General features: G+C 31.4%; 407 protein-coding genes, 8 tRNA genes, 6 rRNA genes and 11 pseudogenes (1 of these 432 cut by a window edge). 199 read left to right on the top strand and 233 right to left on the bottom strand.

Going from position 1 to position 461,373, the window contains the following annotated elements; genetic code table 11:
• Window positions 1-43: 43 nt before the first annotated feature.
• The gene (locus tag ACTS9J_RS06840; protein ID WP_448353066.1) at window positions 44-883 is read right to left on the bottom strand and encodes a hypothetical protein; all 840 of its coding nucleotides are present in this window, start codon (window positions 881-883) and stop codon (window positions 44-46) included.
• Window positions 884-1,100: 217 nt separating this feature from the next.
• Between ACTS9J_RS06840 and ACTS9J_RS06835 the strand changes: the two genes are divergently transcribed.
• From ACTS9J_RS06835 to ACTS9J_RS06815, 5 genes are all read left to right on the top strand, one after another.
• Window positions 1,101-1,979, top strand: a complete 879-nt coding sequence (locus tag ACTS9J_RS06835; RefSeq protein ID WP_448353065.1) for an IS982 family transposase — start codon at window positions 1,101-1,103, stop codon at window positions 1,977-1,979.
• Between the two features lie 80 nt (window positions 1,980-2,059).
• Window positions 2,060-2,419 carry a hypothetical protein gene (locus ACTS9J_RS06830; protein WP_125350206.1) on the top strand — a complete coding sequence of 120 codons (360 nt, stop codon included), beginning with the start codon at window positions 2,060-2,062 and terminating at the stop codon, window positions 2,417-2,419.
• 103 nt (window positions 2,420-2,522) lie between these two features.
• On the top strand, window positions 2,523-4,067 hold the full coding sequence (locus ACTS9J_RS06825) for a SulP family inorganic anion transporter (protein ID WP_038333625.1): 1,545 nt from the start codon (window positions 2,523-2,525) through the stop codon (window positions 4,065-4,067).
• 50 nt (window positions 4,068-4,117) lie between these two features.
• The gene (locus ACTS9J_RS06820) at window positions 4,118-4,753 is read left to right on the top strand and encodes a carbonic anhydrase (protein ID WP_280051755.1); all 636 of its coding nucleotides are present in this window, start codon (window positions 4,118-4,120) and stop codon (window positions 4,751-4,753) included.
• Between the two features lie 162 nt (window positions 4,754-4,915).
• Window positions 4,916-6,121, top strand: a complete 1,206-nt coding sequence (locus tag ACTS9J_RS06815; RefSeq protein ID WP_219035089.1) for an IS256 family transposase — start codon at window positions 4,916-4,918, stop codon at window positions 6,119-6,121.
• A gap of 48 nt (window positions 6,122-6,169) precedes the next feature.
• On the opposite strand, the gene ACTS9J_RS06810 is transcribed toward ACTS9J_RS06815, so the two are convergent.
• The 3 genes from ACTS9J_RS06810 to ACTS9J_RS06800 all read right to left on the bottom strand — a co-directional run bounded on the left by ACTS9J_RS06810 (window position 6,170) and on the right by ACTS9J_RS06800 (window position 8,279).
• Window positions 6,170-6,586, bottom strand: coding sequence for a hypothetical protein (locus tag ACTS9J_RS06810; RefSeq protein ID WP_286496144.1), 417 nt, complete (start codon window positions 6,584-6,586; stop codon window positions 6,170-6,172).
• A 7-nt stretch (window positions 6,587-6,593) separates the two neighbouring features.
• Complete coding sequence (locus tag ACTS9J_RS06805; protein ID WP_221854543.1) at window positions 6,594-7,376, bottom strand: hypothetical protein; 783 nt, start codon at window positions 7,374-7,376, stop codon at window positions 6,594-6,596.
• 450 nt (window positions 7,377-7,826) lie between these two features.
• Window positions 7,827-8,279 (bottom strand): type I restriction enzyme HsdR N-terminal domain-containing protein, encoded by a 453-nt coding sequence (locus ACTS9J_RS06800; protein ID WP_448353064.1) that lies wholly within the window; start codon window positions 8,277-8,279, stop codon window positions 7,827-7,829.
• Window positions 8,280-8,282: 3 nt separating this feature from the next.
• Between ACTS9J_RS06800 and holA the strand changes: the two genes are divergently transcribed.
• Window positions 8,283-9,293 carry a DNA polymerase III subunit delta gene (gene holA, locus ACTS9J_RS06795; RefSeq protein WP_219034745.1) on the top strand — a complete coding sequence of 337 codons (1,011 nt, stop codon included), beginning with the start codon at window positions 8,283-8,285 and terminating at the stop codon, window positions 9,291-9,293.
• A 71-nt stretch (window positions 9,294-9,364) separates the two neighbouring features.
• The gene (trxB, locus tag ACTS9J_RS06790; RefSeq protein ID WP_221854545.1) at window positions 9,365-10,309 is read left to right on the top strand and encodes a thioredoxin-disulfide reductase; all 945 of its coding nucleotides are present in this window, start codon (window positions 9,365-9,367) and stop codon (window positions 10,307-10,309) included.
• A gap of 141 nt (window positions 10,310-10,450) precedes the next feature.
• Here trxB and ACTS9J_RS06785 read toward each other — a convergent pair whose 3' ends face one another.
• Together ACTS9J_RS06785 and ACTS9J_RS06780 are read right to left on the bottom strand one after the other, a co-directional pair.
• Window positions 10,451-11,098, bottom strand: a complete 648-nt coding sequence (locus ACTS9J_RS06785; protein WP_219034743.1) for a 2OG-Fe(II) oxygenase — start codon at window positions 11,096-11,098, stop codon at window positions 10,451-10,453.
• A 123-nt stretch (window positions 11,099-11,221) separates the two neighbouring features.
• A complete protein-coding gene (locus tag ACTS9J_RS06780; RefSeq protein ID WP_306822322.1) occupies window positions 11,222-11,758 on the bottom strand; it encodes a GNAT family N-acetyltransferase in 537 nt (178 codons plus the stop codon).
• Between the two features lie 370 nt (window positions 11,759-12,128).
• On the opposite strand from ACTS9J_RS06780, the gene ACTS9J_RS06775 reads away from it, so the two are divergent.
• From ACTS9J_RS06775 to ACTS9J_RS06740, 8 genes are all read left to right on the top strand, one after another.
• Entirely contained in the window at window positions 12,129-12,584 is a 456-nt protein-coding gene (locus ACTS9J_RS06775; protein ID WP_219034742.1) for a hypothetical protein, read from the top strand.
• 216 nt (window positions 12,585-12,800) lie between these two features.
• Complete coding sequence (pnuC, locus tag ACTS9J_RS06770) at window positions 12,801-13,388, top strand: nicotinamide riboside transporter PnuC (RefSeq protein ID WP_219034749.1); 588 nt, start codon at window positions 12,801-12,803, stop codon at window positions 13,386-13,388.
• Complete coding sequence (locus tag ACTS9J_RS06765) at window positions 13,372-14,397, top strand: hypothetical protein (RefSeq protein ID WP_291046102.1); 1,026 nt, start codon at window positions 13,372-13,374, stop codon at window positions 14,395-14,397. The genes pnuC and ACTS9J_RS06765 overlap by 17 nt, the downstream gene beginning before the upstream one ends.
• Before the next feature lie 28 nt (window positions 14,398-14,425).
• Window positions 14,426-14,497: transfer RNA gene (locus ACTS9J_RS06760), tRNA-Arg, on the top strand.
• A gap of 64 nt (window positions 14,498-14,561) precedes the next feature.
• Window positions 14,562-15,329: a sulfite exporter TauE/SafE family protein gene (locus ACTS9J_RS06755; protein WP_448353063.1), complete on the top strand. Its 768-nt coding sequence runs from the start codon at window positions 14,562-14,564 to the stop codon at window positions 15,327-15,329.
• On the top strand, window positions 15,330-16,121 hold the full coding sequence (locus tag ACTS9J_RS06750) for a hypothetical protein (protein WP_125350138.1): 792 nt from the start codon (window positions 15,330-15,332) through the stop codon (window positions 16,119-16,121).
• A 190-nt stretch (window positions 16,122-16,311) separates the two neighbouring features.
• Window positions 16,312-16,926, top strand: a complete 615-nt coding sequence (locus ACTS9J_RS06745) for a deoxynucleoside kinase (RefSeq protein WP_038333632.1) — start codon at window positions 16,312-16,314, stop codon at window positions 16,924-16,926.
• 71 nt (window positions 16,927-16,997) lie between these two features.
• Window positions 16,998-17,951, top strand: a complete 954-nt coding sequence (locus ACTS9J_RS06740) for an EamA family transporter (RefSeq protein WP_219034739.1) — start codon at window positions 16,998-17,000, stop codon at window positions 17,949-17,951.
• 96 nt (window positions 17,952-18,047) lie between these two features.
• Here the strand turns inward: ACTS9J_RS06740 and ACTS9J_RS06735 are convergent, their stop codons facing one another.
• From ACTS9J_RS06735 to ACTS9J_RS06705, 7 genes are all read right to left on the bottom strand, one after another.
• The gene (locus tag ACTS9J_RS06735) at window positions 18,048-19,316 is read right to left on the bottom strand and encodes an alkaline phosphatase family protein (protein ID WP_125350140.1); all 1,269 of its coding nucleotides are present in this window, start codon (window positions 19,314-19,316) and stop codon (window positions 18,048-18,050) included.
• 76 nt (window positions 19,317-19,392) lie between these two features.
• Window positions 19,393-20,493 carry a serine hydrolase domain-containing protein gene (locus ACTS9J_RS06730; protein WP_448353062.1) on the bottom strand — a complete coding sequence of 367 codons (1,101 nt, stop codon included), beginning with the start codon at window positions 20,491-20,493 and terminating at the stop codon, window positions 19,393-19,395.
• 265 nt (window positions 20,494-20,758) lie between these two features.
• Window positions 20,759-26,830, bottom strand: a complete 6,072-nt coding sequence (locus ACTS9J_RS06725) for an alpha-2-macroglobulin family protein (RefSeq protein ID WP_448353061.1) — start codon at window positions 26,828-26,830, stop codon at window positions 20,759-20,761.
• A 150-nt stretch (window positions 26,831-26,980) separates the two neighbouring features.
• Window positions 26,981-27,493: an IS1096 element passenger TnpR family protein gene (locus ACTS9J_RS06720; protein WP_038333549.1), complete on the bottom strand. Its 513-nt coding sequence runs from the start codon at window positions 27,491-27,493 to the stop codon at window positions 26,981-26,983.
• Window positions 27,494-27,496: 3 nt separating this feature from the next.
• Window positions 27,497-28,918, bottom strand: a complete 1,422-nt coding sequence (locus ACTS9J_RS06715; protein WP_448353060.1) for a CCA tRNA nucleotidyltransferase — start codon at window positions 28,916-28,918, stop codon at window positions 27,497-27,499.
• 31 nt (window positions 28,919-28,949) lie between these two features.
• Complete coding sequence (locus ACTS9J_RS06710) at window positions 28,950-29,507, bottom strand: L-threonylcarbamoyladenylate synthase (RefSeq protein ID WP_448353059.1); 558 nt, start codon at window positions 29,505-29,507, stop codon at window positions 28,950-28,952.
• A 58-nt stretch (window positions 29,508-29,565) separates the two neighbouring features.
• Complete coding sequence (locus ACTS9J_RS06705) at window positions 29,566-30,663, bottom strand: glycosyltransferase family 4 protein (protein ID WP_219034734.1); 1,098 nt, start codon at window positions 30,661-30,663, stop codon at window positions 29,566-29,568.
• 106 nt (window positions 30,664-30,769) lie between these two features.
• Here ACTS9J_RS06705 and ACTS9J_RS06700 point away from each other — a divergent pair, with 106 nt between their 5' ends.
• Complete coding sequence (locus ACTS9J_RS06700) at window positions 30,770-31,549, top strand: lipopolysaccharide kinase InaA family protein (protein WP_114999830.1); 780 nt, start codon at window positions 30,770-30,772, stop codon at window positions 31,547-31,549.
• A 39-nt stretch (window positions 31,550-31,588) separates the two neighbouring features.
• Here ACTS9J_RS06700 and ACTS9J_RS06695 read toward each other — a convergent pair whose 3' ends face one another.
• From ACTS9J_RS06695 to ACTS9J_RS06675, 5 genes are all read right to left on the bottom strand, one after another.
• Window positions 31,589-32,494, bottom strand: a complete 906-nt coding sequence (locus ACTS9J_RS06695; RefSeq protein ID WP_448353058.1) for a GYDIA family GHMP kinase — start codon at window positions 32,492-32,494, stop codon at window positions 31,589-31,591.
• A gap of 5 nt (window positions 32,495-32,499) precedes the next feature.
• Complete coding sequence (gene fabD, locus ACTS9J_RS06690) at window positions 32,500-33,378, bottom strand: ACP S-malonyltransferase (RefSeq protein ID WP_114999826.1); 879 nt, start codon at window positions 33,376-33,378, stop codon at window positions 32,500-32,502.
• A 53-nt stretch (window positions 33,379-33,431) separates the two neighbouring features.
• The gene (locus ACTS9J_RS06685) at window positions 33,432-34,205 is read right to left on the bottom strand and encodes a glycosyltransferase family 2 protein (RefSeq protein WP_286496131.1); all 774 of its coding nucleotides are present in this window, start codon (window positions 34,203-34,205) and stop codon (window positions 33,432-33,434) included.
• 48 nt (window positions 34,206-34,253) lie between these two features.
• Window positions 34,254-35,318 (bottom strand): glycosyltransferase family 9 protein, encoded by a 1,065-nt coding sequence (locus tag ACTS9J_RS06680; RefSeq protein WP_286496130.1) that lies wholly within the window; start codon window positions 35,316-35,318, stop codon window positions 34,254-34,256.
• Window positions 35,319-35,420: 102 nt separating this feature from the next.
• Entirely contained in the window at window positions 35,421-36,236 is an 816-nt protein-coding gene (locus ACTS9J_RS06675; protein WP_125350148.1) for a 2,3,4,5-tetrahydropyridine-2,6-dicarboxylate N-succinyltransferase, read from the bottom strand.
• A gap of 91 nt (window positions 36,237-36,327) precedes the next feature.
• Here ACTS9J_RS06675 and ruvX point away from each other — a divergent pair, with 91 nt between their 5' ends.
• The 12 genes from ruvX to lysS all read left to right on the top strand — a co-directional run bounded on the left by ruvX (window position 36,328) and on the right by lysS (window position 49,099).
• The gene (gene ruvX / locus ACTS9J_RS06670) at window positions 36,328-36,741 is read left to right on the top strand and encodes a Holliday junction resolvase RuvX (RefSeq protein WP_038333513.1); all 414 of its coding nucleotides are present in this window, start codon (window positions 36,328-36,330) and stop codon (window positions 36,739-36,741) included.
• 44 nt (window positions 36,742-36,785) lie between these two features.
• Window positions 36,786-37,361, top strand: a complete 576-nt coding sequence (def, locus tag ACTS9J_RS06665; protein ID WP_114999818.1) for a peptide deformylase — start codon at window positions 36,786-36,788, stop codon at window positions 37,359-37,361.
• A gap of 20 nt (window positions 37,362-37,381) precedes the next feature.
• Complete coding sequence (locus ACTS9J_RS06660) at window positions 37,382-37,978, top strand: DUF5606 family protein (RefSeq protein WP_038333500.1); 597 nt, start codon at window positions 37,382-37,384, stop codon at window positions 37,976-37,978.
• A 6-nt stretch (window positions 37,979-37,984) separates the two neighbouring features.
• Window positions 37,985-38,749: a nucleoside triphosphate pyrophosphohydrolase gene (gene mazG / locus ACTS9J_RS06655; RefSeq protein ID WP_416410803.1), complete on the top strand. Its 765-nt coding sequence runs from the start codon at window positions 37,985-37,987 to the stop codon at window positions 38,747-38,749.
• A gap of 338 nt (window positions 38,750-39,087) precedes the next feature.
• Complete coding sequence (gene uvrB, locus ACTS9J_RS06650; protein ID WP_286496129.1) at window positions 39,088-41,079, top strand: excinuclease ABC subunit UvrB; 1,992 nt, start codon at window positions 39,088-39,090, stop codon at window positions 41,077-41,079.
• 21 nt (window positions 41,080-41,100) lie between these two features.
• Window positions 41,101-41,919 carry a DUF4846 domain-containing protein gene (locus tag ACTS9J_RS06645; RefSeq protein WP_286496128.1) on the top strand — a complete coding sequence of 273 codons (819 nt, stop codon included), beginning with the start codon at window positions 41,101-41,103 and terminating at the stop codon, window positions 41,917-41,919.
• Window positions 41,920-42,004: 85 nt separating this feature from the next.
• Window positions 42,005-43,165: a cysteine desulfurase family protein gene (locus ACTS9J_RS06640; protein ID WP_125350150.1), complete on the top strand. Its 1,161-nt coding sequence runs from the start codon at window positions 42,005-42,007 to the stop codon at window positions 43,163-43,165.
• On the top strand, window positions 43,165-43,689 hold the full coding sequence (locus tag ACTS9J_RS06635) for a CvpA family protein (RefSeq protein ID WP_114999807.1): 525 nt from the start codon (window positions 43,165-43,167) through the stop codon (window positions 43,687-43,689). Before ACTS9J_RS06640 ends, ACTS9J_RS06635 begins: the two co-directional genes overlap by 1 nt.
• Before the next feature lie 198 nt (window positions 43,690-43,887).
• The gene (rmuC, locus tag ACTS9J_RS06630; protein ID WP_416410802.1) at window positions 43,888-45,264 is read left to right on the top strand and encodes a DNA recombination protein RmuC; all 1,377 of its coding nucleotides are present in this window, start codon (window positions 43,888-43,890) and stop codon (window positions 45,262-45,264) included.
• 31 nt (window positions 45,265-45,295) lie between these two features.
• Complete coding sequence (locus tag ACTS9J_RS06625) at window positions 45,296-46,234, top strand: hypothetical protein (protein ID WP_114999803.1); 939 nt, start codon at window positions 45,296-45,298, stop codon at window positions 46,232-46,234.
• A gap of 76 nt (window positions 46,235-46,310) precedes the next feature.
• Window positions 46,311-47,291: a hypothetical protein gene (locus ACTS9J_RS06620; protein WP_219034726.1), complete on the top strand. Its 981-nt coding sequence runs from the start codon at window positions 46,311-46,313 to the stop codon at window positions 47,289-47,291.
• A 107-nt stretch (window positions 47,292-47,398) separates the two neighbouring features.
• Entirely contained in the window at window positions 47,399-49,099 is a 1,701-nt protein-coding gene (gene lysS, locus ACTS9J_RS06615; protein ID WP_286496432.1) for a lysine--tRNA ligase, read from the top strand.
• A gap of 555 nt (window positions 49,100-49,654) precedes the next feature.
• Here lysS and rrf (ACTS9J_RS06610) read toward each other — a convergent pair.
• The 5 genes from rrf (ACTS9J_RS06610) to ACTS9J_RS06590 form a co-directional block, all read right to left on the bottom strand.
• Window positions 49,655-49,763 (bottom strand): 5S ribosomal RNA (rrf, locus tag ACTS9J_RS06610).
• A gap of 210 nt (window positions 49,764-49,973) precedes the next feature.
• A 23S ribosomal RNA gene (locus ACTS9J_RS06605) occupies window positions 49,974-52,755 on the bottom strand.
• Window positions 52,756-52,966: 211 nt separating this feature from the next.
• A tRNA-Ala gene (locus ACTS9J_RS06600) sits at window positions 52,967-53,040 on the bottom strand.
• Between the two features lie 44 nt (window positions 53,041-53,084).
• Window positions 53,085-53,158: transfer RNA gene (locus tag ACTS9J_RS06595), tRNA-Ile, on the bottom strand.
• Window positions 53,159-53,344: 186 nt separating this feature from the next.
• Window positions 53,345-54,863, bottom strand: a 16S ribosomal RNA gene (locus ACTS9J_RS06590).
• Together the 16S, 23S and 5S rRNA genes with 2 tRNA genes alongside form the textbook arrangement of a ribosomal RNA operon.
• Before the next feature lie 1,102 nt (window positions 54,864-55,965).
• Between ACTS9J_RS06590 and ACTS9J_RS06585 the strand changes: the two genes are divergently transcribed.
• Window positions 55,966-57,140 (top strand): IS3 family transposase gene (locus ACTS9J_RS06585; RefSeq protein ID WP_448352912.1). Its coding sequence is split into 2 segments (ribosomal slippage): window positions 55,966-56,233 and window positions 56,233-57,140, totalling 1,176 coding nucleotides; the frame shifts between segments, so codons are not numbered across the junction.
• On the opposite strand, the gene ACTS9J_RS06580 is transcribed toward ACTS9J_RS06585, so the two are convergent.
• A complete protein-coding gene (locus tag ACTS9J_RS06580; protein ID WP_448353057.1) occupies window positions 57,137-57,988 on the bottom strand; it encodes a hypothetical protein in 852 nt (283 codons plus the stop codon). The genes ACTS9J_RS06585 and ACTS9J_RS06580 overlap by 4 nt on opposite strands.
• A gap of 11 nt (window positions 57,989-57,999) precedes the next feature.
• Between ACTS9J_RS06580 and ACTS9J_RS06575 the strand changes: the two genes are divergently transcribed.
• From ACTS9J_RS06575 to ACTS9J_RS06555, 5 genes are read left to right on the top strand one after another with little or no spacing between them, the layout of a single operon-like run.
• Complete coding sequence (locus tag ACTS9J_RS06575; protein WP_448353056.1) at window positions 58,000-58,533, top strand: hypothetical protein; 534 nt, start codon at window positions 58,000-58,002, stop codon at window positions 58,531-58,533.
• A gap of 2 nt (window positions 58,534-58,535) precedes the next feature.
• Window positions 58,536-59,165, top strand: a complete 630-nt coding sequence (locus ACTS9J_RS06570) for a DDE-type integrase/transposase/recombinase (protein WP_312068504.1) — start codon at window positions 58,536-58,538, stop codon at window positions 59,163-59,165.
• Window positions 59,166-59,220: 55 nt separating this feature from the next.
• Window positions 59,221-59,487 (top strand): transposase, encoded by a 267-nt coding sequence (locus tag ACTS9J_RS06565; protein ID WP_291066452.1) that lies wholly within the window; start codon window positions 59,221-59,223, stop codon window positions 59,485-59,487.
• A 23-nt stretch (window positions 59,488-59,510) separates the two neighbouring features.
• Window positions 59,511-60,398, top strand: coding sequence for an IS3 family transposase (locus tag ACTS9J_RS06560; RefSeq protein WP_448353055.1), 888 nt, complete (start codon window positions 59,511-59,513; stop codon window positions 60,396-60,398).
• Window positions 60,399-60,426: 28 nt separating this feature from the next.
• Entirely contained in the window at window positions 60,427-60,696 is a 270-nt protein-coding gene (locus ACTS9J_RS06555) for an integrase core domain-containing protein (protein ID WP_286496467.1), read from the top strand.
• Window positions 60,697-60,918: 222 nt separating this feature from the next.
• On the opposite strand, the gene ACTS9J_RS06550 is transcribed toward ACTS9J_RS06555, so the two are convergent.
• The 4 genes from ACTS9J_RS06550 to ACTS9J_RS06535 all read right to left on the bottom strand — a co-directional run bounded on the left by ACTS9J_RS06550 (window position 60,919) and on the right by ACTS9J_RS06535 (window position 64,253).
• Entirely contained in the window at window positions 60,919-61,428 is a 510-nt protein-coding gene (locus tag ACTS9J_RS06550) for a transposase (protein ID WP_448353054.1), read from the bottom strand.
• Window positions 61,429-61,452: 24 nt separating this feature from the next.
• Window positions 61,453-61,896: an IS110 family transposase gene (locus tag ACTS9J_RS06545; RefSeq protein ID WP_448353053.1), complete on the bottom strand. Its 444-nt coding sequence runs from the start codon at window positions 61,894-61,896 to the stop codon at window positions 61,453-61,455.
• Between the two features lie 940 nt (window positions 61,897-62,836).
• Window positions 62,837-63,715, bottom strand: a complete 879-nt coding sequence (locus ACTS9J_RS06540; RefSeq protein ID WP_219034401.1) for an IS982 family transposase — start codon at window positions 63,713-63,715, stop codon at window positions 62,837-62,839.
• 85 nt (window positions 63,716-63,800) lie between these two features.
• Complete coding sequence (locus tag ACTS9J_RS06535) at window positions 63,801-64,253, bottom strand: hypothetical protein (protein ID WP_286495600.1); 453 nt, start codon at window positions 64,251-64,253, stop codon at window positions 63,801-63,803.
• A 444-nt stretch (window positions 64,254-64,697) separates the two neighbouring features.
• Here ACTS9J_RS06535 and kduI point away from each other — a divergent pair, with 444 nt between their 5' ends.
• From kduI to ACTS9J_RS06495, 8 genes are read left to right on the top strand one after another with little or no spacing between them, the layout of a single operon-like run.
• Window positions 64,698-65,534, top strand: coding sequence for a 5-dehydro-4-deoxy-D-glucuronate isomerase (gene kduI / locus ACTS9J_RS06530; protein ID WP_448353052.1), 837 nt, complete (start codon window positions 64,698-64,700; stop codon window positions 65,532-65,534).
• Between the two features lie 7 nt (window positions 65,535-65,541).
• A complete protein-coding gene (locus ACTS9J_RS06525) occupies window positions 65,542-66,324 on the top strand; it encodes a gluconate 5-dehydrogenase (protein WP_312356883.1) in 783 nt (260 codons plus the stop codon).
• A 14-nt stretch (window positions 66,325-66,338) separates the two neighbouring features.
• On the top strand, window positions 66,339-67,736 hold the full coding sequence (gene uxaC / locus ACTS9J_RS06520) for a glucuronate isomerase (RefSeq protein ID WP_219035359.1): 1,398 nt from the start codon (window positions 66,339-66,341) through the stop codon (window positions 67,734-67,736).
• An 8-nt stretch (window positions 67,737-67,744) separates the two neighbouring features.
• Window positions 67,745-68,752, top strand: a complete 1,008-nt coding sequence (locus tag ACTS9J_RS06515; protein ID WP_219035360.1) for a sugar kinase — start codon at window positions 67,745-67,747, stop codon at window positions 68,750-68,752.
• Between the two features lie 2 nt (window positions 68,753-68,754).
• Window positions 68,755-69,429, top strand: a complete 675-nt coding sequence (locus tag ACTS9J_RS06510) for a bifunctional 4-hydroxy-2-oxoglutarate aldolase/2-dehydro-3-deoxy-phosphogluconate aldolase (RefSeq protein ID WP_221855132.1) — start codon at window positions 68,755-68,757, stop codon at window positions 69,427-69,429.
• A 45-nt stretch (window positions 69,430-69,474) separates the two neighbouring features.
• Window positions 69,475-70,995, top strand: coding sequence for an MFS transporter (locus ACTS9J_RS06505; RefSeq protein WP_221855134.1), 1,521 nt, complete (start codon window positions 69,475-69,477; stop codon window positions 70,993-70,995).
• Between the two features lie 19 nt (window positions 70,996-71,014).
• Window positions 71,015-72,472, top strand: coding sequence for a tagaturonate reductase (locus tag ACTS9J_RS06500; protein WP_286495604.1), 1,458 nt, complete (start codon window positions 71,015-71,017; stop codon window positions 72,470-72,472).
• A gap of 9 nt (window positions 72,473-72,481) precedes the next feature.
• Window positions 72,482-74,095: a UxaA family hydrolase gene (locus tag ACTS9J_RS06495; protein WP_221855138.1), complete on the top strand. Its 1,614-nt coding sequence runs from the start codon at window positions 72,482-72,484 to the stop codon at window positions 74,093-74,095.
• Window position 74,096: 1 nt separating this feature from the next.
• Here ACTS9J_RS06495 and ACTS9J_RS06490 read toward each other — a convergent pair whose 3' ends face one another.
• Window positions 74,097-75,119 carry a LacI family DNA-binding transcriptional regulator gene (locus ACTS9J_RS06490; protein WP_038330468.1) on the bottom strand — a complete coding sequence of 341 codons (1,023 nt, stop codon included), beginning with the start codon at window positions 75,117-75,119 and terminating at the stop codon, window positions 74,097-74,099.
• A 448-nt stretch (window positions 75,120-75,567) separates the two neighbouring features.
• Between ACTS9J_RS06490 and ACTS9J_RS06485 the strand changes: the two genes are divergently transcribed.
• From ACTS9J_RS06485 to ACTS9J_RS06430, 12 genes are read left to right on the top strand one after another with little or no spacing between them, the layout of a single operon-like run.
• A complete protein-coding gene (locus ACTS9J_RS06485) occupies window positions 75,568-78,801 on the top strand; it encodes a SusC/RagA family TonB-linked outer membrane protein (protein ID WP_291046868.1) in 3,234 nt (1,077 codons plus the stop codon).
• 18 nt (window positions 78,802-78,819) lie between these two features.
• Complete coding sequence (locus tag ACTS9J_RS06480; RefSeq protein ID WP_221855142.1) at window positions 78,820-80,643, top strand: RagB/SusD family nutrient uptake outer membrane protein; 1,824 nt, start codon at window positions 78,820-78,822, stop codon at window positions 80,641-80,643.
• 12 nt (window positions 80,644-80,655) lie between these two features.
• Window positions 80,656-82,347, top strand: a complete 1,692-nt coding sequence (locus ACTS9J_RS06475; protein ID WP_416410509.1) for a DUF4957 domain-containing protein — start codon at window positions 80,656-80,658, stop codon at window positions 82,345-82,347.
• A 14-nt stretch (window positions 82,348-82,361) separates the two neighbouring features.
• Complete coding sequence (locus ACTS9J_RS06470) at window positions 82,362-84,572, top strand: pectinesterase family protein (protein WP_219034319.1); 2,211 nt, start codon at window positions 82,362-82,364, stop codon at window positions 84,570-84,572.
• A gap of 31 nt (window positions 84,573-84,603) precedes the next feature.
• A complete protein-coding gene (locus ACTS9J_RS06465; RefSeq protein WP_291046874.1) occupies window positions 84,604-85,587 on the top strand; it encodes a DUF4861 family protein in 984 nt (327 codons plus the stop codon).
• 10 nt (window positions 85,588-85,597) lie between these two features.
• Complete coding sequence (locus ACTS9J_RS06460; protein WP_291046876.1) at window positions 85,598-86,812, top strand: glycoside hydrolase family 88/105 protein; 1,215 nt, start codon at window positions 85,598-85,600, stop codon at window positions 86,810-86,812.
• 5 nt (window positions 86,813-86,817) lie between these two features.
• A complete protein-coding gene (locus tag ACTS9J_RS06455) occupies window positions 86,818-88,446 on the top strand; it encodes a glycoside hydrolase family 43 protein (RefSeq protein ID WP_448353051.1) in 1,629 nt (542 codons plus the stop codon).
• Window positions 88,446-89,258 carry a rhamnogalacturonan acetylesterase gene (locus ACTS9J_RS06450; RefSeq protein WP_448353050.1) on the top strand — a complete coding sequence of 271 codons (813 nt, stop codon included), beginning with the start codon at window positions 88,446-88,448 and terminating at the stop codon, window positions 89,256-89,258. Before ACTS9J_RS06455 ends, ACTS9J_RS06450 begins: the two co-directional genes overlap by 1 nt.
• Window positions 89,258-90,925, top strand: a complete 1,668-nt coding sequence (locus tag ACTS9J_RS06445) for a glycoside hydrolase family 28 protein (protein WP_312068167.1) — start codon at window positions 89,258-89,260, stop codon at window positions 90,923-90,925. Before ACTS9J_RS06450 ends, ACTS9J_RS06445 begins: the two co-directional genes overlap by 1 nt.
• Window positions 90,909-91,811 carry an alpha/beta hydrolase gene (locus ACTS9J_RS06440; RefSeq protein WP_219034313.1) on the top strand — a complete coding sequence of 301 codons (903 nt, stop codon included), beginning with the start codon at window positions 90,909-90,911 and terminating at the stop codon, window positions 91,809-91,811. The genes ACTS9J_RS06445 and ACTS9J_RS06440 overlap by 17 nt, the downstream gene beginning before the upstream one ends.
• A complete protein-coding gene (locus ACTS9J_RS06435) occupies window positions 91,808-92,782 on the top strand; it encodes a pectinesterase family protein (protein WP_448353049.1) in 975 nt (324 codons plus the stop codon). Before ACTS9J_RS06440 ends, ACTS9J_RS06435 begins: the two co-directional genes overlap by 4 nt.
• A 1-nt stretch (window position 92,783) precedes the next feature.
• Window positions 92,784-93,524, top strand: a complete 741-nt coding sequence (locus ACTS9J_RS06430; protein ID WP_286495612.1) for a rhamnogalacturonan acetylesterase — start codon at window positions 92,784-92,786, stop codon at window positions 93,522-93,524.
• Between the two features lie 74 nt (window positions 93,525-93,598).
• On the opposite strand, the gene ACTS9J_RS06425 is transcribed toward ACTS9J_RS06430, so the two are convergent.
• The 3 genes from ACTS9J_RS06425 to ACTS9J_RS06415 are packed head-to-tail and all read right to left on the bottom strand — an operon-like array spanning window position 93,599 to window position 96,245.
• Window positions 93,599-94,660 (bottom strand): agmatine deiminase family protein, encoded by a 1,062-nt coding sequence (locus ACTS9J_RS06425; RefSeq protein ID WP_219034310.1) that lies wholly within the window; start codon window positions 94,658-94,660, stop codon window positions 93,599-93,601.
• A gap of 2 nt (window positions 94,661-94,662) precedes the next feature.
• Complete coding sequence (locus tag ACTS9J_RS06420; protein WP_114999921.1) at window positions 94,663-95,370, bottom strand: subclass B1 metallo-beta-lactamase EBR-4; 708 nt, start codon at window positions 95,368-95,370, stop codon at window positions 94,663-94,665.
• Window positions 95,370-96,245, bottom strand: coding sequence for a carbon-nitrogen hydrolase (locus ACTS9J_RS06415; protein ID WP_114999920.1), 876 nt, complete (start codon window positions 96,243-96,245; stop codon window positions 95,370-95,372). The genes ACTS9J_RS06420 and ACTS9J_RS06415 overlap by 1 nt, the downstream gene beginning before the upstream one ends.
• A gap of 262 nt (window positions 96,246-96,507) precedes the next feature.
• Here ACTS9J_RS06415 and ACTS9J_RS06410 point away from each other — a divergent pair, with 262 nt between their 5' ends.
• Both ACTS9J_RS06410 and ACTS9J_RS06405 read left to right on the top strand, forming a co-directional pair.
• Window positions 96,508-97,152 (top strand): DUF5715 family protein, encoded by a 645-nt coding sequence (locus tag ACTS9J_RS06410; RefSeq protein ID WP_114999918.1) that lies wholly within the window; start codon window positions 96,508-96,510, stop codon window positions 97,150-97,152.
• Between the two features lie 43 nt (window positions 97,153-97,195).
• Window positions 97,196-97,777, top strand: a complete 582-nt coding sequence (locus tag ACTS9J_RS06405; protein ID WP_219034309.1) for a DUF5715 family protein — start codon at window positions 97,196-97,198, stop codon at window positions 97,775-97,777.
• Here the strand turns inward: ACTS9J_RS06405 and ACTS9J_RS06400 are convergent.
• Entirely contained in the window at window positions 97,758-98,948 is a 1,191-nt protein-coding gene (locus ACTS9J_RS06400) for an MFS transporter (RefSeq protein WP_291052708.1), read from the bottom strand. The two genes, ACTS9J_RS06405 and ACTS9J_RS06400, sit on opposite strands and share 20 nt — an antisense overlap.
• A gap of 202 nt (window positions 98,949-99,150) precedes the next feature.
• Between ACTS9J_RS06400 and ACTS9J_RS06395 the strand changes: the two genes are divergently transcribed.
• From ACTS9J_RS06395 to ACTS9J_RS06380, 4 genes are all read left to right on the top strand, one after another.
• Complete coding sequence (locus ACTS9J_RS06395) at window positions 99,151-100,704, top strand: calcineurin-like phosphoesterase C-terminal domain-containing protein (RefSeq protein WP_286495616.1); 1,554 nt, start codon at window positions 99,151-99,153, stop codon at window positions 100,702-100,704.
• Window positions 100,705-100,948: 244 nt separating this feature from the next.
• A complete protein-coding gene (locus ACTS9J_RS06390) occupies window positions 100,949-104,152 on the top strand; it encodes a SusC/RagA family TonB-linked outer membrane protein (RefSeq protein ID WP_291091670.1) in 3,204 nt (1,067 codons plus the stop codon).
• A 23-nt stretch (window positions 104,153-104,175) separates the two neighbouring features.
• Entirely contained in the window at window positions 104,176-105,627 is a 1,452-nt protein-coding gene (locus ACTS9J_RS06385) for a SusD/RagB family nutrient-binding outer membrane lipoprotein (RefSeq protein WP_286495618.1), read from the top strand.
• Window positions 105,628-105,712: 85 nt separating this feature from the next.
• Window positions 105,713-106,060: an MmcQ/YjbR family DNA-binding protein gene (locus tag ACTS9J_RS06380; protein ID WP_125350359.1), complete on the top strand. Its 348-nt coding sequence runs from the start codon at window positions 105,713-105,715 to the stop codon at window positions 106,058-106,060.
• Here ACTS9J_RS06380 and ACTS9J_RS06375 read toward each other — a convergent pair.
• The 5 genes from ACTS9J_RS06375 to ACTS9J_RS06355 form a co-directional block, all read right to left on the bottom strand.
• Window positions 106,057-107,082: an isochorismate synthase gene (locus ACTS9J_RS06375; RefSeq protein ID WP_286495620.1), complete on the bottom strand. Its 1,026-nt coding sequence runs from the start codon at window positions 107,080-107,082 to the stop codon at window positions 106,057-106,059. The genes ACTS9J_RS06380 and ACTS9J_RS06375 overlap by 4 nt on opposite strands.
• Complete coding sequence (locus ACTS9J_RS06370) at window positions 107,075-107,497, bottom strand: PaaI family thioesterase (RefSeq protein WP_219034304.1); 423 nt, start codon at window positions 107,495-107,497, stop codon at window positions 107,075-107,077. The genes ACTS9J_RS06375 and ACTS9J_RS06370 overlap by 8 nt, the downstream gene beginning before the upstream one ends.
• A 3-nt stretch (window positions 107,498-107,500) precedes the next feature.
• Window positions 107,501-108,061, bottom strand: a complete 561-nt coding sequence (locus ACTS9J_RS06365) for a 1-acyl-sn-glycerol-3-phosphate acyltransferase (RefSeq protein ID WP_286495621.1) — start codon at window positions 108,059-108,061, stop codon at window positions 107,501-107,503.
• A gap of 147 nt (window positions 108,062-108,208) precedes the next feature.
• Window positions 108,209-110,005 (bottom strand): PspC domain-containing protein, encoded by a 1,797-nt coding sequence (locus ACTS9J_RS06360; protein ID WP_291063925.1) that lies wholly within the window; start codon window positions 110,003-110,005, stop codon window positions 108,209-108,211.
• Window positions 109,998-110,339 (bottom strand): PadR family transcriptional regulator, encoded by a 342-nt coding sequence (locus ACTS9J_RS06355; RefSeq protein ID WP_291063927.1) that lies wholly within the window; start codon window positions 110,337-110,339, stop codon window positions 109,998-110,000. The genes ACTS9J_RS06360 and ACTS9J_RS06355 overlap by 8 nt, the downstream gene beginning before the upstream one ends.
• Window positions 110,340-110,663: 324 nt before the next feature.
• Here ACTS9J_RS06355 and ACTS9J_RS06350 point away from each other — a divergent pair.
• From ACTS9J_RS06350 to ACTS9J_RS06335, 4 genes and pseudogenes are all read left to right on the top strand, one after another.
• Window positions 110,664-111,455, top strand: a pseudogene (locus tag ACTS9J_RS06350) (S1/P1 nuclease).
• Between the two features lie 197 nt (window positions 111,456-111,652).
• Complete coding sequence (locus ACTS9J_RS06345; RefSeq protein WP_260509575.1) at window positions 111,653-112,078, top strand: Hsp20/alpha crystallin family protein; 426 nt, start codon at window positions 111,653-111,655, stop codon at window positions 112,076-112,078.
• A gap of 243 nt (window positions 112,079-112,321) precedes the next feature.
• Window positions 112,322-113,353: a hypothetical protein gene (locus tag ACTS9J_RS06340; protein WP_448353048.1), complete on the top strand. Its 1,032-nt coding sequence runs from the start codon at window positions 112,322-112,324 to the stop codon at window positions 113,351-113,353.
• Between the two features lie 128 nt (window positions 113,354-113,481).
• Window positions 113,482-115,044: a M20/M25/M40 family metallo-hydrolase gene (locus tag ACTS9J_RS06335; RefSeq protein WP_125350368.1), complete on the top strand. Its 1,563-nt coding sequence runs from the start codon at window positions 113,482-113,484 to the stop codon at window positions 115,042-115,044.
• A gap of 51 nt (window positions 115,045-115,095) precedes the next feature.
• Here the strand turns inward: ACTS9J_RS06335 and ACTS9J_RS06330 are convergent, their stop codons facing one another.
• The 29 genes from ACTS9J_RS06330 to ACTS9J_RS06190 are packed head-to-tail and all read right to left on the bottom strand — an operon-like array spanning window position 115,096 to window position 142,858.
• Window positions 115,096-116,403, bottom strand: coding sequence for a phenylacetate--CoA ligase family protein (locus ACTS9J_RS06330; protein WP_280037047.1), 1,308 nt, complete (start codon window positions 116,401-116,403; stop codon window positions 115,096-115,098).
• Window positions 116,382-118,043: a C45 family autoproteolytic acyltransferase/hydolase gene (locus ACTS9J_RS06325; RefSeq protein ID WP_286495628.1), complete on the bottom strand. Its 1,662-nt coding sequence runs from the start codon at window positions 118,041-118,043 to the stop codon at window positions 116,382-116,384. Before ACTS9J_RS06325 ends, ACTS9J_RS06330 begins: the two co-directional genes overlap by 22 nt.
• A complete protein-coding gene (locus ACTS9J_RS06320; RefSeq protein WP_286495630.1) occupies window positions 118,030-119,601 on the bottom strand; it encodes a phytoene desaturase family protein in 1,572 nt (523 codons plus the stop codon). Before ACTS9J_RS06320 ends, ACTS9J_RS06325 begins: the two co-directional genes overlap by 14 nt.
• Window positions 119,576-123,235 carry an MMPL family transporter gene (locus tag ACTS9J_RS06315; RefSeq protein WP_448353047.1) on the bottom strand — a complete coding sequence of 1,220 codons (3,660 nt, stop codon included), beginning with the start codon at window positions 123,233-123,235 and terminating at the stop codon, window positions 119,576-119,578. The genes ACTS9J_RS06320 and ACTS9J_RS06315 overlap by 26 nt, the downstream gene beginning before the upstream one ends.
• Window positions 123,228-124,412: a DUF2062 domain-containing protein gene (locus ACTS9J_RS06310; protein WP_291065371.1), complete on the bottom strand. Its 1,185-nt coding sequence runs from the start codon at window positions 124,410-124,412 to the stop codon at window positions 123,228-123,230. Before ACTS9J_RS06310 ends, ACTS9J_RS06315 begins: the two co-directional genes overlap by 8 nt.
• A 3-nt stretch (window positions 124,413-124,415) precedes the next feature.
• A complete protein-coding gene (locus ACTS9J_RS06305) occupies window positions 124,416-124,898 on the bottom strand; it encodes a hypothetical protein (RefSeq protein WP_280049826.1) in 483 nt (160 codons plus the stop codon).
• Window positions 124,898-125,269 (bottom strand): 3-hydroxyacyl-ACP dehydratase, encoded by a 372-nt coding sequence (locus tag ACTS9J_RS06300; protein WP_125350372.1) that lies wholly within the window; start codon window positions 125,267-125,269, stop codon window positions 124,898-124,900. The genes ACTS9J_RS06305 and ACTS9J_RS06300 overlap by 1 nt, the downstream gene beginning before the upstream one ends.
• A gap of 56 nt (window positions 125,270-125,325) precedes the next feature.
• Complete coding sequence (locus ACTS9J_RS06295; RefSeq protein WP_125350373.1) at window positions 125,326-125,949, bottom strand: hypothetical protein; 624 nt, start codon at window positions 125,947-125,949, stop codon at window positions 125,326-125,328.
• On the bottom strand, window positions 125,927-126,553 hold the full coding sequence (locus ACTS9J_RS06290) for a LolA family protein (protein WP_409410633.1): 627 nt from the start codon (window positions 126,551-126,553) through the stop codon (window positions 125,927-125,929). Before ACTS9J_RS06290 ends, ACTS9J_RS06295 begins: the two co-directional genes overlap by 23 nt.
• Window positions 126,543-127,316, bottom strand: a complete 774-nt coding sequence (locus ACTS9J_RS06285; RefSeq protein WP_280051373.1) for a polysaccharide deacetylase family protein — start codon at window positions 127,314-127,316, stop codon at window positions 126,543-126,545. The genes ACTS9J_RS06290 and ACTS9J_RS06285 overlap by 11 nt, the downstream gene beginning before the upstream one ends.
• A complete protein-coding gene (locus ACTS9J_RS06280; RefSeq protein ID WP_125350375.1) occupies window positions 127,313-128,302 on the bottom strand; it encodes a beta-ketoacyl synthase chain length factor in 990 nt (329 codons plus the stop codon). Before ACTS9J_RS06280 ends, ACTS9J_RS06285 begins: the two co-directional genes overlap by 4 nt.
• On the bottom strand, window positions 128,299-129,495 hold the full coding sequence (locus ACTS9J_RS06275; RefSeq protein ID WP_448353046.1) for a beta-ketoacyl-[acyl-carrier-protein] synthase family protein: 1,197 nt from the start codon (window positions 129,493-129,495) through the stop codon (window positions 128,299-128,301). Before ACTS9J_RS06275 ends, ACTS9J_RS06280 begins: the two co-directional genes overlap by 4 nt.
• Window positions 129,495-129,752, bottom strand: coding sequence for a phosphopantetheine-binding protein (locus ACTS9J_RS06270; protein ID WP_019975316.1), 258 nt, complete (start codon window positions 129,750-129,752; stop codon window positions 129,495-129,497). The genes ACTS9J_RS06275 and ACTS9J_RS06270 overlap by 1 nt, the downstream gene beginning before the upstream one ends.
• A 30-nt stretch (window positions 129,753-129,782) precedes the next feature.
• Window positions 129,783-130,322: a 3-oxoacyl-ACP synthase gene (locus ACTS9J_RS06265; protein WP_448353045.1), complete on the bottom strand. Its 540-nt coding sequence runs from the start codon at window positions 130,320-130,322 to the stop codon at window positions 129,783-129,785.
• A complete protein-coding gene (locus ACTS9J_RS06260) occupies window positions 130,315-131,463 on the bottom strand; it encodes a beta-ketoacyl-[acyl-carrier-protein] synthase family protein (RefSeq protein WP_448353044.1) in 1,149 nt (382 codons plus the stop codon). The genes ACTS9J_RS06265 and ACTS9J_RS06260 overlap by 8 nt, the downstream gene beginning before the upstream one ends.
• Complete coding sequence (locus tag ACTS9J_RS06255) at window positions 131,436-131,873, bottom strand: acyl-CoA thioesterase (protein WP_221854827.1); 438 nt, start codon at window positions 131,871-131,873, stop codon at window positions 131,436-131,438. The genes ACTS9J_RS06260 and ACTS9J_RS06255 overlap by 28 nt, the downstream gene beginning before the upstream one ends.
• Entirely contained in the window at window positions 131,848-133,125 is a 1,278-nt protein-coding gene (locus tag ACTS9J_RS06250; RefSeq protein WP_221854826.1) for an ABC transporter permease, read from the bottom strand. The genes ACTS9J_RS06255 and ACTS9J_RS06250 overlap by 26 nt, the downstream gene beginning before the upstream one ends.
• Before the next feature lies 1 nt (window position 133,126).
• Window positions 133,127-133,852, bottom strand: coding sequence for an ABC transporter ATP-binding protein (locus ACTS9J_RS06245; protein WP_221854825.1), 726 nt, complete (start codon window positions 133,850-133,852; stop codon window positions 133,127-133,129).
• Window positions 133,853-133,873: 21 nt separating this feature from the next.
• Window positions 133,874-134,860, bottom strand: a complete 987-nt coding sequence (locus ACTS9J_RS06240; RefSeq protein ID WP_448353043.1) for a BtrH N-terminal domain-containing protein — start codon at window positions 134,858-134,860, stop codon at window positions 133,874-133,876.
• Window positions 134,844-135,248, bottom strand: coding sequence for a hypothetical protein (locus tag ACTS9J_RS06235; protein ID WP_125350383.1), 405 nt, complete (start codon window positions 135,246-135,248; stop codon window positions 134,844-134,846). Before ACTS9J_RS06235 ends, ACTS9J_RS06240 begins: the two co-directional genes overlap by 17 nt.
• Window positions 135,245-135,700 (bottom strand): ABC transporter permease, encoded by a 456-nt coding sequence (locus ACTS9J_RS06230; RefSeq protein ID WP_114999652.1) that lies wholly within the window; start codon window positions 135,698-135,700, stop codon window positions 135,245-135,247. Before ACTS9J_RS06230 ends, ACTS9J_RS06235 begins: the two co-directional genes overlap by 4 nt.
• Window positions 135,701-135,704: 4 nt before the next feature.
• Window positions 135,705-136,145: a hypothetical protein gene (locus ACTS9J_RS06225; protein WP_114999650.1), complete on the bottom strand. Its 441-nt coding sequence runs from the start codon at window positions 136,143-136,145 to the stop codon at window positions 135,705-135,707.
• Window positions 136,146-136,148: 3 nt separating this feature from the next.
• Window positions 136,149-137,288, bottom strand: a complete 1,140-nt coding sequence (locus ACTS9J_RS06220) for a beta-ketoacyl-ACP synthase III (RefSeq protein ID WP_280049818.1) — start codon at window positions 137,286-137,288, stop codon at window positions 136,149-136,151.
• Between the two features lies 1 nt (window position 137,289).
• Entirely contained in the window at window positions 137,290-138,201 is a 912-nt protein-coding gene (locus ACTS9J_RS06215) for a dialkylrecorsinol condensing enzyme DarA (RefSeq protein WP_448353042.1), read from the bottom strand.
• A gap of 50 nt (window positions 138,202-138,251) precedes the next feature.
• A complete protein-coding gene (locus ACTS9J_RS06210; RefSeq protein WP_291046920.1) occupies window positions 138,252-139,121 on the bottom strand; it encodes an LpxL/LpxP family acyltransferase in 870 nt (289 codons plus the stop codon).
• A 5-nt stretch (window positions 139,122-139,126) separates the two neighbouring features.
• Window positions 139,127-139,375 (bottom strand): acyl carrier protein, encoded by a 249-nt coding sequence (locus tag ACTS9J_RS06205; RefSeq protein WP_038332291.1) that lies wholly within the window; start codon window positions 139,373-139,375, stop codon window positions 139,127-139,129.
• A 1-nt stretch (window position 139,376) separates the two neighbouring features.
• Complete coding sequence (locus tag ACTS9J_RS06200; RefSeq protein ID WP_291046922.1) at window positions 139,377-140,603, bottom strand: beta-ketoacyl-[acyl-carrier-protein] synthase family protein; 1,227 nt, start codon at window positions 140,601-140,603, stop codon at window positions 139,377-139,379.
• 5 nt (window positions 140,604-140,608) lie between these two features.
• Window positions 140,609-141,340, bottom strand: coding sequence for a 3-oxoacyl-ACP reductase FabG (gene fabG, locus ACTS9J_RS06195; protein WP_291046923.1), 732 nt, complete (start codon window positions 141,338-141,340; stop codon window positions 140,609-140,611).
• Window positions 141,341-141,343: 3 nt separating this feature from the next.
• A complete protein-coding gene (locus tag ACTS9J_RS06190) occupies window positions 141,344-142,858 on the bottom strand; it encodes an HAL/PAL/TAL family ammonia-lyase (protein ID WP_038332296.1) in 1,515 nt (504 codons plus the stop codon).
• An 88-nt stretch (window positions 142,859-142,946) separates the two neighbouring features.
• On the opposite strand from ACTS9J_RS06190, the gene ACTS9J_RS06185 reads away from it, so the two are divergent.
• Window positions 142,947-144,188, top strand: coding sequence for an NAD(P)/FAD-dependent oxidoreductase (locus tag ACTS9J_RS06185; RefSeq protein WP_291046926.1), 1,242 nt, complete (start codon window positions 142,947-142,949; stop codon window positions 144,186-144,188).
• An 84-nt stretch (window positions 144,189-144,272) separates the two neighbouring features.
• Window positions 144,273-145,139: a cupin-like domain-containing protein gene (locus ACTS9J_RS06180; RefSeq protein WP_291046928.1), complete on the top strand. Its 867-nt coding sequence runs from the start codon at window positions 144,273-144,275 to the stop codon at window positions 145,137-145,139.
• A 10-nt stretch (window positions 145,140-145,149) separates the two neighbouring features.
• On the opposite strand, the gene ACTS9J_RS06175 is transcribed toward ACTS9J_RS06180, so the two are convergent.
• The 4 genes from ACTS9J_RS06175 to mtaB all read right to left on the bottom strand — a co-directional run bounded on the left by ACTS9J_RS06175 (window position 145,150) and on the right by mtaB (window position 149,021).
• Window positions 145,150-146,280: a carboxypeptidase-like regulatory domain-containing protein gene (locus ACTS9J_RS06175; protein WP_291046930.1), complete on the bottom strand. Its 1,131-nt coding sequence runs from the start codon at window positions 146,278-146,280 to the stop codon at window positions 145,150-145,152.
• 54 nt (window positions 146,281-146,334) lie between these two features.
• Window positions 146,335-146,943, bottom strand: coding sequence for a porin family protein (locus tag ACTS9J_RS06170; RefSeq protein WP_221855012.1), 609 nt, complete (start codon window positions 146,941-146,943; stop codon window positions 146,335-146,337).
• A gap of 98 nt (window positions 146,944-147,041) precedes the next feature.
• Entirely contained in the window at window positions 147,042-147,572 is a 531-nt protein-coding gene (locus tag ACTS9J_RS06165) for a DUF4136 domain-containing protein (protein ID WP_114999525.1), read from the bottom strand.
• A gap of 111 nt (window positions 147,573-147,683) precedes the next feature.
• Window positions 147,684-149,021 (bottom strand): tRNA (N(6)-L-threonylcarbamoyladenosine(37)-C(2))-methylthiotransferase MtaB, encoded by a 1,338-nt coding sequence (gene mtaB, locus ACTS9J_RS06160; RefSeq protein ID WP_038332401.1) that lies wholly within the window; start codon window positions 149,019-149,021, stop codon window positions 147,684-147,686.
• A gap of 59 nt (window positions 149,022-149,080) precedes the next feature.
• On the opposite strand from mtaB, the gene ACTS9J_RS06155 reads away from it, so the two are divergent.
• Window positions 149,081-150,664 carry an ABC transporter substrate-binding protein gene (locus ACTS9J_RS06155; protein WP_286496118.1) on the top strand — a complete coding sequence of 528 codons (1,584 nt, stop codon included), beginning with the start codon at window positions 149,081-149,083 and terminating at the stop codon, window positions 150,662-150,664.
• 232 nt (window positions 150,665-150,896) lie between these two features.
• Entirely contained in the window at window positions 150,897-152,480 is a 1,584-nt protein-coding gene (locus tag ACTS9J_RS06150) for an FMN-binding glutamate synthase family protein (RefSeq protein ID WP_416411037.1), read from the top strand.
• A gap of 48 nt (window positions 152,481-152,528) precedes the next feature.
• Here ACTS9J_RS06150 and ACTS9J_RS06145 read toward each other — a convergent pair whose 3' ends face one another.
• A complete protein-coding gene (locus tag ACTS9J_RS06145; protein WP_448353041.1) occupies window positions 152,529-153,998 on the bottom strand; it encodes a helix-turn-helix domain-containing protein in 1,470 nt (489 codons plus the stop codon).
• Window positions 153,999-154,227: 229 nt separating this feature from the next.
• On the opposite strand from ACTS9J_RS06145, the pseudogene ACTS9J_RS06140 reads away from it, so the two are divergent.
• Window positions 154,228-156,540, top strand: a pseudogene (locus ACTS9J_RS06140) (outer membrane beta-barrel protein).
• A 75-nt stretch (window positions 156,541-156,615) separates the two neighbouring features.
• On the opposite strand, the gene odhB reads toward ACTS9J_RS06140, so the two are convergent.
• A complete protein-coding gene (odhB, locus tag ACTS9J_RS06135; protein WP_185096030.1) occupies window positions 156,616-157,848 on the bottom strand; it encodes a 2-oxoglutarate dehydrogenase complex dihydrolipoyllysine-residue succinyltransferase in 1,233 nt (410 codons plus the stop codon).
• Window positions 157,849-157,866: 18 nt separating this feature from the next.
• The gene (locus tag ACTS9J_RS06130) at window positions 157,867-160,656 is read right to left on the bottom strand and encodes a 2-oxoglutarate dehydrogenase E1 component (RefSeq protein ID WP_219034288.1); all 2,790 of its coding nucleotides are present in this window, start codon (window positions 160,654-160,656) and stop codon (window positions 157,867-157,869) included.
• Window positions 160,657-160,813: 157 nt separating this feature from the next.
• Between ACTS9J_RS06130 and ACTS9J_RS06125 the strand changes: the two genes are divergently transcribed.
• Window positions 160,814-161,965, top strand: a complete 1,152-nt coding sequence (locus ACTS9J_RS06125) for a sensor histidine kinase (protein ID WP_219034287.1) — start codon at window positions 160,814-160,816, stop codon at window positions 161,963-161,965.
• Between the two features lie 476 nt (window positions 161,966-162,441).
• On the opposite strand, the pseudogene ACTS9J_RS06120 reads toward ACTS9J_RS06125, so the two are convergent.
• The 3 genes and pseudogenes from ACTS9J_RS06120 to rsmA all read right to left on the bottom strand — a co-directional run bounded on the left by ACTS9J_RS06120 (window position 162,442) and on the right by rsmA (window position 165,029).
• Window positions 162,442-162,892, bottom strand: a pseudogene (locus ACTS9J_RS06120) (GyrI-like domain-containing protein).
• 10 nt (window positions 162,893-162,902) lie between these two features.
• A complete protein-coding gene (gene mgtE, locus ACTS9J_RS06115) occupies window positions 162,903-164,258 on the bottom strand; it encodes a magnesium transporter (RefSeq protein WP_221855313.1) in 1,356 nt (451 codons plus the stop codon).
• A gap of 3 nt (window positions 164,259-164,261) precedes the next feature.
• Window positions 164,262-165,029: a 16S rRNA (adenine(1518)-N(6)/adenine(1519)-N(6))-dimethyltransferase RsmA gene (gene rsmA, locus ACTS9J_RS06110; RefSeq protein ID WP_038332430.1), complete on the bottom strand. Its 768-nt coding sequence runs from the start codon at window positions 165,027-165,029 to the stop codon at window positions 164,262-164,264.
• Between the two features lie 106 nt (window positions 165,030-165,135).
• Between rsmA and ACTS9J_RS06105 the strand changes: the two genes are divergently transcribed.
• From ACTS9J_RS06105 to truB, 4 genes are read left to right on the top strand one after another with little or no spacing between them, the layout of a single operon-like run.
• Window positions 165,136-166,029 (top strand): cell division protein FtsX, encoded by an 894-nt coding sequence (locus tag ACTS9J_RS06105; protein ID WP_221855311.1) that lies wholly within the window; start codon window positions 165,136-165,138, stop codon window positions 166,027-166,029.
• On the top strand, window positions 166,029-166,331 hold the full coding sequence (locus ACTS9J_RS06100) for a DUF3098 domain-containing protein (RefSeq protein WP_286496112.1): 303 nt from the start codon (window positions 166,029-166,031) through the stop codon (window positions 166,329-166,331). Before ACTS9J_RS06105 ends, ACTS9J_RS06100 begins: the two co-directional genes overlap by 1 nt.
• Entirely contained in the window at window positions 166,331-167,215 is an 885-nt protein-coding gene (locus ACTS9J_RS06095) for an undecaprenyl-diphosphate phosphatase (RefSeq protein WP_448353040.1), read from the top strand. Before ACTS9J_RS06100 ends, ACTS9J_RS06095 begins: the two co-directional genes overlap by 1 nt.
• A gap of 1 nt (window position 167,216) precedes the next feature.
• Window positions 167,217-167,927 carry a tRNA pseudouridine(55) synthase TruB gene (gene truB / locus ACTS9J_RS06090; protein WP_125349728.1) on the top strand — a complete coding sequence of 237 codons (711 nt, stop codon included), beginning with the start codon at window positions 167,217-167,219 and terminating at the stop codon, window positions 167,925-167,927.
• A 39-nt stretch (window positions 167,928-167,966) separates the two neighbouring features.
• Here truB and ACTS9J_RS06085 read toward each other — a convergent pair whose 3' ends face one another.
• Together ACTS9J_RS06085 and ACTS9J_RS06080 are read right to left on the bottom strand one after the other, a co-directional pair.
• Complete coding sequence (locus ACTS9J_RS06085) at window positions 167,967-168,629, bottom strand: alpha/beta fold hydrolase (RefSeq protein ID WP_114999497.1); 663 nt, start codon at window positions 168,627-168,629, stop codon at window positions 167,967-167,969.
• A gap of 8 nt (window positions 168,630-168,637) precedes the next feature.
• Window positions 168,638-169,459 carry an AraC family transcriptional regulator gene (locus ACTS9J_RS06080; RefSeq protein ID WP_180906175.1) on the bottom strand — a complete coding sequence of 274 codons (822 nt, stop codon included), beginning with the start codon at window positions 169,457-169,459 and terminating at the stop codon, window positions 168,638-168,640.
• A 195-nt stretch (window positions 169,460-169,654) separates the two neighbouring features.
• Between ACTS9J_RS06080 and ACTS9J_RS06075 the strand changes: the two genes are divergently transcribed.
• From ACTS9J_RS06075 to ACTS9J_RS06055, 5 genes are all read left to right on the top strand, one after another.
• Window positions 169,655-171,166 carry a succinate CoA transferase gene (locus ACTS9J_RS06075; protein WP_286496110.1) on the top strand — a complete coding sequence of 504 codons (1,512 nt, stop codon included), beginning with the start codon at window positions 169,655-169,657 and terminating at the stop codon, window positions 171,164-171,166.
• Between the two features lie 104 nt (window positions 171,167-171,270).
• A complete protein-coding gene (locus ACTS9J_RS06070; RefSeq protein WP_280035742.1) occupies window positions 171,271-171,549 on the top strand; it encodes a hypothetical protein in 279 nt (92 codons plus the stop codon).
• Window positions 171,550-171,555: 6 nt separating this feature from the next.
• Entirely contained in the window at window positions 171,556-171,945 is a 390-nt protein-coding gene (locus ACTS9J_RS06065; protein ID WP_221855306.1) for a hypothetical protein, read from the top strand.
• 9 nt (window positions 171,946-171,954) lie between these two features.
• Window positions 171,955-173,091, top strand: coding sequence for a glutathionylspermidine synthase family protein (locus ACTS9J_RS06060; RefSeq protein WP_286496109.1), 1,137 nt, complete (start codon window positions 171,955-171,957; stop codon window positions 173,089-173,091).
• A gap of 242 nt (window positions 173,092-173,333) precedes the next feature.
• On the top strand, window positions 173,334-173,993 hold the full coding sequence (locus tag ACTS9J_RS06055; RefSeq protein WP_286496108.1) for a DUF4240 domain-containing protein: 660 nt from the start codon (window positions 173,334-173,336) through the stop codon (window positions 173,991-173,993).
• A 168-nt stretch (window positions 173,994-174,161) separates the two neighbouring features.
• On the opposite strand, the gene ACTS9J_RS06050 is transcribed toward ACTS9J_RS06055, so the two are convergent.
• Together ACTS9J_RS06050 and ACTS9J_RS06045 are read right to left on the bottom strand one after the other, a co-directional pair.
• Window positions 174,162-175,049, bottom strand: coding sequence for an IS3 family transposase (locus tag ACTS9J_RS06050; protein ID WP_448353039.1), 888 nt, complete (start codon window positions 175,047-175,049; stop codon window positions 174,162-174,164).
• A gap of 23 nt (window positions 175,050-175,072) precedes the next feature.
• A complete protein-coding gene (locus ACTS9J_RS06045; protein WP_219033924.1) occupies window positions 175,073-175,339 on the bottom strand; it encodes a transposase in 267 nt (88 codons plus the stop codon).
• 151 nt (window positions 175,340-175,490) lie between these two features.
• Here ACTS9J_RS06045 and ACTS9J_RS06040 point away from each other — a divergent pair, with 151 nt between their 5' ends.
• Entirely contained in the window at window positions 175,491-175,967 is a 477-nt protein-coding gene (locus tag ACTS9J_RS06040) for a hypothetical protein (RefSeq protein ID WP_291047031.1), read from the top strand.
• Window positions 175,968-176,073: 106 nt separating this feature from the next.
• On the opposite strand, the gene sucD is transcribed toward ACTS9J_RS06040, so the two are convergent.
• The 3 genes from sucD to ACTS9J_RS06025 all read right to left on the bottom strand — a co-directional run bounded on the left by sucD (window position 176,074) and on the right by ACTS9J_RS06025 (window position 178,908).
• Window positions 176,074-176,943, bottom strand: coding sequence for a succinate--CoA ligase subunit alpha (gene sucD, locus ACTS9J_RS06035; protein WP_280035736.1), 870 nt, complete (start codon window positions 176,941-176,943; stop codon window positions 176,074-176,076).
• A 167-nt stretch (window positions 176,944-177,110) separates the two neighbouring features.
• On the bottom strand, window positions 177,111-178,037 hold the full coding sequence (locus ACTS9J_RS06030; RefSeq protein WP_114999484.1) for a UDP-3-O-(3-hydroxymyristoyl)glucosamine N-acyltransferase: 927 nt from the start codon (window positions 178,035-178,037) through the stop codon (window positions 177,111-177,113).
• 88 nt (window positions 178,038-178,125) lie between these two features.
• The gene (locus tag ACTS9J_RS06025; protein ID WP_448353038.1) at window positions 178,126-178,908 is read right to left on the bottom strand and encodes an META domain-containing protein; all 783 of its coding nucleotides are present in this window, start codon (window positions 178,906-178,908) and stop codon (window positions 178,126-178,128) included.
• 165 nt (window positions 178,909-179,073) lie between these two features.
• Between ACTS9J_RS06025 and dnaG the strand changes: the two genes are divergently transcribed.
• Both dnaG and ACTS9J_RS06015 read left to right on the top strand, forming a co-directional pair.
• Entirely contained in the window at window positions 179,074-181,020 is a 1,947-nt protein-coding gene (gene dnaG, locus ACTS9J_RS06020; RefSeq protein ID WP_280035732.1) for a DNA primase, read from the top strand.
• 247 nt (window positions 181,021-181,267) lie between these two features.
• A complete protein-coding gene (locus ACTS9J_RS06015; protein ID WP_286479718.1) occupies window positions 181,268-181,759 on the top strand; it encodes a septal ring lytic transglycosylase RlpA family protein in 492 nt (163 codons plus the stop codon).
• A 57-nt stretch (window positions 181,760-181,816) separates the two neighbouring features.
• On the opposite strand, the gene ACTS9J_RS06010 is transcribed toward ACTS9J_RS06015, so the two are convergent.
• On the bottom strand, window positions 181,817-182,143 hold the full coding sequence (locus ACTS9J_RS06010) for a hypothetical protein (protein WP_448353037.1): 327 nt from the start codon (window positions 182,141-182,143) through the stop codon (window positions 181,817-181,819).
• Window positions 182,144-182,246: 103 nt separating this feature from the next.
• On the opposite strand from ACTS9J_RS06010, the gene ACTS9J_RS06005 reads away from it, so the two are divergent.
• Window positions 182,247-182,558, top strand: coding sequence for a hypothetical protein (locus tag ACTS9J_RS06005; RefSeq protein WP_448353036.1), 312 nt, complete (start codon window positions 182,247-182,249; stop codon window positions 182,556-182,558).
• A gap of 79 nt (window positions 182,559-182,637) precedes the next feature.
• Here ACTS9J_RS06005 and ACTS9J_RS06000 read toward each other — a convergent pair whose 3' ends face one another.
• The 6 genes from ACTS9J_RS06000 to ACTS9J_RS05975 are packed head-to-tail and all read right to left on the bottom strand — an operon-like array spanning window position 182,638 to window position 191,264.
• Entirely contained in the window at window positions 182,638-183,975 is a 1,338-nt protein-coding gene (locus ACTS9J_RS06000) for a hypothetical protein (protein WP_286496026.1), read from the bottom strand.
• Between the two features lie 18 nt (window positions 183,976-183,993).
• A complete protein-coding gene (locus ACTS9J_RS05995) occupies window positions 183,994-184,674 on the bottom strand; it encodes a c-type cytochrome (protein ID WP_219035261.1) in 681 nt (226 codons plus the stop codon).
• The gene (locus tag ACTS9J_RS05990) at window positions 184,674-185,243 is read right to left on the bottom strand and encodes a DUF3341 domain-containing protein (protein ID WP_221627898.1); all 570 of its coding nucleotides are present in this window, start codon (window positions 185,241-185,243) and stop codon (window positions 184,674-184,676) included. The genes ACTS9J_RS05995 and ACTS9J_RS05990 overlap by 1 nt, the downstream gene beginning before the upstream one ends.
• Window positions 185,224-186,627, bottom strand: coding sequence for an NrfD/PsrC family molybdoenzyme membrane anchor subunit (gene nrfD / locus ACTS9J_RS05985; RefSeq protein ID WP_038336919.1), 1,404 nt, complete (start codon window positions 186,625-186,627; stop codon window positions 185,224-185,226). The genes ACTS9J_RS05990 and nrfD overlap by 20 nt, the downstream gene beginning before the upstream one ends.
• 34 nt (window positions 186,628-186,661) lie before the next feature.
• On the bottom strand, window positions 186,662-189,823 hold the full coding sequence (locus ACTS9J_RS05980) for a TAT-variant-translocated molybdopterin oxidoreductase (protein WP_038336918.1): 3,162 nt from the start codon (window positions 189,821-189,823) through the stop codon (window positions 186,662-186,664).
• A 22-nt stretch (window positions 189,824-189,845) separates the two neighbouring features.
• The gene (locus tag ACTS9J_RS05975) at window positions 189,846-191,264 is read right to left on the bottom strand and encodes a c-type cytochrome (RefSeq protein ID WP_180906121.1); all 1,419 of its coding nucleotides are present in this window, start codon (window positions 191,262-191,264) and stop codon (window positions 189,846-189,848) included.
• Window positions 191,265-191,679: 415 nt separating this feature from the next.
• Between ACTS9J_RS05975 and ACTS9J_RS05970 the strand changes: the two genes are divergently transcribed.
• Together ACTS9J_RS05970 and ACTS9J_RS05965 are read left to right on the top strand one after the other, a co-directional pair.
• Window positions 191,680-192,168, top strand: coding sequence for an SPOR domain-containing protein (locus ACTS9J_RS05970; RefSeq protein ID WP_291089834.1), 489 nt, complete (start codon window positions 191,680-191,682; stop codon window positions 192,166-192,168).
• Window positions 192,169-192,186: 18 nt separating this feature from the next.
• On the top strand, window positions 192,187-192,378 hold the full coding sequence (locus ACTS9J_RS05965) for a hypothetical protein (protein ID WP_448353035.1): 192 nt from the start codon (window positions 192,187-192,189) through the stop codon (window positions 192,376-192,378).
• Between the two features lie 118 nt (window positions 192,379-192,496).
• Here ACTS9J_RS05965 and ACTS9J_RS05960 read toward each other — a convergent pair whose 3' ends face one another.
• The gene (locus ACTS9J_RS05960; protein WP_180906118.1) at window positions 192,497-192,817 is read right to left on the bottom strand and encodes a hypothetical protein; all 321 of its coding nucleotides are present in this window, start codon (window positions 192,815-192,817) and stop codon (window positions 192,497-192,499) included.
• 157 nt (window positions 192,818-192,974) lie between these two features.
• Here ACTS9J_RS05960 and ACTS9J_RS05955 point away from each other — a divergent pair, with 157 nt between their 5' ends.
• Window positions 192,975-193,298 (top strand): HopJ type III effector protein, encoded by a 324-nt coding sequence (locus ACTS9J_RS05955; RefSeq protein ID WP_291062753.1) that lies wholly within the window; start codon window positions 192,975-192,977, stop codon window positions 193,296-193,298.
• Between the two features lie 46 nt (window positions 193,299-193,344).
• On the opposite strand, the gene ccoG is transcribed toward ACTS9J_RS05955, so the two are convergent.
• Window positions 193,345-194,799 carry a cytochrome c oxidase accessory protein CcoG gene (gene ccoG / locus ACTS9J_RS05950; RefSeq protein WP_448353034.1) on the bottom strand — a complete coding sequence of 485 codons (1,455 nt, stop codon included), beginning with the start codon at window positions 194,797-194,799 and terminating at the stop codon, window positions 193,345-193,347.
• A 225-nt stretch (window positions 194,800-195,024) separates the two neighbouring features.
• On the opposite strand from ccoG, the gene ACTS9J_RS05945 reads away from it, so the two are divergent.
• Entirely contained in the window at window positions 195,025-195,204 is a 180-nt protein-coding gene (locus ACTS9J_RS05945) for a hypothetical protein (protein ID WP_125349742.1), read from the top strand.
• On the opposite strand, the gene ACTS9J_RS05940 is transcribed toward ACTS9J_RS05945, so the two are convergent.
• Complete coding sequence (locus ACTS9J_RS05940) at window positions 195,205-196,086, bottom strand: AraC family transcriptional regulator (RefSeq protein WP_416410907.1); 882 nt, start codon at window positions 196,084-196,086, stop codon at window positions 195,205-195,207.
• A 42-nt stretch (window positions 196,087-196,128) separates the two neighbouring features.
• Between ACTS9J_RS05940 and ACTS9J_RS05935 the strand changes: the two genes are divergently transcribed.
• Window positions 196,129-197,232: a patatin-like phospholipase family protein gene (locus ACTS9J_RS05935; protein ID WP_448353033.1), complete on the top strand. Its 1,104-nt coding sequence runs from the start codon at window positions 196,129-196,131 to the stop codon at window positions 197,230-197,232.
• A 40-nt stretch (window positions 197,233-197,272) separates the two neighbouring features.
• Here ACTS9J_RS05935 and ACTS9J_RS05930 read toward each other — a convergent pair whose 3' ends face one another.
• On the bottom strand, window positions 197,273-197,599 hold the full coding sequence (locus tag ACTS9J_RS05930) for a hypothetical protein (RefSeq protein WP_125349744.1): 327 nt from the start codon (window positions 197,597-197,599) through the stop codon (window positions 197,273-197,275).
• Between the two features lie 186 nt (window positions 197,600-197,785).
• Between ACTS9J_RS05930 and ACTS9J_RS05925 the strand changes: the two genes are divergently transcribed.
• The 3 genes from ACTS9J_RS05925 (at window position 197,786) to tamL (ending at window position 206,145) form a co-directional block, all read left to right on the top strand.
• On the top strand, window positions 197,786-198,217 hold the full coding sequence (locus ACTS9J_RS05925; RefSeq protein ID WP_448353032.1) for a serine hydrolase domain-containing protein: 432 nt from the start codon (window positions 197,786-197,788) through the stop codon (window positions 198,215-198,217).
• A gap of 348 nt (window positions 198,218-198,565) precedes the next feature.
• Window positions 198,566-203,800, top strand: a complete 5,235-nt coding sequence (locus ACTS9J_RS05920; protein WP_448353467.1) for a translocation/assembly module TamB domain-containing protein — start codon at window positions 198,566-198,568, stop codon at window positions 203,798-203,800.
• A complete protein-coding gene (gene tamL, locus ACTS9J_RS05915; RefSeq protein ID WP_448353031.1) occupies window positions 203,797-206,145 on the top strand; it encodes a translocation and assembly module lipoprotein TamL in 2,349 nt (782 codons plus the stop codon). The genes ACTS9J_RS05920 and tamL overlap by 4 nt, the downstream gene beginning before the upstream one ends.
• Before the next feature lie 65 nt (window positions 206,146-206,210).
• Here tamL and katG read toward each other — a convergent pair whose 3' ends face one another.
• A complete protein-coding gene (gene katG, locus ACTS9J_RS05910; protein ID WP_448353030.1) occupies window positions 206,211-208,433 on the bottom strand; it encodes a catalase/peroxidase HPI in 2,223 nt (740 codons plus the stop codon).
• Between the two features lie 338 nt (window positions 208,434-208,771).
• Between katG and ACTS9J_RS05905 the strand changes: the two genes are divergently transcribed.
• The 3 genes from ACTS9J_RS05905 (at window position 208,772) to ACTS9J_RS05895 (ending at window position 214,846) form a co-directional block, all read left to right on the top strand.
• On the top strand, window positions 208,772-209,092 hold the full coding sequence (locus tag ACTS9J_RS05905) for a DUF6660 family protein (protein WP_416426484.1): 321 nt from the start codon (window positions 208,772-208,774) through the stop codon (window positions 209,090-209,092).
• A gap of 125 nt (window positions 209,093-209,217) precedes the next feature.
• Complete coding sequence (locus ACTS9J_RS05900; protein ID WP_448353029.1) at window positions 209,218-213,579, top strand: CusA/CzcA family heavy metal efflux RND transporter; 4,362 nt, start codon at window positions 209,218-209,220, stop codon at window positions 213,577-213,579.
• Between the two features lies 1 nt (window position 213,580).
• Complete coding sequence (locus ACTS9J_RS05895; protein ID WP_448353028.1) at window positions 213,581-214,846, top strand: efflux RND transporter periplasmic adaptor subunit; 1,266 nt, start codon at window positions 213,581-213,583, stop codon at window positions 214,844-214,846.
• Window positions 214,847-215,410: 564 nt separating this feature from the next.
• Here ACTS9J_RS05895 and ACTS9J_RS05890 read toward each other — a convergent pair.
• The 3 genes and pseudogenes from ACTS9J_RS05890 to ACTS9J_RS05880 all read right to left on the bottom strand — a co-directional run.
• Window positions 215,411-215,915, bottom strand: a pseudogene (locus ACTS9J_RS05890) (hypothetical protein); the annotation flags it as partial.
• Between the two features lie 1,391 nt (window positions 215,916-217,306).
• Window positions 217,307-218,404 carry a hypothetical protein gene (locus ACTS9J_RS05885; protein WP_448353027.1) on the bottom strand — a complete coding sequence of 366 codons (1,098 nt, stop codon included), beginning with the start codon at window positions 218,402-218,404 and terminating at the stop codon, window positions 217,307-217,309.
• A 2-nt stretch (window positions 218,405-218,406) separates the two neighbouring features.
• Window positions 218,407-219,189, bottom strand: coding sequence for an RNA polymerase sigma factor (locus ACTS9J_RS05880; protein WP_448353026.1), 783 nt, complete (start codon window positions 219,187-219,189; stop codon window positions 218,407-218,409).
• A 1,519-nt stretch (window positions 219,190-220,708) separates the two neighbouring features.
• On the opposite strand from ACTS9J_RS05880, the gene ACTS9J_RS05875 reads away from it, so the two are divergent.
• The 9 genes and pseudogenes from ACTS9J_RS05875 (at window position 220,709) to ACTS9J_RS05835 (ending at window position 228,173) form a co-directional block, all read left to right on the top strand.
• Window positions 220,709-220,987, top strand: coding sequence for a helix-turn-helix domain-containing protein (locus tag ACTS9J_RS05875; protein ID WP_038330393.1), 279 nt, complete (start codon window positions 220,709-220,711; stop codon window positions 220,985-220,987).
• A 72-nt stretch (window positions 220,988-221,059) separates the two neighbouring features.
• Window positions 221,060-222,120: pseudogene (locus ACTS9J_RS05870) on the top strand (IS3 family transposase); the annotation flags it as partial.
• Window positions 222,121-222,258: 138 nt separating this feature from the next.
• Entirely contained in the window at window positions 222,259-222,630 is a 372-nt protein-coding gene (locus ACTS9J_RS05865; RefSeq protein ID WP_349680095.1) for a TetR/AcrR family transcriptional regulator C-terminal domain-containing protein, read from the top strand.
• An 18-nt stretch (window positions 222,631-222,648) separates the two neighbouring features.
• Complete coding sequence (locus ACTS9J_RS05860) at window positions 222,649-223,974, top strand: TolC family protein (RefSeq protein ID WP_448353025.1); 1,326 nt, start codon at window positions 222,649-222,651, stop codon at window positions 223,972-223,974.
• Window positions 223,975-223,977: 3 nt separating this feature from the next.
• The gene (locus tag ACTS9J_RS05855; protein ID WP_448353024.1) at window positions 223,978-225,069 is read left to right on the top strand and encodes an efflux RND transporter periplasmic adaptor subunit; all 1,092 of its coding nucleotides are present in this window, start codon (window positions 223,978-223,980) and stop codon (window positions 225,067-225,069) included.
• A 4-nt stretch (window positions 225,070-225,073) separates the two neighbouring features.
• Window positions 225,074-226,297: an ABC transporter permease gene (locus ACTS9J_RS05850; RefSeq protein WP_448353023.1), complete on the top strand. Its 1,224-nt coding sequence runs from the start codon at window positions 225,074-225,076 to the stop codon at window positions 226,295-226,297.
• Window positions 226,298-226,300: 3 nt separating this feature from the next.
• The gene (locus ACTS9J_RS05845; RefSeq protein WP_092908227.1) at window positions 226,301-226,993 is read left to right on the top strand and encodes an ABC transporter ATP-binding protein; all 693 of its coding nucleotides are present in this window, start codon (window positions 226,301-226,303) and stop codon (window positions 226,991-226,993) included.
• Between the two features lie 5 nt (window positions 226,994-226,998).
• A complete protein-coding gene (locus tag ACTS9J_RS05840; RefSeq protein WP_291064155.1) occupies window positions 226,999-227,253 on the top strand; it encodes a hypothetical protein in 255 nt (84 codons plus the stop codon).
• Window positions 227,205-228,173, top strand: a complete 969-nt coding sequence (locus tag ACTS9J_RS05835; protein ID WP_291089590.1) for a tyrosine-type recombinase/integrase — start codon at window positions 227,205-227,207, stop codon at window positions 228,171-228,173. The genes ACTS9J_RS05840 and ACTS9J_RS05835 overlap by 49 nt, the downstream gene beginning before the upstream one ends.
• A gap of 37 nt (window positions 228,174-228,210) precedes the next feature.
• On the opposite strand, the gene ACTS9J_RS05830 is transcribed toward ACTS9J_RS05835, so the two are convergent.
• The 3 genes and pseudogenes from ACTS9J_RS05830 to ACTS9J_RS05820 form a co-directional block, all read right to left on the bottom strand.
• A complete protein-coding gene (locus tag ACTS9J_RS05830) occupies window positions 228,211-229,437 on the bottom strand; it encodes a hypothetical protein (protein WP_448353022.1) in 1,227 nt (408 codons plus the stop codon).
• A 2-nt stretch (window positions 229,438-229,439) separates the two neighbouring features.
• A complete protein-coding gene (locus tag ACTS9J_RS05825; RefSeq protein WP_448353021.1) occupies window positions 229,440-229,613 on the bottom strand; it encodes a hypothetical protein in 174 nt (57 codons plus the stop codon).
• Between the two features lie 594 nt (window positions 229,614-230,207).
• Window positions 230,208-232,004: pseudogene (locus tag ACTS9J_RS05820) on the bottom strand (type I restriction endonuclease subunit R, EcoR124 family); the annotation flags it as partial.
• Window positions 232,005-232,080: 76 nt separating this feature from the next.
• Between ACTS9J_RS05820 and ACTS9J_RS05815 the strand changes: the two are divergent.
• Window positions 232,081-233,438: pseudogene (locus tag ACTS9J_RS05815) on the top strand (IS3 family transposase).
• A gap of 20 nt (window positions 233,439-233,458) precedes the next feature.
• Here the strand turns inward: ACTS9J_RS05815 and ACTS9J_RS05810 are convergent.
• The 3 genes from ACTS9J_RS05810 to ACTS9J_RS05800 are packed head-to-tail and all read right to left on the bottom strand — an operon-like array spanning window position 233,459 to window position 236,306.
• A complete protein-coding gene (locus tag ACTS9J_RS05810) occupies window positions 233,459-233,737 on the bottom strand; it encodes a hypothetical protein (protein ID WP_448353020.1) in 279 nt (92 codons plus the stop codon).
• Window positions 233,734-234,762 (bottom strand): virulence RhuM family protein, encoded by a 1,029-nt coding sequence (locus ACTS9J_RS05805; RefSeq protein ID WP_219035294.1) that lies wholly within the window; start codon window positions 234,760-234,762, stop codon window positions 233,734-233,736. The genes ACTS9J_RS05810 and ACTS9J_RS05805 overlap by 4 nt, the downstream gene beginning before the upstream one ends.
• A complete protein-coding gene (locus tag ACTS9J_RS05800) occupies window positions 234,759-236,306 on the bottom strand; it encodes a type I restriction-modification system subunit M (protein WP_448353019.1) in 1,548 nt (515 codons plus the stop codon). Before ACTS9J_RS05800 ends, ACTS9J_RS05805 begins: the two co-directional genes overlap by 4 nt.
• A gap of 255 nt (window positions 236,307-236,561) precedes the next feature.
• Between ACTS9J_RS05800 and ACTS9J_RS05795 the strand changes: the two are divergent.
• From ACTS9J_RS05795 to ACTS9J_RS05785, 3 genes and pseudogenes are all read left to right on the top strand, one after another.
• Window positions 236,562-237,415 (top strand): annotated as a pseudogene (locus tag ACTS9J_RS05795) (helix-turn-helix domain-containing protein).
• 151 nt (window positions 237,416-237,566) lie between these two features.
• Complete coding sequence (locus ACTS9J_RS05790; RefSeq protein ID WP_114999438.1) at window positions 237,567-237,833, top strand: helix-turn-helix transcriptional regulator; 267 nt, start codon at window positions 237,567-237,569, stop codon at window positions 237,831-237,833.
• Window positions 237,834-237,835: 2 nt separating this feature from the next.
• Window positions 237,836-239,098: a type II toxin-antitoxin system HipA family toxin gene (locus ACTS9J_RS05785; protein WP_291062422.1), complete on the top strand. Its 1,263-nt coding sequence runs from the start codon at window positions 237,836-237,838 to the stop codon at window positions 239,096-239,098.
• Between the two features lie 186 nt (window positions 239,099-239,284).
• On the opposite strand, the pseudogene ACTS9J_RS05780 reads toward ACTS9J_RS05785, so the two are convergent.
• Window positions 239,285-239,416: pseudogene (locus tag ACTS9J_RS05780) on the bottom strand (IS3 family transposase); the annotation flags it as partial.
• 1,886 nt (window positions 239,417-241,302) lie between these two features.
• Between ACTS9J_RS05780 and ACTS9J_RS05775 the strand changes: the two are divergent.
• Genes ACTS9J_RS05775 through ACTS9J_RS05765 form a run of 3 tightly spaced genes read left to right on the top strand, consistent with a single transcriptional unit; the run spans window position 241,303 to window position 242,776 of the window.
• Window positions 241,303-241,509 (top strand): helix-turn-helix transcriptional regulator, encoded by a 207-nt coding sequence (locus tag ACTS9J_RS05775; RefSeq protein WP_114999434.1) that lies wholly within the window; start codon window positions 241,303-241,305, stop codon window positions 241,507-241,509.
• Entirely contained in the window at window positions 241,506-241,832 is a 327-nt protein-coding gene (locus ACTS9J_RS05770; RefSeq protein ID WP_219035292.1) for a HipA N-terminal domain-containing protein, read from the top strand. Before ACTS9J_RS05775 ends, ACTS9J_RS05770 begins: the two co-directional genes overlap by 4 nt.
• Entirely contained in the window at window positions 241,829-242,776 is a 948-nt protein-coding gene (locus ACTS9J_RS05765) for a HipA domain-containing protein (RefSeq protein ID WP_448353018.1), read from the top strand. The genes ACTS9J_RS05770 and ACTS9J_RS05765 overlap by 4 nt, the downstream gene beginning before the upstream one ends.
• A gap of 871 nt (window positions 242,777-243,647) precedes the next feature.
• Here ACTS9J_RS05765 and ACTS9J_RS05760 read toward each other — a convergent pair.
• Window positions 243,648-243,947, bottom strand: coding sequence for a hypothetical protein (locus tag ACTS9J_RS05760; RefSeq protein WP_448353017.1), 300 nt, complete (start codon window positions 243,945-243,947; stop codon window positions 243,648-243,650).
• Window positions 243,948-244,013: 66 nt separating this feature from the next.
• A complete protein-coding gene (locus tag ACTS9J_RS05755) occupies window positions 244,014-244,559 on the bottom strand; it encodes a toxin-antitoxin system YwqK family antitoxin (RefSeq protein ID WP_448353016.1) in 546 nt (181 codons plus the stop codon).
• A 116-nt stretch (window positions 244,560-244,675) separates the two neighbouring features.
• Here ACTS9J_RS05755 and ACTS9J_RS05750 point away from each other — a divergent pair, with 116 nt between their 5' ends.
• Together ACTS9J_RS05750 and ACTS9J_RS05745 are read left to right on the top strand one after the other, a co-directional pair.
• Window positions 244,676-244,942, top strand: coding sequence for a transposase (locus tag ACTS9J_RS05750; protein WP_038336637.1), 267 nt, complete (start codon window positions 244,676-244,678; stop codon window positions 244,940-244,942).
• Window positions 244,943-244,965: 23 nt separating this feature from the next.
• Complete coding sequence (locus ACTS9J_RS05745; protein ID WP_181816276.1) at window positions 244,966-245,853, top strand: IS3 family transposase; 888 nt, start codon at window positions 244,966-244,968, stop codon at window positions 245,851-245,853.
• Window positions 245,854-245,864: 11 nt separating this feature from the next.
• On the opposite strand, the gene ACTS9J_RS05740 is transcribed toward ACTS9J_RS05745, so the two are convergent.
• Genes ACTS9J_RS05740 through ACTS9J_RS05725 form a run of 4 tightly spaced genes read right to left on the bottom strand, consistent with a single transcriptional unit; the run spans window position 245,865 to window position 247,742 of the window.
• Window positions 245,865-246,278, bottom strand: coding sequence for a hypothetical protein (locus ACTS9J_RS05740; protein WP_448353015.1), 414 nt, complete (start codon window positions 246,276-246,278; stop codon window positions 245,865-245,867).
• Window positions 246,279-246,288: 10 nt separating this feature from the next.
• Window positions 246,289-246,729, bottom strand: coding sequence for a hypothetical protein (locus ACTS9J_RS05735; protein WP_448353014.1), 441 nt, complete (start codon window positions 246,727-246,729; stop codon window positions 246,289-246,291).
• Window positions 246,726-247,034 (bottom strand): DUF6804 family protein, encoded by a 309-nt coding sequence (locus tag ACTS9J_RS05730; protein WP_448353013.1) that lies wholly within the window; start codon window positions 247,032-247,034, stop codon window positions 246,726-246,728. Before ACTS9J_RS05730 ends, ACTS9J_RS05735 begins: the two co-directional genes overlap by 4 nt.
• A gap of 3 nt (window positions 247,035-247,037) precedes the next feature.
• Window positions 247,038-247,742, bottom strand: coding sequence for a hypothetical protein (locus ACTS9J_RS05725; RefSeq protein ID WP_448353012.1), 705 nt, complete (start codon window positions 247,740-247,742; stop codon window positions 247,038-247,040).
• 117 nt (window positions 247,743-247,859) lie between these two features.
• Here ACTS9J_RS05725 and ACTS9J_RS05720 point away from each other — a divergent pair, with 117 nt between their 5' ends.
• Window positions 247,860-248,837: an IS110 family transposase gene (locus ACTS9J_RS05720; protein WP_038337380.1), complete on the top strand. Its 978-nt coding sequence runs from the start codon at window positions 247,860-247,862 to the stop codon at window positions 248,835-248,837.
• A gap of 262 nt (window positions 248,838-249,099) precedes the next feature.
• Window positions 249,100-249,324: a helix-turn-helix domain-containing protein gene (locus ACTS9J_RS05715; RefSeq protein ID WP_448353011.1), complete on the top strand. Its 225-nt coding sequence runs from the start codon at window positions 249,100-249,102 to the stop codon at window positions 249,322-249,324.
• Between the two features lie 165 nt (window positions 249,325-249,489).
• On the opposite strand, the gene ACTS9J_RS05710 is transcribed toward ACTS9J_RS05715, so the two are convergent.
• From ACTS9J_RS05710 to ACTS9J_RS05690, 5 genes are all read right to left on the bottom strand, one after another.
• A complete protein-coding gene (locus tag ACTS9J_RS05710; RefSeq protein ID WP_291073010.1) occupies window positions 249,490-249,789 on the bottom strand; it encodes a hypothetical protein in 300 nt (99 codons plus the stop codon).
• A 262-nt stretch (window positions 249,790-250,051) separates the two neighbouring features.
• Window positions 250,052-253,396 carry a DEAD/DEAH box helicase family protein gene (locus ACTS9J_RS05705; RefSeq protein WP_448353010.1) on the bottom strand — a complete coding sequence of 1,115 codons (3,345 nt, stop codon included), beginning with the start codon at window positions 253,394-253,396 and terminating at the stop codon, window positions 250,052-250,054.
• A gap of 2 nt (window positions 253,397-253,398) precedes the next feature.
• Entirely contained in the window at window positions 253,399-254,562 is a 1,164-nt protein-coding gene (locus ACTS9J_RS05700; protein WP_448353009.1) for a Fic family protein, read from the bottom strand.
• A gap of 172 nt (window positions 254,563-254,734) precedes the next feature.
• On the bottom strand, window positions 254,735-255,907 hold the full coding sequence (locus tag ACTS9J_RS05695; protein ID WP_448353008.1) for a restriction endonuclease subunit S: 1,173 nt from the start codon (window positions 255,905-255,907) through the stop codon (window positions 254,735-254,737).
• Window positions 255,907-256,473: an HsdM family class I SAM-dependent methyltransferase gene (locus ACTS9J_RS05690; RefSeq protein ID WP_448353466.1), complete on the bottom strand. Its 567-nt coding sequence runs from the start codon at window positions 256,471-256,473 to the stop codon at window positions 255,907-255,909. Before ACTS9J_RS05690 ends, ACTS9J_RS05695 begins: the two co-directional genes overlap by 1 nt.
• Before the next feature lie 52 nt (window positions 256,474-256,525).
• Between ACTS9J_RS05690 and ACTS9J_RS05685 the strand changes: the two genes are divergently transcribed.
• Window positions 256,526-257,700, top strand: a protein-coding gene (locus tag ACTS9J_RS05685) for an IS3 family transposase (RefSeq protein ID WP_448352809.1) whose coding sequence is annotated in 2 segments (ribosomal slippage) — window positions 256,526-256,793 and window positions 256,793-257,700 — 1,176 coding nt in all. Because the reading frame shifts where the segments join, the coding sequence is not laid out codon by codon here.
• A gap of 1 nt (window position 257,701) precedes the next feature.
• Here ACTS9J_RS05685 and ACTS9J_RS05680 read toward each other — a convergent pair.
• A complete protein-coding gene (locus tag ACTS9J_RS05680; RefSeq protein WP_448353007.1) occupies window positions 257,702-258,631 on the bottom strand; it encodes a type I restriction-modification system subunit M in 930 nt (309 codons plus the stop codon).
• A gap of 150 nt (window positions 258,632-258,781) precedes the next feature.
• Here ACTS9J_RS05680 and ACTS9J_RS05675 point away from each other — a divergent pair, with 150 nt between their 5' ends.
• Window positions 258,782-260,491, top strand: coding sequence for a DUF4209 domain-containing protein (locus ACTS9J_RS05675; protein WP_448353006.1), 1,710 nt, complete (start codon window positions 258,782-258,784; stop codon window positions 260,489-260,491).
• Between the two features lie 30 nt (window positions 260,492-260,521).
• On the opposite strand, the gene ACTS9J_RS05670 is transcribed toward ACTS9J_RS05675, so the two are convergent.
• The 6 genes from ACTS9J_RS05670 to ACTS9J_RS05645 all read right to left on the bottom strand — a co-directional run bounded on the left by ACTS9J_RS05670 (window position 260,522) and on the right by ACTS9J_RS05645 (window position 266,331).
• Complete coding sequence (locus tag ACTS9J_RS05670; RefSeq protein ID WP_448353005.1) at window positions 260,522-261,577, bottom strand: DUF3871 family protein; 1,056 nt, start codon at window positions 261,575-261,577, stop codon at window positions 260,522-260,524.
• On the bottom strand, window positions 261,555-262,427 hold the full coding sequence (locus ACTS9J_RS05665) for an ATP-binding protein (RefSeq protein WP_448353004.1): 873 nt from the start codon (window positions 262,425-262,427) through the stop codon (window positions 261,555-261,557). The genes ACTS9J_RS05670 and ACTS9J_RS05665 overlap by 23 nt, the downstream gene beginning before the upstream one ends.
• Window positions 262,428-262,500: 73 nt before the next feature.
• A complete protein-coding gene (locus ACTS9J_RS05660; RefSeq protein WP_448353003.1) occupies window positions 262,501-263,709 on the bottom strand; it encodes a tyrosine-type recombinase/integrase in 1,209 nt (402 codons plus the stop codon).
• Between the two features lie 91 nt (window positions 263,710-263,800).
• The gene (locus ACTS9J_RS05655; RefSeq protein WP_448353002.1) at window positions 263,801-265,105 is read right to left on the bottom strand and encodes a DUF3987 domain-containing protein; all 1,305 of its coding nucleotides are present in this window, start codon (window positions 265,103-265,105) and stop codon (window positions 263,801-263,803) included.
• On the bottom strand, window positions 265,092-265,328 hold the full coding sequence (locus ACTS9J_RS05650) for a helix-turn-helix domain-containing protein (protein ID WP_448353001.1): 237 nt from the start codon (window positions 265,326-265,328) through the stop codon (window positions 265,092-265,094). Before ACTS9J_RS05650 ends, ACTS9J_RS05655 begins: the two co-directional genes overlap by 14 nt.
• 151 nt (window positions 265,329-265,479) lie before the next feature.
• The gene (locus ACTS9J_RS05645; RefSeq protein WP_448353000.1) at window positions 265,480-266,331 is read right to left on the bottom strand and encodes a hypothetical protein; all 852 of its coding nucleotides are present in this window, start codon (window positions 266,329-266,331) and stop codon (window positions 265,480-265,482) included.
• A 272-nt stretch (window positions 266,332-266,603) separates the two neighbouring features.
• Here ACTS9J_RS05645 and ACTS9J_RS05640 point away from each other — a divergent pair, with 272 nt between their 5' ends.
• On the top strand, window positions 266,604-267,827 hold the full coding sequence (locus ACTS9J_RS05640; RefSeq protein WP_448352999.1) for a phage integrase SAM-like domain-containing protein: 1,224 nt from the start codon (window positions 266,604-266,606) through the stop codon (window positions 267,825-267,827).
• 49 nt (window positions 267,828-267,876) lie between these two features.
• Here the strand turns inward: ACTS9J_RS05640 and ACTS9J_RS05635 are convergent, their stop codons facing one another.
• From ACTS9J_RS05635 to ACTS9J_RS05550, 18 genes and pseudogenes are all read right to left on the bottom strand, one after another.
• Window positions 267,877-268,578: a M48 family metallopeptidase gene (locus tag ACTS9J_RS05635; protein WP_448352998.1), complete on the bottom strand. Its 702-nt coding sequence runs from the start codon at window positions 268,576-268,578 to the stop codon at window positions 267,877-267,879.
• Entirely contained in the window at window positions 268,578-271,787 is a 3,210-nt protein-coding gene (locus ACTS9J_RS05630; RefSeq protein WP_448352997.1) for a type I restriction endonuclease subunit R, read from the bottom strand. The genes ACTS9J_RS05635 and ACTS9J_RS05630 overlap by 1 nt, the downstream gene beginning before the upstream one ends.
• Before the next feature lie 180 nt (window positions 271,788-271,967).
• Window positions 271,968-273,620, bottom strand: coding sequence for an RNA-binding domain-containing protein (locus ACTS9J_RS05625; protein ID WP_291073372.1), 1,653 nt, complete (start codon window positions 273,618-273,620; stop codon window positions 271,968-271,970).
• A 28-nt stretch (window positions 273,621-273,648) separates the two neighbouring features.
• Window positions 273,649-274,860 carry a restriction endonuclease subunit S gene (locus tag ACTS9J_RS05620; protein WP_448352996.1) on the bottom strand — a complete coding sequence of 404 codons (1,212 nt, stop codon included), beginning with the start codon at window positions 274,858-274,860 and terminating at the stop codon, window positions 273,649-273,651.
• 12 nt (window positions 274,861-274,872) lie between these two features.
• Window positions 274,873-275,655 carry a hypothetical protein gene (locus tag ACTS9J_RS05615; RefSeq protein WP_448352995.1) on the bottom strand — a complete coding sequence of 261 codons (783 nt, stop codon included), beginning with the start codon at window positions 275,653-275,655 and terminating at the stop codon, window positions 274,873-274,875.
• On the bottom strand, window positions 275,649-276,662 hold the full coding sequence (locus ACTS9J_RS05610; RefSeq protein ID WP_448352994.1) for a hypothetical protein: 1,014 nt from the start codon (window positions 276,660-276,662) through the stop codon (window positions 275,649-275,651). The genes ACTS9J_RS05615 and ACTS9J_RS05610 overlap by 7 nt, the downstream gene beginning before the upstream one ends.
• A 65-nt stretch (window positions 276,663-276,727) precedes the next feature.
• The gene (locus ACTS9J_RS05605; protein ID WP_448352993.1) at window positions 276,728-277,462 is read right to left on the bottom strand and encodes a metallophosphoesterase; all 735 of its coding nucleotides are present in this window, start codon (window positions 277,460-277,462) and stop codon (window positions 276,728-276,730) included.
• Between the two features lie 90 nt (window positions 277,463-277,552).
• Window positions 277,553-279,082, bottom strand: a complete 1,530-nt coding sequence (locus tag ACTS9J_RS05600) for a type I restriction-modification system subunit M (protein WP_448352992.1) — start codon at window positions 279,080-279,082, stop codon at window positions 277,553-277,555.
• A gap of 4 nt (window positions 279,083-279,086) precedes the next feature.
• A complete protein-coding gene (locus tag ACTS9J_RS05595) occupies window positions 279,087-279,656 on the bottom strand; it encodes a restriction endonuclease subunit S (protein ID WP_448352991.1) in 570 nt (189 codons plus the stop codon).
• A 221-nt stretch (window positions 279,657-279,877) separates the two neighbouring features.
• Window positions 279,878-280,432 (bottom strand): hypothetical protein, encoded by a 555-nt coding sequence (locus ACTS9J_RS05590; RefSeq protein WP_448352990.1) that lies wholly within the window; start codon window positions 280,430-280,432, stop codon window positions 279,878-279,880.
• Between the two features lie 12 nt (window positions 280,433-280,444).
• Window positions 280,445-280,954, bottom strand: coding sequence for a hypothetical protein (locus ACTS9J_RS05585; RefSeq protein WP_448352989.1), 510 nt, complete (start codon window positions 280,952-280,954; stop codon window positions 280,445-280,447).
• A gap of 251 nt (window positions 280,955-281,205) precedes the next feature.
• Complete coding sequence (locus ACTS9J_RS05580) at window positions 281,206-282,357, bottom strand: hypothetical protein (RefSeq protein ID WP_448352988.1); 1,152 nt, start codon at window positions 282,355-282,357, stop codon at window positions 281,206-281,208.
• 174 nt (window positions 282,358-282,531) lie between these two features.
• Window positions 282,532-283,440: a DUF6371 domain-containing protein gene (locus tag ACTS9J_RS05575; RefSeq protein WP_448352987.1), complete on the bottom strand. Its 909-nt coding sequence runs from the start codon at window positions 283,438-283,440 to the stop codon at window positions 282,532-282,534.
• 340 nt (window positions 283,441-283,780) lie between these two features.
• Complete coding sequence (locus tag ACTS9J_RS05570) at window positions 283,781-284,776, bottom strand: AAA family ATPase (protein ID WP_448352986.1); 996 nt, start codon at window positions 284,774-284,776, stop codon at window positions 283,781-283,783.
• Between the two features lie 37 nt (window positions 284,777-284,813).
• A complete protein-coding gene (locus tag ACTS9J_RS05565) occupies window positions 284,814-285,113 on the bottom strand; it encodes a helix-turn-helix transcriptional regulator (RefSeq protein WP_072929972.1) in 300 nt (99 codons plus the stop codon).
• A gap of 108 nt (window positions 285,114-285,221) precedes the next feature.
• Window positions 285,222-285,956, bottom strand: coding sequence for a hypothetical protein (locus tag ACTS9J_RS05560; RefSeq protein ID WP_448352985.1), 735 nt, complete (start codon window positions 285,954-285,956; stop codon window positions 285,222-285,224).
• A 170-nt stretch (window positions 285,957-286,126) separates the two neighbouring features.
• Window positions 286,127-286,200 (bottom strand) — tRNA-Ile (locus tag ACTS9J_RS05555).
• A 179-nt stretch (window positions 286,201-286,379) separates the two neighbouring features.
• A pseudogene (locus ACTS9J_RS05550) lies at window positions 286,380-286,490 on the bottom strand (hypothetical protein); the annotation flags it as partial.
• Window positions 286,491-286,734: 244 nt separating this feature from the next.
• Here ACTS9J_RS05550 and ACTS9J_RS05545 point away from each other — a divergent pair.
• On the top strand, window positions 286,735-287,835 hold the full coding sequence (locus ACTS9J_RS05545) for a Fic family protein (protein WP_114999427.1): 1,101 nt from the start codon (window positions 286,735-286,737) through the stop codon (window positions 287,833-287,835).
• 12 nt (window positions 287,836-287,847) lie between these two features.
• On the opposite strand, the gene ACTS9J_RS05540 is transcribed toward ACTS9J_RS05545, so the two are convergent.
• From ACTS9J_RS05540 to ACTS9J_RS05520, 5 genes are all read right to left on the bottom strand, one after another.
• Window positions 287,848-289,518, bottom strand: a complete 1,671-nt coding sequence (locus ACTS9J_RS05540) for an ATP-binding protein (protein WP_114999425.1) — start codon at window positions 289,516-289,518, stop codon at window positions 287,848-287,850.
• A 116-nt stretch (window positions 289,519-289,634) separates the two neighbouring features.
• On the bottom strand, window positions 289,635-291,875 hold the full coding sequence (locus ACTS9J_RS05535) for a DUF262 domain-containing protein (protein ID WP_114999424.1): 2,241 nt from the start codon (window positions 291,873-291,875) through the stop codon (window positions 289,635-289,637).
• A 5-nt stretch (window positions 291,876-291,880) separates the two neighbouring features.
• Window positions 291,881-293,656, bottom strand: coding sequence for a DUF262 domain-containing protein (locus ACTS9J_RS05530; RefSeq protein WP_114999422.1), 1,776 nt, complete (start codon window positions 293,654-293,656; stop codon window positions 291,881-291,883).
• A 191-nt stretch (window positions 293,657-293,847) separates the two neighbouring features.
• Window positions 293,848-294,762, bottom strand: a complete 915-nt coding sequence (locus ACTS9J_RS05525) for a helix-turn-helix transcriptional regulator (protein ID WP_181816282.1) — start codon at window positions 294,760-294,762, stop codon at window positions 293,848-293,850.
• Between the two features lie 70 nt (window positions 294,763-294,832).
• A complete protein-coding gene (locus ACTS9J_RS05520; protein WP_114999419.1) occupies window positions 294,833-295,054 on the bottom strand; it encodes a hypothetical protein in 222 nt (73 codons plus the stop codon).
• Window positions 295,055-295,170: 116 nt separating this feature from the next.
• Here ACTS9J_RS05520 and ACTS9J_RS05515 point away from each other — a divergent pair, with 116 nt between their 5' ends.
• Together ACTS9J_RS05515 and ACTS9J_RS05510 are read left to right on the top strand one after the other, a co-directional pair.
• On the top strand, window positions 295,171-295,485 hold the full coding sequence (locus ACTS9J_RS05515) for a hypothetical protein (protein WP_114999417.1): 315 nt from the start codon (window positions 295,171-295,173) through the stop codon (window positions 295,483-295,485).
• 87 nt (window positions 295,486-295,572) lie between these two features.
• Window positions 295,573-295,803: a hypothetical protein gene (locus ACTS9J_RS05510; RefSeq protein WP_114999416.1), complete on the top strand. Its 231-nt coding sequence runs from the start codon at window positions 295,573-295,575 to the stop codon at window positions 295,801-295,803.
• Window positions 295,804-295,939: 136 nt separating this feature from the next.
• Here the strand turns inward: ACTS9J_RS05510 and ACTS9J_RS05505 are convergent.
• Together ACTS9J_RS05505 and mce are read right to left on the bottom strand one after the other, a co-directional pair.
• Window positions 295,940-296,013, bottom strand: a tRNA-Ile gene (locus tag ACTS9J_RS05505).
• Window positions 296,014-296,092: 79 nt separating this feature from the next.
• Complete coding sequence (gene mce / locus ACTS9J_RS05500; RefSeq protein WP_448352984.1) at window positions 296,093-296,488, bottom strand: methylmalonyl-CoA epimerase; 396 nt, start codon at window positions 296,486-296,488, stop codon at window positions 296,093-296,095.
• A 78-nt stretch (window positions 296,489-296,566) separates the two neighbouring features.
• On the opposite strand from mce, the gene ACTS9J_RS05495 reads away from it, so the two are divergent.
• Together ACTS9J_RS05495 and ACTS9J_RS05490 are read left to right on the top strand one after the other, a co-directional pair.
• Entirely contained in the window at window positions 296,567-297,319 is a 753-nt protein-coding gene (locus tag ACTS9J_RS05495; protein WP_291064803.1) for a tetratricopeptide repeat protein, read from the top strand.
• Between the two features lie 114 nt (window positions 297,320-297,433).
• The gene (locus tag ACTS9J_RS05490; RefSeq protein WP_125350109.1) at window positions 297,434-297,772 is read left to right on the top strand and encodes a hypothetical protein; all 339 of its coding nucleotides are present in this window, start codon (window positions 297,434-297,436) and stop codon (window positions 297,770-297,772) included.
• Window positions 297,773-297,821: 49 nt separating this feature from the next.
• Here the strand turns inward: ACTS9J_RS05490 and ACTS9J_RS05485 are convergent, their stop codons facing one another.
• From ACTS9J_RS05485 to ACTS9J_RS05460, 6 genes are all read right to left on the bottom strand, one after another.
• A complete protein-coding gene (locus ACTS9J_RS05485) occupies window positions 297,822-298,202 on the bottom strand; it encodes a hypothetical protein (protein WP_125350110.1) in 381 nt (126 codons plus the stop codon).
• 249 nt (window positions 298,203-298,451) lie between these two features.
• Window positions 298,452-299,324, bottom strand: coding sequence for a tetratricopeptide repeat protein (locus ACTS9J_RS05480; protein WP_448352983.1), 873 nt, complete (start codon window positions 299,322-299,324; stop codon window positions 298,452-298,454).
• Between the two features lie 76 nt (window positions 299,325-299,400).
• Entirely contained in the window at window positions 299,401-300,423 is a 1,023-nt protein-coding gene (locus tag ACTS9J_RS05475; protein ID WP_448352982.1) for an AMP-binding protein, read from the bottom strand.
• Between the two features lies 1 nt (window position 300,424).
• On the bottom strand, window positions 300,425-301,036 hold the full coding sequence (locus tag ACTS9J_RS05470; RefSeq protein WP_260392009.1) for a DUF1684 domain-containing protein: 612 nt from the start codon (window positions 301,034-301,036) through the stop codon (window positions 300,425-300,427).
• Window positions 301,033-302,073, bottom strand: coding sequence for an o-succinylbenzoate synthase (locus tag ACTS9J_RS05465; RefSeq protein ID WP_448352981.1), 1,041 nt, complete (start codon window positions 302,071-302,073; stop codon window positions 301,033-301,035). The genes ACTS9J_RS05470 and ACTS9J_RS05465 overlap by 4 nt, the downstream gene beginning before the upstream one ends.
• Window positions 302,074-302,147: 74 nt before the next feature.
• Window positions 302,148-302,573 carry a VOC family protein gene (locus ACTS9J_RS05460; protein WP_416410749.1) on the bottom strand — a complete coding sequence of 142 codons (426 nt, stop codon included), beginning with the start codon at window positions 302,571-302,573 and terminating at the stop codon, window positions 302,148-302,150.
• Window positions 302,574-302,674: 101 nt separating this feature from the next.
• Here ACTS9J_RS05460 and ACTS9J_RS05455 point away from each other — a divergent pair, with 101 nt between their 5' ends.
• The 4 genes from ACTS9J_RS05455 to ACTS9J_RS05440 all read left to right on the top strand — a co-directional run bounded on the left by ACTS9J_RS05455 (window position 302,675) and on the right by ACTS9J_RS05440 (window position 306,423).
• Entirely contained in the window at window positions 302,675-303,931 is a 1,257-nt protein-coding gene (locus tag ACTS9J_RS05455; RefSeq protein ID WP_448352980.1) for a MutS-related protein, read from the top strand.
• Window positions 303,932-304,021: 90 nt separating this feature from the next.
• A complete protein-coding gene (locus ACTS9J_RS05450) occupies window positions 304,022-304,612 on the top strand; it encodes a hypothetical protein (RefSeq protein WP_448352979.1) in 591 nt (196 codons plus the stop codon).
• Between the two features lie 65 nt (window positions 304,613-304,677).
• Complete coding sequence (locus ACTS9J_RS05445; RefSeq protein ID WP_448352978.1) at window positions 304,678-305,661, top strand: TonB-dependent receptor domain-containing protein; 984 nt, start codon at window positions 304,678-304,680, stop codon at window positions 305,659-305,661.
• A 132-nt stretch (window positions 305,662-305,793) separates the two neighbouring features.
• A complete protein-coding gene (locus ACTS9J_RS05440; protein WP_448352977.1) occupies window positions 305,794-306,423 on the top strand; it encodes an outer membrane beta-barrel protein in 630 nt (209 codons plus the stop codon).
• Window positions 306,424-306,513: 90 nt separating this feature from the next.
• Here the strand turns inward: ACTS9J_RS05440 and ACTS9J_RS05435 are convergent, their stop codons facing one another.
• From ACTS9J_RS05435 to ACTS9J_RS05405, 7 genes are all read right to left on the bottom strand, one after another.
• Window positions 306,514-307,173, bottom strand: coding sequence for a YggS family pyridoxal phosphate-dependent enzyme (locus ACTS9J_RS05435; protein ID WP_291091278.1), 660 nt, complete (start codon window positions 307,171-307,173; stop codon window positions 306,514-306,516).
• Between the two features lie 2 nt (window positions 307,174-307,175).
• On the bottom strand, window positions 307,176-308,423 hold the full coding sequence (locus tag ACTS9J_RS05430; RefSeq protein ID WP_448352976.1) for a DUF1015 domain-containing protein: 1,248 nt from the start codon (window positions 308,421-308,423) through the stop codon (window positions 307,176-307,178).
• Between the two features lie 33 nt (window positions 308,424-308,456).
• Window positions 308,457-309,407 (bottom strand): D-2-hydroxyacid dehydrogenase, encoded by a 951-nt coding sequence (locus ACTS9J_RS05425; RefSeq protein WP_448352975.1) that lies wholly within the window; start codon window positions 309,405-309,407, stop codon window positions 308,457-308,459.
• Window positions 309,408-309,491: 84 nt separating this feature from the next.
• Window positions 309,492-310,562 (bottom strand): 3-phosphoserine/phosphohydroxythreonine transaminase, encoded by a 1,071-nt coding sequence (gene serC, locus ACTS9J_RS05420; protein WP_038337000.1) that lies wholly within the window; start codon window positions 310,560-310,562, stop codon window positions 309,492-309,494.
• 162 nt (window positions 310,563-310,724) lie between these two features.
• A complete protein-coding gene (locus tag ACTS9J_RS05415; protein WP_221855281.1) occupies window positions 310,725-311,984 on the bottom strand; it encodes an aminotransferase class I/II-fold pyridoxal phosphate-dependent enzyme in 1,260 nt (419 codons plus the stop codon).
• Between the two features lie 93 nt (window positions 311,985-312,077).
• Window positions 312,078-313,115, bottom strand: coding sequence for a PLP-dependent cysteine synthase family protein (locus ACTS9J_RS05410; protein ID WP_219034446.1), 1,038 nt, complete (start codon window positions 313,113-313,115; stop codon window positions 312,078-312,080).
• Window positions 313,116-313,244: 129 nt separating this feature from the next.
• A complete protein-coding gene (locus ACTS9J_RS05405; RefSeq protein ID WP_038336997.1) occupies window positions 313,245-314,399 on the bottom strand; it encodes a GlmU family protein in 1,155 nt (384 codons plus the stop codon).
• A 161-nt stretch (window positions 314,400-314,560) separates the two neighbouring features.
• Here ACTS9J_RS05405 and aroB point away from each other — a divergent pair, with 161 nt between their 5' ends.
• The 4 genes from aroB to ACTS9J_RS05385 are packed head-to-tail and all read left to right on the top strand — an operon-like array spanning window position 314,561 to window position 317,910.
• On the top strand, window positions 314,561-315,613 hold the full coding sequence (gene aroB / locus ACTS9J_RS05400) for a 3-dehydroquinate synthase (RefSeq protein ID WP_114999381.1): 1,053 nt from the start codon (window positions 314,561-314,563) through the stop codon (window positions 315,611-315,613).
• Window positions 315,601-316,137 carry a peptide-methionine (R)-S-oxide reductase MsrB gene (msrB, locus tag ACTS9J_RS05395; RefSeq protein ID WP_125350119.1) on the top strand — a complete coding sequence of 179 codons (537 nt, stop codon included), beginning with the start codon at window positions 315,601-315,603 and terminating at the stop codon, window positions 316,135-316,137. The genes aroB and msrB overlap by 13 nt, the downstream gene beginning before the upstream one ends.
• A gap of 45 nt (window positions 316,138-316,182) precedes the next feature.
• Window positions 316,183-316,569: a hypothetical protein gene (locus tag ACTS9J_RS05390; RefSeq protein ID WP_416410753.1), complete on the top strand. Its 387-nt coding sequence runs from the start codon at window positions 316,183-316,185 to the stop codon at window positions 316,567-316,569.
• Between the two features lie 9 nt (window positions 316,570-316,578).
• On the top strand, window positions 316,579-317,910 hold the full coding sequence (locus tag ACTS9J_RS05385) for an MATE family efflux transporter (RefSeq protein WP_291047454.1): 1,332 nt from the start codon (window positions 316,579-316,581) through the stop codon (window positions 317,908-317,910).
• 128 nt (window positions 317,911-318,038) lie between these two features.
• Here ACTS9J_RS05385 and ACTS9J_RS05380 read toward each other — a convergent pair whose 3' ends face one another.
• From ACTS9J_RS05380 to ACTS9J_RS05365, 4 genes are all read right to left on the bottom strand, one after another.
• The gene (locus ACTS9J_RS05380) at window positions 318,039-318,860 is read right to left on the bottom strand and encodes a GLPGLI family protein (RefSeq protein ID WP_291047451.1); all 822 of its coding nucleotides are present in this window, start codon (window positions 318,858-318,860) and stop codon (window positions 318,039-318,041) included.
• A 77-nt stretch (window positions 318,861-318,937) separates the two neighbouring features.
• A complete protein-coding gene (locus tag ACTS9J_RS05375) occupies window positions 318,938-319,627 on the bottom strand; it encodes an SDR family NAD(P)-dependent oxidoreductase (protein WP_416410755.1) in 690 nt (229 codons plus the stop codon).
• Complete coding sequence (locus ACTS9J_RS05370; protein ID WP_291047447.1) at window positions 319,596-320,585, bottom strand: ABC transporter ATP-binding protein; 990 nt, start codon at window positions 320,583-320,585, stop codon at window positions 319,596-319,598. The genes ACTS9J_RS05375 and ACTS9J_RS05370 overlap by 32 nt, the downstream gene beginning before the upstream one ends.
• Window positions 320,582-321,586, bottom strand: a complete 1,005-nt coding sequence (locus ACTS9J_RS05365; RefSeq protein WP_448352974.1) for a FecCD family ABC transporter permease — start codon at window positions 321,584-321,586, stop codon at window positions 320,582-320,584. The genes ACTS9J_RS05370 and ACTS9J_RS05365 overlap by 4 nt, the downstream gene beginning before the upstream one ends.
• An 85-nt stretch (window positions 321,587-321,671) precedes the next feature.
• On the opposite strand from ACTS9J_RS05365, the gene ACTS9J_RS05360 reads away from it, so the two are divergent.
• Genes ACTS9J_RS05360 through ACTS9J_RS05350 form a run of 3 tightly spaced genes read left to right on the top strand, consistent with a single transcriptional unit; the run spans window position 321,672 to window position 323,641 of the window.
• A complete protein-coding gene (locus ACTS9J_RS05360; RefSeq protein ID WP_180906144.1) occupies window positions 321,672-322,034 on the top strand; it encodes a hypothetical protein in 363 nt (120 codons plus the stop codon).
• 51 nt (window positions 322,035-322,085) lie between these two features.
• Window positions 322,086-323,060: a TQO small subunit DoxD gene (locus ACTS9J_RS05355; protein WP_291047443.1), complete on the top strand. Its 975-nt coding sequence runs from the start codon at window positions 322,086-322,088 to the stop codon at window positions 323,058-323,060.
• A gap of 2 nt (window positions 323,061-323,062) precedes the next feature.
• Entirely contained in the window at window positions 323,063-323,641 is a 579-nt protein-coding gene (locus ACTS9J_RS05350; protein ID WP_291051097.1) for a TlpA family protein disulfide reductase, read from the top strand.
• 76 nt (window positions 323,642-323,717) lie between these two features.
• Here the strand turns inward: ACTS9J_RS05350 and ACTS9J_RS05345 are convergent, their stop codons facing one another.
• From ACTS9J_RS05345 to ACTS9J_RS05330, 4 genes are read right to left on the bottom strand one after another with little or no spacing between them, the layout of a single operon-like run.
• The gene (locus tag ACTS9J_RS05345) at window positions 323,718-325,967 is read right to left on the bottom strand and encodes a multicopper oxidase domain-containing protein (protein ID WP_286496078.1); all 2,250 of its coding nucleotides are present in this window, start codon (window positions 325,965-325,967) and stop codon (window positions 323,718-323,720) included.
• Window positions 325,968-325,979: 12 nt separating this feature from the next.
• Window positions 325,980-326,408, bottom strand: coding sequence for a hypothetical protein (locus ACTS9J_RS05340; protein ID WP_371875732.1), 429 nt, complete (start codon window positions 326,406-326,408; stop codon window positions 325,980-325,982).
• Window positions 326,409-326,429: 21 nt separating this feature from the next.
• On the bottom strand, window positions 326,430-327,254 hold the full coding sequence (locus tag ACTS9J_RS05335; RefSeq protein ID WP_286496079.1) for a DUF3347 domain-containing protein: 825 nt from the start codon (window positions 327,252-327,254) through the stop codon (window positions 326,430-326,432).
• 10 nt (window positions 327,255-327,264) lie between these two features.
• On the bottom strand, window positions 327,265-327,837 hold the full coding sequence (locus tag ACTS9J_RS05330) for a helix-turn-helix domain-containing protein (RefSeq protein WP_180906139.1): 573 nt from the start codon (window positions 327,835-327,837) through the stop codon (window positions 327,265-327,267).
• Between the two features lie 215 nt (window positions 327,838-328,052).
• On the opposite strand from ACTS9J_RS05330, the gene ACTS9J_RS05325 reads away from it, so the two are divergent.
• The 6 genes and pseudogenes from ACTS9J_RS05325 (at window position 328,053) to ACTS9J_RS05300 (ending at window position 333,248) form a co-directional block, all read left to right on the top strand.
• Window positions 328,053-328,679, top strand: coding sequence for a hypothetical protein (locus ACTS9J_RS05325; protein ID WP_448352973.1), 627 nt, complete (start codon window positions 328,053-328,055; stop codon window positions 328,677-328,679).
• Window positions 328,680-329,240 carry a DUF4256 domain-containing protein gene (locus ACTS9J_RS05320; RefSeq protein WP_219034430.1) on the top strand — a complete coding sequence of 187 codons (561 nt, stop codon included), beginning with the start codon at window positions 328,680-328,682 and terminating at the stop codon, window positions 329,238-329,240. It begins immediately after the preceding gene.
• 267 nt (window positions 329,241-329,507) lie between these two features.
• Window positions 329,508-330,377, top strand: coding sequence for a heme/hemin ABC transporter substrate-binding protein (locus ACTS9J_RS05315; protein ID WP_219034429.1), 870 nt, complete (start codon window positions 329,508-329,510; stop codon window positions 330,375-330,377).
• Window positions 330,378-330,393: 16 nt separating this feature from the next.
• Window positions 330,394-331,425, top strand: coding sequence for a FecCD family ABC transporter permease (locus ACTS9J_RS05310; protein ID WP_219034428.1), 1,032 nt, complete (start codon window positions 330,394-330,396; stop codon window positions 331,423-331,425).
• A pseudogene (locus tag ACTS9J_RS05305) lies at window positions 331,425-332,129 on the top strand (heme ABC transporter ATP-binding protein); the annotation flags it as partial. The gene ACTS9J_RS05310 and the pseudogene ACTS9J_RS05305, both read left to right, overlap by 1 nt.
• An 81-nt stretch (window positions 332,130-332,210) precedes the next feature.
• Window positions 332,211-333,248: a hemin-degrading factor gene (locus ACTS9J_RS05300; RefSeq protein ID WP_291047502.1), complete on the top strand. Its 1,038-nt coding sequence runs from the start codon at window positions 332,211-332,213 to the stop codon at window positions 333,246-333,248.
• Between the two features lie 599 nt (window positions 333,249-333,847).
• Here the strand turns inward: ACTS9J_RS05300 and ACTS9J_RS05295 are convergent.
• From ACTS9J_RS05295 to ACTS9J_RS05270, 6 genes are all read right to left on the bottom strand, one after another.
• The gene (locus ACTS9J_RS05295) at window positions 333,848-335,095 is read right to left on the bottom strand and encodes a T9SS type A sorting domain-containing protein (protein ID WP_286496081.1); all 1,248 of its coding nucleotides are present in this window, start codon (window positions 335,093-335,095) and stop codon (window positions 333,848-333,850) included.
• A 123-nt stretch (window positions 335,096-335,218) separates the two neighbouring features.
• A complete protein-coding gene (locus tag ACTS9J_RS05290) occupies window positions 335,219-336,613 on the bottom strand; it encodes an HmuY family protein (RefSeq protein WP_312351381.1) in 1,395 nt (464 codons plus the stop codon).
• Between the two features lie 10 nt (window positions 336,614-336,623).
• A complete protein-coding gene (locus tag ACTS9J_RS05285; protein WP_219034425.1) occupies window positions 336,624-338,765 on the bottom strand; it encodes a TonB-dependent receptor plug domain-containing protein in 2,142 nt (713 codons plus the stop codon).
• Window positions 338,766-338,994: 229 nt separating this feature from the next.
• Window positions 338,995-339,210, bottom strand: a complete 216-nt coding sequence (locus ACTS9J_RS05280; protein WP_286496083.1) for a helix-turn-helix domain-containing protein — start codon at window positions 339,208-339,210, stop codon at window positions 338,995-338,997.
• Window positions 339,211-339,233: 23 nt separating this feature from the next.
• Entirely contained in the window at window positions 339,234-339,728 is a 495-nt protein-coding gene (locus ACTS9J_RS05275) for an AraC family ligand binding domain-containing protein (RefSeq protein ID WP_286496084.1), read from the bottom strand.
• Between the two features lie 64 nt (window positions 339,729-339,792).
• Window positions 339,793-340,707: an IS481 family transposase gene (locus ACTS9J_RS05270; protein WP_280046477.1), complete on the bottom strand. Its 915-nt coding sequence runs from the start codon at window positions 340,705-340,707 to the stop codon at window positions 339,793-339,795.
• Window positions 340,708-340,763: 56 nt separating this feature from the next.
• Here ACTS9J_RS05270 and ACTS9J_RS05265 point away from each other — a divergent pair, with 56 nt between their 5' ends.
• The 6 genes from ACTS9J_RS05265 to ACTS9J_RS05240 all read left to right on the top strand — a co-directional run bounded on the left by ACTS9J_RS05265 (window position 340,764) and on the right by ACTS9J_RS05240 (window position 346,509).
• Entirely contained in the window at window positions 340,764-341,408 is a 645-nt protein-coding gene (locus ACTS9J_RS05265; RefSeq protein ID WP_286495437.1) for a porin family protein, read from the top strand.
• A gap of 126 nt (window positions 341,409-341,534) precedes the next feature.
• Window positions 341,535-342,065, top strand: coding sequence for a DUF6597 domain-containing transcriptional factor (locus ACTS9J_RS05260; protein WP_416410976.1), 531 nt, complete (start codon window positions 341,535-341,537; stop codon window positions 342,063-342,065).
• Window positions 342,066-342,119: 54 nt separating this feature from the next.
• Entirely contained in the window at window positions 342,120-342,998 is an 879-nt protein-coding gene (locus tag ACTS9J_RS05255; protein ID WP_448352972.1) for an IS982 family transposase, read from the top strand.
• 27 nt (window positions 342,999-343,025) lie between these two features.
• Entirely contained in the window at window positions 343,026-343,361 is a 336-nt protein-coding gene (locus tag ACTS9J_RS05250) for a helix-turn-helix domain-containing protein (protein ID WP_416410978.1), read from the top strand.
• A 66-nt stretch (window positions 343,362-343,427) separates the two neighbouring features.
• Window positions 343,428-345,797, top strand: coding sequence for a TonB-dependent receptor domain-containing protein (locus ACTS9J_RS05245; protein WP_448352971.1), 2,370 nt, complete (start codon window positions 343,428-343,430; stop codon window positions 345,795-345,797).
• 157 nt (window positions 345,798-345,954) lie between these two features.
• On the top strand, window positions 345,955-346,509 hold the full coding sequence (locus ACTS9J_RS05240) for a hypothetical protein (protein ID WP_219034422.1): 555 nt from the start codon (window positions 345,955-345,957) through the stop codon (window positions 346,507-346,509).
• A gap of 77 nt (window positions 346,510-346,586) precedes the next feature.
• Here ACTS9J_RS05240 and ACTS9J_RS05235 read toward each other — a convergent pair whose 3' ends face one another.
• Entirely contained in the window at window positions 346,587-346,856 is a 270-nt protein-coding gene (locus tag ACTS9J_RS05235) for an integrase core domain-containing protein (protein WP_257468126.1), read from the bottom strand.
• Window positions 346,857-346,987: 131 nt separating this feature from the next.
• On the opposite strand from ACTS9J_RS05235, the gene ACTS9J_RS05230 reads away from it, so the two are divergent.
• Window positions 346,988-347,209, top strand: coding sequence for a helix-turn-helix transcriptional regulator (locus tag ACTS9J_RS05230; protein WP_291071346.1), 222 nt, complete (start codon window positions 346,988-346,990; stop codon window positions 347,207-347,209).
• Window positions 347,210-347,359: 150 nt separating this feature from the next.
• Complete coding sequence (locus ACTS9J_RS05225; protein ID WP_219034531.1) at window positions 347,360-347,938, top strand: hypothetical protein; 579 nt, start codon at window positions 347,360-347,362, stop codon at window positions 347,936-347,938.
• A 204-nt stretch (window positions 347,939-348,142) separates the two neighbouring features.
• On the opposite strand, the gene ACTS9J_RS05220 is transcribed toward ACTS9J_RS05225, so the two are convergent.
• Window positions 348,143-350,365 (bottom strand): TonB-dependent receptor, encoded by a 2,223-nt coding sequence (locus ACTS9J_RS05220; protein WP_291065388.1) that lies wholly within the window; start codon window positions 350,363-350,365, stop codon window positions 348,143-348,145.
• 69 nt (window positions 350,366-350,434) lie between these two features.
• On the opposite strand from ACTS9J_RS05220, the gene ACTS9J_RS05215 reads away from it, so the two are divergent.
• On the top strand, window positions 350,435-351,529 hold the full coding sequence (locus tag ACTS9J_RS05215; protein WP_219034533.1) for a PepSY-associated TM helix domain-containing protein: 1,095 nt from the start codon (window positions 350,435-350,437) through the stop codon (window positions 351,527-351,529).
• 132 nt (window positions 351,530-351,661) lie between these two features.
• Complete coding sequence (murI, locus tag ACTS9J_RS05210) at window positions 351,662-352,471, top strand: glutamate racemase (protein ID WP_219034534.1); 810 nt, start codon at window positions 351,662-351,664, stop codon at window positions 352,469-352,471.
• Window positions 352,472-352,544: 73 nt separating this feature from the next.
• Here the strand turns inward: murI and ACTS9J_RS05205 are convergent, their stop codons facing one another.
• On the bottom strand, window positions 352,545-352,922 hold the full coding sequence (locus tag ACTS9J_RS05205; protein WP_125350614.1) for a GreA/GreB family elongation factor: 378 nt from the start codon (window positions 352,920-352,922) through the stop codon (window positions 352,545-352,547).
• 530 nt (window positions 352,923-353,452) lie between these two features.
• Between ACTS9J_RS05205 and ACTS9J_RS05200 the strand changes: the two genes are divergently transcribed.
• From ACTS9J_RS05200 to ACTS9J_RS05175, 6 genes are all read left to right on the top strand, one after another.
• Window positions 353,453-353,767 carry a hypothetical protein gene (locus tag ACTS9J_RS05200; RefSeq protein ID WP_291062800.1) on the top strand — a complete coding sequence of 105 codons (315 nt, stop codon included), beginning with the start codon at window positions 353,453-353,455 and terminating at the stop codon, window positions 353,765-353,767.
• Between the two features lie 91 nt (window positions 353,768-353,858).
• Complete coding sequence (locus ACTS9J_RS05195; RefSeq protein WP_448352970.1) at window positions 353,859-354,206, top strand: hypothetical protein; 348 nt, start codon at window positions 353,859-353,861, stop codon at window positions 354,204-354,206.
• A gap of 84 nt (window positions 354,207-354,290) precedes the next feature.
• Entirely contained in the window at window positions 354,291-355,133 is an 843-nt protein-coding gene (locus ACTS9J_RS05190; protein WP_286495427.1) for an MbnP family protein, read from the top strand.
• Window positions 355,134-355,177: 44 nt separating this feature from the next.
• Complete coding sequence (locus ACTS9J_RS05185; protein WP_312351667.1) at window positions 355,178-356,218, top strand: cytochrome-c peroxidase; 1,041 nt, start codon at window positions 355,178-355,180, stop codon at window positions 356,216-356,218.
• Window positions 356,219-356,228: 10 nt separating this feature from the next.
• Window positions 356,229-357,194, top strand: a complete 966-nt coding sequence (locus tag ACTS9J_RS05180) for a hypothetical protein (RefSeq protein WP_448352969.1) — start codon at window positions 356,229-356,231, stop codon at window positions 357,192-357,194.
• 2 nt (window positions 357,195-357,196) lie between these two features.
• Window positions 357,197-357,424 (top strand): YHS domain-containing protein, encoded by a 228-nt coding sequence (locus tag ACTS9J_RS05175; RefSeq protein WP_114999320.1) that lies wholly within the window; start codon window positions 357,197-357,199, stop codon window positions 357,422-357,424.
• A gap of 162 nt (window positions 357,425-357,586) precedes the next feature.
• Here the strand turns inward: ACTS9J_RS05175 and ACTS9J_RS05170 are convergent, their stop codons facing one another.
• The 5 genes from ACTS9J_RS05170 to ACTS9J_RS05150 form a co-directional block, all read right to left on the bottom strand.
• Window positions 357,587-358,981 (bottom strand): MBL fold metallo-hydrolase, encoded by a 1,395-nt coding sequence (locus tag ACTS9J_RS05170; RefSeq protein ID WP_448352968.1) that lies wholly within the window; start codon window positions 358,979-358,981, stop codon window positions 357,587-357,589.
• Window positions 358,982-359,126: 145 nt separating this feature from the next.
• Window positions 359,127-359,948 carry a YeiH family protein gene (locus tag ACTS9J_RS05165; protein WP_448352967.1) on the bottom strand — a complete coding sequence of 274 codons (822 nt, stop codon included), beginning with the start codon at window positions 359,946-359,948 and terminating at the stop codon, window positions 359,127-359,129.
• Between the two features lie 231 nt (window positions 359,949-360,179).
• Window positions 360,180-360,809 (bottom strand): Crp/Fnr family transcriptional regulator, encoded by a 630-nt coding sequence (locus ACTS9J_RS05160; RefSeq protein ID WP_416402923.1) that lies wholly within the window; start codon window positions 360,807-360,809, stop codon window positions 360,180-360,182.
• A 2-nt stretch (window positions 360,810-360,811) separates the two neighbouring features.
• Window positions 360,812-361,225, bottom strand: coding sequence for a YeeE/YedE family protein (locus tag ACTS9J_RS05155; protein ID WP_135836085.1), 414 nt, complete (start codon window positions 361,223-361,225; stop codon window positions 360,812-360,814).
• A gap of 4 nt (window positions 361,226-361,229) precedes the next feature.
• On the bottom strand, window positions 361,230-361,778 hold the full coding sequence (locus ACTS9J_RS05150) for a YeeE/YedE family protein (RefSeq protein WP_286495420.1): 549 nt from the start codon (window positions 361,776-361,778) through the stop codon (window positions 361,230-361,232).
• Between the two features lie 128 nt (window positions 361,779-361,906).
• Between ACTS9J_RS05150 and ACTS9J_RS05145 the strand changes: the two genes are divergently transcribed.
• Together ACTS9J_RS05145 and lysA are read left to right on the top strand one after the other, a co-directional pair.
• Complete coding sequence (locus tag ACTS9J_RS05145) at window positions 361,907-363,040, top strand: MBL fold metallo-hydrolase (protein ID WP_448352966.1); 1,134 nt, start codon at window positions 361,907-361,909, stop codon at window positions 363,038-363,040.
• A gap of 162 nt (window positions 363,041-363,202) precedes the next feature.
• Window positions 363,203-364,414 (top strand): diaminopimelate decarboxylase, encoded by a 1,212-nt coding sequence (gene lysA / locus ACTS9J_RS05140; protein WP_448352965.1) that lies wholly within the window; start codon window positions 363,203-363,205, stop codon window positions 364,412-364,414.
• 61 nt (window positions 364,415-364,475) lie between these two features.
• On the opposite strand, the gene ACTS9J_RS05135 is transcribed toward lysA, so the two are convergent.
• On the bottom strand, window positions 364,476-364,814 hold the full coding sequence (locus ACTS9J_RS05135) for a hypothetical protein (protein WP_291062817.1): 339 nt from the start codon (window positions 364,812-364,814) through the stop codon (window positions 364,476-364,478).
• Between the two features lie 253 nt (window positions 364,815-365,067).
• Here ACTS9J_RS05135 and ACTS9J_RS05130 point away from each other — a divergent pair, with 253 nt between their 5' ends.
• Window positions 365,068-365,448, top strand: coding sequence for a hypothetical protein (locus ACTS9J_RS05130; protein WP_221856335.1), 381 nt, complete (start codon window positions 365,068-365,070; stop codon window positions 365,446-365,448).
• Here ACTS9J_RS05130 and ACTS9J_RS05125 read toward each other — a convergent pair.
• The 4 genes from ACTS9J_RS05125 to ACTS9J_RS05110 form a co-directional block, all read right to left on the bottom strand.
• Window positions 365,435-366,130 carry a potassium channel family protein gene (locus ACTS9J_RS05125; RefSeq protein WP_135836030.1) on the bottom strand — a complete coding sequence of 232 codons (696 nt, stop codon included), beginning with the start codon at window positions 366,128-366,130 and terminating at the stop codon, window positions 365,435-365,437. The genes ACTS9J_RS05130 and ACTS9J_RS05125 overlap by 14 nt on opposite strands.
• 9 nt (window positions 366,131-366,139) lie before the next feature.
• Window positions 366,140-367,570, bottom strand: coding sequence for a TrkH family potassium uptake protein (locus ACTS9J_RS05120; RefSeq protein WP_448352964.1), 1,431 nt, complete (start codon window positions 367,568-367,570; stop codon window positions 366,140-366,142).
• 376 nt (window positions 367,571-367,946) lie between these two features.
• Window positions 367,947-369,116: an MFS transporter gene (locus ACTS9J_RS05115; RefSeq protein WP_448352963.1), complete on the bottom strand. Its 1,170-nt coding sequence runs from the start codon at window positions 369,114-369,116 to the stop codon at window positions 367,947-367,949.
• 41 nt (window positions 369,117-369,157) lie between these two features.
• Window positions 369,158-369,580, bottom strand: a complete 423-nt coding sequence (locus ACTS9J_RS05110; RefSeq protein ID WP_448352962.1) for a GNAT family N-acetyltransferase — start codon at window positions 369,578-369,580, stop codon at window positions 369,158-369,160.
• Window positions 369,581-369,756: 176 nt separating this feature from the next.
• Between ACTS9J_RS05110 and ACTS9J_RS05105 the strand changes: the two genes are divergently transcribed.
• From ACTS9J_RS05105 to ACTS9J_RS05090, 4 genes are all read left to right on the top strand, one after another.
• Window positions 369,757-369,841 (top strand) — tRNA-Ser (locus ACTS9J_RS05105).
• A gap of 1,539 nt (window positions 369,842-371,380) precedes the next feature.
• Entirely contained in the window at window positions 371,381-372,028 is a 648-nt protein-coding gene (locus ACTS9J_RS05100) for a DUF6266 family protein (RefSeq protein WP_448352961.1), read from the top strand.
• A gap of 110 nt (window positions 372,029-372,138) precedes the next feature.
• Window positions 372,139-372,933, top strand: coding sequence for a hypothetical protein (locus tag ACTS9J_RS05095; protein ID WP_448352960.1), 795 nt, complete (start codon window positions 372,139-372,141; stop codon window positions 372,931-372,933).
• 15 nt (window positions 372,934-372,948) lie between these two features.
• A complete protein-coding gene (locus tag ACTS9J_RS05090; RefSeq protein WP_448352959.1) occupies window positions 372,949-373,554 on the top strand; it encodes an ATPase in 606 nt (201 codons plus the stop codon).
• A 201-nt stretch (window positions 373,555-373,755) separates the two neighbouring features.
• Here ACTS9J_RS05090 and ACTS9J_RS05085 read toward each other — a convergent pair whose 3' ends face one another.
• From ACTS9J_RS05085 to ACTS9J_RS05075, 3 genes are all read right to left on the bottom strand, one after another.
• On the bottom strand, window positions 373,756-374,262 hold the full coding sequence (locus ACTS9J_RS05085; protein WP_312150265.1) for a pyridoxamine 5'-phosphate oxidase family protein: 507 nt from the start codon (window positions 374,260-374,262) through the stop codon (window positions 373,756-373,758).
• A 381-nt stretch (window positions 374,263-374,643) separates the two neighbouring features.
• Window positions 374,644-374,838 (bottom strand): cold-shock protein, encoded by a 195-nt coding sequence (locus tag ACTS9J_RS05080; protein WP_230475411.1) that lies wholly within the window; start codon window positions 374,836-374,838, stop codon window positions 374,644-374,646.
• A 52-nt stretch (window positions 374,839-374,890) separates the two neighbouring features.
• Window positions 374,891-376,027, bottom strand: a complete 1,137-nt coding sequence (locus tag ACTS9J_RS05075) for a DEAD/DEAH box helicase (RefSeq protein ID WP_230475410.1) — start codon at window positions 376,025-376,027, stop codon at window positions 374,891-374,893.
• Between the two features lie 1,321 nt (window positions 376,028-377,348).
• On the opposite strand from ACTS9J_RS05075, the gene ACTS9J_RS05070 reads away from it, so the two are divergent.
• The 8 genes from ACTS9J_RS05070 to ACTS9J_RS05035 all read left to right on the top strand — a co-directional run bounded on the left by ACTS9J_RS05070 (window position 377,349) and on the right by ACTS9J_RS05035 (window position 388,327).
• On the top strand, window positions 377,349-378,335 hold the full coding sequence (locus tag ACTS9J_RS05070) for a helix-turn-helix transcriptional regulator (protein ID WP_291078562.1): 987 nt from the start codon (window positions 377,349-377,351) through the stop codon (window positions 378,333-378,335).
• Between the two features lie 62 nt (window positions 378,336-378,397).
• Window positions 378,398-378,736, top strand: a complete 339-nt coding sequence (locus tag ACTS9J_RS05065) for an HIRAN domain-containing protein (RefSeq protein WP_121935438.1) — start codon at window positions 378,398-378,400, stop codon at window positions 378,734-378,736.
• Between the two features lie 61 nt (window positions 378,737-378,797).
• Window positions 378,798-380,255 carry a type I restriction-modification system subunit M gene (locus ACTS9J_RS05060; RefSeq protein ID WP_448352958.1) on the top strand — a complete coding sequence of 486 codons (1,458 nt, stop codon included), beginning with the start codon at window positions 378,798-378,800 and terminating at the stop codon, window positions 380,253-380,255.
• 1 nt (window position 380,256) lies between these two features.
• A complete protein-coding gene (locus ACTS9J_RS05055) occupies window positions 380,257-381,279 on the top strand; it encodes a restriction endonuclease subunit S (RefSeq protein ID WP_286495402.1) in 1,023 nt (340 codons plus the stop codon).
• A 173-nt stretch (window positions 381,280-381,452) separates the two neighbouring features.
• Window positions 381,453-382,613: a Fic family protein gene (locus ACTS9J_RS05050; RefSeq protein ID WP_230466809.1), complete on the top strand. Its 1,161-nt coding sequence runs from the start codon at window positions 381,453-381,455 to the stop codon at window positions 382,611-382,613.
• Between the two features lie 6 nt (window positions 382,614-382,619).
• A complete protein-coding gene (locus tag ACTS9J_RS05045; protein ID WP_448352957.1) occupies window positions 382,620-385,964 on the top strand; it encodes a DEAD/DEAH box helicase family protein in 3,345 nt (1,114 codons plus the stop codon).
• Window positions 385,965-386,148: 184 nt separating this feature from the next.
• On the top strand, window positions 386,149-386,850 hold the full coding sequence (locus ACTS9J_RS05040) for a hypothetical protein (protein WP_448352956.1): 702 nt from the start codon (window positions 386,149-386,151) through the stop codon (window positions 386,848-386,850).
• Window positions 386,851-387,121: 271 nt separating this feature from the next.
• Window positions 387,122-388,327 (top strand): IS256 family transposase, encoded by a 1,206-nt coding sequence (locus tag ACTS9J_RS05035; protein WP_219035089.1) that lies wholly within the window; start codon window positions 387,122-387,124, stop codon window positions 388,325-388,327.
• A 79-nt stretch (window positions 388,328-388,406) separates the two neighbouring features.
• Here the strand turns inward: ACTS9J_RS05035 and fabV are convergent, their stop codons facing one another.
• Both fabV and ACTS9J_RS05025 read right to left on the bottom strand, forming a co-directional pair.
• Complete coding sequence (gene fabV / locus ACTS9J_RS05030) at window positions 388,407-389,609, bottom strand: enoyl-ACP reductase FabV (RefSeq protein ID WP_286495398.1); 1,203 nt, start codon at window positions 389,607-389,609, stop codon at window positions 388,407-388,409.
• 790 nt (window positions 389,610-390,399) lie between these two features.
• On the bottom strand, window positions 390,400-390,711 hold the full coding sequence (locus ACTS9J_RS05025; RefSeq protein WP_286479686.1) for a DUF3817 domain-containing protein: 312 nt from the start codon (window positions 390,709-390,711) through the stop codon (window positions 390,400-390,402).
• 196 nt (window positions 390,712-390,907) lie between these two features.
• Between ACTS9J_RS05025 and ACTS9J_RS05020 the strand changes: the two genes are divergently transcribed.
• Window positions 390,908-392,026: a calcium:proton antiporter gene (locus ACTS9J_RS05020; RefSeq protein ID WP_448352955.1), complete on the top strand. Its 1,119-nt coding sequence runs from the start codon at window positions 390,908-390,910 to the stop codon at window positions 392,024-392,026.
• A 60-nt stretch (window positions 392,027-392,086) separates the two neighbouring features.
• Here ACTS9J_RS05020 and ACTS9J_RS05015 read toward each other — a convergent pair whose 3' ends face one another.
• From ACTS9J_RS05015 to truA, 4 genes are all read right to left on the bottom strand, one after another.
• Window positions 392,087-393,037 carry a LysR substrate-binding domain-containing protein gene (locus tag ACTS9J_RS05015; RefSeq protein WP_038333906.1) on the bottom strand — a complete coding sequence of 317 codons (951 nt, stop codon included), beginning with the start codon at window positions 393,035-393,037 and terminating at the stop codon, window positions 392,087-392,089.
• Window positions 393,038-393,171: 134 nt separating this feature from the next.
• Window positions 393,172-393,588: a hypothetical protein gene (locus ACTS9J_RS05010; protein ID WP_180906020.1), complete on the bottom strand. Its 417-nt coding sequence runs from the start codon at window positions 393,586-393,588 to the stop codon at window positions 393,172-393,174.
• Window positions 393,589-393,665: 77 nt separating this feature from the next.
• Window positions 393,666-395,426, bottom strand: a complete 1,761-nt coding sequence (locus ACTS9J_RS05005) for an ABC transporter ATP-binding protein (protein ID WP_448352954.1) — start codon at window positions 395,424-395,426, stop codon at window positions 393,666-393,668.
• Window positions 395,413-396,168 carry a tRNA pseudouridine(38-40) synthase TruA gene (truA, locus tag ACTS9J_RS05000; protein WP_312208230.1) on the bottom strand — a complete coding sequence of 252 codons (756 nt, stop codon included), beginning with the start codon at window positions 396,166-396,168 and terminating at the stop codon, window positions 395,413-395,415. The genes ACTS9J_RS05005 and truA overlap by 14 nt, the downstream gene beginning before the upstream one ends.
• 34 nt (window positions 396,169-396,202) lie before the next feature.
• Between truA and ACTS9J_RS04995 the strand changes: the two genes are divergently transcribed.
• The gene (locus tag ACTS9J_RS04995) at window positions 396,203-396,694 is read left to right on the top strand and encodes a metallophosphoesterase family protein (protein ID WP_219034552.1); all 492 of its coding nucleotides are present in this window, start codon (window positions 396,203-396,205) and stop codon (window positions 396,692-396,694) included.
• A gap of 76 nt (window positions 396,695-396,770) precedes the next feature.
• The gene (locus ACTS9J_RS04990; RefSeq protein WP_448352953.1) at window positions 396,771-397,220 is read left to right on the top strand and encodes a flavodoxin family protein; all 450 of its coding nucleotides are present in this window, start codon (window positions 396,771-396,773) and stop codon (window positions 397,218-397,220) included.
• Window positions 397,221-397,296: 76 nt separating this feature from the next.
• Here ACTS9J_RS04990 and ACTS9J_RS04985 read toward each other — a convergent pair whose 3' ends face one another.
• The gene (locus ACTS9J_RS04985; protein WP_448352952.1) at window positions 397,297-398,331 is read right to left on the bottom strand and encodes an alpha/beta hydrolase; all 1,035 of its coding nucleotides are present in this window, start codon (window positions 398,329-398,331) and stop codon (window positions 397,297-397,299) included.
• Between the two features lie 90 nt (window positions 398,332-398,421).
• On the opposite strand from ACTS9J_RS04985, the gene ACTS9J_RS04980 reads away from it, so the two are divergent.
• Window positions 398,422-399,144 carry a YqjF family protein gene (locus ACTS9J_RS04980; RefSeq protein ID WP_448352951.1) on the top strand — a complete coding sequence of 241 codons (723 nt, stop codon included), beginning with the start codon at window positions 398,422-398,424 and terminating at the stop codon, window positions 399,142-399,144.
• A gap of 3 nt (window positions 399,145-399,147) precedes the next feature.
• On the opposite strand, the gene ACTS9J_RS04975 is transcribed toward ACTS9J_RS04980, so the two are convergent.
• Window positions 399,148-399,627, bottom strand: coding sequence for a GNAT family N-acetyltransferase (locus ACTS9J_RS04975; protein WP_448352950.1), 480 nt, complete (start codon window positions 399,625-399,627; stop codon window positions 399,148-399,150).
• Window positions 399,628-399,790: 163 nt separating this feature from the next.
• Between ACTS9J_RS04975 and ACTS9J_RS04970 the strand changes: the two genes are divergently transcribed.
• Window positions 399,791-400,561: a CDGSH iron-sulfur domain-containing protein gene (locus ACTS9J_RS04970; protein ID WP_448352949.1), complete on the top strand. Its 771-nt coding sequence runs from the start codon at window positions 399,791-399,793 to the stop codon at window positions 400,559-400,561.
• Window positions 400,562-400,632: 71 nt separating this feature from the next.
• Here ACTS9J_RS04970 and mnmA read toward each other — a convergent pair whose 3' ends face one another.
• The 3 genes from mnmA to ACTS9J_RS04955 form a co-directional block, all read right to left on the bottom strand.
• The gene (gene mnmA / locus ACTS9J_RS04965) at window positions 400,633-401,826 is read right to left on the bottom strand and encodes a tRNA 2-thiouridine(34) synthase MnmA (protein WP_291091455.1); all 1,194 of its coding nucleotides are present in this window, start codon (window positions 401,824-401,826) and stop codon (window positions 400,633-400,635) included.
• A gap of 64 nt (window positions 401,827-401,890) precedes the next feature.
• Entirely contained in the window at window positions 401,891-403,207 is a 1,317-nt protein-coding gene (locus ACTS9J_RS04960; protein WP_291077421.1) for a Na+/H+ antiporter NhaC family protein, read from the bottom strand.
• 165 nt (window positions 403,208-403,372) lie between these two features.
• Window positions 403,373-404,239, bottom strand: coding sequence for a cupin-like domain-containing protein (locus ACTS9J_RS04955; RefSeq protein WP_291077423.1), 867 nt, complete (start codon window positions 404,237-404,239; stop codon window positions 403,373-403,375).
• A 289-nt stretch (window positions 404,240-404,528) separates the two neighbouring features.
• On the opposite strand from ACTS9J_RS04955, the gene ACTS9J_RS04950 reads away from it, so the two are divergent.
• Entirely contained in the window at window positions 404,529-406,682 is a 2,154-nt protein-coding gene (locus tag ACTS9J_RS04950; RefSeq protein WP_448352948.1) for an OmpA family protein, read from the top strand.
• A gap of 63 nt (window positions 406,683-406,745) precedes the next feature.
• Here ACTS9J_RS04950 and ACTS9J_RS04945 read toward each other — a convergent pair whose 3' ends face one another.
• Together ACTS9J_RS04945 and ACTS9J_RS04940 are read right to left on the bottom strand one after the other, a co-directional pair.
• On the bottom strand, window positions 406,746-407,951 hold the full coding sequence (locus ACTS9J_RS04945) for an RsmB/NOP family class I SAM-dependent RNA methyltransferase (RefSeq protein ID WP_038333863.1): 1,206 nt from the start codon (window positions 407,949-407,951) through the stop codon (window positions 406,746-406,748).
• Window positions 407,952-408,005: 54 nt separating this feature from the next.
• Window positions 408,006-408,428, bottom strand: coding sequence for an acyl-CoA thioesterase (locus ACTS9J_RS04940; protein ID WP_448353465.1), 423 nt, complete (start codon window positions 408,426-408,428; stop codon window positions 408,006-408,008).
• A 361-nt stretch (window positions 408,429-408,789) separates the two neighbouring features.
• Here ACTS9J_RS04940 and ACTS9J_RS04935 point away from each other — a divergent pair, with 361 nt between their 5' ends.
• On the top strand, window positions 408,790-410,922 hold the full coding sequence (locus ACTS9J_RS04935) for a Tex family protein (RefSeq protein WP_448352947.1): 2,133 nt from the start codon (window positions 408,790-408,792) through the stop codon (window positions 410,920-410,922).
• 75 nt (window positions 410,923-410,997) lie between these two features.
• On the opposite strand, the gene ACTS9J_RS04930 is transcribed toward ACTS9J_RS04935, so the two are convergent.
• Window positions 410,998-411,501, bottom strand: a complete 504-nt coding sequence (locus ACTS9J_RS04930) for a DUF2314 domain-containing protein (protein WP_291059334.1) — start codon at window positions 411,499-411,501, stop codon at window positions 410,998-411,000.
• Window positions 411,502-411,543: 42 nt separating this feature from the next.
• Window positions 411,544-412,932: an HTTM domain-containing protein gene (locus ACTS9J_RS04925; protein ID WP_448352946.1), complete on the bottom strand. Its 1,389-nt coding sequence runs from the start codon at window positions 412,930-412,932 to the stop codon at window positions 411,544-411,546.
• Between the two features lie 72 nt (window positions 412,933-413,004).
• Between ACTS9J_RS04925 and ACTS9J_RS04920 the strand changes: the two genes are divergently transcribed.
• A complete protein-coding gene (locus tag ACTS9J_RS04920; protein WP_291071433.1) occupies window positions 413,005-413,406 on the top strand; it encodes a thiol-disulfide oxidoreductase DCC family protein in 402 nt (133 codons plus the stop codon).
• Between the two features lie 11 nt (window positions 413,407-413,417).
• Here the strand turns inward: ACTS9J_RS04920 and ACTS9J_RS04915 are convergent, their stop codons facing one another.
• The 3 genes from ACTS9J_RS04915 to hisE form a co-directional block, all read right to left on the bottom strand.
• Window positions 413,418-413,633, bottom strand: a complete 216-nt coding sequence (locus ACTS9J_RS04915; RefSeq protein ID WP_260509645.1) for a GNAT family N-acetyltransferase — start codon at window positions 413,631-413,633, stop codon at window positions 413,418-413,420.
• A 281-nt stretch (window positions 413,634-413,914) separates the two neighbouring features.
• Window positions 413,915-414,691 carry a M48 family metalloprotease gene (locus ACTS9J_RS04910; protein WP_286495379.1) on the bottom strand — a complete coding sequence of 259 codons (777 nt, stop codon included), beginning with the start codon at window positions 414,689-414,691 and terminating at the stop codon, window positions 413,915-413,917.
• An 18-nt stretch (window positions 414,692-414,709) separates the two neighbouring features.
• The gene (gene hisE, locus ACTS9J_RS04905) at window positions 414,710-415,054 is read right to left on the bottom strand and encodes a phosphoribosyl-ATP diphosphatase (protein ID WP_125350653.1); all 345 of its coding nucleotides are present in this window, start codon (window positions 415,052-415,054) and stop codon (window positions 414,710-414,712) included.
• A gap of 230 nt (window positions 415,055-415,284) precedes the next feature.
• Here hisE and gcvP point away from each other — a divergent pair, with 230 nt between their 5' ends.
• Window positions 415,285-418,140: an aminomethyl-transferring glycine dehydrogenase gene (gcvP, locus tag ACTS9J_RS04900; protein ID WP_448352945.1), complete on the top strand. Its 2,856-nt coding sequence runs from the start codon at window positions 415,285-415,287 to the stop codon at window positions 418,138-418,140.
• 149 nt (window positions 418,141-418,289) lie between these two features.
• On the top strand, window positions 418,290-419,000 hold the full coding sequence (aqpZ, locus tag ACTS9J_RS04895) for an aquaporin Z (RefSeq protein ID WP_291063192.1): 711 nt from the start codon (window positions 418,290-418,292) through the stop codon (window positions 418,998-419,000).
• Window positions 419,001-419,025: 25 nt separating this feature from the next.
• Here aqpZ and ACTS9J_RS04890 read toward each other — a convergent pair whose 3' ends face one another.
• From ACTS9J_RS04890 to ACTS9J_RS04855, 8 genes are all read right to left on the bottom strand, one after another.
• Window positions 419,026-419,727, bottom strand: coding sequence for a hypothetical protein (locus ACTS9J_RS04890; protein ID WP_448352944.1), 702 nt, complete (start codon window positions 419,725-419,727; stop codon window positions 419,026-419,028).
• Entirely contained in the window at window positions 419,724-420,062 is a 339-nt protein-coding gene (locus ACTS9J_RS04885) for a PadR family transcriptional regulator (RefSeq protein WP_291077437.1), read from the bottom strand. Before ACTS9J_RS04885 ends, ACTS9J_RS04890 begins: the two co-directional genes overlap by 4 nt.
• Window positions 420,063-420,189: 127 nt before the next feature.
• Window positions 420,190-420,384 (bottom strand): hypothetical protein, encoded by a 195-nt coding sequence (locus ACTS9J_RS04880; RefSeq protein WP_291077439.1) that lies wholly within the window; start codon window positions 420,382-420,384, stop codon window positions 420,190-420,192.
• Between the two features lie 90 nt (window positions 420,385-420,474).
• Complete coding sequence (locus tag ACTS9J_RS04875; RefSeq protein WP_448352943.1) at window positions 420,475-421,383, bottom strand: M28 family metallopeptidase; 909 nt, start codon at window positions 421,381-421,383, stop codon at window positions 420,475-420,477.
• Window positions 421,384-421,422: 39 nt separating this feature from the next.
• Window positions 421,423-422,091 (bottom strand): sterol desaturase family protein, encoded by a 669-nt coding sequence (locus tag ACTS9J_RS04870; RefSeq protein ID WP_286496397.1) that lies wholly within the window; start codon window positions 422,089-422,091, stop codon window positions 421,423-421,425.
• A gap of 133 nt (window positions 422,092-422,224) precedes the next feature.
• Window positions 422,225-423,508, bottom strand: coding sequence for a citrate synthase (locus tag ACTS9J_RS04865; protein WP_125350643.1), 1,284 nt, complete (start codon window positions 423,506-423,508; stop codon window positions 422,225-422,227).
• A gap of 80 nt (window positions 423,509-423,588) precedes the next feature.
• Complete coding sequence (gene eno, locus ACTS9J_RS04860) at window positions 423,589-424,881, bottom strand: phosphopyruvate hydratase (protein WP_221856624.1); 1,293 nt, start codon at window positions 424,879-424,881, stop codon at window positions 423,589-423,591.
• Window positions 424,882-425,192: 311 nt separating this feature from the next.
• Window positions 425,193-425,543 (bottom strand): hypothetical protein, encoded by a 351-nt coding sequence (locus ACTS9J_RS04855; RefSeq protein WP_448352942.1) that lies wholly within the window; start codon window positions 425,541-425,543, stop codon window positions 425,193-425,195.
• A gap of 130 nt (window positions 425,544-425,673) precedes the next feature.
• On the opposite strand from ACTS9J_RS04855, the gene greA reads away from it, so the two are divergent.
• The 4 genes from greA to ACTS9J_RS04835 are packed head-to-tail and all read left to right on the top strand — an operon-like array spanning window position 425,674 to window position 427,524.
• Window positions 425,674-426,153, top strand: coding sequence for a transcription elongation factor GreA (gene greA, locus ACTS9J_RS04850; protein WP_019976987.1), 480 nt, complete (start codon window positions 425,674-425,676; stop codon window positions 426,151-426,153).
• Window positions 426,154-426,174: 21 nt separating this feature from the next.
• Window positions 426,175-426,567, top strand: a complete 393-nt coding sequence (locus ACTS9J_RS04845; protein ID WP_114999218.1) for an HIT family protein — start codon at window positions 426,175-426,177, stop codon at window positions 426,565-426,567.
• A gap of 3 nt (window positions 426,568-426,570) precedes the next feature.
• Window positions 426,571-427,140, top strand: a complete 570-nt coding sequence (locus tag ACTS9J_RS04840; RefSeq protein ID WP_219035368.1) for a tetratricopeptide repeat protein — start codon at window positions 426,571-426,573, stop codon at window positions 427,138-427,140.
• On the top strand, window positions 427,141-427,524 hold the full coding sequence (locus tag ACTS9J_RS04835; protein ID WP_219035367.1) for a hypothetical protein: 384 nt from the start codon (window positions 427,141-427,143) through the stop codon (window positions 427,522-427,524). It abuts the gene before it with no gap.
• On the opposite strand, the gene ACTS9J_RS04830 is transcribed toward ACTS9J_RS04835, so the two are convergent.
• The 6 genes from ACTS9J_RS04830 to ACTS9J_RS04805 form a co-directional block, all read right to left on the bottom strand.
• Window positions 427,521-427,949, bottom strand: coding sequence for an NUDIX domain-containing protein (locus tag ACTS9J_RS04830; protein ID WP_280037508.1), 429 nt, complete (start codon window positions 427,947-427,949; stop codon window positions 427,521-427,523). The two genes, ACTS9J_RS04835 and ACTS9J_RS04830, sit on opposite strands and share 4 nt — an antisense overlap.
• Before the next feature lie 492 nt (window positions 427,950-428,441).
• Window positions 428,442-428,550 (bottom strand): 5S ribosomal RNA (gene rrf / locus ACTS9J_RS04825).
• A 226-nt stretch (window positions 428,551-428,776) separates the two neighbouring features.
• Window positions 428,777-431,558: ribosomal RNA gene (locus ACTS9J_RS04820) — 23S ribosomal RNA — on the bottom strand.
• 200 nt (window positions 431,559-431,758) lie between these two features.
• A tRNA-Ala gene (locus tag ACTS9J_RS04815) sits at window positions 431,759-431,832 on the bottom strand.
• A gap of 90 nt (window positions 431,833-431,922) precedes the next feature.
• Window positions 431,923-431,996, bottom strand: a tRNA-Ile gene (locus ACTS9J_RS04810).
• 186 nt (window positions 431,997-432,182) lie between these two features.
• Window positions 432,183-433,701 (bottom strand): 16S ribosomal RNA (locus tag ACTS9J_RS04805).
• A 727-nt stretch (window positions 433,702-434,428) separates the two neighbouring features.
• Here ACTS9J_RS04805 and ACTS9J_RS04800 point away from each other — a divergent pair.
• From ACTS9J_RS04800 to ACTS9J_RS04750, 11 genes are all read left to right on the top strand, one after another.
• Window positions 434,429-434,560, top strand: a complete 132-nt coding sequence (locus ACTS9J_RS04800; RefSeq protein ID WP_219035460.1) for a transposase — start codon at window positions 434,429-434,431, stop codon at window positions 434,558-434,560.
• A 100-nt stretch (window positions 434,561-434,660) separates the two neighbouring features.
• A complete protein-coding gene (locus ACTS9J_RS04795; RefSeq protein ID WP_291053622.1) occupies window positions 434,661-435,338 on the top strand; it encodes a tyrosine-type recombinase/integrase in 678 nt (225 codons plus the stop codon).
• Between the two features lie 88 nt (window positions 435,339-435,426).
• Entirely contained in the window at window positions 435,427-435,681 is a 255-nt protein-coding gene (locus ACTS9J_RS04790; protein ID WP_219035458.1) for a type II toxin-antitoxin system Phd/YefM family antitoxin, read from the top strand.
• Window positions 435,682-435,939: a Txe/YoeB family addiction module toxin gene (locus ACTS9J_RS04785; RefSeq protein ID WP_219035457.1), complete on the top strand. Its 258-nt coding sequence runs from the start codon at window positions 435,682-435,684 to the stop codon at window positions 435,937-435,939.
• Between the two features lie 189 nt (window positions 435,940-436,128).
• Window positions 436,129-436,458: an ArsR/SmtB family transcription factor gene (locus ACTS9J_RS04780; RefSeq protein WP_219035448.1), complete on the top strand. Its 330-nt coding sequence runs from the start codon at window positions 436,129-436,131 to the stop codon at window positions 436,456-436,458.
• Window positions 436,459-436,517: 59 nt separating this feature from the next.
• The gene (locus ACTS9J_RS04775) at window positions 436,518-436,985 is read left to right on the top strand and encodes a DUF6428 family protein (RefSeq protein ID WP_219035447.1); all 468 of its coding nucleotides are present in this window, start codon (window positions 436,518-436,520) and stop codon (window positions 436,983-436,985) included.
• Between the two features lie 16 nt (window positions 436,986-437,001).
• A complete protein-coding gene (locus tag ACTS9J_RS04770; RefSeq protein WP_219035446.1) occupies window positions 437,002-437,616 on the top strand; it encodes an arsenate-mycothiol transferase ArsC in 615 nt (204 codons plus the stop codon).
• A 3-nt stretch (window positions 437,617-437,619) separates the two neighbouring features.
• Window positions 437,620-438,654, top strand: coding sequence for an ACR3 family arsenite efflux transporter (gene arsB / locus ACTS9J_RS04765; protein WP_219035445.1), 1,035 nt, complete (start codon window positions 437,620-437,622; stop codon window positions 438,652-438,654).
• 118 nt (window positions 438,655-438,772) lie between these two features.
• On the top strand, window positions 438,773-439,216 hold the full coding sequence (locus ACTS9J_RS04760; RefSeq protein WP_219035444.1) for a hypothetical protein: 444 nt from the start codon (window positions 438,773-438,775) through the stop codon (window positions 439,214-439,216).
• Between the two features lie 443 nt (window positions 439,217-439,659).
• Window positions 439,660-441,585, top strand: coding sequence for an McrB family protein (locus ACTS9J_RS04755; RefSeq protein WP_448352941.1), 1,926 nt, complete (start codon window positions 439,660-439,662; stop codon window positions 441,583-441,585).
• Window positions 441,586-441,634: 49 nt separating this feature from the next.
• Window positions 441,635-443,908 carry a DUF2357 domain-containing protein gene (locus ACTS9J_RS04750; RefSeq protein ID WP_448352940.1) on the top strand — a complete coding sequence of 758 codons (2,274 nt, stop codon included), beginning with the start codon at window positions 441,635-441,637 and terminating at the stop codon, window positions 443,906-443,908.
• A gap of 191 nt (window positions 443,909-444,099) precedes the next feature.
• Here ACTS9J_RS04750 and ACTS9J_RS04745 read toward each other — a convergent pair whose 3' ends face one another.
• Window positions 444,100-444,687, bottom strand: coding sequence for a hypothetical protein (locus ACTS9J_RS04745; protein WP_448352939.1), 588 nt, complete (start codon window positions 444,685-444,687; stop codon window positions 444,100-444,102).
• Between the two features lie 420 nt (window positions 444,688-445,107).
• Between ACTS9J_RS04745 and ACTS9J_RS04740 the strand changes: the two genes are divergently transcribed.
• Window positions 445,108-446,763 (top strand): IS1182 family transposase, encoded by a 1,656-nt coding sequence (locus ACTS9J_RS04740; RefSeq protein ID WP_448352938.1) that lies wholly within the window; start codon window positions 445,108-445,110, stop codon window positions 446,761-446,763.
• A 43-nt stretch (window positions 446,764-446,806) separates the two neighbouring features.
• Here ACTS9J_RS04740 and ACTS9J_RS04735 read toward each other — a convergent pair whose 3' ends face one another.
• The 3 genes from ACTS9J_RS04735 to ACTS9J_RS04725 form a co-directional block, all read right to left on the bottom strand.
• On the bottom strand, window positions 446,807-447,697 hold the full coding sequence (locus ACTS9J_RS04735) for a restriction endonuclease (RefSeq protein ID WP_448352937.1): 891 nt from the start codon (window positions 447,695-447,697) through the stop codon (window positions 446,807-446,809).
• Between the two features lie 154 nt (window positions 447,698-447,851).
• Entirely contained in the window at window positions 447,852-448,958 is a 1,107-nt protein-coding gene (locus ACTS9J_RS04730) for a hypothetical protein (RefSeq protein ID WP_448352936.1), read from the bottom strand.
• Window positions 448,959-449,140: 182 nt separating this feature from the next.
• Window positions 449,141-450,001, bottom strand: a complete 861-nt coding sequence (locus ACTS9J_RS04725; protein WP_025069680.1) for an AadS family aminoglycoside 6-adenylyltransferase — start codon at window positions 449,999-450,001, stop codon at window positions 449,141-449,143.
• Between the two features lie 201 nt (window positions 450,002-450,202).
• Here ACTS9J_RS04725 and ACTS9J_RS04720 point away from each other — a divergent pair, with 201 nt between their 5' ends.
• Entirely contained in the window at window positions 450,203-451,042 is an 840-nt protein-coding gene (locus tag ACTS9J_RS04720) for a tyrosine-type recombinase/integrase (RefSeq protein WP_448352935.1), read from the top strand.
• Window positions 451,043-451,063: 21 nt separating this feature from the next.
• Here the strand turns inward: ACTS9J_RS04720 and ACTS9J_RS04715 are convergent, their stop codons facing one another.
• Window positions 451,064-451,411 (bottom strand): helix-turn-helix domain-containing protein, encoded by a 348-nt coding sequence (locus ACTS9J_RS04715; RefSeq protein ID WP_280050365.1) that lies wholly within the window; start codon window positions 451,409-451,411, stop codon window positions 451,064-451,066.
• A gap of 2,006 nt (window positions 451,412-453,417) precedes the next feature.
• Between ACTS9J_RS04715 and ACTS9J_RS04710 the strand changes: the two genes are divergently transcribed.
• Complete coding sequence (locus ACTS9J_RS04710) at window positions 453,418-454,200, top strand: RNA polymerase sigma factor (protein WP_291075635.1); 783 nt, start codon at window positions 453,418-453,420, stop codon at window positions 454,198-454,200.
• 2 nt (window positions 454,201-454,202) lie between these two features.
• On the top strand, window positions 454,203-455,300 hold the full coding sequence (locus ACTS9J_RS04705) for a hypothetical protein (protein WP_448352934.1): 1,098 nt from the start codon (window positions 454,203-454,205) through the stop codon (window positions 455,298-455,300).
• Between the two features lie 1,011 nt (window positions 455,301-456,311).
• Here the strand turns inward: ACTS9J_RS04705 and ACTS9J_RS04700 are convergent.
• From ACTS9J_RS04700 to ACTS9J_RS04685, 4 genes are all read right to left on the bottom strand, one after another.
• The gene (locus ACTS9J_RS04700; protein WP_448352933.1) at window positions 456,312-457,445 is read right to left on the bottom strand and encodes a M28 family peptidase; all 1,134 of its coding nucleotides are present in this window, start codon (window positions 457,443-457,445) and stop codon (window positions 456,312-456,314) included.
• A 39-nt stretch (window positions 457,446-457,484) separates the two neighbouring features.
• Window positions 457,485-458,165 carry an SIR2 family NAD-dependent protein deacylase gene (locus ACTS9J_RS04695; protein WP_448352932.1) on the bottom strand — a complete coding sequence of 227 codons (681 nt, stop codon included), beginning with the start codon at window positions 458,163-458,165 and terminating at the stop codon, window positions 457,485-457,487.
• A gap of 497 nt (window positions 458,166-458,662) precedes the next feature.
• Window positions 458,663-460,465 (bottom strand): acyl-CoA dehydrogenase family protein, encoded by a 1,803-nt coding sequence (locus ACTS9J_RS04690; protein WP_448352931.1) that lies wholly within the window; start codon window positions 460,463-460,465, stop codon window positions 458,663-458,665.
• Between the two features lie 27 nt (window positions 460,466-460,492).
• On the bottom strand, window positions 460,493-461,373 hold the 3' portion of the coding sequence (locus ACTS9J_RS04685; protein ID WP_038336965.1) for an acetyl-CoA C-acyltransferase. Its footprint extends 301 nt past the window's final position; the window shows 881 of its 1,182 coding nt (coding positions 302-1,182); its start codon lies off the right edge, out of view — the gene reads right to left on this strand; it ends in the stop codon at window positions 460,493-460,495.

The following is a 461,373-nucleotide window of genomic DNA, read 5'->3' as shown; positions in this document are numbered from 1 at the left end:
GATTCTTAAAATTAGGCTATATATTTTATATTAAACTACTTAATTAAAAGTTTAACTTATTTTTATGAGTAAAAACTGGAATAATTGCTCCAAAAACTAAGTTTTGTTGGGAGAACATAATATCCTGTTTTGCTTTATCAGCTTTGTTTGCAGTTGTACGAATATCACTCAAGTTAGCATATCCACCCTTTAATTCGGCCTGTACAAAGAAATAATCCCAAAAAGTAAAGTTAATCCCAACCATTGCAGCTGTTGCAAAACCTGCTAAGTGAAACTCATCATAACGTTCATTACCCATCAATTTTACGTTAGAACGTGGATATAAAATCCCTGCTCCCAAACCAGCTGTTACGTTAACATCGATTCCTTTTCCATTTTTTGTGATTGGGAAATGTTGAATATTATCAAAACGACGAACCTCTAAATTAGCATAGTTCAAACCATCTGTATGCTCAAACGTTAAGAAATCTTCTGTTAATTTTTGATCGACATTATTATATGTTCCATCGTAATCTGAACCTGTATTGATGTGACCATTCATTTTTACAACTTGATCTTGATCCATCACATATTTCATGTGGTCAATCCCGAAAGAGATATTCCAATTATCCGAAACAAAGTAACCTAAACGGAAGTTATATTGCGGAATCGTCATAGAACTTGGATTGAAATACTTGATTCCAAAGGAAGTTTGACGGTCATGAGCTGCTACATTATCCAACGTAAAATCGTATCCATCTCCTTTGAACTGAATATCTGATTTTGTATACTGCGCGTGATTCCAACCCCAATAAATATAAAATTTACCTTTATTATTTTTTCCTTGCCCGAAAGTAGTTGCAACCAAAGCAACTAAAAACATTACACTTATATACTTTCTCAAAATTTAACTTTTTGCAAATCTATTCTTAAAAAAATTGAGTAAAAATGATTTATGATATCAATTTTATATCTAGACAATATTTAAAATCAATAAACATTGTTAAGCGTCATAAAATAAAATGATAAATATTTACCCGTTGTGCATTTTGATTAATAAAGAATAAAGTTGTTCATTTGATTGAAAATCAGTAAATTGTTTTAACTACAAAACATTTACAATGAACAACTTACTTGCAAATTACGAAAGAATATTGGAAGTTCTACGGAAAATATCAACAGATACACTTTTAATTTATCAACGTAGAAGACCTAAACTTTTTGATTTAGAACTCATCAGTCTTGTCTTAACCGCTGAATTTATGGGTATTGATAGTGAAAATCATTTATTTCGAAATCTTCCTAATGCGTTAAGTTGTAAAATTGAGCGTAGTATTTACAATCGTAGAAAACGTAAATTATCAGAGCAAATTAATAGTATTCGCCTCAAATTAGCGAAAGAATTTAATGAATTTGAAAATTGTTTCATAGTTGATAGTATGCCGTTGGAAGTGTGTAAAATAGCAAGAATTAATCGCTCGAAAATTTGCAAAGAACATCAGTATAGTGCACCAAATAGAGGTTTTTGTGCTTCTCAGCAAATGTCTTTTTATGGCTATAAACTTCATGCTATTTGTTCTTTAAATGGTGTTTTCCAGAGTATTGATATCAGTCCCGCATCTGTTCATGACATTCATTTTTTGAAAGATGTTAAAACTCAAATGTATGATTGTTTGCTACTTGGAGACAAAGGATATTTGTCACAAACAATTCAAATTGACTTATTTAATGAAGCTAATATTCGATTAGAAACTCCGAAAAGATCCAATCAAAAAGATTATAAACCTCAGTTTTATCCATTTAAAAAGTATCGAAAAAGAATTGAAACGTTATTTTCTCAACTATGTGATCAGTTTATGATTAGACGTAATTATGCAAAGACTTTCGAAAGGTTTAAAACCAGAATTCTAGCTAAAATTACTGCACTTACTGTGGTTCAGTACATTAATAAAACATACTTTAATCGAAATATTAATAAGCTAAAAACCCAAATTATTTAAAATGCACAACGGGTAAATATTTATTAAAAATGATATCCTCTATTTTGTAATTAAAAATTAAAATATATTTTTGTGACATAATGAAAGACTACCTGATAAAACATAGCATCGGAATTTTTTTCACGCTTCTTTTGGTGTTCAGTACGAACATGCAAGGGTTGGCGGGCTATATGGATTATCAGATGAGATTGGAGCAGCAAGACGAAAAAGATTCTTCTGACAATGATCAAAAAGCTTTGTTTTCTCAAACTTCAACTGAAGAAGAAAATAATCAGAAAAATTCTTCGAGCGAAATTACAGAAAAAATACATTATTTCCACGAAATAAAATTGTTTACATTTTTTAATGTGAAACAAATTACATATTCGGATTTTCATCATTCTAATGCATATGCATCTTTAGATAATGGTGTGACAACTCCACCTCCTGAATTAGTTTAATTTTTTAATTGATTTTTTGCATCATCCTATTCAAATCTATTGAATGGATAGCAAATTTATTTTTATCATTTCAAATTATTAAATAATTCATTTTAAAACTATTATGAATCTTTTTCAAAATTGGAAAAAGGACATACCTGCGAGTATTGTTGTCTTTTTCGTAGCATTGCCTTTATGTTTAGGTGTTGCGTTGGCCAGTGGTGCGCCTTTATTTGCCGGAATTATTGCGGGAATTGTAGGAGGAATTGTTGTTGGTCTTATTTCTAAATCTCAAATTGGTGTTTCTGGTCCTGCGGCTGGTTTGGTCGTTATTGTATTAACTGCTATTACAGATTTGGGTGCTTACGAACTATTTTTAGTCGCGGTTGTTATCGCCGGAATTTTTCAAATATTACTAGGTATTCTAAAAGCCGGAGTTATTGGTTATTACTTTCCATCTTCGGTGATTAAAGGAATGTTATGTGCGATTGGTATTTCAATTTTCTTGAAACAAATTCCATTAGCGTTAGGCTATACAGAAACATTTAGTTTTAGTAATTTTAGTTTAGATTTTATCACGCCAGGAGCCATTATTATTACAGCAATCTCTTTATTTATCTTGATTGTTTGGGATAATATTTTAGGAAAAAAATCAAACTTTTTCAAATTATTACCAGGATCATTAGTAGCTGTATTAGTAGGTATTTTGTACCAAGTTACAATTGGTGATACCAACCACGAAGTATTTTCTATCGACCACAATTTATTAGTAAAAGTTCCTGTTCCTGAAAGTGTTTCAGATTTCTTAGGACAATTTACTATGCCCGATTTCGCCTCTGGATTAACAAATCCTATGGTTTGGCAAGTTGCATTTACCATCGCAATTGTAGCGTCATTAGAGACTTTATTATCTGTAGAAGCAACTGATAAATTAGATCCTTTAAAGCGTCAAACACCTACAAATCGAGAATTGATTGCACAAGGTGTCGGAAACTCTTTAGCTGGTTTAATTGGAGGTTTACCTGTTACGCAAGTTATTGTACGTTCATCTGCAAATGCAATGAGTGGCGGGCTTACAAAACTTTCTACAATTACGCACGGTGTTTTATTATTAGTGAGTGTGATCTCTATTCCAATGTTTTTAAATTTAATTCCAAATGCGGTTTTAGCTTCTATTCTATTGGTTATTGGATACAAATTAGGTAATCCGAAACAATTCTTGGATATGAAAAAATTAGGAAAAGATCAGTTAATTCCGTTCGCAGTAACAGTTATTGCAATTTTGGCAACAGATTTATTAAAAGGTATCATCATTGGTCTTATTGTTGGTGTAGTGGTTTCGTTAATCAAATCTTACAATAACTCGCACGTAATGTTGGTAAAAGAAGGAAATGTTTTCCATATGAATTTTGCTGAGGAGGTAACGTTTGTAAACCGCGGTGCAATTGTAAAAGAATTAGATGGTTTGAAACCTGGTTCTAATCTTGAATTAGATGTTAGAAAAACTCGTATTCTAGATTATGATATTATCGAATATTTAGATGAATTTAAAGTAAAAGCAAAAAATAATAATATTAATATTCGACTAATTTCCGAACGTGGAACAGTAGATAATCCTCCATCGTTTAGAGAATTCTTTGGTTACGTTTTAGTAGCTGGAGCGCATTAATCTGTAAAAAACATATAAAAATTAAAACACACACAATAAAATTAAATATAATGAAAGCACATACATCAGAAACTCAAGCAACAACAACTCCAGATAAAGCGTTAGAATTTTTAAAAGAAGGAAATGCAAGATTTGTTCAAAATTTAAAAGCGAACAGAGATTTACTTTCACAAGTGAATGACACAAGAGAGGGACAATGGCCGTTTGCGGTTGTTTTAAGCTGTATTGATAGCCGTACTTCTGCGGAACTTATTTTCGATCAAGGTTTAGGAGATATTTTTAGTGTACGAATTGCTGGTAATTTCGTTAATCAAGATATTTTAGGTTCGATGGAATTCGGAACAAATGTGGCTGGCTCTAAATTGATTGTTGTCTTAGGACACTCTAAATGTGGCGCTTTGAAAGGCGGATTAGACGCTGAAGCAATTCACAAAACTGGAATGAATAATTTGTGTCATTTGGTTGATCATTTCAATCCAATTATCGACGAAATTATAAAAGATGGTGAAGAACGTTCTTCTAAAAATGCAGATTTATTAGAAAGATTAAATCACCAAAACGTTATACAAACAATAGAAGATATTCGTAACCAAAGTACAACCTTGAATACCTTAGAAAAAGAAGGGAAAATCAAGATAATAGGTGCAAACTACTGTGTAGATTCAGGCGTTGTAACTTGGTTATAAAACAATTAATTCTTTAGATATTTTTTAGTAATGTAAAAGCCACTCTGCGAGTGGCTTTTGTTATTTAATTGGCAATATCCAAAAAACTGTGTAAACATAAATTAAGGTGGGTTTAGTAACTCACCTTATTTATTTTATTAAATTTATAAAACACAGTTTATTATGAAAAAATCTGTAGCCCAATTCATCCAAGATCAAGGTCATTTAGAAGGGATCAAAACCCAAGAAGATCTAAGTAAATTATTAAAAGAATTGCATTCTGATTTATTAGAAGCCATGCTACAAGGCGAACTTGAAGCCCATTTAGGTTACTCAAAAAATGAGAAAAGTGACAATTCCAATGCACGTAATGGCACAACTTCAAAACGTTTAAAAAGCGAATATGGGGAATCTACAATAGAGGTTCCTCGAGATCGAGAAGGAAGTTTTGATCCAATTATTGTCCCAAAACATCAATCCAAATCAGTTTCTGTTGAAAATATGGTTATTTCGTTATACGCTAAAGGTCTAAGTGTTTCGGATATTGAGCAGGAACTTTACGAATTATACGGCTATAAACTCTCTACATCAGCAATATCCATCATTACTGATAAAGTAAATAGTCAAGTTTTGGATTGGCAAAATCGTCCTCTAGAATCTATTTATTGCATTGTTTGGATGGATGGCATTGTGTTTAAAGTTCGTCAAGGCGGAAAAGTAATCAATAAAACGATTTATCTAGCTGTTGGTTTAAACCGTGAAGGTCACAAAGAAATCCTTGGAATGTGGCTTGGAGAGAACGAATCTGCTGCTTTTTGGCAAGGTGTGATGACGGATTTAAAAGCGCGTGGCGTAGAAGATATTTTGGTTACAGTAACTGATAATTTAAACGGATTTACACAATCTATAACCAATATTTTCCCTCAAGCGAACACACAAATTTGCGTGGTTCACCAGATTAGAAACTCTGCTCGATACGTAGTCTGGAAGGATAAAAAAGAATTTACCTCAGACATGAAACTCATTTACAATGCGCCAAACAGAGAGATGGCTGCTTTAGAATTAGATCGTTTTGCAGAAAAATGGATTCAAAAATATCCCTACGCAATGCAATCTTGGAGAAATAATTGGGACGAATTAACTGTATTTTTTGACTTTCCTATTGAAATCAGAAAAATTATTTACACCACCAACCTTATCGAAAATTTGAATGGAAAAGTCCGAAAATATACCAAAAATAAACTAGTATTCCCAACAGATGACGCGCTCAAAAAGTCAGTTTATCTATCGTTAATGCAAATCTCAAAAAAATGGACACAACCAATTCATAATTGGGGAATAATTTTAAATCAATTTTTAACTATATTTGAAAAAAGGGTTCAACTATAAAAAAGTCAAACCCACCTGAAATATATTTACACAAAATTTTGGACAGTGTCATTTAATTAAATCTATAGTTTCTATTTTATAACCATCATAAAATATTCTATAATTATTTAATTTGTTTTTAATAATCCATTTAACATCATTCAAAACAAAATTATCTTCTAAAGCTCTAATAATATATCTATCATCAATATAAATTTCTAAAAATTTATCATCAAATAGTTTAACATTCGAAATATCCAATGACACTAACTCAAATAATTCATTATTATCAATATTAAAATTTGTAATCTTATTAAATATTTTACATCCAGATACAAATTCTATTATTACTTCAACAATTTTATCATAATAAATTGATTTATTACTAATTGAAAACTTAAACGATAAAATACCCGAATATTCAATTGAATACAAACTTGCATTCAATAATAATTTATTTAGTGTATATTCTATTTCTTCATTCATTATTAAATTAGTTTTCGTTTTTATAATGGTTTAAATGAAATGGTATCACTCCTTTTTTAATCAGTTCGGATTTTATTTTATCTGCGTAATTATTCGCAAACTTTTCCTTTTCCTTTTTCGGAAGATTTACATGAATATCATTTCGTCTCTCCCATTCATCAAATTCTTCATCCTCATGACCTGGTTTTTCTACTTGTTCTAAATAATGCACATAATGACCAAATTCGTGTAGTAATGTTCTATATAACTGTGTATTTCTTGCAAATTCAGGTTCTATTTTAGATGTAAAATATTTATTACTTTCTTCAAATATATGTCCATCATTTTTAAGTATTTCGAATTCTTTTCGTTCATCAACTGATAGCTTTTTACTCCAAATTAATTGTGAATCTTTATCTATAGATTCTAAAATAATAGCAGGAAAATCTTCTTTCTCGAATTCGTATAAATAAACTAATCTTCCCCAAACACTCGAAATAATTTGCTCCTTTCGCTTTGGTTGTCTCAAAACTATAAATTTTAATTCTCCATAATCCTCAACAGGTATATTTGAAATAATTTTTACAATATCATTTATTGAACATGCGTGAACAGAATTTAGTCTTGTATCTTCCACTACAAACACAAATTCATGATTATTAATAATTCTACTCTCTTTTTTATAAGTTGTTAGTTTTTCATAAAAAGATTGGTAACTACCATATGGAGTAGAAATCGTCAACTTATTATTCTTACTAAAACCCTGTTTGGCAGTACCTATATTTCTATTTCTTCTTGAAGGATTAAACAAATTACTTCTTTGTTAATAAAGTTAAACCATTTCACAAAATAAACTACATTTTCCATGTAATACACTAAGCTAACTACCTAATTTACTCAGCAAACTTACTTAAACACTTAGCTGACGACGTTCTGAACCTAGTCAGCTTCCAAATTTACTAAGTTGACGGTCTCTTTTACCAAGCTGGCTTGGTTACGAACCAAGAAAACGAGGTAACCTAACCCCAAATTTGACGTTCCTGACATTGTCAGCTAAGTTCTGGACGTAATCAACTAGGTATAAAACCTCATCAGCTTACTAAAATACAAAGCTAGCTTACTTCGGAACGTAATCAGCTTGCTTCAGAACCACGTCGACTACGTTCGGGACGTGGTCAGCTACGTTTGAAACGTAGTCAAGATCCATTAAAATCGCTCGAATTGACAAATTTTCACATCAACACATTAGCTCATTTTCAAATTATCCTTTCTTCGGCAACTCTTTCAAGAAATTATATCTTTTTTGAACAAAATCCATCATACAATAAAAATGATTCAAACCATTTGTTACCATCAACAATTGAGAACCTAACACAATGTTGTAACGCGCTATTTGATCAAAAGTTGCTTGCGAAATTGCAATATTCGGCGCTTTACATTCCACCATAATAAATGGTTTTTCTTGCTGATAAACGACAATATCTGCACGTTTTCGCATTCCTGTAATATCAATTGCAACTTCCAACGCAATCGCCGAAGTTGAATAACCCAAATCGTTGATTAAATAATTCAGAACGTGTTGCCTAACCCATTCTTCGGGCGTATAGACCAACCATTTTTTTCGAATCAAACAAAAGATATACAATTTATCTTGGACTTGTTTCAATCTTATTTGGTATTTTTCGGAAAAATTTAATTGTACTAATTCAGTCATTGTATGAGTCCTGTAGAATCTTTGATCAAAGATATAAAAAACAAAAACTATAAACCGATTTACTTCTTGGCGGGCGACGAGCCGTTTTTCATCGATCAGGTAACTGATTTGTTGGAAGCAAATATTTTAACAGAAGAAGAAAAAGGTTTTAACCAAACAATAGTTTATGGACAAGATGTAGAAGTTGGACAATTGATTGGAATGGCGCGTCAATACCCGATGGGTGCAGAAAAATCTGTAGTGATTGTAAAAGAAGCGCAACATCTTAGCCGTTCGATAGATCAGTTGGAAATGTATGCAAATCAAGTACAAGATTCGACGGTTTTAATCATCAATTACAAAGGAAATTCACTTGATAAACGCAAGAAAATCTATAAAGTTCTGAATGAAAAAGGGTATTACCACGAATTCAAAAAGATTTATGAAAGCGAGTTACCTTCTTGGATAGAACAAAAAGTTGCAGCTAATCAATTTAAGATTGAACCAAAAGCAAAGTTTTTGTTGACGGAGTATGTCGGAGCAGATTTATCTCGTTTGAACAATGAATTAGAAAAACTCTTTACAATTGTTGGCGCGGATAAAACTATCACACCAAATCATATTGAGGAACATATTGGGATTAGTAAAGATTATAATGTTTTTGAACTTCGCAATGCAATCGAAACGAAGAACATCGAAAAAGCATTCAAAATCATTAAATATTTCGAGAAAAATCCGAAGGATAATCCGTACGTCGTTTCAATCACAACAATTTTTAATCTGTTTACAAACATCATTCAAATACATGTTACGCCAGATAAATCGAAGCAAAATTTGGCGAAAGTATTAGGAATTAATCCGTATTTTGTACAAGGAATGATGACAGCTGCAAGTAATTATCCGCTAAAAAAAGCTACGAGAATTATCTCATTTATACGTGAATATGATTTGAAAGGAAAAGGTGTTGGAACTACTGGAAATGTGACGCCAAGCCAATTATTAATTGAATTAGTGTATAAAATTATGAATCTATAATTTTCATCTATTTATAGAATCGAGAAAAATAAATAAGAAATACTAAATTTGTAAAAAAATAAAACAACACAATGGAAAATAACGTAAGAGATGTTATCATAATAGGATCTGGACCTGCGGGTTATACAGCGGGAATTTATGCTGCACGCGCGAACATGAATCCTTTGATTTTAACTGGTATGGAGCCAGGTGGACAATTAACAACAACAACGGATGTTGAGAATTTCCCAGGTTATCCAGAAGCAGTTACAGGACCAGAATTGATGGCTGATTTACAAAAACAAGCAGAGCGTTTTGGAACTGAAATAAAATACGAATATGTAACGGAAGTAACTTTTGGAGAAAAAGAAGGTGATGTACATACTGTAAAATCGAACAATGGAACTTACCAAGCTCGTTCTATTATTATTTCGACAGGTGCAACTGCGAAATATTTAGGTTTAGATGATGAAACTAAATACGCTGGTAGCGGAGTTTCAGCTTGTGCAACTTGCGATGGTTTCTTTTACCGCGGTAAAGATGTTGCGGTAGTTGGTGGTGGTGATACCGCTGCTGAAGAAGCAACTTACTTATCAAAACTTTGTAACAAGGTTTATTTATTGGTTCGTAAAGAGGAAATGCGCGCGTCTAAAGCGATGCAAGATCGTGTTGCAAATACACATAATTTAGAGGTTTTATATAACCACGAATTAATTGGTTTGGAAGGAAACAATGTTGTTGAAAAAGCGAAAATCATCAACAATGTTACAAACGAAGAAAAAGAATTAATCGTTGATGGAGTTTTTATCGCGATTGGACATAAACCAAATACAGAATTATTCCAAGGGAAATTGGATATGGACGAAACGGGATATTTAATCACGCAAGATCGTTCGTACAAAACAAATGTAGCAGGTGTTTTTGCTGCTGGTGATGTGCAAGATTCTGTTTACAGACAAGCAATTACTGCTGCTGGATCTGGTTGTGCTGCTGCATTAGACGCAGAACGTTATGTAGCAGAATTCTTTGAAGCTTAATTATATTTTTAATAACATATCAAAAAAACTCAACCAATTGGTTGAGTTTTTTTGATTCTTATTGTCTAAATCGTTCAAATTGATGCCAATATTTATCTAATGTAAATAGAAATTGAAATCTCGAAGCAACTACAGATTTTATTACAAATATGTCAAAATATTTCCTCTGGTTTTCAACCAACCTGTGATACTATATCTTGGTCGATTAACAGTTTTTACTTCGTGCGGAATAGTTTTACTATCAAAAACAGCCAAACGACCAGCAAGAGGTAAAATATCTAATTCTTTTTCAGCCTTATTTTCATCTGCCAAATACAAGGTCAATTGTCCGCCAAATTCATCTTTCCACTCTTCATCATTCAAATACAATACAATAGAAAGTGTGCGTCTATCATCATTCTTAAAAGCATCAACATGTTTTTGGTAAAATGTCCCTTCGGGATAAATAGCGTAATGAAATTCACTTTCCTCAATGCCCATGTAGCATGTTAAATTGAGATAGTCAATAAAATCATTGATTTTTGAGAAAAAAATTTCTTCCGTTTCTGTTTTATTTTCTTCATCAATCCATCTGATTTTATCGCCTCTGATTGATTTTATAATTTGTTCGTTAACCGAACTTCCGACAGCAGCTTGATGAAAATCTTTTTTATTTTCTTTTCGAATTATAGCTTCGCGAAGTTGCTTTGTTTCCTCTGTTGAGAAAAAAAAGTCTGAAATAGAGTATTTTTGATTTGATAAGTCATCAATAATCTTTTCATAAATTGGGTTTAATGTAATATTACTCATTCATTATTATGAAAACTTCAGTAAAAGTATATTTTATTACGAAAAACATAATCATATTTTTAAGTTTTTTTTCAAAAAAAGGACATAAAAAATCTGTCCTCAAAAAATAGTTTTAATTATCAATTACTTAAACCAGTCAACTTTATTCAACTGATAAATAAAATTTAACTTTGGCTCTTCTCCAAAATATTCAATTTGTTCTTCTTTCACTTTTTTACAACCCAAACGCTCTACTGCAATTTGCGAACGTACATTATCAGCGCCAACATGTAAATAAATTTTGTCAACAAACTGAAAAATATAATCAAACATTAATTTCTTAACAGACGGATTAAAACCTTTTCCCCAACAATTCGTCGAATAAAACGTATAACCAACCAAAATAGATGAATCTTGCTCATCATAATCGTAAAAACGAGAGCTACCAACAACTTGATTTGTCTGTTTATCAATAATCTTGAAAGCACCTTTACTTTGAATTGCACCTTCGAAAAAATTCATAAAAACATCTCTTTTCCAACGATTTTTATTTGGGTGCTGTTCCCAAACTTTCGGGTCTGAAGCAGCTAAATAAAGCGCTTCAAAATCATTATCGTTGAGCGGTTGAAGTTCTACTAAATCATTTTCTAAATTGGGCTGAATATTTATCATTTGTTTCATTTAATACAATACTAATTTACATTTTTCTTATACGATATTCATTAAAAATGATAATTAATTCATTGAAAATTTTTACATAAACTTTCTTAAAATGAAATCAGATAACTAAACTCAAAAAACAATTGGACTTTTATGGGAAGTCTATGAAAAGAAGCAAATTCTAGAAAGATTTCAAAGAACTTAATTAAAATGACAACCGAAGGATATACCCTTAAAGTTATTAAGATTGGACAATTAGAACTCTATAACCACAACAAGTTTCATTCAGAATTTTGTAGACGCTTATATAAAAAGGCTTGAACAATTAACAAAATAAATCTTGAATTTTATTGATTATTATTATACGACTAACTAACTTCACAGAAAAAATATGTTTTTAAATTTTGAAGATAAAGCCAGTCTTATTTCTAAACTAAAAAGTTTAAAAGTAGATCAACAGCCAGAATGGGGAATTATGACACCTCAACACATGGTTGAACATTTGATTGTAACCACTAAAATTTCAAATGGAGGTTTAACAGTACCTTGTCGAATTCCTGCAGAGCAAATACCCCAATACAAATCCTTTTTATTAGAATCTGATCATGAAATGCAAAAGGGGATAAAAGCAAATGGAATGGAAGGTTTACTAGATTTACGTTACCATTCTTTAGAAGCTGCAATAGAAAAATTAGAACAAGAAATTGATAAATTCAATTCATATTTCACAGAAAATCCTGATGCTAAAATTGTCAATCCTGTTTTAAATGATATTGGATACGAAGATTGGAAAACATTTCATAAAAAACATTTTACACATCATTTCAAGCAATTTGGTTTGATATAAAAAATACAATAATCAAAAAAGCTTTCTCAGAACTGAGAAAGCTTTTTTGATTATTAATTAGGAAAACTCATCAAAACTTTTCATCTTTGCCTTTCAATGGGGTGCTAAAAAGCTGAGAATATACCCAAGAACAATTTTGTTCTATACCTGATCCAGATAATGCTGGCGGAGGAATTGATGTTAGCAATAACTTCTATCTCCTCATCAAAACAAATTATGATGAAGGAAATTATTTTACACACAACTTGGCTTGAATGGCTAGGTGTCACATTTTCTATTTTTCAAGTCGTATTGGCGAGATTCAATAATCCAAAAAATTATTTATTTGGAATTGCAGGAATTACATTATCGCTTTTCGTTATGTTCAATTCTAAGCTATATGCCGAGTTCACTCTTAATATTTATTATTTAGTGATGAGCATTTATGGTTGGTTATATTGGCAATTTGGACAACAAAAACACGAAATTGAAATTACGATAACCAACAAAAAAGAATGGGGAGTTGTCTCAGGAATTGTTTTAAGTAGTTTTACCATTTTTTATTTAACACTTACACATATCACCGATTCTGACGTTCCAATTTGGGATTCAATCGTAAGCGCATTTGCATGGGCTGGTATGTGGTTAATGGCAAAACGTAAACTCGAAAATTGGATTTTGTTGAATATTAGTAACATTATTTCAATTCCATTAATGATTCACAAAGATTTGTATTTATATGCTATTTTATCGTTGATTTTATTCTGTGTGGCGATTTCTGGATATTTTAATTGGAGAAAAATTTTGAATGAAAATAATGCTTGATATTCCCAAAATTCAAAAAGAATTATTGAATAAAGAATCCTTTAATCAAGTAGTTCTCGATCATATTTATACTCAAAATTGGTTGAATATTTGGGTTCCGAAACAATACAATGGACTTGGCTTACATTTTTCTGAAGGATTAAAAATTCTTCAATCAGTTGCTAAAATTGACGGAAGTTTAGGTTGGTTTATAACTCTTTGTAGTGGAGCAAATTATTTTTCTCGAAATCTAAAACCCGATATTGCTTATAATTTATTTTCATCACAAAAAACGTGTTTTGGTGGAAGCGGAATGCTTGGTGGAACTGCTGAAAAAGTTGGAGATAAATATATCATAAACGGTTTGTGGCATTATGCAACTGGCGCTCCTTACCTCACTCATTTTACATTAAATGCGAAAATAATCGAAGATGGAAAAGAGAAATTGGATAAAAATGGTGAACCAAAGTTTTTGTCATTTATTTTAAATAAATCTCAAGTTAAATTAATTTCAACTTGGAAATCAATGGGAATGGTTGCTACATCTTCTCATAGTTTTGAAGTAGAAAATGAAATCGTTCATCAAGATTATAGTTTTATTTATAATGAATTTTATAGTGATGATTTGGTCGAAAAAATACCTTTCCGAATTTTTGCTGATTTAACTTTATTGGTAAATTATCTTGGAATGGCAGAACATTTTATCGAAAAAAGTTTAGAGATTATTCAATACCAAAAACAAACTAATTTTGATAATTTCGTTATTAAATCAACTTCGAAAACTATTGAATTTGCTAAAACAATAGAAAATTTATTGACAAATAATTCTCCTATTTCAGAAGAAATCGAAACTGAAATTCATTCATTTGGAATAGAAACTGTTGAGAAAATCACTCAATTTATCATTGAAATTTATCCACAACTTGGAATTAAAGCTTCAAAAATAAATGAAGAAATCAATCAAATTTTCAGAGATTATTTTACCGCAACCCAACACCGAAATTTTAGACAAAATATTCAACTCAAATAGTCTATTTATCTATATTTGCAAAACTTTTGGCTGCGTAATTTAATGGATAGAATATCAGATTCCGGTTCTGACAGTATGAGTTCGAGTCTCATCGTGGCTACAATTTTTAATAATTCCTTCATTATTTATTATTTCTCTTATACATTTGCCAAAATTTTTCAGTTTTGGAAATCGAGATTTTATTCTATTTATGCATAGCAGCTTTTTGCGCTGGCTTCATCGACTCTATTGTTGGTGGTGGTGGATTAATACAAACGCCATTATCACTTGCTTTTTTACCTAATTTACCTGTTTCAACAGTAATCGGAACGCTAAAAATTCCAGCATTTAGTGGAACAGCTTTAGCAACTTCACAATATCTAAAAAAGGTAAAAATAGATTGGAAACTTTTCACGATTATGGCTATATGCGCATTTGTTTCTGCTTTTTTAGGATCACAATTGTTAACGGTTATCAATAATGATTTTATGAAGCCTGTTTTGTTAATCATTTTGATTGTTTTAGCCATTTACACTATTTTCAAGAAAGATTTTGGACAAGCAACCGAGCGTAAAATTCCTTACCACATTGCGATTATCAATGGTTGTATTGTGAGTATTGCAGTTGGTTTTTACGATGGTTTTATTGGTCCTGCAACTGGAACTTTCTTTATTTTGGGATTCGTAACACTTCTTGGTATGGATTTTTTGAAAGCTAATACTAATGCAAAACTGATCAATTTAGCAACTAATTTTGGTTCGATTTGTTTGTTTTTAATCAAAGGGCAAATTATCTGGAAAATAGCTTTACCAATGGCTATTTGCAACGCTTTAGGAGGTTTTATTGGAGCAAAATTAGCCATCAACAAAGGGAATAAATTTATTCGATACATATTTATTTTGGTAATCCTACTCTCAATTTGTAGATTTGGTTATGAAGTAATTTTCAAGTAAATGAAAACCATTTTTTCAATTATTTTTGTTTCTGCATTTATCACTGTTTTTTCTCAAAAGTTTGAGTTAAAAGATTCAGTTTTGATTGAAAATAGGACAATCAAATCAATTGATACTGATCTAAATAATTCGATTTATTTGATTTCAGATACTAGAATTGAAAAAATATTTCAGTCGAAAAAGAACAAAAGTATTGATCTCAAGAATATTATTACTTCAGTTGATGTCAATAATCCACTTCGAGCTTATGTATATTCAAATTTTAATCAACTCACTATTTTAGATGAAGATTTGAATCCTATTCAGGATATTGTAAAGATTAAATCAAACGATTTTATGCCAGCTGCATTAAAAGTTGTTGACACGCAATTTTGTTGGTTTTATGATTTAATCGGGAATAAAATTGTTTACTATAATTATCAGTTACAAAAACCAATTCTGACATCAAAACAAATTTATTTGAAGTATAATGATCAATCAATCGATAAAATACATGTGTACAAAAATTTGGTGTATTTAAAAGGTCAGAAAACAATTTATGTTTACGATGATTATGGAAATTTCAAATCTAATTTTGAATTTGACACCAATCAGCAACCTTTTTATTTTTATAAAGATGTTATTTTCTATATAAATGACAATAAGCTAATATCAAAAAATATTGTCAATCAAAATTTGACGACTTTTATTGATTTAGAAAATGTAAAAAGTTTTGCGTTTAGCGAAAAAAATCTTTATACTTTGGTCGAAAATAAAATTTACACTTATACTATTTTAAGTACAAATAATTAATAATAAACTATTTAATCAATTAAAACTAATTACTAATCCTTATTTATTTTTAATTTATAATTGAATAAAAATTCATAAATCAATCGGAATAATTTTTTTCTAAAAAAAGATTTTTCTATGAGTCGCTAGCTTAGATTTTGTTTTGAAAATTAAGCTTTAGTATATTTGCAAACGTTAAAATAATTGGAAAATGCATATCGCCATAGCCGGAAATATTGGAGCAGGTAAAACTACTCTAACAAACCTTTTAGCAAAACAATACAACTGGACAGCTCAGTTTGAAGATGTAGAAATGAATCCGTATTTGGATGATTTTTACAACGACATGGAAAAATGGGCGTTCAATCTTCAGATTTATTTCTTAGGAAGCCGTTTTAATCAAGTAAAAGAGATTAGAGAAAGCGGAAAAGACATTATTCAGGATCGTACAATTTACGAAGATGCGCATATTTTTGCGAGTAACTTGAACGATATGGGATTATTGTCTACAAGAGATTATAACAACTATTTGCGTGTTTTTAATTTGATGACAAGTTTTGTAGAAGCACCAGATTTATTGATTTATCTTAAAGCTTCAATTCCTACATTGGTTTCGCAAATTCAGAAACGCGGTCGCGATTACGAAAATTCAATTAGTATTGATTATTTGAATCGTCTAAACGAGAAATATGACAAGTGGATTTCGAATTATAAAGAAGGAAAAGTGTTGGTAATCGACGTGGATAATTTAGATTTTGTTGAAAATAAAGAAGATTTAGGATTCATTTTCAATAAAATAGAAGGAGAAATTAACGGACTTTTTTAGTCAGAAAAAATAAAGTAACTTGCACGGCTTGATTTTAAATTTAATCAGGCCGTTTTTTTGCGTAAAAAATTATGGAAAATAAAAGTATTTTGAAGGGAGTTTTGTTCGTTGCAATGGGCGCTAGCTTCTACGGAATGTTAGCAACATTTGTAAAAATTGCATACGATCAAGGCTATACGACTGCCGAGGTAACAACTTCTCAGTTTGTATTAGGAATTTTGATTTTGGGAATCATCAACTTATTTATGATGAGTAAAAAAGATTTACCAAAGATTGAACAAAAAGATAAAAAAAGGTTGATTCTTGCTGGAACTTCGTTAGGTTTCACAAGTTTATTTTACTATCTAGCGGTACAATATATCAATGTGTCAATCGCAATTGTATTGTTGATGCAAACGGTTTGGATTAGTATTTTGGTTGAGAGTATTTTGGGAAAACAATTTCCTTCTGCCAAAAAATTAATTGCAATGGTTTTGGTATTATTTGGAACTGTTTTGGCAACAAATTTAATCAACCAAGAAGTCGAGTTAAATCCTAAAGGATTGTTTTGGGGATTTTTAGCAGCTTGTTCTTTTACGACTACCATGTTTACATCGAATAGTTTAGCCAATTATTTACCAGCTTATAAAAAAAGTTTGTGGATGCTTTTTGGAGGTTCTATTATTGTGTCTCTATTTTTGTTTTTTAGCCAAATCGGACCTTATTACTTTGATGGTTTAATGAGCTTTTACAACAACTTTTCAAATGATGTAAATGGAATTCATGCATTCAATTTTAGCATTTTTTATACTTGGGGATTACCGTTGGCAATTTTCGGAACTGTCTTACCTCCTATTCTTTTAAACAAAGGTTTTCCGCACACAGGATTAGGTTTGGGAAGTATTGTTTCTTCGTTAGAATTACCCGTTTCAGTAACCATGGCTTTTGTGCTTTTACATGAACAAGTACTCGCAATACAATGGACAGGAATCGCCGTTATTATTTTTGCTATTATTATATCAAATCTGAATTTTAAGAAAAAATAAATTCAAAATGACGAATTCTTATAAGTCAATGAAAATTCAATAACAAAAAAAGCCAACTCTTAATAAGTTGGCTTTGTATTTTGAGTAAAATCTAAATTATTTCACCAAAATTTTATTGGCTAATTGATTTGTTCCATCAATTTTTTCTTGAATTGGTAAACCTAATATCTTCGCAAGCATTGGATAGATTTCTGTATTTGGAAAAACTTTAATCTCTTTACCAGACTTAATATTTGGTCCCCAAGCCATAAAAGTCGCTTTCATTTCTGGCGTTTCTTTTACATAAAAACCATGCGAACCTTTCGGTGCATTTTTGTTTGAGAAATAGTTTGGAGCATGTGCAATCAAAATAATATCTCCAATACGATTGTATCGATCATTCTTTTTATCAAAATGATATTTAGATGGGACATTTGTTGTTTTATACACTTCGAACGTATTATTCTGAACTGCTTTTATTTCTTTGTAAATTGATTCGATATCATTTTTATCTTTTACAAAAAGACTTACATAAGAACCATTTGAAGCAACTTGTACTTTTGATTCATCAATTTTAATTGGCAATTTCAATGGATTTTCATCATCAATTCTTGTCATTCCATGATCAGAAACAAAAACAAAATTCACTTTCAAACCTGTTTTTGCAACCTCATCATTCAATTTCTTGATTGATTGATCTACAAATTGTACAGCTTCCTTTGTTTCAGGTGCATCAGGACCAAAAGAATGCCCTGCGTGATCTACTTCCGGAAAATAAAACGTAATTAAATGTGGACGTTTTTCAGCTGGTAACTCCAACCAATTTACAACTTGCTGAATACGGTAATCAATTGGTGATTTTTCCGAATACTTGTACGAATACGTTGGGAACATACCATTAATAGGCGCTTCCGAACCTGGCCAATAGTAACAAGCAGCTAACATTTTGTTCTGTTCTGCAAGGTTCCAGATTGGCGTTCCTCCGTACCATTTCGGATTGATAACAGCATTTCTATTCCCCAACGAATAACGATCACCAACTTCTCTGTCTAACATATTATTTCCCACCAAACCATGATGAATAGGCGTTAAACCAGTTACAATTGTGTAGTGATTTGGAAATGTAACCGAAGGAAAAGACGGATACATAGCGTCAGCTTTCACTCCATTTTTAGCCAAAGCTAATAGATTTTTAGCTTCATGTTTTTGAGCATAATCATAACGAAAACCATCTACCGAAATCAAGATAACATAAGGTTTATCTTGTTGTTTGGCATCATTTACACGATTTTCGATTACGATTTGTTCTTCGATTTCTTGTGCATTTGCTGTAACTGAGAACGTTAAAACAATTGCAGAAAATATACTAAGTATTGATTTTTTCATGCCTCAAATTTAGAAAGTTTTATACTTAGAATGAATTAAAAAAATGTCAAATCTTATGAGAAAATTATTCAAAATTCTAACTCTTCTTCATCAACAACTTCTGAAATTCTTTTCCAATAAAAGGATTAATGATATGTTGAAACCCTTTTTGCAAGATAAAAACTGTAATTGTCGCATTAGTTTCTGGCGAATAAATCACATCTGTTCCCCACCAACCACCATGATAATAGGCATTGAATCCCATATCAAAATGATAAATTCCCAAACAATATTTCGATTGATCCGAAGGTAAAACATATGTTGACATCGAATCCAAAATTTGTTTATTCTGAATAATTTTCCCTTCAAACAAATACTGAAAAAACAGAGCCGATTCTTTCGCTGTCGAAGCTATTCCACCACCACCATACAAATCCCACGAAGGATCTAAATCATACGAATCCCACTTGTATTTATCTGCATATTGATGCGCAAGCGGAAGTGTTTTCGAAGGATATTTCTCCAAATCGATAAACCACGTTTGTGTCAAACCTAATTCTTTATACTTTAACAAATCTCGAATTACTTTGTAAAATGGTTGACGCGTTTTTTGTTCAATAATTTCTGCTAAAAGCAAATAATTGATATCACCGTAACTAAACTTTTCTCCTACTTTTTGTGGACTTCCGATTTCCATTGCTCGTTTTATTTGTTCCTCCTTCGTCCATTTATATTGCGGTCGCTGATTAACTAATTCAAAATACGCATCATCGACATAATCTTGTATTCCAGAAGTGTGCGACAACAAATGTTTGACTGTTATCGTATTCAAATCATAACCATCTTTTTCGAGCAATTGACGAGTCTTCTTAGACAATAAATTCTTGATCGATTGGTTAATTCTAACTTGACCTTTTTCTACCAAACGCAAAATTGCAGCAGCTACATAAGGTTTGGTATTACTTGCGATTAAAACCGGTTGTTGGCTGTTTAAAATTTCGTTGGTTTTAATATCCAAAACTCCTTTTGCATAACTCCACGAAATGTTTTGTTCTGGTGCTTCAACGTGAACAATAATTCCGACAGCGTTTTTATTTTTTTCGTAAATCGAATCTATTTTAGATTGAAAAATGGTTTGCAGCTGCGCAAATCCGATAAAAGGAATGAGTACAATATTGAGTAGAAGTCTTTTCTTCATTTAGTGTTATTTGATTTTAAAGATAAATAAAATCTTGAATTGTATTGTGATACGCTTAACGTTTTAAGTTGTACGTAATATGTTTTACAAAGTGTAAAATTCGAAACACTAATCTCGTAACTCACGCAACTCATAAATCAAAAGAAAGCTAAGCAGGAATTACTAAACTCTTGCTTAAGAGTTCACCAACTCTTAGGTATCTTTTAACCAAAATAAAGGCAAGATTAAAAATCTTGCCTTTATTATTAAACTTACAAGTTAAAATCTATTTAATTTCAACACGAATTCCTTCACTTTGCGCACTCAATTCTGGTGCATACATATTTTGCATCGATGTAATTCCGTTCGAGAAATTACCTGCATTATTCGCTTTCAAATCATATTCGAAAACATATGTTCCTTTTCTCATGTAATCCGAAAAGAAATTAGTTGCAGCATCTCTTGTGCTTTCGTAATATCCAAATTCGCCCTTCCATTTATAACCAGAAAGTACATTCACAGGTTCGAAACCACTTGCACGCATATCTTTGATGTGTACAAACTGCATGTTGCGATCAACAGAAATCTCTAATCGAACAGTTACAATATCACCAACTTTTATCGGTGTTGACGTTGTAATTTCTTTCAGAATTGGACCATTTGCAGAATTCGATTTAACAAACAATTTCTTATTGAATTTGATTCCAGTTTCGGCTGATTTTATTTTATCTAAATCTTCAAAATATTGCCAATACATCGCTCCCCAAGCAACACCAGGAGAAGTTTTTGAAACTTCAACTTTACCCATATCTGGTTTGATTTCTTCTTTGTTCCAAGAAGTTTTTACATAACCCGAACCAGCTTGCAAATTTTTATCTAAATCAAATTTCTGGTTTCCAACCTTCACTTCAATTCCTTTATCAGCATCTATCCAAGATTTCCCAAAATTCATTAAAGCATAAACCGCTTTAGTCGTTGCTTTTGTTGAATTCCACTGATTTGTTTGACGATTTTTCAATAACCAAACTTTCATTTCTTCTACCGATTTTTCATCTTTTGTTACCTCGTCAAACGCTTCGATTAACAACGATTGTGTTTCAACAGGCGCTTGATACCAAAACCAACCCGGTTGATTTTCTTTCCAATACATACCCATTTCGTCTGATTCTACTGCTTTTTCTTTGATAGAATTTACGACAATTTTAGCCATAGATTGCATTTGGAAACGATTCATCACAATTGCAGCCATTGCTTTTTGTTGCAACGATAAATCCAGTTTTGTATCGTTCAAATTCTTTAACATTGCCGTTTTCATTTCTTCCAACTCTTTCGACATTGGATAATCTTCTAAGAAAAACGAACGCGCATATAAATAATGTAAACCATCTGAATAAACGATATTCTTGAATGATTTTTGATCTTTCTTGAATTCTTTGAAACGTTTTAAATTCTCGTTATCAATATACTGAATTGCTTTTTTGATCAATGGATTTACATCAATTTCAAACGCTTTGAAATTAACGTCCATTTTCTTCATATTTCCGAAACCAGAAACGATATGCGTTGTAATATATTCGTTTGGACGACCTCCATCAAACCAAGCAAAACCACCGTTTGATTGCTGTTTATCTGATAATTTTTGGAAAGCTGATTTCATTTCCGTTTGCATTTGATTCAATTGGAATAAAACCGCAATTTGTTTCATTTGCTCTTCTTCGCTTTCCGCATTTTTCACCCAAGGCGTTTCTTCTAAAATGATATTTTTCAATTCTTGGTTCAACTGTAATTTTGATTTCAATTCACCTTTTTTGTTCCAATCATCAAAAACAGCTTTAATTTTTGGATTCGAATTAATAACTTTCTCCGAAATCATATTCCCATATAAACGCGAGAACACTTGCTCAGCGTATTCGTAAGGATATTCACGCAAATAAGGCAACGAGAAAATCGCATACCAAATTGGATTCGTTGTCATCTCAAACGTTAATTTGAAATTATCCAAAGAAGTCGATTTATTGTTGATCATATTTTCGAATTGGAACGATTTCTTTTGACCTACTTTCACGTAAATCGGCAACGTTTCTGTCACCATCATACGATTTGTCAAAATTGGTAAAGCCGATTCTTCTCCATCAGAGAAATCTCCAGCCGAAGCTACTACACGATAAACAACTGCTTGTACATTTTTCGGAACATCAATTGTCCATGTCACTTGGTCTGAATTTCCTCTTGCAACAGAGAAATTCTGAACTGCATTTGTCAACTTAAATTGCGCATCAATTGGTTGATTGGTAAACGCATCAAACAACATCAATTTCGCAGAACCGTTTAATACCTTATCTGATAAATTATTAATCTTAGACGAAACCGAAATTTGATCGCCTTCACGTAAGAAACGTGGCATATTTGGCACAACCATCAAGTCTTTTTGCGTGCGAACATTTTGCTCCAAATAACCTGTTTTAAGATCTGGTGTATGTGCAATTGCCATAAATTTCCATTCTGTTAAACTTTCTGGCGTAGTAAATTCTATAATAATATTTCCTTTTGCATCTGTTTTTAAGTTTGGATAAAAGAAGGCTGTTTCATTTAGATTTGTACGTGCTTTTACGTTGTCTAAAGCTGTATTTGCTCCTTTTTTCGTAGTAATCACCACTACTCCATTTGTTCCTCTTGCGCCATACAAAGCTGTCGCCTGTTCACCTTTCAACACATTTACGGATTGAATATCATTGGGATTGAAATTTGGTGCTTTATCATACACAACTCCATCTACAACGTAAAGTGCGTTTTCGTTTCCTTCTAAAGAACCTGCTCCACGAATTGTAATTGAATCTGCAGAACCTGGATTACCTGAAAGCCCTGAAACTTTTCCTTGTAATAAAAAATCTACTGATGCTTCTGGTAAAGCCATATCCTTCATTACAACTTCTCCCCCTCCTGTCTGACTTGTTGAAATTGGTGCTACAACCGATTTCTTCATTCTATTATTCATTCGATATTGGTTAAATTCAAAATCAAATAAATTAAAATCTAAACCTGCATATCCTCTCGCATAAAAATCATAATTCGTACGGTAATAAATTGGTCGAGATTGATTTGTTATATAAAATTGATATAGATTAAATGGATTATTTTTTCTTGGATTTATAAAATCATACACATTAAAATCTAACGAATTTGATGCAAACTGATCCAAAGAAGCATCATACATACTTGCTAAAACCTCAGCCGAAACTTTATCTTTGTTTGGACCTTCAATTTTTAGTTGCCATTTTTCTTTTGCGCCTGGAGTCAATTTATCACGTAAAACTTCAGCCGAAACTTTCAGTTGTTTATTGGTAAACGGAACTGCCAAATTAAGACTTCCTGTTTGCACATCATTGAATTTTGTCATGGCATAATTCACATAAATTCCACCGCGATATTCTTCTTTAATTGGAATTTCGACTACAGATTTTTTACTCAAATCCAAAAAACCTTTCTCAATAATTGTTTGATTCGCCTCTACTTCATAATACACAAATGTATTTTTAGAACCCGATTTGAACTCAATTTTTGCAACATCTTTTGGTTCGAAAGTCGATTTATTAGGCGAAACTGCTAAAAATGTTTTGATTTCATTTGCTTTCTTTTCATTCGAAACATAAATCAATTTATCTACCTCAACTTTTTGCGTTCCATCTAACACAAAACCTTTTACAACATAATAACCTTCTTCTAAATTTGAAGCTTGATTAAATTTAATTTCATCAGAAATTTTTGTATCAAAATCACTTTCAAAAACCTTTTGATTCGTTGTCCACGTTTTTGGATTCATTTCGTCACCATAAGGTTCATTCGGAAAGATTTTTTTGAATTCTTCTTTCAAATAAAAATTGTAATCTGTTGTAAATTTTTGACGACGAACTATTTCTTTTGGTGCATTTAACGAATAAATCTCGAAGTTTCCTTTACCGTCTAATTTTTCATCATTCAAGTTTTTCACTTCAATTTTGAAAGATTTTAAATCATCTACTTTAGTTTTCTCAGAAATAGCAATATTTAACGATATTCTTGTGTCTCCAACTTTTACGGAAGAAGATTCTGATTGCGTTTCTCCATTGATATCCGTTGCATTTACTTCAATAAAATAATTGTAGGTTCTTACCTCATCTTTCTTTTTCTCCGAAGCTGGTTTTGCTACAAATTCAAAGTTAAATTTTCCTTCCGCATCTGTTGTTGTATCTCCAAACGTAATTTCTTCTCGTTCGCCACGACCTGCTGGAATTGAGCGATACCAAGGCCAAAATGTAAAAATTTCTTGACGATAAACACGATACGAAACTTTTGCATTATCGATATTGGCACCAGAAAAAGCAATTGCCTTTCCTTCTACTTTTACCTTATCGTTTAAACTATAAACACCTTTATTTTTCTCGATTTCTACTTTGAATTTTGGACGTTTATATTCTTCCACTTTGAATGAATAATAACCGTCTTCATTAATAGCTCTGATCGAAAAGTTACCTGTTAAAGCAGAACTTGGCAAAATAAAACTTCCATTTACAGATCCAAATTCATTAGTTGTTAAATCTATTTTAGAAAGCTCTTTATTGTTAACATCATATAAAGCAATCGTCAATTTAGAATTTGGAATGACATTTCGAGTTTTATCTTTCGATGAATAATAAATTCCTTTGAAATAAACCGATTGTCCAGGACGATAAATCGCACGATCTGTGAAAATCTTGACAGAAGAATCATCATCTTCATCATCACGATTATAATCGTAGTAATACGTTGAATAAATAGTATGTTCGTCTTTCACACGATATTGAAGATTTCTCCAGCCCGAAGGAATTGTTATTATTCCATCTTTATCCGATGTTAAAGTTTTTGTTTCCTTTTTATTATAATTTGTCAAATTAGAAAACTCAACCGCAACATTACTTTCTGGTTTTCCAGTTTCACGATTCACAACCGACAATTTATCATTTAAAGAATTTATCGCATATTTCGAAACCATTACATCTAAATAATCAATATCGTCTTTTGTGTTGATTCTGAATTCAGAATTATTCGAAAAAAGGACAATATAACGACCAGATTTTAGTGGATTTAATTTAACAATTGTCGAATGATTTTGATAATCTTCAAACGATTTAACATCAATTGCATATTGATCAACAACCTTTAAACTATTCAGAAATTTTTGCGCTTCTGCAATTCTATTTTCGTTGTAAACATTTAACGCTTGTATTTTATCTTTTCCATCAAAACCTTCATTATAAGCGAAAATTCTCACAAAAACTTGCGACAAATTTTTATGCGTTAATTGAATTGGTGTATTCTGATTTTCGTTAATATATCGCTCTGCTTGTACACTTAATTCTTGCGATTTTATCTTCGAAACTAAATTATTTATATTCTCTAATTCCTCCGAATTTGGATAAAGCTTCGCAACTTTTTGTTGTAGTTCAAAAATCTTATTTACGTTCGCCAATTTATCTTCTTGCAAACCATAATAATCTGTCGCTAAAGTTGCATACACATAAGACGAATACCATGCTTTTGGATATTTTGTTGCTAAAAATTCTTTTTGTTTAATAATTTCTTGAACCGAAGTCGAACCTCGGTTTGAATCAATTAAAATCAATTCATTGTACAAAACAGCATTTTCGTTATTTTTTTGTTTATTAATCTCAACTAAATCAGAAAGCAATTGATTTGCTTTATCTTTTTCATCATTCTCATTCAGATAATTGATATAATTTCTTGCTAAAACATCATACAATGTTGGCGTTAAATCAAATTGTTGTTGCGCATTTTTCTTATCATTTGCAATATTCAAAATCATTTTATAATCTTGAGATTTTGCATTTATTAATTCATTTTTTGGTTGAATTGATTTCGAAAAATAATCATTAATTGTTTTCTTAAAAGTATCTTCTGTCCAAAATCTCACATCATTTGTAGCTTGATTTTCGACATTTGTACGACTATTGATTTTCCAACGATTTTCGTTGTAATACAATTGATATAACTCAGCTAAATATGAATAAACAATCGCATTATTTACAATTGATTTTTCATCTAAATCCTTTTTAAACAAATCAAAAACGAAGTTTACATCATCTGTTTCATCAGAAGTTGCGACTTTTATTTTTGCTTCATAAAACAAAGCTTTCAGATAACTTTGTTGATTATTTTGCTTTTTTGATAACGTTTTAAGTTCATCAATTTTTGGTTGGATAGATTTGAATTGACCATTTTGCATTTGTTGGTCAATTTCCTTCCACTTTTGATCAATCGTTGGGGATTGAGCCATAAGCATCGAATTGGTTAAAATTAATAATAAAAACAGTAGCTGTTTCATAGATTCTTTCTTTTATCAGTAGATGCAAGTTACGGAAAAATGGTTGGTTGAGGAAGTAAAAAAATTATCAAATGGTTTATATATAGCACAAAAAAAATCTGAATGTTGCCATTCAGATTTTTTGATATATAAGTTGATTAGTTGTAGTTTTTATAAATCGTCTACGTCTAAATCTTCGTCGATTTGTAAATCATTTAATTCAGCATCTTCTGCAAAATCAATATCTTCTTCATCGTCTAAATCAACCATCATGTCTTTTTTAGGCGCTTTAAGAGGCATTGAACCGAAACGGTAAACCGTTAATGGATAATTAAGAACAGCTGGTTTATCTTCTACAGAAATTAATTCAGCCACAAATGTCCACATTTCCATAAAATCATATACAAAAGCCATACGATCTCCTTGATTAGCAAAAGCTTCTTTGATATAAAAATCAGCCATTGTTTCATCAGTTCCATCATCAGACATATCCTCTAAAGGAATTTCTTTTGTTTGGTTTCCATCTTCATCTACTTCATAGAACGATGCCAACTCCTCACCTTGTAAACTAAAAGCACTAATAATACCTTTGTACAATGTGAATAATGTTTGCTTCTCTTTAATTTCTATGTCTCTAAAAACATCCTCTTTTGCATCAAGGAATACACGAATTTTATATATCACTTTCTAAATATTTTTCGGTTCCAAATTTAAATCTTTTCCCATATTAATTACAAATTCTAATGCAGAATTATAATTATTTTCTACTTCGCCTTCTAAAATTGCTTCTTTGATGGCATTTTTTAAGATTCCAATCTCTTTTCCTGGCTGAATATCAAATATTTTCATTATTTGTTCACCTGTAATTGGTGGTTGAAAATTACGTACTTTATCACGTTCTTCAACATCTTTTATTTTTTGTTCTACAACTTCAAAATTTTGTTTGAAACGTTTTTGTTTACGTTCATTTTTTGTTGTAATATCAGCTTTGCAAAGCGTAATTAAATCGTCGAAATCTTCTCCAGCATCAAACAATAATCTACGTAATGCCGAATCTGTAGCATCGTCTGTTACAACAGCAATTGGTCGAGAACTCATCATGACTAACTTCTGAACATATTTTACTTGCGGTCCTAATGGTAATTTTAATCGTCTGAACAATTTTAATACCATTTTTGATCCAACAAATTCATGCGAATGAAATGTCCAACCTACATTTTTATCAAAACGTTTAGTAACCGCTTTTCCAATATCGTGCAACAACGCCGCCCAACGCAACCAAACATTATCTGTGTTGACAGAAATATTATCAACGACTTCTAATGTATGATAAAAATTATCTTTATGTTTTTGACCTTCAACCTCTTCAATTCCTTTTAATGCAACCAATTCTGGTAAAATATGTTGCATTAATCCTGATTGTTCCAATAACAATAATCCGACCGAAGGTTTATCCGTCATCATAATTTTTTGAAACTCATCCATTACGCGTTCAAAAGATACGATATTAATACGTTCAGCATTATCAATTATTGCCTGAAAAGATTTTTTTTCTATTTCAAACTCCAATTGAGCTGCAAAACGAATCGCACGCATCATGCGTAAAGGATCATCAGAATAGGTAACATTCGGCTCTAAAGGAGTTTTGATGATTTTATTATTCAAATCTTCAACTCCATTGAAAGGATCAATTAATTCACCAAAATTCTCTTTATTCATCGAAATTGCCAATGTATTGATTGTAAAATCACGACGTTTTTGGTCATCTTCCAACGTTCCGTCTTCTACATGTGGTTTTCGACTATCTTCTGAATAACTTTCTTTTCGTGCACCTACAAATTCCAAATCTGTGTCTTTATACTTGAACATTGCTGTTCCAAAACGTTTAAAAACTGAAACTTGTGATGTATTTCCTAATTTATTAGCTAATTCTTTAGCCAATAAAATTCCATTTCCTACTGTTACAAAATCGATGTCTTTTTTCTGACCACGATTCAATAAATAATCGCGTACAAATCCACCAACTACATAAGTTTCTTGATTAATTTCATCAGCAACTTCTGCTACATTATTAAAAATTGGATTTGATACGGCTTCTAAGATTTTCATTCTGCAAAAGTATATGTTTTGAAATAAAAAACTACTCTCTAATAACTTTTACTTCGTTATCTAGACCTAATTTAATTATCGTTGATGCAGTAAACTGAGGCACAAAGGTTTTTGTTTCATCTGGATAAAAGTCAACACGCTCTAAAATAGTAGGATTAACTTCCGAAAACACTTTTGGAGAAGATTCTCCTGATAAATTAGCCGATGTAGACACAATTGGTCCACCTAATTTCCCTATGATTTTCTTACAAAACAAATCGTCTGTTAATCGAATAGCAATTGTATTGTCTTCTGCAACTAACGATTGTGGTAAACCTTTTGGATTATCGTAAATAATTGTAAGAGGTTTTTCATTCAAATCAATCAAATCCCAAGCTAATTCTGGCACCTCAACAATATTTTGTAACATGCGTGGTGAGTCAACTAAAATAATCAACGATTTTGATGAAGGGCGATTTTTTATCTGATAAATTTTTTCGATTGCAGCCTCATTCTTCGCATCACAACCCAATCCAAGAATTGTATCTGTTGGATAAAGCATTGTTTCTCCTTGTTTTAGTTTGGCTACAATTTCGTTTATATCTGACATTTTATTTGTTTTATAAATTTGAGTGCAAAGGTATTGTAGGAAAGTTGAAATGAGAATATTATTGATTTAAAGTTTTATAATAATTTAAATAATTTTCTTCTAAATTTTTTAAATCAAACTTTGTAGATACTAATTGATATGCATTTTCAATAATATTATTCCTTAACTCATCATTTAATAAGATTAATATTACTTTTTTAGCTAAATCATCTACATCTTTAATTTCAGATACAAAACCTGTCTCATTATTTTTAACAACTTCGGAAATCCCACCAGCTTTTGTTGATACAATAGGTACTCTACTTGCGAAAGCTTCATAAATAGACAATGGTAAACCCTCTGTTAATGAAGTTATTAACAAAACATCTAATTCTGGTAATAATTCATCAACATTATCTCTAAATCCTAAAAAATAGACTTTGTCATTTAATCCTTTTAATTCTGAATACTCTTTCAAATCATCTTTTAAAACTCCATCACCAATTATTACAAATGCAATTTCTTCGTTATAATTTTCAATAATTACCTTTGCAGAATCAATAAATGTCTTTACATCTTTCTGTTTCGTTAAAGAACAAATATTTCCGACAATCTTAGTTTCATTAGAAAGATTCAACTCTTTATGAATAATATTTTTTGAAATTTGATTTGAAAACTTCTGAACATCAATAGCATCATAAATTGTAACTAGTTTATTAGGACTTACATTAACATCATGATATATTTGTTCTACAGCTTTAGAAACGCAAACAATTTCTTCTACATATTTATTATCATATTTTAGTTTACTAAAAAAATTGTTCTTTATTCTATTATTTCTCTTACGGCTATAGATAATCCTAACATCCCTACAACTAAGAATTTTAGCTAAAATTGATGCAGATAATGCACTTGAATCATGAACATGTAAAACATCTATGTTTTGATTCTTTACAATTTGTTGTATTGGTTTTATAAGACTTTTAATTTTACTTTTTTTATTATAAGTAAAATAACTCGCTTTATCAGCTTCACATTTTTGAGACAATATTGATGTATCTGGACATAATATAAATTGTTCTATTTCATCATATTTTTTTAGTAGATTATATATAGTATACATTTGAGCATCTCCTCCTCTCCAATCTTCAATAGAAGTAACATTTAAAATTCTCATATCTGTTTTTAGAAATAGTTAGGCTTTCTCCACAAAAATAAACATATCTTTGACAGATTAAAATGAAATATAGAAAATCTATATTAAATATTAAGAATTCAAGAAAATGACACAAAAAATTGTCGTAAACCAACAATTTCCTACTACAAAAAATGAAATCAAATCTATTATTGACAATTTTGATTTGATTGATGATTATATTGCAAAAGGTACGAGAAACTCTATCAAAAAAAAGAAATTAGAGTCGGGTAAAATTGCTACGATTAAATCATTCAAAATTCCTAATGTTGTTAACAAATTTGTTTATAGATTTTTTAGAAAATCAAAAGCTGAACGCTCTTATGAATATGCAAAGGAATTGATTAGATTAGGTTTTCTAACGCCTTATCCTATTGCTTTTGTCGAAAACAAAACTGCTGTTAATTTTAGAGATAGCTATTATTTTTGTGAACTAGTTGAAGCTGATCTAACATATCGTGAATTAGTTGAAATTCCGATTTGGGAAAATCGAAATGAAATCTTGAAACAATTTACAAAATTCACATTTGATTTGCATGAAGCTGGAATTGAATTTTTGGATCATTCTCCTGGAAATACTTTAATCAAGCAAATTGGAGAAAATCAGTACGAATTTTATTTGGTTGATTTAAATCGCATGAATTTTCACAATTCAATGAGTTTTGATATTCGAATTAAAAATTTTTCTCGTCTAACTCCTCAAAAAGAAATGATTGAAATTATGGGAAAAGAATATGCGAAACTTATTAATAAACCAGAACAGGAAGTTATTGAAGCTATGTGGAATAAAACGCAAGAATTCCAACATAAATTTCAGACAAAACAAGCTCGAAAAAAGAAATTAAAAGCCATGATTGGTAAAAAATAATAACAAAAAAGCAGATTTGAAATCAAATCTGCTTTTTTGTTATTTTATCATTTCAGAAAACGGAATAATAATCTCATATCCTTTTTCTTTAAAATAATCGTTCATTCCTTCTCTATACGTCACTAAGACAAAATCTCCGCCCCAAGCTCCAAGACTTTTTACAGTTCCTAAATAATCAGGAAAATACAATTCTTTAACTTGTGGAATTTGCATAAAATCACCTAATCTAGCTTGATATTCATCCAAAATAGATTCTAAATCAGTTAAATTCTCAACTTTAGTTGCTTTTACAACCAAATCAGAAAGATCCTGAATCATTTTCCAATCTTTTGGTTTGTTTTTGTAATGATTTCCCACAACGGCTTGCGTATCTTGCTTTTGATTAAGATAAACAAAATAAAGTTGATCTTTAAAATTCCAATTCAATTCTAAATCTTCTACTTCGATAGGATTATTCGAAAACAAAATAGGCTGATGATGATGCGCACATGCAATATCATAACCACTTGTATTGAAGGTTAATTGATTTAATTCAAACGGATTTATTTCTATCCATTGACTAATCAAATCAATCAAAGTCGAACTACTTCCCAGTCCCCATTCTTGCGGATATTCTAACTTCGTTAAACATTGATAACTGTTATTAGAATCAAAAAAATCAGGATTTAAAATTTTAGCTTGTTTTAAAATATTTTGTAATGATTGACTTAATTTATCATTTGTAGACGAAATTATTTCTAAATCATTCAATCTAACTTTAGTTTCAAACCAAATAGAATTATCAAATTTAGTTGCTTTCCAAGTGATTAAATTTTCTATTTCTGATGAATTTTCCACAAACAAACATTGCCCATATTTTGTGGGCAATGCAAATGCTTTCGCCCCATCAATCACAATATATTCCCCGATAAGGAATAATTTTCCATTGGAACGGTATGTTTTCATTTCGTTTAGATTTGTGCCGAAGAAGTTGAGACCTCTCTGTTTATTTTTTTCACTAAACCTTGTAAAGTATTTCCTGGTCCAACCTCAATAAATTCACTCGCACCATCAGCAATCATATTTTGAACAGATTGCGTCCATTTTACTGGAGCAGTTAATTGAGCAATCAAGTTTTTCTTAATTTCAGCAGGATCTGTAACAGCTGTTGTGCTTACATTTTGATAAACTGGACAAATTGGAGTATTGAATGTTGTTTCTTCAATAGCTTGTGCTAATTCTTCTTCAGCAGGTTTCATTAAAGGTGAGTGAAAAGCTCCTCCTACTGGTAAAACTAATGCTCGTTTTGCACCTAACTCTTTCAGTTTTTCGCATGCTACATTAACCGCTTCAATTTCTCCAGAAATCACTAACTGACCTGGACAATTGTAATTTGCAGCCACTACAACTCCATCAATTTCTGCACAAGCATCTTCTACAATTTTATCTTCTAACCCTAAGATTGCAGCCATTGTAGATGGATTAGCTTCACATGCAGCTTGCATTGCTAAAGCACGTTTGTAAACTAATTTTAATCCAGATTCAAAGTCTAAAGTTCCATTTGCAACTAAAGCAGAAATTTCTCCTAAAGAATGTCCTGCAACCATTTCTGGTTTAAAATCTGGTAAAATTTTCGCTAAAATAACAGAATGTAAAAAAACTGCTGGTTGCGTAACTTTTGTTTGTTTTAGGTCTTCAGCAGAACCTTCAAACATAATTGATTTTATATCAAATCCTAAGATTTCGTTTGCTTTGTCAAATAATTCTTTTGCGATTTCAGAATTTTCGTACAAGTCTTTACCCATTCCAGAGAATTGAGCGCCTTGTCCTGGAAAAACATATGCTTTCATTGTATTATTTTTAATGTATGACAAATGTATAATAAAATCTCAAACTTCTTTATTTAACCTAAGTTTTGATTTTCTTTTCTATAAATTTCGTCCAAATATTTATAACGATTTGCAACAGAAATTGCATGTAGTTTTGCAATTGTATAACCATCTTTTCCATCTAAAAAACCAAATCTCACCACAAAATAATTGAAAAAACGATAAGCAGGCTTTATGGTATAATGATAAAATGATGGTTTCAAATTTTTGAGACGAAGTTCTTGTGCTCGTAAGCGAGAATAACTATTAAGTTTATCTAAATAATATTCTTCATCAATAAACGTATGATGTTTCACTTTTTGTTCCAAATCACCTACTGCCCCATCACATTCTAATAATTCATGAACCATCAAACCATCTTTATATCTACATTTAGATTTTCTAAAAAGACGAACAGCTCTCACATTTTGCTGACCAGAAAATTCTATTTTCTTATTCTTAAAATAAAATGAATGATAAGCCATAAAAGCTACATCCTGTAAATTTGAATTTACTTTCTTTATTAATTCTTCTTTTAATTCAGATGAAAGTTCTTCATCTGCATCAAAAAAAGTGACCCAATCATTTTTTGCCAAAGAAAGTGTATAATTTCGTTGATTTGTGAAATTATCAAACTTGCGTTTTACAAACTTTACTTTTGGATTTTGGAATGCAATTTCTTCCGTTTTGTCTGTACTATATGAATCTACAATTATTATTTCATCTGCATAACTAGCCTCATCAAGAAATCTTTTGATGTTTTTTTCTTCGTTAAGTGTAATTAGTAGAGCAGAAATTTTAGTAGACATTCTCTATAGTAATCTAATTTTATAAATAGAAACTCAAAATTTCTGTTTTTATTTTATTAATGGTGATAAGAAATATTCTAACTTTTCTTTAAACAAATCGAAATCAAAGATTGAATAAAATTCATCAACTTGTTTTTTTATTTGACGATTGTTTAAATCTCCAAGTTTTTCAGGAAAATAATCTTTTAAATGAACACTTGTGTGATGAATTCCATCTTCGAAAGTTGCCCAAACTTTTTTATCAATCCAAGGAGAAAAAATAATAAACGATTTTTTCCCTAAAGCCTTGGACATATTAATTGCTCCTCCATCATTTCCTACAATCACATCACATTCGTTTGCAATTGCAATAAACTCGCGCAAATCATTACCCAACAATTCAAAATAAACTTTCGATTTGGTTTCATCAGATAATTGATTATATACTTCTTTTGCTTGCGATAATTGTTTCGGAAAATAATTGAATAAAATATTGACATTATAATGTTGACCAATAAAATCAACCATTTTTGCCATTTGATTCAACGGATAAGTTTTTGAAGGATCAGAACCAAGTAAACTAATCATAACTGATTTACGAGTAGAATCAACTTGATGTTTTTCAAATAAATCTTTCGCAAAGTTTATTTCTTCTTCTGTTAAATACAATTTCGGTTCTGTTGCCAAAGGAATTTCAATTCCTAAAGGCTTCAATAAAGACAAACGATGTTCGATTGCTAAACCTAAATATGAATTTGGTTCGTCATGTTTTTCTACATTATCTGTATACAAAAACGTTCTTCCAATCTTTTTGTACGATATTTTTTTTGGTGCATTATTGATAAAAACATCTACCCAACTCTGTAATTTTGAGTAAGCATCAATTACAATATCATATCTATTTTGATTAACTTTTTTCGAGAATTTAATCAAATTCATCAAGCCTTTGTTTTCTTTTTCATCGAAAACAATTTTATGATCGATGTATGGATTATTCTCTAAAACAGGCAAAGTATTACTATTGATTAAATAATCAACAATAGCATTTGGATAAGCTCTTTTGATATTTTCGCACAACAATGATGTGATTAAAACATCGCCTATCATCTTGTGTTGGATAATCAAAATTTTCATAAAACATAGTTATAAAGCAAAACTACTAAAATATGTTTGATTCGAAAATAAAAAATCCTCAACAAAACTGCTGAGGATTATATTTTATAAAATTTATTCTACTTAAACCGCCACATTATGCTCGCGTAATGCATCGTTTAATGAAGTTTTTTTATCTGTAGACTCTTTACGAGTTCCGATGATCAAAGCACATGGAACTTGGTATTCACCTGCAGCAAATTTCTTTGTATAAGAACCTGGAATTACAACTGAACGAGCAGGAACATAACCTTTAATTTCTACTGGTTCGTCACCTGTTACATCAATAATTTTAGTAGATGCTGTCAACACAACATTTGCTCCTAAAACCGCTTCTTTACCTACACGAACTCCTTCTACAACGATACAACGAGATCCGATAAACGCATTATCTTCAATAATTACTGGCGCAGCTTGCAATGGCTCTAAAACTCCACCGATTCCTACACCACCAGATAAATGAACATTTTTACCAATTTGTGCACAAGAACCTACAGTAGCCCAAGTATCAACCATTGTTCCTTCGTCCACATACGCACCAATATTTACATAAGAAGGCATTAAAATAACTCCCGAAGAAATATACGCACCATAGCGGGCAACAGCATTTGGAACAACACGAATTCCTTTTTCAGCATAGTTACGTTTCAATTCCATTTTATCATGGTATTCAAAAATTCCTGCTTCTAAAGTTTCCATTTTCTGAATTGGGAAATACATTACAACTGCTTTTTTCACCCATTCGTTTACTTGCCAATCTTCTCCAACTGGTTCTGCACAACGTAATTGTCCGTTATCGATTAACTCAATTACTTCACGAATTGCAATTTGTGTTGACTCTTCTTGTAACAATTCTCTATTGTCCCAAGCTTTTTCTATGATTTGTTTTAAATTCTCCATCTTTATTAATAATAGCCACAAATATAAAAATTATAATCAAGGGATTTCATAGAGATTATTTATTATTGAATCGTTTTTTTAAATTTGCCAAATGTCACGAATATTAGCGTTAGATTACGGAGGAAAAAGAACAGGCGTTGCCGTAACCGATGAATTGCAAATTATAGCTTCGCCAGTTGATACAATTGATACATCAAAATTGATGGATTTCTTGAAACAATATATCGAGAAAGAAAACGTTTCTGACCTTGTAGTTGGATTATCTGTTCGTTTTTCAGGAGAATTAAATGAGATTGAAAATCAAATTCAACCTTTTTTGAAAAAATTTTCTGAACAATTTCCGTTGATTAAAATTCATCGTGAAAATGAGATGTTTACCTCAAAAATGGCTTCTCAAGCAATGTTTGCTGGAGGAATGAAAAAGAAAAAACGTCAAGAAAAAGGAATGGTCGATAAAGTGAGTGCCGTAATAATTTTACAATCATTTTTATCACATAAACTATAACAAATTGTATCTTTGCCGTTAAATTAATAAAAAAAGATCAGAAAATGGTATTACCAGTTGTAGCTTACGGAGATCCTGTCTTGCGTAAAGTTTCACAAGAAATCGATCAAGATTATAAAAATTTACAAGAACTGATCCAAAATATGTTCGATACAATGTATGACTCTAACGGAGTTGGTATCGCAGCGCCTCAGATCGGGAAAGATATACGTTTATTTGTTGTTGATTGCTCGCCTTTCGAAGAAGATGAAGATTATGATGATGTAAAAGATGAATTAAAAGATTTCAAACGAGTTTTCATCAATCCAAAAAAAATCAGTAGTTCTGAAGGTGATGAATGGGCTTTTACAGAAGGATGTTTGAGTATTCCTCACATTCACGAAGATGTAACACGTCCAGAATCGGTAACTTTAGAATATTTTGATGAAAATTGGGTGAAACATACCGAAACTTTTTCGGATATTCGCGCTCGAGTTATTCAACACGAATACGATCATTTGGAAGGAAAGCTTTTTATTGACTATATTTCGAGCTTTAAAAAGAAATTAATAAGTAATAAATTAAAAAATATAACAAAAGGGAAAGTAAACACGAGTTACAAAATGAAATTCCCTTCATAGACCCTTAAACATAATAGAATATGGATTTATCAAGAGTTATCGCAATTTCAGGAAAACCAGGATTATACCGTTTAGTTTCTCAAACAAGAGGTGGTTTTGTTGTTGAAGATTTAGAAAAAGGTAAAAAAATCTCAATCGCTTCTAACTACAATGTTAGTTTATTAGACAACGTTGCTATTTACGGAGTATCACAAGAATTTCCTTTGGCTGAAGTTTTCTTCAGAATTTACAAAAAAGAAAACGGAGGAGAAACGATCGATTACAAAACTTCTGGTGCAGAATTGCGTAAATATATGGAAGAAGTTTTACCAGAATATGACGATTCAAGAGTTTATGATTCTGATTTGAAAAAATTATTCCAATGGTATAATATCTTACACAAAAACGGATTATTAAACATCGACTTAGCTGCTGTAGAAGCTGCAATGGCTGCTCAACAAGCACAAGAAGCTCCTGTTGCTGAAGTAGAAGCTACAGAAGAAGTTGTTGTGGAAGAAAAACCAAAAAAGAAAGCTCCTGCTAAAAAGGCTGCTGACAAAAAAGACGCTGAAGAAAAACCTGCTAAAAAAACTGCTGCTAAAAAAACAACAGCAAAAAAAGATAAAGACGCTGAATAATTAGAGATGAATACACGTAAAGATCAATTACAGGCTTTCGAAAGATTGTTGGATATAATGGATGAATTACGTGAAAAATGTCCGTGGGATCGTAAACAAACAATGGAAACGTTGCGTACGTTATCTATCGAAGAAATTTATGAACTTTCGGATGCCATCATCGAAAAAGATTCGGATGAAATAAAAAAAGAACTAGGTGATGTTTTTCTTCACCTAGTTTTTTATTCTAAAATCGCATCAGAACAAAACAACTTCGATGTTGCTGATGTTTTAAATGGTATTTGTGACAAATTAATTCATCGTCATCCACATATTTACGGCGATGTAGAAGCAAATACAGAAGAAAAGGTGCTTCAAAATTGGGAACAAATCAAACTAAAAGAAGGTAACAAATCTGTACTTTCTGGCGTTCCTACTTCTCTCCCAGCAATGGTAAAAGCTTACCGAATTCAAGACAAAGTAAAAGGTGTTGGATTTGAATTTGAAAATTCTGATCAAGTTTTTGATAAAATTATCGAGGAAATTAATGAATTCAAAGAAAAACAAAATCCAACAGATAAAGAGATGGAATTTGGTGACATTTTATTTTCTTTGATTAATTATGGACGATTTAATGGCATCAATTCTGAAGATGCTTTAGAAAGATCGAACAAAAAATTTATCACACGTTTTCAGAAATTAGAAGAAATCGCGAAAGAAAATGGTCAAAACATAGCTGATTTAACCATTTCCGAATTAGATAAATTATGGAATTTAGCGAAAATTCGCTAGTGTAAACTTAACACTATAAAGTTTATTCAAATCAACGAAAACGTTGTAATCAGACGTTTTAACACTATTATAAATAACTTTTATCGACACCAATAAAACAAAGTATTACAAATTATTGTGCACGCACAGAAAACCGACATATATTTGCAATGGTTATAGCGGGCAATAGCTTGTAATAATGGAAGGAAGTTTGTTTACTAAGTAAACAGTTTTCTCATTTTTTTGTGGTTTTGATGAAAAGGTGACTTAAAGTCGCCTTTTTATTTTTTATCAACTTCTATGTAAAATCACAATTCATAACAATCCTTTTTTATCTGAATAATTTGTAAATTTGTAGAATGCAGTTTCAATTAAATTCTGAATTCAAGCCAACTGGTGATCAACCAAAAGCTATTGAAGAATTATCAAATGGTATTCTAAATAATGATCGTTATCAAACACTTTTGGGTGTTACAGGTTCTGGTAAAACATTTACAATCGCGAATGTTGTACAAGATGTGCAACGTCCAACTTTAGTTTTGGCACATAACAAAACGTTGGCGGCACAGTTGTATATGGAATTCAAAGAATTTTTTCCGAATAATGCAGTCGAATATTTCGTTTCTTACTATGATTATTATCAACCAGAAGCTTACATTCCTTCATCAGGAACCTATATTGAGAAAGATTTATCAATTAATGAAGAAATTGAAAAGCTTCGTTTAAGTACAACTTCCTCCCTACTTTCTGGTCGTCGCGATATTTTGGTTGTGGCTTCAGTTTCGTGTTTATATGGTATTGGAAATCCAACAGAATTTCATAAAAATGTGATTCAGATTGAAACGGGGCAAATTATCTCGAGAACAGCTTTTTTGCATAAATTAGTCCAAGCTTTATATTCGAGAACAGAAGGTATTTTTCAACGCGGAAATTTTAGAATTAAAGGAGATACATTAGATATTTTCCCTGCTTATGCGGATGATGGAATCAGAATTAATTTCTTTGGTGATGAAATCGAAGAAATCTCAGTTTTCAATGTAGAAACAGGTAAAACTTCAACTAAATTAGATAAAATTAATATTTATCCAGCCAATCTTTTTGTTACTTCTAAAGACACTTTAAATGGTGCAATTGCTGATATTCAGATCGATTTGGGTAAACAAGTTGAATATTATCATGAAATCGGAAAACATCTCGAAGCAAAACGTTTGCAAGAACGTACTGAATTCGATTTGGAAATGATCAAAGAATTGGGATATTGTTCTGGAATCGAGAATTATTCGAGATACTTAGACGGTCGCGAACCAGGAACTCGTCCATTCTGTTTGTTAGATTATTTCCCAGAAGATTATTTGATGGTGATTGATGAGTCGCACGTTACAGTTTCTCAAGTTCATGCAATGTATGGTGGAGACCGCTCGCGCAAGGAGAATTTAGTAGAATATGGTTTCCGACTTCCAGCTGCAATGGACAATCGTCCGTTAAAATTCGAAGAATTTGAAGCTTTACAAAATCAAGTGATTTATGTTTCAGCAACACCTGCGAATTATGAATTAGAAAAATCGGAAGGAGTTGTTGTAGAGCAAGTCATTCGTCCAACAGGATTATTAGATCCAATTATTGAAATTCGTCCAACACAAAATCAAGTCGATGATTTGATGGAAGAAATCAATAAACGAGTAGAGTTAGACGAACGTGTTTTGGTCACTACTTTAACGAAACGAATGGCGGAAGAGTTAACGAAATATTTGACAAAATATGGCGTTCGATGTCGTTATATTCATTCTGATGTGGATACATTAGAACGTGTTCAGATTATGGCTGATTTACGCGCTGGATTATTTGATGTTTTGGTTGGAGTTAATCTTTTGAGAGAAGGTTTAGATTTACCTGAAGTTTCTCTAGTAGCAATTTTGGATGCTGATAAAGAAGGTTTTTTAAGAAGTCATCGTTCTTTAACGCAAACGGTTGGTCGTGCTGCTCGTAACGTGAATGGTTTGGCGATTATGTACGCAGATAGAATTACAGATAGTATGCAATTAACGATTGATGAAACAAATCGTCGTCGTGAAATTCAAATGAAATACAACAAAGATCACAATAAAGTTCCGCAAGCTTTAAACAAAAAAATAACGAAACTAAGTTTAGCTGCAGCAGATTTTGAAGAAAATCCTTACGAACAAAAACATTTGATTCAACAAGCAGCAGAGATTAATGAAAATTATTCGACAGAAGATAAAGAGAAATTGGTACAAAAATTGCAGAAAGAAATGGAAAATGCTGCAAAAAATTTAGATTTTATAAAAGCAGCCGAATTAAGAGATCAAATTCAACTCTTAACCAAAGAATAGCACGTTTTTTTCAACATTTCAATGAAAATTTTTAAGAATACATTTTTTTTAACTCTATCGTTTTTTACCATTTTATCATCTTGTAACACACAGATTTTAAAATCATCTTCAAATAATGAATTGCTTGAAAATGAAGAAAGTAGTTTAGTTCATACACGTGAATTAAAGATTTTCAAGAGATTTGATACACCTCCAAATTATGAAAGGAATCAAAATTATACAGATTTTGGTAAATGGATAAATAACCTTCCGCTCAAAAACAATAATACAGCTGTTTATTCTTTTGATGGTCAAAAAAAATCTAATCCAAATATATATGTAGGAGTTTTAGATTTAGAACAACCCAAAAAAAATGTACAGTTTAATGCAAATGCGATGATGAGTTTGCGTTTAGAGTATTTCTTCCGTTCGAAAAAATACAATGAAATAGATAAATTGTCTAAAATTTCTACAAAGCCAATTCCTTACACTGACTATGTAAAAGGAGATTATTCTCATACGAAATACATGCAATATTTGATCTATTATTTAGAAAATACAAATTCAAATACAATTGCTGAATTATTAAAACCAATCTCTATCAAAGAGATTCAAATTGGCGATGTATTTTTTCAAAAGGGAAATATAAAAAGTCATGCTGTAATGGTAATTGATTTAGCGAAAGATAAAAATGGGAATAATATATTCATTTTGGCTCAAAGTTATTATCCAAGTCAAGACATTCATATTCTTTCTAATCCAAGCAACGATTTAATCTCACCATGGTATATTGCAAAAGAAGGCATACTTCTTACACCTGAGTGGAGATTTTTGTCTTCGGACTTGATGCGTTTTAAATAACATTTTACTTTTTCAATCCTTACATTTTACTTAAATTTGTTGTTCAAAACCTCAAAGTAAACAACAATACAGTAAATAATCGATAATGCAAAGAGTATATTTAGACAATGCAGCAACCACAGCAATTCGTCCAGAAGTAGTTGACGAAATGGCAAATGTGATGAAAAATGTTTTCGGAAATCCATCTTCTACCCACGTTTTTGGTAGAGAAGCCAAGGCACTTATAGAAATGGCTCGAAAGAACATTGCGCAGCGTTTAAATATTTCTCCTGCCGAAATTTATTTTACTTCTTGTGGGACAGAATCTAACAATACGATTATACGTTCTTGTGTAAATGATTTAGATGTTACACGTATCATTACTTCGGATATGGAACACAAATGCGTACAAGAAAGTATCAAAGATTTAGAATATCGTGGAAAAGTTGAAGTAATCCGCATCAATATTCAAAAAAATGGAGACATTGATTATGCTCAATTAGAGGAATTAGTTAAAGATCAATCTAAAAAAACATTGGTTTCTTTGATGCATGCTAATAACGAAATTGGAAATTTAACAGATATTAAACGTATTTCGCAATTGTGTCAAGAAAATAATACATTGTTCCACACAGATACGGTGCAAACAGTTGGTCATTACGATTTAGATTTCCAAGATTTGGGAATGGATTTCGCTTCTTGCTCAGCACACAAAATTCATGGACCAAAAGGTGCTGGATTTTTATATGCAAAAAAAGCTTCGCATTTAAAAGCCTTGATTGCTGGAGGAGGACAAGAAAGAGGAATGCGTTCTGGTACCGAAAACGTATACGGAATTGTTGGACTTTCAAAAGCTTTTGATTTAGCAATTGATGAGTTAGAAGCTCATGTTAATCACATCAAAGAAATTAAACAATATACAATCGATCAATTAAAAGCAGCTATTCCAGGCGTTTCTTTCAATGGATTATCAGATGATTTAGACAAAAGTTTGTATGCATTATTAAGCATCAAATTACCATTTCATGATGCCTTAATCGGATTCGAATTAGAATTAGCTGGTATCGCTGTTTCACAAGGAAGTGCTTGCAGTTCTGGTGCAGCAAAAGTTTCATTAGTTATGCAAACATTGTACACAGAAGAAGAAATTGATCAAATGACGCCTTTACGTGTATCTTTTTCATACGAAACAACTAAAGAAGATATTGATGTCTTAGTTGGAACATTGAAAAAAATCGCTGAAAAACATCAATTACAAAACGCTTAATGACTGATTTCAATCAACTTGATATTCTGATTTTAATTGCGTTAGCTTTTGGTTTTATCAACGGATTTTTCAAAGGTTTTATTTCTCAATTAATTGGGTTAGTCGGTTTTTTTGTAGCAATTTGGTTAAGTTTTAAATTTTATCAAATCATCGAAGTTTATGTCGATTCTTACAACATTGTTGCAGATAGCTTAACTTCTTTGGTTGCGTTAGTTATTACATTTGCAATTGCTTTTTTCACAATAAAATTAGCGTCAAGTTTAACACAAAAAACAGTAGAAGCAGTTGGTTTAGGAATCATTAATCGATTTGGTGGAGCGGCTTTAGGATTAATAATCTCTTTACTTTTAACATCAAGTATTTTGTATTATATCGATCCGATTTTAGAACTAGGATTTAAAGAAACAAAAGACGAAAGCCAGATTTTACCAATTTTGAACGAAAGTTCTCAAATCATCAAAAATTCTATCTTCGAAACAAAAGATAATTTAAGGACAGAATCCCAAGATTCTATTCATTTATGATCATACAAAGACAGCTTTTTCAAGCTGTCTTTTTTCTTAACATTAATTTTATAAAAGGCACAAAAATTATCTAAAGAGATCAAAACAATTAATTTAAGATGAAAAAACAATTCTTAGAAATCGTTTTTTTATGATTTTATTTTTAATAACGACATATTGTGTCGTATAAAATCGTTCCTTTGTTTAAATTTTAAGATTATGAACAGCGCAATCATACTTTCATCCATCCTTTTTTTTATCATTGGAGCCGTTATCAGTTTTTTATATTCAAAATCGAAAGCAAATTCAGCCATAATTGGAAATGAAATAAAACACCAAGAACTTCAGAAACAATATGATTCGCTAAAAAATGAATTTATCGAAATAAAAGATGATGCAAATTTCAATTTGGATCAATGGCAAAAAGAGCGCGAAAAAAATACAGAATTAACGGTTCGCCATCAAGAAGCAATGAAAGCTGTGGAGGAGCAAAAATCGTTTATGCTCGAAACCAATGAACGATTAAAAGAGCAATTTGAAGCACTTTCAGCTCAAGTTTTGAAAAGTAATAACGAACAATTTCTTGATTTAGCGAAAACAACATTGGATAAACATTTTTCTAATTCTCAAAACGATTTAGAAAAACGTCAACAAGCGATTGATTCGTTAATCAAACCATTAAATGAAAGCTTGAATAAATTTGACGGAAAAATATCCGAAATAGAAAAAGCTCGAGAAGGCGCTTATTCAGAAATTAAAGTTTTCTTAGATTCAATGCGTGGTACAACTGATAAATTGCAAAAAGAAACCAATACATTAGTTTCTGCTCTTAAAACTTCACACACAAGAGGAAAATACGGAGAAATTGGATTGCGTCGTGTCGTTGAATTTGCTGGAATGTCATCTTTTTGTGATTTTGAAGAACAAACTTCTGTTCAGTCCGAAAATGGTTTGCTTCGCCCGGATTTAATCGTTAATCTTCCTGGAAATCGAAAAGTAATTGTCGATTCTAAAGTTCCATTAAACCAATATATGCTTGCATTTGAAACGGAAGATGAGAATTTAAGAAAACAACATTTACAAATGCACGCGAAAGCTGTACGCGAACATTTAAAGAATTTGAGTTCTAAGGCTTATTGGAATCAATACACAGAAGCACCCGATTATGTGGTGATGTATCTGCAAATTGAAAGTTCTTTTGGTGCTGCGTTAGAATTGGAGCGAACTTTGATAGAAGATGCACTAAACAATAGAATAATTATTGCAACACCAACTACTTTGATTACAATGCTTCGCACAATTGCGTTTAGCTGGCAACAATTAAATGTTGCGGAAAATATATATCAAATGCGAGATGCTGGAATAGAATTATACAATCGTGTGAATGTTTTAATACAACATTTGGCGACGGTTGGTCATAATCTAAACCAAGCAACCCAAAGTTACAATAAAGCTATAGGTTCACTAGAAAATCGATTTATTCCGCAGGTTAAAAAGCTGAAAGAAATCGGTGGAACTTTGATGGAAAAAGAAATTTCGGAAACTAAGCCAATTGATACAATGATTCGTTCAATAAATAACTTGGATATTCAATAATCATTCTATATTTGTACAACTTTTAGAGAGAATGAAAACAAGCCTATTTACCTTGATTTTACTATACTCTCCTGCCATTTTTGCGCAGGTGAATTTTGAAGAAAAATCTGTACAGGTAAAACCAAATTTAGAATTAAACAAAATATATAACTACTCATTTACAGATCGTAACTTTTCGATTTCTGTAAATGATACGGTTTCTAAAGTCATCAACCAATCAAATAAATCGATGGAATTGGTTGACAAGAATGATTTTGCCAATAAGTATACATTTGTAAATGGTAAAAATCAATCCAATGATCCTGATGAATTTTACCGCGATTTTATCAATAATTCTGAAGGAATAGAGTACGAATTCACAACAAATCCTTCTGGAGAATTTTTAGAATTATTAAATGTTCCTCAGATTGAAGAAAAATTGCTTAAAATAACAGATAAACTTGGTAAACAACGCAAAAAATCTGATGATTATAAGGCAAATATTGCGTACATTGAGGAAATGGTCAAATCGAAAACATATGTTCCCTATGTTTTTGAGCAAGAAATTCACGTTTTCAATTATTTTAATGGACAATATTTTCGTTTAGGTGAAACATATGAAGGAAAATCTGTACAGGAAAATATTTTTGGATTTCCAATTTCTTCTACCACAAATACTTATCTAAAAGATATCAACAAAGAAAAAGGTACGTATACAATTGCTTCTGACCAAAATTTGAGCAAAGATGATTTTGAGAAATTATGGGAAGAAATGGCGTATTATATGTTGAATGATGCTAAACTGAATTTGTCGCAAGAACAGGTAAAAAAAGAAATCAAAAAATATTCAGAAACAGTTGAATTAAAAGTGAAATATGAAAATACGTACGATTTGAATTCAATTTTAATCAAATCTGAATATTTATTTAGCTTAAATATTGGTTCTAAGAAAACAGTTAATCAATTAAGTATAAAACTTTTAAATGACTAAATTTTATTTTTTAACGAATTTCAAACTTCATTTTAGATAATTTGCTCTATTTTTGAATTAGTTTGATTACTTATAAATGAAAATTAATTTTACATATTATCTGTTTTTTCTATTTTTTTCGATAAAAATATTTGCCCAAGATCCTATTCAAGATACAATTTCACCGGTTGTTAAAAATGATACCATTTTTAATGCTCCGCAGGAAACGATTATTTTTCCCAAAACATATTGGAATATTGGAAACGAAAAACGATATAATGTAACAACAAGTGAAGTGAAATTGGAAGATGACACGATTTCGCATCAAGAACAATATACTTATAACGTTATTATTCAAGTTGAAAATATTTATCAAAACGAAACCATTGTAAAGTGGAATTTCAGAAATATACAATTCAATTCAAAATCATTTTTAAATAATCCTTTTTCGTTAGTTAATAATGTTTCGATTTCCTTTAAAATAGATCAAGACGGACGATTTTTAGGTTATACAGATTTAGATAAAACGATTAAACAATTGGTTTTATCTTCAGAAGATTTAGAGAATAAATATTTGGATAATCCTACTGCGATTGCGTTAATCAAAAAGAATCTTCAACAATATTCTACAGAAGAAAGTATTGTTAAATTATTTGACAAAGACATTCGTCAATTCCATCATTTTTATGGAAAAAGTAATTTTACTTTAGAAAGTGCGCCATTTGTTTATCAATCTTACATGGACAATTTATTTAGCACTTCTCCCACTCCAGCTACAACAGAATTGAAATTGAATGAGATTGGAGTTTCGCAAACCAATTACATTATGTCAAGTTTTCAGGAAGCCGATAAAGATTGGTTGGCCAATTCTTGGTATACTTATCTAAAAGAATTAGCAACAAAATTAGGTACAGAACAGCCTTCTGAAAATAGATTGAAAGACGACATAAAATATTATGTTAAAACGACTTCGCGTATCAAGGATAACGGTTGGATTTCATATAGTATCGAAACCAAAAAGGTAAAATTTCAAGATACAGATTATACATTAGAGCGCCGTTTTGAGTTAGTAGACTAAAACTCGCATCAATACTGATAATTCTTACATTATTAAATCATAAAAACTTCGTGAATCAAGATTATTTTTCATAATTTTGCATTCATTTTATATAAATTATATTCACTATGCAATTGTCTGAACAAGAAATTATTCGTAGAGAAAAACTACAACAATTAAGAGACTTAGGCGTTGAGCCTTACCCTGCCGAAGAATTCGTGATAACTTCTAATTCTAAAGAAATTAAGGAAAAGTACGAAGAAGGAAAGGTTGTCAAGCTTGCCGGACGATTGATGAGTGTTCGTGTAATGGGGAAAGCTTCTTTCGCTGAGTTACAAGATAGCGAAGGTCGTGTACAGGTTTATATCTCGAGAGATGATATTTCTTCGTCTGAAGAAGGAATTGAGTATAATACAATTTTCAAGAAATTGATGGATATCGGAGATTTTATTGGAATTGAAGGATATGAATTCAAAACTAAAGTAGGTGAAATTTCTGTTCACGTAACAAAATTAACTTTGTTATCAAAAACTTTACGTCCATTACCAATTGTAAAAACTGACGACGAAGGTCATGTATTTGACGCTTTTACAGATCCAGAATTGCGTTACCGTATGCGTTACGTAGACATGGTTGTAAATCCTCACGTGAAAGAAATTTTCTTAAAACGTACACGTTTATTCAACGCAATGCGTAATTTCTTCAACGATCGTGGATACATGGAAGTAGAAACTCCTGTTTTACAATCGATTCCTGGGGGTGCAGCAGCTCGTCCGTTTATTACACATCATAATGCATTAGATATTCCATTATATTTAAGAATCGCGAACGAATTATATTTAAAAAGATTAATCGTTGGTGGTTTTGATGGTGTTTACGAATTTTCTAAAAACTTCCGTAACGAAGGAATGGATCGTACGCATAATCCAGAATTTACAGCAATGGAAATTTATGTTGCTTACAAAGATTACAACTGGATGATGGATTTCACAGAGCAATTATTAGAACATTGTGCAATTGCTGTTAATGGAACTTCTGAAACAACTTTCGGAGAACATAAAATTGATTTCAAAGCACCTTACAAACGTGTAACAATGCGTCAATCAATTATTGATTTTACAGGATTTGATATCGATGGAAAATCTGAAGCAGAATTATTTGAAGCTGCTAAAGGAATGGGGATCGAGGTTGATGAGACTATGGGTAAAGGAAAATTAATCGATGAAATTTTTGGTGAAAAATGTGAAGGAAACTACATTCAACCAACTTTCATTACAGATTATCCAAAAGAAATGTCTCCATTGACTAAAAAGCACCGTGATAATCCAGAATTAACTGAGCGTTTCGAATTAATGGTTTGTGGAAAAGAAATTGCTAACGCATATTCTGAGTTAAATGACCCAATCGATCAACGTGAGCGTTTTGAAGCACAAATGGCTTTAGCTGATAGAGGTGACGACGAAGCAATGTTTATCGACCAAGATTTCTTACGTGCATTAGAATACGGAATGCCTCCAACATCAGGTTTAGGAATCGGAATGGATCGTTTGATTATGTTCTTAACAAATAATCCATCTATTCAAGAAGTTTTATTCTTCCCTCAAATGCGTCCAGAAAAAGCTGCACCAGCTTACGAATTGACAGAAGAAGAAACTCAAATTATTGAAATTTTAAAAGCTAACGAAAACATTGATTTGAATGAATTAAAATCTCAAGCTGCTTTAAGCGGTAAAAAATGGGACAAATCAATGAAAAATTTAGCAAAATATAACTTGACTAAAGTTACTGTTGAAGGAGATTCTAAGACAGTTTCATATTTAGGCGAGTAAATTATTACCCTTTCATCTATATTTTAAAAGCTCAACTTCGGTTGGGCTTTTTTTGTAATTATTTGGGCGTTCCCTCGCTCTTTGCCTTCCATTTATATTATTTATAAAATAACCAAAATAATACAAACACAGCTAATGCAAATCGCTCGGTTGGGCTATCCGTTCCAATCTTTTGTAAAAGAAGATTAGAAGTGATTACAGAAAATCCAACTCCTACAAAAGGATTTACACTACTATCCCTAACGCGGGTTTTAAGTTCTGAGTTTTGAGTAATAAGTTATAAGACATAAGATTTAAGACTGACAATAAAAATCTACAAAGGAGTGTTATCGAGTTATGAGTTGTAAGTTCTGAGTTAGTTGTAAAAAGGAAGCTTCCTTTTTATCAAGAAGAAGCTTCTTGTTGACTAATTAGAAGCCTCTTATTTACTGATTGGAAGCTTCTTGTTTTATAAAACATAGTCTGGAGATGCGTAAAGCTTAAAACGTTCAGTCTAAAGCGCGACGTATACCCACAAAAAAAGCCTCAAGTGAACAACTTGAGGCTTTTGATAAAAACTGGCGACGACCTACTCTCCCGTAAGTAACAGTACCATCGGCGCAGGCAGGCTTAACTTCTCTGTTCGGAATGGGAAGAGGTGAGCCCTGCAGCTATAGTCACCCTAATATTTTTGTATAGGTTTAGTTCCTATTATATCTTGACATTATTAGAAGCTCTATGCATTAAGCTTAAAGCCTTCACACAATCTTTGGTATTACATTATTAATCCAAATAAGATTAACTAACCTTCTCTATGACGATTAAATCAATCTTAGTATTTAATCTTTTTAATTTTTGATATTGCTATCATTAGCTTTGATTCGTTCTACTTTTTTAGAAAAAGTCTATGGGTAATTAGTACTACTCGACTATGACATCACTGCCTTTACATCTATAGCCTATCAACGTTGTAGTCTACAACGACCCTTTAAAGAAGTCTTATCTTGCGGCGAGTTTCGCACTTATATGCTTTCAGTGCTTATCTCTTCCAAACGTAGCTACTCAGCGGTGCACCTGGCGGCACAACTGATACACCAGAGGTTTGTTCAACACGGTCCTCTCGTACTAGAGTCAACTCCGCTCAAACTTCTAACGATCACAACAGATAGAGACCGAACTGTCTCACGACGTTCTGAACCCAGCTCGCGTGCCACTTTAATGGGCGAACAGCCCAACCCTTGGGACCTTCTCCAGCCCCAGGATGTGACGAGCCGACATCGAGGTGCCGAACCTCCCCGTCGATGTGAGCTCTTGGGGGAGACTAGCCTGTTATCCCCGGAGTACCTTTTATCCTTTGAGCGATGGCCCTTCCATACGGAACCACCGGATCACTATGTCCTGCTTTCGCACCTGATCGACTTGTTGGTCTCACAGTCAAGCACCCTTATGCCATTACACTCTACGCACGGTTACCAAGCGTGCTGAGGGTACCTTTGAAAGCCTCCGTTACTCTTTTGGAGGCGACCACCCCAGTCAAACTACCCACCATGCACTGTCCTTCCATAAAGAAGTTAGGCTCCAAGTAAATAAAGGGTGGTATTTCAACAATGACTCCACAATACCTAGCGATACTGCTTCATAGTCTCCCACCTATCCTACACATTATTTACCCGAAGTCAATACAAAGCTATAGTAAAGGTTCACAGGGTCTTTTCGTCCCGTTGCGATTAACCGGCATCTTCACCGATACTACAATTTCACCGAGATCATGGTTGAGACAGTGCCCAGATCGTTACACCATTCGTGCAGGTCGGAACTTACCCGACAAGGAATTTCGCTACCTTAGGACCGTTATAGTTACGGCCGCCGTTTACTGGGGCTTCAGTCAAAACCTTCGAGTTACCTCTAAGCTCCTTCCTTAACCTTCCAGCACCGGGCAGGTGTCAGACCCTATACGTCATATTTCTATTTTGCAGAGTCCTGTGTTTTTGATAAACAGTCGCCTGGGCCTTTTTACTGAGGCTGACATTGCTGTCAGCGACCTTTCTCCCGAAGTTACAGGTCTATTTTGCCTAATTCCTTAACCATGAATCGCTCGAGCGCCTTAGGATACTCTCCTCGACCACCTGTGTCGGTTTACGGTACGGGCTGCACATCTCGCTATTTCTTGGAACAATTTTCAGAGGATTATCACTCTAACCGAAGTCTTCGTGTACTATCCCTACTTTACGTAGGTTCAACGTACTATTCCGTCAGTACGCACCTCCTACAATCATTCGTCACTTTTATTGAGTGCAGGTACGGGAATATTAACCCGTTTGCCATCCACTACCCCGTTAGGGTTCGTGTTAGGTCCCGACTAACCCTCAGCTGATTAGCATAGCTGAGGAATCCTTAGTCTTACGGCGAATAAGTTTCTCACTTATTTTATCGTTACTCATGCCTACATTTTCTTTTCTAAAAGCTCCACCACCCATTACCAGGTGACTTCTGCGCCGTTAGAATGCTCCCCTACCAGTAGTACTAATGTACTAATCCATAGCTTCGGTAATATGCTTATGCCCGATTATTATCCATGCCGGATCGCTCGACTAGTGAGCTGTTACGCACTCGTTAAATGAATAGCTGCTTCCAAGCTAACATCCTAGCTGTCTATGCAATCCAACCGCGTTTTTTCAACTTAGCATATATTTGGGGACCTTAGCTGATGGTCTGGGTTCTTTCCCTCTCGGACATGGACCTTAGCACCCATGCCCTCACTGCCTAGAAACATATATTAGCATTCGGAGTTTGTCAGGAATTGGTAGGCGGTGAAGCCCCCGCATCCAATCAGTAGCTCTACCTCTAATATACTTTACTAAACGCTGCACCTAAATGCATTTCGGGGAGTACGAGCTATTTCCCAGTTTGATTGGCCTTTCACCCCTACCCACAGGTCATCCGAAGACTTTTCAACGTCAACCGGTTCGGTCCTCCACTTTGTGTTACCAAAGCTTCAACCTGCCCATGGGTAGATCACAAGGTTTCGCGTCTAATACTACTGACTATAGCGCCCTATTCAGACTCGCTTTCGCTACGGCTCCGCACCTGAAGTGCTTAACCTTGCCAGCAACATTAACTCGTAGGCTCATTATGCAAAAGGCACGCCGTCACACTTACGTGCTCCGACCGCTTGTAGGCGTACGGTTTCAGGTTCTATTTCAACTTTCTATTCGAAATGCTTTTCACCTTTCCTTCACAGTACTAGTTCACTATCGGTCTTTGAGGAGTATTTAGCCTTGGAAGATGGTCCTCCCATATTCGGACAGAATTTCTCGTGTTCCGCCTTACTCGTTATCAACTTAATAAAAATTTCATTTACGGGACTATCACCCTCTACGGTTAACCTTTCCAGGTTATTCTATTATCCTTATTAAGTCTTTAGGGCTAATCCGCGTTCGCTCGCCACTACTTACGGAATCTCAATTGATTTCTTTTCCTATTGGTACTTAGATGTTTCAGTTCCCAACGTTCGCTCCCATTGCTGGGTGACATGCCTTCAACATGCCGGGTTGTCCCATTCGGAAATCTACGGATTAATGCGTATGTGCCGCTCCCCGTAGCTTATCGCAGCTTATCACGTCCTTCATCGCCTCTCAAAGCCTAGGCATCCGCCGTACGCCCTTTGTAACTTTTTTCTCGATTTAACCGTCATATTATGAGCGGTTATGTTAATCTTACTCGTTTTCTTGATTAATTGTATACCTTTATAAAACTTTGATTTATTTCTAAATCTGTTTGTTTTTGATTGTATGCGATTATAAATAAATTATAATCTGTTTCTAATAATGTCAATGAACTCTTCTGCTTTAGACGAATTTCGAACTTCGAGATTCGTTTATCGCTTCGTGGAGAATATCGGAGTCGAACCGATGACCTCTTGCGTGCAAGGCAAGCGCTCTAGCCAGCTGAGCTAATCCCCCTCTTTGTCGTATTTCGAAATTCGTTAACCGAAATTCGTTTTTAGTAGTCTCAGGCAGACTCGAACTGCCGACCTCTACATTATCAGTGTAGCGCTCTAACCAGCTGAGCTATGAGACTCTTTAATACTCTTAAAGAGTGGTCTTTTGTTAGTTGTAAGTCTTAAGTTATAAGTAATAAGTTTTTATTCCTTAATCTTTTACTTTATCTTAACCTCTATCTCTAACTATATATTAAATACTACAGAATAAAAAGCCGAATCAAAATCAATCTTCTTACAATAGAAGAAAATTCGTCGTTCTCTAAATATGAGATGTTCCAGCCGCACCTTCCGGTACGGCTACCTTGTTACGACTTAGCCCTAGTTACCAGTTTTACCCTAGGCAGCTCCTATTACGGTCACCGACTTCAGGTACCCCCAGCTTCCATGGCTTGACGGGCGGTGTGTACAAGGCCCGGGAACGTATTCACCGCATCATGGCTGATATGCGATTACTAGCGATTCCAGCTTCATAGAGTCGAGTTGCAGACTCCAATCCGAACTGAGATAAGTTTTTGAGATTCGCATCTTGTTGCCAAGTAGCTGCCCTCTGTACTTACCATTGTAGCACGTGTGTAGCCCAAGACGTAAGGGCCGTGATGACTTGACGTCGTCCCCACCTTCCTCGCGGTTTGCACCGGCAGTCTCATTAGAGTCCCCGTCTTTAAACGCTGGCAACTAATGATAGGGGTTGCGCTCGTTGCAGGACTTAACCTAACACCTCACGGCACGAGCTGACGACAGCCATGCAGCACCTTGCATTCTGTCCGAAGAAAAAACTATTTCTAGTTCTGTCAAATTGCATTTAAGCCTTGGTAAGGTTCCTCGCGTATCATCGAATTAAACCACATGCTCCACCGCTTGTGCGGGCCCCCGTCAATTCCTTTGAGTTTCATTCTTGCGAACGTACTCCCCAGGTGGGATACTTATAACTTTCGCTTAGCCACTGAACCCGAAAGCCCAACAGCAAGTATCCATCGTTTACGGCGTGGACTACCAGGGTATCTAATCCTGTTCGCTCCCCACGCTTTCGTCCATCAGCGTCAGTTAATGTTTAGTCACCTGCCTTCGCAATTGGTGTTCTGCGTAATATCTAAGCATTTCACCGCTACACTACACATTCCAGCAACTTCAACATCACTCAAGACTAACAGTATCAATGGCAGTTTCATAGTTAAGCTATGAGATTTCACCACTGACTGATTAATCCGCCTACGGACCCTTTAAACCCAATAAATCCGGATAACGCTTGCACCCTCCGTATTACCGCGGCTGCTGGCACGGAGTTAGCCGGTGCTTATTCTTCTGGTACCTTCAGCTACTTACACGTAAGTAGGTTTATCCCCAGATAAAAGTAGTTTACAACCCATAAGGCCGTCATCCTACACGCGGGATGGCTGGATCAGGCTTCCACCCATTGTCCAATATTCCTCACTGCTGCCTCCCGTAGGAGTCTGGTCCGTGTCTCAGTACCAGTGTGGGGGTTCACCCTCTCAGGCCCCCTAAAGATCATCGTCTTGGTGAGCCGTTACCTCACCAACTAACTAATCTTACGCATGCCTATCCTACTGCGATAAATCTTTCAAAATCTAATGATGCCATTAAATCTGTTATAAAGTATTAATCCTCCTTTCGAAGGGCTATCCTTTTCAGTAGGGCAAGTTGCATACGCGTTACGCACCCGTGCGCCGGTCTCTAGTTCCCGAAAGAACTATACCCCTCGGCTTGCATGTGTTAAGCCTCCCGCTAGCGTTCATCCTGAGCCAGGATCAAACTCTCCATTGTAAATAATTTCGTTTGGTATTGCTACCTATGTTTTTACAACTTCGAATTTCCTATAGCTCCATTATTAAAGGATTGACTTCGTTTTATTCGGCTATTTTTTCTTCTGTATATTTTATAATTTCAAATGAACTTCTCATCTTAGCAAAACCTCTCAGTATTTGCGGTTGCAAAGGTAAAACTTATTTTTTAACTAACAAAATTTATTTTGATAAATTTTAAAGTTTTTATTTCAATAAGTCAATTCTTACTTTCACTCCAAAAACCCCTTTCGGAATCGGATGGCAAAGATAATACTTATTTAGATTCTCGCAAATTTATTTTTAAATAATTTTTGTCGCTACTAAGTCCTTATGTCAACTACAATACTACTCGTCTTTCGTATTGCGGCTGCAAATATACGCCTGCATTATTTGTTTTTCCAAACATAATTTACATTTATTTTACATTCTTTCCTTAAGTCGCTGGTACAATGGAAAATATTTTTTGAAATGTTTAGATATGAGAACTGAGATATTAGATTTTTGACGAGAAAAGTACTTTTTAACCCCATAAAATGATTAAACGCTTTGATTTTTGGATGTCCTAATAAAAATTCTAGTGTAAGAAAAGATATAAAAACTTATCTTAACTCGATGAAAGGATAAAAAATTATTACGACACTTCATTTAAATTACGAACGGCAGAACTAAGTTACGAAAGAAATAACATCTCATAATCAGTTAGATAACTTGGCATTAAAGCCTCCTTATTATACAAATGGCGTAAAGATTATCAAGAATACGGATCCAATAGACTTTTGAGAAAAAAGTTCATGTTGGATAAAATAACATATTTATATTTTGAATTTAAACAAAGGTATAAATGTTATAATTATTAAATAAATTAATTTGATGATAAACTTTAAGTTTTTATAATATCAAATGAATACATAAAAATCCTATCAGATAGATAACTGATAGGATTTTTTATTTGATTCGTAATAATATTTTATTTGCTTTTAAGGTTTCCAAAAAGACCAAGCAGTCCCGTTAAAAACAGCAAGTTGGATATCCTAACGAAAGTTCCAGAGTAAGAAAAGGTATATAATACTTATCTTACAATTATGAAAGGAATAAAAAATCATTACGATGCTTCATTTAAATTACGAGCGGTAGAATTGAGTTATGAAAGAAGTAATATATCGGAATTAGCAAGGGAACTTGGAATAAAAGCCTCCTTATTATACAAATGGCGCAAAGATTATCAAGAATACGGATCCAATAGTTTTCCAGGAAAAGGTAATTTAAAACTAACGCCAGAACAGGAGCGAATAGTTGAATTAGAAAGAAAGCTTAAAGATGCAGAATTAGAACGTGATATCTTAAAAAAAGCAATCAGCATTTTCTCCAAGAACGGTCGATGAAATATAGATTTATAAAGAATCACGATTGCCAATTTCCGATTGAGAAAATGTGTATTATCTTAAAAATCCACTCCAGCAGCTATTATAAATGGAAAAATAAAGGTTGCTCCAATCGACTTTTGAGAAAAAATTTGATGCTAGATAAAATAAAGTATCTATATTTTAAATTCAAGCAGAGATATGGAAGTCCTCGAATTCATTCAGAATTAAATGCTTTAGGTTACAGAATATCAGTTAAAACAGTTGCTAAATATATGCAAGAGCTTGGTTTAAGAAGTAAATTAAGTAAAAAGTTTAGAGTTACAACAAATTCTAAACATAATTATTTAACTGTAAATAATCTTCTTAATCGAGATTTTTACGCTTCAAAACCTTCTATGAAATGGGTATCAGATATTACTTATATTCAAACTCAAGAAGGATTTTTATATTTAACAACAATTATCGATTTATATGATAGAAAGGTCATTGGTTGGAGTTTGAGCAATACGATGAGTACTGAAGATACAACTTTATCAGCATGGCGTATGGCTATAAAGAATAGATCGATTAAAAAAGGAATGCTATTTCATTCTGATCGAGGAATACAATATGCGTCAAAGAAGTTTGCAAATACGCTTGATTCTTATGGTGTTATCCGTAGCATGTCAAGGAAAGGGAATTGCTGGGACAATGCTGTGGCTGAGAGTTTCTTTAAATCGTTAAAAACTGAAATGATTTATGGAAATAAATTAATTACAAGAGAGAAAATGAAAAAACAAATTTTTCAGTATATTGAAATTTGGTATAACAGAAATAGAAGACATAAAGCTTTGAATTATAAAACTATTTTTGAGTTTAATAATAATTTACAATTTTTAAAAAATGTAGCTTAACTTACACTGGAAAATTCAGGGGGATATCCATTATCTCCCATAGCATACAATTTTCCATTAGTAGCTAATAAATAATAGGATTGTAGATTAGCCGAACTTCCTGCAGTTTGAGTCATCCCAATCATTTTAGGTGTTACACCTGCAGGTTTTGTCACTTCTGTAGCATAAGTTCTGCTGGATGCTCCACCATTATTAACATAAGTATTTGTTCCCCATGTGTAGAGTTTTGCATCCGATGTTAGTGCAAATAAGGCATTAGGTGTACCTCGCATGGCAACCACATTATTAAGGTTCTCTGTCGCTGAAGTTTTCACTCGTTTCCACATTGTTCCTGTATTTTCTGTTGTCCCATCACCATTTTTAGATCCATTAAAAGACAACACCCAAGCTTCACCTGTACAGGTAACGATCGCTAATGTTCCATAAGAACCAAACATCATCTTAACATCAGAAGGCGTAACACCTGTAGGCAAACCATCTGCTTTACCATTCACAGAGATTTTTCCAAAAGCAGTATTATCCTTGATGGTATTACTTACCAAATAATTTTTTGTTCCCCACATATAAAGTCCATCTGTTGTTAGTAAAGCAAATTGATGTCCAGAATTACTATTACTACCTCCTGTTGCTCTAAGAGCTGTTCCTGTATAATTAAAACCATTTACTGGAGCTATTAATGTAGGAACTAATAAATCTCCAGTTCCATTACTATCACTAACTTGTCCCCAAACTTTGAAACTTCCATCTTTTTCTTTTGCAATAGAAGCATGGAAAGTTGATACTATATTATCATACTCTATCGTATTAGGATCAGAACTATTGACTTGTCCTGAATTAGCTATACACAAATTACAATTGTATGAAAAAAACAGATGAAGTTGATTATGTAGTTCGGGAGAACAAGTATAGCCGCTATGACAAGCGTTTAATTATGAAAATTGTCAAAGAAGTTGAAAGTGGTTTACCTAGAAAAGAAGCTACTAGAATTTATGGTTTAGGAAAAGCAACTCTTGATGCGTGGATGCGAAATTACGGATCAGAGATTTATCATGAAGCCATTAAACGCCGAAGCTACACTAAGCTTGAAAAACGAACAATCGTCAGTGCTATCGAACAAGGAAGAATGACTGTAAATGAAGCAAAAATAGCTTATCAGATAAAGAATGTAAAATTGATTAATGAGTGGGTAAGGCAATATAAAGTTGAAAAAGTTGATATTTTTTCTGATAATGAATCTATTATGGATAAATCTATTTTAATCTCAAAGAAAGCAGAAAAAGAGTCTTTACAGAAAGTAGAGCTACAGATAAAAGCTTTAAATACGCTGATAGATGTTGCTGGCGAACACTTAAAAATTGATATTAGAAAAAAGTTTGGAGCCAAGCAGTCTTAAAAATGAAAGAGGATTTTCCTCAAGTAGGAATAGCTATTTTATGTGGATTGTTTGGCAAAACAAGACATGCATATTATGATTCTTTGTGGAGTAAAGAAAGTAATTTAATTAAAGAAGATATTATACTTCAAGAAGTAATTACTATCAGAAAAGAACTGCCACGAGTGGGTACAAGAAAGCTTCATTATTTAATTCAAAATAAATTACGTTCACATGGGATAAGTTTTGGAAGAGATTATTTATTTAACTTATTATCAGAGCATAAACTATTAATTAGACAAAGAAGAAGAAATGTTGTTACTACTGACTCAAGACATTGGATGAAGAAATATAGTAATTTAGTAAAGAACTTAGTAGTAACAAGGCCTGAGCAGGTTTGGGTAAGTGATATAACATATATTCGATTAGGCAATCATTGGGGTTATCTTAGTTTAATAACAGATGCTTATTCAAGAAAAATAATGGGGTATTGCTTCCGTGAGGATTTATCAGCTGATGGTTGTATTGAAGCGCTTAACATGGCAGTAAATAACAGGCTTTATAATGAATCTATAATTCATCATTCTGATAGAGGATCGCAGTATTGCTCACATAAATATGTAGATTTATTACTCTCAAATAACATAGTGTAATCTTCCCTAAAAAACGGAACGTTTAAAAATATAGTTTATTAACTTAGGGATAATTATGAAACAAAGCAATTTTACAGAAGTTCAGATCGTCAAGATCTTATCAAAACAAAATCAAGGCAAAACAGTCAATGAAATTTGTCGTGAACATGGAATAAGCCAACCGACTTTTTATAAATGGAAGAGTAAATATGGCGGAATGGAAGCTCATCAATTAGCTCAATTAAAGGAACTAGAGAAGCAATTGTCTCAATATAAAAAAATTGTAGCAGAGCTTACTTTAGAAAACGTAGTTTTAAAAGATGTTATCGAAAAAAAGCTATAACGCTTTGTGAAAAACGAGAATTGGTGTTGTATTCAAAAGCAAAACATCAACTAAGTTCCCGCAGGGCTTGTCGTCTATTTAACTTAAGAACATCCGTTTTTTATTATCAAAAAGTACGTAAAGATGAGGATGAAAAAATATGTTTTCAATTGATAGCACTATCCAACGAGCATCAAACTTGGGGCTTTTGGATGATGCATTATCGTTTACGAAATTTAGGCTTTACTTGGAACCATAAACGAGTTTATCGAATTTATACTTCGATGAAACTTAACCTACGTAATAAACGTAAAAAAAGACTTCCTGCAAGGATTAAAGAGCCGCTTTTACGTCCGATTTATCCAAATGTAACGTGGAGTATGGATTTTATGCATGATAGTTTAGAAAACGGAAAAAGCGTGAGAAGTTTGAATATTATAGACGATTTTAATCGAGAAATTTTGAGTATTTGTATCGACACAAGCTTACCTTCAGCTAAAGTAATTTCTGAACTAGAAAAACTAATCGAATGGCGAGGGAAACCTGAGAAAATTAGAGTAGATAATGGTCCAGAATTTATTGCTGAAAAACTAAAACTATTTTGTCAAAAAAAAGCCATTGAATTATATTATATTCAACCTGGGAAACCTACGCAAAATTCGTTGATTGAAAGATTTAATAGAACTTTTAGAACAGATTTTTTAAATGCTTATTTATTTGAAAATATCAAAGAAATGAAAAATTATACAGAAATTTGGATGTGGATGTATAACAATGAAAGACCACATAGTTCTTTGCAATATCTTTCTCCTAGAAACTTTTTATTGAAATATGGTAAGGTCAAAAATCCTAATGATTTTCCTACATTTCAAATTAATCAAAATAATAATACAATAATATTAAATAAAAACTCTACTTTTAAGTGTTCTTAACAAGGGGAAGATTACAATAGCTATAAGTATGACAGAAAAAGGTGATCCCTATGAAAATGCAATGGCAGAAAGAGTTAATGGAATAATTAAAATGGAATTTAATTTATATGAAAGCACATTAGGTTTTAATCAGACAAAAATTAAAATTACTAATAGTATTAAAACTTATAATGAATTAAGACCACATGCAAGTTGTGATTATTTAACTCCAAATGCTGCGCATTTGCAGTCAGAAAAATTAAAGAAAAGATGGAAAAACTATAATAGAAGTTTTAATTATCAAAACTCTCTTGTATAGTAAATTTAGGATTAAGATCAATTGGTGTATAACTATAATAGGATTTATTTAAAAACATGTATAGTTATTTTAGGACGGGTCATAGTAGCGGGATACTCCCAACATCAAGGCAAGATGAAGGCAACATAGTGGCAGTAGAATGTATGTAAACGATTTTAGAATTGAGATATGAGAATTGTAATAAGTATTAAGTATTTGAAATGTAGTCTGTCAAACTGATTTCTATGACAAAATCAAGTTATTTTTATAAATAGTTTGATTTTTAATTAGAGCATAAATCCGATGAATAATTTTGTTTCTCACAGCGTTTAAAACAGCCATTTTATTTTTACCTTGTTCAACTTTTCGATGATAGTAAATCGCCAAGTCATTTTCTAACCGAATAGCACTCATAGCTGCTAAATGCAATAGTTTTTTCAACTCTTTATCTGCCATAGTTGATACTTTTGGTCTTCGTTTTATAGATGTTCCAGACTGAAAATCAAATGGAGCTACTCCTGCATAACAAGCCATTTGTCTTGGCGTATTTATAGTTGTAAAACCATCTGTTTTTATCAACATATTAAATGCTAAAACTTTTCCTACTCCAGGGATTGATTGTATTCTTTTATAATGATCGTAAAGTTGTTCATCTTCACAAATTAGCTGATAGATTCTATCTTCTATTTCATTAATTTGTTTCGTTAATATATCGATGAGTTTAGTGTTTAAACGCAATACAGCTTTATCCATAGTTGGTTTTAAGAATTGATCGTCCTATGTTTGAGCTAATAATCCTGCTCTTATTTTAACTCGATGTTTTCTTTCAGCATTCAATAGTTTAATTTTTTCAATGACCTTTGAATTAGGTTTCCATTGCTGAAGATCCATATAATTTTTCGATAAAAATTGAACGATGCGTTCACTATCAATTTTATCGTTTTTACCTCTAACCAATCCCATACTTCTTTTCAAATGCAAAGGATTGATTACATAAACAGTAAAAGAAAAATGGATTAAAACACTATAAAGCATAGCGTTAAATCGACCTTTGTTTTCCATTCCAATCAAAATATCTTGTTTCTTATCAAACTGTTTGAAAAAAACTTTGATTGCTTTTTCTGTATTAGGAATGTTATCAAAACGATTCACTCCAGTTTCTTGAATACAGATGTCTAAAGTTAATTTACTTACATCAATTCCAATAATAATTTTTTCCATAAATTTGAATTTAATGAGAAGAGAAACTTATCAATAACTCGATTCCTTACTAATGGGTTATAAGCCCGAATTTCTATTTGAGAATTTGATAAGAAAGAGTTGAGTCTTTATCAGCTTATGAGATTAATATAGCTCTGAATTCATTATAGTGTACTCAAACTCTATTCTCTTCTTTTTTTACAATTTAATCTTTTTCAAATCTAAAGGAATTCATTTCAGCTTCTCATCCAATGGATTGAAGCTCGTCTGCAAATCGTATGTCAACTCTAAAATCCGTAGTTAAAAGTGATAACGAATTTGAATAGTGAAAAAGACAAAAGATTTCTCGATACTTCGAAATGACATATTGAATGCGATTCTGAGACAAGCCCAGAATGACAAAATTCATTGTTAAAAATAAATCTGAATATAGAAAAAGGATATAGAAACCGGCAACTCTCACGTTAAGAAAATGTTTGAATGCAGCGTTAAAAAGGTTTTAGCCCGTAGGGTTTGTAAAATCTTTAGTGGAATGAGAATATTTTTAGTAGAGAGGTTTACAACCAAGTCTTGCTTGTGCTGAGCCTGCCGAAGTATTGATTACTTTTTTACTCATTTCCCCGTAGGGCATATGAATACCGATAATTAAAATATATAAGCTATGAATAAAAAAGTGATAGAAAGATTTCTCAATATCTCGAAATGACATATTGGATGCAATTCTGAGACAAGCTCAGAATGACAAAATTCATTATTAAAAGTAAATTTGAATATAGAAAAAGGATATAGAAACCAGCAACTCTCACGTTAAGAAAAGGTTTGAATGATACGTTAAAAAGTTTTAGTCCGTAGGGTTTGTAAAATCTACTTTTTTTCTTCGTTTTGGATTTGATCCAATACGTTGAAGTATAAACAATACTATTATTTACTTATGCACTATTATGATAACCCGTTGTGCATTTTAAATAATTTGGGTTTTTAGATTATTAATATTTCGATTAAAGTATGTTTTATTAATGTACTGAACCACAGTAAGAGCAGTAATTTTAGCTAAAATTCTGGTTTTAAACCCTTCGAAAGTCTTTGCATAATTTCGTCTAATCATAAACTGATCACATAGTTGAGAAAATAACGTTTCAATTCTTTTTCGATACTTTTTGAATGGACAAAACTGAGGTTTATACTCTTTTTGATTGGATCTTTTCGGTGTTTCTAATCGAATATTAGCTTCATTAAATAAGTCAATTTGAATTGTTTGCGACAAATAACCTTTGTCCCCAAGTAGCAAACAATCATACATTTGAGTTTTAACATCTTTCAAAAAATGAATGTCATGAACAGATGCGGGACTGATATCAATACTCTGGAAAACACCATTTAAAGAACAAATAGCATGAAGTTTATAGCCATAAAAAGACATTTGCTGAGAAGCACAAAAACCTCTATTTGGTGCACTATACTGATGTTCTTTGCAAATTTTCGAGCGATTAATTCTTGCTATTTTACACACTTCCAACGGCATACTATCAACTATGAAACAATTTTCAAATTCATTAAATTCTTTCGCTAATTTGAGGCGAATACTATTAATTTGCTCTGATAATCTACGTTTTCTACGATTGTAAATACTACGCTCAATTTTACAACTTAACGCATTAGGAAGATTTCGAAATAAATGATTTTCACTATCAATACCCATAAATTCAGCTGTTAAGACAAGACTGATGAGTTCTAAATCAAAAAGTTTAGGTCTTCTACGTTGATAAATTAAAAGTGTATCTGTTGATATTTTTCGAAGAACTTCCAATATTCTTTCGTAATTTGCAAGTAAGTTGTTCATTGTAAATGTTTTGTAATTAAAACAATTTACTGATTTTCAATCAAATGAACAACTTTATTCTTTATTAATCAAAATGCACAACGGGTTAAAAAATAATTATATTATAAGAATTGATAGGATAAAGTGCTAAAAGAATTGATTTACTACTAATGAAAAATGTTGATTCTTTATACGGTAAATAATATATTTTTTTATTTGTTAGTGTAGATAAATCATACGAATTATTTCTGCTTTTTTTAAGCTTTGAGTTATTTGTATTTTTTCTTTTGATTTTTTCTTTTGATTTTCTTTGTTTTATATTTTTTTCATGGTTAATAGAATCTTTAATTTCAAAATTAGATATAATTGTATTTTTAGAAATGTAAAAAGTAGTATTTTCTTTTATTGTGACTAAACCTTTAGAAATTGTTGGAATAGAATCATCTCTTTCTTTTATTTCAACATTATGCGCATTAATATAAATTGAACAAAAAAAGCAAAACAATAAAAGGTAAGTAGATGAGAAATGATCGAGAAATAGAAATAAAACTCGTCTCATAATCCATATTAATTAGTTAATTAAGTTAAAGATACATGATTTAAAACAGTTTTTTGAATATTTAACATTTATTATTATAAAAATTTTTTCTGAAACAAATCATTCGACTTTCTGAATTTTAAGTTTTAGTATCTACTCTTAATAATAGAAAACTAAACAAAATATTAAAAGGTTTAATAACCAAAATATAATTTACAAAAATGTAACTTATTTTTTTCTCTCTTTGTTGTCATATTCAATATTTCAACAAAGAGTATTGTTAAAAATATTTACGAATAAATTTATTTCCAAACAACTACATTCATCATCTTTTGAAAAGAAATTTTTATAGTGTTTTATGTACATTATTAAAAAACTTTTTAATACTTTTACAAAACATCATCTCGATGTATTTTTTTAAATTTAAAATGTAATCGATTACATTAATTTTAATAAATAACTATTATGATAAATTCTGAATTTAGATATGCACATCATCCTAATGATGTTAAAAAATATACAACTGAAGAACTAAGAGAACATTTTTTAATTCCTGATATATTTATAGAAGATCAGGTGAAGTTAGTCTATTCGATGTATGATCGCTTGATTATTGGTGGTATTTACCCAGCTAATCATGCAATAACTTTGGAACCAACAACAGATCTTAAAGCAGATTTTTTTTTAGAGAGAAGAGAATTAGGAATTATAAATGTTGGTGGAAAAGGAAAAGTAACTGTTGATAGAACTGAATACGAATTGAACAACAAAGAAGCTTTATATATTGGTAAAGGAAATAAAGAAATCGTTTTTGATAAACTAAATAACGAACAACCTTTGTTTTATATCAACTCTGCTCCTGCTCATCATTCGTATCCAACTAAGAAGATTACAAAAAATGAAGCTGAAATTGTTGAGTTAGGCGATTCTAAATATGCAAACAAAAGAACAATTAATAAACTTATTGTAAATAGTGTTTTAGAAACTTGTCAATTACAAATGGGTATGACCGAATTACATCCTGGTAGTGTATGGAATACAATGCCAGCTCATACACATGAAAGACGAATGGAAGCATATTTTTATTTTGATTTAGAACAAGGACAATCGATTAGCCACTTTATGGGACAACCAAATGAAACACGTCACATTTTCTTACAAAACAATCAAACAGTTATTTCACCAGAATGGTCTATTCACTCGGGTGTAGGTACTTCAAATTATACTTTTATTTGGGGAATGGCTGGTGAAAATATGGATTACAGCGATATGGATGGTGTAAATACGGATGAATTAAAATAATAGAATTATGAATTTATTTGATTTATTAGGAAAAATAGCTTTAATCACAGGTGGAACACACGGTTTAGGATTAGCAATGGCAGAAGGATTGGCGCAAGCTGGTGCTGAATTAGTTATTACAAGTACAACTCCTTCAAAATTAGAAGAAGCTTTACAATATTATAAAAGTAAAGGATTTACTGCAACAGGATATATTTTTGATGTAACTGATCAACCACAAGCAAAAGAACAAGTTGAATTGATCGAAAAGAATCATGGTAAAATTGATATTCTTGTGAATAATGCTGGAATTATAAAACGCGTTCTTGCGGTAGATATGAATGTCGAAGATTTCAGAAAAGTTATCGATGTCGATTTAGTTGGTCCTTTCATCATGTCGCAATTGGTTGCAAAAGGAATGATTGAGCGTAAAACTGGAAAAATAATTAATATTTGTTCGATGATGAGCGAATTGGGACGAGACAATGTTTCTGCCTACGCTTCGGCAAAAGGTGGATTGAAAATGTTAACGCGCAACTTAGCTACAGAATGGGCAAAACATAACATTCAAGTAAACGGAATCGGACCTGGTTATTTTGCAACTTCACAAACAGAGCCGATTCGTGTGGACGGAAATCCTTTCAACGAATTTATTATCAACAGAACGCCGACTGGTCGTTGGGGAAATCCCGAAGATTTAGCTGGAACAGCGGTTTTCTTAGCTTCGGAAGCGAGTAATTTTGTTAATGGACAAATCATTTATGTCGATGGAGGAATTTTAGCAACAATAGGTAAACCATCAAACGAGTAAAATTTAAATATTATATGAAATCATTTATAACTGATACATTTTTATTACAAAATAAATATGCCGAGGAATTGTATTTCAACTATGCTGAAAAACTTCCTATTATAGATTATCACAATCATTTATCGCCAAAAGATATTGCAGAAAATAGAGTTTTTGAAAATATTTCGAAAGTTTGGATTGCTGGAGATCATTACAAATGGCGTGCAATGCGAACGTTAGGAATTAACGAAAATTGCATCACAGGAAATGCTTCTGATTTAGAAAAATTTGAAGCGTGGGCGAAAACTGTTCCTCATACGCTTCGAAATCCTTTATTTCACTGGACTCATTTAGAATTAAAACGATATTTTGGAATCGATGAATTATTGAACGAAAATAACGCAAAAGAAATTTTCGAGAATACTTCCGCTCAATTACAACAAGCAGATAAATCTTGTCAAGGTTTATTAAGTTTAGTAAATGCTGAAACGGTTTGCACAACTGAAGATCCGACAGATACGTTAGAATATCATATAACGTTAAATAAAAGCAATTTCAAGACAAAAGTTAGTACAGCTTTTCGACCAGATAAAGCGATTCTAATTGAAAATCAGGATTACAATTCTTACATCAATAAACTTTCTGAAGTTGTTGGTTTCGAAATTAATTCGTTCCAAAACTTGAAAGATGCGTTATATAATCGAATTGAAGCGTTTAATGCAATCGGTTGCAAAATTTGTGATCATGGTTTGAATAATATTTCTTACGTAGAATTTACTGATATTGAAATTAATACAATTTTCGAATCAAAAAGAAATAATCAGCCGTTAAATCATACTCAAATCGAGCAATTCAAAACTGCCCTACTTCTATTTTTAGGGGAAACATATCACCAATTTGGATGGATTCAACAATATCATTTAGGCGCACTTCGAAATAACAATGCTCGTATGCATCGTATTTTAGGTCCTGATACAGGTTGGGATTCTATCGGAGATTTTAAACAAGCGGCTAATCTTTCTAAATTCTTAAATAGACTTGACGGAAATGATAAATTAACAAAGACAATCATCTATAATTTGAATCCAGCTGATAACGAAATTTTCGCAACAATGATTGGAAATTTCAATGATGGAAGCGTAAAAGGAAAAGTGCAATTTGGTTCGAGTTGGTGGTTTTTAGATCAAAAAGATGGAATCATCAAACAACTAAATGCCCTATCTAATATGGGGTTAATAAGTTGCTTTATTGGAATGTTAACAGATTCAAGAAGTTTCTTATCTTTCCCTAGACATGAGTATTTCAGACGAGTAATCTGTAATTTATTCGGAGAAGAAATGGCAAATGGCGAATTACCAAATGATATTGAATTAGTTGGAAAAACAATATCAGATATCTGTTATTACAATGCAAAAGAATATTTTGATTTTTAGATTTATTTATGAGCAATAATATTTTGACTTTTGGAGAAGTTTTAATGAGAATTTCTCCATCAAATCATAAAACTTTGCAACAAAGTAAAGAAGTAGAATTCTTTTTTGGTGGAACAGAAATGAATGTTGCAGCTTCTTTGTCTACTTTTGGTTGTAAAACGCAACACATCTCAAATGTTTCGAATGATTTTGTTGGAGATGCAGCTATTTCCTACATGAAAAGTCTAGGAATTGATGTTTCATTTATTAAAAAAAATGAACATCCACTTGGATTATATTTTTTAGAAGTTGGTTCTGATGTCAGACCAAGTCGTATCGCTTATAACCGATTAAATGGTTCTTTTTCAAATATAAAACCAAACGAAGTTGATTGGAATAAAGCCTTAGAAAACTGTAACTTTTTTCATTGGACAGGAATAACACCTGGAATTTCAGAATCTGCTTATCAAACTTTAAAACAAGGTTTACAATTCGCTTATTCCAAAGGTATTCATATCACAACTGATCCTGCTTACAGAAGTAATTTATGGAATTACGGTAAAAAAGGACAAGATATTTTGAAAGAATTAATCGGATATTCAACCATTTTTATTGGAGGTGTTAATGAAATTAATGAAATTTTAGAAACAAACTTCTTAACGGATAAAAATGGGTTTATTGAAGCTTCTAAAACATTGATGAAGGAAATTCCATCAATTCAAAAAGTGTTTGATAAAATTAGAATTGGAATTAATGCAAGTTCGCAAGCAACACAAGGTAGAGCTTGGATTAACAATGAATATTTAGAAACAGAAGAAATTCATATCAACCATGTCGTTGATAGAATTGGAACTGGCGATGCATTTGCTGCAGGTTTGATTTATGGTTTGATTAATCACGATGATCAATTTGCTTTAAATTTTGCAAACGCAGCTTGCGCAATGAAACATACTATTTTAGGTGACACAAATTTAGCTTCTGTTGATGATATTTTAGAGTTAGTTAATGGAAATTTTGGAGGAAGAATAAAAAGATAAAAATGGCACGATTTACAAGAATAGAAGTCGCTTTAAAAGCAAAAGAAACTGGAATTGTTCCTGTTTTTTACCATCAAGACATCGAAATTTCTAAAAAAATTATAAAAGCTTGTTACGATGGTGGCGCAAGATTATTTGAATTTACAAACAGAGGCGATTTTGCGCACGAAGTTTTTTCTGAATTAAATAAATATGCGGCAAAAGAATTACCCGAATTAATCTTAGGAATAGGCTCTGTTTTAGACGCACCAACAGCAGTATTATATCTTCAATTTGGAGCAAACTTTATTGTTGCCCCTTCTTTAAATCCTGAAGTAGCAAAAGTTTGTAACCGAAGAAAAGTAGCTTGGATGCCTGGTTGTGGATCTGTTTCGGAAATTTCTTTAGCAGAAGAATTAGGAGCAGAAATCGTTAAAATATTTCCTGCAACACAAGTTGGAGGACCAGATTTTATCAAAGCTATAAATGGACCAATGCCTTGGACGAATATTATGCCAAGCGGAGGTGTTATGCCTACAAAAGAAAGCATAACAAGCTGGATAAATGCTGGCGCTTATTGTGTTGGAATTGGATCACAATTGTTCACAAAAAATTCATCAAATGAATATGATTACTCTCAAATTGAACGAACAGTTGGAGAATCAATACAAATTTATAAAGAATTAAAAAATATATGATTTAAAGGAAGAAGTCAAAAATAATAAATCACAAAAACACACTAAATGAAGAACGAAACTTCCATTAAACCAAGTAATTTTAGATGGACTATTTGCAGTTTACTATTTGTTGCCACAACCATAAATTACTTAGATCGTCAAGTTTTATCATTAACTTGGAAAGATTACTTAGTTCCAGAGTTTCACTGGAATAATAATGACTACGGAAATATTACCGCACTTTTTTCAATATTTTATGCTGTAAGTATGTTATTTGCTGGCCGATTTATTGACAAAATGGGAACTAAAAAAGGTTTCTTATACGCTATTGCAATTTGGTCAATTGGAGCATGTTTACACGCTTTTTGTGGAATTGCAACAGCAGGGTATATTACAGATAATTGGTTTGTTGGATTTGCTGGAGCAAAAGAAATCTTAGAAAAAGTAAGTGACACCTCATTAATTATTTCAACAAGTGTTAGCTTATTTATTTTTGCTCGATTAATTTTAGCAATCGGTGAAGCTGGTAATTTTCCAGGAGCAATCAAAGCAACAGCCGAGTATTTTCCGAAAAAAGACCGTGCGTTTGCAACAAGTATTTTCAATGCTGGTGCTACTGTAGGAGCATTAGCTGCTCCTCTTACAATTCCATTTATTGCAAAATCGATGGGTTGGGAAATGGCTTTTATCATCATCGGAGCATTAGGATTTATTTGGATGGGATTTTGGATTTATTTATACCAAGTACCACACAAACATCCAAAAGTTAATAGCGCTGAATTAGAGTATATTCAACAAGATATAGAAGAAAATACAGAAACATCTACAGAAGGAAGAAAACTAACTTTTTCTGAATGTTTTAAATACAAACAAACGTGGGCTTTTATCTTCGGAAAATTTATGACAGACGGTGTTTGGTGGTTCTACCTTTTTTGGACTCCAGCTTACTTAAGTTCAGTCTACAAGATGGATAGCACACAAAGTGCCTTACCTTTGTTTGTACTTTACATCATCACATTACTTTCTATTATTGGGGGATGGTTACCAAAATATTTTGTCGATAAATTAAACATGAATCCATATTCGGGAAGAATGCGCGCAATGTTAATTTTTGCTTTCTTTCCATTATTGGCATTATTAGCTCAACCTCTTGGTGCAACCTCTTTTTGGATTCCCGTAATTATCATCGGTATTGCTGGAGCAGCTCATCAAGCTTGGTCTGCAAATATTTTCTCTACAGTTGGTGATATGTTTCCTAAAAGTGCTATTGCTACAATAGTTGGAATCGGTGGTATGGCTGGTGGAATTGGTTCTTTTTTGATCAATAAATCATCAGGAGTTTTGTTTGATTATTCACACAAAAACTGGACAACTATCGATGGTACTCCATTATTAGAAAAATATCCTCAATACATCAACGAAAGATTACCAGAAAATTTACTTTCAGATTTAGAAAAATCAGGAGCAATTATAGTTGATGGAATCAACAAAGGTTATATGATCATTTTTACAATTTGTGGGGTTGCTTATTTAACAGCATGGATTGTCATGAAAATATTAGTACCAAAATACAAAGTGATTAAATAATCAATTTAAATTCAATAACTTGAAAACAAAATTAAATAAAAAACTATATCATCAAGAAAATGAACTTCCTATAAAAATTATTCAATTTGGAGGTGGAAATTTTATGCGCGCTTTTACAGACTATGTAATCGATAAACTGAATAAAGATGCCAATTTTAATGCAGGAATCGCAAACATAAAAGTGACACCTTCTGGAAGTTCATTTCATACTTTTGAAGAACAAGATAATCTGTATACTTTATTTATTCGAGGAATTAAAAAAGGTGAATTGATTGATGAAAATCGTGTTATTTCTGCGATTCAAAAATCGATTAATCCTTATAAAGAATACCAAGATTTTTTGAAATTAGCAAAAGAAGAACAATTGGAATTTGTTTTTTCTAACACAACAGAATCTGGAATTGTATTTGATCCTTCAGAAAACAAATTAGAAAATGCGCCCCACGAAAATTTTCCTGCAAAATTAACTGCGTTCTTATATGAAAGATATCTTTATTTTAATGGAGATACTGACAAAGGTTTAACAATTATTCCATGTGAATTAATTGAGAATAACGCCATTATTTTGAAAGATTATATTTTAGAATACGCTAAATTATGGAACTTAGAAAATGAATTTATTACTTGGATTAACACTTCAAATAAATTTCATAATACATTAGTAGACAGAATTGTACCTGGATTTCCAAAAGATGATTTAGAAAGCTACACAAATCAGTTAGATTATGAAGATGAATTGATTGTCGTTTCAGAAGCGTTCTTATTTTGGGCAATTGAAGGCGATGAAAAATTGGAAGAAAAAATTCCTTTTAGTAAAGCAAATGAACAGATTTTGCTTGTCAAAAATATAGCACCTTATCGTACTTCTAAAGTTCGAATTTTAAATGGCGCTCACACTTCAATGGTTCCTTTTTCTATTATGTTAGGTATAGAAACTGTTCGTGATGCAATCGATAACAAAGTAGCTGGAGATTTTATTAAAAATATTATTTATAATGAAATCATTCCTATCCTTGATTTACCAGAAGAACAATTAAAAGAATATACAGAAGATGTTTTAGATCGATTTAGAAATCCTTTTATCAAGCACTATTTATCGAGTATAGCGTTAAATTCTATCTCTAAATTCAAAGTTCGTGTTCTTCCAAGTTTATTAGATTATGTAGAGAAATTCAATCAAATTCCGAAAGGAATTACATTTTCTTTGGCTTGTTTAATTCGTTTTTACAAAGGTGATTGGAACAATGAAGAATTACCTATAAATGATGACGAAGCGATTATAAGTGAGTTCAGAAATATTTGGAAAAACAATGATTATCAACAAATAAGTCATTCTGTTTTGAAGAATATAAATTTCTGGGAACAAGATTTGACAAAGGTTAATCAATTAGAAAATGAAATTGAAAAAGCTCTTCGGCTAATTGATGAATATGGAATTGAAAAATCTTATGAAATATATAGCAACCAAACGATTTAAGAGAAAAAAATGCAGAAAAAAGCTATAAAAGTTAATCCAACGGATAATGTAATTGTTGCATTAGTTGACCTAAAAGTAAATGAAATTGTGGTCGTTGATAATGCTGAATATGAAATTCAGAAAGATACGAATGCGAAACACAAGTTTGCTGCAATAGATTTTGTAGAAAATGACACGATTACGATGTATGGTATTACTGTCGGAAAAGCCGTTTGCAACATAAAAAAAGGTGAAGTTATTACGACTGAAAATGTAAAACATCAAAGTTCTAAAGTCGAAAAGAAAACAGCTACAACGTCATGGACTCCTCCAAATATCGATAAATGGAAAGACAAAACATTTATGGGATATCACAGAGAAGACGGACAAGTTGGAACGGAAAATATTTGGTTGTTTTTTCCTTTGGTTTTTTGCGAAAATAGAAATGTTGAAATTTTGAAAGATGTTTTCGAAAAAGAATTATTATTCGAAAAACCATCAAAACATCAACTGCTTTTACGTTCGTTAATTCAGAATTCTGATGAAAACGAGCAAGACACAGATGAAGAAGACACTAGAGTATTCAAAAATATTGATGTTAAATTCGTTACACATCAAGGAGGTTGTGGCGGAATTCGACAAGATGCTGAAGCTTTAGGAAGATTGCTTGCTGGATATGTAAACAATCCGAATGTCGCTGGTGCAACAGTCCTGAGTCTTGGGTGTCAGAATTTACAAGTTGATATTTTTAAAGAAGCTTTACATAAAATCAATCCTGATAATCAAAAACCAATTATCGTTTACGAGCAACAAAAATCTGGAACAGTTGATAATATGTTGAACGGTATTATTAAAGATTCGTTCGAAGCAATCAAAAAAGCCAATGAAATTGAACGTAAACCAGCTCCATTATCTAAATTAGTTTTAGGATTAGAATGTGGAGGATCAGATGGTTTTTCTGGTATTTCTGCTAATCCAACCTTAGGCTATTTATCAGATATTATGGCTGCAATTGGAGGTGCTACCATTTTGTCCGAATTTCCCGAATTGTGCGGAGTTGAACAAGAATTAATCAATCGTTGTGTGAATGAAAAAGATGCCGAAAGATTTTTACAATTAATGAAAGATTTCGAAGATTCTGTTGTTGCCGCTGGTTCTGGATTTGACATGAATCCTTCTCCTGGAAATATAAAAGATGGATTAATAACAGATGCGATGAAATCTGCTGGTGCAGCTAAAAAAGGGGGTTCCTCTCCTATTCAAGATGTTTTAGATTATACAGAATATATCAAAAAACCTGGTTTAAATTTGCTATGTACACCAGGAAATGATGTTGAATGTACAACTGCATTAGTCGGAACTGGATCTAATATCGTCTTGTTCACTACAGGTTTAGGAACGCCTACTGGAAATCCTGTTGCCCCTGTTGTAAAAATTTCTTCGAACACAGCATTACAAGAAAAAATGCCTGATATTATCGATTTTAATACGGGAGAAATCATTACTGGAAATAAAACAATTGAAGAAACCGCTAACGAACTTTTAGAATTTATCATAAAAGTTGCAAGCGGTGAAGTCAAAGTAAAAGCTAAGATTTTAAATCAAAACGATTTTATCCCTTGGAAAAGAGGCGTTTCTTTATAACCTATTTTCTTTTCGAAGATTTTCGAATATGAATTTGAGGATTTAAAACAACCTTTTTTTCTATGCTTATCCCTGAAAAATTTTCGTTCATATATTCCAGAAATACTTGAGCGGAAATTTTTCCCATTACATCTGGTGTCTGATCTACACTACTAATAGGTAATTCCATATATTGCGTAAATGGCTCATTACTAAAACCTATTATTGCAACATCTTCAGGAATGCTTATATTTTTCTTTTTCAATTGTTGACAAGCTCCCAACGCTGCATAATCACTGGCCGAGAAAATACCATCTGGTGGCGATGATAAATTCCATAATGTTTTTATTGCTTCAACCCCATCTTCTATCGAACTTTTAATTGAAAAAACATATTCTTCTTTAAAAGCTAATTTATTATCTTTCAATGCATCGATATAACCATTGTAACGATTCTGATAAATCTCTAAACGCAAATCTCCAGATAAATGACAAATTCTACGACAACCTTGTTTAATCAAATGCTCGGTTGCCAAATATCCACCCTTATAATCATCAATTGTTACAGTACTGATTCCTGCAATATCTTTTTTACGGTCAAAAAATATGATTGGAGTATTAGATTCTTTTGCAGTTTCTATGTGCGAAATATCTTCCGTCGTTTTAGAAACAGACATAAAAATACCATCAACCTGTGCATTCAATAATGTATTTAGTTGTTTTCTTTCTAAATCTACATCTTCGTGACTTTGACAAATAATAACATGGTAACCATGTGGAGACAACTCCTCTTCTATCCCACGAATTAGAGATGAGAAAAAATTTGTATTAATATAAGGAACAATAATCCCAATATTATTTGTCTTCCCACTTTTTAGAGCCTGCGCTAAAGTATTTTGTTTGTAATTAAGCTCTTTAGCAGCTTTCATAACCAACTCTTTCGTTTTCTGACTAATTTTAGGATGATCGTTTAAAGCCCTCGAAACGGTAGCAGCACTAATATTCAATTTTTCAGAAATATCATATATTGTAGCACTTTTTTTCATAATAAGGTAAAATTCAAGTTCGTTATCAAGATTCGGTAAATATAAATTAAATCTCAATAGTATTATATAGTAATGTATAAATTACAATGGTTCTAAAACTATTAAAAAGCATTCAAAACACATTTGTAATCGATTACAAATTTACTTCAATTTATATATTTTTATATTCAAAAATTCAATAAATCACCAAAAAAATTATGATCTAAATTAACCACTTTAGCTTATTTAAGTTAGAGTATATATAAATATCAGTCAACACAAACAGATATTGTATTAAATATCAATAACTAACAAATAGATTAATTATTTTTTATAAATTTTAATATTTTATTTGATTTTAAAAAAAATAGTTATATTTTAGTGTACTATATACATTTTTATATTTAACAATGTAATCGATTACGCTAAAAATTATTTAGTTTAACAGAAGAAACACAAAACCACACATATGAGGATATCTAAAATTAAGTTATTCACGCTTTTGCTTCTACCAATTGCGAGTTTTGCGCAAGAAGAAATAAAAGTTTCCGGAACAGTTAAATCATCTATTAATAATTCACCTCTTAATGGAGTTGACATTTATGTAGATGGGACAACGTACGAAACAATTACAGATGAAAATGGATTTTATGAAATTGTTGTTCCAGATAACTCGACTTTAACCATTACCTATGATGGTTATGAAATACAGACTATTCCTGTTAATAAGAAAGGAACAATCGATATAAAACTGAAAGATCTTGTTGCAACAGAGCAACAAAATCTAAATGAAGTTGTTGTAATTGGATATACAACTGTAACACGTGATGAATTAACAGGTTCTGTGGCAAGTGTAAATGCTGATCAGATAAAAGATATGGCAGTAAATTCTGCTGCTGAAGCTATACAAGGTCGATTAGCTGGTGTACAAGTTAGTATGTCCGAAGGTGCACCAGGAGCTGATGTTACAATTAAAGTTCGTGGAGGCACATCGATTACACAAGACAACAGCCCTCTGTATATCGTGGATGGAATACAAGTAGAAAATGCCTTATCTATTTTATCTCCACAAGAAATTGCAAGTATTGATGTTTTAAAAGATGCAGCTTCTACTGCTATTTATGGTGCGAGAGGTGCAAACGGTGTTGTGCTTATTACGACAAAAAGTGGTTTCAACATGCCTACACAAGTTACTTATTCTAATTATACTGGATTTAGAGAAATTCAGAATAAGTTAGAAGTAATGACTCCGTATGAATTTGTACGTTATCAGTATGAATTGTATAATATTAATAATGATGAGCAATTAGCAGATTCTTTCAGAAAAAGATATGGAGATTTTAACGATATAGATATCTATAAAAGTATGGAAGCGAGAGATTGGCAAGAAGAAGTTTTTGGTAGAAAAGCTTTTTCTCAAAATCATAACGTTTCGATTGTTGGTGGAAATAAATCGACTGATTTCAGTTTAAATTTAAATCACATCAACGAAGATGGAATTATGCTGAATTCTGGTTACAAAAGAAATTTAGCAAACTTCAAATTAAATCATAAAATCAGCGACAAAGTAAAAACGGGAGTTAGTTTTAGATATAGTAAAGATAAAATCATGGGAGCTGGTACTTCAAATACAGGTTCTCAATCAAATAACAGACTTCGTAATTCAGTGAGATATCAACCTTTTGCTGCTCCAGGAAACGAATCGTATGTTGATTTCTTCGATCCAGATTATTATGCACAAACAAACCTTACAAGTCCTGTTTTGCTAGCGAATAATGAAGTAAGAGAAGACGAAAGACAAAACCTTTTGATGAATGGTTACTTGTCTTGGCAAATTGTCAAAGGGTTAACCTTCAAATCTGTTTTTGGTTATGTACAAACAGATCGCAATGACAATAGTTTTTACGGAAATATCACAAGTGTTGCAATGGCAAATGCTAATCTTCCTGTGGTTGATATGCGTGCAAGTCAAACAAGAAGAATTTCAAATTCAAATACATTACAATATTCACCAAGATTAGGTTCTAATCATAAACTAGATGTAATGATTGGACAGGAAATTGTAAAAACAGACGGAGAAACATCAAGAACGTATATCAAATGGTTACCAAAAAATATTTCGGCTAATCAAGCATTTTCTAATTTGCAAAGTGCGGTTCCTCCTGCAGGAATGGTACAAGATCCAGTTTCAACATCAGTAAATGTGGATCGATTGGCTTCGTTTTTTGGACAAGTTAATTATTCGTTCAATAAAAAATATATGTTAACACTTTCTGTCAGAACAGACGGATCGAGTGTATTCTCTCCTGATAATCGTTATGCTACCTTCCCTTCTGCTTCATTTGCTTGGAATGTTGCAAGAGAAAATTTCTTAAAAGATTCTTCTTGGATTGACGAACTAAAATTACGTTTAAGCTATGGTACTTCGGGTAATAACCGCATTGAGCCATTCTTATATTCAACATTCTTTAGTAGTTCAAGTAACTGGGGATATTCATTTGATAATGCTGTAGTTCCAGGTTTAGCTCCTAATGAAAGGTTGGCAAATTCGGGTGCAAAATGGGAAAAAACAATTTCTAAAAACATTGGATTAGATTATACTTTATTCAATAAACGTGTTTATGGTAGTATCGATGCTTATGTAACAAATACAAAAGATTTATTATTATTGGCTAAAATTCCGCAAACAGGCGGATACGAATACCAATATCAAAACTCTGGTGAAACGGAAAACAAAGGAATTGAATTTACAATAGGTGCTGATATTGCGAAATCTAAAAACTTTAAATGGAATGTAAACTTCAATATTTCTCATAATCAAAATGTTATCAAATCTTTAGGAAAAGATGTAACTGGTGATGGTCTACAATACTATTATCAATCATCTGGATGGGTAAATAATTTGCAAGATTTCAAAGTTGAAGTAGGTAAACCTATCGGACAATTCTATGGTTATGTAACAGACGGATGGTACAAAGTGAGCGATTTCGATTACAATCCATCAACTCAAAAATATACATTAAAAGCTGGTGTTGCAAGCAATTCTGCTGCGGCATTAGGTTCAAAAGATGTGCGTCCTGGAGATTTAAAATTGAAAGATTTAAATAACGATGGAATAATTGATGATAATGATAAAACAGTTTTAGGAAATGCTCAACCTAAATTCTATGGTGGATTTAATCAACAATTTCAATGGAAAAATATCGACCTAAGTATGTTCTTCACTTATTCTGTTGGTAATAAAGTTTACAATGCCAATAAAGTTGAGTTTACAACACAATATTTATACCGCGACAACAATATGTTAAAAGCAGTTGCTGGAGCTTGGAGAAATTTTGACGATAACGGAAATCGAGTAACAGATCCTACACAATTAGAAGCTCTAAACGCAAATGCTACATTTTGGTCACCTCCTTCTGGAAATTATATTTTACATTCTTATGCCATCGAAGATGGATCTTATTTAAGATTAAGCAACGTTACAGTTGGTTATTCTTTACCAGAAGATATGTTAGCAAAAACGAAATTTATTAGCAAAGTAAGAATCTACGCAACAATCAATAATTTATTTACAATTACTGGTTATTCTGGTTATGATCCTGAAGCAAATACAAGACGCACAAGTCCTTTAACTCCTGGAGTTGATTACGCTGCCTATCCACGAAGCAGATTTTTCTTAACAGGTATTAATGTTACTTTCTAATCTCAAAACACATCAAAAATGAAAACAAAAACAATTATAAAAATATTAGGCGTTAGCATCGTTTTATTAACAACAACATCATGCGATGATTATTTGGATGTTAGTAGCCCTTCCAATACTTCCGAAATAGAGGTTTACAACGATGCAAGTTACACTTACTCTGCTTTGGTTGGCGTATATAATCAATTGGCTGGTGATAATGGTTACGGAAACAGAATTTCTTCTATCATTGGACAAGCTGCAGATGATTTCAAAACATCAGGTGATTACAATTGTAACGATCGTCGTGGAATTAGTATGTACAATGCATGTCCTACAAATCCAGAATTAGACAAACCTTTCCGTCAATTATACACAGGAATCGAAAGAGCAAATTTATTAATTTATAATATTCCGACATCTGATGTCTACAAATCTGGAAGTGATAGTGACAAAAAGTTAATGGATAGATATTACGGAGAAGCATTGACGTTAAGAGCGCAATATTATTACGAATTAATCAGAAACTTTGGTGATGTTCCATTTCAAGATAAACCATCTTCTCAGTACGAACATATTTTCCTTCCAAAAACTGATCGTGATGAAGTGTATGAAGTTTTATTAAATGATTTAGAAACTGCTTCAAAAGTTATTCCATGGAGAGCCGAATCTGGAGATCCTACAACACGAATTACAAAAGCTTTTGTGAAAGGCTTACGTGCTCGTATTGCACTTGCTAGAGCTGGATATTCGTTGAGAAGACAGCCTGTACAGATGGTTAAAGGAACAAATCCAGAAAAATATTACCAAATTGCTCGCAACGAAACGTTTGACATTATGCAACAACGTGGAAGTCATAATATCAATCCAAATTACGAAGATGTTTTCCGTGCTATTCACGAAGGTCGCATGGATAATACAAACGAAATGATTTTTCAAGTAGGTGCTTTTGGCGGAAATGCGCGAACTGATAGTAAACTTGGTTATTACAACGGATTACGTCATAATGCAGCTTCTAAATGGAATGGTGGTGGCGGAATAAATGCTTTACCAACTTATTTTTATGAATTTGATAAATATGATCAAAGACGAGATGTAACAATCAATGCGTTCGAAATTAATGCAGATGATTTAACACAGGTGGTAAAAATTGATGCTTTAACAGACGGAAAATTTAGAAAGTCTTGGACAAAAGTAACTGGTCCTTCTCAAAATGTTGGAATCAATTGGCCTATTATGCGTTTTGCTGATGTTTTATTAATGTTTGCTGAAGCAGAAAATGAATTAAATGGTGGACCAACAGCTGCTGCAATAGATGCTTTAAGAGAAGTTAGAGCAAGAGCTTATGCGAACAATCCTGATAAAATGCCTGCGGTTACAGCGAATGGTTATCAAGGCTTTTTTGAGCAAATTGTACACGAAAGATTATTAGAATTTGGTGGAGAATCTATCCGAAAATATGACTTAATCAGATGGAATCTTTTAGGTCAAGTGGTAACAGAAACTCGTGTTAAATTACAAAATCTATTAGATGGAACGGGAGAATATGCCAATGTACCTAAATACATTTATTACAAAATTGGTAAATACGATCCAACGCAAACTGCACAAAAAACTGTTTTGAATTTAGATACTTATTTTGTTGGAAATGATAAAACAGAATTGTTTTACACGCCTTCTGTAGCTTCTACTCCAACGGGATATACACGCATAAACTGGCAAACTGGAATGGCTGCGACAATGATTAACGACGAGCGAAAAGGTTGGTTACAATATTACAAACCAAATCATTCAGAACTGTTGCCTATTTATCAAGACATCATCAATACAAACTATAATTTAACACAAGATTACGGATACTAAAACACAATTATTATGAAAAAAACTTTTTATAAAATATTGATTATAGGAACAGTATTACTTACTGCAAATGCTGTAATCTCTTGTAATGATGATGAATTTCAGTCAGAATCTAACGATCCAATGAGAATGTTTACACCATTGTCTTTATCTGCCGAAAATTTTGAAACAGAAACTAAAGTCACATGGTCACCTTCTCTGTATACTAATAATATTGACGAAACTTATACAACAGAAGTTTCAAGCGATTCGTTATTTACAAATCCAAAAGATATCATTTTAACAAAAAAAACAGATTCTGCTGGAGTTGTTATTACGGATCAAGAAATTCCCGTGAGAAAAAATTTCTTTATACGTGTTAAAACAAATGCTTACGAAAACAGACCAGAATCTCACTGGTCTGTTAGTAAGCGAATTAAAATTATTGGAATCCAAATTTTGCATCCTATTTATGATCCAAATATTCTGGAGAATCAAGCAACGGTTAGTTGGGATGTAACTGCTGGAGTAACTGAATTGAGATTTCAAGCATATACACAAGTTTCTGGTCAGGATCCTGTTTATGTTAGCGATCCTATTATAAGTCAAATTACAAGTAGCGAAGCTGCTGCTGGACTTAAAACAACAAAAGGGCTTAATCCAAGTACACGATATACAGTCGAAATTTATAAAGGAAATACAAGCGTTGGTTCTCAGAATTTCACGACTAAATCGTCTACAAGTTATAGTGTTATTGCTAATTCTGGCGATGATTTAATCACCTTGATTAACAATGCAAAAGATGGTGATATCATTGGATTAAATCCTGGTAAATATGATTCTGGAGATAAATTGTTTGCAATTAATGCGAAGAAAATTTCATTGATTGGAATTTCTGGAAATCCAGAAGATACAAAAGTTTCTTTCAAAGAATTTACGTTAAATGATACTGGGGCTGGTTTACATCTAAAGAATATCGAATTAGATGGAAGCGCAAATACGGCAGATTATTTAATCAATTTGACAAGCAGCAGCAGCAATGGTGCGAAGGCTAATTTTGCAAATGTATTGATTGAAAACTGTATTGTAAGTAGTGTTAAAACCTCAGCTTTCAGAGCAAATAGAGGTCCAAATAGCGGATATGTAATGGATAAATTTGAGATTAAACATTCTTTCTTCAAGAATTTCCCAGCTTCATCTTACGGATTTTTACATTTAGACAAATTAGTTTTTAACGAAGTTAATATCGAAAATTCAACATTTACAGAAGTTGGAGATTTATTTATTCGATACAGAGAAAGTATTACTACGCCATCTGCTAACGCAACAATTAATGTCAACAATTGTACAATTAATAGTTTTGGACAAAGTTCTTCTTTTCCACTATTAGACAATAATAACGTGCCGATCAAAGCTAATTTTACCAATAATATTATTGCAAATTCGCCAAGAGTTGGAGGAAGTTTATCGAGTAATAATTTAATTCGTTTAGCTACTTCAAGTACAGCTGTTTTTACGTTCAACAATTTCTATAATTTGACGAATGGTAAAGCAGCTGATTTACAAAAACTTGTTTTTCCTACTGGAGGAGTAACTTCTACGAATAATCAAGAAAATGCTCTAAATTGGACAAACACAACAATTGATTTTACATTACCAGTCAATTCTCCATTAAGAACTGCATCTTCTACAGGTGCTGCGATTGGAGATCCAAGATGGTGGAATTAATTAAACGATAAAAAATGAAATCACACATCGCAATTACATTTATATTTTTAATTCATTCATGTTTATTTGCACAGAATTTACCTGCTTTTCCTTCTGCCGAAGGATATGGCAGGTACAGTTCTGGTGGACGAGGTGGAGAAGTCTATATTGTCACAAATCTCAACGATTCTGGTAAAGGAAGTTTACGATACGGAATTCAAAAAAAATTGAGCAGAACAATCGTTTTTGCTGTTTCTGGAAACATTATATTGCAATCTCCTTTGGATATTAATTACGGAAATATTTCTATTCTTGGACAAACTGCTCCTGGAGATGGTATTACGGTTTCTAATTATCCTGTAACCATCAAATCTGACAATGTAATTATTCGTTACATGAGATTTCGTTTAGGCGATTTAGCAAAAGTAGAAGGTGATGCTTTGGGTGGTCGAAATGCACAAAATATAATCATAGATCATTGTTCGGTAAGTTGGGCTACAGATGAAAACATCTCGTTTTATCGTGTCAAAAATCTTACAATTCAATGGTCTATCATATCAGAAGCTCTTAATAAATCTATCCATGTAAAAGGAGCGCATGGTTATGGTGGAATTTGGGGTGGTGAGCCTGCAAGTTTCCACCACAATCTAATTATGAGTAACAATAGTCGAAATCCTCGTTTTAGTGGGTCAGAATCAACGATGAATCCTGAAGATGAAATGGTTGATTTTCGTAATAATGTAATTTTTAATTGGGGCGCAAATTCTATTTATGGCGGAGAAAAAGGAAAATATAATTTGATTAATAATTATTTCAAATCTGGACCAGCCACAAAACATAAAAATAGAATTGTAAATCCTTCTATTCCATATGGTAAATTTTATGTCAACGGAAATTTTGTAAAAGGTTATGCTGATATAACAGCAAATAACTGGAATGGCGGTGTACAAGCCGATGAACCTTTAAAAGCAAAAGCTGAAACTGAATTTGGTAAAAATGAAATTATCACTCATTCTGCTGAAAATGCCTACAAAATGGTTCAAGCACATGCGGGAGCAAGTTTAAAACGCGATGAAGTTGATAATCGATTAATTGGTTATTTAACAAACGGATATCCAAAAAATATGACCGGAATTATCGATAGTCAAACAGAAGTTGGCGGATTTCCTACGTTAAAAACATACAATATTCCTACAGATACAGATCAGGATGGAATGGACGATGAATGGGAAAAAAGAAATAATTTGAAAGTTGGCATTAACGATGCAAACGGTTACAATTTATCAAGTCAATATACCAATTTAGAAGTTTATGCAGAATCATTAGTTTCAGAAAAGATTAATTCAGCGAATAACAAAGTCAAAGATTATGATTTTATTGTAGCGAAAGATGGTTCAGGGCAATTCAAAACTATTCAAGAATTAATTGCTGCACTACCCGATTTTAGTCGAGTTCCTGTAAAAGTTTTGATTAAAAATGGTGTTTACAAAGAAAAAATCACCTTACCTCCTTCTAAAACGATGATTAATTTTATTGGTGAAGATCAACACAAAACCATTTTGACGTATGATGATTACGCATCAAAATTAAATAATATTGGTCAAGAAATTGGAACATCTGGTTCGGCTTCATTTTTTATTTTTGGAGATAATTTTTCAGCCGAAAATATAACATTCGAAAATAGCGCAGGCGAAGTTGGACAAGCTGTTGCTGTTCGCGTTGATGCAGATAAAATAAAATTTACAAATTGTCGGTTTTTAGGAAATCAAGATACGTTATATTTAGTGAAAAGCGGAAGCAGACAATATTTTAAGAACTGTTACATCGAAGGTACAGTCGATTACATTTTCGGAGCAGGAACCGCTTATTTTGAAAACTGTCAGCTAAATAATAAAGGGAAAGGATACATTACAGCGGCATCAACGACAGAAGATCAGAAATACGGTTTCGTTTTCGAGAATTGTAAGATTTCTGGGAACAATCAAGATTCTCATCATTTGGGAAGACCTTGGCGACCTTTTGCTCAAACTACTTTCATCAATTGTGACATGGATTTGTCTGTTAAAGCAGAAGGTTGGAACAATTGGGGGAAAGTTGCAAATGAATCTACAACACGCTACTCCGAATACAAATCTACAGGTAAACATATCGCAAATAAAAGAGTTAAATGGAGTCGTCAATTAACTGCTCAAGAAGCTTTAGCTTTCTCTAAAAATAATGTTTTAGGTGATTGGATCGTCAATTAAACTCCTCACTAATTTTAAAAAATAAATACGTATGAAAAAAATTATTGCCACAATAACAACATTAATCCTTGTCACTTCTTGTAGTAACAGATTGGTTCAACATGAAAACAATGGATTTACCTATTCCGAAATTTCTATAAAAGAAGGCGGAAAATGGGTAGATGGAAAAAGAGGTCACAAAGAGTACGAAGGCGGAACATTTCGAAATGTACAAGAACATACTCTTGATCCTCAGCATACCGATCATGCTTTCGATATTCGATACGAAGGTCCAGGTTGGGAAAATCAAAATGTTGGTTATCGTTTGTATTTGGATTGGAGAAATGCTGTTGATATTTTCGGAAAAAAAGTAAAAACGCAAGTTTTGCAAGATGTTGGACAAGATGGATTTGATTCTTATCACGATCCTCAACCTTGGGGACAAGATATTCTGAAAGCTGGTAAATCGCTTGGAATTGGTGGTTTTGGACGATTAGTGAATGATACGGTTGCGCATTTGCATCAAGTTGAAAATACATATGTCAAAGTTAAAAACAGTAAAAATGTTTCGAGTTTTGAAATTGATTATTCTAAATGGAAAACTGCGGATCACACAACAGATGTAAAAGCAAAAGTTTCGATTTATCCTTATGATCGTTTTTCTAAATTTGAATTGAAAACTTTTGTCTTAACGAATGGTTTAACAACTGGTTTGGTGAAATTCAAAAATATTCCGTTGCAGCAAAAGAAAAGCGCAAATGGAAGTTGGGGATATATCGCAACCTACGGAAAACAAACTTTAGTTGACAAAAATGATTTGCTTGGAATGGCAATTTTCTATAAATCGGATGAGGTCGAAAAATTAGTAAACGGAAAAGATGATCATTTAATCGTTTTCAAACCGACAACCAAAACAATGACATATTATATTTTGGCAGCTTGGGCACAAGAGCCAAATGGACTTAAAAACGAAACTGAATTCTACAATGATTTGAATTCGAAATTAGTTCAATTAGAAAAGTCTAATCGTTTATAAATAGTTGATAATGAAAAATATTTTAAAAACAACGGTTTGTGGTTTGATGATAATTTCGAGTACGTCTTGTATCAGTCAGAAAAAAAATACAGAAAATATTCTTGTCGATCCAAAGTTAAAATGGTCAGAAAGAATGGCAATTTCAGAAACTATTCGTTTCCCTGATCCTACACTTTTAGATTTTCAAAAAAAACCACGTTGGAGTTATACAAATGGATTGGTTTTAGACGCTATGTACAAAGTATATGAGCAAACAAATAACCAAACTATCTATAATTATATCTACGATTATGCAAATAGAATGATTGATTCGAATGGAAAAATTGATACGTATAAGTTCGAGAATTATAATTTAGATATGATTAAATCTGGCGACGCAATTTTTGATTTATACGAAAAAACAAAAGAAAATCGATTCAAAATTGCAATGGAAACGTTAGATAAACAATTAGAACAACAACCAACAACAACGGAAGGCGGATATTGGCACAAAAAAATCTATCCAAATCAGATGTGGTTAGATGGTGTTTACATGGCCGAACCTTTTCATGCAAAATATGCTACAAAATTTCAGAGCGCAACTGAAGCGAAAAAATCGTATGATAAAATTGTTTTACAATTTGACTTAATCGAAAAATATAACCGCGATCCAAAAACTGGTTTATATTATCACGGTTGGGACGAAAGCAGAAAAGAAAAATGGTCAAATAGTACAACAGGTCTTTCTCAACACTTCTGGTCGAGAGGAATGGGTTGGTACGGAATGGCTTTGGTTGATGTGTTAGACTATTTACCAAAAGATTATCAAGGTCGTGATAAATTAATCAAATACCTTAATCAATATGCGGAGGCAATTGTGAAGGTTCAACATTCTTCGGGAACTTGGTATCAAGTTTTGGATCAAGGAAATAGAACAGGAAATTATTTGGAAGCAACAGGTTCATCGATGTACGTTTATACGTTAGCAAAAGGTGTTAACAAAGGTTATTTACCAAAATCATACATGAAAAATGCCAAAAATGGATTTGAAGGAATTTTAAAAGAGTTTATTCAAGTCGATGAAAAAGGTATTGTAAGTTTAGAAAAATGTTGTTCTGTTGCTGGTTTAGGTGGAAATCCTTATCGCGATGGTTCTTACGAGTATTACATTAGTGAAGAAATAAGAGCAAATGATCCGAAAGGTACTGGACCATTTATTTTAGCTGCATTAGAATTAAATCGTTAATCGCCATGAAATCAACATTAATTCTCCTATCATTATTAGGATTAAATTTCTTGCCAATACACGCTCAAAAATCAAATGTCTGGATATCAGATTTAGGAAACGGAACGTACAAAAATCCTGTTTTATATGCAGATTATTCTGATCCTGATGCAATTCGTGTCGGTGATGATTTTTTTATGACAGCTTCTAGTTTTAATGAAGCGCCAGGTTTACCAATTTTACATTCAACTGATATGATTAATTGGAAATTGGTCAATCATGCCCTACCCGATGTTTTTCCTATTAAACATTTTAGTACGCCAAAAAGAGGTGATGGTGTTTGGGCGCCGAGTATCAGATTTCATAACAACGAATATTATATTTATTGGGGCGATCCAGATTTCGGAATTTACATGGTCAAAACCCAAAATCCTTTCGGAAAATGGGAAGATCCTATTTTAGTTCAAGAAGGAAAAGGTATTATTGATACGTGTCCGTTTTGGGATGAGGACGGAAATGCCTATATCGTACATGGTTGGGCAGGAAGTCGTGCAGGTGTAAAAAGTATTTTGACAATCAAAAAAATGAATGCGGAAGGAACAAAAGTCTTAGATAAAGGAAAACACATTTTCGATGGACACGAAAATCATCCAACTGTCGAAGGACCAAAAATCTATAAACGCAACGGTTATTATTACATTTTTGCTCCTGCAGGTGGAGTAGCTACTGGTAGGCAATTAGTTTTACGTTCAAAAAATATTTATGGGCCTTATGATGAAAAAATTGTTTTAGAACAAGGGAAATCCAATGTCAATGGACCTCATCAAGGTGCTTGGGTGGATACAAAAAATGGAGAAGATTGGTTCTATCATTTTCAAGATGCGGACACTTATGGACGAATTGTTCATCTTCAACCAATGAAATGGATCAACGATTGGCCCTTTATTGGTGTTGATCAAGATAAAAATGGAATTGGAGAACCAGTTTTAACGTATAAAAAACCTACAATTTCGAATAAGTCTGACATTATAAATCCTTCAGAAACAGATGAATTTAAAGAAAATGATATTGGATTACAATGGCAATGGAGCGCAAATCCTTCAATTGTTTGGTACAGTAAATTAGCAAATCAAAATTTTCTTCGTCTTTTCTCTATCAAAGTTCCAGAAAATTCGAATAATCTTTGGACGGTTCCTAATTTGTTAACCCAAAAATTTCCTGCACCAAATTTCACAGCTTCAACAAAAATAAAACTTACGCCTGAAGATGCTACAGAAGGGAAAACTGCTGGTTTATTAATCATGGGAACAGATTATCAATCTTTGGTTATCACAAATAAAAAAGATGGTTATTATTTACAATTGATTCGTGCAGAAAAAGCAGAGAAAAATAATCCAGAAAAAATTCTATCCGAAGTAAAATTAGGAACTAATGAAGTTTTCTTGAAAGTAAGAGTGAGCGAACCTAACGGAGTTTGTCAATTTAGTTTTAGTGAAAACGGAAAAAAATATACATCAATCGGAGAACCATTTCAAGCTAAACCAGGAAAATGGATCGGAGCAAAAGTTGGTATATATAGTATAAGTTCTCAAGATGCGAAACGTGGTGGTTATGCTGATTTTGATTGGTTCAGAGTAGATAAAAATGAGAAATAATGAAGACAAAACAATTTTTATATGCTTTAATTTGCTTCGTTACTTTGTCAAATTTTTGTCATGCTCAAAAAGGAAAATCAATCACCATTTTCTTAATCGGATATTCAACTGTTGCAGATTATATAGACGATTATGATCCGGGCAAAAACTATATGAAAAACAGATATCCAATTGCTGGTTGGGGACAAGAATTTCAACCATTTTTTGTAAAAGATAATGTACAAGATGTGAAACATTTAGCCAATAAACATATCATCGTCAAGGATAAAGCAAAAGGTGGTCGAAGTACGCGTACTTTTTTTCAAGAAGGTAGATGGCGAGAGGTTTATTCTCAACTAAAAAAAGGTGATTATGTATTGATTCAATTTGGACATAATGATGCCGCCGAAGATAAACCAGAACGATTTGTAAATTTAGAAGGTTACAAAGAATTTTTGAGATTATATGTGGATCAAACAAGAGAAAAAGGTGCAATTCCGATTATTCTAAGTCCTGTTGCGAGAAATTATCCATGGAAAAATGGAAAACTAGAAAATGTACATGGCGAATATCCATTTGTCGCTAAAGAAATTGCAAAAGAAAAAAATGTTCCATTCTTAGATTTGAATCAATTATCGATGGATTTTTTTAACCAAAAAGGACAAGAATATGTGACAAAAACCTATTTCATGAATTTTGAAGCGAATTTGTACGATGCTTATCCAAATGGACAAAAAGATAATACACATTTTCAAATTGCAGGCGCAAAAGCTGTCGCATCAATTGTTTTCAAAGAATTCAAAAATATCATTCAAAACAAAACCATTAAATAATGAAAAAATACATAAAACTACTTACAGTTGCGTTAGCGGTTGTTTGTTCTTCTCATATATCAGCTCAAGTTGATGAGAATATTTACAAGGATATTGAGTTTAATATGCCTAAAGTAAAAGAAACTTCGTTTCCAAATCGTGTTGTTTCAATTGCTCAATATGGTGCAAAATCAGACGGAATTTTCAAAAATACAGAAGCAATCAACAAAGCTATTTCAGAAACAAGTGCAAAAGGTGGAGGAAAAGTTGTTATTCCGCGCGGAATTTGGTTGAGTGGTCCTATCGAAATTAAAAGTAATATCAATTTACATTTAGAAGATGGCGCTTTATTGATTTTTAGTAAAGATTTTAACGATTATCCTTTAGTTGAAACAAGCTTCGAAGGATTAAATACAACGCGTACTGCTTCTCCTATTTCTGCAAAAAATGCGCAGAATATTGCGATTACAGGAAATGGAACAATCGATGGAAATGGTGATGCGTGGCGTTTTGTAAAGAAGGGTAAAATGACAGATTCTCAATGGAAAAATCTAGTTGCGTCTGGCGGAGTTTTATCAGATGATAAAAAAACGTGGTTTCCAAGCGAAGGTTCTAAATTAGGTTATATCAGCAGTTCTAATTTTAATGTTCCTGATAAAATTAGCAAAGAAGATCTAATTAAAGTAAGAGATTTTTTACGTCCAGTAATGGTTAGTATTGTTAATTCGGATCGTGTACTTTTAGATGGTCCAACGTTTCAAAATTCACCAGCATGGAACATTCATCCGTTAATGAGTTCGAATATTATCATTCGAAATTTGAATGTTAGAAATCCTTGGTATTCGCAAAATGGAGATGGATTGGATTTAGAATCTTGTAAAAATGTGTTGATTTACAACAATACGTTTGATGTTGGTGATGATGCGATTTGTATCAAATCTGGAAAAGATAAAGATGGTCGCGATCGTGGAATTCCTACTGAAAATGTAATTATCAAAAATAACACAGTTTATCATGCGCACGGCGGATTTGTGATTGGTAGCGAAATGTCTGGTGGTGTTCGTAATGTTCATGTTTCTGGTGCAACTTTTATCGGAACAGATATTGGTTTAAGATTCAAAACGACTCGTGGTCGTGGTGGATTAATCGAAAATATTTACATCTCTAATATTGATATGATTAATATTCCTGCGCAAGCAATTGGTTTTAACATGTTTTACGAAGGAAATTCTCCGATTGTAGAAGATGATCAAAATGCAGATGACGAAAAAAGAAATGATAAAAAAGTTCCTGTAACAGAGGAAACTCCAACAATTCGAAATATATTTTTCAAAAATATTAATGTTGTAAGTTCTCACGAAGCTTTGTTTATCATGGGACTTGCAGAAATGAATATTAAAAATATTGTGGTTGAAAATTCAACTTTCGACACGAAAAAAGCTTTAAGTATTATTGACGCTGATGGAATTCAACTGAAAAATATAAAATTCAATTACAAAGAGGGAAAAGCGGTCACAATTTTTAACAGTAAAAATGTTGATTTAAGCACTACTGAATTCAAGTCAGCTACAACTCCAGAAATTAAGATTATTGGTAATGAATCTGATAAAATCAAGTTACCAAAAGCATTTGATAAGAAGAATGTAACAAGTTCTAAAGAAGTTAAAAAGAATGCAGTTATCAATTAAAAAGATTTTGTTTGTTTTTATGATGCATTTGGTGATAGCCTTCGGTCAAGTTGAGAGACCGAAGGCTTCGCCTTATACAATCGAAACGACTTACAAAAAATTAAAGAAAAATTACCCTTTTATTACGCCGATTTCTTCTAAAAACTTCGAAAACATTAATGCGTTTGAAGATATAATTTATCAAGAAAAACATCAATTAAAAGCAGATATTTATCAACCAAAAAATCAAACTAAATCCTCTATAGCAATTGTTCTTGTACATGGTGGAGGTTGGATTTCGGGTAGCAAAGAAAATCAAAAACCAATGGCTCAAACGTTGGCTTCAGCTGGTTTTGTAACGATGGCGATAAATTATAGATTAAGTGATGCTGCAAAATATCCAGCTCCTTTAGAAGATATGGATGATGCGGTTAATTATTTGAGAAAGAATCGTAAAAAACACAAACTCGATCAATCGAAAATCGTTATTCTTGGCGCTTCTGCAGGTGCTCAATTGGCAACACTTTACGGCGTAAAATCAAAGAAAATTGCTGCAATTATCAATATTGATGGAATTGTTTCTTTTATTCATCCCGAAGCTGAAGAAGGTACTTATGCCAGTTATTTTTTCGGTTATACGAAACAAGATAATTTTGAACTTTGGAAAGAAGCTTCGCCTTTAGAATATGTTACTTCTAAAACGCCTCCTACTCTATTTATCAATAGTTCGCAACCGAGATTTCGAGCTGGTAGAGATGATATGATGAAAAAATTAAGCGATTATCATATTCTAAATGAAGCATACGAAATTAAGAATTCGCCTCATTCTTTTTGGTTGATGAATCCTTGGTTTGATGAAACGAAAGACTACATTATTGATTTTTTAACGAAACGATTTAACAAATGAAAATCATTCAATTCATTTTTATAGTTTGTTTACATTTCATCTATACTAATGTAAATGCTCAATACAAAACAATTACTGTTGCAAAAGATCAACAAGCAGATTTTACATCTATTCAAGAAGCGATTAATTCGTTGAGAGATTTAGGACCAGATCAAGCTTTGATTCTTGTTAAAAATGGCGTTTATCACGAAAAAATTAGAATTCCTTCTTGGAAACATAAAATAAAGATAAAAGGTGAAGATTCAGAGAAAACTATTATTACTAATAATGATTTTTCAGGAAAAATAGATGGTTTAACCAATCAAAAAATGACAACCTATACTTCCTACACTTTTTTGGTTGAAGCAGATGATATACAATTAGAAAATCTCACGATACAAAACGAAAGTTGTAACCAAGGTCAAGCTGTTGCTCTGCATGTGGAAGGCGATAAATTTGTGGCAAAAAATATTCGGTTATTAGGATGTCAAGATACATTGTACACAGCTACAAATAGAAGTCGTCAATATTATCAAAATTGTTATATCGAAGGAACGACAGTTTTTATTTTTGGTGAAGCAATTGCCGTTTTTGAGCATTGTACCATAAAAAGTTTGGCTAATTCTTATATTACAGCTGCGGCAACACATCAAGAGCAAGAATTTGGTTATGTTTTTTTCAATTGTAGTCTTATTGCAGAAAACAATTTGACAAAAGTTTATTTAGGAAGACCTTGGCGTCCTTTTGCCAAAACAGTTTTTATACATACCGAAATGGGAAAACATATTCTTCCTATTGGTTGGAACGAATGGAAAGGTGATGCAATGTTTCCAGATAAAGAAAAAAAAGCTTATTATGCAGAATATAAAAATAAAGGTTTAGGAAATAATCCTCAAAAAAGAGCAATTTGGTCGCATCAATTAACCGAAAAAGAAATACAAAAATATACCATCGAGAATATTTTTAACGGATGGAATCCAAAGCAGAATTAACATGAAAAAAATAATTTTATCAACGATTTTATGCTTGTTTTTTAGCATAATATTCGCACAAAAAAGAACCCTATTTCTTGTTGGAGATTCGACAATGGCGAATAAAGAAAATCCAACTAAAAATCCCGAACATGGCTGGGGACAACTTTTGCCTGAGTTAATGAATTCTGATTTAGAAATTCAGAATCATGCAACAAATGGAAGAAGTTCCAAAAGTTTTAGAACAGAAGGAAGATGGAAAAAAGTTCAGAATCAATTGAAAAAAGGTGATTATGTAATCATTCAATTTGGACATAACGATCAAAAAATTGAAGATTCTGTTCGTTACACAAATCCTGTCACTCAATATCGCGCAAATTTGGAACAATATGTTACAGAAGCACGAGCAAAAGGTGCTATTCCGATTTTAATGACTTCTATTGTTCGTCGAAATTTTAATGAAAAAGGCGTTTTGGTTGACACTCACGGTTTATATCCTTTGATTGTGAGAAGTGTTGCAAAAGATTTGGATGTTCCGTTTGTTGATATGCAATATTTGACAGAGAAATTGGAAATAAAATATGGTCCAGGAAACTCTAAAAAATTGCATTTACATTATCAACCAAATGAAATTGATTATTATCCAAAAGGCAAAAACGATGATACTCATCTATCAAAACTTGGAGCCGAAGAAGTTTCGAAATTAGCTGTTAAAGAACTGATCATACTAAATATCGGCTTAGAGAAATATATTAAAAAATAAGTTTTTAGTTTTCATTCTAAATCAATACCCCTCAACAAGAAATTTTGAAGAGGGGTATTTTTGTATTTTAAAAACTAAATCTTAGGTTCTTGTTGACTCAAACAATGGAAAGATCCTAGTCCCCAAATAATATCTGTAGAATCTATTCCTACAACTTTACGATCGGGGAAACATTTCTGAATAATATCCAAAGCAATTGCATCTTTTGCACAACGATAAGTTGGTACAATGACAGATTTATTCGCAATATAAAAATTCGCATAAGAAGCAGGTAAACGCTCACCTTCGCAATAAACCGCATCCGGCATTGGCAATTCAATAATGTTTAATGGACGTCCATCTCGTAATTTCATTTCTTGCAATTGGCGAAGATTCACTTGCAACAATTCGTAGTTATCATCCGATTCATCTGTTTCAACAACCGTCAAAACTGTATCTTCATTTACAAAACGAATTGTATCATCAATGTGTCCATCCGTATCATCACCAACAATTCCGTCTTCTACCCATAGAATTTGCGAAACTCCGTAATAATTTCTTAAAAATTCTTCGATTTGTTCTTGCGAATAATCTGGATTACGATTTTCATTCAGTAAACAAGATTTTGATGTCATCAACGTATCTTTTCCATTAAATTCGACCGAACCTCCTTCCATAATAATTCCAGGATGAAAAACAGGAAGATTAAATTCTGCACCAATTCTTGTTGGCACAACATCGTCATTTTCAAAAGGTGGATATTTTCCTCCCCACGCATTGAATCCCCAATCAACAATAACTTTTGGGTTATCAGGATTGTTTTTATTCAATAAAAATGCAGGACCATGATCGCGACACCATGCATCATTTGTTTCATTAAAATAAAACTCAACTTGTGACAAATCTGCATCCGTTTTTTCGATAAAAGACAACGCAAACACTTTCATTTCTTCATCTTTCACATTAATACGAACCTTTTCACCTTTCGATAATTCAGCAATAAATTCAGCATAAGCTGGATAAATTAACTGAATACGATCTGGCCAAGATTCTTCTTTGTGCGGCCAAGACAACCATGTTGCTTCGTGTTCTTCCCATTCGGCAGGAAATCTATATCCTAAATCTTTTGGGAATTTTGATGTATCTATAGTGTTCAATTTTATTTCTTTTCTAAAAGTTTAAACGTATTTTCGATATGTCCAGTAACTTTCCAATTATCATGACCTGGAATAACTTGTTTAATTTTTGGATGTTTTGTAACTAGTTTCTGTACTGTTTTTGGCCATTCAGTAACATTTGCTTCACCTGTGTAACCTAAATTTACAGCGTCAGCACCTTTTATCAAACAACCTCCATTCAGCACTTTATATTTTGGAAACCAAACCACAACATTATCAGAAGTATGTCCTTCACCAAAATATTCAACAACAAATTTTTCATTACCAAATTTGTATGTTTTTCCTAATTCAATCTCAAATTTTGATGTCGCTTTTCCTTCTTTTTTTAATTTAGAATTGGTTAAAGAAGTTGCATAAGTAGGAATATTCAAATCATTATAAAAACTTAAATCTCCTGCTCTATCATCATGCGAATGTGTTGCAAACACAGCGATAACTGGCAAATTATACTTTTCTTGTAACATATCATTTAATTCTTGATATTGCGATTTCTGCCAAGGAACATCAAACAAAACGATTCCTTTATTCGTTACCAAATACATTCCATTTGCATTATACTCAACACCATTAAACGAATTGAATGTTTGATAAACAAATAAATTGTTATTAATCGGATCAATCTGAATTGGTTTTATTTGACCAAATGCAAAACTTCCTATCAATGCTATAAGTGAAAATAATTTCTTCATTAATCCTCGTCTATAAAACGTTTTGTAATTGGTTGATAAGAATCGATGCGGCGATCTCTTAAGAAAGGCCAGTGTTTACGGAAGAAATCAGATTCGTTCAAATCCAATTCAACCACTTCTGTTTCCTCTTTATCATGCGTTGCTAAGTACAACAATTTTCCCTGCGCATTTGTCGCAAAAGAGCCTCCCCAGAACTTCATTGCTCCATCTTGCTCAAAACCAACACGATTTACAGAAATAACCGGAACTCCATTCGCAACCGCATGTGAACGCTGAATTGTTTGCCAAGCATTGTATTGATCTTGATTTGTTTCTTCGTCTTGCGTCGTATCCCAACCAATCGCAGTAGGATAAAATAAAATTTCTGCTCCCATCAATGCTGTTATACGAGAAGCTTCTGGATACCACTGATCCCAACAAATTAACACTCCAATTTTTCCAAATTTAGTATCAAAAACTTTGTAACCTAAATCACCTGGAGTAAAATAGAATTTTTCATAAAACGCAGGATCATCTGGGATATGCATTTTGCGATATTTTCCTAAATATTGTCCATCAGCATCTAAAATAGCGGTTGTATTGTGATATAAACCTTGCGCACGTTTTTCGAATAATGAAGCGATAATTACCACTCCCAATTCTTTAGCTACAACTGATAACGCATCTGTTGATGGTCCAGGAATTGCTTCTGCTAAGTCGAAATTATCGTAATCTTCTACGTCACAGAAATATAATGAGGTAAACAATTCTTGCAAACACACAATTTGAGCGCCTTTTGCAGCTGCTACTTTTACTTGCTCTATTGCTTTGTTTAAATTTTCTTGTTTGTTATTAGTACAAGTCATTTGTACCATTCCAACTTTAACTTTTGCCATTTTATAAATAGGTCTAAAAATAAAAATGAATAATAATTACAAAAATAGCGAATTTAGTAGGATTTAATCTATTAGAATTTATATTTAAGAATATTTTATGTTTCAAATGTGATGAAATTTAAATTTCTATCAATCTATCTAGCAATGCTATTTTGAGAACAGATTTAAGAAAATTTTAAAAAAAGTTTACCTAAATATTATAATTTTTAACAAGTCTTTATTAAATTGTAACTTCTAATTTTGTCGCGTAATAATTTAAAACATGAAAAAATTAATTGCCCTTTCTTGTCTTTTTAGCGGAATATTTATTTCAGCTCAAAGTCAAGAAAGTTACATTTTAGCAGAAAATTCTGCCTCTTCATCCACTTCTATCTCTACAAAAAAAGTAACTTATGACGATCATTTAATGGCAGCAGAATCATTCAACATTCCAATCGTGAAGAGTTTTGATGATATTGAAGGTTTAGTTGCTACAAAAAAATTAGTTGCAATTCCTGAAGAAGGAAATGGGTACACAATTGAGAAATTAACACACAGTAAAGCTTTTTTAAATAACAGAGCAAAAACTGTGTTGGAACGAATTGCTTCAAAATTTCTGGACGAAAACAATGCTACAATTACTGTAACTTCGCTTACCCGTTCTGAAGAAAGTCAAGCAAGTTTAAGACGAGTAAATAGCAATGCAGCAAAAGGCGAAAGTTCTCATAACTATGGTGCTTCTTTTGATTTGTCGTATACAAAATTCAATAATAAATATACGTATAGCAAAACTCATCGTGATAATTTAGAAGCGATTTTAAAACAATTGCAAGAAGACGGTAAAATTTACTATATCAAAGAATATAGACAACACTGTTTTCATGTAACGGTTCGTAATCCCGATCAATTTAAATCAACAACAATGTAATATATAAAAGTTCTTTTCTATTTTTGCAGAAGAGAATTGAATCATGAAACAATTTTTAACAACTTTTTTTATTTGCTCTTCTTTATTCGGTTACGCTCAATCTCGAGTTATTATAGAACCTTCTAAAGAATATGTTCAGCATTTGAATGCCGCAAAATCTCATAAACTTGAGCTAATTGATGGTGATAAAAAGTTGAACAAATATATCAATCAAGGTAAATTGGTTAAAATAAAACAACGTGGTTATGGTTGGCGAGTTGGTGATTTAACGCATAGTCATTCGTATCTTATTCCAAAAGGTCGAGATATTTTGACAAGTATTGCAAGAGATTTTGTAAAAACAACAGGTCAAAATTTTTTCGTTGTTACATCAATGACACGAACGCTACATGATCAAAATCGTTTGAGAGGAATTAATAAAAATGCTTCTTCTAATGATAGTTCACATAATTTTGGTGCTGCTTTTGATATTTCTTATGTTAGGTTTAATCATAAAATTAGACCTGATTCTAAACTAGAAAAAGAGTTAGAACAAGTGCTAAAAAATTATGTTAGAACAGGTAAAATTTACTACGTAAAAGAATCTAAAATTAGATGTTTTCATATTATCGTTCGGAATTATTAAATTCTGAACGATTTTTTTTTGTTTGTAAATAATAACTATACAATAATCCTATAAACACAAACAAACTACAAAAACCAAATAAGTTTGACATTCCAAACAAACTGATAACACCACCAATTAGAGGACCTGTAATTCCCAATGAGATATCAATAAACAAGCCATACGCAGCTAAAGCAGCTCCTTTACTATTATCTGAAACCAAAGCAACAGCCTCTACTCCCATCGCAGGAAAAACCAATGAAAAACCAATTCCTGTAATACCTGCACCAATAAGAGCGATAAAAGAATTTGGCGCACTAAAAAGAATTAATAAACCTATCGTTTCGACTATCATGCAAATAATTCCAACTTTTAATCCTCCTAATGTATTAATTGAACTATTAAAAAATAATCGTCCTACAATAAACAATAAACTGAAAACACTTAAACATAAAGCTGCATTCGACCAACTATAAAAGTCGTAGTAAAGTGTTATAAAATTAGAAATTCCTCCAAATCCAAGACCTGCAAGTGCTAAACAAATTCCAAAAGGAGCCACTGTTTTCAATACACTTATAAATGGTTGCGGAACTTTTGAAACTGCAGTTAATATATTCTCTTTATTTCTAGCTAAAAAATAACCTATAATCGCACAAACAATACTAAACAAACCAATAAAACCAAGTCCAAAATATTGATTTAAGATAACTCCCAATGGTGCTCCAATTGCCAATGCACCATAACTAGCAACACCATTATAAGAAATTGCTTTCGCTGTATGTTGTTGTCCAATTTTTAAAATTGCCCAGTTTATTGGACTTCCACCTACCATTCCTTCTGCTGCACCAGTAACCAATCTCGCAAGTACAAGAATAGCTATTGACAAAAAATGATTGTTTCTTGTGAAGTAACAAAAGTATAATAAAACTCCTGCTAAAATAAACAAACTCATACTCAATAAAACGGCTGGTTTAGGACCTTTTGTATCTACGATTTTTCCCGCATAACCTCTCAATATAAAAGTTATCACATATTGCAAACTAATTACAATACCCGCTACAAGCTCAGTAAAACCTAATGTTTTTGTAATAAAAATAGGTAAAATAGCCAACGGTAAACCTATAAGTAAATAACCTATAAATGAAAAACTTACATAACCTATAATTTGCATGAAAATTTGTCGTGAACTCATGCTTAATTTCTCTTCCATAACATAATGCAATCGGTTGCAAATTTAGAATATTTAATAATCAAAGACAATTATTCATCCATTATTAAATTTGAAAATATATTATTCTTATTTACTTAAATTTAATCTTTACTTATTGTTGTGTTAATCCGAATACCGCATAAAATATAGAATTTTAACATCTACAAAACAAGAAATTCACACAATGAAAAAAATCGTATTATCGCTAGTATTATTTGGAAGTTTTTATACTTCTGTCAACGCTCAACAACTTGCTAAAGGAATTGTTTTTGAAGATAAAAATCAAAACAATAAATTCGATAAATCAGAAAAACGTTTGGCAAACGTGCAAATTAGTAACGGAAAACAAGTTGTTTCGACAAATGATAAAGGAGAATATCAAATCGAGATTGATAACGAAACTATTTTGTTTGTCATTAAACCAACAAATTACAAAATTCCTACAAACGAATTCAATCAGCCACAATTCTACTACATCAACAAACCTAATGGCTCTCCAAAATTAGAATATGCAGGTTCTGCTCCGACTGGAAATACTCCAAAGAGTATTGATTTTGCTTTAATTCCTACAAAAGAAAACGAAAAATTTTCGGCTTTAATTTTTGGTGATCCTCAAGCTTATACAGAAGAAGAAATCGAGTATTTCTCTAAAGGTGTAATTGATGATGTTAAAGGAATTAAAGGAATGGAATTCGGACTTTCTTTAGGAGATTTGGTTGGTGATGATTTGAATTTGCATCCATCTTATATAAAAGCTGTTTCGAAAGTTGGTTTACCTTGGTACAATGTTATGGGAAATCACGATATGAATTATGATGCAAAAGAAGATCAATATTCGGATGAAACGTTCGAGAAAAATTTCGGTCCAAATAATTATTCATATAATATCGGTAAAGCACATTTTATTGTTTTAGATGATATTTTATATCCAGATCCTCGTGATGGAAAAGGATATTGGGGAGGTTTCCGTCCTGATCAATTAGAATTCATTAAAAATGATTTAAAATTTGTTCCAAAAGATCATTTAATTGTTTTAGCATTTCATATTCCGTTGCGTGACACACGTCCAGAAGATAGAAATCAATTATTCGAATTGTTAAAAGATTACCCAAATACAATTTCAATGTCTGCTCATACACATTTCCAAGAACAGATTTTTTATGCAAATCAAGATGGTTGGCAACAACAAAAACCTCATCACGAGTACAATGTTGGAACAACTTCTGGTGATTGGTATTCGGGACCGAAAGATGCAAAAGGAGTTCCGGCCTCTACGATGCGTGATGGTACACCAAAAGGTTATGCTTTTTTACATGTAGATGGTAATCAATATAAATTTGATTATAAAGTTGCAAATTCACCAAAAGAAAAACAAATCGACCTGTACCACACAAAAAAAGTAAAAGAAGGTAAACGCAATCGTGCTTTTTTATATGCTAATTTCTTTATGGGACATGAATCAAATAAAGTTGAATATCGTGTAAATAATGGTGAATGGAAAGAGATGAATTGGGATCCAACAGTTGATTACAATTATATGGAAACCATCATGAAAATTGATAATGCAGAAATTACAAATATTGGTAACAGACCTTCTGCTCCAGAAATTTCGAAACATATTTGGTCAGTTCGTTTACCGAATAAACTAAAAGTTGGAACTTATCCAATTGAAGTTCGCGCAACCGATTTGTACGGAAACACTTTTACAGAAAAATCTTCTTTCGAAGTTATTAAATAACCGTTTTATACACATCTTGATAAGCCACTTCTTTTGAAGTGGCTTTTTTAAATAAAATATTTTACAATTTATTCATGTTAAATAAAAATCAATAAACCTTTATTCAAATGTAAAACTAATATCAAGACCTCTATTTTAGTAATGTTTACTTAAAAATCTCTTAACCATGAGTTAAACAACTTCATAAAAAGAAGTTCTAGTTTTGTTAAAATTTTTAACACATAAACATTTCACATTTACAGCTATGAAACAATTAAAATTACCACTACTTCTACTAGGTGGATTTTTAAGTTTACACGCCAATGCTAAAACTTACACCGGAACAGATTATCATCAATCGATTTCTCAAGATCAAAATCCAATCAAAGGTCAAATCGTTGATCAAAACGGATTAGGAATTGCAGATGTAGAAATCATCATCAAGGGAACATCTTTTAAAACATTTACAGACGGAGATGGTTTTTTCGAATTTGTTTCAGTAAATGTTGCTCATCCTACATTATTGGTAAATTCATCTCAACACAAATTTATTGAATACACACCGAAAGATATTTCTCAAGTAAAAATTACTTTACAAGAAGAATCTAACCAACTGAATGAGGTAATTGTAACTGCTTTGGGGATAAAGCGAGAGCAGAAAAAATTAGGATTTGCTCAACAAAATATAGGTTCGGAAGAACTTGCAACAGCAGAAGCGAATAACTGGTCTTCGGGATTGAAAGGAAAAGTAGCTGGTCTTAATATTATTTCTGGAGGAAATGGACCAATCAATTCTCAGCAAATTATTTTGCGCGGAGCAAATTCAATCGACCAATCAAAAAATTACGCTTTAATTGTCATCGATGGTGTTCCAATGAGTACAGAAATGACTTCTTCTGGAAACAATACTGCTTACATGGGCGATGATTCACCTATCGATTTTGGTAACGGTATTTCTGACATCAATCAAGCAGATATCGAAAGTGTAACCGTTTTAAAAGGTCCTTCTGCAGCGGCTCTTTATGGAAACAAAGCTGCAAATGGAGCTTTAATTATAACAACAAAATCAGGTAAAAAAGGTAAACAATTAGGTTTAGAATATAAATCAACTGTAGCTATTGACGTTATTAACAATTGGCCAGATTTTCAATATGAATATGGTCAAGGAACTGGAAAAAGTTTCGATAAAAACGGCAATCCTTATTACTCATATCAAACCTCAGCAGATGGACCAAATACAGGAAGTACTTCTTCTGCATTCGGACCAAAATTTGACGGACAATCATTTTTTCAATATGATCCAACTTTAGAAAAACAAGGGGCTGAAAGAACTTTATGGCGTGCGTATAAAGATAATAGAAAAGGGTTTTGGCAAACTGGTTTCACTTTCAGTAATGCAGTTACACTTTCTGGTGGAAATGACAAAGGAAGTATGAGAGCTTCTATTGGACATCAGAAAAATAGCTGGATTATGCCAAATACAGGCTACGAAAATTATACTGCTGCTATTAATGGAAACTATCAAGTAAGTGATCGCATCAAAGTTTCGACTGCCTTAAACTATACTCGCAAAACAAGTGATAATTTACCAGGAACTGGTTACAATAACGGATCTATTGCTTATTTTATGATCTTCCAAAATCCAAACGTAGATTTAAATTGGTACAAACCAATTTGGAAAAAGGATTTCAATGGAGTAAAAATGATTCGCCCATTTAGTTCATACATGGACAATCCTTATGCTATTGCTTACGAAGCTGTTAATCCAATGAGTAGTAATCAAATTGTTGGAAATATTAGAGCAGATTTTAAATTAAGCAATAAATTAAGCTTAATGTTACGTCCTGCAATTAATACCTATACTCAATTGCGCGAACAAAAACGTCCATTTGATATGAATCGTACGCCGAATGGATATTACAAAAGACAAGACATATCTAAAACTGAAACAAATATCGATTTCTTATTAACTTATACTGATAAATGGGGAGATTTTGGTTTCAATGCAAATGTTGGAGGTAATAGAAAAAATTATGAATACAGAAATTTAACGGCTTGGGTAAATGGTTTAGCTTCGCCTGGAGTTTATAAACTTTCGAATGGATTAACTTCTCCTTTTGCAAGAACGTATGATTCTAATTTAAAAGAAAATTCATTATATGGAATGGCTTCATTTGGTTGGAAAGACATGATTTTCGTTGATTTTACAGGTCGTAACGACTGGAATTCTTCTGTTGCAGTAAAATATAGCTCATTCTTTTATCCTTCAGTCTCTTCAAGTTTTATTCTGTCAGATTTATTCAAAATAAAAGGACCTATTAATTACTTAAAATACCGTTTATCATTTGCAAAAGTTGGTAACGGAGGTACAACAGGTTGGACAAATAGATATTACGATCAAAGCGATTTTACAGCATCTGCAGTAGTACCTGGAAGATTATTTAATCCTGATATTAAACCTGAATCTACAACATCATGGGAAACTGGTTTCGAGGCTTTATTATTCAAGAAAAGATTAAGCTTAGATTTTACAGTTTATCAACAAAGTACAAAAAATCAAATCTTCGAATTACCAAATGATATCACAACTGGCTATTCAAGAAGAGTGGTAAATGGAGGAGAAATTGAAAACCGAGGAATTGAAATAGCAGCTACGTATTCTCCAATTAAAAGTAAAGATTTTGAATGGAAAATGATTGGAACTTGGTCTAAAAATGAAAACAAAGTAAAATCTTTAGTAGAAGGAATAGAAGGTGATCAAATGATTCTTGGTCAATCTGGAACAGTTTATCAAATTGCTAAAGTTGGCGGTTCTTCTACAGCTCTATATGGTGAAAAATTTGTAAGAAACGATGCGGGACAAATCATTTATGATGCAAAAACAGGTGTTCCACTTAAAAATGGATTAATAGAATATGTTGGAGACGCAACACCTAAATGGAGAGCAGGTTTCACAAATGAAATCAAATTCAAAACATTGCGTTTCAGTTTTACATTAGACGGACAATATGGTGGAATTGTCTATTCACAAACTTATCACAAAATGATGGAGCAAGGAAAATTGGCAGATTCTTTACCTGGTCGAGAAGATGGTTACATCATTGGAAATGGTGTTGTATTGAATGCTGACGGAACTTATTCTCCAAATACAACAAAAGCTGATGTGGCAACTTATTATGCTGAATATAATCGTCGTGCAAATGTAGAATCTAATTCATTCGAAGCTTCATATTTAAAATTAAGAGATGTGAGTTTAACATTTGATTTTCCTAAAAGATTATTATCAAAAACAGGTTTACAAGCATTGTCATTAACAGTTTACGGACGCGATTTATTCACGATTAGTGATTTTCCTTTATACGATCCAGAAACAGCATCATTAAATGGAAATACTTATGTACCTGGAGTTGAAATGGGACAAATGCCGTCAACAGCAACGTATGGAGTAACCTTAAAAGCTTCATTATAATTTACAACATTCAATTTATTAAAATGAAAAAGATTTCAATTCAACTATTTTTTGCCTTCACTATAATTTCAACTGTTTTCTCTTGTACAAACGATTTTGAGAAAGCAAATGAAGATCCAAACTTAATCACAGAAATTAATTCAGGTTCTGTTTTAAATCCTGTTCTTTATGATTTGGCTGAAAATAATGTTTTAAAAAACTACGATATTACAGCTCAATTGATGCAAGTTCATATTCCTTATCCAAGCAATGCAATGGGACTTCATCGTTATGATGTAACAACAGGAACGGGAAATTCGACTTGGAATAATGCCTACACAAATCTTGTTAATTTGGAGGAAATGCTAAAAGTTTCGCAAAAAGCTGGAGATGTCAATTATCAAGCAATTGCATTAACGCTTCGTTCTTTAGTTATTTCTAATTTAACCGATATGTTTGGCGATGTTCCTTTTTCTCAAGCAGCCAAAGCAGAAGAAGGAATTACAAAACCAAAATTTGATACACAACAAGATATTTATAAGCAATTATTAAATGATTTAGAGAAAGCAAATCAATTATATGTAACTAATTTAGGTCTAAAATATGGTACCGATATTTTATTCCCAAGTAGTGAAAAAAACATCAATATAACACGTTGGAAAAAATTCACAAATTCTCTTAAAATGAGATTATTATTAAGAATTTCGAATCGTGATGCATCTGCCTTAACAGAACTTAAAAAAATAATTGATAATCCGACAACTTATCCTATTTTCGAAAGTGAATCAGAATCTGCTATTTTACAAATTTCTGGTTTAGCACCAAGTTTATCTCCTTGGCCAAGAGCACAAGATTATAGAGATAGCCGAACATTCACAACATTTTTTATTGATAAAATGAATGAAACTAATGATCCTCGTTTACCAATTTTAGTCAATAAAGCTTCTAATTTGGATGGTTCTTCATTAGGTTACAAAGGAGTTCCTGCAGCTTACGAAGGAAATAGTTCTGATTACAAATTCAATCCGTCATCTCCTAACAATGCAATTGTTATCGCTCCGATGAAAATTCCATTAATGACTTATGCTGAAGTTGAGTTTATAAAAGCTGAAATGGCTCAAAAAGGTTTAGGTGGTGATGCAAAAACTCATTATGATAAAGCTGTAAAAGCTGCTGTACAATTATGGACGAATATCGAGCCTACTGCTGAATTTATGGCACAAGAAAAAATTAAATACAACAATACGTTAGAACGTATCATCGATCAAAAATATTTTGCTTTATTCTTTACAGATTACCAACAATGGTTTGAATATAAAAGAACTGGTTTTCCAAAATTACCGACAACTTCTACCATGTTGAATGATAAAAAAATGCCTCGTCGTATGCTTTATCCAACAAGTGTTAGAAATTATAACCCAGAAGGCTATCAGAACGCACTTCAACAAATGGGACCAGATAACATCAATACGCGTGTTTGGTGGGATGTAAATTAATTGCATACATTCCACATTTAATAGAAAACGACCTTGTAATTAAGGTCGTTTTCGTTTTATTTGTATCTTCACTAAAAATATTTTTATGCATATAGAAGAGTTAAGAGAGTTTTGTTTAGGACTTCCATTGGTCGAAGAAAAATTTCCTTTTGATCAATCTACTTTGGTCTTTTATATCGCTGGAAAAATGTTTTGCCTTTGTAATATTGACGATTTTGATTCTGTAAATATCAAATGTGATCCAGATAATGCAATCGAATTACGCGCAACTTTCGAAGCTGTAATTCCTGGTTATCACATGAACAAAAAACATTGGAATACTGTTAAAATTCATCAAGACGTGAAAAACATTCAAATCAAAGAATGGATAAAAGATTCTTATAATTTAGTCATCTTAACTTTACCAAAATCTAAACGTCCTAAGTTGATTTAATTCTCTGTTTTCACCAACAATTCACCTATTGTTTTTGATTTCAGTTCTGTTTCTCGCCATTCATTTTCAGGAATAGAATCGGGCATAATACCTCCTCCTACATACAAATTTACTTTATTAGAATAGATTTTTGCACATCTAAGATTAACAAAATACTCCGATTCTGTTTTATTTTGAAAGCCCATAAAACCTGCATAAAAAGTACGATTATAGCCTTCGTTTTCGAGAATAAAATCTTTTGACAGATCCTTTGGCATTCCTCCTACAGCAGGCGTTGGATGCAAAGCTTTCAACAAGTCATACAGCTGAGATTTGTCTTTTAATTGAGCTGAAATAAATGATTTCAAATGTTCAAAAAATCCTGCATTTACCGAAAATGGTCCGTCCACATCAATGTAAGAAGTATAAGGTTCTAAAGTTGACGAAATATAATCAGTTACTACTTGTTGTTCGTGATATTCTTTCTCTGTCCATTCATCTTCTTTTGCTTTTGTTCCAGCTAAAGAAACAGTTTGTATAAATTGATTATTTTCTTTCAATAAAAGCTCTGGCGAAGCTCCAATCCAACAACCTTCTTCTGTATCAAATCGCAAATACACATAGGCATTTGGATAATGTTGATGTAAATTTTTAAAAGTTTCAACTAAATTAATATTCGTTTCTGGAAGTGAATTGATTCGACTAATTACAATTTTTTTAGTTGGTGAATCACTTTGTAATTCTTCAACTGTTTTTTGAATTAAATCAATATAATTTTCATACGAAATTGCTTCATTTTTGTTTGATTCTGGTAAAGAAAGTTCAAAATTTGGTAATTCATTTATTCCAATATCTATAACCTCATTATCATTAAATTCAACCAATTTTGTATTATCGAAACTATTACAAATAAACTTGTTATCCGATTCAAAATCTTTATTTTCCCACAACTCCACTTGTGTAGAATTTGGTTTTCTAAAAAGAAGAAAAGGTTCTTGATTCTGAATTAATCTTTCAAGTTTATCTTGAAATTTTTTAAACATGTTTTTTAGAAATAATAGCGTTTGTTAAATGTGTATAACAGATTAATTTATCGTTTTCATCTTTGATTTCAATCTTAATCAAATGCGAAGTACGACCTTGTTTTACGACTGTTGCATGCCCAAAAATTGTTCCTTCCTTTTTTGGACGAAGATGATTTGCGTCAACATGTTGACCAACCGCCACAAAATCATCCGAATGTAAAATAATATTTGACAATGTACTTCCCAACGTTTCCGCCAAAACGATAGAAGCGCCTCCATGCAATAACCCAAATGGTTGATGAACTTTAGGCGTAACAGGCATTTTTCCTGATAAAAAATCTTCTCCAACTGCCGTAAATTCTATATCTAAAGTTTCAAGTAATGTATTTTTCGAAATTTCATTGAACTTCTGTAAAATATCTTGTTCGTTCATAATTTAATGTATTTTTGGGTTATAAAGTGCTGGATGTTTTGCCCTAACTTTTTTGTAAAAATCTTGAATTTCATCCATCACATCTTCTAAAGTTCTGTTTTCTGTTTCTACAATTTTTGAAATTCCAGCTCTTTTTTTCTTGAAATCACAATAAGCCAAAACAATCGGAACATCTGCTTTTTGCGCGATATAGAAAAATCCATTTTTCCACTTTTCTGCACGAGAACGCGTTCCTTCTGGTGTATTAATTAAATATAATTTATCTGATTCTTTCAAAATATCTGAAGCAAAATCGACCATATTATGTCGTTGAGAACGATCAATTCCGATTCCGCCCATTTTCTTTATAAAATATCCATACCAAGGTTTTGTCCAAGCATCTTTGATAAACATTTTCATTGGAATTCCCATTTGCCAAAAAGCCAAAATAGTATAGTAAAAATCCCAATTGGAAGTGTGCGGAGCGCAAACCAAAACGCATTTATCTACTTTCGATAGATCGAGATGATTATCTAATTTCCAACCTCCTAATGAGTACAAAAGTTTGCCTAAAATTTTTTTCATAAAATGATGCTTTATGCATTTGCAAACATACAAAACTCGAAACGGATATTAGTCAATGTAACCAAAAATAAAAAGAGACATTCCGAAATGAAATGTCTCTTTTTGAATATTATTAATTAAAATACTTCCTAAGTCTATGCAAAGAAATCAACGATTATTTGAATGATTTCTGTAGTTAATGTTAATAGAATCTGTATCATCTTTATAGTGTATTTCTTGGTTTGATTTTTCTTTTTTGTTTTCAGTTCTTGGTAAATTTAGTCCTACTGAACCGTCTTTACTTTCGACACGAATACCATTTTTATCAATTCTAACTCTCGCCGAATCGTTTCCGTCATTCAAATTTATGTTTACATCCTCTGAATCAAGATTAATATCGTCCTCAGAATCTGAATCTTTTTGACAATTCAAACATACGAATTTTTTTCCATTATATCCAATAAATTTATTCTTCAAATCGTATAAATAATCACGATCATTATCATTATTAATAATTGTCATTCGATCAGTGTTATTCGTGTGAATTAATTTATTCTTAGGAACATACAATTTGATATCAACCGTTTGATTTCTAAATTTACCATCTTTAGGAATTTTAATAAACTCATCTAAATAAAGTTTATTTCTATTTAATTCGTAATTATATCTAATTGCTTCTAAATTACGTTTTGCTTCTTCTTTACTTCCTCCTTTAGAAGAATAAGTTACTTGAACATGAAGTTTATCGTCTGTACTTTCTTCGATCTCAAAAATATCATCAATTGGTATAATTAAGTTTCCATTAGCATCAATTAATTGATCTAAATCGTTAAAAGTTTTGAACTTTAAATTGCCTTCATTATTTTCTCTAAAATAAACTTGTAACGTATCAGAAGGAATAACATAACTTTTTTCTTGAGTCATTTCAACTGAGTTTCTAAATTTACTTGCTGTACTTACCGAAATTCCGATGATTGCAAATAATGCAACAAACCAAAGAGCGATTGATCCAAAGATAACTGCTTTGCTTACTTTAACTTTACTCCAGAAACATTTTACACCTAAAATTGTCAATAAAACACCTGGAATTACCATTAATATTCCTCCAAATATTTTGGCTGCCATACTCATCCATTCCTCTTCTACAAGATAACCGAATAATTCTGTTGGCATTTCTGTCCAAGTTGTAAAGAAGAAAAAGAATCCTCCAATGATTAATCCAATTCCTGAACTTAGAATGATAAATCCGATGAACCAAAGTAAAATTCGACCAAAAACCCCAAAGGCTCCTCCTAATTTATTACTTAATTCTTTGCTTCCACTTACAACAGCTTCACTAGCTTGTTCTACGTTTTTTTTTAATGTATCAATGTTTGCTGGTTGTCCGTACATCTGTAACTTTTCTGATGTTGTTTTTGCTTTTGGAACAAAAATTAACAAGATAAAATAACAGAACACCACTAAGAAAAATGATACACCTGCTGTGAAAATTCCTAAAACTCCTAGAACTAACCAAATAGAACGTACAAACCAAGGATCAACGCCCATATAATGCGCCAAACCAGCAGATAATCCTGTTACAATTGTATCATCTGGATCGCGGTACAAACGTTTCGCACTTGTTTGTTGTCCTCCATACGATTGATTATTTGACGAATAATTGTATGATGAATTTGTAGACGTTCTTTCGTTCTCTTCATCTTCTTCAACTTTGTATTGATCTGGATGTCCCATCGTAGCAATTACAAAATTGATATCATCTTCGTTTACGACTTCTCTAAATTTTAACCGTTCACGAAATAATTCAGAAATACGGATTTCTACATCTTCAATAATATCTTCTACACCTTCCGTACCTCTCAAAGAAGTTTTTACATCTTGTAAATAGGTCTTTAATTTATTATAGGCGATTTCGTCTAACACGAAAGAAAATCCTCCTATACTTATTGATACTGTTTTATCCATTTTTGTGCGTTTCTGTGGTTACTTTATTCACGGCTTCAATTAACTGTTCCCAAGTTTCAGCTAATTCTTTTATAAAATTTTCACCTAACTCTGTAAGTGCATAATATTTGCGAGGTGGTCCTGACGTTGATTCTTCCCAGCGATACTGTAAAAGGTCATCATTTTTAAGTCTTGTCAAAAGCGGATATAATGTTCCTTCAACAACAATCATCTCTGCTTTTTTCAATTCGTCTATGATATCAGATGCATACGCATCTCCTTTTTTGATAATGCTGAGAATACAATATTCCAGTACACCTTTTCGCATCTGAACTTTTGTTTTCTCTATATTCATAAGAACGGCTTGTTTTATTTTGTTATACAAATATATATAAAAGTTTTAGTATTATGCAAAACAAAGTACTGAATTATTTTTAGTATTATAAATAAAAAAGACAACAATCGGTCTGTTTATCAAGATTTGTTGAATTAATATTTTTTTTAAGTTTTTTAAGTTATTTAAGTTATTTAAGAATATTTTAAAATCGATGTTTTTTTTATGAAAAAGTACTTGATTTTACTTGAAAAAATATTAACTATCATTTAAAAATCACCTTCAAAAATCACTCATTCTACTTGAATTAGTTTTATTACCTTTGTCAAAAATCGAGCTCACACAATGAAAAAAATTATAGGAAGTGCAATGCTTTTAGGAGCATTTTTAGCTTCAGAAAGTGCTTTAGCTTGGGGATTAACAGGTCACCGAGTAGTTTCTCAAATTGCAGAACAACATATTAGCAAGAAAACTCGTAAAGAAATTACAAAAATTATTGGTCCACAAAAATTAGCGTATTGGGCGAACTGGCCAGATTTTATCAAGTCTGATGATTCTTGGAAACATGCAGATTCTTACCATTACGTAAATATTCCAGGAGATTTGGATCGTGCACAATTTGATGTTGCGCTAGATGGAACTTCTGATGATAATATGTACAAAAAAGGTTTGTTTTTGATTAATGAATTAAAAAACAACAAGAATTTAACAATCGAACAAAAACAACACGATTTATATTTCTTGATTCACATTTTGGGAGATGCGCATCAACCTTTACATGTTGGGCGTCCAGACGATTTGGGTGGAAATAGAATAAAAGTTGAATGGTTCCGCGATAAAGTAAATATTCATACCGTTTGAGATTCTAAATTGGTTGATTACGAAAACTATTCGTACACAGAATATTCTAATTTACTGGATATTGCAACGAAAGAACAACAAAAAACAATGCAAGAAGGAACTTTTGCTGATTGGATTTACGGCTCTTATATTATTGCAAACAGAATTTACGCAGGTGTTAAAATGGACGATAAATTAGGTTACCGTTACCATTTTGACAACAAAAAAACGATCGAAGATCAAATGCTAAAAGGCGGTCTACGTTTAGCAAAAGTTTTAGACGAAATTTATAAATAAATAGAATCTTAACCAAGATGTACAAATCCTGAAAATGACTTTTCAGGATTTTTTTATGTTCAAAATTTAAATTTTCAGTCATTTTGACATTTAAAAACAGTAAAAACAAGTCATTTTGTCTTACAATATCGATTTGCACATAATTTGAATAAAGTGAAAACATGAACAATGAAATCAAAAATTTAAACATACAAGACATGAATACAGTTAGAAAAAACAGAGCAAATTATTTTCCTTTTGGATTTGAAAATGCAATGCGTCCAAAATTTGAAACTTTTGTAAATTCTCAAAATCAATTTCCTGCAGTAAATATCAAAGAAAATGAAGATAGTTTCGAGATTTTATTAGCTGCACCAGGTTTAAACAAAGAAGATTTCTCTATTGAAATTGATGAAAATATTTTGAAAATTTCATCAGAATTTAAACAAAATGAAGAAGTAAAAGAAGAAAAATTTTCGAGAAAAGAATTTAATTTTTCAAGCTTCAAAAGAGCATTTACATTGCCAGAAACCATAAACGAAGATAAAATAGAAGCTTCTTATGTAAATGGGATTTTGCAATTAGTTCTACCTAAGAAAGAAGAAGCTTTACCAAAAGAAAAACGTAGCATACAAATTTCATAGATATAGTTAATTTTAGTTGGCTAGTAAATCCTCAATTCTTCGGAGTTGAGGATTTTTTGTTTAAATCAAATTTATAATTTTATCATTTCCTCAAAAACAATATTCAAAAAAGTGACTATTTTATCGAAAACGGAATCAAAAAGTTCTTAACAAAAACACTTAATAATTTTTATAAAAAAGTGTTTTTTAGTAAAAATTATTAAAAACTAATCTTTTACATTTACAAAAGATTAAAATTCAACTATGCACAAAAACATTTTATCTACAATAACTTATGTTATAAAAACACGTTTTTGCACAAGCTCAAAAGAATTTCAAACAACTCAATTTAATTCGGATAACGGGTTAAAAAATAGGTTGGATGCTTTTAATTTTCTTGAAAATTACATCGAAATTATTTCAAATGAAGGTTTGCTACAAATTGAAAGTAATTTTATTCAACCAAAAGCAATTGATCGAATAAATACTGAAATCAATTTTCCTAACGAAAATAATTACAAACGCTTAAAACTAGTTAATCAAGAAGCTATTTTTATCACTCCAAATGAAACCATTTTTCCTTACGGAATTAGTTTGTCTTTTGTGTTAAATGAAGATTTCGATTCTTTAAAAAAAGATAACGAATATGAAATTTATTCTTTAAAAAATTCTAAACAAATTAATTATTCTGAACAACTTAACAATTTAATAAACGAATATAAGTTACTGAAAAATTTAGGTTTTGAAGAACAAATAAATGCAATAAAATTAAATAAAAATCTATTCTCAAATTTTGCTATTAAAGATGACTATTTCAAAATTTTAGACACACCTTTTTTGTGGAATAACCCAACAAGACAATTTTTTATAAATAATATTTCGAACAACGAATTTATTCTAGATTGTCTTTACGATCATCTTTTTCATTATCAATATTTTAATTATGTTCAGTTTTTAGAAAAGAATTGTCCGAAAGAAATTGAAAAAAATATTTATGCTATGCTGCATGGTCAGGGAGGTTTATTATTTGTTGGTTATCATCCAGAAAATTTAACCGAAAGTATTATGAGCGATGTCGAATTAATTAATTATTACAATTTACTTGATGCAAATTTTTCTCAGGACGAATATTTATATAAAAACATTAATTTACAGATATTTAGTTTCAATGATTTTCCAGTTTTAGCAATTACGGTTTTTCCATTAAATGAAGAATCGAAAAAGAATCATGCCTATAACCCTGATAAAATATTTGTGCTGAAAAATAATCGATTCATTAAAATGAAAGATAGTTAAAAAACAATACTATATTTTCAAAAAAACATAATTACACAAAAGACATCTACAGATGTCTTTTTTTATTTCACAAAATATTCTATTTTAGACCTAATTTGTAAAATTTATCACACGAAATTACTTTAATTATGAAATTGATTAACACATTAACCTACTCTACAATTGTATTATCGTCTATTGCGGTACATGCGCAAGCACAAGAAAAATTAGACCCAACTGTACAAAGTTTTGTAACCGAAATTCAAAATAATTCGCAGTTGAAGAAAATTTCGCACGAATTATTAGACGGAATCGGACCTCGTTTAGTAGGAACTCCACAAATGGATCAAGCAGGAGAATGGGCAATTAAAACGTTGAAATCTTGGGGAATTGATGCCCGCCGTGAAGATTATGGAACATGGAAAGCATGGGAGCGCGGAATAACGCATGTTGATATGACGTATCCAAGAGCAAAATCTATCGAAGCTACTCAATTAGCATGGTCACCAGCAACTAAAAAAGCTGTGAATGCAGATGCTATCGCAATGCCTGTTTTCAAAACAAAAGCTGAATTTGACGCATGGTTACCTTCTGTAAAAGGAAAAGTTGTTTTGATGTCACAAAACCAATCATATGGACGTTCTGATTATCAATACAAAGATTTTGGTTTAGAGGATTTGTATAAAAAAGTTACTGAAACAAGAAAAGCTGAAGCCGAAGCTTGGGCAAATTCTATAAAAGTGACAGGTTACAACAACAATACACTTCCAGAAGTTTTTGAGAAAAATGGAGCTGCAGCGGTTGCAATTTCTTATTGGACAGGAATTATGGGAGCAAATAGAATTTTTGGTGCAAAAACGAAAACTATCCCAATGTTAGATATTTCGAATGAAGATTACGGAATGTTATATCGTTTAGCTGAAAATGGAACTGCTCCAAAATTGACTGTTAATGCACAATCTAAACACAATGGAGTTGCGAAAACATTCAATATTATTGGAGAAATTAAAGGAAAAGAAAAACCAAACGAGTACATTATTCTTTCTGCTCACTTCGATTCTTGGGATGGAGCGCAAGGAGCAACAGATAACGGAACTGGAACTATCACAATGATGGAAACAATTCGTACAATCAAAAAATTATACCCAAATAACAAACGTACAATTTTGATTTGTTTATGGGGAAGTGAAGAACAAGGATTGAATGGTTCTCGTGCTTTTGTAGAAGATCATCCAGAAATTATTAAAAACACTCAAGCTGTATTTAACCAAGATAATGGAACAGGACGTGTAGTAAACATCAATGGATCTGGTTTTGAAAAATCATATGAATACATGACGCGCTGGTTACAAGCTGTTCCTAATTTTATTACGAAAGAAATCAAGACAGATTTCCCTGGAATGCCAAGTGGTGGAGGATCGGATCATGCATCTTTTATCGCTGCAGGAGCGCCAGCTTTCGGACTTAGTTCATTAAATTGGGGTTACGGTACGTATACTTGGCACACAAACAAAGATACGTATGATAAAATCGTTTTTGAAGAAGTACAAACGAATGCAATTTTGAGTGCTACTTTAACGATGATGGCAGATCAAGAAAAAGATTTAGTAAGTCGTGAGCGTCGTATTTTACCTAATGGTAGAGACGGAAAACAGCAAGAATGGCCAGAGGTTAAAAGCCCGGCAAGAAATTCTGATACTTATTTAAAATAAGATATTTTCAAATAAAAAGTCCACTTTCAGTGGACTTTTTATTTCATATATTTAACTTTCTCTATAATCAACAAACGTAATTGGTTTTCTACTTTCTGGCTTGAAAACAATTGATTGTAATTCTTCAAAAGTTTCAAATTTTATAGAAGGCGTTACGCGTAATTTTGCTCTGAAATAATCTTTTATTTTTGCTAAAAAATCATCGGTTTCGTCTGTTGAAACTAATCGAATTAAAATTTCATCTGTTCCAAATTCGTTCGAATAAATTTCGATTAAATGTAATTTGATTTCATCAAAATGATTCAAAATATCATGTAAAGCTGGCGGATACAAGGTTGTTCCTTTGTACTTTATCATATGTTGCTTTCTACCTTCAACTGGTCCTAATCGATACGAATTACTCCCGCATTTACATTTATCGGAATGTTTGCGTACTAAATCACCTGTTTTAAAACGCAATAAAGGCATTCCTTCTATTCCTAATGTTGTAATTGTCAATTCACCTAATTCACCATCTTGTACAACTTCATTATTCTCGTCTAAAATTTCTGTGATAATCAAATCTGGCTGATGATGTCCTCCAACCGATTCATTACATTCTGTAAACGCTGTTCCCATCTCGGTTGAAGCATAAGTCGAAAAAAGTTGAATATCCCATTTCGAATTTATTTTTTGCGCCAACAAAGACGAATTCAAATCTTTATCACGCAACGACTCTCCAATACACAAAACCGATTTTACGGATGAATTTTGATAATCGATGTTATTTTTCTCTGCATAATCTAACATTTTCAATAAAAAAGATGGAACAGCAACCAAAAATTTGGGTTGATATTTTAAAATAGAATCCCATTGCAATTGCGGAACTCCAGCACCAACACGAATAACGCCCGCGCCTATTTTTCTCAAACCAAGAAAATACGCCAAACCAGCCATAAAACGACGATCAATCGTTGTCATCAATTGTACAACATCACCTTTTTGAACCCCAATTCGTTGAAAAGAATTCATTTCATTTGCTGCCAGACGATCTAAATCTTTATCCGTCAAACCAAATGTTACAGGATCACCTAAAGTTCCAGAAGTTGTTGAGTAATCAATAATTTCAGTTAATGGAACACATAAAAAATCAAAATTATATTGTTGCAAATCATTCTTCGTTGTAACAGGAATTAATTTTAAATCTTCCGTTGTTTGAATAGATTTCCAATCAATTTGATATTTTTTGAATAAATCTTGATAAAATTTGGAATGCGTCGCAAGATACTTTATCTGTTCTTGAAGTTTCTGATTTTGAAATTCTTTAATCTCTTCTAAAGATTGAAGTTCTAAGGATGTTAACGCGTTTTTCGAGAACATTTGGATAATTTTTTCTGAATTTTATTTCGGTCAGGAACTGTAGTCACCTCCTTTGTCAATGCTAATTTATAATAAAAACTCGCTTGTTGATAATCTTTCTGCTGAAAATAATAATCACCAACTTTGTCATAAACCAACCAAAAATCAGGATTATTTTGAATGTAACTTGTTAAAAAAGTTTCATCAATTTTCTTATTTTCTTTTATCAACTTACTTATTTGGTGTGTTTGTTCACGATATTTTTCATAATTAGAATAATCAGCAGATAAGACAAACTTGTCTTTTTCTATTCTCAAACTATCTACATTTAACATATAATTTGAAATAGAATCATTAAAAATTTTATTCAAATCATAAGCTGTAAACTCACCTAATTGATATGGATTTGACGAAACCCAAACCAATCGTTTATCTGGTTGAAAAACAACTGCGTGATGCGCCAATAGTTGATTCAAAGCCTTTTCATTTCCGTAACCTAATTTAGTGTTTTTCAAACCATTTGTATCACGCAATAATTCAACCATTTTAGTGGGATTTAGCTTATTTTCATTCGAAAGATGTTCTTCAATTTTTTCAAAACGATAAACCGAATGACTTTCCTCTTTTTGAATATTATTTCGCTTATCATCCAAATAAACATCACTCTGAAAATGGTTAGTACAAGCTAAATAAGGTTGATTTTGAACTTCATAAACACCAAACTTTTTAGGAGAAATTTCTATCAACACCACACGATGATCTTTTGAACTACCAATCATGATACTCTCAGAAACGAAAACCTTTTTAGTCTTTGCTATTTCAATTGCTTGATCAATCGTTGAGGCATATTGTAAAATTTCTAAAGCAACGAGAGAAATAGGCGTTTTTGCTTTAAGTGGAATAGAAGATTTTCCCGCATTTATCGTTACTGTAAGCCCTTCCAGATTCATTCCAGACGAAACACCAATCATTCCACACCAAGTCACCGACATATATGGATAACCAGAATTTGGCTTGACAAACGAAACTATTTTATTCTTCGCAAAATCATCATTTGCATAAAAGTCAAAATTTCGACCAATCAACAAACCTCCATCTTCAGATTTATTATCCAAAACAGCCAAAGATGAACAACCAACCAACATCAAATCATGCATAGCATGTCCTATATCGTGCGCCCCATGTAAAAAAAGGTTACGATTATATTTGTCTATTAACGAATCATAGTGGCTATTTGCAGACTCAGAAAGTCCATAAATTTGTGCTTTATATTCGTTGTTGACATATTTATGTAAATCTCGATTATAATATTTGAGTACTTTGAAAAGAAATTTTCTGCGCTTTTCAGAAGGAATAAAATCAGTTATCAAATTCATGAAAGATTGCTCTTGAAAAGCATATAATTCTTTCGTTAAAACACCTGTTTTTTGACCAATTTCTAACGGATCTCCCGAAACAAAAAGTTCCCAATTTTGTGTTTTATTTTTCTTAAAAAAATTATTTTCAATATAAAAAAGTGAGTCATTGATCTCATTTCTACTATATTGTTTTGATTGAAAAGTAGACAAATCAGGACGATTTTCTAAACTTTTTCTAATGCCACAAGATATAAACGTAAAAAAAATAAACGTAAAAAAGTAAATAGTTTTATTCATTCGCATTTAGTTTTATTTCACGATGAACTTTATTCATTAAATAGTCAGCACCAAGGATTTCGCAACATGTTACAAATGCACCAACCGTTACACCCAAAACTCCATGAACACGGACATTTTGACCAGTAAAAAACACATTTTTTACTTTTGATCTTGGTGAAATAAATGTTTTCATCGGATGATTACTATCTTTCAAATATCCATACATATTTCCTTTTTCAGAACCTATAAAATCGCGATAAGATAAAGGCGTAGAAGTATGAATTGAAGAAATTTTTTCTCTAATATCAGGAAATTTTTTCTCTAATTTACGAATGATTAATTCCGTTTTCTGACGTTTAAATTCTTCATATTCTTCTCCTCTATTTCCGTAATTATCATTAATATCAACATTATACGATTCTTCCCATTTTTGTACTTCATCAAACATCATATACGTCATAACCGTCATACTTTCCGAATACTCTTCATCTTTTTGATCCATACTAAATGTTGCAATGTATGTATTTGGCCAATCATTTGTAGTTTTTTCGTAGCTGTCCCACACATCATTTATCGAGTTAAAATGATAAATATTATGATTGATATAGGAAAAACTTTTTGGCTTAAAAACAATATAAATAGTAAATGCAGAAGGCGTTACTTCCAAGCTTTTGACGCGTCGAGAAAATGGTTTACCAAACTTACGCTCGCCTAACATATCTATTGTTTTTTTAATGTCAATATTCGAAATGAATAAATTACCAAAGAAACGTTTTCCTTTTGTTGTTTCACAACCAATTACTTCTTCATTCTCGTTTTGTACAAATGATTTTATTTCTTGGTATTTATAAATTTCACCTCCATATTTCTTCAGTTCTTTGATCAAAAGTTTCGCGATTTGGCTTCCTCCATTTACACATCTCCAAGCCGAATGTATATAAGAGTTAACTGAAAGCGCGTGTATGTACAAAGGCGTTTTCTCTGCTTGTCCTACATAAAGAAAATTATTTCCTACTAAAACCGCTTTCAAACGCTTATTTGTGAAAACCGAATCGATGTATTCTTTCGCATTAATCGACAAAAAATCTTCTTCATCAGCAAAAGTTCCGATATTCAAATTATACATAGGAAAAGCAGAACAAATTTCCTCTAATTTTTTGCTGTATTTGATTAAATTTTCTCTCTCTTCAGGAAAAAAAACAGCTAATTGATCAACAAAATTCTGATACGTTTGCGCAATTGGATATTCCTGAGAATCATCATCAAACGAAATCATATCAAAACCATTTTTATTCAACTGGCGCAATTTCAATTTGTCGGATATATTCAAATAACTGAAATAGTTATACAAATTTTCTCCTTTATCCAAACCTCCAACATAGTGAACACCAGTATCAAAAATTGTTTTATTTCGAACAAAAGTTTGCAAATTCCCTCCAAACTGATTGTTCTTTTCTAATACAACAACTTTCTTTCCTTCTTTTGCCAAAATAAGCGCAGAAACAAGTCCTCCCAAACCACTACCAATAACGACTACATCGTAATGAGATTCAGAATTATTTTGTGTAAATTGTGTATTCATTTGTTTCGGTTTGTTGGGCAAAACTTGTAAAAAGTGATTCGTCAATATTTCTATTCTTTAAAACAACAATTTTCTCAAATTGATTTATTGTTTCTTGATAAATATTTTCAATATCAGTAGAAATTAAAAGCGTCTTATAATCATCTATAACATCAAGATCAGAACGATATTCTAACGAACGAATTTTTGTAATGTAATTTGTTGCTGCAATCTCTCGCTTTTCTTCCTCTTTTACAAACGTTATTATTTTTCGGTTTGCTTGTTGCATCAATAATAAAAAATCAATTTGTCCAAAATCATTCGAAAAATGAACTATTTTTTCATCTTTTGTAAATGCATTATTTAATTGATGATAAACAGATTTATTCAAACTAAAATCCTTTTTTACAACTTGAATAATTTCAGATTCTTTGTACAAAAAACTTAAAAATAATTTCTGTTTCCAATAGTTTTTATCTTCATATTTATCTCGAATTTCTTGAAAATTATTTTTAAATTCCTTACTGATTCTTTTAGTTCGTTCTGAATAATTCAAACCATAGTTTTCATCATTCCAAGCAATTCTTTTACCTATTATTGAATAAATATGTCCATCAAAAATTAAAAAATCTCCTTTTGGAATAATCTCTGAATTTCCATGAATATAAATTGGTAAAATATCAAGTTTCAATTTCTCCGCCAAATAAAATGCACCTTTATGAAAACGATTAATATTATTCGTTCGAGAACGTGTTCCTTCAGGGAAAATCATCAACGAAAACTCATTCCCAATTCGAGTTTTAATCTCTTCAATATTATTTTCAACACCGTTTGAAACAGGATAAAAACCTGCCATTTTCACAGCTCGACCAAAAATCGGCGATTTATAAACCCAATCGTTCACTAAGAACACAATTTTAGGCGTACACATTCCAATCGCCAACGTATCCAAGAACGAAGTGTGATTCGCAATTATGATTGACTGTTTCTTGAAGTCTTCTTGATTTGGATTAATAATTTTCTTGACAACCGTTGGCTTTAACATCAACACAGATTTCATAAAAGTTGACATTCCCCATCCAAAAAGTTTATATTTTTTTTCTTTCGAGATTGGTAAAATAAGCATAAAAAATTGAAGGATTAAAGACGTTATTGTACCAAATAATCCAAAATAAATGAAGAAAATCCCACTTTGAATTGCCAACCACAACGTCATTGGAGATTTACCTTTTTTAGGACGATTTGAGATGAAAAATCGAAATAAAATTGGGTAGAAAATAAATGTAATCACTAGTGCCGCCACAACTCCAACTAAAGAAACTGATGCGATTGATTTCAACGCTGGATGTTTAGCAAAAATAAGTGCTCCAATTGCTAAAATTGTCGTGATAACTGCTAACAAAATCGAAGTGCGATAAGTAGGCATTTCATCTTTTCCGGTCGTATATTCTTTTTGTAAAGCACTCGTCATAAAAATACTAAAATCAACACCATGACCAAAAACCAATGTACAAACAATACTGCTAAAAATATTGAATTTAATATCAAAAAGTCCCATCAATCCAGCAGTAACCAAGCCCGATAACGCAATAGGAATCGCACTGATAATAACCAATTCTATACGTCGAAAGAAATACCACAATATTAATAAAACAGCAATAAATGAGTAATTGACAAGATTATTAAAATCTGTCACTAAATTTCCTAAAAAATTTTCGTTTAACTGTTTGCGATCAATTACAATTGTTTCTTTATTATGATATTGTTTGATGAAGTTTTCTCGGCTTTCTTCCTTTAATTTTACTAAAGTAGAAATCGTATAAAAACCTTTTTTTTGCGAAACAAATTCTTCAAAAAGCGACGGATTAAATGCTCTATAATCTTCTAAATTTAAAGGTTGATATGCTTTATCAAAAATTGAGAAAAATTGATTATAAATTTCTTTTTTGAAACCATATTTTTTTCCATCCTTGATAAATTCATTCTTTACAAAATTCACTTTATCTGAATTCCAAAAATTTTTCCAATCATATATTTTTTCTTGTTGAACAGAAATTGGTAAAATCAACGATTGAATAGAATTATAACTTAAAATCTCATCTCTATTTTCTGCTTTTTGTAACTTATTTGTTAACGCAATATTTTCATTTAATACGTCTTCTACATTGTTTCCATAATTGACAACATACAACGATTTTGAGATAGAATTAGACGATGTTTCTAACTTTTGTTCCGCTATTTTTTGATCGGTTGGAACGTAATTCAATTTGGATAAATCTTTATCAAAATTGACATTATTAAACGTAAAACAACTCACAATAATCAAAAGAACACAAGCACCAATCAATATCTTGTTATTATGAAATGAAAAGAACGCTAACTTCTCTATTATTGAAGAATTATTTTCAATCGCATCTTGTTTTGGATGATATAAATGTGGAATAATCAATAAAGAAAAAATACCAGAAACAATAACTGTTATTCCAGCAAAAATTCCTAAATCTTTCAACACATCTGATTTCACAAAAAGTAAACACAAAAATGCAATCGCTGTTGTCGTACAGCTCATGATTAACGGTTTCGTAATCTCTCTAAACAATGTTTTAGAATCGCTATTGTGCTTATAATGCGTCATGATATGCAGCGAATAATCAATTGTTATTCCTAATAAAACTGCTCCAATACTCAATGAAATTGCAGAAATTGTACCTTGAATAAAATACAAAAGTGCCAAAGCGAAGAAAAAACCAAAAACGGAAGGAATAAAAATAATTATCGGAATGTAAATTTTTCGATAGAATACAATTAAAATGATCATTAATGTAATCATCGAAATCAAAACGGTTGTTATAATATCTTGTTTAATTTGTTTTGCATTCGCAACTGCAATAAAGCTTGAACCGAAATAACTCAATGTTGATTTTCCGCTATATTCTGGATTTAAATGCTGTTGAATTTCTTCTAAACGATTAACAAATTCAGTATTATGTTCTGTTTCACTTCCTGAAAATTTAGGATTGATAAAAAGAAATAATTTCGAATGATCTTTCGTCACAATAAATCCATTGTAAACTTCGAAATCATCCGTCAAATTCTTTTCTTTTAAACGATTTAATGCAACAAAAGTCAACCCAAGCGGATCTTTCAACATAAATTCTTTTGAAACAATTCCAGTCGGTGTAATCAAACTTTTGTAATTACTTTCAACAATAGAAGCAATCGAATCTTTTAAGAGTTTTTGTTCTAACTTTTTATAATCTTCTTTCTCTAAAAAAAGTGGCAAATTTTGATGAACGAAATCAAAAGTCGAAGCAAAATTATCTAAATCATATTGACCTTGAATATCATTATAATAATTACTTAACGGCTGAACACTATCTAAAAAATCTGTTGCTTGCGCCGTCATATCATCCAACGTTCCAGCTTTATCTTTTTCGATAATCACCGCAACTTTATCCGTAAATTTTAATTGAGCAATAACCTTTGCCATTGCATCATTTTTCTCATCTTTCGGAATGATTCGCGTAATATCTTCTTCAAATTTTAGTCGATTTGAAAAAAAAACACAACCAAGTAAAAAGAGAATAAAAAATAATACACTCAACCATTTATTTGCCTTGATTTGTAAAAATATGTTGTAGAAAAATTTATGCATTCTTAATTGTCTTTTGACTGAAATAAATTAATAAAAAATAACTTACAATTCCACTAACAATACTACAAAAAGTAGCTAAAACTAAACTTCCGACAATATAACGAAGCAGATTTTTTTTGATAATTTCAAAAGAAACCAAACTCAAATCCAATTGAAAATTGTCTTGCAAAATAAATCCCCCAGTCAACAAAGAAAGATAAATAATTATCGGAATCATTGGCGGAATACTAATGTTGGAACAAAAGAAACTAATCACTTTATTAAGACGAAACATCGACGCTAAAAAAATGGATAAAAAAGTTTGAAAGCCCCAAAATGGTGCAATTCCAAGAAAAATTCCCAAAGCAATTGAAAGCGCTTTTACTTTATTGCTATCATTACTCCCTAGAATATCTTCTTTAATGAATGTTCGTATATTTTTTTTTTTGAAACTGAAGAAAAAATTTCGTGGTTTGATGTAAAAAATCGTCAAAAAAACCAGAAAAGTATTCAAAATACTAATTCTCGTAAAATCTTGAAATGGACGAAAATGTGAAACTCGTTCGTTTGGATCGTACAAAATATCAATCGGAATATTGGTCACCTCAACTCCTTTCCAAGCTGTTCGTACAATAATCTCAATTTCGAATTCGAATTTATTTGTCCAAAACTTTTTCGGAATAAATTTCAACGGATACAAACGATAACCAGATTGTGTATCATTCAGCTTAATTCCAGTCTCGAACCAAAACCAAAAGTTAGAAAACTTATTTCCAAAACTACTTTTCTTCGGAATTCCATCTTGCTCCATTTGACGACTTCCAATAATTAAAACAGGCTTATTTTTTTGATCTAATTCTGTAATAAAATTTGGAATATCATATGGAAAATGTTGACCGTCAGAATCGATTGTCAATGCATAATGGTAGCCTTTTTCTCGCGCAGTTTTAAAACCAATACGAAGTGCATTTCCTTTTCCTTTGTTCTCTGGAAGTTCAATTACAATAAACTGATTCTGATAATCTTTTAAAATTTCAGAAGTAGAATCCGTCGATCCATCATTTATAACTATAATTTGATTCGTGTAATCTAAAACTCCGTCAATCACACGCTTCAATGTTTTATGATTGTTGTAAGTCGGAATAAGTACACAAACTTTTTGTTCGTCTATTTTATGTCGAATAATCGAAAAATCCATTGATTAATTTAGTTTTTTCAGCTGTTGCGCTGTAAAAGTATTGTATTTTTTGGCGTACGATTTCACCAAAGTTTTTACTTCTTTTGGTGCAGAACTATAATTTTCGACAATAAATGTTTTATCTTCTTGTATATTTTGATTGTATTTGATAAACTTTGGAATATTCTCTTGAATAATCAATCGAATTAAACGATTTTCAACATCTTTAGAGTCTTTTTTTATCGAATTATTGATCAAAGTTGCTCCATCTGTAAAATATTGTTTCTTCGTTTCCTTATCTTTTATATACCTTGCTTTCAGAATTTTAGACGCACCTTTATATGCAATAATTGTTTGATTATCACCTGAATAATTATCTAATTTATTATACAAAATAGATACATTATTCGATGATTTTGAAGCGTTTTCAAAATCTGTTCTCAATTCGGATAAGGTTAATCCAAAGAAAAATGAAACCGATAAAAAAATAGATAATAGAGTTTTCATTAATCTAAAACTTTATAAATTGCACTAAATTTTAACGCATTTGTCGTTTCAAAAAATGAAGAATTTTTCACTTTCACTTCATTATTTTCACAAACAACATTCAAACTCAAATCCAAAATAGGATTAATAAACGGATTTATTGTCGCCATAAATTTCACATTCGAAACTTTAGACAAAAACAAATCTTTCGAAACAAAACCTTCTGTTATCTCCTTTATTATCTGCATCATGCAAACACCAGGTGTAATTGGGTTATTTGGAAAATGACCTTCGAAAACTTGATGATTTGGATTTAATTCAATTTGAACTTTAAAATTATTTTCATCAATTTTCTCAGTATTTTTAATGATATATAGATTAGGAATAAGCATTTGTAATAGTTTTGAGTTACAAATATAATCTAAAAAAAGATGATTTGTACGTTAGTTTACTCTTCCTCTAATTGTATATTTACTTTTGTAAGTGTGATACTTAAATTGAAGTGATTATGTTTGATTAAAATCTGATCAGGAAAATCTGTTTGATCTCCTGAAAATTGATTAATCGTTTTTATTTTATTCTTCTTTAAATGAACCAATTCTTTAAAATAATTTGATTCATTCTTAGCAAAAATTAAACTCACTTCTTTTGATTTTAAAATCGTTTGATCTGTCGTTTTTATATGCTCATCAACTTGAAAATCATTCTTAAAAATAGCTTGTAAATCTTCTGCAAGAGTTTTTACAACCACTTTTTTTTTCAAATCTGGCATTACATAATTCAATGTATAATCGTGGTCTGTAACTGACAAATCGAATAACGTATTCCCAAAATCAGACGTCATTACCACACGATGCGAGTTGTAACCCAATTTTTTCACAACAAAATTACCTTTCATTTCCTTTTTCATGAACGTAATCTTGAAACGATAACTATACTCTTTATCAGTTGAACTAAAATATGGGTTCAAAAACTCCCTTTCATCCTTTTGTTGTTCTTGTATATCAGCAATTTTGTAAGTCGTTCCACAAGAGGTTAAAATGAAAAAACTAAGGATTAAAAACAGACGCATTTATTGTTTTATTTAAAGATTTGTTGGTAAATAAAATTTTCGTGTAATCATCCGAAGGTTCAATTAATTTGACTTCTGTAACCGTTGATTGACCTGAATAAAACGTCAACTGAATTTCTTTGATGTACTTTTTTACATCCTTTATTTTTGGTTGTAATTTTGCAATTCGAGATTTATCAGTTTTCGCAAAAGTTATGATAAAATCGTTTGTATCAAACAAATTTCCACTTACACTTCCGACAATTAATTGATTTAATTTTTCAAATTTTTTATTTCCTTGTAAATCTACACTCGATTTTTTCCCTTCATCATTAATGTAAATTTTTCCATTGTTAAAAATCACATTATAATCAATTGGTTGTGTATAATTCCAACGCATCGCTTTAGGATTTTGCAAGTACAATTTTCCTTTCGAAACAATTGGTTTATCCAAGAAACTCATCACTTTATATTGTGTAAAATCAGCCGTCAACGTTTGTATTTTCTTAGAATCAGCTATAATATCTTTTTTGAAATTCTCAATTTCAGCATTACTCATTTTACTTTCTTGCGCAAAAATTGTCAAGTGAAAAAAAGCTAATAAAATGAAGATTTTAGTTTTCATATACATCAATTTTCAAGAGTTCATTTAATGGAACTACTTTATAATTTTCCTTTTGTAAAAATACGAATAATTGCTCTAAAACATTCGCAGTTTTGTCTGAAGTATCGTGCATCAAAATAATAGAACCAGGCTTTATTCGACCAGTAATTCGGTTCAATAATTTTTTTTCATCATTGATAACTGTATCCAAAGAACGAATATCCCAACCAATTACATTATGTTGTGTTTTATTTAAAGCCTTTGCTATATGTGGATTTGTGACACCAAAAGGTGGTCTAAAAATTTTCGTCGTAACGTTTATTTTTTCTCCAATAAGTTGATTGGTAGAAACGATTTCATCAATGATTTTTTCTGTTGAATAAAAACCATTTTTAGAAGAGTGATGAAATGTATGATTCCCTATCAAATGTCCTGATTGATGAGTTATTTCAAGAATTTCAGGATAATTTTCGATTTGTCTACCAATGCAAAAAAAAGTTGCTTTTGCACTATTTTTTTCTAAAATGGTTAAAATTCTTAGTGTAAATTCCGTCGGTCCATCATCAAAAGTAAGAGAAATTATTTTCTCTGAATGATTATTTCCTCGATGATAAGCTTTCAAAAAATAGTTAAATCGAATTTCAAAAGCTCCAAAAATTGTCAATAACAACCAAATAATAAAAGGTATAAACAAATAAAAAAAAGACAAACCTTTTGTAAAACAACCAATTGATAAACAAATTAGTATAACTACAAAAAGGATTGTGACTACTCTGAATTTCATATCGATTGAAGCAATACTAAACTCAAATCTTTACCTTTATGACCATTCACTAAAAGTACGTTTTTATAACTTTCAGCTTTTACGTCATTCTTTTTGAATTGGTTTGGTAAAGTTTGATTTTTCAATAATTCACAACCTAACACAAATCCGAAAGCAGAGGAAGTTCCAAATTCTCCAATAAAATCTTTGTATCCAAATAACTCAAGTTGATTTAAATCATTAATATTCAATAAATTTTCACCAGAAATAATCGAATCAATATCGGTTAAATCAATATGATTCAATTGAATGAATTTTAAAATTTCGGAATATAAATCTTCAAATTGATTTAAAATAGAAACATCTAAAACTTTTGTATAAGAATTTTCATTTCTTTTATTAGATAAAACACAAAAATGAGCACCTTCACTATATTTAATTCCTTGATTTTCTTCTGATTCAATCTCACCAATTAATTGTAACAACTGATATGTTCTTTCTCCAATTTCATCAATTCCACCAACCAAAACGTTATTTACTTCTTGATTTTCAACTTGTAAAAAACCATCTAGAAGTGCATTTTCAAACGAATTAAAACCATTTGTATACGTGAAATTATACGCATTACAACCAAGATGCAAAGCAATTTGAGAACCAACTGTATTGTGCGTAGATTGAATAAAAGCTGTTGGCGTCAAAAACTCTTCTTTGTTTTGAATAATATTTGTCAAAAACTTCTCAGAATCAACCAAACAACCCAAAGCAGTTCCAGTAATTATTGCTTCTGGTTGTTTAATTCCTGCCTCATTCAATGCTTTTAGAGAAGAATAAATTCCCATTTTTACACCAGAAGCCATTCTACGACTCATCGCAGGAGAAATAATATCTTTTAACGAAGGCGATTTTGCCTTAGTAATAGAAGCTTCTAAAGGAAGAAAATCATCAGTTATTTTATCTATAAATCGCACATTTACAAAGCCTAATCCGTTTACAAATACTTCTTTCATGATTTAGAAAAAATTAAAGTTGAACAATTTCCTCCAAAACCAAACGAATTTGATAACACATATTCAATATCTTTCTTTTCCAATTTTGTGGTCGGAAAGATATTCAACTCTTCAATCGGAGATTGAAAATTAAGATTTGGATAAACAAGATTATGTTGAATACTCAACAAACTGAATACCGCTTCTACACTCGCTGCAGCAGCCAACGTATGACCTGTAAATGGTTTTGTAGAACTAAAATTAGGGACATTTTCTCGGAAAATTCTCTTCAAAGCTCGACCTTCTGTTATATCATTATTGTTTGTTGCAGTTCCATGAACATTAATATAATCGATTTCTGAAGGCTGAATAATAGAAGTTTCGAACGCTTTTTTCATCGCCAAATACGCTCCTTCTCCATTTTCAGACGAAGCTGTTTGATGAAATGCATCATTAGCATTTCCAGCACCAACTAAATAACCAAGAACTTTTTTATTTGACTTTTGAACTGATTCTTCTGATTCTAAAACTAAATAAGCTGCTGCTTCACCAAGATTTAGACCTTTTCGATTTTCATCAAATGGTTGATTAAACTCATCACTCAAAATCATCAAACTTTTGAATCCATTAATGGTAAATTTTGACAAAGCATCCGTTCCGCCAACAATCACTCTATCTAATTTTCCTGAATTAATCAAGCGCGCTCCATACATAATCGCATTCGCAGCCGAAGAACAAGCCGTACTAATTGTAGAAACAAAGCCTTTCAAACCAATTTCATTTGCAATTTGATTGGAAGAAGCGCCCGCATCGTGACTCGAAATATACTTTTGTTTCTCGGGCAGGTTTTCATAATCCAAAAAATAATTTTCCGTCATATCCATTCCTCCCACACTTGTCGAAGAAATCAGTCCTGTTCTGACTTCATTTACGTTTTCGATTCCTGCATTTTTCAGAGCTTCTTTCACAGCTATTAGTCCTAACATCGCTGTTCGAGAGAAATTATTCTCTGAAGATAAGTTTAAAAAAGTTGCTAATTCATCATTCGATAATTTAATTTCACCTACAAAAATTTCATTTTTATGAATAGAATCAAAATTTTCAAGGCGTGATAAACCATGCTTTTGATGAATTAATGAATCGAAATTCTCTTCGACATTTTTACCTATTGCCGAAATAATTCCCATTCCTGTTATTGCAACTTTTTTATGCATTATTTTGTTCTATTTTTCTCAATATAGTCTGCCATTACTTCTACCGATTGAAAGATCGTTTTTCCTTCTTTTGGATCAGTAATTTTGATTCCATATTCTTTATCCAATAAAACAATCAACTCCAAAGCATCGATTGAATCTAATCCCAAACCGTCACCAAATAAAGGATCATCATTTTTGATATCCTCTACTGATACATCTTCAAGGTTTAAAATTTCGATAATTTTTACTTTTAAGTCGTTAATTAAATTTTCCATAGTATTTTTTATTGTAAACTAATATTGTTTTTAATCTATTAAATACATTTTCGCTTCGTAATCACCTTGTAAATAATCTACCCAAGCCAAAACAACTTTCTTTGCTTTGTTTTTTAGAATTAAATAATTCGCATACTTTTTTAATTGTTCTTCATTAAAATTTTTCGAAATAAAAAAAGCATTTTCGGTCTTCAATCCATGACGAATACTCACTTCGCCCAAACAAATATTTGCTAATGTGTAGACAAAAACAGCAGGACTTGGAAAAATTTCATCAGCAGATTGAATACTTTGTTGATGTTTCAAATCAGATTCTAAACTCGAATTTCGATTTGCAAAAACCAATGCAATATCTTGATTTTCATTTAAAGTATTCTCATCTTTCAACAAAATTTCGGCAGCTAAAAAAGCTAATTTACTTTGATAATCCATTTTATAAAATTTTGGATAATCAATTTCGAAAGATTTGAAGAAATTTTTCGAAAATATACCAAAATCTCCTGAAGAATCTTCAAAATGAAGTTCATCATTCAACCAAACTTGTTCGTTTTTAATCTCAACTTTAGTCATTCTGAACTTTTTTTAGAATAATTACAGCATTACTTCCTCCAAAACCAGATGAAGTTTTCAAGATAATATTGACTTCTTTTTGAAGATTTTCATTCAAAATATTTAATGGAACTGAAGTTCCTATTTCACTAAAATTATGACTTTTCAAAACTAAATTTTCTTCAGCTTGCTTCATCGCAATAATTAATTCCAACAATCCAGAAGCGCCCAATGTATGTCCATAAAAAGCTTTTAAACTATTTGTCGGAGTTTTATCCATTTGTAAACGATTAAAAGCAATTGCTTCCATTTCATCGTTATACAATGTCGCCGTTCCATGTGCCGAAATATAATCAATTTCATTTGATGAAATATTGGCTTCTTTCATCGCGACTTCTATACTCAAGACCAAACCTTCACCCGTTCGAGATGGTCCAGAAATATGATTTGCATCGTTAATTGAAGATTCACCCAAAATCTGAAAACTATTTTCTTCTTGACTTTTTGAAAGATAAACACAAGCCGCAGCTTCGCCTAAATTAACACCTTTTCTATCTTTGTCAAATGGTTTACATAATTCAAAATCCATTGCTTGAAAAGAATTGAAACCTGTCAAAACAAAATCTGTCAACTCATCCAAAGCCAAAACATATGCATCATCAAACTCATCAATTTCAATGAAACGTTTTGCAACATTAACTGCTAAAACTCCAGAAACACAAGCATTTGAAATGATAATTGGTTCAGTTTTAAATCCAAAATAATCTGCAATTTTCTTTGCAAAATTTGGAATTGAAGCTTTTTCTAAAGAATCAGAAAGTTGATCAATATTTCCTTTTGTAGCTGAAAGTACAAAAGCAGTTCGTTGTGAAATTTTTGATTTTTCAATAATAGATTGAAGAGCTGAAATACCAATTATTTCTAATCGCGTATAATGTTGATTATCTTTTAGTTCATTTTTTAAATTTAAGAAAATTTCATTCTCAATTTTCCCAGCATAAAAATTCTTTAAATGACCAAATGAATCAATTTTAGAAACAGCCGAATTTCCTTTCAACAATTCATTCCAATTGGTTTCAATTGAATTTCCGAAAGGCGTTAAAATATTTGCACGATTAATGTAAACTTTTTCCATTACAACAATCCTACTTTTTTCTTCCATTCTTCAAAAAATGGTGGCAATGTTAACATTAAATCTCCTTCGTTGTCTAAAAAAACTTGAGTCGTTTCTCCAATACAAACCAATTTTTCATCTTGATTGAAAATCTTGAATCTGTATATCATTTTAGCAGCCAAAGTATCTTCAAAAGTTGTTTCTACTCTACATTTATCGCCATATTTCAATGGAAATTTATGTTCACAAACCGACTTAATGATTGGTGTTACAAATCCGCTTTTTTGAATATCCAAATAACTAATCCCAAAATGACGTCCAAAAGCTTCCCTTCCATCTTCAAAATACGTAATATAATTCCCATGCCACACGATTCCCAACGGATCGGTTTCATTGAATCGTACTGCGAAATTGGAATTATGTACTAATGTTTTAATCTTCTCTTCTGAACTTATCATAATATATAGCGGCAAACAAGGTAATAATATAGAACAAAGTTAACAAAATAATATTCGGAACAATCTGAAGAAAAGATTGATTTCGCAGAATTAAACTATAATAGCCATCGAGTGCCCAATTCATCGGTGATATTTTCGCAAAATGTTGCATAAAATCTGACATCGCAAAAACTGGAATCCAAACACCACCAATTGCAGCTAAAATAACGACTAAAGTCGCTCCAAAAGGTGCAGATTGTTCTTGGGTTTTCGCAATTGTACCTATTAAAAGTCCTAATCCAATTGCTGCCAAAGAAGCAAATATAGTTAATCCGTAAATAGAAAATAATATGCCATCCGTTTTGAAACCTGGTAAATCAATCAATGGAAAGACTAATTTAGCGACACATAAAATCATTGTAAATTGCAATAAACTTATGATTAAATACGTGATGGTTTTTCCGATAATTTGAACAGAATAAGGCATTGGACTTGTTAATAGTCGAATATGTGTGCCTAAACTTTTTTCTTTTACAATGTTGATAGAAAGCGGAACAACAATAAAAAATATCGCAAATAATGTCCATGCAGGCACATTATGTTGTGTAACATTTGGTTTCAAAACTGATTTAGAATCTTCAGGAACAATCTCTTGAAAATGAATAAACTTCTCATTTTGAAATCCTAAATCATTTGATCCCATCTCTTGTTGAAATGCTTTGTAAATACTTTTATTCTCAGTATCTGTAATTAATTTATCCAAAACATTCGACACATTTTCTTTGAAAGCCAATGAAGTTGCAGGATCAAAGTATAATTTAATCGTTTTTGGATTGACTTGTTGATTATATTTAACTTGCGTGCTATCAAAAGCAAATTCGTTCAGAATTTTCTCAACATTTTGATTGATTTTATAATTCAAATCCTTTGATAATTTCGCTGGAATTACAATTCCAACTTGGTATTTTCCTTTAAAAACTTCAGTTTTCAGTTCATCTTCCGTTAATTTTTTCCCATTTAATTCAGTTACAATTTTTAAATTTCCTGAATGTGAAATATGTTTTTTTACAATCGCAGAAATACTACCTTGATCATGATCAATAAATAGAACAGGAATACTTGCTTCAGCAAAAGAATCATAGGTACTTTTCTGAATTTTAGTCACCGTAATAACCAAAATCAAAGGCATAATAAAAAGAATCACCAATCCGCCAATATCACGAATAAGTAATAAAATTTCTTTCTTTATACATGCTAAAAGTTGGCTCAACATATCACGATAATTTAGTTAAATTAACAAAAGCTTCCTCCAAATTATATACATTCACTTGCTTGATTAATTCTTTCGGTTCAGCTGTAACAATTGATTTTCCTTGATTCATAATCGTGACTTGCGTACAAAAATCTTCGGCTTCTGCCATATGATGAGATGTATAAACAATCGACATTCCTTGTTGATGAAGCTCTTGTAAATAGTCTAATAATGCAATTTTTGATTGTATATCAACGCCAACAGTTGGCTCATCTAAAAAAAGAATTTCTGGCTGATGAAGAATTCCTGCCAATAAATTAATGCGACGTTTCATTCCTCCCGAAAAAGAATCAATTTTTTTATCTAAAAACTTACTCATTCCTACTTTTTCAGTCAAAAGCTGAATCTTTTCGTGTAATTCTTTTGAAGGAACTTTATAAATTTTTCCAAAAAATTCTAAATTTTCTCTCGCTGTCAACGTTGGATACAACGCATATTCTTGCGGAACAATTCCAATGATTTTTTGAATCTTTTTTAAATCTGTTTTTTGATTTAAATTTTGAATCACAACATTACCAGAAGTTGGTTTAATCAATCCAGAAAGTATCGACATCAAGGTTGTTTTCCCTGCTCCATTTGGACCAAGTAAACCGTGAATTTCGTTCTGTTTTATCGTCAAAGAAAAATCTTCTAGCGCAAAAACATCAGAATTTTTATATTTTTTATATAATTTTTCAATTTCAATCATCTGTGACTAAATTGCTTTTCTTTAACGTTTAAAAAACGATTCTTCCAAATCTGCTAATTCCAATAATTGATCCGAAATCACATCGTAAATATCTTGTGCATTGTTTCGTTTTTTATAAACTCTTGATGCATTTAGAGCTAAATCTCGCCATTTATCCCCAATTGCAGAAATTTCTAAGGCAAAATCATTCAGATTTGGTTGATTCAATTTTTGTGAAGCTTCTTGTAAAAAAGCAGCATAAATATAACGAAAACCTCCACCTCCTGTCCCAATCTCTTCTTGCATTCGAATCATTTGTGCCAAAAAATAATTCGTTTTTGCATTCCCAATTTTCTTTGGCATTTTTTTAATTCGTTTCGCAACCATTCTGATTCCTCGAACACCAACAATCGGAACTGGTGCTAACATTTCACGACACATTTTCTTAATTCCTTTTTTGATTGCTTTCTCAAAATCTATATTTTCTGGAATAAATTCAGGATAATATAAATGTCCTTTTGGTGCTAAAACACCTTTCGAAAAACGCACTTTTTCTAACTCATTTTCAGTCAACTTTGTCGTTTCTTGCATCACAGGATCACTGATTAAATACGTTTGATCTTGCTTACCGAAAACAACTAAATTATGTCCGTTAAAATGAAATTTATATTCTTCTGGAAAATAAGTTAAATTATACACACCAACCTGTAAGCCGCAAGGTCGATTGGCCAAAAGCTGTTCATCTAAGAATGTTTGGGCAGATTTTGTAGAGCGAAATTTATGACGTTTAACCTTTATACCAAGATTTTTTGCTGCACGATTAAAAATCATTCCTGGCATCGGACGATAACTAATTGCAGGTGCGTGATTGACTTTTAGAAAAGGTAAAAACACAAAAAAAAGTCCTGAGCCAATTCCAAAAATCATTGGTTCTGAAATCTCAATTCCTTTATTTTTTAATAAATTAGATGCTACTCCATTTTCGCAATGTGCTGATTGAAAATGTTTAAAATCAGTTATGGTTTCCATCAAAGTTTTTTAATTCATCAACCGAAATTTCAAAAGCTTCGGCATATTTTTTTAGTGTTGATTCTTTTAATTTTGAGAAAACAGTTGGTTTCGCATGTCTTTTGACAAAAATCTTCCAAATTTCGACATAATTAGACAAAATTTCCCAATCCATACGTTTCAATTCCATGAAATATAAAATTGGACTTGCTTTTCCATCAATTACTTTTTGTCTTGCTTCCTCTATACGTTCCTCCAAAATTTTTAAGGTTTCGGACTGAACAATATTCTTCGCTTCCCAACCCGCACTCAATGTTTGGGAAAATTCTCCCTGTTCATCAATTGCGTAATAAACTTCGTTGAAATTCTTGAGATGTCCTTTATCTTGTGGTACTTCAGATTGTTTCATTTTTTATGGTTTTGAAGCATTAAATTCATTGTAGCTGTCGCAATTATTTCGTCATTCAATATAACTTTTGCTTGCATCAAACTAATTGTAAATTCATCGTAATCAAAAACTTCTAACAACGTTGCTTTTGTTATAATGGTTTGATTAACTTTTGGCAATTGCATAATTTCAGCTTGTTTAATCGAACTAATAAAACCTATTACATCACCTTTATGTACATCAGAAAAATTGATAAAATAATTTTGTCCAATAATTGTCGAACAAACTTGCGCCATATTTTCCAATAAACCAACTTCTGCAAAATATTCGTTCTGAATAAATAATTGATTCGATTTTATCGTAAATAAAGCTTCAACATAGGTTTTCTCAATCCAAGAAATCTTGTCTACAAAAAGCATTGGTTCACGATGTGGAAGAAATTGTTGAATATCAATTTCCTGATTTACTTTCATAAAATTATGTTTCTGCAATCACTGTTTTCATCTCTCCTTTTGCAATTACTTCTCCTTCTATCTTTGTTTCAATCGAAACCAAAGTCACTCCCATTACTTCGTGCAAAATAGTTGCTGTTGTTGTTAAATTCTCATTCACTTTTGGCAAACGATTAATCTCTATTGATTTCATCGAGCCAATATATCCTGTTGGAACCGATTCATCTCGAATGTAAAATTGATAACCTGTATACAAAGCAACTGTTTGTGCCATGTGTTCTAATATTCCAGATTCTTTCAATTGATTATTTTCGACAAAAATCGAATCGTTTTTGACCGTTAAGCCTCCAACAACTTTTTCCTCTTCATATTCAAAAATAGCATCTACCATAATAATTGGTTCACGCTGTGGAATCAATTGTTTGATAAATCCTATTGTATGATTGGGTAATTGTATTTTATTCATTTTTTAAACGACTGTTAAATAGACGTACGAATACGAAAAACGCCCACTTTCTGGTACACAAAGCATAATACGATCTCCTTTTTTAAGATTTCCGTCTTGAAATAGTTCGTCAAGCATCAAAAAAACAGACGCTGAACCCACATTTCCAACTTTGCTTAAATTCATAAACCATTTCTCTAACGGAATATAAATATCTCTCTTACAAAATTCGTCATATAAACCTTGAACAAAATAATTTGACGAGACATGCGGTAATAAATAATCAATTTCATTTGAAGATAATTGATGTTTATCCATTGCAGCTTTCATGCTTTCTACGCCTTTTATCAAAATATTATCATTCAGAACTTTGACATCTTGTTTCAAAGAAAAAACGGATTCTTTTAACCATTCTTCCGAAGAAAAATCGCTCCAAGATTTCATTTCTCCATTCGGTAATTTATCACCTCCGGCATACATACATGTTTCCAATTCGTGTGCGTAAGAATAAGATTCCATCCACTCTATTTTAAGCGAAATCGAATCTTCGTTTGGTTGATTTTGCAATAAAAAAGCTGCGGCCCCATCTGATAACATCCAACGTAAAAAATCTTTTTTGAATGCTATAATTGGTTGCTCTTCTAATTCTTTTAAATTCTCAACTTCATGCTCAAATTTTTCTGCTTTCATCCATGTCGAAACTCGCTCAGAACCTGAACAAACTGCATTTTTAGAATTACCTGACTTTACCGAAAGATAACCAAATTTCAGCGCATTCATCCCCGAATTACAAACTCCCGAAGAAGAATTTAACTCTACCGAAACACTATTTTGCAATAAACCGTGTACCATCGCGGCATGAGAAGGCAACAACAAATCTGGCGTTGAAGTCCCACAAGACAACACTTCTACCTCATTTTTTGTGAACTGTGTATCAAATAAATTTGTAATTGCATTACTCGTCAATTCGGCATTAGAATGTGTGACATTTCCAGTTTTATCGAGAGCGTAATAACGCGTTTTGATTCCATTATTTCTTAAAACGATTCTTCGAGCTTTTGAAGGAATTTGATTAATTTTTCCTAAAAAATCTTCCATTTCTTCGTTAGAAATTGGTTGATTTGGCAAAAACTTCGACGTTTTCGTTATATATACATTTTGCATATTATTCTATTCCTTGAAAATATTTTACCTGTTTTTTATATTTAAAATAGTTGAACGGATAAAATATAATATATAACAAATTTACTAGTGGAGATATTATCCAAATAGCTAAAATTAAATAATAATAAAAGAATTTCAAATACTTTTCTCGCTGTTTACCTTGTTTAGAATCAATAATTTTAGACCAAACTTTAAACATTCGATTCCCTTTTGTATCAACAGAAACTAAAAAAGGTTTTACCTCAACGGCTCCAGATTCAATTAAGTTTTCTTGTAGATTAGAGTAATTATTATTTTGGATTGAATTTAGAATAATTTTACCAAATCTTCTACTTTCTTGAATAGTTTTTTCACTAATTCCTGGCAAAGGCAACAAATTGAACATTCGTTTTTTAACGCCCGAAAACATCCAATTTACAATTGTCATTGCACTTACTAAATTTGGTGTATGATCGACCAATGCGATGTTTCCGACTAATTTAGACTGTCGTTCTTTTAATATGGTTTTGATTTTTTCTTGTGCCAAAAACCACATATTTCGCGAACCACTAATTGTAATTATTTTAGAATTTTCTAAAATTTGCTGTACTTGTTTATCCTTTAAAAAAGAATTTATTGGAATAGATGGTGATAAAAACCAAACTTGATAATACAATAAAATTAAATCATATTTCTGATTCAAGATTTCAGTCGGAATTGGTTTAATCTTCTTTTCTTTTTGAAGAAAACTATCTGGAAAAGCATTGAAAAAAGAATAAAAATCCCACGGAAAAGGAAATTCCTCTTCCATTTCTATCTTGTATTTCGTTAAATTAATATCTTGATTTTGAACTAAATCATATGTTGTTTGATCGACAATCTCATTTAACTGTCCTGACTGAGAGTAATAAACAACTAATACGTTGCATTTCATGTAAAAGTTTAGGTTTTTTAGTGGTTTGAAAATTCATATTGTGGGCTAATTTACATCCAAAAATCGAAATAATTAAACCATTGATAAGGATATTTTTTTACAATGGTTTCTAGATTGACGCAAAACTCTTTCAAAAGTGCATTTGCATCACGATGTTTGAAATTTGCTTGACGCGCATATAAGTGATAGTGTAGATTTTTTTCCTTCATTACATACACAAAAGCAACGGGCACTTTCAAGCGAGAAGCAATAGAAAATGGTCCTGCAGGAAAATTAGCTTGTTTTCCAAGGAGCACTTCAGACATCGTTTTATTTCCCTCGAAATAACGATCTCCTGTAAAACAAATTAATTCGTTTCGACTAAGCGCATTATTTATTTCGAAAATATGAGATAAATCTTCTTGAATCAAGATAAACTTTACCGAAGGTTTCTTCGAAATACTTTCTAAATATTCTTTGATAACATTTCGTTCTAAATCTGTTGTAACCAAATTAATTTGACAATCAAAGTCAATATCTGCAAAAAAATGTTCAGCAACTTCGAAATTACCAACATGTGCACTTATTAAGATTCCGCCTTGTTTTTGATTCAATAGATTTCTTAATAATTCTATTCCATCAAATTCGTACGAATATTTGTTACGTAAACCTGCATTAATCGCTGTTTTATCAATCAAGGCTTGTCCAAAAGTATAGTAACTTTTGTAAACACTTAAAATTGATTTGAAAACCGAAAAATTTAATCGATAACGAAAGTATTCGTAAATAGATTTGTTACTGCTATAAGCCGTTATAAAATAATAAAAAGCTACAAAAATTAAGACTGAGTAAGCAGCCTTAATTCCGAGCTTTTTCATAACGTTGACAAATATTTTGTATCCCAGGACCGTTCCTTTAGAACGACCATCCCATTGTTTCATATCTGTTATTTATTCTCTAACTTTTGTTCTACAATTGCATAGAAATCTTCAAAAGTTATCATATTTTGAAAATCTTCTTTAATTAATTTCACACCGAAATTAGATTCAATGATTACCACTAAATCAACATAGTCCAAACTATCTAAATCTAAAGATTCTTTAATATTTTTTTCCTCTGAAATCACAGAAGGATCAACTTCAAATTCATCAATTAAGATAGCATTTAATTTTTCAGCGATTTTACTTTTCACCATATTAGGAGTTAAATTTTTTAATTACTAAGGCAGAATTCGTTCCACCAAATCCAAAAGAATTTGACAAATATACATCAAATTCTTTATTTAAGGTTTCTTTAACAATGTTTAATTTAACTGAATCTTCGTCTGCTTCTTCGAAATTAATATTTGGTGCAATAAAGTTATTCATCATCATTAAGTTAGAATAAATAATCTCACTTGCTCCTGCCATCCAACATTCGTGTCCCGTCATCGATTTTGTAGAACTTACAAAAGGTTTCGTTTTTCCAAAAACTTGGTCAATCGCTTTTGCTTCGTTCGCATCACCAACTGGCGTAGAAGTCGCATGTGCATTGATATATTGAATTTCATCAGCAGAAATTTTTGCTTGTTTCAACGCTCTATTCATTGCAATTGCTGGCCCATCTACATTTGGCGTAGAAATATGTCCACCATTCGACGAAAAACCATAACCCAAAACCTCAGCAATAATTGGCGCACCACGTTTTACTGCGGATTCATAGCTTTCTAAAATCAATGTTGCTCCACCTCCACTCGGCACCAATCCATCACGATTTTTATCGAAAGGACGACAAGCTTGTGTAGGATTTGCTTCATTTTCGGAAAAAACACCCAAACCATCAAAACTTGCCATTGCATACTTATTAATCTCCTGTGCTCCTCCACAAATAATCATATCTTGCAGACCATCTTTGATCATCATATAACCTAATCCAATCGAATGCGAACCACTTGCACAAGCTGCACTAATCGTAAAACTAATTCCAGTCAACTCAAAAATTGTTGCAAGATTCATGGTTACAGTAGAATTCATTGACTTGAAAATCGCTCCAGAACCAATTAATTCAGTATCTTTTTTCTCACGAACAATATCTATTGCATCAATAATTGCTTTTGAAACACTATCGTTTCCATATATAATTCCGACCTCGTTAGTCTTGATATACTCTTCCGTCAAATTAGCATTTTTCAACGCTTCTAAAGTTGCCATATAAGCGAACTCTGTTTCTTGACCAATTGTAATTCGTTGTCGACGATTCAAAAAAGGTTTCAAATCTGGTACTGGAACAGTTCCCGTCAAAGCTGATTTAAAGCCAAATTCTTTGCGTACTTCATCAAAAATAATTCCTGATTTTCCTTGACGCAAAGATTCTGTTACCTCTTCTAATGATGTTCCTAAGCAAGAATAGATGCCCATTCCTGTTATTACTACTCTTTGACTCATTTTATCTAAGAATAAATTCCTCCATTTATATTAATAACCTCTCCTGTGATATAACTCGATTTTTTAGAAACCAAAAAGCTTACCAAATCAGCAACTTCTTCGGCTTTTCCAAAACGATTTGCTGGAATCAACTTCTTTAATTCTTGTTGATCCAATTCATCTGTCATATCCGTTTCGATAAAACCTGGTGCAACAGCATTCACAGTTACATTACGTTTTGCTATTTCTTGTGCCAATGCTTTCGTAGCACCTATCACAGCAGCTTTTGCAGCAGAATAGTTTGTTTGTCCTGGCGTTCCTTTCAAACCAGAAACAGAAACTATATTAACAATTCTTCCGAATCTATTTCTCAATAATGGATTAATAAAGAAATGAGTTACGTTGTAAAAACCATTCAAGCTTGTATTAATCACATTTGACCAATCTTCTTGAGAAATCCACATAAACAAATTGTCTTTCGTAATACCTGCATTGTTTACAATAACTTCTACAATTGCATCTGTATTTTTCTCTGTCCATTCGGTTAAAACTTGTTGCGTTTGATTTGCATCAGCCACATCAAATTTTAAAATTTCTCCTGTTCCTCCTAATGCTTCAACTTCTTTCAAAGTCTCTAACGCAGCAGCTTCATTCGAATTATAATTTATCAAAAGATGATAATCATGTTCTTCGGCAATTTTCAAACAAATTGCTTTTCCAATTCCACGAGAACCACCTGTTACAATTGCACATTTCATGCTTTAGTTTACTTTATTATTTAGTAAATATTTTTTAACTTCCTTAAGATAAGGATAAATCACCTCATCTTCTTTAAATACAGGAACAATTTTACGAATCGAATCATAAAATGCTTTCCCTTTCGAAGATAATTTATCTTGTATTTGTAGAAATTCTATCGCTTGCGTTACAGCCATACTCTGAACCGTCAACACTTCGAACGTATTATCAATCACTTTTGCACAAATCGTAGCCGCATTTGTTCCCATACTCACAATATCTTGATTATCATTGTTGTTTGGAATACTATGCACATACATTGACGTAGAAAGTGTTTGATTTTCAGCTGTTGTAGAAGTCGCCGTAAATTGAGCAGCTTGCAAACCGAAATTAAAACCAAGCGTTCCTAAATTGACAAAAGGTGGTAAAATATTATTGATTTTTGGATTGACTAAATAGTTTAATTGACGTTCACTTAGCATTGATAGACGCGTAACAGCCAATTTTAATTTATCCAATTCTAATGAAACATAATCGCCATGAAAATTTCCTCCATGATGAACAGTTTGATTTTCAACATCGATAATTGGATTATCACTCGCCGAATTTATTTCATTTTCTAGTACTTCTTTCGCGGCATTCCAAGTATCATAAATTGGTCCTAAAATCTGAGGAACACAACGCAACGAATAATATTCTTGTACTTTTTCTTCAAAAATTTTCTCAGTACGTTCTTGATATAATTCGTCTGCACGTTTTTTGACTAATTTGCTATCATTCAAAAAATCGGTCATTTTATTCGCCACATAACGTTGACCAACATGTTGTTTAGCCTCGTTCAACGGTTTTGAATAATGATCATCAAAAGATTGTACAATTTCATTCATCATCGAGCTTAACGTAATCGAAAGATTAATTAATTGATTAACTTTAATCAAATTTACCATTCCAATTCCCGTCATTACCGAAGTTCCGTTCATAATTGATAAACCTTCGCGAATATGAACTTCTATTGGTTGAAGATTTTCAAGTTCAAACACTTCTTTCGTCGATTTGATTTCTCCTTTATAAAAAACTTCTCCTTCTCCAATTAATGTCAAAGCCAAATGCGCCAATTGAACCAGATCTCCACTAGCACCAACGCTTCCATGTTGATAAATGACAGGTAAAATATCACGGTTTACTAATTCTTGCATCAATACTAAAACTGAAGGATGAATCCCAGAATATCCCAACGAAAGCGTATTAAAACGTGCAATAACCGCAGCTTTTGTTTGGTCTAACGTCAACGGTTCTCCAATTCCTGTACAATGACTTCTGATTAGATTATATTGAAGCTGAATTGTATTTTCATCTTCAATACGATATTGTGCCATTGGTCCAAAACCTGTATTTACGCCGTAAATTATTTTATTTTTTGAAAATTCTTTTAAAAATTTAAAACTATTCTCCACACGATCAAATGTTGATTTATCAAGCAATAATTTTTTATTCTCAAAAAGTATGTTTTCTATAGTGTCAATTGTTAATTTTGTCATGTTATTGATTAGGTAAAAGATTTATCGATTTTGGTTATTTACTCCCTCAATCAGTTGCAAAAATAATTAAAAAACTATACAAAAAGTCATGATTGAAAATACAGATGTTTTAATCATTGGTGCAGGACCTTCGGGATCGGTTGCAGCAGCCTATTTAAGAGAAAAAAACATTAAAGTTATTGTTTTAGAAAAAACTCAATTTCCCAGAATTGTTGTTGGTGAAAGTTTGATCCCTCGCTCTATGGATCATTTTGAAGAAGCTGGATTGTTACCTTATTTAGAGAAACAAAATTTCGAAGTAAAACCTGGTGCGAGATTTATTCGAGGCGAACAAATTTGTATTTTCGATTTCAGTAAAAAGTTTGGGAAAGGACAAGATTGGACTTGGCAAGTTCCGCGTGCTGATTTCGACATGACTTTAGCTGATGCAATTATAGACAAAGGTGCAGATTTGCGTTTTAATGAAGAAGTAATTGATGTTCAATTTGAAGGAAAAAAATCGATTACAACTGTAAAAAAACAAAATGGAGAAACGTATCAAATCAATGCAAAATTTTTGATTGATGCGAGTGGATATGGACGCGTTTTACCACGATTATTAAATATTGATAGTCCATCAAAACTAAATCCACATTCAGCAATTTTCACACATATTAATGATGTTCGTCGCCCTGAAGGTCAAGAAAGAACGCAGATTTCTTTTGATATTATTGAAACGAAAGTTTGGTTGTGGGTAATTCCTTTTTCGAATGGAAAAACAAGTGTAGGGATCGTTGGCCCAACAGATTATATCAATCAATTATCAACCAATCAAGATACAACAGAAGCTTTGCAAAATGCAATTCAAAAATCCGATTTTTACGTCAATCGTTTTGGTAATTTACCATTTGAATTTAACCCAATTTGGTTAAAAAATTATTCCGCTGCGGTGACTAAAATGTTTGGAGATGGTTATGTTTTGACAGGAAATAGTACCGAGTTTTTAGACCCTGTCTTCTCTTCTGGTGTTTGTTTCGCAACAGAAAGTGGTTTGAAAGCTGCTAAGCTTGCTATTAAAGAAATGAATGGCGAAAAAGTAGACTGGCAGACAGATTACGAAGATTATATGAAAGAAGGTATCGATGTTTTCACCACTTATGTGCAAGAATGGTACACAGGAAATTTGCAAGAATTATTTTTCCATCAACCTGAAAATCCTGATGTCAAAGAAAAAATTTGTGCTGTTTTAGCGGGATACGTTTGGAACAAAGAAAATCCATTTGTAAAAAAACACAATAGTGTAATTCGGAATATGGCGTATCTGATTCGAATGGTTAAAGAAACAGAATAAATGAAAAGTCAACAATATGTTGGCTTTTTTGTTTTTAATTCAGATAGATTCTCTATTTTTGAGTAATCCAATACTTTAAAACGCATGCAATTTCAGACTATTGATACAGTTGAATCAATTTCGAAAGAAGATTTCATCAAAAATTATCTCAAAAAAAGGAAACCTTTGTTATTGAAAGGTTATGCGAAGAATTGGAAAGATTTTGACAAATGGAATCTCGATTATATCAAAGAAAAAGCTGGAGAACAAATTGTACCTTTATACGATAGCAAACCTGCTGATGCTAACAAAAGTTCGGACACTCCTGCTACACATATGAAGTTTAATGAATATGTAGATTTGATCAAAAAAGAGCCCTCTGATTTGAGAATTTTTTTCTTTATCATCAAAGATAAAATTCCCGAATTACTCAAAAATTTCACTTATCCTGATCTAGGTTTAAAATATTTTGAACGTTTACCAACATTGTTTTTTGGAGGAAGTGAAGCCAAAGTTTTGATGCATTATGATGTCGATATGACGGATTTCATTCATTTTCAGTTCCAAGGTGATAAACGAATTTTGTTGTTTGATCCAAAACAATCCAAAGCTTTATATAAAGTTCCACTTTCTGTACATACAATTTACGAAATTGATTATGATCATCCTGATTACGAAAAATTCCCAGCTTTGAAATACGCAAAAGGTTTTGATTTTGTCATGAATCATGGCGATGCTTTATTTATCCCACGCGGTTATTGGCATTATAATCGTTATTTAGAAGCAGGATTTTCAATGTCTTTACGCGCCTTTCCTAATGAGTTTTTTCAAGTGATGAATACCATTTATCATGTATTTATTATGCGCTATACCGATAAATTGATGCGCAAGATTTTTCAACTAAAATGGATTCATTTTAAAGAAAAATGGGCAATAAAGAAAAGCCATCGTTATTATGGAATTAAGAAATAGGTTTTAAATATTACTCAATTTTATAATCCATAGGAACCATGTTTGCTATTTTTTCCCAGCTCCAATATCCTTCAACAACCAAATTAGCAGGATGGTAATATGTACCATTTTCTTCAATTTTTAATAAATCGCTTTTTATAGCGAAAATAGAAAGTTGGTTCGAAATATATTTTGCACCATTCTGTTTTGCATAGTCCAAATCCTCTTTTTCATTTTTATATTCAACTGAATATAATCCTTTAAAATTAAGATACTGATCATTATTATCAACGATTTTCAAACTATCATATGGAACTTTTTGATTAACTAAGTAAGTAATTATTTTTGGAGGAACTTTACCTTCAATTCTACCTCCTAACAAAGTTTCTTCTTTAAATTTTATGTATTCAGGATTATCCTTGCGAATCAATCGTTTTATATCATATCCTTCTTCCTCAATTTTATTCTCATAAACTGCTTTCATAAAATGAGTAATACTTCCTAAATAAGATTTACGACGATTTTCTTGCCATTTTTTTTCTTTAGAAGCTGATGATTTTAACTCAGTAAAAAGTGCTGTTCCAAGAGTTAAGACATAATTTGACTTAAAATCAACATTAAAATCAACCAAGTCATACTCGATTTTATAACCTAAGTAATTGTTTGTAATGATTAAAGGATTTCTAGAAGTAGCAGATAATTGTCGTGTATTTTTATCATATTTAAACCTTAAGTCTTTCGAATTTTCTATTTTGCATTTTTTTGCAGCTTCATTACTTCCCAAAAACAATTTCAAAAAAGTCTGATAATAATACAACCAATCTTCTTTAGATATTGCTTGAACAACTGTTTCTTGCAACGCTACCACTTCAGGTTCTAAAACTACTTTATAAAATGTAATTTGATTTGTATTAACATTCAAAATATAATTTTCAAACAAACTTGCACGAACAATTAAGTTATATTGTCCATTAGGAAGACTTAGTTCAAATTCACCTTTTTCGTTCGTTTTTGATTTAATCGTAGAATTATCGACATAGATTTCAGCATTAATAATTGGAAGCGATTTTTCATCAATCACTTTTCCTTTAATTGTATTTTGTGCAAATAGATTACTACTAATTAAGAAAAAACCTAAAATAATAATTTGTTTAAAATTCATTGACTAAATTTTAAAACAAGATAATAAAAAAACCGCTATAAAGCGGTTTTGAATTTATTTGAAGAAATATGTAATTCCTAAAGTTAAAAATGATGAACGATTTGTTCCATTATCCCAACGTTTATAGTCGTAAGTATCTATTAAACCATATTGATAGCGTAAATTAATTTCGTATTTTCTATCAATAGAATAACCTCCACCGATATTAAAAGCTAAATCAAACGATTTTGGAACATTATTTTCTCTTTCAGGTTCATTTTCATCAAATTTTTCTGATACTTTGAAACCTAATTGAGGACCACCTTCAACGAAGAAATCTTTTCCTTGATCATCAAAATAGTATTTATACATAATTGGAATATTGATATAATTTAAGAAAGCTTTGTATTTCTCTCCACCTTCTTTATATAACGAATATTCACCTTGAGTAGTATATAAAACTTCAGCTTGTAAATAATGATTTTCGTTTCGAGTAGTTAATTGATATTTTGCAACTCCTCCAACTAAAAATCCAACTCTCTCTTTAGAAACTCCATGAACAATAGTTGTGTTACTAAGTCCAACACCTCCTTTAACTCCAAATTCGATTTGAGCAAAAGAAAAAGTAGATAAACTTAAAAGAAATAAACTTAATAGATTGGTTTTTAAATTTTCATAAGTTATTGTATAATTTTAACAAAATTAAAGCTTTTTTTAATACAAACTTCATTTCATAAAAAAAGCTCTCCAAATGAAGAACTTTCTATATTATTTTCGAAAATTTATTTTTTTGGTTGAGGAGGAAATTTAGCAAGAATTTCTTCAATTGCTTTCGGGATTCTTTCCGCTTTAGCACTGATATTACTCAAATTAAGATCAGAACCAACACCTTGCCAAACCAATATATTACGTTTATCATCAATAATGTCTATTACAATTGTTCCTGCTTGATAAGAAGAAACGCTATTTCCGCCGTAATATCCGCCATAGTAACCATAAGGACCGTAGCCCCAATTGTTATTATTTACAGAAACTTGTTCTTTAGAACTTGTCAATAAATTAATAACTAAGTCTGCATCAGAACTTACTTTTGTAAATCCTTTTGTAGCCATTTGTGCATCAATTGCTTTAATTAGTCGATTCTTATCCAAATCGTTAACCTTTAACTTATCTAATCCTTTTTGGTGAAAAGTATAAGTTTTATATGAAGCAAAATTTGTTGATCTGTCGTAATCTGTACTTACTTGAACTGTTCCACAGCTTGTTACAAATAATGACAACAAAATTATAAAAGTAAAGTGTATAATTTTCATGACCTTGATTTTTTATTTAAAACTACAATTATTATTCCTAAATGTAAAGGTAAATCAAAAAAAAAAGAAGCTCAAAATACATGAACTTCTTTTTAACTAATATTTACAATTTTATTTTGCTAATTCTAACTCTTGAATTTTCACTTCAACAATTCCATTGTGATTGATTCTAACCAAATCTACAATTTGCGTTTCGTTGACTAATTCAGGATTAAAATCTGTCTGAACTTTTACATAATTTTCTGTAAAACCAAACATTTTCCCGTCTTTATTATCATGTTCCCAAAGCACTTTTTGAGTAGAATTTAATTGAGACTGATAAAAAGCTTGACGTTTTTTCTCTGATAAAATTCGTAACATTTTATTACGACGTTTACGTTCTCCTTGATCTACAACTCCTTCAAATTCGATCGCTTCTGTATTATCACGCTCCGAATAAGTAAATACATGTAAATAGCTAATTGGTAATTCGTTTAAGAAATTATATGTTTCCATAAACAATTCTTCTGTTTCTCCTGGAAAACCAACAATTACATCTACACCAATACACGCATTTGGCATCACTTCGCGAATTTTTGTTACACGATCTAAATAAAGATTAGATAAATAACGACGTTTCATTTTCTTCAAAATCTCATCGCTACCAGATTGTAATGGAATATGGAAATGCGGAACAAATCTATTACTTTTTGAAACAAAATCAATTGTTTCATTTTTTAATAAATTTGGTTCAATCGAAGAAATTCTGATTCGTTCTATCGCATCAACTTGATCTAATTCTTGTACCAATTCCAAGAAAGTATGTTCGTGTTTTTTATTCCCGAATTCACCTTTACCGTAATCACCAATATTTACACCCGTTAATACAATTTCTTTGATTCCTTTTTGTGCAATTTCATTCGCATTTTTGATAACATTTTCTACTGTATCTGAACGCGAAATTCCACGAGCCAAAGGAATTGTACAATACGTACATTTGTAGTCGCAACCATCTTGCACTTTCAAAAAAGCACGCGTACGATCACCGATTGAGTATGAACCAACGTAAAAATCGGCTTCTTCAATCTCACAAGAATGTACAATTGTTTCTTCTTTTTTATTGATATCGTCTAAATATTCAGCAATATTAAATTTTTCTGCAGCTCCTAAAACCAAATCAACACCTTCCATTTCCGCAATTTCTTGCGGTTTCAACTGCGCATAACAACCTACAACGACAACAAAACCTTCTGGATTTGCTTTCATTGCATTTTTCACAATCGTTCTGCACTCTTTGTCTGCATTTGCGGTTACCGAACATGTATTTATCACGTACACATTCGCAGAATCTGTAAACTCAACCTTCTGATATCCATTATCTTTCAAGTTTCTTGCGATCGTCGAAGTTTCAGAAAAATTAAGTTTACATCCCAATGTATGAAATGCAACTGTTTTAGTTTGATTATTCATAGCTGCAAATTTAAGAAATTATCCATAGTTTTGAAACATAAATAAATCAGCTATTCAAAATGACTAAATACTTTATCTACATTATGTTATTCGTTTCAATATTTTCGTGTTCTAAGAAAATTGAAATCGATGAAAACAAAGTATTTAAATTAAATCGTTACGATAATATTTCTTCTTTAGATCCTATCAATGCACGTACACAAGCCAATAATTGGGCATGCAATTTAATGTACAATAGTTTAGTGAAGATTGATAACGAACTAGAAATTCAGCCAGATATTGCAAAATCTTGGACAATTTCTGAAGATGGAAAAACGTATTCTTTTACTTTGAGAAATGATGTTTTTTTTCATAAACATGAAGCTTTCGGAAAAGATTCGACTCGAATTGTAACGGCTTCAGATTTCGAGTATAGTTTTAATCGTTTAAAAGATCCGAAAGCTGGAGGTTCTGGAGGTTGGATTATGAATAATATTGATTCATATAAAGCGATAAATGATACACTTTTTGAAATTAAATTAAAAGAGGCTTATCCTGCATTTTTGGGATTAATTTCGATGAAATATGCTTCGGTTGTTCCGAAAGAATTATTCAAAAATGGAAACGATGAATTCTTGAAACATCCAATTGGTACAGGCCCTTTTCAATTTAAGATTTGGGAAGATAATGTGAAAATGGTTTTTAGAAAAAATCCAAAGTATTTCGAGTTTGATGAAAAAGGACAACGTTTACCATATTTAGAAGCGGTTAATTTATCATTTTTACCAGAGAAAAATTCAGAATTTTTAGAATTAATCAAAGGTAATTTGGATATGATGGCAGATTTGGATCCTTCTTATAAAGATGAAATTTTAAATCCAATCGGAGATTTGAATCCAAAATATTCAAATATTTTAACGATTCAAAAAGTTCCTTATTTAAGTACCGTTTATTTATGTTTTTATCTTGATGCGCCCAATGCAGTTGATTTGAAATTGCGTCAAGCATTAAATTATGGAGTTGATAAAAACAAAATCATCAAATATATGATGAAAGGTCAAGCTTTTGAAGCAGATGGAGGTTTCATTCCGAAAGGTTTACCAGGTTATTCGCCAGAAAGTGGTTACAAATATTCTCCCGAAAAAGCACGTGAACTAATCAATAGCTATAAAAAAACGAACGAAAAAATTGTACCAATCGAGCTGACAACTGTGCAAGAATATGTAGATGTTTGTGAATATATTGCGGCAGAAATGGCAAAATTAGGCTTACCAATAAAAGTGAATGTTGTACCTGGACCAACGATGCGCGATGGAAAAGCAACGGGAAAATTTACGTTGTTCCGCGCAAATTGGGGAGCAGATTATCCAGATGCCGAAAACTTTTTGTCTTTATATTATTCGAAAAACTTTGCGCCAGAAGGTCCAAATTATTCACATTACAAAAATGGTGAATTTGATAAAATGTACGAACAAGCATTTTTGACCAATAATCTAGACGAACGTGCCAAAATTTATCAAAAAATGGATGCATTGATGATGCAAAACGCTCCAATTTTGCCATTATTTTATGATCAAACAACGTTATTTTTGAATAAAAAAGTTAAGAATTTTTCGATGGGACCAATCAAATTATTGGATTTAACGAGAGTTTACAAAGAATAATTCTTTTGACATTTCTCAAAAAGTTTGAACATCTTTTAAAAAAATCTAAATAATATTTCATTTTATTTCACGACATTAGATAATTGTTAACTTATTTGAAATAATGGGTTTTCTCTAACGTTTGAAATCAACAATTTAAAAGAAATTATTTCAGAAATATAGGCGTTAAACCGAGTTTTTTTAGATATATTTGACACCAAATTTTTAATCAAAATCATTTAAATTTTTACTTATGAAAGTAAGACAACTTTTCGTAGTAGGATCTATCGTTACTCTTGTTGCAATTGGAGTAATCTCTTATTTTTGGCCAGGTATCTTATGGTCTTTAATAATTATTCTTCCTTTGATTGCTTTAGGATTTGCAGATATCTCGCAAACAAAACACGCTATCAGAAGAAACTTTCCAATTATTGGACATGGACGTTATTTGTTAGAAAGTATTCGTCCAGAAATTATGCAATACTTTGTTGAAACGGATACTGAAGGGAAACCTATTGACCGTTTGATGCGTAGTATGGTGTATCGTCGTGCAAAAAATGTAATTGACACAGTTCCTTTTGGGACGCAATTAGATGTTTATGAACCAGGATATGAGTGGTTAAATCACTCGATGTATGCAGGAAAAATCAAACATGCTGATGATCCACGTGTAAAAGTTGGTGGAAGCGAATGTAAACAACCTTATTTAGCAAGTTTATTAAACATTTCTGCAATGTCTTTCGGTTCGTTAAGTGAAAATGCTGTATTAGCAATGAACAAAGGAGCCAAATTAGGAAACTTTGCGCACAATACAGGTGAAGGGGGAATTTCTCCATATCACTTACAGCCAGGTGGAGATTTGATTTGGCAAATTGGTACAGGATATTTTGGATGTCGTGCAGCTGATGGTGGTTTCGATCCAGATAAGTATGTAGAGCGTGCTACTTTACCAAATGTAAAAATGATTGAGTTGAAAATTTCTCAAGGTGCAAAACCAGGTCACGGAGGAATTTTACCAGCAAATAAAAATACTCCAGAAATCGCTAAGATTCGTGCTGTAGAACCATATACAACTGTTGATTCTCCTCCATCTCACTCAGCTTTCTCTGATGCAGAAGGAATGTTACATTTCATCAAACAATTAAGAGAATTATCAGGTGGAAAACCAGTTGGATTTAAATTGTGTATTGGGATTAAACGTGAGTTTATCGAGATTTGTGAAGCAATGATTAAAACGGGTATCAAACCAGATTATATTGCAATTGACGGTGGTGAAGGAGGAACTGGAGCTGCTCCTGTAGAGTTTTCAAACTCTTTAGGTATGCCTTTGTTAGATGGTTTAGCTTTTGCAGTTGATACTTTACGTGGTTATGGTCTTAAAAAAGATATTCGTGTTGTAGCTTCTGGAAAAATTATTTCTTCTTTCCACATTGCTCGTGCAATGGCTATTGGTGCGGATTTAGTTTATTCGGCTCGTGCAATGATGATGGCTGTAGGATGTATCCAAGCATTACAATGTAATACAAATACATGTCCTGTTGGTGTTGCGACGCAAGATCGTGAATTAATGAAAGGTTTAGACGTAGAAGATAAAGCAACTCGTATGTATAATTTCCACAAGAAAACAATGCATATTTTATCTGAGTTAATTTCTGCAACAGGTGTTAAATCTCACAGAGATTTCAATCGTTATCACGTAAATTTACGTATCGACAATACACGTATTATGTCTTACGATCAATTATACCCAATTGTAGAAGAAGGTGCATATGTAGGAATGTCTGTAGAAGATGTTTTACAAGAAATTAGAGTTCGTACATTAAGTAAAGTGAATTAATCAATTTCATATAATAATAAAAAAAGCAATCCAATTGGATTGCTTTTTTTATTTAATAATATTCCGTAAATATTGAGACGGTCGAAAACCTGTATGATCCAAAAAAGCATCTGAAAAAGTTTTTCTCGAATTAAAACCTGTTTCTTCTGCCAACGCATCAATTGTGTATTTTTTGATATTTGGCTCATTTTCAATTCGTTTCAAAAGGTAATTAATTCTCAATTCATTGATATATTGGTTAAAATTTTTCGATCTCGAACGATTAATATAATTTGACACAATTGTTCGATTGGCGTTCAATTCTAGAACCAAATCATTCAACGAAAATTTTGGATTTAGAAACAACTTTTGTTCTTCAAACAATTGCAAACTTTGTTCGAAATCTTCATCAATTTCAACTTCGAATTTTGTTTTTTCTAATTGATTTTCTTCCTTAATATCTAACTCAAGTATTGTTATTTCATCAAGACATTTTTGTAAATAATTCTTCTTTTTTTGATGTTTTTGATTCATTTTATAAAAAACAATTCCACCAAAAATTAGAATTACTACTAAACCAAAAAATGAAGTTCTTTTGAAGTTTTGATTCTTTTCTTTCAATAAATTTCGTTCAGTTTTCAGGAATGTATTTTCATATTTCTCGAGATTTGGTTTCAAAACAGTATGATCAGCCACATAAAATAAACTATCAAAAGACAATAAATTATTTACAGATAATAATTTATCTCGACTATTTCCATATTTCTCGTTGTATTCAACTACTCGTTCATAAGAAAGTCGCAGTTCTTCATCAAGAATTTTATATTGTTTTGAGAATTCCACAACATTTTCAAAATATTGGATTGCTTCTCTATTTCGCTTTTGTTGATATAAAATTTCACCTAAAAATTGCTCCGAAATCACATACCATTTGATATCATTTTGCTTCCAGAAAGCTTGTTGTGCTTTTTTCAATGTATTAAATGCCGAATTATAATCTTTTTTGTAGAAATCAATAATTCCTTTATTCTTCAAAGCATATTGATAATTTACCGTATCAACCGTTTCGGATAATTCAACTTTATTGTAATAATCACTTTTGTTCAGATGATTTGTTTTGCTATATAAATAAGACAATTTCCCAAGAATGGAAAGGTAAATGCTGAACGATTTTGGTTGCTCTTTATGCTTTTCAAAATAAGGCAAAGAAGTTTCGTACAACGTTATAGATTCGTTGGTTTCATGCAAGCTTTCTTTTGTTTTCGCAATTCCGACGAGCGAAGAATAAAATGTAAAATCATCTTTTATTTCGGTTGATAGTTGTTTCGAAATGGTAAAATTTTTCAAAGCATTATTGTAATTACGTTGCTCCAAAAAATAATTTCCTTTTTCGATATAAGCTTCACTCAACACAACTTTATCATTCAATCGATAAGCTGTTGAAATCGTTGAATCAATAATTCGAAGATTTTCTTCAACCAAATCATTATTCTTTTGACGCAAAAATTCAGCTTTATCATTTTGTGTTTTTCCAAACATATTTATTGAACTGAATATGAATAGAATAACTGTGATAAATTTAAGAAAACTATTTTCCGAAATTATAAAACGTAACATATTGTATTTCTTTAATTTGAATAACATTGTAAACAATTATCATTTGACACCAAGTTGATAAAAAACATTTAAAAATATAAATTAAAATTGTTCAAACAAAAATTTTACTTCCTCTAAATGTAAGTAAAACAATAATCAACACAATTTTATTATGAAATTTTTACAATTAATTCTCATTTTGATTAGTTCTTTTGCTTTTGCACAAGAAAAATATTCGATTACAGGAAATATTTCATCAGAAAATGAGTCAAAAACAATTCACGCTAAAGTTATTTTACACGATGAATTTCAAAATGTTATTCAAACAATTGAAACTAAAAATTCAAATTTTAACTTTGAAAATTTAGAACCAAAAACTTATTCAATTTCAGTTATTTATGACAATAATATTCAAGATGAAGAACCTTTTTATTTGAACGAGAATAAAACATTTTACTTAAATATTGATGAAACTGTACAAATTAATGAAGTTGTAATCAATGGAAAAAAAGAAACTTTCAAAATAAAAAATGGCAATTATACTATTGATGTCGCCAATTCAAATTTTAATAAACTTGCTACAACTAAAGAATTATTTTCAAAATTACCAAGCGTCATGTTAGGCGCAGATCAAGAAACATTGACAATTATTGGAAAAGGAAACCCTTTGTTGTATTTGGACGATCAACAAGTTGATTTTTCTACCATTTCGAGTTTAGCAATTGAGGACATAAAATCGATTGAAATCATCAAAAACCCTTCAGCGAAATATGAAGCAAATGGAAAATCTGTCGTAAAAATTAATCTAAAGAAAAGTAAAAAAGAAGGTTTAAAATTGACTTTGCAAGAAACATTATCGTTCAAAAGAAAGTTTAATAATTATTTCAATTCGACTTTTCAAATTCGTAAAAATAAAAGCGAATTTAAACTAAACGCATCTTATAATCAACTAAATCCGTGGGAAGGAAATGGATTCGATTATCGCATAAAAGACAAAAATATTCAGTCCAATTATTTCATAAAATCTCAAACGAAACGTCCACATTTTATTGTAAACACAAGCTTTTTTCAAGAATTAAATAAATCTGGAGATTATTTTTCGTTTGCTATTAATTCAAATTTCAGAAAAGATAAAGGTTTGATTGATACCAAAACAGAATATACCGAAAATAATGAAAATAAATCTATTTTAACGTTAAATGATAATGAAAATCATCGAAATTTTGTGAATACTTTGATGAATTACAATAAAAATATTCAATCAATTGACGCAAGTATTTTAGCAGGTTTGCAATACACGATTTATAACACAGGAACGACATATGATTTTTACAATAAGATAAATGAGAATGATGTAGAGTACAATCAATCGCGCTATCAAAAATATCGTCTTAAGGTTTTTGCAGGAAAATTTGATGTCGAAAAAAAGTATGAATCTGATCAAAAGATTGAATTTGGAGGACGTTTTACGCATGCAAAATCAGAAACAACTAATCAAACGTTTTTTCCTCAAAAATTATCAGAAGAATTTCTCTATAAGTTCAAAGAGCTAAATCTTGCAGCCTATTTGCAATACACAAAAAACTATGAAAAATGGAATTATAAAGCTGGATTAAGAACATAAACGACTAATTCTAAAGGTTTTGATGAAATAAAACAACTTTCGGATATTGATAAAAAATACATCGATTGGTTTCCGAATGCAGAAATTAATTACACTTTTGATAATAAAAATGCGTTAACAATTTACTATAAACGTACAATTGATAGACCGAATTACAGCAATCTTTCTTCTGGGAATTTGTACGGAAGTCCTTATATCGAATACAGTGGAAATTTTAATATTTTACCTACTTACACCGACACATTTTCAGCGAATTATTCATTAAAAAAATGGAACATGAATGTGACGTATTATCAAAGTAAAAATCCGATGAATTATACATTAATTTATAATGATGTGAGAAATATTTCAACATTTACAACGATTAATTTCGAAAAAGAAAAAAACATTTCTGTTGCTTTGGATGTTCCATTCGAATATAAATTTTGGTCAACACAAATTAGTTTAGCTATAATTTATAGTAAAATAATTGATGAAAAAGCTGTGTTAAAAAAATCGATTCCGTATATCTATTTATACTCTAATCACAATTTCAAATTGGGAAAAGATTTCAACTTTATGGTTAATGGATATTGGTTAAGCAAACGAACTGAAGGAATTTATGATCGAAATTCTCAAGTTATCGTTAATCTTGGATTGACAAAATCATACAAAAACTTTGATTTTTCTATTCGTTTCAATGATTTATTCAAACAAATGAAATTTAGCGAAACACTGAATTATGATAAAATAAGTTCTAAAAATCTATTTTTAGTCGATTATCAAGAACTATCAGTTAGTGTTAAATATAATTTTGGCCGATTGAATAAAACCATCTCGAAAGAGAATAAAGTAAATGAAGAGGAAGGGAGAATTAGGTAATCTCAACTTATAAACCAAAAAAGCCATTCTTTCGAATGGCTTTCAATTTATGGATTGTTAGAATGTTTTTATGTATTACAATTCTAAAGCTCTTTTAGCGTCACCTCCCATTAATACGTTTAATGGATCTTCTACCGCTTCTTTAACAGCAACTAAGAATCCTACAGATTCGCGTCCGTCGATGATACGGTGGTCATAAGATAAAGCAACATACATCATTGGAGCGATAACAATTTGTCCGTTTTTAACAACTGGACGCTCAACGATATTGTGCATTCCTAAGATACCTGATTGAGGTGGGTTGATGATTGGTGTAGACATCATAGATCCAAATACACCACCATTAGTGATTGTAAATGTACCTCCTGTCATTTCATCAACAGAAATTTTTCCGTCACGTACTTTGATTGCTAAATCTTTGATAGATTGCTCAACACCACGGAAAGTTAAGTTTTCTGCATTACGTACAACTGGCACCATTAAACCTTTTGGTCCTGATACTGCAACAGAAACGTCAGCAAAGTCAAATTTTACTTGGTAGTCACCGTCAATCATAGAGTTTACGTCTGGGTATAACTCTAATGCGCGTGTAACTGCTTTTGTAAAGAAAGACATGAATCCTAAACCAACACCGTGTTTAGCTTTGAATTCGTCTTTATATTGGTTACGTAAAGCAAAAATTGCAGACATATCAACTTCGTTGAATGTAGTTAACATTGCAGTTTCATTTTTAACAGAAACTAAACGTTGTGCAATTTTACGACGTAATGATGATAATTTTTTCTCTGATTGAGCACGAGTTCCTTGAGTAGAAGTTCCCATTGCTGGTGTAAAACGAGCTGCATCATCTTGAGTGATACGTCCGTCACGTCCTGAACCTTTTACTTGAGAAGCATCGATACCTTTTTCGTCTAAAACTTTTTTAGCCGCTGGAGATGGAGTTCCCGTAGCGTAAGTTGCAGCTGGAGCAGCAGGTGCTGGCGTAGCAACTGGAGCTGGAGCAGCTTTTACTTCTTCTTTAACCTCAGCTTTTGGTGCTTCTGCAGCTGGAGCGCTTCCTCCTTCTGGTTTAGCAGCTGATGTATCAATAAGACAAACAACTTGTCCTACTTCTACAACATCACCTTCTTCCGCTTTCAAAGTGATAATTCCACTTTCTTCTGCTGGTAATTCTAATGTTGCTTTATCTGAGTCAACCTCAGCAATTGCTTGGTCTTTTTCTACGTAATCACCGTCTTTTACTAACCACGTAGCGATCTCTACTTCTGTGATTGATTCCCCTGGTGATGGGACTTTCATTTCTAACATATCTATTAGCTTTATTTTTTAATTGAATACTTTATTAATTACCTCTTCGTAAATTGCAGCCCAACGTTTACTTGAACCTGGTGCTGTTGCAGCACTTTCTGCTGGAGAAACTACGTCGAATGGATATTTTCTTAACTTACGTAAGATATACATCCAAGCTCCCATATTTTCTGGTTCTTCTTGTGCCCAAACCAATTTAGCATTACCAAATTTAGAGATGATAGCATCTACTTTTTCTTCATTTAAAGGATATAATTGCTCTAAACGAATAATTGCAGTTTCTTTATCACCTAATTCTTGGCGTTTTTTGTCTAAATCGTAGTAGATTTTTCCTGAACAGAAAACTACTTTTTTCACTTTTTTCGCATCTACTGTTACATCTTCGATGATTTCTTGGAAACCTCCATTTGCGAAATCTGCTAATGATGATACTGCTGATGGATGACGTAATAATGATTTTGGTGACATTACAACCAATGGTTTGCGGTAATCTGTTACAACCTGTCTTCTTAATGCGTGGAAGAAGTTAGCTGGAGTTGTGATATTTGCAACAAACATATTGTTACCAGCACACATTTGTAAGAAACGCTCTAAACGTGCTGAAGAGTGCTCTGCTCCTTGCCCTTCATATCCATGAGGCAATAACATTACTAAACCATTTTGTAATTTCCATTTATCTTCTGCTGCAGAAATATATTGGTCGATTACGATTTGCGCTCCATTCACGAAATCTCCAAATTGAGCTTCCCAAATAGTTAACGCTTTAGGATTTGCCATTGCATATCCATAATCAAAACCTAAAACTGCATACTCAGATAATAATGAATTATAGATTCTTAATTGACCTTGTTCATTATTGATATGGTTTAATAAGATAATTTCTTCTTCTGTGTCTTCAGTTTTTACAACCGCATGACGGTGAGAGAAAGTTCCACGTTCTACATCTTCCCCAGAAACACGCACGTTACGTCCGTCTGTTAAGATAGAACCGAAAGCTAAAGCTTCTCCTAATCCCCAGTCAATTTTATCTTCCTCAATCATTTTTCCACGTCCTTCAATTAAACGAGAAACTTTTTTGATTAATTTTTTACCTTCAGGAACTGTAGAAACAGCTTTTGCAATTTCTTTTAATTTTGCTTCGTCGTAAGAAGTATTTGCTTGTTCAAAAACTTTTGCATCATCAGCAATTTCAAATCCTTCCCACTCTTCTGGCATGAAAGGGAAAATGTGATTACGCTCAATTTCTTTAGAAGCTTCGAAATTCGTTTCTAATAGAGCTTTAAATTCTGCTTCTTTTTGTTTAACGATTTCTTCTCCTATTACACCTTCTTTTAATAATTTATCCTTGTAAATTTCACGAGGATTTGGGTGTTTAGCGATTAAGTTATATAATTTAGGTTGAGTGAATTTTGGTTCATCACCTTCGTTATGTCCATATTTACGGTATCCTAATAAATCGATGAATACATCAGAACCGAATTCTGCACGATAATCTGCTGCAAAACGGAAAGCGTGAACTACCGCTTCTACATCATCAGAATTTACATGCATTACAGGAGACAATGTTACTTTAGCAACATCTGTACAATATGTAGATGTACGCGCATCTAAATAGTTTGTTGTAAACCCAACTTGGTTATTTACCACAACGTGTACTGTACCACCTGTTTTATATCCGTCTAATCCTGCCATTTGAACAACCTCGTAAACGATTCCTTGTCCAGCTACAGCAGCATCACCATGAATTAAGATTGGAATAATTTTAGAATAATCATCTTTGTAATCTTCCTCAACTTTTGCACGTGTAATCCCTTCTACAACTGCATCTACAGTCTCTAAGTGAGATGGATTTGGTGCTAAATTGATTCGGATATCTTTTCCATTCAATGCTTTGATTTGATTTGATGATCCCATGTGATATTTAACATCACCAGCCATTAAATCTGTATCAAAAGCTTTTCCTTCGAATTCTGAAAAGATTTGAGAATATGATTTTCCAAAAATGTTAGCCAAAACATTCAAACGACCACGGTGAGCCATCCCTACGATAACCTCTTGTACGCCGTGATCTGCAGAACGGTTAATCAATGTATCCAAAGCAGGAATTAAAGATTCATTTCCTTCTACTGAGAAACGTTTTTGTCCAACATATTTCGTGTGCATAAAGTTTTCAAAAGCAGTTGCTTCATTCAACTTTTCTAAAACACGTTCTTTCTCCTCCTTAGATAATTTTGGTTGATTCAAGTTTTGGTTTAACCAATTCTGAATCCAATTAATTCTTTGAGGTTCTCTTACATACATATACTCGATTCCGATAGATTCGCAGTACATGTTTTCTAAGTGTCCAATGATTTCACGTAAAGTGATTGGTCCACCAATACCTAAAATTTCACCAGCATTGAATGTCAATCCTAAATCGGCATCTGTCAAACCGAAGTTCTTGATGTCTAATGAAGGTTCAAAAGTTCTACGCGCTCTAACTGGGTTAGTCTTAGTAAACAAATGTCCACGAGAACGGTAAGCATCAATCAAATTGATTACTTTAAATTCTTTCTGTACGTTGTCTGGAACTTGAGATACTACTGCAGGATTAACTACTGCTTGCGTTGTTTGACTAGCTTTGTTAGGAGCTGTTTGTGTTGCTGGTGCAAATAATGGCTCTCCATCATATGTTGCATTCGCAAAGTCATACCCTTGGAAAAAAGCTTTCCAACTTGGTTCAATACTATCCGGATATTGGACGTATTGATCATATAAGTCGCCTATAAACTCTAAATGAGCGGCATTTAAAAACGAAAAACGATCCATAAATTTTACTCTCTATGAGATTTAGCTACAAAAATAAACTATTTAAGGCTTTAAAAAAAATTACTTTCATCATATTTATCTTATCTCGCCATAAAAATATATTATAATCAAATAATCATTACATTTGATATAAATTTAAGAAAGATTTTACATTTAGATGAGAAATTTTCTAACAAAAAAAATAAACAAACGTTGGATTGGCTTCTTTATAATATTTGTGATTTTCGCTATTACAATATGGTCGAGTAATAAAATTGTACAAGAGCTAAAACGTGAAGAACACAAACGTGTAGAGAATTATGCGCGATCGTTAGAGTTGATAAGCTCATCAGAATTTTTAGATCCGAAAACGCAAGATTTTCTATTCAAATTAATTGAAGACAACAAATCGATCCCTGTTGCACTTGTAGACGAAAAAGGCATTATTGTAGACACCAAAAATATTGATGAATCCATCGTAAAAGATTCGGTTCAATTAAAAAAATATGTCAACAAAATGAAATCGTCGGAACAAACAATTGATGTTGAATTAATCGGAACTAAAAATTATGTTTATTTCAAAAATTCAAAACTTCTCAATCAATTACAATATTATCCACTCATCATTATTTTATTGATTTTACTGTTTTTTGGATTTTCGTACTGGTATTTCAAAACAGTTCGTGACACCGAAAAAAGTTATTTATGGGCTGGAATGGCAAAAGAAACGGCACATCAAATTGGTACACCACTTTCTTCGTTGATGGGTTGGGTCGAATTATTGAAATTGGAAGAAATCGATCAAACTTCAGTCATAGAAATTGAAAAAGATGTGGATCGATTGAAACATATTGCCGAACGTTTCTCGAAAATTGGTTCAACTTCTGAACTCAAACAAACTGATATTATTTCAACTTCCAAACAAACAGTGGATTATATTTCGCAACGCATTTCGAAAGGAATTGAATTAAACTTTACTACCGATGTCGATGAATTTAACATCAATCTTAATTCTTCTTTATATAGTTGGGTTATCGAAAATTTGATGAAAAATGCCGCTGATGCAATGCAAAATAAAGGCGTTTTGGATATCGATATAAAAACGAAAGGTAAATTTGTCGAAATTTCTATTGCTGATACAGGTTCTGGAATTCCGACCAAATTGCAGAAAAAGATTTTTCAACCTGGCTTTACTACCAAAAAACGCGGTTGGGGATTGGGATTATCATTAGCAAAACGAATTATCGAAGATTATCACAAAGGAAAAATATTTGTAGCTAAATCATCTAAAGAAACGGGAACTGAGTTTAAGATTTTATTGAAAAAATAATCAGAAATATTACACAAAATCTTGATTATATAATGAGGTATACTTTTTGTGACTTTGTTAGAACGACAACTGTTTTGTAAAATTAATAATTATGAAAGCAAAAGATGTATTGAAAGAATTACACGAAAAATATGATTTATAAGACTAGAATTTCTTCTGAAGCTGCCCAAGATATTGAACAAGCTCTTTCTTATTATTCAAACTTTTCTACATCTGCGGCAAAATCTTAAGTTTTGGAAACTTTGGAAATAATCCTTTCTATCAAGTGAACTATAGAAATTTGCGTTCAAAACCTTTTAGATCTTTTCCTTATTTGTTTTTTTTTGAAACTAATGAAGAAGAAAAAACTTTTTTATTTATGCAGTTTTTAATGCGCATAGAAATCCTACAAAATATCCAAAATAAAAAATGAGCTGAAAAGTTTTACTTTCAGCTCATTTTTTTAATATTATTTTCTAATATATCAGTATTAATTACTATTCTTTTACACCAATATAAATCTCAATTTCTGCATCAGCAGGATTTTGAGCTTTTTCGGTGTACAATTCGTAATCATATTTATACGTACGATTTAGATTTGCATCATCATTCCAAATTTCTGTCCAAGTTTTTTCAACTGCTTCATACAATTCTCCTTTGGCAATATATTTTTTGAATGTTTGTGGCTCAAATTCTCGCCCAACCATCCCTTCTGGAATTTCATCTAAAGAAGAAACTTCGCAACCAATAATTGTCGTATATTTTCCTCTAAAATCACTTTCGTAATCTGTATAAAACCGAATAAATATTAGAGGTTATCGCATTCGGAATTTTAGCAATAATATTTTCTGCAAAAAATTGATGCCATAACTTTCCTAAATCTTCAATCGCTTGACTATTATTGTTAGATGTTTGGGTTGCAATTCCTATTATTTTTAATGTATTCATTTTATTTTTTTTAAAATCCTAAAATCATTTTCGCAATCGAAAAGTAAATCAATAAACCAAAGATATCATTACTTGTTGTGATAAATGGACCTGTTGCAATAGCAGGATCAACACCATATTTATGCAACATAATTGGAATAAATGTCCCAATCAAACTTGCTAAAATCATTACAATTACTAAAGCTAATACAATGGTTGAAGAAATTTCGTAGCTTGCGCTCATCAAGAAATGCGTCGCCAATAAAAGTACAAAAGCTAATAATGAACTATTCAATAAAGCCAATAACATTTCTTTTCCTAATCTTTTCCAAATAGAACCCGAAATATTACTATTCGCCAAACCTTGCACAATAATCGCAGAAGATTGCACACCAACATTTCCTGCCATGGCGGCAACAAGCGGTGTAAAAAAGAATAATTGCGGATACAAATTCATCGCATCGCTAAAACTTTGCGACACATTAACAGCAACAAAACTACCTACCAAAGCCAATAAAAGCCAGGGTAGACGAGCACGAGTTAATTTTAAGATATTATCATCCGAATCGACATTTTGAGTAATCCCGGCTGCTAATTGATAATTTTCTTCAGCTTCTTCACGAATAACATCAATCACATCATCCACCGTAATTACACCTACCAAACGCATTAATTCATCTACAACAGGCACTTCATACAAATCATATTTTTCGATTACTTTTGCAACCTCCATATCTTTTGAATAAGTCTTTACATATTGGATCTTTTCATTGTAAACATCAGCAACTTTTGTATTTGCAGAAGTCGTCAATAAACGCTTTAAACTCAACGTTCCAAGTAATTTTTCATCTTCATCAACAACATAAATAGAGAAAACCTCTTCTAAATCCTCAGCTTGTTTTCGCATTTGTTTTACTGCTGTAATTACCGACCAATCTTTGTTGACTTTTATCAACTCTTTCCCCATCAAACCTCCAGCCGTATCTTCGTCATAACGTAAAAGATCTACAATTTCACGGGCATGTTCTTGGTCTTCTAATTGCGCAATTACCTCATCTTTCTTTTCATCAGAAAGCTCATTAATAACGTCAACAGCATCATCGGTATCCATCTCATTAATGACATCTTCAGCAATTTCTTTTGCAGTAAGCGTTTTCAGGAATTTGCGTCGATCATCTTCTTCTAATTCAAGAAGGATATCAGCAGAAATTTCATTATCGAGTAAATCAATTACAAAAGATTGTTCTTTGGTCGAAAGCTCATCAAACAATTCAGCAATATCGGCGGGGTGCAAATCTTGCAACATCTCCTTAACTGCTTTTGCATTTTGCTGATTAATACTTTCGTTTAAATGTTCAATAAAATCTTTTGTAATTTTTACCTCCATAATCTATTTCATTCTTTTCGTTAACTCAATAAAATCTTCGACAGATAATTGTTCTGCGCGCATATTCAAAAACTCGTGATCGTTTAAATCTTCAGGAATTCCCAAAGCTTTCAACGAATTACGAAGCGTTTTTCTTCTTTGTCCAAAACCAGCTTTTACCACTTGAAAAAACCGTTTTTGTTCGACTCCTTCAATTTCTGTTCGGTAGCGTTTCATAATAATAACGCCCGATTTCACTTTTGGTGGCGGTGTAAAAACGTGTTCTGGAACGGTGAACAAATATTCACAATGATAATAAGCTTGAGCTAATACAGAAAGTATACCATAATCTTTTGTACCTTTTTTGGATGCAATACGTTCTGCAACTTCTTTCTGAAACATTCCACAAACTTCGGGAACAGTGTAACGCTCTTCTAAAGCTTTAAAAATAATTTGCGAAGATATATTATACGGAAAATTTCCTAAAATAGCAATTTGTTCATCAAACTTTGATGAAAAGTCCATTTTCAAGAAATCTTCAGAATGAATTTTAAATCCTGGATAAAATGGTTGATAATATTCTTTTAAATATTCGACTGATTCTGTATCAATCTCCACAACCTCTATATTTTTCTTTGCTTGTAAAATATATTTTGTCAACACGCCCATTCCTGGACCAATTTCTAAGACACGATCATAGCCTTCCCAAGTTAACCCTTCAGCGATGTCTCGTGCAATATTTTCGTCATTCAAAAAATGCTGACCTAAATGTTTTTTAGCTTTTACTTTCAAAAATTCTAAATTTTAAGTTTTCTTTAACCAACTTACCGTAGAATATATACGGAATATCTTTCTTGCGAAATAAGTTTTTTTTATCTTAGCCCCAAAATTAACCCAAATGTCAAAAACGAACGATAAATTTGAGAAAAAAAGACTGCGATCTTCAAACATCACTGTTGTGATTAGTATTTCGCTTGTTTTATTTCTATTAGGTATTTTCGGCTTAATTGTCATTAATGCACAAAGTTACGCAGAACATCTAAAAAGAGAGTTAAAAATCGAGGCATATTTTAAAGATGTCGAAGATCCAAAATTAAAAGATAAGGAGCTTGATTTACAGAAATCTTATATCGATTCGTTGAAGGTGAAGTATCCTTTTGTTGAAGCTACACAGTATATCAGCAAAGAGGATGCAGCTAAAATTGCGAAAAAAGATTTGGGTACGGATGGTAGTGATTTCTTCGAAGAAAGTATTTTCCCTGCATCAGTTCAAATTACATTGAACCCTGCATTAATACAATCTGTTGAACAAATTGATTCTATTAATAAGGTATTGGCAAAAAATCCGATTGTAGACGAAGTAAAAAGTGACAAAGAAGCGATGGTAACGATTTACCACAGCATCAACAAAATTACTTTTTGGATTATGATTTTTGCTGTTATTTTCTTGGTAATCGTTGTTGTATTAATCAACAACTCTATCCGTCTGAAAATTTACGCAAAACGTTTCAGCATCAAAACGATGCAATTAGTTGGTGCGCGTAGACGTTTTATTGTAAAACCTTTCTTGATAGAAGCCGCAGTTTTAGGTTTCTTAGCAGCATTTATTGCAGCAGTAGGATTAGGTTTCTTATGGTACATTTTAGCAACAAAAGTTGGTTTAGTACTTTGGAATCCAAGCTTCACTCCACTTATTATTATCTTAATTGGAATTGGAGTTGTTATTGCCGTTTTCAGTACATTGTTTGCTGCATGGCGTTATTTAAGATTAAAAACTGATCAACTTTATTAATGAAATCAAATTCTATCAATACAACAAAAAAATCAGCATCTACAAACGATGCTGGTTTTACTTTTTTATTTGGAAAAAGAAATTACATTTTCATGGCAATTGGTGTTGCGCTAATTGGTCTTGGATTTTTATTGATGACAGGACACGATGCGAACACAAGACCCGATGGAACGTGGGATGCAAATTATTGGAACGACGAAATCTATTCTTTTCGTAGAATTAGATTAGCGCCTTTTTTAGTTGTTGTTGGTTTCATCGTCGAGATTTATGCCATTTTAATCAATCCGAATAAAGAAAAATAATGAATACTTTACAAGCAATTATTATTGCTATTATAGAAGGTCTTACCGAATATTTACCAATTTCTTCTACAGCACACATGGGATTCACAGCAGCTTTGATGGGGATGCCAGAAAGTGAATTCTTAAAAATGTTTCAAGTTTCGATACAATTTGGAGCAATTTTATCAATTGTCGTTTTATATTGGAAAAAATTCTTTGACTTCAAAAATTTCAATTTCAATTTTTACATCAAATTAGCTTGTGCGGTTATTCCTGCCCTTATATTAGGAAAATTATTTGATGATAAAATCGAAGCTGTTTTAGGAAATCAAGTTGCTATTTCTGGAATGTTAGTTTTCGGAGGAATCATTTTATTATTTGTAGACAAATGGTTCAAAAATCCTAAAATTAATGATGAAAAAGATATTACATTAAAACAAGCAATTATTATCGGTTTTTGGCAATGTTTGGCTATGATGCCTGGTACATCTCGTTCCGCAGCCTCGATCATTGGAGGTATGACACAAGGTTTATCTCGTAAAGCAGCTGCAGAATTTTCTTTCTTTTTAGCAGTTCCGACAATGTTAGCGGTTACAGTTTATTCTATTTTTGTTAAAACTTGGGGAGAAGATACTGCAACACCAATGAAAGGTTACGAAATGATTTTGCAAGATCAAAACCATATTATATTATTCTTAATTGGAAATGTTGTCGCATTTATTGTAGCATTAATCGCAGTGAAAACATTTATCGCAGTTTTAACAAAATATGGTTTCAAATTTTGGGGGTTTTACAGAATTATCATCGGAATTATTTTATTGATTTATTTCTCTTACAATTCTCCAACACAAGCAGAAAAAGACAATACCGCTTCAGTAGAAACTACAATGATTCAGCACAAATAAGATGAACGTAGAAAAAATACAAGAAGGTCACGTTTTTTTGATTGATAAACCACTTGATTGGACATCTTTTGATGTTGTAAATAAGATTCGTTGGAACATTAGAAAAGCATATAACTTAAAGAAAATAAAAGTTGGACATGCTGGGACTTTAGATCCAAAAGCTACTGGACTTTTATTGGTTTGTACAGGGAAATGGACAAAACGCATTGATGAATTTCAGGCGCAAGAAAAGACTTATACTGGTACAATTAAATTAGGTGTTACAACGCCTACCTATGATTTAGAATCGGAAGAAAATGAAACTTTTCCGACAAATCATATCACAGAAGAAATTATTCGCGAAGCAACAAAACAATTTGTTGGAGAAATTGAACAATTTCCGCCAATGCATTCAGCGGTAAAAGTAGATGGAAAACGTTTATATGAATTAGCTCGCGAAGGTCAAGAAATAGAACGTAAAGCACGTAAAATAACGATTCACGATTTTAAAATTACAAAAATAGATTTACCTTTTGTCGATTTTGAAGTGAATTGTAGCAAAGGAACCTACATTCGTTCTTTGGCTTTTGATTTTGGAAAAGCAGTCAATTCTGGTGGATATTTAACAGCACTTCGTCGTACAAAAATTGGCGAATTTGATGTCATCAATGCTGAAAATTTCGCTTTAGAAAAAAGCTATTTTGAAGAAGAAAATACAACAGAAGAAGTATAAAATCAGAAAAGCTTGAACAAATGTTCAAGCTTTTTTTAGTTATAAAGTGATTAATACTTTATTTATTTCATCGCTCACTAATTTTGGCTTTTGCATCACCATAATATGTGTTCCGCCTTCTATTTGTATTGCATCTTTGATATATTCAATCGGAAAAACAATATCTTTTGTACCATGAATATGTGTAATATTTTCTTCATGATAAGCTGTAGAATGTTCCCAGTTTACAATCTTATGAATCGACCAACTTAAATATTCTTTGTTTCGAAACTCAAAAATATCGTCAATATTATCTTTTTCTCGATCAGTATAATATAATTTTCGCATCATCATGTACGAAAATGTCCGATCCGAAGTTAAGAAACTCATCGGAATTATTTTATGTGCATTAATAGAAGCCGAGAATCGAAATAACTTCGGAAGCTCTGCCCTATTCTTCACTGTCGAAATCAGAAATGTATGTTTTGGATTAATAAAACGATTCATTTCCTGCACAATTATTCCACCAAAAGATAATCCCATCAAAAGAAAATCTTCTGTGGGATTTATTTTATCTAATAATCTTTCGGTATAATGAGCCAAAGTTTCATCTTTCTCTGGATCTAACCAAGGAATATAAACTTGCTCAAAATCTTGTTCCAAGCGTAGATTTCGAAAAGCATTTGCGTTTGCGCCTAATCCACTTACTTGATAAATTTTCATACCTTAATTTATAATATATCTTTTTTCTTTGAGTAATCTGTTGGACGAACTCCAATTACTTTTTGGAATGTATTACTAAATGTTGGTAAACTATTGTAACCAACCATTGTCGAAATTTCACTGATTGAATACGTATTATCAATTAACAATTGTAAAGCGCGTAACATTCTTAAAATAGTGAAATATTGAACAAATGTCATATTCAAATCTTTTTGGAATAATCGTGATAATGATCGTTCAGAGAAACCGAATTCGGCTGTAATTTTCTTCATTGTAATCGAAGAATCCATATTATCATCTAAGAATTGAACGATTTTTTTCAGACGTTCGTCGTGTGGTAATGGAAGAGCTAATCGTAAACTACTTTTGCTTACTTTAGGTAATATTTCTTTAAAAGCTTGTGCAATTACATATTCGCTTCTGTTTTCTGGAACAATATCTCCTTTCCATTGGTTAGAAAATAATAAAAGCTCTAACAACAATCCATCAGCAGGATAGATTCCTACTTTTTTATAAAACGAATTATCACTTTCATTAATAGGGAAATATAAATTTCTCATAATCACCTCTGGTGTATTTGGGTGTATACTATGTTCCACATGAGGCGGTATCCACATATAGTGTCTTGCAGGTAAATAAAAAGTATCTTTTCCTATTTTTACATAAACTATTCCTCCCTCACAATAAAGAAATTGCGCTTTGTTATGTTTATGTTCTACCACGTATGCTTCCGAAATTTCCTTATGGTAACAGAAAATTGAGGTTGGTAATTTGTCAATTTCGGTTAGGTAATATCGTGTTTCGAACTTATTATCCAAATGTATATTCATAGTTTCTTTAATCTGCGAACTAATATAATAATTTATTTGATATGATGTATAATGTACACAAATAAAAATGTCCGAAATAGATAATTATTTGACTATTTTTAATATTAACTTTTTATTAATTAATCCAATATTTGTAATTCCCTTCGTTCAGAAGGGAACAATTATTGAATAGTATTAGAAAGAAAAAGTTGCATTATGTTGGAAAGAATAAAATTAACTAACTTACAGTCAAAAGTAATGACAGCAGAGGAGTCTGCCAAATTTTTTGAAGATGGAATGACTGTTGGTTCTAGTGGTTTTACAAGAGGAGGCGATACAAAAGTTGTATTAAAAGCTGTTGCGGAGCGTGCCAAATCTGAAAATTTAAAAATCACTTTAGTAACAGGAGCTTCATTAGGACATGGTACAGACGCAGCTTTAGTAGAAAGTGGAGCATTAAAAAAACGTTTACCATTCCAAGTAGACACTGTAATGCGTAAAAATATAAATGCAGGTAATGTTTTATTTATCGATCAGCATTTAGGAGAAACTGCTGAACATATTTTAGATGGACAATTTAAAATTAATTTAGGTGTTTTAGAAGTTGCTGAAATTTTAGAAGATGGTTCTTTAGTACCTACAACTTCTATCGGTAATAATGCTGAAATTGCTGCAAATGCAGACAAATTAATCATTGAGATTAACACGTCTATCCCTACAAATATAAAAGGTATTCACGATATTTATAGTGTAGAAGAATATGGAAAACGTACACCAATTAACATCACTGCTTGTGATACAAAAATTGGAACAGAAACAATAAAAGTAGATCCTTCTAAAATTGTTGGAATTGTTTTTCACGACATTCAAGATGCTCCAGGAGACATTCAACCAGCTGATGAAGCGACTGCTGCAATTGCTCAAAACATTGTGAAATTCTTCGAAAATGAAGTTGAAGAAGGTCGTCTTACAAAATCATTAATGCCATTACAATGTGGTATTGGTAAAGTTGCAAACGCTGTTTTAGGTGGTTTAGAACATTCTGATTTTGAAGATTTAGTAATGTACTCAGAAGTTTTACAAGATTCTACATTTGACTTAATTGATTCTGGAAAAATGAAGTTTGCTTCGGCATCTTCTATGACAGTTTCTCAAGAATGTTATGACCGTGTTATAGGAAACATCGACAATTATAAAGATAAAATTGTTTTACGTCCTCAATCTATTTCTAACTCAGCCGAAGTTATTCGTCGTTTAGGAATTATTGGAATCAATACATCTTTAGAGTGTGATATTTATGGTAACGTAAACTCAACTCATGTTTCTGGTACACACATGATGAATGGTATTGGAGGTTCTGGAGATTTTGCTCGTAATGCATTTATCTCAATCTTTGTTACTGCTTCTATCGCAAAAGGTGGAAATATTTCTTCTATCGTTCCGATGGTTTCTCATCACGATCACACAGAACATGATGTAGATATTATTGTTACAGAGCAAGGTTTAGCCGATTTAAGAGGTTTAGCACCACGCGAAAGAGCAATCGAAATTATCAACAACTGTGTTCATCCAGATTATAAAGGTGAATTATTATCTTATTTCGAAAGAGCTTGTGCAGAAAGAGGTGGTCAAACGCCACATATCTTAGAAGAAGCGTTCTCTTGGCATACAAGATTGAAACAAACAGGTTCTATGAAAAAAGAAGAATTATTAGTTTTGAATCATTAGAATAATAAATAATAAGACTATACTTTTTCAAAAAGCATAATTCAGAAATTCTGAATTATGCTTTTTTTGTGAAATAATGTAACTTTGTTAGAAGTCTAAGAAACATGAAAAAAATACTTTTAGTAACACTACCATTGACAACTTTTTTTGCGTGTCAATCTAATCAAAACGAAAATCAAAATTTAGAACAAATTGATAAAAAATCAGCTCGTGAAGTTGTTTTAACAACAGAAACTAAAGGCGACTCTGTTTTACATATTACCAAACAAAAAATTTGGTCAAACGATTTGATGATTGCAGAAAAAGTAGATACTTTGATTACGCACAAACAATATACACCTACCGATTCTACCAAAATTCCTATTTACGTAACCATTCAATAATCTATCATGAATAAAAGAGAAAAAAGAGCAAGTAAAGTCGTGACTTTAGTGTTAATTTCTTCGGTTCTTAGTTCATGTATGAATCGTGAAGAAGCGCCTGTTACGAACAATGCACAAAAGGTATATATGCGTGCAGATTCTACTGCTCCTTACACAGATGTTACGTCAAATTATGCATCTCATTCTGGTGGTTCGCATCACGGTGGAATGGGTAGTTCGTTGCTTTGGTTTATGGCTTTTCGTAGCTTAACTGGCGGCGGAATGGGCTATGCAAGTCAAGGTTTGCATCAACAATCTAATGTTGGAACAAACGCAGCAAAAGCACAAGCGTATAAAAGTCAAACTGTTCGCGGTGGATTCGGAAAATCTGCTTCTTCTCGTTCAGTTTCATCTTAAACAAATTTTATGCAATTAAAAAGAATAAAAGCTGACGAAAACTGGCAAGAAAGGTTAGAAAATATTGGCTTTGGCTATCATACAGACGAAAATAAACAAACCTATTGGGTAGAAGATTATTACTATTCTATTTCGGAAAAAGAAGCGGATAAAATCTTTGAAGCGACAAACGAATTGTGGGAAATGTGCTTGAATGCTGTCGAACATGTGATTCAAAATAATCGTTTGGACGAATTTAAAATTCCAAAATTTATTCAACCTTATTTGATTGATACATGGGAAAATGATGCGCCAAGTATTTATGGACGTTTTGATTTTGCTTACGATAATGATCAATTGAAAATGTTAGAATTCAATGCTGATACACCTACTTCGTTGTTTGAATGTGGTGTTGTACAATGGTTTTGGATGGAAAATTATTTTGGAGAAACAAAAGATCAATTCAATTCTGTTCACGATAAATTAATTGAAACATGGAAAATGTTAAAACCTTATTTGAAAGGTGAAACCTTGCATTTTTCTTGCGTGAGAGAATCGTTAGAAGATTTGACGAATATCGAATATATCAGAGATTGTGCGATACAAGCCGGAATTAATACCAAATTAATTTATGTAGACGAAATCGGTTGGAATAATGTCAATTTTGTTGATTTAGAAGAAGAACCAATTACAGATATTTTCAAACTTTATCCGTGGGAATGGATGATGAACGAGTTGTTTGCATACAACATCAAAAATGATGAAATCAACGCAAATTGGATAGAACCAGCTTGGAAAATGATTCTTTCGAACAAAGCTATTTTACCAATTTTATGGGAATTGTATCCAGATCATCCATTATTATTAGAAGCTTATACAGATTCACCAAAAGAGATGAAGAATTATGTCAAAAAACCATTGTTATCTCGTGAAGGCGCAAATGTAGAAGTTGTAAAAAGTGGAGCTATTTCGGAGCAAACTTCTGGCGAATATGGCGAAGAAGGTTTTATTTATCAAGCTTTGGCTAATTTACATCACGAAGAAACAGGTTATACCATTATCGGAAGTTGGATTATTGGGCAAGAATCGTGTGGAATTACGTTCCGCGAAAGTGACCAATTTATTACAACCGATAAAAGTCGTTTTGTTCCGCATATTATTGAGTAAAATATTTAAAACCAAAAAGTCTAATTCCACTTCGAATTAGACATTTTTTAGTTTAAACAAAATCAAACAATTACCTTAAAAATTGTAAATAGTTTAAAAATTAATAGGTTTCATCATATTTTATTTATAAATTATAAAAAGATTTTATTAAAATGTTTTATCAATTAAAGGTTTAAGAAATAAAACGTTAGATAATTTTTTACGAATCAAAACCAACTAAATACAAACTAAAAAGTAGAAATATGGATTTTTTAGATGATTTGTTTAACTCTTCAACCCTTCCCTCAGAGCGCATTTCGCGTATGCTCGAAGAAGATTTGTTTTGGCAAATTATAGAAAATTCTTTGCTCAATGCCAATAATTTGCAAGATCAAGAAAAGGCTTTGGAACAAGAATTAGAAGATCTAACTGCCGAGGATATTATTGGTTTTCAACTTCGATTAGAGTTCTACTCCTATTCATTACATTCGCCTGAAATATGGTGTGCAGCTTGTATTATGAATGATGATACAGATCCAACACATTTCTATTATTTCAAAAATTGGATTATTTCGCAAGGACAAGAATTGTTTGAAAAGGCAATTTTGAATCCTGATAATTTAGCTGATTATTTTAACGAAGGCTTCAACGAAGATGATTTATATGAGTTTGAAGATTTTCATTTAATCGCTGATAATGTTTTCTATGAAAAATTCGAACACAAAATTATTGACTTTGTAGACAAAGAATGTTTTAAATTTTATACCGAAAAATCTCCAAAACCTGAGTTTGATTGGGATGACGAAAATTTAACCAATTTGCAAATCATTTGTCCAAGATTATTCAAAGTTTTTATCGAAGATTATCCTCCTGACGACGACGAAATGGAAGATGATTTTGATGATGAAGACGAGTTTTTATAATGATAATATTTAATACCCATTTTATTCCTTCAATGGAAGATGGTGCTCTAAGGAAAATTGTCACATTAATTTCAGTAGTTGCCTATTTCTTTTTTATATTAATAGGATATAGCTCTTTCAATTATTTTTTAATTTCTGGACTTATTATAGTTTGTAATCTTCCCCTTGTTAAGAACACTTAAAAGTAGAGTTTTTATTTAATATTATTGTATTATTATTTTGATTAATTTGAAATGTAGGAAAATCATTAGGATTTTTGACCTTACCATATTTCAATAAAAAGTTTCTAGGAGAAAGATATTGCAAAGAACTATGTGGTCTTTCATTGTTATACATCCACATCCAAATTTCTGTATAATTTTTCATTTCTTTGATATTTTCAAATAAATAAGCATTTAAAAAATCTGTTCTAAAAGTTCTATTAAATCTTTCAATCAAAGAGTTTTGCGTAGGTTTCCCAGGTTGAATATAATATAATTCAATGGCTTTTTTTTGACAAAATAGTTTTAGTTTTTCAGCAATAAATTCTGTACCATTATCTACTCTAATTTTCTCAGGTTTCCCTCGCCATTCGATTAGTTTTTCTAGTTCAGAAATTACTTTAGCTGAAGGTAAACTTGTGTCGATACAAATACTCAAAATTTCTCGATTAAAATCGTCTATAATATTCAAACTTCTCACGCTTTTTCCGTTTTCTAAACTATCATGCATAAAATCCATACTCCACGTTACATTTGGATAAATCGGACGTAAAAGCGGCTCTTTAATACTTGCAGGAAGTCTTTTTTTACGTTTATTACGTAGGTTAAGTTTCATCGAAGTATAAATTCGATAAACTCGTTTATGGTTCCAAGTAAAGCCTAAATTTCGTAAACGATAATGCATCATCCAAAAGCCCCAAGTTTGATGCTCGTTAGATAGTGCTATCAATTGAAAACGTATTTTATCATCCTCATCTTTACGTACTTTTTGATAATAAAAAACGGATGTTCTTAAGCTAAATAGACGACAAGCCCTGCGAGAACTTAGTTGATGTTTTGCTTTTGAATACAACACCAATTCTCGTTTTTCACAAGGCGTTATAGCTTTTTTTCGATAACATCTTTTAAAACTACGTTTTCTAAAGTAAGCTCTGCTACAATTTTTTTATATCGGGACAATTGCTTCTCTAGTTCCTTTAATTGAGCTAATTGATGGGCTTCCATTCCGCCATATTTACTCTTCCATTTATAAAAAGTGGGTTGGCTTATTCCATGTTCACGACAAATTTCATTGACTGTTTTGCCTTGATTTTGTTTTGATAAGATCTTGACGATCTGAACTTCTGTAAAATTGCTTTGTTTCATAATTATCCCTAAGTTAATAAACTATATTTTTAAACGTTCCGTTTTTTAGGGAAGATTACACATTCAACTTTATTTTATAATTAGTAATAGTAAAGAGTCTTATGAATTTAATAACAACAGACTTATTTATACTAATTTAGTATATAAGAAAGTGATAGCTTTCACAAGCTATAGTATTACAAACGGTGAATATAAAGATTCTTATAAAAAGAAATCTAATGGACAATTAATTCAATTGTATGCTGATAATAAAATAGTTTGTCGTATTAAAGAAGTTCATAATAAATATGTGTTTGATGAGATTCTATCTTATTTAAAAACTAATTATCCTGAAATAAAAAAGAATGAAGATTTTGAAATAAGTTTTGTAGAAAAAGAATATATTATAATTACATCATTGACTTTCTCCTCTTTAATAATATTTATTTTATCTTTTAGCATAGAAAATTATCATCCTGATAAAATACAAGAATACAAAACCATTAAAGGTCATATGGCTTATCAACCAGAAATAGATTTTAGTGGAAAAAGAAAAAATCGAAAAGAATATTTAATCTTTAAATTAAAAGAATATCCTCAAATAAATTTCGAAGCCAATTCGATTTATTATTTATGTTTGGAGGAGTAGTATTAGTTGGATTTATTACATATAATATTTATAACATAACAAGAATTTTAAAATAAAAAAAGGAACTCAAATTTGAGTTCCTTTACTATTTTGATTAAGAATATTCTTATCCTAAAACTTTTGCAACTGTAGCTCCAATATCAGCAGGAGATGCAACAACGTGGATTCCACATTCTTCCATAATTGCCATTTTAGCTTGTGCTGTATCATCAGCTCCACCAACGATAGCTCCAGCGTGTCCCATTGTACGACCTTTTGGTGCAGTTTGTCCTGCAATAAATCCTACAACTGGTTTAGTTCCATTTACTTTAATCCAACGAGCAGCCTCAGCTTCTAATTGTCCACCAATTTCACCAATCATTACGATACACTCAGTTTCTGGGTCATTCATAAATAATTCAACAGCTTCTTTCGTTGTAGTTCCAATAATTGGGTCTCCTCCAATTCCGATTGCTGTAGAAATTCCGTAACCAGCTTTTACAACTTGGTCAGCAGCTTCGTAAGTTAAAGTTCCTGATTTAGAAACGATACCAACTTTACCTTTTTTGAAAATGAAACCTGGCATAATACCAACTTTTGCTTCCTCAGAAGTGATAACACCAGGACAGTTAGGCCCGATTAATGTTACATCTCTTTGATCAACATACGCTTGTACTTTTACCATATCTTCTACTGGAATACCTTCTGTAATACAGATAATTACTTTGATACCTGCTTCTGCAGCTTCCATTACAGCGTCAGCAGCGAATGCTGGTGGAACGAAAATAATAGAAACGTCTGCTCCTGCTTGATCAACAGCATCTTTTACTGTGTTAAAAATTGGTAACCCTAAGTGAGTTTGTCCTCCTTTCCCTGGAGTTACACCACCTACTACTTGTGTTCCATATTCAATCATTTGCTCAGCATGAAAAGTTCCTTCTTTCCCTGTGAAACCTTGAACGATTATTTTTGAATCTTTGTTTACTAATACAGACATTGTGATTTTTAATTTACACAAATATAAAAGGAGTTTTGCATTTTAAAAAATATTCAATGTAAAAAATACACTAAGTCTTTATTAGAACAGGACAAAAAAGGATAAGATATTTATCATAAAAAAAGCCGACCAAACGGTCGGCTATAAAATATTTTCTATAGATAATTTTATTTTCTCTTGTAATCGCGAACCATTATCTCTGTGACAGCCATTTTTTTATACAATCCTCGAGCCTCTTCAGCTGGATAACCAAAATATGTTTTTCCTCCTTCCAGAGATTTACTAACTCCTGCTTGTGCTAATAATACCGCTTTTGTACCGATTGTTACACCACTTGTAATCCCAACTTGTCCCCAAATAGAAACTTCGTCTTCTACATTTACACAACCAGCAATTCCAACTTGCGAAGCAATCAAACATTTTTTACCAATAATTGTATCGTGACCAATCTGAATTAAATTATCCATTATTGTTCCTTCACCAATAATTGTAGAAGCAGAAACTCCTCTATCTATCGTACAATTCGCACCAATTTCTACATTATTTTCGATGATAACATTTCCGACAGATTTTAAACGATCAAAACCTGTTTCGCGGTTTTTGTAGTAAAATGCATCAGCTCCTAAAACTGTTCCCGAACGAATAATTACATTATCTCCGATAATTGCATAATCATTGATTGAAACATTAGAATGAATCACACAATTTTTTCCAATTTTGACATGATTTCCTATAAATGCGCCTGGCTGAATAATTGTTCCTTCACCTATTTCTGCAGAATCAGAAATTTGTTTTGTAGCAGCTTCAAACGCCATAAAATGTTGTCCAATTTTGACAAAATCACGGAAAGGATCATCAGAAATCAACAAAGCTTTTCCTTCTGGACAATCAACTTCTTTGTTAATCAAAACGATTGTAGCATTCGATTGTAACGCTTTATCATAATATTTTGGATGATCAACAAAAACTATATCTCCCGCTTCTACACGGTGAATTTCATTGATTCCTTCTACTGGAAAATTTTCGTCTCCAATAAATTTCGCATCGATAATTGATGCTATATCTTTTAATTGATGTGTTTGTGGAAATTTCATCTTTCTCTCCTTTTAAAAAGTCTACAAATATAAAAATAAAAAAGCTGTCAAAAAATGACAGCTTTAATGATTTATAAATTGAATTTCATTATTTTTTCTTGAAAACCATTGTTTTAACATCATTTGCAAACAAAACTAATTTTCCGTCTACAATTTCGTATTTATTTACATTATTAAAACGCTCTCCAAAAGCATCATAATCTACACCTTGACAAGCCATTCGCGTAGTGGCGATGTTTTTTACTGTCAATGAATTACCAACTGCTACATAAGCACCTATCAAATTATTACATCCATCATTACCAGAAACCTTGTTATTTTGAAATGTTAATCTAGGTTTTTGATTTGGGAAACGATCATCTAATGTTTTGGCACTTCTATCTTTACCAATAAATTCTTCTAATTCCCAAGAACCTGCTAAATTACCAGGACGAACAAAAGTCATGATGACAATATCTCCTTGAATTAATAATAATTTATTATCTGAAATAGAGTATTTTAATTTTCCGTTTAATTTTGAACTGAAATTAGAATCTTCTACATTTTGACAAGCTTTCATCGTAGACATCATATTACCAAATGTTATTTCATTTCCAGAAATTGTAACTCCTCCATTCAAAGTATTACAACCATCCGAAGCATTTAACATACTATTCGAGATAAAATTAAGGTAAGGAGTTCCCATTGGATAAGCTTCTGCAATAGAACCTGCCTTCATAAAATTGATTTGGCTCAACTCCCATTTCCCTAAAATAGAGTTGTTATTTGTGTTTTCAGTATTACCTATCACGTTATTAACAGTAGAACAAGATGTTAAGAATCCTGTTGCTAAAATTGCTGCAAAAGATATTTTTAAAATTGTTGATTTCATAAAATTTAATTTCAAGTTTCAGTCTAATATACGAATATCATACCAAAATCTCAAAAATGTTAAAATTCGTTTCTACAAAGGTTTTGAAAAGATGAAGCCAAGTAAAGAATTTGTTTTAATTTTGAGAAATAATTTGTTTACACAATTCTCAAAAAATAATTCAATTTGATTTCTCAAAGAACGATAGATATAATTTTCGAAACAGCTCGTGTAGAAGAAGTTGTTGGTGATTTTGTAACCTTAAAACGTGCAGGTTCTAGCTTAAAAGGACTCTCGCCTTTTGGGAACGAAAAAACGCCTTCTTTTGTTGTTTCACCTGCCAAACAAATCTGGAAAGATTTTTCTTCTGGAAGAGGTGGAAATGTTGTGACTTTTTTGATGGAAGTTGAACAATTTACTTATCCAGAAGCCTTGCGATGGTTGGCAAAACGTTATAACATCGAGATTGAAGAAGATGGTGAATACACTTTTGAGCAACAACAAGAGGAAAAAGATCGCGAAAGTTTATATATCTTGACTGATTTTGCGAAGAAATTCTTCACTAATCAATTGCATAATTCGGAAGAAGGGAATTTGATTGGATTAAGTTATTTCCGCGAACGTGGCTTTACCAAAGAAACCATCGATAAATTTGAACTTGGTTATTCGCCAAAACAATGGGATGCTTTTGCTGAATATGCCTTAAAAAATGGTTATTCGAAAGAATTGATTGAAGAAGCTGGTTTAGCAACTTTCAAAGAAGATAATAAGAAATATGACAAGTTTCGCGAGCGTGTAATGTTTCCTATTTATAGTTTTTCGGGACGTACGTTGGGTTTTGGTGGACGAATTTTGCGAAATGATGCCAAAGCAGCAAAATATTTAAACTCTCCCGAAAATAAAATTTACCATAAAAGTAAAACGTTATACGGATTATTTCAGGCGAAACAACACATTACAAAAGCTGATCAATGTTTCTTGGTCGAAGGTTATACAGATGTTTTGTCTTTGCATCAAGCCGGAATTCAAAATGTAGTGGCGAGTTCTGGAACAGCACTTACAAATGAACAAATTCGTTTGATAAAACGTTTGACAGAGAATATCATTGTGATGTACGATGGTGACAATGCTGGTATCAAAGCGTCTTTCCGTGGAATTGATATGATCTTGGAACAAGAAATGAATGTCAAAATTCTTTTGTTACCAGAAGGCGAAGATCCAGATTCGTTTGCGAAAAAACATTCGACAACTGAAATCGAAGCGTATATAAAAGAAAACGCATCTGATTTTATTCGTTTCAAAGCAAATGTTTTGTTGGAAGATGCGAAAAATGATCCTATCAAAAAAGCTGAATTAATCAGAGAAATTGTAAAATCGATTTCGCTTATTCCGAATATTATCAAGCAAGAAGTTTACATTGCAGAAACTTCTAAAATAATGGAAATTCGAGAAGAAGTTTTGTTCAAAGAATTGGCTCAATTGCAAAATTCTGGCGATAAATCGACTTCTTCGTCTTCTCATATTACCGATAATGCGCGAACTAAAAAACCTGCTATTTCGGTTGTTCCGTCTACAAAAGAAGTCATCAATGTTCAGCAAACTGTAGAAAATGAAATCATTAAGTTGATTATGCAATTTGGTGATTTAGAAGTTGATTTGAAGAACGAGAACAACGAGCTATATAAAACAACAGTTAACCAAGAAATCATTTCTCAATTTGATGAAAACGAGTTAAGTTTAAGTAATCCTCTTTATCAATCTATTCTAGAAGAAGTGAAAGTTGGTTTGGGAAATGATGAATTGCGAACAGGGACTTATTTTTCTCGATTAACCAATCCAGAAATTGTACAGCTTGCTTCGGAAATGATGTTAGAAAAACATAGTTTAAGCGAAAACTGGACAGTAAAGCAAGGCATCAACATTAAGAAAAAAGAAGAATTTGTGCACAAAGATTTATTTGATGTTTTACTTCGCTTCAAAATTATTTACATAGATAATGTGATTAAAGAATTGATGCATCAAACAAAAAATCCTGAATTATCAATCGAAGAAACAAGTCAAATTCTTCAACAAATTATGCATTTTACTGGATTAAAAAATATCTTAAATCAACATCTTAATCGCGTCATTTAATTTAACATTTACTTGTTAAAAGATTAATATATTGATTAATAAATATTTACGTAATAATTGTAAATAATTCTTAAAAATTTTAATAAGTAACTATATTTTTAACTTATAGTTAACAATTCTTTCTAAAGCTACTAAACATAGACATTTAGGTATCTTTTCTTTTCTAAAAAACATTAGAAAAAACTATGCATGTACAAACAAAATCTATTATGCTTATTTTAGATAAAGATTCAGAAAGAACTAAAGAATGACAAAGAATATTTTAACATTATTAGTAATGCTGATGATTATCCCAATGGCTCAAGCTAAAGGAAAATCAAACTTTTCAATAGAAAATCCGTTACCAGTTGCTATAACTAAAAATTTGAAACTTAATTTAATCAATAAATTTTCAGATTTTAATAAAACAGATAATACTGCGATTTCGGAAATTGTTGAAAAAGCTGGAAAAAAAGTAAGTGGAATTGTATCATGGTATGCTGATAAATTTCACGGTAAAAAAACTTCTAGTGGCGAGTTATATAACAAAAACAATTTAACTGCAGCACACAAAACTTTACCATTCGGTACAAAAGTTAAAGTAACTAATACAAATAACGGAAAATCTGTTGTTGTAAAAATAAACGATAGAGGACCGCATACAAAATCTCGTTTATTGGATTTGAGTAAAGCAGCGTTTACTTCTATAGGTTCTACTAATGCGGGAACATTGAACGTAGAAATGGAAGTTGTAGAGTAAAACAATTTTTAGATATTAAAAAGAAAAGGATTGAACAATGTTCAATCCTTTTTTATTTTAGTCATCATGATGTTTATGATGTCCTTTCTTTTTATAATAATTTCCATTATTTTTCTTTTGTTGACCTGGTGCATATCGTTTTGCAGATTTATCACCATGTACTTTTTTGTGTTGACCTGGTGGTAAGCTACGATGGTCGTCATATCTCACTTCGTATTTCGGATATTTCTTATACTTCTTTTTGTGTTTATGCTGATGTTCTAACCCATATATAGTTGTAGAACCATCACACGATACCAAAAATAAAGCAGCGAAAGCAAAAACGGCAATCAAGTTGATTTTTTTTAATACTGTTAGTTTCATAATCATATTCATTATATTCATTTTGAGATAAGACAATAACCTTACCAAAAAAGACTTTACAATATTTTAATGAATATACTGATTGGAATAGTATTTGAGAATCAATAATTAAACTATTAAAATTATGAAAGAAAAAATCCAATACCGCTACAAAACAACGAACGAAGCTTTAGACGAACTAAAAGAAAATGGTTTTACTATTGACTATAATATCGAAAAAGATCAATTAAAACAAGCTCCTGAAATCTTTGATATCGTATGCATTTATCGTTACGAAGGAATGTCTGATCCTGATGATGAGTCTTCGGTTTATGGTATAATCAATAATCAAAACGGAGATAAAGGTGTTTACGTGGTTGGAAATTTATCAACAGATTACGATGTCGATCATTTCTTGGTTGATTTGGAAATAAAACGTAGAACAATTCAAGAATAAGAATATTACAATTATTAATCAAATAAAAAAGCTCGATGCAAATGCATCGAGCTTTTTAGATTTTATAACATCTTTCTAATTAGAAAGGATATTCATAAATTTTTGATTCGTGGAAGTAAGGGTGACCTTTTGCTTCTAAGTTTAATTTAGAAACTGCATTCATAACTACGAATGTAAATAATCCACCGATTCCAACTAATGCTCCAATTTCCATTAAACCAAAGTTGTGGAATGGTCCAACAGCTGCTGGCATAATTTGGTTGTAGAAATCCCAGTAGTGTCCAAAAATGATAACAAATCCCATCGCGAAAACGATTTGATAACGACGTTTCATGCTTGAAGAAATTAAAATCAAGAATGGAGCTACTAAGTTAATAATCAACATCCAGAAATATAATGGGTATTGCGCCATACGTTGTTGGAAGTATTGAGCTTCCTCAGGAATGTTTGCGTACCATTGTAACATGAATTGACAGAACCATAAGTATGACCATAATAATGAGAAACCGAACATGAATTTTGTTAAATCGTGTAAGTGGTTATCATTGAATAATGGTAAAGCGTTCTTTCTTTTTAAGTAGATAGAAATAATTGCCATAATAGAAACCGCAGAAACTAAGTATGAAACCATTCCGTACCACATAAATAATGAAGAGAACCAGTGTGGATCTAAAGACATCACGAAATCCCAAGCAAATGCTGCAGAACAAATTGCGAAAATCACTAAGTAAATTACTGATTTTTTGTACAATTGAGCGTACACTTTTAAGTCTCCGTTTGTCTCATCTAATTTGCGTGTTGCGTTTTTAATTACTGGTAACATTAAAGATAATACTACTAAGTAAATAACACAACGTATTAACCAGAAGTTAGGGCTTAACCAAAGTTGAGCTTTGTTTGCCATGTAGATATCATACTTCTCGCTATCAGGATTTATTAAATCAGCATCCATCCAGTGGAATAAGTGATTCATATGAAAATAAGATCCTAAAACGATGATAGCTACAAGTACAGAACCAACTGGTAAAAATGACGCGATAGCCTCCATAACACGAGATACTACCATAGACCAACCAGCGTTAGCTACGAATTGAATACATAAGAAAAACAAAGCAGATGCCGCAATACCAAACGATAAATAAGCTGGTACATAGAAAGCAGCCCAAGGTCTGTTTTTCAATAAATTTGTCAAATGCTCCATGTGTCCAGCATGATCTGTGTTCATAGATGCATAAGAATCTGAAATGTAGTCACCAAAAAATTGAGTTGGGTGAGCTTCAATCAAACCGTTAATATATTCAGTTGAATTAGCAACATCTTGTTGATGTAAGAAAAATCCTATCCCGTAAAGTACAACACCTATAACAGCTAAGATAAGTGATGCATTTTTTAATCTTGGGGAAAATGTATATTGCATAATAATTAACTTATTTTATTATTTATTAGTTGCTGTTTCAGTTTCTGTTGCAGGTTTTGCTTCAGCAGTTGCGTCTCCAGCAGGAGCAGCGGCAGCTGTAGTAGCACCTTTCAAACTCATTACATATTCAGCAACTCTCCAACGGTCTGCAGGAGTCAATTGAGATGCGTAAGAACCCATCGCATTTTTTCCGTACATAATTACATGATAAACAGAACCTACTGTAACATCTCTTTCGCTATAATTAGGAACACCTGAATAAGCTTTAGATTTTACAATTGAACCTTGTCCATCACCAGCTTCACCGTGACAAACTGCACAATTTTGTCCAAACAATAACTTACCTCTTTCTAAGTCTGCAGCTTTGTTAGCCGCATTCAAAGGAGAAACAGTTACTGCTTTTGCTTGTGCATAACCAGCGTTATTGTTTTTGAAAGTCCATGGTAAAATATCACCATCTGTTCTTGCAACAGCACCTTCTACAGATTCTAATGCAGACATATTATGATTTTTACTTAATACAGGAACTTCAGAGTTTTCTTCGTCATGAGGGTAACCAAAAGTTGCCTTTTCATAAGGATCATATGCCGTAGGATAATACATATCTGGCATATATACGATACTTGCGTGACGTTTTTTATCAGAACAAGAAGTGATAATAATACTTCCTAATCCTATAAGTAATGCTATCTTTTTCATTATGCTTCTTGTACTAAATTGTTAACACTTGGTTCTACGACTACATCACCTTTTACAGTTACTTCTTCAGCACCAGTTTCTACAAATACATTTTTGATTTTCTCAACATCAGCTGTTCTGATTTCGATTAAGAATTTATCATCTGTTGTACGTGGATCTGGGTTTTTAGCTTTAGCACCTGGGTACATTTTGTTACGCACTAAGTATGTTAATGACATAAAGTGCGCTGCACAGAATACTGTCAACTCGAACATAATAGGAACGAAAGCTGGCATATTCTCACCCCAAGAAAAAGATGGTTTCCCTCCAATATCTTGAGCCCAGTCATGGTTCATAATAAACCATGTCATCAAAGATGCTAACGTTGTACCAAATGCACCGTAGAAGAAAGCAAGGTCAGAAATACGAGTTTTCTTTAATCCTAAAGCTTTATCTAAACCGTGTACAGGGAAAGGTGTATATACTTCATCTATCGTAATACCTTGTTTACGAATAGATTTTACTGCTTTTAATAAATCATCATCGTCTCCGTAAAGACCATAAACGATTTTAGTGTTCGTGATGCTCATCTTCAGTATGATGTTTTTTATAGCTTTCGCCTGATGATTTCAAAATAGTTTTTAACTCAGATTGTGAAATAACTGGGAATGTACGTGCGTACAATAAGTATAACACAGAAAAGAATCCCATAGTACCTAAGAAGATACCTACGTCTACCCATGAAGGCATAAACATTGTCCAGCTCGATGGTAAATAGTCACGAGATAAGTTGATAACGATAATATCAAAACGCTCGAACCACATACCGATGTTAACTACGATAGAGATAACGAATGTCCAGAAGAAGTTTCTTCTGATTGGACGAATCCATAATAATCCTGGTACTAAAACGTTACAGATAATTAACGCCCAGAATGCCCACCAATAAGGTCCTGTTGCTGCTCCTGGAGAGAAGTATGTAAAGTCTTCGTAACGAGATCCTGAATACCAAGCGATCCATAACTCTGTTAAGTATGCTACTGCAACCATACCACCTGTTACAACGATTACAATATTCATGTACTCGATGTGTTTACGTGTGATATAATCTTCGTAGTGTAAAACTTTACGCATTACACTTAATAATGTTTGTACCATCGCGAAACCAGAGAAAATAGCTCCAGCAACGAAATATGGAGGATATACTGTTGAGTGCCATCCTTTGATTACCGACGTTGCGAAGTCAAAAGATACAATCGTGTGTACCGAGAATACTAACGGTGTACATAAACCAGCTAATACCAAAGATAACTCTTCGAAACGTTGCCAGTGTTTTGCTCCACCACCCCATCCGAATGATAAGATTCCGTAGATTTTCTTAGCGAATGGTTTTGTTGCACGGTCACGTACCATAGCGAAGTCAGGAATTAATCCCATCAACCAGAAAACTGTTGATACAGAGAAATACGTAGAAATCGCGAATACGTCCCATAATAATGGTGAGTTAAAGTTAGGCCATAAAGATCCAAATTGGTTAGGAATTGGGAATACCCAGTACATTAACCATGGACGACCCATGTGAATTACAGGGAATAACGCTGCCTGTACAACGGCGAAGATTGTCATGGCTTCCGCAGAACGGTTAACCGACATTCTCCATTTTTGACGGAATAATAATAAAACGGCTGAGATTAACGTACCAGCGTGACCGATACCTACCCACCATACGAAGTTGGTGATATCCCAACCCCAGTTAATCGTTCTATTCAATCCCCATACACCAATACCAGTTCCTACTGTATAAGCAATTGCTCCAACACCAAAGATGAATGCAACCATTGCTATACTGAAACATGTCCACCACAATTTACTTGCTGGCGTCTCAATTGGACGAGCAATGTCTACTGTGATATCGTGGTAGGTTTTATGTCCTAAAATAAGGGGTTCTCTTACCTGTGATTCGTAATGTGACATATTTGTTTACCTTATTAATTCTTTACTAATTTAATTAAGCTTGTTCTTTTCTGTTTCTAACTTTTACTTGATAGATAACGTTTGGTTTTGTACCAATTTCTTCTAATAAAACATAAGAACGTTTATCTTTCGATGCTGCTCTTACTTCAGATTTATCATCATTGATATCACCAAATTTCATCGCACCTGTTCCACAAGCAGCAGCACAAGCAGCAGCAGCCATAAACTCTTCGTCTTTAACTACTCTGTTCTCTTTCTTAGCTTTTAAGATTGCAGCTTGAGTTTGTTGGATACAGAATGAACATTTCTCAATTACTCCTCGTGTACGTACAACAACATCTGGATTAAGTACCATACGACCTAAATCATTGTTCATGTGGAAGTCGTATTTATCATTGTTCGCCCAGTTAAACCAGTTGAAACGACGTACTTTATAAGGACAGTTATTTGCACAATAACGAGTACCAACACAACGGTTATAGGCCATCATGTTTTGACCTTGACGACCATGAGATGTTGCACCTACTGGACACACAGTCTCACAAGGAGCGTGGTTACAGTGTTGACACATTAATGGTTGGAAAATCACATCTGGATTTTCAGCCTCTGGCTTAATTAAACGTGTATATTGTTGTGGTTCGTTATCTGGATCAGATTCTAACGCAACTTTTTGAGTTAATTTTCCGTCTTTATCTTGGTAAGTAACATCAGAGTAGTAACGGTCAATTCTTAACCAATACATATCTCTCGACATACGCATTTGCTCTTTACCAACAGTTGGTACGTTGTTTTCTGCTTGACAAGCAATCACACACGCTCCACATCCTGTACAAGAGTTCATATCAATTGTTAAATTGAAGTGAGGTCCTGTTGAACGATCAAAACTAGCCCATAAATCTACTTCACCTACTGGAGAATCTCCTCTCCATGTTGGCATCTTCGCAACTGGATTCCATTCTTGACGATCTGTGTTGATGAAATCTGCTAAAGAAACTTCTCTTGCGATTTCGTAACGTCCCATCAATGTTGGTTGTTGTTGCATGTTAGCAAATTCGTGTTTATCTGAACGAGAAGATTTTTCGATCTTAACGTTAGATGCACCTACATTACCAGTGTATAATGCGAAAGCGTTAACCCCTACATTATTTGCAACTTTACCAGCTTTTGTACGACCGTAACCGAAAGCTAAACCTACAGTTCCGATTGCTTGACCTGGTTGGATGAATACTGGAACATTTTCTAAAACTACTCCATTAACAGTTAAGTTTACATACTCACCGTCAAATTGCATTCTTCCGTTTGTAACGTTGTAGTTATCTTGAATTTTGATTCCTAATTTTTCCGCATCATTTGGATTAACTGTTAAATAGTTATCCCAAGAGTTACGTGTAATTGGATCTGGTAATTCTTGTAACCAAGGATTGTTTGCTTGTGTACCATCTCCTAAACCAGCTTTAGAATAGAATTGAATCTCCCATTCTGTCGCTTTACCAGCAGCTAATTTTGTAGCAGCAGCTGCAGCAACACCAGTGTTAGCAGTAAATGTAGAAGTTTCAGTCGCTTCATTATAACCATTGTATAATGCTTTGTTGAAATCTACACCTAATTTTGGTAAAATAGCTGATTCCCAGTTTTGTTTTACATATAAGTAATATGGAGAAACTTTTTGTCTAGTTGCAGAAACCGCCATCACCATAATTGGATCATTTGGATCTTCTACTTCTGTTACTTTAGTTACTCCTGTCATCCATGCGATTAATGAATCTTGGAATTGACGAGAATCAAATACACGTGGAATTGTTGGTTGTTGTAATGAATAAACACCTGTTAATGGGTTGAAATCATTCCAAGACTCTAAACCGTGAGTAACTGGAGCAATAACGTCCATTACTGATGCAGTTTCGTCTAATTTTTCAACTAAACCAACTTTAAGTCCAATGTTTTTGAAAGCTGCTTCAATTTCTTTTGCATTTTTAGCATTGTAAATTGGATTTGTTTGGAAGTTTAATAAAACTCCAACTTGTCCAGCTTTAGCTTCTGCAACAAATTGATTAAATACAGCGTCGTTAGACTCTTTTAATAAAACAGCTTTATCAGAAACTGCAGCTGATCCTAACAATTGGTTAATTGCGTATGCAATTGCGTATGCTTCTTTCGAACCATCAGCCATAACAACCGCTTTAGAACCTTTTGCTGTTAATTCAGCAGCAATAGCTAATGCTTCTTTAGATGAAGCTGAACCACCTGCTAATTTATTATAAACTTCAGCCAATACTTTTTCAGTATCAGTTGGTTTTAATGGATAACGTGTATCAGCATTTGCTCCTGTTAAAGATAAAACAGATTCTACTTGGATGTGACGCATCATTTTTGCTCCTGGTTTACGAGCAATACCATAATCACCTTCCATTCCACCACCATTATAATCACCTAAGAAATCTGCGTTGAAAGAAACAACTAATTCAGCATTCTTAAGATCGTAGAATGGCAATTCTCTTTTTCCATAAACTTCTTGCGCTGCGTCTAATGCATTCGTAGAAGAAATTGCATCATAAACAACGTGTTGAGTTGTTGGATATTTTGTTGCAAACTCAGCAATCAACTTTTTAGTTGTTGGTGAAGGTAAAGATGAAGTTAAAATAACTACTTTTTTCCCTCCTACTGATGCTAATGCTTTTGTTACACGGGCATCAAGCTCTTTCCAAGATGTTGCTTTGAAGTTTTCACCTGCGTTTGTTAAAGGTGATTTTATTTTATCAGAATCGTATAATGATAATACAGATGCCTGAACACGTGCATTTGTAGAACCATAATATTTTGCGCCTTTGTTTGCATCAATTCTAATAGGACGACCTTCTCTTGTACGTACTAATACGTTCGCGTAATCGTATCCATCAAAAATTGTAGATGCATAATAAGTAGGTACACCAGGCATAATGTTTTCTGGTTTCACTACATAAGGAACAGATTTTACGATTGGAGCTTCACAGGCTGCTAAAGTAACAGCAGCTGTACTGAACCCTAAAATCTTCAAAAAGTCACGTCGTGAAGTTTGACTATTCTCCATGGCGTTATCATTCCCTAAGAAATTATCTACAGGAATTTCTTCTGCAAATTCGTTGGTAGTTAACTTTTCATTTAATGTATTGTCAGTTAACTCCTCAAAACTTTTCCAGTAATTTTTCTTCGAAGCCATTTATACTCCTCTCTTTTTTATATTAATAATGACATTTACCACACTCTAAACCTCCGATAGCATCAACTGTAATCTTAGTTGCGTCACCGTACTGTTTTTTCAGTTTTTCGTGTAGTTCTGCGTAATATTCTTTGTTATACTCGTTGTCCATATCTACCTCAGTAGTTCTGTGACACTCGATACACCATCCCATTGTGAAATCATTCGCCATTTTCACTTCGTTCATTTCATCAACACGTCCGTGACATGCAAAACAAACTTGGTCTCCTGATCCAATGTTCAATTCTTTAGCATTTGGAATAGTTCCATCTTTAATCGCTTTCTTAATCGCTTTCTCTCCAGCTACAACGTGTTGTGCGTGGCTAAAGAATACGAAATCTGGCATATTGTGGATACGTACCCATTCGATTGGTTTTTGTGGACCATCGTATTTGTTCGTTTCTGGATTCCATCCAATAGCTTTATACATTTTTTGGATTTCTCCTGTATAGAAATTCTTAACTGCTTCCTCATCAGCGAATTTACCAGAAGTGATTAATTCTTCTTCGAAGTAATCTCCTTTGTATTCTTTGATTGTTTTGTGACAGTTCATACATACGTTTGGTGAAGGAATTCCAGACACTTTACCGTATTTAGCAGAACTGTGACAGTACTGACAGTCGATACCTTGTACACCTGCGTGAACTTTGTGAGAAAAATAGATTGGTTGTTCTGGCTCGTAACCTTTATCAACACCAATTCCCATTAATCCCCAATACACGTTGTACAATGCAAAGAATGCTAATACTGCGATTAACACACCACCAACTTTTTGGTATTTTTGGAAGAAGTTTGCGAAAGAAAAAGCAGCTTTTTCTTCTTTAGAATCTAAATCATCAGTTGCAGTTGCTTTAACTAATGCATTAACGCGAACCAAAATCCACAATAATAATGCTGCTAATACAACAAATCCAACTGCGATAACTCCTGTTCCAGCACCACCTCCGTTTCCGGCAGCAGCAGCTTTAGCAGCAGCAGCTTCTTTCTTTTTTGCAGCTTTTGCATCATCAAAAGCCTTTTTACCACCATCAGGATCGGCAGTATACGCTAGAATATTATCAATATCACCATCAGATAAGTTAGGAAAAGCTAACATTTCAGTGTTATTGTACTCAGCGAAAATTTTGTTTGCATACGCATCTCCAGACGCACGTAAAGCTTTGTTGTCCTTAATCCAAGAGTGTAACCACTCTTTTCCAAGCCCAGCTTCTTCTTGTACGCGTTTCTCAACATTACGTAATTCCGGCCCAATTAACTTACCATCAATCTGGTGACATGCAGTACAGTTGGCTTCGAATAATTCGTAACCTTTACCTGCATCTTGGGCATTTGCTAAGGAGAACGTCGATAGTATTATCGCGCAGCTCCATAAACGTATTCTTTTTAGAAATCTTGCCTTCATTTACTTAAATAATCTCAGTTCGTTGTTTCTTTTAACTCGTTTTTATTTGAACACTTAACTAACAGCAAAAATAGCTTCAATACTTAATAAAATCATAAAGTTTACATACTGAACTTTGTCATTGAGCTTAATTTAAAACGTTTCTAAATTAATTGTTAAAAAATATCACTGTATAAATATTATCTATTTGATTTGATAGAAAAGATTTAGAACAAGAAAAATTACTATTTAACATAATTTAAAAAAATAATCATTGTTGTTTTTATTACAATCTGCCAATCAATTTTACGAAACAACAATCAAATATTTGTTAGTAAAAAAAAATTGGAACAATATTCGTTGTAAGAAAATAAAAGTCTATAAAATTTAATAACTTAATTGTAAAAAGTATATTTGCACAAATTAATTTCATCTTATGAAAAAATTTATCTTTTTATTCCTTATCACTTTTTCTTCTTGTGTTTTTGCTCAAGATAAAATTGATACCGTTCAAATTATCAACAATGGTACATTGAATATGGAAATTGATAGTAGAATAAATAATGTTTTAAAAGCAAAAGAAGACGCTGTTTGTAGTTATACCACTACTGTAAAGAAACCGACAGAGAAAAAACCAGTTATACAATCTAATGATCCTTGCGCAGGTACACCACAAGTGAATGGTTTTAAAATTCAGATTTATTATTCGAAAGATAGAAAAGATGCAGAAAAGGTAAGAAATGAATTTACGCGTTCCTATCCAGACTTATCATCGCAAACAGCTTATTTCTCACCAGACTATCGCGTTTTAGTTGGAGATTATTTTACAAGAGCATCTGCTTCGAGAGATATTCGTCGTTTGAAATCAAAATATAATAGTGCTTTTTCTATTCCATTCAAAGTTTTGTGTAGAAAAGCGAAGTAATAGTTTATAAAAAGGAAAATGTATCCTTATCACAACAAAATAAAACAACGAATAAAGAATGGCGAATTAATTTCGTTTGAGTTTGTAGAAAAATATAAAAATATTTCTCCATGTTTAGTTTTATATTTCAAAACAGAACCTTTTATAAGACCTATTCGCGAACATCGTTTTTCTGAATATAGACTATTACTAAAAATAGAAAACGATTAACTTTCTTTAGAAAGTTCAAATTTATTCGAAAAAATATAAAAAAGCGTTACCAAGAAAATTGATAACGCTTTTTTATATTTTAATGGTAATATTTAGTAGTTGATTCATGCTTTTATTTTTAGTTGTTCAGAATTCTACCTCTGCCCTCAATTTCTAATTGGATAAGTATCGATGCTAAATTTGTTTGTACAAATCCCAAATTGCCTGCAACTAAAACTCCTTTTTCTCCTGTCGATATTTTTTCGATTCCATAAACACTTGATTCATCTTCAGGATTCGAATTTCCTTCGTAACGATAGATATAAATAATTCTAAAATCGTGCGGATGATCAATCAAATCACTTTCTAATAAATTAAAATCTTCTTGATATCCTTTTTCCGCAAGTTCACGTAGCGCAACACTTGACGTTTCATAATTAAATTGCCTTCTTTCAAACATAAAATTTATTTTTATTTTGTTAATAATTATAAATGTAATTAATTAATAGACAGAAAGTTGTTAAATATAAGTTAACAATTTGATGACATGAACAAATTAACATACTTAATGATTTATTGTATTCGAAATAAGTTCTTATTTTTGACAAAAAGATACAATGATTTTAGAAAAATTAAACCAAAACGAAGCTAATTTTGCTGATGTTATTGCGCATATTGAAGAAAATTATATTTATACAGCTTCTGCTTTTGTAAATGGAAATCAGGAAAATGCTGCGGATCAAAATCAAGGAAGTGCGAAGGTTTTTGCTTTTGCAAAATTGAATAATTTCTCTGAAGATGACACCTTAAAATTATTTGCGGAACATTATCAAGCTGTATTAGATTCGCCAGAAGGAACTGATCACAATAATATTCGTCAATTTATGCAAAACGGATGGGAAGGTGTGACATTTGAAAACGAAGTGTTGACAAAAAAATAAACTCAAAAAAAAACGTCTTACAAATTGTAAGACGTTTTTAATTCAACTAAAAAGGAGCCATAAAACTTATCGTATAATGATCGATGGTTTTTCCCTTCAAATCTTTTAATTCTAAAATAACTGGAACTTTGTAAGATTTCAGTTCGCTTTTAGGAATTTTAATATCTATTAAACCTTGCTTTAATTGTCCTTCATTTATTTGTATATATTGATTTGGCTCTACTAACAAAACAGTTTTTCCACCTTTAAAACCATTTACACGAACAACTAATTTATATTGTTCGTTGGTTTTATTCATCAAACTGTATTGCATTGTATTAATGATATAATCACCTTCTACGACATAATCTTTTCCTGGAACTTGTAGAAACTTCACTTCGACATCACTTCTATTTAACATAAACACCGTCATTGCTCCTATCATTGCAACCAATACAAATGTAAAAGCAATTAATCTTGCAGTAATCTTAAATGATTTTCCTTGTTCGATATTTTCTTCAGAAGCATAACGAATCAATCCTGTCGGAAGATTAATCTTCGTCATAATATCATCACAAGCATCCATACATGCAGTACAATTTACACATTCTAATTGCGAACCATTTCTAATATCAATTCCAGTAGGACAAACTGCCACACATTGACCACAATCTATACAGTCTCCTTTTCCTACAGCAATTCGATCTTCTCCTTTTCTAAATTTAGAGCGTCCGTTTGTATTTTCACCTCTTTTGAAATCATACGAAACTTGAATTGTTTTTTTATCAATCAAAACTCCTTGAAATCTTCCGTAAGGACATACCAACGTACAAACCTGCTCACGAAACCAAGCGAAAACAAAATAGAAAAAAATACTAAAAATAAATGTTCCAAATAATAAACCTCCATGCTCTGATGGACCTTCGGTAATTACTTTGATCAATTCATCCATTCCGATGATATATGCCAAAAATATATTCGAAAAGAAAAACGAAATAATGTAAAATATCGTCCACTTTCCTCCTCTTTTCAGAATTTTTTCTTCGTTCCAATCTTGTTTATCCAAACGAATTTGTTTGCTTCTATCACCTTCTATCCAATACTCAATTTTACGAAAAACACTTTCCATAAAAATTGTTTGCGGACATAACCATCCACAAAACAATCGTCCATAAACAGTCGTAAATAATATAATAAAAACCACACTTACAATCATCCCGAAAGCAAGTAAGAAAAAATCTGTTGTAAAAAATGGATAACCAAAAAGAATGAAATTCGTATTGAACACATCAAATTTAAAAATAGGATTTCCATTTGTTAATTTTATAAAGGGTAACCCAACTAATAAAAGCAATAGAACCGAAGAAATAATTGTACGATAATTAGTGTATCTCCCAGAAGGTTTCTTCGCATACACCCATTTTCGAGTTCCTTTTTTATCCATTGTTGCGACCTCTGTTCTGAATTGCTCATTCTCTTTTTCAAAACCAAGTTGCGTTGAATCTTGTTTTATATCACTCATATACCTTACTACTTAATATCTATGCAAATTTACCGTTACAATCAGGTTAGAGCTTGGCACTATTTATGGTATTTATGGTAATATTTACGGATTGATATAAATCATTAATTTATAAATATTTACCAAATAAAAACATAAACCACCTATTATGAAAAACTTACTAAAGCTACTAGTATTTTCTATTTGTACTTTTACTTTTTTACAAAAAATATACACAATAAAAATGTGACTCAGTTCGCAATTTATCCAAGATGTGAAGAAAAAACAGATAATTACGTAGAATGTTTTAACATGAAATTGAGTCATGATGTTGAAGAAAGATTATCCAAAATAAAACCTGCTTTAATTAACGAAAATCCTGTAAAAGTGAGTTTTAATATTCCAGTAAACTACAATTTAAAGTAACTACGAATAATATTGTTTTCTGAATTGTTCTGGCGTAAACTCAGTGTATTTTTTGAAGAATTTCACAAAATATGATGCATCTTGAAAATTGAGTAAATACGCAATTTCTGTCACAGAAATTTCTTTGTTTACCAACAAACGTTTTGCTTCTAAAACAATGCGACTTCTTATTAATTCACCTGCCGAAGTAGCTAACACATCTTTGCAAAGTGCATTCAAATGATTGGGCGTGATGTACAACAATTCGGCATATTCTTTTGGTAGTTTTTTGTTCTTAAAATTTTGATCGATAAGCTCCTGAAAATTATTCAACAATACCGATTGATAATCACTTGTTTTAATTTTTACCGCTTCCAAACTTCGTTCAATATCAATAAATAAATTCATCAAATGAAAACCAATTTTTAAATTCGAGAATTGATTATTTTTTTGATTTTCATTTATCATTTCTTCAAAATAACTTGCAATTTTTTCTTGTAAATCTGGCGAAATTTCAACCACATGATCTTTCACCAAAATAGATTGTAAAAATCTAAATTTCTGTAAAATGGAAGAATTAATTCCAATCCAATCAAAAAAATTATCGAAAAAATTCACGACAAAACCATCATATTTTTCCTTAAAATACCATTGGTGCACCTGTCCAGGTTTCATAAAATACATTGTCCCAGATTTCGCCTCAAACTTTTCAAAATCGATCAAATGTTCGCCACTACCTTCGGTAAAATAGACCAAATGGTAATAATTATGACTGTGAACCTCCTGCAAATGCGGATTACTGTCAACATATCCTCTAAATCGATCAATGGAAAATAGTTCATTACTATTTTTTTTCGTGTTCAGATTACAGATATCGTATGTTGGGAAAAGTTTTTTGGACATAATACAACGAATTATCAAGTGTAAAAATAAAGAATATTTGAAATGAAAAGTTTAACTTTAAACAATAGAACATCAAAAATGGAATTTAAAGAGAAAAAAATTGTCTTACTTTCTTTGGATGGAGGCGGAATTAGAGGAATTATATCTTGTGTCATTTTAAAATACATCGAAGATAAACTAAAGGAAATTCATGACGAAAATGCCAAAATAGGCGATTATGTCGATTTTATTGCAGGTACAAGTACTGGCGCTTTAATCGCTTCTTTGTTATTATCTCCTTCTACCGAAAATCCAAAAAGAGCAAAACACTCGATCACAGATGCACTGAATATTTATTTAGGTGAAGGGAAAAATATCTTCTCAAAAACATTTTGGACAATTCTCAATAATCCGTTGAGTGTGCTAAAAGATAATTTACCAACGCTTGTATTGGAAGAGCAATTAAAAATCGTTTTTGGAGATACAGAATTAAAAGATTTGATTCGTCCTTGCGTGATAGTTTCTTATGATACTGAGCATCAAAAACCAAAAATTTTCAATTCGATTGATGGAATCTCTCCTTTCCGAAATTTTTATGTAAAAGATATTTGCCGTGCTTCATCAGCTGCGCCAACCTATTTTGAACCTGCAAAAATAAAATCATTCGCTGATCAAGAATTTAGTTGCATTGATGGTGGTGTTTTTGCAAACAATCCGACTTTTGTTGGTTTTATCGAAACGCAAAAAATAAATTTTAATAAATATTTCAAAGACGAATTAAAATATAATGGAACAGCACCTTTACAAGAATTTATTATCATTTCTCTCGGAAATGGTTCGCGTGCAAAATCATATAAACACGAACATTTAACAGGAATTTCAAAATCGAAATGGGTAGATCCTTTGGTAGACATTTTTATTTCGACTGGAGTTGATATGGTTGATCAGCAAATGAGAAGTATGTTTGCTTTATTGAAGCCAAAATATCAACAAAATTATTATCGATTTAATCCTGAAATTCCAGAATCTGCATTGGATTTAGGAAATGTTTCCAACAGCAATATTAAAACATTATTGGATGTTGCCAATGATTATGTCGCAAAACACAAAGAACATTTGGATGAAGTCGTTCAAAAATTAATTTTCAATCAAGTTGAAATCTCATAAAAAAAGGCTTTGAGTAAAATTTCAAAGCCTCTTCTAATTTCTATTTATTTCGAACATAAACAAATATTTCTTGTTCTCTATTCAATCCTCTATTATCCACAATACTTTCTAAACAAGCGTGACAATCTGTTACAATTCCCTCTCCATTGTAATTTGTATAACTTCCATTCTCTAGCGCAACAACATGCGGTTTCAACAAATCTGCATTCAGTTTTTTGCGTTCTCCAATCAATGTGTACACATATTCACGTCCAGTTTCGTCAGTAAAATTATCCACTTTATAAATTTGATCCAATTCTCTTTCGTGATCAATTATAACAAATAAGTAGTCTTTGTGGCTATCTTTTTCAAAAAAAATTCTTCTCATAGCTTCAATTGTTTGACTCAAATTTAATAAAAGAATATTGGTTTTACCAATGAAAATTAAAAAGTTTTAAGAGAATTTTAAAATATTATCAATTTCAAAACAGATTATATTTTACTTTTACATTAACCAAAACAAAAAAATGAAAACTCTTCTAAAAATCTTGACTTTAGGATTAATTTATCTTATTTGTCAACCAATTTTTGCGCAAAAAACGCACAATTAAAACTCGACTTCGAAAAAATTATCCGTTCAAAACATTCATTTCCTTTTAATGGAGTTGTAATCGTTTCCAAAAATGGTAAAACGATTTATGAAAAAGTACACGGATTTACGAATTTTGAAGAGAAAATTGCACTAAATAAATCAAATCAATTTGAAATTATGTCAAATTCAAAATTGTTTACGTCAGTTTTAATTTTGAAAGAAGTCGAAAAAGGTAAAATTGATTTACAACAATCGATTAAAACATATTTACCAGAAATCACTCAATCGTGGGCAGATTCTGTTACTGTACATCAATTGCTTAATCATACGCATGGAATCGAAAATATCAACAAAACTTTGTTGTTCAAACCTGGAACAGAGTTTAAATATGGAAATTATTCGAATGTACTTTAAGGCAAAATCTTGACTAATGTTACCAATAAAACATTCCGAAAATTGGCAACAAATCTGTTCAAAGAAATTGGTTTGAAAGAAACTTTTGTGTATTCCGAAATCAAAAGTTAGTTTAGTTGTCTTGCAAAATATAATGCCAAATTCTTCGGAAGATTATTATTTCTACGAAAAACAATTCAAAAATAGTTTACTCGAAAGCAATTTAGTTAGGTAAAAATATTTATCTTCAAAACATTTATTAAGTAATTATAAAACAATATTTTTGGTATTATCCTTGTAGTAAAATTGTTATATAATCACGATCCAAAACGAATAAAATCTAACCAATTGAAATTCAACTTAAAGAAAATACTCAAATATTTTTCAATTTCTATATTGTCAATAATTTTGTTATTAACAATTGCAATTTTTAGTTTACAGTTACCTACTGTACAAAATTTTGTAAAAAATAAATTAGTCAATTACCTCGAAAATAAAATACATACAAAAGTACAATTAGACCGTGTTTATGTCGATTTTCCAAATAGTTTGGTGATGGAAAATCTCTACTTACAAGGACAAGATGTTGACACGCTTTTATCGGTCAAAAAGTTTGATGTTGGTTTGGATATTTGGCAATTAACCAAAAGTAAAGCAGATATAAAATCTATTGATTTGAGTGGCGTTCATGCCAATGTTATACGTAAACCAGATGGGAAATTCAATTTCGATTATATTATCAATGCTTTTGTAACAGACGAAAAAGACGAAAGTCCTTCAAAGCCATTTATCATTTCGTTAGATAAAATAAAACTGAATGATATTAATGTTTCGTTCAATGATCAGCAAGCGGCAAATAACATCAAACTTCATCTAAATTCGTTTGATACGCGTGTCAAAAAATTCGATTTAGAGCAAAATTCGTATGGAATTGGCGATATCAATTTAGATGGTTTAAAACTAAAATTGAAACAAGATATTGTAAAAGAAGTTGCAAAAAAAGTAGAAGAAAAAGTAGATTCTTTGAATGATCAAAAGCCGATGAAAATTGAATTGAACGGAATTAATTTAACCAATTTTGATATCGATTATGGCGATGATATTTCTGGAATGTTTGCTAAAGTCAAATTCAAAGATTTCAAAACGCGTGTTAAAAAACTTGATTTACAACAAAATTCTTATGCGGTTGATGATATTTTAGTGAATGGTTTGTTGGTTGATTTTAATCAAAAAATGGTTAATAAAATCCAAGAAAATAATGTGGATAAAATTGATCCAACTGCAAAACAAACTCCATTGCAAATTGGGTTGAGTAAGATTAATTTGAATGATATCAAAGTTAATTATGGTGACGAAAATTCGAAAACTTTTGCCAAAATTAACTTAAACGAATTTGAAACGAAAGTCAATAAACTTGATCTTGAAAATTCAATTTTCGCCATCGAAAATATTTTGTTGAAAGACGCTGATATCGAAGCGAATTTATTCCTTTCTTCAAAGAATTCTACTTCGAATTCGTCTACTTCTTCAACCCCAATGAATTTGGTTTTGAACGTAACGAAATTAGAAAATGTAAAAGTAAAATACAACAATACTGCAGAACGTCGAACGGCTCAAGGAATAGATTTTAATCATTTGGATTTTTCTAAATTAAATCTTGATTTACGCGATTTTGAAATGAAAAATAACACATTTGCTGGACAAGTAAAAAGTGCTGAAATAAAGGAATCGAGAGGATTGAATATTCAGAAATTGACAACAAATTTCTTGTACGCAGACACACAAGCGTATCTGAAAAACCTCTATTTACAAACACCAAGAACTGTTCTTCGTGACGAAGTTATTTTGCGTTACAATACGATTAATGAGTTAACTTCTCATCCAGAAAATGTTTTAGTCAATGCGAATATCAAAAACTCGAAAATTGGTTTTGCAGATATTCTAAATCTTGCTCCAACGCTTAGAAATACAACGCCTTTCAACAAATATCCAAACGCCATTCTGAATGTTAACACCAATGCAAAAGGAAAAGTAAACGATTTATTGATTAATAATCTCCAAGTTTCTGGTTTAGATGATTTGCAACTTTCGGCTTCTGGAAGAGTGAAAAATGCGATGAATCCGAAGAATTTATTTTATGATTTGAACATTAAAAACTTCTCAACATCTTCTAAAACGATTTACAATTTAGTTCCGAAAAATACTATTCCAACTAACATTAGAATTCCTTCAAAGCTTTCTGTCAAAGGAAAAGCGAAAGGAACAACCGAAATCATCAATACACAATTGGCAATAAATTCTACGTTGGGAAATGCGAAAATTGATGCAATTGTGGACATGCAAAAAAAGGATGCCGAGAAATATAATGTCAAAGCAGACCTACAAAATTTGGATATTGGAACGCTTATTAGCAACAAGGATTTAGGCAAAATAACAGGAAAAATTAATGCTATTGGAACAAGTTTCAACCCAGAAAAAATGGTTACAAAACTTTCAGGAACCGTTTCATCAGCTTATTACAATAAATATACTTATCAAAATATTACACTCGATGCAAAAGTGAATCATGGAGTATTTGATGCACATATTTTATCAAAAGATCCAAACGCGAATCTTAATTTGACGGCTTCTGGTGTGTACAAAAAGGATTTATCTGATGTAAAATTGAACGGAAATATTGTCAAATTAGATGTTCAAAAACTTGGTTTTTACAACGAACCGATGATTGTTGCAGGAGAAATTGATGCCAATTTCGCTGATTTAAATCCAGATTATTTAAATGGTTCTTTATATCTAAAAAACTTTGCATTATCCAATACAAAAGATATTTTTCCAATGCAAGAAGTAAGCTTGATTGCGACTTCAACTGCTGATTCAAATCAAATTAGTTTGACTTCACAATTGGCCGATTTGGATATGAAAGGAAAATTTAAATTGACACAAATTTTTGGTTCGATAACTTCAACAATTAACCAATATTATGAATTTCAGAAACCAAATAAAGACGAAAAAATAGAACCTCATCAATTCTTTACTTTGAATGCAAAAATTAAAGATGATGAGTTGATTCGAAGATTTGTTCCCGATTTGAAAAGCTTCGAAACCATAACACTTGACGCAACTTATAATGCCGATTCAAAACAAATCAATGTTGATGGAAAAATTCCGAATTTAACGTACGGAACAAATACGATTAACAATGGATTGATAAAACTATCCAACCAAGACGAATCCTTGTTGTATTCGTTGAATGTGGATGCATTAAAAAGTGAAAGTTTTCAATTACAAAAAATTGATTTGAATGGTGATATTACAAATAATGTGATCAATTATAACGTTTCGACAAAGGATGCGAAAGATGCAACACAATTTTTGGTGGCTGGAAATATAAAAACGCTAAACGATATCACGGAAATTAGTCTTAATCCGAATGGATTGGTCTTAAACTACGATCAATGGCAAGTTGGTGAAGGAAATTTAATTCAGTTGAGAAAAGATGGAATTGTGGCGAATAATTTCAGTTTGATGAACAATGGAAGTCAAATTTTATTGCAATCTGAATCGGAAAAAGGAACAAGTCCGCTGAATATTACCATCAAAGATTTCAAAATTGAAACCATTGCAGAAATCATTAAAAAAGATGATTTACCTGCCGAAGGAATAATCAATGGAACAGCTGAAATTAGAGATTTAAACAAAGAAATGACCTTCAATGCTGATTTGACCGTTTCAGATTTAAAAGCTTTCGGAAATCCTATTGGAAATATTATAGCAAAAGTACAAAACACTTCTCCAACCATGATTAACGCTGATATTACCTTAGATGGAAACAGCAACAACATGAAGATTTTTGGAGATTATAATACCAAAGAAAGTGCGTTTGATTTAGCTTTAGATATCAATCGATTAGAAATGAAATCAGTGCAAGGATTTACAATGAATCGAATCAAAGATACAGAAGGTTATATTTCTGGAAATCTAAAAATCGTTGGAACAATGGATAAACCGAGCATTTTAGGTCAAGTCAAATTTAATCAAGTTGGTTTAACGATTGCTGAAACAGGAAGTAATTTCAGAAAAATTGATGACGCGATTGATTTCACGAACAAAGGAATTGAGTTCAATCGATTCAAAATTAATGACAACGATGGCAATTCATTAACGATAAGAGGAGAAATTTTAACGGAAACTTACCGTGACTTTGCCTTCAATTTAACAGCAAATGCACGAGATTTCAATGTGGTAAATTCAGAAAAATCGAACGATGCGATCATGTATGGAAAGTTAGCTGTCAATGCAAACTTAACGATAAAAGGTGATTTAGATTTACCGAAAGTAAACGGAAGTTTAACCGTAACTGATGACACGAATTTTACATTTGTTTTACCTCAATCCTCGCCTTCTTTACAAGAGCGAGAAGGAATTATCGAATTCATCGATCAAGATCAAGTGGCGCTTCAAGAAACAATTAAAACAGATGAATTAATAGCCGAATCTAAAATAAAAGGGTTAGATGTAAGTGTCAATATTGAAATTAGCAAAGAAGCCAAGACATCAATTATCATCGACAAAGCAAACGGAGATTTTGTAGAAATACAAGGTGAAGCCGAATTAACAGGCGGAATGGATCCTTCAGGAAAAATGACGTTGGTTGGCGTTTATCAAGTAGAAAAAGGTGCGTACGAACTTTCGGTGAGCTTGTTAAAACGTCGTTTTGATATTCAGAAAGGAAGTAGCATTACATGGACTGGTGAGCCAACTACAGCCAATTTAGACATTACGGCGATTTACAAAACAAAAGCCGCTCCTATTGATTTAATCGAACAACAAATTTCGGGCTATTCTTCTTCTGAAATGAACATGTACAAACAACGAATTCCGTTTAATACCGAGTTAATTTTGAAAGGTGAATTATTAAAACCTGATATTAAATTCAATATTTCAATGGATAAAGACAATCCTTCCATTGCAACTGCGGTGATCGAAAATACACAATTGAAATTGGATCAGTTGAAAAATGATGAAGCCGAAATGAACAAGCAAGTATTTGCCTTGTTATTATTGAATCGTTTTATTGGCGAAAATCCATTCGAAAGTAAAACAAGTGTTTCTGCAGAAACAATGGCGCTACAAAGTGTAAGTAATATTTTGTCGCAACAATTGAATAATTTGGCGGATGATTTAATCCAAGGAATTGATATCGATTTGGGATTAGATACACAAGACGATTATTCTTCAGGATCTAAAAACACACGTACTGATCTGAATGTTGCCGTGAGCAAACGATTACTAAACGACCGATTGAAAGTTTCGGTTGGAAGTAATTTTGGATTAGATGGTGATGCACGAGAAAATGAAAACATGACTAATATTGCGGGTGATATCACAATTGATTATAGCTTATCTCGTGATGGTCGATACATGTTGAGAGCTTATCGAAAAGATGAATACCAAGTTGCATTACAAGGACAAATTGTAGAAACAGGTGTTGGATTTATCATCACATTAGATTACGATAAATTCAAAGAAATTTTCGAGAAAAGAAGAAAAAATAGAACGAACAGAGCAAATAGAAATACACAAAATCAAGAAGTGAAACCATGAAAAAATCAGTTTTAACCTATATCAAATTTATAACTTGTTCAATTTCTATTTTAGGTATTTCTTCTTGTAGCAATACACGTTTTCTGAAAGAAGGTGAAATGCTTTACACGGGCTCTAAATTAACAATAGAAGGCGACTCGTTAAGCAAAGCCGACAAAGCTGAACTAAAAGATAATCTCGAAAAAAATATCATTCCAAAACCTAATTCAAGTTTTTTTGGACTTCGTCCGCGTTTGTACATTTACAACATCACCAGCGAACCTAAAAAGCAAAAAGGACTGAAATATTGGTTAAAATATAAAGTGGGTGAAAAACCTGTTTTATTGGGAGATGTAGACATCGAATTCAATAAAAAAATTCTGGTCAATTATTCAGAAAACAAAGGATTTTTCAATGCCAAAGCACAAGATGATACAATAAGTAAAAACAAAAAAGCGGAAGTACATTATGTTTTGCAACCGCGCAAACGTTATTACATCAACCAAGTTAATTTTCCAAAAGATACCACTTTAGCGGTCAACAAAGAAATTAAAAAAACACAAGCAAATACGTTACTGAAAGATAAGCAACCTTTCGATTTAGATGTGATCAAAGCTGAACGAGAACGAATAGATGCACGTCTGAAAGAAAATGGTTACTATTATTTTCATCCCGATAACATCATTGTACAAGCGGATAGTACGGTTACCAATAAGCAAGATGTCGAACTTTTTGTAAGGTTAAAAGATAAAACACCAGAACAAGCCAAACAACAATATAGCATTGACAAAGTAATTGTTTTCCCAGATTATAACATTCGCGAAGCGCGAAAAGGAATCTATAAAATGCCCATGAACAACGATTCGTTAGCGAAATATGAGCAAAATGGATTTTACATGGTGGATTCGAAAAAGTACTTTAAACCAAAGGTTTTTGATCGTGTATTATACTTTCAAACAGGGGATTTATATAACCGAGCAGATCATAATTTAACCCTAAATCGATTAATTAATTTGGGTGTATTCAAATTTGTGAAAAATGATTTCGTGATCTCTGATTCTATTAACAATAAATTTGATGTGTATTATACCTTAACACCACGCGAATTCCAATCATTGAGATTAGAAGTTTTAGGACGAACAAACTCGGCGAATTATGGTGGTGGTGAGTTAAATTTAAACTGGACACATCGTAATATTTTCAAAGGTGCGGAACAACTAAAAATGGCGTTATATGGTGCGTTTGATATGCAATTGGGCGGACAAAAAGATGCGAATAATATTTTTAGAGCTGGTTTTAATACGCAACTTTCGATTCCAAGAATTGTAGCACCTTTCAAATTTCATTCGTCAAGTGCGTTTGTACCGAGAACCAATATTGAGATTGGTTACGAATACCAAAACAGATCGAGATTATATACGCTTCATAATTTCAATACTTCTTTTGGTTACATTTGGAAAGAGAATGCGCAAAAAGAACATAATTTAAAGATTTTTAGTGCAACTTTATTGTTTCCAGAAAAAGTGACAGACGAATACAATAGCAAGATTTACGATTCAATTGGAAATATCATCAACCCAAGTTTGAAACGCGTTGTTGACAAACAATTAATTTTTGGACCACAATATTCGTATACTTATACCACAACAATGTTACCTCGAAAAAGTACATTCTATTACCGAGGTTTAGTTGATTTAGCTGGAAATTTAACAGGATTGATTACAGGTGCGAATGCGAAGAAAGATAAGGAAAAAGAAATTTTCAAAATACCATTTAGTCAATATGCAAAAATGGAACATGACTTCCGTTTTTATCACAAATTTTCAGAAAAATCATCAATCGCCACACGATTTATTGGCGGAATAGCCTATCCGTATGGAAACTCTGAATTTGTACCTTATTCCAAACAATTTTTTGTAGGAGGAAGTAACAGTATTCGTGCATTTAGAGCACGAACATTAGGACCAGGAAGTTATGATCCACGCAATCAAAATGCCAATTTCTTTTTTGATCAATCAGGTGATATTAAATTAGAAGTAAATGCAGAATTTAGACAAAAGTTATTCAGTTTTCTTAACCTTGCGTTATTTGTTGATGCAGGAAACATTTGGTTAATCAATGAAGATGAAACACGTCCTGGTGCAAAATTCTCAAAAGATTTTATGAGCGAAATAGCCGTTGGAGCTGGTTTAGGATTACGTCTTGATTTTAATATTTTAGTATTAAGATTAGATTTAGCAACTCCACTTCGTGTGCCTTATTACGAAAAGAATGACCGTTGGACATTTGATAAAATAGATTTTGGAGACAAAGCTTGGCGAAAAGACAACTTAATTTTGAACATCGCGATTGGATATCCATTCTAAGCATAAAGCGTAAATAAAAAAATGAGCGTCACAATGGACGCTCATTTTTTTATTTAATCATATATTTATTTCAAATCAAAACGATCTGCATTCATCACTTTGTTCCAAGCTGCCACAAAATCATTTAAAAATTTATCTTGTGCATCTGCTTGTGCATAAACTTCTGCTACGGCACGCAATTCAGAATTTGAACCAAATACTAAATCCGCACGAGTTCCTGTCCATTTTGGCGCTCCTGTTTTACGATCAGATCCCATGTAGATTTCTTTCGTTTCATCAGTCGCTTTCCAAACAGTACCCATATCCAATAAATTCACAAAGAAATCATTTGTCAATTGACCTGGACGATCGGTGAAAATACCATGTTTAGAACCATCATAATTCGCATTCATCGCACGCATTCCACCAACTAAAACTGTCAATTCTGGTGCAGTCAACGTTAATAATTGTGCTTTATCAATCACTAATTGCTCTGTCGAAACAGATCGTCTTGTATTTTTACGATAGTTTTTAACCCCATCTGCAATTGTTTCCAAGTACGCTACAGATTCAACTTCTGTTTCCTCTTGCGTTGCATCTCCACGACCTGCTGCAAATGGAACTGTAATTGTTTTCCCAGCATCTTTTGCTGCTTTTTCAATCGCTGCATTTCCTCCTAAAACAATTAGATCTGCTAACGAAACTTGTTTTGAAGAATTCGCTGAATTAAATTCTTGTTGAATGTTTTCTAAAGCTGTTAAGACTTTATTCAATTGAACTGGATTATTCCCTTCCCAATTTTTCATTGGTTCCAAACGAATACGCGCACCATTTGCTCCTCCACGTTTATCCGATCCACGGAAAGACGAAGCCGAAGCCCAAGCTGTAGAAACCAATTCTGAAACAGATAATCCTGAAGCTAAAATTTTAGCTTTCAAATCAGCGATATCAGCCTCGTCAATTAATTCATATGTAACTGCTGGAATTGGATCTTGCCAAGTAAAGACTTCTTTCGGCACATCTGCACCCAAATAACGAGAAAGTGGTCCCATATCACGATGTGTCAACTTGAACCACGCTTTACGGAAAGCATCTTCAAATTCTTCTGGATGTTCTAAGAAACGACGCCCAATTTTTTCATATGCTGGATCCGTACGTAATGCAATATCCGAAGTCAACATCGTTGGTCTTAATTTTTTTGAAGCATCATGCGCATGCGGAATAATTTCACCTACATCTTTTGCTACCCATTGATGAGCACCAGCTGGAGATTTTGTTAATTCCCATTCGAAACCAAATAAATAACTTAAGAATAAATTTGACCATTCTGTTGGTTTACTTGTCCACGTTACTTCAATACCTGATGTAATGGTATCACCTGCATTTCCTGTTCCGTACGAATTTTTCCAACCCAATCCTTGCATTTCCAAATCAGAAGCTTCAGGATCGGGTCCTACATGATCAGCCGAAGCCGCACCATGCGTTTTTCCGAAAGTGTGCCCCCCGGCAATCAACGCCAATGTTTCTTCATCATTCATCGCCATACGCGCAAACGTATCACGAATATCGCGTGCAGAAGCCAAAGGATCTGGATTACCATCTGGTCCTTCTGGATTCACGTAAATTAATCCCATTTGTACCGCAGCCAACGGATTTTCTAAATCGCGATCACCAGAATAACGGCTATTTGCACCACCACTCTCTTCTAACCATATTTTTTCAGAACCCCAATATACATCCATATTTGGTTCCCAAACATCAGCACGACCACCAGCAAAACCTAAAGTTTTGAATCCCATTGACTCTAATGCCACATTTCCTGTTAAGATAATTAAATCTGCCCACGAAATTTTATTACCATATTTTTGTTTGATAGGCCAAATTAAGCGACGAGCCTTATCCAACGATACGTTATCTGGCCATGAATTAAGAGGCGCAAAACGTTGTTGCCCTTCACCTGCTCCTCCACGTCCATCTTGTACACGATAAGTTCCAGCACTGTGCCAAGCCATACGAATAAAAAATGGTCCGTAATGACCGAAATCTGCTGGCCACCAATCTTGCGAATCCGTCATCAAAGCTTTTAAATCTGCTTTTACAGCTTCTAAATCTAATTTTTTAAATTCTTCTGCATAATTAAAATCTTCACCCATTGGATTTGATTTGTTCGAATGTTGACGAAGAATACTAACATTTAATTGATTAGGCCACCAATCTTTATTTTGAGTCCCTTCACCAGCAACAGGTGTTGTCGCTACTTTACCATTGTGAAATGGGCATTTTGAGATGTCTCCTCCTTGATTTTCCATTAATGATTATTTTATGTTTATTATTTTGTTTTGTAAATATCATAAATATAATAATTTGTCTTATTAATTAAAAATCAAATTGTTTTATCAATCAATCAATTTATTTTATATAGAATGTAAATTAAATAGTTATTAATTATATTATAAAAATTGATTCGTTTATTTTTAATGAATAAAGAGATTTCGAGAATCGACAATCTTTTAAGTTTATATTTGTATCAACACGAAACTACATTTCAAATAATTCTTTAGGACTTAGAAATTCTCAATCTTAATTTTCAATATATCTTAACATCATAAAATTATTACAGTCAAAAAATGTTTTTATATTTGTAACAATGAAATTTATGATTTTCATAATCGCTTTATATGTTAATGTTCTATCATTTATTCCTTGTCAGGATACAAATAGTAATGGAACACTAACTTCTGTGGTACATAGTGAAAATGAAACACCTAATCATAAAGATAAATGTAGTCCTTTGTGTGCGTGTAATTGTTGCCAAATAACAATTTCTTCGATAAAATTCACACGATTACTAAAAACACCAAAAGTATTTGAATCAAATACTTCAAAAAAAATACAATTCAAAAAAAATACAATTCAAAACCAATTGTATGCCGATATCTGGCAACCTCCTAAAATAAACATTGCTTAACGAGACGATTTCTATTTTTCGTCTACACATTGATTTCAATTAATTAAAAATTGAAGTCAACACTTTTCTGTGCTCATTTATTTTGATAATAAGTGGGTAATGTTAATCAATTAATCAAATTATCTGTGTTAGATAAAATCATAAAATTTAGTATCCAAAACAAGATTGTTATTGGAATTATGACTGGTTTATGGATTATCTGGGGCGTATGGAGTGCAACAAAATTGCCAATAGATGCGGTACCAGATATCACCAATAATCAAGTCCAAATTATTACGGTCAGCCCTACTCTAGCTGGTCAAGAAGTAGAACAATTGGTTACTTTTCCAATTGAACAAAGTATTGCAAATATTCCTGATATAGAAGAAACAAGAAGTATTTCTCGTTTTGGTTTATCTGTGATTACGGTAGTGTTTAAAGAAGATGTTGACATTTATTTTGCACGTCAATTAGTCAACGAAAAATTAAAAGAAGCACAAGAAGACATTCCGCAAGGTGTTGGCATTCCCGAATTATCACCTGTGAGTACTGGTCTTGGAGAAGTCTATCAATATATTTTACATCCTAAAAAAGGAAGTGAAAAAAAATACAATTCTAAACAATTGCGAGAAATGCAAGATTGGATTGTTCGCAGACAATTAAACGGAACACCAGGTGTTGCTGAGATCAATAGTTTTGGTGGAGAATTAAAAGAATACGAAGTTGCTTTAGATCCGAATAGGTTACGCGCAATGGGAATTAGTGTATCAGATATTTTTGATGCCTTAGAAAAAAATAATCAAAACACAGGAGGAGCTTACATCGATAAGAAGCCAAATGCTTACTTTATTCGAGGAATAGGAATGGTAACTTCTCTAGATGATGTAAAATTAATTCCTATAAAAAATGTGACGGGAACTGTTCCTATTTTTATAAAAGACGTAGCTGATGTAAGACTAGGACATGCCATACGATACGGAGCGATGACCTACAATGGTGAAGTAGATGCTGTTGGAGGTGTTGTAATGATGTTAAAAGGAGCCAATTCTAACGAAGTGGTTAACCTAATTAAAGATAAAATACCTACAATTCAAAAATCACTACCAGACGATATCGTCATCGAGCCTTTCCTAGATCGAACGAATTTAGTAAATCGTGCAATTAAAACAGTAGAAAAAAATCTGATCGAAGGTGCATTAATTGTCATTTTTGTATTGGTTATTTTTCTTGGTAATCTAAGAGCTGGTTTAATCGTTGCTTCAGCAATTCCTCTATCCTTATTATTTGCATTAGGAATGATGAATGTTTTTGGTGTAAGTGCGAATTTAATGAGTTTAGGAGCGATTGATTTTGGATTAATAGTCGATGGGGCAGTTATTATTGTAGAAGCAACTTTACATCATCTTGGACTTAGAAAATCAACGCATCGATTAACCCAAAAAGAAATGGATGAAGAGGTTTTTCTTTCAGCTTCAAAAATTAGAAATTCAGCCGCTTTCGGGGAAATTATCATACTTATCGTCTACATTCCTATTCTTACATTGGTTGGTGTAGAAGGAAAAATGTTTACACCAATGGCTAAAACAGTTGGTTTCGCTATCCTAGGTGCATTAATTCTTTCATTAACGTACATCCCAATGATGAGTGCTTTATTCTTATCAAAAAAGCCTACTCTCAAAGCTTCTTTTTCAGATAAAATGATGGTTAAAATCCATAAAGTTTATGAACCATTATTAGAAAAAGCAGTCCGAATTAAATATTGGTTAGTTGGTATTACAGTTGCAATTTTTGCAGTATCAATTATTCAATTCAGAAATATGGGTGGCGAATTTATTCCGCAATTACAAGAAGGTGATTTTGCTTTTCACTGTATTTTACCACAAGGAAGTTCCTTAACTCAAAGTTTAGAAACATCTATGCAAGCTTCTCGAATTTTAAAAGAATTTGATGAAGTAAAAATGGTCGTTGGTAAAACAGGTTCTGCCGAGGTTCCTACAGACCCTATGCCTCCTGAAGCAACAGATATGATTATCGTTCTAAAACCAAAAGACGAATGGAAACGTAACATTTCTTATGAAGAATTAGGTGATGAAATGATGGAAAAACTAGAGGTTATTCCTGGTGTTTTCTTTGAAAAAAATCAACCAATTCAAATGCGTTTTAATGAATTGATGACAGGAGTTCGACAAGATGTAGCTGTCAAAATTTTTGGCGAAAATTTAGATTCTCTCTCTTATTATGCAGATAAAACCTCAAAAGCAATTCAATCTGTTGAAGGTGTTACAGCACCCCAAGTAGAACGCGTAAGTGGTTTGCCTCAGATTAATGTCGAATATGACCGAATCCGAATGGCAAATTACGGATTAAATATTCAAGATGTAAATGATATGTTGAGTACAGCATTTGCTGGAAAAACAGCTGGACAAGTTTTCGAGAATGAACGACGCTTTGATTTAGTTGTTCGATTGGATAGTGTGCATCGAAAAAGCATTGATGATATTAATAATTTAATGATTCCTACAAGCTCTGGCAATCAAATTCCAATCTCTCAGGTGGCAAATGTGAGTTATAAATTAGGCGCTTCACAAATTAGTCGCGAAGAAGGAAAACGACGAATTGTAATTGGTTTCAACGTAAAAGATCGCGACGTACAATCGGTTGTAAAAGATATTCAGACAAAATTAGACAACGAAATCAAATTGCCTTCTGGCTATTATTTCACCTATGGAGGACAGTTCGAAAATTTACAAGCAGCTAGTCAACGTTTGATGATTGCAGTACCAATCTCCTTATTATTAATTTTTATGTTATTGTATTTCACATTTCATTCATTCAAACAAGCTGCATTAATTTTCACAGCAATTCCAATGAGTGCAATCGGAGGTATTTTTGCATTAATTTTTCGCGATATGCCATTTAGTATTAGTGCCGGTATCGGTTTTATTGCTTTGTTCGGAGTAGCTGTTTTAAACGGAATTGTTTTAATTGGAACATTCAACCAATTAGAAAAAGAAGGAGAGAAAAACATTCTGAAACGTATAATGCAAGGAACTAATATTCGATTACGTCCTGTATTAATGACTGCAACAGTAGCTTCGTTAGGTTTTTTACCGATGGCAATTTCCTCAGGTGCAGGTGCCGAGGTTCAAAAACCTTTGGCAACAGTTGTCATTGGAGGATTAATCACAGCTACTTTTTTAACCTTATTTGTATTACCAATGTTATATTTAATATTCAATTCAAAACTTCCGAAAATAAAATTGAACTCAAAAAATACACTTCCATTTCTTGTAATCGGCATCTTTTTAATGGGACAATCTATTCAAGCGCAAACTCGTTCAATTAATATTCAAGAAGCTCAACAAATTGCAATTGAAAATAATCCATTAATCAAAGCAAGTGAACGAAGTATTTCGTCGAGCGAAGCGTTAAAAGGAACCGCAAATGAATTACCAAAATTAAATGTGGAAGCGCAACTTGGGCAATATGCGAGTCCAAAATTCGATTATGGTTTATCTATTTCTCAAAATATTCCATTCCCAACGATTTTTAAACATCGAAAGGCTGTTTTAGAATCAGAAGTAAATAGCAAAAAGATACAAAAAGAAGTGACAACAAACGAATTGTTGAAACAAGTGAGAACCTATTTCTATCAGATCGAATATTTAGAATATAACCATGATCAACTCGAACAATTAAATAAACTTTATTTAGAATTTATTCGAATTGCTTCGGTTCGATTTAATGCGGGTGATATTAAGAAAATCGAAATTAATACGGCAGAAACACAGCAAGGAGAAATCAATTTATTGTTGAAGCAAAACAAAGTCTATTTGAATAATGCGTACAAAAATCTAAACGTCTTATTAAATACCGAAGAAATTTTTACAATCACCAAAGAGACAAATTATATTCCATTAAAATTGACTGGGATTTTAGACGGTTCTACAATTGAACATAATCCTACTCTCAAAGCTTTTTACCAACAGATAGAAATTACGGAACGAAACAAAGAAGTCGTAAAAGCCGAAGGTTTACCAGAATTTTCATTTGGTGTAAACAGTTTATCGATGATTGGGATGCACGAAAAAAATGGAGTTGAAAGATATTACAATGGCCTAGATCGTTTTACTTCTGTAAACCTTGGTGTAGCAATTCCATTAACGTTTGGTGCTACAAAAGCAAAAATAAAAGCATTGGAATATGATAAACAAGCCATTCAAGAAACAGCCAATTTTCAAAAACAACAGCTAAAGATTCAACTTGATAATTCGATTAATCAATATCAGCAAGATTGGGAACAATATGAATATTATGTAAATCAAGCCATTCCAAATGCAGAGAAAATTGTAAAAGCAGCTCAATTGGGTTACAAAACTGGTGAAATTTCGTATGTCGAATATCTTTTTGCATTGCAAACCGCAACAGATATTCAATTAAAATATCTTGAATCGATACAACAAGTCAATCAAACTGTTGTCAATATTAATTCTATCATCAATCAATAAAATGAAAAAAATAAAGATCATTATCTATAGCGTGTTAGCCATATTATTTCTAAGTAATTGTACCAAAGAAACAAAAACGGCACAACCTACAGAAGAAAAAGAAGCTGAACACGAAGAAGCGCCACAAACAATTGCTACGCTAACAGAAGAACAAATGAAGGCTGTTGGTGTAAAACTGGGAACAATTGAAGTAAAGGAGCTAACAGCTATGATTAAAGCAAATGGAATTTTAAACGTTCCGAATAGCAATATGGCTAGTGTTGCATCTATGTTTGGTGGAGTAATACAAACGTTGCCAATTCAGGAAGGTTCATATGTCAAAAAAGGACAAGTAATTGCGACAATTTCAAATCCAGAATTTATTCTAACACAAGAGCAATACTTAACTGTTTTGAGTCGAATTACCTATGCAGAGCAAGAATTTAGAAGACAAAAAGAATTGTTTGATAACGATGCTGGAGCAAAAAAGAATCTTCAGAATTCTTCTGCCGAATTGAAAACATTACGTTCTCAAAAAGCATCTTTGTCTCGTCAACTGCAAATGATGGGAATTAATCCTTCTAAAGTAACCAATGCAAATTTGAGAAATGGAATGGTAATTACAGCACCAATTAGTGGAACAGTAAGTAAAATTATTGCGCAAATAGGGAGTTATGTAGATGTCTCGTCTCCTGTCGCTGAAATCATTGATAACAGTTCTATTCACTTAGATTTGCAAGTTTTCGAGAAAGATTTACCTAAAATGAAAGTTGGTCAAGTCATTCAATTTGAATTAACAAATAATCCAGGAAACAGTTACGAAGCAGTCGTTTACAGTATTGGTTCTTCTTTCGAAAATGAAAGTAAAACCATTGCAGTACATAGCAAAGTACGAGGAAATAAAAGTGGATTGATAAATGGAATGAATATTACAGGAGCCATAAGCTTAAGTAATTCCTCTACACCTGCTGTTCCCAATGAAGCAATTGTAGAAGCGGATGGGAAATTTTATATTTTCGTAAAAACCGATAAAAAACAAGAGGAGCATAAAGAGGAAGCTGGACATGATGATCACGGACATCAAAACGAAAAAGAAACGGCTAATCATGCCACTACTCAACAAAAAACAATGAATTTTGAAAAAATTGAAGTTGTAAAAGGTACATCAAACATGGGTTATACAGCGATAACGACTGTTCAAGAGATGAATCCAACTGCTCAGATTGTTGTAAAAGGAGCCTTTTTCGTTAATGCTAAATTAAGTAATTCTGGCGATCACGGGCATTAAAAACAATTCAAATAAATTGAGTTGTTCCCCTAACTAACTTCCAATAAAAAGTCCGATAAACAATATGTTTATTGGACTTTTTTATAATTGTAATAAGCAACCTTTTTTATATTCAGTCTTTCTTATAGAATTTACCTTCTCTATTGTAGTAATGTGTATTATTTTTTCAATTATAATAGGTGATTTTTAGATAATTAAAATTCCTTGACTTCAATCGTTTTAATTCAACCTCTACTTTTTATAATTCTCATATCTAACGTCTAAAATCTAACTAACAAGTAATATAATCCTAATAAATTTGGAAAATATCAATTTTAACGTTTCGCATTCGAATGTTTTAAGGTGTAAAAACAACTATTCTAAATCACCTGAACTACAAAAATCTTTTACATACATTCTACTGCCACTATGTTGCCTTTATCCTGCCTTTATGTTGGGAGTATCTAGCAAGTATCTGTAGATGAAAAAAATTCGGCTCTTGCGTTATATATGTTGTTTATATTTAGTGAGTGTTTGTCATCAACCTCACCTTACAGGTGTACAATCACCCTCAAAAATTATGTTTTAAGCTATTATAAGCTCAATACCTGCTTTATCAGCTTTGTATTTTATTTTGGTCATCAGTTCATAATAACTCCAATTCCTCAATACAAATTCTTCTTCTTTGGCTAGCTCCATCTTTTCTTCTTGATCCAATAAAATAAGCGTTCCTGCTTTATTATTGATTCAAAAATCAACTAACTTTCTGCTGTAAACATGTAATCGATTATGTACATAATTCCGTTCTAATTCACTCATTTTTTCTAGCGCTTTTAATTTTCTCGTTCTTCCTTTGCCTGATTTCGCATAGGTTACTCCTGCTTGGGTTCGTTTACGGGAAGCTTGCATCGCTAACCTTCTGTATAGAAATTCTTCTTTGGTTCCTATAGTAAGCCTAGATTTTCCTATTTTTACAACCAACGGATATTCCAACAACAAGGAAGCTTCTGCAATAATTTCGGGTTGTAATTGATGGTTTTCTTTTTCAATTTACAACAGCTAACCAAAATATTTTTCCTTTTCTATATTTTCATTTTTTTGCTCATCCAAAAAAAAGAAACAAAAAAAGATGTCGACAGTAGTCTCTCAATGATTCAACTTAATAAATTATTTTCATAAAGTTGGCAACTCGCTTTGCTCAAACACTCCAACTTTTTTTATTCCAATAATTTAGAGTTGAATTGCATTTCGATACTAAATCGTCGGATTTTTCTAATCCTTTTTTCTAATTCAGATTCGTTATCACTTTTATCAACGGATTTTAGAGTCGACTTACGATTTGCAGACGAGCTTCAATCCATTGAAACAAGCGTAAAAAAGATTAGTGAGTGTATACGAATCATTTAATCTTTTTAGTACGTGAAATGGTAATTGAACGTCGAAAATCGCAGTCTTGATTTTTGATTACTTTTTGATCAAGCAAAAAAGTAATAAATAAAGAACTACTAATTATTCTCTTATTCACGTAATTATGTTCAGAACCTCAACTCGTTGTTAATTTGAGGTATCGAGAAATCTATTACTTTCATTTTTTTATTCATAGCTTATCTATTTTAATTATAGGTATTCAGATGCCCTTCGGGTAAGCTCATCCAAAAAACATTTGAGATTAAAAATTTGAGATTAAGAGGAGGAGCCATGGTATGGCTCAGGTATTCCTTTTCTTTTATGTCACTTTTTTATTCATAGCTTATCTATTTTAATTATAGGTATTCATATGCCCTTCGGGGAATCGTCAAAAAAACTAACGAAAAAAGACTTGGCCGTAAACCTCTCTACTAAAAATGTTCTCATTTCACTAAAGATTTTACAAACCCTACGGGCTAAAACATTTTTAACGCTCCATTCAAACATTTTCTTAACGTGAGAGTTTTAATGCCGGTTTTTCATCCTTTCTCAATATTCTAATTCCTTTTTAATAACATTTGAAATTAAAAATTCTTTAATGTCACTTTTTAATTGACTAAAAAGTAACCAAAAAGTCAAGGCCGTAAACCTCTCTACTAAAAATGTTCTCATTCCACTAAAGATTTTACAAACCCTACGGGCTAAAAACTTTTTAACGCTGCACTCAAACATTTTCTTAACCTGAGAGTTTTAATGCCGGTTTCTCATCCTTTTTCAATATTCAAATTCGTTGTCATTCAGAACTTTCAAAGAATCTCATATCTCATATCTAATTGTTCATAAAAACATTTTACATCGTAAATCCCATATCAAAAACCTTTTACAAATATTCTACTGCCACCCTACTGCCACTATGTTGCCTTTATCCTGCCTTTATCCTGCCTTTAACTTGGGACCATCTAACGTGTTTCAATAAAACCTAAAAATCCCCCTTTGTATATGTTTTTCACATTTGATGAGCGTTAACAATCACCCCACCCTACGGGTGTACAAATCACCCTCCAAAATTATGGTTTAAGCTGTTATAAGCTCAATACCTGCTTTATCAGCTTTGTATTTTATTTTATGTATGAGCTCATAATAGCTCCAGTTTCTTAAGACAAATCTTTCTTCTTTGGCAATTTGTATTTTTTCTTCTTGATCTACAATAACTATCGTTCCTGCTTTTTTTTCCACACAAAAATCAATTAACATTCTACTGTAGACATGTAGCCGATGATGAATATATTTACTCTCTGTATTTTTTAATTTTTTTGCTATTTTTAATTTTCTTGCTTTTCCTTTCCCTCCTTTGCAAAAAGGCACTCCTTCTAGTATTCTTTTACGAGAAGCTTGTATGGCTAATCTTCTATATAGAAATTCTTCTTTGCTACCAATGGTAAGCTGAGATCTACCTATTTTTACAACCAACGGATATTCTAATGACAAAGAAACTTCTGCAATAATATCGGGTTGTAATTGATTTTTTTCTTTTTCAATTTCTACCGTGAATACCCAAAATATTTTATTTTTTTCTAATTTAATATGTGATCTACAAATTCTAATTTCTTTACTTACTATTTGCTCCAATAGCTTATAATTATCAATATAGTCTCTTCCAAGATACGTTTTAAATGGAATTTTATAAAGTTTAAAATAAATGTATTTTTTATCTGTATCATACGAGAATTTACTTATCCTCGCTATGTTAAAAGGAATTGCTATATCTCGTTTAAAAATTTTTAATGAAAGTTCCCCTTTCCAATACTTGACACAATCCTTCTTGAAGGACAGGTATAACGTATTGATCAAACTAGACAATATATACATCGGAATTTCGTCCTTAAAACGTTTTGAGAGCACACGATAAATTGTAGTCGACCGTGACCATTTGAGTATACCAGCATCATCTTTGTTTTCGTCTGCTAATTTATATTTGATTCCTTCAGAGAAATAAAAAAAATCTTTCACCATTTCTTGCACATACAAATGAGAAACAATCATATTAGCCGCTATAAAACATCTATTTTGCCATTTATAAAGCGTACTCACAACTTCTTTTCGTTCTTCTTGAGTCGGTAAATCAGCAATTAACTGTATTTTACGTGTTAAAAAAACGGTAGAATTTTCCATATTTAGTTATTTAGGGGTTTAAACTTGTTTTGTTGAGTCAATTTATAAGCGACGACAAATTCATTGTGCACTTCTTTCTGAGAAAGTTCTAATGTCTTGGCAATGGTTGTAAACGATTGTTTCATTTCGAATCGAAGCTTTAAAATCAACGATTGTTTTTCGGTCATTTGATTTGGTGCCTTTTCCTCAGAAATTATTTCTTTTTTAGACACGAATACATCATGACTATTTATAAGGTTCTTAACATCCTCTATTGCACTTTTAATCTCCTTGCTCGTTTCTGAAACTCTTTTTCCCATTGCATTGGCAATTGCTTTGTATCTAAATCCATATTTCAAGCAGAGTTCAATCAAATGTTTTCTTTCAGCGCTTAATAAGGGTAATATTTTTCTAATTTCTTCATAATGTTGGTCATGTATTACTTTATCCATTATGTTTTCTGCAACCTCTAAAGGATCGTATACAGTCAAATAATTCTCGTAATTCTCGTAACTATCCAATGAATGCACTGACCTAAAAAATTTATTTTTAGAACTTCTATAATGCGAATAACAGCTGTGTTTCAAAACAAGTCGCGTGAAAAAAAAGATATGTTCAGGTTTTTCAATTTTCTCACGATATTCCCATAATTTCAGAAACGCATCTTGTACCAAACATTCTACAACAAATTCATCCGTAATTATTTGTTTACCAATCCAAAAAAGTAGTCTTTTATGTCGTGAATAAATTTGCTCTAAGGCTTTGGGATCGCCTTTTTTCAATAATTCATATTCTTTTTCTAGCATAATAAAGGTGGTTTTAATTATGTTTTACGTGATGCATTACGTTATACGTTTTACGCTTAACGTTTTACGTGTTTTTTCTTATTAATACTCAAATTCACTTTTAACAACATTTGAAATTAAAAATTCTTTAATGTCACTTTTTTATTCATTCCTTATCTATTTTAATTATTTGCATTCATATGCCCTTCGGGGAACAGACTAAAAAGTAACCAAAAAGTCAAGGCCGTAAACCTCTCTACTAAAAATGTTCTCATTTCACTAAAGATTTTACAAACCCTACGGGCTAAAACCTTTTTAACGCTCCATTCAAACATTTTCTTAACGTGAGAGTTTTAATGCCAGTTTCTTCATCCTTTTTCTATACTCAAATTCGTTATCACTTTTAACAACGGATTTTAGAGTCGACATACGATTTGCAGACGAGTTTCAATCCATCGAAACAAGCGTAAAAAAGATTAGTGAGTGTATGCGAATCATTTAATCTTTTTAGTGCGTGAAATGGTAATTGAACGTCGAAAATCGCAGTCTTGACTTTTTTGGTTCGTTTTTGTGTCAAGACAAAAATGAATAAATAATCATTTTCTTATTATCGTAAATTATTTTCAGAACCTCATTCTTAATCTCAATTACACACTCCCCTTACCCCTCTCAAGAGGGGAATTACAGAGGTGATTTATTTTTTTATTGTCTAAGTCTTCGATACAACGTTTTGCAAACGTCACTCTGACTGACGAATCTAGTACCCTGAGCGAAACCGAAGGGTAATTCAGCTTGACAATTGGATTTTTAATACTTAATACTTTTTACATACTACATTCTACAATCCCTCCATATTAATATCTAACATCTAATCTGTAATTTTTACTTAATACATACTACATTTTACAATTAAACATCGATACACGAACACCGAACAAACCATACGGAACGGATATACAATGGATACAGAATGGATACAGCGCGGATACACAACCGATACAGAAAAGTGTCATTTTGGATATACACCGATACAGGAATTTAACACTTTTTAACACATTGTTTTTCTAATATTCTCTCATTTCGAGAAATCTTTTGTCACTTTTCAATTCTATTAGAATCGAATAACCATCTGTGCATTTCATTTATAGAAATACATATTTATAGAGAGTGTATTTTACTTGATTTGTAGAGGAATACAACCAAGAGTATTGTATGAAGTTCAGCGCTATTTGTTTTGGAAGAAACGACCAAGAAAAAGGCATGGAACTTACAAATCCGAATAGAGGTACTGCCATACCAGGAACGAATAAGTAAGCCCACGCCCTAAGACGTGAGCAAAGATACTTATTTTCCCGTTCCTATTGAAAATTGGCAGTTTTCTATTCAGGAAAAAATAAGACTAAGCTTATATATTTATTTTAATAAAATTCTCTGTATTAATTTTATACATTCAAAAGTACAAATTAAAATTTAATAGTACAATATATTGTACCATTATTTTATTCAAATAGTTACAATTTTATTTTTAACTAAGAATAAAATGACAGAAAAAGAGAAATTAGGTATTTATTTAACCTCTTTGAGAAAGGATATAAAAAGTTCAGATTATATTGATAGAAGTATATCACAACAAGAATTAGCTGATAAAACTAAAGGACTTTCCAAAAATACTTTATTATCGATTGAAAACGGAAGTGCTAATCCAACTCTAGATTCACTAATTATTTTAGCTAATGCATTAAATCAAGATAAATTAAATATTTTCAATATATCAATAGATGTTAAGAAATATATTAAAGAGAATAACCTTGATTTTTAGTTTTTAAAAATATGTAATCTTCCCTAAAAACCGGAACGTTTAAAAATATAGTTTATTAACTTAGGGATAATTATGAAACAAAGCAATTTTACAGAAGTTCAGATCGTCAAGATCTTATCAGAACAAAATCAAGGCAAAACAGTCAATGAAATTTGTCGTGAACATGGAATAAGCCAACCCACTTTTTATAAATGGAAGAGTAAATATGGCGGAATGGAAGCCCATCAATTAGCTCAATTAAAGGAACTAGAGAAGCAATTGTCCCGATATAAAAAAATTGTAGCAGAGCTTACTTTAGAAAACGTAGTTTTAAAAGATGTTATCGAAAAAAAGCTATAACGCCTTGTGAAAAACGAGAATTGGTGTTGTATTCAAAAGCAAAACATCAACTAAGTTCTCGCAGGGCTTGTCGTCTATTTAGCTTAAGAACATCCGTTTTTTATTATCAAAAAGTACGTAAAGATGAGGATGATAAAATACGTTTTCAATTGATAGCACTATCTAACGAGCATCAAACTTGGGGCTTTTGGATGATGCATTATCGTTTACGAAATTTAGGCTTTACTTGGAACCATAAACGAGTTTATCGAATTTATACTTCGATGAAACTTAACCTACGTAATAAACGTAAAAAAAGACTTCCTGCAAGGATTAAAGAGCCGCTTTTACGTCCGATTTATCCAAATGTAACGTGGAGTATGGATTTTATGCATGATAGTTTAGAAAACGGAAAAAGCGTGAGAAGTTTGAATATTATAGACGATTTTAATCGAGAAATTTTGAGTATTTGTATCGACACAAGCTTACCTTCAGCTAAAGTAATTTCTGAACTAGAAAAACTAATCGAATGGCGAGGGAAACCTGAGAAAATTAGAGTAGATAATGGTCCAGAATTTATTGCTGAAAAACTAAAACTATTTTGTCAAAAAAAAGCCATTGAATTATATTATATTCAACCTGGGAAACCTACGCAAAATTCGTTGATTGAAAGATTTAATAGAACTTTTAGAACAGATTTTTTAAATGCTTATTTATTTGAAAATATCAAAGAAATGAAAAATTATACAGAAATTTGGATGTGGATGTATAACAATGAAAGACCACATAGTTCTTTGCAATATCTTTCTCCTAGAAACTTTTTATTGAAATATGGTAAGGTCAAAAATCCTAATGATTTTCCTACATTTCAAATTAATCAAAATAATAATACAATAATATTAAATAAAAACTCAACTTTAAAGTGTTCTTAACAAGGGGAAGATTACAATACTATTATCAATACAAAACAATTGCCAGAAGAAAAGTTTAAATCACTTTTTAAAAGTCAGTTTTCGTATTTCAAACAAAATCCGTGCTTCATCAATATTGTTTTGTCAGACGGGTTGATTGATAATTCTGATGAAGTAAAAAATGCCATACAACAATTATTACAAACCAATTTCATCCGTTTCAATTCCCTGATAAAGGGAGGACAAGAGACAGGTGTTTTTAGAACAGTAATAGCTTCAGAAGAACTCGTACATATCGTTATGGGAACATTTCGCTTACAAATGCTGAAGTGGAAATTGGCTTCTTTTGAATTTGACATTGAGGTTCAGGGACAAAAAACAATGAATAGCATTTTAGCTTTAATAAAGGTCTAATTTATAATATTTTTTTGAATGAAAAAGTTAGTGAATATTCACAAACATAAATTACTAATAGTCATCCTTTTCTTGCCTTTTATGGTATGGTCGCAGGAGAAGAAAGAATTTCACACGCTGGACGAAGTACTTGCCTTTGCAAAGGAGAAAAAAGTCAGTTTCAGAAATGACATCATCCAGCAAAATTTAGCAGAGCTGACCAGAAAAACCGCAGTTGGAAATGCCTTTAATCCGAGAATTCCGGTATCGGCTCAGGTTATTGATAATATGAATTTGCAAACCAATTATATTCCTGCTGAAGTTTTCGGCGGTTTGCCAGGTTCTTTTCGCGAAATCACAATGGGTTTACAATATGTCAGCACATTCAGCATACAACCGCAGTTCGATATTATTAACCTTGGAAATATAAGCCGTATAAAACTTGCCAAAAACAATCAGGAACTGGTAGCCAATCAGCAAAAAATAAACGAATGGACTATTTATGACCAGTTGAACGGCATTTACTTTAATATCTTATCGTTTCAGGGACAGCAACAGATGGTAGAGCAGAATATTGTCATTGCAAAACAAATTTTAACCATCGTAAACAACAGATTTGAAGAAGGACTTGTACGCAAACAAGATGTAAACGAAGCCGAAGTGAACCTTATTCGATTACAGGATCAGCTTTCGCAATTGCAATTTAATATCCAAATCCAACAGCAAAATCTTGCTTTGTTTTTTGAGAATGAAGTCAATCCCATTTTAAACCAAAACATTCGAGATTTTGATCATAAACAAATATTGACAGAAGCAAACAACAATTTATGGGTAAACCATTATCAGCTGAGAGAAAAAGTGGCAGAACAGGAATGGAAAGCGGCACAAAAACAACAGTTACCCGTTTTGGGATTTGTATCTTCCTTTAATTGGCAAAACTTGAGTAATGAGTCCTTTTTTCATCCTAATTCCAATTGGATTAGATATAATTATGTTGGTCTTCGTTTGAGTTGGGATTTACCTACTACCGTTTCAAAATATTCGGCGGTAAAAGAGAAAAAAATGCAATGGCAAATGGCCGAAAATGATCGAATTCACTTTTTGCGTGAAAACGAAACCCGCAATAGCAATTTGTTGGTGGAGTACGAAAAAGCATCTTCACAGCTCGAAAACTTTAAGAAAATTCAAACCTTGAAAGAAGATACTTATCAGAAATACTTCGATCAGTATCAGGAAAATATTCTGCCCTTAGACAAATTACTTACTGCACAAACGGATATGCTGCTGAGCCAGCTAAATGTTATTACAGCTTTGGCAGGCATTGGATTTAGTGAAAATAAAATTATCATCAATAATAAGTTTTAAACTATGAAAATAAAGTTGTTCGTTACCATTGTACTGTTCGCTACACTACAATCCTGTGGTTCAAAAGAAGAAGCGCAGCCGGTGGTAAAAGATATAAAAGAATTAGTTTTTGCATCGGGAATGCTCGATTGGGATGATGCCTATCATCTCACGGCACAAACAGATGGCATACTTACAGAAGCCAATTTTGGGGTGGGAGACAAAATGAATATAGGAAAGGTCATTGCGGTTATCGACAATCCGTCTAACCGTATCAATACGCATTCGGCAGAGGAACAATTAACCATTGCCAACGAAAACCTAACGGAAAATTCGCCTGCCATTCAGCAACTGGAACAAAACATTCGCTATGCAGAAAGCAAATACGAGCAAGACAAACAACAAGCTGAACGTTATGAACGCCTGTTCCAAAAGCAAAGTGTAGCCAAGGTAGAATTTGAAAATATGCAATTGGCAGCAAAAAATTCAGTGGCACAGCTGAATGCCTTAAAAAAGCAAAAAACAGAACTGTTGCAACGTGCCAAAATACAGCAAATTTCTAACAAAAATCAGCTACAAAACAGCAAAGTGATAGAACGATACAATCAACTGATAATACCTCAAAATGGTACGATTGTCAACAAGCTTAAATCAACAGGTGATTATGTCAGAAAAGGAGATATTGTTGCGACAATTGCTGATGACAGCAAACCGGAAGTGGTATTGAATGTAGATGAAAAAAGCATCGGAAAAATAAAATTGGGACAATTGGTTTATATTCAGTTTAACACAGATAAAAGCAACGTGTACGAAGGCAAAATCAGTGAAATAGTGGCTGCATTTGATGAAAAAACACAATCATTTGTTGTAAAAGTGTTGCTGAATGAAGCACCTTCAAGTAGTATTTACGGCACACAGTTGGAAGCCAATATTTTGACAAGCGAAAAGAAGAATGCTTTATTAATTCCGAGAAGTTATTTGGGCTTTGGAAATAAGGTAAAACTAAAAGGAAAAGACGAACCCATTGTTGTAAAAACAGGTATCATTTCTACCGAATATGTAGAAATATTGGAAGGAATCAGCAAAGATGATATTCTGGAACATATAAAACCTTAGACTGATGAATATTAATACAGACATAGCCAGAACCTATCTGTTTTCGGGCAAAAAAATGACTGCTGTAGCCGTTCTTGGTGTGTTGCTCGGAATGTCGATCTATATTTTCATGAACAGTTTACTGGTTGGTTTTGATAAAGCATCTGACGAAAATATTTTCAAAAATACGCCACATATTCGGTTGTACAATGATGATGTCATCAGCAAAAATCTGGTAAGTGATACTGCTGCCGAGTACCTGATTTCCAATCCGAAAGTAGTACCCAAAGTCAATACCATCATTAATCCGAACGGTATTGCAGAAATGGTACAACAACAGAAGGAAGTAACTGTGGTAACAGCCCAGGTAAACACAAGCGTGTTTTATAATAACGGAAAAACTCAGGTGAGTGGATTAAGCATCGGGATAAAGCCAGATGAAGCAGATATGATGTACAGCATTACTTCATCAATGGTTGAAGGCAAATTTGAAACCCTGAAATCCGACCCGAACGGCATCGTAATCGGTATAGGAATAGCAGAAAAAATGAACTTGGCACTTGGTGATAATATCAATCTTACATCACAAAAAGGTGTAACTAAGAACCTGCGTGTAGCAGGTATTTTTCGATCATTTAATTCAACTGCCGACGACACCAAATCGTACGTTAATCTATACACTGCCCAGCAATTGCTCAAAGAAAACAATGTGTATGTAACAGACATCAGTGTCAATGTAAAAGATCCGCACCAGGCGGCAGCCGTTGCCGAAAAGTTATCTCAATTAACCGGATATAAATCCGAAGATTGGAAAGAGACTAACGAATCGTTGATGGCACTCAGCAAAATGCGGTTCATTATGATCAATTTTGTCTCTACAGCCATTATGCTCATTGCCGGTTTTGGCATTTACAATATCCTGAACATGACCGTTTCACAAAAAATAAATGACATTGCCATCTTAAAAGCTATTGGTTTTAAAGGGAAAGATGTGATACGGATTTTTGTAACGCAGGCATTATCTATTGGCTTGATTGGTGTAGTTGGCGGAATGTTGATGGCATTGCTAATGATTACCTTGTTGAAAAAGGTATATATCGGTGGTGACATAGGATACTTTCCTGTAGATTATGAACTGCAGAAATTCATTCAGGGAGTTGTTATGGGCTTAGTTATTACATTTTTTGCCGGATACATTCCTGCCCGTAAAGCAGCAAAAGTGGATCCGGTCAGCATTTTTAGAAAGTAAATCATGGATAAAAATATCGTTTTAAAAACAGAAAATATCGACAAGTATTTTTATGACCCAGTAGAATTTCAGGTGTTGAAAAATATTGGTTTTGAAGTAGAGAGAGGTGAATTTCTAACACTTATCGGGAAGTCAGGGAGTGGTAAATCTACTTTGCTCTATATCCTTTCCACTATGGACAGAGATTATAATGGAAATTTAGTGATAGATAATGAATTAATTACAGGAAAATCGGTTGATGAACTGGCAACAATCCGAAACGAAAAAATAGGGTTTGTATTCCAGTTTCATTACCTGTTGTCAGAATTTACCTGCCTGAAAAACGTGATGATTCCCGCACTGAAACTTGGTAAGTTTTCTCCAAAAGAAATAGAAGAACGTGCTTATGAAAAGTTGAAAATGCTGGGTATGGAAGATCAAGCTTTCAAACCTGCGAATAAGCTTTCGGGCGGACAGCAACAACGTGTTGCCATTGCTAGAGCGTTAATTAATGATCCTTTGATTATTATGGGTGATGAGCCAACAGGTAATTTGGATAGTAAGAATACAGACATTGTTTTTGATATTTTCAAAGACCTGACCCGCAGTTTTGGACAGACCATTATTGCTGTCACCCACGATGATGAATTTGCTCAAAAAAGTGACCGAACCATAGAAATGAAAGACGGAAACATCATTGGCGGACATAAAAATTAAGTACAATGAATAATAACATATCTATACCTCAAAACATTGAAAATCAAACTTCGTATAAAAGAAAAGTTTCTTTATCAGAACTATTTCGTTCACTGGTATTAGCTGCGAGGTCAGCAATAGTATTTATCAAAAATAAAAAGCAGAAAACCATTGATGAGCAATTTTTAGAAAGATTGCAACTGGCAGTAACTGAGGTCAACTCTTGTGCCGTATGTTCTTACGCCCATACGCAGATGGCATTAGTCAAAACTCTAACTTGACTAACAACTTTGTAGAATTCTTAGAATTGAGAATTAAACAACTTTATGACGCAAAACAAATTAGTTACAGTGATTCGCATAATGATACGCTGAAATCTTTAAAGAAATTTAAAAGTAATATTGATAAATACTCTTTTAATAATATTAATTATAACTTCTTATTAAATTATGAAACATTCTTAAGAAAAACAGGATGTAAAGATGGCGGTATTGGAGTTTACATGAGAAATATACGCGCAACTTTTAATATTGCAATAAAATCAAAAATTGCAAAACAGGAATTATATCCTTTTAAGGATTACAAAATATCTGCTCTTAAATCTCAAAAAATAAAAAAAGCACTAACAAAAGAGCAATTACAAAATTTAATAGATTTTGATATTAAAAAGATTCCTTCAGCGACAAATGCACGATATTTATATTTATTTAGTTTTTATGCAAGAGGGATGAATTTTACTGATTTAGCAGAATTAAGATGGGATGAAATAGAACATAGTAAATTTTCTTACAAAAGAAATAAAACAGGCATAAATATTCGTGTAAAAATTCCAGAAAATGATATTACAAACGAAATATTGAAATTCTACAAAGAATATCGTCCCTTTCCTACTAACTACATTTTCCCAATACTAAAGAAAGATATTCTTGATTATAATGAAGAAACGTTAATTAAGCGAAAACATAGTGTTAGAAGCTATTATAATAAACAATTAAAGTTAATATTTGAAGAACTAAAAATTGACTCAAAAATAAATTTCTATACCGCTCGCCATACTTTTGCTACACTATCTTTAAGAAATGGTGTTCAAGTTTCTAAAATTAAACAAGCTCTTGGTCACCAGTCAATTAAAACAACAGAATCTTATTTAGAAGATTTTAAAGATCATGAAATTGATGAAGCTTTTGAGAATTTGATATAAATAAAATAAAAACCCACCAAATAGGTGGGTTCATATTCTATTTTATTATTAATACTTCTGAAATAATTTCTCTAACCTTATATTTCAAGTCATAATCAATATCTAATTGATCTGCTTTACCACAGATATTAATTAATTTACTTAAATTATCAACAATTAGATTAGTTTTAGGTAAAAATAAATCTTTAATCTCATTACAACTTCTTAAGGTTGGACTATTAGAAATTTTTTGAATAATAGCACTAAAAAGACCTTTTGGATCTTTTGTATTCAAGAATTCTAAATACTCTTTTTCAAACTCATCAATAGAAGTAAATTCATTAAATAAAGTACTGAATTTTTTATCTAGTGTTTCAATACCTGTTTGGTGTGATACTCTTATTACAACAGTTTTAGCATTTTGCTTTTTAAAATTCAATGGAAAATTAATATTACTATCATCTTTAGAGTACAAAGTTATTTTTTGAGTAAAAACAAAAGATTCCTTTCCTAAATCGTTATTTGTCATCTCTATAGAAGATTTTAAAAATCCGATTTCGCCCAATTTTTTCATTACACCTTGCGAAATTACCATTGAAATTTTAGATTCATTAAGATCCAATGACTCTATTTTAAAGTTATTACCCTTGTTGTTATTTTCATATTCATTCAATAGTAAAATAGTATAAACGAAAGTAAATGCTGTGCCATACTCTTTAAATTTAGAAGAATTCACTGCTCTTAAAAACCATAAACTACTTTTAGATTTTAATAATTTAAATTTTCTTTCTTTAAATAATTTTGATTTTGTAAGCCAAATTGCATTGATTTCTTGCAATTCTTTATTCATTCCATTTTTTCTGAGATAATTGATATGGTTAGCCAATTTTATAACATCATAAAATTGATCCTTCGAATTATATATAGCTTTTGCATTAATTGGAGCTTCTTTATGATCATTGAATTGAAAATAAAAATCTTTAGCTTTACCATTTAAATTTTCATTCTCATCTTCAAGAATAAATATTTTTAAATTTTCTCCATTACATAAATGATTGATGAATTCATATCTAGATAATACATTATTAACAGCGTCAAATGCAATATCCACATTTCCTATATTAATATTAAAGTCTAGACCATCAGGATTAAACCTATTAATGATATTTTGTAAATATTCATCATCAGGATCACTAAATAACTTCGTTAATTGCTGAAAACTAACTGAATTATTCGATTTCTTATCTATAAATGAAATCGATTTTGTATTAAAATTATGCTCCATACTTATTTTTCCTTTCTTACTCCTTTGAATGGTGTACCATCCTGTTTAACATCCATAAATTTTCCTGTATTTGTATCTCTTTTAACCCATTGTTCTGTTTTAGGGTTAAAAACTTGTGAGCGTTGTTTAACTGCTCCGTGGCGTCGATTATCACCCGATGTTCTATTTGTAGCCATTTGCTAAAAATTTTAATTCGTAAATATTTTTAAATAAAATATCCCACTTGAGGCAGATCAGGAATGGATTTGTAGAAACCGAAAAGAAATATTAGAATTATAGAAATTATCTATTAAGTTTTTAATAATAGAGGTTTTAAAATTTCTATTTTTGATTTGCATTAATTTCAATATTTCTTAATATTTCAATTTCTAAGAATCATATTGTTAAAAATTTAGACTCGGATTTTTTAGTCGACATCCGAGTTTTTTTATGCAATAGATTCTCCTCTTTTCTTATTTTATATCTTCATTTAATTAATATTTCCCAATGTTATTTTTCAAAATTAATATAAGATTTTACAATAAAAAATTTCTTAATCTTAAAAATTAAAAAGCTTTTTAACAAGTTGTTAATTACTTGATTTAAAATATATTAAAACCAATACAATACATCTTTTTTGTAAATAAATATTTTTTAAGTTGATTTTTTTAACATAATATTATTTTAATTATATCACTATAATAAAATGTGACTACATTCTGCATTATAAACATTAAAAAATCCCCAACATCCCTGTTGAGGATCAATACTATTTTTAAAATTACACTTCTTTACAATCTCCCACCTACTCCCTTAAACTTATCTATAAACGCACTGATACGTTGAAATACGGTTTGCTTTTTTGTAAGATATTGAGGATTTAAAGGACTCATTTTGGGTAAAATGGCGTTTAATTCAGTACCGTTAGAACTTGCGTATTCTCGTTTTAAAGAAGATTCGATGTAACGTTTAGTCGCTTCTTCGTTTAAGTTTTCTTCTGTGATTAATTGGGTTGCTTCTTCTTTTTGTTTGACTTGCGCATACTTAAAGAACGAATCAATAACCGTTGCTTTATCTGGAATAGTATCTAAATCTGTTTCGTTGATAAAATCTACAACTAAAGATTCTTTTCCTCTATTTCCGATACTTGCGCGTATTACTCGACTTACTTCTTCTACTAATTCAGCTTTGTCTTTTGTTTTCTTATTGTGATCAAAAATTAATTCTAAAATGTAATCTAAATTGATCTCTTGTGATTTTAATAAATCTACTTCAAAAACCACATCATCCCAATCAATACCAGAATCTTCAGGTTGTTTTCCCTCTTTTTCCTTTCTTATCCAATCACGAATGTCATTATAAGTTGAACGATAATCCTGTTCTGTACGTTGCGGTAATAATTCGATCTTTTGCATGACTGCTAAATCATCATCAGAAACATGGTACATTTCTTTGAATTCTTCTAAAGCGGCTGTATCAGTTTGATCGATACTTTGTAAGGCTTTTAGACCTGTAAATTCATCATAATTTTGTAAAATATTTTCAACGCGTAAATATTCTCCAAATAATTTCGTAAACTCCTTTTTATCTTTCTCTTTTTCAATTGTATCTGGATTTGGAAATTTTTCATTTAATTCGTTGACCACTTCAATGAATCCTCTTCGTGCATCACCAGTTGAAATATCGGTAAAACCTTCTAAATATTCTTTATAGCTTTTTTCTAAAACAACATTCTTCGTATTTTTATTTCCAAATAATGTGATGGCATCAATCGTTGCTTGTTCTAAGTCGCGGAATGTAACAATATTTCCAAAAGATTTCGTTGCATCTAAGATACGATTGGTACGCGAAAATGCTTGAATTAAACCATGGTAACGTAAGTTTTTATCAACGAATAAAGTGTTTAGTTTTGGTGCGTCAAATCCAGTTAAAAACATACCGACAACGATTAATAAATCGACTTCTTTATTTTTTACTCTTTCTGAAAGATCACGGTAGTAATTTTGAAATTCATCGCTATCCACACCATAACTTGTTTTGAACATCTTATTGTAATCGTTGATGGCTTTCGTTAAGAATTCTTTTGCTGTACTGTTTAATGCAGAAGGCTCGAATGATTCGTCTATGATTTCACCGATCGCTGATTGTTCTTCGTTCGCTGCAAACGAAAAGATCGTCGCAATCTTCAACGGTTTTTCACTGTCTATTTGCTGACGGTTTAATTCTTCGTAATAATGTTTAGCCGCTTCTACGCTACTCACCGCAAACATCGCATTAAAACCATTATTTCCACCTTTTGTACGGTGTGTTTTAATGCGGTAATTCTGTAAGATGTATTTCGAAATTTCGCTGATACGTGCAGGATGCAGAAAGGCTTTCTTAGCATCTTCTGCATTCAATTTCTTTTCATCTATTTCTGTCTCAACCCCTTTGAATTGAGGTTTAACATTGTGGTAATCCACTTTGAATTTTAAAACCTTTTCATCTCTGATGGCATCTGTAATGACATAGGCGTGTAATTCTGAACCAAAAACACTTGCTGTGGTTTCCGCACCTAACGCATTTTTAGGAAAAATTGGTGTTCCTGTTGTAAATCGTCAGCAAAAAGTGGACATCTAAGACCTAAAATTTAAGGTAGTGTTTTAAAAATCATTAACTTTAATTATGGCAAATTCAAAAAAGAAAACTCCTGAAAAATTTGTAAAAGATATTCGTCAAAACACAAGACGAATATTTACAGCGGAACAAAAGATTTTAATTGTGATGGAAGCCTTACGTGCTGAGATTTCAGTAGCTGAACTTTGCCGCAAATATGCTATTTCACAATCTCAATTTTATAAGTGGAATAAAGAATTTTTAGAAGCTGGTAAAAAACGATTATCTGGAGATATTACACGAGAAGCAACAAGTGATGATGTAAGTGATTTACGCAAAGAGAATCAGCGTTTAAAAGAGATTGTAGCTGATTTAGTTGTTCGCTATGATATCGTAAAAAAAACCTTGGATTCGTTGGATTAAAGACAAAATTCAAGAAATATATGCGATTATCAGCAAGTGAAAAACACGAAATTATACAGATTGTAACTCGTTCTGAAATTGGAGTTAAACGAACTTTAGCGGAATTTGGAATTGCACGAAGTACTTTCTATAAATGGTATTCAAATTTTCTAGAGAATGGATTTGAAGGTTTAGAATCAAAAAATTATTCAACCCATCGAAAATGGAACAGCATTCCCGATTCTCAAAAGGATTTAATTGTAGAATTAGCGTTGGATTATCCTGAATTATCTGCTAGAGAACTGGCTTTTAAAATGACCGATGAATTAGGGATTTATATCTCAGAATCGAGTGTTTATCGGATATTAAAGCAGAGAGATTTAATTCCAGCACCCAATCATATTTTAATTTCAGCCGCAAACGAATTTAAAGATAAAACGAATTTTGTTCATCAAATGTGGCAGACTGATTTTACTTATTTTAAAATTATAGGATGGGGATGGTATTATTTAAGCACGATTTTAGACGATTACAGCCGATATATTATTCATTGGGAATTATGTAGTTCGATGAAAGCAGAAGATGTAAAAAGAACCGTTAAAACAGCTATTGAAAAAGCACAATTAAAGACAAAACAGAAACCAAAATTATTATCAGATAATGGCCCTTGTTATGTGTCAAGTGAATTAAAAGATTACTTGAAAAATACGCAAAAAATGGAGCATGTTAGAGGTAAACCACTACACCCGCAAACACAAGGGAAAATCGAAAGGTATCATAGAACAATGAAAAATGTAGTGAAATTAGATCATTATTATCATCCTGATGAGCTGAAAGAAGCTCTAAATAAGTTTGTAGAAAATTATAACAATTCTAGGTATCATGAGGCTTTGAACAACCTTACACCTTCGGATGTTTATTTTGGTAGAGCAGATAAAATTTTGGAACAAAGAGCAATTATTAAACAACAAACAATTGCAAAAAGAAGGCAGTTGTATTTTCAAGAAAAAATAATAAATTTATAAACCAAACACTCTCTTAATTTTTAGAAAGAGGTGTCCAAATCATTTTGACAACGTACATTTTCAGGTACAAAAATACTTTTTGGTTGAGCTTTTTTAGAAATCCTGTTTTTAGTTTTTTCAACAAGTTTCATATTAAACCCAACATCATTAACCTGAACGAAAGGCATAGATTCTTCTCCATCATACCATTCACTATTTCCATATGGTTGAGGAAAAGAGCCTCTTCTAAAGCTAGCAATATCATCCAAAGGCAACCACTCCACGTCACCCCCTTGTAATAACTCGTCTAATTTGCTCATGATTTCCCTCCTTTTTTGTTATTTGCTTTAGCCTGTTTATCGCCTGCTTTAGCTTGTTTTTCTAAGATTGTAATGGTTTTTAGGTATTCACTTTCCACATTGCTAAGGGTTTTGGCTTTGTATTTTTTGTATTCTAAGGTTGCTTTCTCTTTCATTGCAGCATTAGAGATACTCCCTGCATTATCTAAAACTTTGCGTCCTGTCGAATTCAGGATATTATCTAACTCTCGGATATAATCGTTCATACACATTGGGCGTTCTTCAATGGCATTTAATTCGGCTAAATCAAAATAGGCTGCTACCAAGTTATTTAATACGCGTAATTCTTTTTCTTCTAAAAAATTTTTAGCAATCATCGCTTCAGCTTGTGTAGGCTCATCGCCTTTAAAATTGGTTAATCCAACAAAAGGCTTATCGCTATCTACACGCATATAGATGACTTCGCTTGCAGTATGCCCATGAGCAGCATAATGCAATTTGTTTTGTACAATTTTGAAAAAAGTTACACTTGCATCACTTTTTGGGTCGTAATCGGTTGCTGTAGCGTACAAATCTAATATTTGGCGGTACATTACCTTTTCACTTGAACGGATATCACGAATACGGTCTAAAAGTTCTTTCCAATAATTGCCTCCACCCAAATTTTTCATGCGTTCATCATCCATCGTGAACCCTTTTACGATGTATTCTTTCAGTCGATTGGTTGCCCATTGACGAAAGCCTGTAGCAATCTTCGAGTTTATTCTATACCCCAAAGCAATAATCATATCAAGATTGTAATAATCCAGTTCACGAGAAACTTCACGATTACCTTCTATTTGAACTGTTCGGATTTTCCGAACAGTTGCTTCTGCAATCAGTTCTTCTTCTGTAAAAATATTCTTAATATGTTCACTTACTGTTGATTTTGAAGTTTGGTATAATTCAACCAATTGTTTTTGCGTTAACCAAATTGTATCGTCATCCAATTGGACATTAATTTTAGTTTGTCCATCTTCTGCAGTATATAAAATTATTTCACTCATCCTTCGATTTCTTTAATTAGGTTATCAATTGCTGTACGTAAGGTTGTAATGTTGTTTACAGTTTCTGTTAGCTCGGTATTTAAGACTTTAATGTCTATCACTTCGCGTGTATCTACTGCTTCTACATACGAACTTACCGAAAGGTTGTAGTCGTTTTCTGCGATTTTTGCATTATCAATCGTTAAAGCAACGTGTTCTACATCTTCTTTTGTATCAAATAACTGCATAATCTTCTCGATGTGCACATCTTCTAACATGTTGTTATTGGTTACTTTCTTGAAGAATTCTTCCCCTGTTGCATCGATAAATTGTGTGGTATTCTCGGACTTATGTTTAGATAAAACTAAGATATTTACTCCAATAGACGTTCCGAAGAATAAATTAGCTGGTAAGCTAATCACTGTTTCTACAAAATTGTTGTCCACCAAGTATTTTCTGATTTTTTGTTCTGCTCCACCACGATAGAAAATACCAGGGAAACAAACAATGGCTGCACGACCTTTGCTTGATAAGTAATTTAAGGCATGTAACACAAAGGCAAAATCTGCTTTTGATTTTGGTGCTAAAACTCCTGCAGGTGCAAAACGGTCGTCGTTAATTAACGTTGGATCATCTGAACCTACCCAAGGAATGGAATAAGGTGGATTAGATACAATAGCATCAAATGGTTTATCGTCGATAAAATGAGGATCGGTTAAGGTATCTCCTAATTGAATGTTGAATTTATCGTAATTGACATTGTGCAAAAACATATTCATACGTGCTAAGTTGTAGGTTGTATGATTGATTTCTTGCCCAAAGAATCCATCTTCGATGATGTGGTTATCGAAATGTTTTTTCGCTTGTAATAACAATGAACCCGAACCAGCGGCAGGATCGTAGATTTTGTTCACCGTAGTTTGTTTGTGCATGGCTAATTGCGCAATCAATTTCGATACGTTTTGAGGTGTAAAGAATTCACCACCCGATTTCCCTGCATTGGCTGCATAATTAGAAATTAAAAATTCGTACGCATCCCCAAATAAGTCGATTTGACTTTCTTCGAAACTACCAAAGTTTAATTCGGCAACTCCTTTTAAGATCGCGGCTAAACGTTTGTTTTTATCTTCTACGGTATTTCCTAAACGTGTACTTGTTGTATCGAAATCTGCAAATAATCCTTTGATGTCTTGTTCAGACTCGTATCCATTTGCTGAGTTTTCAATATCCGTAAATATAGCTTTTAGGTCTGTATTTAAGTTTGAATTTGTATTGGCAGTATCGACTACATTACAAAACAATTGACTTGGATAAATGAAATATCCTTTTGTTCTAATAGCATCGTCTTTGATTTCTGGTGTGATGATGTCGTCTGTTAATTTTGCATAGTTTACACTTTCGTCACCGCCTTCTATATAATTAGTGAAATTCTCACTTATGAAACGATAGAATAAAGTTCCTAACACAAAGTGTTTGAAATCCCATCCGTCTACTGAGCCACGTACTTCGTTGGCAATTTTCCAGATTTTGGCTTGTAGTTCTGCTCTTTGGGCTGTATTTGTCATTGTCTTTATTTCTTTTTAAAGATAAAAATTATCTTTTGTATATTCATTATTGTAAACATTACAAAATTAATGCATTTAAACGCCAAAATAAGACGTTAGTGCTTTTTTGTAATGGTTTGTTTTTTACTTGTACAAATATACATTCTATGTGTGCAATGTTTTTGCATAGTTATTTTTCAATTTGAATTAATTCCTGTGGGTACGTCATATCCTCGTAGACTAAATTAGTAAAAAAACTAATATAGCCTTATGATGATGAAAAAGACAAAAGAAATAGAAGCTTACTTAACTTATAGTAAAAAACTACAAGTTCTAAAATACGCCAAAGAATATGGAAACAATTCTATCGCTTATAAATTTTTTGGAGTTAAAAAGAGCACATTTTATAAGTGGAAAAAAGCATATGAAGAACATGGAGAAGAAGGTTTACTCAGAAAGAAACCAACTCCTTGTACTTTTCCTAAATAAATTAAGCAAGAGATTGTAAATAAAGTATTAGAACCTCGAAAAGAGCATAAATTAGGGACTTGGCGAATTAAATGGTATTTAGAACGTTATCATGATATTTTGATATCGGAATCAAGTGTTTATCGTATTCTAAAGCGTAATAATGTCGCTAGATTAGACAGAAAGGTGACTAGAAGGGCAATGCATAGTATTCGATACGAAAAAGAAACACCTGGTCATCATGTGCAGGTTGATGTTAAATTTCTGATTTTTCATGATGCAAATGGTCAAAAAATCAAGCGATTTCAATATACAGCAATTGATGATGCTACACTAATTAGAGCGCTTAAAATCTATGAAAAACATAATCAATTGAACTAAATTGATTTCATAAATTATGTGGTAGAAAAATTCCCTTTTATAATTAATACAATTCAAACAGATAATGGATACGAATTTCAATTAAAGTTTCATTGGCATGTTCAAGATTTAGGAATGAGACACCGATTTATAAAAGTGGGTACACCTCAATTAAACGGGAAAGTTGAACGATTTCATTTGACTGATAAAAAAACACAGATGATGTCGATCTAAATCAAAAATTAGAACAATGGGTAAATTTTTATAATTTCAATAGACCACATTTTTCATTTAAAGGATAAACACCTTATGAAATACTAAAATCTAAACTAAAATAATTACATTTAAAGCCTACGAAGTCATGAAGTACGACAGGTTTAATACAAACAAAATGTATACATTATTATATATTTTGTCTAAATTTCGTACATTTGATTATTATAATATACATTTATGTTAGATTTCACAACAATAAAAGATGTAAAAAATTCAATTGGTGAATGGTGTAAGAAAATGCGAAAAGCAGAACACTTAACACAACAAGAATTAGCTGATGAATTAGCGCTTTCTCGTTTAACAATTGCTAAACTTGAAAATGGAGAGAATCCTACAATCGAAACTCTTTTGAAAGTATTACAGTATTTTGACGAAATGAAATCAATCAATCAATTCGTTTCAGATAAAATTGAAAATTTAGATAATAATCAATCCATGTATTAATTATGGCAAAGAATCAAATCATTTCAATCAATTTTCATGGAATTGAAATTGGTAAAATTGGTTATGACGAAAACCAAAGGAAATCTTCATTCCAATATAATCCTGATTTTTTGGAGAATAACATCTATAAAAAAATATTTCCTTACGTCATTCGTAGAACACCTAATGTACAAGTATTTTCTGAGTTTGAGGGAGAAACGTTTCGAGGTTTACCTCCTATGATTGCTGATTCTTTACCTGATTTTTTTGGAAACATTGTTTTTAAGGAATGGCTTGAAGCGACTCAAAAAGACATAAGTTCAATCACTCCTTTAGAACAGCTTACTTACGTAGGAAAAAGAGGTATGGGAGCGATAGAATTTTCACCTGCAAAAGAAATTAGATCCAATCAAACAATTAATGTCGATGAAATTACAGAAGTAGTTAAAAAAGTATTGGATTTAAAAACTTCCACCGAAGAAAAAGGATTAAGTGATATTGCTTTACTGAATATTTTCAAGATTGGAACTTCAGCTGGCGGTGCACGACCTAAAATTTTGGTTTCGGAAAATAAATCTACAGGACATTTAATTCCTGGTGATTTAGAAACTTCTGAAGAATATAATCATTATTTAATCAAGCTTTCGATCGACGAAGATCAAGGCTATTCAAAAGAAAAAATCGAATATATTTATTATCAAATTGCAACTTCCATTGGAATTGAAATGATGCCTTCTAAATTAATTGAAGATAAACATTTTGCAACATTACGATTTGATCGTCAAAATGGACAAAAACAGCATATTTTGACAGCTTCAGGAATGACAGGGTGGGATTTCAAAAAGCCTGAAAATTCGTCTTATGAAAATCTTTTTAAACTAGCTTTTGATTTGAAACTTTCGCACAAAAATATTCAGCAATTATTTAAACGAATGGCTTTTAATCTTGTTTTTTTTAATATTGATGACCATTTAAAGAATTTCTCATTCATTTATGATACAGAAAAAGACCGTTGGAATTTAGCTCCTGCCTATGATTTAACCTATCCGTTAGATGCTTTAAAAAACTATCTTCGAATTTCAAGAGCGATGTCTATTAATGGAAAACGAACTGAAATTAATCGAACTGATTTACTGAAAATAGCTGATTTATTCACGATTAAAGATGCTAACGGAATTATTGATGAAGTCGTACAATCGACTAATCAATTCAGAATCCTATGTCAAAAACAAAATATTCCTGAAAAAGTGATTGATAAAATTGAATCTGAGTTTTTAATGTTTTAATTAAGAATAGCATGATACTAAATACAATTCGTTCAAGAGGATTTTGAATATCTTCAAAGAAAGACTCAGTTAATTTATATTGATAAGGGTTTTTGCTATTGAAGATTTTTATATTAATAGAAGATTTGCAGTTTTATGTAAGCAAATTTTGATAGCTGGTTATGCAAATAAAAAGTACAGTAAAATTTAAGCTACATTTTTGTAAACATTATTTAAGTTATTAAATTCTTCAATTGTTTTGTAATTCAATGAGCTGTGTCTTCTTTTTCTGTTGTACCAAATATCAATGTATTGAAATATTTCGCTTTCCATTTGTTTTATGAAAATCTGTACGTTGTCAAAATGATTTGGACACCTCTTTCTAAAAATTAAGAGAGTGTTTGGTTTATAAATTTATTATTTTTTCTTTCGAACACACTTTAGATCCTTTGCTCGTAATTCTGAACAATTTAACTAAAATTCGTCATTTCGATACTAAATCGTCGGATTTTTAATTTCTTTTTCAATATTCAAGTTTTAAATTTACTTTTAATAAGGAATTAAAAAACCGTCATTGCTGAAGAGTCGAGTGTCAATTCGGCGTAGTGAGCGTTAAAAATGATTTACTGTTCTCATTTTATATGTGAATGATTTAAAGCATTTAGTGAGTAGCCGTTATTGACCGATTTGTAGGCACAGACTTGACGTTTTTGGTTCGTTTTTGCGTCAAGGTAAAAATGAATGAAGGTAGTTTTGAAAAACGAGAATAATCTTTCTATCACTTTTTTATTCATAGCTTATCTATTTTAATTATCGGTATTCATATGCCCTTCGGGAAAGTTCATCAAAAAAAACATTTGAAATTAAAAGGAGGAGCCATGGTATGGCTCAGGTAATACTTATTTCTTTTTTTCATTTTTTATTCATTACTTTTCTATTTTAATTATCGGTATTTATATGCCCTTCGGGTAAGCTCATCCAAAAAACATTTGAAATTAAGAGGAGGAGCCATGGAATGGCTCAGGTAATTCAACTAACTAAATTATCTCCATAAAGTTGGCAACTCGCTTCACTCAGACACTCCAACTTTTTTATTCCAATAATTTAGAGTTAAATTGCATTTCGATTCTAAATCGTCGGATTTTTCTAATCCTTTTTTCTAATTCAGATTCGTTATCACTTTTATCAACGGATTTTAGAGTCGACTTACGATTTGCAGACGAGCTTCAATCCATTGAAACAAGCGTAAAAAAGATTAGTGAGCGATAGCGAATCATTTAATCTTTTTAGTGCGTAAAATGGTAATTGAACGTCGAAAATCGCAGTCTTGTAATGCTTTGCATTCATGAATACCTTAAAAATAATAATAAATCATATGAATAACTTTTGATTACTTTTTGATCAAGCAAAAAGTAATAAATAAAGAACTACTAATTATTCTCTTATTCACGTAATTATGTTCAGAACCTCAACTCGTTGTTAATTTGAGGTATCGAGAAATCTATTACTTTCATTTTTTTATTCATAGCTTATCTATTTTAATTATAGGTATTCAGATGCCCTTCGGGGAATAGTCAAAAAAACTAACGAAAAAAGACTTGGCTGTAAAACTCTCTACTAAATATGTTCTCATTTCTCTAAAGATTTTAAAAACCCTACGGGCTAATACCTTTTTAAGTTTCATTCAAACATTTTCTTAACGTGTGTGTTTTAATACCGTTTTCGTCATTCTTTTCCAATATTCAAATTCGCTTTTAGTACGGTCACTGAGGTTTTAGAAGGAAAAAATCAAACATGCGACGGGAATAGATCGTAAAAATGTGGCTTCGTGAACCTCAGCCACCAAGAAAAACCTGTTCCTAGGCTCTCGAAGGGAAAAGATCAAACTATCAAGAAGAAAAGGTTTTCAGTATGGTTAAAATTTAGTTTATATCCATTTGTTATACGTCTTAATTAAAATTCGTCAGTTCGAGTGATTTTTCGAAATAATAATGAAGAAAAATTGTATCGAGAATAGAATTTTATCTTCAAAAAATTCAGCCACCAAAAGATCGTTCCCTGAGTTCTAAAAAGGAAAATATCGTAAAAGTGTGACTTCGAGAACCTCAGCCACCAAGAAATAATCGTACCCTAAAAGGTATAATACTTACGTTTATATAAATTTTATACCTTATTGGGTATAAAACAAAAATTATGACTATATTTATACCTCAAAGGGTATAAGTATGAATCAATCAATTGCAGAATTTATCAAACAAAAAAGAAAAAGATTAAAACTTACACAACCTGAATTGGCTGAGAGAGCTGGAGTTGGTTTAAGATTTATTCGTGAACTAGAACAAGGAAAACCTTCTGTAAGATTAGATAAAGTTAATCAAGTTTTAGCTTTATTTGGTTCTGAAGTTGGTGTAATTGATAAAATTGAGCAATGAGAAAAGGTTTAGTCTATTATAAAAATCTATTTGCAGGAACAATTTCTGAAAATGAAAATGGTTATATTTTTAAATACGATCAAGAATATTTGAATAATTTGGAATCGAAACCAATTAGTTTAACGCTTCCAAAACAACAAGATTCGTATGAAAGTAAAATTTTATTTCCTTTTTTTGATGGATTAATACCAGAAGGTTGGCTTTTGAATATTGCAGTAAAAAATTGGAAATTAAATTCTAAAGATCGTTTTGGTTTATTATTAACCCTTTGCAAAGATTGTATTGGAGCTGTTTCTATCATTTCAAATAATGAAGAATTATGAAAAAATGCCTTAGTTGTTACAAAGAATTAGCAGAAAATGAAATTGATTTTCATTCTAAATGTTCTAAAAAAATATTTGGTTCAATAAATCCTCCTTCAATTGATTTTGACAGCAAACAATTAGAAGAATTAGCAAAAGAGTTGATTGTAAAAAGTGTGACAGTTACAGGTGTGCAACCAAAATTATCTTTAAATCTTATAAGCGATATAAATAAACAATCGAGATTTACAATTGTGGATCTTGAAGGAAATTATATTTTAAAACCTGCTTCAAAAGAATATATCGACTTACCCGAAAATGAAGACTTAACCATGCATTTAGCGGAATTGGTAAAAATAAAAACAGCAACACACACACTTATTCGGCTTAAATCAGGTGAATTGGCTTATTTAACAAAGCGATTTGATCGAAAAAATCAAGATAAAATTGCTGTTGAAGACTTTTGTCAATTGACTGAAAATTTAACGGAACATAAATATCGAGGATCAATAGAAAAAATCGGAAAATTAATCTATCAACTAACTAAAAATAGTGGATTTGAAGCTCAAAAATTATTTGAAATTGTTTTATTTAATTACTTGACTGCAAATGCTGATATGCATCTTAAAAACTATTCATTAATCGAAAATGATTTCAATGAATACGAATTATCTCCAGCTTACGATTTATTGAATACACTGTTATTAATTCCCAATGATAAGGAAGAATCTGCATTAACAATTAATGGTAAAAAAAATAGATTAAAAATAGAAGATTTCAATCAGTTAGCGAAAACATTAAAAATACCTAATAAATCAGTAGAATCTATTTACAAAAGATTCATCAAAATTAGACTAAAATGGATCGATTTTGTGGAGATTAGCTTCTTAAATAAAGATACTAAACAAGCGTATATTGAAACATTGAACACTAGATTTAATAAATTGTTTAGTTCTAATAATTAGAGCAAGCATGACTTCAAGAACCTCAGCCACCAAGAAAACCCGTTCCATGAGGCACTCGAAGGGAAAAGAGTAAACACTCGAAAGGAAAAGATCGTAAAATGTGACTTCGAAAACCTCAGCCACCAAGAAAACCGTTCCCTGAGCATTCTAAATGCAGTATCTTTCTATCACTTTTTTATTCATAGCTTAATCTATTTTAATTATAGATATTCATTTGAAACAATTAATAACTCATGAATAAAAAATGAATGAATATAGTTTTTCAAAATCCTTTTTCTAATTCAAATTCGTTGTCACTTTTAACAACAAATTTTGTCATTCTGAACTCGTTTCAGAACCGCATACTTAGTCTTAGTCTTAGTCTTAGTCTTAGTCTCATTCACATCGTAAAATACATATATCTGAAACCTCAAAAACTACTAATCGGCTCATAATTCATACTTTTTTGAGCCAATTAATCAAAATAATCGGCTCATCGTTAAATGAAATAAAAAAATAAATTGGGATTACCTTATTGAAGAAAGTCTTTCAAGCTTACTAAAAAAAAACATAAAAACTTTATTTACAATAAATTATAAATAAAATTAAAAATTATAGACATAAAAAAAGCACCTTTAAAAAGGTGCTTTTGTGGTCCCACTTGGGCTCGAACCAAGGACTTGCTGATTATGAGTCTGTTTTATTTTTTTAACATTCTTTTTCAATTCCTTTCATTTAATTGTATTTCAATAATTTAAAAATATTATTCTTTTCAATACTTATCATTTTTTTAGATTCAATTACTACAAATGTTTCAGTATTGTTTCAGTCCAAAATTAGAAACACATTAGTATGTAATTAATGTAAAACATGTAAAATCTCTTAGTAAATACTACATTGACACAATTGAATTAATTACCTTGTTTTGAATCTTAACATCTGATTTTATGTAATAGTTTTTGATTAGCAAATAGTCATCTGTATTATATCTTTCAATTTCTTTTGTTGACTTAATTAATACACAGACTAATATATCCCAATAAAAGATAAACTCTATTTCAATATCTTTAAAATTGTTGTCTACATAAAGATAACTATCATAACCAATAATTCTATCATTTAACACCTCAACTTCAAACTCTACCTCTTCATAATACATCCCTATTTTAAATGGTATGTATATTTTGTTCATTTATATTTTATTTTAAAGAAAAAACCACCCATAAATGAGTGGCTTTATATTTCATTAAATGATATCTTATTCTGTTTTTAATTGACCATTTTCGTAATATTCCCTTATTATAGCAATAGGTTGACCATTTTTATAATTAGATTCATATTTTAACTGCCCATTTTTATAATAAACTTTTACTATTCCATCTTCTTTATTATTTTTATAGTTCACTTCTGAAGATAATTCTCCTGATTCAAGATAATACTTTGATAAACCTTCTTTCTTATCATTAATTAAATTCGATACAACCATTAATTTACCATTTTCATAATAAACTTTATGCTCACCTTGTGCTTTACCATCAATAAAATTTCCTTCAAATCTTAATACTCCATTTTCAAAATATTCTTTTCCAACTCCATTAGGCTTACCATTTTGAAATTTAGCTTCAAACTTTAATTGACCATTTTCATAGTAAGTTTTATCAATACCTGTAAATGGTTCATTAGAATTAGCTTCATATAGAACCCCATCCTTTTCAACATGTTTTTGTGAATCCTCTTTTGTAGTTTCGCTACAACTAATAACATTTAAGATTATTATTAATATCAATGCTAATTTTCTTTTCATAGTTTTTATTTTTAATTCATAAACATTTCATTTGATAACTCTTCACCTTCATCATTTGTAATCTTCCCTAAAAACCGGACCGTTTAAAAATATAGTTTATTAACTTAGGGATAATTATGAAACAGAGCAATTTTACAGAAGTTCAGATCGTCAAGATCTTATCAGAACAAAATCAAGGCAAAACAGTCAATGAAATTTGTCGTGAACATGGAATAAGTCAACCCACTTTTTATAAATGGAAGAGTAAATATGGCGGAATGGAAGCCCATCAATTAGCTCAATTAAAAGAACTAGAGAAGCAATTGTCCCAATATAAAAAAATTGTAGCAGAGCTTACTTTGGAAAACGTAGTTTTAAAAGATGTTATCGAAAAAAAGCTATAACGCCTTGTGAAAAACGAGAGTTGGTGTTGTATTCAAAAGAAAAACATCAGCTAAGTTCTCGCAGGGCTTGTCGTCTATTTAGCTTAAGAACATCCGTTTTTTATTATCAAAAAGTACGTAAAGATGAGGATGATAAAATACGTTTTCAATTGATAGCGCTATCCAACGAGCATCAAACTTGGGGCTTTTGGATGATGCATCATCGTTTACGAAATTTAGGATTTACTTGGAACCATAAACGAGTTTATCGAATTTATACTTCGATGAAACTTAACCTACGTAATAAACGTAAAAAAAGACTTCCTGCAAGGATTAAAGAGCCGCTTTTACGTCCGATTTATCCAAATGTAACGTGGAGTATGGATTTCATGCATGATAGTTTAGAAAACGGAAAAAGCGTGAGAAGTTTGAATATTATAGACGATTTTAATCGAGAAATTTTGAGTATTTGTATCGACACAAGCTTACCTTCAGCTAAAGTAATTTCTGAACTTGAAAAACTAATCGAATGGCGAGGGAAACCTGAGAAAATTAGAGTAGATAATGGTCCAGAATTTATTGCTGAAAAACTAAAACTATTTTGTCAAAAAAAAGCCATTGAATTATATTATATTCAACCTGGGAAACCTACGCAAAATTCGTTGATTGAAAGATTTAATAGAACTTTTAGAACAGATTTTTTAAATGCTTATTTATTTGAAAATATCAAAGAAATGAAAAATTATACAGAAATTTGGATGTGGATGTATAACAATGAAAGACCACACAGTTCTTTACAATATCTTTCTCCTAGAAATTTTTTATTGAAATATGGTAAGGTCAAAAATCCTAATGATTTTCCTACATTTCAAATTAATCAAAATAATAATACAATAATATTAAATAAAAACTATACTTTTAAATGTTCCTAACAAGGGGAAGATTACACATTCCTTATACTTTCTAAGAAAACTGTATATCTACTTGAAGTATGTCGTGGTAAGTTTGAGAAATCAGTAATTTTTTTTGAAGTTACAATTATGTACATTGTATTCTTATCACTTTTATCTTTACTTGTTCCTAGTACAGAACAAAATCCTTCTGGAAATGATATAATTTCTTCTTTATGAGAGTTTAATTCGTACACTAAACTATAACCTATTTCTTCTAATAACTTTTCTTCAGAAATACCATTATGAAATTTTTCACCTACCAGAGCAGATAAATCAAAAAACTCTTCTGTTAATTGATATTGAAATTTTCGAGGTTCAAATTCTTCTTTTAATACAAAACCCTTATTTCCTGATTCAAACAAAGTATAGTAGTATTCATCTTTATTAGGATTGTTATTTTCCATCGTTATCTATTTAATCATTAACAGCTGTGTTACCTATACCAAAACAGATAAATAACATAAAACCAATATTGATTAAAGATCTTACTATTTCAAAAAAAGTAAATTCAATATCATTACAAATAACAAATACTGTATGAATCATTATAATAATAGTCCATAAGATGTAGTTATATAAAGTAAATGTTTTGTTAGGACTCAATTTCTTCACTAAACCTCCTATAAACATTCCTAAAAGAATGAAGATTTGAAGTGAAAGAGCACTAATAATTATCCAAATAAAAAGCTCTCCCCATTTACCAAATAAACTCCAAAACATTCCATCTCCTCTAATCTTCATAATCAATGAAAAAAGAAAAGGATTAATAGCTAACCAAATATATAAGGTTAGTACTAAACTGATAAAGCTCACAAAAGGAGTTAATACATATTTTACTAATGTTTGAATATTCATATTTTATTTTTATTATTAACAATACTAAACAACAAACCTATAGCAACTACAACATCTATAATATTCCATATTGTACGTCCTAAGTAAACTTTAAATATTGGTTGAAATAAAACTGCTAAAATCAAATAGATAACAAATTCTGTTTGTCTTTCCTTTTGATAAGATTGATAAGCAAGTACTCCAAAACCTATTAATGCTATAAAGCGTATTAATTGATAAAAACCATATGGCATATCTATTAAACATAGTAGAAACAAAACTGAAAGTACTATTTTGATAAGATTCTCTGAAATTTGAATATTCATTGTTTATAATAAATCATTTAAAATTTTTGCTTTATGCTCATCTAATCTTTCTTTAAATTCTTCAGTCATTATTTCCAATGCACTTTTAAGTCCTATTTCAGTAGCATTCCTTGCATCAGGAAAGCTTCTCTCATAAACCATTTCTTTTTCAAAATATTTATACTTCCATACAACAGTTAACATTCCTGCATTATATAAAAACATTACTATTTGATTACTTCCTTCTTTATAAACATTTGCATTTTTATCATCAAGAACATTTACTTTACCTGTATCATTAAAACAATAACTATTAAACCCATCCATCAACACCTTAAATTTATCATAGATGTTCTGATTCATTAACTCTTCTTTATCAAGCTTTAACTCTTTGTTATATTGCATTATTTTCTTAACTATAAAGAAAATAACCACCACTATAATCGGGATTATGTATATCATATATGTACTAATATTATTTGTTTTACTTACTTGAATTTCCTTAATAGTTTTATTTTCAACTTTTTCTACTACAACACTATTTATTGAATCCCATGCAGCTATTGAATCATTTATAGCATCATTATCAACTGTATTTGTTGATGTTGAATCTAGATCTTGTAACCTGTTTCTTAATTCCTTTAGATTTGAAAATCTTAAATTGTAGTATAAAAAGAAGAGAAAAGAGTTTGAGTACACTATAACGAGTTCAGAGCTATATAATCTCATATTCTGATTAAGACTCAACTCTTTCTTATCAAATTCTCAAATAGAAATTCGGGTTAAAAACCCATTAGTAAGGAATCGAGTTATTGATAAGTTTCTCTTCTCATTAAATTCAAATTTATGGAAAAAATTGTTATTGGTATTGATGTGAGTAAATTAACTTTAGACATCTGCATTCAAGAAAATGGAGTGAATCGTTTTGATACTATTGCTAATACTGAAAAAGCTATCAAATCTTTTTTGAAACAATTTGTTAAGAGACAAAATATTCTAATTGGAATGGAGAATACAGGGAGATTTAACATCCTTCTTTACAACGTATTAATTCAACATTCTTTTGCTGTTTATGTCATCAATCCTTTGCATTTGAAAAAAAGTATGGGATTAGTTAGAGGTAAAAATGATAAAATTGACAGCGAACGTATTGCTGTATTTTTACTTAAAAATTATATGGATCTTCAACAGTGGAAGCCTAATTCGAAAGTCATTGAAAAGATAAAATTATTGAATGCTGAAAGAAAACATCGCGTTAAAATAAGAGCAGGATTACTAGCTCAAGCAAAAGATGAACAATTCTTAAAATCAACTATGGATAAAGCTGTATTACGCTTAAACACTAAGCTTATTGATGTCTTAACGAAACAAATTAATGAAATAGAAGAAAGAATCTATCAATTAATTAACGAAGATGAACAGCTTCATAATCATTATAAAAGAATACAATCAATTCCTGGTGTAGGAAAAGTTTTAGCATTTAATATGTTGATTAAAACAGATGGTTTTACAACCATAAATACACCTAGACAAATGGCTTGCTATGCTGGAATAGCTCCATTTGATTTTCAATCTGGAACTTCCATAAGGCGAAAACCGAAAGTTTCATCAATGGCTGATAAAGATTTGAAGAAACTATTGCATTTAGCTGCAATGAGTGCTATTCGTTTAGATAATGACTTGGCTATTTATTATCATCGAAAGGTAGAAGAAGGGAAAAATAAAATGTCGGTCTTAAACGCAGTCAGAAATAAAATAATTCACAGAATTTATGCACTAATTAAAAATCAAAATATTTATAAAAATAACTTGGTTTTGTCATAGAAATCAGAATGACCAGATATATTAGATAAATTTTCTTGTTGTTGCTTTTTACTTTCCTCAGAAAACCAACCTTTTCCTTGTTGAGCTATTATAAAATTTATGTTACTCATATTAGATATTGTAATTAAAAATTGTAAATATATCTTTATTGATTATTTAATTTTTACGTGAAACCATAATCTCGTTTATTTTAAAACTTGTCATATATGACATTAAACTACAAACGTAATAATCTTTCCTTGAGTTGCCAAATATGTCAACAATGGAAAAAGAAGAACTATTAAAATTTGTAGGTAAGAAAATTCAAGAAATTAGATTATCCAAAGGATTAACTCAAGTGGATTTAGTTGGTAAAATAGAAGGAGAAATAGACACTACTAACATCTCAAGAATAGAAGCAGGAAGAACAAATCCTACAATTTTTACACTTTATAGAATAGCAAATGCTTTAGAAATTTCTTTATCTGAAATAGTAGATATTAAATAAACCGCTATTAATATTATATCTGAACTTTTATTCAGGCACTTTATTAATAGTTTAATTTACATCTAATACATTATCATTTACTCCTGGTTAAAGAAATAAAATTCAGACTTTGTACTTAACAAAGCCTGAATTGAATCTATATTATTTTTAATCTACTGAGATTTATTAACATTCAGGTATAAATTCATATCTATGACCTAACGTTATTAATTCTCCTGTTTCTGGGATAGTAAAATCATACAACTCTGTATTTACTTTCTCTATACTACCAGGAAGTTTTTCACCAATCAAAGTTTGGCAAGTAACTTTGTTAAATGTTGATGGAACAAATGCTTTTTTTGCAGTTGCATAAAACTTATCTGATACTTGGCTTTTAACCATTTCAATACCAGATTGAACTTCTAAAACATAGAATTTCTCTCCATCTTTTTTTAGTCTTTCTTTAAAATCGATAACTGTTACCATTGGAATATATTTTGTTTGAGTTAAAATATGTTTACCAGGAGATTAAAAATAACCTCATCTACTCAGCTATCACCTTGAATAATAATATGAGCTTTAAATAAATTTACCTGATATAACAAGAGGGGGAAGTTTTCCCTTTAAAAAGAAGTGGGGGTCTTTATATAGGAGAGGTTGAGCTCTTATTTTTTTTTAAAAAAAAAATTAAAAAAAAAAAGAGTGTCATTATAGACACTCTTTTTCAATATGGTAAATATTGATTTTATTATGCTACACAATTATCATTAATCTCATTTATAGTATCAGCAAGTTTCTTGGTTAATTCTATATCAAATAGTTTAATTACTCCACCTGAGTATACATCTGAAAATGGAGGATTAAATAGTTGATTAACATCCATTACTCCATTAACTTCAAAATAATCTATTATTAAATCCATAAACTGAATCTGCTGCGAATTAAGATTTGCAAAATTAACCATCTTAGAAAAAGCGTTTTTAGCTTCTAGCTTATCTAATCCTACTACAGATCGTATAAATTCTCCTAAAGGTTTATCTCCATAAATTTCTTTAAATAAAGTTTTAGAACCTAGACTACCTTTTTCAAAAAGGAACTCTTCTAAGTACTCTAAATCTGCAGGAGTTATTTTGATATTCTTTCTAATCTTATCTATAGTTAAATCAAATAGATTCTCTCTAATATATCTTTCAACTTTATCTTTATAAGCTTCCTTATCAAAACTATTAGTTTCATAGATTTCAGGAGATTCAGTAACAGAAGTTATATTATCATCAAAGCTCGTTGTAACTATTTTTCTAGCTTCTTCTGTCAAGAACTTGATTAAATCTCTTAGCTCAGTTCTTATATGTTCTAATCCTATTACACTCATATCTTTCCAATAATCATCTTGTGTAATATGATTAAGAGTATCTAATTTAGATTTAACCTGTGGTACCGAAGTTTGCTTCTTTAATCGGTTAGATATACCTATCACTTTATCAGTCAAATTCTTTTGTCTTCTTTCTCCATTGATATTAGCTGTCATAAAATCTAACATCATTAAGTCAAAACTTAAAGCAGAAGTATCTTGACTTCTTTCAAAGACTAAAGGTGCTAAACTATTCAATAATTCGTAAGTTTCCGTTTTCGTTAGATTATACCATTTTTCTTTTTCCTGGTATTTATCTAACATTCGCAAATGTGGCTTTACTACAAAGCTTGTTCTCTTTTCTGCGTTAACTTGCACAACTTGTCGATGAACATAAGCCAATAATTCTTCACCTAAAGTTTTTAATTCTTCATCTTCTTGGACTAACAATGCTTGAGCAAGATTTAATCGAATTCTGAAAATTCTTTCTGCTAAAGACATTTGTTTTATAGGCTCTACACCTTTTGGATTCTCTTCAAAGAATTCAAAATTTTGACAAAAGTCTAAAATTAAAAACTCCTTTTTATGGTCATCAAAACCAAAAAGATTTTCACATAATCGAGTACCCCTACCAATCATTTGCCAGAATTTTACTTTACTTTTTACAGGTTTTAAAAAGACTAAGTTTACAATTTCAGGTACATCAATCCCTGTATCTAGCATATCTACTGAACAAGCTATTTGGGGATGTTTATATTTTAGTTTAAAATCTTTTAATAAATCATGTCTGTATTCTACGGTATAATCAATTACTTTTAGAAATTGATCTCCATATTCAGGATAACAAGTATTAAACCTTTGACGGATAAACTCTGCATGTTTATTTTTCTTTGCAAAAATAATGGTCTTACCAAGCTTATTTCCTCCATCAACTTTAATCCCATGCTCCATTAAATACTCAATGATAGCATCTGCAGTATTGGTATTATACAACCATTTATCTAAAGCAGTAGATTCTATTTCATCAGGAAATTCTCCAGTAATAGGATCTGCAAATTCTTCTTCATATTGCTTTTGTTCTTCAGGAGATAAATCTTTGTATTTAATTCCTTCTCTCTGAAATTTAGTCTGAACAGAAAATGATTTATAAGGCACTAAGTATTTATCCTTAATTGCTTTATCTAAATCATAATCATAGGTTGGATCTCCTGCATTAAGACCAAATAATTCGTAGGTATTTCTTTCTGAAAATTCTACAGGTGTAGCAGTTAAGCCAATCTTTAAACCATCAAAATAATTAAAGATAGCTTTGTATTTATTATAGATTGAACGATGGATTTCATCAAAAATAATTACATCAAAATGCCCTACACCATAGGTGCGAGTATCTCCTGTAATATCTTCATCAATAAGATTAATCAATGTTTGATAAGTAGAAAATACAATTCTACTTCCTACATCTTCCTTTTCTTCTCTTAAATCAACAGAAGGTAAATTCGGTAAATAATCGTTTAAGTTATTTTTAGCCTGTGTTACCAACGCAGTCCTATCTGCCAAGAATAAGACTTTTTTAGCCCAATTGGCTTTTGATAATACATCAACCAAAGAAGCCGATGTTCTTGTTTTACCAGTTCCTGTTGCCATTACCAATAAAGCTCCTCTGTGTCTATTTTCAAATCTTTCAGCTACTGCTTTAATGGCTTCTATCTGATAATATCTATTGGTAATATCTTCATCAATTGGCATCTCATTTAGATTACGCTTAGATGTTCTACGTTGAATATTTAATTGTAATTCATCTTTTGTATAATACCCTTGAACTTCTCTAATCGGATAATACCAATCGTAAAAAGAAATTTCATAACCATTGGTAAGAAATATATTAGGTAGTTGCCCAAAAGTTTTCTCTAAACACTTGGCATATAATTCTGCTTGATGTCTACCCGAATTTAAATCTCTCGAAGTTCTTTTTGCTTCTACTACTGCCAAAGGTTTTCCGTTATCTCCCCAAAGTACATAGTCTGCAAATCCTTCTTCTTTGGTATTAGGCATACCTTCTACCCTAAATTCTTTGACATTAACTTGTGATAAATCCCAACCCATTTCCTCTAACATATAATCGATTAGAAGTTCTCTTGTCTTCGCTTCATTAGGATCTGTTGGTGGTAGAATTTGTTTTTGAGTTTCTCTTCTGTTGGCTTCTAATTCTTTTTGTAATTCTTTCTCCTTTTTCTCTAACTCTGTCTTAGCATTTAATTCTTCTTGAAGGAGTTGAATTTTCTTTTTTTGTTCATCAACCAAAGAGCTAAAAGAAGGTGGAATTAAATCTTCTTGAAAGAATGGTTTAGTTACTATTTCTCCACTATAAAGTGTCATTAAATAGTAGCTTACCGAATGTAAAAGCTGTAGAACATGTAATGCTTGCTCTTCTGTAATTTTAGATTTACCTGTATTATGCACTGCCTTATTCCCTAATTGACGAATAGCATGCATCATAGATAAAAGCTCTGGACTATCTATAATTTCTACAAAGGCAGGTTCTTTCATCAAAGAATTAATTGTAGTATCATAAGGCAAACGCAAAGAGGGTTCGCTCTCGTAAATGAAGTTAACCCATATTTCTAATGTTTTCCTTAGGTATAAACCTGCAATATCTAAATTCTCGTAAAGGTATTTCTCTGCTAATTTCGCATTGGAAATAACAAACTCGAATTGAGAAGGATAATTGTAAAAATTACTCATAACTATTGATTATCATTAACAGGTAAAAATCCTTCTATATCTAATAGATGTATAACCCCTCTTAATAAATGATTATTTTGAAACATTAATATATACCTCCTTGCCCCATCTTCTTCTGGAACAAGCATTTTTTTATCTATAAGTTTTTTAATTTCTCTTGAAATTTGAGAAGTATTTTTATTTGGGAAAATATCTTTTAAGTCTTCATTTTTTATGACTTGAAGCTCTACAGTCTTTTTTAAAATTTTTGCTTCAATATCAGTAAGAATTTTCCTTTCAAATGAATGGTTAATAGCAGGAATAAGTATTTTAGTTCTTAGATAATTATAATCGCATAATTTATCTACTTTTTCTATTTCTTCTTTTAATCCTCTTAAAACATACTCACACCATTGTAATATTCCTTCTTTAGTACCTGTATCTGCTTGAGAAAGCATTTCATAATAAGTATTTCTATTACTACAAAATACAGCAGTAGGATTAATAATTCGACCTGCATTAATATTCAATCCACTCTTTACTAACATAGCATAAGTAAATAACCTTACAGTTCTTCCATTTCCATTACCAAAAGGATGTATCCATACAAATCTATGGTGTGCAATTGCTGCTTTTAATAAATCATACTTAGTAGAATTCTCTTCATTAATAAAAGAAATTAACTCTTCCATATAAGTTTTTACTAAAAAAGATTCAGGAGGTAAATGAGATGAATTATTAATTTTAATATTATGATTTCTATATTCTCCTGGTGTTAAATCTCCTTCTCCATGAGGTGGAGGTGGTAGATTATCAACTGCAATTCTGTGCAATTCACTAATCATCATTCGATTAATTGGATAATCTCTAATTTCTGCCTCTATGAATTCCATTGCTTCATCAATATTGTCAATTTCTAATAATTTTGAATTATTAGTCTTTGGAGAGTCATCTATTTTAGACTCCATATATTCGGCAATTGTAGTATTATTCCCTTCAATCCTTGCAGAACCCATACTTTCTAACCAATGGAAAATACTTTTTAACTGAAAGAAAACACTTGGATGCGTAGAACCTCCTAAGTCTTTTTTACGCAAATGCTCTAACTCTATTATCAAGTCTGTTAGTGGTGCATCAAAGTCTGGTTGTAAAAGTTCTAATTTATAAGGTTTAAATTCCGCTGACATCTCAAATTATTTGTAAACAAATTAAAACATTATTTGCCAATAAAAAAATAATTATTTGCAATAATAACATAATAAAACCAGTAATATCAATATATTATAAAAAATAAATTCACGCAATAATTTGCGTGAATTTATGTAAACATTTGCACATTTGTCTAGACAACATTTGCCATTAATTGAAATTAAAGCTTTGTTGCAATAATGCTTGAAAAAGATTTTCTGATTCTTCTGCCTGTTGTTTGACAATTGCTTTTTGAGCTTCTATATTTTTGATTTTCTCTGCAAATTGGTTTTGAAGTTCTAAAGGTGGGTTAATAAAAACAAATTCTTTCATAGATTTCTGTGTAATCATAGGTTGAGCTGATCCGCTATTAATCTCTAATATTTTATTTTTCACACTATTGTTTAACAATAAATAAAGTAAAAAATATGGTGAAATATTTGGTGTTAGTATTACAACAACTGGATTTATAGTTGCCCTTCCAATAAAATCTCTAATTAATCCAACTTTACCTATAGTATTACCACGCTGAACAAAAATCAAATCATTTTGACTGATAATAATCTCAGGTGATTCATCAAACTTTTCATCAGATAGATATATTGGTTTTGATAAATCAACATAACCAAAATTATCTATATGTGTTGCCCCTAAGACTAAAGCTCCTGATTGTCTTAAATCTGTTTTTTTATATCCTTTCCATCCTACTCTTCCTTTAACTTTGTACAGATTTTCTCCTATATCTCTTTTCCACCCTTTCTCATTTTGGACAGGATCACCAAACATATCTATAAAAATAGCTTGAGCTAAATCATCATATTGCTTTAGTAGCTCTTGGTCTTTTTTGCGTAAAGCATCAGCTTTATCTAACTTTTCAGCTATTGCTTTTTGAGTTTCTAATGGAGGAAGTGGAATTTCTAAATTTCTTACAATTTCCGCATTTAAATTTTTAACTACTGCACCAGCTGCTTTACTTGATAATTTAAGTTTAATTTCATTTGATCCCAATAGATAATAAAAGAAATCTTTATCAATATTATCAACTATAGGACTTAACACTAGCCAACCATCATGAATACAACCTTCAATTTCTAATATGTAAGGTTTTCCAAAACTCATTGAATTGGTCAGTAAAAAATCACCAGGATAAACCATTCTAGATTTTTTCAAACCTTCTTTTAGTATCTTCTTCTTAGTTGATTTAATATATTTATTCCCTTCAATTGTATCTCCAATCATAATCCAATTATAACCTTCTCCATCTGTTATAAAATTATCAATTGGTCTTGGAGATCCGCCTCTTGCTACATTAAATATTTCACCAATTTTAGTTTGAATAACCATTAGATTAAAGATTTTAATTCAACCATTAATTCATTTCTCTTCTTATCCAATTGTTGAATATTGGCTATAATATCAGCAGGTTTTGCATATACCTTTTGCTCATAAATGATTTCTTTGTATTTGTTAATACTTAAATCATAGGTATTTTTTGCAATCTCTTCTTTAGGAACAAAGAAGCTTTGGTCAGTTCTAGCTCTATCAATTTCATTTTCTCTTGCATGGAAGCGAGTAATAATATCAGGGATATCATTTTCTTTTACAGGTGCACGTTTATCATCTAAACTGAACCCATCAGCTTTCATATCATAAAACCAAACTTTATCTGTACCACCTGCATTGGTTTTAGTAAATACCAATATAGCAGTAGAAACTCCTGCATAAGGTTTAAAGACTCCACTTGGCATAGAGATAACAGCTTCTAAAGATTGGTTTTCTACCAACTCTTTTCTTATTTTTTTATGTGCAGTAGAAGAACCAAATAAAACTCCATCAGGAATAATCACTGCACATCTACCACCAACTTTTAACCCTTTTAGCATTAAACCAAGAAAAAGTAATTTGGATATCCTAACGAAATTTCCAGAGTAAGAAAAGGTATATAATACTTATCTTACAATTATGAAAGGAATAAAAAATCATTACGATGCTTCATTTAAATTACGAGCGGTAGAATTGAGTTATGAAAGAAGTAACATTTCAGAATTAGCAAGGGAACTTGGAATAAAAGCCTCCTTATTATACAAATGGCGCAAAGATTATCAAGAATACGGATCCAATAGTTTTCCAGGAAAAGGTAATTTAAAACTAACGCCTGAACAGGAGCGAATAGTTGAATTAGAAAGAAAGCTTAAAGATGCAGAATTAGAACGTGATATTTTAAAAAAAGCAATCAGCATTTTCTCCAAGAACGATCGATGAAATATAGATTTATAAAGAATCATGAGTGCCAATTTCCGATTGAGAAAATGTGTATTATCTTAAAAATCCACTCCAGCAGCTATTATAAATGGAAAAAGAAAGGTTGCTCCAATCGACTTTTGAGAAAAAATTTGATGCTAGATAAAATAAAGTATCTATATTTTAAATTCAAGCAGAGATATGGAAGTCCTCGAATTCATTCAGAATTAAATGCTTTAGGTTACAGAATATCAGTTAAAACAGTTGCTAAATATATGCAAGAGCTTGGTTTAAGAAGTAAATTAAGTAAAAAGTTTAGAGTTACAACAAATTCTAAACATAATTATTTAACTGTAAATAATCTTCTTAATCGAGATTTTTACGCTTCAAAACCTTCTATGAAATGGGTATCAGATATTACTTATATTCAAACTCAAGAAGGATTTTTATATTTAACAACAATTATCGATTTATACGATAGAAAGGTCATTGGCTGGAGTTTGAGCAATACGATGAGTACTGAAGATACAACTTTATCAGCATGGCGTATGGCTATAAAGAATAGATCGATTAAAAAAGGAATGCTATTTCATTCTGATCGAGGAATACAATATGCGTCAAAGAAGTTTGCAAATATGCTTGATTCTTATGGTGTTATCCGTAGCATGTCAAGGAAAGGGAATTGCTGGGACAATGCTGTGGCTGAGAGTTTCTTTAAATCGTTAAAAACTGAAATGATTTATGGAAATAAATTAATTACAAGAGAGAAAATGAAAAACCAAATTTTTCAGTATATTGAAATTTGGTATAACAGAAATAGAAGACATAAAGCTTTGAATTATAAAACTATTTTTGAGTTTAATAATAATTTACAATTTTTAAAATATGTAGCTTAACTTATACTGGAAAATTTAGGGGGATATCCAATTCGGTCTTTTTAGAGTCTACTAAAGCAATTACCTTTTCGTCTACTGCATCTTTGTCTAAACTTCCTTTAAAAGGTGGATTAGCTAAGATTAAAGACACTTTATCTTCAAAATCACTATTGGCTTGCGAAAGAGAATCAACGTCTTTTAATTGTGGATTTTCTATCCCATGAAGAATTAAATTCATTGCTCCAATTCTAATCATGGTAGGATCAAATTCCATCCCAAAGAACATTTCATTTAAGTAATGATTTTGTACTCCTGGTTTTAGCAATTCTTGCTTATAATTTTCTTGTAAATATTCTGCAGCACCTACTAAGAAACCACAACTTCCTGATGAAGGATCGCAAATAGTATCTTCAGGAGTAGGTTTCATCATTTCAACCATCATTTTGATGATATGTCTAGGTGTACGGAATTGACCATTACTTCCTGCAGAAGCTATTTTACCCAACATATATTCATAGACATCACCTTTAGTGTCTTTATCATTCATTTCAATTTTATCCAACATTTCTACCACTTGCGTTAATAAACGAGCAGTAGGAATCATAAAATTGGCATTCTTCATAAACTTAGAGAAAGCTGTACTTTTTCCTCCAAAGTTTTTCATGAAATCAAAAACTCCATTCTCTTTTTGGAAAAGCTTGTACATTTCTTCAGGAGCTACATTTTTAAAGTTACTCCATCTTAGTTCTTTGTTCTCTTCTGTATAGATATAGTTAGATGTATTACCAGTAATAATAGCTTGATCTTCGGCTCTATTTTGTAATTCATCTAATTGCTTGATAAAAAGTAAAAAAGTGATTTGCTCTATCACTGATAATGGATTTGATAATCCACCACTATGAAATGCTAACCAAACTTGGTCTATCTTAGATTGTAATTCTTGTGTAAACATGGTTGAATAAAATGAAGGGTAAATATAGGATAAGATATAATAAAAATTAATGAAATATGAAATGCTTTTTTTTACTTCATGTTAGTAAAATGAGGTTTCATACATAAAACCAATGTTTTATATTTAAAAACTATTACAAACTTAATACTAATGAAAAAATTTAAAATAGAAGACTACTACAAAAGTATAGAAAATGTACACCAATTAAACTACCTAAAAGAATATGACTATTTATTTAAAATAGATGTTAATGTTAATGACCTTGATGAAGACACAAAGTTCTTTATTATTACAGAAAGAAAGATAAATTCATTGATGTTTTTTCAAGGTAAAATAATTCATAGATTTGATAACAATGAAATTAATAATTATTTTAACCAAAGTGAGATAGACTATATCATCGAAAGAAAAAATAATGTTGAAAACTTCTATTTATTGGTTAAATATTTAATGATATTATGGAGTATTACTTCTAATAACACTTATTCAAAAGAAGCTTTTGATTTAATTTTAAGAAACCTAAATAGTTTCGAAGACTTTGACAAGAAATATGAGCTATTACTAATATTAAAAAATATAAGTGATAAGACTAAGTACAAATGTGAGGACTATATAAAAGAAGTTAGTATTTTAAAAGATTACATCAAAACCTATTATAATTACCTTAATTACTTAAAGTTATTAGATAGTAAGAATGTAAAAAAAGATGTTTTAAAAAATTTGGTTTTTGATTATGAGAACTATTTAAAACCAAATGAAAGTTGGCATTCTCTTTTTGATTCAGATTTAAATCTTTTAGAAAATTTATTAAGAAAGGCTATCTTACCTCTTAAACCATTCTATGACTTAAAGGCTAACTTAATTTCACATCTCATTAAACAGAGAAATGAAGAAGATTTTGTCACTTTAAACCTACTACGCAAGCAAGCTAATTATTTAAAGTTAGCAGATAAAATTGACGAAAGCAATAATATTCTTGCTATTGCAACTCAAATGAAATTTAATGTTGAACTAAACAAAAGGCAATTTGTTATTTCAAGTGAAAATCACCCTGAATTAATTATTTACAGAAATTATATAGAAAGTAAAAGTGAATTTTTATCATCTTTAAGTGCAGAATATATTATTGATTATTTTGCTAAAAGTTATAATGAATTACATTATGTGAGTACTGAAAAAGGGCACACCAATTTACTTGATAACCATTATAACACTATTTACTTAGATATCAATAATAATACTTCAGAGAAACAAAGAAAATCGGATTTATCTAAAAATATATCAATTTATTATAGTCTTTTTTTTAAGCAGATATTTGAGCAAACCTTATATAAAGCCATAATTAAAGGTAATATAAACTCTTATAATTTTTTTAATTTCTTTGAAAATAACTGGTTAAGTAAACCATGTAAATATACTAGAGCTAATAATGAAATAGAAGAGACTTGGCTAAAACAATTAAAACCGTCATTAAAACATTTCTTTGATTTATTTGAATACAAGAGTCTTTTTGAAGAATCTGATACCAATACATATATTTTATGTATAGATTCATTAACTATAAAATTTGAAGGCATCTTAAGAGATTTTATAAGATCTTTAGGAGGTTCTACTATCAAATTAAAAAATGAAATGAGTGAGATGCTTCTCGAGGAACTAATTGAACATGAAATAATAATTGAACATTTTAATTCAAACGAAGTTGAATTATTTAAATATGTTTTTACTAAAAAAGGATTGAATATTAGAAATAATGTCGCACATAGTTTTTATAAATCAATTGATTATAACTTTGAAAAAGTTAGCTTGATTATACTTTGTATCTTAAGATTAAGTAAGTATAATTTTAATATAGAATAAAAACCACCCTATCTCAATAGGGTGGTCAAATTAACTCAAAAACCAATGATAATTAGAATTACCATTTAGTGCCTGTTGGATGCCTTTATTAAATTCAAAGGCATTCAAATTTCTTTCAAGGAATGTATCTATATAACTGCTTTTACTTGCTTGTGTAAATAGATTGTAAACATTCCATAGATTTATATTTCCTAACTCGTCTTTACTAAAACTCTCATCATTGTAGTAGTCTTTAGCTATTGTATTAAATTGTCCATCATTGAAATTCAACTCTGGAATAAAAGATTTAACTTTTTTAGGCAGATGATTATAAAGCCTGGATTTACCTATTAACTGAGCAAATTGATGTTCTGTCAAAGAATATTCAGAAAATTCTTTGAGTTGCTCTAAATGTCTATGAGCATTGTAATTTCGTATTAAATCTGTGATTTTATTTTTTAGTTCAGCATAAGAAGTGACTTTCATTTCAGAACTAAAACCATCTGTTGAAACACAAAGATTACAGCAAACTTTATTTTGGAATCCAATAAAGAATTTGAATTTTTCAAAACTTTTTTTACTATACAAATTCTCCTGATTATAAGCTCTCACACCTCCAATTGTTAAAGAGAGTTGATTTCCATTAATAGTATCTGTAATAGTTGGAATTCTTATAATAAAAGCCATTCTCTCATAGTAAATGGTTTTCTCGTGATCTAAAAGCTCTGCTACATTTTTGTGAATTGCTTCTGGTGTTCTACCTTTTATTTGATGACTTACCCTAATTTCAGGCATTTCAAAATTTTCATTCCCAAATACATCAAATAATCCTTCTTGAGCAATTTCTATAAACTCCTGATGTGCAATTGTTTTTTCATTATCCTTGCTAAACACAGGTATTATGCATTCTGTTTGTAAATGATTATAATCTACCTCAATTGTATTAGCTTCTATAAAAGGTTTTGGTTGATAGTTATTATTATTTCCTGGTATATTCCTTTCTTCGTATTTACCAGGAGATTTAAAAATACCTGTATCTTCAAAATTTGGATTCCTTGAATTGATTGGAATAATAGGATTTGGATTAGTAATGTTTAAAAGTTCCATTCTGTTGTATATTTTGTTGGTTAATTAAAAGTGATAACTCATTCTTTCTTGTTGTAAAAGATGAATTTAGATTTTGTTGAAATTGCGGATATTGTTGATAGAGCTTTGTAAGTTCATTAATAGTCTGACATGTAGAGATTTTACCTAACACATCATTTTCTGAAATTACTTCATCATTTACTCCACTATTACACCATTCTAAAATCCTTCTACCTGTACCAGAATTGATAATAAACTCAGGTCTACTCATAAATAAGCCTGTTCTATCTTTGCTTGATACTGCAAAATGTTTGATGTCTATATCAAATACTAAAGTAAATTCATAATCAAGTCCATCTCTTTGTACTGCTTTCAAGCCTACTTTCTCAGGAACATATTTTCCATCTTTCTGATTTAATACATAATCTTGTTTGGTTCTCATTGTTGCTATTACATGAGCTTTGCATTGAAGTATTTTATCTGTAAAAGCCTTCTGTCTTGGAGTTACTTTTGCCCAATTAGCAAAACTATTACCTGCTAACTTTGAATGAAAGTCTAATAACTCATCCCAAGCATGAGAAATACTATCAATTATAATCACCTCCATACCTTCCTTTTCACATAATTCAATAGCTTCTATATATTTTTCAGGTGTATAAGGAGGTTGAAGAGCAAGAACATTGTAATCTCCTAAGTGTGCATATAAATCTGCGCTACCATTTTCAGTATCTATAATGGCTATTTTACTGAAGTCTTTATTTGTGATACCTTGTGCAAGTAGTAAGCTTGAATAAGTCTTTCCACTTCCACTAGAACCTTGCAAAGCCATTTTTATCTTGGCTTTTTTTCTTTCTGATTTTCTTAATTGCATAATTGTAAATATTAATTGGTTAATTTTGAAATGAAAAGAGTTAATTACCACAATGAATAATTAACTCTTAAAATTATAAGTCTGAAATAATACTATTTCCTTCATCTAAAGCTTGATTATCAAAATCCTTTAAATATGACATAGTAACTTGAACACTACTATGTCCCATAGATTCTGAAATTATTTCTGTACTAGCTCCTCTATTTTTCATTATAGTCGCATATGTATGCCTAGCTACATAAGTTGTTATAGTTTGATTAATACCTAACAACTCTCCAATAATTTTTAATTTTTTGTTACAGCGTGTAATAACTTTTTGTTTACGAAGAACAATCTGTTCCTCTGTTAATCCATGTTTTAAAATAATAGGAAAAATGTACTCACTTTCATTTTGCCTAATTCTGTACTTATCTAAAATCAATTTAACTTGATCTGTAATTTCTATATTAAAATCTCTTTTTGTTTTAGACCTTCTGTAAATTATTCTACCATCATTTATATCAGTCCATTTTAACTTCATAATGTCAATAAAATTCATTCCTCTTGTATAAAAAGAAAACATAAAATAATCATACGCTTCTATTAAATCAGGTCTATTAGACAAATTAACATCCCTAAAAGCAATAAATTCTTGTTCTGATAGTGCTCTTTTATTACCACTTGATTTTAATTTAGAAATTTTGTATTTCTTAAATGGATAATCTTTCTCCTCCATTAAATCTCTTCTTATAGCCGTATTAACAATAGATCTTAATTCTCTCATTCTGACACCTATTCCTCCATCTGTATTACCTCTTGATCTCATAAAGACTTCAAATTTTTCTAAAAACCCAGGTGAAATACTTTTAAAGGGAAGATTGTTTGGATGAAATTTAAAAAGTGTTCTTCTTAAATCAATGATTGTTTTGGCTGTTCCTAATCTTTTTGAAATTTTAAGTTCTATTATATAATCGTCAATAAATTGATAAACATCCAAATCAGCTTTTTCATCCTTTCTGTACAATCTAGTAAAATCATCCAATGTAAAATTATTTCCTTCTAATTCTAGTTTATTAATAATACTATAAGCCTCATTTACTCTTGTTGATATTATTTGATTAATTATTTTATAATCTTTTTCTTTCTTGGTTAATAAGCCATTTTGGAAATTTTCTTTAAAACACTTTTTACCTAAATGGAACTCTTTCTTCTTTCTATTTTTAGTAATTCTAAGGTATATACCTACCTTGCCATCAGACAATAGTTTATTACCAATGACAACATTTACAGTTGTATTGCTCATTATTTCAATATTATTTAATGTTTGAAAAAGTAGACTCAGATTCGAGCCTACTAAAATTTAATTTTACATGTTTTACATGTTTTACATAAGGTTAAAGAGTTATCTTTTGATAATTACCTTTTGAAACTCTTTTTACAAACCCTTTGTTTGACCATTGATTTAACTTATCTATTACAGTTCTTTCTTTAAATCCTAATTGAATACCATTTTCTACAGCTTCTTTATAAGTAAAATTCACTGATAGTAAATTATATAATTCCTGATCTTTCTTAGAAAATAAACTGCTAGAATTTGATAAATTATAATACACATTAACAGTATGAGAGTATAATGCTCTAATCAACTCTAAACCAATTTCAAAATCTAAATCTTCACAAATTATCTCAGTAATCTCATGAGTTTTTAATAAATGAATTTTTCTTGAAATAGAAAGGATTGCTAATATCCTATTTAGTATTAATCCTAATCTTTTTAAACTAGCAATAAGTTCAGTACTATTTTCATTTAATAAATCAGTATTATTCTTAAAATACTCTAGAAATATCGATTCTTGATTTTTAGTTAACTTGAACTTAATTTCAGTATTACATAAATACTTATAGACTTCTAATAAATGATTTCCTTTGTCAATTAATATTTTATCAATGATAGATGATTTCTTTTCAAATACATCTTTAAATACTTGAAGTTCATTAAAGCTATAATATATAAACCTTGAAAAAAGACCATTTTCTACAGAATTTACAACTGGTTTTAACTGATTTGGAGTCCCTGAAATGACAATGGATAATTTTGGATTATTAATTTCAAAAAATCTGTTATCTGTACTTCTACTAATAGAAATAGTTTCATTATGAAAGACCTTTCTTAAAACATCGGAATAATTACTCCAATCATTTTTAAGCATAACTCCAATGGTATCTGCTTCACTTTCTATTATTATCATACCATGTTTCGAATTTTTAAAATAAAAATGCATATCTGCTGAAGATATATTACCAGGTAATATTTTTATTTCATTTGGTCTATTGTTTTTTTCCATAGATTTTTCCTTTTCTTTACCTGCAAGTTCATTATCATCTACTATAAATGCATTTTCAATCACTTGTTCCTTTTTCATTACATAATCATGAATTGGTTGTATAAGTTTTCTTGGCTGATTTATTATACCTTTACCTGATGCAGCTGGAGCAAGAATAGCTATATATAAATGAGTTGAATTTATATTACTATTATATTCAAAAGTAAAGTTTGGAAAACAATTACTTAAAACCCCTAGAGTAGACAATAAAATCATATCTCTTTCTCTTCCTTTATACTCATTGGTTATCTCTTTTATAAAGGGTGGTAATCCTACATAAATAGATTCGTCTAATAAACTATTAGTTCTTTCCATTTTTTCTACTTTTAAAATCTAAACTTTCTTGAAAAACTGCATGTTTACACAACTTCTTTCCTTTATTGATCCAGTTGTCTAAATCTTCTAATTTGAAATAAATTTTACCTCTATTTGGTTTATAAAATTCAATTTCTCTATTTGAGGTTAGTTTGTACAATGTTGATTTACTAACTTTTAAATAGTCTATTGCTTCTTTGAAGCTTATAAATTGTTTTGACATAATAAAAAATTTATATCCTTATTAGTGCGCACCTTATATGGATTATTAATAATGATACAAATGTTGTTGAAGAAGTATTGTAGACAAAATCCTTATTTTGTAGATATGTAGTAATTTTTGTAGATATAGTGTAGATAATAAAAAAACCATCTTAATCAAGATGGTTTAATATAATTTTAGGTAAGATTTTTCTCTGAGTTACCCTAGATTTTGTACCTAATTGTTTTTTTATGGATGATTTTTCTTGTTCTTTATAGTTAATAAATAATTTTTGAAGTGTATCTATAAAATTATCTTTGATTTTTTTTGATGTAAAAAGTTCCTTATGTAATACCCAAAAACAAAAACTCAAAGTATTTACATTTAATTTAGGCTTTAATTTCCTTTCGATTTCAGGAACTGAATTATTTGTTACTAAGAATAGTATTTTTTCTTTTAAATATTCATAGTCATTAAAATCTAATATAATTTCACCCTTCTCATTTTTACCTTTGAAGAATGAAAAAATTTCTTCAATTTTATTTATAATTTTATTAGAAGAATTAAATGTTAATATTTTAGAAGTGTCTAACTCTATTTTATTATTATCTCCTGGTACAATATATTTATTAATATATTGTAAAATTTCATCTAAACTATCATAGATGAAAGGGTATTCATTATAAAAAACATAATTATCATTAATTAGTTCTTGAAGTTCATTTTTTAAGCGAGCTATTAAATTATCTGTATTAATATTATTAGATAAACTTAATTCAGATAACAATTTTTTTGATCTTTGATTTTCTTCATCTATATGCTCTTTTAATACATTTTCAAAGCTAATTGAGAACGGTTTATCTTCTTTTTTATGAATTGTAAGAAATTTATTTTCTAGAGAGTAAGTAAAATTAATACCATTAGATATTAATCTTTGAAAGTTTTCTAAGTATAAATCAACTACTAAAAATTCAATTTCAGAATCGGAATTTATTGTTTTATAGAATCTAAGAATATTATCCATTTAGTAAAATGTTTCAGTATTGTTTCAGTGAAGATATAAAAAAAGCACTTACATTCTTGTAAGTGCTTTATAATAAAGTGGTCCCACTTGGGCTCGAACCAAGGACTTGCTGATTATGAGTGGGCGTAATGAAACTTTCAAATTGTTTCATTTAAATTCATAAACACTGAAAATCAATGTTTTAAAAATATTAAAAATTATTTTTGATTTCATTCAAATAGATAATACAGTACAATATGTTGTCTGAATGTTATACCGATAAAATTTTATGTATGAAATCAAGTATTAAAATCGTTTGTAAAAAAAATGCTTTAGCTGATGGAAAGTTTCCAATCTATTTAAGAATTACTATTGATAGAAAATCTAAATTCTATAAAATCCCCTATTCTTGTGACTTAAGAGAATGGAATGAAGCAAAAGGTAGATTCAATTCTAAAAATTCAAATTATCTTCAATCTAATAGGGTATTAGGTAACTTTGAGGATGATGCTTCTAAAATTCTCGATGAACTCTTAGAGTATAAAAATACATTTACATTAATAGAATTTGATAATTTATATCGTCAAAATTCTATTGATAATAATTTTGTTGAGTTTTTAGAATTAAGAATAAAACAATTATATGAATCAAAACAAATAAGTTATAGTGATTCTCATAATGATACTTTAATTTCTTTAAGAAAATTCAAAAGCAACATTGATAAATACTCATTTGATGATATTGATTATAACTTCTTATTAAATTATGAAACTTTTTTAAGAAAAACAGGATGTAAAGATGGTGGTATTGGAGTCTATATGAGAAATATTCGTGCAACTTTCAATATTGCAATAAAATCAAAAATTGCAAAACAGGAGTTATATCCTTTTAAAGATTACAAAATATCTGCTCTTAAATCTCAAAAAATAAAAAAAGCACTAACCAAAGAGCAATTACAAAATTTAATAGATTTTGATATTAAAAAGATTCCTTCAGCAATTAATGCACGATATTTATATTTATTTAGTTTTTATGCAAGAGGAATGAATTTTACTGATTTAGCAGAATTAAGATGGGGTGAAATAGAATATAGTAAATTTTCTTACAAAAGAAATAAAACAGGCATCAATATTCGTGTAAAAATTCCAGAAAATGATATTACAAACGAAATATTAAAATTCTACAAAGAATATCGTCCATATCCTACAGATTACATTTTTCCAATACTAAAAAAAGATATCCTTGATTATAATGAAGAAGAGTTATTTAATCGGAAACATAGTGTTAGGAGCTATTATAACAAACAATTAAAACTGATTTTTGACGAATTAAAAATTGATACAAAGATAAACTTCTATACTGCTCGTCATACTTTTGCTACATTATCTTTGAGAAATGGTGTACAAGTTTCTAAAATTAAACAGGCTCTCGGTCACCAATCAATTAAAACTACTGAATCTTACTTAGAAGATTTTAAAGATCATGAAATCGATGAAGCTTTTGAAAATTTGATATAGAAAATTTAAAATATCCCAATATTTAAATAGTTATTGGGATATTTTAACTCTAAGCCAAATCTCTTTCCAATTTATGTTTAATTTTTTGCCAATTAGGTAGTAATTCAGTTAGTAAATCATAAAATTCTTTTGAATGATTGGGATGAATTAAATGACATAATTCATGGATAATTACATATTCGATACAAATTTTACTTGCCTTAATTAACTCGGTATTTAATAAAATATTACCATTTGTAGCGCAACTTCCCCAACGCTTTTTTAAGAATTTGTGACTTAGAGAAATTTCATATTCTTTAAATCTTGGAAATTCTTCTAATAACGTTTGCAATAACTCTGAGAAAACAACATCAGCTTTTGATTTATAGAATTTTGTAATAATTGGTTCTACATCCTCTTTTGTTGTTTCAATATGCATCAATCCTTTAGCTAATGAAATTGTATTGTAGCCTTTCTCTTTTTTAGTTATTTTCAATTTATATTGACGACCTAAATATCGATGCGTTTCACCAGGTATGTAAATTTTATCAGACGTAAATGGCCTATATAATTCAAATGCTTTTTGTTGTTGAATGACCCATTTTGATTTAGGTTTCACCTTCTCTAAGATGATATCTACAGGCGTATTTAAAGGAGCTGTAATTTGCACATTCCCTTCTGGAAACACTCTTAAATCTAATGTCTTTCTATTTGAATATAAAACCTCTGCTACAATTGTCTTACTCCCATATTTATATTCAATCTTATCCATTAATCCATCTGTTTTTTTGCAATTTTAATTACTTCTTCTATAAATGCATCAATTATATCAAAAGGAATGTTTTGCTCTAATTGTAAAGAAATACCATAGAAATAATCGTCTAATTCATTCCAAATTTTCTTTTCTAAATCAGCATTTGATTTCCAATCTACAATTGGTTTGTTCCCCTCTAAAACAACCCCTTCAATTAAAGATCTCACCTCTAAAGCAATATCCGCATTTTGATTATTATCTTTTAAATGCTCTGATAATTTATCATTTATGAAATTATAAAATGCAATCGCAATCTTATTATCTACAATACTTTTCGGCACATTGTCTTGCTTACCATTAATAAACGTATTTTCAATATCCTTGATTCTGTTTAAGTATTCAGCCTCATCAATTCTACTTTGTTTGTATTCTTGAATGGTTTGCTTAATTAAATCTGACAACTTAGTATAGAAAATAGGATCTTCTTGCATTTTAATGCTAATCCCTTTTGATGTTCGCGATGCAATATGATCTGCTTTTGCTGCACTACCAATTAATTTTTCTACTTCATCATCACGTTGTTGTTTATTAAAAATATCAATTGGTTGTGTAATTTTTAATACTTCACCGTCTGTAACAATGTGTTTATCAATTAATTTTTGAACTTGTTTTTCATATTCTTTATAATCAATATCATCAAAATATCTTCTCTTGACATCGATGCGCAATTGGATAAAGAACTTGCTTTCTTTTTTGTATTTTTCAATGATTTCATCATTTTTACTATCATTGAACTGTACAGTAGACATCGCCAAATTGAACAAACGAAGAAACTTAGATAATTTTTCGTAAAATGTATGGCGCATTTCTTCATCACCTAATAAAACAGCATAAGCTTCTGTATCAAACTTATTCTTTACTGTTTTAAAAACATCCCATAATTCTGAATATGCTTGAGGCAATTGATTTATTAATTCGTTTACATTGGTAACAGAACCTTTTACGTCTTCTTTATCTAACTCATTATCCCCAGAATAATCTTCGATAGCTTTGTCTAAATTTTCTAAGTTTCCGTAATAGTCGATGATTAACCCATAATCTTTTCCTTCGTGTACACGATTAACCCTTGCTATCGCTTGCAATAAGGTATGATCTTTTAAATTACGTGTTAAGTACAATACACGATTTATAGGCGCATCAAACCCTGTTAATAATTTATCAACCACAATGATAATTTCGGGATGTTCTTGTTTTTTGAATGATTTGATGATATTTTCTTCATAATCTTTATGATTACCGTACTTATCAATCATTGCTTTATAAAACTTCTGCACTACGTCTTCGTTTTCAACATAAGCATCGTCATTATCTTTGCGGCTATCAGGAGCTGAGATTACAACTTCTGAAGTTACTTTACCAATCTCCTTTAAATAATTATGGTACATAATGGCGGTGGTTTTATTTGGAGCTACTAACTGTGCTTTAAAACCAGTACCTTGTATGAATTCAGTAAAATGATCTGAAATATCCCAAGCTCGATCATAAATTACTTGATCAGATTTATTAATCGTGTTTTTAGAACTGAATTTTCTTTTTAAACTTGCTTTACCATATTTGGTTAAAGGTTCAGAAACTTTTTCAAAATAATTATCTAAAGGCTTTTCGTTTACAGTGATGTCGTTGTGACGCCCTTCATAAAACAAAGGCAATACCGCTCCATCTTCAACTGCATCTTTAATGGTGTACTCATCGATAACGCCTCCGAATTTTTTAGCTGTATCCTTTTCAGACTTCATCAAAGGAGTTCCTGTAAACGCAATAAAACAAGCATTAGGAAACGTTTTTTGCATTTTTACGTTGAAGGTACCGTATTGACTACGATGCCCCTCATCAATCAATACAAATATTTCAGAAGAAGTAAAACCTTCAGGTGCTTTTGCAACTGCTGCTTTAAACTTGTTTATGATGGTTGTAATTACAGCATCAGATGAACTGTTTAACAAATCGATTAAATGTTTACCCGTAGAAGCTTCGACTACATCAATTTTACATTTTTTAAACGTATCTGTAATTTGATCGTTTAGGTCGATACGGTCTGTAACTAAAACAATTTTAGGATTTTTAATGTTTTTATTTAAAGCAATCATTTGAGCAAGCATCGCCATAGTTAATGATTTTCCACTACCTTGTGTATGCCAAATAACACCTCCACGACGCTTACCATCAGTACCTACTTTTTCAATTCTTTTGATTGTTTTTTTGATCCCGAAATACTGTTGATAACGTGCAATTTTTTTAATTCCATCATCATATAAAATATACTTATACATTAATTCTAGGAAACGTTCAGGACGACAAATAGAATAGATCATTTTGTCTTGTTCTGTAAGCATTACTACCTCTTTTTCTAACTCATTAAAATGTTTAAAAGTAGATGCATATCTTGTTTTAAATATTTCGGTACGCTCATCATCAGGTAATGGGACTTGCTTTATACTATTTAACTCTTTAAGAAATTCTTGTTCCGTATAATTCTTCGTAAATTTTTCTATCCAAACGTTCCAGAATTCTTTTGGCGTACCTGTAGTTGCGTATTTGGCTTTATTAACAGCCAATCCCATCACTAAATTAGAGTACACATACAAATCACGAATACCATCCTCCTTTTGGTTGCGAAGGTTTTGAGAAATTGCTTCATCAATAGGAGATTTTATCGCATTGGATTTGCATTCGATGATACCTAAAGGCAAACCGTTTACAAACAATACAATATCTGGTCTGTACGTATCTGAACGATTGGAACGCGTTACAGCAAACTCTTCTGAAACATGAAAAACGTTGTTTTCAGGATTTTCCCAATCGATATATTTAAATGAAAAACTCTTGCGATCACCATTAATGGTTTGTTCAAAAGATTTACCTAACGTTATTAAATCATAAAAATGTTGATTGGCATTGATATGTCCTAAATGAAGGGGTAAATCTTTCACCTCATTTATTGCCAAGTTGATGTTAGCTTCTGAAAATTGATACTCTTGTCCTTTGTAATGGATGGTATTTATCTTGGCTAATTGTTCTTTTAGGATAGGAGTTAATAACACATTGCTGGTACGGTTATCTCGTAAAGCTAATGCCTCCTCTGGCGCAATGTATTTGTACCCCAGCTTCATCAATAGTTGAATGGCTGGGATTTGACTGATGTGATCTTCTTGGTATGATGGGGTCATTTATAATATTCGTTTGGTTGGGTATTTAGTAAAAATTTCTCTTAAGCTTCTCTTAAGTCTTCTCTTAAGTCTTCTCTTAAGTCTTCTCTTAAGTCTTCTCTTAAGTCTTCTCTTAAGTCTTCTCTTAAGTCTTCTCTTAAGTCTTCTCTTAAGTCTTCTCTTAAATTTTAATTTTCAAGGTTATTTGGCTAACATCCATTTGGATTCTTTTGCTGTTCCATTATTTATTATCTTACCAGATTTTCTCAATTCAGTTATCAAATTCCCAACTTTATTCTTCTTTTGTTCCTCGGTCATTACATCCGGAAGTTTTTTCCATAATAACTCGTCTATATCTTTTCTTGTCACCTCTTTATGCTGAGTAATTGATTTGATGATTAAATCTAAATAATATTGCTTATCAAAAGCCTTGTTTTTTGTATAGTCAGCTTTTAAACCAGTTTTCTTAGCTACATTTAAACTAATGTGATAATTCGGTTTTCTACCTTCGATTAATTTTCTTCCTCTTAAATATTTTTCTTCCTCTGAAGAAATAGCTATCTTTTTTTGAACTTTATCTAATAATATAATATCCTCTAAACTCAAGTCCTTATTCTTTGCTAATAATCGAGCGTAGTCCATATCTAAGATTTCCCCAGGAATAGTTACTTTTACTTTATTATCAGAAAAATCGTAATCCGGCATTGGGAAATAACGAACTCGTTGATAATTGAATATTTTCTTAATTCCCCCACCAGCTGTTTCCACCATTTTTAGATTAAACATTGCTGTAGCTAAAAATTTATTACGATAAAACTCCTCTGGTGCATCTTCTATTACCACTTTTTCAACCGAACCAGGAATAAATGTACCATAATTCGTGAATATTAATTTATCATCTGATTCTATGATATTAATTCTTGCACCTTTTGTATAGTCTTGGTGTGCTATACAGTTATTAATAGCCTCGCGAATCGAAAAAGGCTCATATTTGGAAACTTCTTCAGGAAAAATCGTACCTTCCTTCATATATCGATACTTGATATTACGAATTTTAGCAAACACTTTTTCTACAGATAAAATTAAAGGCATGCCATAAATCTCGTGATCAATATCATTATTTTCTTTATCTACTAATTTCCATCTTATTTTCACTTCAGCAGGAGCTAGAAGATGTTCTGACTCATCTTTACCTAAAAGAATAAGCGCAGTACGTGTAATTTTACCCTTGATAGTTAATTTAGCTTTGTTAAGAAAAGTAATGGTATCCCAACTTTCCATCTCTTCCGCCTTGTCTGGAAATTTACTTTTAAAGTTTTTACGCGCAACCGTAATAGCTTCTTCGTCTAAATCAGATAAATCAGCATTAGCCACTATTCCTTGACTCCAATCTTCCAAAACTGCTTGAGCTCTAATACGTTCTAACTTTTCAAGATTCAAAGGACAAAGCTCTTCACCATCACGAGCGTAATAATGTCCATCGAATGCGATTGGTAAACCACGTGGTGCGGCTGGTATTTGAAACATCAATATACGATTACCTTCACGCTCCAGTTCGTAAATATCTATATAAGTAATGCGGTTCGTAGTCTTATTTGCTATTTCACCTTTAAGTTTGTCTAAATCAGTTCTATTTTTTCGATATTGAGTACCAACAACATTATGTTTTTTATCTTCAATACCAAAAACTAGCCAACCAAATGGTTTATTTTTCAAATTAGCTTCATTACTAATAGCCGAAAAATACTTTCCAAGTTTAGTGAAATCATATTGATTTTTAGCTTCTTTAAATTCTACAACTTCATTTTCAGATGATAGTGCTAATAAATCATCCAGTATATTTTCAATATTCATAATTTGTTTTTTGTTAATTCATTTAGTGTTATACCGTTCTTACTTTACCGGTTAATAATTGCTGCATTAATCCTTTTTTCTGAAGTTTAAGTGCCTCTAATTTTTGTTGGTATTGTTTTACTTCTTGGTTCGCTGTGTTTAGGATTTCTGCAATGGCATTTTGTTCTTCTAATGTTGGAATTGATACTTTAAGCTTTAATAAGTCCTTTTTACTCAACACTCTATTTCGACCTGCTCCACCAGGAGAAATATTCTCTAACATTTTTCTGAAAAATGGTTGAAGAATTAAATGTCTAAAATATTCGACCTTAACTTGGTTCGTATCTATTTCGTATGTAGGAAAACGATGAGATACTAAACCACCAACATCTTCTTTACTGACAATTGCAACTGCGTGTTCCCAAGCAAAAGTTATATTTACAATGAAGTCATTCTCTTTTACTTCGTATAATTTATCCATTGCAATTGCCTTTGGATCTGAATCTGGTTTATGGAATAATCCTTTTCCGTGACTTCTAATCCCTAATGCTAAATAGTTCTCTGTTGGTTTATCAATTTCTCTTGGTGTAAAAGTTAAAAATTTGCTTAAAGCAATTTCTTTAGAATTTTTACTAACCATTTTTCCAGTCAACAACGAAAACGCCAACGCCTTATTTCTATCTTCTAGTTTTTTGATGATGGCATCGGTTTCTTGGATGGCTTTATCCCACGTAGACAATACATCGGCAATTTTTTGTTGCTCTGGTAGTGGTGGAAGTGGGAAAGAGAATTGTTTTAAATCACTTCCGTTAATAGAATTTATAGTTGCTCCTAAATTTTTATTAATATGATTTTGATAAATATCAGATTTAAAGCAATGATATAAATATGAGTTCAATTCACTTCTATAAATAGACATAAATGCACCAAAAGCCATTCCTTTAGCTTCTTCAGTTATTAATGCATTTTTACCAATTAAAGATTTACTTCCATTTCTAACACAAATTAATATATCATTTAATTCTACAGGATTGTATTTTAGATTCGTTGATTTCACAAAGACATTATCATCAAAAACTAAATTGTCATTTTGAATGTTCGAAGATCTTAATACTAATATTCCTTCATTTTCGTCTACGATATCCTTTGGAGAATAAGTTAAACCATTTAAAATTTCTCCTAATTCTCCCAACTTCTTCACTTCCCATTCTGTAGGGATAGGGCCGATGGCTGTATTTTTATATTGTGTTGTTTTTGTCATTTTGTAATATTTTTATGCTAGGTCTTCGTCTGTAATCGTAAACACAGACTTTATTACATCTAGTGCGTCTTCGCTTTTAGCGCCTTTCATCCCCATTGCTTTAAACACATCGGGTGTAGGTAAATCCTCTTTTATCATTTTAAGGAAATCTATCATCAGCTCTTTGATGGGTTGAGGCAATTCAAAACGCTCTTCTCCAGTAAATAGCAAAGCTAATTTGAGGCAATCGTTTTTATGCTTTTTTAGATGTTTGCTGTCTTCTTTGCTTCCATTGGCAATACGCCCCGTAATGTCTAAATACGCTTTCGCCTTTAAAGCAATTAAGGCTTCTGTATTGGCACGATGTACATCTGCCACGACCACACTATGCTCTCTAATAAATTGGTAGAAGGTATCGTCTAATAAAATGGCTGATAAGCTACTTAAATCATCATCTGCCGGAATAGGCGTTAAGTGCATTTCAGGATCTAATTCAATCAAATCTGGTTTACGCGAAAACAATTCTATCTGCTGTGGAAAATCTTCGTTTTCCGGATCCATAAATCGATAGTATTGGCGTTCGTCGCTACTTATTTCTTTACGGTTGTAATTGCCCTCTTTTATAAATTGCCAAAATGTTTTTAAGAACTCCGGATTTAAAGCTTCTACCACCAAAATGATGTCAATATCTTTTGTGGCACGAGCTACTAATCCTTCATCTTCTATAATCATATCGCAAGCAGTACCACCGATAATGATATAATTATCTGGAAATGCAGCAAAATATGCTTTAAATTGTTCTATGCCTTTTACCATATAAATCGATTGATTAAGTGTTCTAATTCCATTTGCACACGTTCGTCTTGATCTTCTTTATAGGTTAAGAATAAAGAGATTGGATCGACCTTGTCGTATGCAGATTGACTGATTCTGTTGATGAAATTTGGATCGTATTTCCATATTTGAAATAGAAATTCTCCACCAAATTCATTGAATGTATTGGGTTGGTTATTCTTCTTAATTAAATTAAATGTTTGATTATCTGTAGCAAAAGCCATTTGATCGCTTGGATTTATATTGGTGTACTCCGTTAAAGCGGTATCTCCTGCTTTTAATAATGGTAAATTCCAATTAAAATTATCCGCTATGAAATACTCTTTAGCAATGGGATTGATAAAAATGTTGTTTTGTAGCCCTTTTTCCCACAATGTTTTTCTATCGAATTTGAATTGGAACATTTTATAGCGACCACGCTGTACGATTTCTATTAATTCTAATTCGACTAAATTTTCGACTGCACGCGAAACGTTGATGGTATTTACCTGAAATTGGTTTGCAATTTCTTTTAATGGAATATCTTCGATTGTATATCGATTATTTGTATTCAGCAAATGTGCAATGACTAATACCTGAGCAAAAGGTTGCAAGGTTTGTGCAGTGCGTCCTTTGGTTTGGTATCTGTATTCTGTAAAATCGATGAATACGTATGGTATATACAGTTGCTTAAACGGTACAATAAAGGCACGTTTTTTTTCGATTAATCGTTTACGATTATAGGCTTCCATTTCGTCCACACAAAGAATAATGGGTTGATTAATTCTTTCTTCAATATTTGCTAGTTGCGTGTCTATGGCTGCAATTGTAAACTCGTCATCCGTTTCTGCATAGGCAATGACGAATTTTTTATTTAACATCAACAACTCGTACCATCCATAAGCATTACGCAAATAGATGGGTAATTGATTAAGGATATTCTTGCTTAAAGGGCTTACCTCGCAATGAATTCCTATCGTTTCGTTGATGTAATTTTTTAGCTGAATCATAATACTAACATTGAAATTGCACGATAACAAATATAATGTTATTATGCAGAAAAAGTGTTATTAAATTAAAAATCAATAATTTTATTCCAATCCTTTATTCCTGAAGCCTTATCAAATTGATTGGTAAGTAAGCTCGTGTTCCTTATGTTTATTATCTCATTGGCTGTATGTGTATGACCATAAATCCAATACAGTGGTTGGTATTTAACAATCAACTCCTCTAACGAAGATCCATAAACAGAACTGAAATTTTCTTGTTCCGGAATAGATAAGATTACAGGACAATGATGTGTTACTACGATGGTTTTACTGGGATTTGCAGTTTGAAATTTATGCTCCAAAAAACTCAAGGCATCGATATGAAATGCATTATAATCGAACGCATCTATATAATCCTCTTGGTATTTAATGTATTTAAAATCATTGATGTGATATTGTAAAAACCATCTTTTGTTTAGGTCTACATTAGACCATAAAGTAGAGCAAATCATTTGATAATCTTCTATCAGAACCGATTGGTTATTGATTAAAAATACATTTTCTCGAATGGGAATATTACAGGATTGATATGATTGGTAATCTGAGCCATAAAATTCATGATTTCCAGGAATCCAAAAAACTTTAGTAAACGCCTGACTGATATGATCTAGGAAAAAATTAATTTGATCGATCTGGTTTAATGGTATAATATCGCCAGCAAGAACTAAATAATCGGCACAAGGTTGAACAGGATATTTTTCAAAAAACATCCTGTTGTTATGTGATTCTAAATGAAGATCTGAAATGTATTGTATTTTCATTATTTTTTTGAATTACCATGTTCTACACCACCACCATGCCATTCGCCAGTTACTAACCAAATAGTTGTTTTTTGGTTTAAGTAGGTTAATCTATATTAGCTTTAATTCCTTTAAAAACGCTTGCATTTTAGCTTCTGTTTCTGCCAAACTGTTTTTAAGTTGGTTGATGTCGTTGTTCACTTCTTTGATGTCTACTTCGGCTTCTTCTTCAAATGTATCGATGTAACGAGGAATATTTAAATTGAACTCGTTTGATTTAATATCTTCAAAGGTTGCACGGTAAGAGAATTTATCGGTAAGTACTTCTCCATTTTCTGTTTCTAAAGCAGGTAAAGCTTTGAATTTTTTAAATTCATCAACTATCTTTTGGATGTGTTTTTCACTTAATTTATTTTGATTTTTACCAGAATCGTACTCTGCACTTGCATCTATAAACAACACATTGGTATTAGAACCTTTAGCTTTATTGAAAATAAGAATAGCCGCAGGAATACCTGTACCAAAGAATAAGTTGGCAGGTAAACCAATTACAGCTTCTAACATGTTTTCTTCAATTAACTTTTGGCGGATTTTACCTTCGCTACTTCCTCTAAATAATACACCATGCGGAACAATAACACCAACTTTTCCAGAATCTTGATAAGTTGTTTCGATCATGTGAGAAATGAACGCATAATCACCTTTAGATTTTGGAGGAACCCCACGATGGAAGCGTTTGTATGTATCTGCATCGGCGTTTTCTGCTCCCCATTTGTCTAATGAAAATGGTGGATTAGCTACTACAATATCAAACTTCATTAAACTATCTTCCTCCTTTAATTGTGGGTGGTTTAACGTATCTCCCCATTCGATTACTGCATTATCTTCTTCGTGCAAGAACATATTCATACGAGAAAGTGCCCAAGTAGAACCGTTGTTCTCCTGACCATATAAGGCATAATTTTTCCCTTCGATTTCTTTGGCAACTTTAATCAATAAAGAACCCGAACCACAAGCCGGATCACAAATACGATTACTTGGTTGTGGATCTACTAACTTAGCTAATAAGGTACTTACCTCTGATGGAGTATAGAATTCACCAGCTTTCTTACCTGCTTCACCTGCAAATAAGGAAATTAAATATTCATAGCTATCACCAATAACATCATTATTTTCTAAATGAGAAGGTTGTAAGTTAAGCTCATTCAAATCTGTAAGCAGATTTTTAAGAATTTGATTGCGTTGTTTTGTAGGACCAAAAGCAGTTTCTGAATTGAACGATATGCTACGGAATACCATAGCTAATTTTGAACGGTTTTCATCTTCTAATTTAGTTAACGCAATATCTATTAACTCTCCAATGTTATTTTCATTACGATTCTCAAAAAGATAATCGAAAGAACTTTCTTCAGGTAATACAAAACGTTCACGTTTTAATTGACGCTTAACCATCTCTTCGTTTCCGTCGTATTTAGCTCTTAAATCGTTTGCTTTTTCATTCCAAACGTCAGATAAATATTTTACGAATAACAATGTTAAGATGTAATCCTTATATGAACCACTTCCCATGACCGGGCGTAATGAATCACATGCTTTCCATACTACTTTATTGATCTCTTGTTGCGTTAATTTTGATGCCATATTTTTATTTTGTTATTTCGTTAATTAATTGGTTAAATCTTACTTGCTTTTTTTCTTTTAGTTGTTCTAATAATTGTATTTCTTTATTATGGAGATCATACATTTCTACAATTTTATGTTGTACTTGTAATGATGGAAGATTAATTTCGAAATCTGCTAATTCGCTTTTACGAATAGAAGGAATAGAACTACCAGCTCCGATACTGTTAAAGTAGTTATGACTTTTAGAATGATTAAGAATACAGGCTAAATAATCTGGTAAAAGTGCCTCTCGATTCGTTTTTATTATATAGAAAATAGATGATGCTACAGCCTCACCAATTTCTTGTTTATATGTATATGCAAAAAATCGCATCCCCTTACCTACAAAAAGAACATCTCCATCTTTTAAGAGTACATCATCTTTGTTTTCATTCAATTCAATATATTTATCTACGTTATTCAAATAACTTCCATTCTCGTTAAAATTACGCGCTTGTAGATAAATAATTCCTTGACTTTCAATTTTACTCGTATGAAAACCAAAAGTAAACGAAGCAATATCTCTTAATTTCACCTTTTGATAATTTTTCATTGTAGAATGTTTCAAATTTCACTTCAACAAAGGTTAAATAAAAAATAATATCCTGCAAATTATTTATGGATTATTTATAAAATATTTTTTTGTAGAGTTTTTCAAATATATAAAATTAAAGAAAAACAAATACTCTCATAAACACTCTATTATTTCAATCAATAGAGTTGTATTAAAAAGATGAACCGATTAGAATTACTAATCGGCTCATGCTTTATTTTCTATTTCCAAACTACATCAAGGTTTTCAAAGATTGCTTCAATTTGTTTTGCCATTACTTCTTTTGGATAAACAATTATTTTTAATTGCCTTATGGTTGGGAAGGTTGTTTCGGTTGTTTTGAATGTGATGGTTGCTTTAGTTGGGATATTAGGTTTAATATTTTCAGCACGAATTCCATTATTAAACGAAACAAAGACTTCATAAGTTTGTTCTTGGTTTCCTTGTGGATCTATAAAATAAGCTTGTTCACATTGAAAAAAACTTCGTGTTTCAGTTTCTATATTTTTGTACATAAAAGTTACCGTAACTGTTTTATCAGCTTTAGATCCAACAACTCTTGTAATATCTAATTGCAAACCATCAAGCTTCACTGATTGTATTGGTTTCAATAAATTAAGCGTTTCTTTGTAATAGAGATTTTCCTTTGATAGTTCTTCATTTTTAGCTTTTTGAATTTTGATTTCATTCTCTAAATCAGGACATTTTTGTTGAGCATAAGAGAAAGAATTTAAAATCGTATAGAATAAGATGAATGTGATAAGTTTTGCTTTCATTTTATCAAATATTTAATTAGTAAAACATAGTTCATTAAAGTCTTTCAACTGATTTTCTATTGCAGATTCATACCATTCTTTTGTTGCATAATGAGTTTTATAAGCTACTATCCCTCCTTTTATAGTTAGAATTCGAGCAAAAAATAAATTAACAAAAAAATTGGTTTGATTTTTCTCAATTGCCTCAAGAATACCAATATGAATTTCTTCTATACTATCATCATTTTTATTATATAAAAAAGTATCTGCTGTAAAATTAGCTGTTGATATAAGCATCAAATACAATTTATTTCTATCTGATTCATTCAAATTTGAAATATATTCAGAAATTGAACTAATGATGAATGGTTTAAAATCTTCTGTTCTATTCAGAATTCCTGATTTAAAAGAATCTGAAAATTCTTTTACTTCAACTTCATTTAATCGTTTAAATTCTGGTGGATTAACATCTCCAAAAAAGGAAATATTTAAAAATTGAGAAATAATTGTTTTTTTCTCTTGTAGGGATAATTGGTTTTCCATGTCTTGATTGTTTTAAAAAACGTAGCGTGGAACTAAGTACAATCATTAACTGAGGTTTGCGACAACCCAAAAGACCTGAAAGACCTAGCCCACGCCATATATAGACATGGGCGTAAGTCTATCGCTAATTGGTCTTTTTAAATGAAGGTCGCAATTTCAGTTAAAACCATAACGATAGCTTACGCGTACGTAAATACTATTTTAATTGTTGTAAAAATAACTAAATTTTAATTAATAGGATTATTTATAATTTACCTTTTATAGCGAGATCTTCTCTTTTGTTGATTTTCTTCATTTTCATTATTAACACTATTTGGTTTAAGTATTTGAGATATAATAGTAACTACTTTCTCATTAGAAAACAAAGTGTCAATTGTGCTTTGAGGAATTTGATTCTTCTCCATAATTTTAGAAGTGATTTGTTGAACTTCTTTTACTAAAATATCATTTGAAGATCTGTCTTTATATGGATCCCTAAGTTTATTGAATCTTGTTTCATTAATCAATAATTGTAAAACTGAATTCAAATACTCGTTTTTCTCCTTTGCATGAAAATCTTTATCAGTTAAAATCTTAGCATTCTTAATTTTTAAGTTTGAATTTTCATTATTTATAAAAGAATAATTATCCTTTAATTTAATTACTTCTTCATTTTTCTTCTTCAAATTTTGATTTAATGAATCTAATTTTACGTTCAACGACTTGATAACTTTCTCATAATTTTCTAGAGTTTTTTCTTTATCGTTATGTTTAAATCCTAATAAATCATTCTTCATTATTTTTAAATCATTTAAAGATTTACCTTGTAATTCTTTAGTAATTAAGTCAATTTTTTCTTGAAGTTGATTTAATTCTTCTTCTTTTTTTGAGATTTTAAACTCAAGTGCTTCTAACCGATTTTTACCGCCAGAACTACCTCGTTCCATTCCTAAAACTTCAGCAGTAATATCTTGCATTTTTACATAATCAAGTGATTTATGTTTCAATGTTTTTCCTGTTTCTATATCTTGCCAATCTGCTACAAGATGGGCGTGATAGTTTGGTTTCCATTCTTTAGTATCTTTATCAAAATGACCTTCATCTTTATGAATTGCAATTTGAAAAACTCTAATTTTTAATTCAATTTCTAATCGTTTTATTAGATTTTGTAAATCTAACATTGTTGTTTTTTCTTTAATTACAACAACTGCCTCACGAATAGGCATAGCATTTTTTTGTAATTTTCTTCCTGATTTTTCCTTACAGTATTGTTCAATTTTATTTCTTCGAATAGCAATTTTTTCACCTAACCAATATTCATTATTTTTGGTTAGATCTTTTCGAATATAATCGTAAGATTTTTTGCGAAAATTATGAACTTCCGAATCATCTTTGACGCATTTGAAGTTGATTGAAGTTTTCATTTTTTATTTTATTAAATTATTCTTGTAATAGCCTCGCAGAGCGAAGTAGAAACTTTATGGAAGTGATAACGACATAAAGTTGCGAATGAGCTCTTAACTTCTTGAGAAGGAGTTAAGCGTAATCGTCATAATAATATCTTTTGTAATACATATAGTAATATGTATTCATTTAAACTAAATAGATTTTTTAGTTAACTCTTCAATTATAAAATCGCCAAGATCTTGTTGTAAATTCTTTTGCTGAATTGTAGCATTTTCTTCCAATAAATTTGAGATAGAAATAGAACAGTTTAATTCATTTGAAATTTTTTCAGATTTGGCTCTCCAATATTCAAATGCTGAATTTTTAGAATCAATTGGTGATAAATCAGGCATCAAAATAATTTCGCGATTTTTTAAAGACTTCAATTTATCTTTTGTCAAATTCATCAATCCTCCTGTTGCTAAAAACAAATACTTATTCTTAAAATATAACATACCTAACAGTGCAGTCTTTTCTGATTCAACGATTATAATTTTTGATTTTTTAAATTCAGGGTGATTTAATAGATACAAACCAAAAAGACATTGTTTAAGATTTGATTTATTAGGATTATACCATTGAAAAAAATTCTTTTTTCGTTTACCTGTTTCAGAATTATATTTCATTTTCTTTATTGTTCTCAAATTGAATTCAAAATCTAATTGAGGAAAAATTGTCAAATAATCTCCATTCAATTTTTCAGTTTTTACTTGATATAAATTCAAAACTTCTTCTACTTTACTTTCATCAAAATATGATTTCAAAAAAATAGAAAGTGGATTTTTGAAATTTGTAATTTCAAAAAATTGAAATACATTTTTATCTAAATACTCAATTTTAGGTTCTACAAATTCATTATTCTTTTCATAATTGAATTCATTTACCACAGTTGGAGATTTAAAATATCCACACTTAATGATTCGATTACAACGACCAAATTCATAAGATAAATACTCTTTAGTTTCACAGTTTATAAATCTCGTGTATTCTTTCTCTTTGCAATTTGGACAGACAAAACGAGATTTAGATCCTGAGTATTTTTCTAGGCAATACTTGAACATTTTATAATAGTTAATTGTTAAACTCGTACCATTGGTACGAGATAAAAAAAGAATACAAAACACATAATCACAAGCATTTAATCGTTTAAAAATATCAATTCGTACCTCGTACCAAAATTGTCAACAATACGTACTAATAACACAAAATAAATAACTTACATTACCCTGAAAATCAAATAAGTATCAAATTAGTACCACAAGTACGAGATAATCTGCTTATTTATTTGGTACGAGGTACGAAATTAAACATTCAAACAGATACAACACTGAATTACAATATTTTAAAATAGATTTTAATTCGTACTACCTCGTACCTTAGGTACGAGGTAGTACGAATTAATTAAGATTGAAGCTTTTTAAGTCTCTTCCTTATTGCCCCTTCTGAAACTCCTAGTTTAGTTCCAATTTCAACATTACTTAAACCTTCATTTTTAAACTTCAATATTTGCGTGTTTATCTCATCATCTTCCTCTTTTTGTAGAATAATATGACTTTCTTCACTATCTAAATTTTTAAAAACAAATTGAAGCATTGAATTCTTAAACTCAACTGAACAAACAATTACGTTATCAGTATTGTAAACTATTGGAAAATTACGATTCTTCAATTCTTTTATATAAACTAAATTATCATAAGTAGTACTCTTTCCAATACCAAAACATACATCTGTGAAATTTGCTAAAGCTTTTGAACCTGCCAAAGAATCAATTGTAAGAAAACTATTAAAACTTGGATTTTTTGGTCTATGAGCTAATAACAATACCGCAATATTGTTTAACCTAGAAATTGATAAAATAAACTTCATAAACTCTAAAGCATCTTTAGATCGTTCATTATTCGAGCTTATATATGAGATATTATCAATTATAACAACCTCAGGTTTATGAAATTCAATTTCTTTTTTGATTGTTTTAATAATTCCTTCAGCATCTGTAAACTCATCAATAGATTCATTCGAAAGATCTATTTCGGCTCTTAGGAAGTTTTCATTAAATTGGTATATATTTCCATATTTATCAGAATATCTTTTAAAGAAACTTTTAGTTGATATTTCAAAATCAAAATAAAGCACCTTCTTTTTAGTAGTTGGTAAACCTAAAATTGTACGACCTTTAGAAATAGCATCAGCTAACTGCACACTAAATAAGCTTTTACCACTTCCAGTTTCTCCAAATAGTATAGCGACTTCATTTTCGTTCCAAATATCACCAAATAAAGGTTTTACCTCAGGTAAAGATTTTCCTATTTCAATCCATTCTTTTGCATTCATTGTCTTATAAAGAGATTTTGGAGCAATTTTTATTACTTTTAGATGATTTTCTAAATTCAAGTCCATATAACATGATTTTTTTTAAATTTTAGCAAGTATCAGCTTACTTGCTTTTTCTTTTTTTGTTATAGGATTGATATAGCTTCTCTGCGTCATCTTCAGACTGAATAGAATGTTTATCTATCCATTCATGAATTTTTTCTTTAGAGAAGAAAAGAGCACCATTAGTCGGCTTGCTGAATGGTATTAATTTACACGAAGTAAGTTTTGAAATGGTTGAATACGAAAACCCAAGATAATACTCCAATTCCTTAGACGTTAGAATCGGTTTATCATTAATGTAATTCTGTTTAATAAGAGTCTTCATCTCATGAAGCTCTTGTAGTAATTTAATTTCTGACATAATAAATTTGTTTGAATTATTACGTCGAAATTAATAGTTATGAAAGCGAATGAAAGTGATAAATTAATCCATATTATTAAAAATTAATATCTAAAATTAAAAAATCAATTAACTTTTTTCATCTATATCTAGCTGAGAATAAGCAGAATTTATAGATTTAATATTAATATTTTTAAATCCATCAGATTTTGTTTCAATATAAAATAGCTTGGCTAATTCTGATTGATAAATTCCCGTTATTTGTTTTAATTCTTTCAATAATAATTTTATTGAACTTCCTTTAAGTTCTGAATCTAACTTTATACGTTCATTAAGAGTTAAAGATTTATTTTTAAATATTAAGTCAATAAAATAATCAAACTCATAATCATATTTCTCAAAATAATCATTTGATTTTTCATTATAAAAAACTCTTAATTTGTCGATTACTTTTTTGCTTTTAATTTTTTTAGGTTTATAGAAGGTAGCATTTCTGTCAAATAATTTAAAAATAAATGTATTATCAATATCATTAGTTTTCCAAGGCTTAAAATCAATTCTATTAGCAGTAGATAAATTATCAACTCCTTTTTCTAATTGAAAACTTTTAATATTAGAATTAAAATTTCTATAAAAAAAGAATGTAAAATAATATATAGATGGTATAATTAAAATAAAAGAGAATATTACTAAAGTTAAAATTACTAATGGAGAAAGATTTGGTTGAGTAAGTATTAAAGATGATAATATTAAAGGAAAATATAACAACATTAAGAAACGTTCAATATTATTTTTAGATAATATTCTTATTCTATATAAATCTTCTGCTACAGTAAAATATTTATCAATTATTCCTAAGATCATTATAATTTAGTATTTCATTATTTCTATAAATATACAAAAAATGAAATCAAATGAAAATTATAACTATCTTTGAATCAGATAATTTGTTGTACCAATGTTGTACTTATAGATTAAAATGAAGTCAAAAAAAAGACGCTTACATAACTGTAAACGTCTGATTTTCTATAAAGTGGTCCCAGTTGGGCTCGAACCAACGACTTGCTGATTATGAGTCAGCTACTCTAACCAACTGAGTTATAGGACCAAAAATAAAAAGAATAATACCTTTTATTTTGAATGCAAATATATAAAATCTAAAACATAAAAAACAAGTTAAAAATAAAAGAATTTTAATGTTTTTCACAACAAATTCAATTACAATATAATAGTGTTGTATTTTTATTATAATATTTATAATCCTTAATTTGATTAAAATGAAATAAATTATGGTTTATTAACATTATACTTTATTAAACATAATTGACCTATCGAAAAATATGTTCTCTTTCCATTCTGATAACAGCAAATCTGAATTAATGATTCTTCATTTTTATTGAGTTTATTCTTTCAATTATAAACCAACAAAATCTGTATTTGACTCATAATTATACGTTTTAAAAGTCAAATCTATTTTATAAGAATGATGATTTTCTTATTTAGAATTGGGCTAAGAAAGATGAAGTAAAATAGTGAATTTAAAATGTTTAATTGATGTTAATGAACTTAATGAGCTAAATAAATTTATTAATCGGCTCATATTTTTATTATATTTGAGCCAATTAGATTAAATAATCGGCTCATGAAATACAATTGGCAATATAAAAATTGGGCAAATTTTGAATATGACTCATCTGTAATTGACCAAATAGTTATAAAATTTGCTTTAAAAACAGGCGAATTAAAAGGAATGATTGATACCCTGCCCGAAGATATCAAGCAAGAAACGATTATTCAATTTATGATTGATGAAGCAATTAAAACTTCTGAGATTGAAGGCGAATTTTATAGCCGTCAAGATGTAATGTCATCCATTAAAAATAAAATTGGGATTCATTCTTCTATTAGCCATATAAAAGATAAAAATGCACGTGGAATAGGTGAATTAATGGTCGATGTTCGTAATAACTTTAAAACTGAACTAACAGAAGATTTAGTAAAAGAATGGCATAAAATCTTATTCGAAAATTCTACTTCTATTAATGCAGGAAATTATAGAATCGGTGAAGAGCCAATGGTTATTGTTTCGGGAGCATATGGACGTGAAAAAATACATTATCAAGCTCCTCCTTCAGAATTAGTTTCAACAGAAATGCAAAAATTTGTCAATTGGTATAATGAAATCAAAGTTGAACCAATCGATATTAAAAATGCATTAATTAAAGCATCTATTGCACATTTATATTTTGAATCAATCCATCCGTTTGAAGATGGAAATGGACGAATTGGACGTGCTATTGCAGAAAAATGTTTAGCAGAAAGTTTTAATCGTCCGTTAATCATGAGTTTATCAAGTACGATTGAAAAGGATAAAAAGAATTATTACGAAGCATTGAAAGATGCTCAGCAAACATTAGAAATTACAGATTGGATTTTGTATTTTTCTACAACTATTCTTGATGCACAAATCCAAGCAAAGAAAATAACCAATTTTATTTTAAATAAAACGAAGTTTTTAGATCAAACAAAACCTCTTTTAAACGAACGTCAGCTAAAAGTCGTTATCAAAATGTTGGATCAAGGAGCAGAAGGATTTGAAGGCGGAATGTCAGCAAAGAAATATATTTCGATAACAAAAACATCAAAAGCTACGGCTACACGTGATTTACAAGATTTAGTTGAAAAAAAAGTATTGATTACTGAAGGTGCAGGACGTTCTGTTAGATATGAGTTGAATATGTAGTTAACAAAGCTTTTAACTACTTTTCCCAAAACCAATTTTAGGACTTTCAGAATTTATTAATTCGTCATTACAAAATTGTTGTATTTCGTTAATATTACATTTCTTATCATAAAGCACTTCGTTAATCTCACTTTTACGGTAAATATTCTCAATTTGCCCTCCAGAGAAATTAAATGTTGCAGCTAATTTTTTGCAGGAATCTTTCGTTAAATAAGGAAATTTTGATTTCCAAATTTTAGCTTTAATTGATTCTTTTGGTTGATCAAAAAATATTTTATACAAAAACCTTCTCTCAAATGCGGTATCTAAATTCGTTGCCAAATTTGTAGTGGCCATCAAAATTCCGTCAAAATTCTCCAGTTCTTCCAAAAGAATATTCTGAATTGTATTTTCCGTTTGCGCAACATTAGAGCTATTAATTTCTTTTCTTGTAGAAAATATCGCATCAGCTTCGTTAAATAACAAAATAGGTGTGTGATTACATTCATTTAAAAACGATTTATATGATGTAAAAACACGTTTAATGACTTTTTCACTTTCTCCAAACCACATTGATTTTGATTGACTGATATCAACTTTCATGATTGAGCGATTTGTTGATTTTGCTAATTGTTTAACTACTTCTGTTTTACCTGTACCAGGAAATCCATGTAATAATATTGAAATTCCTTTTGGTAAACCTTTTTCCTTTAACCTATTTTGTGTTTCTTTAAACTTGCTTTCTTCTAATAAATTTTCTAAAAAACTAAGTTGCTTCATCTCATCTTGATCAAAAATCAATTCACGTGCAACAATTTCTAATGGTTCAATAACATTATCTTTTTTTACTTTATTGTGCATTAATTTAATTCCACAATCAAATAGAAGTTGATACGATTTACTCGATAATTTCATTTCAGTATCGTTAAAAAACTTCGCTTCCACAATTTCAATTAAATTGTTTTCTAATAATACATGATTAGCATTTATTAAATTTTGCATTACATCAATTCGCTTACCAGCATTTTCATAGATTCCTTCTAATGCTCTACCAATATCTGTCGATTCTTTACCCGTAATTGTTTTCCAAATCAAATACAGGAAAAGATAATTTTCATCGATAGTAAAATTAAATTGTTTCACTTTTTTAATTAATGGAAAATTGACATGAAGATTAATTATTTGTCTTGTATATCTAAATAACTCAGAAGTAGAAATTTCGTCTTCATCTCTACGATTTCCCAAATTGTATATTTCTTCCAAACAATCTATGACATCATTTTTTTTCTCATCCAGAATTTTAGGAAAAGGTTTATTATTAAGAATGGCATTAGTAATTTCTTCATTGATTGTAAACTCATCATAAATTCCTTGAAGTTTTATTCGGTGTCTAGACTTCTGTTTTTTAATAAATTTCTGCTTTTGCAAAAAATCTAAATCGTCTGAAAATTCAAGAATTCTCATTGGATTACAATCAAAATATTGAATTAAATCATTCAAATCAACAGTTCTCCCTTTATAATTTAAAGCAATAATAACAGCTATGAATAATATTTGACTTTCAGATAATTTAAAATAACGTTGTAGTAAATTTATTTCATCTTTTGCACTTTCAAAAAATGAGTTTTCTAATTTACAATTTTCAGCTTTTTCATATAAAAGACCAATATTTTCTAAGATTTGTTTTTTGTTAAGAGTTTCCATTATTTACTTATTTGTAACAAATGTATTTTTAGATAAAGACAATACATGTCCATTAAAAAGTTATAAAATAAAAAAAGACTCATCTTTTGGATGAGTCCTATTAATTATTTGATTTTTTATTTTTCCCAACAAAATTCTTCTACAACAAATTCTTCCTTAGTAGAAACTTTAATTATTTTATTATTACGGTCCCAAATGTATTCCACTTTATTATATATAAAAGGAATATCTAATCCCCAGAAAAATGGAATTAATTCTCCATTAGATTTTAATTGTTGATTTTCATTTTTAAAGGTAATTATTTCTTCATTAATCTTATCTGACAATATTTTGTTCCTTTCAGAACCTACAATATATTTTTTCCAGTCAACTTTTGCATTGTAAGGATAAAGTACATAATTATTATAATTTTTGGCTAATCTAGTTCTTTTTTCTATTGCCATTAATATTTTAGTTTTATATAAATCTTCATGTACAAGTCTAAGTTTTTCGTCCTCAATAGTAGAATCTATTAGAAGCATTTTTCTTAAATCTGCCTCATCATTCGTTTCTAATAATTTTTGAAATTTTGGAATGAGTTTTTCGTTTCTTAAAATATTACTCCAAGTTCCTTTTTCACAATCGTAATCCAATGCATTAAATTGATTCCAATCTTTAAATTGACTAACTAATGCTCTAAGCAATAATGCATCCTTTTTATATTTTTCTATAATTCCATCATTAGCAAAAAAATAATTAGCTCTATTACTCCATTTTTCAAATATCTCTAAGTTTTCATTATTATCTAATAAAAATCGAATTACACCCTTGTACATTTGATGATCTTCATTCTCAAAAATAAGTTTCTTCCATCTATCACCTTCAATTCCACTTATTAATTTTGCTTTAATTACCTCATGTTCCACTTGTACTTTTGAATATCCTGATTTGATATTATTTTGAGAAAGATATCCGTAAATATCAAAACATCCGTCAGAAAGCTCGTTAATTAAATCTATTGCTGAAATGAACATAGCAGCACTATCTATCGTTGAGTTTTCTACAATATTCCTTACAACACGCATCCAATTGTTGAACGAGATTAAATCAGAACTTTTATTTAGGAAGAATAATGTTTGAGCATAAAATAGTACTCGGGTTTTATAAGTCGTATTTTCATTTATTTTTATTGAATTTACAAACAAATTTCCTGATTTTGTTATATCCCACAGATTTAGTTCTAAAGAGATTTTATCATTGTCATCCTTTGAATAATATTCTAAACATTTCTTAAGAAAATCAAAAGAAATAGCAGTAGGAAAATCTTTTGGTGTGATAGCTTTATAATTATTCGCTAACTCAGTGATTCTTATTTCAATACGTTCTTTCTTTACAGCATCTTCAGTAACATTTTTGCTTTTATTCTTTTTTTTAAGTATTTTTTTAATTTCAATTTCTTCTTCTAAATTTTCAAAAATTTCTTTATTTTGAGCATAATTAAGAATCGCAATTGTTGAAAAGAATTTCAGAAAATTATCATCTATTTTATTGTTTTCATCTTTATACTGCCAAAATAAATCTGTCCAATTAGTATCTATTTTATGAGTAAACGTTTCTTGTGGATTAGTAATATCTTTTTCCCAATGATTTTTCGTAATATGCTGTTCAAACTTTGCTTTGAAGTTTTCAAAATCAGTTAGAGGTTTACCTCTTGCATTCATTTTTATATACAAGTCATCGGAAAGTCCGAAATCCTGTAATTCTATGAAATAAAAACTAATATTGTTTAGTTTACCCCAAACTTCCGTTGTATCTCTAAATTTCTGTTCAATCGAATCCAACATTGTTAGCATAGATTTTATTGTTGGATCTCTTTTCCATGAAAGAAAAAACCAAGAGTTATCGATGATTTGTTCAGAAATATTATCTTTTTGATTGTAATCAATCCCTTTATTGATTAATTCTTCGCAAAACTCACGTGAGCTGGTACGTGTTTCGTAGGTGAATTTTGTTAAGAGTTTTTTCAATTCATCATTTAACTTATTCTCTTTTATAGCAATAAACCAATGCAACAAAAACAAAGTTGTTAAACGTTGTTGACCATCGAGTGGTTGAAAAACCTTATCTTTTATACTGCCGTAAACAAAATCTAATTCTAATTTAGTGTTTTGTATAAGAGTATTTTTAAGCGTTTCTAAGAAATTATTTCTAACTTCTTCTTTACCAGTTCTACCTTGTGCATAATCTCGTTGTATGATTGGTATTTCTATTTTATTAAGAGGATTCCATTCTAAATTTCCACAGCAATTACATACTTTGCTTTCAGATGATAGTAGTTGTAAAAAAGTTATGTTATTTGATATTAAATTATTGTTCATTGTCTTTATAATTCTGTTTGAGATAAATAGTTTTTCAAAGTTTCTTTAATGTCATTCAAATAAGCATTTCTGTCTTTTTCTTCCCATTTACTAAATTGTTTTGTACAGTCATCAAAATATTTCTGGAATACTTTTTTGGTAGTAATAGGGATAAATGCTCCATTCTTTTCAAGATCAATTATTCTTTTTCTTTTTACAGGAAACAATCCATTATTAAGTTTTGAGTTGTCATTTTTGGAAAGTAATGCCATATTTTCAATAGAATGAATATCAAGTTCGCCAAATAGATTACTTAATTTCTCGACAAGTGAAGAAACTTTTTCCTTTTGTTTGTCATTATTGAAATTATTGATTTCTGTTTTTATTTCTTCCGTAATCATATCGGTATCTATTACTTTCAACCATTCTTCAAAATCATCGATTTCTGTAATATTATCAGAATTTTGTGCGTGAATATGCTCTAAACTCCAACCACCATTTTTCTTGTCTTTGTATTTATTAAATGGAAAACGTAGAGAAGTATCATCGCTATTTATTGTTGTAATGATGTTGTGCAAAAGCAATACATTGATTAACTGAGCATTATCTTTTTCATATTCTAATTTATCAACTTGCTTTTTGCTTGCTATTTTTTTGATTTCTTGATCTAACCACTTCCCAAAATCAATTTTGGTCTTGTTTTCTTTATTACCAAGAATAGTTTTTATATTTATTCCAACTGTAATCAGATAACCGATTTTATGATACAATTCTCTATCGTTGTACCATTCTTCAAGCGTTTGAAAATACTTTTTTATGTCTTTCCAGTTATTATTTACTTCAGAATTATTTTTGAATTTATCATTAAAAAATCTGAAAGTAGCATACTCATCATTTCCGAATTGTTCAACAATTGTTTGATGTTCAATTTTTCTCTTATCAATTTGTTCTTTAGTTTTTATTCCCAAGTGTTTTCTTTCCTCCACTTCTTTATCCTCTGCTTGTGCTACTTCATACATTAATTTGAAAATAAACTCAATCCTCGTTGGAAGATTGTTTTCATTTTTGTTGATGAAATACCAAAAAGAATCGTCCTGTAGAGCAAATTCAATTCTGTCCCATTCTGAAGCTATTTCTAATTGTTTCAAACGCAGTTTCTCTGTGTCTGTATTGGAGAAGTTAGAGCTATTTAAAAACAATGCTTTTATTAATTCTGCATTCGTTAAAGGTATTTTCCCACTGTTTATTCTTGTGAAAATATCAATAGAATCTTCATTTTGTGAAGTTTCGTACCAAATAACTTTTGTAGAAGAATTGAATTTAGAACTAAACGTAATCACATCAAGTTTCTCTTCCTTTTTTTTGAACCAATCACAAATAGTTTGATAAGCAGTTGATATATAAAAATAGTCAATATTTGAAGTATCTTCTTTTATCTTACCTAACTTATTTTTTAAATAATCCGCCGAATCTTTTCGAGTTTCATATTCTAAATCAAACAATTTAACTCTTTTTTCTTCTGTATATTTTTGATTCAAATAATACAAGATTAGATAAATTGTAGTTAACCGTTGTTGTCCGTCAATTACGTACCACTTGTTCTCATCCTTTTTTTGTTTTACTACAATTGGTTGTAAACAATACCAATTTTTTTCATCAGAATCTGTTGTGAATTCATTTATGTCATTCAACAAATCAGTTACTTGTTGTTCAGTCCAGCGATAACCTCTCTGATAAGAAGGAATAAAGAAGTTATATTGTAGTAATTCACTTATAGTTTTTATTGATATTTTATTGTTCATTTTTAAATTTTACTTATGTTTTGTAAATGTATCAAAAACAATTCAGCACAAGCTTTAGCATCGCTTAAAGCACCATGATGATTTAATGAAATATTGTATTGTTTACATAATGTTGATTATGCAATACTATGAAAACGAATTTTATTCAACAAATATAATTTTACGTTTTTACGTAATTGTTAAATATGTTATTATTTTGTAAGATTATTTAATCCTACATGTAAAAATTTAAGATATTCCTCTCTTACTGCTTTTGGTTCTAATGATAATAATCGTTGATTATGCGTTAATATTTCTTGGAAAAAATCATAAGTAGGAACTAAGTTTAATTCCAATTTTAACTCATTTTCATTGTCTACAAGAATCTTTTGCGAATGATGAATGGGTAATGATTTCACATACATTCCTTGCCAAGGTATCAGAGATAAAGTGATTTTAGTTGGCTCTTGTCCTAATGTCGAAATAATACCAAACGAATTGATAAACATATCTTCTACATTCACTTTTTTATTCTTTACATATGTTGAAGAATGAATTTCTAAATTTGAAATTCTGTCCAATCCATATGTTTTCAAAGTAAAATCATCATCATTACGATCTTTTGCAATCAAATACCAACGATTTCTAAATTCTTTCACAGCATAAGATTCTAAAACCTTTTTATTAGGTACACCTTCCCAATATTTCGTATAAGTGCAACTAATAATTTTTGTGTTTTTAATTGCATGAATTAGTCCATCAAGATTTTCCAAACCAGAAGCTTGTCTTTTTTCAAAAAGTAAGATATTTGCTTGGTCAGCTGCCTTTTTATATGCATTAACTAATAATAAATTATCAAAAATAGTTTGATTTGATTCGTTATCTTCAATAATCTGATAAAGCATTGTAGAACGATTGAACTTTGTTTCTATTTTAAAAAGTTCAAGAAGCAATTTACGATCGCGCTTAAAAGTTTTTTCACTGAAAGCTAATTCACCATCATAATCTTCTTCATCGTATTTTTTTTCCAAATACTGTTGAATATCTCTAAATGTTACACCTCTTGGTTTAGATTTTAGGAAGTTTGATATATTCATCAACCGAAACATTTGTTCTCTTTTAGCCATATTTTGTAATTTTAATACAAACATAAAATAGCTTACGGACAAACAATGTCGGTTTGCTTTTATATTAAAATTATTTATTTAATAACCTTAATCGTTCTCGAATTCTTTTCAATACATTTTGATCAAGATCATTGTAGTTATCTCTTAAACCCTGTGTAAAATCGTCATCTTTAAATTCGTTTATTTTTAAATTAAATAAGATTTGTGTAAATCGTTGTTCAGGATTTTTAGAAGAATATTCTTTTATCAATTCTACTAATTCATCAACTTTATTTATATTTTCTTCAATCATTTTTAAGAAATTTTTAGGTGTGCATAATTTTTAAAAAATATTATTTTCAAATTTATCAATAGCTAAGACCATACTATGTCCACACCTCAATATAGTTTTGAAACAAAATAAAAAAAATGAAAGAAAAAGAATATAAAATTGAAAAGCACATTTTAGAAAATGGTTTAAAAGAAACTTTTATAGGAAGTATTGAAAAAATAGTAAATGAAATGTCATCATTTTTAAGAAATAAATCATTCCAGGATAAAATTGTTATCAAAATTAAATGCGATCATTCTAAAGAAATTACGATGGATGATATAGGATTAATCAATGATGTAATTCAAAAAGAAATGCATAATAATGCTTCTATTGTAATGAATATTGAAGAAAATGATGTAGTAGAAAATAACGATTATGAATTATCTCTTTATTATTTGATAGAGAAATAAATAATACAATTATGTAAAAACGAAAAAATATAATTAAAACAGGGATTAACTTGTCCACATTAACAAAAACTATAAATATTAAAAATTATGTCACAAATGATTAATTACAATGGCGAAATGATTCGTATCAATCCAACAAACTCTAACAAATTAGAATATTCTAAAAATGATGGGAGGACTTGGAGCACAAGATTCTCAGGGTCTTCTTATGGAAACTTTATTGAGTTAATTGACAATGGTAAAGAATTACTTGCCAATACAAGTAAAGGATTATATTATTCAAAAAACGAAGGTAGAACTTGGAGTAAAAGAAACTAATAAAAAAATAAAATGGGTATCAAACGGGTATCAAAACAATGGTGAAAAATGGTGATTTTAAAATGTAGTAAAATTGCTAAATGATTAAAATTCAGCATAATTAAATAAAAAAAGCACCTTTAAAAAGGTGCTTTTGTGGTCCCACTTGGGCTCGAACCAAGGACTTGCTGATTATGAGTCAGCTACTCTAACCAACTGAGTTATAGGACCAGAGAATTAAGCAATAAAAAGGAAGCTATCACCTAATTCGTTTGCAATATTAAAGCTATTTTTTTGAACTTCAAAATTATTATACATCTTCGCAAAGCTCTACCAATACGCCATTTGTTGTTTTAGGGTGTAAAAAAACAATACGTTTATTATCTGCTCCCAATTTTGGCGTTTCGTTAATAAAAGTAAACCCTTGATTTTTAAGACGCTCTATTTCGAGTTCGATATCATCTACTCCAAAAGCAATATGGTGAATTCCTTCGCGATTTTTTTCTAAATATTTTTCAATAGCACTATCATTTTTTTCAGAACCGACCAATTCGATCTTCGATTCGCCTACTTCAAAAAAAGAGGTTCTCACACCTTCCGACTCCACTGCTTCTTCTTTGTAAGGTGCTTTTCCTAATAATTTTTCGAACAATTCATTCGATAATCCCAAATCTTTTACGGCAATCCCTAAATGTTCTATTTTCATGTGTGTTGTTTTGCGTAAAGATAAACTTTTCTAAAATTTTTTATTTAAAATTTAAAGAGTTTGTTGTAATATTGAACTATGAGTTTTTATGAAGATGGGAGTCAATATCTCCGCAAAGGTCAGTATAGAAAAGCGATTGATTATTTTACATTATCGATTAAGCGTCAAATAGAAGTGGCAAATTCATATTTCGGTCGTGGATTGAGCCAATATTATATGAAACAAAATACAGATGCAATCAAGGATTTTGATAAAGCAATTGAATTAGATGATAAAAATCCAAACTTCTATTTCTACAGAGGAATGGCAAATTTTAATCAATATAATCCAACAAAAGCAGCTGAGAATTTTGATAAAGTGATCGAGATTGATCCGGCAAGTTTTGTAGCCTTTCACCAAAAAGGTTATGTATTGATGAATTTGAACAAATACAATGAGGCGATCGAATGTTTCAATAAAGCTTTAGAGATTAATCCAGATTACGAATCATGTTACCACAATCGTGCATTTTGCTACGATCAATTACAACAATTGGATAAAGCAATCGAAGATTATTCGAAAGTAATTGAAATGAAGCCACATTTCTTGTCGTATTACAACAGAGGAAATACTTATTTTGTTTTGAATGATTTAGAAAATGCATTGAACGATTTTAATCAATCAATCGAGTTAAATCCAAATCATTTCTTATCATACTACAACAAAGGCGCAATCCTAGAAAAATTTGAGAAACAAGCCGAAGCTGTAGAGGAATACAAAAAAGCATTGCAGTTGAATCCTGAATTTTATTTAGCTGCCGAAAGATTAGCACAATTAGAAAATCAACAATAAAACATAGAAATCGTTTCGAATTGGAACGATTTTTTTTTATGTCATTTATTTCTTATCGTAAATCAATGTTAGACCATGCGTTGTGTTGTTAATTTGCCTTAAAATTAATCTAATATGCAAGTACAAATCGCCGTTTATGGTAAAAACAAAGAAATTGTAGACACGTTAGAACGCGTGATCAACAAAAATGAAAACTGGAAAGCATTTTGTACCTGCTCACAAGAAGAATTGAAAGGATACGTATCAACAAATAATATCCAAATAATATTATACAGTAGTGGAATTGGTGCTTCGGAGGTAGAGAAAATGGAGGAATGGATAAGCACTTATTTCCCTACGATAAAGCAAATCCATCATTATGGTGGCGGAAGTGGTTTGTTGAAGTGCGAAATTGATGGCGCTTTGGCTGGAATAAAACCTATTAGCAAAGCAAAAATCAATGTTATTCTTTAGCCTTTTAAGAGAAAAAAGCTTTTCAGTTGTAGATGAAAAGCTCTTTTTTTTACATATTTTTTATAATCCAATAATCTCGGGAAATCCCAACATCATTGCGATTAACTTCTATTTCGTCGCAAAAATCTAAAAATAATTCGTCCAAAGTTTTATCAATTTTTGGTGTAGAACCGAACAATTTCGTTAGAATGGGATTGGTTTCGTGCTCCAATAACTTCCCTGTAAACTGCTGAATGTTATTTTCTTTAATTCCAATAAATGTACTTGGCGCAAAAACCATCACCTCGTCCGCATCAATCACCAAAAATGTTTTTGATTTTTTGATTAACTGAATCGATTTCTTTTTTTCTTCATCCGTTCCAACTTCTAGACTTTCCAAAAACAACTCGACGTTATCAAAAACTTCTTCCTTATCTTGAACAAATTCCATCTTATAAATTTTAGCAAAATTAAAGTTTTTTTTCTGATTGTCCACTTTTATTCATGTTACCTATTTTCATTTCAATAGAAAAGTCTTCATCTATTTATGCAAAACTGAAATAAACTCAACTTGACATTATTGTCATTCTAAACCTGTCGAAGAATCTCAGATTATTCTAAACTACTTCAGTCATCTTCAACTCGATTCAAGATCACAACAAAAATATTTCCTTGAGAAAAATGTAGTTGAGTAAAAAAACTAATCTTCTTTCAATAGAATTTCGACTTCTAAATATTCGTGGTAATTTTTGACAAAATCATGGTCAAAATCAATGTCTTCTAAGCGCATTTGAATCCCTTTTTTATCAACATCAATATAATCTAAAATCGTTTGAACATTATAAAGTTCAAGATTATGAAACGTAGGATACAACGTAATTTGCTTCAAGGTAAGTGCCATAATAAAACAATTGATTCCATTAAAATTAACCCCGATATCAGCGAAATTCTTATAAAAAGCAATCAAATTTGTTTTGAGCTGAAGATTATAATTAAAACTTCTCAACTTGAAATTTTTTAAGACCAATCGATTTGTCGTTTTCAAGACAATTTCTTCAGTAATCTGAAGGTTTTTACTCAATAATTCTAAAACTTGTTTATCCTCAACCAATTGATACAAAATATTCAAATATCGTTTAGCTTCATCAAATTCAAACAATTCTAAACTCACTAAAATCGATAAGAAAAGAAAACGTTGATTGGTAGGATACACAATTTCAATTTCTTTCAAATACTTTTGCGCTTCATCAAATTTCAATTTATGAATATAATATTCGGCAATGTAGAAATTCGCAGCATACAAGTAATAATCTTCCTTTTTTGCTTCTAAAAGATACAAAATCGATTCTTCGTTGAAGTTTAAATTGCGCTGAACAACTCCTTTCAGAAAAAGTGCTTTTTTATCTTTTGGATATTCGTGAAGCAACTGATTTAATAAATCTTGTGCCTTAATTAATTGCTGAATCGGATTGTGAATAAACGAAAAACTTTTCCAAATTGGATATTGATTTTCATCCATTTTATCATCAAAAATCAAGAAAAAAATATCATTAAAAAGTTTATTGTAATCCACAGTATAAGTTTTATTAGTGATAAAATTAAACTATTTTTAGGTAAAATACACGAACAAAATAAAAAATAGGTCGGTTCTAAAACTGTTGTCTTTTTACTTTTCCACTTTCAGTTCGTGGAAATTGATCGATAAAAATAATTTCTTTCGGCAGTTGATATTTCGTCAAATCGACCAAAGAAAAATCCAAGCTCCTCTCCTCTCCTTCCACAACTAAAATTAATTTCTGACCTAATAATTCATCCGCTTTTGATGTCACATAAAAGTCTGAATGTATATAAGGTTTCAATTTATTTTCTATTTGTTCAGGAAATAATTTTATCCCACCCGAATTAATCACATTATCCGCTCTACCAATCCAGTTAAATTTTCGTGTATCAATCAATTCAACCACATCATTCGTTACAACTTGCAATCCATCATAAGGCGTATCAATCACCAAACAACCTCGCTCATCTTGTGAAATCTTTACCTCATCAAACGCTTCAAAAACTTGTTCTGCATTAGGATATTTTTGATTCGCAACTTGTTTAAACGCAATATGTGTAATCGTCTCCGTCATTGCATACGTTTCGTAGACTTCGTTCTCAAAAGCAAACAATTCTTGTTTCACTTTCTCCGAAAGAGGCGCTCCTCCGATAATTAACTTCTGACATCTTGAAACAAAATCTAACGAATTTTCAACTTGCATAGGCGTTAACGCAACAAAATCAATCGAGGTAAAATTTTGCGAAATTCCACTATTAATTTCATTCAAAGTAATATGAGAAGTTGGTTGCATACAAATCAATTTCAATCCGATTTCTACTGCACGAACCAACATCAATTTTCCAGCAATATAAGTAACAGGCATCACCAATAAAGCCGAATTTCCTTTCTCTAAATGCAAATGTTTTCCCGTCATATTCGCACTTTTTCGCATATTCTCTTTGGTCAAAATAATCTCTTTCGGAGTTCCAGTAGACCCCGAAGTATGCGCAATCATCACCTCAGAATCAGAAAACCATTCAACCAAAAAATCTTTTATGGATTGTTCAAATTCATTGGTAACTTCAATAGCGTTGACATCATAGTTAGGTTGAGAAAAATCTAAATACAACATGCTATTTATGATAACTTACACCTGCATTAATTTCGATATCCAACACATTATTCGCTGGCGGAATGGGACAATTGTAATGTTTGCTATATGCACAATATGGATTATACACTTGATTAAAATCCAACGTAATTTCATTGGCTTTTGTACCTAAATCCTTTGTACTCAAATCCAAATAACGTCCACCTCCATAAGACGTCACGCCGTTTGTTTCGTCCATAAAAGGTAAAAACAAACTGTCTGCATATTTCTCCATAATCGGCGAAGATTGATAAACCGTCAGCGTTTGTTCAACATTATCCAATATAAATGTCACCGTTCCGTATTCTTTGTAATTTTTGATTTTCTTTGCAGAAGTAGGAAACGGAATCACCTTTCCATCTTTGATTGGAGTAAATTTCGCTTTCACAATATATTTTTCGCTGATCGGAAAAAATGTAATGCCTTTGAAATTCGTTTTTTCTTCGTCTACCAATGGCGTCGTTTTAGGATCAGTATAAAAAGTCGCCAATTCGGTTTGATATTTTTGAATTGCAACTAAATCAATTGTTTTTTTTGTCGTTTGACAACTCATTAAAACGATTGTTGCAAAAAATGCGATAATTACTTTATTCATGCTAATTTGTTTCGAAATAAATATTCTCCTCTTAATTCTAATCGACTTGGGAAATTGTTTGTAAACAAACCTCCTGTTCCCAATCCTTGTGGCATTTCTGGGTATAAAATCGCCGTCCATTGTGCAATAGCATTTAAGCCGATATTACTTTCCAAAGCAGACGTTATCCAAAACGGGATTTCGTAAGTATCTGCCGCATTAATCCATTCCAACGAACCTCTAATTCCACCAACTAAACTTGGTTTTAAAATAATATATTGCGGTTTGATTTGTTCTAATAATTTGAATTTATCTTCTTGATGAACAATTCCGATTAACTCTTCGTCCAAAGCGATTGGTGTTGATGTAGCAGCGCATAACTCTGCCATCAACTCTACTTGTCCAGCTTTGATAGGTTGTTCAATCGAATGTATTTTTAAATCAGCCAATTGTTGCAACACCACTTTTGCTTCCTCAAACGTAAAACCTCCGTTCGCGTCTACTCTTAATTCTAATTGATCTGCAGAAAAATCTTGTCTTAATTGTTGAATAACCTTATGCTCATTTTGCCAATCAACACCGATTTTCAACTTGATACAGTTGAAACCAATCGCTAATTTTTCTTTGATTTGTTCGCGCATAAAATCAATCGAACCCATCCAAATTAAACCATTAGTTTGAATACCTTTATCACCTGTCGAAAAAGCGGACTCATATAAATCAGGATTCAATTTATCTGTATAATTTTCGTTGTAACGATTCGCAAACATACTCTGAAAAGCCTGCTCTACTCCAAACTGAATCGAAGGCCATTCGCGCAATTCACGCCACAATTCATCAATTCCTAAGTCAATATTGTCACAAACCCATTGCAATTTTTCTTCATAATCAGGACGATCATCAAAGCTCAATCCTTTAAACAATCCACATTCACCAACATATTCTTTCCCATCTTCTTCTAATGTAAAAAGATAGGTCAATTTCTCTGTCAAAACACCACGCGAAGTACCGCTTGGATTTTTGAATTTCAAAATATAAGGTTCAAAACTTGCTTTCATACTTCAAATTTAGTCAAATATGATGAGCTCCGAAAGTAGTTTTGGGAGAAATAATCTGCAAAATTTTCAGCCAATTAAGCCTTTTCCAATGCAGCAATATCAAACTTTTTCATTTTCATAAAAGCTTGCATCACGCTTTGACCTTTTTCTGGATTACTCAAAAGTTTTGGTAAAACAGTTGGTACAACTTGCCAAGAAAGGCCAAATTTATCTTTTAACCAACCACAATTTCCTTCTTCTCCTCCATCCGAAGTAAGATTATTCCAATAAAAATCAATTTCTTCTTGCGTTTCACAATCAATAACAAATGAAGTCGCTTCATTAAATTTAAAATGTGGGCCACCATTCAATCCCATAAACTTTTTTCCATTCAACTCAAAAATAACCACCATCTGATTATCAGTTATAATTTTTGAATTAGGAAAAATCGAACAATAAAAATTTGCGGCTTCTTGCGCTTGTCCATCAAACCATAGACACGGATAAATTTCATTTTTCATATTGTGTAGTTTTTAAATTGGTGTTAAATACTATTTTATTCAGTAATTTAATCAAATATGATTATCTTGAAAAATAGTTTCAATAGAAATAGTTGCCTACCATGATGAATATTGATAATTTGAATGTAGAAAAAGATATTCTACCACTTTTTAATATGACGTTAAATTATAATTCACGTTCGACGTTGATTCAATTATTGAATACAAAACCGAAAACGTTGCAAGAAGTAATGGATAGACAAAATATCATCAGAGGTTTTGTACAACAAATAGAGGGAAAGTCATTTTACAATTATTCTAAAACGGAATACAACGAAGTTTTGAACAAAATAAATAACGTTGAATCAGTCGATTTTCTAAAGATAAAATTCTATTCGTCTGTTAAATCTACCCTCAAAAGTTCACTAACACAACTTTATATTTTCTTCAATAAAATCTATACATTTTTGCAATCGTTAGAAGTCAATTTATTTCCAACTAAATTTCGAAATCTATTAAACAATATGATTGCTACATTGATGTCAATTGAAACTGAAAAAATTTATCAATTCATTCGAAACCGAAAATTTAAGAGCAAAGAAATTCTAAAGGCAAACGATTTATTAATTGAAAATAAACAAGAAATCAATTTATTTTTCGAGCAATTTCATCTCTTCGAAGCATATTTATCTATTAGTCTAAAAGTAATTGAACATCAATTTATTTTTCCGACTATTTCATCACAAAACGAACTCGATTTAGTTGATTTTTATTACCCATTACTCAAAAATCCCGTCAAAAATAATTTCAAAACTTCTAAAAATGTCATTGTATTAACAGGTGCAAATATGTCAGGAAAATCGACTTTTTTTCGTGCAATTGCTTTTTGTAGTTATTTAGGTAATCTTGGACTACCAATTCCATGCAAAGCAGCAACAATTCCTTTTTATCAAACGATTAGCATCAACATCGATCATACAGACAATGTGTTGAAAGGTTATAGTCATTTTATGAACGAGATTATGAACCTAAAAAATTATCTAATTTCGAGTAAAGAAACTGGTTATAGTTTTGCTATTTTCGATGAATTGTTTAGTGGAACAAATTCGATTGATGCGACAAATTTGCTAACGAAAACAATAAAAGGTTTAGATTCTCATCAAAATACCTTGACATTTATCTCAACACATCTCAATGAAATTCTGGGTGAATTACAACAACTTGATAACACAGAATTTCTGCATTTGGAATGTATTATTGAAGAAAACACGCCTGTTTATACCTACAAAATAAAAAATGGCTTTTCTGACATTCGAGTTGGACAATTAATTTTTGAGAAAGAAGGATTAAATGAATTACTTAAGCCAGTTAATTTATAATTCACTTAGCACATATTTAAGAATTATTTCACATTTAGGCATGTAACTTTTCAAACAGTATTGCGTCTTATTTGTAAATAACCCTATAATATGAAAAAATACTTTCTTCCAATCATTTGTTTTGCAGCAATTCAGACTTATGCACAACAAGAAGTAAAAGGAATTATACAATATACCAATCAAACACCTGTTGCTTTAGCAGATGTTGTGATTTCGCAAGGAGATAAAATTGTAGATGAAATCTCTACAGACGAAAATGGACATTTCTCAGTAGTTTTAGAAGAAGCTCCATATACGTTCAAGATTGAAGAAGCTGGTGTTACATTACATTCAGTAATGCTACAAGTTACAAAAAATGCTGATTTAGGCGTTATTTTAGTTCCAAAAACTGAAAATGTAACCTTAACGGAAGCTGTTGTTACAGGTCAAAAAAAATTGGTTGAAAAGAAAGTAGACCGATTAATTTTCAATGTCGATCAAGCAGAAGGTGCAAAAGGTGGAAATGCCTTAGATGCATTGAAACTTGCGCCACGTATCAAGGTGGAAGAAGCGACAGATGCTATTTCGATTATAGGAAAAGGTTCAGTAAGCGTCATGATTAATGACCGATTAATGCAAATGAGCAGTGAACAATTGGCGAATTATCTGAAAACCATCCGAACAGAAGATATCGATAAATAGAAGTTATCACCAATCCACCTTCAAAATACGATGCAACTGGAAATAGTGGAATCATTAATATCGTATTGAAAAATGCAAAACAAGAAAGTTTCAATGGCTCTATTTCAAGTTCTTATAGTCAGCAAAAATATCCAGGTTTTAACTTAAATGGGAATATCAATTACCGAAAAGGAAAATGGACCTTAACCTCGAGTGTTTATAGTGGTGTTGGAAATTGGTACAATGAAAGTGAAAATTCGACTATTTATCCTGATCAGAAATGGTTGACAAACGGAAAAAATAAAAATGAGAACCAGTATTATGGTGGAAGAATTGGTATTGACTACCAACTAAACGATTTATTCATTACAGGATTTAACTTTGACTATTCTGATGGAGATGGGATGAACAAAGGGAATTCCATCACTTCTATTTTTGATTTAACAAATAATACCTTAAACCGATATATGACAACCAACAGAGATGGTACGACTTGGGATTGGGGGTATCTTGGATTGAATTATCATATCATCAAAAAATTTAAACAAGAAGGAAAAAAGTTAACATTTGACTTCGATTATTCGAACAATATAAACGATAACAACAGCAAAAATATAAGCAACGAATTTGATTCAGATTGGAATCTAATTGATAATAAATACGACAACAACTATAGTTTATCAGAAAGTTCATCGGATCGATTTAATGTAAGTCTTGATATGGAGCATCCTGTTAATTCGTGGAAAATGAATTATGGATCACGTTTGCGTTGGGCTAAAGATAAAGCAGACAATCATCGTTACTCAAAATCAAATCCAACTGAAGATTTCCAAGAAGATGTTAATTTCTCGAATAACTATCAATATAACGAAAATGTGTATGCACTTTATTATTCAGTCGAACGAGAATTAAATGAAAAATGGACAGCTAAAGTTGGTTTACGTTACGAACATGCACAATCAAAAAGTATAATGGATGATCCGCAATATAATTACAAAAAAGAGTATGACGGTTTATACCCTACTGCCTATTTGATGTATCAATCTTCGGAAAATCATTCGTTACCCTAAACTATTCGCGCCGTGTAGATCGACCATTTATTTGGTATTTAAATCCGTGAACAACCAAACAAAACGAATACAGTTACTATGAAGGAAATCCAAATCTAACACCTTCTAATTCTAATAATTTCGAATTAGAACATGCCTATAAATATTTATTTGTATCGAGTATCTATTAACAGAAATGCAACTGATCTTTTTGAACAAGTCGTTATCTATGATCCTGAAACGAAAATTTCGCTTTCTAAACCATTTAACATCGGAAAAACATATAGTATTGGATTTAGTGAAAACATCAATGTAAAACCATACAAATGGTGGAAAATAAATGCTTCGGCAGATGTTTATTATCACAAAACCACAAGTAAAATTCCTGAAATGAACTATACATTAGATGGTATGAATGGTGAATTTAGAATTACAAATAATTTAGATTTAAACAAAAAGAAAACCCTTTTTGCAAATTACTCGTATTCGTATTACACAAAAAGCACAGATGGCTTGGATAAATTTGGAGATTTCACGCGACATAATATTGGGTTAAGAGCAATGGTTTTTCAAAAGAAATTGCAAATCTCTGCCAATATTTCTAACCTTTTCGAAAACAAAAATGGTTCATACACAAGCATTTCTAATAATGTTATAAATACTGGTGTAAGCCAATCTTACAGATCGTACCGAATTGGAATAAGTTATAATTTTGGAAAACAATTCAAAATAGAACGATCAAAATCTAACCAAGAGCAAAGCGGAGGCGAAGGAAATGGTTAACATATAAAAACTTTTTCATCAAAACTAAAAATACAAAAACCCTAAAACTTATCATTTTAGGGTTTTGTTATTTTAAAAAAAATTAGTCCATTATATGGAATAATTACGATGACCAAAAATTGAACTTCCAATGCGAACCATTGTACTACCTTCTTCTATCGCAATTTGGTAATCACCTGACATTCCCATGGATAAAATAGTTATATTTTCAAAATTATTTTTCAAGAAATCAAAGTTAGATTTTAAAGAAAAAAACTCTTCTCGAATTTGATTTTTATCTTCCGTAAACGTTGCCATACCCATCAATCCAACTACGCGAACATTTGGCAAATGCTGAATTTCTTCTTGCATAATTTGTCGAATTTCTTTTTGATCCAAACCAAATTTAGTCTCTTCATCTGCAATAAATTGTTGCAACAACACATCAATTACGCGATTATTTTTTTCGGCTTGTTTGTGAATTTCTTTCAACAATTTTAAACTATCAACACCATGTATCAAATGCACAAAAGGCGCCATATACTTCACTTTGTTGGTTTGCACATGACCAATCATATGCCAACGTATATCCTTTGGAAGAACTTCGTATTTATCGCACATTTCTTGAATCTTGTTTTCACCAAAATCTCGCATTCCAGCCGCATAAGCTTCTTGCAAATCCCCCACAGGTTTTGTCTTAGAAACCGCTACCAACGTCACATGAGCAGGAATTGTAGCTTCTATTGTTTTTAAATTTTCTTGAATACTCATTTTTATTCTTTCAAATCAAATACAGCAAAACCGCTTAATGGTTTTGGTTCGATATATGTACTTTTTGGTGGCATTTTAAGCCCTAAATCCGCAATCAATTGCAAATCCTTCACATCCACTGGATAAAAAGCAAAAGCAGCAATATAATCGTGATGATCAACTTTATTTTTAAGCGCTTCTACCCCTTCTCTATTGCGCGTACCACATTCGTAATGAATGCGTTTATCCTTTTTAGAATCTTGAATATTTAGAATTGGTTTCATCACATTTTCTTCGAAAATATAAGTATCCAATTCGCTTAAACCTTCGGTTGTCAATAAATTATTTTTTACATATAAACTATAAAATTGACCATTTAAATACATCACAATATGATGTTTTTTGGTTGGCACAACTAATTCATCACCTTTCGGAATAATTTCAAAATCAACTTCTAAAGCAGTTAAAAACGCTTCTGGAGTTAAGCCGTTTAAATCTTTAATTAATCGATTATAATCATTGATAATCAAATCTTCATTCGAAACTAAAAGTGCTAACGTATAATTAAACGCTTCATCACCATAGACTTCATCTTTCGAATTTTCAACCGCAAATTTTGTGTATCGCTCCGAACTTTCCATACGATGATGTCCATCTGCAATATACAATTCGTCTAATTTTTCGATTGAATCTTTTAATTGTTTTAAATTTAAACGATTATCAACTCTCCACAACAAATGTTGCGTTCCGTTTTCTTCTTCTATTTTCAGAATCGGCTTGCGTTTCATTTCCGTATCAATCAACAAATCTACACGTTGAGCAGGTTTATAGGTCAACAAAACAGGCTCCGCATGGAAATGAGATTCCTTCAAATAATCTGCAAATAATTCCACACGACGTTCCAATGTTTCTTCGTGCTTTTTTATTTTATTTTGACGATAATCATCAATATTCACCAAGCCCAAAAGTCCTTTTGTTTCGCGTCCATCAGGCTGTATCACTTGATAAATATAAAAAGACGACTTGTCTTGCGTTAATATTTTTTTCGAAATAAAATCCTCGAAATTCTCACGAACTTTTCTGAATTTCTCTTTCGGATCTTGAATTGTTTCGTCCCAAGTTGGCAAAATAATATGCAAAAAAGAGTTTTCTCTGTTATTGATATAATAATCCAATTCTTCCTTCGAATATTGATTTACGGCAAGCGTCACAAATTCTTGAGAAGTTTTTTCTGTAGGTCGAATTCCTTTGAATGGTTTAAATTGAGGCATTTTGAATAGTTTTAGATAGAATGAAACTCAAAATTATTTTCCGTAAATCTCAACGATTTGCGAAGCTAATTCAGTTCCAATTCTGTCCTGCGCTTCATTCGTAGAACCTGCAATATGAGGAGATAACGACAAAGATTCATTCATCAATAAACCCATTTCTGGTGTTGGCTCATTCTCGAAAACATCCAATGCCGCACCTGCAACTTTACCATCTTCGATAGCATCAACCAACGCTTTTTCATCAACAACTCCTCCACGAGCCGTGTTAATTACAATCACACCATCTTTCATTTTTGCAAATTCTTTCTCGCCCAAAATGTATCCATCTTGTGCTGGAACATGCAGCGAAATGAAATCTGCTTTTGTAATCACTTCATCAAAATCAACAGAAGTGATGGTAAATGTTAATTTTTGACCATCAAAAAATTCTAATTCGATGTCGCGTGTTGCTGGGAATTTATCATACACTAAAATATTCATTCCTAAACCAATCGCTTCACGAATTACTTCTACACCGATACGACCAAAACCGATTACTCCCATTGTTTTTCCTCTCAATTCGATTGCTTTTGCGTAAGCTTTTTTCAATCCATTGAAGTTAGAATCTCCTTCTAAAGGCATATTACGATTGGCTTGGTGCAAATTACGAACGATAGAAAATAAATGGGCGATTACAAATTCTGCTACAGATTGAGAAGAAGATGCTGGCGTATTAATCACCTGAATTCCTTTTTCGCGTGCATAAGCAACATCGATATTGTCCATACCAACTCCACCACGACCGATAATCTTAAGATTAGTTGCATCGATTAATGGTTGACGAACTTTTGTCGCAGAACGTACCAAAAGTACCTCTATTCCATTTTCATTGATATAATTTTCTAAATGTTCTTGTGCTACGTGAGTTGTTATTACTTCGAAACCTTTTGCTTCTAAAGCTTCAATTCCTGCTTTAGAAATTCCGTCGTTTGCTAATATTTTCATGTTATTATAGAATTAAAATGTGAGATTTTAGATGTTAGATAATATATTTCTCAATACTAATATCTAGCGTCTAATATCTGCTGATTAACCAAATTTTTGTTCAAATTGTTTCATTACTTCTACCAAAACTTGAACAGATTCTAATGGTAAAGCGTTGTACATAGACGCACGGTATCCACCAACATCGCGGTGACCAGCCAAAGAAACAACTCCAGCTTCTTTTAACATTGCGTCAAAATCAGCTTTGAAATCTTCATTATTTAAGACAAAAGTGGCATTCATTTGAGAACGATCTTCTGTTGCAGCAGTTCCTGTAAATAATCCGTTACGATCAATTTCAGCATACATTGCATCTGCTTTTGCAGTATTAATTTTTGCAATCGCTTCTACTCCACCTTGCTCTTTTAACCATTGTAAATTTAACATGACACCGTAAATTGCAATTACTGGCCACGTATTAAACGATGATTCTTTTTTGATATGTGTTTCGTAGTTTAAATAATCGGGAATATTACGTCCCGTTTTACCTAATAAATCTTTTTGAACGATTGCAACAGCAGAACCTGCAGGTCCCATATTTTTTTGGGCTCCAGCATAGATTACACCAAATTTAGAAACATCAATTGTGCGAGATAAAATATCCGAAGACATATCACAAACTATTGGAACTGGAGAATTTGGAAACTCTTTCATTTGTGTTCCAAAAATGGTATTATTTGATGTGCAGTGGAAATAATCAACATCTGAAGGAACAGTATATCCTTTTGGAATATAACTATAATTTTGATCTTTTGAAGAAGCAATAACTTCGATTTCTCCGAAACGCTTCGCTTCTTTGATAGCATTTTCTGCCCATTTTCCTGTTTGTGTATAAGCTGCTTTTCCGCCTTCTTTCAATAAATTGTAAGCTACAGTAGGAAATTGCAATGAAGCTCCACCTTGCATAAAAACTACGTCATGTGTTTCTGGAACATTCATCAATTCTTTTACCAACGCTCTTGCTGTATCAATTACTTCTACCGCATCTTTGCGACGGTGAGAAATTTCTAAGATTGATGTTCCTGAATTGTTGAAATCTAAACAAGCTTGAGCCATTTTGTCGAAAACAACTTGTGGTAAAATGCATGGTCCTGCACTAAAATTGTGAATTTTCATAATTAAAATTGTTGTGTGTTTGTGTGTCTAATTTGTAAACAAATATAGTAAATCAAATATGGAAAAAAGTGAATAATTACTTAACTTTTGAACAGAATACAAACAAAAAACCCTAAACTAATTCAGTTTAGGGTTTTTCTATTATTTGATTGAATATTTATTTTAGTATTGAACAAAATCAACATTCAATTCTTCTGCTTTGCGTTTGTAATATCCGTCAGCTAATTTATCTTTAATCTCAGCAAATGAGTTTAACGTATATTCGATGTGTTCGTCTTCGTGAGCAGCAGTTGGAATAATACGGAAAATAATCATTCCTTTTGGAATAACTGGATAAACTACTACAGAAACGAAAATACCATATTCTTCGCGCATTTCTTTTGCCAATACAGTCGCTTCGATAGGAGAACCATTCAATACGATTGGCGTAACACATGTGTTAGAACCTCCAATATCAAATCCTCTTTCTTCTAATCCTTTCTGAATTTTTTCTACATTGTGCCATAACTTATCTTTAAGCTCTGGTTGAGAACGTAATAACTCAAGACGTTTTAAACCTCCGATTACCATTGGCATTGTCAATGATTTAGCAAAAATTTGAGAACGTAAGTTATATTTTAAAATACGAATAATATCTTTGTTACCTGCAATAAATGCTCCGAAACCTGCCATAGATTTTGCAAAAGTTGAGAAATAGATATCAATCTTATCTTGACAACCTTGCTCCTCTCCGGCTCCAGCTCCAGTTTTACCTAATGTACCAAAACCGTGTGCATCGTCTACTAATAAACGGAATTTGTATTCATCTTTGTAAGCAGCAATCTCTTTCAAAATACCTTGCTTACCAGTCATTCCAAAAACACCTTCTGTAATCACTAGAATTCCGCCTCCTTGTTTATCAGCTAATTTACGAGCACGAGCAATTGTTTTTTCAAAACTTTCGATGTTGTTGTGTTGGTAAATAAAACGTTTACCAAAGTGTAAACGAACTCCATCAACAATACAAGCATGACATTCAGCATCATAAACGATTACATCATTTTTAGATACTAAAGCATCAATTGTAGATACCATACCTTGGTACCCGAAATTCATTAAATAAGCAGATTCTTTTTGAACGAAATCAGCCAATTCTTGCTCTAATTGAGCGTGATAATCTGTTTGACCAGACATTGCACGAGCTCCCATTGGATAAGCCATACCATATTGTGCCGCAGCATCAGCATCTGCTTTACGAACTTCTGGGTGATTAGCTAAACCTAAGTAGTTATTGATTGACCAAGTAATTACTTTTTTACCTTGGAATTCCATTACGGGTCCAATTTCTCCTTTTAACTGTGGAAAAACATAATAACCTTCACCATAATCAGCGAATTGACCTAATGGTCCAGGGTTCTGTTTTAAACGTTCAAAAATGTCCATTTTATTATAGTTTAATTTTTTATTAATTGAAAAAAAGTAGAAAGTGAATGAACACTACCTACTTTAAATATTTAATTTTTACAAATATACGTATTATTTGATTCTTTCGACTGTTGCTCGAGCTTCTAAGCCATTGAGTCTACTATTTGTAAAGCCTTGCTCTGCCATCCAATCATCACTAAAAACTTTTGTCATATAGCGAGATCCGTGGTCTGGATACAAAATTACAACTAAAGAATTTTCGTCAAATTCTCCAGCTTCAGCCAATTGTTTATATGCTTGTGTTGCAGCACCAGAAGTATATCCTGCCATAATTCCTTCTTTCAAAGCAATTTCTCTTGTACGATAAGCAGCTTCTTCGTCTGTCACTTTGATAAAAGAATCAACCATTTCAAAATCTAAAGCTCCAGGAACTAAATTTTTTCCCATTCCTTCGATTCTGTAAGGATAGATATCATTCTGATCAATTTTTCCAGTTTCGTGATAACCTTTCAAAATTGATCCATAAGCATCAACTCCGATGATTTTCACATCTGGGTTTTGCTCTTTTATATAACGTGCACTACCTGTCAAAGTTCCTCCTGTACCTGTACAACCGATTAGGTGAGTAATTTTACCCTCTGTTTTATTCCAGATTTCAGGACCTGTTGTTAAATAGTGAGCTTCTGTATTCCCTTGATTAAAATATTGATTAATATAAAGAGAATTTGGCGTTTCCGCAGCAATACGTTTTGCTACTTCGTAATATGATCTTGGATCATCAGCAGGTACATTCGCAGGGCACAAAAATACTTTTGCTCCCATCGCTTTTAAAAATGAAATCTTTTCTGCCTTTGTTTTATCCGATACCGCTAAGATACATTTGTACCCTTTTACGATAGCCACCATAGCTACAGCAAATCCAGTGTTACCTGAAGTTGTTTCTACAATCGTAGCACCAGGTTTTAATAGACCATTTTTTTCAGCCTCTTCTATAATATGTAAAGCTATTCTGTCTTTTGTTGAATGTCCAGGATTGTAACATTCTAACTTTGCATAAACTTCGCCTGGAATGTCTTGGTTAATTCTGTTTAACTGAACTAATGGAGTATCTCCAATTAACTCTAAAACGTTTTTATATTTACCAGTCATTTCACAAATATTCTTTTCTAACAAAAAGCAAAATTAAGGATTTTTTAATTAATTGTTAAAAGATTAACACGTAAAATTAATCATATTACAATTTTAAACTTAAATTCTTATGATTTACTCGTTATTAAATTAGTTATTATTTAAATTAAAAATATGTTCTAAAATTCTTTTATCAGCAAGTGTAAAAGCAATTTTTCTTCTTTCCATCATTTTTTCTGCAGCTTCACAAGCTTTATCAAAATTAAAAACAGGAGCGTCTGATTGTCCACCCCAACTATAATGTTTAATCATATTTGGTGGAAAACCTGATTGAAAAACGTTCGCACAAACTCCAACAACTGTACCAGTATTAAATTGTGTATTGATTGCAGATTTAGCATAATCGCCCATTATTAAACCACAAAATTGCAAACCTGTTTTTACAAATCTTTTTTGGTTATAACTCCATAACTTTACTTCTGCATAATTATTTTTCAAGTTTGAGTTATTTGTATCCGCGCCTAAATTGCACCATTCTCCAATTACAGAATTCCCTAAAAACCCATCATGTCCTTTATTTGAATATGCTATTAGGATTGAATTATTTAATTCACCACCAACTTTACAAAAAGGACCAATCGTACAACCAGCATATATTTTTGCACCCATATTTATTTTTGCATGCTCGCATAAAGCTAATCCGCCACGAATCATAGAACCTTCCATAATTTCGGCATCTTTTCCAATATAAATTGGACCTTCTGATGCATTCAAAATAGAAAATTCAACTTTCGCACCTTCTTCAATAAATATTTTTTCAGGAGCTAAAACTTGGTTGGTTGTAGATATTGATTGAGAAGTTCTTCCTTTTGTCACCAAATCAAAATCAAATTCAATTGCCTGGAAATTGTAAGTAAACAGATCCCAAGAATGTTGTAGATGAATTACTTCATCTTCAAATTGAATAATATCTGATGTGATTTTTGGAGTTTCTTCAGTTGATTTAACTGCTACAAGTTGATTGTCAAAAATTAGGGTTTGGTTTGGTTTTAAATTCTTTATCGCTTCAATTAATTTTTCATTCGGAAAAAAAGTTGGGTTGATAAATGTATTTTCTGTTTGAAGTTTAGCAGGAAATTTTTCTTGCAAATAAGGTTTCGTTTGATAAGAAACCTCTGTATTTAGTATTTTTTCCCAACGTTCTGCAAAACTCAATATCCCCATTCTTAGGGCAGCTACAGGTCTTGTAAATGTTAGGGGCAAAAAATCTTCCCATTCTTCGCCATCAAAAAGAACTATGTTCATTGATCTATGAATTTGTGCAAATTTAAAAATAATTATTTTATAAGTCGATAATATCAATATAGATTCTATCGACAGCCCTCCTAAAATAAATCATTCAAAATATTTGGTTGATGTAAAAAGGTCGTCGTAATTTTAGGCACATTTTAAAAACATTTTTCATTTTGAAATCAGCTCCGATTCATTTTGGTTCAATCGCATATATATTAGACGATTACCTTGCAAATAACACTTTTTCTTCTATCTTCTTTTTGGTAGATGAGAACACTCATGTGCATTGTTTACCGCTATTATTAGCCGATTTGGACAATATTTCTGCTTACGAAATCCTTGAAATTGACTCTGGAGAAGAAAATAAAAACATCGATACTGTAACTAATCTTTGGTTAGCATTAAGCGAGTTGGGTGCAGATCGTCATTCATTAGTTATTAATGTTGGTGGTGGAGTTTTAACCGATATGGGAGGTTTTATGGCTTCTACTTTCAAGCGTGGAATCAAATTCATCAACATTCCAACTACGTTATTATCGCAAGTTGATGCTTCTGCTGGTGGAAAAAATGGAATTGATTTGGAAGGAATGAAAAACATGATTGGGACATTTACACAGCCAGAAATGGTGTTAGTTGATCCTAAATTTTTGTTGACATTAGAGCAACGTCAAGTAAAATCTGGCTTAGCCGAAATGTTAAAACATGGTTTAATCAAGAACCGTGATCATTGGGATAATTTGGTGCAATTACCTTCGCACGATGCCGAATCTTTAGCTCCTTTTATCATGGATTCTATTCATATCAAAGAAAATGTGGTTGATAATGATCCATATGAAAAAGGTGAACGCAAAATTTTAAATTTTGGTCATACAATAGGTCATGCTATAGAAAGTGAATCTTTAGAAACTGATTTTCCGCTTTTACATGGAGAAGCAATTGTAATCGGAATGATTATTGAGACATTCCTTAGTTATGATCAAGAATTAATTTCTAAAGCTGATGTGGAAGAGGTTTGCGAAAGTTTTTCGTCAATGTATGCATTAAATACAATTGATATGAAAATTTTTCCGAACTTAATGGAATGGATGAAACACGACAAAAAAAATCAAAACAATTCAATCAACTTTAGTTTGATCAACAAGATTGGAAATTGTCGTTATGATGTAGTTTGTACTGAAGAAGAAATCAGACAAGCTTTTGAAAAATATAATCAATGGATTGCCTAAAAAAATATACTTCTTTTTTTGTTGTTGGATTAATAATGAGCCTTATGGCTGCTTGTACATCTCAACACAAGAAAGAAGATGCTAAAGTAGAACAACCTTCAAACACTGTTACGATGAACGAAAAACCTCAATTCAATATCAATAAGTCAAACGAAGAATGGAAAAAAGAACTTTCTTCTGAAGAATATTATGTTTTAAGAGAAGCTGGAACAGAACGTCCTTTTACAGGAAAATTCAACATGCATTTCGAAAACGGAATTTATACATGTAATGCGTGTGGAGAAGAATTGTTTTCTTCTTCTTCTAAGTTTGATGGACATTGTGGTTGGCCAAGTTTTGACAAAGAAATAAAAGAAGGGAAAATTGTAGAACGTGTAGACACTTCGCACGGAATGAAGAGAACAGAAATTCTTTGCGGAAATTGTGGAAGCCATTTAGGACACGTTTTTGATGACGGACCTACAGAAACTGGTTTACGTTATTGTGTGAATTCGCTTTCGTTAGATTTCAAACCTGTAAAATAAAATCAAAAAGCTGTTTCGACAGCTTTTTTAATGCAAAAATACTTTATGAAAATACTTCGTATAATTATCGTTCTTATCTTATTGTTATTAATTTATAACGGTGTTTACAATTACAATTTAATGGTGAATATAAGAACAACCGATCGCCCGATTAATCCATTACGCTACATCTTTTTCGGTTTTTATTTCTTCTTAATTCTATTGAATTTGATTGAATATATTCGAGGAAAATTTACTTACGGATCATTCAAAAAAGTAATCTATTATTTGATTTTCGCTGGATATTTAGCGTGTATTTTCATGTTCAAATACAACGATTATCATATTCCAGGCTTACCACTTTTGGGTTATTTCACATTGGTCGGAACTACCTTATTTATGTTGAGTCAAATCATCAAAAACCAACCACCATACAAACGCGTAAAAAAATAATTTTTCGTAATGAGTTTGGTTTTGGATAGAATTACCTTCAAACAAATTAATCAATTAGCGATTCCTACTATTTTTTCGGGGATTGCCGAATCTCTTATTACCTTAACCGATATTGCGATGGTGGGTAATGTAAAAGAATATTCGGTCGAAGCACTTGCTGCGACTGGTTTAGTTGGTTCTTTTCTTTCAGGAATTATCTGGATTGTTGCCCAAACCAAAACCTCTATTTCGTCTTTGGTTTCGCAAAGTTTTGGAGCAAATAAATTGGAAAGTCTCAAAACTTTAGTTCCGCAAGCGTTGTATTTCAATCTATTTTTGAGTTTACTTATCTTTATACCAACGTATTTTTTTGCACAAAATCTATTCGAACTATACAATGCAAAAGATTTGGTTCTTCAATTTTCGGTCGATTATTACAAAATCAGAGCATTTGGTTTTCCATTAACACTTATTTCGCTCACTCTTTTTGGAGCATTTAGAGGAATGCAAAACACCGTTTGGGCAATGAAATGTAGTTTAACAGCTGCTTTTGTTCATGTGTTTTTAGACTATATTTTAATTTTTGGAGTAAATGGAATAATTCCTGCTTATCATATCAAAGGCGCTGCCTATGCAAGTCTTATTGCACAATTGATAATGGTAATTATGGCGTTTTACTACTATTTCACGAAAACTTCATTTGGGTTAAATCCAGGAAAAACCATTCATCCACTTTTTAAGAAATATGTCAACTTAAGTTTCAATTTTATTTTACGAACAGCTTCGTTGAATGTTGCATTTTTTCTTGCCAATTCTTACGCCACCGATTATGGAAAAGATTATATCGCCGCGCAAAGTATTTTGATGAATATTTGGTTATTCTTTTCATTTTTTATTGATGGTTATGCAGGTGCAGGAAATGCTATGGCAGGACGATTACAAGGCGAACGAAATTATCCTAAACTTTGGATTTTAAGCAAAGATATTTCCAAATATTCTGTTTTAATTGCGTGTATTTTAATTACTATTTGTTTCATTTTTTACAATCAAATTGGGCAAATTTTCAATCAAGACCCGAATGTTTTGACTATTTTCAACTCTGTATTTTGGATGGTTTTATTAATGCAACCAATCAACACATTGGCTTATATTTTTGATGGTTTTTTCAAAGGAATGGGCGATGCAAAACTCTTGCGAAACAACTTAATTGTCGCAACATTTCTTGGTTTTCTACCAACCATTTATCTTGCAGATTACTTTGGTTTAAGTATTTATGGAATTTGGATTGCATTTGGCATTTGGATGTTTTTACGCAGTTTTCCGTTGATATATATTTTTAGAAAACGAGTTTTGAATCAATAAAAAAAGTCGCACAAGAGCGACTTTTACAATTTATCTAAATTCTATTTTTCTTAAGGTGTAGAAATAGAAGCTTGTTGAATTTTTCCGTTGAAATAAATTTTAGAAAAACGAGTTCTATCAAGCTAAAATTATTTAATATTAAACTGTAAATCTCTCTCGATAGAGTTATTAAGTTTCTTTAATTCTTCTTTCTTTTTAAGTTTTTTTTCTTGATCAATCTTTGCATTTTCTCCCGTTTTTGCAGTGATAACTTCTGGATTTTCTTTATAATCTTTGATATATTTTACAAATTCAGATTTTTGCGAATTAATCTTATTAAAATCCTTATAAATCGGATATTCAACATCATCTTCGTTTTCTTTTATACTAATTGGCTCAAAATGAAAGTAACCTTTAGAATCTTTTATATCCAAAATTAAACCTGGTAATCCATGAAATTTGTAAGGCCCATAAGACACAGGAATATCTTCTGTATACCAAGCTTCCCAAGTTCTATCAAATAAATTTGTTGTAGCTTTTTTTACTTTATAATTATTGATTTTCTTTTCTTCATTTAATAATTTCCATGAAATTTCTGGTACATTGTCTTCAAAACTATAATTTAGACGATTAACCGAAGATTTGATATAATAAAGATTAGAATCATTTCTAAAATATAATCTCAAATCATTATTTGGAGACGTTTTCATCTGCAAAAGATCATTTATACTAATCTTATTTTTAATTAAATCTGCAATATTTCCATCTGTTGTATCAGCAATAAACAAATCATTAGATAAAAATGTATAGCCCAACTTATTTGTATGGAGAATCATTTCATCAACTTTTATATCTGACTTATTTAAAGAATCTGGAATAAAATTGAAATTATATTTGACTAAATAATTAGAAGGTTTTTTGCAGCTAAAAACCGTAGCTATTAAAGCTATCATCGCGATTAAATATCTCATAAAATGTTAATTTATTACAAGATATAAAAAAAGTCGCACAAGAGCGACTTTTACAATTTATCTAAAGTCTATTTTTCTTAAGGTGTAGAAATAGAAGCTTGTTGAATTTTTCCGTTGAAATATTTCCAACCATTCAATCCAAAATCTACCAAATATTCGGCCATTTCATCTGGTTGTAAAGGCGCAATATATCCCGGAAACGCTTCTTCTAACATTTCTGTTTGTACCGCTCCCAAAGCTACTGCATTTATTCTTGGTCCAAGTTCATTCAACTCCTCTGCTAACAATTCAGTCAAATTAACCGTTGCAGATTTTGAAGACGAATAAACAGACAAACCAGGAAATTTCACTGAACCTTGTACAGCTCCCATTGTCGAAATATTAACTACATGAGAAGATGTATCAAATTTTGGCATCAAAACTTGTATCAAGCGATAAGGTGCCATAAAATTAATCTGCCAAGAAGTTAACAAATCCTCTTGTTGAATTTCTATAAATGGTTTGTTGATACAAACTCCTGCATTATTGTACAAAACATCTACTTTATTCCAAGATTCCACAGCTTTCAAAACTTCTGAAATCTCATCAAAATTAGACAAATCAACACCGATAAACTGATATTGATTTTCTTTTGCAAACGCCGTTAATTCCTTCAATTTATCTACATTTCGAGAGACTGTCAACACTCGGTTTCCTAATTCCAAATGTTGTTTTGTCAATTCAAAACCAATTCCTCTACTCGCTCCCGTTACAATTATATTTTTCATAGTGTTGTACAAAATTTACAATTTCTTCTATCGTTTCAAACTTTATTCCTTCAAAGATGATGTTATTTTCTGTGATTTCAATATGATTTTCCGCATTATTTTCAACAGAAATTCCATTCCGAATTAAGGCATTTTTTACCCAAAAAGCCAATTCCGAATTTCCTTTTACACCAATCGTTTTAGAAAATGATTTTTGTGTCGAAAAGCGATTATTTTTTTCATCATATATCAGGTTTTGATTGGATAACTTCTGAATAATTTGATGTTCAAAAGCCATTTGTTCTGGAATATTTTCGAAAAGATTTCCATTTTCAATCCACCAAATTTTATCCGCTTTCTCTAAAGCAAAATCAACTTCGTGTGTGATCATTAGAAATGATTTATTCGTTTTCGATTTTAATTCATTCAGTAAATTGAAAATTCGATATTGATTCGCTAAATCTAAATTAGAAGTCGGTTCATCCAAAATCACCAATTTCGCATCTTGACACAATGCACGCGCAATCATCACCAATTGCAATTGACCTTCACTAATTTCATTTGCAAATTGATTTGCTAAATTTGTAATTCCGACCAATTCTAATACCTCATCAATTAAGTTTTGTTCTTCCTCAGAAATCTTTTTCAAAACCTTGTGATAAGGCAAACGTCCCATCGCAACCAATTCCGAAACTTTAATCTTTGGAACAATTGACAAACGTGGTAAAACAACCGCAATTTGCTGTGCTATTTCTTGAGAAGATAATTTTTTGATTGAATTATTTTCTAAATAAATTTCTCCATTCAACGTTTTCTGAAAGCCTAAAATTGAATTAATCAACGTTGATTTTCCTGCACCATTTTTTCCTAAAACAGCAACTAATTCATTCGAATTTATAGTCGCATTTATAGCTAAAACAATTTCTTTAGAACCATATCCAACTGAAACATTTTCTAATTTCAAAATGGTATTTTTCATCGAACTTCGTTTTTATTATTCAACAAAATACTAATGACAATTGGCGCACCAAACAACGCTGTAATAATATTAATCGGTAAAGTTCCAAACGGAAAAACTTCTGTCAAAATCGAAAATAACAGCATAAAAAATATACCCGATACGAAAATCCATCGGTACAAAATTTTCATATCACCTGTTCGTAATAATGTTCTGCAAATATGTGGAACTGCCAATCCTATAAAGCTAATTGGTCCTGCAAAAGCCGTAGCTGACGCCGTTAATAATGCTGTCGAAACTAAAATCGTAAAACGTAATTTTTTGATATTAATTCCTAATGATTGTGCATATTTTTCGCCCAATAACAAGGCTGTAATTCCACGTAAAGCAAATAATGAAATGATGATTCCACTCAAAACAAATAAACCAAAAACGCTTAATTGTTCCCAAGACAATCCGCTTAATGAGCCAAATCCCCAAACTAAATACGCTTTTATTTTATCGGAAGGAGCAAAATATTGCATCATGCCTATTAATGCGCCTGCTAAACCTGCAATCATAAATCCTATAATCACCAAAGATGCCGATGATTTGACACGAAATGATAATGAAATAACCAAAAACAACGCAACAATTGCGCCCAAAAATGAAGCTATAATTGTAATCCAAGGATTATTAAGAAATTTTTCTAAACCAATCATCGAAAAAAGAAAAATCACAATCGCAACGCCTAAACTTGCCATCGAAGTTATTCCCAAAACAGAAGGTTCTGCCAACGGATTTTTGAATAATTCTTGCATTAAAAAACCTGAAATTGGCAACGAAATTCCGACCAATAAAGCAGTTAATGATTTTGGTAAACGAAAATTAAGAACAAGATTATGCAACATTTCGTCTGAGTGACCAGAAAACACATTAAAAATTTCGATGAAAGAAATCGAGACTTTTCCAACACTTAAACTCAAAACAAAAAGTAAAAGTGTTAGAATTATTAAAACAAAAAATAGTGGTTTTTCTTTCATCAAGACAAAGATAGAAATTCTAATAATTTCTTAAAGTTTAATTGTGAATTGGTTTTTATTGAAAATTAATGATTAGTTTCGTTCCATGAATTTTAGAAGTTTCGTTTTAATCATCTCTTCAATTTTTGTGCTACTTACACCATGTAGCATTAAAGCTTCTATTCATACGATTTTGGACGTAGAAAATGTTCATCAAACGAAAACTTCTCAAGTCAAAATTAATCAAAATCATTCGAATTCATGTTCGGTTGTCAAGTTTGAAACGATTAAAAAATCGACAAAAAATCTTGATGTTCCGAATTTTGATTTACCAGATTCATCTATTCATTTCATTGGGTTAGCACGTTCTTCATTAATCGAAGAAGATATTGATTCGAATGAAATTCAATCACCAAAAATACCTTTTTATCTGTTGTATAAGCAATTGAAGTATTCGTTGATGTCTTAATTTTCCTTAATTAATTTAGACAACAATATTCAATCACTTATATAAAAATTCATGCAAAATAAATCTGTTTTATCAATGGGTAATGCTGTATTGGCGTTACGTTTAGTCATTGGTTGGACGTACTTTTCTGCCTTTTGGAGGCGTTTAATTTTAGAAAATAAACTCGATCCAGAAGCTGCGGGTTATATTGGCGAAAAATTCAATCATTTTTTACCAAATGCCCTTTTCATCAAACCACTTATTCAATATTTAGTCGAAAATCCTGAAGCGTTGCTTTGGAATATGTGGATTTTCACCATTGTAGAAGGCGTTGTAGGCTTACTCTTAATGCTTGGTTACAAAACACGAATCATGAGTATAGCCGTTTTCTTTTTGGCAATAGGAATTTTACTTGGTTCCGGCTGGATTGGTACAACTTGTCTGGATGAATGGCAAATTGGTGTTTTAGGATTAGCTGGAGGTTTTACGCTATTTCAGGCTGGTTCAGGAAAAATTTCGTTGGATTATTTTTTCAATAAAAATCAATTTATTCAACAAGAAAATAATTGGAATTCAATTTCAATCAAAAAGTATAGACCTTATTTTGTAGGTTTTAGTTTTTTTATTTTATTCGTTACTTTGTTTACAAATCAGGTTTTTCATGGTGGAGTTTACGGGACTTTACACAATAAATCTGTCAAACCAAAAGTGGAAATATCTAATTTGAAACAATATCAAAACAAGGTTTCATTTGATGTAATGCGAATAGAAGGCGCTGATGTTTATGGCTCTTTTTTAATCCAAATTGATTTTCATAATCATCAAAATGAAATAATTGAAAGTTTGGATATGCAAGAGTTATCTAATTTGGACAAACAACAAATTTCGAATTATTATGTATCAAAAGTTACACCGCACAAACACAGTTTGGTGTTACCTTTGGGAGCGAAAGCAAATCTGAATTTTGATATTTCAGACAAAATTCACAAAGTAGTTTTAACCGATATAAGCGGATTACAATGGGAACAAACAATAACAAATTTATAGCAATGTTAAAAAGAAATTATTCAACAATTATCATAGGTGCGCTGGCTTTGGTCTTACTTTTTGTGCCAGAAGCTAAAGCAATGATGCAACAAGGTTTAATGAAATTAGGCTTATTTGAACCGAAATTAGAAAAAATTGAACCAACAACTCAACCAAAATCTGAAGCAAATTATACGTTCGAAATGGTGTATGCTGACGGAAAAGCAATCAACATGGAGGATTTAAAAGGTAAAGTTGTTTTCATGAATTTTTGGGCAACTTGGTGTCCGCCTTGTATCGCGGAAATGCCATCAATTCAAAAACTTTATGATAAAGTAAAAGATGATAACGAAATCGTTATTTTGACGGTTGAAGTAGAAGGAAAACGTGATAAAGTAGCAAAATTTATGGAACGTAAAAATTTATCGTTGCCTGTAGTTTATCCAAATTCATCTATTCCTACTGAGTTTTTTAATGGTTCGTTACCAACAACAGTTATTTTAGACAAGAAAGGAAATATTGCACATACAACAATGGGAATGGCGGATTATTCTGGACAAGATATTGTTGATTTCTTAAATGAACTGAAAGCGATGGATTAATCATTCAACATCATCTAAAAACAAAAAGCTTCAAGAAAATTCTCGAAGCTTTTTATGTTTTATACTATTTATATTTCTAATAAACTAACCTCAATCCTACACCGAATCCCATATCGCTATCGTAATGAGTTCTGATGTGCATATTTCTGTTCAAGATATAGCTCAACTCGCCCATATATTCTTTATCTGTATTCCACATAAAACCAGCGCGAACTCGTTTTGAAATTGGAATATCCTCTCTCATCAGTTGCAAACGAACTTTTCCTGTATGATAAATTTCGGTCTGAAAATCAATTAACATTGGTAATTTATACACAAAACCAGCACTGAATAATCCTTTGTTTCTATCTGTTTTTTGACCAAAAATATTCTTTTCTACAATTCCGTGGTCTGTTAACATTTTGTGTTGATTCCAATCAAAACCTACAAAAACTTGAAACCATTGATTTCGATCAATAAAACGTCCCAAATGTGTTTCTACTTCATAACCGTGTTCTGGTTTGTAACCAATTCCCCACTCCGAAGTAAAAGCCCAACGTGCATCTTGCACCATCAACATACCATCTAAACCATTTGTAGCGAAATCATTTTCTACCATAACATGCTTCATGTTACTTTCCATTTGCAACATTTTATAGGCATGTTTTTTATTTGGTAAATTAGGATTTTGATAATCTCCAACCTCAAAAACACGGTTCATTCCGCCCATCATGTGATACAAAATATGACAATGGAAAAACCAATCACCTTCTGTATTTGCCTCAAATTCGATGACATTTGTTTCCATTGGCATAATATCCAACACGTTTTTCAACGGAGAATATTCACCATTTTTATTAATGACACGAAAATCGAAACCATGTAAATGCATCGGGTGACGCATCATCGAGTTGTTGTACAAGGTAATACGCAGAATTTCACCTTTTTTCACTAGAATTTTATCCGATTCCGAAAACACTTTGTTATCCATACTCCACACATAACGATTCATATTTCCTGTTAATTCGAAACGCATTTCTTTTATTGGAGCATCTTTCGGAAGTGTTGTGTTTTCAGGCGCTTTCAGCATTCCATAATTTAAAGTGGTAATGTTTGAGGATGTATTTCCATGCGAAGAATGATCCATTTCAACCATTTCTGAATGATTTTCAACAGAATCTTTCTTTGATTTTTTAGATTTCTTTTTCGCTTCGCCAGAAATTTCAGGATACATCACAGTGTTCATGTCCATTTGCTGTAAGCTCATTTTCATTCCCATATCGTTCATTGTTCCGTTCATATTCATCATGTCGTTCATCATCTTCATTCCTTCAAAATACTTCAATTTCTGAAGTGGTTCCATCAATTGTTTCTTTCCTTCACCAATGAACAACGAAGCCGAACCCGTTCTATCCTCAGAAGTTGCCTGAAATTCATACGACAAACCACCTTCAGGAACCGTCACCACCACATCATAGGTTTCGGAAACGCCAATAATCAAACGATCAACCTCTAAAGGTTCTACGTCATTTCCATCATTTGCTACAACCGTAATTTTGCCACCTGCATAACGCAACCAAAAATAAGTGGATGCACCACCGTTCGAAATTCGTAAACGTACTTTATCACCAGCTTTGAATTGTTTCAGTTGACTTTCATTCTGCGCATTTATCAAGAATTTTTCGTAATAAACATCGCTTACATCCATTGCCAGCATACGTTTCCATTCGCTGGTAATTTTTGTTTTGAAATGACCTTCACGAATTGCTTCAGCATAACTTTGCGTAGAACCTTTTTTGATTCCCGCCCAATCGTTTGCATTGTGCAACATTCGCTGAATATTTTCAGGTTTCAAATCAGTCCATTCGCTCAACATCACAGGAATTGTAGGTAAATCATCAATTCCTTTTCGGAAAGTTGGATCGTTTTCGCGTTTCTTCAAAATCATCGAACCGTACATCCCGATTTGTTCTTGATACCCCGAATGACTGTGGTACCAATGCGTTCCGTTCTGAATAATCGGAAATGAATACGTGTACGTTTCACCAGGTTTGATTCCCATCTGCGTCAACATCGGAACTCCATCTTCCTTATTCGGCAACCACACGCCGTGCCAATGCAACGAAGTATCTTCATTCAATTTATTATGTACTCGAATTACCGCTGTATCGCCTTCCGTAAACTCTAAAGTAGGCATCGGAATTTGACCATTTACTGAGATTGCTCTTTTCTCTTTTCCAGAAAAATTAACAATAGTATCACGTACATATAAATCATATTCTACACGTTTTTGAGCCTGTAAAGCAATCGTCGAAGGAACTAAAAGTAAAAAAAGTAATTTCCTCATGTGAATGATTTATTATAACTGACTAAACTTCTTATAATTCTCCTCGTTTTCGAAATAATCAACATTTCCTTGCTGATCTTTCAAAACGATATACGCATTTGCTTTATCAATCTCTTTTCCTGTAAAAGGATCTTTTGCTTTACGCGCAGTTTCATCATTCGGAATTCTTTCTACACACATCTTACAACATCCATAATAGGTTTTTCCATCATAAGGAACTTCGAACTGATCTTTGCCCATATATGCATTGTTCACCATACAAACTTGCTTATTCGGAACCTTATCTCCAACATTGTAAGCCGTTGTTTGCGAAGGTTGCATCATATCTGACATCTGTTCTTCATGAACAGTAACTGTTGGTTCTTCTGTTTTATTTTGACAAGATATTAATGCAAAAACACTTAATATTGAAACACCTAAAACTATCTTTAAATTCTTCATTTTCATTCTATTTTTTAATTATTATTTCAATGTTTCAACTGTGCTTCCGCATGTCAACATCATATTTCCGTAGAAAGGATTTTTAATATCTGATTCTTTACTCAACCAATTCGAACCGCCGTTAAACATTGGACAATTTTGATAATAAACTGTATATCCAAGATTTGTTTTTTGAGCTAATTTGTACATTCGCGCTGATAATTTTGCAAAAGTTGTACGTTGTTTTTCAATATTTTTTTCTTGCGATAATTGCTTCGAAGTTGTTTCTAAATCATTCAAAACTTCCATCCAAACCATATGCAATTCATGCGAAAGTTTACCCATTTCTACAGTAGAAATTGATTTAGTAAATGCTGTAATTTGTTTCGAAATTTCACTTTCATTTGCTTTTACAAAAGCATCTTTCAACGAAAAGTAAGTATCAAAAACTTGTGACAATTGATTTTTTTGTTGAGAAGCTTCAGTTTGATTATGAGTAGAATGATCCATTTCTTGATGGTTCATCAACATTTTTTTATCCCGAGAATATTGACAATCTTTTTCCAATTTTGCATAAGCTTCATCAGGCGCCATATACTCTGAGTTATCAAAACCTGCTAGCGCAATATTTTTCAAGATTTCGTTCGAATTTGTTTTTGCTTTATTATATGAAATCGAAGCTGTTTGAGTCGTTGTGTCAAAATCTACTTTCGAAATTCGAGGTTGATTTCCTGCTTTTTCAATTAATTCTTTTGCATTTGCACAACTTCCTTTCACTTGAAATTGTTTGGTTTCTTGATTTTTAAATTGTGCATTTGCAGCAAAAGCAAGAAAACTTCCGATGATTAAAAAACTATACTTTTTCATGATTTTTAATTTAGATTTTATCAATTGGTCGACGCGTATGTTTGCTCAATTGTTTAAAAACAGAAGGCGTTAAACCAGTTACTTTTTTGAATTGTGCACTAAGATGTGCTACACTCGAATAATTCAATTGAAATGCTATTTCACTCAACGATAATTCATCATAAATCATTAATTCTTTGACTTTTTCTATCTTTTGTTGAATAAAATATTTCTCAATTGTTTGCCCTTCCATTTCCGAAAAAAGATTCGAAATATATTTATAATCTAACTTCGTTTGTTCGCTCAAATAATCAGATAAATTGACTTTCAGTTCGTTATTTTCTTGATGAACCAATTGAATAATCAATGTTTTGATTTGTTCAATCAACTTACTGCGTTTATCATCGATTAATTCAAAACCAACTTCTTCCAATTCATTTCGAACCAATTCTAATTGATCAGCATCAATCGGATTTTTCAATTCAACTTCTCCCAATTCGATATGATTTGTTTCGATGTTATTCATCTTCAAAATTCGTCCAACCACTACTTTACAGCGATGACAAACCATATTTTTTATAAATAATTTACTTGTATTTTCCATAATATATTCTTCGAAATTGAGCGATTTAATCCACTTAAATTTACAAAATCTTATGTTACAAATTTCGTACAACTTCATTTCAAAAGATTATACAATTTGGAAGATGATATATATAATTTTCAGATTAATCATTTTTCATTAACCTATTCTTGATAAATGAATTACCAAAATCATCTGTTTTTTGAATATATTTGATAATAATAAAATCACTTAAAATGAAAGCTACCAAAACTCTAACATTTATTCTTACAATAAGTTTATGTTCTATTTTTTCATGTTCAAAAAAAGAAGAAATTACAAATACGAATAAACAAGTCAAAAATGAAACAGATCATAATTCTGATTCATTTAATATAGAAAACATTCCAGTTTCTAATGTAAACTTCAGTGAATTTGGAGAATTTTCACATATTGGAATTCCTGAAAATGTGAAATTTACTAACTCTCCATTAGAAAATGAAACTGGTGAAATCTATTTCCCTATTGGTAAGAAAAATGATTTTGTCAAATTAACTGGTAAAACTTTTAAAGCATTTTTAAGCAAAAAAGATAATGATACAAAAGATTGGTCTGTTGAAGAAATTACTCAAAACTTTGATGATAATATAAAAAAACTTGGTGGTGTTTTAATTTTTAATGGAAAGTTGACAAATGAACAAACTGACTATCTTAACAATAATGATAAAACTTTAGGCGAAGAAGGTTCTATTGATTATTGGAACGAACCTGTAAGAGTTTATGCCATTAGAAGTGCGAAAGGAGATAATATTTACGTTCAATTATCTCTTAATTCGGCTAGTGGTGCCATTCAAATATTACAAGAAAAATCAAAAAATAAATAAATGCCTCAAAAAGAACTAACTCCGTCAGAACAAAATAACTGCATTCAAATTTTGAAAGAGCGTTTTGAGAAAAATATGCACAGACATCAAGATTTGGATTGGCTAAAAATTGAAGAGAAAATCATTAATCAACCTGAAAAAATTTGGTCTTTGCATCAAATGGAAATCACTGGTGGTGAACCTGATGTTATTTTTTATGAGGATAAAACAGACGAGTATTATATTGTAGATTGTTCGGCAGAAAGTCCGAAAGAGCGTAGAAGTTTGGCGTATGATTACGAAGGACAGACGTCTCGCAAAGAACATCAACCAAAAAATAATGCGATAGATGTTGCAAAAAGCATGAAAATTGAATTATTGACCGAAGAAGAATATCGTTTCTTGCAAGCTGTAGAAATTGTCGATCAAAAAACCTCAAGTTGGTTAAAAACACCTGAAAAAATTAGAGAATTAGGCGGTGCTATATTTGGCGATTATCGTTACGGAACTGTTTTTATTTATCACAACGGCGCACAATCTTATTATGCAGCTCGTTGTTTTAGAGGAATTTTAAAAGTTTAGGTACTTTAATAATTATTGTTTACGCTCCACTTATCACCTTTCAAGAGAGGAAATATTCATTTATTTAAAACAAATCATCGCCATGTTGAACTCGTTTCAACATCACATTCTTTTTTTTGTTAGCAACAAACCTTCAAATAAAATCATTATCAATTAATCAGTTATCTATAATCACAATATTTATTTTAAATTATTCTAAATAAATATTGCCTAACTAAATCTTTTTCCTAATATTTGTATTTTAATTTAGACTTAATACAAATAATAATGAAAAAACTATTTATTTCTACTGCAATCTTAGCGCTATTAGCAAGCTGCACGAATAAAGAAGCAAAAAATGAATCGACTGAAGAAGTAAAAACAGAGAATACTATTTCGAAAGAAAAAATTGTTTCTTTAAATGGAGCGATTACTGAAATTTTAGCTGATTTAGGAGAAGAAAATAACCTTGTTGGTGTTGATGTAACAAGTACTTACCCTACTTCTGTAAAGGAAAAAGCGACAGATTTGGGACATACTCGTTCTTTGTCAATCGAGGCTTTATTGGCTTTGAAACCAACAAAAGTATATGCAACGGATAAAGACTTGAATCCAGAACAAATTGCACAACTAAAAAATGCTGGAATTCAGACTGAAATTGTAAAACAAGATTATTCAGTTGAAGGAACGAAAGAGTTAGTAAAAACGGTTGCAACTTCTCTAAATAAACAAGATTTTGATGCTATTACTACTAAAATTGATACAGATTTAAAAGCTGTAAAACCTTTGGCTACAAAACCAAAAGTATTGTTCATTTACGCTCGTGGAGCAGGAAATTTGATGGTTGCTGGAACAAACACACCAATGGAAAAAATTATTGGAATTGCTGGTGGACAAAATGCCATTACAGAATTTGAAGATTTCAAACCATTAACACCAGAAGCAGTTGTAAAATCAAATCCTGATTATATTTTGATGTTTGACAAAGGCTTAGAAAGTATTGGTGGCGTTGACGGCGTATTAAAATTAGAAGGTGTAGCTTCTACAAATGCAGGAAAAAACAAAAAAATCATCGCGATGGATGGTCAATTGGTTTCTGGATTTGGACCACGTGTCGGGCAAGCAGCAGCGCAATTAAATCAATTACTTCAAAAATAAAAAAGTCTAAAACAATATGTATCCGCAAATCAGAATACATCTTTCTTTGTTAAGTTTAAGCATCTTTGGTCTTGCAATTCTTGCATTATTCTTGGGTGTTTATCAATTTAACGAATCCATCCTATCCATCATCAATAAAGCGATTACCAATAGAACTGCTATCAACGACAGCGATTATTATGTGCTTTTCGATTTACGATTACCACGTATTATTATGTCTATTTTGGTAGGTGCTGGTTTGGCAGTTGCAGGAACTTGTCTACAAGGTATTTTCAAAAATCCATTGGCATCTCCAGACTTGATTGGGATTACATCAGGAAGTATTTTATTTGCTGCAATTACGATTGTTTTGGGAGGATATATCAAAGATTTTGTTCCAGAAATTATCCATTACTCATTGCTTAGTTTGATGGCATTTGTCGGCGCTATGTGTTCCACAGTTTTTGTGTATAAAATTTCTTCGCATCATCAAAAAACAAATATCACCATTTTGTTATTGGCTGGTGTTGCAATTTCTGCGCTTTGCGGTTCTGCAACAGGACTTTTAACATATCTATCTACAGAAGAAGAATTACGCAATCTAACATTTTGGACATTAGGTAGCATTGCAAGTGCTAACTGGGACAAAATCTTAATTTTAGGAATTGTTATTAGCATCAGTTTTTACTTTTTAATTGGAAAAGGAAAAATATTAAACGCGATGATGTTGGGCGAAAAAGATGCTGAACATTTGGGAATTAATGTCGAGAAAACAAAAAAACAAATCATCGTTTTTTCAGCTTTATTGGTTGGTACAATTGTTTCTTTTACAGGAACAATCGGATTTGTAGGATTAATCGTTCCGTATATTTTACGTTTAATCTTCAAATCGAATTATGTTATCATTCTTCCTTTATCTGCATTTTTAGGTGCAATTTTAGTCATTGTTGCAGATACAATCAGTCGAACATTGGTTGCTCCATCCGAAATTCCAATCGGTATTTTAACTTCGTTAATGGGCGCGCCAGTTTTTATTTCAATTTTAATGAATTATAAAAAATCGTTGTAATGTTAGCGGTAGAAAATATTAATTATCAACACAAATCATTCAAGATTTTAGATACGATTTCGTTTGATGCAAAAGCAGGAAAAATGATTGCAATCGTTGGACCTAATGGTGCAGGAAAGTCATCTTTACTAAGCTATATCGCAAATGAAATTGAACCAAATGCTAACCTAATTCGACTAAAAGATATTGCCTTAAAAAATTGGAAAAAAGAAGATTTACCGCAACATAAAGCAAAGTTTTCGCAACATCAACCAACTGATATTCCGCTTACAGTGAAGGAAGTTGTATTGATGGGACGTTATCCATATTTCCAAAATTCACCTCAACAACAAGACATCAATTCAGTTGATTATTGGATGACCAAAACCGATATCAATCATTTAAAAGACAGGGATTACATTCATCTTTCTGGTGGCGAAAAACAGCGTGTACATTTGGCGCGCGTTTTTGTGCAATTGGAAAATGAAGTCAATCAAAAACTACTATTATTAGACGAACCTTTGAATAATTTGGACGTTTCTCATCAATTTAATTTGTTAGAAATTCTAAATGATTTTAAACAAAAAGGAAACCTAGTAATTTTGGTAATGCACGACCTTAATTTGGCTTCTCAATTTGCTGATGAAGTGATCTTAATGAACAAAGGAAAAATTGTTTATCAAGATAGTCCAGAAAAGGTTTTCCAACCAGAAATCATTTCCAAAATTTATAGATTTCCTTGTACCATTTGTAAAAATCCAATCGACCAAAAACCACTTATTTTATTCGGTAAAAAAACAATTACAATGAACACACTTACAGATTTAAAACAACAATGGAAAGATTTGAAAGCAAATCAACCTAAAATTAGAATACGTAACGCAGCGAAAGAACTTAGCGTTAGCGAAATGGAACTTTTAGCAACACAATTAGGCGATAATGTCACAAAATTAAAACCTGAATTTGCTGCGATTTTACAAGAAATAGAATCACTTGGAAAAGTGATGGCTTTGACGCGCAACAACGAATGTGTACACGAACGCAAAGGTATTTACCTAAATCCTGATTTTTCTTCACCTCACGCACAACTTTTTGTTGGGGAAGATATTGATATGCGAATTTTCTTGAATCACTGGAAAACCGCTTTTGCAGTTGTAGAGAAATCTGAACATGGAGAACGCAAAAGTTTACAATTTTTCGGAAAAGATGGCGAAGCAATTCACAAAATATATTTAGTTCCGCAAAGTAATGTAGAAGCGTTTGATGCATTGGTTGAGAAATACAAAAACGAAGACCAACAAACAATTCCTACAACAGAAATCATCGAAAATAAAGTTACAGAAAAGCCTGATAACGAAATTGATGTTGAAGGTTTTCAACAAGCTTGGGTTGAGTTGAAAGACACGCATAATTTCTTTATGATGTTGCGCAAATTCGGCGTTACACGTACACAAGCATTGCGTTTGGCTCCAACAGATTATCATGCAAAACAAATTTCAAATGAAGCAATTGTTCAATTCTTAGAAAAATCTGCCGAATTGCAAACACCAATCATGGTTTTCACAGGAAACAAAGGAAATATTCAGATTCATACAGGTGAAATTAAACGTACGATGTGGCACGAAAACTGGTTCAATATTTTGGATCCAGATTTTAATATGCACTTGGATATGTCAAAAATTGCCTCGACTTGGATTGTTAGAAAACCTACTGAAGACGGTATCGTAACAGCGATTGAGGTATTTAACGATAAAGGAGAAATTATTGTTCAATTCTTTGGGAAAAGAAAACCAGGTATTCCTGAATTGGAGCAATGGCGCGAAATTGTTGCTGAATTGAATTAAGAAGAATCTAACCAAATCTTATATTTCACACTAAATTTTACCCGATTAATAGAAAATGTTAATCGGGTTTTTTATTATTTTCCTTTTTCTATATAGATATGCTTTGTATAAATAGTAGCGTATCTATCATAAGATATCCACAAAGTAAAAAGTAAAGGTTGATTTTATAATTATCAATGTACAAACAATTAAAAACAGACTTGTTTATAATAAACCAAGGACTCGGGTAAGATAAAACAACTGTGTTTATAATAAACCGAGGACTCGGGTAAGGATAAACAGACCTGTTTGTAATAAACCGAGGACTCAGGTAAGGTAAAACAACTATGTTTATAATAAACCGAGGACTCAGGTAAAGTAAAACAACTATGTTTATAATAAACCGAGGACTCAGGTAAGGTAAAACAACTATGTTTATAATAAACCGAGGACTCAGGTAAAGTAAAACAACTATGTTTGTAATAAACCGAGGACTCGGGTAAGGATAAACAGACTTACTTTGGAAGAATGCCTACGAAGTTATATACATCCAACTCTAATAAAAAAGGTCGTCTTTCCAGACGACCTCACACAAAGAGACAAATAAAGTACTCAAAACTTTATTTCAAAACTATTTTTTTCGTTTCAACTTTATCGGCAGATTGTATTTTTACGATGTAAATTCCAGCCGAAAGTTTACTTAATTGTATTGTTTTATTTGTAAATGATGAAGTTGGTTGATAGCTTTCCTGATGCACCAATTGTCCATTTATCGCATAAATTTGAATATTTAATGGAGACGATTTCGCTTCTTGCGAATTGTACACCAAACCAATTGTTTTCGGTTGAGAAGCGGTATAAATATCAAACTTCGTTTTGGCTAATTCTGTTGTTCCTAAATTAGCTGTTACATTTTCGTAATCGAATGTTATTTTTCCTGTAGAAGATCCTTCAAACGTTTTGAAAACCAATTTATAAATCTGATTTGTAGATGTATTTTTGATAAAATGATTCGTAGGATTCACTACATAAGACCAACCCGATAAGGTTTTCCAATTATATCCAACTGCATTAATATCTGCTACATAAGCCATATCATCAGTAGGATTTCCAGATTCTGTTTTCGCCACTTTGATCAAATCACTTTGCAAAACTCCCGTTACCGTATACATCACAACATCACCCTCATTCGTTGTAAGTGGTGTAACATATTTTGTAAATTTCAAATCCCATTTACTTTGGTCTGGCTCTGGTGTAACTGCTTTATCAGTCAATAAACTATAATAATTGAACAAATTTGTTGGATTGGTTTTATGCGCAAGATTTACTTTTGTATCAGCCGACCAAGTTCCATTTGTCAATTTAGAATACGTAAAATTATATTCGCCTAAAGGAGCTGCAAAATTATCTATTTTCAATTTCACATATTCTCCTGTTGCATATTTCAATACAAAAATGATTGAACCATTTACGTAATGATTTGCAATACTATAATTACCCCAACCATATGTCGCAGAACCATTATTGAAAGCGCCTTTTTGCCAATCTGTGTCCGAATTGTACAAAGCTGTCCACGTAGATAAATTAGCAACATCAATACTATTCCATTTTGAGACATCATTCGACGCTTCGTAAACTTCTATCCCTGCGCCATCGTTTACTCTAATTCCTGTAGACATATTCGATTTTCGATAAAATGATATCTCCCAATCGTTTCTATTTACAGAATTCGTCGATTGGTCTGCCAATCCGTAATAAACATCATTTGTATAACCAGCACCCATAGTAACTTCGCCTTTTATGGTTTGAGCATTTATTACAACAGATGTTAGAATGATTGATGCTAAAAGTGTAAATTTGTTTTTCATGATATAATAATTTTTTAATTGTTAATCAGAATTAGAACAGTCAATCCGAGAGATTACACTCTGACCCGTATGACTCGGATTGACGCATTCTAACCACTAATAATGAGTATGTTTATGATAAATTTATTTGATAAGTTTATATTCAAATTTTGGATAACCTCTCACACCAGAAGCATTCAGAAAAGCTAACATTTTAATTTTGTAATAATTATTTTCTGCATCTTTGATGATATAAAATCGATCCGAAAATAATTTTTGAGGTGCAGTAACTTGTCGCCAAGAATCACCAATTGCACGCTGATCGTCTAAAAATTTTGTTTCATCAATCATCGTTTCATTAAATTTTTCGTAGGTAATTTCATTGGTTACATCTACACGATAGGCTTTTGCACCCGCTTTCAAATTATTGACCACATAATCCGAATATCCATACGAACCATTTCCTGTAATAAGATTAGTAAAAACTGTAAAGTTTAAATCCCATTCTAATTTTGAAGGTTCAACATTTACAAGATCATTCGTCGTAAAACTGAAGTGAACAAAATTGTGCGTTGTCGTTTTTGCAATTACTTTTTCTTTGTAAGTCGTATCATCCAAATCTGCATATTGCATCACATATTGCTCGTCTTTTTTGATGAATTTCACTTTTTTCCAACCGCGCGAATTTCCAGCAACAGCTGCCGAACCAACCGCAGGCGTTGAAGTTCCCACTTCGTAACCCAAATTCAGTAAATAAACTGGATTATCCGACTCTTTAATTTCCCCAATCGCTGTTTTCAAAATATCTCCAGCAGGATCGTCAACATATTCTTTGTTCGAATCTGTAAATGTACCTACCGCAACTTCGTTGATTAATTTCCCAACCGATGCTTTTGTTACTTTCGACAAATCGGTTTCGTCCAACGCTTTTACCGCCATATAAATAGAAGTATTTAACATCACGCGGAAATTTGTTCCATTATAAAACCCTAAATCCCAAGAATCTCTTTTTACCTTTGTTTGCGTTCCTTTACTTAAGTCTACATAAACTTGATATTGCTCATTTGGTCCGCCAATTTCCACATCCATTGTTCCTCCAATCGAATTTTCGAAAGAGATTTTTGTTGACGAATATCCTTGAATAATCGCTGATGGATAATCAATTTTTGTAATTTCAAACTGAATCGTTTTATCAGAACGATCAAATGGATAAATCAAATTCTTAAACGTAAAACTTGTTGACGTTTCACCTTTTTTGATTGGTATAATAATTTCTTGATTTGTAACTGCAACAGAAGTTGAATAATCAACATTATAAGTAGCTTTATCTTCGGTTATTTTAATATGAATTTGTCCATCTTGTTCTGCAACTTTAGAATAAATTAGATTTATTGTTTTCTCATTATCAATCTTACTAAAATCGATGCTTGCATCCTTAAAAGCAACAACAAAATCTTGTCCAATTGGATTGTTTTCATCATTACATGACCACAAAAAAGAAAGACTAAACAATAGGATATATATAAATATTTTTTTCATGATTTTTTGATTAATTAATTCCTAAATTGAAGGTAAGTTTAGCAAAATACGAACGTCCATATCCATACAAAATACTTGTAGAACCTTGGCTATGCGCACCATCATTTCCAGATGAACTGTTCAAATACTTTACATCAAAAAGATTTCTTGCACCAATTGTTAAACTAAGTTTTTTGTTCCAAAAACTTTGTCTTATTGACGCATCTATCCAGTTAAAAGCTTCTTGTTTACCTTTTACTAAAATTTGTTCACTTGTATTTGACGGATTATTTTTCAAGACAAATTGCTCTTGAGCTCCATTGTATTTATAGAAAAGTGAGAAAATTGTATTGGTTTTTGGCAAAGTGTACGAAACATTTGCATTGATTTGCGTTGAATAGAAATATTTATTTTTAACTGAATTTACAGCAACTGCTTCATCAATATCTTGCTTGATGCCTGTCAACGTAAAACCAACTCCTCCCGAAAATTGATGGACTTTGAATTGATTCAAATACGTAATACCTTGTACATCGTAATTATCAATATTACGATATTGATATTTCAATGGAGATTCTTCGACAACAATCAAATCAATCTTATCTTTCAGATTAATTTTCCACAACGATACTTTTTGCTCTAATGAATTATTTTCTCCGATATACCAATTCTTTTTTAAGTGAACAAAAGCAGAAACTCCTTTTTCTGGATTCAGATTTTCGTTTCCTTGCACATTATGATTGACGTCTACGAAATACGAATACATTTCCTCATAATTTGGCAAACGTGGTGAAGTACCAACAATCGCGCGCAATTCCCATTGTTTTCCAAATAGATATTTCGCACTCAAACTCATCACATACTGCTTATCAAATTGCTCCGAAAACATCACGCGAGCGCCTGGACGAAACGAAAGTTTATCATTTAGATTAATTTCAGAAGAAGCAAAAAAATCATACGTTCCTAATTTTCTTTCTATAGGTTTTTGGAAAAATTCTCCTGCCGAAGTTGAAGCAAAACCTTTTGTTTGATCGATTTCATAACCAAATTGAAAATCGAAATAATCATTTTTATTGATAAAATTGCTGAACATCCCTTTCGAATAATACACTTTTCGACTTTCATATTCGAATTTGTTTACATCATGTTCAACACCTTCAAGAATTTCATAATTATACGATTTCAATTTTCTTTTTTGTTCTTGATACGAAAACGAAACATCATAATTAATTGCTTTTCTAAATCGTCCTGAAGCATTTAAGTGATTGTAAATACGATCTGTTGTGTACACTCTATCTTTTCCAAAATAATCTACCGTCGCAGTTGGCGCATTCGGTGCAAGAGTTGGATTGGGATCGTAATACTTAGTTTCTTCGTTGAAATATTCGAATTTATAAAACAAACGATAATTGTCTTTTTTATATTGAACAAATGCCTTTGCTGCATTTTGTTCTTTTGGCAACCATTCGTATCCTCTCAATCCGTCATTATTAGGATAATTCTTTCCTTTTTTATCATCAAAAAATCCTTGAAAATCATTACGTGAAAAACTTAAATTAGCGTAGATTTTGTCTGAAAATTTATGCCCGATTTTCAAGGATTGTATATGTCTTCCTTTATTTTTCCAATTGTATTCATCTCCAATTGTTTCCTCTTGCAAAGTCGCAGAAATATCAAATTTATTCTTCCCTCCTTTTTTAGTAATAATATTGATTACTCCCGCAATAGAATTTGCTCCATATTCCACTCCCATCGCACCTTCTACGATTTCTATTTGTTGAATATCATCTAAGTTAATCTGCGTTAAATCGGTATTATTCCCTAAACCTTCGTCGTTAACTAATGGAATATTGTCCACCAAAATTTTGAAATATTGTGCATCCAAACCAAACATTTGCACCGTCGATTTTCCTGTAGAAGAACTCGGAATAATATTCATATTCAATGTTTGATTTAAAACATCTGCCAATGTGTTTCCTGCTTGTCTCTCGATCATTTCTTGCGAAATCACTTTTACTTCGTAAATAGATTTCTTGACCGATTGCGCATTATATTGCCCAGAAATCACGGTTTGTTCCAAATTAATCGTCGAATCTTTTGGAAACGAATTAATTTCTTGAGCCTGTAGAATTAGTGTTGTAAGTAAGCTTAGTAGAAAAAAGCGCCTCTTCATTTGTCCTTAATTTTATTATTTAGAATTAGTCTAATAATTAATAAGACAAATGTAAACGAATTTTTTAATTTATTTTTATTTATTCTAAATTAATTTATTGAATAGTGATAAAAATCGAGCTTCGTCTTCTAATTCTGATAAAAGAATGAGATGTTAAAACATTATTAATCAATTTAATTGTTAAAGAATTAAATTAAGGAAAGTAAAAATTGAACGAAATTAAAACGAATTATTTTCGTTTAGGTTTTGTTTTCGTAACAGCAAAATAAGACGCTGTAAAAGCAGACAAACTTTTGTAACCGACTTTATAAGCGATTTCGCTCAATGTAAAATTATTGGTATCTATTAATTCAATACTTCTTAGAATTCGGACAAGTTGCATATATTTTTGAAGTGTAATTCCTGTTTCTTGTTTGAAAATTCGTTGCAAATTTCGAGCAGACATATTCGCTTTATCTGCTAATTCATTTAGATTAAAATTTGTGTATAATGAGAATGAATATATTCACTTACAGGAATTAAACGTCTATCAACAAGAACTGGCAATTCTAGATTATGGTTTTCATCGCAAAAATGAGGCAAACTATACAACATCGAATTTAAGAAAATCTTTTGCTCCTCCTCTTCAACCAAAAATTTATTCCATTTTGAAGCGTATAACATCATTTCCTTTAGAATCGGCGGTGCAACAAAAACATGGATATCGTTGTAAAAATCTTCCTTAAAAACTTCTTTAAATAAAATCAACATTGGATTGACCGTTTTCGCCTCGGAAGTTGTACGATGTAGCTTATTTGCAGGAATCCAAATCACTTGATTTTGAGGAACTAAATAAATCTTTTGTTCGATATAAAAATATTGGTAACCTTCTTCAACATAATTCAATTGGAAATAGTCATGCGAATGAACCTCATCTGCATTTTTACGATTTTTCTCGTACCAAACGTATGTATTGGTTGTCATATGATCCGAATATTCTCCAATAATTTGTTGTCGTACTTCATGACTTCGTAGACTTTAAATATAATTATTTTAGTTTTAATTTTAGTATTTCATAAGGAGTTTTTCCTTTAAAAGATCCATGTGGTCTATTGAAATTATAAAAATTTTCCCATTGTTCTAATTTTTGATTTAGATCAACATCATCAGTATAGCTTAAAAGTTGATAAAACTCTTTTTTATCAGTTAAATGAGATCGTTCAACTTTCCCATTTAACTGAGGCGTTCCTACTTTTATAAATCGGTGTCTCATTCCTAAATCTTGAACATGCCAATGAAATTTTGATTGAAATTCATGTCCGTTATCTGTTTGAATTGTATTAATTCTGAAAGGAAATTTATCTACAACATAATTTATGAAATCAATTGAACTTAATTGATTGTGCTTTTCATAGATTTTAAGCGCTCTAATTCGTGTAGCATCATCAATTGCTGTATATTGAAATCTCTTGATTTTATGGCCATTTGCATCTTGAAAAATTAGAAATTTAACATCAACCTGTACATGATGACCTGGTGTTTCTTTTTCATATCGAATACTATGCATAGCTCTTCTAGTTGCCTTTCTGTCTAATCGACCTACATTATTGCGTTTTAGAATACGATAAACACTTGATTCTGATATTAAAATATCATGATAACGTTCTAAATACCATTTAATTCGCCAAGTCCCTAATTTATGTTCTTTTCGAAGTTCTAATACTTTATTTACAATTTCTTGCTTGATTTGATTGGGAAATGTACGAGGAGTTGGTTTTTTTCTAAGTAAACCTTCTTCTCCATGTTCATCATATGCCTTTTTCCATTTATAAAATGTACTCTTTTTCACGCCAAAAAATTTATATGCTATAGAGTTATTTCCATATTCTTTGGCATATTTTAGAACTTGTAGTTTTTTACTATAAGTTAAATAAGCTGCTATTTCTTTTGTCTTTTTAATCATCATAAAGCTATATTAGTTTTTTACTAATTTAGTCTACGAGGATATGACGTACCCACATTGGAGGAGCTTCACCGATTGGAATGCCTGCTGAAATCCGAAAAATTGAAAGCTATAACCCTACTTTGCAATTAGGAATAGGTATAAATGCAACAAAGTGGCTCAACGATAAACGTGAATTAGGTGTTCGTGTCGGATTAAACGTAGAAGGTCGTGGAATGAAAACACAAGCGAAAGTAAAGAACTATTACACACAAATACAAAACGATACTGGAGCACAAACCAAAGGCTTTTTTACAGGACATGTCATTACCGAAATGGATAATGCTTATGTCTCTATGCCGGTTCTATTGGTATGGAACGCGTCTACAAAATGGAATTTATATGGCGGATTTTACTTTTCTGCCTTGATTGATAAATCTTTTTCAGGATATATTTACGATGGTGTTTTTAGAGAAGGAAGTCCAATCGGTGAACCTACAACATTTGAAAACACAGCAAAAGGTTTGTACGATTTTTCTGATTATTTAAGTCCTTTTCAATTTGGAAGCCAACTAGGAACTGAATATAAATTAAAGAATCATTTCAGTTTATTTTTTGATGTAACAATGGCTCACAAACAGGTTTTCAAAAAGAATTTCGAAGCCATTTCATTCAAAATGTATAACATATATGGAAATGCAGGATTTGCATATAATTTTTAATTCCTCAAGCATAATATTAAAATAATTCGAACTTACAGGTAACATACATCAAACAAAAGCGTCTATAGAATAGAACACGCTATCAACGTGTTATTCGCTAAAATTGATTTTATTACGTGTACGTTTATGAAAACCGAAATTATACAACCTCATCATCCTGAATTAAAAAATATCGTTCAGTATTTCATCCTTTTCAAATCTAAAAAAGATGAAAAGATTGACTATTCAACTTTCCCTAACACCAATTTGTGTCTTGCCATTTACAAACAGAATAAAATCATTCTCGAACAGAATAAAACAAACAAACATCTTTTTACCTTAAAAGGAAATGCTACATACAAAAGTTATTTATCAGGATTTCACGAATCTAATCTTAATGTAAGCATTGATGCTTCTTTAGATGAAGTTTGCATCATTTTTCATCCAGCTGCGTTACGCTTATTTACAAATATTTCGTACGATGAATTAATTAAAAGTGATGAAGTTTTCGAAATGATTTTCCCAAAATTTGCAACAGATTTTACAGAACAATTATTTGAGGAAAAGAATTCGTTGAAAAGAATTTCTATGCTCGAACATATATTATTGAAAAGCTTAAATCAAGATTATTTAAATACTAAAACTAACCCGTTGTGCATTTTGATTAATAAAGAATAAAGTTGTTCATTTGATTGAAAATCAGTAAATTGTTTTAACCACAAAACATTCACAATGAACAACTTACTTGCAAATTACGAAAGAATATTGGAAGTTCTACGAAAAATATCAACAGATACACTTTTAATTTATCAACGTAGAAGACCTAAACTTTTTGATTTAGAACTCATCAGTCTTGTCTTAACCGCTGAATTTATGGGTCTTGATAGTGAAAATCATTTATTTCGAAATCTTCCTAATGCGTTAAGTTGTAAAATTGAGCGTAGTATTTACAATCGTAGAAAACGTAGATTATCAGAGCAAATTAATAGTATTCGCCTCAAATTAGCGAAAGAATTTAATGAATTTGAAAATTGTTTCATAGTTGATAGTATGCCGTTGGAAGTGTGTAAAATAGCAAGAATTAATCGCTCGAAAATTTGCAAAGAACATCAGTATAGTGCACCAAATAGAGGTTTTTGTGCTTCTCAGCAAATGTCTTTTTATGGCTATAAACTTCATGCTATTTGTTCTTTAAATGGTGTTTTCCAGAGTATTGATATCAGTCCCGCATCTGTTCATGACATTCATTTTTTGAAAGATGTTAAAACTCAAATGTATGATTGTTTGCTACTTGGAGACAAAGGATATTTGTCACAAACAATTCAAATTGACTTATTTAATGAAGCCAATATTCGATTAGAAACACCGAAAAGATCCAATCAAAAAGAGTATAAACCTCAGTTTTATCCATTCAAAAAGTATCGAAAAAGAATTGAAACTTTATTTTCTCAACTATGTGATCAGTTTATGATTAGACGAAATTATGCAAAGACTTTCGAAGGGTTTAAAACCAGAATTTTAGCTAAAATTACTGCACTTACTGTGGTTCAGTACATTAATAAAACATACTTTAATCGAAATATTAATAATCTAAAAACTCAAATTATTTAAAATGCACAACGGGTTAAAACTAAAGAAATCTTATACCTTATTCAACAAACAGATGAATTAAAAGTTGGTCCTTTAGCCAAACAACTTTCGATGAATGAATCGACCTTGTATCGCCTGTTTATGAATCAAATTGGGCAAAGTCCAAAAACTTTTTTGAAAACAGTTCGATTTAGAAAAGCGCTAGATTCTATTCTCCATTTCGAAAAAGAAAAACTTACGCATATCGCTTACCAAAATAATTACACCGATCAATCTCATTTTATCCGCGATTTTAAAGAAATTACGGGACAATCGCCCAATCAATTAAGAAATAAAACAAGCATTCAACAAGAACAATTGGCTTGGATTTATGCGCAACATTAAGCTGCACGATTTTTACAATTTTTTCTTTCTTCTATACTTTTTCTTTGTTATAAATAAATACAACATATGAAAAATCTTATTTTGATTAGCTGCTATTTGATTGTCTTTAGCTTTTGTTCATCAGTTTTTGGACAACAATTTTCGATAAATGGAAAAGTGATCAATCAACATGATAAAGCACTTGAATTTGCTGATATTCTTCTTTTTAAAAATGATAGTTTACTTATCAATCAAACATATACAGATAGTATGGGATTATTCTCTATGAAAATAGATGCTGGAAATTATTTACTTAAAATAGAACAGTTTGGCGTAGAATTTTATTCGAAAGAAATAGAAATTAAGCAAGATAAAGACTTAGGACTTATCAAAATTCAAGATGCTACAACTTTAGAAGGTGCAACGGTTACAGCAAAAAAGAAACTAATTGAACAGAAAGTTGATCGTCTGGTTTGTAATATCGAAAATTCTATTGCTTCGCAAGGAATGTCTGCTTTGGACGCTTTACGAAACACACCAATGGTGAATGTACTGAATGATAATATTTCTATTGTAGGAAAAGGAAATGTTTCAGTTATGGTGAATGACAGAATGCTTAATTTATCAGGAAACGAACTTACTAATTATCTACAATCGCTTCGTTCTGATGATATTGCGAAAATTGAAATCATTACAACTCCTCCTTCAAAATATGAAGCACAAGGAAATAGTGGAATTATTAATATTATTCTAAAGAAAAATCCTAATATTGGCTGGAGCGGGAGTGTAAATTCTTCGTATCAAAAAAATTCTTACAGTGGCTTCAGAACAGGTGCTACAGTGAATTATCAATCGAAAAAATTAAGCACTTCGTTGAAATTAAGGCAATTTGATATGGCTTATAAAGCCGTTGGAGCTCGAGATCTTTTAAGCAAAACTAACAGTGTCTACAACTCGGAAACAAGAAAAGATACGCCCGATGGTTTTGGGTTAAACTACAGCCTTGATTATAAAATAAATGAGAAACAAAACATCGGTCTTATTTACGACTATTCCAATCAGCATTATAATATGAAGACGGATGGACTAAGCCATTATGAAACAAATTCTATTATAGATTCTACATTAGTAACCCTTCAAAAACAACGTTGGACAACACCAACACATACTTTGAATACTTATTATGACATAAAATTGGACAGCATTGGTAAAAAACTAAGTTTTACAGCGAATTACTTGAACGATAGTCCTAATAAAATCAACAATTTAAATACTTTTAACAACACGAATCAGCATAATGCTATTGTTCGAAATAATAGTAAAATGAAATATGCGATTTATTCGGTACAATCAGATCTTACGCTTCCTTACAAATGGCTGAACATAGAAACTGGAGCAAAATATACACTATTGGATAACAAATCGAATGTGGAATACTATGAATTTGATGAAGCAGATTTTGTTTTGAACCCATCGAATAGCAATATTTTTCATTACAAAGAACACAATTATGCGGCTTATGTTAGCTTTCAAAAAGATTTCAATCAAAAATGGTCAGCAAAAGCTGGTTTACGATACGAATACACTTCGCTAGAAGGTTTTACACCAAATGACGAAAACAGCAGTCTGAAAAAGAACTACGGAAAATTATTTCCTACAGCTTATATCAGTTACAAACCAACTACAAATCATTCGTTCAGTATCAATTATTCCAAAAGAATAAATCGTCCCAATTTTCAATCTTTAAATCCATTCCGTTGGTACACGAATCCGTATATGTATTACACAGGAAATCCTAAATTACAACCATCATTTAATGATAATATTGAACTAAATTATTCGTACAAAGGAAAATTTACATTTGGACTTTACAATCAATTTAGCCAAAATAACACATCGAATATTGCACGTTTTTCGGACGGAATTTACAGCAATGTAATAGAAAATAGTTATGACCAAAACAGAACGGGATTCAATATTGGATATTACAACACATTTTTCAAAATTTGGGAAACCTCAATCAATGCAAATGCATCTTATACAATCACAAAACCGACCATTTCTGAATTGGAAAAACTGAAAGTTTATTCGATGTCATATACCTTTTACAACACTATTACATTAAATGAGAATAAAACGTGGTTTTTGATGCTAAACTTCTGGCATTCGCTTCCGTTCACGTATGCCAACATAAAACTGCAAGATCAATTGGAATTTTCGCCAGGCATTAAAGCTTCGTTTTTCGATAAAAAATTACAAGCTAATTTTGTGGTAAATGATGTATTCAAAACGATTAAAAACAAAGGGTATTCGTATAATGGCGATTATCGTTCGGAGTTTAATCAATACAATGATTACCGAGGTTTCAAACTTAGTTTAACATACAATTTTGGAAATAACAAAGTGAAAGAAAACAACAAAAAAGTGAATTTCGAGGAACAAAACAGAGCAAATTAAACTTAATACAAATCTCAAAAATATCAACTTAATTGTTAACCTTTAAATTTCGCCACTATTTATCAAAAAATATAAAAATAGTTATGGTGCATTCCGATGAATATGAGATATTTGTTTGATTTAACACATCAATATAAATTAACAAGAACTAAATTTAATGAAGAAAGCATTAGAAAATTATTCAATTCAATTTATCAAAGAAATTATTCCTGTAACCGTAGGTATTTTGATTGCACTGTTTATTGACAATTGGAACACAAATAGAAAAGACCAAGTGTATATTAATCAAGTTTTTTCAACGATAAAAAGTGAATTGAATGAAACAACGGAAGAAATAAAATACAATATTCCATTGCAAAATTCTTATGTTGATTCGCTTGAATACTATGCTGATAACAAAAGTGTTAACATTTTGGGTGTCACAATGAAATGTAAAGGTGTGTTTATTCCTCAGATTAAAACAAGCGCTTGGAAATCAGTTTCAACTTCCAAAATAGACTTGATAAATTATGATAAAATCACTTCTTTGTCTAATATTGAAGAACAAAAAGACATATTAAAGAACAAAACAGAATTTTTCATGAATTTCTTATACTCCAACTTTTATGAAACAGAAAAGAACAAAAAAGAAACTATCAAAATTTTAATATTAGACATTATTCAAACCGAAAAAACAATTCAACGACAAATTGATTTTTATAATAAGAAGTAAGGTGAAAGATGGATACAACTCGGATACAGAAAAGTAGTATTTTCGATATACACTAATTCATCTTAATCCTAAACTTACTATACAAGAGAGTTTTGATAATTAAAACTCCTATTATAGTTTTTCCATCTTTTATTCAATTTTTCTGATTGTAAATGCGCAGCATTTGGAGTTAAATAATCACAACTTACTTGTGGTCTCAATTCATTATATGATTTAAGACTATTATTAACTTTAATCTTTGTCTGATCAAAACCTAATGAGCTTTCATACAGGTTAAACTCCATTTTAATCATTCCATTAACCCTTTCTGCCATTGCATTTTCATAGGGATCACCTTTTTCGATCATACTTATGAGCAATAAATCTCTGATCTATAATTTCGCATCCAAACATCAATTTCCTAAACCATAAATTCTAGTAACTTCTTTTCTTGGTAAACCACTTTCAACTTTTTCTGTTTTTTTCATACACTTGCAATTTGTGTATAGCTAATTCAGGACAAGTCATATCCTTTAATCCTGAAATGACTCCAGACGAATTCAAATTTTGTTCTTTACTCAAATTAGGTTTTACAACAAAAGATATTACAGAATACAACAACCTTGCAATAAGAACTGTGCAAACAAGAAAAAGTAGATTAAGAAAAACCTTTGACATCTCTTCTGAAATCGATTTATACAAATGGATTGACGAAGTTTGAAGGATGAATGACATAGCTAAATCACCTCTATTTACAAGAAGTAAAAATATTTTATGTAAACAATATTCATAAACTTTAACACATTGATTTTTAAGTATTCATTCCAAAAATGAGACATTTTTCTTAAATTAGTATTTAAACGAATGAAATATGAAAATCTTATATACTTTATTTACAATTATTTGTTTATCGCAATTTAGCTATGCGCAATATTTTACTTTAACATCAAATGGATTTGTTTCATCTAAAGATAAAACTGATTATATCGTAATTGATAAACCAAATACCAAAAAAAATGAGTTATACAGAATTGTGTTGTCAGCCTTATCGAGTATGTACAAAGATCCAAAGAAAGTATTGAGTTTAGCCGAAAATGAAAGCATAACAATAAATGGATATGAGCAAGAAGCTTTAACTGTAAAACAAAAAATGAATTATATGCAAATAGGAAAGTCAAAGATTGAATATGACTTATCTTATTCGATTACAATTCTCTTTAAAGATGATAAAATTCGAATTAATCGACCTTCTTTTGAAGCAAGAAAGTGGAATTCGAGCATAGGAGATTATTATTATCTCGTATTGAATCCAACAAGCAAAAACAAAAATTCTATCTATAATAAAAAGAATGAAGTCGATTATCCTGATGCAGTAACTGGTTTGGAGAATCATTTTAATAAATTAATTCAAGAGATTTTAGATAAATCGAATAAAATTAATAATTGGTAAAAATTATAGAACCTCTCTATAGAAAATAAATTCAAAAATCTATTCTTTAGCCCATATATTTGTTCTCTTTTACCTATCCTACTCTACGATTTTTTTTGCTTTATTGGCTTTCGAATCATTCCTGCAATCATTAATCTTATTTTTTAGTTCGGTGTTTAATTCCCTTAAAATAAAAAAGCGAATCAAATGATTCGCTTTCATAAATTAAAAATTGTATGTAAAACTTAGATTAAAAGTTCTTCCACGTCCAGCGTAATAAAACAATTCTGGAACTTTATATGCACTATACAAAACTTGTGATTTTGCGCTCCAAATTGTTTGATAATCGGTATTAAAAATATTCTGAACACCTAAATTAATTTTACCAAAAGGTAATTTGTAAGCAACCATTAAATCTGATGTATTGTATGAATCGATCACATTTTCCAAACCATCTGTGTATTTGAAACTTTGTAAAGTTTGAAATCTAAAATTCCAATTATCAAATCCATAACCTGCATAAGCTGTAAATTTAGAAGGTCCAGAAGTTGAAACATCTTGTTTTTGCCAATCACCATTTTTCTCCACTTCAGATTTGATTAGCAATGTATTTGCTCCAACATAAAATCCTCCGTTCGTATAAGAAACCTCTGCTTCTACGCCCATATTTCTTAATTTTTGATCAACCACTTCTACCCAAAGATTTAGTCCATCACGTTTTAAAGCAATATTTTTGTCGGAATTACTGATAAATCCAGAGATTTGTCCTTTAAATCCATTATTTGTTCTGAAACGATAACCAAGTTCAAATTGTCCTGTTTTCACACCAGAAAGAGGAGAATCTTTTACATTCACACTCGAACTTAAATCCCAATTATTGGTTGCAGAATTAAATTTATAATTTCCATATCCATAAAATTTTGATGGATCAGCTAATGAAACTCCTTGTGAATAAGTTGTCCAAATTTGGTTCAATTCATTAATTTTATATAACAAACCAGCATTTAGCATCGTCATATTATAGCTACTTTTTCCACCTGGAATATAATCGGCACTGTTTCCATAACCATTAGCGATTTGCAATTGTTGAGTAGAACCAATAAAATCATCCAACTTAATTGAAATATCTTGGTAACGAATTCCTCCCGAAACTTTCAATTGGGGTAAAATATCATACTCAGCTTGCGCATATCCAGCAAAACTTGTAGAATGATTAGTTGGATAACGATCAATCGTTAAAACAGTGTGATTAATCATTCCTCCACTTGATAATGACTTCTGAGAATCAAATACATTTTGTTGACCTTCAAACTTTTCAAAATCAACATCTGCACCGTATGTTAATTTCAACTTTCCCCAATCTTTGACCAAAACAGCTTTTAGACCCGAATAATACGTATCCTGTTGAGAAGCCGACATATAAGGACTTGTCCCAGAAGGCAACGTTAAATTACCTGGGAATGGATAAAATCCTAATTTTTCAACACGAGAAGCAAATTGAACATACACATCTTGCCCTCCTAAAATATTAGTTCCATTATAACTCAATGTTCCCATTACACGCTCTGTTCCTGGATTTTTATCCGTATCAAAACCATCACGCATCTCCAAAACAGAAGCATCTCCTTTGGTTAAAACACTAATGTTTTCACCTAAATATAAACTACGATCTCCACTATATTTGGAACGATAATATTGCACAGATCCATTGATTTGATGCTTCGGATTGAATTTATAACCTGCTGTTGCCAACACATCAATAGATTGATTATATTGTAAATCTAATTGCGAAATATCTGCAAATATTTGATCTCCATCTGCATCATAAGCTCCACCATTTTGTTGAAATGCAACAGCCAAACGTCCCGTAAATTTATCATTTTTGTAACCAATAGATTGAGCAACGCGCCAATCATGATCATCACTTCCTGAAAAACCTGTACGTAAACCAAGTTCTGTTTCGCCACTAATTCCATTTTTTAGTGCTTTTTTCGTCACAATGTTGACAATACCACCTGTCGCATTTCCGCCATAAATTGCGCTTGCACCAGATAAAACCTCAACTCTTTCGATATTAAACGGATCAATTGCATCTAATTGACGACTTATGTTACGGATACTGTTTAAAGAAACTCCATCTATCATCACCAGCATTGAACGTCCACGCATATTTTGACCATAATTTGATCTTCCTTGCGAACCAACATCCATCCCTGGAATCATAATCGCTAAAGCTTCTTTTAATGGAACACCATTTTTAGCTTGTTGTGCAATTTGTTCTTGATTGATCACCCAAACAGTTCCTGCCAAATCAGATATTTTAGTAGGTTTTCTTGAAGCAACTACCACAACATCATTCAAATCTGTGGATATACTATCATTCGTTTGGGCATATGACAGCGAGGCACTCCCCAATAAAATTGTTAAACAGATGATATTTTTTTTCATAGTGTGTTTTTAAATAATTTATATTTGCTGCAAATATAATTTTTATTTATTCTAAATTAATTTTTATTAATGAAAAAATATTTTCTCTTCTTTCACAAATGGTTTGGATTATTTACAGGTATTATTGTTTGTATTGTGGCAATAACAGGAGCTATATTTTGTTTTCAAGATGAAATAAAAGATACTCTTTTTGATTATAGAAAAGTCGAGATTGTTCATCAACCATTCATAAAACCAAGTAAAATTATCCATAAAGTACAAGACAAAAATCCTAAACATGTTGTGCTTCGAGTGATGTATATGGATAAAGATCGATCAACGGTTGTGATGACGATGGATGATAAAAAAGAATCTTACTTTGTGTATATTAATCCATATTCAGGGAAAATTTTACATCAAGAAAATATGAAACAAGATTTTTTCTTGGTGATACAATACATTCATATGAATCTTTTATTGGGTGATATCGGAAAAAATATAATTGGTTTTTCAACTGTTATTTTTATCATGATTATGATAAGCGGTTTAATTCTTTGGTGGCCCAAAAAGAGAAAACAAGCTAAAAATGGGTTAACGATAAAATACAAAGCAAAATGGAAACGTATCAATTATGATTTGCATAATGTACTGGGATTTTATGCTTTTAGTATTGCATTTATTGTCGCTTTATCAGGTATTGCATTTAGTTTCAAACCTGTTCGCAATTCATATATGCAAATCGTTAATCTTGGAAAATCATTTCCAAATGAAGAAAAAGGATATGTCTATCAACCTAAAAAAATGTTAGAAAACAATTACACTATTGTTGATTCTGCATATGCTTATAGTTTAAAAAATAGTCCAACAGCTTCTATGTATTGGATTTATTTACCCGTACCCGAAAAAAATCCTTTGGCCATAAGAGCGTATCATAAAAGTTTGCGTTATTATGCGGTTGACGAATATCAATTTGATTCGGAACAATTTCAGGTTTCTCAATTAATGAATGAGAATTTATCAAATGGTAAAAAGTTTGCAAACTCAATGTACGACATTCATACAGGACAAATATTAGGTTTATTTGGTAAAATATTAGCCTTTACTTCTTCAATAATTGTGGCAAGTTTACCTATTACAGGTTTTATAATTTGGCGAAATAAAAAACGGAAGCAGAAAAGAAAATAATTTTATTCAAACAATTGTTGAATAGATTATAAAATTTATTATTTCTATTAATTATATGTAAATTTTCAAACCAAATTATTACGCTAACATCTTAATACATTTTGTAAATTTGTGCTTCAAAAATAAGCGAATATGCAAGGACCAATTGGTGTTTTTGACTCTGGTTATGGAGGATTAACCGTTTTCAAAGAAATACAGAAAAAACTTCCGCAATACGATTATATCTATTTAGGTGATAATGCTCGTTGCCCTTATGGAATTCGCTCGTTTGAGACAGTTTATGAATACACCAAAGAATGCGTTTTTAAATTGTTTGATTTGGGATGTAACTTGGTTATACTTGCTTGCAATACAGCTTCTGCAAAGGCTTTACGAACAATTCAGCAAAATGATTTACCCGAAGGCAAAAGAATTTTGGGTGTTATACGCCCAACAACAGAATCGATAAATGAATACACAAAGAATAACAAAGTCGGAATTTTAGCTACACAAGGAACTGTTTTGTCTGAATCGTATAAAATCGAGATGAACAAATTTCATTCAACAATTGATGTTTTTCAATTGGCTTGTCCACTTTGGGTTCCTTTGGTTGAGAATAATGAAATTGATAGCAAAGCTGCGCACGATATTGTAGAAAAAGATATTCAACGCTTATTTGATCAATCATCCGAAATCGATACAGTTGTATTGGCTTGTACACATTATCCGCTTCTTCTTCCTGTTATTTCGCAATATGTACCAGAAAATGTAACAATTCTTTCGCAAGGAGAATTGGTCGCGAATAAATTAACTGACTATCTACATCGTCATCCCGAAGTAGAAACACAATGTTCAAAAAATGGGCATCTTACATTTTATACGACAGATGATGCGAAAAGTTTTGAAGCAAATACAACAATTTTTTATGGTCAGAAAATTACTGCTTCACATTTAGATGTTTAAAATATTTTTCCAGAAAATATACCAATAAAAAACCGAGCTAATGCTCGGTTTTTTTATTATGCTTTTGGACAAATTATGAAACTGCTTCTACATTCAGAATTTCATATTTTTTTGAGCCATCATTTGCTGGCCATTCAATTACATCACCAATTTTATAACCAATTGTTGCTAAACCTTCGTCCATTAAAATAGAATGACGATTCTTTTTCGGTTTTGCCTTTTCTGGGCTAACAAAATTTAATTGATATTCTTGATTTGAATTTAATTCTTTTATTGTTACTTTTTTCCCAACAGTCACAATATTATCAGCCAAATCTCTTCTCAAAATTTGTTCTGCATGACGCAATTCTTTTGTTAAGATATTTTCTTGTTCTGCTGTTACTTTTTTTCTTCTTAAATGGTCTTTAATTAAATCGTATAATCCTGTTGTTAAAATAATATTTGTTGTCATTTTGATAAATTCTTAGTTAAACTTTCAATCATTCGAAGAAGATTCTCTAAGACTCAAATATCAAATAACCGAAAATAAAATTCGCTAAAATTTGATACAAATCTCCTTACAGAAAATTGAAAATAATTGATAATTGAAAAAAATAGAAGGTTCCCTGTCTCGAGTCGTAACAGGGATTAGTTGATAAACTCTTTCGAGCTTCTTAAGAAAGTATCATCATGCAAATATGCCAACGACAAAAACAACCACAATTGGTTGTTTCTTCTATAGATGTCGATAAAATTTGCCATAAATTAATCCTAAAATGATTAATTCAAAGTTACGATATCTTTCTCAATCTAAAAAATATAAACCTTTTAAGATTATTTCATTAATGTCATTTCAATAAAAAGAAACTTGAATTCAATTTCTGAAAAAACTGATAATCTTCATTTTCAAAATAAATAAAAACTGTCTATTTTTATAAAAATTTTAAGGAATTGAAATCTTACCTTTTCATACTAACTGTTGTTCTAATAACTTGTAGACCATTGCTACCAGTTATTGACTATTTAGTGAATTATGATAAGATTTCTAAAGAATATTGTGTTAATATAGAACGTCCAGAATTATTGTGTAATGGCGTTTGTTATCTGAAAGAACAGATTTCTAAGACTGTTAATGATGAACAAAATGATGATAATAAAATTCAAGTTTCTTTGCGTGCAATTGATTATTTTATTTATCAACCTACCTTCGAAATTAACACATTTACCTTTATAAAATCTATTGAAAAAATTTCGACTATCGAATTAGCTTTCGAAACTCAATATCAATTAGATCAACAACTTCAGCCTCCTATTTGATAAATAGCCCTTGTTTATCAAATTATTATCTCATTAACATTTAATCAAGTTGACATTTCATATAAGATTTGTCAAAAGTTTCAATTGTTTATTGATTGCATTGTTCGTGCTTTTAATTGGTTTTCGTTCATTAATTCCTTTTACTGTATTCATTAGTACTCAGGAGAAGATTATTGACGAATATTGTATCAATAAAGAGCGACCAGAAAAGCAATGCAATGGAAAATGTTATTTATCGAAGCAACTAAAAGAAACAGAACAACAATCTGATTCGGTTTTAGTAAAAAATATTCGATTTGCAGAAATCTATATACATTTCGAATGCTTAGCTATTCCATTTATTCAAGATTTTATTGTAAAAATAAAACATCGATTCTTTTGGCAATCATCCTATTCTATCGATTGGGTTTTTAAATATCTAAAACCTCCAATTGTTTAATTAATAGAACAAATATCCAGTATTGGAGAACAATAATTGTTTTCCAACAGCATTTTTATTCAAAAAAATTAAACAATTATTACAATGAAAACAATCAAATATTTTTTAAACTTATCATTTATCGCATTACTTACTTTATTTACTTCCTGCAACAACGATGATGATTTCTCTGAAATTAAATCTACCGAAACAGGTAAAATTCAATTAAAGTTTGAAAATGGATTTGATAATTTGGGAGGAATTGTTTTAGATCAAACAACGCAAACCTCATCAAACGGACAAAAACATAAATTAACAACATTAAAATATATCATTTCTAACATCACATTAATTGATGAAAAAGGAAATGAATTTGATTATCATAAAAACGATCCAGACAAAGGCGCTTTTGTTATTAATCAAGATTCTGCTATAGCTAATGTCGTTTATTTAAATTTGGATAATATCCCTCAAAATAAATATACAAAAGTACGTTTCGGACTTGGTGTATCTCAGAAAGCTTATTTATTAGGACAGACTGGGCAAGCTACTTTTTGGGAAAAAGCAAAGAAAAATGGAATGACTTGGGCTTGGGCTGCTGGTTATGTTTTCTTTAAAATAGAAGGTTTTTATGGGAAAACTACTACTGACACTTTCTTCTTAACTCATACTGGAAATATGGGAGATATTAACAAAAATAATGTTCAAGATTTATATAGAGAAGTAACATTAGATTTGCCTACATCTGCACGAGTAACTTCTAAGATTAAGCCTTCTATTCATATTATGGCAAATTTGAATACCTATTTAAGTGGTGATCATAAATTGACTTTAGATGAGTCGAACAATAACATTATGGGATCTTCCAACTTTGCACAATTGGTCACAGAAAACATACAAAATATGTTTCGAGTTGATCATGTACATAACGACGAAAAAAATCAATAAAGTTTATAGCGGTGTTTTATAAACACCGCATAATTCTACAAACAATGAATAAAATAATAACAATTATTTTCAGTTTATTTATCTTGTTAAGTTGTAACGATGATGATATTGATTATGGACAGATCGTTGATGAACCTTATCAATTAGAAATTCCTTCTTATTTTCCTAAAATAACATTTGATACAGATAAATATCCGTTAACTAAGAATGGAGTTGAGTTAGGAAAAAAACTATTTTATGAAGGTCGATTATCTAGAAATAATACTATTTCATGTGCTTTTTGCCATATTCAAGAAAATGCCTTTACTCACCACGGACATCCTGTTAGTCATGGAATTGATGATCGATTAGGAATTCGAAATGCTCCTCCTATTCAAAATTTGGCATTTCTAAATCGATTTATGTGGGATGGCGTTATTCATGATTTAGCTCAACAACCAATTTCTCCTATTACAGCTGAAGAAGAGATGGATACTACTTTTCCCGAAATCATTAAGAAATTATCATCAGATTCTTCTTATCGAAAAATGTTTAAAAATGCTTTCGGAGATGATAAAATCGATGCAAATCGTATTCTCAGCGCATTAGGACAGTTTATGGCTTCAGTTGTATCAAAAGATTCTAAATATGATCAATATTTAAGGAAAGAGACAAATTTAACCGAAACCGAAAAAAAAGGTTTACAACTTTTTCAACAGAAATGTTCAAGCTGTCATAAAGGAACACTTTTTACAGATGAGTCTTTTCGAAATACAGGAATGTATTATAATAAACAATACAAAGATGGAGGTTTATATCGTGTTACATTAGATTCGACTGATTTTATGAAGTTTAGAGTTCCAAGTTTAAGAAATATTGAAATGACCAAACCTTATATGCACGATGGACGATTCTATAGTTTAGAAGCTGTTTTGAATTTTTATTCAGAAGGCATACAAAATGATAAAAATTTGGATTCTCAACTCAAACAAAATAATCGAATTGGAATTCCTATGACAGAAGAAGAAAAAAAGGCAATTATCTCTTTTCTAAATACATTAACAGATTACTCATTTATTAACAACCCTGCTTATGCAGAATTTTAAATCTATTCAAATGAAATTATATATCAATTTATTTTTCGTTATATTATTTATACCCATTTCATTATTTGCTCATACAGATAATGATTCTATTGTAATCTCTCATTTATATGATTTAGAATTAGAATGTGATGCTTGCGGTTGTTCAGCAACTTCAACATCAAATGGAATTGAAAATCTTATAAATTCAAATTTCGTTGGTATTCGTTATCTACATCAATCTTATAAAGCTAAAGAAGATGCTTTTTCTAATAAAAGAACGCAAAAGCAACAATTCAATACCATTCAATTATGGGCAAGAATTCCAATAAATAATAGAATTGACATCAATGCTAGTATTCCTTACCATTTTCATAATAAAGAAGGTAAAAACTCTTCTTCTATTTCTGGTATTGGAGATTTAAATATGATGGGAATAGTTAAAGTCATTCAATCAAATACAAGTTCTAACGAGCTAAAACATGGATTAAGTGCTGCAATAGGTTTAAAAATTCCAATCGCAAAATTTAATCAAGCAAATGCTGAAACAACCAATCCAAGTTTTCAATTAGGTACAGGAAGTTGGGATACTCAGTTTGCAATAAATTACCAATTAGCTTTTAAGAATTCGACTTTACAATTAGTAACAGACTACAACTTGAAAGGAGAGAATAAGAAGAAATACAAATTTGGAGATCAATGGAATCAATTAATTCAATTACAACATCTTTTCATTAACAATGAATTAAAATTACTTGGAAAAGTCGGTTTTCAAAACGAACTTTATTATAACAATGAACAATTTGGGGAGACGATTCCAAAATCTAAGGGAAAAGCTCAATTTGCGAAATTAGGATTAGAAGCAGCTGCTCAAAAGTTTAATTTTGGTATAGAATATTTTCAACCCATACTTTCTGATTTAAATTCGGGAGAAATCGAAGTAAAAAACAGAATAGGTTTCTTTTTTAATTACAATTTATTTCAATCTAAAAACAAATAACAATGAAAAAAATAGTAACATTAACATTCTTCATCATCTCTTTTTCAATTTTTGCTCAACAAAAACTAAAAGTAAAAGTTGTAAACGAGAAAGATCCTATTTGTGGAATGAATACCGCACAATTCTTAACAGATACCGCAATTTATCAAAAGAAAATTTATGGTTTTTGTAGTAAAAGTTGTAAAGTTGAATTCAAAAAAAATCCAAAAAAATACATGAAGAAAAAGTAAGAGTAAGAAAATAATTTGACAGTAGTTGCTTGATAATTCATCTTAGAATCAAGTGCAACTACTGTCATTTTTATTTAAAATTGTTACTGCTTGAGTAGTACTAGCTCTACTTCTACATTCGAATTTGATGTCAACATTTTTAAAATATTTTGAAAAAACATATTATTTCACGAATGGTTTTTGATTCAATTTCCAATCAGCAATTCCTCCACTATAGTTTTCAACATCAAAACCTTTCGATTCCAAAAAACTTTGCGCAATCGTTGCCCGATCTCCAGCTTGACAATGCAAGACAATTTTTTTAGTTGGATCTAATTCATTGTATCTTTTTGGTAAATAACCGACAAAAATATGCTTCGCTCCTTCAATATGACCTTCTTTAAATTCTGTTTCACCTCTAACATCTAAAATCTGAACCTCTTCATTTCCAATGTAATTTTCCATTGTATCTGCGTCGATTAAAATAGAAGATTGTAAAGAACTTAAATTGTTAAATAAATCTGTTGGTTTAATGTAGCCGTAAATATTATCCAAACCAATTCGCATCAATTTTCGTGTCATTTCTTCTACTTCATCCTCTTCTACAATCAACACAATTGGCTCTTGATAATTTACCATCCACCCCATCCATGTATTGAACGTTTTATTGTTTTGAATATTAAGCGTTCCTGGAATATGCAATTGGGAAAAATCTGTTTTGATACGCGCATCAATCACTTTCATTCCAAAATCTTTTGCTTTTTCAAATTCGATGTACGTTAATTTTGCCCACTTCGGAACTTCGATCAACAAAGGACGTTTTGTTTTATTCAACTTTTTCATCATTGCAAAATAAGCTGGCGCTTCGGGTTGATCTGCCAACAAATAATCAACAAATGCTTTTTCATTCGAATCAAATTGCAACGCCCAATTTCTGATTTTCTCATAACCAACCGTCGTACTTGCTACAGCTCCCAAAGCTTTTCCACAAGCAGAACCTGCTCCATGTGCTGGCCAAACTTGTAGATAATCTGGTAATGCTTGAAATTTTTTCAACGATTTAAACATCTGCTTTGCTCCTACTTCTTTAGTACCAATTAATCCAGCAGCTTCTTCTAATAAATCTGGACGACCAATATCTCCTACAAAAACAAAATCTCCAGTAAAAATCATAACTGGTTCTTTCGTCGCAGGTTTATCCGTCAACAAAAGACTAATACTTTCTGGCGTGTGACCTGGTGTATGCATCACCTCAAAAATTAGATTTCCAACTTCTATTTTATCCCCATTTTTTAATCCGATATGTTCAAAATCGTATTGCCAATCTTCTCCGCCTTCATCAGACAAATACATCTTCGCACCTGTTACATAAGCTAACTCTTGGCTACCAGAAAGATAATCAGCATGAATATGTGTTTCGGCAATATGCGTAATTTTCAGCTTATTTTCTTCTGCTATTTTTAAGTATGTATCAATATCTCTTTTTGGATCGATTACAATTGCTTCTCCTTTTGCTTGACAACCTACAAGGTAACTTGAATGCGCCAATGACTTTTCAAAAATGTGTTGAAAAAACATATGATAATATTTTTATGGTTTAACCTTTTTTAATTTGTTGAATCAAAGTTAAGTTACTAAAAAACAATCGACAGTAACCAATGTTACAAACCTAAAAATAGAGAGGATAGAGATTTTAAAAATAATTTAAAACCAAAACCAAAGATCAAATGGAAATAAAAATCCAAAGTAATATTCCGTATGATAAGGTTTTAAAACCTGCTTGTTTGATGGATTGTAAGTTAATCAACGAGCCAATCATAAATAAAGCAACAACCATTAATTGTTTCGAAATTCCTTGTAAAATATGATAGACTTTTTCGCCTTGAGGAAAATAAGTAGCGATAAGCATTGTTGTAATAAAACCAATAATGAAATAAGGAAATTTGTAAGAAGAGTTCTCTTTTTTGTTGAAATAACCAATTAATAAAGCCAACGGAAAAATCCATAATGTTCGGCTCAATTTCACAGTAGTTGCAACTTCTAAAGCTTGTTCACCGTATTGTTTGGCTGCACCGACAACAGAACTTGTATCGTGAATTGCAATTGACGACCACAAACCAAATTGATATTGCGATAACTGAAAATAATGTCCAATAAACGGAAAAATCATTAATGCAATCGCATTCAACACAAACACAACTGCCATAGCAATGGTAATTTGATTCGCTTTTAGTTGTAAAACCGAAGAAATTGTAGCAATAGCGCTTCCTCCACAAATAGCAGTTCCGGAAGTAACCAGCAACGATGAATTCTTGTTGATTTTTAATAACCGGTAGAATAAAAATCCTAATGTAAAAACACTTAACACAGAAATAAAAGTGAGAAAAAATCCATCTTTACTTACCGAAACTGCCTCGTGAAGATTCAAACCTAACCCTAAACCAATGATTGCAATATTCAATAATTTCTTTGAATATCGCTTTGAGATTTCCCCAAATTCATTCTGAAAAATTAAACGATAACCAACTCCTAAAAGTAACGCCACAGACGACTCTGCAAAAGGAAAAAATTAAATAGCTACAATCCAAAATAAACTATACGGGCAATCATTTGTTTTATGAAATACAAAAACAAAAGTAATTGACCGTATCAAAATAGATTGTAACATTTGTTACAATAAGATTATTTTTAGAAAATTTTTCTACTATAAATTGTTTCAACAAAAAAAAGTAAGCTTAACAATGAGCTTCCTTTTTATATTTTTTTAAATAATTTCTTACTTAATCGTGATTTCGTTTCGGTTTAATTGAAGAAAAGCTTCCTTTTCTAAAGCTTTTAATAAACGAGAAATAACAACACGAGAAGTATTGAGCTCATAAGCAATTTCTTGATGCGTTTTTAACACAACTTTACCTTTATTGATACTTGCGACATCTAACAAATATTTTTTCAAACGTTCGTTCATATCATTAAAAGCTAAATTATCAATCGCTACCAACATTTCCTCCATTCTATTATTGTAACTATCAAAAATAAAACGTCTCCACGATGGATATTTTGCTAACCATTCGTCCATTTTTACAATCGGAATCATTACCAATTCTCCATCAGTTTCGGCAACAGCACGTATTTTACTTTGTTTATCACCCAAACAACACGCCATCGTCATAGCACATGTATCTCCTTTTTCGAGAAAATATAATAACAATTCTCCTTCGTCAAAATCTTCACGCATAATCTTAATTGCTCCATTTAAAAGAATGGGCATTCCTTTGATAAATTGGTTTAAATCAATCATTACATCATTCACTTTAAATTCTATCAAAGATCCTAATTCATCAATTTCATTCAATAATTCTTCTTCAAATTGATATGGATAAGTTGCTTCTATTTTCTCTTTTATCATGTTTAATGTGGGATTTTGTTTCTAATTTTTCCGTAAAGAAAAGTACCGATTAATGCACCTACAATTGTAATTAAAATTGGATAAACTCCTGCCCCTAACAACACAAATATTGGTCCAGGACAAGCGCCAACTAACGCCCAACCTAATCCGAAGAAAATTCCTCCGATCAAATAACGAGCAATTGATTTTGTTTTGGGTTGAATCACAATTTTTTCACCATCGATATCTTTTGCTTCTTTCTTTTTCATCCATTGTATGCCAATCAAACCTACAACCAAAGCCGAACCGATAAATCCATACATGTGGAAAGATTGAAAATTGAACATTTCGAAAATACGAAACCAAGAGGCTGTTTCTGCCTTGTACATGGTTACACCAAAGATAACGCCTAATATGATATAAACTAAACTTCTCATGAGATTAAAAAATTAAAGGAAACAAAACGTGAACCATCAAAAGTCCACCGATAAAAAAGCCGATAACAGCGATAAATGAAGGTAATTGCAAATCACTTAAACCCGAAATCGCATGTCCAGATGTACAACCTCCTGCATAGCGCGTTCCAAAACCAATTAATAATCCACCAACAAATAATAAAGCAATATTTTTTACAGACATCGTTTCGAAAATTTCGGTTGGAGAATATGCTTTTCCTGCACTTTCAAATCCCATTGCATTCAATTTTGCAATTGTAGCTTCTGAAATTTCAGGAATTTGATTATCTGATAAAAAATGTACCGAAACAAAACCTCCTATTATTGCACCGACTAAGAATAATAAATTCCATTTTTGAGATTTCCAATCAAACGAGAAAAAATCACATGATTTTCCTCCTCCCAAAGCAGAACAAATCGTTCTGAAGTTTGATGAAAATCCAAAACTTTTTCCGAAATAAATCAATAAAAGCATTACAATCGCAATTATTGGTCCGCCAATATACCATGGCCAAGGTTGTAAGATAAATTCCATTTTATATTTTTTCTAAAACGTGTACAAAGTTGGTAAATCAAAATTAAAATGAAAGTTACAAATGTTACAGTTTACTTAAGATATATTATTTCAAAAGCAATCCAAGAATTTTATACATTTGATCATTAATGAAAAAAATCAATAAACGAAAAGTTTTTAAACGAATGCTTTACTTCCTATTAAGTTTGATTGTAATTCTTGTAATTGCAACTTTCGCGGTTCTACAAATGAATACTTTTGGTGCTGAAGCAACTGGAAAACGATTGGAACGAATGAAACAATCGAAGTTGTATAAAAATGGACAATTTCAAAATATTCATCACACGCCTGCATTTGCAGAAGGTTTTGATACCAAAAAAGTGATGTGGGACTTTTTCTTTGGTGCGAAAAATCCAAAACTTAATCCTAAAGATTCTATTCCGCATATTCAGACAGATATTATATCAATTGATAAAAATGATAATGTATTTATTTGGTTGGGACATTCGTCTTATTATATTCAATTGGATGGTGTTAATTTCCTAATCGATCCTGTTTTTAGTGATTATGGTTCACCTTTACCAATTTTCAATAAAGCGTTTAAAGGAGCAAATACGTATCACGCAAAAGATTTCCCAAAGATTGATTATTTGGTTATTTCACACGATCATTACGATCACTTGGATTATGAAACGGTAAAAGAATTGCGTAAAAAAGTGTATAAAGTAATTTTACCATTAGGTGTTGGCGTGCATTTCGAGAAATGGAATTATTCGCCCGATCAATTAATCGAAGAAGAATGGAACACAAGCCTAACTTTAAAAAATAACTTAAAAATTACTTTTACACCTGCTCGTCATTTTTCTGGTCGAAAATTTAAACGAAACACAACACTTTGGACTTCTTATGTATTGGAAACGCCTACGCAAAAAATATTTTTAGGTGGTGATAGCGGTTATGATACGCATTTCAAAGAAATTGGAGAAAAATATGGTCCGTTTGATTTTGCGATTCTCGAAAATGGTCAATATAATGATGCGTGGAAATATATTCATACTTTACCAACAGATTTGCCTGCAATTATCAACGATTTGAAAGCAAAACATATTATTCCTGTTCATGCTGCAAAATTTGCTTTGGCAAAACATTCTTGGGACGAACCTTTGGAAAAAATTATAGAGAATGGTAAGCAAAATAAGCTCGATATTTTGACGCCTATGATTGGTGAACCACTAAATTTGAACGATTCTGTCTTTCACTTTAAAGAATGGTGGAGGGATTAAAACATTCATTCGCGAATAATATTCGAAATATTTTTCAAACTTTTAAATAATATTCGAAATTATTGATTTATAACAAGTTTATTCTGAATTTTATTCATAAAACCATTTGTATTCCGTAATTTTGGCAACTGAAATTTAACTTTAAACAAAAAAATAAACAAAATGGAACTGAATAGAGAACGTCTATTGGAATTGGTGCAAAAATATGGTGCGCCGCTGTATGTGTATGATGCGAACAAAATTAAATCGCAATATGAAAAGATGACAAATGCATTTTCTACAGTCAAACGTTTAAAGTTAAATTATGCATGTAAGGCGAACACGAATCTTAATCTTTTAAAGTATTTCAAATCACTTGGTTCAGGATTGGATACAGTTTCTATTCAAGAAGTAGAATTGGGATTAATGGCGGGTTTCAAGCCTAAAGAAATCATTTATACGCCAAATGGTGTTTCGTATGCTGAAATTAAAAAAGCAATTGATTTAGGTATTCGCATCAATATCGATAACCTTTCTGTTTTAGAAACATTTGGTCAAGATTTTCCTAAATATCCAGTTTGTGTGCGTATTAATCCACATATTATGGCAGGTGGAAATGCAAATATTTCGGTTGGACATATTGATTCAAAATTCGGAATTTCTATTCACCAATTACCACATATCAAACGTGTTGTAGAAAATACAGGTTTACATTTGGATGGTGTTCACATGCATACAGGTTCTGATATTTTAGATATTGATGTTTTCTTACAAGGTGCTGAAATTTTATTTGAAGTTGCAGCAGAATTCAAGAATTTATCTTATATCGATTTTGGATCAGGATTTAAAGTTCCTTACTATCCAGGCGCAGACGAAACAGATATTGAATATTTAGGAGAACGTTTATCAGCTCGTTTCAACGAGTTCGAAAAAGCGTACGGAAAACCTTTGACATTAATGTTCGAGCCAGGAAAATATATGGTTTCTGAAGCAGGATCTTTCTTAGCAACTGTAAATGTTGTGAAACAAACAACTTCTACTGTTTTTGCTGGAATTGATACAGGTTTCAACCATTTAATTCGTCCGATGTTTTATAGTGCTCATCACGAAATTGAAAATATTTCGAATCCAGAAGGTCGTAGCCGTTATTACACAGTTGTGGGATATATTTGTGAAACAGATACGTTTGGATCGAATCGTAAAATAAATGAAATTAGCGAAGGAGATGTGTTGTGTTTCCACAATGCTGGAGCATATTGTTTCTCGATGGCTTCGAACTACAATTCGCGTTTCAAACCTGCGGAGGTCTTGTTAATTGACGATAAGGATTATTTAATTCGTCGTCGCGAAACAATTCAAGATTTAATCGCAACAACAGAGGATATAAAATTCTAAGCTCAGAATTTTTATATATTTTTATAGTATTTTAAAGCTCAATCTAAGGATTGGGCTTTTTTTATTTCCCTAATTTCAGTGGTTTACTAAAAAATATCTCATGCACAACACTTCTTATTAAGTTTTGTCCGTATGTTTTTGAATCATCATATTCATAAGGAATTCTTTTCTCAACTGGCTTTAAAGGAGAAACATCTTGTTGTTTATTTGAATAATTTTTAAAATAATCTTCCATCAATTCATTATTCTTTTCAAGCGATAAATCTTGCGAATACTTAAAATCAAAATAGCCAGATTGTTGAGCAAAATTCATCAACAATTTATTTTTTAAATTATCATTCTGAGCAACTTCTTGCGCAAAAAGAGCAATTGGAAAAAGAAAGAATAAAAGTATTTTCATTATCAATCATTTACTGTTTTAAAGTTATGAAAATATTTTAAAGATTCAATCTATCCAATTTTAAAAACTTTACAATGACATTCATCTTATGCAATTCGAGATGAATTAAATACTTTTGTCACAAAGTTAGCATATGAAAGAAAAAAAAGATAAACGAAGTGCCTCTCAAAAATTAATAGACGATGCTTTCTTCCTATTTTTGATGATTCTTGGGGCTTTTTGTGTGTTAATAATACTTGTTGTTGTCTAAAAAATGAAATTGTTTGATACTTATTTTAGTTTCTATATTCTGAGTTGGATTTTTATCAAACTTACCCGAATTTATTCCATAGAAATTGAGTATCTCAACCATTATTTAACTGATATTTTTGCGGTACCTGCTATGACGCACTTAGGAAGTTATATCATTTCGAAGATTAAATACAACAATCAAGTTTACATTTATCCAACAAGTTATTTAATTATAACAGCTTGCGTTTTGAGTCTTTTATTAGAAGTAATTATGCCAAAATTTTCTTCTAATTACACAGCAGATATATTAGATGTTGTCTGTTATTTTGTTGGAATTCTTTTTTACTTAAAATTCCATAAACCACATGTATTAGAGTTTAAGAATAAGATTATTGAATATTAAATTTCTTTAAGAATTTATAAATTTCTTGATTTGCTCCATAGATTACCAATACATCATCTTTTGTAATTACTGTATTTGATGTAGGAAAACCTTGTACTTCTGGAACAATTTTATATTGACCTAAAAAACTAGCTTCTTCTTTGTTTTTAATAATTGTCATTACCAAAATATTATGTTGCTTTTTGAATTGGATTTCATCAAATGTTTTTCCAACCAATTCATTTGGTGTTACAACCTCTATAATGCTAAACTCTTTGTTTAATTCAAAAGAATCTACAACTCCTTTCACATTTAGTTTTTTTGTCCAACGTTCTGCAGATTCAGCTTCGGGTCGAATAATTTCTGTAACTCCAATTGCTTGCAAAACATTTTCGTGTAAAGAATTGATAGAACGACTAATCAAACGTTTTACATTTTTATTTTTAAAAATAGCAGTAGCCATAATATTGGCACCTTCATTTTCCCCAATACTTACAATTACAATATCTGTATTATTTAGTGGTAATTTATTAATTGATAATTCATCTGTTGCATCTAAACAAATGGTATAGGATAACTTATCTTTCAAAGCTTCAACACGTTGAATATTATTGTCAACACCGATAATTTCGTGACCAAGCTTTACCATTTTCTTACCAAGCGCCGCGCCGAAATTTCCTAAACCTATAATTATTATTTTCATAATTTTCTTTTAAATTAAAATATCATCTGATGGATAACGATAATTAGATGAAACAGTTTTCTTAAAAAAAGCCATCAAAATTGTAATCATTGAAACACGACCAATAAACATCATTGTAATGACAACAATTTTACTTGGATCTGATAATGTAGGTGTTAAATTTAATGATAAACCAACAGTAGAATAAGCTGAAAAAGCTTCGAATGCAACATCAATAAGATGTAAATGATTATCAAATTTTGTTATTAAAAATATTCCTATTCCAATGACTAAAAAAGATAAGGTCATTGTAGCAAAAGCTTTTTGTACATTGATAGGGCTTAATTCTCTTTTGTAAATTTCGATTTTATTTTTTCCGCGTGCAATATTAATAAAATTAAGAATTGCAATTGCAAAAGTACTCGTTTTAATTCCTCCTCCTGTTGATGCTGGTGAAGCACCAATCCACATTAACAAAATAACCAAAAGTATGGAAGAGAATTGTAAGTGAGAAAAATCTATATTATTAAAACCTGCTGTACGAGGCGTTATGGCGATAAATAAAGCTGAAATAAACTTTTCGAAACCTTGATGTTGTCCTAATGTAGAATAATATTCTTCGAAGAATAATATGATTGTAGAAATAATTAGTATTGTTAATGAGGTGATTAAATTAACTTTAGAACTTAATGTAAAAACCCAATTCTTACGATTATTTTTATTATGGAGAATTTTTGAAATTAATTTTCTGATTAAATAATCTGTATAACGTAGAATATTAATCAAGATAGGAAAACCTATTCCTCCTAAGAATATCAATGTGATTAGAACAGATTGAAATCCATAATTGTGAACAAAACCTTTGTTCATTAATCCATTTGGCAATGTAGAAAAACCTGCATTACAAAAAGCCGAAACTGAATGAAAAATACTGAAAAATAATTTGTCTACAATACTAATATTATATGGTGCAATCGAAATATAAATTAAAGCCGCACCTACTAATTCGATTCCAAAAGTTAAATAAATAATCTTTTTTACAAACGAAAAAACTTCACTCAAAGAATCATTATTAGCAATACTTCCCAAGGCAATTTGATTCTCATAAGAGCTATTTCCTTTGAAAAAATAAGCAATATATCCGGCAAAAGTCAAAATTCCTAAACCTCCTGCTTGAATGAGTAACATCAAAATAAAATGACCAACTGGCGTGTACGTGACATAGGTATCAACAGACGTTAAACCCGTTACACAAACGGCGCTTGTAGACGTGAACAATGCATCTAGAAAAGAAATTGGATGATAAGTTGCTTTTGGTAACATCAATAAACACGCTCCGCCAAAAACTAAAATGAAAAAACTGAAAATAAATAGTTGCGGCGGCGTAATAACTGATCGTTTGAATGTAAAATTAGGCGTAGCAATTTCTCGAATTAATTTTAGTACAATCGCAAATTGCAAATATTTACTAACAAAAAACCAACTATAATCGGTGACTTGAATTTTAATACAATAAAGAATAAACAAAATACTTAAAATATCAAAAATGATGACTCTCGGAATAATTTTTTCTTTAAAGTAGATATATTTGAGAATAGTTCTCAGAATTCCGATTGACAAAAGTATTATAAAAAATATATTGATATAAAGTTTATAAACAACCGGAAATCCAAATCCAAACATCACTAACAATGCAATAATTGCGAGGATGTAAGAAATTGAAAGTAGTATATTAAAAAACTTGTTATTGACTAAAAATCGAAACATAGTTTTACTTCATTTAATAAAAAACAAATTTATAATTATGTTTGCTTTTTACAAGTTTTTCATTATTTTATTACTCTGTTTTAAAAATTTTCATTCTGCCAACCATAAAAACCATAATCAATCCAAAGCAAGCAAATAAAGCATAAGAGTATCTCAAATCAAAAGCTTCTGCAATATAACCAATCAGCGGTGGTCCCATCAAAAATCCTAAAAAAGATATACTAGAAACCATTGCCAATGCAACACCTGGGTTAACATTTTTGTTTTTACCTGCTACACTATAAACCGTTGGCACATTACACGCAACGCCCAATCCAACCATCATAAATGCAATTGTACACACAATAAATTGAGGAAAAAATACCGAAAGCATCAAACCAGAAAACATCAAAATGCCACTAATTTGCATCACGCGTTGTTTACCATATTTACTGATAAAATAATCACCAACAAAACGTCCTGTCGCCATCATCACCATAAACGATGCATAACCAACGACAACCAAATTCTGCGGCGCTTTTACAATATCTTGAAAATAAACACCACTCCAATCGAACATCGCACCTTCTGTTGCCATACTCAAAAACCCAATAATTCCCAATTGAACCAAAACTGTATCTGGTTTAGAAAAAATAGATTTCTTTTCCTTTGTTGGAGCTGGCGTTGAATCGACTAAATATTTTTTATTAATGAACCAACTCAAAATGATTAAGCCATAAATAATCACAAAATGATAAAATGTATTCACATGCAAATTCATCATCAATAATCCAATCAAAGCACCTGTAAAACCAGCTATACTCCACGCACCATGAAAAGATGACATAATTGATTTTCCATATATTTTCTCAACCTCAACGCCTTGCGTATTCACCGAAATATTGCACATGTTTCCTATTACTCCAAAGAAAAATAATACAGCACCTAATTGATAAAAATTTTGAGCCAAACCAATACAACACAGTATTAAAGGATAAATTAAAACAACAATTCGCAAGACATTTTTACTTCCAAATTTCGCTACTAATTTTCCTGAAAGTGCCATTGTACATAATTGACCAATCGGCATTAATAGCAACAAAGTTCCTAATTGTCCTTCTGAAATTCCTAAATCTGATTTGATTGTCGGAATACGACTTGCCCATGAAGAAAAGGCTAAACCTTGCGAAAAAAAGAAAAGCGAAACAGCTAAACGAATGCGATTTTTTTGAGTTGATGATAATTCTGTTGATAAAGGCATGGCTAAAAAATGATTTGCAAAGTTAAGCTACTCTCCCGAAATTATAAACTCAAACGCAAAATAGGATAAGCTTTTCCCTCGTTATCTTTTTCAGAACGAGAAGTAACCTTAAAACCTTGGCTTAAATAAAAATCAATCGCTTGCTGATTTTGTTCATTCACATCAACCGATTTCACATTCAATTCTTGAATAGAAAAATCCAACAAAGTCTTCCCTACTCCCTTTCTTCGAAAATCATTGTGAATAAATAACATTTCAAGATTTTGCTCTGCAACACCTACAAATCCTACCAATTGATTTCCGATTTCGTAACCAAATAAGGCTACATGCGGAAAATAATTAGGTAAATTTTCTTTATAATATTCAAAATCTTCTTTTGCTAAAAAATGGTGTGTGTTACTAACCGAACTTACCCAAATATCTCTCAATCTCGGAAAATCTACTTCTTCAATTCTTCTAATCATGACTAAAATTAATTACAACAAAGATATAAACGACTCTTTTCAAAAAAAACAATAAAAATATTCTATTGAGAATCATTTTGTTAAAAATTATTTTAAAAATAATTGTTTTTAGAATTTGGAAAAACGAAAAAGCGTTCTATATTTGCACTCGCAATACCGCAGTAGACTGCGTTATTGGAGAGTTGGCAGAGTGGTCGAATGCGGCAGTCTTGAAAACTGTTGAGGGTCACACCTCCGGGGGTTCGAATCCCTCACTCTCCGCTAATAAAACCAATAGATTAATCTGTTGGTTTTTTTTGTTTTTCTGAAGTTGTTGAAAATTTCATTTTCATAAAACTGAAAGGAAAACAAAAAATAATAGATGCGAAGTATCTAGAGTTTTCTTAGAATTACTTTCTTTTCTAGGGAATATGAAATAATCACTCTATCTCCGCTGACAAACCCAAATAGAGTAATCTGTTAGGTTTTGGTTTTTTTACGGTTAATGGTTAACCTTGTACGTTTTTTGTTATTAATACACGAATTCACTTATATCAACAAATTTCAAGAAACACATACAATTTTCAGACTAGCTTCAACCCATTTAAACGAGCGTATAAAAGATTTGTGAGCGATAGCGAGTCATTTATATTTTTAAGGAGTAAAATGAAGATTGAACGTTGAAAATCGCAGTCTTGTAATGCTTTGCATTCATGAATACCTTAAAAATAATAATAAATCATATGAATAACTTTTGATTACTTTTTGATCAAGACTTCCCCAATGGGCACATGAATTCAAATGAATACAATAATAAGTCATCAATAAAAAGAACGTAATAAAGAACTATTAATTATTTTCTTATTATCCTAAATTATGTTCAGATCCTATTTCTTAAACCAAAATACATAATACATAATACATAATACATTTTACAACTTAACATCGATATACGAACACCGAACAAACCATACGGAACGGATACACAATGGATACAGAATGGATACAGCGCGGATACACAACCGATACAGAAAAGTGTCATTTTGGATATACACCGATACAGGATTTTAACACTTTTTAACACTTAATTTCTCTAACCACAATAGAAACATAGGTTTTATTAAGCTTTGCGCTCTACGCTTAACGTTTTACGGATTTTTATCCTTTTTCAATACTCAAATTCAATTTTAACAACATTTGAGATTAAGAGGAGGAGCCATGGTATGGCTCAGGTATTTTAAATAAATTATTTCCATAAAGTTGGCAACTCGCTCCACTCAGATACTCCAACTTTTTCTATTCCAATAATTTAAACTTGAATTGCATTTCGATTCTAAATCGTCGGTTTTTTAACTCTTTTTTCAATATTCAAATTCTCTTTTAACAACGAATTTTAGAATCGACAGACGATTTGCAAACGAGCTTCAATCCATTGGGTGAGAAACTGAAATGAATTAAGTTTGACAGATTACATCTCAAATACTTATTACTTTTTACATAATACATTGTACAACAACCCTCTCAATACTAATATCTAACATCTACTTTGTACTTAATACATTTACAACTCTAAAATCTCACTTCTCAAATCTCATATCTCATATCTCATATCTAACATCTACATTTTACATAATACATAATACATAATACATTTCACAAATCTAAAATCTCAATTCTCACATCTAAAATCAATCATTCCCCTTCATCATCCACCAATTTCGTTCACGGCTCGTCAGGTTTCAATTACTTAAAGCTATTCAGTCTACATTCGAATTGTTGCTGAACCAAGTCAAATAAAGTTTAATTTAAAATCTATTAAAAATGGGAAAAATTACAGATTCTCTTTTGTCTGGTACGCGAGGTCGTACTGGACGAATTGTTGTTTCGAATATCGAAGGGCATGAAATATCTCGTATGCGACCACGAAAATCAAATCGTATACCAACGCCAAAACAACAAGTTATAAAAAACAGGTTCAATTTTGCTGTGCAGTTTATACAAGGGTATAAAGCATTGGCTAAAACCTATTACGGAAAAAGGTCTGGACTAAAATCACCTTACAATCAAGCGATGGCAAATTTATTACAAGCCATTTCATGTGATATGGATACGTTAACTTTTTCTATTCAGTACAACAACATTCAATTCACAAAAGGTAATTTACTTGAACCACAACCTGTAAATATTACAGCAGACGATCCACTATCGGCAACGATTACATGGACCAATAATGCAACAGAACTTGTAGATCAAAATGACACCTTGGTTATATTGTATGCAGAAGATGGTAATACAAAAGCACAATCAACGGTTGTACAAACAACCGTAAAACGCTCCGAAGAATCCTATGTACTACAATTTTTACCAAAATATCAAGGAACAGATATACATGTATGGATGAGTTTTTTATCCGTCATAAAACAAGACGCTGCACCGTCTGTTTATTTAGGTCAAATCACTGTACCTTAATCACTTCCCCTCTGCTTTTTGGAGGGGATTTTTTGTTTTCATTATAATTTATTGTATATTAGACAAATACATCTTTACTACAAGCATTTTCAATTTTAATTTTTAAGCCTATGAAAATTGAAGTATATGAAGAATATATCAAGTACCTGAACTTTTTTATTCATCGATATGGGGATGTAATCAAAAAAATTGAACCACAAGTCGAGGCAAAACAAGATATCCTAAACAAACAGTATATGCAAATGATAGAATATGCATTTGGTTTTATTCAAAAAATCAATTTGTTTGCGATACAAGATTATCAATCACAACTGTTGTTTATTCCGCAATTAATCTTTTACTTCAATGATGTCTGCGAATGTCCTGGTCCCCCAACCCTATCCATAGATTTTAATGTTGACATAAAAGCAATTTGCGAACTATTAAAAAACAACAGACAAATCAACTATAATCAAAACCAATATTTTCCTTTTCTTATTGATATTTCAGGTTTATCAGACGGTTACCATCATCTTGCAGGTTTTATCCACCGACACAAACAAAATGAATTTACTTATTACTGTGTTTCGATCCAAGTCAAAAGTCAAGAATTAAAGGGAAACTGGAAAAAGTTTTATCATATTCCCATTCAAAAACTCAAGTTAATTTACAAAGAATGCTTGCAAAAAAACCAAACACTATATGCTTTTACAGCAGATACGGAATTTACTTACTATGAAATTCAAAAAGGATTCAACTACTATTTCAACTGCTCCTTTACGGAATACGAACAAAAATTAAAAATGTTGAAAGCAGCTGCGAATAATTGGATGATTAATGCTTCCCAATACACTACACATTCAAAATTTACAACTCAAAAACCATTAGACACATCCATCAACAAACGATACGACGAACCTTTATAACCAAATTGTAATGCTATGATCAATTATCAAAAACTTTTATTTCACCTGGAACAACAGGGACGTAAACATATTCACCCAAATTACACTTTTCAAAAAGAGGATTTCCCATATATTGTCCGTTTAGCTGCTTATTTCCTAAACGACAAAGAAAAATGCAAGGAGTTAGCAATAGACCTAGACAAAGGAATTTTACTAACTGGACCAATCGGAATCGGAAAAACAACGTGGTTCCGTTTAATGCAAACGATTATGGTCAAAGAACAAAAATTCTATTACACAACATGTAGAGATATTTCATTTGAATTTATCCGAGACGGATATCAAACTATTAACAAGTACAGCAAAGGAATTCCTTTCGATTTCCCAATGAAAAACATTTGCTTTGATGATCTAGGAACAGAAAACAACATCAAATATTTCGGCAACGAATGCAATGTAATGGCAGAAATCATTCTTAGCCGTTACGATCTATTCATGAACCTCAACATCAAAACCCACATCACCACTAACCTATCAGCTTCCGAAATCGAAAAGTATTACACCGAACGTGTACGCTCTCGCTTACGTCAAATGATGAATGTATTAGCAGTACCTGCCAGTCGAAAGGATAAGAGGAATTAATTAAATCAAAAGATAATAAAAATCTTGGTGTTAAAAATTAAAATATAACTATAATAATTCATTAAATTTAGAGTAAACAAATTATCATCAATTGATAATTAACCTAAACCTATTTAAAATTCCCATCTAATATATTAGATGGGAATTCTTAATTATAATTATTTATATAAATAATTTTTTTTTGGCTTACGATAGTTAAACTTAAATTTCTAAACTACCTTCTTTACCTAAATCCATTTTTTCTCCCGATATAGCTGAAGTAGCAACTTTCAAAAGAGTCATTAATTTATTAGTTTTATTATCCCAATAATACGCTTCTTTTGGAACCACTTTTAATATTCTAATATTTGGATCCTCTTTTCCTTTATCAAACCAAGCCTCTACAAATTTATTCCAATATTTAGCTATTCTGTCTTGATCTCTTGTAATTGTAGCAATTCCATTGATACTAAGAAATTTGTACGAACCTACATCCGAAAAACTTAAGGAAACTTTAGAATTTGATTCAATAAATTGATGTAACTCACTTTCTGAAGAAAATAGAAACCAAATATTACCTGATTCGTCAACTTCTTGACGGCTCATAGGTACGGTATGGGGATAAAACAATTGATTTGGAAATGCCGAAAACATACAAATATCGATATCATTAATCATATCGCTTAATTTGTCAATAGCATCTTGATTACTTAAATTTTCTGTGCTCATAATTTGGTTGTTTAGTTAATACTGTTGCAAACAATATTCCATAATTAAATTACAAAACTGGAAATCAAGTAAATATATTAATTGAAAAACTATCATTTCATCTCCATCATAAGAGGCAATTACAATGATTGGATGACTACTATAAGGATAAATATTTCCATGAATGTAAATAGATACAGTCCCTGTAAATCCATTGATTAAATCTAATTCATGAAATGTTATACATAATACAACTAGATATATAAAGCACTTCTTTGAATCTAAAGCTCATATGTTTCAAATAGCAAATAATGATACATATACTAACAATAAATTTACAATAGAGGATAAAAAAAATCCTCTAATAAATTTAGAGGATTAAAATAAATAATTGCAAAAAAGCTACTTTTTGATACGAACGTTAACGGCGTTCATACCTCTTTGTCCTTGTTCCAAATCATAAGTCACTACATCATTTTCATAGATAGAATCTATTAATCCTGAATTATGTACGAATATGTCTTTTTTGTTATCTTCTGCTGATATAAATCCGAAACCTTTGGTTTCATCAAAGAATTTTACTGTACCTTCTTTCATTGTATTGTATTTTTTAATTTTTCTAATATTTTATTTATGTATCTCATTTTAATTAACCTAAATGAAATGCACAACTTGTGTTAGGATTAATTGGAATTTTAAACCCTATTAATTTTTGAATATCTCTCAATTCATTTTTTTCATCTCTAGAACAAAACGAAACCGCTTCTCCAAAATTTCCACCACGTCCTGTTCTACCTATACGGTGTACATACGTCTCCGGAACATTTGGCATTTCATAGTTCACTACAAAAGATAAATCATCTATATCAATTCCTCTCGATGCGATATCAGTTGCAATTAAAACAGTGATTCGTTTGCTTTTAAAATCTTCTAATGCACTCTGACGCGCATTTTGTGATTTATTTCCATGAATAGCTCCTGTTTTTACACCTATTTTATTCAGCGTCTTCATTAATTTATCTGCACCATGTTTCGTTTGTGTAAAAACAAGTGATCGTTTAAGTTTTTGACCTCTTAAAATTTCAATTAATAATTCTTCCTTCTTTTTATTTTCAACCATATAAACCGTTTGTGTCACTGATTCCGTTGTAGATGAAATCGGAGATACAATAACTTCTTTGGGTTGTTTCAATATCGTTTTTGCAAAAGTTTTAATTTTATTCGGCATTGTTGCTGAGAAAAATAAAGTCTGACGTTTTTTAGGGATATACTTTAGTAGTTTTTTTATATCATTCACAAATCCCATATCTAACATTCGATCTGCCTCATCCAAAACCAAGATTTCAACTTCATTTAAACGAACATAGCCCTGTTCTATTAAGTCTATTAGTCGCCCTGGCGTTGCAATTAAAATATCTACTCCTCGATTCAATGCTTTAACTTGACCTTGTTGACGAACTCCACCATAAATAGCGATATTCGAAAGGCGTAAATTTCCTTTATATAAATTAAAATTTTCATTGATTTGTACCGCTAATTCTCGTGTTGGTGTTAATACCAATGTGCGAATTGCTTTGGTTTTCTTCGGTGCTTGATGCATCAATTGGATAATTGGTATTGCAAATGCAGCCGTCTTTCCTGTACCTGTCTGTGCACATCCTATCATGTCGTTGCCATTTAGGATCGTGGGAATACTTCTTTCTTGGATTTCTGAGGGTTGGGTGTATCCAGCAGTTTCAATTGCGTTTAATATTGGCTGAATAATGTTTAATTGGTTAAATGTCATAAAATGTATTTACCGAAACCGGTATTATATCGAATAATTGATGAATAATCTAAATTCATTTCAATTAATGATGTTTGCTTTGTTAAATTATTTTCTCGTTCGGTTTATTTTGGATAATAAATAATGAATGTAAAAAGATTCATAATATCATTTTCAACCAAGCGTTATCAATAGCATTGAATTTTGTTCAACTGAACATAGTGTAGAAATATTTACAAATTTTCGAACGTCCATAATCTTCATATTTTTTAAATAAGATTAAAATTATAATGAGCTGAAGAAGCGAAAACTGTAAAGAAATAATAACTGTGCAGAAATTGCAAAGGCAGAACCTTTAAATAATAACTTTGCAAATATAGTGTTATTATTTTAATAAATCCTTAAAAAAAATAAATATAATTTAAAATATTATAAAATTAACCGCTTTATATTATCGTGTAAGCAATATTTTTAGTTAAAAATCTTATAACATTATATCCTCAAAAATTAGATTTTTGACAGAGTATTTTTAAATTTTATTATCATTATTATTCCACCAAAAGATAAACCTTATAATAGCTAATTATTAAAATTTCAATCAAATTATAAATCATTAGTCTTAAAAAAATGAAGAAGTTTCAAGGATTATAATATTTGAGATTAAGAGATTAATTTATGATATGATCTGGTAAAGTCATCCTGAACTCGTTTGAGGATCTTTTCACATCCATTCTTCAATTTAATCAAGCAGTAAACCCGGCCTAACGATTAGCAGACGAGTGTCAATTCATCGAAATGAAATGTAAAAATGATTAGAGAGCGATAGCGAATCATTTAATCATTTTAATGAAACAAGATGCAAATTGACCGTCGAAAATCGTAGCCTTGATTTTTTGATTACTTTTTTATCAAGAAAAAAGTAATGTCATCGAACTCATATCAGGGTCTCATCACATCCATTCACTAATTTAATCAAATAGTAAATCCGGCATAACGATTAGCAGACGAGTGTCAATTCATCGAAATGAAATGTAAAAATGATTAGTGAGCGATAGCGAATCATTTAATCATTTTAATGAAACAAGATGCAAATTGACCGTCGAAAATCGTAGCCTTGATTTTTTGATTACTTTTTTATCAAGAAAAAAGTAATGTCATCGAACTCATATCAGGACCTCATCACATCAATTCTTCAATCTAATCAAGTAAACTAAATCATAATACCATTACACACAAAACATATAATCCAAAACCTAATAAAACATTTTACACACTTTTTTAATTACTTTGCCGTTCGAAGCATTTTTTATTTTATTAAATTTACAACTATTCGTATTCGTTTATGGCAGTCAATAAAAATGCATTAATTCGTTACAAAACATTAGACAAATGTTTTAGCAATCAATTTCGTAACTATTATATCGATGATTTAATCAATGAATGTTCTATTGTTTTAAAAGAACTTTATGGAGAAGATACATCTGTTTCTCGTCGTCAAATTTTATATGATATGGAGTTTATGGAAAGCGATGCAGGATACGAAGCACCTATCATTGGAATAAAAGACGGCCGTAAAAAATTTTACCGTTATGAAGATCCTAATTTTACAATTCAAAATAAACCATTAAACCAAGAAGAACAACTAGCCTTAGAAAATACGTTAGAATTACTTTCTCGTATGAAAGGGATTCCTGGGATTGATGCAATAGAAAATATTGAAGCTAAATTAAATGAAGTGAAAGATAACAAAGGGAATCAAAAATTAATTTCATTCGAGGAAAGCGAATTTTTGATAGGATTAGAACATCTAACACCCTTATATAATTTCATCAAAAACAACCAAACAATCAAAATAGTTTATCAATCATTTAAAACAGAAAATGAACAAGAATTCTGTATTTCACCTTATCACTTAAAACAATTCAATAAACGTTGGTTTTTATTTGGGTGGAACCATAAGGATCAATACCTTCAAAATTTGGCATTAGATCGAATTCAAGGGATCGAAATTAATAAGGAAACTTACATTCCAACAGAGGTGGATTTTGATGAGTATTTTGAGGATATCATTGGGGTTACAAATAATATAGAGAATAAACTTGTTTCTGTTAGGATAGAGCTGTCAGATCATATCATCCCCTACATCAAATCAAAACCGATTCATGGTTCTCAAAAAATAGCAGAGAATAGATTACAAATTAAAGTTAAGTTAAATTACGAATTAGAATCTTTAATTCTTTCGTATGGCGAAAATATGAAAGTAATAGAACCAATAGAATTAGTTCAAAATTTAAAATCAAGAATAGAAAAATTAAAAGATTTCTATTAATGCAATTAAGCTGCATAGATCAAAACTAGTTTGCAAAATAATCTTTTAAAAAAATTCAAATCATGAAAACAAAAAGAGAACATTTAGCAAACTTTCATATTGCAGGACTTACATTTTACGAAGCTGCATTATGTTTCAAAAAACTAAAAGTTGGAACAGAACTTAGGTTAGAATTAGAAACCGAAAATAAATTCGATGCCAGAGCCGTAGCTATATATTACAAAGATTACAAATTAGGTTTTGTACCACGTACCGAAAATAGAGTCTTTTATAAATTGCTTACGATGAACTATAATAAAATCTTTGACGCAGCGATACAACAAATAGATCCGACCGAGCATCCAGAACAACAAATTCGTGTGGTTGTGCATTTAAAACATAATAATCCAGAAAATATCTAATCAGTCGCAAACACTCATATACTATGCATTTTTATCTATCTTTACCCTTCAAACTTTTACAATGTTCACACAAGAATTACAGTCTAAAATAGACCAAGTTTGGTTAGCTTTTCACAGTGGAGGATTATCAAATCCTTTATCTGTTATTGAGCAAATCACTTTTTTATTGTTTATCAAACAATTAGATGAGTTACAGAATAGAGCCGAACAACAAGCTATTATTACAGGTAATACATCAAACTACATATATACAGACGAAAACCAAGACTTAAGATGGAGTAACTTCAAGAATGTTTCTCCTGAAGAAATGTATAAGCTTTTCCAAAAAGAGAATGGAGTCTTCGACTTTATGAAAAACTTTGGAGGGAAAAGTACTGCCTTTTCTAAGTTTATGAAGAATGCCAACTTTATGATTCCTACTGCTCGCTTATTAGCACAAGTGGTTGAGATGTTAGATAAAGTGGATATGGATGACAAAGATACCAAAGGTGATGTCTACGAGTATATGTTAGGCAAAATTGCTTCAGCAGGAAGTAATGGACAATTCCGTACACCAAGACATATCATCAAAATGATGGTAGAAATGATGAAGCCAACTCCTGAAGATACTATTTGCGACCCATCATCGGGAAGTTGTGGATTTTTGGTTGGTGCTGCAGAATATCTACAAGAAAATTACAAAGATGAATTGCTAAAACCTGAAGTACAAAAACATTACTTAAATGAAATGTTTACAGGAATGGAGTTTGATCCAACGATGATTAGAATTGGAGCAATGAATTTAATTCTACATGGGATTGAAAACCCTCAACTAAAAGATGTAGATTCTTTATCACAAGCTAATGCAGACTTTGAAGAAAAAGTATCTTTAATCTTAGCTAATCCTCCGTTTAAAGGAAGTTTAGATAAAGATGCTGTAGACGAAAAAGTGATTGCGTTAGTCGATTCTAAGAAGACAGAATTACTTTTTCTTGGTCTAATGCTGAAAGGACTAAAAGTTGGAGGTCGTTGTGCTGTAATTATTCCTGATGGGGTATTATTTGGTTCTTCTACTGCACATAAAAAGATTAGAAAAGAAATTGTAGAAAACCAAGCGTTAGAAGCAGTTATTTCTATGCCAAGTGGTGTGTTCAAACCTTATGCGGGAGTTTCTACTGCAATCTTAGTGTTTACAAAAACCAATGCAGGTGGTACAGAAAATGTATGGTTTTATGATATGAAAGCAGATGGGTATAGTTTAGATGATAAACGTGCACCTGTTAAGGAAAATGATATCCCAGATATTATTACAAGATTCCATACAAGAGAGAACGAAGTTGATAGAGCAAGAACGGAACAAAGTTTTTGTGTATCTAAAGAAGAAATTGCAAAAAATGCGTATGAATTAAGTATTAACAAATACAAAGAAGTAATCTACGAACAAAAGGTATATGCTAAACCTGCGGATATTATAGCTTCTATTCAGCAATTGGATAAGGAAAGAAATGAGTTGATGGTTGAATTAAAGAATTTATTGTAATATGTATGAAAAGTATCTTTGGAAAGATGTATTGCAGATTTATAATGGTAAAAATCAATCCAAAGTTGTAGATGAAAATGGAGTTTATCCAATCTATGGTAGTGGAGGAGTAATGGGGTTTGCAAAAGAGTTTATATGTCCAGGTGGAACAGTAATTATAGGAAGAAAAGGTAGTATTAATAATCCTATTTTTGTTGATAAACCTTTTTGGAATGTTGATACTGCATTTGGATTAGTAACACAAGAAAAGCTTTTCAATAAGTATTTATATTACTTCTGTGTTAAGTATGATTTCTATAAACATAATAAGGCTGTTACTATCCCAAGTTTAACTAAATCTGATTTGTTAAATATTGAAATCCCCCTTCCACCACTAGCAACTCAAAAAGCAATTGCAGAAAAGTTAGACAAAGCAGATGCTTTACGCAAAAAAGACCAAGAACTTCTAAAGCAATATGATGAGTTAGCCCAATCTATTTTTATCGAGATGTTCGGTGATCCTGTGCAAAATGAGAAAGGTTGGGATTTAATAAATTTTGAAGAAGTTTTAAAGTTAAAAAGGGGATATGACTTACCAGTTCAAGATAGAAATCAAAATGGTAATATACCTGTTTATGGCTCAAATGGAATTTTAGATTATCATACAATTTCAAAAACTAACAAGCCTTGTATTGTTACAGGTAGATCAGGTACAATAGGGAAAGTTCATAGAACTGAACAAAATTGTTGGCCTTTAAATACTACATTATATAGTTATGAAATTTATGATAATAACATTACTTATTTAGAATATCTATTAAATAATCTAAGAATAGATAGATTTGCTCATGGGGCAGGTGTTCCTACTTTAGACAGAAAAATAGTTCATAAAGAATTCATACCTAATATTAAAGTTGAACTCCAAAACCAATTTGCAGAAAAAATCAAGAATATAGAAGCGCAAAAAGAATTGGTGAAGAAACAAGCTGAAGCATCAGAAAACTTATTCCAAGCCTTGTTACAAGAAAGTTTTAGCTTCACATAAAAAAGCAAATAAAATTACGTAAATACGCAAATGTTTTATTTTAATCGTGCAAAAAATTGCACGATTTTTTTTTATATAAACTCTTGATAGTAGAGTGTTTGTTGTTGTTGTTTGGCAAATAATTATTTTTTTATTGGCAAATAATTGTTTAATTTGGTGCAAATAATTTTATCATGTCAGCAACGTTTAGTCCTTACGAATTAAGTCTAATTCAACCAGATTTCGATTCGCCTCTTACCGACCTCATCATAGAGTTAGAACATTTACGTAAAAAAGACCTTGGTGGTTCTACACATCCTGCTGTTTTTTTTCAGTTAAAAAGTATTTTTCATTGGTTAGAAAGTATGGGATCTGCAAGGATTGAAGGAAACAATACAACAATTGCTGAATATGTAGAAACCAAAATTGATGATTCTCCAAGAGCGCTAACGTCAAAATTATTAGAAATAGATAACATTGATGAAGCAATGGAGTTTATAGAAGACAAGGTAAAAGAATATCCTATCAACAGAATAATGATTAGCGAATTGCATAAAATAGCTGTTAACAATTTACCTCCTCCACCTCATGGTGAAGGCGATTTAACACCTGGAGCATATAGAAATCATTCTTTAAAAATTAATAATTCTACCCATTTGCCACCAGAACCTTATTTGGTAGAAAGTTATATGGAAGAATTATTTTCGTTTATTAATTCAGAAAATTCAACCAAATACGATTTGTTAAAAGCAGCAATTGCGCATCATCGTTTTGTTTGGATACATCCTTTTGGCAACGGAAATGGAAGAACAGTACGCCTTTTTACTTATGCTATGCTTGTAAAAAGTGGACTTAACATAAATGCTGGTCGTATCATAAATCCAACTGCCGTTTTTTGTAGTAACAGAAACATATACTACGATATGTTATCAAAAGCTGATACAGGAACAAAAGAAGGAATCTTAGAATGGTGCGAATATGTATTGAGAGGATTAAAAGAAGAAATAGAAAAAGTAGATAAATTATCTGATTATAATTACCTGAAATCTAAAATTCTTATTCCTGCAATTAATTATTCTTTAGAAAGAAAATTTGTTACAGACGTAGAAGCAAAAATTCTAAAAAAAACGGTAGAATTACAAGTCATCAAAAACGATGATTTAAAAGATATTTTATCGAATAAAAACACTTCTCAAATTTCTAGAGAAATTAAAAAATTAGTTGATAAAAAGATGCTGATACCAGAAGAAGAAGGTGCAAGAAGATATATTTTGATGTTTCAAAACAATCACCTTCTAAGAGGAGTTATACATTTGTTAGATATAGAGGGGTTTTTACCAGTTAATGATAATTAAAACAACATGAGTAATTTTTATAATTATCCTACTGAATTCGAATTTGTTATTTCATCTGCCAAAGAAGCAGAAAAATACATCTACGAGAATTTAGACATTGCAGGTTTATATTTGAGGAAAACATTAGAAACGTGGGTAAACTTTATCTACGAGAGTGAGCCTACTTTGCGTTTGCCTTATGACACTTCCATCAATTCTTTGATGAAAGAACCTGCCTTTATAGAAATTATAGAAAGTCCAGAACTGTTGTCTATGATGCACGCTATTCGCCAATTAGGGAATAAAGCAGTGCATAATACAGGTAAAACCAAGATAACAGAAGACCAAGCTTTACATGTTTTGCAACTTTTGCATTCGGTTAGTTATTATTTAATGACCTTATATAGTGGAGATGTTGTAAGCAAACCTCTTTTTCAAGAAGATTTAATTCCACAATCTTTTTCTTCTCAGGTGAATGAGCAAAAAAAGATGATTCAACAACTGCAAGAAGAATTAAATGCAAAGACAGAACTTGAGAAAAAACAAAAAGAGGAACAAGAAGCTTTAGAAGCCAACAGAAAAGAAACTCAACAACAAATATTACCACCTTCAGACCCTAATGAAGCAAAGACAAGAGAACTTCTGATTGATTATATGTTAGAAGAAATGGGTTGGGATTTATCTCAAGCCAATGTCAAAGAGTTTAGGATAGAAGGAATGCCAAACAACAAAGAAGAAGGTTTTGCAGATTATGTCCTTTGGGGAGATAACGGAAAGCCTTTAGCCGTTGTAGAAGCAAAAAGAACATCAAGAGATCTAAATTCAGGAAGACATCAAGCAGAATTATATGCCAAATGTTTAGAAAAAACCTATGGTCAATTACCAAATATCTTCCTAACCAATGGGTACGAAATTTCTTTTTATGATTGGTTTTATCCAATAAGAGAAGTTCAAGGATATTATACCAAAGATGAGTTACAACTTAATATCCAAAGAAGAACCAATAAGCGTAATCTAAATGAGATGCCTATTGATGAAGATATTACCAATCGTTATTATCAGATAGAAGCCATTAAAGCTGTTGCCGAAAGATTTGAAGACAGACACAGAGGTGCTTTATTGGTAATGGCAACAGGTACAGGTAAAACAAGAACTTCTGCTTCTTTGGTAGATGTATTATCAAAAGCCAATTGGGCAAAGAAGATTTTATTTTTAGCAGATAGAACAGCTTTAGTTACTCAAGCCAAGAACAACTTAAACGATTATTTGCCTAATCTTCCTTCTGTAGATTTACGAGAAGAAAAAGAAGATGTAGGAAGTAGAATTGTGTTTTCTACCTATCAAACGTTAATCAATTTAATAGACGAAGATAAAACAGGAGATACTCGCACTTATGGAGTTGGACATTTTGATGTGATTATTTTTGATGAAATTCACCGTTCTATTTACAACAAATACAAAGCAATCTTTAATTATTTTGATGGGTTAAAGATTGGTTTAACTGCAACTCCTGTCGATTTTTCAGAAAGAAATACCTACGAATTATTTGGATTAACTGTAGGAAATCCTACGTATAACTATGATTTAGATAAAGCCATCAAAGATGGTTACTTAGTACCTTATAAGTCATTTTCTGTTCAGACTAAATTTCAACGTGAAGGAATTAAATATAGTGAATTATCTCCCGAAGAACAGAAAGAATACGAAGAAGAATTTGCAGACCCAATCACAGGAGAATTTCCTGATGAAATAGAATCTACGGCTTTAGACCAATGGATTTATAACACCAATACTGCCGATGCTATTTTAGAGTACCTGATGGAGCATGGAATAAAAGTAGATGGTGGTAATAAATTAGGGAAGACCATCATATTTGCAAAGAAAAATAAACACGCAGAATTTTTAAGACAAAGATTCAATGCTACTTATCCTGAATATGGAGATCAATTCTTAAAAGTAATTGATTATACAGTAGAATACAGACACGACTTATTAAATGATTTCAAGATTAAATACAAAAATCCTCAAATAGCTTGTTCAGTAGATATGCTAGATACAGGAATTGATGTACCTGAAATTGTAAATTTAGTCTTTCTAAAACCTGTAAAAAGTAGGGTGAAATTCTGGCAAATGATTGGTAGAGGAACTCGATTATGCGAAAATCTATTTGGATTTGGTGAGCATAAAAAGGATTTCTTAATCTTAGATTTTTGTCAAAATTTTGAATTTTTTGAGGAAAATCCAAAAGGAATAGAACCTATAAAACAGATGTCTTTAGCTGAACGTATTTTCAGAATAAGACTGAATCTTGCACAAGTTTTATTAATTCAAGAAGACGAAGAATTAAAAGCTTTAGGTGAAGAATTATTAGCTTATGTTCATCAACAAGTAGCAAATATCAACAATGAAAAGCGTACAAGCTTTGTCGTAAAACCTTATCTCAAAACTTTAGACAAATACCTAGAAAAGAAGAAATGGTATGACCTGTCTAAAGCTGATACGTATGAGTTATTAAATGACTTAGCTCCTTTAGTCTTCGAAAAAAGTCAAGATACTGCTGCATTATCATTTGATTTGATGATGTTAGATTTTATGACTGCTAATCTTAATGGAGAAAGAAGACAAGTTTATTTAACAGAGAAAGTGATAGGAATATCGAATAGATTAAAAAAGCAAACTTCTGTACCACAAGTAAAAGCCAAGTTGAATACTTTAAATCATATTACACAAGATGATTATTGGAGTGATATGAGTGTATTAGGTTTAGAGCATATAAGAGTTGAACTAAGAGATTTGATAAAGTTCTTAACAGAAGAAGCGAAGAAAATAGTAACTACAAGCTTCGAGGATAATATAATCGCTGTTAATGAATCACCTGAAATCTATGAAGCACATTCTTTTGATAAGGAAGCTTACAAAGAAAAGGTAGAAAGATATATCAAAGAGAATCAATTTGATTTAACGATAGATAAAATTAAAAAGAACATCAAGATAACTCCTGCTGACTTAACCTATATAGAAAGCTTCTTATTTGAGAAAGGAAGTCTAGGGTCTAAGTCATTATTCCAAGAGGTCTATGGAGATAAGCCATTAGGTGAATTTATACGTTCAGTGGTAGGATTAGATAAAGTTGAAGCACAAAATGCATTTTCTAAGATGGTAAATTTTGCAAATTTAAATACTCAACAAATTCAATTTATGAATTTAATAATAGATTATTTTGCTGTTAATGGAGTGATGGACTTAAACCAGTTATTTAATTCACCTTTTTCTGATGTGTATTCAGGAGGAATGATTCAACTATTTGGTCAAGAAGTATCAACGAAGATAGCAGGTACGATCAGAGAAATAAATGATAATTGTGTTGCGTAAAATTAGATAACATATATTTTAAATATAAACCTCAACAGAAAACCTGTTGAGGTTTTTTTATGAACTAATATTTTAAAAATGTGGTTTATTTTTTAATAAAAACATCTATGCAAATAGACTGCACTGATGAGCTGTAAACTTGCAATAGAAATTAATTAGCGTTTAAAACTAAATTCAAATAACGATGAAAAAAATTCTATCATTAGCTGTAGTTCTACTATCAATTAATATGTTGTATGCTCAAGAAAATATTGAACAATTAACGTATGAGAATACACAAGACATAAACTTCTTTAATACCATTAAAAATGGTACAGAAGTTAATCAATATATTACCAGTAGTAAAAATACTGTAAGTATTGGCGATACTTTAATTTTAGGTTCTCCTACGTCCGAAGAGATTAGAACAAAAACTGTAGCTGGTTCTTATGGTAATCAATTAAGAGGTGGTATAGGACAATCTAGAGGTGTTTCAAAAAAAACTTATGAATTTATACAAATGGGAAGACCTGCAGGATTTGGTAATATAATGGCAGCAATGAATGGTGATGCTCCTAGCATGGCTGATAATAGTTTTAAAAATACGAAGGTTATTGTTCAAGAAATAAAGACATTTCATAGAGGGAGTAAAAATAAACCTTTATATGTAGTAATGGTACTAGGTGAAATAAATGGAAGAGCATTTGGTGTTAATAAATATTTAAGTGTCATGGATTCAGAATTAGCAATAGAGTCTGGTGAAATACTATTAAAGAATAGAAAAATGACTCGTGAAGAAGCTATCGAAAAACTTAAAGAAGCTAAAGAATTAATGGAAATTGAAATGATGACGAAAGAAGAATTTGATCAATTAAAAGAAGAGTTAACTCCTATTATTAAACAATAAAAAACAATTACCAAACCTTAACTCCTTAGTTGAGGTTTTTTATTAATCCCCTAGTATAATTTTCATTCCCCATTAAAGAAATTTGTATCGAGAAGTAAGACGATAAACAGAATAAAATTATTTTTGAGTTATTTTATTGACACAAAAAAAACCTCGAAAATAATTTTCGAGGTTTTGTAGGCAATATCCAAAAAACTGTGTAAACATAAATTAAGGTGGGTTTAGTAACTCACCTTATTTATTTTATTAAATTTATAAAACACAGTTTATTATGAAAAAATCTGTAGCCCAATTCATCCAAGATCAAGGTCATTTAGAAGGGATCAAAACCCAAGAAGATCTAAGTAAATTATTAAAAGAATTGCATTCTGATTTATTAGAAGCCATGCTACAAGGCGAACTTGAAGCCCATTTAGGTTACTCAAAAAATGAGAAAAGTGACAATTCCAATGCACGTAATGGCACAACTTCAAAACGTTTAAAAAGCGAATATGGGGAATCTACAATAGAGGTTCCTCGAGATCGAGAAGGAAGTTTTGATCCAATTATTGTCCCAAAACATCAATCCAAATCAGTTTCTGTTGAAAATATGGTTATTTCGTTATACGCTAAAGGTCTAAGTGTTTCGGATATTGAGCAGGAACTTTACGAATTATACGGCTATAAACTCTCTACATCAGCAATATCCATCATTACTGATAAAGTAAATAGTCAAGTTTTGGATTGGCAAAATCGTCCTCTAGAATCTATTTATTGCATTGTTTGGATGGATGGCATTGTGTTTAAAGTTCGTCAAGGCGGAAAAGTAATCAATAAAACGATTTATCTAGCTGTTGGTTTAAACCGTGAAGGTCACAAAGAAATCCTTGGAATGTGGCTTGGAGAGAACGAATCTGCTGCTTTTTGGCAAGGTGTGATGACGGATTTAAAAGCGCGTGGCGTAGAAGATATTTTGGTTACAGTAACTGATAATTTAAACGGATTTACACAATCTATAACCAATATTTTCCCTCAAGCGAACACACAAATTTGCGTGGTTCACCAGATTAGAAACTCTGCTCGATACGTAGTCTGGAAGGATAAAAAAGAATTTACCTCAGACATGAAACTCATTTACAATGCGCCAAACAGAGAGATGGCTGCTTTAGAATTAGATCGTTTTGCAGAAAAATGGATTCAAAAATATCCCTACGCAATGCAATCTTGGAGAAATAATTGGGACGAATTAACTGTATTTTTTGACTTTCCTATTGAAATCAGAAAAATTATTTACACCACCAACCTTATCGAAAATTTGAATGGAAAAGTCCGAAAATATACCAAAAATAAACTAGTATTCCCAACAGATGACGCGCTCAAAAAGTCAGTTTATCTATCGTTAATGCAAATCTCAAAAAAATGGACACAACCAATTCATAATTGGGGAATAATTTTAAATCAATTTTTAACTATATTTGAAAAAAGGGTTCAACTATAAAAAAGTCAAACCCACCTGAAATATATTTACACAAAATTTTGGACAGTGTCGTTTTGTATTTATTATTGAAATGATCTTCTTATTCTGCAATACTTGGAACTGAAATCAATTCGTTTGTATCAGCATCATAATCGATTTCATCAAAACTAAATCCAAACAATTGTAAGAACTCATCATGATAACCTTTGATATCAGAAATTTCTTTAATATTCTCAGAAGTTACAATTTTCCACAAATCATCCACTTCTTTTTGTACATCTTCACGCATTTCCAAATCATCAATACGAATACGTCCATTTTCATCCAAAGGAACTTCTCCATTTGCAGTATACAAGCGCTCTGCAAACAAACGTTGCATTTGCTCGATTGTACCTTCATGAATTCCTTTTGCTTTCATTACTTTGTACAATAACGAAATATATAATGGCACAACTGGAATCGCAGAACTAGACTGTGTTACCAAAGCTTTGTTTACAGAAACGTAAGAAACACCATTTAAATCTGCTAATAATTCGTTGATAACAGGAACCGTTTTTTCTAAATCGTTTTTAGCCATTCCAATCGATCCATCTTTGTAGATTCTATGCGTCAATTCTGGCCCTATGTATGAATAAGCAACAGTTTTTACTCCTTCAGCTAAAACACCAGCAGCTTTCAAATCTTCCATCCAAAATTTCCAATCCTCACCTCCCATTACAGCAATTGTATTATCAATTTCTTCTTGAGATTCAATCGGATCAATTGTAATATCTGTAACTTCTGCTGTATGAAAATCTACTGTTTTATTTGTAAATGGTTCACCAATTGGTTTAAGAACTGATGAATACGCAACACCTGTTTTTGGGTGTGTACGACGAGGCGAAGCTAAACTGTAAACTACTAAATCTACTTGACCTAAATCTTGTTTGATTAAATCAATCGTTTGTTGTTTAATCTCATCAGAAAAAGCATCTCCATTAATACTTTTTGCATACAAACCAGCTTCGTGTGCTTCTTTTTCAAAAGCAGCTGTGTTGTACCAACCCGCAGTCCCCGGTTTTCTTGGCGCAGCAGGTTTTTCAAAGAAAACACCTATTGTTGCAGCATTATATCCGAAAGCAGCTGTAATACGAGATGACAGACCAAAACCTGTCGAAGCTCCAATTACCAATACTTTTTTTGGTCCTTCGGCTGAAATATTTTTTGATTTTACGTACTCAATTTGATTGTGAACATTTTTTGCAGTTCCCTCAGGGTGAGTCGTAATGCAAATAAAACCTCTTGTTCTTGGTTGAATAATCATTATACTTAATTTAGTCGCATAAATTTATAAAATAAATTCTATATAACGAAACGATCTTTTTGTACATAAAATCATTCTATTTTTGAGAAAATTAATAGAAATACAGATTTCGATTTACTACATTTACAACTACTCAAAACCTACTTACCTATGAAAGATATTCACATGGGCTATTTAATCAAAAAAAGAGTCGACGAACTTGGAATTGATATATCCCGTATCAAGGGCTTCTTCAAAACTTATTCTGAAAAGGAAATTAATGCCCAATATTTAAGCAAAAGTATACAAACAGACGATTTATTAAAATGGTCTAAGTTGTTGAAATATGATTTTTTTTAGAATTTATACACTGAAGAAAAAAAGAAATTTCTAATGAATACAATATCCCAAAAAACACTATTCATAATTGGATTAAAAAATACCTACCTCAAAATTAAATCTTACTCACTATGGTAAAACCAAACTACCAAAAAATCTATCAAGACATTATTAAACGCAATTTCCCTGAAAAAATAGAACAGACAAAAAAATTATTAAAAAAGAATATGAATGTTTTGGATATCATGAAAGTATCAGAAATACTGAATGCAAACAAAACAGTCGAAAATCAAAAGCATAAATCTTATGATTTGAATTCTGTTCTAGAAATTTTAAAATTTCAGCAAAAAAATAATTATACCAATACATCATATATTGCTGATAAGTTTAAAATCAGTCGAAACACTGTAGCTAAATGGCGTAAAATATATGAGTATAAAAAAACGGTTTTTAAAAGAAACCGTTTTTTTATTTATCTATTATTTTTATCCTCTTTTATTACTTTATGTACCGCCAAAGTTGCAAACGGAATAAATGCGTACATCACATAAATAATAAAATCTTCATCGTCCCATTTATATATTCTTCTGACTCTAAAAAGTAAAATCAAATAAGCTGTAAACCAAAAACCGTGAAAACAACCAGCAAATGGCATTGGCAAAACATAACCGAATTGATATTTTATTGGCATTGCAACCAAAAATAAAAGCGTACAACTTATCGTTTCCCACACACATGATGTGCTAAACCATTTTTTTAACTTTTCGTCAGATACGTTTAACATTTTGCAAATTTAATCGTTTATTGATAGTAGAGGTATGATAATCATTAGTTAAAAAGTTTATTTTTACTCAATTATTGAAATAACTATTACTATTTATGATAATTAAATGTTATAATTATTACTATTTATGATAATTACACATAATAATTATCAATATTATTTATTAAATTTGTAAAAATCCAAAACCTCATAATTAATGCACGTAGATAATTTTCTTTCAAAAAAATTCAATTTAGCTTTACCCTACTGGACAATTATCTGTCCCATTCTTGCCATTTTTTCATTAACAATAGCCGAAGGATTTAAAGATCAGATGTGGTTTTCTGGAGTCTTAGGAATCATTTTAATTTCAGCTGTTTTATCAGCTGTACATCACGCAGAAGTTGTAGCTCATAAAGTTGGAGAACCTTTCGGAACCATTATATTGGCTTTAGCTATTACAGTTATAGAAGTTTCGCTAATTGTTTCATTAATGATGTCCGAACCTACCGGCTTCCCTTCTGTTTTGGCAAGAGATACCGTTTTTGCTGCTGTAATGATTATTCTTACCGGAATTATCGGAATCTGTTTATTGGCTGGAGGAGTTCGTTATAGAGAACAGAACTTTATCAAACAAGGTGTTTCAACTGCTTTAATTACTTTAGTTGCAATATCTATATTGACCTTGGTTTTACCAAATTTTTTGACATCAGAAAAAGGAGGTGAATTCTCTTCTTCCCAGTTAATCTTTGTCGCAATTATTTCTCTTATTTTATATGGAGGTTTTATTTCTGTACAAACAATACGACACAGAGATTATTTTCTTCCACAAAATAACGCTGATAATGTTGCTTCTGAATTACATGTCGAAAAACCAAATTTATTGACTACAATTTCAAGTTTAGTTTTATTAATCATTGCATTAGTCGCTGTTGTTTTATTATCAAAAAAATTGTCTCCAACTATTGAATCAATAGTTATGGAGCTTGGTGCTCCGAAATCTTTAGTAGGAATCATCATTGCTGGTGTTATTTTACTACCAGAAGGTTTAGCTGCATACAAAGCCGCAAAACAAGATCGCTTACAAACAAGTCTTAACTTAGCCTTAGGTTCAGCTTTAGCTTCAATTGGATTAACAATTCCTGCCGTAGCAATCGTATGTTATTTTACAGGGCTAGAAGTAACATTAGGAATAGACGCAAAATCATCTATCTTATTAGTGTTATCGTTGTTTACCGTTTATTTATCATTAAATTCTGGTCGAACAAATATTCAGCAAGGAATTGTTTTATTAACACTTTTTGCCACATATTTATTTACAACAATAGTCCCTTAAAAGAAATTTCAAGACATAAAAAAATGACTCAAAATTAAATTTTGAGTCGTTTTTTTTATGTTATTTTTTAGGTAAAGAAACCATATTCGAATCTAATTTTTGATCTTTTTCTAAGAATATTTTTCCTCTCAAAATACTTTGAATTGTATTAATTAATTCTTTTTCGAAAGAATCTCTTAATTGAGATTGATGAAAAATTAACGAAACTTCTCGCGTTGGAACTGGCGACTCAAAGTTTTTGACAAATTTCTTATACTCTTGTGGCAAATCATCTGCAACCAAAGCAGGCAACAAAGTCATTCCGTATCCATCGTTTGCTAATTTAACTAAAGCTTCAAAACTTCCTGAATCTAACTTAATCGGACGATTTTTCAGATTAGAAGTATCACATAAAGCCAACACATTATTTCTGAAACAATGTCCTTCTTGCAAGATTAATAAATCAGAAGTGTTTAGATCATCTTCATTGATTTTATCTTTGTCAGATAAGCGATGCCCGTTTGGTACATAAGCCACCAATGGTTCATAATAAAGAGGTTTTTCGATAATTTGATCTTCGAAAAGTGGCGAAACCACAATACCAAAATCCAACGAACCATCTTTTATTCCTTTTATAATTTTATCCGTTTGCAATTCTTTGATAATAAGATTTGATTTCGGATTATTTTTCTGAAATGTTTTATAAAATAATGGTACTAAAGAAGGTAAAACAGTAGGAATAACACCAATAATGAAATCACCTTCTAACAAACCTTTTTCTTCGTTTACCAAGTGTTTCATTCGGTTAGCTTCCATTAAAATTGTTTTTGCTTGCGCAACAATTTTCTCTCCAATTTGAGTGATTTTGATTGGATGCGATGTTCTATCGAAAATATCAATATTCAATTCTTTTTCCAATTTCTGAATCTGCATACTCAATGTTGGTTGAGTTACAAAGGATTTATCAGCAGCAATTGTAAAGTTCTTATGCTCAGCCACTGCCAGCACATATTGTAATTGTACTAATGTCATATATAAAAATTGATATCTATAAATTTTTGTGATAAAGATATACATTATTATATTATCAATCTATATCTTAAATCATAATTTAATCCATAAAAAAAGCTCGAATAAATTCGAGCTCATATTAAATATAAATTTAATTATTTGTTTAATTGTTTCTGAATTTCAGCTGTCCAATCTTGTAATTTTTTAGCATCTTCTGGTTTCAAAGTTTGAGTAAAACCTTGTAATTCTTTTTGAAAATCTACTGATTGTTTTGTCAATTCAGCTAATTTATTTGCATCACCAGCAGTTGCAGCTAATTTCATGTCAGCAGCCCATTTGTTGTATTTTCCAACAAATTCAGTAATTTTTGGATCAGAGAAAGTTGGTAAATCTTTTGCTACATCAGCAACTTTATCCATTGTCTCTTTACCAGCTTCTACTTGGTCTTCTACTGTATTTGCTACATTTTCTTGTGTGTTTTCTACTTTTGCATCTACTTTTTCTTTTTCAGATTTACAAGAAGATAAAGAAACTACACCTAATACTGCAGCAGCTAAAAATAATTTTTTCATTTTTAATTAGAGTTTTAAAGTTAATATTATTGATTGTTCAAGTTAAACAAATCTAACGATTTATTTCTGTTAAATTTTTAATTTTCTTTCGAGAATTGGACTTCATATAAATTGGCATAATAACCTTTCTGAGCTAACAATTCGCTATGTGTACCTTGCTCAACAATCATTCCATTATCCATCACAATAATTTTATCTGCATTTTGAATCGTCGCTAAACGATGCGCAATGATGATAGAAGTTCTGCCTTGCGTTAGCTTATCAGTCGCTTTTTGTATTAATTCTTCCGATTCTGTATCAATAGAAGAAGTTGCCTCGTCCAACACCAAAATCTCTGGATTATAAATATATGCTCTCAAAAACGAAATCAATTGACGCTGACCTACAGAAAGTGTCGAACCACGCTCGCTTACCTCACTGTAATAGCCTTTTGGTAGTGACATGATAAAATTATCAATTCCAATAATTTTCGCAGCATTTTGGACTTCTTCCAACGAAATATCTTTATTACTTAAAACAATATTGTCATAAATCGTTGTATTAAACAAGAAAACATCCTGCAAAACAACCGCAACATGTTGACGTAAATTCTTCAATTCCATATCATGGATATTTACATCATCTATTTTAATTGTTCCAGAATCAATGTCATAAAAACGACTCAATAAATTAATAATTGTGGATTTTCCTGCTCCTGTCGCACCTACAATTGCAATTTTTTCTCCAGGTTTTGTCGAAAAAGAAATTCCTTTCAACACCAAATTATTCGGAACATAAGAAAACTTCACATTTTCAAAATCGATTTTACCTTTTACATGATCCAATTTTATTGTTCCATTATCTGGCAAAGTTTGATCATCATCAATAATTTTGAACACACGATCTGCTCCTACCAAACCACGCTGAATTGTATTGAAACGCTCTGCAATTGCACGCATTGGGGCAGTTAACAACGTAACATATTGAGTAAAAGCAATCAAATCACCGACAGAAACATCTCCATAAACAGCTGTTCTAAGCCCTCCAAACCAAATCAAACTTCCCGTTGCTAAAGCCGAAATAATATCGACAACAGGAAACATTAATGAAAAATAGAAAACTGTTTTTAGATAATTTTTCTTTAAATCATTATTAATCGAAACGAATTTATCATATTCTGCTTGCTGACGATTAAAAACCTGAATAATATTCATTCCTGTTAATCGTTCTTGCACAAACGTATTTAATTTCGCCACAATTGTACGTTCTTCTTGGTAAACATTTTTCAATGCTTTTTGGAACAATCGTGTAATAATCATCATCAACGGAAGAATCACAATCACAACTGTTGCCAAAACCCAGTTCATCCAATACATCACAAAAACGATGAAAACGATTTTCAATACATCGCCTAACATCACTAAAATTCCATCATTGAAAACCTCAGCAATCGTTTCGATATCAGAAACTGAACGCGTTACCAAAACTCCATTTGGCGTTTTATCGAAATAACCAAGTTTGAATTTGATTAAATGATTATACAAACGAACGCGCAACAAACGGATAACTCGCTGTGCAACAACATTCGCTAAGTAAACCATAAAAAAGGACAAAATTCCTTCGAAAACTAATACTAAAGATAGTTTCACGATTTGCATTTGAAGCCCTGGTAAATCTTTTGTCTGAATATAATCATCGATTATATTTCCCGTTAAATAGGGACGATAAACAGAAAAACACGCACTAAAAACCGCTACAAAAACCACCGACCAAAACATCACTTTGCTTTGCGCCCCGATTTGTAAAACACGTTTTAATCCATTAAAATCAAACGATGTATTCTCGTTATTTGAACTCATTTTTAAATAATTCTTTTGGATATTGAACATCTACCAAATATAATCCTTGGGCTGGCGCCGAAGCTCCTGCCGATGAACGTTGTTTTTGTTCAATAATTTCTTCAAAATCGTGGATAGAAATTCTTCCTAATCCAACCTCAACCAATGTTCCAACAATTGCGCGCACCATATTTCGCAAAAAACGATCAGCAGTGATTTGAAAAATCAATTGTCCGTTTTCATTTTTGCGCCAAAATGCCTCCCTTACATCGCAAATATTTGTTTTCACATCGGTATGTAATTTAGCAAAACTTCCGAAATCTCCTTGCTTAATTAACAATTTTGCTGATTCATTCATTTTTTCAACATCCAATTCTCTGTTAAAAATCCAAGCGCAATCAAACGCAAAAGGATCTTTGAAAGGCGAAATAAAATAATTATATGAACGCGAAGTCGCATCAAAACGCGCATGCGCTTCATCATCCATCAAAAATAAACGATAAGCAGCGATGTCTTTTGGTAAAAAAGAATTTAATTTTTTGATTAAATCAATCGATAATTCATCTTCATAATCAAAATGAATAAACATCTTTTTCGCATGAACACCAGAGTCTGTACGCCCTGCACCGACAATCGAAATTTCTTTTCTTAAGATTTTAGACAATCTATCTTCAATAACTTCTTGAACCGAAATTTGATTGGGTTGAATTTGATAACCAAAATAATTTTTTCCGTTGTATGCTAATTCTAAAAAATATCGCAATTGTTGTAAATTTGAGCAACAAAAATACAACCTTTTGAAGAAAATTCTTTTACTTTCGGACACGCATTCTTATATCGACGATAGAATTTTGGAATATGCGCAACAAGCAGACGAAATTTGGCATGCTGGCGATATTGGCGATATTTCTGTAACCGATAAATTGGCTGAAATAAAACCTTTGCGTGCTGTTTATGGAAATATTGATGATAATAAAGCGCGCGCAGAATTCCCGCTCAACAACAGATTTACGTTGGAAGGTGTTGATGTTTGGATTACGCATATTGGTGGTTATCCAGGAAAATATAATCCTGCAATTCGAAAAGAAATCACAGAAAATCCTCCGAAATTATTTATTTGTGGACATTCACATATACTAAAAGTGATGCCTGATAAACAATTGGGTTTAATTCATATGAATCCAGGCGCTGTTGGTAAACACGGTTTTCAGAAAGTTCGTACGATGTTACGTTTTGAATTGAATAAAGGAAAAATTGAAAATTTAGAAGTGATTGAATTTAAGAAATGATTTGCGAGGTTCGTAGCTCGAAATGCGAAATGCTGTAAGCGAAACTATAATTTTTTTGAATTATATTGAATGTAAAATGAATAAGCAAATTATTATAAACGGTTCTCACAATAGAGATGGTGACACAACGAAATTGTTTCAAGAAATTTATCCTGAAATAGCTTGTTTAAAATTGATTGATTATACTATTGAACTTTATAATTATGATGAAACTTATTCTGACAAAGATCAATTCTTAGAAATCATTAATCAAATTATAGAATTTGAAGAAATAATTTTTGCGACACCAGTTTATTGGTATTCGATGAGTAGTTTGATGAAAATTTTCTTTGATCGATTAATAGATTTAATTAGTTCTCAAGAAACAATTGGACGAAAATTAATGGGTAAAAAAGTACGTGTTATCACAAGTTCTATCGGAAATCATTTGGATGATAATTTCTTTTTACCTTTTATTGAAACTGTAAATTTTCTTCATTTAGAATATATTGGAGGAAAACATTATTTGAAGCAAAACAACGTATAATAACGAAGTTTGAATTACTATTTAGGAAATGAATAAGCGAAGTTCGCATTTCGAGTTTTGCACTTCTAACCTCCCTTTATTTGGCCAACTTGAATTCTTTCAGAATTGTAATAAACTTCGGATTAGTGATATATTCTCTAAATTCGTGCGAATCTTGTCCGGAAAAATCAGTTTCTTCTAAAAATATATAATTTTTAGAAAGTTCATCAAACAAATCTTTTTTGTAACCAAAATCTGTCGCAATCAAACTTCGAGATAAAAATCCAATCTTTCCTTTCCCTAATACATAATCCGTGTCATTTATCGTGATATGCATACGTTTTAATTGAGGTGTAAACGTTTTTAATTGATTATTATCTAACGTAAAATCAATTTTTCCAATTGCAGGCGCCAACATAATACTATAAATTTTATTATTATTTTCTAACAAAGTTTCTGCATTCGTAAAATCCACATGATGCGCATTTTCAGCACGTTTTATTTCACTTTCGCGTAACGAAGGATTCACAAGTGAACTCAAAACAACCGATGCGCCACGACTATGCGAAATCAAATAAACATCTTTGTTATGAATGACATTCAAAATTCTACGAAGTCCAAAAACGCCCGCCATTTGGCTATTTGTCGTTGCACTTACCCAAACTTTTGCTGCTCCAAAAAGACTTTCGTTCACCAATCCATCCCAATAAAAATTAATTATCTCATCATTCGAAGAATTAATATTCATATAAGTTTTGGCTTTGTTGTAATTTTTCAAGCTAAACATATAATCATTGTCAATTCCATGCACAAAAATGATGACACGTTTCTTATTTTTAACTCTTTTTTCGATATTTTTTAGACGTAAATCTTCGTAAGAAGTTAATTGATTTTGAAAGTTGTTTTCAGTCGCAATTTTCATCAACGAATAATCTCTACGACTTGCATTTCTAGGAGGTTTACCATATGATTTCAACCAATTATCTGGGTAAAAATTCCCGTTTTGATCCACAAAAGAACTTGTTGTATTCGGTTGAATAAAATTATTTGGATTCTGAGAAGTTGGCACATTATGTATTGCTGCACATGACGTTAAAAAACTAATCACGAAGATATAAAACAAGTTTTTCATATGATAAAAATTGGTATGCGAAGTAACTACAATTTTCTTTATTTCACAATAGATTTTGTACCTTCAACAATAAGTTTAACAAGGTTTTAAGTGAAATATACAATCAAACAAATTTTAGACGAAACAAATCATCGTGCTTGGAAATATCCTTCAAAATCATGGAAATATTATCAAGAATGGAACAAAGCGTTATTTTTTCATTACAGAATTGACAAAGAAATCTTGAGAGAATTCGTTCCAAAAGATTTAGAAATTGATGAAATAAATGATTCTGCTTGGGTTTCGCTTGTCGCTTTTACAATGGAAAAAATTCGACCTCGCTTTTTGCCTGCATTCTCTCCTATTTCTGATTTTGACGAAATTAATATGAGAACGTATCTCACAAAAAATGGAAAACCTGGCGTTTATTTTTTATCGATTGAAGCTGGAAAATTATTTTCTGCAATTTTAGCTAAATCATTATCAGGTTTACCATACGAAAAATCAAATATCAACAGAACCGAAAATTCTTATCAAGCCAATCATCCCAAACGAAATTTCTCTTTATTAACGGATTTCCATATTGGAATGCAAGTTAAACACAAAACTGAATTGGATTTATTTCTGACTGAACGATATTGCTTGTATCTGGAAAATAACAATCAATTGTTTCGTTACGAAATCCAACATTTACCATGGAAAATCAATCAACTTGAATTAGATTTTTTAACGATTGATTACCAACTTCAAGATTTAAATATCCATTCGAGACCAGATTTAGTGCATTATTCAGAAGGTGTGCAAGTTGTCGCTTGGGAGAAAGAAAGAGTTTAACAATTAAATTTTCTTCTTCAACAAATGTTGCATTCCATTGAACCATTCCCGTTGAGAACCATCATCTATATAACCGACTTTTAGATACAAATCATATGCTGATTTATTGTTGAAATTAACCGCTAAAACTAATTCATCAATCGTATGAAAATTATCTTTTACAAAATCATCCATCAAACTCATAGAAATTTTTCCGTAACCCTTTCCTTGAAATTCTGGATTTATCGATAAAGAACGCAACAACAACGAATTCGTATTATTCGTCATCTCCAATTTATCGTCACCATAATCTAACACAAAAAAACCAATTGGCACTTCATCTAACAAAATTGTAATTGGTTTTGCATGTCCATCTGTGCGTAATTTCAAACGCTCAAAAGTCTCGCTAGGCAAGGCTGTAAAAGGAATTTGGTCTTCTGGCAAATTGTATAACAAAGCATCGTGGTGTTTGGTTTCTGTATGTTTGAGTTGAATTGTTGACATGGATAATTATTTTCAATTAAAATTAATCAAAACATTCTAAATCTTATATAAAAACAACAAGGTTTATCTATTAAATTTTAACGAATTATCAATAAAAATTTAAAATCATTCTAACTAAAATACTTTTTAAATTGTAGATAATTTCAATCTAAAATCTACAATTATGGATAATCAAAATAAGTTAAATATTCAAATCGGGACAACTCAAAATACAGATGGTATCTATGTAGAAGTCACAGAAAATGGACCTTATATCTTGCACGGAAAACCTAAAATTGTTCAGCAATTTATCGTTCCAAATCAGCAAGGAACTTCTGTTAATTACAAACAAGGGGAAGAATTTGAAGCAAAGGATGCAACTTATCTTTGTCGTTGTGGATTATCCCAACACAAACCTTATTGTGATGGTTCGCATAAAAAAGCAGCAGAAAATGGTGTTGATTTAACTGAAAGAGCAACTTTTAATCCTGAATTATTAACTGCAGAAGTTATAGAAGGACCTGTTGTTTCGCTCACTGATGACGAAAAATTATGTGCTTTTGCTCGATTTTGTGACAATGGAAAACGTATTTGGAACCAAGTTGAAGATTCTACACAAAACTCTGTTGATTTGAGTGTTGAAATGGCACATCATTGTCCTTCTGGACGGTTGATTGTTTGGGATGAAAATAATCAACCAATTGAAGATGATAACACCTCAGCTTCTGTTGGAATTATTGAAGATGTTGCGAATGATTTGAGTGGTCCTTATGCATTATGGGGAGGAATTCCGCTAAAAAGTGCGAATGGCGAATATTACGAAGTGCGAAATCGACAAACAATTTGCCGTTGTGGACAATCTTCTAATAAGCCTTTTTGTGATGGAACACATGCTTCTATGAGATTTCAAGATGGATTACCAAAGCAACCAAAAGCAGACGGGAAAGTTTTTTAATAAAATGATATTAACATAAAAACGCTCAAGAAAATCCTGAGCGTTTTATGTTAATAATGATGTTTATATTTTTAATTATTAATAACACCAGAACCTAAAAGTTCGTCATCAACATACCACGCACAGAATTGACCTTCTGTAATTGCAGATTGAGGATTTTCGAACTCGACATACATTCCGTTTTCAGCTTTGTGTAAAATTGCTTTTTGCAAAGGTTGACGGTAACGAATACGCGCCATCACTTCCATTGTTTCGTCTGTTTTTAAAGTTAAATCTTCGCGAACCCAATGTACTTCTTCCTCTTTTATAAACAATGCTTTCTTCAACAAACCTGGGTGATTTGCACCTTGACCTGTGTAAACAACATTTGTCTCTACATCTGTATCAATAATAAACAAAGGTTCTACTTTTCCTCCAACTCCCAATCCTTTTCGTTGACCGCGAGTGAAATAATGTGCACCTTGATGTTTACCTACAATTTCTCCGTCTTCTTGTTTATATGAGAAACCTTTTGCTTCGAAATCTAATGCTTCATATTTATTTGCAAAAGTTGGAATTTCTCTTTTATATCCGTTCCAATCTTTGGCTATTTCTACAATTACACCTTCTTTTGGTTTTAATTGTTGTTGCAAAAATTCAGGTAAACTAACTTTTCCAATAAAACATAAACCTTGCGAATCTTTCTTATTCGCTGTAACCAAGCCTTGCTCTTGCGCAATTCTTCTTACTTCTGGTTTTTCTATATCTCCAATTGGGAATAATGCTTTGCTTAATTGATCTTGCGACAATTGACACAAGAAATACGATTGATCTTTATTGTTATCATAACCTTTTAACAATTGAAAAATCTCTTTTCCATTTTCATCAATTGTAGAAGTTTTTCGTGCATAATGTCCTGTTGCAACGTAATCTGCTCCAAGTTCTAAAGCTGTTTTCAAAAACAAATCGAACTTAATTTCTCGGTTACACAACACATCAGGATTTGGTGTTCTTCCTTGCTCGTATTCATTGAACATATAATCTACAATACGTTCTTTGTACGAATCAGACATATCAATTACCTGAAAAGGAATATCTAATTTTTTAGCTACCAACAAAGCGTCTGCACTATCTTCTATCCATGGGCATTCATCTTCCAACGTTACTGATGCATCGTTCCAATTACGCATAAATAATCCGATCACATCATAGCCTTGCTCTTTTAGCAAATAGGCTGTAACACTTGAATCTACTCCTCCAGAAAGTCCTACGACAACTCTTTTCATCTTAAAAAATTTCAGTCTACAAAGTTATAAAATAATATTCGACGAATGACGATCCAACATCAATCTATTTTTTGAATGAGTTTGACTGAAAAAATAGGATAAAAATAAGGGTACAAATTCCAGTTAAAAATGGATAATATAAGTTTGATAAAACATCAACCGAAGAAACCTTTGTTCTACTTGAAATTGTATTTGCAGCAGCAACAGCAGCCAAAACTTGTGCACCATAAGGTAAGATTCCTTGTACAAAACATGAAACCGTATCCAAAATACTTGCCACACGTTTTCCCTCTAAATCATGATGATCAGAAATATCTTTTGCAATTTTACCACAAATCAAAATTGTAATCGTGTTATTTGCCAAACAAGCATTCGCCAAAGCTGTAAGCGATGCAATACTCATCTCAGCCTGACGTTTTGTTTTAATATTTTTGGTTAGATGATAAATGATAAAATCTAATCCGCCATTCAAACGAATAATTCCAACAATTCCACCAATAATTAAACAAATAATACTCAACTCAAACATTCCTTTAAAACCTTCATTAATAGAAGATACTAAGTCTAGTAAAGGAACACCAGAATAGAACAAACCAATTCCAAAAAACGAAAGAATTCCTACAATTAAAGCCCAAATCACATTAATTCCAGAGATTGCTAGTCCAAAAACTAATAGATAAGGTAAGATTAAAATCAAGTCAAAATCTAACTGTTTTCCTTGGAAATTGGTTGTGTCAAAATGTTGAGAAAGTGAAAAATATATAATCGTCGAAACAATAGCTGCTGGAACTACTATTCGAAAATTAGTTTTAAATTTAGATTTCATGGTCACTTCTTGCGTACGTGTTGCAGCAATTGTTGTATCAGAAATAAATGATAAATTATCGCCAAACATCGCTCCACCAACCACTGCACCTAACAAAATTGGCATAGAACCTGGGATCATTTTATCCATTTGCACTGCAATCGGAGCAACAGTTACAATTGTTCCAACCGATGTTCCCAAAGCAGTCGCAATAAAACAAGACAACAAAAAGAAACCTGCTACAATAAAGGAAGAAGGAAGATAATTCAAAAATAAATTCACTGTTGATTCTACAGCACCAATTGTAGATCCTAAACTTCCAAACGCTCCAGCGAGAAGAAAAATTAAAATCATCAACATAATTGTTTCTTCACCCGCATTCTTACAAAAAGCCTCGGCTTTCGTATGAAATGAAACCTTAGGGAATTGAACAAATGCAATTACGAGCGCCAACATGAAAACAACCAATGCTGGAACGGAGTAAAAATCGTTTAGATAAATAGATGCCGAAAAATAGACAAGTATGAAAATGATTAAAGGCAATAAAGCCCAAAAATTTCCTTTTTTTATGATCATATTACTAAAAATTCAGAAAAATATTCTGCAAATATCTATCGAAATTTTAAATCATGAAAATCAAATATTTATTGATTTATAAGTTTTTAGGACAGTAGAATAAAAAAAGGAACATCTTTCGAAAGATATTCCTTCATTTAGAAAAATTTTCTAAAAACTGTATTTTTATTTCGCAATTAATTTATTTGTTTGTGAAATTGCGCGCTCATTTTTTTCTTCAATCCAAGTTTTACCTTTTATTTTTCGCATCACATTATCGTATGTACGCATCAAAAATATGTTATAAATCGCTTCGGACAAATTTTTTGGTTTATGTGCCAACGAACGCAAACTCATCGAGAAACCTGGCGTCAAATATTTCATATAATGCCACCAACCTTCTGGCATATAAAGCATTTCTCCGTGTTTTAAGTCTGCTACCATCGGATTTATATTTTTCAGCGCTGGCCATTTATCAAAATCAGGATTATCAAAATCAATATCTTCTCGACAAATTACCGAATGCGGAATTTTGTACATGTATTTCGAATCCTTTGGCGGAACAATAATACAACGTTTTTTTCCTGCAAAATGAAAATGTAAAATGTTCGCTAAATCGATATCATAATGCATAAAAACATTCGATCCTTCACCTCCAAAAAATAACATTGGCATCGATTTGAAAAGATTCAAACCCAAATCTGGCATTTTATAATCTTGTTGCAATTGCGGAACTTGACTCATCAAATTGTACAAAAATATACGCAAATCTGTCGGCTCACTTTGCAACAAATCTACATATTCAGACATTTTCATCTTTGCTATTGGTTCATTTACTTTCTTCGTATAATCAACCGGATCATTATTGTATAAAGGGACAACCTTGTTGCCTGCAACTTGTTTTATATACTCAAAATTCCACTTTTCGTACGCAGGCCAATCCTCTGTAATTCGCTCTACTACAACTGGTTTTTGAGGTTTAACGTAATATTTCTGAAAATCTTTTGCAGAAATACTTTCTACTCTTTCAACTTCTGTGAAATTAAAATTCATCTTTTATGTAAAATAAAGTGCAAATTTACTTAACTTTTTTGTTAAATCTGAACGATGCAATTATTAAACCAATCTTTTTTAAATATGATTTAATAATTATTTCTGATTTGATAATTTATTAAATATACATTGAACTTTACAATAACTGATGATAGAAAACACATCAATTCTTTCATTATCTTTACATTGAATTTTTAAAATTGATTCGTTGAACACAAAAAATCTATTTTTTTCCTTTTTTTTTATTCTGCTGAATACATTTTGTTGTGCACAGCAAATTTATCCGTATTTGGAACTTCAAAATGAAGAAGATTTTGAAAAAATAGAAGCAATTTCTCTCGAAAATGACTATAATTTTCATCATTTATTGGGTAATTTGAGTCATAATTTTACATTTCAGAACAATTCTTCGGAAGATATTTTGGCTAAATTTATTTATCCTTATCAAGCTTCTCAAAATGTGTACGAATTAAAAGCTTTTGTAAATGATAAAGTTTTCGAAATTCAATCCAAATCTATTGTAGATATTCGAAAAGAGTTAAAAAATATTGATGCTTCAACTATTTTTAAAAATCAACAAAACAATCAAGTTTTACAATTAGATTTAGGAAAAATTCCTGCACATGCTACACTAAAAATTCAGCTAAAAGTTTCGAAAATTATTGAAGAAAATAGTTTGAATTATCAAGTTTCATTTTTAGAATTTATCGTTAAACGAACAGAATCTTTTACCCAAATTCATCGTTGGAACAATCAATTGAATGGTTACCCGAAAAACATAAATTCAGATATTCATCTTTCGGGAAATTTTCCGATTTCAAAAATTGTTTCTGATTTAAAATTTTCAAAGGAAGATGATCGAAATTATGTTTCAAAAAATTTCGATAAAAAGATTCCAACTCTTCAATATGCTTATACAAAAAATGAACTACAAACAGGAATTGAAACGTTTACTGAAAATGGTTGCGATTATATTTTAGGAACAATTGAACCTGCAAATAATCCTTCTAAATACAATGCTCCGCGAGAATTTTTGTTCGTTTTGGATGCTTCTGGTTCTATGATGAATCAACCAATTGAAACCACCAAAAAATTGATGAATCAACTTCTTCCAAATTTGAACGAAACAGATAAATTTAATGTGCTGATTTATTCGACAAAAAATGAATTAGTTTTTAAAGAATCTCAATTTTCAACCAAAGAAAACATCAATTTAGCTTTAAAAAAAATTAATTCTTTGAATGGAACTGGCGAAAAATTATTGGACGAAGCAATAGAGCAAATTCAGAAAAATCCTTTTGATAAAAACTATAAAAGAATCATTACAATTATATCGGATGGAGCAATGAATTTGAATGAAACTATTTATAATTCGCTTCGAAATTATGCGAAAGATACACAATTTATAACTTTAGGAATTGGAAAAGAATTGGATTATCAAGCGATGAATTTTATTAGTTTGGCGACAGGAACACTTCCGATTACGATAAACGAACCAAAAGAATTGAATCAAAAAACAACTCAATTTCAGCAAGCTGTTTTGAATTCTTCTATTTATCACCTTAAAGTTCAATCATCCCAAATCAACCTCAACGAAACGTTTCCGAAGAATTTCAATACGTATTTAGCTCAAAATTCGGTCAATTTTGTTTCGCGCGATTGCAATCGTCGTTATCCAAAAAAAATCGAAATTATTGGTAATCAATCCAACCAAAATTTCACTCAAAATTTTGAAATCAAACAACCAAATCCAAGTGAATTTACCGAAGCAATTAAGTTTTATTGGGCAAAACAAAAAATTGATTATCTCTTAAAAGATGAGGAACGTTGCGGTGAAATGTGCAAAAAAGATGGACGATATCGAAAAGAAATTGAGAAAATTGGAACTGAATTTAACATTTCAACACCTTATAATTTATTGATCCAGAAAGGAAATATAGAAAATTACAACAATGATTATGATACAGATGGCGATGGCGTGATGGATATCGAAGATGAATGTCCGTATATAAAAGGAAATCGTTTTGGAAATGGTTGTCCAGAAAGCAATTTGAGTGATAAAAAGATTGGAAATTATGTTCAAGATTATTCAAATTATTTAATGGAAACCGTCGAATTTGATTTTGATAAAGCTGAAATCAGAGCTATTGATTATCCAAAATTGAATGAAGTTGTTGCAATTATGAAACGAAATCCATCACATCATTTTGTTATCGAAGGTCATACAGATGCGGTTGGAACAGAATCTTACAATATAGATTTATCACAACGAAGAGCAAACGCTGTGTTGAATTATTTGATAGAAAAAGGCTTAAATAAAAATCGATTTTCAATTTCCGCTAAAGGTTTTTCAGACTTGAAACACAAAGAATGCAATCCTGCTGCAAATTGTATTGACTGGAAAAATTTTGAAAATAGACGAGTTAGATTTAAGATAAAATAATTATTGTAACAAAAAAAGACCAAGCTTTCACTTAGTCTTTTGTATCTTATAATAATTAACAGCTTAAGAAATTCTTTCAATCAAAGCCATGTAAAATCCATCATAATTAGTTTGAGATGGATAATGCATTTTGTCTGAAACCATTTTATAATTTGGATTATTTTTCAAGAATTTTTCTACTTGTTGTTCATTTTCTTGTGGTAAAATAGAACAAGTTGCATAAACCATCATTCCACCAACTTTAATGATTTTAGAATAATCAGCTAATATTTTTTCTTGTGTTGCTAATATTTCGTCAATAAATTCTGGTCTTAATTTCCATTTTGCATCAGGATTACGTTTCAAAACTCCCATTCCAGAACAAGGCGCATCAATCAACAAGCGGTCAGCAGAATTTTCCATACGCTTGATTGTTTTTGCTTCAATCACCTTTGTTTGTACATTTTGCACATTGTTACGTTTTGCACGACGTTTCAATTCTTTCAATTTCCAATCGTACAAATCCATTGCAATAATTTGCCCTTTGTTTTCCATCAAAGCAGCTAAATGCAATGTTTTTCCTCCTGCACCAGCACAAGCATCTACCACACGCATTCCTGGTTGAACACGTAAATATGGCGCAATCAATTGTGATCCTGCATCTTGAACTTCGAACCAACCATTCTGAAATTCATCTGTACGAAAAATATTTGTTTTCTCTTCTAGCTCTAAAGCATCTTGATATTTCGATAAAACTTTCGTTTTTATTCTACGCTCCTTCAACGCTTTTTGTAATGTTTTACGGTCTGTTTTCAAGGAATTCACACGTAAAACTGTTGGTGCTTGCGAGTTCATTGCATGCACTTCATCTAACCAACGATTTCCCAACGACTTCTCTCCTAACTCGAACATCCAATCTGGATATGATTCAGCAACCGCAATATTTTTAGACGAATTGTGATGTCTTTTCAAGACTTCTTTTGGATAGATTTTTTGAAATTCTTCCCATTTTGGTAACGTTTGCTCTGGATCTAAAGCAAACCAAGTTCCAACAAACTCCCAAATTGTATCAGGAGAAAGCGGACGGCTCATTGCCCCTTCAACCAAACGTTTCCAACGAACTAAATCGTAAACCGTTTCGGCAATAAAAGCACGATCGCGCGCTCCCCATTGCTTATTAGATTTCAATGTTCGCTCAACTTCTTTATCTGCATATTTTCCTTCGAAGAAAATTTGTTGCAATGTGTCGGTAATTCCGACAAATAAATTTTTATATGGTAAAATCTTCATAACTCGGTGCAAATTTACAAAGACTTAAATGATTAGCGTAATTAATTTATAAGATTATACAAGTTCGAAAAGATCTTTTATCTTTTGAGGAACCTCAACCACTTTATTATGCTGATAATCGAAGGTAACCATTCCTGTTTTAGCTTTTGCAATTAATTTATCTTTTATAGAAATTTTATAAATGATATCAAAACTAACGCGCGAAAAATCTTGCACACCAATTTCAATTAACAATTCATCGCCATAAAAAGCTTGATTTTTATATTCGATTGCAACATCACCCATAATCACACTTACACCTCCAAAATTGAATTCTGAATAACCATAATGTTGAAAAAACTGAATTCGCGCTTCATGTATAATGGACAATACTTTATCGTTTGCCAAATGATTCCCATAATTGAGATCAGTTATGCGTACTGGTATTATTGTTGAAAATAAAAAATTGTCTGAAAAATATAATTTTATACGAGCCATTCTGTAGATATATTTGCTCAAAGATAATAAAGTTGAATTAAAAAAAAACGGGTTTAAGCTCCTCAGCTTAAACCCAATTGATTTTAAAAAAAACTTAAACTTGTAAGTATAAATTTAACATTAAAAAAAATCAATCTTACTCTCTACTACCTGATTTCAAATTTAGAAATAATTTAATAAAAACCAATTTTTTTTAGAAAATTTTAATTATATTTTTTTATTTGAAATAAGACTGATATAAAAAACTCTAAATATTAGATTAATAAAAAACCAATATTCTATTTAATACGACCTGTATAAATAAAATATGCTATTTTTTATGTTTGTGAAAAATAGTAATTTGCAAAACCAAACTTTTAATATGAATTTGATTCAATACATTCATCAACATCTTAATTCTATTCCAGAAAAATCAATCAACAATACAGTAAATTGTTTGAATGAAGACAACACCATACCCTTTATTGCAAGATATAGAAAAGAGGTCACAGGAAATCTTGATGAGGTTCAAATTTCTTCTATAAAAAAACTTCAAAATCAATACAATGAAATTGTTTCTCGAAAAGAATTTATTTTAAAAACATTAGAAGAACAAAATCAATTGAATAATGAATTACAACAACGTATTCAGAAAAGTTTTGATTTGGTCCAATTAGAGGATTTATATCTTCCTTATAAAAAGAAGAAAAAAACACGTGCGACAATTGCGAAAGAAAAAGGTTTAGAGCCTTTGGCGAAAATCATCATGAAACAAAATAATATTCCTGATTTGGATGATTTAGCAAAAAAATATCTGAATGAAGATGTGACAAGTATCGAAGAAGCTTTTGCGGGGGTTCAAGATATTATTGCAGAATGGATCAATGAAAATGAGTATGTACGTCATCGATTACGAGATATTTTCAGAAAATCTGCTTTTATTGAAAGTAAATTGGTCAAATCTAAAATAGACGATGAAGATTCAACTAAATATTCAAATTATTTTGAATACGAAGAGCCTTTAAAAAAAATTGCTTCACATCGTTTATTGGCTATTTTAAGAGGTGAGAACGAAGGTTTTTTAAAAGTAAATGTATCAATTGATAAAAAAGAAGCCTTCAAATTTTTGGAATATACGTTGATAAAATCTATTCAACCAGAAGTTTCTTGGGTTATTGAAGAAGCCATAAAACATGCCTACAAACGACTTTTAGCTCCTTCAATTTCAAATGAAGTATTGAAAGAGGCAAAAGAAAAAGCAGATGAAACGTCAATCAATGTTTTTTCCAAAAATCTAAATCAACTGCTATTAGCACCACCTTTGGGAGAAAAAAGAATTTTGGCAATAGATCCTGGTTACAAATCGGGATGCAAAGTGGTTGTTTTAGATGAGCAAGGCGATTTGTTACACAACGAAAATATCTATCCTCATGCGCCACAAAATGAAAAAACTCAAGCTATCAAAAAATTAAAATCGCTTGTCAATGCTTATAATGTAGATGCAATTTCAATAGGAAATGGAACAGCTTCTCGCGAGACAGAATATTTGGTTCAGAATATTGCATTTGATCGTCCACTAAAAGTTTTTGTTGTAAATGAAGCTGGTGCTTCGGTTTATTCGGCTTCTAAAATTGCGCGCGACGAATTTCCGGATAAAGATGTTACCGTTCGCGGTGCTGTTTCTATAGGCCGCCTTTTACAAGATCCTTTGGCAGAATTAGTGAAAATAGAGCCAAAATCGATTGGAGTTGGTCAGTATCAACATGATGTCGATCAAACTTTATTGAAAAATGAGTTGGATGATGTTGTTTCTTTCTGTGTAAACAAAGTTGGTGTAAATCTGAACACAGCAAGCAAACATTTACTAAATTATGTTGCAGGAATTGGTGAAAAAATGGCTGAAAATATTGTAGAATATCGAAGCGAAAATGGTGCGTTTAATTCGAGAAAAGAGTTACTAAAAGTTCCTCGTTTGGGTGAAAAAGCATTCTTACAAGCTTCTGCTTTTTTACGAATTCCAAATGCAAAAAATCCGTTAGATAATTCTGCTGTTCACCCAGAATCGTATGCTCTTGTAGAGAAAATGGCGAAAGATTTGAAAGTTGATTTGAAAGATTTAATTCAGAATAAAGAATTGATTAATCAACTTGATTTGACCAAATATATTACAGAAAAAGTAGGTTTACCAACTTTAGAAGATATTAAAAAGGAACTCGAAAAACCTGGTTTAGATCCGCGTTCTACAGCCAAAGTTTTTAGTTTTGATCAACGATTAAAGAAATTCGAAGATTTGCAATTGGGCATGAAAGTTCCTGGAATTATTAATAATATTACCAATTTTGGCTGTTTTGTAGATATAGGAATTAAAGAAAATGGTTTAATTCATATTTCTAAAATTTCGAATGAATTTATTTCAGATGTAAATTCAAAAGTGCATTTAAGTCAACAAATTGAAGTAACCGTAATTGGAATTGATACAGAAAAACGTAAAATTCAATTGTCTTTGATTGATTAAGGAAAATAATTTCAAAATAAAAAGGCAATCTAACAAAAGATTGCCTTTTTGATTTTATTATTTTCTGAGCAGAAACTAATCTTCAAATTTTACTTTATATTGTTTATCAAACTCTTTTTTCTGCGCATCAGTCATCTTACTACGCATATATTTTATTGTAAATCCACCAATCATTTTATCACCTTTATAATACATCCAATCCGATAATTTGGTCGGATCAATCACAACTGTATCATTGTGTTTCACCAATTTTGTGTATTGCGGAACGTTGTCTACAATTCCTTTTAATTGATCGTTATCCGAATATACATCACGAATCCAAATATGTTCTTTTTGTGTCGCATTCGGAATATCATACATTTGTTTGACAATAAAATTAGTCGTTGTAGTATCTTTCATCGATAACGCCAATTTGAAATCATCAAACGTTTGTTGTGCTTCCTTTCCAATACTATCCAAATCTTTTTGTTCTTGCTTTTGCTTATCCAAACCTTTGTAAGCACTTACTCCATTATCTTCCTTATTACCACAAGAAAATAATAAAGCCGAAAAAGCTATTGCGAATAATGTATATTTCATAATTGTATTTCTTTGATTGTTGTCTTATAAAGTTACATAAATTTATTCAAAATAAGATAAATTCAACTCTTTTGGTGTTGGCTGAATCCATTTTTGATGTCCAAAATAACTCCAAGTTGTGTAAGCTAAATTGTAATTTGCATTTGTAAATTGATAATAATCGCTGCCATTGACAGAAACTTTTGCATCCACAAAAACTTTGACATCATTCACACCATTTTTCGCATAATCATATTTTACATAGCGTGCAAATTGCCACATCATATCTGGACTAACCGCCATTTTTGACATTTGTTTAAAGGTTAGATATTTAGTCAAATCTACTTTCTCGCGTTTCAAGAATTTACCTTTTTTCTGTGGATCTGGTTTCGAAACATATACCACAACTTCACCCGCTTTATTACGCAACATCATTCGCCAAGCCATGCGATGACCTTCCTCTGTCCAAAAAACATTTCCGGGAATAAAGTAATGGCGAACAGGTAAAAATATTTGCCAAACTACGTAGAAAAACATCAAATAAGAGAACATGACACGACGAGTTGTCAATAAATTATCATCATCTGAACGATCCATCATAAATGATTTTTTAGGAAAAATAACTTCCTGAATTTTTACTGGATCATAAAAGAATATTAACATTGCCAAAGCAAAGAAAGGAAATATCCCAATCCCGAAAACTGCTGAATTGAAAATATGAAAGGCTACAGCACATTTGAAAGCAATCCCGCGCGTTCTATTCATCAACATTGCAGGAATAATCAATAAATCGAAAATGAATCCGCCCCAAGCAAAAACCTGTGCAAACTCTAAACTACTTACAACTTTTCCTAATCCAATCAAATTATATTTTGTTGTTAATAAATCGCCATATTCGTGAAATTTCATTTGTAAAAAAACACCGTTAAACCAATCTGGATAAATCTTCGCGAAAGCAGCAAAAGTGTATACAATCAATAACTGAATAATGAATAAAGTTGGCACCCAATTGCGCATAGTTAGACGTTTTATTTTCGGGAAAATCAAACTATCAATCGAAAAGAAATGATGCGCAGGAATTATTGTCATCATCCACGAAACTAGCATAAACAGATAATAATGGTTGTTGTAGCTTGTTTTTTGCATGAAATACGTCAACGACCATAAAATAGAAAATACTATAATCGAAAATCGGTAAGCAAATCCAAACACGATAAACCAGCCTAAAATTCCCATGAGCACGTACAAATAAATCATATTTTGTCCCAAGAAGACATTTGTCCACTCGAATCCGATGAACGAAAATGTAATGTGCGGTTCAACAAAATTTGTTTGTACCCAACCTGTAAAAATGGCTCCCCAACATTCTGCAACAATTAATAAACCAAAGATTATTCGGAAAATTACAAGTGGAGAATTATCAACTTTTCGGAATAAATATTCGCTAAACATGATTGATTGTTAATTTTGGCTAATTTAAAAATAACCTTTAGAGTTTAGCTACTTTTAGCGTATATTTATTGTATGAAAACGAGGAAAATTATTTTGTTTGATGGAATTTGCAATTTATGCAATCAATCTGTTCAGTTTGTGATTGAACATGACAAAAAAAATCAATTTCAGTTTGCTTCATTACAATCTGATTTTGGACAAAATTTCTTGAAAGAAAATAATCTGGATGCGACAAAATTTGATTCTATCGTTTTTATTGAAGATGATAAATTTTATACCAAATCATCTGCCGCACTTAAAATTTCGAAATATTTGGACGGAATAACTTCGTTGTTGACTATTTTTATGATTGTTCCAAAGCCTTTGCGCGATGTGGTTTATAGTTTTATTGCGAAAAATCGTTATCGTTGGTTTGGAAAACAAGAAAGTTGTTGGTTACCTAGTCCAGAATTGAAGGCGAAGTTTTTAGATTAAATTTTAAAGCTTTAACAAATAAAGCCAGTATTTTTTATCAAAAATTGGTTTTGTTCTTTGTTCATTACAAAACCTAAATCTTCATAAAGATGTCGAGCTGAATTCATAAATTCTGATGTATGAAGTGCGATAATTTTTTCATCTGATTCTTTTGCAAATAAAATACAAATTTTTATTAATTCTCTACCTATTCCTTTTCCTAAAAAATTAGGATGGACTCCAACCATTCTCAATTAAGTCCAATCTTTTTCGAATATTTCGGTAGGATTTCCTTTCGAAACTAAAAAAGCCATACCAATAATCTGATTATCGAATTCGCAAACAAAACAAGTAGATTTGGAAAGTAAATCTCTATACGATTGTTATGCACTTAAAAAAGAGTACATCTTATTCCAATTCAAAGGGTTTAAAACATGTTCGAATTGTTGATAAGAATCTATCCCAAGAGTACGAAGATTTTCAACATCAGATAATGATGCTTCTCTATAAGTTAAAACCATATATATTTCTACTGACTTCTGTATTTCTCAATTGCAGCTTTTATTTTTTCGCGACGATTAGATGGTGATGGATGCGTACTCTGAAACTCTGGAACTTGGCTTCCTCCCGAAGCTTCTTCCAAAATATCCATTACACCAATCAATGCTTCTGGATTATATCCTGCTTGAATCATAAATCGAACGCCCAAATCATCAGACTCCAATTCATCATCACGACCATATTTCATGTTCACCATATTTGCCACAACTTGCGCATAATAAGCCGAATTTGCGTCTCCAGCTGCAACACCTGCCGCTCCTGCAATTCCTTGCGAAAGTTCTTGTTTCGACATTTGTTCTGCACTATGACGCGCAATAACGTGACCAACTTCGTGTCCCAAAACTCCAGCCAATTGATCTTCGTTTTGCAAACGCGTCAACAAAGCTTCGGTAATAAAAATTGGGCCACCAGGCAATGCAAAAGCATTTACAGTTCGATTATCTGCTAACACATAAAACTGAAATGGATAATTCGTTTTATGCGCATCACTAGTATTGACCACTTTCGCGCCTACTCGTTTTACAAGTTCTTGGTATTGGGCATTGCGAGATAGTCCACCAAACTCTTGAGCCATTTGCGGAGCCGAATTAATTCCCATCGCAATTTCGTCATCTTTGGTTAATGAAATATATTGCTTTTCGCCTGTAATTTCATTGACTTCCGAAGAAGAAAAATATTTTATAACAGAAAAAATAACAATTGCTGCGGCAATTATTAATTTCATCGACGTTCCGCCCTTTTGCATATCAATATAAGGTGTTAATTATTTTTTGTGCCTTTTCTTTAAAATCTCCAAAACATCTTTTAATTCAAAGCCACGCGCATGTAAAGCCATAAGGTAATAAAAGAAAACATCTGCCGATTCTTCCAAAAAGTTTTCGTCGTTATCTTGTTCCGAAGCAATCACCATTTCTACGGCTTCTTCCCCCATTTTTTTAGCGATTTGCGAATTACCTTTTTTATGAACACGTTTCATTTTAGATTTTTTCGCATCCTCTAATTTCGCCTCTTCCATCATTATTTCCAATTTCTTTAAGAATGGAAATTTTTTCTCTTTTTTGACTTCAGAAGTATTTTCATTTAGTTCCATAAAATCGTTTGTTTTCATAGATTTTTTTAAACGTAGAATAAATTTAAGAAATTCTACCGAATTATTTATCTCAATTCTATTGCCAATATTACTATTTTTTGAAAAAAAAGAAAGTTTTTATTCACATTTATTTCTAAAAAAATAAAATTCTAATCAATTCATTCAATTAATTTTTAAGATTGTTGTTCACTTTTATTTTAAGATAAAAAAACGTATTTTTACGCGAAAATAAACATAGCGCAAACACAATGAACACAAACGATTTTTCCATTAGACATATTGGAAACAATGCGCAGCAAGCAGCTGAAATGCTTTCTGTTATTGGGAAAGATTCTATTGATTCTTTAATTGAGGCAACAGTTCCTCAGAACATTCGATTGAAAAATGCTTTGGATCTACCAGAAGCTTTATCAGAATTTGAAGCTATTAATCATTTAGCTGAAATCGCTTCAAAAAATAAAAAAGTAAAAAATTATCTTGGATATGGATATTATGGTACAATTTTACCAGCACCAATTCAACGTAATATATTAGAAAATGCTGGTTGGTACACAGCTTATACACCATACCAAGCGGAAATTGCGCAAGGACGTTTAGAAGCTTTATTAAATTTCCAAACTGTTATTTCTGATTTAACAGGTTTACCTATCGCAAATGCCTCTTTATTAGACGAAGGTACTGCATGTGGTGAAGCAATGCACATGTTATTTGAATCTCGTTCTCGTGATCAAAAGAAAAACAATGTCAACAAATTTTTTGTAGCAGACAACTTATTCCCTCAATCTGTAGCAGTTTTAGAAACGAAAGCACACGGTTTAGGAATTGAATTAGTTGTTGGAAACTTTGAAACAACTGAATTAACAGAAGAATTCTTCGGAGCGATTGTACAATACATCGGAAAAGGAGGACAAATCAATAATTATAAATCATTTGTAGAAAAAGCAAATGCTGTTAACGTAAAAGTTGCTGTTGCAACAGATTTATTAGCTTTAACATTATTAACACCTCCAGGTGAATGGGGAGCTGATATCGCAATTGGTACTTCTCAACGTTTTGGTGTTCCAATGGGATACGGTGGACCACACGCAGCTTTCTTATCTTGTACAGAAGAATATAAGCGTGTAATTCCAGGACGTATTATTGGAGTTTCTCAAGATCGTTTAGGAAATTATGCATTGCGTATGGCTTTACAAACGCGTGAACAACATATCAAACGTGAAAAAGCAACTTCTAACATTTGTACTGCACAAGTATTGTTAGCAGTTATGGCTTCTTTCTACGCGGTTTATCACGGTAAAGATGGTTTACAATATATCGCTGATCAAATCCATACTAAAGCAGCTGTTTTACACGGAGGTTTAGAGCATTTAGGATTTAAATTAGTGAATACAAATTTCTTCGATACAATTCAAATTGAGGTTGAAAACTCTGACGAAATTGTGAAGATTTTTGCAGAAGAAGAAATTAATGTAAATGGATTCGAAAACGGAAAAATTTCAATCACAATTGATGAAATGACTTCTGAAGAAGATATTTTTGAAATTTTAAGTGTTTTTGCAACAATTAAAAACACAGAAGACGGTTTCGAATTTGAAGTAGATGATTCTTATTTACCTCAAGATTTAATCAGAACTTCTGATTTCTTAACACACGAAAACTTCAATTTATATCATACAGAAACAGAATTAATGCGTTACATCAAACGTTTAGAACGTAAAGATTTAGCGCTTAACCAATCGATGATTGCATTAGGTTCTTGTACAATGAAATTGAATGCTGCAACAGAATTATTGCATATGTCTTGGGAAAGAATGGGGAATGTTCACCCTTTCACTCCAAAAGATCAAGTAGAAGGTTACCAAACATTAATCAAAAACTTAGAAGATTATTTAGCTGTAATTACAGGTTTTGATGCAACTTCTTTACAACCAAATTCTGGTGCACAAGGAGAATATGCAGGTTTAATGGTTATTCGTTCTTACTTTGAGGCAAAAGGAGAAGGACACAGAAATGTAGTGTTGATTCCACAATCTGCTCACGGAACTAACCCTGCTTCTGCTGCAATGGCTGGAATGCAAGTTGTTGTTGTGAAAAACTTAGAATCTGGTGAAACAGATTTAGTTGACTTGAAAGAAAAATGTGAAAAACATAAAGATAACTTAGCTGCATTGATGATTACTTATCCATCAACTTATGGCGCTTTTGATAGCAATATCGAAGAAGTTACTGAAATGATTCACGCATACGGAGGTCAAGTTTATATGGACGGTGCAAATATGAATGCACAAGTTGGATTAACTTCTCCAGGAAATATTGGTGCAGACGTTTGTCACTTAAACTTACACAAAACATTCGCTATTCCTCACGGAGGTGGAGGACCTGGTGTAGGACCAATTTGTGTTAAAGCACACTTAGCTCCTTTCTTAGGATCTTCTCCATTAATCGAAACTGGAGGAAAAGAAGCGACAAATACATTTGCTGCAGCTCCTTATGGTTCTGCGTTCATTTTACCAATTTCTTACTCTTACATTTTAATGTTAGGAGCAGAAGGTTTATTGAAAGCGACACAAGGTGCAATTTTAAATGCTAATTACATGAAAACTCGTTTAGAGAAACATTTTGACATTTTATATACAAATGGAAACAATGTAGTGGCACACGAATTTATCTTAGATTGTCGTCCATTCAAAAAAGCAGGTATCGAAGTTACTGATATTGCAAAACGTTTGATTGATTACGGATTCCACGCACCAACAGTATCTTTCCCAGTTGCTGGAACGTTGATGGTAGAGCCTACAGAATCAGAAAACAAAGCAGAATTAGATCGTTTTTGTGATGCATTAATTTCTATTCGTCAAGAAATCGACGAAGTTGCAAACGGAGATTATCCAGTTGACAACAATGTATTACACAACGCGCCTCACCCAATTCACTTGATTACAGCAGACGAGTGGAAATATCCTTACTCTCGTTCTAAAGCTGCATATCCAGCAGAATGGGTTCGCGAGCGTAAATTCTTTGCATCTGTTTCTCGTATTGATGATGCTTACGGAGATCGTAACTTAATTTGTACATGTGCTCCTATCGAAGCCTATATGGATTAATTATTCTAGAAAGAATATATTATAAATACAAATCGCTCTGAGAAATCGGAGCGATTTTTTTATTGAAATAATTTAAATGTTTAAAATGTTTGTATTTCTTAATTTTTTTTAAAATTCATTCTAACTAAACTTTTAATATTAAAACATTTATGAAAAATTATGCTGCCGAGTTTTTCGGTACTTTTTGGTTAGTTTTCGGAGGTTGTGGTAGTGCAATCTTTGCAGCTGGTATTCCCGAATTAGGAATTGGTTACGCTGGTGTTGCATTAGCATTTGGTCTTACTGTGTTAACAATGGCTTATGCAGTTGGTCATATTTCTGGAGGACATTTCAACCCTGCTGTCTCTTTCGGATTATTTGCTGGAGGACGATTTGATGGAAAACAACTTATTCCTTATATTATTTCACAAGTACTCGGAGCAATTGCTGCAGCTGGTGTATTATACTTAATCGCATCTGGAAACTCAGATTTTGCAATTGAAAATACCAAAGCTGGTGCATTCGCTTCCAATGGATATGGAGCCTTTTCTCCACATGGTTATAGCATGTTATCTGCTTTTCTAATTGAATATGTCTTAACAGCCTTCTTCTTAATTGTTATTTTAGGTGCTACAGATAAATTTGCAAACGGAAAATTTGCTGGAATTGCAATTGGATTAGCCTTAACATTAATTCACTTAATTTCTATTCCAATCACTAACACATCCGTAAACCCTGCCCGTTCTACATCACAAGCTATTTTTATAGGCGGCGAACCTTTAACACAATTATGGTTATTTTGGGTTACACCAATCGCTGGCGCAATTGTAGGTGGATTAATTTATAAATTATTATTACAAAAAGACGAAAGTCAAGCATAAAATAAAAGCTCCGAATGAGCTTTTTTTAATTTATTATTAAATGATATTCTGGATACAATTCCTTTATTATTTCTTCGGAATGCTTAGGTAAATAATAGCACGAAACATATAAAATTAAAAATAATAGGGGTAACAATATAGCTGCACCTAAATTCAAATAAAAGAAATTAACATTAAAATGAAGAATTGACTGAATACCTAAATTAAATATTCCCGAAGCAGCTGAAATAGATATAAAATTTTTATAAATCGTTTCTACCAAAACTAATTTTATACCCAAATTTTTTGTTTTACGTTTATATTCCCTATTCAATCGTATAAGTTGAAAAATACTAAAACCATAAAAAAGTATTACTACAACAGCAAAAGTAATTTTTTCATCAATCAAAGTAAAAAGCATATAAACAAGAGCAAAAGGTAAAATCAATCCAATGTATTCTTTCGTTTTTAGATGATCTAAAATTGCTCTATTAATCAGTTTTTTATATTTCTTCTGAAGTTCTAATTTCCTGTTGTCAACAATATCTGAAAATCCAAATACACCAAATTTTTTAAACTCAATTTTTAAAGCATCTTCAAAAGAAATTGTTTCATCAAAATTCCATTGCTCTTCAATTCCACAAGCCAAATGATCAACTAACTCAATCTGTAAATCATAATATTCTACATAATGATTCTTAGTAAATTGAAATAATTTTTCAATTTCAATCTCATTTAATTTTCTCATAGATTAGACAATTTAGGATTAATTAAATTCTGTATTTGATCTATTGTTTCATTCAGTGACGCTAATCGATTGACAGTTTCTTCTTGTCCAATTTCGGTTAATTTGTAATACTTACGGATTCTTCCATTTATTTTTACTGCTTCAACTTCAATTACATTTTGGGTTTCGAGCTTATGTAAAATAGGATACAGAGCACCTTCTTTGATTTCAAATTGATTATTAGAAAGGATTTTTATTTTACTTATAATCTCGTAACCATACATTTTACCATTATCTTGTAATAATTTTAAGATAATTGGTTGTAAGGTTCCTTTATAAAATTGAACATCTATCATATACCTAATTTACTTATGTATAATAAAAATAATATTTTTTTTTAATTATTCTCCTCTTTCAGTAAAAAATCTGTAAAATAATATGTTAATTAAAACATAGGATTGTTCGAAGCTTCCTGTTACAATTCTATTCCTTTGTTTTGATGTTTTCTTTGTATACAAAATGTTTTAATAATCGCAATACAACATAAAGCACAATTAATACAATTCTATATTTGTATAATTTTTCTAATCCTTCGATTGGAAAGAAATTAACCGAAAGAATTAAAAATAACAAAATTGCAAGAATACAACAACTTAAAGGATTGATTAATTTACTCATTTAGATCATTTTCAATATTAGTTGATTTTTTAGATTACTTGTTACAAAATATGGTAAACAAAAATCCGTTCAAGTAGAACGGATTAAATTTTATTTTAAATATTTTGGTGCTTCATTATTCTTCATCATTTTATTTAAGCTACGTCCAATTCCTTTTGTGATTGTTGAAAGATTTTTAAAATTAATCACCGAAATTTCATCATTAACTTGATGATAATGATTTTGATTTTCCATATTGACCGATGAAAGTGAGTGAGAAACCACCTTATGATTGACAAAGTTTACATTATCCGAACGATAAAATAATTGCTGTTGTAAATAAGGATCGTGCTCTACGTTAAACGTTTTGCAAGAATTTTTATTCATAATCTCCATCAAATCCGAACGATCACTTCCTGTCATATACACTTTACCTTCGCCAAAAGCAGATACCGTTCCAATCATTTCTAAATTCAACATCACTTTCATTTGCGGTAAATATTTTTGGAAATCCGGATTTTCAACCAACATTTTAGAACCAATTAATCCAATTTCTTCTGCATCAAAAGCCATAAACATCATGTTTTGCTTCACTTTCTTATTCTTAAAATAATCAGACAACGCCATTACAGCCGATGTTCCACTTGCATTGTCATCTGCTCCATTAAAAATTTTATCCTCACCTTTGTCATCTGTTCCAACATGATCAAAATGCGCACCTACAGCGTAAATATCAGTCGATTTACCTTCTTTGATTCCGCAAACATTTTGTCCTGTTTTGCCTTTATATTCAAATTCGATTAAATATGAATCACCAACACAAGGTTTTAATTTATTTTGTTTGAATTTTTCAGCAATAAATTCAGCAGCCAATCGATTTTCGGGCGTTCCAAATTTTCGACCCTGCATAGCATCAGAAGCTAATTCTTCGACATATTTCTTTTGATTTTCTTTTGAATATTGCGCGTTTGCTTGATTGAAAGCAAGTAATCCAATTGCAAGTAAAGTATATTTTTTCATTTTTATATGTGTGATTAATTTGACGGAAGATACGAAAAATTAACTTTTCTTCTCAAACATCAATTCTTTTACTTTTTCTTTGTCTTCTTTTTCATTCTTTAGGTCGAACATTGTTCCGAAAATACGATCCCAAAACGTATTGGAAACGCCAAAACCTAATTCTTCGTCTTTATAATGATGCAAATGATGATTACGCCAAAGTGGTTTCATAAACTTGAAAGGTGGTGCAATAGCATGAATCAAATAATGCATAGATGCATACAATAAATAGCCAATCATAAAACCAGGAAAGAAAGCAAAGGCATATTTCCCTAAAATTAAATATTGAATCAAGAAAATGATTGATGCCAAAAGAATACTTGGAACTGGAGGCATAAACAAACGTTGTTTATCGCGTGGATAATGATGATGATTTCCGTGAAAAATGTAAACAATTCGTTTTAGACTTGGTTGTTCGGCTGTCCAATGAAAAAGATAACGATGCGCAAAATATTCGAACAAGGTCCAAAATAGCATCGCACCAAAAAAAATTGAAATAACTGTTATTGTAGATAAGTCGTAGCTATAAATACCATAATAAATACAATAGGAAAGTAGAGGAATGTACATTCCCCAAATAACTGCGGGATGACCTTTTGTCAACATTTCGAGGTATTTGTTTTCGAAGATTTGCGCTTGACCTTTATTATGTATTTTCTCAAATTTCATGGTTACAAAATTTAATTTACTTAAAAATAAGGTTTTAACATATTTTAAACAAACAATCTCTAAAAATTAATTGTTAAAAAAAATCCGAAAATCAAAGTTTGATTTTCGGATTATATGATAAATAAGAAAATTCTTATCTGTTTTCAATTTCAACGTAATCACGTAATGGTGCTCCTGTGTATAATTGACGAGGGCGACCAATTGGTTGATTTGTTTCGCGCATTTCCATCCATTGTGCAATCCATCCTGGTAGACGTCCAACAGCAAACATAACTGTAAACATTTCAGTTGGGATATCTAACGCTTTGTAGATAATTCCTGAATAGAAATCTACGTTTGGATATAAGTTTCTTGATTTGAAATACTCGTCTTCTAAAGCAGCTTGCTCTAATTTTTTCGCAATATCTAAAATAGGATCATTGATTCCTAATTTCTCTAAAACGTTATCCGCAGCTACTTTGATGATTTTCGCACGAGGGTCAAAGTTTTTATAAACACGGTGTCCAAATCCCATTAAACGGAATGGATCGTTTTTATCTTTTGCTTTAGCTAAGTATTTTTCAACATCTCCACCATCATTTTTGATCGCTTCTAACATTTCTAATACTGCTTGGTTAGCACCTCCGTGTAATGGTCCCCATAATGCAGAAATACCTCCAGAGATAGAAGCAAATAAACCTGCATGAGAAGAACCTACTAAACGTACACTTGATGTAGAACAGTTTTGCTCATGATCCGCGTGTAAGATTAATAATTTGTCAATTGCATCAATAATAACTGGATCTAAGTCTAATTCTTGACCTGGTTTTTTGAATAATAATTGATAAAAGTTTTCTACATAAGATAATTTATCGTTAGAGTAGTTAACTGGTAATCCTTTAATTTTTCTTTGTGTCCAAGACGCTAATACTGGGAATTTACCTAATAAAGTAACTGCCGCTTTGTACATATCATCTGGAGAAGTAACATCAACAACTTTTGGGTTGAATGCTGATAAAGCAGCTGTTAAAGATGTTAATACTCCCATTGGGTGAGCAGAACTTGGGAATGCATCTAAGATTTTGATTAAATCTTCTGACACATAGTTATACTCATTAATATCAGCGATAAATTTATCTAATTCAGCTTGTGTAGGTAATTCTCCTTTGATTAACAAATACATTACTTCTACGAAAGAAGATTTCTCTGCTAATTGTTCAATAGGATATCCACGGTACATCAACTTACCTTCTTCACCATCTAAAAATGTAATTTTAGATTCGCATGCCCCTGTATTTTTGTAACCTGGATCCATTGTGATTAATCCAGTAGCACTTCTTAACTTGGAAATATCAATAGATTTTTCATCCATTGTACCAGTTGTAACAGGTAGCTCCAACTCATTTCCGTTGTAATTTAATATTACCTTATCTGACATTTTATAGTTTATATTATTTATTGCGTAATTTACACTTTTTTTATTAATTTGAGACTGATAAATATCAGTCTCAAATTATTTTATCGCTTAACTTTAAAAGCCTTAAGCCCTGGAAAAATTGCAGTTTCTCCAAGAATCTCTTCAATACGTAATAATTGGTTGTATTTCGCCATACGATCAGAGCGAGAAGCAGAACCAGTTTTAATTTGTCCTGTGTTCAAAGCAACAGCTAAATCTGCAATTGTAGCATCTTCTGTTTCTCCAGAACGGTGAGACATAACTGCTGTATAACGTGCATTTTGCGCCATTTGTACTGCTTTGATCGTTTCTGTTAACGTACCAATTTGATTGAATTTTACTAAGATAGAATTTGCTGTTTCAACATCAATTGCTTTTTCTAATTTAGTTACATTCGTTACCAATAAATCGTCTCCAACAATCTGAACACGTTTACCGATTTTATCTGTTAAGATTTTCCAACCTTCCCAATCGTTTTCATCCATACCATCTTCGATAGAAATAATTGGATATTTCTCTGTCAATTCTGCTAAATAAGCTGCTTGCTCTGCAGAAGTACGGATAGCTCCTTTCTCTCCTTCGAATTTTGTATAGTCATATTTTCCATCGTGATAGAATTCTGATGATGCACAATCTAATGCAATCATAATTTCTTCACCTGCTTTGTAACCTGCTTTTTCTATTGCAGAAATTACAGTATCTAAAGCATCTTCTGTACCATCAAAAGTTGGTGCAAATCCACCTTCGTCACCTACTGCTGTAGATAAACCACGATCGTGTAAAATTTTCTTTAATGCATGAAAAACTTCAGTTCCTTTGCGTAACGCATCAGAAAAAGATTCTGCCTGAACTGGCATAATCATGAATTCTTGGAACGCAATAGGCGCATCAGAGTGAGAACCTCCATTTACGATATTCATCATTGGAACTGGTAATGTGTTTGCATTAACCCCTCCAATGTATCTAAACAATGGTAAACCTAATTCTTCTGCTGCAGCTTTTGCAACCGCCAAAGAAACACCCAAAATTGCATTAGCACCCAATTTAGCTTTGTTTTCAGTTCCATCTAAATCAATCATTACTTGATCGATTAAATTTTGTTCGAAAACAGAAAAACCAATTAATTCTGGAGCAATCACTTCATTTACATTCTCGATAGCTTTCAAAACTCCTTTACCTAAGTACAAGTCTCCACCATCACGTAATTCTACTGCTTCATACTCTCCTGTAGATGCTCCTGATGGAACAGCTGCACGACCTAAAACACCTGATTCTGTATACACGTCTACTTCTACAGTTGGGTTACCACGAGAATCTAAAATTTGTCTTGCATGGATATGCGAAATAATGCTCATTATTAATATTTTTTAATTGATAAAATTTTGATTTACCAAAAATAATGGATTTGAGTAATCTTTACAACGAAATTATCTTTTTTTAAAAATAATTTAATTCAAAAACAATTCGAAAAATTTATGCATGCATAATAAAGAAGTATAATTTCGATGCCTGCAAAGATTATTATTTTTTGAGTGAATTAAAAAAACTTTAGATAAAAAATTTAATTCGTTATGGTAATCACACCATTTGGACTTGCATATACTTGGTAAGTCCTCATATCTCTAACTGCCTTTGTATCTTTAATAGGCATTCCGTTAATCAAAGCTCATTTTGCTCCATCAACCTCACATTCTATAAAAAAATCTTCTTTTACAACCAATGTAGATTTTTCAGTTGGGCATATATGTGGGGCATTCCGATCATACGCTTTATAACCTGAGGCTGTTCGTACTACAATTATTCCTCTTGTACCTGCCATCGTTCCATTTACATAAACCCAACCACCTGGATTATTAAGATTAGAATATAATGGTAAATTGATATTGATTGATACATTCACAATTGTATTTGGCACACAACTTACTGTACCATCATCTGAATTGCAGCCTTGAAATAAGCCAGCAAAAACACTAACCAAAATAACCTTATTTAGAATCGTTTTAATAAATTGTTTCATTTTTAATTTGCTGTATTTTTTTTATTATCTTTGTAGTACAATAACTAAATAGTCCTGCGCATAGTATTACATATGTGTAGGATTATTTATTTTATAAGATCTATTTAATAAAAAATTAAACATTGTTGTTATGGCAAATATACAATATGTAACGAAAGAGGGATTAGAAAAGTTGCGTGAAGAGCTTCATCAGTTAGAAACTTTTGAGCGTCCAAAAATTTCGCAACAAATTGCTGATGCGCGTGATAAAGGAGATTTATCTGAAAATGCAGAATATGATGCTGCAAAAGAGGCTCAAGGAATGTTAGAGATGCAAATTGCTAAATTGAAAGAAGTTGTAGCATATGCACGCGTAATTGATGAATCTAAATTAGACCATTCTAAAGTATCAATATTATCAAAAGTTAAAATAAAAAATACAGCGAACGGACAAGAATTAGTGTACACTTTGGTACCTGAATCTGAAGCTGATTTAGCTAAAATGCGTATCTCTGTGAATACTCCAATCGCAAAAGGATTGTTAGGAAAATCACTTGGAGAAGTTGCAGAAATTACATTACCTAACGGAATGACTTTAAATTTTGAAATTTTAGAAATATCTTTGGACTAAGATTTCAAAAATTAAAAACATATGGCAAGCATTTTCACTAAAATTATAAACGGAGAAATACCATCATACAAAATTGCCGAAAACGATAAGTACATCGCTATTTTGGACGCTTTTCCTTTGGTAGAAGGTCATGTATTGGTTATCCCGAAAAAAGAAGTCGATAAAATCTTCGATTTAGACAAAGAAACCTATTTAGGTTTAATGGACTTTTCTTACGAAATTGCACAAGCTATAGAAAAAGCAATACCTTGTTTACGCGTTGGCGTAGCTGTTGTTGGTTTAGAGGTACCACATGTACATGTGCATTTGGTTCCTCTAAATACAATGCAAGATATCAATTTCTCAAATCCAAAACTTCAATTATCTGCCGAGAAAATGATCGAAATTGCAGATAATATCAAATCATATTTATAATCGATGAACAAATACATTAAATTAGTAATCGCCGCTGTATTAATCGTTTTAGCAATCTTTTTGTTTACCATTCGCGAATACGGTTGGGGATTTGTTTCGTTATTAGTCACTGTATTTCCAATTTTATTCTATTTCAGAAACGAAAACATCTTGTTAGCTTTCTGGTTTTTACGTAAAGAGGATATGGCAAAAGCGAAAAAATGGTTACAAAAGATCAAAAATCCATCATCAGAATTAATTCCTAAACAAATGGGATATTACCACTACATGATGGGAATTACTGAAGCGCAGGACAATGTAGGGGTTTCAGAAAAATATATGAAAGAAGCCTTAAACTACGGTTTATCGTTTGATCATGACAGAGCAATGGCTAATTTATCTTTGGCTGGAGCTGCAATGTCAAAAGGTAAAAAGAAAGAAGCGGAAGGTTACATTAAAGAAGCGAAGAAAAACGATTCGAAAGGAATGTTTACAGATCAAATCAAAATGATGAATGATCAAATGAAACGTTTCAACGTAAGTAATTCGCAATTACAAAACCCACATATGCGTCACAAAGGACGTAAATTCTAAATGGATATATCAAAAATTACAGAAGAATCATCATCAAACACCAACAAGTGGAAACTGATTGAAGAATTCTTTCAACAAAATTTCACAGACGGTGAAAGACCAGATTTAGATACGATTCTTTTTTTGATCGGTGTTCAAGAATTAGGACAAGGAAAAAAACGATTCAAAAAAGATGATAAACTCAATTTATTACACATTGCAGTTTGTCGCGTGTTAGAACCTTTTGGTTTTTATCGTTTCGATGGATTAGATCCAGATGGTTGGCCACATTTTGAGTTGTTGGAAGATTTACCACCTCTCAAAACAAATGAACAAACCTTGTTAATGAAATACGCCGTTATACAGTATTTTGATGATCAAAAAATAATAAACTTCGAGTCTTAAGATTCGAAGTTTTCTTTTTTATACAAATCAACTACCACTTTATCTGCGTCTAACGTAAATTTCTCTACATTCAATTCTTCTTTGGATAACCACAACAATTCGTTGATATCCGCATCCAAAACTTTCAATTTATCCAATGCTTTCTCTGTAATTGTCGCTTTATAATAAATCAATAAAACCTGTTCTGTCGGATCAAAAGCATTCAACACAAAAAAATCTTGTGTATAAAAATGTTCATGAACTTCTACTTTCAAATTCAATTCCTCTTTTATCTCTCTCCTTATACAATCTTTTGTTCCTTCACCAAACTCCAATCCACCGCCAGGAAACTTATAAATTAACTCTCCCTGAAACGGCTCGTGAATCACCAATACCTTTCCCTTGTGTTCCAATAACGCATATACACGCACATTAAATGGTTTCATATCCTGTTTACTTTAAAACCTAAATATATAAAAATTCTTCATTCAAATGCGTATTATTATAGCGTTCCCTTCGGTCGGGCTATCCGTTGCAATCTTTTGTAGAAGAAAATTGGAAGTGATTACAGGAAAATCCAATTTCTACAAAAGGATTTCCACTACTATCCCTAACGCGGGTTGTAAGTTCTGAGTTTTGAGTAATAAGTTATAAGACGTAAGATTTAAGACTTACAGGAATAGAAGTAGAAGTTAAAATATCCACTTGAGGGAAATAGGGGCTTTTCGATTTATGAGTTGTAAGTTATAAAGGAAGCTTCCTTTTTATAAAGAAGAAGCTTCTCGTTGACTAATTAGAAGCTTCTTGTTGGATGAAAGGAAGCTTCTTGTTTCATAGAACATAGTTTGAAGATGCATTAAGCTTACAGCCTTCAGCCTAAAGCGAAATCCATAAATACAAAAAAGCCTCAAGAAATAAATCTTGAGGCTTTTAATAAAAACTGGCGACGACCTACTCTCCCGTAAGTAACAGTACCATCGGCGCAGGCAGGCTTAACTTCTCTGTTCGGAATGGGAAGAGGTGAGCCCTGCAGCTATAGTCACCCTAATATTTTTGTATAGGTCTTAGTTCCTAGTATATTTTGACATTATTAGATAGCTTTATGCATTAAGCTTAAAGCTTTAGGCCTAAAGCCTTCACACAATCTTTGGTATTACTCTATTAATCCAAATAAGATTAACTAACCTTCTCTATGACGATTAAATCAATCTTAGTATTTAATCTTTTTTATTTTTGATATTGCTATCATTAGCTTTGATTCGTTCTACTTTTTTAGAAAAAGTCTATGGGTAATTAGTACTACTCGACTATGACATCACTGCCTTTACATCTATAGCCTATCAACGTTGTAGTCTACAACGACCCTTTAAAGAAGTCTTATCTTGCGGCGAGTTTCGCACTTATATGCTTTCAGTGCTTATCTCTTCCAAACGTAGCTACTCAGCGGTGCACCTGGCGGCACAACTGATACACCAGAGGTTTGTTCAACACGGTCCTCTCGTACTAGAGTCAACTCCGCTCAAACTTCTAACGATCACAACAGATAGAGACCGAACTGTCTCACGACGTTCTGAACCCAGCTCGCGTGCCACTTTAATGGGCGAACAGCCCAACCCTTGGGACCTTCTCCAGCCCCAGGATGTGACGAGCCGACATCGAGGTGCCGAACCTCCCCGTCGATGTGAGCTCTTGGGGGAGACTAGCCTGTTATCCCCGGAGTACCTTTTATCCTTTGAGCGATGGCCCTTCCATACGGAACCACCGGATCACTATGTCCTGCTTTCGCACCTGATCGACTTGTTGGTCTCACAGTCAAGCACCCTTATGCCATTACACTCTACGCACGGTTACCAAGCGTGCTGAGGGTACCTTTGAAAGCCTCCGTTACTCTTTTGGAGGCGACCACCCCAGTCAAACTACCCACCATGCACTGTCCTTCCATAAAGAAGTTAGGCTCCAAGTAAATAAAGGGTGGTATTTCAACAATGACTCCACAATACCTAGCGATACTGCTTCATAGTCTCCCACCTATCCTACACATTATTTACCCGAAGTCAATACAAAGCTATAGTAAAGGTTCACAGGGTCTTTTCGTCCCGTTGCGATTAACCGGCATCTTCACCGATACTACAATTTCACCGAGATCATGGTTGAGACAGTGCCCAGATCGTTACACCATTCGTGCAGGTCGGAACTTACCCGACAAGGAATTTCGCTACCTTAGGACCGTTATAGTTACGGCCGCCGTTTACTGGGGCTTCAGTCAAAACCTTCGAGTTACCTCTAAGCTCCTTCCTTAACCTTCCAGCACCGGGCAGGTGTCAGACCCTATACGTCATATTTCTATTTTGCAGAGTCCTGTGTTTTTGATAAACAGTCGCCTGGGCCTTTTTACTGAGGCTGACATTGCTGTCAGCGACCTTTCTCCCGAAGTTACAGGTCTATTTTGCCTAATTCCTTAACCATGAATCGCTCGAGCGCCTTAGGATACTCTCCTCGACCACCTGTGTCGGTTTACGGTACGGGCTGCACATCTCGCTATTTCTTGGAACAATTTTCAGAGGATTATCACTCTAACCGAAGTCTTCGTGTACTATCCCTACTTTACGTAGGTTCAACGTACTATTCCGTCAGTACGCACCTCCTACAATCATTCGTCACTTTTATTGAGTGCAGGTACGGGAATATTAACCCGTTTGCCATCCACTACCCCGTTAGGGTTCGTGTTAGGTCCCGACTAACCCTCAGCTGATTAGCATAGCTGAGGAACCCTTAGTCTTACGGCGAATAAGTTTCTCACTTATTTTATCGTTACTCATGCCTACATTTTCTTTTCTAAAAGCTCCACCATCCATTACCAGATGACTTCTGCGCCGTTAGAATGCTCCCCTACCAGTAGTACTAATGTACTAATCCATAGCTTCGGTAATATGCTTATGCCCGATTATTATCCATGCCGGATCGCTCGACTAGTGAGCTGTTACGCACTCGTTAAATGAATAGCTGCTTCCAAGCTAACATCCTAGCTGTCTATGCAATCCAACCGCGTTTTTTCAACTTAGCATATATTTGGGGACCTTAGCTGATGGTCTGGGTTCTTTCCCTCTCGGACATGGACCTTAGCACCCATGCCCTCACTGCCTAGAAACATATATTAGCATTCGGAGTTTGTCAGGAATTGGTAGGCGGTGAAGCCCCCGCATCCAATCAGTAGCTCTACCTCTAATATACTTTACTAAACGCTGCACCTAAATGCATTTCGGGGAGTACGAGCTATTTCCCAGTTTGATTGGCCTTTCACCCCTACCCACAGGTCATCCGAAGACTTTTCAACGTCAACCGGTTCGGTCCTCCACTTTGTGTTACCAAAGCTTCAACCTGCCCATGGGTAGATCACAAGGTTTCGCGTCTAATACTACTGACTATAGCGCCCTATTCAGACTCGCTTTCGCTACGGCTCCGCACCTGAAGTGCTTAACCTTGCCAGCAACATTAACTCGTAGGCTCATTATGCAAAAGGCACGCCGTCACACTTACGTGCTCCGACCGCTTGTAGGCGTACGGTTTCAGGTTCTATTTCAACTTTCTATTCGAAATGCTTTTCACCTTTCCTTCACAGTACTAGTTCACTATCGGTCTTTGAGGAGTATTTAGCCTTGGAAGATGGTCCTCCCATATTCGGACAGAATTTCTCGTGTTCCGCCTTACTCGTTATCAACTTAATAAAAATTTCATTTACGGGACTATCACCCTCTACGGTTAACCTTTCCAGGTTATTCTATTATCCTTATTAAGTCTTTAGGGCTAATCCGCGTTCGCTCGCCACTACTTACGGAATCTCAATTGATTTCTTTTCCTATTGGTACTTAGATGTTTCAGTTCCCAACGTTCGCTCCCATTGCTGGGTGACATGCCTTCAACATGCCGGGTTGTCCCATTCGGAAATCTACGGATTAATGCGTATGTGCCGCTCCCCGTAGCTTATCGCAGCTTATCACGTCCTTCATCGCCTCTCAAAGCCTAGGCATCCGCCGTACGCCCTTTGTAACTTTTTTCTCGATTTAACCGTCATATTATGAGCGGTTATGTTAATCTTACTCGTTTTCTTGATTAATTGTATACCTTATATAAACTTTGATTTATTTCTAAATCTGTTTTGATTGTATGCGATTATAAATAAATTATAATCTTGTTTCTAATAATGTCAATGAACTCTTCTGCTTTAGACGAATTTCGAAATTCGTTTATCGCTTCGTGGAGAATATCGGAGTCGAACCGATGACCTCTTGCGTGCAAGGCAAGCGCTCTAGCCAGCTGAGCTAATCCCCCTCTTATTAAGTAATAAGTGATGAGTTGTGAGTAATGAGTTGTTTATTTTTAAACTTTTAACTCAAAACTTTATACTCAAAACTATTTCAGTAGTCTCAGGCAGACTCGAACTGCCGACCTCTACATTATCAGTGTAGCGCTCTAACCAGCTGAGCTATGAGACTCTTTAATACTCTTAAAGAGTGGTCTTTTGTTAGTTGTAAGTCTTAAGTTATAAGTAATAAGTTTTTATTCCTTAATCTTTTACTTTATCTTAACCTCTATCTCTAACTATATATTAAATACTACAGAATAAAAAGCCGAATCAAAATCAATCTTCTTACAATAGAAGAAAATTCGTCGTTCTCTAAATATGAGATGTTCCAGCCGCACCTTCCGGTACGGCTACCTTGTTACGACTTAGCCCTAGTTACCAGTTTTACCCTAGGCAGCTCCTATTACGGTCACCGACTTCAGGTACCCCCAGCTTCCATGGCTTGACGGGCGGTGTGTACAAGGCCCGGGAACGTATTCACCGCATCATGGCTGATATGCGATTACTAGCGATTCCAGCTTCATAGAGTCGAGTTGCAGACTCCAATCCGAACTGAGATAAGTTTTTGAGATTCGCATCTTGTTGCCAAGTAGCTGCCCTCTGTACTTACCATTGTAGCACGTGTGTAGCCCAAGACGTAAGGGCCGTGATGACTTGACGTCGTCCCCACCTTCCTCGCGGTTTGCACCGGCAGTCTCATTAGAGTCCCCGTCTTTAAACGCTGGCAACTAATGATAGGGGTTGCGCTCGTTGCAGGACTTAACCTAACACCTCACGGCACGAGCTGACGACAGCCATGCAGCACCTTGCATTCTGTCCGAAGAAAAAACTATTTCTAGTTCTGTCAAATTGCATTTAAGCCTTGGTAAGGTTCCTCGCGTATCATCGAATTAAACCACATGCTCCACCGCTTGTGCGGGCCCCCGTCAATTCCTTTGAGTTTCATTCTTGCGAACGTACTCCCCAGGTGGGATACTTATAACTTTCGCTTAGCCACTGAACCCGAAAGCCCAACAGCAAGTATCCATCGTTTACGGCGTGGACTACCAGGGTATCTAATCCTGTTCGCTCCCCACGCTTTCGTCCATCAGCGTCAGTTAATGTTTAGTCACCTGCCTTCGCAATTGGTGTTCTGCGTAATATCTAAGCATTTCACCGCTACACTACACATTCCAGCAACTTCAACATCACTCAAGACTAACAGTATCAATGGCAGTTTCATAGTTAAGCTATGAGATTTCACCACTGACTGATTAATCCGCCTACGGACCCTTTAAACCCAATAAATCCGGATAACGCTTGCACCCTCCGTATTACCGCGGCTGCTGGCACGGAGTTAGCCGGTGCTTATTCTTCTGGTACCTTCAGCTACTTACACGTAAGTAGGTTTATCCCCAGATAAAAGTAGTTTACAACCCATAAGGCCGTCATCCTACACGCGGGATGGCTGGATCAGGCTTCCACCCATTGTCCAATATTCCTCACTGCTGCCTCCCGTAGGAGTCTGGTCCGTGTCTCAGTACCAGTGTGGGGGTTCACCCTCTCAGGCCCCCTAAAGATCATCGTCTTGGTGAGCCGTTACCTCACCAACTAACTAATCTTACGCATGCCTATCCTACTGCGATAAATCTTTCAAAATCTAATGATGCCATTAAATCTGTTATAAAGTATTAATCCTCCTTTCGAAGGGCTATCCTTTTCAGTAGGGCAAGTTGCATACGCGTTACGCACCCGTGCGCCGGTCTCTAGTTCCCGAAAGAACTATACCCCTCGGCTTGCATGTGTTAAGCCTCCCGCTAGCGTTCATCCTGAGCCAGGATCAAACTCTCCATTGTAAATAATTTCGTTTGGTATTGCTACCTATGTTTTTACAACTTCGAATTTCCTATAGCTCCATTATTAAAGGATTGACTTCGTTTTATTCGGCTATTTTTTCTTCTGTATATTTTATAATTTCAAATGAACTTCTCATCTTAGCAAAATCTCTCGGTAATTGCGGTTGCAAAGGTAAAACTTATTTTTTAACTAACAAAATTTATTTTGATGAATTTTAAAGTTTTTATTTCAATAAGTCAATTCTTACTTTCACTCCCAAACTCCTTTCGGAATCGGTTTGCAAAAGTAAAACTTATTTCTAAACTCACAAATTTATTTTTAAAATAATTTTGCCGCTATATAAGTCCCTATGTCAACTACAATACTACTCGTCTTTCGTATTGGGATTGCAAATATACAACCCATTTTTCCGAACTTCCAAACTCATTTTACAATTAATTTACATTCTTCTCTTAAGTTGCTGGTACAATGGGAAATATTTTTTGAGAATTTTAGATGTGAGAAGTGAGATACGAGGTTTTTGACGAGAAAAGCACGCTTTTTGAGTTACTATTTTGGGTTTACGAGAGGAAGATTGCGCGAACAGTAAGCCATTTTTACGCTCATTACGCTAAATTGACTCTCGCCTTTTCAGCAAGTTTTCTATATGAAATTTCAAAGCTATCATGTTTTTAATTGTAGAAATTTGTTTTATTTCATAATCTAATTGTCTCTTTCAAGATTTGAATGGACAGTTATCTAAATAATATTAATAACAACAGAGCATTGATTCGCTATTGCAATAACTGTTTGGATATTCGTTTATTTTTATGTCATGATTTAAACGAAAAACTACCTTGGCATTCCACAATTTGTTAAACTTGCGTCCTTTTTGGTAAAAAAGCTTTCTTACAGTTATTTCAATTTGTTCATAAATTACTAATGTTAGTTTTAATACAAATGTTCAATTTTAGCCATAATGTTTAAAGATGCCATTCGTGAAGAAGTCATCAGTTTAAATACTTACCCATTTGCAAGTGTACGAATCAAAAAAGACAAGAGTACAAGACTGTTTTTAAACAAAGAACAAATCGAGCAGCTAAAAAACCACAAGAGTTCATTTGGTCAAACAGATACCTACTTCAGAGATATGTTTATTTTTAGTTGTTATGCCGGAGGATTACGTTTTAGTTATGTCGTTACCTTACAATGGAAAAACTACGATGAAAACGAACAACGTATCAGATTAAACATTCGTAAAACAAAACGTTCACATCAATTCAAAGTAGGTCAATCTGCTTTAGAGATATTAAACAAATACAAAAAAGAAACTTCCGAACCAGATGATTTTGTATTTCCAATCATTTCAGAAGCTAATTTCTTCGAACAATCCAACGAATACCAACTAAAAGTAATTGGTAGCAAAAATGTATTATGTGGTCAGAAATTGCGTAGAATCGGTAAAGAATTAGAATTTCCGTTCTCGATATCATTTCATTTAAGCCGACATACATTTGCAACACAAGCCTTAGCTAACGGTATGCGTATTGAGTATGTTTCTAAACTTTTAGATCACTCCGATATCGGAACAACTCAAATCTACGCTAAAATTGTAAACGAAGAATTGGATAAAGCTGTAGAGCAATTTATTGAATAATAGATATTTATTTTAGAATAATGTATAAAAATAGATTTTGCAAATCAAAATATTGTACATATATTTGTACATAATAAAATACAAGATTATGTTAATAGCAAGTGTTTCAGATTTCAGAAAAGATATTAAATCTTATTTAGATAGAGTTTCAAAGAATTTTGAAACCTTAATCATCAACAGAGGGAAAGATTCTGGTATTGTTGTAATGTCTTTAGAAGAGTACAATTCATTAATGGCTACAAATCATGAATTATCTTCTCGTATCAATGAGTCAAGATTAGATGCTGCCATTGAAAAATTAAAAAGTAATCAATCTTTTGAAAGAGAATTAATCGAGGAATAGATGAAATATATTTTCGTAGATGAGTCTTGGGAAGATTATTTATTTTGGCAAAAAACCGATAATAAAAAAGTAAAACGCATCAATGATTTATTGAAAGATATTTCACGTACTCCTTTTACTGGTATTGGGAAACCAGAACCATTAAAACATAAATATTCAGGTTTCTGGTCACGTAGAATAGACGAAGAACATCGTTTAATTTACAAGTACGAAGATAATCAGATATTAATTGCAAAGTGCCGTTTCCATTACGATTAAATAATCCATTTTAAGATATAAATAAGATAGAATTCTGTTAGGTTGTAAAACGTAACAGATTTTTTTTTATGCCAAAATCGTAAACGAGAAATTAGATAAAGCAGTAGAACAGTATATTGAATAATTAATATTAAATAATTTTAGTATTTATAAAACATATCGTAATATTGCAATGATAATAAATCAATAATGGGAATAACTAAATCGGAAATCTTCACTGACGAGCAAAATAAACTAGCTACTTTATTCAAGGTATTAGGACATCCTGCTCGTGTGGCTATTATTCAGCATATCATCAAACAGAATGCGTGTATCTGTACGGATTTGGTGGATGAATTAGGTTTGGCACAAGCTACTATTTCTCAACATTTAAAAGAATTAAAAAGTATCGGAATTATTCAAGGTTCCATCGAAGGAAAATCGGTTTGTTATTGTATTGATGAAAAGGTTTGGGTTGCAATTCAGAATGAGTTTTCTAACTTTTTTAATCAAAATGTCAAAATAGAGAAATGCTGTTAAGGCGTTTTTTTGAAATAAAACATCGTAATATTGCGATTAAAAATAAATAATTAAAGCATATGAAACTGTCAAGAATTAAAGAAATCTTACCAACATTAGAAAATGTTGAATTTCAATTAGAGGATGGTACTTTCGTACCAGAACATTTCCACGTTACAGAAGTGGGAGAAATCACAAAGAAATTTATTGATTGTGGTGGAGTTATTAGAAATGAAAAAGTAGTAAACTTTCAACTGTGGAATGCAGACGATTACGAACATCGTTTAAAACCAGGTAAATTGTTAAATATAATTCGCTTATCCGAAAACAAATTAGGTATTGAAGATGCCGAAATTGAAGTAGAATATCAGTCGACTACAATTGGTAAATACGATCTTGAATTTAATGGAAAACATTTCATTTTAAAAAATAAAAAAACAGCTTGTTTAGCGGAAGATGCTTGCGGTATTCCCGTTGCAACTGAAAATAAATTTAGAGTGAAAGAAGAAAAATCTTCTTGTTGCACACCTAATTCTGGTTGTTGTTAATTTTTTGATGTAGATAATGAATAGTACATTAAAAACAACAGTATCAGAAATACTAAATTTCAATTTTATAGACGACCAAAGGAAAGCTAATTTGCAACCTTTGGTTGTTTATATTCAAGAAAAATTCAATCGTAAGGAAGCTATAAATCTCAACTTTATTTGTACGCACAATTCACGCAGAAGTCATTTAGCTCAGATATGGGCACAATTCGCTGCTGCTTATTATAATATCCAAAATATCAATTGTTATTCAGGAGGTACACAAGAAACTGCATTGTTTCCAAAAGTAATTGAAACGCTAAGCAATCAAGGTTTTCAAATCTTTAAAATTGCAGATAGTAATAATCCTATTTATGCGATAAAATATGATGAGAATAGTTCACCAATTATCGGTTTTTCTAAGAAATATAATGATGCATTCAATCCCATTTCAAATTTCGCAGCTATTCTTACTTGCTCCCAAGCAGATGATGGTTGTCCTTTCATTGCAGGTGCAGAAAAACGAATTCCAATAACTTACGAAGATCCAAAAATTTCAGATGGAACACTTCAACAAACAGAAATTTACAAGCAACGTAGTATCGAAATAGCAACTGAAATGATGTACATATTTTCACAAATCACTAAATAAACGATGCAACCAAAACTAAAATTCCTAGATAGATACCTAACCTTATGGATTTTTATCGCCATGGTTTTAGGTGTTACAATTGGCTATATCTTTCCAAATATGTCTGTTTTAATAGAGCGTATGAGCGTGGGTACAACCAATATACCTTTAGCTTTAGGATTGATAATCATGATGTTTCCGCCATTAGCCAAAGTAGATTATTCTTTATTACCACAAGTATTTAAAAACAAAAAAGTAATCGGAATATCCTTAATCTTAAACTGGATAATTGGTACAGTTTTAATGTTTGGTTTGGCAGTTCTATTTCTTCACGACGAACCGGATTATATGTCGGGATTAATTCTCATTGGATTAGCACGATGTATTGCGATGGTAATCGTTTGGAGCGATTTAGCGAAAGCTAATAGAGAATACACAGCAATGCTAGTCGCACTAAATAGTATATTCCAAGTGTTAAGTTATAGCTTTTTAGTTTGGCTATTTATCAACATATTACCAAGCAAATTAGGCTTAGCTAATTTTAATGTTTCGGTTTCAATGATAGAAGTAACACAAAGTGTAATGATCTATTTAGGTATTCCATTCTTAATAGGTTTTATCACGCGATTCACTTTAATTAAAAAGAAAGGTATAGAATGGTACAATCGTGTATTCGTACCCAAAATATCTCCCATAACACTCTATGCATTATTATTTACCATTGTGGTAATGTTTAGTTTAAAAGGCGATAAAATACTTGAATTACCTTTAGACGTTATTAAAGTAGCAATCCCATTAGTTATATATTTTGCACTAATGTTCTTCATCAGTTTTTTTATCAATAAAGCAATGAAGGTTCCTTATGATAAAAATGCATCTATTTCATTTACAGCGACAGGAAATAATTTCGAATTAGCTATTGCAGTTTCCATTGCAATATTCGGTATTCACTCTCCACAAGCTTTTGTAGGAGTAATTGGTCCTTTAGTAGAAGTTCCAGTTCTCATCTTGTTAGTAAAAGCAAGTTTGTGGTTGAAAAACATATATTATAAAGAATAGAGCAATACATCAAATAAGAAAGTAAATCATCCATAAAGCGACACGTTTTTCCATTGTAAGGTTTTAATTTACATTAAATTACCTTAAAAAATGTTTAATGACTAAAACTTAATGTACTATGGCCTATTTGATAAAAGAAACTGTACAATTCAAAGAATTTACACAAGTTGCTTTACACAACGTAAACCTCGATAACTGTTACAAACAAGCTTTGTATCTCATTGATGAAGGATTCAGGTATTGGTTTAACAACGAAGAAATTAAAAACATCAACCAAAACAACGAGCAATACCAAATCAAATCCCCAGAAGAAGAATTGCTATTAACCTGGTTCGAAAAAGCTGATAAAGAAACAGCAACAGCTTTTCTTAACACTACGCAAATAGCTACAAGGTTAGCTTATTTTGGGAATATCAACATCAACAATTCAACCGTCATCCAATTGGGTAAAGCATTAAAGAAACACGGTTTTATGAGGATTTCAAAAAATGGTTCGTATGTATATGCAGTGAAAGAATTAGCATACGATCAAGTACAAAAAATGAACAAAGAGTTAGAGTAGAAATAAATTGAAAATGGCATAATGATTTGTAGACGAGTGTCAATCTTTTGTAGCAAGAACTTATACTAATTGTCATCCTGAACTCATAAAGCTATTAAAATCATTACTAAAACCCCCTTACTTTTCCTTACTTTTCCTTACTTTCCAAACTCGTAAAATACTTAAATCTTACACTTTATTTCTTAAGTCAACACCGAATTACACCAAGTAAGGAAAGTAACCAAATTTGACCAAAATAAAAATGGTAAAATCCTCAAAATAAAAAACTGGAAACATAAGCGAATAGCAAAGCAAAGGAGAACCAATGCTTCTCCTTATTGCGTTACTATCTTCGTTTGAATCCCTTTTTTCATAAACTCAAAAAACAAAAAAATCTTTTTGCTGAAATTGGGTTACTTAGGTTACTTTTTATGTATTTTTAAAAAAAAAATATAATATAGGTAATGGAGTATAGTTTTACTAAGGGAGAAATTTTAAAAGCGATTGATTATTTAGATCAGCATCCTGAAGAGTTTAAAGGAAGAGCTTCTTCAACGTATGATTTAGTATATGAAGGTAAAAAATATCCACCTATTTTGGTCTTATCTAAAGCGAATGAATTGAAAGGGGGAAAAACTTTGACGTTAGAGGATTTTACCAATAATGCTAATAAAGCTTTTGAATATTTGAAAGAATTAGATTTTCAAATATTTACAAAGAATAATACTAATCATGAACTTACGAATTTTCATACTAATATTTGGATTGAAAAAACAATTACTAAAAATAGAATTGATAGATTGGATGGCCCAAGATCATTAGGAAAAGCATTATGGTCACCCCAAACAGATAAAAGAGGTGCTAGAATATATGAGAATATGTTAAAAGTAAAAGAAGGTGATTTAGTATTACATCTTGTGGATAATTCATATTTTTCTGGTGTTTCAATTGTTAAAAACAAAGCAGTTGAATCTTTAGGAATTGAAGGTACCGAATGGGAAGGAGATGCTTATCTTATAGATTTAAAAAAATACACCCCCCTAAAAATTAATTTAGACAGAAATCATATACTTAATAAAAAAAACTCTTCCAAACTATTTTCCATTAAAGAAAAAAGTGAGGTTTTCTATGATTCAACATTAAATTTAAGGCAAGGTGCCTATTTAACGCCATGTAGTGTAGAATTGCTAAATATTATAAATAAAGAATATTATAGTCTAGTAAATGAAGATTTACCTTTTGTAGGTAATTATATTTTTATTGATAAATATGAAGCTCTTTCATTTAATTTGCAACAATATATCAATTCTTTAGTCAATGCCAACCTCCAATTCAACGAAAATCTAATCAAACGTTTTGTAGGGTCTTTAATCACTAAACCTTTTGTGATTTTAACAGGTTTAGCGGGTTCTGGTAAAACGAAGTTGGCACAATCGTTTATTCAATGGATTTGTGAAAGCGAAGATCAATATAAAATTGTACCTGTTGGAGCTGATTGGATCAATCGTGAACCATTATTAGGTTATCCAAATGGTTTAAAAGATACGGAATATGTAACGCCTGATAACGGGGTGTTACAATTAATAATAGATGCTGCTAAAGAAGAAAATCAAGAAAAACCGTATTTCTTATTGTTAGATGAAATGAATCTTTCACATGTAGAACGTTATTTTGCTGATTTCTTAAGTATTATGGAATCCAATGATTCGATTAAATTGTATACAGGTTCAGAAAGAACATCAACTAACGGAGTAGAGATACCTCAAAACATATTTTGGCCTAAGAACCTATTCATTGTAGGTACGGTGAATATTGATGAAACGACCTATATGTTTAGTCCTAAAGTCTTAGATCGTGCAAATGTAATTGAGTTTAGATTAGACGATAAAGATTTAAGTGATTTCCTTTCCAACCCTAATAAAGTTGATTTATCACAGTTAATTACACAAGGTACTTCAATGGCGTCAAGTTTCCTTGCTTTAGCTCAAGCAACAGATACCGCACCGAATGAAAATTTAAATGCAACTTTGGTCCAATTCTTTAAAGAGTTAAAAACTATAGGTGCTGAATTTGGTTATCGATCTGCGTTTGAAATTCATTTATTGTTCGCTCAACTTTCTCAAATTGATGCCAATTTAACAATGGATGAGAAGATAGATTTTGCTGTAATGCAAAAGTTATTACCTAAATTACATGGTTCACGTTCTAAAATTGTAACATCATTAGAAGCATTGATGAAATTATGTTTAGTTGATACAACGAATTTTAATAGCTCTAAATTAGATGAAATTGAAGAGAGTAACATCAAATACAAAGTGTCTTTCGAAAAGTTAAAGCGTATGTATTTTAACGCTTTAAATAACGGATTTACAAGTTATGCAGAAGCTTAATCAGCACATATTACAGTTTAATTTAAATCACATAGAGAATGGTTTAACTTTGGAAATTTTTCCAGAGCAAACTTCTCGTTTACGTCATTTAACAAAAAATATTGCAGATCAATTTGATGAAAGTGAATATCAGTTATTTGAAGGACATAGTTACGAATACGAATTTGATGGAATAAAAAAAGAACATTTTCGTTTAGAAACACGGATAAGTGGTGTGGTTATTCCATCCAATCGTCATCCATTTAGAGGTCGCATTACACCCAATATTTATGTAGGTCAATTGCAATTACTAATTGTTAATACAATCACAGATCAAGAATTTCCACTTGTTTTAGAAGTAATTGCAACGAAATTTAATAAAGAAGAAGATTTATCTTATCGTGAAAATTATCGTAAAATGTTGGAAGACATTACCGATAAATGTACCGATTTGATGATGCAAATCAATACACCAATCACTCAAAAGGTGACAATTGATTATAATACAGATAATAAAACGTTGTATCAACGCTTTTGTTTCGTTAAATCTTTTCTGGATTCGGTTGATTTTGAAGAAGCTATTTTGCGTATTATTTCCAATCCGTCTACAACTTGGAATACAACAGAAACAGAGATTAAAACATCTCAAATCAAACGTGTCAATCGTACAATAACGAAGCAATTAGTCAATGGAACAAATCGTTTAGATACTTCAGGTTTGGGGTATTTAACATCATTTGGCTTGAAAAGTATTCCAAGATCGATTCAATCTACGACAAGAGTAGAAAGTATTGATACACCTGAAAATCGTTTCATTAAACATGTTTTGAGTGTTTTTGTAAATTTTATTGAAGATTGTCAAACGATATTTAATAGATCGACTAATTTTCAGTATGCAGCGAAAGAAAGTACGCATTTAATAGAAAAGTTAAATAGTTATTTATCCTATTCATTTTTTAATGAGATTTCAGAAGCTAAAATTTTAAAGTTAAATAGTCCATTATTACAAAAAAGAAGCGGATATCGAGAAGTTTTGAATCGTTGGCTGCAATTTGATTTAGCATCTAAATTAATTTGGACTGGAGGAGAAGATGTATATGAAGCAGGAAAAAGAGATATAGCCACATTGTACGAGTACTGGTTATTCTTTCAATTGTATGATTTAGTGGTAAAAAAGTTCAATTTAGTAACCTATCAAAATCAAAATTTTGACCATTTGTTTGAATCAGATGAAGCGGGTTTATCTCTAAAATTGAAATCAGGAAAAGAACTAATTATTAAAGGAGAAACAGATTTTGTGTCTCGTAATTTGACAATTAGATTTAGCTATAACAGAACATTTAAAGGTGGAAGTGATTATACTACAGGTAAAGCAGGTAGTATTACAACAACGTTACGACCAGATTATACGTTAAGCATTTGGCCATCTTCTTTTACAGAAGAAGAAGCGGAAAAAGAAGAAGTAATTACTCATATTCATTTTGATGCTAAGTATAAAATTCAAAACATTAGGGATCAATATACTGATAGTGAAGAAGAAGAGGTTCTGAATAGAATAGAGGAAAGAGAGCGTAAAGGAACTTTTAAGAATATTGATGTTTTAAAAATGCACGCTTATAAAGATGCTATTCGTAGAACAGGTGGTGCTTATATTTTGTACCCAGGTAGTGTTGAAAAACGATTTGATGGTTTTCACGAAGTTTTGCCAGGATTGGGTGCGTTTACGATTAATCCATCCAAACACGATACGGGTATTCAGGGGTTAAGCTCATTTTTAGATCAAGTAATTGAACATTTAGTAGACAGAACGTCTCAAAGGGAGCGAATTACCAATGTATCAAATCAAATATTAAATGAACCAAGGGTAGTATATGGCCAAAGTTTAAAACCTGTTCCGAATCACTTAGAACGAACAAAAATTGATTTATTACAAACGTTTGTTTTAGTGGGTTATGCTAAAACGCAAGAACATTTAGAATGGTATACTTCAAAGGGAATCTACAATTTTAGAATGAATGATAATGTTGGTTCATTAGAATTTACTCCAGAAGTAGTTTATGCAAAATATCTTCTGTTACGAGAAAGTGGAAAAAATAAGGCTTCTAAATTATTTAAGATTGTAAGTAAGGGGCCAAAAGTATATTCAAAAGATCAATTAATTAGCTTAGGATATGATAACCCTTCACAACCTGATTATTTAGTAGTATCTATAGAAGCTTGTAATGATTGGGATAATCTTGAAGTTAATTATAAAGAATTTGAAGAATACCAAAAGTTATCAGGTTCACCATATTCAAAATCAGGTAAGCCATTTGTTGTTACATTGGATAAAATTTTAAAATAATAGGTTATCAAACTCAAAATACTATATCAAGTAGTATTTGATAATCTGTAAAATATAAACACCTATTTGCAAAGCTTTAAAGTATATAGGGCAACAACAAAAAAGCAACCGCGGTTAATTCCAGTTTTGCGCAATACCCTAACGGGATACTTCGCAAAGCTGCCCGGGATATTGTGTGCTGCTTTGTTGAATTATGCTCGTCCTTTTGCTTCATCTAAATCTTTTTCATTTATTGTCATTGGAAATGCTGGAAAGTGATATATTTTGTCTATTCCACCACTCGCCAAAATTGCCCAAGCTGCGTCTTCTTGTTCACGCAAACTCGTCCGCAAGCAGAAAACATCTGAACCCGAAACCATAAAGTACATAGCTAAACTTTTTAAATGTGAGCGAGGACGTATATCAGTTCCTAAATATTGAGGCATTGTTAGTCTTGCTTCTGCAAAGGCCTGCTTGAAACAGTCAACAAACGCCCTAAAAATATTTGTCGCACCACTTCCAAATGGGCCGTCATATCCTTTACCAAAAGATTTTTCTGAAATGCTTTCGTTGTCAGACGGAAAGATAAAGTGTGAAACACCTGCTTCCCAAAGTCCGTTGTCACGCTGTCTTAGATATGGTGAGGCAAGATATGCACCTGAGACCCCTAACTTGATATATATGCAATAAGCGTCCATTATCATAAAATGTTGTAGTTGAAAAATTTGATGAGCCTGTTTTTCTTCTATCTCTAACGGTTGTAGTTTTAGACAATAAACTTCCTGGTCGCCACATTGCATTACTATCCCAAAGTCAGCACCATTAAATGTCTGCTTGAATGGTAATACTCCAAAGGTTAATAGTTCTTGTTATCGCTTTAAAGTTTTCGTATCAGGTTTTAGAATGCCTATTGAACCTTTTGTTGTTTGAATTTTCGTCATTGATATATTTAAATGCTGTCAGGTTGAGACTGGTCGTTTAAAGTAGCACATAACGGAAAAAGTATTGGCGAAGGGCTGGCTAAATTTAACTGCAAGTTCAATTACGACCGAACGAAGCAAATTGCTTTTTCAGATTACCAAATTAAAAAAAAAGTAATATGAAAAGCAAGTTGCGACTAAATGCAACAAACCTTTCTACTTGGTTTCAACCCCGCCTTTTGCAAATACTATGTGCTTGTTGCACAACACTAAATATAGCAATTTTTCATATCTTGTAGTATGCAAGGACGAAAAGAATTTATTCCTCAACTTTTTTATGAATTAAGTTTAGATCGGCTAGTTCCATCTGATAACTTTTATCGCCAAGTAAATCAAGTATTAGATTTACATTTTCTGTATAGATCCACTCAAAAATATTACGGTACTCAAGGTCAAGAAAGTATAGATCCTGTGGTGTTTTTTAAAATATTGTTAGTGGGTTATTTGAATAATATCAATAGCGACAGAGCATTGATTCGCTATTGTAGCAATTGCTTGGATGTTCGCTTGTTTTTAGGTTATGATCTGAACGAACAATTGCCTTGGCATTCAACCATAAGCCGAACGCGCGCGTTATTTGGCCAAGAAGTTTTCTTGCAATTGTTTCAGTTGGTTTTAAAACTGTGTGTGAATAAAGGCATGGTTTCAGGGAAACGTCAGGCGGTAGACTCTGCCTTTATCAAAGCAAACGCAAGTATGGATTCTCTGGTTGAAAAAGAGGTTCTAAACGATGCTTTTGCTTTTGTGAATGAGTTGGAAGAAAATTCAGAATTCAAAGCATGCAGTGAGTCTAGTCGAACTGTAACATCAACTCGAAAGAAGTTGGTAGAACAACATCATAATTGGAAAAAGGAAGCGTTTAAAGGAATGCCGGGACATGTGAAAACGCTTCAAAAAAATGAAGATGGTGAAGATATTCGTCCAAAGTTTTTAAGTAATCATACCCATTATAGCCCAACAGATCCTGATGCGAAAATCTCGACCAAACCAGGTAAACCACGCCAACTGAACTATGTAGGACAGTTAGCAGTTGATGATAAACACCACGTGATTACAGGCGCTTGTGCTAGTACAGCTGGTAGTAAAGACAGTGCTATCTTTGCAGAAATTATGGATCAAACGATTGAAAATTTTAAACGAAACGAGATTCAAATAGGAGAAGTTTTAGCTGATGCGGGCTATAGTAGCGGTACAAGTTTGCAATATTGTGAAGATCATAACTTAGATGCTTGGATTCCCAACTTTGGACAATATAAACCCGAGCGAGAAGGCTTTATTTTCAATAAAAAAGAAAACCGTTACGAATGTATTCAAGAAGGAGGGAATAAAGCTTTTCTGCCTTTCAAACGAACTTTAACAGATAGCAAAGGCTACGAAAAGAAAAGCTATAGAAGTTCGGAAAAAGATTGTGGACAATGTCCTTTACGAGAAAGTTGTTGTGGAAAAGTAACCAAGTTTAAAAAGTTGGAAGATAGCATTCACAAGCCTTTGTACGATAAAATGCATGAAAAACTCACCCAAAATAAAGCGTATCACCGCAGGTTAGTTAAACGTCGAAGTTCTACAGTAGAACCAGTTTTAGGAACGTTGATTAACTTCTTTAACTTAAAACGAATCAACAGCAGAGGAATGTCTAAAGCCAATAAACATGTACTAATGTCAAGTTTATCTTACAACTTGAAGAAATATCTACGCTTTACAGTCAAAAAATCAAGTGTTTTAGCCCAAGTTATTTATTTAAAACAAGGGAAGAACTACGCTTCTACAAAATCACTCCTTCACTCCTTAAAAAGAGAGTTTTTAAGCAAACCTAATTTTACATTAATATATTTTTCTAAAAATAAACCTCGCTTAAAAAGGCTTAAACGAGGTCATATATTCTGTTTTTTACTGTAAATTGGAGTTATGCAACAGTTACCGATGTTATGTGTAGTGTCTCTTATTGTTCCATAAAGAAATCTTCATCTAATTGCTTAACCTCGTAAGTTTGTTTTATCTGAACACCAACATTAAATTCGTGCATTAAATCAACGAGTTTATTTCCATCGATTAGGATAATTTTGTGATGTGCGTTTTTAGCTTTTTCTTCAGCACCTTTATCAAAAAGTGAAGTTGTTACGAAAACTCCTTTGTTAGTATCTCCACTCATTGCTCCAATAAAATTACGGATGTCTTTTTCTCGAACTTTATTTTCATTAAATCTTTTAGCTTGAATATAGATTTTATCAAGACCAAGTTTGTCTTCATTAATTATTCCGTCAATTCCTCCATCACCAGATTTTGACGTCTCGATAAAATCTCCGTAACCCATTTTTTTCAAAAGCTTCAATACTACTTTTTCAAAATAATATGGATCGATTGTTTTTAGTTTTTCTAAGAGTTCATTTTTAATTTCTCTTTCTATCTGATCAAAACCTTCATCGATTAAATCTTGTGGAGAAGCATTGGAAATATTCTTAATTTCTGTTGTATGCGAATGTTTTTCGTTTTCAGTTTGATAAAAATCGAGTAGGGAAGATTCTTCTTCTAAATCTTTTAGGTTTAAAGTTGATTTTTGATTTAATCCTTTTTCTGTTATTTGAACATTACCTCTTGATGGATAATGAATATAGCCACCTTTTTTAAGATATGATTTTCCCCAAGCAATACGGTTATTGATTAGAATTTCTCCGGATTTAGTTTTTTCCTCTAAAAGTTCTTTTGGTAAATGAGAATAAAACTTCTCAATTACTCTTTTTTGCATTTCTCTTGTATGAATTATTTCTTTATCAGATAAGATTTCTAAAATCGGATTAAAAGTCTCGTGGAATTTTGGTATTTCTTGATTCATTTCAATTGCGTCTTGTTTGGCGACATTACACATAACGGTTTGCGCACAGTCGAAGTTTGGGATTGGTGATCGAAATCTCTTAGCCTACGACGAAGGGTATAAAGAAACCCAAATGATCAAGCTTCCGCGATGCCCAAATTGCGCTTGTGCGCTGTTATGCACTGGACAGATTGATAGAATATTTTTCAGAAAGTATACGAATCAGGATATTTTTTATAGTTGGCAGTGGTATTTTAGAGAACTGGCATTTCGCAATATCTTCAAATTCCTTTTTAGGAAATCTCAAAGGTGTTTTCATATTTGGGTTTTTAGGAGAAAAATGTGCTGTGTCCCGCAAACTGTCATAATATGCTCTTTGCGCAATTCTTCCGCCCGAGAATTCAAATCCATTCTTTTCGCAAATGTATCCTGAGCTTTTTTCATTTGAGTTTATTAACCAATCAGTAAATTCTGAAAATGTTTTAGGCACTTGTTGAATTTTGCTCTTCAATCTATGTTTCTTAAATACTTCTGTTTGAAGATATTTGATATCGCTGCAAATATCCATGTATGAATCTATGTACGGAGTTTGCACTATTCCTGACAACCGTTTTAAGGTATCCATTCGCGCTGGCGTGAAATGTTGTTCTTCGTCAAATTCGATAATTCGAGTACCAATTATCGGATGATTGAGAGTTAAGCCATCTAAAAAATGAGATAAACTTTCAGAGGAAAACAAATTGTCGGATTTTAAGTCTTTTAAAAGATTTGAGTAGCAACTAATGATTGATGGTGAAAAATCATATTCTTTAAAATTATTGGAGAGAAATATATGCGATGATGTGATTGGCCTTCCAACACTCTTGGACAATAAAAAGTTGGGGCCAATTACTTCCGAAAATACCTGGAAAAATCTTGTTTCATCTTTTATTTTATCGTCAGGACCTGATTTCTTAGGATCATTCGCGATTCTGATCGTTGGAGTCGAGTCACCATTAGGATATCGAACTACAGGCACCTGATTGAGCTCGTTTAAAATAGCAACTGACGGAGATTGTACTCGGCCAGAAATATAACTTCTAGCAACTACTGTGTTTATGGGCATGCCACTTGAGTGAAATTCATATAGCTCATCGATAGAAATACTTTCAGGCTTACTTTTCTTTTCTCTAATGAATTGAATATTAGTTCCTGTTATTTTTATATCGCGATACTTCACTCCTGTCACGCTGGTAGCTTCGTTGATATTTGAAAGCTTTTGTAGGAACTGATCTTTTTTCATGGTGTGTAATTGGTTAAGAAGATGCATATACTGTCTTGTGCATAACGGTTTGGGTATTGCCGAAGGCGGGGATTTTTAGCGCAAAAGTTCAAACGAAGGACGAATGTTGAACCTTGCACAAATGTCCAATCGAAGTCGTTCAGCCCCGCTTTTGGCAATACCTTGTTGTACGACGTAGTTATTTATTTAGTTTTTAATTCGTCCAAATATTTTCGTATGTCTTTTTCTAATTTTTTGGGATAATCATAATTTAGTTTTTTCGATAATTCAGTTCCAATTTTTGAAACTAAATCAGCCATTGCAAATAAAGCATCCCAATTATCATTTTTTTTACTTCCTGAAAATGTTTGTTCTATTGTTTCCCACAAATCGGTAGTCAGGTATTTTTTAAAAAGTCTGCCGTATTTATTGGTTGTAATATTCCAATTATGTTCGCTTGAAATGTACCATTCGATTAAAGGGATTAAATAGTCTGTTCGGATATTATTTTCAGTCATAAACTTTGTATAAAACAAGTCATCCCTAATAATACATTTTGCGGTATGAGCAATGTCCCACCAAAAGTCATTTAAAACTTGTTTGAATTTTTTTTCTGTAGGTTTTTTTATTATAAAAATCTGGTGAGTAGGCTTTTTTAGACTATTTGTTAGCCCTTCTTTATCCACCAAAACTTTATAGCCAATATCCCAATCTTCGTGTAATTCATTTTTTTTTGCGTCAAGTAAAAATTCGGGTTTGCTGTATAATTTGAAATCTACTTTGACATAGTCAGCATATAAAACCATTTTCATAGCGTGTTTACCTTCGAAATAGGTTTCGTCTTCTTCAACCATTGCAATTGGATTTCCAAAATTTTCTGTCCAAGTATTGTCTGAAATATATTTGGCGTTATTTTCGAATATAAGTTCAATGTCTAAGTCGCTAAAATCGTCAACAGGTGCTAATGGATTTACAAGTGAACTTGTCAATAATACTGCTCTTATGTCTCGGTTATTTTTAGACCAATCAATTATTGCTTTTAGTTTTTCGTCACGAACTTTCATTTTTACGAGGTGGGTTTTACTATGTCGTACAACATTGTTTTTTCACGAAACTGATCTAGCTTTTGTTTCGTAAAAGATCATCTATATCCGCATTTCGTAAAATTAAAAACAAATATAATTATATTTTTGTAAATTAGACACTTACTAAAACAAAATTCATGTATCACGAAGTAATTTGATGTAAAATGTAATAATGAATGTATGGATAGCGAAACAATTCTAAAAACGTTGCAAAATCGATTAAAATTACAACGATATGCAAACAATACCATAAAATCGTATTGTGGTTACGCTCAAGTTTTCTTAGAGCAGATGGAAAAATACAATAGATTAGATGAAATTCCTATTTCAGAAATCGAATTGTTTATCAATACAAAAGTAACTCAAGAAAATATCAGTGTTTCCTATCAACGTTCTTTGGTTGGGGCAATTAAAAAAGTATTTGAATTAATTGAAAATCAGAAAATCGAATTAAATTATCTTTATCCAAAACGAAAAGTTAATAAATTACCAACTTTCTTTTCTCAAGAAGAAGTACGAAATTTATTAAATGCAACAGAAAATTTAAAACATAAAGCTATTCTTACAATAATCTATAGCTGTGGATTGCGACTAAGCGAATTGATAAATTTAAAAATTGCAGATATAAAATCGGAAAGTAATTTACTTCTTATTCGTCAAAGTAAAGGTAACAAAGATCGTATAGTTGCTTTGCCAAATAAACTTTTGCTATTATTGAGAGAATACTATAAGGTTTATCAACCTAAAGACTTTTTGTTTGAAGGCGCAAAAGGCGATCAATACAGTGAAAGAAGTGTCCAATTAATTTTAAAAAACGCCATGAGTAAAGCTGGCGTTTTATCAAAAGGCAGCGTACATACATTAAGACATTCCTATGCTACTCATCTTATAAAAAGTGGAATTGATGTTCGTGTAGTTCAAGAATTATTAGGTCATAACGACATTAGAACTACCATGATTTATACGCACATTACAGATATTGATAAAAAATCTACACCAAGTCCTTTAGATTTTTTGTGATAATTTGTAAAATCTAACATATTATTTTATCTCAACAACCTTCACCACTTCACTTTTCAATACTTTAGTGCCTGCCTCATTATAAGTCTGTTCTACCGTAACTTTAATTCTGTCGTATTGTGGAATTGGAAAGTTTAATAACTCACCAATATTTTTGTACCCGAATGCTTTTGCTAAAAGAGTGATGTGACGGGTTGAGTATTTGTGTCTCTGTGTAGCAGATTCTACATTCCCAACAAAAGATTTAGCAACCCCCATTTTTAAACTGAGTTCATCTTTAGTAAATCCATGTTCCTTCCTAAGATTTTTCACGTGATTTATCAAGTCAAAGTCAAATTGAGTAGTTTCAAAATCAAATAATTTCTTCATTTAATAAAAGTTGTTTATCCAACTTGTTGGATATTAAAATAATATTATTATATTTGTATAAGCGAATTGATAATTAGACTTTTAATAGTCATAATTAAACGATGAATCTCGAGTCAAAACGACCAATTTTACTATCGAGAGTATCGTGAAATCGCTCCATGTCTCAAAAGTTTTGTACTTTCGTATACGGCATGGGCGGTTTTCACATATGCTTTAGATAGTGACTTATTAAATCGAAAGTTTTATAAGTAGGGTTTGGTCGCCCTTGACTCTAAAGTGTGAAGCCGCCTTGCTTTTTTTTGCTAGTATATCTTCATACACGAGAAACATCGTTCCATAAAACCCAACACAAAATGAGAACGAAACAAATTCCATTCATCCGTAAAAAACCACCAGACAAAGTCTGTTCGTTTTAACCATTCTTTTAAAGAACAATTCTCCGTTTTATAACATTTAACGGAACGTAAAGAAAAGGTTCCCCTTTCTTTACTCGCTCTCTATCTGAGCCTCGGTAATGAGACTTTGACAGTTAGGTTATACTCTTGTTTTCGCACATTAAAAGTAAATCCTTTCATATCATTTTCCAAATTTATTGGGGCTACTACCTGATTTAAGTTGTAAGTAATGAGTTATAAGTAATGAGTTAAATGTATGATGTACAGATTAGATGTTAGATATGAGAATTGAGATTTTAGAGTTGTACTATGTAAAAAGTAGAATGTATTATGTATTTGAAAAAGGATTAAAAAAATGTCATATGATTTGGAGGCGAGTGTCAAAAAGTTGAAGAAAATGGTTAAAATGTTTTACTATTTGCGTAGCAAATGATTTAAAACATTCAATGGCTGAAACTTATTTTGAGCGTCGAAAATCAAAGACAAGAGTTTTTTGATTACTTTTTTGCTCTCTTCCCCGAAGAGCATATGAATACCTATAATTAAAATAGATATGCTATGAATAAAAAAGTGATAGAAAGTATTTTACATTCGTTTTTTCCTTGATGAAAAAACGAACAAAAAAAATCAAGACCGCGATTTTCGACGTTCAATTCCCATTTCACGCACTAAAAAGATTAAATGTTTCGCATACGCTCACTAATCTTTTTTACGCTTGTTTCAATGGATTGAAGCTCGTCTGCAAATCGTATGTCGACTCTAAAATCCGTTGTTAAAAGTGATAACGAATTTGAATATTAAAAAAGGATTAAGAAACTGGCATTAAAACTCTCACGTTAAGAAAATGTTTGAGTACAACGTTAAAAAGATTTTAGCCCATAGTTTTTTTTAAATCTTTAGTGGAGTGAAAACATTTTGAGTAGAGAGGTTTACGGCCAAGAGTTTTTTGATTACTTTTTTGCTCTCTTCCCCGAAGAGCATATGAATACCTATAATTAAAATAGATATGCTATGAATAAAAAAGTGATAGAAAGTATTTTACATTCGTTTTTTCCTTGATAAAAAAAAGAACAAAAAAAATCAAGACTGCGATTTTCGACGTTCAATCTTCATTTTACTCTCTAAAAAGATTAAATGACTCGCTATCGCTCACTAATCTTTTTTACGCTTGTTTCAATGGATTGAAACTCGTCTGCAAATCGTATGTCGACTCTAAAATCCGTTATTAAAAAAGGATTTGAGTATTGAAAAAAGAGTTAAAAATCCGACGATTTAGAATCGAAATGCAATTCAACTCTAAATTATTGGAATAAAAAAAGTTGGAGTGTTTGAGCAAAGCGAGTTGCCAACTTTATGGAAATAATTTATTTAGTTGAATCATTGAGAGACTACTGTCGGCATCTTTTTTTGTTTCGTTTTTTTGGATGAGCAAAAAAATGAAAAGAAAGAACAAATTTGAAATAAAAAACAAAAACCCCTTTCCCAAAAACAAAGTTGGCGCGATGTACTGGAAAAGGAGTGGCTTTTAAAACTAATGTTGAATTTAAAAACTATGTAAAAACGTAGAACGTCATACGTATCACGTAAAACATAAATAAAACCACCTTTATTATGCTAGAAAAAGAATTTGAATTATTAAAAAAAGGTAATTCTACTGCCTTCGAACGTATTTATGGCAGGTACAATAAACGAATCTTTTGGTTTGGTAAACAAATAATTGAGGATGAATTTGTAGTAGAATGCTTGGTACAAGATGCATTTCTAAAATTATGGGAATATCGCGAAAAGATGGAATCTCCTGATCATATCTTTTTCTTTTTAAGGTTTGTAATGAAATACAGTTGCTATTCGCATTATGCTAAACCGAAGAATAAGTTTTTTAGAACTGTAAGTTCACTAGAAAGTTATGAGAATTATCAAAGTTATTTGGCTGGATATGATCCCGCAGATAACATTCAAAACCTAAACGAACAAGAAACACAACAGCACTATTTTGATCAAATTATAAAAGTATTACCCTTATTAAGTGCTGAAAGAAAGCATTTGATTGAACTCTGTTTAAAACATGGATTTCAATACAAAGCGATTGCTAAAGCAATGGGAAGAGGAATCACTGAAACGAGTAACGAAATTAAACATGCTATTGATGATCTTAAGAAGATTTTAAGTCACCAAGATAAATTAATTATTAAAACCAAAACAGTCTCTACAGCAGAGAAGGAAAATCAAATATCTGAAACACAATCGTTGATTTTAAAACTTCGATGTAAGCATAAACAATCTTTTTCAACAATAGCTTCAGCATTACAATTGTCTCAAAAAGAGGTACACAATGAATTTATAGTCGCTTATAAATTCACTCAACAAAACAAAGTTCAATCCCTAAACTATTGATCATGGAAAAATCTACTTTAATACTCACTCGAAAAATACAAATACTTATCGATTTACCAACTCAAGAAGAACGCAAAGAGGCATTAGACAAGCTTTATAGATGGCAAAACAGATGTTTTAAAGCCGCTAATTTGATTGTTTCTCATTTGAATTTACAAGAAATGATGAAAGATTTTTTGTACCTCTCTGAAGGTGTTAAATATAAATTAATGGACGAGAAGAAAGATGCAGAGGGTATATTAAAAAATTCGCAAATGAGTACCACTTATCGTGTGCTATCAGACCGTTTTAAAGGTGAAATTCCAACCAATATATTATCTTGTTTAAATAATAGACTCCACAGTTCATACAACAAAGATTCTCAAAGATATTGGAAAGGAGAAGCTTCGTTAAAAAACTTCAAACGAGATATGGCATTTCCTTTTGGAGCAGAAAGTATACGTAGCTTCTCTTACAATCCTGAGAAAAAATGTTTTTGTTTTCGGTTGTTTCAACTTCCATTCAAAACCTATTTGGGAAAAGATTTTACAAGTAATAAAAGGTTATTGGAACAAGTGGTAAGCGGAGAAATTAAACTTTGTACATCACAAATAAAGTTAGAAAAAAGTAAAATATTTTGGTTAGCTGTTGTTGAGATCGAAAAAGAAAATCATCAATTACAACCCGAAATTATTGCAGAAGCTTCCCTCTCTTTAGAATATCCGTTGGTTGTAAAAATAGGAAAATCTCGGCTTACTATAGGAACCAAAGAAGAGTTTCTATACCGAAGGTTAGCGATACAAGCGTCCCGTAAACGAATACAAATTGGGGCAACTTATGCAAAATCGGGCAAAGGAAAAACGAGGAAACTAAAAGCGCTAGATAAAATGAGTCAAGTAGAAAAAAATTATGTGCATCATCGACTACATGTTTACAGCAGAAAGTTAATTGATTTTTGTGTAAATAATAAAGCAGGAACACTTATTTTAATGGATCAAGAAGAAAAGATAGAGCTGGCCAAAGAAGAAGATTTTGTACTGAGAAATTGGAGTTATTATAAACTGATGACCAAAATAAAATATAAGGCAGATAAAGCAGGAATTGAGCTTATAACAGCTTAAAAATATAATTTTTGAGGGTGATTGTACACCCGTAAGGTGAGGTTGATAATAAACACTCACTAAATATAAACAACATATATAACGCAAGGGCCAATTTTTTTTCATCTACAGATACTTGCTAGATACTCCCAACATAAAGGCAGGATAAAGGCAACATAGTGGCAGTAGAATGTATGTAAAAGATTTTTGTAGTTCAGGGGTTGTAATAATTGCCAAGTTGTTTTTTATACAAAAAAATGTTTAGTGGAATACAAAAGGATATCATTTTTAAAGTTTCAATGAATTTAAACTCGTCTTTTGAGCAATGATAATCTTTAAATTTCATTTAAAAAAGTAGATTTTAGTGTTGTACTATGTAATATTTATAATGTATTAAGTAAAATCCATTATGTATTTGTGAGAGGCTGGAATTTTCAAGGCTTCGAAATAACACAAAATCACTTTTTGAATACAAATATAAAATGAAGTAGATTACCAAAATAACCTTTGAGAATCATTTAAATCGTAAGAACACATGACCAAAAACAGTATTTCCACTTGATATTCAGCACAATGACCAAGACGATTCAAACCTCTAAAATAAGTATCATTTGATGCTATTCTGAAATAAACTCAGAATGATAAAATCCGTAAAACGTTAAGCGTAGAACGTAAAACTTAATAAAACCTATGTTTCTATTGTGGTTAGAATATTCATTTTTTATTCGGTATTCTTCTTGATGGGGCACAACAACGATGTAAAATTAACCCTTAGACAAGCAAATTAACTAGAAGTGACGAATAATGAACCTAATTGGTTATCCATTAACCTAAATGGAGGTTGTATGCACTAAAATGCATTTTTTCTGTATCGGTTGTGTATCCTCGCTGTATCGATTCCGTATCCATTGTATATCCATTGCGTATGGTTTGTTCGGTGCTCGTGTATCGAAAGGTTGATTACCATTTAGACAAAAAAAGTAACTATTCAACTAAAAAAGTCAATTTATTACATAAATGAGACGCAACAATTTATTTCTTCAAAATCTTAAAACTATGTTGATTCGAATTTATTTTAACGAAATAAACGCCAGAAGTAAGATGTTCTAAATTTATCTGCGAAACAGCTGTTCGAAACTTCTTTTCATAGACCTGTATTCCTGTTTCGTTATATATAGAAATTGTAGGTTGTTTTAAAATCTGCGAAAAATGAAGGTTTCTCTTTACTGGATTTGGGTACACTTGCAAAGTTGAAATAGTATGATCTGTTGTAGTCAACTTCTCTTGTGCTTGAGAAAAATGTAATAAAGTCGCCAAAGCTCCTTTCGCTACTTCTGTCAAATAATTCAAATCTAAATTAGCTATTATATCTTGAGCAGTATGTGTATAAGGCGTTTCATTTTTTTCGAAAAGTCCAGTTATTGGATAACCAACTGCCTGAAAAGGCATATAATCGGAACTATAAGCATTCGAAATTTCAGTTTTTAGAGTTGTATACAAGGGAAAAATATTCGACATTTGATTAGTCAAATCAGAAGAAGCTGCATTATTTGATGTTGGATTACTTTCATCTTGCTCACAAACAATTGTTGAATTTACTTTATTCGCCACTCCTCCTACCTCATCAATATTCAGAACAGCTTTAATGTTTAAATTCTGAGGAACTGCAATTTGATTGACATATGTCTGACTTCCTATTAAACCGCGTTCTTCTCCTGTAAAATGAATAAACTTGATCGAATAATCAGTATCGATATCTTTAATTAATCGAGCAATTTCTAATAAAGTAACCGTTCCCGATCCATTATCATTCGCTCCAGGTCCATTTAATGTATCATAATGACCATCGATGATAATAAATTTATCAGGATATTTTTTTCCAATTTTAGTTATGATTAAATTATTTCCAACATTTCCAAAAACATTTACAGATTGCTGCTCTATGTTTGAATAGCCATATGCAATATAATAAGATTTCAACCAATCAAAAGCATTATTATGCGCAGAAGAACCGACAGTTTTGATTCCGAAATCTTGAAATTTTTGCAATTTCTGATGCACAGAATCGTATTTCACTTGTTCGACAATCGATTGATAAAACGGATTTAACTCTTGTGCAGTCGCATTAATAGAAAAAACAAATAATGGTAGAAATATATACTTCATATTCTCTAAATTAATTAATCAACAGTAAAACGTAAAAGATTAAAAATTATTCAAAATAGTTTTTAATTCTTCGATACTTTCTGTTGCTTTTTTCTTGATATGCGTAATAGATGAATTGGCATAGGTATCTGATGGATCGATATAGATAATTGGGACATTTGTTTTTGCATAATCTTTGAGCGAAGCAGCTGGATACACTTGCATCGATGTTCCAATAATTACCAAAATATCTGCCTTTAAAACCTCATCAATCGCATTTTCTATTTCCGGAACCATTTCGCCAAACCACACAATATGCGGACGAAGTTGATTTCCATCTTCAGCCAAATCTCCAAGTTTGATATCTTTATTCCAATCAATAATTTGATTCTCATCTTTTTCGCTTCGCGCTTTTCTCAATTCGCCATGCAAATGTATTATTTTAGAAGAACCTGCTCTTTCATGCAAATCGTCTACATTTTGAGTGATAATTACAACTTCAAAATCATTTTCTAACTCTTTCAAGAAATGATGCGCAGTATTGGGTTCAACATCGAATAATTGTTTTCGACGTTGATTATAGAATTCTTGAACCAATTTTGGGTTTCTTTGATAACCTTCAATCGAAGCGACTTCCATAATATCATGATTTTCCCACAAACCATTGGCATCTCGAAAAGTAGAAATTCCACTTTCAGCACTAATTCCAGCTCCCGTTAAAACAATTAGCTTCTTTTTCATTTCGAATGTATTAATTGAAGTAAATATAACTTTATAAAACAACAAAACTCCATTTCTATAAATGGAGTTTTGTTGTTTTATTTTATTTTTTTTAATTCATCTAATTTGACTAGACACATAATACTAAATGTTGCAAACATGGTCAACGTAAGAATTGCTGCATTAATTATCATAAGCTTTGTTTTTTGGTTATTAATTTGAATTAAAGTTACTTCAAATCATTTCTTTCGAAAAGTATTTCATTAAGAAATATCGACTTAACTCTCTTATTTTTAATGAATAAACTTTAACCTCAAGGCATAAAAAACCTCAATTGGGAACAACTGAGGCCTTTCTCTACTAAAACTTAAGTACCATGAAAACTCAACTAACTTATATAAAGACTAGTACTTACTCTAGAATCATCAAATGATATACCAAATTATATTTCAACATATTAAAAATAAAAAAGCAGTCAATAAATTGACTGCTTTAAATAATTTGTATTTAAAATATACTTAGAAAGTGTATTTATTTTCTTTGATTAACAAATCTGCAATTTCAGTTTTTAAGTTAACTACATTTGGATATTGGTTGTAACGTGTAAATCTTCTTAAACCAGATAACATCATGCGTTGCTCATCTCCTTCTGTGAAAGAAATGATACCACGAGTAGCTTCTGTTTTAATAATTTCTACCGATTTGAATAATTGTAATTGAACTAATTTTTCTGCATTCTTCGCTGCATCAGCACCTTTTACATTTGCAATTTTTTCTGCACGTAACATCGCCGATTCAACCATATAAATTTCTTGCATAATACGAGAAGCAGCAATAATCAACTGTTGGTGTTGCTCTAATTCTGCACCAAACTTTTGCAAAGCAGAACCCGCAACCATAAAGAACGATTTCTTAAGATTTGCAATGATTTCTTTTTCTTGCGCAAATAATTCTGAATAATCTGGAACATCAAACGATGGAATAGACATTAATTCATTTGCAACATTCATTGCAGGAGACATTAAATCTAATTTTCCTTTGAATGCTCGTTTTACTAACATCGATACACATAATAAGGTATTGATTTCGTTTGTTCCTTCGTAAATTCTAGAAATACGTGCATCTCTCCAAGCTGCTTCCATTGGCATTTCTTTCGAATATCCCATTCCTCCGTAAATCTGAATTCCTTGATCCGCAGAAATTTGAGCAGCATCAGAAATCCAAACTTTTAAGATAGAAGCTTCAATTGCATATTCTTCGATACCTTTTAATTCCGCTTCGTTATGAGGCATTCCTTTTGCAATATTATCTTCGATTGCATCTTGCACATCTTTCGCTGCACGATATGCACCAGCTTCTGAAGTAAACGCAGAAACAGCCATATCAGCTAATTTCTCTTTAATCGCACCAAATGTATTGATTGATGTATTGAATTGTTTACGCTCTGAAGAATATTGTAACGAATAATCTAAAATACGACGTTGCGCATCTAAACAAGCTGCACCTAATTTGATACGACCAACATTCAATGCATTCATTGCAATTTTAAATCCTCCGTTTCTTTCTCCTAATAGATTTTCTACTGGAACACGAACTTCATTAAAGAAAACTTGACGTGTTGATGAAGAAACAATTCCTAATTTATCTTCTTCTTCTCCTAATGAGAATCCAGCACCAGCCTTATCTTTTTCTACAATGAAACCTGTGATATTTTTATCATCATCAATACGTGCAAAAACAATGAATAAGTCTGCAAAACCTGCATTCGTTATCCACATTTTTTGACCTGTGATGATATATTCTTTACCATCTTCTGATAAAACAGCTTTTGTTTTTCCAGAATTTGCATCAGAACCTGCTTCTGGCTCCGTTAAACAGTAAGATGCAAACCATTCTCCTGTTGCTAATTTTGGTAAATATTTTTGTTTTTGTTCTTCTGTTCCGTACAATAAAATTGGCATTGTTCCAATTCCAGTATGTGCTCCAAAAGCTGTTGCTAACGAACCTGTTGCTCCTGAAATATAGTCACACACTAACATTGTTGTAACGAATCCCATTCCCATTCCACCATATTCTTCTGGAACAGAAATTCCTAATAAACCTAATTCACCAATTTTACACATTAATTCTTCAATCAACGCATAATCTTTTTTCTCAATTTGGTGTTTCTTAGGCACTACTTCTTTATCGATAAACTCTTTTGCAGATTGCAAAATCATTTGTTGTTCTTCTGATAAATCTTCGTAAGTGAAAATATCATTGTAAGAGGCATCTTTAATTAAATATTGACCTCCGATTAATCTATTTGGATTTGTAGACATATTTTTTTGTTGTTTAGATATTAGATTTTATTTTAGATATTCGAAAATTGAAGCTGCTCCTTGTCCTGTACCAACACACATGGTTACCATTCCATATTTCGCTTTACGCGCTTCCATTTCATGTAACAATTGCACTGTTAATTTCGTACCCGAACATCCAAGTGGATGCCCTAAAGCAATTGCACCTCCATTTACATTGACGATATCAGGATTAAGATTCAACTCGCGCATAATTGCAACTGATTGAGAAGCGAACGCTTCATTCAATTCGATTAACTGAATATCTTCTAATTTCATTCCTGCTTGTTCTAACGCTTTTGGAATTGCAAACAAAGGTCCCATTCCCATAATACGAGGTGCTAAACCTACCGTAGAATATGCAACTAAGCGTGCAACTGGCTCAAGACCTAATTCTTTCACCATATCTTCTGACATTACCATAACGAAAGCTGCTCCGTCCGACATTTGAGAAGAGTTACCAGCAGTAACTGATCCTCCTTGCGCAAAAACAGGACGTAATTTTGCTAAACCTTCGATAGATGTATCAGCACGTGGTCCTTCGTCTACTTTGAAATCTATTTTCTTTGTTTGAACTTTTTCTTTATCATCTAAGAAACTATATTCAACATCAATCGGAACGATTTGAGAAGCAAACTTTCCTTCAGCATTTGCTTTTAATGCTTTTTGATGCGAATTGAATGCAAATAAATCTTGATCCTCACGAGAAACTTTAAATTCTTTTGCTACTTCTTCAGCCGTTAATCCCATTCCCCAGTAATAATCTGGATGATCTTTTGCTAAATCTGTTTCTGGAATTGGTTTGTAACCTCCCATCGGAATATACGACATCGACTCTGCACCACCTGCGATGATACATTCTGCCATTCCTGTTCTAATTTTAGCAGCTG

The organism is Empedobacter sp. ULE_I140 (assembly GCF_053482575.1).
Note: the sequence above shows the minus strand (reverse complement) of the source record. Positions and strands in the feature narration are given on the sequence as shown.

Bases quoted from the DNA above. Each gene is read 5' to 3' on its own strand.
- ACTS9J_RS05355 (WP_291047443.1), top strand. From the start codon at position 322,086: ATGCAAAATAAATCTGTTTTATCAATGGGTAATGCTGTATTGGCGTTA.
- ACTS9J_RS05055 (WP_286495402.1), top strand. From the start codon at position 380,257: ATGTATGAAAAGTATCTTTGGAAAGATGTATTGCAGATTTATAATGGT.
- ACTS9J_RS06105 (WP_221855311.1), top strand. From the start codon at position 165,136: ATGTCAAAAACGAACGATAAATTTGAGAAAAAAAGACTGCGATCTTCA.
- ACTS9J_RS06155 (WP_286496118.1), top strand. From the start codon at position 149,081: ATGACTAAATACTTTATCTACATTATGTTATTCGTTTCAATATTTTCG.
- ACTS9J_RS05170 (WP_448352968.1), bottom strand. From the start codon at position 358,981: ATGTTTTTTCAACACATTTTTGAAAAGTCATTGGCGCATTCAAGTTAC.
- murI (WP_219034534.1), top strand. From the start codon at position 351,662: ATGCAAGGACCAATTGGTGTTTTTGACTCTGGTTATGGAGGATTAACC.
- ACTS9J_RS05725 (WP_448353012.1), bottom strand. From the start codon at position 247,742: ATGAGATTATATAGCTCTGAACTCGTTATAGTGTACTCAAACTCTTTT.
- ACTS9J_RS05610 (WP_448352994.1), bottom strand. From the start codon at position 276,662: ATGATTCAGCTAAAAAATTACATCAACGAAACGATAGGAATTCATTGC.
- ACTS9J_RS06075 (WP_286496110.1), top strand. From the start codon at position 169,655: ATGTTGGAAAGAATAAAATTAACTAACTTACAGTCAAAAGTAATGACA.
- ACTS9J_RS05965 (WP_448353035.1), top strand. From the start codon at position 192,187: ATGTATCCTTATCACAACAAAATAAAACAACGAATAAAGAATGGCGAA.
- ACTS9J_RS04715 (WP_280050365.1), bottom strand. From the start codon at position 451,411: ATGAAGAAATTATTTGATTTTGAAACTACTCAATTTGACTTTGACTTG.
- ACTS9J_RS05285 (WP_219034425.1), bottom strand. From the start codon at position 338,765: ATGAAGAGGCGCTTTTTTCTACTAAGCTTACTTACAACACTAATTCTA.
- ACTS9J_RS06165 (WP_114999525.1), bottom strand. From the start codon at position 147,572: ATGAAAATTATACACTTTACTTTTATAATTTTGTTGTCATTATTTGTA.
- ACTS9J_RS06660 (WP_038333500.1), top strand. From the start codon at position 37,382: ATGGATTTATCAAGAGTTATCGCAATTTCAGGAAAACCAGGATTATAC.
- odhB (WP_185096030.1), bottom strand. From the start codon at position 157,848: ATGTTAGAAATGAAAGTCCCATCACCAGGGGAATCAATCACAGAAGTA.
- ACTS9J_RS05190 (WP_286495427.1), top strand. From the start codon at position 354,291: ATGAAAACAATCAAATATTTTTTAAACTTATCATTTATCGCATTACTT.
- ACTS9J_RS06190 (WP_038332296.1), bottom strand. From the start codon at position 142,858: ATGACAAAATTAACAATTGACACTATAGAAAACATACTTTTTGAGAAT.
- ACTS9J_RS06490 (WP_038330468.1), bottom strand. From the start codon at position 75,119: ATGAAAAAAAGTGCTACAATATATGATATTTCTGAAAAATTGAATATT.
- ACTS9J_RS05855 (WP_448353024.1), top strand. From the start codon at position 223,978: ATGAAAATAAAGTTGTTCGTTACCATTGTACTGTTCGCTACACTACAA.
- ACTS9J_RS06280 (WP_125350375.1), bottom strand. From the start codon at position 128,302: ATGAAAGAAGTATTTGTAAACGGATTAGGCTTTGTAAATGTGCGATTT.
- ACTS9J_RS05680 (WP_448353007.1), bottom strand. From the start codon at position 258,631: ATGTTTACACAAGAATTACAATCTAAGATAGACCAAGTTTGGTTAGCA.
- msrB (WP_125350119.1), top strand. From the start codon at position 315,601: ATGGATTGCCTAAAAAAATATACTTCTTTTTTTGTTGTTGGATTAATA.
- ACTS9J_RS05025 (WP_286479686.1), bottom strand. From the start codon at position 390,711: ATGTTAAACGTATCTGACGAAAAGTTAAAAAAATGGTTTAGCACATCA.
- ACTS9J_RS04890 (WP_448352944.1), bottom strand. From the start codon at position 419,727: ATGAGAAAATTAAATGAGATTGAAATTGAAAAATTATTTCAATTTACT.
- ACTS9J_RS05565 (WP_072929972.1), bottom strand. From the start codon at position 285,113: ATGTCAGAAATTAAATTACTACAAGAGCTTCATGAGATGAAGACTCTT.
- ACTS9J_RS05750 (WP_038336637.1), top strand. From the start codon at position 244,676: ATGAAACAGAGCAATTTTACAGAAGTTCAGATCGTCAAGATCTTATCA.
- ACTS9J_RS06175 (WP_291046930.1), bottom strand. From the start codon at position 146,280: ATGAATTTTAAACAAATTATTATTTTAGGTTTTTTCTTAATTAGTAGT.
- ACTS9J_RS05755 (WP_448353016.1), bottom strand. From the start codon at position 244,559: ATGAAAAGAAAATTAGCATTGATATTAATAATAATCTTAAATGTTATT.
- ACTS9J_RS05335 (WP_286496079.1), bottom strand. From the start codon at position 327,254: ATGAAAAAGTATAGTTTTTTAATCATCGGAAGTTTTCTTGCTTTTGCT.
- ACTS9J_RS04740 (WP_448352938.1), top strand. From the start codon at position 445,108: ATGCAAGGACGAAAAGAATTTATTCCTCAACTTTTTTATGAATTAAGT.
- ACTS9J_RS05260 (WP_416410976.1), top strand. From the start codon at position 341,535: ATGAAAACCGAAATTATACAACCTCATCATCCTGAATTAAAAAATATC.
- ACTS9J_RS05340 (WP_371875732.1), bottom strand. From the start codon at position 326,408: ATGAAGAATTTAAAGATAGTTTTAGGTGTTTCAATATTAAGTGTTTTT.
- ACTS9J_RS04705 (WP_448352934.1), top strand. From the start codon at position 454,203: ATGGAAAAATCTACTTTAATACTCACTCGAAAAATACAAATACTTATC.
- ACTS9J_RS05255 (WP_448352972.1), top strand. From the start codon at position 342,120: ATGAACAACTTACTTGCAAATTACGAAAGAATATTGGAAGTTCTACGA.
- ACTS9J_RS06250 (WP_221854826.1), bottom strand. From the start codon at position 133,125: ATGTTGAGCCAACTTTTAGCATGTATAAAGAAAGAAATTTTATTACTT.
- lysS (WP_286496432.1), top strand. From the start codon at position 47,399: ATGCAATTGTCTGAACAAGAAATTATTCGTAGAGAAAAACTACAACAA.
- ACTS9J_RS04925 (WP_448352946.1), bottom strand. From the start codon at position 412,932: ATGTTTAGCGAATATTTATTCCGAAAAGTTGATAATTCTCCACTTGTA.
- ACTS9J_RS05185 (WP_312351667.1), top strand. From the start codon at position 355,178: ATGAATAAAATAATAACAATTATTTTCAGTTTATTTATCTTGTTAAGT.
- ACTS9J_RS05930 (WP_125349744.1), bottom strand. From the start codon at position 197,599: ATGAGAAGAATTTTTTTTGAAAAAGATAGCCACAAAGACTACTTATTT.
- ACTS9J_RS06715 (WP_448353060.1), bottom strand. From the start codon at position 28,918: ATGAAAATCTTAGAAGCCGTATCAAATCCAATTTTTAATAATGTAGCA.
- ACTS9J_RS06330 (WP_280037047.1), bottom strand. From the start codon at position 116,403: ATGTTCTCGAAAAACGCGTTAACATCCTTAGAACTTCAATCTTTAGAA.
- ACTS9J_RS05075 (WP_230475410.1), bottom strand. From the start codon at position 376,027: ATGACATTTAACCAATTAAACATTATTCAGCCAATATTAAACGCAATT.
- ACTS9J_RS06775 (WP_219034742.1), top strand. From the start codon at position 12,129: ATGTTTTTAAATTTTGAAGATAAAGCCAGTCTTATTTCTAAACTAAAA.
- ACTS9J_RS05215 (WP_219034533.1), top strand. From the start codon at position 350,435: ATGAAAAAATATTTTCTCTTCTTTCACAAATGGTTTGGATTATTTACA.
- ACTS9J_RS05805 (WP_219035294.1), bottom strand. From the start codon at position 234,762: ATGAGTGAAATAATTTTATATACTGCAGAAGATGGACAAACTAAAATT.
- ACTS9J_RS05475 (WP_448352982.1), bottom strand. From the start codon at position 300,423: ATGTTGTATTTAGATTTTTCTCAACCTAACTATGATGTCAACGCTATT.
- ACTS9J_RS05845 (WP_092908227.1), top strand. From the start codon at position 226,301: ATGGATAAAAATATCGTTTTAAAAACAGAAAATATCGACAAGTATTTT.
- ACTS9J_RS06210 (WP_291046920.1), bottom strand. From the start codon at position 139,121: ATGAAACAATGGGATGGTCGTTCTAAAGGAACGGTCCTGGGATACAAA.
- ACTS9J_RS06550 (WP_448353054.1), bottom strand. From the start codon at position 61,428: ATGGATAAAGCTGTATTGCGTTTAAACACTAAACTCATCGATATATTA.
- ACTS9J_RS04770 (WP_219035446.1), top strand. From the start codon at position 437,002: ATGAATAGTACATTAAAAACAACAGTATCAGAAATACTAAATTTCAAT.
- ACTS9J_RS05545 (WP_114999427.1), top strand. From the start codon at position 286,735: ATGAAATACAATTGGCAATATAAAAATTGGGCAAATTTTGAATATGAC.
- ACTS9J_RS06340 (WP_448353048.1), top strand. From the start codon at position 112,322: ATGCACAAAAACATTTTATCTACAATAACTTATGTTATAAAAACACGT.
- ACTS9J_RS06445 (WP_312068167.1), top strand. From the start codon at position 89,258: ATGAAAAAATACATAAAACTACTTACAGTTGCGTTAGCGGTTGTTTGT.
- ACTS9J_RS05040 (WP_448352956.1), top strand. From the start codon at position 386,149: ATGAAAAAAATTCTATCATTAGCTGTAGTTCTACTATCAATTAATATG.
- ACTS9J_RS05970 (WP_291089834.1), top strand. From the start codon at position 191,680: ATGAAAAAATTTATCTTTTTATTCCTTATCACTTTTTCTTCTTGTGTT.
- ACTS9J_RS05320 (WP_219034430.1), top strand. From the start codon at position 328,680: ATGCCTCAAAAAGAACTAACTCCGTCAGAACAAAATAACTGCATTCAA.
- ACTS9J_RS06400 (WP_291052708.1), bottom strand. From the start codon at position 98,948: ATGAGTTCACGACAAATTTTCATGCAAATTATAGGTTATGTAAGTTTT.
- ACTS9J_RS05580 (WP_448352988.1), bottom strand. From the start codon at position 282,357: ATGAAAACTTCAATCAACTTCAAATGCGTCAAAGATGATTCGGAAGTT.
- ACTS9J_RS04840 (WP_219035368.1), top strand. From the start codon at position 426,571: ATGAACAAATACATTAAATTAGTAATCGCCGCTGTATTAATCGTTTTA.
- ACTS9J_RS04865 (WP_125350643.1), bottom strand. From the start codon at position 423,508: ATGTCAGATAAGGTAATATTAAATTACAACGGAAATGAGTTGGAGCTA.
- ACTS9J_RS05650 (WP_448353001.1), bottom strand. From the start codon at position 265,328: ATGTCAAAACAATTTATAAGCTTCAAAGAAGCAATAGACTATTTAAAA.
- ACTS9J_RS05980 (WP_038336918.1), bottom strand. From the start codon at position 189,823: ATGGCTTCGAAGAAAAATTACTGGAAAAGTTTTGAGGAGTTAACTGAC.
- ACTS9J_RS06675 (WP_125350148.1), bottom strand. From the start codon at position 36,236: ATGGAGAATTTAAAACAAATCATAGAAAAAGCTTGGGACAATAGAGAA.
- ACTS9J_RS04880 (WP_291077439.1), bottom strand. From the start codon at position 420,384: ATGAGTAAATTAATCAATCCTTTAAGTTGTTGTATTCTTGCAATTTTG.
- ACTS9J_RS05235 (WP_257468126.1), bottom strand. From the start codon at position 346,856: ATGATCGAAAAAGGTGATCCCTATGAAAATGCAATGGCAGAAAGGGTT.
- tamL (WP_448353031.1), top strand. From the start codon at position 203,797: ATGAAAAAATCAGTTTTAACCTATATCAAATTTATAACTTGTTCAATT.
- ACTS9J_RS06335 (WP_125350368.1), top strand. From the start codon at position 113,482: ATGAAATTGATTAACACATTAACCTACTCTACAATTGTATTATCGTCT.
- ACTS9J_RS06390 (WP_291091670.1), top strand. From the start codon at position 100,949: ATGAAACAATTAAAATTACCACTACTTCTACTAGGTGGATTTTTAAGT.
- ACTS9J_RS05765 (WP_448353018.1), top strand. From the start codon at position 241,829: ATGAAAAAATGCCTTAGTTGTTACAAAGAATTAGCAGAAAATGAAATT.
- ccoG (WP_448353034.1), bottom strand. From the start codon at position 194,799: ATGAGTGATATAAAACAAGATTCAACGCAACTTGGTTTTGAAAAAGAG.
- ACTS9J_RS06625 (WP_114999803.1), top strand. From the start codon at position 45,296: ATGAAAACAAGCCTATTTACCTTGATTTTACTATACTCTCCTGCCATT.
- ACTS9J_RS06295 (WP_125350373.1), bottom strand. From the start codon at position 125,949: ATGCGTCTGTTTTTAATCCTTAGTTTTTTCATTTTAACCTCTTGTGGA.
- ACTS9J_RS05975 (WP_180906121.1), bottom strand. From the start codon at position 191,264: ATGAAGGCAAGATTTCTAAAAAGAATACGTTTATGGAGCTGCGCGATA.
- ACTS9J_RS05315 (WP_219034429.1), top strand. From the start codon at position 329,508: ATGAAAAAACTATTTATTTCTACTGCAATCTTAGCGCTATTAGCAAGC.
- ACTS9J_RS04915 (WP_260509645.1), bottom strand. From the start codon at position 413,633: ATGGTTGGAGTCCATCCTAATTTTTTAGGAAAAGGAATAGGTAGAGAA.
- ACTS9J_RS05020 (WP_448352955.1), top strand. From the start codon at position 390,908: ATGCACGTAGATAATTTTCTTTCAAAAAAATTCAATTTAGCTTTACCC.
- ACTS9J_RS06730 (WP_448353062.1), bottom strand. From the start codon at position 20,493: ATGAAGAAAAGACTTCTACTCAATATTGTACTCATTCCTTTTATCGGA.
- ACTS9J_RS04845 (WP_114999218.1), top strand. From the start codon at position 426,175: ATGGCAAGCATTTTCACTAAAATTATAAACGGAGAAATACCATCATAC.
- ACTS9J_RS04720 (WP_448352935.1), top strand. From the start codon at position 450,203: ATGGATAGCGAAACAATTCTAAAAACGTTGCAAAATCGATTAAAATTA.
- ACTS9J_RS05050 (WP_230466809.1), top strand. From the start codon at position 381,453: ATGTCAGCAACGTTTAGTCCTTACGAATTAAGTCTAATTCAACCAGAT.
- ACTS9J_RS05825 (WP_448353021.1), bottom strand. From the start codon at position 229,613: ATGGCTACAAATAGAACATCGGGTGATAATCGACGCCACGGAGCAGTT.
- ACTS9J_RS06705 (WP_219034734.1), bottom strand. From the start codon at position 30,663: ATGAGAATTTTAAATGTTACTTCTATTGAAGATTGGAGAGGAGGAGAT.
- mazG (WP_416410803.1), top strand. From the start codon at position 37,985: ATGAATACACGTAAAGATCAATTACAGGCTTTCGAAAGATTGTTGGAT.
- ACTS9J_RS05525 (WP_181816282.1), bottom strand. From the start codon at position 294,762: ATGGCTAAAAGAGAACAAATGTTTCGGTTGATGAATATATCAAACTTC.
- ACTS9J_RS06230 (WP_114999652.1), bottom strand. From the start codon at position 135,700: ATGAAAGTAAATCAGGAAATTGATATTCAACAATTTCTTCCACATCGT.
- ACTS9J_RS06015 (WP_286479718.1), top strand. From the start codon at position 181,268: ATGACAAAGAATATTTTAACATTATTAGTAATGCTGATGATTATCCCA.
- ACTS9J_RS05015 (WP_038333906.1), bottom strand. From the start codon at position 393,037: ATGACATTAGTACAATTACAATATGTGCTGGCAGTGGCTGAGCATAAG.
- ACTS9J_RS04935 (WP_448352947.1), top strand. From the start codon at position 408,790: ATGAATTTGATTCAATACATTCATCAACATCTTAATTCTATTCCAGAA.
- ACTS9J_RS06180 (WP_291046928.1), top strand. From the start codon at position 144,273: ATGCAATTTCAGACTATTGATACAGTTGAATCAATTTCGAAAGAAGAT.
- ACTS9J_RS05570 (WP_448352986.1), bottom strand. From the start codon at position 284,776: ATGGACTTGAATTTAGAAAATCATCTAAAAGTAATAAAAATTGCTCCA.
- ACTS9J_RS05670 (WP_448353005.1), bottom strand. From the start codon at position 261,577: ATGGAACTTTTAAACATTACTAATCCAAATCCTATTATTCCAATCAAT.
- ACTS9J_RS05060 (WP_448352958.1), top strand. From the start codon at position 378,798: ATGTTCACACAAGAATTACAGTCTAAAATAGACCAAGTTTGGTTAGCT.
- ACTS9J_RS06365 (WP_286495621.1), bottom strand. From the start codon at position 108,061: ATGAAAAAAATTTTAGGCAAACTTTTGTACTCATTAGGAGGTTGGAAA.
- ACTS9J_RS05240 (WP_219034422.1), top strand. From the start codon at position 345,955: ATGAAGAAAGCATTAGAAAATTATTCAATTCAATTTATCAAAGAAATT.
- ACTS9J_RS05495 (WP_291064803.1), top strand. From the start codon at position 296,567: ATGAGTTTTTATGAAGATGGGAGTCAATATCTCCGCAAAGGTCAGTAT.
- ACTS9J_RS05740 (WP_448353015.1), bottom strand. From the start codon at position 246,278: ATGGAAAATAACAATCCTAATAAAGATGAATACTACTATACTTTGTTT.
- ACTS9J_RS06415 (WP_114999920.1), bottom strand. From the start codon at position 96,245: ATGGCAAAAGTTAAAGTTGGAATGGTACAAATGACTTGTACTAATAAC.
- ACTS9J_RS05720 (WP_038337380.1), top strand. From the start codon at position 247,860: ATGGAAAAAATTGTTATTGGTATTGATGTGAGTAAATTAACTTTAGAC.
- ACTS9J_RS05225 (WP_219034531.1), top strand. From the start codon at position 347,360: ATGAAAATCTTATATACTTTATTTACAATTATTTGTTTATCGCAATTT.
- ACTS9J_RS06085 (WP_114999497.1), bottom strand. From the start codon at position 168,629: ATGAAAATTTATCAAGTAAGTGGATTAGGCGCAAACGCAAATGCTTTT.
- ACTS9J_RS06205 (WP_038332291.1), bottom strand. From the start codon at position 139,375: ATGGTGAAAAGTAAAATCGCTGAAAAATTAAATGCTATCTTAATTGAT.
- ACTS9J_RS05205 (WP_125350614.1), bottom strand. From the start codon at position 352,922: ATGACAACAAATATTATTTTAACAACAGGATTATACGATTTAATTAAA.
- ACTS9J_RS04800 (WP_219035460.1), top strand. From the start codon at position 434,429: ATGGACAGTTATCTAAATAATATTAATAACAACAGAGCATTGATTCGC.
- ACTS9J_RS05840 (WP_291064155.1), top strand. From the start codon at position 226,999: ATGAATAATAACATATCTATACCTCAAAACATTGAAAATCAAACTTCG.
- ACTS9J_RS05460 (WP_416410749.1), bottom strand. From the start codon at position 302,573: ATGAAAAATGAAATTTATCCGTGTCTATGGTTTGATGGACAAGCGCAA.
- eno (WP_221856624.1), bottom strand. From the start codon at position 424,881: ATGAGCATTATTTCGCATATCCATGCAAGACAAATTTTAGATTCTCGT.
- ACTS9J_RS05330 (WP_180906139.1), bottom strand. From the start codon at position 327,837: ATGGAAAATACAAGTAAATTATTTATAAAAAATATGGTTTGTCATCGC.
- ACTS9J_RS05365 (WP_448352974.1), bottom strand. From the start codon at position 321,586: ATGAAAGAAAAACCACTATTTTTTGTTTTAATAATTCTAACACTTTTA.
- ACTS9J_RS05405 (WP_038336997.1), bottom strand. From the start codon at position 314,399: ATGAACATAGTTCTTTTTGATGGCGAAGAATGGGAAGATTTTTTGCCC.
- ACTS9J_RS06640 (WP_125350150.1), top strand. From the start codon at position 42,005: ATGCAAAGAGTATATTTAGACAATGCAGCAACCACAGCAATTCGTCCA.
- ACTS9J_RS04735 (WP_448352937.1), bottom strand. From the start codon at position 447,697: ATGAATCAAGAAATACCAAAATTCCACGAGACTTTTAATCCGATTTTA.
- ACTS9J_RS06535 (WP_286495600.1), bottom strand. From the start codon at position 64,253: ATGAGACGAGTTTTATTTCTATTTCTCGATCATTTCTCATCTACTTAC.
- ACTS9J_RS05955 (WP_291062753.1), top strand. From the start codon at position 192,975: ATGATTTTAGAAAAATTAAACCAAAACGAAGCTAATTTTGCTGATGTT.
- ACTS9J_RS05770 (WP_219035292.1), top strand. From the start codon at position 241,506: ATGAGAAAAGGTTTAGTCTATTATAAAAATCTATTTGCAGGAACAATT.
- ACTS9J_RS06045 (WP_219033924.1), bottom strand. From the start codon at position 175,339: ATGAAACAAAGCAATTTTACAGAAGTTCAGATCGTCAAGATCTTATCA.
- ACTS9J_RS05640 (WP_448352999.1), top strand. From the start codon at position 266,604: ATGAAATCAAGTATTAAAATCGTTTGTAAAAAAAATGCTTTAGCTGAT.
- ACTS9J_RS05730 (WP_448353013.1), bottom strand. From the start codon at position 247,034: ATGAATATTCAAATTTCAGAGAATCTTATCAAAATAGTACTTTCAGTT.
- ACTS9J_RS05155 (WP_135836085.1), bottom strand. From the start codon at position 361,225: ATGAGAAGTTTAGTTTATATCATATTAGGCGTTATCTTTGGTGTAACC.
- ACTS9J_RS06710 (WP_448353059.1), bottom strand. From the start codon at position 29,507: ATGTCAGATATAAACGAAATTGTAGCCAAACTAAAACAAGGAGAAACA.
- ACTS9J_RS05735 (WP_448353014.1), bottom strand. From the start codon at position 246,729: ATGAATATTCAAACATTAGTAAAATATGTATTAACTCCTTTTGTGAGC.
- ACTS9J_RS06060 (WP_286496109.1), top strand. From the start codon at position 171,955: ATGCAATTAAAAAGAATAAAAGCTGACGAAAACTGGCAAGAAAGGTTA.
- ACTS9J_RS06635 (WP_114999807.1), top strand. From the start codon at position 43,165: ATGACTGATTTCAATCAACTTGATATTCTGATTTTAATTGCGTTAGCT.
- ACTS9J_RS06300 (WP_125350372.1), bottom strand. From the start codon at position 125,269: ATGCTTATTCCTAATCTATATATCATTAAAAATACTGAGAAAATTGAT.
- ACTS9J_RS05345 (WP_286496078.1), bottom strand. From the start codon at position 325,967: ATGAGGAAATTACTTTTTTTACTTTTAGTTCCTTCGACGATTGCTTTA.
- ACTS9J_RS05090 (WP_448352959.1), top strand. From the start codon at position 372,949: ATGATCAATTATCAAAAACTTTTATTTCACCTGGAACAACAGGGACGT.
- fabG (WP_291046923.1), bottom strand. From the start codon at position 141,340: ATGAAATGTGCAATTGTAACAGGTGGTTCTCGTGGAATTGGAAAAGCA.
- ACTS9J_RS05450 (WP_448352979.1), top strand. From the start codon at position 304,022: ATGAAAAAATACTTTCTTCCAATCATTTGTTTTGCAGCAATTCAGACT.
- ACTS9J_RS05095 (WP_448352960.1), top strand. From the start codon at position 372,139: ATGAAAATTGAAGTATATGAAGAATATATCAAGTACCTGAACTTTTTT.
- ACTS9J_RS06145 (WP_448353041.1), bottom strand. From the start codon at position 153,998: ATGTTTGGAAAAACACAAAATGATAAAGCTGAATTTTTGCGTCAAAAG.
- ACTS9J_RS04920 (WP_291071433.1), top strand. From the start codon at position 413,005: ATGAAAACGAGGAAAATTATTTTGTTTGATGGAATTTGCAATTTATGC.
- ACTS9J_RS05130 (WP_221856335.1), top strand. From the start codon at position 365,068: ATGAAATTGTTTGATACTTATTTTAGTTTCTATATTCTGAGTTGGATT.
- ACTS9J_RS05280 (WP_286496083.1), bottom strand. From the start codon at position 339,210: ATGTCTGCTCGAAATTTGCAACGAATTTTCAAACAAGAAACAGGAATT.
- ACTS9J_RS06215 (WP_448353042.1), bottom strand. From the start codon at position 138,201: ATGAAATGCAACGTATTAGTTGTTTATTACTCTCAGTCAGGACAGTTA.
- ACTS9J_RS06455 (WP_448353051.1), top strand. From the start codon at position 86,818: ATGAAATCAACATTAATTCTCCTATCATTATTAGGATTAAATTTCTTG.
- ACTS9J_RS06370 (WP_219034304.1), bottom strand. From the start codon at position 107,497: ATGAACGAACAAGATATTTTACAGAAGTTCAATGAAATTTCGAAAAAT.
- ACTS9J_RS05160 (WP_416402923.1), bottom strand. From the start codon at position 360,809: ATGATAAAAGAGAAAATAGAAGCAACTTATCCATATCAATTTGAAGAA.
- gcvP (WP_448352945.1), top strand. From the start codon at position 415,285: ATGAACACAAACGATTTTTCCATTAGACATATTGGAAACAATGCGCAG.
- ACTS9J_RS05135 (WP_291062817.1), bottom strand. From the start codon at position 364,814: ATGAAAATACTTTTATTCTTTCTTTTTCCAATTGCTCTTTTTGCGCAA.
- ACTS9J_RS05470 (WP_260392009.1), bottom strand. From the start codon at position 301,036: ATGAATAAAGTAATTATCGCATTTTTTGCAACAATCGTTTTAATGAGT.
- ACTS9J_RS05455 (WP_448352980.1), top strand. From the start codon at position 302,675: ATGATGAATATTGATAATTTGAATGTAGAAAAAGATATTCTACCACTT.
- ACTS9J_RS05560 (WP_448352985.1), bottom strand. From the start codon at position 285,956: ATGATCTTAGGAATAATTGATAAATATTTTACTGTAGCAGAAGATTTA.
- ACTS9J_RS05045 (WP_448352957.1), top strand. From the start codon at position 382,620: ATGAGTAATTTTTATAATTATCCTACTGAATTCGAATTTGTTATTTCA.
- ACTS9J_RS06645 (WP_286496128.1), top strand. From the start codon at position 41,101: ATGAAAATTTTTAAGAATACATTTTTTTTAACTCTATCGTTTTTTACC.
- ACTS9J_RS04835 (WP_219035367.1), top strand. From the start codon at position 427,141: ATGGATATATCAAAAATTACAGAAGAATCATCATCAAACACCAACAAG.
- ACTS9J_RS05370 (WP_291047447.1), bottom strand. From the start codon at position 320,585: ATGAAAAATACCATTTTGAAATTAGAAAATGTTTCAGTTGGATATGGT.
- ACTS9J_RS06815 (WP_219035089.1), top strand. From the start codon at position 4,916: ATGAAAAAATCTGTAGCCCAATTCATCCAAGATCAAGGTCATTTAGAA.
- ACTS9J_RS06380 (WP_125350359.1), top strand. From the start codon at position 105,713: ATGCATATAGAAGAGTTAAGAGAGTTTTGTTTAGGACTTCCATTGGTC.
- ACTS9J_RS05070 (WP_291078562.1), top strand. From the start codon at position 377,349: ATGGCAGTCAATAAAAATGCATTAATTCGTTACAAAACATTAGACAAA.
- mtaB (WP_038332401.1), bottom strand. From the start codon at position 149,021: ATGAATAATCAAACTAAAACAGTTGCATTTCATACATTGGGATGTAAA.
- ACTS9J_RS06055 (WP_286496108.1), top strand. From the start codon at position 173,334: ATGGATTTTTTAGATGATTTGTTTAACTCTTCAACCCTTCCCTCAGAG.
- ACTS9J_RS05585 (WP_448352989.1), bottom strand. From the start codon at position 280,954: ATGGAAAACCAATTATCCCTACAAGAGAAAAAAACAATTATTTCTCAA.
- ACTS9J_RS06495 (WP_221855138.1), top strand. From the start codon at position 72,482: ATGCAGAAAAAAGCTATAAAAGTTAATCCAACGGATAATGTAATTGTT.
- fabD (WP_114999826.1), bottom strand. From the start codon at position 33,378: ATGAAAGCATATGTTTTTCCAGGACAAGGCGCTCAATTCTCTGGAATG.
- ACTS9J_RS06070 (WP_280035742.1), top strand. From the start codon at position 171,271: ATGAAAAAAATACTTTTAGTAACACTACCATTGACAACTTTTTTTGCG.
- ACTS9J_RS06000 (WP_286496026.1), bottom strand. From the start codon at position 183,975: ATGCAATATACATTTTCCCCAAGATTAAAAAATGCATCACTTATCTTA.
- ACTS9J_RS05620 (WP_448352996.1), bottom strand. From the start codon at position 274,860: ATGACAAAAACAACACAATATAAAAATACAGCCATCGGCCCTATCCCT.
- ACTS9J_RS06420 (WP_114999921.1), bottom strand. From the start codon at position 95,370: ATGAAGAAATTATTTTCACTTATAGCATTGATAGGAAGTTTTGCATTT.
- ACTS9J_RS05125 (WP_135836030.1), bottom strand. From the start codon at position 366,130: ATGAAAATAATAATTATAGGTTTAGGAAATTTCGGCGCGGCGCTTGGT.
- ACTS9J_RS05800 (WP_448353019.1), bottom strand. From the start codon at position 236,306: ATGACAAATACAGCCCAAAGAGCAGAACTACAAGCCAAAATCTGGAAA.
- ACTS9J_RS05785 (WP_291062422.1), top strand. From the start codon at position 237,836: ATGGCAAAGAATCAAATCATTTCAATCAATTTTCATGGAATTGAAATT.
- ACTS9J_RS05595 (WP_448352991.1), bottom strand. From the start codon at position 279,656: ATGAAAAATTATCAAAAGGTGAAATTAAGAGATATTGCTTCGTTTACT.
- ACTS9J_RS05705 (WP_448353010.1), bottom strand. From the start codon at position 253,396: ATGAGTAATTTTTACAATTATCCTTCTCAATTCGAGTTTGTTATTTCC.
- ACTS9J_RS05760 (WP_448353017.1), bottom strand. From the start codon at position 243,947: ATGAACAAAATATACATACCATTTAAAATAGGGATGTATTATGAAGAG.
- ACTS9J_RS06080 (WP_180906175.1), bottom strand. From the start codon at position 169,459: ATGAATATACATTTGGATAATAAGTTCGAAACACGATATTACCTAACC.
- ACTS9J_RS04755 (WP_448352941.1), top strand. From the start codon at position 439,660: ATGGAGTATAGTTTTACTAAGGGAGAAATTTTAAAAGCGATTGATTAT.
- ACTS9J_RS04710 (WP_291075635.1), top strand. From the start codon at position 453,418: ATGCTAGAAAAAGAATTTGAATTATTAAAAAAAGGTAATTCTACTGCC.
- ACTS9J_RS05385 (WP_291047454.1), top strand. From the start codon at position 316,579: ATGAGTTTGGTTTTGGATAGAATTACCTTCAAACAAATTAATCAATTA.
- uxaC (WP_219035359.1), top strand. From the start codon at position 66,339: ATGAAATCATTTATAACTGATACATTTTTATTACAAAATAAATATGCC.
- ACTS9J_RS05085 (WP_312150265.1), bottom strand. From the start codon at position 374,262: ATGAGCACAGAAAATTTAAGTAATCAAGATGCTATTGACAAATTAAGC.
- ACTS9J_RS04780 (WP_219035448.1), top strand. From the start codon at position 436,129: ATGGGAATAACTAAATCGGAAATCTTCACTGACGAGCAAAATAAACTA.
- ACTS9J_RS05110 (WP_448352962.1), bottom strand. From the start codon at position 369,580: ATGATTAGAAGAATTGAAGAAGTAGATTTTCCGAGATTGAGAGATATT.
- serC (WP_038337000.1), bottom strand. From the start codon at position 310,562: ATGAAAATTCACAATTTTAGTGCAGGACCATGCATTTTACCACAAGTT.
- mgtE (WP_221855313.1), bottom strand. From the start codon at position 164,258: ATGGAGGTAAAAATTACAAAAGATTTTATTGAACATTTAAACGAAAGT.
- mce (WP_448352984.1), bottom strand. From the start codon at position 296,488: ATGAAAATAGAACATTTAGGGATTGCCGTAAAAGATTTGGGATTATCG.
- ACTS9J_RS05710 (WP_291073010.1), bottom strand. From the start codon at position 249,789: ATGGTAACAGTTATCGATTTTAAAGAAAGACTAAAAAAAGATGGAGAG.
- ACTS9J_RS05850 (WP_448353023.1), top strand. From the start codon at position 225,074: ATGAATATTAATACAGACATAGCCAGAACCTATCTGTTTTCGGGCAAA.
- trxB (WP_221854545.1), top strand. From the start codon at position 9,365: ATGGAAAATAACGTAAGAGATGTTATCATAATAGGATCTGGACCTGCG.
- ACTS9J_RS05615 (WP_448352995.1), bottom strand. From the start codon at position 275,655: ATGGTAAAAGGCATAGAACAATTTAAAGCATATTTTGCTGCATTTCCA.
- ACTS9J_RS06235 (WP_125350383.1), bottom strand. From the start codon at position 135,248: ATGAAACAATCTGAAGTACCACAAGATAAAGGACATCTCAAGAATTTC.
- lysA (WP_448352965.1), top strand. From the start codon at position 363,203: ATGGAACTGAATAGAGAACGTCTATTGGAATTGGTGCAAAAATATGGT.
- ACTS9J_RS06740 (WP_219034739.1), top strand. From the start codon at position 16,998: ATGGAAAATAAAAGTATTTTGAAGGGAGTTTTGTTCGTTGCAATGGGC.
- ACTS9J_RS06305 (WP_280049826.1), bottom strand. From the start codon at position 124,898: ATGAAAACTCTATTATCTATTTTTTTATCGGTTTCATTTTTCTTTGGA.
- ACTS9J_RS05115 (WP_448352963.1), bottom strand. From the start codon at position 369,116: ATGCCTTTATCAACAGAATTATCATCAACTCAAAAAAATCGCATTCGT.
- ACTS9J_RS06505 (WP_221855134.1), top strand. From the start codon at position 69,475: ATGAAGAACGAAACTTCCATTAAACCAAGTAATTTTAGATGGACTATT.
- ACTS9J_RS04745 (WP_448352939.1), bottom strand. From the start codon at position 444,687: ATGCAATGTGGCGACCAGGAAGTTTATTGTCTAAAACTACAACCGTTA.
- ACTS9J_RS05715 (WP_448353011.1), top strand. From the start codon at position 249,100: ATGGAAAAAGAAGAACTATTAAAATTTGTAGGTAAGAAAATTCAAGAA.
- ACTS9J_RS06555 (WP_286496467.1), top strand. From the start codon at position 60,427: ATGACAGAAAAAGGTGATCCCTATGAAAATGCAATGGCAGAAAGAGTT.
- ACTS9J_RS04725 (WP_025069680.1), bottom strand. From the start codon at position 450,001: ATGAAAGTTCGTGACGAAAAACTAAAAGCAATAATTGATTGGTCTAAA.
- ACTS9J_RS06125 (WP_219034287.1), top strand. From the start codon at position 160,814: ATGAGAAATTTTCTAACAAAAAAAATAAACAAACGTTGGATTGGCTTC.
- ACTS9J_RS05080 (WP_230475411.1), bottom strand. From the start codon at position 374,838: ATGAAAGAAGGTACAGTAAAATTCTTTGATGAAACCAAAGGTTTCGGA.
- ACTS9J_RS05295 (WP_286496081.1), bottom strand. From the start codon at position 335,095: ATGAAAAACAAATTTACACTTTTAGCATCAATCATTCTAACATCTGTT.
- ACTS9J_RS06290 (WP_409410633.1), bottom strand. From the start codon at position 126,553: ATGAAAACTAAAATCTTCATTTTATTAGCTTTTTTTCACTTGACAATT.
- ACTS9J_RS05655 (WP_448353002.1), bottom strand. From the start codon at position 265,105: ATGGAAAGAACTAATAGTTTATTAGACGAATCTATTTATGTAGGATTA.
- ACTS9J_RS05175 (WP_114999320.1), top strand. From the start codon at position 357,197: ATGAAAAAAATAGTAACATTAACATTCTTCATCATCTCTTTTTCAATT.
- ACTS9J_RS04855 (WP_448352942.1), bottom strand. From the start codon at position 425,543: ATGAAACAATTTATTAAAACGATTCTAAATAAGGTTATTTTGGTTAGT.
- ACTS9J_RS06275 (WP_448353046.1), bottom strand. From the start codon at position 129,495: ATGCATAAAAAAGTTGCAATAACAGGAATGGGAATTATTTCGGCAATA.
- ACTS9J_RS06765 (WP_291046102.1), top strand. From the start codon at position 13,372: ATGAAAATAATGCTTGATATTCCCAAAATTCAAAAAGAATTATTGAAT.
- ACTS9J_RS05270 (WP_280046477.1), bottom strand. From the start codon at position 340,707: ATGATTAAAAAGACAAAAGAAATAGCAGCTTATTTAACTTATAGTAAA.
- ACTS9J_RS06450 (WP_448353050.1), top strand. From the start codon at position 88,446: ATGAAGACAAAACAATTTTTATATGCTTTAATTTGCTTCGTTACTTTG.
- greA (WP_019976987.1), top strand. From the start codon at position 425,674: ATGGCAAATATACAATATGTAACGAAAGAGGGATTAGAAAAGTTGCGT.
- fabV (WP_286495398.1), bottom strand. From the start codon at position 389,609: ATGATTATTCAACCAAGAACAAGAGGTTTTATTTGCATTACGACTCAC.
- ACTS9J_RS05775 (WP_114999434.1), top strand. From the start codon at position 241,303: ATGAATCAATCAATTGCAGAATTTATCAAACAAAAAAGAAAAAGATTA.
- ACTS9J_RS05290 (WP_312351381.1), bottom strand. From the start codon at position 336,613: ATGAAAAAAATATTTATATATATCCTATTGTTTAGTCTTTCTTTTTTG.
- ACTS9J_RS06735 (WP_125350140.1), bottom strand. From the start codon at position 19,316: ATGAAAAAATCAATACTTAGTATATTTTCTGCAATTGTTTTAACGTTC.
- def (WP_114999818.1), top strand. From the start codon at position 36,786: ATGGTATTACCAGTTGTAGCTTACGGAGATCCTGTCTTGCGTAAAGTT.
- ACTS9J_RS06200 (WP_291046922.1), bottom strand. From the start codon at position 140,603: ATGAGTCAAAGAGTAGTAATAACAGGAATGGGCATCTATTCTTGCTTA.
- ACTS9J_RS06785 (WP_219034743.1), bottom strand. From the start codon at position 11,098: ATGAGTAATATTACATTAAACCCAATTTATGAAAAGATTATTGATGAC.
- katG (WP_448353030.1), bottom strand. From the start codon at position 208,433: ATGGAAAATCAAGGAGGAGACATCTCAAAATGCCCATTTCACAATGGT.
- ACTS9J_RS05885 (WP_448353027.1), bottom strand. From the start codon at position 218,404: ATGGAAAATTCTACCGTTTTTTTAACACGTAAAATACAGTTAATTGCT.
- ACTS9J_RS05625 (WP_291073372.1), bottom strand. From the start codon at position 273,620: ATGAATATTGAAAATATACTGGATGATTTATTAGCACTATCATCTGAA.
- ACTS9J_RS05360 (WP_180906144.1), top strand. From the start codon at position 321,672: ATGAATTTTAGAAGTTTCGTTTTAATCATCTCTTCAATTTTTGTGCTA.
- ACTS9J_RS05005 (WP_448352954.1), bottom strand. From the start codon at position 395,426: ATGAGTTCAAATAACGAGAATACATCGTTTGATTTTAATGGATTAAAA.
- ACTS9J_RS06680 (WP_286496130.1), bottom strand. From the start codon at position 35,318: ATGAAAATTTTGATTATCCAACACAAGATGATAGGCGATGTTTTAATC.
- ACTS9J_RS05520 (WP_114999419.1), bottom strand. From the start codon at position 295,054: ATGATTGAAGAAAATATAAATAAAGTTGATGAATTAGTAGAATTGATA.
- ACTS9J_RS05530 (WP_114999422.1), bottom strand. From the start codon at position 293,656: ATGAACAATAAAATATCAATAAAAACTATAAGTGAATTACTACAATAT.
- ACTS9J_RS04700 (WP_448352933.1), bottom strand. From the start codon at position 457,445: ATGAAGTATATATTTCTACCATTATTTGTTTTTTCTATTAATGCGACT.
- ACTS9J_RS05010 (WP_180906020.1), bottom strand. From the start codon at position 393,588: ATGAAAAAATTATTTTTAGCTGCTGCAGTATTAGGTGTAGTTTCTTTA.
- ACTS9J_RS05350 (WP_291051097.1), top strand. From the start codon at position 323,063: ATGTTAAAAAGAAATTATTCAACAATTATCATAGGTGCGCTGGCTTTG.
- mnmA (WP_291091455.1), bottom strand. From the start codon at position 401,826: ATGAAAAGAGTTGTCGTAGGACTTTCTGGAGGAGTAGATTCAAGTGTT.
- ACTS9J_RS05540 (WP_114999425.1), bottom strand. From the start codon at position 289,518: ATGGAAACTCTTAACAAAAAACAAATCTTAGAAAATATTGGTCTTTTA.
- ACTS9J_RS06820 (WP_280051755.1), top strand. From the start codon at position 4,118: ATGAAAGCACATACATCAGAAACTCAAGCAACAACAACTCCAGATAAA.
- ACTS9J_RS04695 (WP_448352932.1), bottom strand. From the start codon at position 458,165: ATGAAAAAGAAGCTAATTGTTTTAACGGGAGCTGGAATTAGTGCTGAA.
- ACTS9J_RS06240 (WP_448353043.1), bottom strand. From the start codon at position 134,860: ATGGAAACCATAACTGATTTTAAACATTTTCAATCAGCACATTGCGAA.
- ACTS9J_RS05880 (WP_448353026.1), bottom strand. From the start codon at position 219,189: ATGCTAGAAAAAGAATATGAATTATTGAAAAAAGGCGATCCCAAAGCC.
- ACTS9J_RS06465 (WP_291046874.1), top strand. From the start codon at position 84,604: ATGAAAAAAATTATTGCCACAATAACAACATTAATCCTTGTCACTTCT.
- hisE (WP_125350653.1), bottom strand. From the start codon at position 415,054: ATGAAAACAAACGATTTTATGGAACTAAATGAAAATACTTCTGAAGTC.
- ACTS9J_RS05675 (WP_448353006.1), top strand. From the start codon at position 258,782: ATGAAAAAATTTAAAATAGAAGACTACTACAAAAGTATAGAAAATGTA.
- ACTS9J_RS05245 (WP_448352971.1), top strand. From the start codon at position 343,428: ATGAAAAATCTTATTTTGATTAGCTGCTATTTGATTGTCTTTAGCTTT.
- ACTS9J_RS06025 (WP_448353038.1), bottom strand. From the start codon at position 178,908: ATGAAATCAACAATTTTAAAAATATCTTTTGCAGCAATTTTAGCAACA.
- ACTS9J_RS05435 (WP_291091278.1), bottom strand. From the start codon at position 307,173: ATGAGTATTCAAGAAAATTTAAAAACAATAGAAGCTACAATTCCTGCT.
- ACTS9J_RS05325 (WP_448352973.1), top strand. From the start codon at position 328,053: ATGAAAGCTACCAAAACTCTAACATTTATTCTTACAATAAGTTTATGT.
- holA (WP_219034745.1), top strand. From the start codon at position 8,283: ATGAGTCCTGTAGAATCTTTGATCAAAGATATAAAAAACAAAAACTAT.
- ACTS9J_RS06030 (WP_114999484.1), bottom strand. From the start codon at position 178,037: ATGAAATTTCCACAAACACATCAATTAAAAGATATAGCATCAATTATC.
- ACTS9J_RS06570 (WP_312068504.1), top strand. From the start codon at position 58,536: ATGAAAGAGGATTTTCCTCAAGTAGGAATAGCTATTTTATGTGGATTG.
- ACTS9J_RS06270 (WP_019975316.1), bottom strand. From the start codon at position 129,752: ATGGAAAATTTAATTAACGACTTAAAAGTAAAAATTATCGAAATTTTA.
- ACTS9J_RS06315 (WP_448353047.1), bottom strand. From the start codon at position 123,235: ATGCATAAATTTTTCTACAACATATTTTTACAAATCAAGGCAAATAAA.
- ACTS9J_RS04690 (WP_448352931.1), bottom strand. From the start codon at position 460,465: ATGTCTACAAATCCAAATAGATTAATCGGAGGTCAATATTTAATTAAA.
- ACTS9J_RS04985 (WP_448352952.1), bottom strand. From the start codon at position 398,331: ATGAAAAACTTGTTTTATATCTTCGTGATTAGTTTTTTAACGTCATGT.
- ACTS9J_RS05425 (WP_448352975.1), bottom strand. From the start codon at position 309,407: ATGAAAATATTAGCAAACGACGGAATTTCTAAAGCAGGAATTGAAGCT.
- ACTS9J_RS06440 (WP_219034313.1), top strand. From the start codon at position 90,909: ATGCAGTTATCAATTAAAAAGATTTTGTTTGTTTTTATGATGCATTTG.
- sucD (WP_280035736.1), bottom strand. From the start codon at position 176,943: ATGTCTGTATTAGTAAACAAAGATTCAAAAATAATCGTTCAAGGTTTC.
- ACTS9J_RS06010 (WP_448353037.1), bottom strand. From the start codon at position 182,143: ATGAATATAATGAATATGATTATGAAACTAACAGTATTAAAAAAAATC.
- ACTS9J_RS05535 (WP_114999424.1), bottom strand. From the start codon at position 291,875: ATGAACAATAATTTAATATCAAATAACATAACTTTTTTACAACTACTA.
- ACTS9J_RS06620 (WP_219034726.1), top strand. From the start codon at position 46,311: ATGAAAATTAATTTTACATATTATCTGTTTTTTCTATTTTTTTCGATA.
- ACTS9J_RS06005 (WP_448353036.1), top strand. From the start codon at position 182,247: ATGAAAGAAAAAATCCAATACCGCTACAAAACAACGAACGAAGCTTTA.
- ACTS9J_RS05605 (WP_448352993.1), bottom strand. From the start codon at position 277,462: ATGAAAATACAATACATTTCAGATCTTCATTTAGAATCACATAACAAC.
- ACTS9J_RS04885 (WP_291077437.1), bottom strand. From the start codon at position 420,062: ATGATAGATGTTCAATTTTATAAAGGAACCTTACAACCAATTATCTTA.
- ACTS9J_RS06375 (WP_286495620.1), bottom strand. From the start codon at position 107,082: ATGTTTAAAAAATTTCAAGATAAACTTGAAAGATTAATTCAGAATCAA.
- ACTS9J_RS05935 (WP_448353033.1), top strand. From the start codon at position 196,129: ATGAAAAGTTTAACTTTAAACAATAGAACATCAAAAATGGAATTTAAA.
- ACTS9J_RS06685 (WP_286496131.1), bottom strand. From the start codon at position 34,205: ATGTCTACTAAAATTTCTGCTCTACTAATTACACTTAACGAAGAAAAA.
- ACTS9J_RS04875 (WP_448352943.1), bottom strand. From the start codon at position 421,383: ATGAAAAAATATACTTTACTTGCAATTGGATTACTTGCTTTCAATCAA.
- ACTS9J_RS06225 (WP_114999650.1), bottom strand. From the start codon at position 136,145: ATGAATAAAATACAATTACCCAATCATACAATAGGATTTATCAAACAA.
- ACTS9J_RS05700 (WP_448353009.1), bottom strand. From the start codon at position 254,562: ATGTCAGCGGAATTTAAACCTTATAAATTAGAACTTTTACAACCAGAC.
- ruvX (WP_038333513.1), top strand. From the start codon at position 36,328: ATGTCACGAATATTAGCGTTAGATTACGGAGGAAAAAGAACAGGCGTT.
- ACTS9J_RS06780 (WP_306822322.1), bottom strand. From the start codon at position 11,758: ATGAAACAAATGATAAATATTCAGCCCAATTTAGAAAATGATTTAGTA.
- ACTS9J_RS05995 (WP_219035261.1), bottom strand. From the start codon at position 184,674: ATGAAAAAGATAGCATTACTTATAGGATTAGGAAGTATTATTATCACT.
- ACTS9J_RS06460 (WP_291046876.1), top strand. From the start codon at position 85,598: ATGAAAAATATTTTAAAAACAACGGTTTGTGGTTTGATGATAATTTCG.
- ACTS9J_RS06430 (WP_286495612.1), top strand. From the start codon at position 92,784: ATGAAAAAAATAATTTTATCAACGATTTTATGCTTGTTTTTTAGCATA.
- ACTS9J_RS06405 (WP_219034309.1), top strand. From the start codon at position 97,196: ATGAAACAATTTTTAACAACTTTTTTTATTTGCTCTTCTTTATTCGGT.
- ACTS9J_RS04945 (WP_038333863.1), bottom strand. From the start codon at position 407,951: ATGAAGATTTTACCATATAAAAATTTATTTGTCGGAATTACCGACACA.
- ACTS9J_RS04775 (WP_219035447.1), top strand. From the start codon at position 436,518: ATGAAACTGTCAAGAATTAAAGAAATCTTACCAACATTAGAAAATGTT.
- ACTS9J_RS04955 (WP_291077423.1), bottom strand. From the start codon at position 404,239: ATGAATTTTAATTTCACAGAAGTTGAAAGAGTAGAAAGTATTTCTGCA.
- ACTS9J_RS05380 (WP_291047451.1), bottom strand. From the start codon at position 318,860: ATGAGATATTTAATCGCGATGATAGCTTTAATAGCTACGGTTTTTAGC.
- ACTS9J_RS06310 (WP_291065371.1), bottom strand. From the start codon at position 124,412: ATGGATTTTTCGATTATTCGACATAAAATAGACGAACAAAAAGTTTGT.
- ACTS9J_RS06525 (WP_312356883.1), top strand. From the start codon at position 65,542: ATGAATTTATTTGATTTATTAGGAAAAATAGCTTTAATCACAGGTGGA.
- ACTS9J_RS06260 (WP_448353044.1), bottom strand. From the start codon at position 131,463: ATGGAAGAAAAAAGTAGGATTGTTGTAATGGAAAAAGTTTACATTAAT.
- ACTS9J_RS06515 (WP_219035360.1), top strand. From the start codon at position 67,745: ATGAGCAATAATATTTTGACTTTTGGAGAAGTTTTAATGAGAATTTCT.
- ACTS9J_RS05440 (WP_448352977.1), top strand. From the start codon at position 305,794: ATGCCTATAAATATTTATTTGTATCGAGTATCTATTAACAGAAATGCA.
- ACTS9J_RS04760 (WP_219035444.1), top strand. From the start codon at position 438,773: ATGGCCTATTTGATAAAAGAAACTGTACAATTCAAAGAATTTACACAA.
- ACTS9J_RS06100 (WP_286496112.1), top strand. From the start codon at position 166,029: ATGAAATCAAATTCTATCAATACAACAAAAAAATCAGCATCTACAAAC.
- ACTS9J_RS06285 (WP_280051373.1), bottom strand. From the start codon at position 127,316: ATGAAATTCAGAGTAGTCACAATCCTTTTTGTAGTTATACTAATTTGT.
- ACTS9J_RS04730 (WP_448352936.1), bottom strand. From the start codon at position 448,958: ATGAAAAAAGATCAGTTCCTACAAAAGCTTTCAAATATCAACGAAGCT.
- ACTS9J_RS05180 (WP_448352969.1), top strand. From the start codon at position 356,229: ATGAAATTATATATCAATTTATTTTTCGTTATATTATTTATACCCATT.
- ACTS9J_RS05895 (WP_448353028.1), top strand. From the start codon at position 213,581: ATGAAAAAAATAAAGATCATTATCTATAGCGTGTTAGCCATATTATTT.
- rmuC (WP_416410802.1), top strand. From the start codon at position 43,888: ATGAACAGCGCAATCATACTTTCATCCATCCTTTTTTTTATCATTGGA.
- ACTS9J_RS04785 (WP_219035457.1), top strand. From the start codon at position 435,682: ATGAAATATATTTTCGTAGATGAGTCTTGGGAAGATTATTTATTTTGG.
- ACTS9J_RS06565 (WP_291066452.1), top strand. From the start codon at position 59,221: ATGAAACAAAGCAATTTTACAGAAGTTCAGATCGTCAAGATCTTATCA.
- ACTS9J_RS05810 (WP_448353020.1), bottom strand. From the start codon at position 233,737: ATGAGCAAATTAGACGAGTTATTACAAGGGGGTGACGTGGAGTGGTTG.
- ACTS9J_RS06130 (WP_219034288.1), bottom strand. From the start codon at position 160,656: ATGGATCGTTTTTCGTTTTTAAATGCCGCTCATTTAGAGTTTATAGGC.
- ACTS9J_RS06800 (WP_448353064.1), bottom strand. From the start codon at position 8,279: ATGACTGAATTAGTACAATTAAATTTTTCCGAAAAATACCAAATAAGA.
- ACTS9J_RS05035 (WP_219035089.1), top strand. From the start codon at position 387,122: ATGAAAAAATCTGTAGCCCAATTCATCCAAGATCAAGGTCATTTAGAA.
- ACTS9J_RS06810 (WP_286496144.1), bottom strand. From the start codon at position 6,586: ATGAATGAAGAAATAGAATATACACTAAATAAATTATTATTGAATGCA.
- ACTS9J_RS05830 (WP_448353022.1), bottom strand. From the start codon at position 229,437: ATGGAGCATAATTTTAATACAAAATCGATTTCATTTATAGATAAGAAA.
- ACTS9J_RS05220 (WP_291065388.1), bottom strand. From the start codon at position 350,365: ATGAAAAAAAATATCATCTGTTTAACAATTTTATTGGGGAGTGCCTCG.
- ACTS9J_RS06395 (WP_286495616.1), top strand. From the start codon at position 99,151: ATGAAAAAAATCGTATTATCGCTAGTATTATTTGGAAGTTTTTATACT.
- ACTS9J_RS04910 (WP_286495379.1), bottom strand. From the start codon at position 414,691: ATGCAAAAGGGCGGAACGTCGATGAAATTAATAATTGCCGCAGCAATT.
- ACTS9J_RS06510 (WP_221855132.1), top strand. From the start codon at position 68,755: ATGGCACGATTTACAAGAATAGAAGTCGCTTTAAAAGCAAAAGAAACT.
- nrfD (WP_038336919.1), bottom strand. From the start codon at position 186,627: ATGTCACATTACGAATCACAGGTAAGAGAACCCCTTATTTTAGGACAT.
- ACTS9J_RS06695 (WP_448353058.1), bottom strand. From the start codon at position 32,494: ATGAAAACATACCGTTCCAATGGAAAATTATTCCTTATCGGGGAATAT.
- ACTS9J_RS06750 (WP_125350138.1), top strand. From the start codon at position 15,330: ATGAAAACCATTTTTTCAATTATTTTTGTTTCTGCATTTATCACTGTT.
- ACTS9J_RS05415 (WP_221855281.1), bottom strand. From the start codon at position 311,984: ATGGACATTTTTGAACGTTTAAAACAGAACCCTGGACCATTAGGTCAA.
- ACTS9J_RS06485 (WP_291046868.1), top strand. From the start codon at position 75,568: ATGAGGATATCTAAAATTAAGTTATTCACGCTTTTGCTTCTACCAATT.
- ACTS9J_RS05575 (WP_448352987.1), bottom strand. From the start codon at position 283,440: ATGTTCAAGTATTGCCTAGAAAAATACTCAGGATCTAAATCTCGTTTT.
- ACTS9J_RS05695 (WP_448353008.1), bottom strand. From the start codon at position 255,907: ATGGTTATTCAAACTAAAATTGGTGAAATATTTAATGTAGCAAGAGGC.
- ACTS9J_RS05940 (WP_416410907.1), bottom strand. From the start codon at position 196,086: ATGTCCAAAAAACTTTTCCCAACATACGATATCTGTAATCTGAACACG.
- ACTS9J_RS05860 (WP_448353025.1), top strand. From the start codon at position 222,649: ATGAAAAAGTTAGTGAATATTCACAAACATAAATTACTAATAGTCATC.
- ACTS9J_RS05465 (WP_448352981.1), bottom strand. From the start codon at position 302,073: ATGAAAGCAAGTTTTGAACCTTATATTTTGAAATTCAAAAATCCAAGC.
- ACTS9J_RS06360 (WP_291063925.1), bottom strand. From the start codon at position 110,005: ATGGATAAAACAGTATCAATAAGTATAGGAGGATTTTCTTTCGTGTTA.
- ACTS9J_RS05960 (WP_180906118.1), bottom strand. From the start codon at position 192,817: ATGTTTGAAAGAAGGCAATTTAATTATGAAACGTCAAGTGTTGCGCTA.
- ACTS9J_RS06065 (WP_221855306.1), top strand. From the start codon at position 171,556: ATGAATAAAAGAGAAAAAAGAGCAAGTAAAGTCGTGACTTTAGTGTTA.
- ACTS9J_RS06540 (WP_219034401.1), bottom strand. From the start codon at position 63,715: ATGAACAACTTACTTGCAAATTACGAAAGAATATTGGAAGTTCTTCGA.
- ACTS9J_RS06220 (WP_280049818.1), bottom strand. From the start codon at position 137,288: ATGCAAAATGTATATATAACGAAAACGTCGAAGTTTTTGCCAAATCAA.
- ACTS9J_RS06835 (WP_448353065.1), top strand. From the start codon at position 1,101: ATGAACAACTTACTTGCAAATTACGAAAGAATATTGGAAGTTCTACGG.
- ACTS9J_RS04990 (WP_448352953.1), top strand. From the start codon at position 396,771: ATGAATAAGCAAATTATTATAAACGGTTCTCACAATAGAGATGGTGAC.
- ACTS9J_RS06265 (WP_448353045.1), bottom strand. From the start codon at position 130,322: ATGACTAAAGTTGAGATTAAAAACGAACAAGTTTGGTTGAATGATGAA.
- ACTS9J_RS06150 (WP_416411037.1), top strand. From the start codon at position 150,897: ATGAAAGTAAGACAACTTTTCGTAGTAGGATCTATCGTTACTCTTGTT.
- ACTS9J_RS06575 (WP_448353056.1), top strand. From the start codon at position 58,000: ATGAAAAAAACAGATGAAGTTGATTATGTAGTTCGGGAGAACAAGTAT.
- ACTS9J_RS06700 (WP_114999830.1), top strand. From the start codon at position 30,770: ATGACACAAAAAATTGTCGTAAACCAACAATTTCCTACTACAAAAAAT.
- ACTS9J_RS06255 (WP_221854827.1), bottom strand. From the start codon at position 131,873: ATGATAAGTTCAGAAGAGAAGATTAAAACATTAGTACATAATTCCAAT.
- ACTS9J_RS06475 (WP_416410509.1), top strand. From the start codon at position 80,656: ATGAAAAAAACTTTTTATAAAATATTGATTATAGGAACAGTATTACTT.
- ACTS9J_RS06185 (WP_291046926.1), top strand. From the start codon at position 142,947: ATGATTGAAAATACAGATGTTTTAATCATTGGTGCAGGACCTTCGGGA.
- ACTS9J_RS04870 (WP_286496397.1), bottom strand. From the start codon at position 422,091: ATGAAATTTGAGAAAATACATAATAAAGGTCAAGCGCAAATCTTCGAA.
- ACTS9J_RS04795 (WP_291053622.1), top strand. From the start codon at position 434,661: ATGTTTAAAGATGCCATTCGTGAAGAAGTCATCAGTTTAAATACTTAC.
- ACTS9J_RS05100 (WP_448352961.1), top strand. From the start codon at position 371,381: ATGGGAAAAATTACAGATTCTCTTTTGTCTGGTACGCGAGGTCGTACT.
- ACTS9J_RS06245 (WP_221854825.1), bottom strand. From the start codon at position 133,852: ATGATTGAAATTGAAAAATTATATAAAAAATATAAAAATTCTGATGTT.
- aqpZ (WP_291063192.1), top strand. From the start codon at position 418,290: ATGAAAAATTATGCTGCCGAGTTTTTCGGTACTTTTTGGTTAGTTTTC.
- ACTS9J_RS05145 (WP_448352966.1), top strand. From the start codon at position 361,907: ATGAAAAAAATCAATAAACGAAAAGTTTTTAAACGAATGCTTTACTTC.
- ACTS9J_RS06435 (WP_448353049.1), top strand. From the start codon at position 91,808: ATGAAAATCATTCAATTCATTTTTATAGTTTGTTTACATTTCATCTAT.
- ACTS9J_RS06825 (WP_038333625.1), top strand. From the start codon at position 2,523: ATGAATCTTTTTCAAAATTGGAAAAAGGACATACCTGCGAGTATTGTT.
- ACTS9J_RS04790 (WP_219035458.1), top strand. From the start codon at position 435,427: ATGTTAATAGCAAGTGTTTCAGATTTCAGAAAAGATATTAAATCTTAT.
- ACTS9J_RS05635 (WP_448352998.1), bottom strand. From the start codon at position 268,578: ATGGATAAGATTGAATATAAATATGGGAGTAAGACAATTGTAGCAGAG.
- ACTS9J_RS05630 (WP_448352997.1), bottom strand. From the start codon at position 271,787: ATGACCCCATCATACCAAGAAGATCACATCAGTCAAATCCCAGCCATT.
- ACTS9J_RS04970 (WP_448352949.1), top strand. From the start codon at position 399,791: ATGGATAATCAAAATAAGTTAAATATTCAAATCGGGACAACTCAAAAT.
- ACTS9J_RS06545 (WP_448353053.1), bottom strand. From the start codon at position 61,896: ATGGAAAAAATTATTATTGGAATTGATGTAAGTAAATTAACTTTAGAC.
- pnuC (WP_219034749.1), top strand. From the start codon at position 12,801: ATGATGAAGGAAATTATTTTACACACAACTTGGCTTGAATGGCTAGGT.
- ACTS9J_RS05665 (WP_448353004.1), bottom strand. From the start codon at position 262,427: ATGCAATTAAGAAAATCAGAAAGAAAAAAAGCCAAGATAAAAATGGCT.
- truB (WP_125349728.1), top strand. From the start codon at position 167,217: ATGAACGTAGAAAAAATACAAGAAGGTCACGTTTTTTTGATTGATAAA.
- uvrB (WP_286496129.1), top strand. From the start codon at position 39,088: ATGCAGTTTCAATTAAATTCTGAATTCAAGCCAACTGGTGATCAACCA.
- ACTS9J_RS04940 (WP_448353465.1), bottom strand. From the start codon at position 408,428: ATGGCTCGTATAAAATTATATTTTTCAGACAATTTTTTATTTTCAACA.
- ACTS9J_RS05485 (WP_125350110.1), bottom strand. From the start codon at position 298,202: ATGGAATTTGTTCAAGATAAGGAAGAAGTTTTTGATAACGTCGAGTTG.
- ACTS9J_RS06095 (WP_448353040.1), top strand. From the start codon at position 166,331: ATGAATACTTTACAAGCAATTATTATTGCTATTATAGAAGGTCTTACC.
- ACTS9J_RS06345 (WP_260509575.1), top strand. From the start codon at position 111,653: ATGAATACAGTTAGAAAAAACAGAGCAAATTATTTTCCTTTTGGATTT.
- ACTS9J_RS05375 (WP_416410755.1), bottom strand. From the start codon at position 319,627: ATGAAAAATATAATTGTAACGGGAGCGAGTAGAGGAATTGGTTTTGAA.
- ACTS9J_RS05790 (WP_114999438.1), top strand. From the start codon at position 237,567: ATGTTAGATTTCACAACAATAAAAGATGTAAAAAATTCAATTGGTGAA.
- ACTS9J_RS05645 (WP_448353000.1), bottom strand. From the start codon at position 266,331: ATGGATAATATTCTTAGATTCTATAAAACAATAAATTCCGATTCTGAA.
- arsB (WP_219035445.1), top strand. From the start codon at position 437,620: ATGCAACCAAAACTAAAATTCCTAGATAGATACCTAACCTTATGGATT.
- ACTS9J_RS05905 (WP_416426484.1), top strand. From the start codon at position 208,772: ATGAAATTTATGATTTTCATAATCGCTTTATATGTTAATGTTCTATCA.
- ACTS9J_RS06410 (WP_114999918.1), top strand. From the start codon at position 96,508: ATGAAAAAATTAATTGCCCTTTCTTGTCTTTTTAGCGGAATATTTATT.
- ACTS9J_RS06355 (WP_291063927.1), bottom strand. From the start codon at position 110,339: ATGAATATAGAGAAAACAAAAGTTCAGATGCGAAAAGGTGTACTGGAA.
- ACTS9J_RS05510 (WP_114999416.1), top strand. From the start codon at position 295,573: ATGTCACAAATGATTAATTACAATGGCGAAATGATTCGTATCAATCCA.
- ACTS9J_RS05065 (WP_121935438.1), top strand. From the start codon at position 378,398: ATGAAAACAAAAAGAGAACATTTAGCAAACTTTCATATTGCAGGACTT.
- ACTS9J_RS05590 (WP_448352990.1), bottom strand. From the start codon at position 280,432: ATGAAAGCAAAACTTATCACATTCATCTTATTCTATACGATTTTAAAT.
- ACTS9J_RS05515 (WP_114999417.1), top strand. From the start codon at position 295,171: ATGAAAGAAAAAGAATATAAAATTGAAAAGCACATTTTAGAAAATGGT.
- ACTS9J_RS06745 (WP_038333632.1), top strand. From the start codon at position 16,312: ATGCATATCGCCATAGCCGGAAATATTGGAGCAGGTAAAACTACTCTA.
- ACTS9J_RS06480 (WP_221855142.1), top strand. From the start codon at position 78,820: ATGAAAACAAAAACAATTATAAAAATATTAGGCGTTAGCATCGTTTTA.
- ACTS9J_RS06320 (WP_286495630.1), bottom strand. From the start codon at position 119,601: ATGAATACACAATTTACACAAAATAATTCTGAATCTCATTACGATGTA.
- ACTS9J_RS05275 (WP_286496084.1), bottom strand. From the start codon at position 339,728: ATGACAACCAATACATACGTTTGGTACGAGAAAAATCGTAAAAATGCA.
- ACTS9J_RS05490 (WP_125350109.1), top strand. From the start codon at position 297,434: ATGCAAGTACAAATCGCCGTTTATGGTAAAAACAAAGAAATTGTAGAC.
- ACTS9J_RS05430 (WP_448352976.1), bottom strand. From the start codon at position 308,423: ATGCCTCAATTTAAACCATTCAAAGGAATTCGACCTACAGAAAAAACT.
- ACTS9J_RS05310 (WP_219034428.1), top strand. From the start codon at position 330,394: ATGTATCCGCAAATCAGAATACATCTTTCTTTGTTAAGTTTAAGCATC.
- ACTS9J_RS05990 (WP_221627898.1), bottom strand. From the start codon at position 185,243: ATGAGCATCACGAACACTAAAATCGTTTATGGTCTTTACGGAGACGAT.
- ACTS9J_RS05835 (WP_291089590.1), top strand. From the start codon at position 227,205: ATGTTCTTACGCCCATACGCAGATGGCATTAGTCAAAACTCTAACTTG.
- ACTS9J_RS04960 (WP_291077421.1), bottom strand. From the start codon at position 403,207: ATGATCATAAAAAAAGGAAATTTTTGGGCTTTATTGCCTTTAATCATT.
- ACTS9J_RS05390 (WP_416410753.1), top strand. From the start codon at position 316,183: ATGAAAATACTTCGTATAATTATCGTTCTTATCTTATTGTTATTAATT.
- ACTS9J_RS06830 (WP_125350206.1), top strand. From the start codon at position 2,060: ATGAAAGACTACCTGATAAAACATAGCATCGGAATTTTTTTCACGCTT.
- ACTS9J_RS05600 (WP_448352992.1), bottom strand. From the start codon at position 279,082: ATGGCATCAAAATTAACGCAACAAGAGATCAATAAAGTAGTATGGAAA.
- ACTS9J_RS06325 (WP_286495628.1), bottom strand. From the start codon at position 118,043: ATGCGAATGAATAAAACTATTTACTTTTTTACGTTTATTTTTTTTACG.
- ACTS9J_RS04975 (WP_448352950.1), bottom strand. From the start codon at position 399,627: ATGTCAACAATTCAACTCAAACATACAGAAACCAAACACCACGATGCT.
- ACTS9J_RS06470 (WP_219034319.1), top strand. From the start codon at position 82,362: ATGAAATCACACATCGCAATTACATTTATATTTTTAATTCATTCATGT.
- ACTS9J_RS05150 (WP_286495420.1), bottom strand. From the start codon at position 361,778: ATGGAATTTATCTTACAACCTTGGCCATGGTATATTGGCGGACCAATA.
- ACTS9J_RS05410 (WP_219034446.1), bottom strand. From the start codon at position 313,115: ATGACTGGTAAATATAAAAACGTTTTAGAGTTAATTGGAGATACTCCA.
- ACTS9J_RS05875 (WP_038330393.1), top strand. From the start codon at position 220,709: ATGACAGAAAAAGAGAAATTAGGTATTTATTTAACCTCTTTGAGAAAG.
- kduI (WP_448353052.1), top strand. From the start codon at position 64,698: ATGATAAATTCTGAATTTAGATATGCACATCATCCTAATGATGTTAAA.
- ACTS9J_RS05300 (WP_291047502.1), top strand. From the start codon at position 332,211: ATGAACACACTTACAGATTTAAAACAACAATGGAAAGATTTGAAAGCA.
- ACTS9J_RS06725 (WP_448353061.1), bottom strand. From the start codon at position 26,830: ATGAAACAGCTACTGTTTTTATTATTAATTTTAACCAATTCGATGCTT.
- ACTS9J_RS04830 (WP_280037508.1), bottom strand. From the start codon at position 427,949: ATGAAACCATTTAATGTGCGTGTATATGCGTTATTGGAACACAAGGGA.
- ACTS9J_RS05660 (WP_448353003.1), bottom strand. From the start codon at position 263,709: ATGAGCAATACAACTGTAAATGTTGTCATTGGTAATAAACTATTGTCT.
- ACTS9J_RS04930 (WP_291059334.1), bottom strand. From the start codon at position 411,501: ATGAAATATACATTATTCGCAATAGCTTTTTCGGCTTTATTATTTTCT.
- ACTS9J_RS06385 (WP_286495618.1), top strand. From the start codon at position 104,176: ATGAAAAAGATTTCAATTCAACTATTTTTTGCCTTCACTATAATTTCA.